This is a genomic window from Dactylosporangium sp. CS-047395, assembly GCF_050942185.1.
GTDB lineage: Bacteria > Actinomycetota > Actinomycetes > Mycobacteriales > Micromonosporaceae > Dactylosporangium.
This window is the reverse complement of record NZ_CP192015.1, coordinates 1-457,429: the sequence shown is the minus strand read 5'-3', so window position 1 is coordinate 457,429 and position 457,429 is coordinate 1. Positions and strand designations below refer to the sequence as shown.

410 protein-coding genes, 10 tRNA genes, 7 pseudogenes and 1 riboswitch (1 of these 428 cut by a window edge) are annotated in these 457,429 nt (G+C 70.3%); of the genes and pseudogenes, 181 read left to right on the top strand and 246 right to left on the bottom strand.

Annotated elements, in window-relative coordinates; translation table 11 throughout:
* Positions 1–671: pseudogene (gene rho / locus ACQP00_RS02135) on the bottom strand (transcription termination factor Rho); its annotated part reaches 496 nt to the left of the window's first position; the annotation flags it as partial.
* Between the two features lie 378 nt (positions 672–1,049).
* Between rho and ACQP00_RS02130 the strand changes: the two are divergent.
* The 4 genes from ACQP00_RS02130 to ACQP00_RS02115 all read left to right on the top strand — a co-directional run bounded on the left by ACQP00_RS02130 (position 1,050) and on the right by ACQP00_RS02115 (position 2,501).
* Positions 1,050–1,313 carry a hypothetical protein gene (locus ACQP00_RS02130; RefSeq protein WP_433213521.1) on the top strand — a complete coding sequence of 88 codons (264 nt, stop codon included), beginning with the start codon at positions 1,050–1,052 and terminating at the stop codon, positions 1,311–1,313.
* Positions 1,314–1,402: 89 nt separating this feature from the next.
* Complete coding sequence (locus tag ACQP00_RS02125) at positions 1,403–1,771, top strand: ATP-binding protein (RefSeq protein WP_433213518.1); 369 nt, start codon at positions 1,403–1,405, stop codon at positions 1,769–1,771.
* Positions 1,768–2,091 (top strand): STAS domain-containing protein, encoded by a 324-nt coding sequence (locus ACQP00_RS02120; RefSeq protein WP_433213515.1) that lies wholly within the window; start codon positions 1,768–1,770, stop codon positions 2,089–2,091. Before ACQP00_RS02125 ends, ACQP00_RS02120 begins: the two co-directional genes overlap by 4 nt.
* Positions 2,092–2,222: 131 nt before the next feature.
* On the top strand, positions 2,223–2,501 hold the full coding sequence (locus ACQP00_RS02115) for a hypothetical protein (protein ID WP_433213512.1): 279 nt from the start codon (positions 2,223–2,225) through the stop codon (positions 2,499–2,501).
* A gap of 135 nt (positions 2,502–2,636) precedes the next feature.
* On the opposite strand, the gene ACQP00_RS02110 is transcribed toward ACQP00_RS02115, so the two are convergent.
* Positions 2,637–2,840, bottom strand: coding sequence for a cold-shock protein (locus ACQP00_RS02110; RefSeq protein WP_190251213.1), 204 nt, complete (start codon positions 2,838–2,840; stop codon positions 2,637–2,639).
* A gap of 501 nt (positions 2,841–3,341) precedes the next feature.
* Here ACQP00_RS02110 and ACQP00_RS02105 point away from each other — a divergent pair.
* Complete coding sequence (locus tag ACQP00_RS02105) at positions 3,342–4,196, top strand: SigB/SigF/SigG family RNA polymerase sigma factor (RefSeq protein ID WP_433213509.1); 855 nt, start codon at positions 3,342–3,344, stop codon at positions 4,194–4,196.
* Between the two features lie 74 nt (positions 4,197–4,270).
* Here the strand turns inward: ACQP00_RS02105 and ACQP00_RS02100 are convergent, their stop codons facing one another.
* Positions 4,271–5,464: an LCP family protein gene (locus ACQP00_RS02100; protein ID WP_433213506.1), complete on the bottom strand. Its 1,194-nt coding sequence runs from the start codon at positions 5,462–5,464 to the stop codon at positions 4,271–4,273.
* Between the two features lie 117 nt (positions 5,465–5,581).
* Here ACQP00_RS02100 and ACQP00_RS02095 point away from each other — a divergent pair, with 117 nt between their 5' ends.
* From ACQP00_RS02095 to ACQP00_RS02085, 3 genes are read left to right on the top strand one after another with little or no spacing between them, the layout of a single operon-like run.
* Positions 5,582–7,540 carry a hypothetical protein gene (locus ACQP00_RS02095; protein WP_433213503.1) on the top strand — a complete coding sequence of 653 codons (1,959 nt, stop codon included), beginning with the start codon at positions 5,582–5,584 and terminating at the stop codon, positions 7,538–7,540.
* Positions 7,541–7,587: 47 nt separating this feature from the next.
* Positions 7,588–8,538, top strand: a complete 951-nt coding sequence (locus tag ACQP00_RS02090) for a glycosyltransferase family 2 protein (protein WP_433213500.1) — start codon at positions 7,588–7,590, stop codon at positions 8,536–8,538.
* Complete coding sequence (locus ACQP00_RS02085) at positions 8,535–10,004, top strand: hypothetical protein (RefSeq protein WP_433213497.1); 1,470 nt, start codon at positions 8,535–8,537, stop codon at positions 10,002–10,004. The genes ACQP00_RS02090 and ACQP00_RS02085 overlap by 4 nt, the downstream gene beginning before the upstream one ends.
* A gap of 96 nt (positions 10,005–10,100) precedes the next feature.
* Here ACQP00_RS02085 and ACQP00_RS02080 read toward each other — a convergent pair whose 3' ends face one another.
* The 13 genes from ACQP00_RS02080 to ACQP00_RS02020 all read right to left on the bottom strand — a co-directional run bounded on the left by ACQP00_RS02080 (position 10,101) and on the right by ACQP00_RS02020 (position 24,561).
* On the bottom strand, positions 10,101–11,156 hold the full coding sequence (locus ACQP00_RS02080) for a hypothetical protein (RefSeq protein ID WP_433213494.1): 1,056 nt from the start codon (positions 11,154–11,156) through the stop codon (positions 10,101–10,103).
* Positions 11,153–11,659: a SigE family RNA polymerase sigma factor gene (locus ACQP00_RS02075; RefSeq protein ID WP_433213491.1), complete on the bottom strand. Its 507-nt coding sequence runs from the start codon at positions 11,657–11,659 to the stop codon at positions 11,153–11,155. Before ACQP00_RS02075 ends, ACQP00_RS02080 begins: the two co-directional genes overlap by 4 nt.
* Positions 11,660–11,723: 64 nt before the next feature.
* A complete protein-coding gene (locus ACQP00_RS02070; protein WP_433213488.1) occupies positions 11,724–13,526 on the bottom strand; it encodes a glycosyltransferase family 39 protein in 1,803 nt (600 codons plus the stop codon).
* Between the two features lie 32 nt (positions 13,527–13,558).
* Positions 13,559–14,821 (bottom strand): nucleotide sugar dehydrogenase, encoded by a 1,263-nt coding sequence (locus ACQP00_RS02065; RefSeq protein ID WP_433213485.1) that lies wholly within the window; start codon positions 14,819–14,821, stop codon positions 13,559–13,561.
* A 70-nt stretch (positions 14,822–14,891) separates the two neighbouring features.
* Positions 14,892–15,596, bottom strand: coding sequence for a hypothetical protein (locus ACQP00_RS02060; protein ID WP_433213483.1), 705 nt, complete (start codon positions 15,594–15,596; stop codon positions 14,892–14,894).
* An 82-nt stretch (positions 15,597–15,678) separates the two neighbouring features.
* The gene (locus ACQP00_RS02055) at positions 15,679–17,469 is read right to left on the bottom strand and encodes a DUF4012 domain-containing protein (protein ID WP_433213480.1); all 1,791 of its coding nucleotides are present in this window, start codon (positions 17,467–17,469) and stop codon (positions 15,679–15,681) included.
* Positions 17,447–18,664, bottom strand: coding sequence for a glycosyltransferase (locus ACQP00_RS02050; protein WP_433213477.1), 1,218 nt, complete (start codon positions 18,662–18,664; stop codon positions 17,447–17,449). The genes ACQP00_RS02055 and ACQP00_RS02050 overlap by 23 nt, the downstream gene beginning before the upstream one ends.
* Complete coding sequence (gene wzy / locus ACQP00_RS02045; protein WP_433213474.1) at positions 18,649–19,860, bottom strand: O-antigen polysaccharide polymerase Wzy; 1,212 nt, start codon at positions 19,858–19,860, stop codon at positions 18,649–18,651. Before wzy ends, ACQP00_RS02050 begins: the two co-directional genes overlap by 16 nt.
* A complete protein-coding gene (locus ACQP00_RS02040; RefSeq protein WP_433213471.1) occupies positions 19,850–21,103 on the bottom strand; it encodes a lipopolysaccharide biosynthesis protein in 1,254 nt (417 codons plus the stop codon). Before ACQP00_RS02040 ends, wzy begins: the two co-directional genes overlap by 11 nt.
* Entirely contained in the window at positions 21,100–22,254 is a 1,155-nt protein-coding gene (locus tag ACQP00_RS02035) for a glycosyltransferase (protein WP_433213468.1), read from the bottom strand. Before ACQP00_RS02035 ends, ACQP00_RS02040 begins: the two co-directional genes overlap by 4 nt.
* The gene (locus ACQP00_RS02030; RefSeq protein WP_433213465.1) at positions 22,251–22,874 is read right to left on the bottom strand and encodes an acetyltransferase; all 624 of its coding nucleotides are present in this window, start codon (positions 22,872–22,874) and stop codon (positions 22,251–22,253) included. Before ACQP00_RS02030 ends, ACQP00_RS02035 begins: the two co-directional genes overlap by 4 nt.
* Positions 22,871–23,446 carry a sugar transferase gene (locus tag ACQP00_RS02025; RefSeq protein ID WP_433213462.1) on the bottom strand — a complete coding sequence of 192 codons (576 nt, stop codon included), beginning with the start codon at positions 23,444–23,446 and terminating at the stop codon, positions 22,871–22,873. Before ACQP00_RS02025 ends, ACQP00_RS02030 begins: the two co-directional genes overlap by 4 nt.
* Positions 23,443–24,561, bottom strand: coding sequence for an aminotransferase class I/II-fold pyridoxal phosphate-dependent enzyme (locus ACQP00_RS02020; protein ID WP_433213459.1), 1,119 nt, complete (start codon positions 24,559–24,561; stop codon positions 23,443–23,445). The genes ACQP00_RS02025 and ACQP00_RS02020 overlap by 4 nt, the downstream gene beginning before the upstream one ends.
* A 27-nt stretch (positions 24,562–24,588) precedes the next feature.
* On the opposite strand from ACQP00_RS02020, the gene ACQP00_RS02015 reads away from it, so the two are divergent.
* Positions 24,589–25,083 carry a low molecular weight phosphatase family protein gene (locus ACQP00_RS02015; protein ID WP_433213456.1) on the top strand — a complete coding sequence of 165 codons (495 nt, stop codon included), beginning with the start codon at positions 24,589–24,591 and terminating at the stop codon, positions 25,081–25,083.
* On the opposite strand, the gene ACQP00_RS02010 is transcribed toward ACQP00_RS02015, so the two are convergent.
* Positions 25,058–26,524: a polysaccharide biosynthesis tyrosine autokinase gene (locus ACQP00_RS02010; protein ID WP_433213453.1), complete on the bottom strand. Its 1,467-nt coding sequence runs from the start codon at positions 26,522–26,524 to the stop codon at positions 25,058–25,060. The two genes, ACQP00_RS02015 and ACQP00_RS02010, sit on opposite strands and share 26 nt — an antisense overlap.
* A 116-nt stretch (positions 26,525–26,640) precedes the next feature.
* Between ACQP00_RS02010 and ACQP00_RS02005 the strand changes: the two genes are divergently transcribed.
* Positions 26,641–28,386 (top strand): polysaccharide biosynthesis protein, encoded by a 1,746-nt coding sequence (locus ACQP00_RS02005; RefSeq protein WP_433213450.1) that lies wholly within the window; start codon positions 26,641–26,643, stop codon positions 28,384–28,386.
* On the opposite strand, the gene ACQP00_RS02000 is transcribed toward ACQP00_RS02005, so the two are convergent.
* The 4 genes from ACQP00_RS02000 to ACQP00_RS01985 all read right to left on the bottom strand — a co-directional run bounded on the left by ACQP00_RS02000 (position 28,346) and on the right by ACQP00_RS01985 (position 32,624).
* Positions 28,346–29,290 (bottom strand): NAD-dependent epimerase/dehydratase family protein, encoded by a 945-nt coding sequence (locus ACQP00_RS02000; RefSeq protein ID WP_433213447.1) that lies wholly within the window; start codon positions 29,288–29,290, stop codon positions 28,346–28,348. The two genes, ACQP00_RS02005 and ACQP00_RS02000, sit on opposite strands and share 41 nt — an antisense overlap.
* Before the next feature lie 79 nt (positions 29,291–29,369).
* Entirely contained in the window at positions 29,370–30,239 is an 870-nt protein-coding gene (locus ACQP00_RS01995; RefSeq protein ID WP_433213444.1) for an LLM class F420-dependent oxidoreductase, read from the bottom strand.
* Positions 30,236–31,237: an acetamidase/formamidase family protein gene (locus ACQP00_RS01990; RefSeq protein ID WP_433213441.1), complete on the bottom strand. Its 1,002-nt coding sequence runs from the start codon at positions 31,235–31,237 to the stop codon at positions 30,236–30,238. The genes ACQP00_RS01995 and ACQP00_RS01990 overlap by 4 nt, the downstream gene beginning before the upstream one ends.
* Positions 31,230–32,624 carry an APC family permease gene (locus ACQP00_RS01985; protein ID WP_433213438.1) on the bottom strand — a complete coding sequence of 465 codons (1,395 nt, stop codon included), beginning with the start codon at positions 32,622–32,624 and terminating at the stop codon, positions 31,230–31,232. The genes ACQP00_RS01990 and ACQP00_RS01985 overlap by 8 nt, the downstream gene beginning before the upstream one ends.
* Before the next feature lie 94 nt (positions 32,625–32,718).
* On the opposite strand from ACQP00_RS01985, the gene ACQP00_RS01980 reads away from it, so the two are divergent.
* On the top strand, positions 32,719–35,379 hold the full coding sequence (locus tag ACQP00_RS01980) for an NACHT domain-containing protein (protein WP_433213435.1): 2,661 nt from the start codon (positions 32,719–32,721) through the stop codon (positions 35,377–35,379).
* Here ACQP00_RS01980 and ACQP00_RS01975 read toward each other — a convergent pair.
* Positions 35,376–36,476 carry a substrate-binding domain-containing protein gene (locus ACQP00_RS01975; protein WP_433213432.1) on the bottom strand — a complete coding sequence of 367 codons (1,101 nt, stop codon included), beginning with the start codon at positions 36,474–36,476 and terminating at the stop codon, positions 35,376–35,378. The two genes, ACQP00_RS01980 and ACQP00_RS01975, sit on opposite strands and share 4 nt — an antisense overlap.
* A 48-nt stretch (positions 36,477–36,524) precedes the next feature.
* On the opposite strand from ACQP00_RS01975, the gene ACQP00_RS01970 reads away from it, so the two are divergent.
* The 10 genes from ACQP00_RS01970 (at position 36,525) to ACQP00_RS01925 (ending at position 46,480) form a co-directional block, all read left to right on the top strand.
* Entirely contained in the window at positions 36,525–36,953 is a 429-nt protein-coding gene (locus ACQP00_RS01970; RefSeq protein ID WP_433055225.1) for a MarR family winged helix-turn-helix transcriptional regulator, read from the top strand.
* Positions 36,950–37,309: a VOC family protein gene (locus ACQP00_RS01965; RefSeq protein ID WP_433213429.1), complete on the top strand. Its 360-nt coding sequence runs from the start codon at positions 36,950–36,952 to the stop codon at positions 37,307–37,309. Before ACQP00_RS01970 ends, ACQP00_RS01965 begins: the two co-directional genes overlap by 4 nt.
* Before the next feature lie 308 nt (positions 37,310–37,617).
* Positions 37,618–37,824: a hypothetical protein gene (locus ACQP00_RS01960; protein ID WP_433213426.1), complete on the top strand. Its 207-nt coding sequence runs from the start codon at positions 37,618–37,620 to the stop codon at positions 37,822–37,824.
* A 34-nt stretch (positions 37,825–37,858) separates the two neighbouring features.
* Positions 37,859–39,643, top strand: a complete 1,785-nt coding sequence (locus ACQP00_RS01955; protein ID WP_433213423.1) for an exosporium protein — start codon at positions 37,859–37,861, stop codon at positions 39,641–39,643.
* Between the two features lie 76 nt (positions 39,644–39,719).
* Positions 39,720–42,194, top strand: coding sequence for a DUF2334 domain-containing protein (locus ACQP00_RS01950; RefSeq protein WP_433213420.1), 2,475 nt, complete (start codon positions 39,720–39,722; stop codon positions 42,192–42,194).
* Positions 42,195–42,299: 105 nt separating this feature from the next.
* Positions 42,300–42,833 (top strand): SigE family RNA polymerase sigma factor, encoded by a 534-nt coding sequence (locus ACQP00_RS01945; protein WP_433055209.1) that lies wholly within the window; start codon positions 42,300–42,302, stop codon positions 42,831–42,833.
* The gene (locus ACQP00_RS01940; RefSeq protein ID WP_433213417.1) at positions 42,830–43,972 is read left to right on the top strand and encodes a hypothetical protein; all 1,143 of its coding nucleotides are present in this window, start codon (positions 42,830–42,832) and stop codon (positions 43,970–43,972) included. The genes ACQP00_RS01945 and ACQP00_RS01940 overlap by 4 nt, the downstream gene beginning before the upstream one ends.
* Before the next feature lie 142 nt (positions 43,973–44,114).
* Positions 44,115–44,627: a hypothetical protein gene (locus ACQP00_RS01935; RefSeq protein ID WP_433213414.1), complete on the top strand. Its 513-nt coding sequence runs from the start codon at positions 44,115–44,117 to the stop codon at positions 44,625–44,627.
* A gap of 66 nt (positions 44,628–44,693) precedes the next feature.
* Positions 44,694–45,239, top strand: coding sequence for a TetR/AcrR family transcriptional regulator (locus ACQP00_RS01930; RefSeq protein ID WP_433213411.1), 546 nt, complete (start codon positions 44,694–44,696; stop codon positions 45,237–45,239).
* A complete protein-coding gene (locus ACQP00_RS01925) occupies positions 45,239–46,480 on the top strand; it encodes an MFS transporter (protein WP_433213408.1) in 1,242 nt (413 codons plus the stop codon). Before ACQP00_RS01930 ends, ACQP00_RS01925 begins: the two co-directional genes overlap by 1 nt.
* Here the strand turns inward: ACQP00_RS01925 and ACQP00_RS01920 are convergent.
* Complete coding sequence (locus ACQP00_RS01920) at positions 46,436–47,278, bottom strand: helix-turn-helix transcriptional regulator (protein ID WP_433213405.1); 843 nt, start codon at positions 47,276–47,278, stop codon at positions 46,436–46,438. The genes ACQP00_RS01925 and ACQP00_RS01920 overlap by 45 nt on opposite strands.
* A 101-nt stretch (positions 47,279–47,379) precedes the next feature.
* Here ACQP00_RS01920 and ACQP00_RS01915 point away from each other — a divergent pair, with 101 nt between their 5' ends.
* Positions 47,380–48,366, top strand: coding sequence for an aldo/keto reductase (locus ACQP00_RS01915; protein WP_433213402.1), 987 nt, complete (start codon positions 47,380–47,382; stop codon positions 48,364–48,366).
* On the opposite strand, the gene ACQP00_RS01910 is transcribed toward ACQP00_RS01915, so the two are convergent.
* Positions 48,324–49,529, bottom strand: coding sequence for an MFS transporter (locus ACQP00_RS01910; protein ID WP_433213398.1), 1,206 nt, complete (start codon positions 49,527–49,529; stop codon positions 48,324–48,326). The two genes, ACQP00_RS01915 and ACQP00_RS01910, sit on opposite strands and share 43 nt — an antisense overlap.
* Positions 49,530–49,688: 159 nt before the next feature.
* Between ACQP00_RS01910 and ACQP00_RS01905 the strand changes: the two genes are divergently transcribed.
* From ACQP00_RS01905 to ACQP00_RS01895, 3 genes are read left to right on the top strand one after another with little or no spacing between them, the layout of a single operon-like run.
* A complete protein-coding gene (locus ACQP00_RS01905; RefSeq protein WP_433213395.1) occupies positions 49,689–51,323 on the top strand; it encodes a glycoside hydrolase family 64 protein in 1,635 nt (544 codons plus the stop codon).
* A 7-nt stretch (positions 51,324–51,330) separates the two neighbouring features.
* Positions 51,331–51,777 carry a ribonuclease HI gene (gene rnhA / locus ACQP00_RS01900; protein WP_433213392.1) on the top strand — a complete coding sequence of 149 codons (447 nt, stop codon included), beginning with the start codon at positions 51,331–51,333 and terminating at the stop codon, positions 51,775–51,777.
* A gap of 45 nt (positions 51,778–51,822) precedes the next feature.
* Positions 51,823–52,806 carry a hypothetical protein gene (locus ACQP00_RS01895; protein WP_433213389.1) on the top strand — a complete coding sequence of 328 codons (984 nt, stop codon included), beginning with the start codon at positions 51,823–51,825 and terminating at the stop codon, positions 52,804–52,806.
* Here ACQP00_RS01895 and ACQP00_RS01890 read toward each other — a convergent pair.
* The 3 genes from ACQP00_RS01890 to ACQP00_RS01880 are packed head-to-tail and all read right to left on the bottom strand — an operon-like array spanning position 52,762 to position 54,777.
* On the bottom strand, positions 52,762–53,127 hold the full coding sequence (locus ACQP00_RS01890; protein WP_433213386.1) for a hypothetical protein: 366 nt from the start codon (positions 53,125–53,127) through the stop codon (positions 52,762–52,764). The two genes, ACQP00_RS01895 and ACQP00_RS01890, sit on opposite strands and share 45 nt — an antisense overlap.
* A 25-nt stretch (positions 53,128–53,152) precedes the next feature.
* Positions 53,153–54,301: an aminotransferase class I/II-fold pyridoxal phosphate-dependent enzyme gene (locus ACQP00_RS01885; RefSeq protein WP_433213383.1), complete on the bottom strand. Its 1,149-nt coding sequence runs from the start codon at positions 54,299–54,301 to the stop codon at positions 53,153–53,155.
* Entirely contained in the window at positions 54,298–54,777 is a 480-nt protein-coding gene (locus ACQP00_RS01880) for an Lrp/AsnC family transcriptional regulator (RefSeq protein WP_433055170.1), read from the bottom strand. The genes ACQP00_RS01885 and ACQP00_RS01880 overlap by 4 nt, the downstream gene beginning before the upstream one ends.
* A 63-nt stretch (positions 54,778–54,840) precedes the next feature.
* On the opposite strand from ACQP00_RS01880, the gene alr reads away from it, so the two are divergent.
* Entirely contained in the window at positions 54,841–57,330 is a 2,490-nt protein-coding gene (gene alr / locus ACQP00_RS01875; protein WP_433213380.1) for an alanine racemase, read from the top strand.
* A 1,191-nt stretch (positions 57,331–58,521) separates the two neighbouring features.
* On the opposite strand, the gene ACQP00_RS01870 is transcribed toward alr, so the two are convergent.
* On the bottom strand, positions 58,522–59,415 hold the full coding sequence (locus ACQP00_RS01870; RefSeq protein WP_433213377.1) for a hypothetical protein: 894 nt from the start codon (positions 59,413–59,415) through the stop codon (positions 58,522–58,524).
* Positions 59,416–59,433: 18 nt separating this feature from the next.
* Positions 59,434–61,833, bottom strand: a complete 2,400-nt coding sequence (locus ACQP00_RS01865) for a hypothetical protein (protein ID WP_433213374.1) — start codon at positions 61,831–61,833, stop codon at positions 59,434–59,436.
* A 133-nt stretch (positions 61,834–61,966) separates the two neighbouring features.
* On the opposite strand from ACQP00_RS01865, the gene ACQP00_RS01860 reads away from it, so the two are divergent.
* The 5 genes from ACQP00_RS01860 (at position 61,967) to ACQP00_RS01840 (ending at position 65,307) form a co-directional block, all read left to right on the top strand.
* Complete coding sequence (locus ACQP00_RS01860) at positions 61,967–62,875, top strand: SdrD B-like domain-containing protein (RefSeq protein ID WP_433213371.1); 909 nt, start codon at positions 61,967–61,969, stop codon at positions 62,873–62,875.
* Positions 62,876–62,898: 23 nt separating this feature from the next.
* Positions 62,899–62,971: transfer RNA gene (locus ACQP00_RS01855), tRNA-Arg, on the top strand.
* Positions 62,938–64,326 carry an ankyrin repeat domain-containing protein gene (locus ACQP00_RS01850; RefSeq protein WP_433213368.1) on the top strand — a complete coding sequence of 463 codons (1,389 nt, stop codon included), beginning with the start codon at positions 62,938–62,940 and terminating at the stop codon, positions 64,324–64,326. Before ACQP00_RS01855 ends, ACQP00_RS01850 begins: the two co-directional genes overlap by 34 nt.
* Before the next feature lie 83 nt (positions 64,327–64,409).
* Entirely contained in the window at positions 64,410–64,871 is a 462-nt protein-coding gene (locus tag ACQP00_RS01845; RefSeq protein WP_433213365.1) for a Pycsar system effector family protein, read from the top strand.
* A 19-nt stretch (positions 64,872–64,890) separates the two neighbouring features.
* Positions 64,891–65,307, top strand: coding sequence for a hypothetical protein (locus ACQP00_RS01840; RefSeq protein WP_433213362.1), 417 nt, complete (start codon positions 64,891–64,893; stop codon positions 65,305–65,307).
* Between the two features lie 8 nt (positions 65,308–65,315).
* On the opposite strand, the gene ACQP00_RS01835 is transcribed toward ACQP00_RS01840, so the two are convergent.
* A complete protein-coding gene (locus ACQP00_RS01835; protein WP_433213359.1) occupies positions 65,316–66,557 on the bottom strand; it encodes a pectate lyase in 1,242 nt (413 codons plus the stop codon).
* Positions 66,558–66,701: 144 nt separating this feature from the next.
* Here ACQP00_RS01835 and ACQP00_RS01830 point away from each other — a divergent pair, with 144 nt between their 5' ends.
* Positions 66,702–67,439 (top strand): DUF429 domain-containing protein, encoded by a 738-nt coding sequence (locus ACQP00_RS01830; RefSeq protein WP_433213357.1) that lies wholly within the window; start codon positions 66,702–66,704, stop codon positions 67,437–67,439.
* Here ACQP00_RS01830 and ACQP00_RS01825 read toward each other — a convergent pair whose 3' ends face one another.
* The gene (locus ACQP00_RS01825) at positions 67,440–67,907 is read right to left on the bottom strand and encodes an excalibur calcium-binding domain-containing protein (protein WP_433213354.1); all 468 of its coding nucleotides are present in this window, start codon (positions 67,905–67,907) and stop codon (positions 67,440–67,442) included.
* A 70-nt stretch (positions 67,908–67,977) separates the two neighbouring features.
* Complete coding sequence (locus ACQP00_RS01820; RefSeq protein WP_433213351.1) at positions 67,978–70,446, bottom strand: AAA family ATPase; 2,469 nt, start codon at positions 70,444–70,446, stop codon at positions 67,978–67,980.
* Between the two features lie 82 nt (positions 70,447–70,528).
* Between ACQP00_RS01820 and ACQP00_RS01815 the strand changes: the two genes are divergently transcribed.
* Positions 70,529–71,185: an ABC transporter ATP-binding protein gene (locus tag ACQP00_RS01815; protein WP_433213348.1), complete on the top strand. Its 657-nt coding sequence runs from the start codon at positions 70,529–70,531 to the stop codon at positions 71,183–71,185.
* A complete protein-coding gene (locus ACQP00_RS01810) occupies positions 71,182–73,416 on the top strand; it encodes an FtsX-like permease family protein (protein ID WP_433213345.1) in 2,235 nt (744 codons plus the stop codon). The genes ACQP00_RS01815 and ACQP00_RS01810 overlap by 4 nt, the downstream gene beginning before the upstream one ends.
* Here ACQP00_RS01810 and ACQP00_RS01805 read toward each other — a convergent pair.
* The 5 genes from ACQP00_RS01805 to ACQP00_RS01785 form a co-directional block, all read right to left on the bottom strand.
* Positions 73,400–73,558 carry a hypothetical protein gene (locus ACQP00_RS01805; RefSeq protein WP_433213342.1) on the bottom strand — a complete coding sequence of 53 codons (159 nt, stop codon included), beginning with the start codon at positions 73,556–73,558 and terminating at the stop codon, positions 73,400–73,402. The two genes, ACQP00_RS01810 and ACQP00_RS01805, sit on opposite strands and share 17 nt — an antisense overlap.
* Before the next feature lie 45 nt (positions 73,559–73,603).
* Positions 73,604–74,464: a helix-turn-helix domain-containing protein gene (locus ACQP00_RS01800; protein ID WP_433213339.1), complete on the bottom strand. Its 861-nt coding sequence runs from the start codon at positions 74,462–74,464 to the stop codon at positions 73,604–73,606.
* Positions 74,465–74,554: 90 nt separating this feature from the next.
* Complete coding sequence (locus ACQP00_RS01795; RefSeq protein WP_433213336.1) at positions 74,555–75,049, bottom strand: DinB family protein; 495 nt, start codon at positions 75,047–75,049, stop codon at positions 74,555–74,557.
* Positions 75,050–75,095: 46 nt separating this feature from the next.
* Positions 75,096–76,838: a hypothetical protein gene (locus tag ACQP00_RS01790; RefSeq protein ID WP_433213333.1), complete on the bottom strand. Its 1,743-nt coding sequence runs from the start codon at positions 76,836–76,838 to the stop codon at positions 75,096–75,098.
* Positions 76,823–77,593, bottom strand: coding sequence for an ABC transporter ATP-binding protein (locus ACQP00_RS01785; protein ID WP_433213330.1), 771 nt, complete (start codon positions 77,591–77,593; stop codon positions 76,823–76,825). The genes ACQP00_RS01790 and ACQP00_RS01785 overlap by 16 nt, the downstream gene beginning before the upstream one ends.
* A 143-nt stretch (positions 77,594–77,736) precedes the next feature.
* Between ACQP00_RS01785 and ACQP00_RS01780 the strand changes: the two genes are divergently transcribed.
* Positions 77,737–78,042, top strand: coding sequence for a nucleotide pyrophosphohydrolase (locus ACQP00_RS01780; RefSeq protein ID WP_433213327.1), 306 nt, complete (start codon positions 77,737–77,739; stop codon positions 78,040–78,042).
* A 55-nt stretch (positions 78,043–78,097) separates the two neighbouring features.
* Positions 78,098–79,024 (top strand): hypothetical protein, encoded by a 927-nt coding sequence (locus tag ACQP00_RS01775; protein ID WP_433213324.1) that lies wholly within the window; start codon positions 78,098–78,100, stop codon positions 79,022–79,024.
* Here ACQP00_RS01775 and ACQP00_RS01770 read toward each other — a convergent pair.
* On the bottom strand, positions 79,008–79,313 hold the full coding sequence (locus ACQP00_RS01770) for a helix-turn-helix domain-containing protein (protein WP_433213321.1): 306 nt from the start codon (positions 79,311–79,313) through the stop codon (positions 79,008–79,010). The two genes, ACQP00_RS01775 and ACQP00_RS01770, sit on opposite strands and share 17 nt — an antisense overlap.
* Positions 79,314–79,444: 131 nt before the next feature.
* On the opposite strand from ACQP00_RS01770, the gene ACQP00_RS01765 reads away from it, so the two are divergent.
* Genes ACQP00_RS01765 through ACQP00_RS01730 form a run of 8 tightly spaced genes read left to right on the top strand, consistent with a single transcriptional unit; the run spans position 79,445 to position 89,559 of the window.
* Positions 79,445–80,227: a hypothetical protein gene (locus ACQP00_RS01765; protein WP_433213318.1), complete on the top strand. Its 783-nt coding sequence runs from the start codon at positions 79,445–79,447 to the stop codon at positions 80,225–80,227.
* Between the two features lie 23 nt (positions 80,228–80,250).
* Positions 80,251–81,369, top strand: coding sequence for a hypothetical protein (locus tag ACQP00_RS01760; protein WP_433213315.1), 1,119 nt, complete (start codon positions 80,251–80,253; stop codon positions 81,367–81,369).
* Positions 81,366–82,826: a hypothetical protein gene (locus tag ACQP00_RS01755; protein WP_433213312.1), complete on the top strand. Its 1,461-nt coding sequence runs from the start codon at positions 81,366–81,368 to the stop codon at positions 82,824–82,826. Before ACQP00_RS01760 ends, ACQP00_RS01755 begins: the two co-directional genes overlap by 4 nt.
* Positions 82,823–84,115 carry an AAA domain-containing protein gene (locus ACQP00_RS01750; protein ID WP_433213309.1) on the top strand — a complete coding sequence of 431 codons (1,293 nt, stop codon included), beginning with the start codon at positions 82,823–82,825 and terminating at the stop codon, positions 84,113–84,115. Before ACQP00_RS01755 ends, ACQP00_RS01750 begins: the two co-directional genes overlap by 4 nt.
* Positions 84,116–84,126: 11 nt before the next feature.
* Positions 84,127–86,088, top strand: coding sequence for an McrB family protein (locus tag ACQP00_RS01745; RefSeq protein ID WP_433213306.1), 1,962 nt, complete (start codon positions 84,127–84,129; stop codon positions 86,086–86,088).
* On the top strand, positions 86,085–87,539 hold the full coding sequence (locus tag ACQP00_RS01740; RefSeq protein ID WP_433213303.1) for a 5-methylcytosine restriction system specificity protein McrC: 1,455 nt from the start codon (positions 86,085–86,087) through the stop codon (positions 87,537–87,539). The genes ACQP00_RS01745 and ACQP00_RS01740 overlap by 4 nt, the downstream gene beginning before the upstream one ends.
* A 15-nt stretch (positions 87,540–87,554) precedes the next feature.
* Positions 87,555–88,382, top strand: coding sequence for a S41 family peptidase (locus tag ACQP00_RS01735; protein ID WP_433213300.1), 828 nt, complete (start codon positions 87,555–87,557; stop codon positions 88,380–88,382).
* Positions 88,383–88,413: 31 nt separating this feature from the next.
* Complete coding sequence (locus ACQP00_RS01730; RefSeq protein WP_433213297.1) at positions 88,414–89,559, top strand: RICIN domain-containing protein; 1,146 nt, start codon at positions 88,414–88,416, stop codon at positions 89,557–89,559.
* A gap of 51 nt (positions 89,560–89,610) precedes the next feature.
* On the opposite strand, the gene ACQP00_RS01725 is transcribed toward ACQP00_RS01730, so the two are convergent.
* Positions 89,611–89,847: a hypothetical protein gene (locus ACQP00_RS01725; protein ID WP_433213294.1), complete on the bottom strand. Its 237-nt coding sequence runs from the start codon at positions 89,845–89,847 to the stop codon at positions 89,611–89,613.
* Between the two features lie 61 nt (positions 89,848–89,908).
* Complete coding sequence (locus ACQP00_RS01720) at positions 89,909–90,517, bottom strand: GNAT family N-acetyltransferase (protein ID WP_433213291.1); 609 nt, start codon at positions 90,515–90,517, stop codon at positions 89,909–89,911.
* A gap of 53 nt (positions 90,518–90,570) precedes the next feature.
* On the opposite strand from ACQP00_RS01720, the gene ACQP00_RS01715 reads away from it, so the two are divergent.
* Positions 90,571–90,951, top strand: a complete 381-nt coding sequence (locus ACQP00_RS01715) for a hypothetical protein (RefSeq protein WP_433213288.1) — start codon at positions 90,571–90,573, stop codon at positions 90,949–90,951.
* A gap of 6 nt (positions 90,952–90,957) precedes the next feature.
* Here ACQP00_RS01715 and ACQP00_RS01710 read toward each other — a convergent pair whose 3' ends face one another.
* The 6 genes from ACQP00_RS01710 to ACQP00_RS01685 all read right to left on the bottom strand — a co-directional run bounded on the left by ACQP00_RS01710 (position 90,958) and on the right by ACQP00_RS01685 (position 101,553).
* Complete coding sequence (locus ACQP00_RS01710; RefSeq protein ID WP_433213285.1) at positions 90,958–91,893, bottom strand: DUF7669 domain-containing protein; 936 nt, start codon at positions 91,891–91,893, stop codon at positions 90,958–90,960.
* Between the two features lie 66 nt (positions 91,894–91,959).
* Positions 91,960–96,282, bottom strand: coding sequence for a hypothetical protein (locus ACQP00_RS01705; protein ID WP_433213282.1), 4,323 nt, complete (start codon positions 96,280–96,282; stop codon positions 91,960–91,962).
* On the bottom strand, positions 96,282–96,992 hold the full coding sequence (locus ACQP00_RS01700) for a hypothetical protein (protein WP_433213279.1): 711 nt from the start codon (positions 96,990–96,992) through the stop codon (positions 96,282–96,284). The genes ACQP00_RS01705 and ACQP00_RS01700 overlap by 1 nt, the downstream gene beginning before the upstream one ends.
* A complete protein-coding gene (locus ACQP00_RS01695) occupies positions 96,989–98,401 on the bottom strand; it encodes a hypothetical protein (protein ID WP_433213276.1) in 1,413 nt (470 codons plus the stop codon). Before ACQP00_RS01695 ends, ACQP00_RS01700 begins: the two co-directional genes overlap by 4 nt.
* A gap of 39 nt (positions 98,402–98,440) precedes the next feature.
* A complete protein-coding gene (locus ACQP00_RS01690) occupies positions 98,441–99,241 on the bottom strand; it encodes a hypothetical protein (protein ID WP_433213273.1) in 801 nt (266 codons plus the stop codon).
* A 110-nt stretch (positions 99,242–99,351) separates the two neighbouring features.
* Entirely contained in the window at positions 99,352–101,553 is a 2,202-nt protein-coding gene (locus ACQP00_RS01685; protein ID WP_433213270.1) for an esterase-like activity of phytase family protein, read from the bottom strand.
* Positions 101,554–101,901: 348 nt separating this feature from the next.
* Here ACQP00_RS01685 and ACQP00_RS01680 point away from each other — a divergent pair, with 348 nt between their 5' ends.
* The gene (locus ACQP00_RS01680; protein WP_433213267.1) at positions 101,902–102,285 is read left to right on the top strand and encodes a DUF4352 domain-containing protein; all 384 of its coding nucleotides are present in this window, start codon (positions 101,902–101,904) and stop codon (positions 102,283–102,285) included.
* A 148-nt stretch (positions 102,286–102,433) separates the two neighbouring features.
* Complete coding sequence (locus ACQP00_RS01675) at positions 102,434–103,720, top strand: glycoside hydrolase family 19 protein (RefSeq protein WP_433213264.1); 1,287 nt, start codon at positions 102,434–102,436, stop codon at positions 103,718–103,720.
* Positions 103,721–103,794: 74 nt separating this feature from the next.
* Here ACQP00_RS01675 and ACQP00_RS01670 read toward each other — a convergent pair whose 3' ends face one another.
* Both ACQP00_RS01670 and ACQP00_RS01665 read right to left on the bottom strand, forming a co-directional pair.
* Positions 103,795–104,730: an HNH endonuclease gene (locus ACQP00_RS01670; RefSeq protein ID WP_433213261.1), complete on the bottom strand. Its 936-nt coding sequence runs from the start codon at positions 104,728–104,730 to the stop codon at positions 103,795–103,797.
* A 73-nt stretch (positions 104,731–104,803) separates the two neighbouring features.
* Positions 104,804–104,876: transfer RNA gene (locus tag ACQP00_RS01665), tRNA-Thr, on the bottom strand.
* 217 nt (positions 104,877–105,093) lie between these two features.
* On the opposite strand from ACQP00_RS01665, the gene ACQP00_RS01660 reads away from it, so the two are divergent.
* Complete coding sequence (locus ACQP00_RS01660) at positions 105,094–106,185, top strand: ABC transporter ATP-binding protein (RefSeq protein WP_433213258.1); 1,092 nt, start codon at positions 105,094–105,096, stop codon at positions 106,183–106,185.
* Positions 106,186–106,230: 45 nt separating this feature from the next.
* On the opposite strand, the gene ACQP00_RS01655 is transcribed toward ACQP00_RS01660, so the two are convergent.
* The 3 genes from ACQP00_RS01655 to cysS are packed head-to-tail and all read right to left on the bottom strand — an operon-like array spanning position 106,231 to position 111,539.
* Entirely contained in the window at positions 106,231–109,014 is a 2,784-nt protein-coding gene (locus tag ACQP00_RS01655; RefSeq protein WP_433213255.1) for an Hsp70 family protein, read from the bottom strand.
* 29 nt (positions 109,015–109,043) lie between these two features.
* Positions 109,044–110,126: a 23S rRNA (guanosine(2251)-2'-O)-methyltransferase RlmB gene (rlmB, locus tag ACQP00_RS01650; protein WP_433213252.1), complete on the bottom strand. Its 1,083-nt coding sequence runs from the start codon at positions 110,124–110,126 to the stop codon at positions 109,044–109,046.
* 6 nt (positions 110,127–110,132) lie between these two features.
* Entirely contained in the window at positions 110,133–111,539 is a 1,407-nt protein-coding gene (cysS, locus tag ACQP00_RS01645) for a cysteine--tRNA ligase (protein ID WP_433223632.1), read from the bottom strand.
* A gap of 40 nt (positions 111,540–111,579) precedes the next feature.
* On the opposite strand from cysS, the gene ACQP00_RS01640 reads away from it, so the two are divergent.
* From ACQP00_RS01640 to ACQP00_RS01620, 5 genes are all read left to right on the top strand, one after another.
* A complete protein-coding gene (locus tag ACQP00_RS01640) occupies positions 111,580–112,212 on the top strand; it encodes an IclR family transcriptional regulator (RefSeq protein ID WP_433213249.1) in 633 nt (210 codons plus the stop codon).
* Positions 112,213–112,232: 20 nt separating this feature from the next.
* Positions 112,233–113,882, top strand: a complete 1,650-nt coding sequence (locus ACQP00_RS01635; RefSeq protein WP_433213246.1) for an AAA family ATPase — start codon at positions 112,233–112,235, stop codon at positions 113,880–113,882.
* Entirely contained in the window at positions 113,876–114,412 is a 537-nt protein-coding gene (locus ACQP00_RS01630; protein ID WP_433213243.1) for an AAA family ATPase, read from the top strand. Before ACQP00_RS01635 ends, ACQP00_RS01630 begins: the two co-directional genes overlap by 7 nt.
* A complete protein-coding gene (locus tag ACQP00_RS01625) occupies positions 114,409–115,623 on the top strand; it encodes an McrC family protein (protein ID WP_433213240.1) in 1,215 nt (404 codons plus the stop codon). Before ACQP00_RS01630 ends, ACQP00_RS01625 begins: the two co-directional genes overlap by 4 nt.
* A gap of 78 nt (positions 115,624–115,701) precedes the next feature.
* On the top strand, positions 115,702–116,517 hold the full coding sequence (locus ACQP00_RS01620; protein ID WP_433213237.1) for an endonuclease/exonuclease/phosphatase family protein: 816 nt from the start codon (positions 115,702–115,704) through the stop codon (positions 116,515–116,517).
* Here the strand turns inward: ACQP00_RS01620 and ACQP00_RS01615 are convergent.
* Positions 116,468–117,163: a hypothetical protein gene (locus tag ACQP00_RS01615; protein WP_433213234.1), complete on the bottom strand. Its 696-nt coding sequence runs from the start codon at positions 117,161–117,163 to the stop codon at positions 116,468–116,470. The genes ACQP00_RS01620 and ACQP00_RS01615 overlap by 50 nt on opposite strands.
* Before the next feature lie 279 nt (positions 117,164–117,442).
* On the opposite strand from ACQP00_RS01615, the gene ACQP00_RS01610 reads away from it, so the two are divergent.
* A complete protein-coding gene (locus tag ACQP00_RS01610; protein WP_433213232.1) occupies positions 117,443–118,378 on the top strand; it encodes a hypothetical protein in 936 nt (311 codons plus the stop codon).
* Here ACQP00_RS01610 and ACQP00_RS01605 read toward each other — a convergent pair.
* A complete protein-coding gene (locus ACQP00_RS01605) occupies positions 118,375–119,643 on the bottom strand; it encodes a hypothetical protein (RefSeq protein WP_433213229.1) in 1,269 nt (422 codons plus the stop codon). The genes ACQP00_RS01610 and ACQP00_RS01605 overlap by 4 nt on opposite strands.
* Positions 119,644–120,108: 465 nt before the next feature.
* On the opposite strand from ACQP00_RS01605, the gene ACQP00_RS01600 reads away from it, so the two are divergent.
* Complete coding sequence (locus ACQP00_RS01600) at positions 120,109–123,003, top strand: BTAD domain-containing putative transcriptional regulator (RefSeq protein ID WP_433213226.1); 2,895 nt, start codon at positions 120,109–120,111, stop codon at positions 123,001–123,003.
* An 11-nt stretch (positions 123,004–123,014) separates the two neighbouring features.
* Entirely contained in the window at positions 123,015–124,403 is a 1,389-nt protein-coding gene (locus ACQP00_RS01595; RefSeq protein WP_433213223.1) for a class II fumarate hydratase, read from the top strand.
* On the opposite strand, the gene ACQP00_RS01590 is transcribed toward ACQP00_RS01595, so the two are convergent.
* The 3 genes from ACQP00_RS01590 to ACQP00_RS01580 all read right to left on the bottom strand — a co-directional run bounded on the left by ACQP00_RS01590 (position 124,400) and on the right by ACQP00_RS01580 (position 126,542).
* Positions 124,400–125,290 (bottom strand): L-threonylcarbamoyladenylate synthase, encoded by an 891-nt coding sequence (locus tag ACQP00_RS01590; RefSeq protein ID WP_433213220.1) that lies wholly within the window; start codon positions 125,288–125,290, stop codon positions 124,400–124,402. The two genes, ACQP00_RS01595 and ACQP00_RS01590, sit on opposite strands and share 4 nt — an antisense overlap.
* 153 nt (positions 125,291–125,443) lie before the next feature.
* Positions 125,444–125,659, bottom strand: coding sequence for a DUF397 domain-containing protein (locus ACQP00_RS01585; RefSeq protein ID WP_433213218.1), 216 nt, complete (start codon positions 125,657–125,659; stop codon positions 125,444–125,446).
* A 13-nt stretch (positions 125,660–125,672) separates the two neighbouring features.
* Positions 125,673–126,542, bottom strand: a complete 870-nt coding sequence (locus tag ACQP00_RS01580) for a helix-turn-helix domain-containing protein (protein WP_433213215.1) — start codon at positions 126,540–126,542, stop codon at positions 125,673–125,675.
* Between the two features lie 540 nt (positions 126,543–127,082).
* Between ACQP00_RS01580 and ACQP00_RS01575 the strand changes: the two genes are divergently transcribed.
* Entirely contained in the window at positions 127,083–127,466 is a 384-nt protein-coding gene (locus tag ACQP00_RS01575; protein WP_433213213.1) for a hypothetical protein, read from the top strand.
* A 143-nt stretch (positions 127,467–127,609) separates the two neighbouring features.
* Here the strand turns inward: ACQP00_RS01575 and ACQP00_RS01570 are convergent, their stop codons facing one another.
* The 6 genes from ACQP00_RS01570 to ACQP00_RS01545 all read right to left on the bottom strand — a co-directional run bounded on the left by ACQP00_RS01570 (position 127,610) and on the right by ACQP00_RS01545 (position 132,800).
* Entirely contained in the window at positions 127,610–128,230 is a 621-nt protein-coding gene (locus ACQP00_RS01570) for a replication-relaxation family protein (protein ID WP_433213211.1), read from the bottom strand.
* 122 nt (positions 128,231–128,352) lie between these two features.
* Entirely contained in the window at positions 128,353–129,177 is an 825-nt protein-coding gene (istB, locus tag ACQP00_RS01565; protein WP_433213208.1) for an IS21-like element helper ATPase IstB, read from the bottom strand.
* A complete protein-coding gene (gene istA / locus ACQP00_RS01560; protein WP_433199897.1) occupies positions 129,174–130,463 on the bottom strand; it encodes an IS21 family transposase in 1,290 nt (429 codons plus the stop codon). The genes istB and istA overlap by 4 nt, the downstream gene beginning before the upstream one ends.
* Positions 130,464–130,473: 10 nt before the next feature.
* A complete protein-coding gene (locus ACQP00_RS01555; RefSeq protein ID WP_433213206.1) occupies positions 130,474–130,746 on the bottom strand; it encodes a replication-relaxation family protein in 273 nt (90 codons plus the stop codon).
* Between the two features lie 429 nt (positions 130,747–131,175).
* Positions 131,176–131,739 (bottom strand): hypothetical protein, encoded by a 564-nt coding sequence (locus ACQP00_RS01550; RefSeq protein ID WP_433213203.1) that lies wholly within the window; start codon positions 131,737–131,739, stop codon positions 131,176–131,178.
* 92 nt (positions 131,740–131,831) lie between these two features.
* Entirely contained in the window at positions 131,832–132,800 is a 969-nt protein-coding gene (locus ACQP00_RS01545; RefSeq protein ID WP_433213200.1) for a hypothetical protein, read from the bottom strand.
* Positions 132,801–132,890: 90 nt separating this feature from the next.
* Between ACQP00_RS01545 and ACQP00_RS01540 the strand changes: the two genes are divergently transcribed.
* A complete protein-coding gene (locus ACQP00_RS01540; RefSeq protein ID WP_433223630.1) occupies positions 132,891–133,691 on the top strand; it encodes an SAM-dependent methyltransferase in 801 nt (266 codons plus the stop codon).
* Here ACQP00_RS01540 and ACQP00_RS01535 read toward each other — a convergent pair whose 3' ends face one another.
* The 4 genes from ACQP00_RS01535 to ACQP00_RS01520 all read right to left on the bottom strand — a co-directional run bounded on the left by ACQP00_RS01535 (position 133,692) and on the right by ACQP00_RS01520 (position 140,612).
* Positions 133,692–135,086 (bottom strand): WD40 repeat domain-containing protein, encoded by a 1,395-nt coding sequence (locus ACQP00_RS01535; RefSeq protein WP_433213197.1) that lies wholly within the window; start codon positions 135,084–135,086, stop codon positions 133,692–133,694.
* Positions 135,083–137,797, bottom strand: a complete 2,715-nt coding sequence (locus tag ACQP00_RS01530; RefSeq protein ID WP_433213194.1) for a DUF4407 domain-containing protein — start codon at positions 137,795–137,797, stop codon at positions 135,083–135,085. Before ACQP00_RS01530 ends, ACQP00_RS01535 begins: the two co-directional genes overlap by 4 nt.
* 46 nt (positions 137,798–137,843) lie before the next feature.
* Positions 137,844–138,392, bottom strand: a complete 549-nt coding sequence (locus tag ACQP00_RS01525) for a hypothetical protein (RefSeq protein ID WP_433213191.1) — start codon at positions 138,390–138,392, stop codon at positions 137,844–137,846.
* Positions 138,393–138,593: 201 nt separating this feature from the next.
* Positions 138,594–140,612 carry an Ig-like domain repeat protein gene (locus ACQP00_RS01520; protein WP_433213188.1) on the bottom strand — a complete coding sequence of 673 codons (2,019 nt, stop codon included), beginning with the start codon at positions 140,610–140,612 and terminating at the stop codon, positions 138,594–138,596.
* 198 nt (positions 140,613–140,810) lie between these two features.
* Between ACQP00_RS01520 and ACQP00_RS01515 the strand changes: the two genes are divergently transcribed.
* From ACQP00_RS01515 to ACQP00_RS01505, 3 genes are read left to right on the top strand one after another with little or no spacing between them, the layout of a single operon-like run.
* Positions 140,811–141,416 (top strand): RNA polymerase sigma factor, encoded by a 606-nt coding sequence (locus ACQP00_RS01515; protein ID WP_433213185.1) that lies wholly within the window; start codon positions 140,811–140,813, stop codon positions 141,414–141,416.
* The gene (locus ACQP00_RS01510) at positions 141,413–142,042 is read left to right on the top strand and encodes a hypothetical protein (protein WP_433213182.1); all 630 of its coding nucleotides are present in this window, start codon (positions 141,413–141,415) and stop codon (positions 142,040–142,042) included. Before ACQP00_RS01515 ends, ACQP00_RS01510 begins: the two co-directional genes overlap by 4 nt.
* Positions 142,043–142,085: 43 nt before the next feature.
* Positions 142,086–142,820, top strand: a complete 735-nt coding sequence (locus ACQP00_RS01505; protein ID WP_433213179.1) for a DUF429 domain-containing protein — start codon at positions 142,086–142,088, stop codon at positions 142,818–142,820.
* Here ACQP00_RS01505 and ACQP00_RS01500 read toward each other — a convergent pair.
* Positions 142,817–143,305, bottom strand: coding sequence for a hypothetical protein (locus ACQP00_RS01500; protein ID WP_433213176.1), 489 nt, complete (start codon positions 143,303–143,305; stop codon positions 142,817–142,819). The genes ACQP00_RS01505 and ACQP00_RS01500 overlap by 4 nt on opposite strands.
* Positions 143,306–143,353: 48 nt before the next feature.
* Here ACQP00_RS01500 and ACQP00_RS01495 point away from each other — a divergent pair.
* The 8 genes from ACQP00_RS01495 (at position 143,354) to ACQP00_RS01460 (ending at position 148,356) form a co-directional block, all read left to right on the top strand.
* Positions 143,354–143,426, top strand: a tRNA-Arg gene (locus ACQP00_RS01495).
* A 23-nt stretch (positions 143,427–143,449) separates the two neighbouring features.
* Positions 143,450–145,291: an ankyrin repeat domain-containing protein gene (locus ACQP00_RS01490; protein ID WP_433213173.1), complete on the top strand. Its 1,842-nt coding sequence runs from the start codon at positions 143,450–143,452 to the stop codon at positions 145,289–145,291.
* Positions 145,288–146,820, top strand: coding sequence for an ankyrin repeat domain-containing protein (locus tag ACQP00_RS01485; protein ID WP_433213170.1), 1,533 nt, complete (start codon positions 145,288–145,290; stop codon positions 146,818–146,820). Before ACQP00_RS01490 ends, ACQP00_RS01485 begins: the two co-directional genes overlap by 4 nt.
* Positions 146,811–146,883, top strand: a tRNA-Glu gene (locus ACQP00_RS01480). Before ACQP00_RS01485 ends, ACQP00_RS01480 begins: the two co-directional genes overlap by 10 nt.
* Before the next feature lie 174 nt (positions 146,884–147,057).
* On the top strand, positions 147,058–147,531 hold the full coding sequence (locus tag ACQP00_RS01475) for a hypothetical protein (RefSeq protein WP_433213167.1): 474 nt from the start codon (positions 147,058–147,060) through the stop codon (positions 147,529–147,531).
* A gap of 35 nt (positions 147,532–147,566) precedes the next feature.
* A complete protein-coding gene (locus ACQP00_RS01470; RefSeq protein WP_433213164.1) occupies positions 147,567–147,821 on the top strand; it encodes a hypothetical protein in 255 nt (84 codons plus the stop codon).
* 58 nt (positions 147,822–147,879) lie between these two features.
* A complete protein-coding gene (locus ACQP00_RS01465; protein ID WP_433213161.1) occupies positions 147,880–148,041 on the top strand; it encodes a hypothetical protein in 162 nt (53 codons plus the stop codon).
* Positions 148,042–148,283: 242 nt separating this feature from the next.
* Positions 148,284–148,356 (top strand) — tRNA-Trp (locus ACQP00_RS01460).
* An 85-nt stretch (positions 148,357–148,441) separates the two neighbouring features.
* On the opposite strand, the gene ACQP00_RS01455 is transcribed toward ACQP00_RS01460, so the two are convergent.
* Genes ACQP00_RS01455 through ACQP00_RS01445 form a run of 3 tightly spaced genes read right to left on the bottom strand, consistent with a single transcriptional unit; the run spans position 148,442 to position 151,055 of the window.
* Positions 148,442–150,070, bottom strand: coding sequence for a fumarate hydratase (locus tag ACQP00_RS01455; RefSeq protein WP_433213158.1), 1,629 nt, complete (start codon positions 150,068–150,070; stop codon positions 148,442–148,444).
* Between the two features lie 26 nt (positions 150,071–150,096).
* Positions 150,097–150,405, bottom strand: coding sequence for an AzlD domain-containing protein (locus tag ACQP00_RS01450; protein ID WP_433213155.1), 309 nt, complete (start codon positions 150,403–150,405; stop codon positions 150,097–150,099).
* Entirely contained in the window at positions 150,402–151,055 is a 654-nt protein-coding gene (locus tag ACQP00_RS01445; RefSeq protein ID WP_433213152.1) for an AzlC family ABC transporter permease, read from the bottom strand. Before ACQP00_RS01445 ends, ACQP00_RS01450 begins: the two co-directional genes overlap by 4 nt.
* A gap of 74 nt (positions 151,056–151,129) precedes the next feature.
* Between ACQP00_RS01445 and ACQP00_RS01440 the strand changes: the two genes are divergently transcribed.
* Entirely contained in the window at positions 151,130–151,687 is a 558-nt protein-coding gene (locus ACQP00_RS01440; protein ID WP_433213149.1) for a helix-turn-helix domain-containing protein, read from the top strand.
* 58 nt (positions 151,688–151,745) lie between these two features.
* Complete coding sequence (locus ACQP00_RS01435) at positions 151,746–152,459, top strand: metallophosphoesterase (RefSeq protein WP_433213146.1); 714 nt, start codon at positions 151,746–151,748, stop codon at positions 152,457–152,459.
* On the opposite strand, the gene ACQP00_RS01430 is transcribed toward ACQP00_RS01435, so the two are convergent.
* The 5 genes from ACQP00_RS01430 to ACQP00_RS01410 form a co-directional block, all read right to left on the bottom strand.
* Positions 152,456–153,775 carry a PQQ-binding-like beta-propeller repeat protein gene (locus ACQP00_RS01430; protein ID WP_433213143.1) on the bottom strand — a complete coding sequence of 440 codons (1,320 nt, stop codon included), beginning with the start codon at positions 153,773–153,775 and terminating at the stop codon, positions 152,456–152,458. The genes ACQP00_RS01435 and ACQP00_RS01430 overlap by 4 nt on opposite strands.
* A 171-nt stretch (positions 153,776–153,946) precedes the next feature.
* The gene (locus ACQP00_RS01425; RefSeq protein WP_433213140.1) at positions 153,947–154,324 is read right to left on the bottom strand and encodes a hypothetical protein; all 378 of its coding nucleotides are present in this window, start codon (positions 154,322–154,324) and stop codon (positions 153,947–153,949) included.
* The gene (locus ACQP00_RS01420) at positions 154,302–154,484 is read right to left on the bottom strand and encodes a hypothetical protein (protein WP_433213137.1); all 183 of its coding nucleotides are present in this window, start codon (positions 154,482–154,484) and stop codon (positions 154,302–154,304) included. Before ACQP00_RS01420 ends, ACQP00_RS01425 begins: the two co-directional genes overlap by 23 nt.
* A gap of 273 nt (positions 154,485–154,757) precedes the next feature.
* Positions 154,758–154,831, bottom strand: a tRNA-Gly gene (locus ACQP00_RS01415).
* 25 nt (positions 154,832–154,856) lie between these two features.
* Entirely contained in the window at positions 154,857–155,345 is a 489-nt protein-coding gene (locus ACQP00_RS01410) for an Lrp/AsnC family transcriptional regulator (protein WP_433223628.1), read from the bottom strand.
* Between the two features lie 94 nt (positions 155,346–155,439).
* Between ACQP00_RS01410 and hppD the strand changes: the two genes are divergently transcribed.
* The 4 genes from hppD to hisC all read left to right on the top strand — a co-directional run bounded on the left by hppD (position 155,440) and on the right by hisC (position 159,355).
* The gene (gene hppD / locus ACQP00_RS01405) at positions 155,440–156,597 is read left to right on the top strand and encodes a 4-hydroxyphenylpyruvate dioxygenase (protein ID WP_433213134.1); all 1,158 of its coding nucleotides are present in this window, start codon (positions 155,440–155,442) and stop codon (positions 156,595–156,597) included.
* Positions 156,598–156,805: 208 nt separating this feature from the next.
* Positions 156,806–157,324, top strand: coding sequence for an RDD family protein (locus ACQP00_RS01400; RefSeq protein WP_433213131.1), 519 nt, complete (start codon positions 156,806–156,808; stop codon positions 157,322–157,324).
* 22 nt (positions 157,325–157,346) lie between these two features.
* Complete coding sequence (locus ACQP00_RS01395; protein WP_433213128.1) at positions 157,347–158,324, top strand: RDD family protein; 978 nt, start codon at positions 157,347–157,349, stop codon at positions 158,322–158,324.
* The gene (gene hisC, locus ACQP00_RS01390; RefSeq protein ID WP_433213125.1) at positions 158,321–159,355 is read left to right on the top strand and encodes a histidinol-phosphate transaminase; all 1,035 of its coding nucleotides are present in this window, start codon (positions 158,321–158,323) and stop codon (positions 159,353–159,355) included. Before ACQP00_RS01395 ends, hisC begins: the two co-directional genes overlap by 4 nt.
* Here the strand turns inward: hisC and ACQP00_RS01385 are convergent.
* The 3 genes from ACQP00_RS01385 to ACQP00_RS01375 form a co-directional block, all read right to left on the bottom strand.
* Entirely contained in the window at positions 159,352–160,704 is a 1,353-nt protein-coding gene (locus tag ACQP00_RS01385; RefSeq protein WP_433213122.1) for a PQQ-binding-like beta-propeller repeat protein, read from the bottom strand. The genes hisC and ACQP00_RS01385 overlap by 4 nt on opposite strands.
* 165 nt (positions 160,705–160,869) lie before the next feature.
* A complete protein-coding gene (fahA, locus tag ACQP00_RS01380) occupies positions 160,870–162,084 on the bottom strand; it encodes a fumarylacetoacetase (RefSeq protein WP_433213119.1) in 1,215 nt (404 codons plus the stop codon).
* Positions 162,081–162,920 (bottom strand): hypothetical protein, encoded by an 840-nt coding sequence (locus ACQP00_RS01375; protein ID WP_433213116.1) that lies wholly within the window; start codon positions 162,918–162,920, stop codon positions 162,081–162,083. Before ACQP00_RS01375 ends, fahA begins: the two co-directional genes overlap by 4 nt.
* Positions 162,921–162,998: 78 nt before the next feature.
* On the opposite strand from ACQP00_RS01375, the gene ACQP00_RS01370 reads away from it, so the two are divergent.
* Positions 162,999–164,162 (top strand): homogentisate 1,2-dioxygenase, encoded by a 1,164-nt coding sequence (locus ACQP00_RS01370; protein WP_433223626.1) that lies wholly within the window; start codon positions 162,999–163,001, stop codon positions 164,160–164,162.
* Between the two features lie 121 nt (positions 164,163–164,283).
* Here the strand turns inward: ACQP00_RS01370 and ispF are convergent, their stop codons facing one another.
* Positions 164,284–164,754 carry a 2-C-methyl-D-erythritol 2,4-cyclodiphosphate synthase gene (gene ispF, locus ACQP00_RS01365; RefSeq protein WP_433223624.1) on the bottom strand — a complete coding sequence of 157 codons (471 nt, stop codon included), beginning with the start codon at positions 164,752–164,754 and terminating at the stop codon, positions 164,284–164,286.
* Between the two features lie 102 nt (positions 164,755–164,856).
* Between ispF and ACQP00_RS01360 the strand changes: the two genes are divergently transcribed.
* Positions 164,857–165,567: a TVP38/TMEM64 family protein gene (locus ACQP00_RS01360; RefSeq protein WP_433213113.1), complete on the top strand. Its 711-nt coding sequence runs from the start codon at positions 164,857–164,859 to the stop codon at positions 165,565–165,567.
* A gap of 105 nt (positions 165,568–165,672) precedes the next feature.
* On the opposite strand, the gene ispD is transcribed toward ACQP00_RS01360, so the two are convergent.
* Positions 165,673–166,311, bottom strand: coding sequence for a 2-C-methyl-D-erythritol 4-phosphate cytidylyltransferase (gene ispD, locus ACQP00_RS01355; RefSeq protein ID WP_433223622.1), 639 nt, complete (start codon positions 166,309–166,311; stop codon positions 165,673–165,675).
* Between the two features lie 99 nt (positions 166,312–166,410).
* The gene (locus ACQP00_RS01350; RefSeq protein ID WP_433054921.1) at positions 166,411–166,896 is read right to left on the bottom strand and encodes a CarD family transcriptional regulator; all 486 of its coding nucleotides are present in this window, start codon (positions 166,894–166,896) and stop codon (positions 166,411–166,413) included.
* Positions 166,897–167,517: 621 nt separating this feature from the next.
* On the opposite strand from ACQP00_RS01350, the gene ACQP00_RS01345 reads away from it, so the two are divergent.
* Positions 167,518–168,015: a hypothetical protein gene (locus ACQP00_RS01345; protein WP_433213110.1), complete on the top strand. Its 498-nt coding sequence runs from the start codon at positions 167,518–167,520 to the stop codon at positions 168,013–168,015.
* On the opposite strand, the gene ACQP00_RS01340 is transcribed toward ACQP00_RS01345, so the two are convergent.
* Positions 168,001–169,020, bottom strand: coding sequence for a type III polyketide synthase (locus tag ACQP00_RS01340; protein ID WP_433213107.1), 1,020 nt, complete (start codon positions 169,018–169,020; stop codon positions 168,001–168,003). The two genes, ACQP00_RS01345 and ACQP00_RS01340, sit on opposite strands and share 15 nt — an antisense overlap.
* Positions 169,021–169,040: 20 nt before the next feature.
* On the bottom strand, positions 169,041–169,751 hold the full coding sequence (locus ACQP00_RS01335; RefSeq protein ID WP_433213104.1) for a methyltransferase domain-containing protein: 711 nt from the start codon (positions 169,749–169,751) through the stop codon (positions 169,041–169,043).
* A 45-nt stretch (positions 169,752–169,796) separates the two neighbouring features.
* On the opposite strand from ACQP00_RS01335, the gene ACQP00_RS01330 reads away from it, so the two are divergent.
* The 3 genes from ACQP00_RS01330 (at position 169,797) to radA (ending at position 172,915) form a co-directional block, all read left to right on the top strand.
* On the top strand, positions 169,797–170,618 hold the full coding sequence (locus ACQP00_RS01330) for a UbiA family prenyltransferase (protein ID WP_433213101.1): 822 nt from the start codon (positions 169,797–169,799) through the stop codon (positions 170,616–170,618).
* An 86-nt stretch (positions 170,619–170,704) separates the two neighbouring features.
* Positions 170,705–171,475, top strand: coding sequence for a hypothetical protein (locus ACQP00_RS01325; protein ID WP_433213098.1), 771 nt, complete (start codon positions 170,705–170,707; stop codon positions 171,473–171,475).
* Positions 171,476–171,511: 36 nt separating this feature from the next.
* On the top strand, positions 171,512–172,915 hold the full coding sequence (radA, locus tag ACQP00_RS01320; protein ID WP_433213095.1) for a DNA repair protein RadA: 1,404 nt from the start codon (positions 171,512–171,514) through the stop codon (positions 172,913–172,915).
* Between the two features lie 845 nt (positions 172,916–173,760).
* On the opposite strand, the gene disA is transcribed toward radA, so the two are convergent.
* Positions 173,761–174,900 carry a DNA integrity scanning diadenylate cyclase DisA gene (gene disA, locus ACQP00_RS01315; protein ID WP_433213092.1) on the bottom strand — a complete coding sequence of 380 codons (1,140 nt, stop codon included), beginning with the start codon at positions 174,898–174,900 and terminating at the stop codon, positions 173,761–173,763.
* Between the two features lie 185 nt (positions 174,901–175,085).
* On the opposite strand from disA, the gene ACQP00_RS01310 reads away from it, so the two are divergent.
* A complete protein-coding gene (locus ACQP00_RS01310) occupies positions 175,086–175,610 on the top strand; it encodes a hypothetical protein (protein WP_433213089.1) in 525 nt (174 codons plus the stop codon).
* 29 nt (positions 175,611–175,639) lie between these two features.
* Here the strand turns inward: ACQP00_RS01310 and ACQP00_RS01305 are convergent, their stop codons facing one another.
* From ACQP00_RS01305 to ACQP00_RS01295, 3 genes are read right to left on the bottom strand one after another with little or no spacing between them, the layout of a single operon-like run.
* The gene (locus ACQP00_RS01305) at positions 175,640–176,293 is read right to left on the bottom strand and encodes a hypothetical protein (protein ID WP_433213086.1); all 654 of its coding nucleotides are present in this window, start codon (positions 176,291–176,293) and stop codon (positions 175,640–175,642) included.
* Between the two features lie 57 nt (positions 176,294–176,350).
* The gene (gene def / locus ACQP00_RS01300; protein ID WP_433213083.1) at positions 176,351–176,863 is read right to left on the bottom strand and encodes a peptide deformylase; all 513 of its coding nucleotides are present in this window, start codon (positions 176,861–176,863) and stop codon (positions 176,351–176,353) included.
* Positions 176,860–177,369, bottom strand: coding sequence for a glycine cleavage system protein R (locus ACQP00_RS01295; protein ID WP_433213080.1), 510 nt, complete (start codon positions 177,367–177,369; stop codon positions 176,860–176,862). Before ACQP00_RS01295 ends, def begins: the two co-directional genes overlap by 4 nt.
* Positions 177,370–177,380: 11 nt before the next feature.
* Here ACQP00_RS01295 and ACQP00_RS01290 point away from each other — a divergent pair, with 11 nt between their 5' ends.
* On the top strand, positions 177,381–178,286 hold the full coding sequence (locus ACQP00_RS01290) for an A/G-specific adenine glycosylase (protein WP_433213077.1): 906 nt from the start codon (positions 177,381–177,383) through the stop codon (positions 178,284–178,286).
* A 114-nt stretch (positions 178,287–178,400) separates the two neighbouring features.
* Positions 178,401–179,273 (top strand): polysaccharide deacetylase family protein, encoded by an 873-nt coding sequence (locus ACQP00_RS01285; protein ID WP_433213074.1) that lies wholly within the window; start codon positions 178,401–178,403, stop codon positions 179,271–179,273.
* Here the strand turns inward: ACQP00_RS01285 and ACQP00_RS01280 are convergent.
* The 3 genes from ACQP00_RS01280 to ACQP00_RS01270 all read right to left on the bottom strand — a co-directional run bounded on the left by ACQP00_RS01280 (position 179,255) and on the right by ACQP00_RS01270 (position 183,467).
* On the bottom strand, positions 179,255–180,049 hold the full coding sequence (locus ACQP00_RS01280) for a hypothetical protein (RefSeq protein ID WP_433213071.1): 795 nt from the start codon (positions 180,047–180,049) through the stop codon (positions 179,255–179,257). The genes ACQP00_RS01285 and ACQP00_RS01280 overlap by 19 nt on opposite strands.
* Before the next feature lie 143 nt (positions 180,050–180,192).
* Complete coding sequence (locus tag ACQP00_RS01275; RefSeq protein ID WP_433213068.1) at positions 180,193–182,727, bottom strand: ATP-dependent Clp protease ATP-binding subunit; 2,535 nt, start codon at positions 182,725–182,727, stop codon at positions 180,193–180,195.
* 383 nt (positions 182,728–183,110) lie between these two features.
* A complete protein-coding gene (locus tag ACQP00_RS01270) occupies positions 183,111–183,467 on the bottom strand; it encodes a histone-like nucleoid-structuring protein Lsr2 (RefSeq protein ID WP_350546334.1) in 357 nt (118 codons plus the stop codon).
* A 292-nt stretch (positions 183,468–183,759) separates the two neighbouring features.
* Between ACQP00_RS01270 and ACQP00_RS01265 the strand changes: the two genes are divergently transcribed.
* Positions 183,760–184,482, top strand: coding sequence for a class I SAM-dependent methyltransferase (locus ACQP00_RS01265; RefSeq protein WP_433213065.1), 723 nt, complete (start codon positions 183,760–183,762; stop codon positions 184,480–184,482).
* Here ACQP00_RS01265 and ACQP00_RS01260 read toward each other — a convergent pair.
* Positions 184,479–185,240: a type III pantothenate kinase gene (locus ACQP00_RS01260; protein ID WP_433054866.1), complete on the bottom strand. Its 762-nt coding sequence runs from the start codon at positions 185,238–185,240 to the stop codon at positions 184,479–184,481. The two genes, ACQP00_RS01265 and ACQP00_RS01260, sit on opposite strands and share 4 nt — an antisense overlap.
* A gap of 44 nt (positions 185,241–185,284) precedes the next feature.
* Between ACQP00_RS01260 and ACQP00_RS01255 the strand changes: the two genes are divergently transcribed.
* A complete protein-coding gene (locus ACQP00_RS01255) occupies positions 185,285–187,174 on the top strand; it encodes a hypothetical protein (RefSeq protein ID WP_433213062.1) in 1,890 nt (629 codons plus the stop codon).
* Between the two features lie 125 nt (positions 187,175–187,299).
* Here the strand turns inward: ACQP00_RS01255 and nadC are convergent, their stop codons facing one another.
* The 8 genes from nadC to ACQP00_RS01215 form a co-directional block, all read right to left on the bottom strand.
* Positions 187,300–188,178: a carboxylating nicotinate-nucleotide diphosphorylase gene (nadC, locus tag ACQP00_RS01250; RefSeq protein ID WP_433213059.1), complete on the bottom strand. Its 879-nt coding sequence runs from the start codon at positions 188,176–188,178 to the stop codon at positions 187,300–187,302.
* Positions 188,179–188,218: 40 nt separating this feature from the next.
* On the bottom strand, positions 188,219–189,856 hold the full coding sequence (locus ACQP00_RS01245) for an L-aspartate oxidase (RefSeq protein ID WP_433213056.1): 1,638 nt from the start codon (positions 189,854–189,856) through the stop codon (positions 188,219–188,221).
* 57 nt (positions 189,857–189,913) lie between these two features.
* On the bottom strand, positions 189,914–190,774 hold the full coding sequence (locus ACQP00_RS01240) for a septum formation family protein (protein WP_433213054.1): 861 nt from the start codon (positions 190,772–190,774) through the stop codon (positions 189,914–189,916).
* Between the two features lie 55 nt (positions 190,775–190,829).
* Entirely contained in the window at positions 190,830–191,735 is a 906-nt protein-coding gene (locus tag ACQP00_RS01235) for a septum formation family protein (protein ID WP_433213051.1), read from the bottom strand.
* A gap of 108 nt (positions 191,736–191,843) precedes the next feature.
* Positions 191,844–192,266: an aspartate 1-decarboxylase gene (gene panD / locus ACQP00_RS01230; protein ID WP_433213048.1), complete on the bottom strand. Its 423-nt coding sequence runs from the start codon at positions 192,264–192,266 to the stop codon at positions 191,844–191,846.
* The gene (gene panC, locus ACQP00_RS01225; protein WP_433213045.1) at positions 192,263–193,066 is read right to left on the bottom strand and encodes a pantoate--beta-alanine ligase; all 804 of its coding nucleotides are present in this window, start codon (positions 193,064–193,066) and stop codon (positions 192,263–192,265) included. The genes panD and panC overlap by 4 nt, the downstream gene beginning before the upstream one ends.
* Complete coding sequence (locus tag ACQP00_RS01220; protein ID WP_433213042.1) at positions 193,063–193,965, bottom strand: Rossmann-like and DUF2520 domain-containing protein; 903 nt, start codon at positions 193,963–193,965, stop codon at positions 193,063–193,065. Before ACQP00_RS01220 ends, panC begins: the two co-directional genes overlap by 4 nt.
* 117 nt (positions 193,966–194,082) lie before the next feature.
* The gene (locus tag ACQP00_RS01215; RefSeq protein ID WP_433066137.1) at positions 194,083–194,628 is read right to left on the bottom strand and encodes a TetR/AcrR family transcriptional regulator; all 546 of its coding nucleotides are present in this window, start codon (positions 194,626–194,628) and stop codon (positions 194,083–194,085) included.
* Positions 194,629–194,869: 241 nt separating this feature from the next.
* On the opposite strand from ACQP00_RS01215, the gene ACQP00_RS01210 reads away from it, so the two are divergent.
* Positions 194,870–196,162, top strand: a complete 1,293-nt coding sequence (locus ACQP00_RS01210) for a D-arabinono-1,4-lactone oxidase (RefSeq protein ID WP_433213039.1) — start codon at positions 194,870–194,872, stop codon at positions 196,160–196,162.
* Positions 196,163–196,280: 118 nt separating this feature from the next.
* On the opposite strand, the gene topA is transcribed toward ACQP00_RS01210, so the two are convergent.
* From topA to ACQP00_RS01180, 6 genes are all read right to left on the bottom strand, one after another.
* Complete coding sequence (gene topA, locus ACQP00_RS01205; protein ID WP_433213036.1) at positions 196,281–199,043, bottom strand: type I DNA topoisomerase; 2,763 nt, start codon at positions 199,041–199,043, stop codon at positions 196,281–196,283.
* Between the two features lie 252 nt (positions 199,044–199,295).
* On the bottom strand, positions 199,296–200,201 hold the full coding sequence (locus ACQP00_RS01200) for a hypothetical protein (RefSeq protein ID WP_433213033.1): 906 nt from the start codon (positions 200,199–200,201) through the stop codon (positions 199,296–199,298).
* Positions 200,192–200,719 carry a hypothetical protein gene (locus ACQP00_RS01195; protein ID WP_433213030.1) on the bottom strand — a complete coding sequence of 176 codons (528 nt, stop codon included), beginning with the start codon at positions 200,717–200,719 and terminating at the stop codon, positions 200,192–200,194. Before ACQP00_RS01195 ends, ACQP00_RS01200 begins: the two co-directional genes overlap by 10 nt.
* A gap of 89 nt (positions 200,720–200,808) precedes the next feature.
* On the bottom strand, positions 200,809–203,187 hold the full coding sequence (locus ACQP00_RS01190; protein ID WP_433213027.1) for a sodium-translocating pyrophosphatase: 2,379 nt from the start codon (positions 203,185–203,187) through the stop codon (positions 200,809–200,811).
* A 219-nt stretch (positions 203,188–203,406) separates the two neighbouring features.
* Positions 203,407–203,883 carry an ATP-binding protein gene (locus ACQP00_RS01185; protein ID WP_433213024.1) on the bottom strand — a complete coding sequence of 159 codons (477 nt, stop codon included), beginning with the start codon at positions 203,881–203,883 and terminating at the stop codon, positions 203,407–203,409.
* 4 nt (positions 203,884–203,887) lie between these two features.
* A complete protein-coding gene (locus ACQP00_RS01180; RefSeq protein ID WP_433054821.1) occupies positions 203,888–204,250 on the bottom strand; it encodes an STAS domain-containing protein in 363 nt (120 codons plus the stop codon).
* A 152-nt stretch (positions 204,251–204,402) separates the two neighbouring features.
* Here ACQP00_RS01180 and ACQP00_RS01175 point away from each other — a divergent pair, with 152 nt between their 5' ends.
* Entirely contained in the window at positions 204,403–206,604 is a 2,202-nt protein-coding gene (locus ACQP00_RS01175) for a DEAD/DEAH box helicase (RefSeq protein ID WP_433213021.1), read from the top strand.
* A 91-nt stretch (positions 206,605–206,695) separates the two neighbouring features.
* Here ACQP00_RS01175 and ACQP00_RS01170 read toward each other — a convergent pair whose 3' ends face one another.
* From ACQP00_RS01170 to ssd, 7 genes are all read right to left on the bottom strand, one after another.
* On the bottom strand, positions 206,696–207,148 hold the full coding sequence (locus ACQP00_RS01170; RefSeq protein ID WP_433223620.1) for an Rv3654c family TadE-like protein: 453 nt from the start codon (positions 207,146–207,148) through the stop codon (positions 206,696–206,698).
* Between the two features lie 330 nt (positions 207,149–207,478).
* Complete coding sequence (locus ACQP00_RS01165) at positions 207,479–207,724, bottom strand: hypothetical protein (RefSeq protein ID WP_433223618.1); 246 nt, start codon at positions 207,722–207,724, stop codon at positions 207,479–207,481.
* A 484-nt stretch (positions 207,725–208,208) separates the two neighbouring features.
* The gene (locus ACQP00_RS01160; protein ID WP_433213018.1) at positions 208,209–208,388 is read right to left on the bottom strand and encodes a hypothetical protein; all 180 of its coding nucleotides are present in this window, start codon (positions 208,386–208,388) and stop codon (positions 208,209–208,211) included.
* A gap of 34 nt (positions 208,389–208,422) precedes the next feature.
* Positions 208,423–208,947 (bottom strand): type II secretion system F family protein, encoded by a 525-nt coding sequence (locus ACQP00_RS01155; protein WP_433213015.1) that lies wholly within the window; start codon positions 208,945–208,947, stop codon positions 208,423–208,425.
* A gap of 241 nt (positions 208,948–209,188) precedes the next feature.
* Complete coding sequence (locus ACQP00_RS01150) at positions 209,189–209,980, bottom strand: type II secretion system F family protein (protein WP_433213012.1); 792 nt, start codon at positions 209,978–209,980, stop codon at positions 209,189–209,191.
* A complete protein-coding gene (locus ACQP00_RS01145) occupies positions 209,977–211,149 on the bottom strand; it encodes a TadA family conjugal transfer-associated ATPase (protein ID WP_433213009.1) in 1,173 nt (390 codons plus the stop codon). Before ACQP00_RS01145 ends, ACQP00_RS01150 begins: the two co-directional genes overlap by 4 nt.
* Entirely contained in the window at positions 211,146–212,216 is a 1,071-nt protein-coding gene (gene ssd, locus ACQP00_RS01140) for a septum site-determining protein Ssd (protein WP_433213006.1), read from the bottom strand. The genes ACQP00_RS01145 and ssd overlap by 4 nt, the downstream gene beginning before the upstream one ends.
* A gap of 700 nt (positions 212,217–212,916) precedes the next feature.
* Between ssd and ACQP00_RS01135 the strand changes: the two genes are divergently transcribed.
* Positions 212,917–213,732 carry an HAD family hydrolase gene (locus ACQP00_RS01135; protein WP_433223616.1) on the top strand — a complete coding sequence of 272 codons (816 nt, stop codon included), beginning with the start codon at positions 212,917–212,919 and terminating at the stop codon, positions 213,730–213,732.
* A gap of 359 nt (positions 213,733–214,091) precedes the next feature.
* Entirely contained in the window at positions 214,092–214,376 is a 285-nt protein-coding gene (locus ACQP00_RS01130) for a hypothetical protein (protein ID WP_433213003.1), read from the top strand.
* Positions 214,377–214,400: 24 nt separating this feature from the next.
* Here the strand turns inward: ACQP00_RS01130 and ACQP00_RS01125 are convergent, their stop codons facing one another.
* Positions 214,401–215,138 (bottom strand): oxidoreductase, encoded by a 738-nt coding sequence (locus ACQP00_RS01125; RefSeq protein WP_433213000.1) that lies wholly within the window; start codon positions 215,136–215,138, stop codon positions 214,401–214,403.
* A gap of 119 nt (positions 215,139–215,257) precedes the next feature.
* Between ACQP00_RS01125 and acs the strand changes: the two genes are divergently transcribed.
* Complete coding sequence (gene acs / locus ACQP00_RS01120; protein WP_433212997.1) at positions 215,258–217,222, top strand: acetate--CoA ligase; 1,965 nt, start codon at positions 215,258–215,260, stop codon at positions 217,220–217,222.
* A 418-nt stretch (positions 217,223–217,640) separates the two neighbouring features.
* Here acs and ACQP00_RS01115 read toward each other — a convergent pair whose 3' ends face one another.
* From ACQP00_RS01115 to ACQP00_RS01100, 4 genes are all read right to left on the bottom strand, one after another.
* The gene (locus tag ACQP00_RS01115) at positions 217,641–219,008 is read right to left on the bottom strand and encodes a DUF1501 domain-containing protein (protein ID WP_433212994.1); all 1,368 of its coding nucleotides are present in this window, start codon (positions 219,006–219,008) and stop codon (positions 217,641–217,643) included.
* 22 nt (positions 219,009–219,030) lie between these two features.
* Positions 219,031–220,989, bottom strand: coding sequence for a DUF1800 domain-containing protein (locus tag ACQP00_RS01110; RefSeq protein ID WP_433212991.1), 1,959 nt, complete (start codon positions 220,987–220,989; stop codon positions 219,031–219,033).
* A 259-nt stretch (positions 220,990–221,248) separates the two neighbouring features.
* A complete protein-coding gene (locus ACQP00_RS01105) occupies positions 221,249–221,584 on the bottom strand; it encodes a hypothetical protein (protein WP_433212988.1) in 336 nt (111 codons plus the stop codon).
* Positions 221,538–222,332 carry a C45 family autoproteolytic acyltransferase/hydolase gene (locus ACQP00_RS01100; RefSeq protein ID WP_433212985.1) on the bottom strand — a complete coding sequence of 265 codons (795 nt, stop codon included), beginning with the start codon at positions 222,330–222,332 and terminating at the stop codon, positions 221,538–221,540. The genes ACQP00_RS01105 and ACQP00_RS01100 overlap by 47 nt, the downstream gene beginning before the upstream one ends.
* 62 nt (positions 222,333–222,394) lie before the next feature.
* Here ACQP00_RS01100 and ACQP00_RS01095 point away from each other — a divergent pair, with 62 nt between their 5' ends.
* Positions 222,395–223,318 (top strand): alpha/beta fold hydrolase, encoded by a 924-nt coding sequence (locus ACQP00_RS01095; RefSeq protein ID WP_433212983.1) that lies wholly within the window; start codon positions 222,395–222,397, stop codon positions 223,316–223,318.
* On the opposite strand, the gene ACQP00_RS01090 is transcribed toward ACQP00_RS01095, so the two are convergent.
* The 3 genes and pseudogenes from ACQP00_RS01090 to ACQP00_RS01080 form a co-directional block, all read right to left on the bottom strand.
* Complete coding sequence (locus ACQP00_RS01090) at positions 223,319–223,684, bottom strand: hypothetical protein (RefSeq protein WP_433212980.1); 366 nt, start codon at positions 223,682–223,684, stop codon at positions 223,319–223,321.
* Positions 223,681–225,885, bottom strand: coding sequence for an SseB family protein (locus ACQP00_RS01085; protein WP_433223614.1), 2,205 nt, complete (start codon positions 225,883–225,885; stop codon positions 223,681–223,683). Before ACQP00_RS01085 ends, ACQP00_RS01090 begins: the two co-directional genes overlap by 4 nt.
* 2,286 nt (positions 225,886–228,171) lie before the next feature.
* Positions 228,172–228,402: pseudogene (locus ACQP00_RS01080) on the bottom strand (SseB family protein); the annotation flags it as partial.
* 288 nt (positions 228,403–228,690) lie between these two features.
* Between ACQP00_RS01080 and mycP the strand changes: the two are divergent.
* Positions 228,691–230,046, top strand: a complete 1,356-nt coding sequence (gene mycP, locus ACQP00_RS01075; protein ID WP_433212977.1) for a type VII secretion-associated serine protease mycosin — start codon at positions 228,691–228,693, stop codon at positions 230,044–230,046.
* A gap of 402 nt (positions 230,047–230,448) precedes the next feature.
* On the opposite strand, the gene ACQP00_RS01070 is transcribed toward mycP, so the two are convergent.
* Together ACQP00_RS01070 and ACQP00_RS01065 are read right to left on the bottom strand one after the other, a co-directional pair.
* The gene (locus ACQP00_RS01070) at positions 230,449–230,748 is read right to left on the bottom strand and encodes a WXG100 family type VII secretion target (protein WP_433212974.1); all 300 of its coding nucleotides are present in this window, start codon (positions 230,746–230,748) and stop codon (positions 230,449–230,451) included.
* A 10-nt stretch (positions 230,749–230,758) separates the two neighbouring features.
* Positions 230,759–231,085: a WXG100 family type VII secretion target gene (locus ACQP00_RS01065; RefSeq protein ID WP_433212971.1), complete on the bottom strand. Its 327-nt coding sequence runs from the start codon at positions 231,083–231,085 to the stop codon at positions 230,759–230,761.
* 206 nt (positions 231,086–231,291) lie between these two features.
* On the opposite strand from ACQP00_RS01065, the gene ACQP00_RS01060 reads away from it, so the two are divergent.
* Entirely contained in the window at positions 231,292–232,098 is an 807-nt protein-coding gene (locus tag ACQP00_RS01060; protein WP_433212968.1) for a DNA adenine methylase, read from the top strand.
* 188 nt (positions 232,099–232,286) lie between these two features.
* Here the strand turns inward: ACQP00_RS01060 and eccB are convergent, their stop codons facing one another.
* Positions 232,287–233,633 (bottom strand): type VII secretion protein EccB, encoded by a 1,347-nt coding sequence (gene eccB / locus ACQP00_RS01055; protein ID WP_433212965.1) that lies wholly within the window; start codon positions 233,631–233,633, stop codon positions 232,287–232,289.
* Between eccB and ACQP00_RS01050 the strand changes: the two genes are divergently transcribed.
* The 3 genes and pseudogenes from ACQP00_RS01050 to rarD all read left to right on the top strand — a co-directional run bounded on the left by ACQP00_RS01050 (position 233,593) and on the right by rarD (position 237,922).
* Positions 233,593–235,620, top strand: coding sequence for a hypothetical protein (locus tag ACQP00_RS01050; RefSeq protein ID WP_433212962.1), 2,028 nt, complete (start codon positions 233,593–233,595; stop codon positions 235,618–235,620). The genes eccB and ACQP00_RS01050 overlap by 41 nt on opposite strands.
* 575 nt (positions 235,621–236,195) lie before the next feature.
* Positions 236,196–236,543, top strand: a pseudogene (locus tag ACQP00_RS01045) (phage holin family protein); the annotation flags it as partial.
* A gap of 443 nt (positions 236,544–236,986) precedes the next feature.
* Positions 236,987–237,922, top strand: a complete 936-nt coding sequence (rarD, locus tag ACQP00_RS01040) for an EamA family transporter RarD (RefSeq protein WP_433212959.1) — start codon at positions 236,987–236,989, stop codon at positions 237,920–237,922.
* 267 nt (positions 237,923–238,189) lie between these two features.
* Here the strand turns inward: rarD and ACQP00_RS01035 are convergent, their stop codons facing one another.
* The 22 genes and pseudogenes from ACQP00_RS01035 to mqnC form a co-directional block, all read right to left on the bottom strand.
* A complete protein-coding gene (locus ACQP00_RS01035) occupies positions 238,190–238,567 on the bottom strand; it encodes a hypothetical protein (RefSeq protein WP_433224382.1) in 378 nt (125 codons plus the stop codon).
* 441 nt (positions 238,568–239,008) lie between these two features.
* Positions 239,009–239,083: pseudogene (locus ACQP00_RS01030) on the bottom strand (hypothetical protein); the annotation flags it as partial.
* Positions 239,080–239,574 (bottom strand): sigma-70 family RNA polymerase sigma factor, encoded by a 495-nt coding sequence (locus ACQP00_RS01025; protein ID WP_433223612.1) that lies wholly within the window; start codon positions 239,572–239,574, stop codon positions 239,080–239,082. The pseudogene ACQP00_RS01030 and the gene ACQP00_RS01025, both read right to left, overlap by 4 nt.
* Positions 239,575–239,848: 274 nt before the next feature.
* Complete coding sequence (locus tag ACQP00_RS01020) at positions 239,849–240,625, bottom strand: IclR family transcriptional regulator (RefSeq protein WP_433054748.1); 777 nt, start codon at positions 240,623–240,625, stop codon at positions 239,849–239,851.
* Positions 240,626–241,048: 423 nt separating this feature from the next.
* Positions 241,049–242,071 carry a polyprenyl synthetase family protein gene (locus tag ACQP00_RS01015; protein ID WP_433212956.1) on the bottom strand — a complete coding sequence of 341 codons (1,023 nt, stop codon included), beginning with the start codon at positions 242,069–242,071 and terminating at the stop codon, positions 241,049–241,051.
* Between the two features lie 103 nt (positions 242,072–242,174).
* Positions 242,175–243,659, bottom strand: a complete 1,485-nt coding sequence (gene nuoN / locus ACQP00_RS01010) for an NADH-quinone oxidoreductase subunit NuoN (RefSeq protein WP_433223610.1) — start codon at positions 243,657–243,659, stop codon at positions 242,175–242,177.
* 47 nt (positions 243,660–243,706) lie between these two features.
* Positions 243,707–245,236, bottom strand: coding sequence for an NADH-quinone oxidoreductase subunit M (locus tag ACQP00_RS01005; RefSeq protein ID WP_433212953.1), 1,530 nt, complete (start codon positions 245,234–245,236; stop codon positions 243,707–243,709).
* Positions 245,233–247,143, bottom strand: coding sequence for an NADH-quinone oxidoreductase subunit L (gene nuoL / locus ACQP00_RS01000; RefSeq protein ID WP_433212950.1), 1,911 nt, complete (start codon positions 247,141–247,143; stop codon positions 245,233–245,235). The genes ACQP00_RS01005 and nuoL overlap by 4 nt, the downstream gene beginning before the upstream one ends.
* Before the next feature lie 10 nt (positions 247,144–247,153).
* Complete coding sequence (gene nuoK, locus ACQP00_RS00995) at positions 247,154–247,399, bottom strand: NADH-quinone oxidoreductase subunit NuoK (RefSeq protein ID WP_433066121.1); 246 nt, start codon at positions 247,397–247,399, stop codon at positions 247,154–247,156.
* Between the two features lie 50 nt (positions 247,400–247,449).
* The gene (locus ACQP00_RS00990; RefSeq protein WP_433223608.1) at positions 247,450–248,217 is read right to left on the bottom strand and encodes an NADH-quinone oxidoreductase subunit J; all 768 of its coding nucleotides are present in this window, start codon (positions 248,215–248,217) and stop codon (positions 247,450–247,452) included.
* Positions 248,218–248,246: 29 nt separating this feature from the next.
* A pseudogene (gene nuoI / locus ACQP00_RS00985) lies at positions 248,247–248,726 on the bottom strand (NADH-quinone oxidoreductase subunit NuoI); the annotation flags it as partial.
* Positions 248,727–248,775: 49 nt separating this feature from the next.
* Positions 248,776–250,119, bottom strand: coding sequence for an NADH-quinone oxidoreductase subunit NuoH (nuoH, locus tag ACQP00_RS00980; RefSeq protein WP_433212947.1), 1,344 nt, complete (start codon positions 250,117–250,119; stop codon positions 248,776–248,778).
* The gene (locus tag ACQP00_RS00975; protein ID WP_433212944.1) at positions 250,116–252,584 is read right to left on the bottom strand and encodes an NADH-quinone oxidoreductase subunit G; all 2,469 of its coding nucleotides are present in this window, start codon (positions 252,582–252,584) and stop codon (positions 250,116–250,118) included. Before ACQP00_RS00975 ends, nuoH begins: the two co-directional genes overlap by 4 nt.
* Positions 252,584–253,903 (bottom strand): NADH-quinone oxidoreductase subunit NuoF, encoded by a 1,320-nt coding sequence (nuoF, locus tag ACQP00_RS00970; protein ID WP_433212941.1) that lies wholly within the window; start codon positions 253,901–253,903, stop codon positions 252,584–252,586. The genes ACQP00_RS00975 and nuoF overlap by 1 nt, the downstream gene beginning before the upstream one ends.
* Positions 253,903–254,697 (bottom strand): NADH-quinone oxidoreductase subunit NuoE, encoded by a 795-nt coding sequence (gene nuoE, locus ACQP00_RS00965; RefSeq protein WP_433212938.1) that lies wholly within the window; start codon positions 254,695–254,697, stop codon positions 253,903–253,905. Before nuoE ends, nuoF begins: the two co-directional genes overlap by 1 nt.
* Entirely contained in the window at positions 254,697–256,013 is a 1,317-nt protein-coding gene (locus tag ACQP00_RS00960; RefSeq protein WP_433212935.1) for an NADH-quinone oxidoreductase subunit D, read from the bottom strand. Before ACQP00_RS00960 ends, nuoE begins: the two co-directional genes overlap by 1 nt.
* The gene (locus tag ACQP00_RS00955) at positions 256,010–256,714 is read right to left on the bottom strand and encodes an NADH-quinone oxidoreductase subunit C (protein WP_433212932.1); all 705 of its coding nucleotides are present in this window, start codon (positions 256,712–256,714) and stop codon (positions 256,010–256,012) included. The genes ACQP00_RS00960 and ACQP00_RS00955 overlap by 4 nt, the downstream gene beginning before the upstream one ends.
* Positions 256,711–257,394, bottom strand: a complete 684-nt coding sequence (locus tag ACQP00_RS00950) for a NuoB/complex I 20 kDa subunit family protein (RefSeq protein ID WP_433212929.1) — start codon at positions 257,392–257,394, stop codon at positions 256,711–256,713. Before ACQP00_RS00950 ends, ACQP00_RS00955 begins: the two co-directional genes overlap by 4 nt.
* A 3-nt stretch (positions 257,395–257,397) precedes the next feature.
* Positions 257,398–257,763, bottom strand: a complete 366-nt coding sequence (locus ACQP00_RS00945) for an NADH-quinone oxidoreductase subunit A (RefSeq protein WP_433054715.1) — start codon at positions 257,761–257,763, stop codon at positions 257,398–257,400.
* 239 nt (positions 257,764–258,002) lie between these two features.
* Entirely contained in the window at positions 258,003–259,286 is a 1,284-nt protein-coding gene (locus ACQP00_RS00940; protein ID WP_433212926.1) for a geranylgeranyl reductase family protein, read from the bottom strand.
* A 587-nt stretch (positions 259,287–259,873) separates the two neighbouring features.
* Entirely contained in the window at positions 259,874–260,566 is a 693-nt protein-coding gene (locus tag ACQP00_RS00935; RefSeq protein ID WP_433212923.1) for a demethylmenaquinone methyltransferase, read from the bottom strand.
* Entirely contained in the window at positions 260,563–261,798 is a 1,236-nt protein-coding gene (gene mqnC, locus ACQP00_RS00930) for a cyclic dehypoxanthinyl futalosine synthase (RefSeq protein ID WP_433212920.1), read from the bottom strand. The genes ACQP00_RS00935 and mqnC overlap by 4 nt, the downstream gene beginning before the upstream one ends.
* A 215-nt stretch (positions 261,799–262,013) precedes the next feature.
* Here mqnC and ACQP00_RS00925 point away from each other — a divergent pair, with 215 nt between their 5' ends.
* Positions 262,014–262,967, top strand: a complete 954-nt coding sequence (locus ACQP00_RS00925) for an aldo/keto reductase (protein ID WP_433223606.1) — start codon at positions 262,014–262,016, stop codon at positions 262,965–262,967.
* Here ACQP00_RS00925 and ACQP00_RS00920 read toward each other — a convergent pair.
* From ACQP00_RS00920 to paaA, 7 genes are read right to left on the bottom strand one after another with little or no spacing between them, the layout of a single operon-like run.
* Positions 262,953–263,636 (bottom strand): anti-sigma factor, encoded by a 684-nt coding sequence (locus ACQP00_RS00920; RefSeq protein ID WP_433212917.1) that lies wholly within the window; start codon positions 263,634–263,636, stop codon positions 262,953–262,955. The genes ACQP00_RS00925 and ACQP00_RS00920 overlap by 15 nt on opposite strands.
* A complete protein-coding gene (locus ACQP00_RS00915) occupies positions 263,636–264,244 on the bottom strand; it encodes a sigma-70 family RNA polymerase sigma factor (RefSeq protein WP_433212914.1) in 609 nt (202 codons plus the stop codon). Before ACQP00_RS00915 ends, ACQP00_RS00920 begins: the two co-directional genes overlap by 1 nt.
* 46 nt (positions 264,245–264,290) lie before the next feature.
* Positions 264,291–265,409, bottom strand: coding sequence for a 1,2-phenylacetyl-CoA epoxidase subunit PaaE (paaE, locus tag ACQP00_RS00910; protein WP_433212911.1), 1,119 nt, complete (start codon positions 265,407–265,409; stop codon positions 264,291–264,293).
* A gap of 4 nt (positions 265,410–265,413) precedes the next feature.
* A complete protein-coding gene (gene paaD / locus ACQP00_RS00905; protein ID WP_433223604.1) occupies positions 265,414–265,875 on the bottom strand; it encodes a 1,2-phenylacetyl-CoA epoxidase subunit PaaD in 462 nt (153 codons plus the stop codon).
* A complete protein-coding gene (gene paaC, locus ACQP00_RS00900; protein ID WP_433212908.1) occupies positions 265,869–266,567 on the bottom strand; it encodes a 1,2-phenylacetyl-CoA epoxidase subunit PaaC in 699 nt (232 codons plus the stop codon). The genes paaD and paaC overlap by 7 nt, the downstream gene beginning before the upstream one ends.
* Entirely contained in the window at positions 266,564–266,842 is a 279-nt protein-coding gene (gene paaB / locus ACQP00_RS00895; RefSeq protein WP_433212905.1) for a 1,2-phenylacetyl-CoA epoxidase subunit PaaB, read from the bottom strand. Before paaB ends, paaC begins: the two co-directional genes overlap by 4 nt.
* Positions 266,835–267,845: a 1,2-phenylacetyl-CoA epoxidase subunit PaaA gene (gene paaA / locus ACQP00_RS00890; protein ID WP_433212902.1), complete on the bottom strand. Its 1,011-nt coding sequence runs from the start codon at positions 267,843–267,845 to the stop codon at positions 266,835–266,837. Before paaA ends, paaB begins: the two co-directional genes overlap by 8 nt.
* A gap of 247 nt (positions 267,846–268,092) precedes the next feature.
* Here paaA and ACQP00_RS00885 point away from each other — a divergent pair, with 247 nt between their 5' ends.
* Positions 268,093–268,971: a hypothetical protein gene (locus ACQP00_RS00885; RefSeq protein WP_433212899.1), complete on the top strand. Its 879-nt coding sequence runs from the start codon at positions 268,093–268,095 to the stop codon at positions 268,969–268,971.
* A gap of 39 nt (positions 268,972–269,010) precedes the next feature.
* Here the strand turns inward: ACQP00_RS00885 and ACQP00_RS00880 are convergent, their stop codons facing one another.
* Together ACQP00_RS00880 and ACQP00_RS00875 are read right to left on the bottom strand one after the other, a co-directional pair.
* Positions 269,011–269,787, bottom strand: a complete 777-nt coding sequence (locus ACQP00_RS00880; protein ID WP_433212896.1) for a VOC family protein — start codon at positions 269,785–269,787, stop codon at positions 269,011–269,013.
* A gap of 48 nt (positions 269,788–269,835) precedes the next feature.
* A complete protein-coding gene (locus ACQP00_RS00875) occupies positions 269,836–270,699 on the bottom strand; it encodes a hypothetical protein (RefSeq protein WP_433212893.1) in 864 nt (287 codons plus the stop codon).
* 74 nt (positions 270,700–270,773) lie between these two features.
* Here ACQP00_RS00875 and ACQP00_RS00870 point away from each other — a divergent pair, with 74 nt between their 5' ends.
* Positions 270,774–271,622: a menaquinone biosynthetic enzyme MqnA/MqnD family protein gene (locus ACQP00_RS00870; protein WP_433212890.1), complete on the top strand. Its 849-nt coding sequence runs from the start codon at positions 270,774–270,776 to the stop codon at positions 271,620–271,622.
* A 111-nt stretch (positions 271,623–271,733) separates the two neighbouring features.
* Here the strand turns inward: ACQP00_RS00870 and ACQP00_RS00865 are convergent, their stop codons facing one another.
* Positions 271,734–272,291, bottom strand: a complete 558-nt coding sequence (locus ACQP00_RS00865) for a Uma2 family endonuclease (protein WP_433212887.1) — start codon at positions 272,289–272,291, stop codon at positions 271,734–271,736.
* 288 nt (positions 272,292–272,579) lie between these two features.
* Here ACQP00_RS00865 and ACQP00_RS00860 point away from each other — a divergent pair, with 288 nt between their 5' ends.
* Both ACQP00_RS00860 and ACQP00_RS00855 read left to right on the top strand, forming a co-directional pair.
* A complete protein-coding gene (locus ACQP00_RS00860) occupies positions 272,580–274,484 on the top strand; it encodes a HelD family protein (protein ID WP_433212884.1) in 1,905 nt (634 codons plus the stop codon).
* A 54-nt stretch (positions 274,485–274,538) separates the two neighbouring features.
* Positions 274,539–275,291, top strand: a complete 753-nt coding sequence (locus ACQP00_RS00855) for a VOC family protein (RefSeq protein ID WP_433212881.1) — start codon at positions 274,539–274,541, stop codon at positions 275,289–275,291.
* On the opposite strand, the gene ACQP00_RS00850 is transcribed toward ACQP00_RS00855, so the two are convergent.
* The 3 genes from ACQP00_RS00850 to mqnE all read right to left on the bottom strand — a co-directional run bounded on the left by ACQP00_RS00850 (position 275,269) and on the right by mqnE (position 278,050).
* Positions 275,269–276,339 (bottom strand): M14 family metallopeptidase, encoded by a 1,071-nt coding sequence (locus ACQP00_RS00850; protein WP_433212878.1) that lies wholly within the window; start codon positions 276,337–276,339, stop codon positions 275,269–275,271. The genes ACQP00_RS00855 and ACQP00_RS00850 overlap by 23 nt on opposite strands.
* Before the next feature lie 241 nt (positions 276,340–276,580).
* Positions 276,581–276,862, bottom strand: a complete 282-nt coding sequence (locus tag ACQP00_RS00845; RefSeq protein ID WP_433212875.1) for a DUF4229 domain-containing protein — start codon at positions 276,860–276,862, stop codon at positions 276,581–276,583.
* 18 nt (positions 276,863–276,880) lie between these two features.
* Positions 276,881–278,050, bottom strand: coding sequence for an aminofutalosine synthase MqnE (gene mqnE, locus ACQP00_RS00840; RefSeq protein ID WP_433212872.1), 1,170 nt, complete (start codon positions 278,048–278,050; stop codon positions 276,881–276,883).
* Between the two features lie 336 nt (positions 278,051–278,386).
* Here mqnE and ACQP00_RS00835 point away from each other — a divergent pair, with 336 nt between their 5' ends.
* A complete protein-coding gene (locus tag ACQP00_RS00835; protein WP_433212869.1) occupies positions 278,387–279,811 on the top strand; it encodes an NlpC/P60 family protein in 1,425 nt (474 codons plus the stop codon).
* 3,838 nt (positions 279,812–283,649) lie between these two features.
* Here ACQP00_RS00835 and ACQP00_RS00830 read toward each other — a convergent pair.
* The gene (locus ACQP00_RS00830) at positions 283,650–283,910 is read right to left on the bottom strand and encodes a hypothetical protein (RefSeq protein ID WP_433212866.1); all 261 of its coding nucleotides are present in this window, start codon (positions 283,908–283,910) and stop codon (positions 283,650–283,652) included.
* 853 nt (positions 283,911–284,763) lie between these two features.
* Here ACQP00_RS00830 and ACQP00_RS00825 point away from each other — a divergent pair.
* The 3 genes from ACQP00_RS00825 (at position 284,764) to ACQP00_RS00815 (ending at position 287,403) form a co-directional block, all read left to right on the top strand.
* Positions 284,764–285,342 (top strand): hypothetical protein, encoded by a 579-nt coding sequence (locus ACQP00_RS00825; protein ID WP_433212863.1) that lies wholly within the window; start codon positions 284,764–284,766, stop codon positions 285,340–285,342.
* An 81-nt stretch (positions 285,343–285,423) separates the two neighbouring features.
* Entirely contained in the window at positions 285,424–286,746 is a 1,323-nt protein-coding gene (locus ACQP00_RS00820; RefSeq protein ID WP_433223602.1) for a DEAD/DEAH box helicase, read from the top strand.
* A gap of 51 nt (positions 286,747–286,797) precedes the next feature.
* Positions 286,798–287,403, top strand: coding sequence for a putative glycolipid-binding domain-containing protein (locus ACQP00_RS00815; protein ID WP_433212860.1), 606 nt, complete (start codon positions 286,798–286,800; stop codon positions 287,401–287,403).
* Positions 287,404–287,408: 5 nt separating this feature from the next.
* Here the strand turns inward: ACQP00_RS00815 and ACQP00_RS00810 are convergent, their stop codons facing one another.
* Positions 287,409–287,855 (bottom strand): Lrp/AsnC family transcriptional regulator, encoded by a 447-nt coding sequence (locus tag ACQP00_RS00810; RefSeq protein ID WP_433212857.1) that lies wholly within the window; start codon positions 287,853–287,855, stop codon positions 287,409–287,411.
* A gap of 185 nt (positions 287,856–288,040) precedes the next feature.
* Between ACQP00_RS00810 and ACQP00_RS00805 the strand changes: the two genes are divergently transcribed.
* Complete coding sequence (locus tag ACQP00_RS00805) at positions 288,041–288,268, top strand: BldC family transcriptional regulator (protein ID WP_350610253.1); 228 nt, start codon at positions 288,041–288,043, stop codon at positions 288,266–288,268.
* On the opposite strand, the gene ACQP00_RS00800 is transcribed toward ACQP00_RS00805, so the two are convergent.
* Complete coding sequence (locus ACQP00_RS00800) at positions 288,231–288,863, bottom strand: UbiX family flavin prenyltransferase (protein ID WP_433212854.1); 633 nt, start codon at positions 288,861–288,863, stop codon at positions 288,231–288,233. The two genes, ACQP00_RS00805 and ACQP00_RS00800, sit on opposite strands and share 38 nt — an antisense overlap.
* A gap of 74 nt (positions 288,864–288,937) precedes the next feature.
* Between ACQP00_RS00800 and ACQP00_RS00795 the strand changes: the two genes are divergently transcribed.
* From ACQP00_RS00795 to ACQP00_RS00775, 5 genes are read left to right on the top strand one after another with little or no spacing between them, the layout of a single operon-like run.
* Entirely contained in the window at positions 288,938–290,398 is a 1,461-nt protein-coding gene (locus ACQP00_RS00795; protein ID WP_433212851.1) for a menaquinone biosynthesis decarboxylase, read from the top strand.
* Positions 290,395–291,309, top strand: coding sequence for a menaquinone biosynthesis prenyltransferase MqnP (mqnP, locus tag ACQP00_RS00790; protein WP_433212848.1), 915 nt, complete (start codon positions 290,395–290,397; stop codon positions 291,307–291,309). The genes ACQP00_RS00795 and mqnP overlap by 4 nt, the downstream gene beginning before the upstream one ends.
* A gap of 26 nt (positions 291,310–291,335) precedes the next feature.
* On the top strand, positions 291,336–292,922 hold the full coding sequence (locus ACQP00_RS00785) for a glycosyltransferase family 39 protein (protein ID WP_433212845.1): 1,587 nt from the start codon (positions 291,336–291,338) through the stop codon (positions 292,920–292,922).
* A 16-nt stretch (positions 292,923–292,938) separates the two neighbouring features.
* Complete coding sequence (locus ACQP00_RS00780) at positions 292,939–293,421, top strand: PH domain-containing protein (protein ID WP_433212842.1); 483 nt, start codon at positions 292,939–292,941, stop codon at positions 293,419–293,421.
* Positions 293,405–294,661, top strand: coding sequence for a mannosyltransferase family protein (locus ACQP00_RS00775; RefSeq protein ID WP_433212839.1), 1,257 nt, complete (start codon positions 293,405–293,407; stop codon positions 294,659–294,661). The genes ACQP00_RS00780 and ACQP00_RS00775 overlap by 17 nt, the downstream gene beginning before the upstream one ends.
* Positions 294,662–294,867: 206 nt before the next feature.
* On the opposite strand, the gene ACQP00_RS00770 is transcribed toward ACQP00_RS00775, so the two are convergent.
* The gene (locus ACQP00_RS00770; protein WP_433212836.1) at positions 294,868–296,802 is read right to left on the bottom strand and encodes a SpoIIE family protein phosphatase; all 1,935 of its coding nucleotides are present in this window, start codon (positions 296,800–296,802) and stop codon (positions 294,868–294,870) included.
* 92 nt (positions 296,803–296,894) lie between these two features.
* Between ACQP00_RS00770 and ACQP00_RS00765 the strand changes: the two genes are divergently transcribed.
* Positions 296,895–300,740 (top strand): HAMP domain-containing protein, encoded by a 3,846-nt coding sequence (locus tag ACQP00_RS00765; RefSeq protein WP_433212833.1) that lies wholly within the window; start codon positions 296,895–296,897, stop codon positions 300,738–300,740.
* A 19-nt stretch (positions 300,741–300,759) separates the two neighbouring features.
* Positions 300,760–301,338: a response regulator gene (locus ACQP00_RS00760; protein WP_433212830.1), complete on the top strand. Its 579-nt coding sequence runs from the start codon at positions 300,760–300,762 to the stop codon at positions 301,336–301,338.
* Here the strand turns inward: ACQP00_RS00760 and ACQP00_RS00755 are convergent.
* Positions 301,335–301,658: an STAS domain-containing protein gene (locus ACQP00_RS00755; protein ID WP_433054618.1), complete on the bottom strand. Its 324-nt coding sequence runs from the start codon at positions 301,656–301,658 to the stop codon at positions 301,335–301,337. The genes ACQP00_RS00760 and ACQP00_RS00755 overlap by 4 nt on opposite strands.
* A 101-nt stretch (positions 301,659–301,759) precedes the next feature.
* On the opposite strand from ACQP00_RS00755, the gene hemL reads away from it, so the two are divergent.
* Genes hemL through ccsB form a run of 6 tightly spaced genes read left to right on the top strand, consistent with a single transcriptional unit; the run spans position 301,760 to position 307,545 of the window.
* Complete coding sequence (gene hemL, locus ACQP00_RS00750; protein WP_433212827.1) at positions 301,760–303,094, top strand: glutamate-1-semialdehyde 2,1-aminomutase; 1,335 nt, start codon at positions 301,760–301,762, stop codon at positions 303,092–303,094.
* Positions 303,091–303,735 carry a histidine phosphatase family protein gene (locus tag ACQP00_RS00745; RefSeq protein WP_433212824.1) on the top strand — a complete coding sequence of 215 codons (645 nt, stop codon included), beginning with the start codon at positions 303,091–303,093 and terminating at the stop codon, positions 303,733–303,735. Before hemL ends, ACQP00_RS00745 begins: the two co-directional genes overlap by 4 nt.
* A gap of 1 nt (position 303,736) precedes the next feature.
* A complete protein-coding gene (locus ACQP00_RS00740; RefSeq protein ID WP_433212821.1) occupies positions 303,737–304,267 on the top strand; it encodes a TlpA family protein disulfide reductase in 531 nt (176 codons plus the stop codon).
* Position 304,268: 1 nt separating this feature from the next.
* Positions 304,269–305,015, top strand: a complete 747-nt coding sequence (locus tag ACQP00_RS00735; protein ID WP_433212818.1) for a cytochrome c biogenesis CcdA family protein — start codon at positions 304,269–304,271, stop codon at positions 305,013–305,015.
* Positions 304,952–306,586 (top strand): cytochrome c biogenesis protein ResB, encoded by a 1,635-nt coding sequence (resB, locus tag ACQP00_RS00730; RefSeq protein ID WP_433223600.1) that lies wholly within the window; start codon positions 304,952–304,954, stop codon positions 306,584–306,586. Before ACQP00_RS00735 ends, resB begins: the two co-directional genes overlap by 64 nt.
* Positions 306,586–307,545, top strand: coding sequence for a c-type cytochrome biogenesis protein CcsB (ccsB, locus tag ACQP00_RS00725; RefSeq protein ID WP_433212815.1), 960 nt, complete (start codon positions 306,586–306,588; stop codon positions 307,543–307,545). Before resB ends, ccsB begins: the two co-directional genes overlap by 1 nt.
* On the opposite strand, the gene ACQP00_RS00720 is transcribed toward ccsB, so the two are convergent.
* From ACQP00_RS00720 to ACQP00_RS00665, 12 genes are all read right to left on the bottom strand, one after another.
* The gene (locus ACQP00_RS00720; protein ID WP_433212812.1) at positions 307,530–307,724 is read right to left on the bottom strand and encodes a DUF397 domain-containing protein; all 195 of its coding nucleotides are present in this window, start codon (positions 307,722–307,724) and stop codon (positions 307,530–307,532) included. The genes ccsB and ACQP00_RS00720 overlap by 16 nt on opposite strands.
* Positions 307,725–307,807: 83 nt before the next feature.
* Positions 307,808–307,936, bottom strand: coding sequence for a DUF397 domain-containing protein (locus ACQP00_RS00715; RefSeq protein ID WP_433212809.1), 129 nt, complete (start codon positions 307,934–307,936; stop codon positions 307,808–307,810).
* Positions 307,937–308,063: 127 nt separating this feature from the next.
* The gene (locus ACQP00_RS00710; protein WP_433212806.1) at positions 308,064–308,948 is read right to left on the bottom strand and encodes a helix-turn-helix domain-containing protein; all 885 of its coding nucleotides are present in this window, start codon (positions 308,946–308,948) and stop codon (positions 308,064–308,066) included.
* Positions 308,949–309,082: 134 nt separating this feature from the next.
* Positions 309,083–309,496 carry a DUF6232 family protein gene (locus ACQP00_RS00705; protein ID WP_433212803.1) on the bottom strand — a complete coding sequence of 138 codons (414 nt, stop codon included), beginning with the start codon at positions 309,494–309,496 and terminating at the stop codon, positions 309,083–309,085.
* A 299-nt stretch (positions 309,497–309,795) separates the two neighbouring features.
* Positions 309,796–310,554 (bottom strand): oxygenase MpaB family protein, encoded by a 759-nt coding sequence (locus tag ACQP00_RS00700; RefSeq protein WP_433212800.1) that lies wholly within the window; start codon positions 310,552–310,554, stop codon positions 309,796–309,798.
* Between the two features lie 15 nt (positions 310,555–310,569).
* A complete protein-coding gene (locus ACQP00_RS00695; protein ID WP_433212798.1) occupies positions 310,570–311,166 on the bottom strand; it encodes a hypothetical protein in 597 nt (198 codons plus the stop codon).
* Between the two features lie 103 nt (positions 311,167–311,269).
* Positions 311,270–312,487, bottom strand: a complete 1,218-nt coding sequence (locus ACQP00_RS00690) for an ABC transporter permease (protein WP_433212795.1) — start codon at positions 312,485–312,487, stop codon at positions 311,270–311,272.
* Positions 312,484–313,188, bottom strand: a complete 705-nt coding sequence (locus tag ACQP00_RS00685; protein ID WP_433212792.1) for an ABC transporter ATP-binding protein — start codon at positions 313,186–313,188, stop codon at positions 312,484–312,486. Before ACQP00_RS00685 ends, ACQP00_RS00690 begins: the two co-directional genes overlap by 4 nt.
* A gap of 1 nt (position 313,189) precedes the next feature.
* Entirely contained in the window at positions 313,190–314,419 is a 1,230-nt protein-coding gene (locus ACQP00_RS00680; protein WP_433212789.1) for an efflux RND transporter periplasmic adaptor subunit, read from the bottom strand.
* 36 nt (positions 314,420–314,455) lie between these two features.
* Positions 314,456–316,003, bottom strand: a complete 1,548-nt coding sequence (locus ACQP00_RS00675) for a sensor histidine kinase (protein ID WP_433212786.1) — start codon at positions 316,001–316,003, stop codon at positions 314,456–314,458.
* A complete protein-coding gene (locus ACQP00_RS00670; protein WP_433212784.1) occupies positions 316,000–316,731 on the bottom strand; it encodes a response regulator transcription factor in 732 nt (243 codons plus the stop codon). The genes ACQP00_RS00675 and ACQP00_RS00670 overlap by 4 nt, the downstream gene beginning before the upstream one ends.
* An 11-nt stretch (positions 316,732–316,742) precedes the next feature.
* On the bottom strand, positions 316,743–317,849 hold the full coding sequence (locus ACQP00_RS00665; protein WP_433212781.1) for an efflux RND transporter periplasmic adaptor subunit: 1,107 nt from the start codon (positions 317,847–317,849) through the stop codon (positions 316,743–316,745).
* 135 nt (positions 317,850–317,984) lie between these two features.
* On the opposite strand from ACQP00_RS00665, the gene ACQP00_RS00660 reads away from it, so the two are divergent.
* The 6 genes from ACQP00_RS00660 to ACQP00_RS00635 all read left to right on the top strand — a co-directional run bounded on the left by ACQP00_RS00660 (position 317,985) and on the right by ACQP00_RS00635 (position 322,893).
* Positions 317,985–318,566 carry a hypothetical protein gene (locus tag ACQP00_RS00660; protein WP_433212778.1) on the top strand — a complete coding sequence of 194 codons (582 nt, stop codon included), beginning with the start codon at positions 317,985–317,987 and terminating at the stop codon, positions 318,564–318,566.
* Between the two features lie 242 nt (positions 318,567–318,808).
* Positions 318,809–319,318 carry a hypothetical protein gene (locus ACQP00_RS00655; RefSeq protein WP_433212775.1) on the top strand — a complete coding sequence of 170 codons (510 nt, stop codon included), beginning with the start codon at positions 318,809–318,811 and terminating at the stop codon, positions 319,316–319,318.
* A gap of 400 nt (positions 319,319–319,718) precedes the next feature.
* Positions 319,719–320,336, top strand: a complete 618-nt coding sequence (locus ACQP00_RS00650) for a response regulator transcription factor (RefSeq protein ID WP_433223598.1) — start codon at positions 319,719–319,721, stop codon at positions 320,334–320,336.
* A complete protein-coding gene (locus ACQP00_RS00645) occupies positions 320,329–321,690 on the top strand; it encodes a sensor histidine kinase (protein WP_433212772.1) in 1,362 nt (453 codons plus the stop codon). Before ACQP00_RS00650 ends, ACQP00_RS00645 begins: the two co-directional genes overlap by 8 nt.
* Before the next feature lie 9 nt (positions 321,691–321,699).
* A complete protein-coding gene (locus tag ACQP00_RS00640; RefSeq protein WP_433212769.1) occupies positions 321,700–322,329 on the top strand; it encodes a hypothetical protein in 630 nt (209 codons plus the stop codon).
* A gap of 36 nt (positions 322,330–322,365) precedes the next feature.
* Positions 322,366–322,893 carry a hypothetical protein gene (locus ACQP00_RS00635; protein WP_433212767.1) on the top strand — a complete coding sequence of 176 codons (528 nt, stop codon included), beginning with the start codon at positions 322,366–322,368 and terminating at the stop codon, positions 322,891–322,893.
* A gap of 37 nt (positions 322,894–322,930) precedes the next feature.
* On the opposite strand, the gene ddaH is transcribed toward ACQP00_RS00635, so the two are convergent.
* Positions 322,931–323,716 carry a dimethylargininase gene (gene ddaH / locus ACQP00_RS00630; protein ID WP_433223596.1) on the bottom strand — a complete coding sequence of 262 codons (786 nt, stop codon included), beginning with the start codon at positions 323,714–323,716 and terminating at the stop codon, positions 322,931–322,933.
* A gap of 86 nt (positions 323,717–323,802) precedes the next feature.
* On the opposite strand from ddaH, the gene ACQP00_RS00625 reads away from it, so the two are divergent.
* Together ACQP00_RS00625 and ACQP00_RS00620 are read left to right on the top strand one after the other, a co-directional pair.
* Positions 323,803–324,291, top strand: coding sequence for an Lrp/AsnC family transcriptional regulator (locus ACQP00_RS00625; protein WP_433212764.1), 489 nt, complete (start codon positions 323,803–323,805; stop codon positions 324,289–324,291).
* Positions 324,292–324,379: 88 nt separating this feature from the next.
* Complete coding sequence (locus ACQP00_RS00620) at positions 324,380–326,134, top strand: beta-propeller domain-containing protein (protein ID WP_433212761.1); 1,755 nt, start codon at positions 324,380–324,382, stop codon at positions 326,132–326,134.
* 160 nt (positions 326,135–326,294) lie between these two features.
* Here ACQP00_RS00620 and ACQP00_RS00615 read toward each other — a convergent pair whose 3' ends face one another.
* Genes ACQP00_RS00615 through mobA form a run of 3 tightly spaced genes read right to left on the bottom strand, consistent with a single transcriptional unit; the run spans position 326,295 to position 328,415 of the window.
* Entirely contained in the window at positions 326,295–327,377 is a 1,083-nt protein-coding gene (locus tag ACQP00_RS00615) for a T3SS (YopN, CesT) and YbjN peptide-binding chaperone 1 (RefSeq protein WP_433212758.1), read from the bottom strand.
* A gap of 46 nt (positions 327,378–327,423) precedes the next feature.
* Positions 327,424–327,660, bottom strand: coding sequence for a DUF6457 domain-containing protein (locus ACQP00_RS00610; RefSeq protein WP_433212755.1), 237 nt, complete (start codon positions 327,658–327,660; stop codon positions 327,424–327,426).
* Positions 327,657–328,415: a molybdenum cofactor guanylyltransferase gene (mobA, locus tag ACQP00_RS00605; protein WP_433212752.1), complete on the bottom strand. Its 759-nt coding sequence runs from the start codon at positions 328,413–328,415 to the stop codon at positions 327,657–327,659. Before mobA ends, ACQP00_RS00610 begins: the two co-directional genes overlap by 4 nt.
* Before the next feature lie 446 nt (positions 328,416–328,861).
* On the opposite strand from mobA, the gene fdhD reads away from it, so the two are divergent.
* On the top strand, positions 328,862–329,677 hold the full coding sequence (gene fdhD, locus ACQP00_RS00600) for a formate dehydrogenase accessory sulfurtransferase FdhD (protein ID WP_433212749.1): 816 nt from the start codon (positions 328,862–328,864) through the stop codon (positions 329,675–329,677).
* Positions 329,678–330,230: 553 nt separating this feature from the next.
* Here fdhD and ACQP00_RS00595 read toward each other — a convergent pair.
* The 4 genes from ACQP00_RS00595 to ACQP00_RS00580 all read right to left on the bottom strand — a co-directional run bounded on the left by ACQP00_RS00595 (position 330,231) and on the right by ACQP00_RS00580 (position 333,584).
* Positions 330,231–331,529, bottom strand: a complete 1,299-nt coding sequence (locus tag ACQP00_RS00595) for a DUF4192 domain-containing protein (protein WP_433212746.1) — start codon at positions 331,527–331,529, stop codon at positions 330,231–330,233.
* A 214-nt stretch (positions 331,530–331,743) separates the two neighbouring features.
* A complete protein-coding gene (locus ACQP00_RS00590; protein ID WP_433212743.1) occupies positions 331,744–332,280 on the bottom strand; it encodes a GNAT family N-acetyltransferase in 537 nt (178 codons plus the stop codon).
* A 234-nt stretch (positions 332,281–332,514) separates the two neighbouring features.
* Positions 332,515–332,715, bottom strand: a complete 201-nt coding sequence (locus ACQP00_RS00585; RefSeq protein WP_433212740.1) for a DUF397 domain-containing protein — start codon at positions 332,713–332,715, stop codon at positions 332,515–332,517.
* 29 nt (positions 332,716–332,744) lie between these two features.
* Positions 332,745–333,584, bottom strand: coding sequence for a helix-turn-helix domain-containing protein (locus ACQP00_RS00580; RefSeq protein ID WP_433212737.1), 840 nt, complete (start codon positions 333,582–333,584; stop codon positions 332,745–332,747).
* Between the two features lie 174 nt (positions 333,585–333,758).
* Between ACQP00_RS00580 and ACQP00_RS00575 the strand changes: the two genes are divergently transcribed.
* From ACQP00_RS00575 to ACQP00_RS00540, 8 genes are all read left to right on the top strand, one after another.
* Positions 333,759–334,016 carry a hypothetical protein gene (locus tag ACQP00_RS00575; protein ID WP_433054537.1) on the top strand — a complete coding sequence of 86 codons (258 nt, stop codon included), beginning with the start codon at positions 333,759–333,761 and terminating at the stop codon, positions 334,014–334,016.
* 544 nt (positions 334,017–334,560) lie between these two features.
* Positions 334,561–334,698, top strand: a complete 138-nt coding sequence (locus ACQP00_RS00570) for a hypothetical protein (protein ID WP_433212734.1) — start codon at positions 334,561–334,563, stop codon at positions 334,696–334,698.
* 324 nt (positions 334,699–335,022) lie between these two features.
* The gene (gene pdhA / locus ACQP00_RS00565) at positions 335,023–336,156 is read left to right on the top strand and encodes a pyruvate dehydrogenase (acetyl-transferring) E1 component subunit alpha (protein WP_433212731.1); all 1,134 of its coding nucleotides are present in this window, start codon (positions 335,023–335,025) and stop codon (positions 336,154–336,156) included.
* The gene (locus ACQP00_RS00560) at positions 336,156–337,139 is read left to right on the top strand and encodes an alpha-ketoacid dehydrogenase subunit beta (protein WP_433212728.1); all 984 of its coding nucleotides are present in this window, start codon (positions 336,156–336,158) and stop codon (positions 337,137–337,139) included. The genes pdhA and ACQP00_RS00560 overlap by 1 nt, the downstream gene beginning before the upstream one ends.
* A 14-nt stretch (positions 337,140–337,153) precedes the next feature.
* Positions 337,154–338,593, top strand: coding sequence for a dihydrolipoamide acetyltransferase family protein (locus ACQP00_RS00555; protein ID WP_433212725.1), 1,440 nt, complete (start codon positions 337,154–337,156; stop codon positions 338,591–338,593).
* A gap of 279 nt (positions 338,594–338,872) precedes the next feature.
* Positions 338,873–339,007: a hypothetical protein gene (locus ACQP00_RS00550; protein WP_433212722.1), complete on the top strand. Its 135-nt coding sequence runs from the start codon at positions 338,873–338,875 to the stop codon at positions 339,005–339,007.
* 1,108 nt (positions 339,008–340,115) lie between these two features.
* Positions 340,116–341,372: an LppU/SCO3897 family protein gene (locus tag ACQP00_RS00545; protein ID WP_433212719.1), complete on the top strand. Its 1,257-nt coding sequence runs from the start codon at positions 340,116–340,118 to the stop codon at positions 341,370–341,372.
* 6 nt (positions 341,373–341,378) lie between these two features.
* Positions 341,379–343,208 (top strand): NHL domain-containing thioredoxin family protein, encoded by a 1,830-nt coding sequence (locus ACQP00_RS00540; protein WP_433212716.1) that lies wholly within the window; start codon positions 341,379–341,381, stop codon positions 343,206–343,208.
* Here ACQP00_RS00540 and ACQP00_RS00535 read toward each other — a convergent pair.
* The 3 genes from ACQP00_RS00535 to ACQP00_RS00525 are packed head-to-tail and all read right to left on the bottom strand — an operon-like array spanning position 343,205 to position 345,367.
* Positions 343,205–343,936, bottom strand: a complete 732-nt coding sequence (locus ACQP00_RS00535) for a LamB/YcsF family protein (RefSeq protein WP_433212713.1) — start codon at positions 343,934–343,936, stop codon at positions 343,205–343,207. The two genes, ACQP00_RS00540 and ACQP00_RS00535, sit on opposite strands and share 4 nt — an antisense overlap.
* A complete protein-coding gene (locus ACQP00_RS00530) occupies positions 343,920–344,777 on the bottom strand; it encodes a biotin-dependent carboxyltransferase family protein (RefSeq protein WP_433212710.1) in 858 nt (285 codons plus the stop codon). The genes ACQP00_RS00535 and ACQP00_RS00530 overlap by 17 nt, the downstream gene beginning before the upstream one ends.
* Positions 344,774–345,367, bottom strand: a complete 594-nt coding sequence (locus ACQP00_RS00525; protein WP_433212707.1) for a 5-oxoprolinase subunit B family protein — start codon at positions 345,365–345,367, stop codon at positions 344,774–344,776. Before ACQP00_RS00525 ends, ACQP00_RS00530 begins: the two co-directional genes overlap by 4 nt.
* 119 nt (positions 345,368–345,486) lie before the next feature.
* Here ACQP00_RS00525 and trhA point away from each other — a divergent pair, with 119 nt between their 5' ends.
* The 5 genes from trhA to ACQP00_RS00500 all read left to right on the top strand — a co-directional run bounded on the left by trhA (position 345,487) and on the right by ACQP00_RS00500 (position 355,378).
* Positions 345,487–346,116 (top strand): PAQR family membrane homeostasis protein TrhA, encoded by a 630-nt coding sequence (gene trhA, locus ACQP00_RS00520; protein ID WP_433223594.1) that lies wholly within the window; start codon positions 345,487–345,489, stop codon positions 346,114–346,116.
* A gap of 88 nt (positions 346,117–346,204) precedes the next feature.
* On the top strand, positions 346,205–348,511 hold the full coding sequence (locus ACQP00_RS00515; RefSeq protein ID WP_433212704.1) for a PKD domain-containing protein: 2,307 nt from the start codon (positions 346,205–346,207) through the stop codon (positions 348,509–348,511).
* On the top strand, positions 348,504–350,816 hold the full coding sequence (locus ACQP00_RS00510) for a right-handed parallel beta-helix repeat-containing protein (protein ID WP_433212701.1): 2,313 nt from the start codon (positions 348,504–348,506) through the stop codon (positions 350,814–350,816). The genes ACQP00_RS00515 and ACQP00_RS00510 overlap by 8 nt, the downstream gene beginning before the upstream one ends.
* The gene (locus ACQP00_RS00505) at positions 350,809–353,073 is read left to right on the top strand and encodes a right-handed parallel beta-helix repeat-containing protein (RefSeq protein WP_433212698.1); all 2,265 of its coding nucleotides are present in this window, start codon (positions 350,809–350,811) and stop codon (positions 353,071–353,073) included. Before ACQP00_RS00510 ends, ACQP00_RS00505 begins: the two co-directional genes overlap by 8 nt.
* Entirely contained in the window at positions 353,066–355,378 is a 2,313-nt protein-coding gene (locus tag ACQP00_RS00500; RefSeq protein ID WP_433212695.1) for a PKD domain-containing protein, read from the top strand. Before ACQP00_RS00505 ends, ACQP00_RS00500 begins: the two co-directional genes overlap by 8 nt.
* A 52-nt stretch (positions 355,379–355,430) precedes the next feature.
* On the opposite strand, the gene ACQP00_RS00495 is transcribed toward ACQP00_RS00500, so the two are convergent.
* A complete protein-coding gene (locus tag ACQP00_RS00495) occupies positions 355,431–355,658 on the bottom strand; it encodes a DUF6458 family protein (protein WP_433212692.1) in 228 nt (75 codons plus the stop codon).
* Between the two features lie 133 nt (positions 355,659–355,791).
* Here ACQP00_RS00495 and ACQP00_RS00490 point away from each other — a divergent pair, with 133 nt between their 5' ends.
* The gene (locus ACQP00_RS00490) at positions 355,792–356,268 is read left to right on the top strand and encodes a SixA phosphatase family protein (protein WP_433212689.1); all 477 of its coding nucleotides are present in this window, start codon (positions 355,792–355,794) and stop codon (positions 356,266–356,268) included.
* A gap of 47 nt (positions 356,269–356,315) precedes the next feature.
* Here the strand turns inward: ACQP00_RS00490 and ACQP00_RS00485 are convergent, their stop codons facing one another.
* Entirely contained in the window at positions 356,316–358,169 is a 1,854-nt protein-coding gene (locus ACQP00_RS00485) for an acyl-CoA dehydrogenase (protein ID WP_433212686.1), read from the bottom strand.
* A gap of 248 nt (positions 358,170–358,417) precedes the next feature.
* On the opposite strand from ACQP00_RS00485, the gene ACQP00_RS00480 reads away from it, so the two are divergent.
* Both ACQP00_RS00480 and ACQP00_RS00475 read left to right on the top strand, forming a co-directional pair.
* Complete coding sequence (locus ACQP00_RS00480; RefSeq protein ID WP_433212683.1) at positions 358,418–358,543, top strand: hypothetical protein; 126 nt, start codon at positions 358,418–358,420, stop codon at positions 358,541–358,543.
* A 128-nt stretch (positions 358,544–358,671) separates the two neighbouring features.
* Positions 358,672–359,367: a hypothetical protein gene (locus ACQP00_RS00475; RefSeq protein WP_433212680.1), complete on the top strand. Its 696-nt coding sequence runs from the start codon at positions 358,672–358,674 to the stop codon at positions 359,365–359,367.
* Positions 359,368–359,396: 29 nt separating this feature from the next.
* Here the strand turns inward: ACQP00_RS00475 and ACQP00_RS00470 are convergent, their stop codons facing one another.
* From ACQP00_RS00470 to ACQP00_RS00450, 5 genes and pseudogenes are all read right to left on the bottom strand, one after another.
* The gene (locus ACQP00_RS00470; RefSeq protein WP_433212677.1) at positions 359,397–360,113 is read right to left on the bottom strand and encodes a DUF899 family protein; all 717 of its coding nucleotides are present in this window, start codon (positions 360,111–360,113) and stop codon (positions 359,397–359,399) included.
* A gap of 2 nt (positions 360,114–360,115) precedes the next feature.
* Positions 360,116–360,913, bottom strand: a pseudogene (locus ACQP00_RS00465) (PP2C family protein-serine/threonine phosphatase); the annotation flags it as partial.
* A gap of 128 nt (positions 360,914–361,041) precedes the next feature.
* A pseudogene (locus ACQP00_RS00460) lies at positions 361,042–361,240 on the bottom strand (serine/threonine-protein phosphatase); the annotation flags it as partial.
* A 47-nt stretch (positions 361,241–361,287) separates the two neighbouring features.
* Positions 361,288–361,917, bottom strand: a complete 630-nt coding sequence (locus ACQP00_RS00455; RefSeq protein ID WP_433212674.1) for a septal ring lytic transglycosylase RlpA family protein — start codon at positions 361,915–361,917, stop codon at positions 361,288–361,290.
* A gap of 148 nt (positions 361,918–362,065) precedes the next feature.
* Positions 362,066–363,835 (bottom strand): proline--tRNA ligase, encoded by a 1,770-nt coding sequence (locus ACQP00_RS00450; RefSeq protein WP_433212671.1) that lies wholly within the window; start codon positions 363,833–363,835, stop codon positions 362,066–362,068.
* A gap of 139 nt (positions 363,836–363,974) precedes the next feature.
* Between ACQP00_RS00450 and ACQP00_RS00445 the strand changes: the two genes are divergently transcribed.
* Together ACQP00_RS00445 and ACQP00_RS00440 are read left to right on the top strand one after the other, a co-directional pair.
* Complete coding sequence (locus ACQP00_RS00445) at positions 363,975–364,748, top strand: endo alpha-1,4 polygalactosaminidase (RefSeq protein ID WP_433212668.1); 774 nt, start codon at positions 363,975–363,977, stop codon at positions 364,746–364,748.
* A gap of 54 nt (positions 364,749–364,802) precedes the next feature.
* A complete protein-coding gene (locus ACQP00_RS00440) occupies positions 364,803–366,725 on the top strand; it encodes a hypothetical protein (RefSeq protein ID WP_433212665.1) in 1,923 nt (640 codons plus the stop codon).
* Here the strand turns inward: ACQP00_RS00440 and ACQP00_RS00435 are convergent.
* Genes ACQP00_RS00435 through ACQP00_RS00425 form a run of 3 tightly spaced genes read right to left on the bottom strand, consistent with a single transcriptional unit; the run spans position 366,709 to position 368,222 of the window.
* Complete coding sequence (locus tag ACQP00_RS00435) at positions 366,709–367,506, bottom strand: alpha/beta fold hydrolase (protein ID WP_433212662.1); 798 nt, start codon at positions 367,504–367,506, stop codon at positions 366,709–366,711. The genes ACQP00_RS00440 and ACQP00_RS00435 overlap by 17 nt on opposite strands.
* Before the next feature lie 15 nt (positions 367,507–367,521).
* Entirely contained in the window at positions 367,522–367,860 is a 339-nt protein-coding gene (locus ACQP00_RS00430; protein ID WP_433212659.1) for a VOC family protein, read from the bottom strand.
* A complete protein-coding gene (locus tag ACQP00_RS00425) occupies positions 367,755–368,222 on the bottom strand; it encodes a MerR family transcriptional regulator (RefSeq protein WP_433212656.1) in 468 nt (155 codons plus the stop codon). The genes ACQP00_RS00430 and ACQP00_RS00425 overlap by 106 nt, the downstream gene beginning before the upstream one ends.
* A gap of 114 nt (positions 368,223–368,336) precedes the next feature.
* Here ACQP00_RS00425 and ACQP00_RS00420 point away from each other — a divergent pair, with 114 nt between their 5' ends.
* Positions 368,337–369,029, top strand: coding sequence for a hypothetical protein (locus ACQP00_RS00420; protein WP_433212653.1), 693 nt, complete (start codon positions 368,337–368,339; stop codon positions 369,027–369,029).
* The gene (locus ACQP00_RS00415) at positions 369,026–369,343 is read left to right on the top strand and encodes a transcriptional regulator (protein ID WP_433212650.1); all 318 of its coding nucleotides are present in this window, start codon (positions 369,026–369,028) and stop codon (positions 369,341–369,343) included. The genes ACQP00_RS00420 and ACQP00_RS00415 overlap by 4 nt, the downstream gene beginning before the upstream one ends.
* On the opposite strand, the gene ACQP00_RS00410 is transcribed toward ACQP00_RS00415, so the two are convergent.
* Positions 369,340–369,729: a hypothetical protein gene (locus ACQP00_RS00410; protein WP_433212647.1), complete on the bottom strand. Its 390-nt coding sequence runs from the start codon at positions 369,727–369,729 to the stop codon at positions 369,340–369,342. The two genes, ACQP00_RS00415 and ACQP00_RS00410, sit on opposite strands and share 4 nt — an antisense overlap.
* Positions 369,730–369,814: 85 nt before the next feature.
* On the opposite strand from ACQP00_RS00410, the gene ACQP00_RS00405 reads away from it, so the two are divergent.
* Positions 369,815–370,282, top strand: a complete 468-nt coding sequence (locus ACQP00_RS00405; protein WP_433212644.1) for a MarR family winged helix-turn-helix transcriptional regulator — start codon at positions 369,815–369,817, stop codon at positions 370,280–370,282.
* A gap of 16 nt (positions 370,283–370,298) precedes the next feature.
* Positions 370,299–372,317, top strand: a complete 2,019-nt coding sequence (locus ACQP00_RS00400; protein WP_433212641.1) for a PKD domain-containing protein — start codon at positions 370,299–370,301, stop codon at positions 372,315–372,317.
* Positions 372,318–372,377: 60 nt separating this feature from the next.
* On the opposite strand, the gene ACQP00_RS00395 is transcribed toward ACQP00_RS00400, so the two are convergent.
* A complete protein-coding gene (locus tag ACQP00_RS00395; RefSeq protein ID WP_433212638.1) occupies positions 372,378–374,648 on the bottom strand; it encodes an RICIN domain-containing protein in 2,271 nt (756 codons plus the stop codon).
* Between the two features lie 179 nt (positions 374,649–374,827).
* Between ACQP00_RS00395 and ACQP00_RS00390 the strand changes: the two genes are divergently transcribed.
* The 3 genes from ACQP00_RS00390 to ACQP00_RS00380 all read left to right on the top strand — a co-directional run bounded on the left by ACQP00_RS00390 (position 374,828) and on the right by ACQP00_RS00380 (position 376,470).
* Complete coding sequence (locus ACQP00_RS00390) at positions 374,828–375,010, top strand: hypothetical protein (RefSeq protein WP_433224380.1); 183 nt, start codon at positions 374,828–374,830, stop codon at positions 375,008–375,010.
* 786 nt (positions 375,011–375,796) lie between these two features.
* Positions 375,797–376,051: a type II toxin-antitoxin system VapB family antitoxin gene (locus tag ACQP00_RS00385; protein WP_433212635.1), complete on the top strand. Its 255-nt coding sequence runs from the start codon at positions 375,797–375,799 to the stop codon at positions 376,049–376,051.
* Positions 376,051–376,470, top strand: coding sequence for a PIN domain nuclease (locus ACQP00_RS00380; RefSeq protein WP_433212633.1), 420 nt, complete (start codon positions 376,051–376,053; stop codon positions 376,468–376,470). Before ACQP00_RS00385 ends, ACQP00_RS00380 begins: the two co-directional genes overlap by 1 nt.
* 210 nt (positions 376,471–376,680) lie before the next feature.
* Here the strand turns inward: ACQP00_RS00380 and ACQP00_RS00375 are convergent, their stop codons facing one another.
* From ACQP00_RS00375 to ACQP00_RS00365, 3 genes are all read right to left on the bottom strand, one after another.
* The gene (locus ACQP00_RS00375; protein WP_433212630.1) at positions 376,681–376,881 is read right to left on the bottom strand and encodes a hypothetical protein; all 201 of its coding nucleotides are present in this window, start codon (positions 376,879–376,881) and stop codon (positions 376,681–376,683) included.
* A 213-nt stretch (positions 376,882–377,094) separates the two neighbouring features.
* Positions 377,095–377,168 (bottom strand) — tRNA-Gly (locus ACQP00_RS00370).
* Between the two features lie 9 nt (positions 377,169–377,177).
* A complete protein-coding gene (locus ACQP00_RS00365; RefSeq protein ID WP_433212627.1) occupies positions 377,178–377,684 on the bottom strand; it encodes a pyridoxamine 5'-phosphate oxidase family protein in 507 nt (168 codons plus the stop codon).
* A gap of 66 nt (positions 377,685–377,750) precedes the next feature.
* On the opposite strand from ACQP00_RS00365, the gene ACQP00_RS00360 reads away from it, so the two are divergent.
* Entirely contained in the window at positions 377,751–378,227 is a 477-nt protein-coding gene (locus ACQP00_RS00360; RefSeq protein WP_433212624.1) for a MarR family winged helix-turn-helix transcriptional regulator, read from the top strand.
* On the top strand, positions 378,208–378,786 hold the full coding sequence (gene dcd / locus ACQP00_RS00355; protein ID WP_433054413.1) for a dCTP deaminase: 579 nt from the start codon (positions 378,208–378,210) through the stop codon (positions 378,784–378,786). Before ACQP00_RS00360 ends, dcd begins: the two co-directional genes overlap by 20 nt.
* 23 nt (positions 378,787–378,809) lie before the next feature.
* Here dcd and ACQP00_RS00350 read toward each other — a convergent pair whose 3' ends face one another.
* The 4 genes from ACQP00_RS00350 to ACQP00_RS00335 form a co-directional block, all read right to left on the bottom strand.
* A complete protein-coding gene (locus tag ACQP00_RS00350) occupies positions 378,810–379,808 on the bottom strand; it encodes an NlpC/P60 family protein (protein ID WP_433212621.1) in 999 nt (332 codons plus the stop codon).
* An 11-nt stretch (positions 379,809–379,819) separates the two neighbouring features.
* A riboswitch (cyclic di-AMP (ydaO/yuaA leader) is annotated at positions 379,820–379,955 on the bottom strand.
* A gap of 107 nt (positions 379,956–380,062) precedes the next feature.
* On the bottom strand, positions 380,063–380,848 hold the full coding sequence (locus ACQP00_RS00345; RefSeq protein WP_433212618.1) for a LamG-like jellyroll fold domain-containing protein: 786 nt from the start codon (positions 380,846–380,848) through the stop codon (positions 380,063–380,065).
* Positions 380,849–381,016: 168 nt separating this feature from the next.
* Positions 381,017–382,036: a hemolysin family protein gene (locus tag ACQP00_RS00340; RefSeq protein ID WP_433212615.1), complete on the bottom strand. Its 1,020-nt coding sequence runs from the start codon at positions 382,034–382,036 to the stop codon at positions 381,017–381,019.
* Entirely contained in the window at positions 382,029–383,357 is a 1,329-nt protein-coding gene (locus ACQP00_RS00335; RefSeq protein ID WP_433224362.1) for a hemolysin family protein, read from the bottom strand. Before ACQP00_RS00335 ends, ACQP00_RS00340 begins: the two co-directional genes overlap by 8 nt.
* Before the next feature lie 185 nt (positions 383,358–383,542).
* Here ACQP00_RS00335 and ACQP00_RS00330 point away from each other — a divergent pair, with 185 nt between their 5' ends.
* Positions 383,543–383,776: a hypothetical protein gene (locus tag ACQP00_RS00330; protein ID WP_433212613.1), complete on the top strand. Its 234-nt coding sequence runs from the start codon at positions 383,543–383,545 to the stop codon at positions 383,774–383,776.
* Between the two features lie 2 nt (positions 383,777–383,778).
* Here the strand turns inward: ACQP00_RS00330 and ACQP00_RS00325 are convergent, their stop codons facing one another.
* Positions 383,779–385,923 carry a (Fe-S)-binding protein gene (locus ACQP00_RS00325; protein WP_433212610.1) on the bottom strand — a complete coding sequence of 715 codons (2,145 nt, stop codon included), beginning with the start codon at positions 385,921–385,923 and terminating at the stop codon, positions 383,779–383,781.
* 164 nt (positions 385,924–386,087) lie between these two features.
* Positions 386,088–386,372: a cell division protein CrgA gene (locus tag ACQP00_RS00320; protein ID WP_433212607.1), complete on the bottom strand. Its 285-nt coding sequence runs from the start codon at positions 386,370–386,372 to the stop codon at positions 386,088–386,090.
* A gap of 130 nt (positions 386,373–386,502) precedes the next feature.
* Here ACQP00_RS00320 and ACQP00_RS00315 point away from each other — a divergent pair, with 130 nt between their 5' ends.
* From ACQP00_RS00315 to ACQP00_RS00300, 4 genes are read left to right on the top strand one after another with little or no spacing between them, the layout of a single operon-like run.
* Positions 386,503–387,312, top strand: coding sequence for a DUF881 domain-containing protein (locus ACQP00_RS00315; RefSeq protein ID WP_433224360.1), 810 nt, complete (start codon positions 386,503–386,505; stop codon positions 387,310–387,312).
* Complete coding sequence (locus ACQP00_RS00310) at positions 387,309–388,406, top strand: class E sortase (protein ID WP_433212604.1); 1,098 nt, start codon at positions 387,309–387,311, stop codon at positions 388,404–388,406. The genes ACQP00_RS00315 and ACQP00_RS00310 overlap by 4 nt, the downstream gene beginning before the upstream one ends.
* A gap of 4 nt (positions 388,407–388,410) precedes the next feature.
* Positions 388,411–388,677, top strand: a complete 267-nt coding sequence (locus ACQP00_RS00305) for a hypothetical protein (protein WP_433212601.1) — start codon at positions 388,411–388,413, stop codon at positions 388,675–388,677.
* 9 nt (positions 388,678–388,686) lie between these two features.
* Positions 388,687–389,331 carry an aminodeoxychorismate/anthranilate synthase component II gene (locus ACQP00_RS00300; RefSeq protein ID WP_433212598.1) on the top strand — a complete coding sequence of 215 codons (645 nt, stop codon included), beginning with the start codon at positions 388,687–388,689 and terminating at the stop codon, positions 389,329–389,331.
* Between the two features lie 232 nt (positions 389,332–389,563).
* Here the strand turns inward: ACQP00_RS00300 and pknB are convergent, their stop codons facing one another.
* From pknB to ACQP00_RS00265, 7 genes are all read right to left on the bottom strand, one after another.
* Positions 389,564–391,285, bottom strand: coding sequence for a Stk1 family PASTA domain-containing Ser/Thr kinase (gene pknB, locus ACQP00_RS00295; protein WP_433224358.1), 1,722 nt, complete (start codon positions 391,283–391,285; stop codon positions 389,564–389,566).
* 89 nt (positions 391,286–391,374) lie between these two features.
* On the bottom strand, positions 391,375–393,090 hold the full coding sequence (locus ACQP00_RS00290; RefSeq protein ID WP_433224356.1) for a serine/threonine-protein kinase: 1,716 nt from the start codon (positions 393,088–393,090) through the stop codon (positions 391,375–391,377).
* A gap of 13 nt (positions 393,091–393,103) precedes the next feature.
* On the bottom strand, positions 393,104–394,624 hold the full coding sequence (locus ACQP00_RS00285; protein ID WP_433212595.1) for a peptidoglycan D,D-transpeptidase FtsI family protein: 1,521 nt from the start codon (positions 394,622–394,624) through the stop codon (positions 393,104–393,106).
* Positions 394,621–396,093: an FtsW/RodA/SpoVE family cell cycle protein gene (locus tag ACQP00_RS00280; RefSeq protein ID WP_433224354.1), complete on the bottom strand. Its 1,473-nt coding sequence runs from the start codon at positions 396,091–396,093 to the stop codon at positions 394,621–394,623. Before ACQP00_RS00280 ends, ACQP00_RS00285 begins: the two co-directional genes overlap by 4 nt.
* A gap of 60 nt (positions 396,094–396,153) precedes the next feature.
* On the bottom strand, positions 396,154–397,557 hold the full coding sequence (locus ACQP00_RS00275; RefSeq protein ID WP_433212592.1) for a protein phosphatase 2C domain-containing protein: 1,404 nt from the start codon (positions 397,555–397,557) through the stop codon (positions 396,154–396,156).
* Positions 397,554–398,033, bottom strand: a complete 480-nt coding sequence (locus ACQP00_RS00270) for an FHA domain-containing protein FhaB/FipA (RefSeq protein WP_433054374.1) — start codon at positions 398,031–398,033, stop codon at positions 397,554–397,556. The genes ACQP00_RS00275 and ACQP00_RS00270 overlap by 4 nt, the downstream gene beginning before the upstream one ends.
* A 41-nt stretch (positions 398,034–398,074) precedes the next feature.
* Positions 398,075–398,857 (bottom strand): FhaA domain-containing protein, encoded by a 783-nt coding sequence (locus ACQP00_RS00265; protein WP_433054371.1) that lies wholly within the window; start codon positions 398,855–398,857, stop codon positions 398,075–398,077.
* Positions 398,858–399,023: 166 nt separating this feature from the next.
* On the opposite strand from ACQP00_RS00265, the gene ACQP00_RS00260 reads away from it, so the two are divergent.
* The 3 genes from ACQP00_RS00260 (at position 399,024) to ACQP00_RS00250 (ending at position 401,285) form a co-directional block, all read left to right on the top strand.
* Positions 399,024–399,109 (top strand) — tRNA-Leu (locus tag ACQP00_RS00260).
* 283 nt (positions 399,110–399,392) lie between these two features.
* On the top strand, positions 399,393–400,466 hold the full coding sequence (locus ACQP00_RS00255) for an NAD-dependent epimerase/dehydratase family protein (RefSeq protein WP_433212589.1): 1,074 nt from the start codon (positions 399,393–399,395) through the stop codon (positions 400,464–400,466).
* A 15-nt stretch (positions 400,467–400,481) separates the two neighbouring features.
* A complete protein-coding gene (locus ACQP00_RS00250; protein ID WP_433224352.1) occupies positions 400,482–401,285 on the top strand; it encodes a WecB/TagA/CpsF family glycosyltransferase in 804 nt (267 codons plus the stop codon).
* Positions 401,286–401,416: 131 nt separating this feature from the next.
* Here ACQP00_RS00250 and ACQP00_RS00245 read toward each other — a convergent pair whose 3' ends face one another.
* The 4 genes from ACQP00_RS00245 to ACQP00_RS00230 form a co-directional block, all read right to left on the bottom strand.
* Positions 401,417–401,713 carry a hypothetical protein gene (locus tag ACQP00_RS00245; protein ID WP_433054362.1) on the bottom strand — a complete coding sequence of 99 codons (297 nt, stop codon included), beginning with the start codon at positions 401,711–401,713 and terminating at the stop codon, positions 401,417–401,419.
* A 477-nt stretch (positions 401,714–402,190) separates the two neighbouring features.
* The gene (locus ACQP00_RS00240) at positions 402,191–402,712 is read right to left on the bottom strand and encodes a hypothetical protein (protein ID WP_433212586.1); all 522 of its coding nucleotides are present in this window, start codon (positions 402,710–402,712) and stop codon (positions 402,191–402,193) included.
* A 290-nt stretch (positions 402,713–403,002) separates the two neighbouring features.
* Positions 403,003–403,230 (bottom strand): DUF397 domain-containing protein, encoded by a 228-nt coding sequence (locus ACQP00_RS00235; RefSeq protein ID WP_433212583.1) that lies wholly within the window; start codon positions 403,228–403,230, stop codon positions 403,003–403,005.
* Positions 403,230–404,030: a helix-turn-helix domain-containing protein gene (locus ACQP00_RS00230; RefSeq protein WP_433054353.1), complete on the bottom strand. Its 801-nt coding sequence runs from the start codon at positions 404,028–404,030 to the stop codon at positions 403,230–403,232. The genes ACQP00_RS00235 and ACQP00_RS00230 overlap by 1 nt, the downstream gene beginning before the upstream one ends.
* Positions 404,031–404,401: 371 nt before the next feature.
* Between ACQP00_RS00230 and ACQP00_RS00225 the strand changes: the two genes are divergently transcribed.
* Entirely contained in the window at positions 404,402–404,683 is a 282-nt protein-coding gene (locus ACQP00_RS00225; protein WP_433212580.1) for a hypothetical protein, read from the top strand.
* A 323-nt stretch (positions 404,684–405,006) separates the two neighbouring features.
* On the opposite strand, the gene ACQP00_RS00220 is transcribed toward ACQP00_RS00225, so the two are convergent.
* On the bottom strand, positions 405,007–405,810 hold the full coding sequence (locus ACQP00_RS00220) for a PASTA domain-containing protein (protein WP_433212577.1): 804 nt from the start codon (positions 405,808–405,810) through the stop codon (positions 405,007–405,009).
* A 276-nt stretch (positions 405,811–406,086) separates the two neighbouring features.
* Here ACQP00_RS00220 and ACQP00_RS00215 point away from each other — a divergent pair, with 276 nt between their 5' ends.
* From ACQP00_RS00215 to ACQP00_RS00205, 3 genes are all read left to right on the top strand, one after another.
* On the top strand, positions 406,087–407,349 hold the full coding sequence (locus ACQP00_RS00215; protein WP_433212574.1) for a hypothetical protein: 1,263 nt from the start codon (positions 406,087–406,089) through the stop codon (positions 407,347–407,349).
* A gap of 57 nt (positions 407,350–407,406) precedes the next feature.
* A complete protein-coding gene (locus ACQP00_RS00210) occupies positions 407,407–409,461 on the top strand; it encodes an MMPL family transporter (protein WP_433212571.1) in 2,055 nt (684 codons plus the stop codon).
* Between the two features lie 63 nt (positions 409,462–409,524).
* Entirely contained in the window at positions 409,525–412,095 is a 2,571-nt protein-coding gene (locus ACQP00_RS00205; protein ID WP_433212568.1) for an ATP-binding protein, read from the top strand.
* A 140-nt stretch (positions 412,096–412,235) separates the two neighbouring features.
* On the opposite strand, the gene ACQP00_RS00200 is transcribed toward ACQP00_RS00205, so the two are convergent.
* Complete coding sequence (locus ACQP00_RS00200; protein ID WP_433212564.1) at positions 412,236–412,724, bottom strand: MarR family winged helix-turn-helix transcriptional regulator; 489 nt, start codon at positions 412,722–412,724, stop codon at positions 412,236–412,238.
* Between the two features lie 100 nt (positions 412,725–412,824).
* On the opposite strand from ACQP00_RS00200, the gene ACQP00_RS00195 reads away from it, so the two are divergent.
* Together ACQP00_RS00195 and ACQP00_RS00190 are read left to right on the top strand one after the other, a co-directional pair.
* Positions 412,825–413,400: a YceI family protein gene (locus ACQP00_RS00195; RefSeq protein WP_433054332.1), complete on the top strand. Its 576-nt coding sequence runs from the start codon at positions 412,825–412,827 to the stop codon at positions 413,398–413,400.
* 179 nt (positions 413,401–413,579) lie between these two features.
* On the top strand, positions 413,580–415,052 hold the full coding sequence (locus ACQP00_RS00190) for a glutamate--cysteine ligase (RefSeq protein WP_433212561.1): 1,473 nt from the start codon (positions 413,580–413,582) through the stop codon (positions 415,050–415,052).
* Here ACQP00_RS00190 and ACQP00_RS00185 read toward each other — a convergent pair.
* From ACQP00_RS00185 to ACQP00_RS00145, 9 genes are all read right to left on the bottom strand, one after another.
* Complete coding sequence (locus tag ACQP00_RS00185) at positions 415,049–416,206, bottom strand: acyl-CoA dehydrogenase family protein (protein ID WP_433212558.1); 1,158 nt, start codon at positions 416,204–416,206, stop codon at positions 415,049–415,051. The genes ACQP00_RS00190 and ACQP00_RS00185 overlap by 4 nt on opposite strands.
* An 11-nt stretch (positions 416,207–416,217) precedes the next feature.
* The gene (locus tag ACQP00_RS00180; protein WP_433212555.1) at positions 416,218–417,744 is read right to left on the bottom strand and encodes an acyl-CoA carboxylase subunit beta; all 1,527 of its coding nucleotides are present in this window, start codon (positions 417,742–417,744) and stop codon (positions 416,218–416,220) included.
* Between the two features lie 188 nt (positions 417,745–417,932).
* Positions 417,933–419,699 (bottom strand): chaplin family protein, encoded by a 1,767-nt coding sequence (locus ACQP00_RS00175; protein ID WP_433212552.1) that lies wholly within the window; start codon positions 419,697–419,699, stop codon positions 417,933–417,935.
* A gap of 235 nt (positions 419,700–419,934) precedes the next feature.
* Complete coding sequence (locus ACQP00_RS00170; protein WP_433212549.1) at positions 419,935–420,897, bottom strand: hypothetical protein; 963 nt, start codon at positions 420,895–420,897, stop codon at positions 419,935–419,937.
* 134 nt (positions 420,898–421,031) lie between these two features.
* Complete coding sequence (locus ACQP00_RS00165) at positions 421,032–421,934, bottom strand: hydroxymethylglutaryl-CoA lyase (protein WP_433212546.1); 903 nt, start codon at positions 421,932–421,934, stop codon at positions 421,032–421,034.
* Positions 421,931–423,280, bottom strand: a complete 1,350-nt coding sequence (locus ACQP00_RS00160) for an acetyl-CoA carboxylase biotin carboxylase subunit (RefSeq protein WP_433212543.1) — start codon at positions 423,278–423,280, stop codon at positions 421,931–421,933. Before ACQP00_RS00160 ends, ACQP00_RS00165 begins: the two co-directional genes overlap by 4 nt.
* Positions 423,281–423,428: 148 nt before the next feature.
* Positions 423,429–424,058: a TetR/AcrR family transcriptional regulator gene (locus tag ACQP00_RS00155; protein ID WP_433212540.1), complete on the bottom strand. Its 630-nt coding sequence runs from the start codon at positions 424,056–424,058 to the stop codon at positions 423,429–423,431.
* 125 nt (positions 424,059–424,183) lie between these two features.
* Positions 424,184–427,000: a hypothetical protein gene (locus ACQP00_RS00150; RefSeq protein ID WP_433212537.1), complete on the bottom strand. Its 2,817-nt coding sequence runs from the start codon at positions 426,998–427,000 to the stop codon at positions 424,184–424,186.
* 112 nt (positions 427,001–427,112) lie between these two features.
* A complete protein-coding gene (locus ACQP00_RS00145; protein ID WP_433212534.1) occupies positions 427,113–428,891 on the bottom strand; it encodes an HSP90 family protein in 1,779 nt (592 codons plus the stop codon).
* Positions 428,892–428,969: 78 nt separating this feature from the next.
* Here ACQP00_RS00145 and ACQP00_RS00140 point away from each other — a divergent pair, with 78 nt between their 5' ends.
* From ACQP00_RS00140 to ACQP00_RS00130, 3 genes are all read left to right on the top strand, one after another.
* Positions 428,970–429,839, top strand: a complete 870-nt coding sequence (locus ACQP00_RS00140) for an ADP-ribosylglycohydrolase family protein (RefSeq protein WP_433224350.1) — start codon at positions 428,970–428,972, stop codon at positions 429,837–429,839.
* Between the two features lie 207 nt (positions 429,840–430,046).
* Positions 430,047–432,449 carry a glycosyltransferase gene (locus ACQP00_RS00135; RefSeq protein ID WP_433212531.1) on the top strand — a complete coding sequence of 801 codons (2,403 nt, stop codon included), beginning with the start codon at positions 430,047–430,049 and terminating at the stop codon, positions 432,447–432,449.
* Entirely contained in the window at positions 432,439–433,389 is a 951-nt protein-coding gene (locus tag ACQP00_RS00130; RefSeq protein ID WP_433212528.1) for a hypothetical protein, read from the top strand. The genes ACQP00_RS00135 and ACQP00_RS00130 overlap by 11 nt, the downstream gene beginning before the upstream one ends.
* Before the next feature lie 39 nt (positions 433,390–433,428).
* Here ACQP00_RS00130 and ACQP00_RS00125 read toward each other — a convergent pair whose 3' ends face one another.
* The 4 genes from ACQP00_RS00125 to ACQP00_RS00110 form a co-directional block, all read right to left on the bottom strand.
* Positions 433,429–434,319, bottom strand: coding sequence for a sulfurtransferase (locus tag ACQP00_RS00125; RefSeq protein ID WP_433212525.1), 891 nt, complete (start codon positions 434,317–434,319; stop codon positions 433,429–433,431).
* 34 nt (positions 434,320–434,353) lie between these two features.
* On the bottom strand, positions 434,354–434,608 hold the full coding sequence (locus ACQP00_RS00120) for a hypothetical protein (protein ID WP_433212522.1): 255 nt from the start codon (positions 434,606–434,608) through the stop codon (positions 434,354–434,356).
* A gap of 303 nt (positions 434,609–434,911) precedes the next feature.
* Positions 434,912–435,175: a hypothetical protein gene (locus ACQP00_RS00115; protein ID WP_433212519.1), complete on the bottom strand. Its 264-nt coding sequence runs from the start codon at positions 435,173–435,175 to the stop codon at positions 434,912–434,914.
* Entirely contained in the window at positions 435,172–435,948 is a 777-nt protein-coding gene (locus ACQP00_RS00110; protein ID WP_433212516.1) for an SGNH/GDSL hydrolase family protein, read from the bottom strand. Before ACQP00_RS00110 ends, ACQP00_RS00115 begins: the two co-directional genes overlap by 4 nt.
* A gap of 145 nt (positions 435,949–436,093) precedes the next feature.
* Between ACQP00_RS00110 and ACQP00_RS00105 the strand changes: the two genes are divergently transcribed.
* The 3 genes from ACQP00_RS00105 to ACQP00_RS00095 all read left to right on the top strand — a co-directional run bounded on the left by ACQP00_RS00105 (position 436,094) and on the right by ACQP00_RS00095 (position 439,213).
* Positions 436,094–436,819: an arginase family protein gene (locus ACQP00_RS00105; protein WP_433212513.1), complete on the top strand. Its 726-nt coding sequence runs from the start codon at positions 436,094–436,096 to the stop codon at positions 436,817–436,819.
* Between the two features lie 193 nt (positions 436,820–437,012).
* Entirely contained in the window at positions 437,013–438,674 is a 1,662-nt protein-coding gene (locus tag ACQP00_RS00100) for a substrate-binding domain-containing protein (RefSeq protein WP_433212510.1), read from the top strand.
* A complete protein-coding gene (locus ACQP00_RS00095) occupies positions 438,671–439,213 on the top strand; it encodes a YbaK/EbsC family protein (protein WP_433067123.1) in 543 nt (180 codons plus the stop codon). Before ACQP00_RS00100 ends, ACQP00_RS00095 begins: the two co-directional genes overlap by 4 nt.
* On the opposite strand, the gene ACQP00_RS00090 is transcribed toward ACQP00_RS00095, so the two are convergent.
* Positions 439,188–439,601: a SufE family protein gene (locus ACQP00_RS00090; RefSeq protein WP_433224348.1), complete on the bottom strand. Its 414-nt coding sequence runs from the start codon at positions 439,599–439,601 to the stop codon at positions 439,188–439,190. The two genes, ACQP00_RS00095 and ACQP00_RS00090, sit on opposite strands and share 26 nt — an antisense overlap.
* A 24-nt stretch (positions 439,602–439,625) precedes the next feature.
* On the opposite strand from ACQP00_RS00090, the gene ACQP00_RS00085 reads away from it, so the two are divergent.
* Positions 439,626–440,198, top strand: a complete 573-nt coding sequence (locus ACQP00_RS00085) for a GNAT family N-acetyltransferase (protein WP_433212507.1) — start codon at positions 439,626–439,628, stop codon at positions 440,196–440,198.
* Between the two features lie 49 nt (positions 440,199–440,247).
* On the opposite strand, the gene ACQP00_RS00080 is transcribed toward ACQP00_RS00085, so the two are convergent.
* Positions 440,248–440,673 (bottom strand): CBS domain-containing protein, encoded by a 426-nt coding sequence (locus ACQP00_RS00080; RefSeq protein ID WP_433212504.1) that lies wholly within the window; start codon positions 440,671–440,673, stop codon positions 440,248–440,250.
* Between the two features lie 282 nt (positions 440,674–440,955).
* On the opposite strand from ACQP00_RS00080, the gene ACQP00_RS00075 reads away from it, so the two are divergent.
* The 3 genes from ACQP00_RS00075 (at position 440,956) to ACQP00_RS00065 (ending at position 444,079) form a co-directional block, all read left to right on the top strand.
* Positions 440,956–441,339, top strand: coding sequence for a helix-turn-helix domain-containing protein (locus tag ACQP00_RS00075; RefSeq protein ID WP_433212502.1), 384 nt, complete (start codon positions 440,956–440,958; stop codon positions 441,337–441,339).
* 926 nt (positions 441,340–442,265) lie between these two features.
* Positions 442,266–443,459 (top strand): helix-turn-helix domain-containing protein, encoded by a 1,194-nt coding sequence (locus tag ACQP00_RS00070; RefSeq protein ID WP_433212499.1) that lies wholly within the window; start codon positions 442,266–442,268, stop codon positions 443,457–443,459.
* Positions 443,460–443,566: 107 nt separating this feature from the next.
* Positions 443,567–444,079, top strand: a complete 513-nt coding sequence (locus ACQP00_RS00065) for a hypothetical protein (protein WP_433212496.1) — start codon at positions 443,567–443,569, stop codon at positions 444,077–444,079.
* A gap of 283 nt (positions 444,080–444,362) precedes the next feature.
* Here ACQP00_RS00065 and ACQP00_RS00060 read toward each other — a convergent pair.
* From ACQP00_RS00060 to gyrB, 6 genes are all read right to left on the bottom strand, one after another.
* Positions 444,363–444,435 (bottom strand) — tRNA-Ala (locus ACQP00_RS00060).
* Between the two features lie 19 nt (positions 444,436–444,454).
* On the bottom strand, positions 444,455–444,583 hold the full coding sequence (locus ACQP00_RS00055) for a DLW-39 family protein (protein ID WP_360368069.1): 129 nt from the start codon (positions 444,581–444,583) through the stop codon (positions 444,455–444,457).
* 1 nt (position 444,584) lies between these two features.
* Positions 444,585–444,658 (bottom strand) — tRNA-Ile (locus ACQP00_RS00050).
* 130 nt (positions 444,659–444,788) lie between these two features.
* Positions 444,789–445,709, bottom strand: coding sequence for a DUF3566 domain-containing protein (locus ACQP00_RS00045; protein ID WP_433212493.1), 921 nt, complete (start codon positions 445,707–445,709; stop codon positions 444,789–444,791).
* A gap of 3 nt (positions 445,710–445,712) precedes the next feature.
* Positions 445,713–448,133 (bottom strand): DNA gyrase subunit A, encoded by a 2,421-nt coding sequence (gene gyrA, locus ACQP00_RS00040; protein WP_433224346.1) that lies wholly within the window; start codon positions 448,131–448,133, stop codon positions 445,713–445,715.
* 134 nt (positions 448,134–448,267) lie between these two features.
* Positions 448,268–450,211 carry a DNA topoisomerase (ATP-hydrolyzing) subunit B gene (gyrB, locus tag ACQP00_RS00035; protein WP_433212490.1) on the bottom strand — a complete coding sequence of 648 codons (1,944 nt, stop codon included), beginning with the start codon at positions 450,209–450,211 and terminating at the stop codon, positions 448,268–448,270.
* A 442-nt stretch (positions 450,212–450,653) separates the two neighbouring features.
* On the opposite strand from gyrB, the gene ACQP00_RS00030 reads away from it, so the two are divergent.
* Entirely contained in the window at positions 450,654–451,211 is a 558-nt protein-coding gene (locus ACQP00_RS00030) for a hypothetical protein (protein ID WP_433212487.1), read from the top strand.
* Here ACQP00_RS00030 and ACQP00_RS00025 read toward each other — a convergent pair.
* The 5 genes from ACQP00_RS00025 to dnaA all read right to left on the bottom strand — a co-directional run bounded on the left by ACQP00_RS00025 (position 451,208) and on the right by dnaA (position 457,426).
* A complete protein-coding gene (locus tag ACQP00_RS00025) occupies positions 451,208–451,777 on the bottom strand; it encodes a DUF721 domain-containing protein (protein ID WP_433212484.1) in 570 nt (189 codons plus the stop codon). The genes ACQP00_RS00030 and ACQP00_RS00025 overlap by 4 nt on opposite strands.
* A complete protein-coding gene (recF, locus tag ACQP00_RS00020; RefSeq protein WP_433212481.1) occupies positions 451,710–452,822 on the bottom strand; it encodes a DNA replication/repair protein RecF in 1,113 nt (370 codons plus the stop codon). The genes ACQP00_RS00025 and recF overlap by 68 nt, the downstream gene beginning before the upstream one ends.
* A 2-nt stretch (positions 452,823–452,824) precedes the next feature.
* Entirely contained in the window at positions 452,825–453,697 is an 873-nt protein-coding gene (gene gnd, locus ACQP00_RS00015) for a phosphogluconate dehydrogenase (NAD(+)-dependent, decarboxylating) (RefSeq protein ID WP_433054192.1), read from the bottom strand.
* Between the two features lie 15 nt (positions 453,698–453,712).
* A complete protein-coding gene (gene dnaN, locus ACQP00_RS00010) occupies positions 453,713–454,843 on the bottom strand; it encodes a DNA polymerase III subunit beta (protein WP_433054189.1) in 1,131 nt (376 codons plus the stop codon).
* A gap of 840 nt (positions 454,844–455,683) precedes the next feature.
* Positions 455,684–457,426 carry a chromosomal replication initiator protein DnaA gene (gene dnaA, locus ACQP00_RS00005; protein WP_433212478.1) on the bottom strand — a complete coding sequence of 581 codons (1,743 nt, stop codon included), beginning with the start codon at positions 457,424–457,426 and terminating at the stop codon, positions 455,684–455,686.
* Positions 457,427–457,429 lie beyond the last annotated feature (3 nt).

Sequence of the window (457,429 nt, the reverse complement as noted above, 5' to 3'; positions counted from 1 at the left end):
AGTTCGACGAGGCGCTTCGCCCGCTCGATGGCGAGCTCGGCGATGCCGGTGTGCTCGTTCGCGGGGCGGTCGAAGGTCGAGGCGATGACCTCACCCTGCACGGAGCGCTGCATCTCGGTGACCTCTTCGGGCCGCTCGTCGACCAGCAGCACCATGAGGTGGCACTCGGGGTTGTTCTTGGCCACCGCGTTGGCGATCGCCTGCAGCACCATCGTCTTGCCGGCCTTGGGCGGGGAGACGATGAGCGCGCGCTGGCCCTTGCCGATGGGCATGACCAGGTCGATCAGGCGGGTGGTGAGCTGGCGCGGGCCGGTCTCCAGCCGCAGGCGCTCCTGCGGGAAGAGGGCGGTCAGCTTGCTGAACTCGGGACGGTTGCGGGCCCACTCGGGGTCGTTGCCGTGCACGGTGTCCAGACGGGTCAGGGTGCCGCCGTTGGCGCTGCCGGTCAGGGCGTCGCCCTGGCGGAGGCCGTACTTGCGAACCATGGCCGCGGGGATGGCGACGTCGTCCGGACCGGGCAGGTAGCTGTCGACCCGGAGGATCATCTTGTCGCGGTGGACGTCGGCGATGCCGGCGACGTCGCGGGCCTCGCCCGGGGTGGGCGGCTGCGGCTGGTTGGCCGGGCGGCTGTGGTCGCGGTTGCGCTGCGAGGAGCGGGTCCGGCGACGGCCCTGAGCTGCGGGGTTCTGTTTCTGGGCGGTACGTTCCAACACTTCAGTTGGGGCCATATGCGTCCTCCTAGGACTGTTCGGCCGCGAGGAAAAATGATCTTCGGATACGCGTGTAACCGAGGAACGGGCTGCGCTGCGTGTGCGGTGGCCGCCTGGCTTCCTGCGCGAGAGCGTGACACGCGGTGGCGAAGGGCGTCCCCGGGCGGCAGATTGCCGACTTCCGCGGGACTGGCTCGACCGTAACCCGAACAGGATCGGTCGGCAAGCCCCGCGCTGGCGTGGCGCGCTACCGTCCGGCACCCGAACGGGTCCCTGAGCAGCACCGCACCGGCGGTTTTCTGGATGGTGTCAGGGAGCACATCAACCGGGGGGTTGACAATGAACACGACGTTCGACACGGTCCGGGCCGAGGCCCTGTTCGCTTCCGCGCTGCAGGCGTCCGAGGAGCCCACGCCGCTGCAGGTGCGCACCGCGGTCACCACGACGCTGCGCCGGTACGGCGTGAACGGCTGCACCGCCCGCGTCGCCGGCGAGTTCGGCGAGTACCCCGAGTCCGCCGCCCGCCGCATGTCCTGGGCGCTGACGATGGTCAGCGAGGCGTACGAGGAGCTCGCGACCCGCGAGTTCGCGTTCGCCGGCTGACGGAGGCACGCGGCCTGAGCAGCGCACCTTGATCCAATTGGGACCGGACCGACGTTTCCTTGTTGAACCGACGCGGTATCAGTTGAGATGTGGACCTTCGCCTCACCGTCGACCTGCCGCGCGACGTCGATCGCATGAACACGCTCCGGCACGTGCTGGACGGGGCGTTGAGCGGGCTCGGCGTGGCTGAACAGGCCCGAACAGACATCGGGCTCATCGTCAACGAAACGTGGGCGAACGTGATCGCTCATGTGCGGGTCGGTGTGGCTTTCCAGGTCCGCGCGACGGTCGACGAACTGCAGTGTGTGATTGAAGTCACCCACCCCGGCGAGACCGCCGCTGAGAGTCTCAACGCTCTGATCGCCTCCGGGCATTCCCTCAAGGTCGTGCGCAGCCTCGCCGACGACGTCTCGGTGGACTCCGACGGCCTGCTCGTGAAGGTGACCAAGCTGCTATGACCCAGTTCACGGCCCAGGCGACCCCCGCTCCGGACGGCACCGTGACGGTGACCGCCTCCGGCGAGCTCGACATGACCAGCGCCCCCGAGCTGATCAACGTGCTTCGCGACGCGATCCACCGCCATGGGCCCTCCCGGGTCGATCTCGATCTGACCGGCGTGACCTTCATGGACTCGACCGGCCTGCAGGTGCTCGTCGCGGCGAACACCGACGTCGGCGGCGGCCTGCGCATCACCGGTACGAGTCCGGCGGTGCACCGGCTGCTCCAGCTCACGGGCGTGCTGGAGGAATTCGGGCTGTCCGCCGAGCGTTCTAGTTAGAGGAAGCTGTCCTGGTCGCACTTCCGCGAAATGCCAGGACAGAACCATTTCGCAACCGAACGGTTCCCGACCCGGCACCCGAACAGGAGTTGGCTGGTCCACAGCAGGGGAAGTTCGGCAGGAGGTTTGTCATGGAGTCCACGTTCGAAGCGGTCCGCGCCGAAGCCCTCTTCGCCTCCACGCTGCAGATGCACCAGCGCCCGGAGGATGCGGACGTTCGCTCAGCGGTGACGAGCACGCTCCGGCGCATCGGCGTGCAGGGCTGCGTGGCCCGCGTGGCGCTCGAGTTCGGGGACCACCCCGAGTGCGCCACCAACCGGATGGACTGGGCGCTGCGGATGATCCGCCACGCGTATGCCGAGTCCTGCACTCCCGAGGTCTTCGCCCGGCCCAAGGCGGCAATGGCTTAGGAGCCGGACCCGCCCGGAAAGCCGGCGAAAACCTGAAACTTGCACATACTGCAAAGCCCCCGCCGAGTACTCGGACGGGGGCTTGCTACTCCTTCGGCCGTGAAGCGGGTCTCGGCCTACGACTTGGGGTGTTGATCAGACCGCGCGGATGTTGTCGGCCTGCGGCCCCTTCTGGCCCTGCGTGATCTCAAACTCGACCTTCTGACCCTCGGTCAGCTCGCGGTAGCCGGTGGCCTGGATCGCCGAGTAGTGCGCGAACACATCGGGACCACCGTTGTCCTGCGAGATGAAGCCGTAGCCCTTCTCCGAGTTGAACCACTTCACCGTGCCTGATGCCACGTGTAACTCCTTAGCGACGTCGCCCCGATCCGCACCTCACGGATCAATGTTGAAACAGGCATACGCCACGGTGGAGACGGTAGCCTGCGCGCTGCAAAAACGCAGCCCCGGTATCGCCATGCGGACCCGATCGACGACCAAACTGAAATGCACACCCCGAGCTTGTGGATACTCAGCGTATTGCCCTACCGAACAGTCAGTGATATAGCGACCAACTTCGACGCGGGACTCTCGCCAATAGCGCGAAGATCTAGTACAGTCGGCTCAGCTCACCTCAGCCGAACGGACAGTTCGGTCAAGGAGTGCCGTCCAGCAGCGGCGGCGTAACTCCGGCGAGCAACGCAGGTCTTGCACCGGCGCTCAAGAAACGGGTGCCGAGTAGCGATTCCCGACCGGCGTGGCGGCGCATGCCTTCCTTACCTTCCCGGGCGCAGCACGAGTCTGCGCACAAGGCGGCCGACCACACAGCACCCGGTCAAGCACCAGAAGGGCCACAAACCCATGACCACCATCTCCGTCGACCGTGCCATCGACCGCGCCCTCGCCGAGGCCGCCCCGAACACCCAGAGCACCAGCGAGAGCACCAGCACCCGGGCCACCGACGCCCAGGCTCGCGCGCTGCTGTCCCTGATGGCCGACCTGCCGGCGGGCGCCGACCGCGACCGTGTCCGCTCCCGCCTGATCGAGCTGTACATCCCGCTGGCCGAGTACCTCGCCCGCCGCTTCCGCAACCGCGGCGAGCAGTTCGACGACCTCGTGCAGGTCGCGAACCTCGGGCTGATCAAGTCCGTCGACGGCTACGACCCGTCCCGCGGCGCGGCGTTCACCAGCTACGCCATCCCGATGATCGTCGGCGAGCTCAAGCGGCACTTCCGCGACAAGGGCTGGGACGTGCGCGTCCCGCGCCGGCTGCAGGAGCTGCGCCTGGAGATCTCCAAGGTCTCCGGCGACCTCGCCCAGGACCTGGGCCGCTCCCCCACCGTCGCCGACCTGGCCAACCGGCTCGGGGTCAGCGAGGAAGAGATCATCGAGGGTCTCGACTGCGGGCAGGCGTACCGTGCGCTCTCCCTCGACGCCCCCGCGGGCGAGGGTGGCGACGCGGGCGCGGCCGGGCTGGGCGACCTGCTCGGCTCCGAGGACCCGGACATGCAGAACGTGGAGAACCGTGAGGCGCTGCGGCCGCTGCTGGCCAAGCTGCCCGACCGGGAGCAGAAGATCATCGCGATGCGCTTCCACGGCAACCTGACCCAGTCGCAGATCGCCGCCGAGCTCGGCATCTCCCAGATGCACGTGTCCCGGCTGCTGGCCGCCGCCCTGCGCACCCTTCGCACCGAGCTCAGCGCGGTCGCCGAGTAGCCAGACACCCTGCGTATGGGGGATGAAGCGGGCGTCCGTCGGGGGGAAATCGACGGGCGCCCGCTGTAACGCGCTCAGGAGGATCCGACGATCCCCTGGTGGGCCTGAACGAACTCCGGCACCGTCCGGCTGCGCACCGCGGCCATGAGCTCCAGCGTGGTCTCGTCCAGCGCCTCGGCCCCGGGGTTCTCGGCCGACTGGTGGAACCCGCCGTTGTTCGTCTTGAGCGTCAGCAGCCGGTCGCCGTCGATCCCGCGCATCGCGAAGATCCAGTCGTCCAGCCCGAACGGCCCGGTGTCGATCGTCATCGCCCGGCCGACGACCTCGATGACCTTGTTGAGCGTCGAGGGGCTGCCGATGACTTCCTTGCTCGCGATCTTCTTCAGCAGCGCCTTGATGAACTGCTGCTGGTGCCGCTGGCGGTCGTAGTCGCTGTTGGGCAGCGTCTCGCGCTGGCGCACGAAGTCCAGCGCCTGCCAGGCGTCGAGGTGCTGATACCCGACCTCGTACACGACCGGCGTCACGCCCTTGATCGGGATGAGCTGGGTGCCGCCGCCCGGCGCGTCGCGCTGCTCGAACGGCGTCTTGGTGTTGCCCTGCGCGTCGTGGCCGATGTGCACCGAGGTGGTCTTCTGGTCCACGTACATGTCGACGCCGCCCAGGACCTTCACGACCTCCTGGAAGCCGACGAAGTCGACGATCGCCGCCGCGTCGAAGGTGATGCCCCAGTTCTGCTTGATCGTCCCGGCCAGCAGCGTGGTGCCGTGCTTGCGCTGCTCCTTGCCGGTCAGCCCGTAGCCGCCCTCGGCGAAGGCGCCGTTGATCTTGTCCTTGCCGCCCCGGTAGACCTTCGTGCCGTTGTCGTACTTCGGGATCGACACCCACGTGTCGCGCGGGATCGAGATCAGGAACGCCATGTCGTGCGACGCCGGAATGTGCAGGATCAGGATCGAGTCCGACCGGATGGCGTCGTTCGGGTTCTGGTTCGGCCGCGGGTCGATGCCGATGAGCAGGATGTTCTTCGCGCCGCTGATCGACGCGTGGCGGCCCTCGTTCTCCTGCGGGAGGAGGTCCTCCTTGTGCACGCTGCGGGTGGCGAAGCCGAACACCGCGTCCTTCACGACGAAGACGCCGCCCGCCACGATCATCATCAGCGCGCCGACCGCCACCAGGGCCCGCGCCCAGGCCGGATCCCGCCGGCCGCGTTTCTTTTTTTTCTTTTTCGGCTGCACCGTCTGCTGGGTCTTGCCCTGTGCCAAGGCCCCCACTCCCGCCCGTCCATCACCTTCTGTCACTGCGATGACGCCCGACCCGAAGGTACAGGGGCGACGCGATATCGTCACCTCCCAGCGAACGATGTAGGCCGATTACGGAGAGTGCATGTCGTGACGGCACGACCCCGCCTGACAACCCTCGCACTCGGGCTGGTCCTCGCCTGGGCCGTGCCGCTGCTCACCCATCCCCTGCGTCTCGACGCGCTCCTGCCGCTGCTGGTCCTGGCCGGCACGATGGCGATCCAGCGCGGCGCCAGGGGCCTGATCGACCGGTTCGTGCTCGCCTGCGCGCAGCTGTTCGGGGCCGCCTGCGTGTTCGGGCTCGGCCTCACCCTCTGGCCCGGCCACCTGCACCCGACGCTGGTCGCCGGGGTGGCCCTGACCGTCCTGGTGCTCATCGCGGCGGGCACGGGCCGCCTGGAGCGCCCGGGACGGGCCCGGCTGGACGGCCTGCTCGCGCTCGCGGCCGGGGCCGTCGCGGTGGTCACGCTCATCCCGTACGCCGCCCGCGACCTCGGCGGCCGCCTGGGCCTGCCGCTCGCCGGTGAGGACATCGCCCGGCACTACCTGATCTACGACGTGATCGGGCGCTCCGGCGGCTACCTGTTCATGCGCCCCGAGGCGCTGCGCCCGTTCGTGCCGGATGACGAGTTCACCGGCATCGCGAACTATCCGCAGGGGCTGCATTTCGCGTACGCCGTGCTGTACAAATTCGTCGCCTCGACCACCGGGCGCACCTCGGCCGGGGCGAGCGCCGACGTCATGGTGTGGCTGCTCGTGGGCACGTTCCTGCTGCTGGCGCTGGCCGTCCTGTGGGCCGTGCGGCGGCTGGCCGGTCCGGGCGCCTCGAACGCGAAGCTGCTGCCCGTGCTGCTGCTCGCGGCCGCCTGGCTGGTGCTCGGCGACCCGGTCACGGTGCTGTCCCGCGGCTACCCGAACGAGCTGGCCGGCCTCGCCTGCGCGGCGGTGCTCACCGCGATCATCGTGCGGCCGCTGACCAGTCTCGGTGAACAGACCGTGACGGTGGCCCTGTTGCTGGTCGGCATCTCGTTCAGTTACCCACTGTTCCTGCCGTTCGGCGGGCTGGCCGCGCTGTGGTGGATCCGGCGCGCACGGCTGTGGCGCTTCTGGTGGGGCTGGCTGGCCGCGGCACTGGTCGCGCTGATCAGCGCGATCGGCCCGCTGACCGCGATGACCGCCTCCAGCGGCACGCAATTGCTGCTCAACGGTACGGCCCGAGTGGTGGATCGCCCGGCCACGCTGTTGCTCGTGGGACTGGCGGTGCTCGCGGTGCTGGTCCGCCGCGGCCTGCGCGCACCCAGCCACCGGGCCGCCCTGTTCGCCGTCGCCGTGGCGTTCGCGCTGACCGGCGGGCTCGGCCTGTACCAGATCGCCACCATCGGCCGCCCCGTGTACTACTTCGACAAGCTGATGCACCTGCTGATCGTGGTCTGCCTGTGCGCGCTCGGCGGCCTGGTGCGGTTCCTGCCCGGCCTCTCGGTCGCGGCCCGGGTGGCGGTCGCCCTGCCGGTCGTCGCCGCGCTGGCGATCGCCGGCGGCGAGTGGCACACCACACCCGTCGCGCCCGGCGTGAAGCTCGCCCTCGGCAAGGACCGCGGCTCCCCCGAGGCGGCCCGCGACGCCCTGCTCATGGCCCGGATGTTCCCCGACGGGGGCGGTGCGGTGAACGTCGACCTGATGGGCAGCCCGTGGCGGAACTGGTCGGGCACGCTCGGGGCGGCCGCCCTGCAGCATCAGTACCGCCACTTCCCCGCCTGGTCCGGCCTGCTCTACCCCGGATCGGCCGGCAAGGCGAGCACCATGGACGACCTGGACCGCCTCGTGCGGGAGAGCCCGGTGCCGGTGCGCTTCTTCGTGCACGACCCCGAGGCGAGCCTGCTCGTTGTCGATGGAGAGCGCCCCTATCGGCCGAACGTCAAGCCTGGTCAGCCGCTCCCGGTGGCCTTCGGCGACCCGGCCGCGCCGACCAACATCGCGGCCGTCCGTGCGCTGGAAGCGAAATATCCGACGAAAGTGCAGGTCGTGTACGCTACGCCAGCGAACCCATAGGACTCAGTGTGGTGGCGCAGCACCGCAACCGAGACGGATTGGTCATCGTGCAAAAACCGCAGGTCAGCGTCGTTATTCCCACGCGAAACCGGCCGGAGCTGGTAGTCAGGGCCGTCCGCAGTGCGCTGGCCCAGACCCTGACGGAGATCGAGGTCGTCGTCGTGATCGACGGCCCGGACCCGGCGACCGTGGCGGCGCTCGAGGCGATCGGCGACGAGCGGGTCCGCCCGGTCGAACTGCCCGAGTCCGGCGGCGCCCCGAACGCGCGCAACCGCGGCGTGGACAACGCCCGCGCCGAGTGGGTGGCGTTCCTCGACGACGACGACGAGTGGCTGCCGGAGAAGCTCGCCACCCAGCTGGAGCGGGCCCGCTCCTCGGGCGTGGCGCTGCCGATCGTGGGCAGCCGGCTCTACATGCGCACCCCGCGGGCCGAGCTGATCATGCCCCGCCGGATTCCGGCCGAGGGCGAGCCGATCAGCGAGTACCTCGCGGTGCGGCACGGCCTGTTCCACGGCGACGGCTTCATCCAGACCTCGACGATCATGGCCCCGACGGCGCTGCTGAAGAAGGTGCCGTTCGCCGACGGGCTGCGCCGGCTGCAGGAGCTGGACTGGACCCTGCGCAGCCTGCAGGAGGACGGCGTCGACCTGATCTACGCCGAGGAGCCGCTCGTCATCTGGTACGCCGACGAGAACCGCCCCCGGATCAGCTTCGACGCGCCGTGGAAGCAGTCGCTGGAGTGGCTGCGCCAGACCCGTCCCCGGGTGACCCCGCGGGCGTACGCGGCGCTGGCCATGAGCGTGGTGGGCTCGATGGCGGCCGCGAGCCGCAGTCCCCGGGTGTTCTTCGACCTGCTGCACGAGGCCCGCAAGCACGGCAAGCCCAGCTTCACCGACTACGTGACCTTCCTGCAGGTCTGGCTGGTTCCGGCCGGCCCCCGCCGGGTGGTCCGCGACTTCTTCCTCAGCCGCCGCCGCGAAAGAACGCATGCCGGATGACATTCCCCAAGGGGTACCGCGTCTTCACCCTGGCCGCCGTGATCGTCGCGCTCGGCGCGGGGATCGTGGAGTACACCAGGACGGAATCGATCTGGCAGTCGGCCGGTGCGGTCGCGGCGGGCCTGATCGCCATGGCCGTGGTCGGGATCGCGGTGTCCCTGCCGGGGCTCACCCCGCAGGGCCTGGTCCTCGGCGGGTTGTTCGTGCTCGCCGGCATTCTGACCTGGACCGCGACCGAGCGCCCGGGGATCATCTGGGCGGTCCTGGCCGTCGAGGTGGTCGTCTTCGCGGTGTGGGCGTGGCCGTGGCTGCGCTCGCTGCGCTCCCTGCCGCGGCTGGGCGCCGCCTGGCTCGGCCTGGCCTACTGGTTCTTCGGCGTGCTCGGCGCGCTGTTCGTCGCGCACTGGAAGGTGGCCGGCCAGCGAGTCGCCTACGCCGGCGTGTTCACCCTGGCCGTGCTCGCGATCATCGCGCTGAACACGGTCCGCAAGCGCCGCGGCGGTGACCTGTCGATCGGCATCGCCGCCGCGCTCCTGATCGGCATCGCCGCGCTGCTGCTGGTCGGCTCCGGCAGCCTCTTCGACTCGGTCCACGCCATCCCCGACAACGCCTCGGCGAAGGTGATGACCGACCGCTTCTGGGGCGGCCCGGGCCTCTATTTCCACCCCAACTCGCTGGCCGGATTCATGGCCGCGGCCGCCATCCGGATCGGCTACGACCGGGCCATGCTGTGGTGGCAGCGGCTGGGCGTGGCGGCACTGGCCGCGCTCGTACTGTCCGTCTGCCAGTCCCGCACCGGCTTCGTCTTCTTCACCGCGGCCGCCGTCGTGTACCTCGCGACGGTCCTGTGGAAGCGCTACGAGGACGTGGACCGCCGCTGGCCCGCGATCGCCACCCCGTTCGTCGTCATCGCGCTGGTGATGACCCTCGGCGGCGGCTCCGGCTGGGTGCTCAAGGACCGCTTCGCCGACAACCCCGGCGACGTGACGAGCGGCCGCACCGACACCTGGCGCCAGGTCTGGGTCGACTGGAAGCACGCCGGCTGGGCCGAGAAGACCTTCGGCGACGCCCGCACCTCCCGCGCCGTGGTCGAGCGCCTGGACGACGGCAACCCGGTGGCGGGCCCCCGCCGCCAGCTCAACACCGACAACGCGGCCGTCGGCGCCTTCCGCCGCGGCGGCGTCCTGGGCGCGGCCGCCTTCCTCCTGGGCCTCGCTCTCCTCCTCTGGCACGCCATCCGCCGCCGCCGCAACGGCGCGCTGCCGGCCGCCTGGTTCGTGATCGGCGCCCTGGCCGTCGTCCCCACCATCGCCACCGAGGACTGGCTCATCGGCGGCACCAACGGCGCGATCTGGCTCCTCCTGGCCGCCGGCGAGGCCCGCACGCTCCTGCACCGCGAAGAACCCGCCGAAGCCGCACCGCCGGATGGTCTGACCAGCGCTCTTGGTTACCCCTCGATGTCCTGAGAAGCAGTGGGGGAGCTCCGCTCCACCCACACCCCCTCAAGACCACAGACGATCCGACGGGCCGCGGCAGGTCATGCTGCAACAGGGAGTGGGTCGCTAGCGGCCCGGGCCGAAGATGATCGGGACGCCGGCGTCCGGGATGGTTTCGAGCGTCGTGCGGGAGCTGCGGGTGCCGTCCTTGCGGAGCGTCAGGATGTCCAGGCCCTCGTTGGCCAGGAGGTCGTTGTCGGTGACCCAGACGGCCTCGTACGGGAAGGGCTCGGTCGCGCCCGTTGTCAGGTCCACACGGACGGTCCTGCCCATCGGGGCGTCGGCCGCGGAGATCAGGTAGCGGCCGTCCGGGGAGAAGGCGTACGGGCTGGTCGGGGTCCAGGCCTTGGCCGGGATGGTGCGGGTCGGGGCGGCCGTCTTGGCGTCGAAGAACTGCAGGGCGGAGACCAGGTCGCCGGCCTCGCCCAGGGAGCGGTCGGCCAGGGCCAGGACGACCTCGCGGCCGTCGCGGGTGAAGGAGAACGAGCACTGGCTGCAGTCGTAGCGGGTGTGGTCGACCTGGTGGTAGCTCGTCATGCCGCTGGAGTCGACGATCGCGAAGCCGAAGTCGCCGCTGTCCTTGATCAGGAAGGCCGAGACCGCGCGGTCGCCGGTCGGGGACCAGCGGATGTCGCCGATGAAGCTGCCGGTGTTCAGGGTGACCGGCCGGCCGCCGTTGACGTCCATGAGCTGCCACGGGCCGTTCGGCTCGATGTTGACCAGGGCGTGGTGCCCGGCCGGGGCGGGCAGGACCGTTGCGGCGGCGGCCGGTAGCCGGACGTACGTGCCGTCCTTGTTCAGGGCCACCCGGCCCGCCGCCACCACCCGCCAGCCGCCCACCAGGTCCGTGGGAGCGACGGCGGAGGGCGACGGCGTCATCGGGGCGGACGAACGCACCACCCCGGGCACCTCGCGCCGGTCGTCCGGCGTGCGCAGCAGGACCGCCGGCAACAGCACCGCGAGCACCGCGGCCAGCGCGCCCGCGGTGGTGGCCAGGCGGCGGGTCCGGCGGATGCGGCGGCCGCGGGTCATGGCACTCTCCGCGAAGCCGGGAGGCAGCGCGCGCAGGTCGGCCACCAGGTCGTCGACTGTGTCGTGGATCGCCTGATCGAAGCGCATCACGGCCGCCCTCCCACGAGGTCGTTGGACCAGTCCAGCTGCGGCACCAGCTGGCGCAGCTTCGTGAGGGCGCGCGAGGCCTGGCTGGCCACGGTCCCGGGGCGGCAGGCGAGCACCTCGGCGGTCTCGTCGACAGTGAGGTCCTCGAAGTACCGCAGGATGACGACCGCCCGCTGCCGGGGTGGAAGCTGCCGCAGGGCGTCGCGCAGCAGCAGCCGCAGCTCGGTGTCGGAGTCGACCGGGCGGCCGCCGGCGCGGTCGGGGAGGACGGGCACGCTGACCTCGGCCCGGCGGCGGGGACTGCGCCACGCCGAGACGAAGTCGTGGTAGATCATCCGCCGCAGGTACGGCTCCGGCTCCTCGATCCGCCGCCAGCGCGCGAACGCCTTGGCCAGCGCCGACTGGACCAGGTCCTCGGCCGCGTGCCGGTCGCCGGTCAGGGCGTAGGCCGTCCTGAGCAGCGCGTGCGCGCGCTCGGCGACGAAGGCCGAGAACTCGTCTTCCACCGCGGGCACCTCCCTCGCCGACTACACGTGCGGGGAGCTACAAAGTTTGCACCGAAGCGAAAAATCAGCGGGGGCGAATCGCATAGGTGACCGCCCCCTCCTTGTGCTGGGGCCAGTTCTGCGGGATGTAGAACCAGCAGCCGATCGGCGGATCGATGCACACGACCGCGTCCACGGACTCGACCGGAGGAGCCGGGTAGTCGGGCTGCAATGACTGCAGGGACACCAGGTCGTGTCCCTTGAACAGGATCCACCAGGGGTACTCCCAGCTGTTGTACCCCTGCACCAGCCCGATCCGCTGAGCCCCGGAGGCCTTGATCGCATCGGCCGACCGCTCGTAGTCGGCCTGCCACTCGGGCCGGCGGATGAAGCGCTCGTCCATCGTCGAGGTGGTGAACACCGAGCCCGACCCGACGAGCCGGCGCGGAAATCCGACGGCGACGGCGGCCGCCCCGGCCACGACGCCCACGGTGAGCACCGCGACGGTGGCGCGGACGACGGAGCGACGGCGGTACCCGAGCAGCGAGTCGACCCAGAGTGCGGCCAGCGGCGTGCCCAGCAGGATCAGGAACACGATGAGGCGGTTGCCCCACGGCTGCCACTTCACCGCCACGACGTAGGCCAGCACGGCGAGCCAGAACAGCGCGGCGTAGGTCCGGGCCGGGGAGCGGCGCCAGGCCAGCAGCAGCGCGCCGACGAGGATCAGCACGCCCTGGATCGGGAAGGAGACGCGGTCCTCGTCCGGGGGCCAGGAGGTGTACGGGTACGTGGCGCCCCAGTACGTGATGTCCCGCCCGTCCGGGTCGACGCCGATCGCGTCGGCCAGCGCGCGGATCGGTCCCGCCGCGACCGGGCCGGCCGGGGTCTGCAGCGCCGTCTCGCCGATCCGCAGCGCGTTGATGAGCACCGAGGCCGGGTCGTGCCGCTGCATCGAGATGGAGTCGCGCAGGTGGTCGGGGCCGAGCGGATTGCGGTAGGTGGTCTCGACCCGCCACAGGTACGGCCCGGCGATGAGCGCCATCATCGCGACCACGATCCCGGTGCCCGCCACCGCGCGCAGCCACTCGCGGCGGCGCAGCTGCAGCACGAACCACCAGACCAGCAGCGGCCCGGCGGCCAGCAGGCCGGTCGCCTTGGTCAGCAGGACCAGCCCGGCGGCCGCGCCGAGCAGGGCGATCGCCGGCCAGGTGGTGCGCCGGTCGCGCTCGTCGAGCACCAGGGTGGCCACGGCGCCGACCCACACGGCCACCACGAGGTCGGTCTGGGTGCTCGTCGCCTCCAGCGCGACGATCGGCGTGGTGCCGAACAGCAGCGCCGCGATCAGCTGCGCCCGGCGGTTGCCGCCCAGCTGGCCCGCGATCCGCGAGGCGACGAGCGCGCCGAACACCCCGGCCGCGAGCTGGACGAGGTTGTAGAGCGCATCGCCGCCGGTCAACAGGCGCAGGTGCAGGAGGATGTACTCCGCTCCCGGCGCCATGGCCAGCTGCCGGTCGATGACGGTGGGGTAGAACCCGACGTCGCCCTGCGCCACCCAGTGCTCGACCTTGGGCAGGTGGTAGGTCTGCGAGTCGAAGTTGTTGGGCGGCGCCATGAGCGCGATGACCAGGTCGGTCAGGAACATCCCGGCCAGCACCACGGCGATGAGCCGCTCCAGCCGGTCCGCCCCGGGCCAGAAGGTGCGCAGTTTCCCGGCGATACCGGCGAAGAAGCCGCGGCCGAAGTACGCCGTGAGCGCGATCGCGGCGATCCACACGACCCAGATCGTGGCGCGATGCAGGAGGTGGACCGCCGACAGCAGCTCGACCAGCACGACGGCCGCGGTGCCGAAGACCACGCCGGCGCGAATCAGCAGGAGGCGAGTCGGCACCGCGAGAGGCTACCGAACTTGCCTGGGAGTGCTCACAGGCGCTCGACGACACGTCCCTCGCAGCGGTTGCGGGTGTCGAAGATGTACTGCGCGTGCTCCTGCACGAGCGCGTAGTCGAAGTCGTCGTGGTCGGTGAGCAGCACCACCGCGTCGGCGGTCATCACCTCGACCGCGGTCAGGTCGACCAGGGTCACCCCGCCCAGGTTGCCGACGTCGCGGGGCAGCGCGTGCGGCTCCACCGCGCGCACGTCGGCGCCCAGGTCGACCAGCAGCTCGGCGACGGCCCGGGCCGGGGACTCGCGCAGGTCGCCCACGTTGCTCTTGTACGCCAGGCCGAGCAGCAGGATGCGGCTGCCGTTGACCGGCTTGAAGCGGGTGTTCAGCCCGGCGGTGAGCCGCTGCACGACGTAGCGGGGCATGCCCTCGTTCACGTCGTTGGCCAGCTCGATGAACCGGAACCGCTGCCCGACCTCCCGCTTGACCTGCCACGACAGGTAGGACGGGTCGATCGGCAGGCAGTGCCCGCCGACGCCCGGGCCGGGGTCGAAGGCCATGAACCCGAACGGCTTGGTCGCCGCCGCCCCGATCGCCTCGCGCACGTCCACGCCGAGCTGGTTGGCCACGATCGCGAGCTCGTTGACCAGCGCGATGTTGATGTGCCGGAACGTGTTCTCGAAGAGCTTGGTGAGCTCGGCGGTGCGCGGGGCGGAGACCGGTACCAGACGATGCACGAAGCGCTCGTAGAACGCCTTGGTGGCGGCGAGCGAGCCTTCGTCGATGCCGGAGACCAGCTTCGGGGTGTTCTCCAGGCTGTACGTCCGGTTGCCGGGGTCGATCCGCTCGGGGCTGTAGCCGAGGTGGAAGTCGTCGGGGGTGCGCAGGCCGCTGGCGTGCTCGAGCAGCGGGCGCAGGACCTGCTCGGTGGTGCCGGGATAGGTGGTCGACTCGAGGATCACCGTGCAGCCGGCGCGCAGGTGCGGCGCGATCTGCAGGGCGGCCTGCTCGATGTGGCTGATGTCGGGCACCCCGTCGGTGAGCGGGGTGGGCACCGTGATCGCGCAGGTGTCGAAGCCGGCCGCGTCCTTGTAGTCGTCGGTCGGGCGGTACCGCCCGGTCTCCAGGGCCCGCGCGAGGCGCTCGTCGGAGACGTCCTCGACGAACGAGAGCCCGGCGCCGAGCGACTTGATGCGGTCCGTGTCCACGTCGAGCCCGACGACGTCGTCGCCCGCCTCGACCGCGCGGATGGCCAGCGGCAGGCCGACGTACCCCTGCCCGATGATGACGACTTTGCCCATGATCATCCTATCCGGGAACCACACGGCCCGCCGGGCAAGCACACCCGACGGGCCGGAAGGGATACTGAAGCTAGCTGACCTTGCGGCGGCGGAACGAGATCCAGCCGCTGCCCACGAGCGCGGTGATGCCGAGAATGCCCGGGATCAGGTCGGCGCCGTACGTCTTGTGTTCCGGCGCGGCGACCGTGGTGGTCTCGTTCGCCTGGAGCCGGAACGGTGACCAGCCGGCGCGGAACGGCCCGTAGAAGCCGACCGGCCGATCGTGGCCGTCCCAGTGGCCGCGCACCGGGCTGGAGCCCAGCGGCGTGCCGTCGAAGATGTCGTCGGGCCAGCCGCCCCAGCCGCCGCGACGGTCGTCCCAGTACTGCATGTGACCGTCCTTGACCCGGACGGAGACCTTGAGCGTCTTGTGCGACTTCTTGCCGATCACCCGGATGACGGCCTTGCCGGAGGCGTCGAGCCGCACGCGGGCCGAGAAGCGGCCCTCGTCGTCGGCCCGGCGGTCGCCGTTGATGTGCACACCCCACGTGTCGTCGTGGCGGTAGCGCACCGAGATGCTGATCGGTTCGCCGGCCATGAAGCTGCGCCCCTGGAGGCGTACCGCATCTCCGGCCTGGATGGACGCGGCGCTCACCCGGATCTGCGGCGCGGGCGCCGGATAGGCCGCCTCCGGGGCGGCCTGGGCACTGGTCGGCGCGCCGAGCACGGCCGCCGCGACGACGGCACCGGCGAGGCCGGCCAGTGTTGACAGCGACGTTCTTGTTCGGGCTCGCATTGCTCTCCCTTTCCTCTCCCCGGAATCACCGTAAACCCGCAAATCCCCTCGATAGGGGTGAACCGGACTATTTCTCACTAAATCAATCCCGGCATGGCCGGCCAGGGACTAACCGAGTCGTCCAAGGCGTGATCCCTGGCGTAGTAATCAGCCGCGGTTCTACGGCGCCCTTGGTTGCCAGCGGGCCCGTCACGAGGTCCACCACGACCGTGCTTTTGGCCCCTGGCGCCAGATCCACGGGAATGACGGCGACCTCGCGGCCCTTCTCGTAGCCCGAGCCGAGGTCGACCTCGGCGCCGTCCTGCTTGGCCGCGATCGGCGAGCCGCCGGCCGGGGCGTAGACCAGCACGTTGGTGCGCAGGACGCCCTCCCCGGCCAGCGCCAGGCCCGTCACGCTGCGCGGCAGGCCCGACCTGGGCGCGTTGGAGCCGAGCGTGACGGTCAGGCGCAGCGGCCGGGAGCCGTCCTCCAGGCAGCGGCCGGTCTCCAGGGCGACCTCGCGGGTCAGGTAGTAGCCGAGCTTGGCGCCGGTGCCGTCGTTGAGGAACACGCCCACGGTCGGCTTGTCGCCGTCGTCCTCCGGCAGCGTGCCCGCGAACGGCGTCCGGGCGATCTCGGCCTGTTCGTCCGGGTGGGCGCTCCAGGCCAGCAGCCGCCGCTCGTTCGTGGCCCGGGACAGCGCCTGCACCAGGCTCTTGCTGACCGGCACCCCGCCCATCAGCTTGTCGAGGACGGCCTTGGCCGCCCCGGCGAAGAAGGCGTCCTGGTCCGGCTCGGCGGCGATCTTCAGGTACACCTCGGACAGCAGCTGCCGCACCGCCGTCGCCCCGGTCAGCTGGCTGCCGTCGGGCAGGCCCACCGGGCCGGTCGCGCTGAGCACGTAGGCCAGGGCGACCGGGTCGGTGGCCAGCACCCCGTCGACCGCCCGCCCCGAGCGCTGCCGGTACATCTCCCGGATCAGCGCGGCCGCGGTCGGGAAGTCCGGGGTCAGGTTCACGTCGGCCGGGTAGGTGCCGAGCCGGTTCGTGAACAGGTCCTCCTGGTCCTCGTCCAGCGGCAGCACCGGGGCGTCGAAGTCGCGCAGGGTCTTGGCCGCGGTGCCCTGTTCGAGCAGGCTGACCTTGCCGTGGTCGGTCCGCACGACGGCGAACGCGCCGGGCATGCCGCCGGTGGCCCGGGCCTCGGCCAGGTTCTGGAACAGCACGAGGTAGGTGCGCGGGCCCTCGGCGCCGAGGAAGGCCGGCAGCAGCTTGGCCGCCTGGGCCGCCGGGTCCAGCATCGGCACCACCCGGTCGAGCCCGGCGTCCACCTGCTTGAGCGCGGCCGCGACCCGCCCGTTGAGCCCGTCGCGGTCCAGCCCGGCCAGGCGGCGCTGGGCGGCCTTGGCGACGGTCGCGGCGGCGGCGATCCGCGGGGCCGCGGCGGCCACCGCCTGGAGATCCTGGCTGTCGCGCATCGCCCCGGTCATGCCGTCCGCCGCGTCCAGCAGCGGCGGGACGACCTGGGCGGCGAGCGCGTCCACGGCGTCGGCGACCGCCCGCACCGCGGTCAGGTCGTTGCCGGCCACCGGCAGCCGGCTGCCCAGCCACCAGCTCGGGCCGTGCGCGTCGTCGCGCGCCTCGCCCGTCTGTTCGCGCAGTTCCGCCGCGGTACCGCGAGCCGCCGCGAGGTCGCCGCCCCGTAGCTGCCGCTCCAGGTCCCCGACCAGGGCTGCGGCCCGCTGCAGGTGCCCGGCCGCGTCCGCGCCCACCACCGCCAGCCGCAAACCGAACCCGGCCAGCACGACGACCAGGACCACGGCCGCGGCCCCGAGCCGCCGCCGGCGGGTCCGCAGCAGATGCCTGAGCTGTTCAATCGGCTGAGCCTGAGGCACCGCCGACCACCTCCTCGACTCGATCGGGGGCGGTGAGGACCCGCAGCGCGCGGTAGAAGTCCGCGCGGCGGCGGGCGAGGGTCTCGGCGGAGTACGTGCGCGCCCGCGCCAGGTTCAGCGCCGAGGCGGCGGCCATCGCGGCGGGGTCGGCCGCGAGCGCGGTGATCGCGCGGGCCAGCGCCGCCGGGTCCCCGGGCGGCACCTGCCGCGCCGGGCCGAGCAGCTCGGGGACGCCGCCGACCCGGCTGGCCACCGCGGGCAGGCCGCGGGCCATCGCCTCGATCAGGGCCCGGGGCAGGCCCTCGGTGCGCGAGGGGAGCACGAACAGGTCGGCGTCATCGAGGAAGAGCCGCACGGGCGCGCCGGGCGGGACGGCCCCGGCGAACGAGACCCGGCCGCCGAGCCGCCGCTCGCGGACCAGCCGCTCCAGGTCGGGCCGGCACCGCCCGTCGCCGACGTGCACCAGGCTCGCCTCGATGCCGGCCGCGGCCAGCCGGGGCAGTGCCTCGATGAGCACGTCGATGCCCTTGTACGGCTGTTCCAGCGACCCGACGCTCACCAGCCGCAGCAGCACCCGGGGCGAGCCGGTGTCCTTGCGCGGCCGCTCGGCGAACGCGTCCGCGTCCAGCTGGATGCTCGAATAAGCGGCGGTCACCGCTCCGGGCGCGGCCGGGTAGCGCTCCTGCAGCGCCTTCTCGGTGACGTAGGAGACCGCGGACGCGGCCCGGCACTGGGCCCGCAGCCGCCGGGTGAACCACCAGCGCAGCAGCGGACGCAGCGGGTGGCGGCTGGCGCCGGGGGCGAACACGTCGTACGGGTCGCCGACCACCTCGAGCCCGAACGGTTCGCGGATCCGCTTGCCCAGCAGCGAGCCGAGCGCCGAGGGGACCCGCAGCAGCACGGCGTCGCCCGGCTCCGCGGCGGCCCGCAGCGCCCGCTTGAGCCGTGGCAGCCGCCGCAGATAGCCGAGCGGCCCGACGTAGTGCGGGAGCGGGTGGACCTCCACGCCGTCGCCGTCGACCCGCTGGGCGCCGGACGGACGGGCGGGCCCGTCGGCGCACCGGGCCACCACCCGCACCCCGTCGAACACGGCCCGGTAGCGCTGCCAGAACGCGTTCGGCGCGCCGGTGGTGGTCCAGATCCGGCCGTCGGGGGTGCGCAGGTAGCGCTGCTCGGTCGTCACGACGAGACGCATGCGACGGGCTCCTCATCCTGGGCGCGGGCCGAGACCATGCGGATCACGCCGACAAACAGCGCGCCGTACACGCAGGTCTTGAGCAGCGACTGGCTCTCGCCGCGGAAGCCGTACATCCACGCGACCGTGAACAGGATGCTGGCGTACGCGTAGACGGGCGCCCGGTCGATCCGGTTGACCAGCCAGCGGTGCACGGCGGTCAGCAGCCCGAAGAGCACCGGAATGCCGGCCAGGCCGAAGTTCAGGTACGCCTCCCCGGTCAGCGAGAAGCCGTAGCCGGACGAGCTGCCGGGCGCGTACCGGTCCACGAGCCACTGCGCGAGCGGGACCTGCGCCTGCCCCGGCACCAGGTTGAGCAGCGCGTGCAGGTAGGTGGCGCCGTGCTGGTACGGCTCGGTCGACGGCACGTGCCCCATCACCCACGTGTCCACGAACAGCACCGAGCCCTGGTTGAGGATGGCGGTCGCGTCCGAGTCGCCGGGCGTGGCGTTGCCGCGCAGCGCGAACAGGGCGGTCGCACCGAGCAACAGCCCCGCGCCCCACAGCACCGAGCGCGGGATCCGGCGCTCGGTGCGCACCAGCTCGCGGTGCAGGACCAGGGCGAAGAGCACGAAGACGAAGTCCCGCTCGCCGGTGGCCAGGCAATAGGCGATGTACACGCCGAGGTTGACCCGGTAGGCGAAGCGCCCGGTCGAGGACTCCTGGGCGATGAAGTACAGCGCGCTCGCGCACATCTGCAGCAGCAGGTAGTCGTAGTGGAACGGGCCGGCCACGGCGATCCGGTCGAGCTTGGTCCCGGCCAGGAACGCGGGGCCGCCCCAGGCCAGCACGGCCAGCCCGTACAGCGTCAGCAGCACCAGCACGGCCGGTACGAGCGGCATCCGGCGGCCGGCCTCGAGCTTCTGGATCGGGTCGGCGATGTCGCGGCGCTGGCGCATCAGCAGCCCCACCGCGACCACCCCGGCGAAGGCGAGCAGCAGCCCGACCGCGGCCCGGCCGATGAGCAGGGTGTTGGTGCCGAAGTAGATTCTGCCGCCGAGCAGGTAGCTGGCCACCGGGCCGAAGCCGAACAGCAGGAAGTAGGCGGCGAGGTAGGCCAGCATGTCCCGCCGTCCCCCCGCGATCAGCAGCGCCGGCACGGCCAGCACGGCGAGGCCGGCCGACCACCAGGGCTGGGACGCGAGGTCAAAGGGCACGCCGGAGCACCTCCCACTTCAGCGCGCAGTGCACGACGGCGGCGGCCGCGGTGGCCCAGGCCGCCCCGAGCACCCCGTAGCGGGGCACCAGCAGCAGCGCGGCGAGGGTGGCGGCCACCAGCACGGCCGCGTTCACGGCGAGCTGGCCGGTGAAGCGGCGGGCGGCCGAGAGGCCGGCGTCGAGCACGAAACAGGCCCCGCAGACCACGGTGGCCAGCGTCAGCACCGTGAGCAGGCGGCCCTGGCCGGCGTACTGCTCGCCGTACAACCGGCGCAGGAAATCGGATCCGAACAGCGCCGCGGCCCACACGCCCAGCCCGCCCGCCACCGCGACGCCGAGGAGCGCCTGGTGCAGGAGGCTGCGGAAGCCCGCCGGGGTGCCGTTGACCCGCAGCTCGGTGAGGCGGGGCAGCAGGGTCTGGGCGATCGCGGAGAAGAACACGTTGCCGGTGAGCACGAGATAGCCGGCGGCCGCGAACACGCCGAGCGCGGTCGCGCCCAGGTGGTGCTCCAGCGCGTAGCGGGGGACGTTCACGGTCAGCGAGGACACCCCGGAGGCCAGGCCCAGCGGCAGCGCGGTCCACAGCAGCTCGGCGACGCCGCCGGCGGCCCGGTGGGTGTGCTGCTTGGCGCGCGGGTCGGGGCGGTTGTGGAACCGGCCGGCCAGCGGCACGCAGCACATGATCCAGGTCAGCAGGGAGGCGCCGGCCGAGCCGGCCGCGGCCCAGGCGATGCTGCTGGTGCCGAAGAGCAGCGACGCGACCAGGGCCATGGTCAGGCCGCCGTTGACGAGCTGGGCGGCCGCGATGCTGCGCTGGTCGTGGTGGCGCTGGAGGAGTCCCTGATAGATGTCGCCGATGCCGTCGAAGGCCTTGGCCGCGCCGACGAGCAGTACCACCGCGGCGGGAAGGTGGAAGATCAGCACGACGAGCGCGATGACGCCCATCGCCAGGCCCATGCCGGCGAGGCGGAGCAGCAGGTAGCGCCGGAACGGGTGGGCGCCGTTGGGGTCGGTGACGAGGACCGTGCGCAGCGAGAGGTTGGCCAGCAGCACCACCGGGGCGCCGACGGCCAGGCCGAGCGCGTAGTCGCCGACCATGGCCGGGCTGCCCAGCCGCGCGATCACGACCAGGACCAGCCACTGGCACAGCGCGTAGCCGCCGTTGCCGATCACGCTCCAGGCGACGTTGCCGGTGAACGACGGGCGCCGCACGGGCGCGGTGCGATGCCGGGTGGCGGTCATCGCGCGGCGTTTTCCAGGACGTCCGCGACCGCGCGGGCGGCCGGGCGCTGGGCGAAGAGCCGCTCGGCCCGCTCCCGGGCGAGCTCGCCGCGGCGGGCCAGGGTGCCGGCCCGGAAGTCGTCGTACGCCTCCCGCAGCGCCCCCAGCAGCGCCTGCGGGTCGTCGCGGGGCACGACCCAGCCCGACGCCGGGTCGACGACCTCGGGCAGCGCGCCGGCGTCGGAGACGATGCTCGGCACCGCCATGGCCGCGGCCTCGACGGCGGCGCCGTGGTTCTCCGACAGCGACGGGCTCACGCTCAGGTCGGCCGCGGCGTAGCAGTCCCGCACGTCCAGCGCGCTCTCCGACCAGTCGATGCTCGGGTCGCTCGCGACGTCGAAGCGTTCCAGCAGCTCACGCTTGTGCGCCGCACCGGCCGCGTCGAAGCCTCCGCCGAGCAGCACCAGCCGGGCGTCCGGGCGGTCCTTGACGAACTCCCGCCAGGCGGCCAGGAGCACGTCGTGGCCCTTGACCCCGCGGCCGGGCCGGATCAGGCGCTTCGGGGCGTACACGTAGGCGACCATGCACACCACGAACGTCTCGTCGCCGGCGCACAGGGCCTCGCGCGACGCGGCCCGGTAGGCGGCGGACGGCGGGGTGAAGTCGTCGGTGTCGACGCCGTACGGGATGGCCGGGGTGCGCTCGGGCGGCAGGCCGATCTCGCGGTACAGCCGGGCGATGTGCTCGCTGCCGCCGATCACCACGTCGTCGAGGCGGCACAGGAACCGCTCCACCGCGCGGATCAGCGGCGACTCCAGGAACAGCGGCCCGGGCACCATGTGCACCTTGGCCGCGTCGAGGCCGAGGGCGGCCAGCCGGCAGGCCAGCGCGGAGGCGTACAGGTGGTAGTGCAGCACGTCCGGCCCGATCCCGCGCAGCTGGCGGCGCAGCCCGAGCAGGCCGGTCAGGGTCGCGGGCGACGGCCGGAAGCGGAAGTCGAACGCGGACTGGACCACGTCGACGCCCCGGTCGTGCAGGGCCTTGCGCAGCCGGCCCTCGCTGCCCGGGGGCAGCACGGCGACCACCTCGTGGCCGCGCTCGCGCAGCTCGTCGACGTGCGGCAGGGTCCAGCGCCCGCCCTCGTCGGTCTTGAGGACCAGGGCCACCTTCATTTGGCGGGTACCCCCTTCACGGTCGTCTTGGCCTCCACGTCCCGGGTCACGCAGGCGCCCGCGCCGATCGTGGCGTCGGCGCCGACCCGCAGGCCCTGCAGCACGCAGGCGGTGGTGCCGATCAGCACCCCGGAGCCGATGTGGCAGTCGCCGGAGATCGCGGCGAGCGGGTTGACCTGCACGAAGTCGCACAACACGGTGTCGTGCCCGACGGTGGCGTTCTGGTTGAGGTGCACGTGCCGGCCCATGGTCACGTTGGTGGTGACCCGCGCTCCGGCGAACGCCACGAACCCCTCGCCGAGCTCCGCGTCCGGGCCGATGGTGGCGGCCGGGTGCACCATGGTCGCCGCGGCCAGACCGTGCAGGCGCAGGTCGTCGTCGATGCGCGCGCGGATGCGGGGGTCGCCGATGCCGATGACGTAGCCGATCGAGGGCCGCTCGTCGGACAGGCACGAGGTCGGGCCCAGGAACGGCACCCCGAGCGCGGCGACCCGGTCGAGGTTGCGCTGGCTCGGGGCGTCGTCGACGAACCCGCGCACCGGCAGCCCGGCCGCGCGGGCGATGGTGAGCAGCTCCCGGCCGTGTCCCCCACAACCGACGATGACCAAGCCGTTCTTCATTGCGGTACACCCTGGAACTCGTGGGCGGTGGCCGCCCCGTCGGCGGTGATGCCGTCGCGGCGCAGCACCGTGCGCACCGTCTCGGCGAGGATGCGCAGGTCCAGCCGGAGCGACCGGTCGCGCACGTACTGCAGGTCGTAGGCGAACTTCTGCTCCCAGCTCAGGGCGTTACGCCCGCGCACCTGGGCCAGGCCGGTGATGCCGGGGCGCACGTCGTGGCGGCGCCGCTGCTCCTCGGTGTAGCGGTCCAAATAGGACAGTGGCAGCGGCCGCGGCCCGACCAGGCTCATGTCGCCGCGCAGCACGTTCCACAGCGCCGGGAGCTCGTCGAGGCTGGAGGCGCGCAGGAAGCGCCCGGCCGCGGTGAGCCGCTCGGCGTCGCTGCCCGGCCCCTCGCGCATCGAGCGGAACTTGACCAGCGTGAACGGCACGCCGTGGCGCCCGGCCCGCTCCTGGCGGAACAGCACCGGGCCGCCGAGCGCGACCCGGACGAAGACGGCGGTGGCCGCGAGGACCGGGGCCAGCACGACCGTGGCGGCCGCGGCGGCCAGCAGGTCGAGCGGGCGCCTCATCGCGCGTCCAGGAAGTCGCCGATCGCGTCGAAGACCCGCCGCTGCTCGTCCTCGCGCAGTGCGGAGCCGCTGGGCAGGTTCAGGCCGGTGGCGAAGAGCCGGTCGGCCACGCCGGTGACGGCGGCCCGGTGGCCGCGGAACACCGGCTGGGCGTGCATCGGCTTCCACACCGGCCGGGTCTCGATGTCGCGCGCGGCCAGCCACGCGGCGAGGTCGGCGGCGGCCCATCCGGCCCGCTCGGGCTCGACGATCAGGGTGGTGAGCCAGCAGTTGGCGCCGGCGTCGGCCTCGCCCAGCAGGCGGGTGCCGTCGGCGGCGGCGAAGAGCTTGAGGTACCGCTCCCGCAGCTGCCGCCGCCGCCCGATCATCTCGTCGAGCCGGGTCAGCTGCCCCCGCCCGAGCGCGGCGAGCAGGTTGCTGAGGCGGTAGTTGTAGCCGACGTCCCGGTGCTCGTAGTGCGCGACCGGCTCGCGGGCCTGGGTGGCCAGGTGCCGGCAGCGGGCCGCGAGGTCGGCGTCGTCGGTGACGATCATGCCGCCGCCCGACGTGGTGAGGATCTTGTTGCCGTTGAACGACAGCGCCGCCGCCCGGCCGAAGGAGCCCGCGGGCCGCCCGTTCCGGCTCGACCCGAGCGCCTCGGCCGCGTCCTCGACGACGGGCACGCCGAGGTCGGTCAGCGAGGCGTACTCCGCGACCGCGCCGAACAGGTCGACCGGCACGATGGCGCTGACGATCCGGCCCTCGCGGCGCAGTTCGGCGACGGTCGCCGCGGTCAGGTCGGGGTCGAGGTTGCCGTCGCCGGGAAGGCTGTCCACGAAGATCGGCTCGGCGCCCGTGTACACCACCGCGTTGGCCGTGGCCGCGAACGTCAGCGTCGGCACGATCACCGCGTCGCCCGGGCCGACGCCGAGCGCGAGCAGGGACAGATGCAGGGCGGCGGTACCGGAGGAAACCCCCACCGCGTGCGCCGTGCCGCACCGTCGGGCGACCTCCGCCTCGAAAGCGTCGAGATCCGGCCCGACGGGCGCGACCCAGCCGGACCTCAGCGCGTTGACCAGATAGCGCTCCTCGACGCCGGAAACGTCGGGTGCCGAGAGAAAGATCCGCGTGTTCACCACACACCCCCGCTGGAGTCGGCCCTGATGCTGTTCGTCTGCCGGGCCAACCGGTGCCGGTCCGCCATGGCCGAGCGGCTGGCCCGCGCGCTCGACATGGACGCCCAGAGCGCCGGCACGCACGCCGTGCCGGGCCTGGAGATGCCCGGCCACGCCGAGACCGTGCTGCGCGAGCACGGCGCCGATCCGGAGGGCTTCACCAGCCGCCGGGTGGTGCCGTCGCTGCTGCTGGCCGCGCCACTGGTGCTGACCGCGACCCGGGCCGAGCGCGCGCACTGCGTGACCATGGCCCCGGCGACCGCGGCCAAGACCTTCACGCTGCGGCAGTACGCCCGGTACGCCGCCGCGATCCCGGCCGGTCCCTTGACGCTGCGGGAGATCGCTGGGGTCCGCGGGCGGCTGCAGCCCGGCAAGCCGGTCGACGACGACCTCGAGGACCCGTTCGGTGGCCCGATCGAGCAGTTCCGGGAGTGCGCCGCGACGATCGAGGGCATCCTCAGGCTCCTCGCGTCCCGGCCTTGACCGGCTGGGGCTCGTCCGGTTGGGCCCCGTCCGGCTCGTCGGGCACGGGCTGGGCCGGGCCGGCGGGTAAGGCGCGCGGCTGGCGGTGGTCGGCGTCGGCGGGGCCGTAGTACGCGTACGTGTAGCCGTCGCCGTTGCCGCCCTTGGCCCCGTTGAGCACGCAGCCGAACAGCCGCGCGGAGACCGCCTCGATCGCCTCGACGGCCGCCTGGGCCTGGGTGACCGTGGTCCGCCCAGCCCGGGTCACCAGCACCGCGCCGTCGGCCCGGCTGGCGACCACGGCCGCGTCGGTGACGACGAGCAGCGGCGAGGTGTCGACCACGACGTACTCGTAGTCCTCGCTCACCTCCGCCAGCAGCCGGGTCATCTGCTGGGAGCCGAGCAGCTCGCTCGGGTTGGGCGGGATCGTGCCGCTGCACAGCACGAACAGGTCCTGGTCGCCCCAGCGCTGCACGGCCGTCTCGACGTCGACCTGCCCGACGAGCACGTTGGTCAGGCCGACCGCGCCCTCCAGGTCGAGGTACTCGGCGAGCTTGGGCCGGCGCACGTCGGCGTCGACGAGCAGCACCCGGTGCCCGGCCTCGGCCAGCACGATGGCCAGGTTGCAGGCGATGGTGGACTTGCCCTCGTCGGGCAGCGCGCTGGTCACCACCACGCAGCGGGCCCGCCGGTCGGGGTCGACGAACTGCAGGTTGGTCCGCAGGTGCCGCATCGCCTCGCCGCGCGGGGACCAGGCGGCGTCCTCGACCAGCAGCGGCGATTCGATGGCGTGCGCATCATGTGGTACCGCGGCCAGGATCGCCCGCTTCGTGGCCGCCCGCAGTCCGGCGACCGAGCGGATGCTGTTGTCCAGCAGCTCGCGCAGCACCGCGGCGGCGGCCCCGGCGACCAGGCCGAGCAGGATCGCGATGGCGAAGTTGCGCACCGGCTGCGGGCTGATCGGGGTGGTGCTCACCGACGGACCGGTCACCACATCCACGCGCACGGTCGGGTTGCTGCCGCCCGGCGGGGTCTCCAGCGTGGCCACGAGCGCGGCGAACTTGGTCGCCACCGCCTCGCTGACCCGCAGGGCCCGGCCGCTGTCGGTGTCGGTGACGGTGACCTCGAGCAGCACCGTGTCCGGCACCGTGCGCGCCGAGATGCGCTTGCGCACACCGGCCGCGTCCAGCCCGACGGCCGGGTCGGCGGCGACGGACTTGGCCAGCCGGTCGCTGCCGACGAGGTTCACGTACGAGCGGGCGCGCTGCTGCGAGAACAGCCCGCCCTGGTACGCGTCGGTGACGCCGCTGCTGGGCGTGCTGACGAAGAACGTGACGCTCGCGGCGTAGGTGGGGGCGGTCTGCGCCGTTACCACCACGGCGGCGACCAGCGCCAGGCACGCCGTCGTGGCCACCAGCCACCAGCGTTTGCGGACCGCGCTGACGTAGTCGCGCAGCTCCATGCGCCATGACCTCCCGTAGCCGCTTGCTCGACCCAGCGTGACATCTCGGCCCGGGGTTCGGGAGCGATACGGGCTTTTACGCCGAAATAGGACGGGCATTCGTGAAGAATCGTCGCGTGGACGATCACCGACCCTCAAGCCCTGGTGACTGGCCGGCCGACCTGTACGCGTGGACCGGTGGGCTCGCACTGGCCGTGGCCATCTCCCCCGCTCGCCCGCCCCTGGCCGCCGCGGCCGGGACGCTGCTGCTGGCGGCGGCGGTGCACTCGGCGGTGGCGTGGCCGGTGCAGTTGTACCGACGGCGGTACGAGTACGCGTCGCTGGCCGAACTGCGGGCGCTGGTCTGCACCGTGGCGATCGCGGCCGTCCTGCTGACCGCGCTGGCTCCGGTACCGGCCCTGATTCCGCTCGGCGGGTCGGCGGCGGCCCTGCTGGCCATGGTGGCCGTTCGCTGGACCCGCCTGGCGCGTCGGCCGTCCTCCAACGGGAAAATGCCGGTCCTGATCTACGGCGCGGGGGCGGCCGGCCATCGGCTTCTGCGCGCGATGCGCCATGATCCGCACTGCCGCTACCGCGCTGCCGGTTTCCTCGATGACGATCCGCGCAAGCAACGGCTGCGCATCTCCGGGGTCCCCGTTCTCGGCGGCCGCTCCGCCCTTCGCGCCGCGCTGACCACGACGGCCGCTCAGGGCGTCATTTTCGCGGTGCGCAACGAGGATGGGGCGTTGCTGCGGAGCCTACGTTCTGCCGTGTCCGAATTATCGGGATATTTTATTAAAATCCTCCCATCGCTCGACGACTCGCTCGACATCGACGAGGTGCGCGACGTGCAGCTGTCCGACCTGCTCGGGCGGCGGCAGATCGAGACCGACCTCGAGGCGATCGGCGACTACCTGACCGGCCGCCGCGTGCTCGTCACCGGGGCCGGCGGGTCGATCGGCTCCGAGCTGTGCCGCCAGCTGCACCGGTTCGGGCCCGCGGAGCTGATGATGCTCGACCGCGACGAGTCCGCGCTGCACGCGGTGCAGCTGTCCATCCACGGCCGCGCGCTGCTCGACGACCCGTCGCTGATCCTGGCCGACCTGCGCGACGCGGACACCATCCGGCGGATCTTCGAGTCGCGCCGGCCCGAGGTGGTCTTCCACGCGGCCGCGCTCAAGCACCTGACGCTGCTGGAGCGGCACCCCGCCGAGGCGCTGCAGACCAACGTCCTGGGCACGCTCAACGTGCTGGAGGCGGCGGCCGCGACGGGCGTGCAGCGGCTCGTGAACATCTCCACCGACAAGGCGGCCGACCCGATCAGCGTGCTGGGGTACTCGAAGCGGATCACCGAGCGGCTCACCGCGCACCACGGCTTCCTCAACGTGCGCTTCGGCAACGTGCTGGGCAGCCGCGGCTCGGTGGTGACCGCGTTCCGGGCGCAGATCGCCGAGGGTGGGCCGGTCACCGTGACCGATCCCGACGTCACGCGCTACTTCATGACCATCCCCGAGGCCGTCCAGCTGGTCATCCAGGCGGCCGCCATCGGCTCCGGCGGGGAGGCGCTGGTGCTCGACATGGGCTCGCCGGTGCGCATCGCCGACCTCGCGCGGCAGCTCATCGGGGATGCGTCGGTCGACATCGTGTACACCGGACTGCGCCCTGGAGAAAAGCTCCACGAGGAACTCTTCGGGCCCGGTGAGACCGACGTCCGCCCGTTGCACCCGCTCATCTCGCACGTCGCGGTGCCGCCCCTGGACCCCGCGCTGGCCCTTGCCTTGCGCGGGGACGGGGCGGCGCTCACCGGCGCGATGGCCGACCTGTGCGTCGTGCCGGATGTGGTTATTGCGGTGCCGACGCTGTCTGCTGTGCGTACCAGTTGACGGTCTCGGCCAGGCCCTCGTCCAGCGGGACGGGGCCGTGGCCGGGGAACAGCTCGCGCAGGCGCGTGGAGTCGGCCTGGGAGTCGCGCACGTCGCCGGGGCGGGCCGGGTCGAAGACCACCTCGACCGGCCGGTCGGTCAGCACGCGGATCTTGTCGACCAGCTCCAGCAGCGAGGTCCGCGTGCCGAAGGCCAGGTTGACCGGCGTGGGGCTGGTGACCCGGCGTACGGCGGCGTCGGTGAGCAGGCGCGCGACCGTGCCGACGTAGGTGAAGTCCCGGGTCTGCCGCCCGTCGCCGTGCACGTGGACCGGCTGACCGCGCAGCGCGGCGTCGGTGAAGGTGGGAATGACGGCGGCGTACGCGTGCCCGACCGACTGCAGCGGCCCGTACACGTTGAAGAACCGCAGCGCGAGCACCGGCAGCCCGTAGGTCGCGCCGTAGGCCAGGATCGCCGACTCCGCCGCCAGCTTGCTCGCCGCGTACGGGCTCTGCGGCCGGGTCGGCAGCTCCTCGTGCTTGGGCAGGGTGCGCGTGGGGCCGTACACCGAGGACGAGGACGCCGCGATGATCGGGGTGCCGTCCAGGCGGCACGCCTCGAGCACGTGCATGGTCCCGTTGGCGTTGACCAGATGGCTGCGCATCGGATCGGCGACCGAGCGCGGCACGCTGGGCCGCGCGGCGAGATGGATGACGACGTCCGCCTCGCCGACCGCGGCGTCGATCGCGGGCCGGTCGAGGATGCTGCCCACGACCAGCCGCGCGTCGACGCCGTCCAGGTTGCGCTCGCTACCGGTGCTGAGATCGTCGAAGGCGACGACCTCGGACACCCGGGGATGCGCGGCGAGCTCCCGGCACAGGTTGCCGCCGATGAACCCCGCCCCGCCGGTGACCAGAACTCTCATCGTTCCAGTCCAACGGTTTTGCTTCGGTACAGATACCGCTTTCTGCGTAAATCGGACTTTCTACCCAGAGGTTTGACCGTTAGATGGACGCCACGCGGGGCAGGATCTTCTCGGCCAGGCCGTTGGCGAACTCGACCGGGTTACGGTCCGGCATGGTCATGACCTCGGTGATGCCCAGCTCCTTGAACGCCTCGACGTCGGCCAGCCAGGCGTCCGGGTCGACCAGGGCCGGCCGGGTCACCACGGCGGTCTTCACGATCGAGTCATAGTCGCGCCCCTCGGCGTCACAGTGCTCGCGCAGCACGTCGAGCTTGTGGGCGAGGTCCTCCTTGGTCGTGCCGAAGAGGTTGCAGGCGTCGGCGTACTTGGCCACCAGCCGCAGCGTCTTCTTCTCGCCGCCCCCGCCGACCATGATCATCGGGTGCGGCGAGCTGATCGCGGCCGGCGAGTTGATGATCTCGGTGAGCTGGTAGTGCTTGCCGTCGAACGTCTTCTCGGGGTTGGGGCTCCACATCTGCAGGCAGATCTGCAGCGTCTCCTCCAGCCGCTCGAACCGCTCGGCCATCGGCACGACGGGCACGCCGAGGCCGCGCTGCTCCCGCTCGTACCAGGACGCGCCGATGCCGAGCCGGGCCCGCCCGCTCGACAGCACGTCGAGGGTGGTGACGATCTTCGCGAGCAGGCCCGGGTGGCGGTACATCACGCCCGTGACCAGCAGCCCCAGCGTCATCTTCTGGGTCAGGCCGGCCACATAGCCGAGGGTCGTGTAGCCCTCCAGCATCGGCTCCTCGGCCGGGGCCATCTGTTCCATCTGGAAGTAGTGGTCCATGACCGTGAACGAGTCGACGCCCGCCTGCTCGGCGATGGTCACGGTTTCGCGCAGCGTCGGCCCGATCGCGGTGGGCTCGGCGGGGTTGGAGAAGTTCCAGTAGTGCAGACCAAGCTTCATGAACCCATTCTTAGCGCGGTCTGGCGCAGTCGCGCATGAACTCCGTCGTACGCCTCGGCATTGCGCAGGTACCGCTTGGCGACCTTGGCCACCATCGTGTAGTTCGTGTCACAAACATTGCCGACCGGTGCCTCGCCGGCCTGGCTGATCAGCTGGTACGCGTCCAGCTCGTCCAGCCCCGTCAGCCCGGCCACCCACGTGACCAGGTCGTGCTGGCTGATCCGGTACGCGTCCTCGAGCGGCCGGGCCGAGCCGGTGCTCATGAGGAACTCGTCCGACTCCAGCCGCGGCCACGGCGTCGGCACGCCCTTGAGCAGTTCGACCACGAGCGTGGTGCGCATCGCGCACTCGACGGCCACCCCGCTCACCTCGCCGTGCCCCTGCCGCGCGTGCCCGTCGCCGAGCGCGAACAGCGCACCGTCCACATTGACTCCGAAGTAGACGGTGACCCCGGCGCGCAGCTCGGGCGTGTCCATGTTCCCGCCGTGCGCATCCGGCGTGATGGTCATGCGCGCCTCGAACGCCGCCGGCGCCACCCCGACCGTGCCGTGCATCGGATCGAGCGGCAGGTCCACGACGAAATCGCTGTTGCGCGCGCTGAAGCGGACGGTGTCGCGGGACAGCTCGTACAACCAGACCCGCTCTTCCAACGGCGGCTGGAGGGTGGCCGTGTGCGACGTGGACGTGAGCGCCCCGAAGTGCGGGAAGGTGCTGGACACGGCCCAGTCCCGCGCCGGTTCGAGGCTGACGAAGTGCAGCGCCAGGGTGTCCCCGGGCGCCGCACCCTCCACGTAGAACGGCCCGCTGACCGGGTTGAGGAACGGAAACTCGACCACGGCGGTGGGCAGCGTGTCGACACCGGTGACGCGGCCGCCGAAGCAGTCCTCGGTGTACACCCGCAGCACGTCCCCGGGTCTGACCCTCCTCACCGGCGCCCGCCCGCCGAAGGTATAGGCCAGTTCGTCAGCGGTCGGCTCGTACACGTGCAGTTCAGTCATGCGCCTGTCCCTCGGTGGTTTGCCCAGCCAGCTTGGGGCGGCGCCCGGTCGCGTAGAGCGCCACGAGAATGATCACGCCGATGCCCAGCCACGTGAACCCGAGCATCTGGGCGGCGACCTTCGCGTTGATCACGACGTACAACAGGATGGCGAACCCGATCAGCGGGAACACCAGATGCCGCAGCCAGTCGCGACTGCCGTTGCGCACCACATGGTGCCAGAACACCGAGACGTGCAGCGCCAGGAACGCGGTCATCGCCCCGAAGTTGACCAGCGTGGACAGCAGGGTGATCCCGTCGTCCCGCGACCACATGTAAAGCCCCAGCCCGAGCGACACGACGGCCACCACGAAGGTGGCGTTGACGGGCACGCGATGCTTCGCCGAGATCCGCGCGAGGAATGCGGGCAGCTGCCGGTCCCGGGCCATCGCGTACAGCAGCCGCGAGGTGGCCACCTGCGCCACGAGCGCGTTGGCGAACCCCCAGGCGACCGCGGTGGCCACGGCGGTGAGGGTGGCCAGCCAGGCCCCGCCGCCCACGCGCGCCGCGTCGTAGAAGGCGGTCCCGCCCGGGTCCCCCTCGTCGAGCAGCTTCTGCGGATCGGGCACGAGCAGCGCCGCCACCCAGGTCTGCACGATGAAGAGCACCCCGGCGAGCGCGAGCGCCGCGACCATCGACCGCCCGATCTGCCGCGCCTCCCCGCGATGCTCCTCGGCGAGCATCGAGATCCCGTCGAACCCGAGGAACGACAGCACGGCGATCGACACCGCCCCGAACACGAGCGGCCACGAGAAGGTCGCGCTGTTGTACAGCGGGGTCAGCTCGAACCCCCGCCCCTTGCCCTGCGACAGCGCCACGATCCCGATCACGATGAAGATCGCCAGCACCACGAGCTCGCCGATCAGCATGAACTTGTTGACCAGCGCCGTGAGCTGGATCCCGAGCAGGTTGACGACGGTGTTGAGCACCACGAAGGCGACCAGCCAGGCCCAGATCGGCACCGCGCTGACAACGGAGTTCATGGCCACACTGGCGACGAGGTACAGCAGGCTCGGCACCAGCACGTAGTCCAGCAGGATCACCCAGCCGGCCAGGAAGCCCACGGGCGCCGCGATGCCCCGTCCGGCGTAGGTGTAGACGGACCCGGCCATCGGGAACGCCTTGACCATCTGGGCGTAGGAGAGCGCGGTGAACACCATGGCCACCATGCCGATCGCGTACGCGAGCGCGACCATGCCGCCGGAGCCCTGAAAGACCCCGCCGAAGATCCCGAACGGCGCGATGGGGACCATGAAGATCAGGCCGTACACCAGGAGATCGGTGAACGTGAGGGAGCGCTGCAGCTCCTGCGTGTATCCGAACCGCTCGATATCGGGAGGCTCCGCCATGCCCCCGAACGGTAGCCCTAATACTTGAAAATGGAAAGATTCTTCGCCCCGTGTACTACCCTGCGTCGCATCGACTGACGGAGGGTCTCTCTCGATGACGGCGGGAATCGACGCGGTTGCGGGCAAGGCCCTCGCCCTGGCGGGCCGCCAGGTCTTCGGGACCATCCAGCGGCGCTTGCGGAATCACAAGGTCCAAGCCGAGAGCCGGGCCGTGGTGTCGGTCAGGGTGGCCGAGCGACTCGCCGAGGACCTGTCCGACGTCGAGCTGGCGGGGCTGGCCGACTACCTGTCCTCGCCAGAGTTCGACGAGGTCGCGCTGCAGCTGGTCCTGTCCGAGCAGATTCTGCCGGACGGCGAACTTCGGTACGCGCTGCACGAGCAACTGCGACAGGGCATGCGCCACTGCATGAAAGCGCCGGCCGATGTGCTGCTTCGGGCGGCGGATGTCCTCCTGGATGCCTTGCTGGTCGGCTTTCAGCAGGCCCATCCGCATGTCGTCGGGTTCGACAGCATGACCGCGGCCTCAACGGCCAGCCTGGCCACCGCGGCCGCACGCAACGGCGAACTGCTCGGCCGGCTCGACGCGATCGTCCGGATCCGGCAGGACGGCGCCCAGCTGCGCCAACAGGTGCGGCGGCTCAACGGCCGGATGCGGCTGCCACACGCCGGGGTCAGCCGGACCGCGACCTACGAGCAGCTCTACGTCATGCCGCCGCTGTTGCCCCGGCACGAAGACGACCTCCCGCCCGTCGTGGCCGACCTCGCGACACCCGGCGTCCGCACCGTCATCCTGGGCGCACCGGGAGCCGGGAAATCAACGCTCATGGCCAAACTCGCCCACGACGCGGCCGCCGGCCGGATCGAAGGGGCGCAGCGGCGGGTGCCGTTCCTGGTGACCCTGCGGGACCATGTGGACGACTTCCGCCGCAACGCACACACGCTCGGCAGCTATCTGCAGCTCGCGGCCCGGGCTCCGTACAACGTCGACCTGTCGGCCGACGCGGTGGACTACCTGCTCGGCAACGGTCAGGCGCTGGTGCTGCTGGACGGCCTCGACGAGCTGGTCGATCCGGCTCTGCGTGGCCGAGTCGGCAACCTCATCGAGGGCTTCGCGCACCGCTACCCACTGGTGCCGATGGTGGTGACCTCGCGGATCGTCGGCTACGAGGTCGCCCCGCTGGACTCGACGATGTTCGAAACGGTGACGCTGGGCGACTTCACCGACGAGCAGGTCGCCGACTACGCCCGGCGCTGGTTCGTGTTGGACGACGCCACGCCCGCCCAGGAACAGGCCCGGCTGACCGAGTCGTTCCTGCGCGACAGCGTCGCCGCCCAGGAGTTGCGGCGCAGTCCCCTGCTGCTGTCGCTGCTGTGCGCCATGTACTCCTACGAGCGCTACATCCCACGCAATCTGGCCAGCATCTACGAACGCTGCGCGACGATGCTGTTCGACCAGTGGGACTCGATGCGTGGCATCAGCGTGCCGATGAAGTTCCAGGGCCGGGTCCGCTACGCCGTGCAGCACCTGGCGTGGCGCTACTTCTCCGAGGATCTCGACCCGCAGCCCGGGCCGCGGGTCACCGCCGTCCTGGCCGAGTATCTCACCGCGCGCGGCCACGACCGCGACGACGCCGAGGCCGCCGCGGAGGGCTTCCTGGAGATGTGCACCGGGCGCGCCTGGATTCTCGCCGACGTGGGCACCGACCGGTCGGCCCCGCTGTACGGCTTCACGCACCGCACGTTCCTGGAGTACTTCGCCGCCGAACACCTCGTACGCACCCACCGCACCGCCGAGGACCTGATCGCGGCCCTGCGACCCCGGCTCGAGCAACGCGGCTGGGAGGTGGTCGGCCAGATCGCCCTGCAACTGTTCGACCGCCATGTGGATGGCGGCGCGACCGAGACCCTGGAAACGCTGCTCGCGGGACATTCTGCATCCGTCGAAGAGCGGTCGGCCGTGCTGGCTTTCTGCGCCAGATCGCTTGCTCACGTCGGTCCGGAACCGGCGACCGTGGCCGCCATCGTCAACCATGCGATCGACCTGGCCCTGCGGTTCTCGTTCGAGGACCGCTGCCGCTACTGGCCGAACGCCGAGCAGGACACGAACCTGCACCTCTTCGACGGCCCCCTGTACCAGGCCCTGTACGTGAGCTCGGCCGACAACTTGGAGTACGTGCGCCGGACCGTGCTCGAACGGCTGACCGCGCTCGTCGCCGACGGTTCGCCGGTCGGCACGTACCTCGCGGCGACCATCGGCCGGCGCATGAACACCGACGACGCGGCACGGGGCGACGTCTGGGAGGCTGTCGCCGCCACCTTCGGGCCGGCACCCCGGCTCGGCCACTACGTCGCCGACGCGGGTCTCTGCGGAACGACCATCCCGGCGCCCGTCGATCTGCTGCGCCTCGACTTGTGGGACTCCGCACGGGAATTGCGGGACGAGTTGCTGCGGAGTCCAGCACCGGGGCTGCCCGGACGCGTATGGAACCAACAACGGTCGGGCATCTCGTGGCTCTCCGACTATCTCGGCGCCATCCAGTGGCCGGCGAACGACGAGGACCGGGCCACCGTGCTCGTCCTGCTGCTGCCCTACCTGGAGACTTTGAGCCTGGACATGCGGCTCGACCACCACATCTCCGCGTTCGCTTTCGATCGGCGCAACCGGACCGAGAAGGTGGACATCTCCGGCTTCCCCGCGGAGGCGCGTGAGTTTCTCGATCGGTGGCGGCGCGGGCTCGTCAGCGTCTTCGACTAGAAGGCGCCCAGCACGTCGAAGTCCAGGCCGTCCGCGCGGGCCAGGTACACCGGCGGATCCACGTGCCGGCCCCGCACGGTCAGGGTGCCGCGGCCGCCCGTGATGGTGGTGCCGTCGGCCGTGGCGTCCATCGCCGCCGGGTGCAGCGAGCCCGCGCGGGAGGCCAGCGCGGCCAGCAGGCGGACGCCGTCGTAGCAGGCCTCGGCGTGGCCGTTGAGGACCGGGGCCTGCCAGCCGTAGCGGTGGGTGTACCGCTCGACGAAGGCCAGCCCCGCGTCCGTGGCCACGTTGCCGAAGTAGCCCATGGTCGCGTACAGCTCCCCCGTCGCGTCCCCGCCCGTGGCCAGCAGGCCGTTCTCCTCCAGGGCGGCGCACAGGCGCGGGGCACGCAACGGCGAGGCGGCGTACGCGCGGTTGAAGGCGGCCAGGTCGCTGCCGACCAGCGTGAGCAGCACCGCGTCCGCGCGGCGGCGATGCACCAGGTCCAGCAGCGGGGCCGGGTCCAGGGCGCCGAACGGGACGTAGCGCGCGGCCACCACCTGGGCGCCCGCCGCGCGCAAGTACGCCACCGCGGCGTGGTGCAGCATCCGGGGCCAGACGTAGTCGTTGCCGATCAGGGCCCAGCGGCGGGCCCGGCGGTGGCGGACCAGCCAGTCCATGGCCGGGCGGAGTTGGGTGGCCGGGGTTTCGCCCAGCAGGTAGACGCCCGGGGACCGTTCGCCGCCCTCGTACGGTGGCGTGAACACGTACGGGACGCGCCCGTTCAGCGCCCGCACCGCCGCCACTCGCACGTCGCTCGCGTGCGTGCCCACCACCGCGGCTATCGCGCCCGCGCCGGCCAGGTCGGCCAGGTCCGTCGCCACCGCCTGCGGGGGGCGGCCGGCGTCCAGAAGGACCAGCTCCATCGGGCGGCCCAGCAGGCCGCCGGTGGTATTCAGCTCGGCCACGGCCAGCCGGGCGCAGTTCAGCACCGCCGGCGCCATCATGCCCAACGTGCCCGAGGTGGGTACGGCCAGCGCCACCCGCACCGGGCCGCCCGGGTCGGGTGGGAGCAGGCGTGCCTCCAGCGGGTCGGTGATGACCCGGACCTCATCCACGACGCCGAGTATCTTCACTATGGCGGGTGGGCGGAAGGGGTGACATCGGTGGATGCGGTCGGGCTGCGGTCCCACCTCGGATATGTGCTGAGCGAGGCCGAGCGGGCGGTGAACCGGGGGTTCGCGGCGGCGCTGCAGGCGGAGGGCGTTTCCGTCGAGCAGTGGCGCATCCTGCAGGCGCTCTCCGACGGGCGGGGGCACTCCATGGGGGACCTCGCCGAGGCGGCCCTGATGCCGCATCCGACGCTCACCAAGGCGATCGACCGGCTTGTCGATGCTGCCCTTGTGTACCGCCGGCAGGACCCCAACGACCGCCGGCGCGTCGCGGTCTATCTCTCCGAGGCCGGCACCACGCTGCTCGACCGGCTCGATCACACGGCCACCGCGCATCATCGGGCGGTCGAGGCGGCGTTCGGGAGTGCGCGGGCGGAGCGGCTCATGCGGGAGCTCACCCAGCTGATCGAGACCGTGCGATGAGGCTCAAGGCGACCGTCCTGAATGCCTCCGACGCGCGGCGGCTCGCGCGCTTCTACTCCGACCTGCTCGGCTGGCCGGTCGACGCCGACGAGGAGGGCTGGGTCACGTTGGTCGATCCGGCCGGCGGGGCCGCGCTGTCGTTTCAGACCGAGCCGTTGTACGTCCAGCCGGTCTGGCCCGCCACGCCCGGCACCCAGCAGATGATGCTGCACCTGGACATCGCCTGCGACGAATTGGACAGTGCCGTCGCCCGGGCGGTCGCGCTGGGCGCGACGCTCGCCGAGCACCAGCCCCAAGAGGACGTGCGGGTCTGCTTGGACCCCGACGGCCACCCGTTCTGCCTCTTCGTGCCGTAGACCCTTGTCATCCGGTTGGCGTGGGAGTCCATCCCGCGCTGACGACAACGTGCCTGCAACCTGACGGCTACCTTAAGTGGACCAGCCCGGCGACGGGCTGACGGGAAGACAGTGATCCGCCGGGCGCACCATCTTGGTCGCCGAATCGGCCCGGCGGGGAGTCAGTGGCGAAACCGGACCCGGACAACGTTTTGTGCCAAGGGGATCCGGTGCGTGCCTACGCGCGAATCTCCGACGCATCCGCTCACAGCGCTCGCCGCGTGCTCCGCGGTCGCTGCGCCGTGCCCTCGTGTCCTGGAGGAGTCGCCGTGCACAAGAAGGTCGTCATCGGCATCGCGGCCGGCGTCACGGCCGGCGCGCTCGCTCTCGGCATCGGGCTCGGGGTGGCGCACGAGGACAAGGCCCAGCACGCGCCGACGGCGGAGAGCCGGCCCGCGAAGGACGGCGAGATGCCGGCGCCACCCGCGCCGCCGCAGCTCAAGCCGTCCGAGCGGGTTGTCGTCACCGGTAAGTAGCACCCAGTTCCGCCACTGAGATTCGGGAGACTTCGTGTTCCAGTCCAAGAAGCAGAAGATGGCCGCCATCGGCGCGACCGCCGCGGCCGTCCTCGTCGGCGTCGGCGCCACCGCCTACGGCGCCGTGCCGGACTCCGGCACCGGCGTCATCACCGGCTGCCGCACGACCGCCACCGGCGCGCTGCGCGTCATCGACTACCAGGGTGGCCAGCGCTGCAAGAGCGGCGAGACGCAGATCCAGTGGAACAACCAGGGCCAGAAGGGCTCCACCGGCGCCCAGGGCCCGGCCGGCCCCGTCGGCCCGCCCGGAGCCAAGGGCGCCACCGGCGCGACCGGCGCCACGGGTGCCACTGGCGCGACGGGCGCCACCGGCAAGACCGGCGCAACGGGCGCGACCGGCGCGACCGGGGCCACGGGCGCAGCCGGCGCCAAGGGTGCCACGGGTGCCCAGGGCGCGACCGGCGCGACCGGCGCCCAGGGAGCGACCGGCGCCACGGGCGCAAAGGGCGCCACCGGCGCGACCGGCGCCCAGGGCGAAAAGGGCGACACCGGCGCGACGGGTGCGCAGGGTGCCACCGGTGCTCAGGGCGCGACCGGCGCGCAGGGTGAAAAGGGCGAAACCGGCGCCCAGGGCGCGACTGGCGCCACCGGCGCGCAGGGTGAGACCGGCGCGGCCGGAGCCCAGGGCGTCCAGGGCGAAAAGGGCGACACCGGCGCGACCGGCGCCCAGGGCGAGACCGGCGCGCAAGGTGCGCAGGGTGCCCAGGGCGAAAAGGGCGAGACCGGCGCGGCTGGAGCCCAGGGCGAGACCGGCGCGCAAGGTGCGCAGGGTGCCCAGGGCGAAAAGGGCGAGACCGGCGCGGCTGGAGCCCAGGGCGTCCAGGGCGAAAAGGGCGAGACCGGCGCGACCGGTGCGCAGGGCGACAAGGGCGAGCAGGGCCTCCAGGGCATCCCCGGCGTCAACGGCCAGGACGGCGCCCCCGGCCCGCAGGGCGAGAAGGGCGAAACCGGCGCCACGGGTGCGACCGGCGCCCAGGGCGAGACCGGCGCCACCGGCGCGCAGGGCCTGCCCGGTATGCCCGGCGCCAGCGCGTACGACATCGCCAAGCTCGCCGACCCCAGCATCGGCTCCGTCGACGAGTGGCTGCAGACGCTGGTCGGGCACGGCACCGACGGCAAGGACGCGTACCAGATGGCGGTCGACAGCGGCCTCTTCGCCGGCACCCCCGACGAGTGGCTGACCTCGCTCAAGGGTGCCACCGGAGCCACCGGCGCGACCGGTGCCCAGGGCGAGACCGGCGCGCAGGGTGCCGCGGGCGCCCAGGGCACGGCGGGCAAGGACGGCACCGCCGGCAAGGACGGCGTCAACGGCTCCTCGATCCTGACCGGCGCGGGCCTCCCGGCCGGCACCGCCGGCAACGTCGGCGACGTGTACCTGAACACGACCGACTTCCTGATGTACAAGAAGACGGACGCGACGACCTGGTCCCCGATCGGCAGCATCAAGGGTGCCACCGGCGCCCAGGGTGCGCAGGGCGCGACGGGCGCCACCGGTGCCACGGGCGCGGCCGGCGCCGGCTACACCAAGGTCACCGCCACGTCGGCCACGCCCGCCTCCTCCGGCTCGCGGACGTACAGCTTCAGCTGCACCACCGGCGTGGTCCTCGGCGGCTCGATCGTCGTCAACTCCGGCAGCCTCTCGCAGACCTCTTCGGCCCGCGACGGCAGCGACGAGAGCGGCAAGACCTGGATCTTCACCATCACCCGCAACGGCGTGACCTCGGGCTCCTTCACCCCCACGCTGTACTGCGCCAGCTAAGACCCCCCGCAGAGGGCCCCGGCTCGAAGGAGCCGGGGCCCTCGTCCCAAAAGCCAAAGCCAAGAAAGGCGAACCTGTGCGCATTTCGGTGAAGCTGGTGGGGTCGGCGCTGGTCGGCACCCTGGCCGCGGGCAGTCTCGGGACGGTGGCACACGCCGCGGCCCCGGGCGTCACCGCCGTCACCCCCAAGAACGGCTCGACGGGGGTCTCGACCGCCGTCCACCCGACCGTCTCGTTCAACGACGCGACCGACCCGGCCTCCCTGCGGTACTCGTTCGTCAAGACCAGCGGCGGCGCCGCCGTGCCGGCCTACTACACCTACGACTCCCCCACCCACACCTTCTCGTTCGTCCCGCGGGCGGCGCTGGCCGACAGCACGCGGTACACGATCACGGTGAAGGTGAAGGGCAGCACCGGTGTGCTGAGCGACCAGTACGTCTGGGCGTTCACCACCGGCGTCACCGACCGCAGCGCGCCGAGTGCCCCCGGCGCCCCCGCCGTGAGCGACGTGACCACCACCGGCGCCACCGTGAGCTGGGCCGCGTCCACGGACAACGTCGGCGTCACGGGATATCAGATCTTCAGCGGTACGGCCACGACGCCGATCGCCACGCTCACCGGCAACCCGCCGGCGACCACCACGACGCTGTCCGGCCTCGCGCCGAGCACGCTCCACTCGCTCACGGTCAAGGCCGTCGACGCCGCGGGCAACGTCTCGCCGGCCGGGGCCGCGGCCGAGTTCACCACGCTGACCCCGCCGCCCCCGCCGGACGTGACGGCCCCGACCGCACCCGGTGCGCCGGTGCCGGGCGAGCTGACCGCGACCAGCGTGGCGCTGTCGTGGGAGGCGTCAACCGACGACCGGGGCGTGGTCGCGTACCGCGTGACCGGCGGCCCGAGCGTGCAGACGGTCACCGCGACCAGTGCGACGATCAGCGGGCTGAGCGCGCAGACGCCGTACACCTTCTCGGTCGAAGCCCTTGACGAGGCGGGCAACGTCTCGGCCGCCTCGCCCGGCACGCTCGTCACCACGCCGGCCGCCCCGCTGGTCAACGCCCGCAACGGGGCCGGCATCCCGGGCGCGACGGGCAAGACGCTGGTGCTGTACGACACCACCGGCCCTTATGGTTTCCTCGGCGAGCAGTACGCGATCGCGACCGCGAACCTGTCCTCGCACTTCGGTGACTGGACCGCGCAGCCCGTCGTGGACTACACGGCCGGCGAGCTGGACGCCTACCAGGCCGTGATCTACATGGGCTCGACCTACGACGAGCCGATCCCGACCGCCTTCCTCGACGACGTGACCGCCACGACCAAGCCGGTCATCTGGGTGTACGACAACATCTGGCAGCTCACCGCCCGCGACCCGAACTTCGTGGCGAACCGCGGCTTCAACTGGACGCAGTTCGACGTCTCGGCGGTGTCGAAGGTCAACTACGAGGGCAAGACGTTCACCCGCGACCCGCAGAACATGGCGGGCATCATGGGCACGACGATCTCCGACGCCAGCAAGGCGACCGCGATCGGCGACGCCGTGCGCGACACGGACAGCTCGGCCTTCTCGTGGGGCGTGCGGGCCGGCAACTTCACCTACCTCGGCGAGATCCCGTACTCCTACATGACCACCAACGACCGCTACGTCGCCTTCGCGAACCTGCTCGAAGAGGCCCTCGCGCCAGGCACCACCGAGCGGCACCGGGCCCTGGTCCGTATCGAGGACGTCGGGCCGGACGCCGACCCGGCCGAGCTCAACGCGATCACCGCCTACCTGTCGAGCAAGAACGTGCCGTTCTCGGTCGCGGTGTACCCGCGCTACGTGGACTCCAAGGGCGCCTACAGCGACAACGGCCGGCCCGAGGACTACACCCTGGCCGACCGGCCGCTGGTGGTCGCGGCGCTGAAGAACATGCAGGCGCACGGCGGCACGCTGCTGATGCACGGCTACACGCACCAGTACGCGAGCAAGGACAACCCGTACAACGGGGTCAGCGCGGACGACTTCGAGTTCTACACGGCGCACGTCGACGCGGTCACCAACAACGTCATCTACGACGGGCCGGTGGCCGAGGACTCGCAGGCCTGGGCCCAGGGCCGGATCGACGCCTCCTTCCAGGCGTTCACGGCGGCCGGCCTGGCCAAGCCGACGATCTTCGAGTTCCCGCACTACGCCGGCAGCGACGCGTCCAACCGCGCGGTCGCGGCCACGTTCAACACCCGCTACGACCGCGGCCTGTACTCCTCGGGCGCGATGCGCGGCGGCGCGCTGGACAACACGCGGATCATCGGGCAGTTCTTCCCGTACACGGTGCGTGACATCTACGGCGTGGTGACCTACCCGGAGAACCTCGGCAACATCGAGCTGGAGCCGTACAACAACCACCCGGCGATGCTGCCGGCCGACCTGGTCGCCGCCGCGCAGCTGAACATGTCGGTCAAGGACGGCGTGGCGAGCTTCTTCTTCCACCCGTACGTGCCGGTGAGCTACCTGCAGCAGACGGTGGAGGGCATTCAGGCCGCGGGCTACACCTTCGTCCCGGCGGGCTCGATGTAGTCACCGCGTGCAAGTGTGGGGCGGTCCCGGAACATTTCGGCGAAAGCTGAAACCGGGGCCGCCCTTTCGGCCGTCTAGTCCCCGCGACGATTGGAGCAACGACTGGTGAACCGCGACGACGAGGCGGCGTACCGGGAGTTCGTCTCGGTGCAGATGGACCAGCTGCGCGGACTGGCCTATCTGACCTGTGGCGACTGGCAGCTGGCGGAGGACGCCGTGTGCACGGCGCTGGCCAAGCTGTACGCCCGCTGGCGCAAGGTCGAACGGCCGGAGAGCTACGCCCGCACGATGGTGGTGCGGGCCGCGGTCGACGAGGTGCGGCGGCCCTGGTGGCGGCGCGAGCACGCGGTGGGCGACGCCATGCCCGAGCCGGCCGTGCGCGACCACACGCCGGACGTCATCGACCGGGTCACGGTCCTCGAGGCGCTGCGCACGCTGCCGGTACAGCAGCGTGCCGTTCTGGTGCTGCGCTACCTCGAAGGCCGGACCGTCCAGGAGACCGCCGAGGCGCTGCGGTGTCCCGAGGGGACCGTCAAGACCAACACGGCGCGCGGCCTGGCCAGGCTGCGCGAGCGGCTCGACGTCGCCGAACCCCTTGGCACGATCGCGGGATCCGGACATATCGAGAGGGCGTCATGACCCAGAACATGCAGGACTTGTTGCAACAGGCGCGCAGCGACGCCCTGTCCGCGGCGCCGCCGATGCGCCGGGACGTCGACGACTTCGTGAGCGCGGGGCGCAAGCGCCGCGCCAAGCACCGGCTCCTGCAGGGCGGCGCCGCGGCCACCCTGACCGCCGCGGCCGTGTTCGCCGCGCTCGTCATCCCGCAGGCGCTCTCCTCGGCGCCGAGCGCGCCCGTCGGGGCCGGGGCGACGGCCGTCCCGCCGGCGTATCCGGACGCGCAATGGACGTACAGCCTCAGCGGGTACAAGGCCGGCGAGTTCACGGTCACCGCGCCGGAGCACATCACGCCGGGCTACCAGGAGCTCTACGTGCGCCACGGCAACGAGAACGAGAACATGTACGACGGCACGAGCGGGGGCGTCGCCGCGACCTCGCCGCTCTACAGCGCCACCGTCACCGTGTACCGCCCGGGCGTCTTCCAGCCGACCAAGTTCGCGGCCGGCGAGCACGTCACGGTCAACGGGCGGCCGGGGCTGTACCTGAGCGACGCCATGTACATCGACTCGGCCGACCTCGCGCCGGCGCCCGAGCTGGCCTGGCAGTACACCGACAACGCGTGGGCCGTGGTGAGCTCGGTCATCGGCGGCCGGTACAACAAGGCCGACCTGCTCAAGGTGGCCGGCGGCCTGACCGGCGCGGCGGCCACCCCGGCGACCGTGGCGATCAAGACGACCTACACGCCGGCCGGGTACTCCCTCACGTCCGCCGGGCGCACCGACGACTTCCCGTCCGGCGCGTCGTACATGGCGGCGAGCCTGCGGCTGAGCAAGGTGCGGCCGTCCTACGCCTCGCTCACCGAGCCGGTCGACGCCTCCACCGGGCACGGGCCGACCGTGCGGATCGCGTTGTACCCCACGGAGTTCACCGACGACACGCACCGGAAGCCCGGCAGCGCGGCGTACTGCAACTCCGGCAACGCGAACCTGTGCTTCCGGATGTCGGCCGACGGCAAGTACCTGGCCGAGATCTACGCCGACGGCGGCGCGAGCATCCCGCAGGCCGAGCTGCTCAAGACGCTCGACAACCTGCAGTTCGCCGACCCGAAGCAGCCCTCGACCTGGTTCCCGGTGACCGAGGCCGTCCCCGCCCTCTGACGCAGCGCGAAGCAGCCCGGCACCCGCCCAGGTGCCGGGTTTTTCGTGTCCAACGGCGGCGCATCGGAGGACAGAATTGCACCTTTTTTGCACCTAGCCTGAGTTGGTACCGATAACCGGCGAAGCGAGAGCGGGTAGCCCAATGGCCACGATGATCGACCTGGACCAGCCCGCCACCGAGCCCGTCGCGCGGCGTCGCAAGGGCCGGCTGATCCTGGGCGCCGTGGCCCTCGCCGCCGTGGCCGGGGTGGCCGGCTGGCAGGCCCCGAACGCCGTCGCCGCCCTGACCCGCCCCACCTACCAGGGCGAGAACGCCGACCGGGTGGCGGCGCAGCTGGAGTGCGACGGCTACACCCGGGCGAGCACCCACGACGAGAGCGTCTACAAGTACCGCGACCTGGGCACCTGCACGATCAACGGGACCGTCGTCACGATCACCACGTTCGACACGGCGGCGGACCAGCGCACGTTCGAGGCGGTCATGCAGTCGGTCATCCCGATCGTGCACCCGACGTGGTCCGGCGCCTCGTACGCGGCCGGCGAGGGCTGGACGGTCGCCGACGCCCGCAGCATGACGCCCGAGATCGCGGCGCTGGCCGTCCAGCGCATGGGCGAGGGTGCCACGCACATCGTCCGGAGCGCCGCGGCGTCGTAGCCTGGTCGGGATACCGGTAAAGAAAGACTGTGTACAGACGTACACAACCAGTGTACGTTTGTACACATGACGCCCGCCCGCCGGCACGATCCGGACCGCAAGGACCGCATCATCGACGCGGCCATCGCGGTCATCGCCGAGCACGGGGTCGCCGGCACGACCCACCGGCTCATCGCGGCCGCCGCCGACGTGCCGCTGGGGTCGCTGACCTACCACTTCACCAGCCTCGAAGACCTGCGGTGCCAGGCGTTCCGGCGGCACGCCGAGCGCATGTCGGTCGCGTACGAGGCGCACTTCCGCGGGGTACGGAACCGCGAGGAACTCGTCGAGGCGGTCACCGACCTCATCGACGGCGACGCCGGCGCGGGCGCGTCGGACTGGGCGATCGCCTACGAGTTGTATCTGGCCGCCCTGCGCGAGCCGGCCCTGCGCGAGGTCACCGAGGCCTGGATGCGCACGAGCCGGGCCGTGCTGGAGCGGTTCGTCGACCCGACCACCGCTCGGGGCATCGACGCCCTGATCGAGGGCCTGGTCATGCACAAGACCCTGTCGACCGGGCCCGTGTCCCGCCAGGACATCCGGGTGATCGTCGACCGAACGATCGGAACCTGATGAGCCACCCCCTCAGCGAAACCGCCGTCCCGCCGCACGCGGCCACCGCCACCGCCAAGGCCGCCACCCGCGCCACGTACGCCGCCTTCATCTGGTCCGGCGTGTCCATGGCCAGCTGGGCCTCGCGCATCCCGCAGATCCGCGACGCCCTGCACCTGTCCCCCTCCAAGCTCGGCCTGGTCCTGCTGTCGATCGCGGCCGGCTCGATTCTCGCGCTGGTCGGCTCCGGGCACATCGTGGCCCGGTTCGGCTCGCGCAAGACCGTCACCGCGATGGCCGGGCTGCTCATGATCGCCCTGGCTGGCGCGGCGTCCGGCTACCACCTCGGCGTGCTGCCCGTGGTGCTGAGCCTGCTGCTGTTCGGCTTCGCCAACGGCGCGTGGGACGTGGCCATGAACGTCCAGGGCGCCGTGGTCGAACGCGCGGTCGGACGATCGATCATGGCTCGCTTCCACGCCGGATTCAGCGTCGGTACCGTCGCCGGCGCCCTCCTCGGCGCGCTCATGGTCACCACGCACGTGCCCGTGACGCTGCACCTGGCGCTCACCGCGCTCGTCGTCGGGGTCAGCACCATCTACTCGGTCCGCAACTTCATGCCCGACGGCGCGGCCGAGCACGCCCCGGCCGAGGGCGGCGGCCTGGCCCACACGCTGCGCTTCTGGCGCGAGCCGCGGACCCTGCTGGTCGGGCTGTTCGTGCTCGCGTTCGCGCTGGCCGAGGGCACCGGCATCGACTGGATCAGCATCTCGCTCATCGACGGCTACCAGGCCCCGGCCGCGGTCGGCACGCTCGCCTTCGCGGTCTTCCTGGCCGCGATGACGGTCGGCCGCTGGTTCGGCCCGGACCTGCTGGACCGCTACGGCCGGGTGACCGTGCTGCGGGTGCTGGCCGTGTTCACCGTCGCCGGGCTGCTGCTGTTCATCTTCGGCCCGAACGTCGGCACCGCGTTCCTCGGGGCGATCCTCTGGGGTGTCGGCACCTCGCTGGGCTTCCCGGTCGGCATGAGTGCCGCCTCGGACGACCCGAAGTTCGCCGCACCGCGGGTCAGCGTGGTCGCCTCCATCGGCTACTGCGCGTTCCTCGGCGGCCCTCCGCTGATCGGCTTCCTGGGCGACCACTTCACGGTGCTGCGCTCGCTGGTCGCGGTGACCGCGCTCGTGGCGGTGGCGGCGCTCATCGCGCGGGCGATCCGGCCGCTACCCGCGGACGGTGAAGTCCTCGCTGCCGAGCACCATCAGTAGCTGCAGCCGCTCGCGGCTCTCCGCGTCGGCCGGGGTCAGCACCACCAGCAGCTGACCCTGGTCCGGCGTGACCAGGGTCTCGCAGTCCATCAGCACCGGGCCGACGCGCGGATGCAGGAACGTCTTGCGGTCCGCGCGCCGCACGGCCACCTCGTGCTCGGCCCACAGCCGCCGGAAGTCGGGGCTGGCCGCCGTCAACCGCGCGACCAGGTCGGCCAGCACCGGATCGTCGGGGCGCCGGCCCGCGGCCGCCCGCAGATCGGCCACCATCTGCCGGGCGTGCTGCTCGACATCGTGGTCGGGCTGGACCTGGCGGCTCTGGGGTTCGGTGAACCAGCGGTACACGAGAAAACGCCGGAGACCCGTGAAGCCCGTGTGGTCGCCGGCCAGCAGCGTGGACGCCCGGTTCTGGGCGAGCACCTCGCCGAGGTCGGACAGCACCATCGCCGGGTTGTCGCCGAGCAGGTCGAGCAGCCGGACCAGCCCGGCCCGGGCCAGGCTCGCCGCCCCGACGGCGGTCGGCGGCTGGTGCCCGGCCAGGCGGAACAGGTGGTCGCGCTCGTCCTCGGACAGCCGCAGCGCCCGGGCCAGGGCGGCCAGCAGTTGGGTCGAGGGCTGACTGCTGCGGCCCTGCTCCAGGCGTACCACGTAGTCGACCGACATGCCGGCCAGCCGGGCCACCTCCTCCCGGCGCAGCCCGGCCGTGCGCCGGCGGGGCCCGTCGGGGATGCCGACGTCGGCCGGGCGGATCGCCTCGCGGCGCCGGCGCAGGAAGTCGGCGAGCTGGTCACGCTGCATGGACCCATCGTCTCTCCGGCCGACCCGGCCAGCCAGGGAGCGGCGCTCCCACGATGCGCGCTCCACTCCCGGCCGGTCACGATCGGGTGCACGGTTGAGTCATGCAGACACGAAACCTCGGCGGCGCCGCCGTCTCCGCGTTCGGCTTGGGCGCGATGAGCATGTCCGGCTCGTACGGCCCGGCCGACCGCGACGAGAGCATCGCGACCGTGCACGCCGCGCTGGACGCCGGGATCACGCTGATCGACACGAGCGACCACTACGGCGCCGGGCACAACGAGATGCTGCTCGCCGAGGCGTTGCGCGGGCGGCCCCGGGACAGCTACCAGCTGAGCGTCAAGTTCGGCGTGCTGCTCAGCCCGGGCGGGATGCCCGGCGGGCAGGACAGCCGGCCGGAGGCGGTGCGCAACTTCCTGGTCCACTCGCTCGCCCGGCTCGGCACGGACCACATCGACATCTACCGGCCGGCCCGGCTCGACCCGGCGGTGCCGATCGAGGAGACGGTCGGCGCGATCAAGGAGCTGATCGACGGCGGGTACGTGCGCCACCTCGGCCTGTCCGAGGTCAACGCCGAGACGATCCGCCGCGCGCACGCCGTGCACCCGGTGGCCGACCTGCAGATCGAGTACTCGCTGGTGTCGCGGGGCGTCGAGGCCGAGGTGCTGCCGGTGCTGCGGGAGCTGGGGATCGGGATGACCGCGTACGGGGTGCTGGCCCGCGGGCTGATCTCCGGGCACTACGACCCGGCCGCCAACGCCCCGGGTGACTTCCGCGGCCGGACGCCCCGCTTCTCGCCCGGCAACGTCGAGCACAACCTGGGCCTGGTCGAGGCGCTGCGCCGGGTGGCCGCGGCCAAGGGATGCACGGTCGCGCAGCTCGCGATCGCCTGGGTCGCCGCCCAGGACCCGTCGATCGTGCCGCTGGTCGGGGCCCGGACCCGGGAGCGGCTGACCGAGGCGCTCGGCGCGGCGGACGTCACCCTGACACCGGCCGACCTGGCCGAGATCGAGCGGGCGGTCCCGGCCGGCTCCGCGCGCGGCGACCGCTACCCCTCGGCGGCGATGGCCTCCCTGGGCGTCGGCAACTGAGGCCGGTTCCGCATCGCCCGGTCCACCGTGGCCGGCATGGCCGCGCCGGCCGCGGCGAAGGCGACCCCGAGCAGCAGCCAGCCGGGGTCGCCCCAGCCGACGGCGAGCGTGGTCACCACGAGCGGGGCGAGCATCTGGCCCAGCTGCATGCCGATCGCATAGGCGCCCTGGTACTGCCCGTGCTTGTCGGCCGGCGACAGGCCGAACGAGATGCCCCAGCCGGACGCCGAGTGCCAGAGCTCACCGACCACGTGGGTCAGCGCGCCGGCGATCAGCAGGGTGATCGTGACCCAGGCGTGGGCGTGACCCGACAGGGCGTAGAGGCCGCAGGCGATCAGCAGGGTCAGGCCCGCCCGCCGAGCCGCCCGTGCCGCACCGGCCGGCTCCTCGGTGCCGCGGGCGGCGCGCACCTGGAGGAGTACGACCGCGGTGGTGTTGGTCAGGTAGACCACCGCGATGAGCCAGGTCGGTGCGTCGGTGCGGTGCGCGATCCACAGCGGCAGGCCCACCTCGAACAGGCCGAAGTGCACGGACAGAAGGCCGTCCAGCAGGACGAAGGCGAGAAACGGCCGGTCGCGCAGGGCGACCATGCGCGGCGCGCCGGGCTCGTGGGCGTGCCGCGGGATCCGCTCGAGGCGCGTGGCCAGGGCGGCGGCGACCAGGTACGTCAGCGCGTCGGTGAGGATGAGCGCGGCGTACGCCCACCGGGTGTCCACCGCGAGCACCACACCGGCCAGCGCGGAGCCGATCGCGATCCCGACGTTGGTGACCGAGCGCAGGTAGGCCCGGGCGCGCACGCGGTCCTCCGGTGGCACCGCGCCGCCGATGACCGCGCCCTTCGCGGCCCGCTGCGCGGCGTCGGCGAGCGCGAGGGGTGCGCCGATCAGGAGGTACACCCAGACGTTCGGGACGAACACGAACATGGCGGTGCCGATCGCCTGCGCGACGAGCCCGGCGACGAAGACCTCGCGGGCGCCGAGGCGGTCGGCGACGTACCCCATCGGCGCGCTGGCCACCATGCAGACCAGGCCGGTCGCGGTCAGGGCGAGGCCGGTCGCGGTGATCGACAGGCCCGCGTACCGGGTCAGGTACAGCGGGCTCGCCACCATCCACAGCCCCGTGCCGGCGGTGTTGATGAGCGAGATGAGCGCGAGCAGCCGCATGGCTTGGAGCTTAGCAAGACGTACGTACGGTTTGCTAGACCCGTCAATCTCAACCCGGCCTTAAAAGATCGTTGAGTCTTGTTGGTCTCGGTTGACATCTGTTGCCGCTGCTCCTGATGCTGAGAGCGCTCTCACGAATCGATGCTTAGGAGTTCCACCGTGCGATTGAGGACGAAGCTGCTCGGGGCCGCGGCCGTGATCGCCGCCGCGATACCCGTGGCGATCGCCGCCCTCCCCTCGGCCCAGGCGGCCGGGCCGTCGCTGCTGCCGTTCACCGTCACCAACACCACGGGGCGCGGCGACGCGGTGTACCTGTACGTGCTCGGCACCAACCTCAGCACCGGCCGGCTCGGGTACGTCTCCGCCAACGGGACGTTCACCCAGTGGTCCGCCGGCACCAACCCGCCGATGCCGGCCCCGGACGTCGCCATCCCCGGCCCGGCCAACGGCGGCAGCAAGACCATCCAGCTGCCGAAGAACCTCTCCGGCCGGGTGTACATGTCGCTGGGCGAGAAGCTCAAGTTCTTCCTGACCCCCGACGGCCTGGTCCAGCCGGCGCCGTGGGCCGCGGGCGACCCGAACCACGACATCCTGTTCGACTGGAGCGAGTTCACCTACAACGACGCCGGCCTGTGGCTCAACAGCTCGCAGGTGGACATGTTCGCGGTGCCGCACGCGGTCAGCGTGACCGGCTCGAACGGCGTCACGTCGACCACCGGCGCGCTCAAGGCCAACGGGCGGCAGAACGTGATCGACGGGCTCAAGGCCCAGGCCGGTTGGGGCAACACGATCGTGACCCGCGCCGACGGTACCGTCCTGCGGGTGCTCAGCCCCGGCAAGGCCGCCGACGCCGGGCTGTTCAGCGCGAACTACCTCGACCCGTACATCGCGAACGCCTGGAACGCCTACACCACCAAGACGCTCACGGTCGTGCCGTTCACCGACCAGCCGAACGTGAAGTACTTCGGGCGCACCAACGGCACCGTGATGACCTTCACCAACGCGTCCGGCCAGCAGGTCGCCACGTTCAACCGGCCCACCACCGCCAACGTGTGGGGCTGCGACGGGGCTCTCGGCGCGCCGAACGACCAGGTCGTCGGCCCGATCGCGCGGACGCTGTGCGCCGCCCTGCACCGCAGCACGCTGGGGACGATCGACACCCAGCCCGGCGGTACCGCGGCCGACTTCTACAAGAGCGCGCTGACCAACCACTACTCGCGGATCGTGCACGAGAACATGGCCGACGGAAAGGCCTACGGGTTCGCGTTCGACGACGTGCAGAACCAGGAATCGCTGGTCCACGACGGCGACCCGCGCTCGGCCGGCATCACGCTGTCGCCCTTCACCGGCGGCGGCTCGGTGCCGCCGCCCACTGGGGGCGGCGGCTCCACCACGGCTCCGCCTTCTTCTGGTGGAAAGTCGATCGCCAGCAACTGGAACGGCAAGTGCATCGACGTGCCGAACTGGAACTTCAGCGACGGCCAGTTCCTGATCGTGTGGAACTGCACGGGCGGCACCAATCAGAAGTGGACGTTCGTCGACGGCACGCTGCGCACCGAGAACAACAAGTGCATGGACGTGGCCTGGGGTTCCAGCGCCAACGGGACGGTGATCCAGGTCGCCACCTGCTCGGGCAACCCGGCCCAGCAGTTCGTCCTGTCCGCGGCGGGCGATCTGGTCAACCCGCAGTCGAACAAGTGCGTCGACATCAAGGACTGGAACCCGAACAACGACGCGCGGCTGCAGCTGTGGGACTGTGCCGGTACCGCGAACCAGAAGTGGCACACGGTCTAATACCTGTGTGACCCACGTCGAGATCTACACGGACGGCGCCTGCAGCGGAAACCCGGGACCGGGGGGCTGGGGCGCCGTCCTGCGCTACGGCACGGTGGAGAAGGAGCTGTGCGGCGGCGAGGCGACGGCCACCACGAACAACCGCATGGAGCTGACCGCGCCGATCCGCGCGCTGGAGAGCCTGACCCGCCCGGTGCGGGTGCACCTGTACACCGACAGCTCCTACGTGCGCAACGGCATCACCGCCTGGGTGCCGAAGTGGAAGCGCAACGGCTGGCTGACCGCCGCGAAGCAGCCGGTCAAGAACGTGGATCTGTGGCAGGAGCTGGACGCGCTGGTGGCCCGCTACGAGGTCGAGTGGCACTGGGTCAAGGGCCACGCCGGGCACCCCGAGAACGAGCGGGCCGACCGCCTGGCCGCCAAGGGCCTGCGATTGGCCACGGGCCGGGCATGACATTTGTTATGGGGTAACCATCGGCGGTCGTGTTGATCTATCGACATGATTCGTCGCAACGCCCTGCCGCTGGGGCTGTTCTTCCTGGCCCCGCTGGTCGGTGAGTTCCTGCTCGGCAACACCCCCATCGTGCTGTTGCCGGCCATCGTCGTGTTCGCCCCGCTGTACGGCGGCGGCGCCCTGCTCATCCGCGAACTGGCCCGGCGGCGGGGCCTGGGCTGGCCGAACATGCTCATCCTGGCCCTGGCCTACGGCGTGCTGGAGGAGGGCTTCACCACCCAGTCGCTGTTCAACCCGAACTACGCGGACGAGCACCTGCTGGCTCCCGGGTACATCGCGGCGCTGGGCATCGGCGTCCCGTGGACCCTGTTCGTGGTGGGCATCCACGTCTTCTGGAGCATCTGCGCCCCGATCCTGCTGATGGAGGGCTTCGCCGGCGAGCGCCGCACCACCCCCTGGCTAGGCCGCCGCGGCCTGATCGTGACGGCGATCCTGTTCGTGCTGGGCCTGGCCGCCTCGACGGCGATCAGCCAGTCGATGTACCCCTACACCGCCTCGGCCGCCCAGTTCACGGTCACCGGCGCGATCGTGGTGGCGCTGATCGCCGTAGGCCTTCTGGTCCGTTTCAAAGGTTTTGCGACGGATTCTCAAGCCCCTCGGCCCTGGATCGTGTTCGTGATGACCCTGCTGACCGCGGCCGCCTTCATGCTCATGACCACGATCGACTCCCTGCCGGTCTGGGCGGGCGTCGCAATCGCCGTGGCCGGCATCGTGGTGTTCTTCGCCTTGGTGGGACTCTGGTCGGCCCGCGAGGGCTGGGGCGACGCGCACCGGCTGGCGATCGGCTCGGGCGCGCTGCTGACGTACGTCTGGCACTCGTTCGTCAAGCACCCGTCGAGCCTCGCCGACTGGATCGTGGTCCTGGCCGGCGCCGTCATCTTCGGCGCGGCCGCGATCTGGCTGATCTGGTTCGCCTGGCGCCGGCTACGCCGCACCCCGGCCGTCGCCGCCGAACAGGTCGTCGGGTAGGAAGCAGCCGTAGTCCTGCAGCGGCGTGGCCTCGGTGAGCACGATCTCCTGGACGTACCCGGCCGCGGACAGCCCGTCGGGCCGGTCGGTGTCCCGCGCGCCGGGGCGCGGGGCGCCGCGGCCGACCTCGGGCTCATCGCCGAGCGGGATGAGCTGCGGGTCGAGGTCGAGCAGCGCGTGCACGGCGTCGTAGGCGTCCTCGACCGCGCCGTCGTGCGCCGCGGCGGCCGCCCGCGCCGCGGCCAGGAACCGCTCGGGATCGACGACCACGACGTCCCGCCGCGTGCGGATGCTGATCACCATGCCGGGCCTGATGTCCATGGGCCCAGACAGTAGCGACAAAGCGCTACAAAGAGCTCACGAAACGGCCGATGCGGGTGACGGCCTCCTCGAGCAGGGGTAGGGCGGTGGCGTAGCTGCAGCGGATGTGGCCCTCGCCCGACGGGCCGAAGACGCTGCCCGGGACGACGGCCACCCGCTCGGCCTCCAGCAGCCGCTCGGCGAAGGTCTCCGAGTCGAGGCCGGTCGCGCGGATGGACGGGAAGGCGTAGAACGCGCCCTGCGGCTCCTGGCAGGTCAGCCCGGCCCCGTTCAGGCCCTTCACGAACAGGCGGCGCCGGCGGTCGTAGTCGGCGACCATCTCGGCCACCTGCGGCTCGCCCGAGCGCAGGCCCTCCAGGGCGGCGGCCTGGGAGACGTGCGGGGCGCACAGCATCGTGTACTGGTGGATGCGGCCCGCCAGCTCCAGCACCGGGGCCGGAGCGCAGACGTAGCCGACGCGCCAGCCGGTCATCGCGTGGGCCTTGGAGAAGCCGCCGAGGACCACCGTTCGCTCGCGGGCGCCGGGGAGGGAGGCTACGCAGGTGTGCGGGGCGTCGTAGCTGAGTCGCTCGTAGATTTCGTCGGAGACGAGATAGAGATCGTGGCGTACCGCCAAATCGGCCAAGGCGGCCAGCACCGCTCGCGGCTGGATCGCGCCAGTCGGGTTGGACGGCGAGGAGACCAGGATGGCCTTGGTGCGCGGGGTGATCGCCCGCTCGATCTCGTCGATCAGGATCTCGAACGACGGCGAGGAGGGCACATAGACGGGCGTGCCGCCGGCGAAGGTCACGCACGGGCCGTAGGCCACGTAGCACGGCTCGGGGATGATGACCTCGTCGCCGGTGTCGAGCAGCGTGCGCATCACCAGGTCGAGGCCCTGCGACACGCCGGACGTGATCAGGCACTCGGAGTCGGCGTCGAAGCGGACGGAGTGCCGGCGCGAAAGGTCGCCGACGATCGCCTGGCGGAGTTCGAGGAGCCCGGCGTTCGAGGTGTACGTCGTGTACCCCTGCTCCAGCGCGTAGATCCCGGCCTCGCGGACGTGCCACGGGGTGACGTAGTCCGGCTCGCCGACGCCCAGCGAGATGACGTTGTCCATGGTGGCGGCGATGTCGAAGAAGCGCCGGATGCCCGAGGGCGGTATCGCGGCGACGATCGGGTTGAGCGGCTTCACGGCGTGACCGGCAGGCGGCGGTCGGGCGGGGTGGTCGCGTACAGCTCGTCGTCGTCCTTGTAGGTCTTCATCACGAAGTGCGTGGCCGTCGCCGTCACCCGCTCGATGGTGGAGAGCTTCTGGGCCACGAAGTCGGCGATGTCGTGCATGCTGCGGCCGGTGACCACGCAGCGCAGGTCCTGGGCGCCGGAGACGAGGTACACCGAGCGCACCTCCGGGAAGCGGGAGATCCGCAGCGCCACGTCGTCGAAGCCGAGGCCGCGGGCGGGCATCACGGCGACGTCGATGAACGCGGTGATGAACTGCTCGCCGCTGATCTCGCGCAGCATGTCGGCGTCGATGACGGCTTTGTACCGCCGGATCACGCCCTGCTGCTCCCAGGCGCTGATCTGCGTCCGGACGCGCTCGACGTCGATCCCGGTGAGGTCCGAGATGCGTTCCGGGGTCGCGTGAGCGTCCTTCCGGAGGATCTCCATGATCTCCAACACCGGGCAATCTTACTGTCCGTGGAGCAGCTCACTCCAGCTACTATTCGGCGAATGGACCCAGTCCCGCTCGCCGAGGTGGCGTCGATCGTCGGCGGCACGGTGCACCTCCGGGCCGGAAAGCCCGAAGAACGCCTGGTCGGCAGCGTCGCCATCCACTCGGACCGGCTGCAGGCCGACAGCCTCTTCTTCGCCCTTCAGGGTGTCACGGACGGTCACCGGTTCGTGGCGCGGGCCCTCGCGAACGGGGCGATCGCCGCGGTCGTCGACGAGCGCCGGCTGGCCGAGTTCCCGGGTCAGGCCGTGATCGGGGTGCCGGACCCGCTGGCCGCGCTGCAGGAGATGGCGGTCTGGTGGCGGGCCAAGCTCAAGACGACCACGTTCGTCGCGGTCGTCGGCAGCAACGGCAAGACGCTCACCAAGGACGCGCTGGTCGGGCTGCTGGCCGGGCACCGGGTGACCTACGGCAGCCCCGGCAGCTACAACAGCCAGCTCGGGGTCGCGCTGTCCGTGCTGCAGTGCCCGGCCGACGTGCCGGTCGCGGTGATCGAGGCGGCCGCGACCGAGCCGGGCGAGATGGCCCGACTGGCCCGGATGGTCGACCCCACCGCCGTCGTGTTCACCAACCTCGGCTCCCGCAGCGGGCAGAGCTTCGGCAGTCGCGAGGAGCACGCGCGCGAGCTGTTGAGCATGGCCGCCGGACTGCCCGCCGACGGGTGGCTTCTGATGGGCGAAGACGACGCGGGTGTACTGGCTGAGGCCCGCCACATCGTGCCCGAGCACAAGATCAAGACGGCGTCCCTGCCCCGGCTGGTCCGGCAGCGGCACGTCGAACGCTCCTCGCTGGTGCGGGCCGTGCTCCCGGACGGCACGGAAGAGGACCTGCTGGTCGCCACCCCGTCCCCCGAGGTGCTCAAGGACCTCGAGCTGGCCATGGGCGCGGCCACCCTGCTCGGCATGCGCGGGGCCGACCTGCTCGCGGCGGCCGCCGACTACACGCCGCCGTCGACCCGGATGCAGATGTGGCGGCGCCCCGACGGCGCGACCGTCGTCGGCGAGCTGGCCAACACCGATCCCCTCGCGCTGAGCAGCGCCCTGCGCACCGCCCGCTCGCTGATGGGCGCCCAGGGCCGCACGCTGATGATCATCGGCGATCCGCTGGCCGGGCTCACCGCCGACGAGGCCGAGGCGATGGCCCGCTGCCTGCGCGCCGAGAACGTCCGGCTGGTCTGCGGGCTGACCGACGACGCCCACGGGCTGATCGAGGCCTCGCTGGCCGGCAGCGACGTGCCCGTGCACCGCTTCCCCGACGAGGACCGGATGCGGGCGTTCGTGGCGACCGAGCTGCGGCCGGACGACGTGGCTTTGGTGCACGTACCGCGGGACACCATGGTCACCGACTCCTGGATGCACCTGGTGGAGACCGCGGCCGCGACCCGGCTCTACGTCGACCTCGCGGCCGTGCGGGACAACGTGGCCGCGTTCCGCAAGCTGGTCGGGCCGCACACCAAGCTGATGGGCGTGGTCAAGGCCGACGCGTACGGTACGAACCCGGTCACCGTCGCGCACACCCTGCGCGAGGCGGGCGTCGACTGGCTCGGCGTGGCGACGTCGGACGAGGGCGTGGCGCTGCGGCGGGCCGGGGTACAGATGCCGATCCTGGTCTTTCTGGCTGTTCCGGGCGACCTCGACCGGCTCGTGCGGCACCGGCTGACCCCGTCGCTGTACTCCATGGAGATGTACGACGCCGCCGTGCGCGCCGCCGCCGGCAGCGGCCGCCGGCTGGACGTACACGTCGAGGTCGACTCCGGCATGCACCGCAGCGGCCTCTACCCCGAGGCGGCCATCGAGCTGCTGGGCAAGCTGCGCGGCCACGAGCACCTGCGGCTGGCCGGGCTGATGAGCCACCTCGGGTGCCCGGACGACCCGGACGAGGACGACCTCACCCACGAGCAGCTCAAACGGTTCGGCTCGGTGTGCTCGGCGGCCGCCGAGATGGGCTTCGAGGATGTCGTACGGCACACCGCCGCCACCGCCGCCACGATCCGCTTCCCCGAGGCGCGCTACGACATGGTCCGCATCGGCCTGGGCCTCTACGGGCTGCAGCCCTCGACCGCGACCAGCAGCCTCGTGACCCTCACCCCCGGCGTCGGCCTGGTCTCGCGGATCGTCGAGATCCACGACATGGCGCCGGGCGAGCGGGTCGGCTACGGCGGCCTCTTCCGCGCCCAGACGCCCGACACCCGCATCGCCCTGATCGCCGCGGGCTACTACGACGCCGTCCCGCGCGCCTTCCGCAAGGTCGGCTACGTGCTGGTCAACGGCCGCCGCTGCGAGATCGCCGGCACCATCTCAATGGACTCGATGGCCATCGACATCACCGGCCACCCCGACGCCGAGGTGGGGTCCGATGTACTGATCTTCGGCCAGTACGCAGGCTTCTCAGTCCCGGTCGAGGAGGCCGCCGCCGCGATGGAGACGGTCTCCCACGAACTGCTGACCCAGGTCGGCCCGCGCGTCCAGCGGATCTTCACCCAGCACTGAGCTGTATTTCCCAAGAGCGGTGGGGGAGCTCCGCTCCACCCACACCCCCTCAAGATCTCCGCGTGGTCCGACGGACAGCGGCCCGTCACCCGTGCACCGGCGCCACCGCGCGCTGGTCGAGCGGCCGCGCACCGACGCCACCGCACGCCCGACGAGCGGCCGCGCACCGACGCCACCGCACGCCCGACGAACGGCCACGCACCGACACCACCGCACACCGGTCAAGCGGCCACGCACCGACGCCACCGCACGCCCGACGAACGGCCACGCACCGACACCACCGCACACCGGTCAAGCGGCCACGCACCGACGCCACCGCACGCCCGACGAACGGCCACGCACCGACACCACCGCACACCGGTCAAGCGGCCACGCACCGACGCCACCGCACGCCCGACGAACGGCCACGCACCGACACCACCGCACACCGGTCAAGCGGCCACGCACCGACGCCACCGCACGCCCGACGAACGGCCACGCACCGACACCACCGCACACCGGTCAAGCGGCCACGCACCGACGCCACCGCACGCCCGACGAACGGCCACGCACCGACACCACCGCACACCGGTCAAGCGGCCACGCACCGACGCCACCGCACGCCCGACGAACGGCCACGCACCGACACCACCGCACACCGGTCAAGCGGCCACGCACCGACGCCACCGCACGCCCGACGAACGGCCACGCACCGACACCACCGCGTGCCGGTCGGCGGGTCGCTCGACCGGCCACCGCTGGCCGTCGGCGCGAATGACTCCACCGCGTCGACGACTACCCGGCGCGACCCGGCGCGACCCGGCGCGACCCGGCGCGACCCGGCGCGACCCGGCGCGACCCGGCGCGACCCGGCGCGACCCGGCGCGACCCGGCGCGACCCGGCGCGACCCGGCGCGACCCGGCGCGACCCGGCGCGACCCGGCGCGACCCGGCGCGACCCGGCGCGACCCGGCGCGACCCGGCGCGACCCGGCGCGACCCGGCGCGACCCGGCGCGACCCGGCGGTGGGCTCCCACGCCGCCGACGCGCTCACTGCACCGTGGGCAGGTTGGCCTGCGCCGTCGGCGGGCTCCGACGGCCGCGGACCGGCGCGAGACACGGACCGGCGCGAGACACGGACCGGCGCGAGACACGAACCGGCGCGAGACACGAACCGGCGCGAGACACGAACCGGCGCGAGGGGGCACCGCCTCAGAACAGCGTGGCTTCGCCTGGCGGGTCGGCCAGTTCCCAAAGATGCAGGGTCGGGCCGGCGGTCAGCCAGCGGCCGGGGGCTGGTGACGTGCGTGGGGTCCCCGTCGGCACCGGGTAGGTCAGGCGGCCTACCGAGCGCAGGGTGCGGGTGGCCAGGAGCAGGTCGTTCAGCAGGACGTAGTCGTTCGAGATGAGTGCGCAGCCGTCGATTGGTTCTCCCGGGTCGAAGGTGTGCTTGGCCAGGGTTGCTCCGGTGTTTGCGTCGTGCCAGCTCACCTCCGTGTCGTCCTCGTAGCCGACTGACAGGTACCGGTCGCCGGCGGTTCCTGCCACGTAAGCCCCGCCCAACTCTTTGAGCGTGATTCCATCCTCCACCAACACCGGTGTCACTGGGGTGTCATCGAATCGGCTCAATACTGGGCCGGTCATCATTGGTTGGGAGACCGTGGTTCGGGCCAGTTCGCGGCCGGTCTGAGCGTCCAGGGCGAACAGCACGTCGCCGCGTGTCAGCCACAGCAGGCCGTCAGGCGCGTGGCCGCCAACCGCACCGTCAGGCGCGTGGCCGCCAACCGCACCGGCCGGCGCGTGGCCGCCAACCGCGCCGGCCGGTGCCAGGCGGGCCTCCTCGGCGCCCTCGTCCAGGCGCCAGAGCAGCTCGCCTGACGGGGAGAGGGCCAAAACCTCCGCGCGGGCGATCAGCACGAGCCGGCGGCCGTCGAAGTCGGCTTCGCGCAGGCCGTCGACGTCCGGCAGCGGGATGTGGGTCGTCGGCTCGAGCAGGGGCGAGAGTACGGAAACGGCGGCCGGCTCCAGGATGAGCCAGCCGCCGTCGAGGCAGTCGCGCACCGGTCCCGCGACCGGGGCCGATGCGAGCAGGCGGGGAACCATCACGCCCGCGACTGTAAAGGGCTACGAGTGGTTGGCCAGGTCCAGCAGGCGCTCCAGGATCTGGCGCGGCGGGACCGGGGGCTCCTCGGCCAGGCCCTGGTGGTAGAAGACCGTCGCCGGCGTAAGCCCCGGCAGCGAGTTGGCCTCGATGATGATGACCTCGCCGGTCTTGCGATGCATGAAGGCGTCGATCCGGCCGTAGCCCGCCATGCCCAGCACGTTCGCGACCCGCGAGATGCGCGCCCGCACGGCCTCGACCGCGCCCGGCTCGATGCGGCCCAGCGGCGGGCCGGGGGGCGGGGTGATGTTGATGCCGGTGCCGCCCATGAACTTCTCTTCGAGGCTCAGGATGCCGGCGCTGGCCACGGTGATCGAGGGGTTCATCGCCACCATCGCGCCCTTGGGGCCGATGACGCCGACGGTCACCTCGATCCAGCCGGTGTCCCGCTCGCGGCCCCAGAGCAGCTCCGCCTTGCCCGAGTGGTCCTCGACCCGCACGTCGTCGGTGTCGATGTAGTCCTCGAACAGCAGGTGCTCGGGGCGGCTCGTCGGCATCTCGACCAGCTGCTCGGGGCTGAGCAGCGAGAAGCCCGCGCCCTTGATGCGGTGCGCGTCGGCGTTGATGAGTTCGAGGTACCGCTGCAGGTCCGAAGCATTTCCGAGCGGCACGATGCCGGCCGAGCAGCCGTCGTCCAGCGGCTTGACCACCACGCGGGTGTCGGTCACCTCGGTGATGATGTCGTGCCACAGCGACTCGATGCCGGGCTCGTCGAACGTCTCGGGCACGTCGACCCGCACGCGGCGGGCGGTGTGGATGCCCTCGCCCTCCAGGGTCGCCACGACCAGGCCGGTCTGATACTTGTCGGCGCAGAGGCGGGAGGCGTCCGGGCCGCTTCCGTTGTACCGGATGTTGTGCGCATCCAGCAGCTCCTGCAACGTCCCGTTCTCCCCCGCGCCGCCGTGCAGGGCGATGAAGACCAAGTCGTGCCGGGCGAGGAACTCGTCCATGGTCAGCTGCACCGGCGGGGCCACCGACGTGCTGCGCGCCTCGTCCGGCAGCGCGAGCCGCTCGATGATCCGCGCGGCGAGGCGGCTGCGGCGCTCCTCGAGGCGCTGGCCGTCGCGGCAGGCGTAGACGATCTCCTCGACCGAGTGCCGCAGGGCCGAGGAGTAGGAGACCTGCCAGACCGAACCGTCGGGCGACAGGAGGTACGGAATCGGCGCGTATTTCTGCGAACGAGCCAGCTTGAGCCACACGTTGGTGCCGCTGAGCACCGACACCTGGCGCTCGGCCGTGGCGCCGCCGAAGAGCACGGCCACCGGCTGCCCGGTCTGGATCGTGGTGTCGTAGGGCGCCTCGAACGGCAGCCCGTTGCGCCGGGCCGCGGCCCGCAGCACCTCGCGCAGGATGTCGGCGTGGGTCATGCCGAGCTGGCTGGCCTGCACGAACAGGAAGCTGTTCTGCTCCATGCCGCTGATCACGTTGACGTCGGAGACGAGGATCGAGCCGTCCTCCTCCAGCCACGCGTCGATGCGGGCGAAGTCGCGCAGGCCCAGCGTGGTGAACGAGGCCTCGGCGATGCCCTGGATGCGGGCGATCGTCTCGTCGTCCCGCGGCGGCGGGCAGTGGTAGTGCGAGTCGTTGCTGGCCAGGTACTTGCGGCGGTAGTCGAAGATCTCGTCCTCGCTGGCCTGGTTCTGCAGTTCGATCTCGATCGGGATGAGCGCGACCGGTCCGTCCGCGCCCTCGATCACGATGGTGGTGACCTCGTGCCCGTGCATGCGGGGCTGGATCACGATCCGGTCGTGGCGCTGGCGCAGGGTGCGCAGGATGTCGATGGCGGCGGCGCGGTCGCGGGCCACGAAGACGTCGATGCTGGAGCCGCCGGTGGCGGGCTTGAGCACCAGCTTGGCCACGTCCGGGAAGGACTCGTTGACGACCCGCTCGGCCTCTTCGTCGGACATCGCCGCGTCCACGAGCACCGAGGGGACGGCGCCGATGCCGTGGGAGTCGAGGGCCTGCTTGGCGTTGTACTTGTCGAAGGCGGTCGCGCACGCCTGCGCGCCGGTGCCGACGAACGGCACCCCGGCCTTCTCCAGCAGCGCCTGGACCTGCCCGTCCTCGCCGAACGCGCCGTGCATGACGGGGAACACCAGCCCGGCCGTGCGCAGGCGGGCGATCAGCTCGTCCTCGCTCAGCGGCCGGCCCTCGTGGGCGAGCTTGAAGTCGAAGTCCGACGGGGTGTTGCAGTAGAGCAGGCCGCGCGGGATGGAGTACGGCCGCAGCTGCCGGTCGAAGAAGATGATCTCGGTGAGGTCGACCACGGCGCCCTCGAGGTGGTCCGCTACGGAGCGTGCGGAGTTGAGCGAGATTCCGCGCTCCTCGGACGGGCCACCCAGCAGCAGCGCAACGTCGACCATCGGTTCCTCTTCAACAATGGGTCACATTTCGAACGGGCCTTACCCTACACCGGGTGTGTGTGAGGCACTGTCGTCAAACGGAAGAGCCGTACGGGGCAGCGGAATACGGAACAAATCGATACGGTGCCTTCCCATGCGTGCACTCGCCGCCGCGTTCGCCGGCGCGGTCCTCTCCCTCATCCCCGCCACCGCCGCTCTCGCGGCCGCCCCCAAACCTGACATTTCCGTCACCGGCCAGGCCGACAAGGCCACCTACGCCGTTGGCGACACCTTCAAGATCACCGTCACGGTCAAGAACACGAGCTCCGTCGACGCCAAGCACGTCCACTACACGGGCGGCGAGGACGGCGGCGTCTCCGGCGTCACATACACCGAGTTCAAGACCGGCTTCGACCTCGCCGCCGGCGCGACCAAGACCGTGCTGCTCAGCGGCAAGATCGAGCACATGGCCTTCGTTCGCGGGCACGGGTTCGTCGCCTTCGACCTGGGCGCCGACAACGGCGAGGCCAACCTCGCGGACAACCAGATCAACGTGGCGCTCGTCGTTCCGGGCGCGTTCGGCACCGTCACCGGGTTCGTCTCCGAGGGCGCCGACTCCAATGCTCCGTACGACCCGGCCAAGGGCATCGCGAAGGTCGTCGTCACGGTGAAGAGCGAGGACGGCAAGACCAAGTACGGCGAGGCGACCACCGACGACAAGGGCGCGTACAAGATCACCCAGGTGCCGGCCGGGATCATCCAGATCACCTTCACCCCGCCGGCCGGTTGGAAGATCTTGGCGGGCGAGGACGGCCAGTCCGACACCACGCCCGGCGAGGTTCAGGGCGACCAGGAGAGCAGGGTGAGCGTCGTCGCCAAGCGGGTGGCGGTCCCGAGCTCGTCGGCCAGCCCGGCGCCCTCGGCATCGGCCGCAGCCGGGCCGGCGCTGCCGGTCACCGGATCGAACACGCCGCTCATCGTCGGTGCGGGCCTCGCGGCCGTCGTGGTCGGGGCCGCGCTGGTCCTGATCGCCCGTCGGCGCCGGGTCCACCTGCAGGCCTAGAGTCGCCCTATGCTCATGCGCGGCAGGCCGTAGTGCAGAGGTCGTCACGCCACCTTGCGAAGTTGGAGGACGCCGGTTCGATTCCGGCCGGCCTGCCCTTCCTGGATCGTGAGCTGCCGCTCTGGCGCAAGATCCGGGCCGAGATGCCGTCGCCCGCGCTCGTCGCGGCGGCGGCCTCGGCCCGGTCGTCCGGCGACTGGCGGGCGGCCGCGAGCCTGCTGCCGGTGACGATCGACATCGACCTTGCCGCGGCGCCCTCTCTTGAGGACGACCTGCGCCACCTGGCCCTCGACCGGCTGTGGTGGCACCTCCCGCGGCATCGGGGCGGGCGGGCCACCCTGCAGGCCAAGGTCACCGCGGTCCTGGCTCCGCGTTCGGGCGCCGCGACCGCACCGCTCCTCTGCGTGCGGCTGCCGAAGTCGCCGACCGGGCCGCAGCGGGTTCAGCTCAGCGTCGCTTCGTTCGCCGACCTGAAGAACACGCGCTGGTACTACGCGCCCCGCTACACATGGGACGTCCGGGTCGCCCCACCCTCGCCCTCCCCGGAGATCCTGGCCCTGCTGGCGGCGGGCGACTACCGGGAGGCCTGGAAGCGCTGCGGGATCACGCTCGACTTCGACGATCTGAGCTGCCTGCAGTCGCCTTCCGTGTCCCCGACGAGCCCTCTCGGCGTCGCCGAGTTGGCGGTGGAGGCCGCGGCCGCGTTCGGGGTGGATCAGGTGGCGACGCTGTTCGGGGCCTATCTGACGATCGACGTGCCCTCAATGACCGCGTCGGCATCCGATCCGGGCAACTACCTCGAGGTTCCCGTCCGGATTCCTACCTCGTCGGTACGGCTCGAGCTCCCTCCTCCTCCTGCCGCTCGTTCTGGTCCGAGCGAGTTTCGGGTGCGCTGCCACGGGCGGTGGCACCGGCTCGGCATCGCGGGCGGGCGGCTCGCCCTGCACGATCACGATGAGCGGGAGCAGCGGCGGGAGGCGGCGTTGCGCGCGCTCGGCGGGGACAGTCCGGGCTGCTTCGGGGTCGAGCAGGCCTGGCAGCAGGGTGGCGGGCGGTTGCCGCGAGCCTTGCACGAGTACCGGCGCAGGCTCATGCATCGGCTGCAGTTCGGCGACACCGAGTATCTGCTGCGCGGCTTGCGCGACGGGACCATCGACCCGCGGATGCGCGCGAACAACGGGTGGTCGCTGATGCACATGGCGGTCTGGCTCGACCATGCGCGGGTCGTGCCGGCGCTGCTCGAAGCGGGCGTGCCGGTGGACGGGGCGGACCGGATCGGGCGCACGCCGCTGTACGAGGCGGTCATGCAGGGCGGCGACGTCGGGTTCATTCGCGCGCTGCTGGCGGCGGGCGCGAACCCGCGGGCCGAGACGGTGCACGGTGCGACACCCCGGCATGCCGCGCGGTACTACCACGACGGGCGCGAGCTGGCGTTCCTGGCTGACATGTGACTGCTTTGTTCTTGCTGACATGCGACACCGGGATCCCCTAGAAATCGGGGATCATGGTCGTCGATGCGCCGCAGGCTGGGCGTATGAACGTCGAATTCGCCTGGCGCGTGCACGCCGCTCTCGAGTCCTGGACCACCCGCGCCGATGTGAAGGCGTCGATCCTGCTCGCGGTCGAGGGCGGGGCGGCCGTCTTCGTCGTCGGCTCACCGGACGATCACCGCAGCTGGCCGGCGGCCGTGATCCTGATCCTGCTGCTGGCCGCGATGGCGACCACGGCGTCCGTGGTGCTGCCGATCCTGGGCCCGCGGCGGATGCACCGGGCGGAGTTCGCGCGCCATTCGGTGTACTTCGGCCACCTGCGCCACTGGCGCCCGGCCGAGCTCACCGCGCATCTGGACACGCTCACGCCGGCCGACGAGCTCGCGATGCTCGCCTCCCAACTCGTGCGGATGAGCCGCCTCAACTGGCGCAAGCACCGGTTGTTGCAGGTTTCGGTACTGCTGCTGACCGGGGCGGTGGCCGGGATGGCGCTCACGCTGTTCTGAGCTGCTTTACCCTGCGCGTATGGCCGATGTCTTCGAGGTCCTGGTGAAACTGAACCTGCGCGCGGACCTGCCCGCCGACGAGCTGGCCGAGTTGCGCTGGCACCTCGGGCTTGTCGCCGAGCCGGATGCGCTGCCGCTGACGGGCGGGTTCGACCACGACCCGGTGTTCGCGGCGCGCGGCCCGGCGTGGAAGGTGGGCGGGGCTGTGATCGGCGAACTGGTCGAGCGGCAAGGGGGTTGGGCGCTCACCGTTTTGCAGGAAGTGCACCCGGATGAATTTCCGGCGATGCACGCGCTGCTGACGGGAATCGCCCGGCATTCCGACCAGATCGGGTTCGCCGGGTTCGTGCGGTTCTACGAGAACGACCTTCCGGAGCCGTTCACCGTGAGCGGCGGGCAGCTCGCACTGCCCGCCGCGGTCACGGATTACTTGTAGGTGAGGTTCTATTTGTAGGTGATGTCGCTGGACTTGAAGTTGCAGTGCCCGTCGCCCATGCCGTCACCGAGGTACTTCGGCTCCGAACCCTTGTTCACCCCCTGATACTCGGCGCAGACGTGGATGCCGGACGAGCTCTGCACGACCACCCGGGACAGCGTGGCGGTGTCGCCCCAGTTGGTGTTGATGCCGACCACGTACTTCGCCTTGTTCAGCAGCACATTGTCGACGGTCACGTTGCGCTGGTAGTGGTTCGTGCAGTTGCCGCAGCCGCGGTACAGCTTGCCGATGTCGCTGGCGTAGAAATTGCTGATGTGCACGGTGCCGTTGCCGTTGTGCTGGAACACCTTGTCACTGGCGGAGCGGGCCCCGCCGCCGATGACGTACGAGTCGCCGCCATTGGTGCCCAGGAACGTGGCCGCGTCCTCGCCCACGTCCTCCCACCACACGTTCTGGATGGTGCAGCGGCCCAGGCAGTGCACGCCGTCGCCGGCCGGGGAGCCGATGATCACGTTCTTCAGCGTCGCCCCGTCGGCCAGCTCGAACACCGGGTCCTGGCTCTCGCTCTGGCCGCCGTCGCCGATGCAGCAGTACCGCTTCATGCCCCCGTCGAGCGTGCCGCTCACCTTGATCGTGCCGTTGACCGACGCCGAGCCGCTGGCGGACGGCCAGGAGCCGGTGGGGGTGCTGCCGCCGCCACCGGTCGGGGTGCTGCCCCCGCCGCCGCCCGACCCGAGCTTGACCAGCTGCCACTGCTGGTTGGCGCCGTCGAGGTTCTGATACCCGGCCAGCTTCCCGCCGTCGGCGGTCGACCACTCCCAGACCTCGACAACCTTGTTGCTGTGCCGGTTGACGAACCGCACATAGCCGCCGGACGAGTCCTGCAGCCGGAAGTGCTGCGTCGTCGAGCCGCTGTCGGCGTTCTGCACCAGCTGGAGGCCGTCGGTGGAGTTGGGCAGGTCGAGGACCTTGCCGCTCATCACCGACTTGATTTTGTAGTACCCCGACCCGGCGTCGACGAACTTCCACTGCTGCACCGCGAGGTCGTTGCGCGACCACTGATTGACCGGCGCCCCGTCATTCGTCGCCCAGTTGTAGACGTCGATGACCTTGCCGCTGTTCCGATTGACGAACACATACGTGGCGCCGGTGTCGACGGTGGCCGCGGACGCCTCATTGACGGCGACCAGCGTCACCCCCGCGACCGCGACGACCCCGGACGCGATCGCGAGCGCGATCCTGGGTTGCATCTGCTCCTCCGTTCCGGGAAAGCGTTTTCCTGAACGGCGACGCTAGGGGCGTTCCGAAATCGTCGTCAACCACCTGCAACAACCCTGCAACCCACCCACGCGATGTTCCGTCACATCGGCGGCCATCACTGTAAATTACACGGCATGCTGACCGTAGGCGTGGATTTGGCGGCCGGCGACGAGCGGACCGCCCTGGCCGTGCTGCACTGGGAGTCCGGCCGCGCGTTCGTGCAGTCGTTGCAGCTCGGCGCGGACGATCGCACGATCGTGGCGGCAATCACCTCCTCAGACAAGGCCGGTATCGATTGCGCACTCGGCTGGCCGGAGCCGTTCACGCAGATGGTCCTGGCGCATCGGTACGGTCATGTGCGCTCGCTTCCCGAACCCGGTCTCGGCTCGGCGTGGCGCCGTGCAATGGTGTACCGGACGACCGACGAGGTCATTCGGGCGTCGATCCCCGGCCTCATTCCGCTCAGCGTCTCGGCGGACCGGCTCGCCCATGCGGCCATGCGGTGTGCGGCGTTGTTGTCGATGCTGGCCACCGCAGGCGTCGACGTGGACCGGGCGGGCGGCGGACGAATTCTCGAGGCTTACCCGTCGGCGTCGCTCCATCGGTGGGGGCTGACGCACCGCGGGTACAAGGGAAAGCACGAGGTTCCTGTCGACGCCCTCGTTGCCGCAACTGCACCGTGGCTCGATCTGGGCGCGTTCGAGCCGTTGATGCACACGAGCCACGACGCCTTCGACGCGGTGATCGCCGCCCTGACCGCCCGCGCCGCGGCACTGGAGCTCGTGACGCGGCCTTCTTCGACGCAGCTTGCGGTTGCGCGGGTCGAGGGCTGGATCGGGGTGCCGACCGCGCCGTTGTCCGCGCTGCCCTGATCACGTCTCGCAGGCCACGCCGTCGCCGTCGCGGTCGAGGGCCGAGCGGTAGCCGGGTTCGCCGCGGTAGAGCGGGGCGGCGCCGGCCTTCTTGGCCTCGGTGCAGTTCTTGTAGTACACGTCGTTGTCTTCGGTCTCGGCCGGCGGCGGAGGTGCGGCCTTGGTCGTCTTGGGCGGGGGCGGTGGCGGTGGAGGCGCCGCGGCCGTGGTGGTGATCACGACGGCGGACGGCGTAGTGACGGCGGCCTGCGTCGCGGCGGCGGTTGTCGTGGCGGGCAGCGCGGTGGCCGTGGGCGTGACGGCGACGGGGACGACCGGCTGCTGCTCGTGCTGCGGCTCCCGCTTGTCGTCCTTCGGCACCAGGTACGCGATCAACGAGCAGAGCACACAAAGCCCGGCGAGCCCGCCCCCGATTCCGAGGAGCAGCGGCCGTCGGCTCTTCGCGGGTTGCGCATAGTGGATGGCCATACGGCGGAACGTACGGAACACGAACCCGGTATGCGATCAACGAACGGCCGATCGGGATCGTCCTGACGGCTCAGCTGAGGTCGAGGCGGGCCAGCTGCGTGCGGGTGGTGACGCCGAGCTTCGGAAACGCCCGGTACAGGTGGTAGCTCACCGTCTTCGGGCTGATGAACAGCATCGCGGCGATCTCGCGGTTGGTCTTTCCGGCCGCGGCGAGCCGGGCGATCTGCAGCTCCTGCGGCGACAGCGTGTCGTGTTCCGGCGCGGGCGTCGTCGCCTCCCCGGCCGCGCGCAGCTCGGCCCGCGCACGGTCGGCCCAGGGCGCGGCGCCGAGGCGATCGAAGAGCTCGGCGGCGGTGCGGAGGTGAACGCGCGAGTCGTGCTTGCGGCGCTCCCGGCGCAGCCGTTCCCCAACGATCAAATGCGTGCGGGCGGCCTCCCACGGGAGATCGGGGACGCCGGCGGCCTCCGTGAGCGCGGCCCGGCACCTGGCCAGCGCGGCGTTGGACCAGTCGGTGTCGCACGTCGTGGCCCACGACTCGAAGCGAACGTAGACCGCCTCGGCCCGGTCGCGCCGGCCGGCCTTGATCGCCGCCTCGATCTGGTCGGGGGCGGAGTAGACGGCCTGCATGTGTCGACCGGCCGGGCCTCGGTGGGCGGACTCGAAGCGGTCGGAGGCCTCGGTCGCGCGCCCTCGCCCCAGGTCGAGCAGCGCGAGCGCCCACGCGGACCAGGCCGGGTCCCCGGTGGCGGCCAGGCGGATGCACTCGGCGTCCTCACCGCGCGCGGCCGCGATCCAGGCGAGGATGCCGTCGAGCTGTTGCGTCGGGCCGCCCAGGTCGGTGGCGAGCTGGAGTCCCTCGGCGGCGGTGGTGACGGCGTCGCGGAAACGGCCCAGGTGGAGCTCGGCGGCGGCGAGCGTGGCGAGCGCCCGGGGCAGACGGCCGGCGGCGCCCTCCTCCCGCGCTCGGGCCACCGCGGACGCGGCGATCGCGCGGCTGGCGGTGAAGTCGCCGATGAGCCCCGCGACGAAGGCGGCCTCGATGTCCTCGGCCGCTGCTACGAGCTCGGCCATCGCTCGCATGCCATCGCGGGACGGGGTCTCGCCGTCGATGGTGGCCAGGGCTGCGTCGAGCCCGGCCGCCGAGCGCAATCCGCGTTCATGCAGCAGGCCGGAGACCTCCGCCAGCCGCGCGCGGTCGCCCTGCTGCCAGGCGTTGCGGGCCGCTTCGAACAGCATGGGACCCGCCACCGATCGCGGGGCGTCACGGGCACCGGTGATCAGCAGTTCGTGCGCGGTGGCGGCGTCCGGGGCCAGCTTGGCGCGCAATCGAATGGCTTCGGACGGCGGCAGTCGGTCCAGCAGGGCGCGGACCTGGTCGGGGCGGCCGGCGACATCTGCGGCTTCGGCGGCGGCGACCAGCCGGGCAAGGCGTTTCGGCGAGGCGGCGGTCAGGTCGGCGGCGCGCTGGAGGGCGGCTGCCGTGGCCGCGTACCCGGTGCGGCCGCGCGCTCGCTCGGCCGCCTGCTCCAGCGCGACCGCGGCCTCCTCGTCGGGCCCGGTCGCCGCCGCGGCCAGGTGCCACGCCCGGCGGTCCGGGTCGTCGACGGCTGCGGCCAGCGAGCGGTGGGCGGCGAGGCGGCGGTCGAACGTCGCGTGCCGGTACGCGGCCGCGCGCAGCAACGGATGGGTGAACACGACGCGGCCGTCCAGCACCTCGATCAGCCCGGCGCGTTCGGCCTGGGACAGCGCGGTCAGGTCGGCGCCCGCGCGCAGCAGCGTGGACAGGTCGGCCCGGTCGTCGGTCGCGGCCAGGAGGAGGGCGTCCGGGGGCAGGGTGTCCAGGCGGGTGGCGAAGGAGTCCTGGATGCGTGCGGGCAGGGGCACCGGTCGGTCGTCCGGGAACGTGCGGGGCAGTTCGAGCAGCGCCAAGGGGTTGCCGGCGGCGGCGGTGAGGACTCGTGCGCGTACCGGCGAAGGAAGGTCGGCGACCAGATGGGCGGCGGCCTCCGGGCTCAACGGCGGGACCCGGTGCGCGGGAAGTCCGGCGAACTCGCGCGCCGCGAAGACCATGGCGATCGACTCGGCCTGCAGGCGGCGGGCCACGAAGCGCAGGCACGCGGCCGAGGCGTCGTCCAGCCAGTGGGCATCGTCGATGAAGCAGGCGACCGGGCTCGCCTCGGCCAAGAGGGACAGGACGGCCGCGCCGACCAGCAGGAGGTCGCCGGGTGCGGGCGGGCCGAGGCCGAGGGCCGCGCGCAGGGCCGCCGACTGCGCGTCGACCAACGCGTCCGCGCGGTCCATGATGGGGAGGAGGAGCTGGTGGAGGGCGGCGAAGGGTACCTCCGCCTCGGTCTCCACCCCCGCGCACCGCAGCACCGTGAAGCCCGATGCCGCCGCGGCCGCCTGGGTGAGCAGGGCGGTCTTGCCGATGCCGGGGTCGCCGAGCAGCACGAGCGCGGCGCTCTCCCCCGCGCGGGCGCGGCTCAGCACGCGCGCGAGCTGCGCCTGTTCCGCCTCCCGCCCCCACAGCACGGCCACCGACCCTACCCGGCCCCTTAGGTGCCCGACCGGTCATGTGTCCGGTACCGGCTCGGGCCGTGCGATTTCTAGCTTTTTGGGCATGGCAGCAGTAGTGGAGTTGCAACACCTCAGCAGGCGGTACCGGAACGGGGTAACGGCCCTCGACGGAGTGTCACTCGCGTTCGAGCGAGGCACGTTCACGGCCGTCATGGGGCCGTCGGGGTCGGGGAAGTCGACGCTGCTGCAGTGCGCGGCGGGACTGGACCGGCCGACGAGCGGGCGCGTGGTGGTCGACGGGCAGGACCTGACCGGGCTGGGCGAGCGGGGGCTGACCCTGCTGCGCCGGCGCAGCATCGGGTTCGTGTTCCAGGGGTTCAACCTGCTCCCGGCCCTCACCGCGCGGCAGAACGTCGGGCTGCCGCTGCGCCTGGCCGGCAAGCGCGCGGACGCGGCCACCGTCGAGGCGGGCCTGGCCGCGGTCGGCCTCGGCGAGCGCGGCGGGCACCGGCCGCACGAGCTGTCCGGCGGGCAGCAGCAACGCGTCGCGATCGCGCGGGCGTTGGTCACGGCGCCGGCGGTACTGTTCGCCGACGAGCCCACCGGCGCCCTCGATTCGGCGAGCGGCCGCGACGTCCTCCAACTCCTGCGCGGCCTCGTCGACGAGCGCGGCCAGACGATCGTGATGGTCACCCACGACCAGGTCGCCGCCTCATACGCCGACCGCGTCGTCACCCTCACCGACGGGCGGCTCGCATGATCGCCATCGCGCTCGCCACGCTGCGGCTGCGCTGGGTCTCGTTCGTGGGCACGTTCGTCGCGCTCGCCCTCGGCTCGGCCCTCATGGCTGCCCTGGGCCTGGTCCTGGACACCACGGTGTCTTCACCCGCAAGACCGCCGCAACGGTACTCCGCTGTGCCCGTCATCATCGCCCCCACCCAAACCCTCACCGTGCGCGGCGCCAGTGCTCCGTTGGCGGAGCCGCGCGGCGTCCCGGCCGACCTGGTCGCCGCACTGCCGGACGCGGTCGTGGACCGGGTCTTCCCCGCGTACTACCTCCGCGACGGCGTCGGCCGCCCGTGGTCCGCACTCGGCCTCGCCGGCCAGAAGCTCCACAGTGGACGCGTACCGGCCACAGTGGACGAGATCGCGGTGGACGAAGGCCGCCTCGGCGACGTGGTGCCGGTGGTGACGGCGGACGGGATCAGGCAGTACACCATCGTGGGAATCGTTGACAAAGGCCCGCAGCCGGCCGTCTTCTTCACCGATGCCCAGGCCGCCGCCCTGTCCCCTCGCGTCGACGCGCTCGCCCTGAACCGCCCGGCCGCCGAGGTACGCCAGCTCGTCGGCGACCGCGCGCTGGTCCTCACCGGCCAGGACCGCGCCCGGCTCGACGCGAACCGCGCCCCGGACGCGCGGGCGCGCAACAACGCCGCGACGATCGTCGGTATCGCACTCGGCTTCGCCGCGTTCGTGGCCATCTTCGTCGTCGCGTCCACGTTCGCCTTCGCCGTGGCCCAGCGCCGCTCCGAGTTCGCCCTCCTGCGGGCCACGGGCGCGACACCGGGCCAGGTCCGCCGCATGGTGTACGCCGAGGCGCTCCTGGTCGCGCTGGTCGCGGCGGCGGCGGGCGTCCTCGCGGGCCCCACGCTCGGCCGCGTCCTGCTGCCGTTCGGCGCGCCACCCTGGATCACCACCGTTTCGGGAGCGGTCTGGCCACAGTGGACAGCATTCGGTACCGGTGCGGCGGTTGCTCTTCTCGGCGTTTCCGCGGCGGCCTGGCGAGCCAGCCGCGTGCGCCCGGGCGAGGCGATGCGCGAGTCGGTGGTCGAATCCCGCATCATGCCGCCGACCCGCTGGGTGCTGGGCTTCGGCGTGCTGGCGTTCGCGCTGGTCACCATGGCGATCACCGCGATCGACAACCCGGCGGGCGCGACGAACCGCAAGTCGTACATGCCGATCGTGATGCTGCTGGTCGCGGCGTGCGGCCTGCTGGCACCCGCGCTCGTTCGGCCCCTGACGGCTCCGCTGGCCCGCCTGCGCAGCGCCACCGGCCAGGTCGCCGCCGCGTCCGCGCGCGCCTCGGCCCGCCGCACCGCCGCGATCGCCGCCCCGGTCCTCGTCACCCTGGGCCTCGCCGCGTCGCTGCTGACCGCGTCCGCGCTGACCGACACCGCGAAGTCCACGATGGACAAACCACCGATCGCCGCCCCGGCCACGGTGGTCCCGACGAGCGCGGCCGGCCTGGACCGCGAGCTGCAACGCGCACTCCCGGGCGCGCAGTTCTCGACCCCGACGAGCGTGTACACATTGGAGGGTGAGACCGTCCTCATAAGACGCGACGCCGCGGCCGTCACGTGGGTCCCCGACGACGCCATCATGGTGACCCCGGACCTCGACCTGCCGCTCGGCACGCTCGCTCACGTCTGGTTGGCGGACGGCTCCCCGATTTCGCTGCGCGTGATCGGGTTGCTGCCAATGGGCGCCCCGGCCGACATCCTGGTCGGCGCGGGCCGGGCGTTCTCCGCGCTGCCCTCGGTCGCGTACGTCCCGGCCACCACCAGGATCCCGCCCGGCCACAACGCCCGCTTCGGCCCGGCCTCGACCCCGTCGAACGACGCGAGCCGGACCGGCCTGCTCGTGGTGCTGGCGATCATCCTCGGGTACACGACGCTGAGCCTGGTCAACACTCTGCTCATGGCGGCCCCGGACCGCGCCGGGGAGCGGCGCTCGCTGCACCTGCTCGGCGCCTTGCCGGGCCAGATCCACCGCATGGCGATCACCGAGGTACTGATCGCCGTCGCGATCGGGGCGGTGCTGGCGGCGGGGTGCGCGGTGCTGGCGGTGGGCGGCCTGTGGCTGACCCTGCTCCGGGTCACCGGCCCGCTGGCGATCACCGTGCCCTGGCCGCTGCTCGCCGTCCTGACGGCCGGCACGACCGCCTTGGCCGTCCTGACCACCCGGTGCAGCCTGCTCAGTCCTCGTCGCTGAGCGGATACTCCCGCCGGCGGTGGCGGCGGACCGGGAGCTCGGCCGCCTGTTGCAGTCGCTTGAACTCCGGTAGCGGGACGGCCTCGTCGCGGTCCTGCTGCCTGGTCGCGGTCTCATCGTGCCGCGTCACGTCGCGTTCCATGACGCCCTCCTCAACCGGGAGCCGGCCTGTAATTGTATCAATACCCTATGCAACATGCAGATAATCGCGGCGGAGGGCATCTTCGATCACCGCGGCCGTCTCGTCGGGCTCGCCGGCCGCCACGCCCAGGCGGGACCAGGCCTTCTGGTACGGATCGGCCTGTTCGGCGTCGGTCAGGAACTGGGCGCTCTCGATCTGCTCCAGGTAGACGACGTCCTGGAGCTGGGCGTTGCGCAGCCGCAGGATCGAGAACGAGGTGCCCGGGCTCGCGGGGCCGGCGGCGCCGAAGGACAGGACCTGGATCCGGGTGTACTGCCGTTCGTTCGCCCGCACCAGAGCCTTGAGCTGCTCGCGCATGACCTGCGGGCCGCCGACCGGGCGGCGGAGGGCGGCCTCGTCGACGACCGCCCACAGGCGCGGCGATCCCGGCTCGGTGAGGATGCGCTGGCGCTGCATGCGCACGTCGACGCGGCGGCGGACCTCGGCCTCGTCGGCGTAGCGCTGGCGCATCACCGCCTCGGCGTATGCCGGTGTCTGCAGCAGGCCGGGGATGAAGCGCATCTCGTAGGTCCGGATGTACTGGGCGGCCGATTCGAGCAGGAGGTAGGAGCAGAACCAGTCGGCGAGCACGTCGCGGTGCTCGAACCACCAGTGCCGATCGCCGGCGCGGCGGGAGAGGTCGAGGATGGACTTCCGCTCGGCCGGCGGCACCTGGTACAGCCCGAGGAGGCGCTCCAGGTCCTCCTCCTTGACCCGGACGCGGCCGAGTTCCAGGCGGCTGATCTTCGTGTCGTCGGCCCCGATGTACTGGCCGGCGGCCGTGCGGGTCAGGTCGCACGCGGTCCGGTAGTCGCGTAACTGGCGGCCGATCATCTCTAGGACGGCCTGCGGGCGGGCGGTAGTCACGCTGCTCACCATGCCGTCACTTGGCGTAGACATGCAAGGGCATCTGCACGCGTGCATGCACGTGCAGATGCCCTGTCATGCGGTACAAGATCAGCCCATGGTTTTTTGTCCGTCGAGCGACTCGCGGAGGATGTCGGCGTGGCCTGAGTGCTGGGCCGTCTCGGCGACGATGTGGTGGAAGACGCGGCGGGCGGAGCGGCGGGCGCCCGGCTTGAACCAGGGTGCCGGCGGCAGCTCGTGGGAGCTGTCGAGGTCGCAGGTGCGCACGAGCTCGTCGGTGATGGCGGCGATCTCGTCGTACCGCCGCAGGATCCCGTCCAGGGTCTCGCCCTCGAGCATCTTGAAGTTGTTGGCCCACTCCTCGTAGCCGCTGGGCTCCTCCGGGGGCGCGACCGCGGCCGGGCCCTCGACGATGAAGCGGGCCCAGCCGCGCTCGATCTCGCCCACGTGCTTGACCAGGCCACCGAGGGTCAGTTCGCTCACCGTCGGGCGCTGGCGGGCCTGCTCGTCGGTGAGGCCCTGCACGGTGTACTTGAGGAAGTGGCGCGCCGTGGTCAAGGACTCGAGCAGATCGTCGCGTTCCATCAGAAGCCGTCCTTCGAAAGCGGTGGGGAAGCTGTCACCGAGAACATTAGGCGGGGATGCGGTCAGGTTCTGGCCGCTTCCGTACGACCCACAGGGCACTTCCGTACAGCGCCAGCCCGAGCAGGATGAAGCCGATCGCGACCGCGTAGTTCCACGGCGCGGGCATGTAGGTCGCGAGGAACCACGACGAGTCGGTCTTGCCGTTGGCCACGAAGAGCAGCGCGACGATGCCCTGCGGGAAGAGCGGGATGGCGCCGAGGCCGAACCCGATGCCCGCGATGTTCTTCTTGATCGGCGGGAGGTCGCTGTACGGCGTCATGCGGGACGACGCGGCCTTCCGGCCCGTGCGCATCGTGTCGAGCAGTTCGGGGCCGTGGGTGAGCAGCCGGCGCTCGGCGAGCCGCCCGAACAGCCAGTAGCACAGCGCGCCGGTGAGCAGCCCGACCGGCAGGCCGGCCCAGCCGAAGTAGATCGCGACCAGCGCGGCGGGGGCGCCGGAGACCAGGACGAGGGCGAGCATGAGGTACGCGAGGCCGGTCAGCCCGCCGTCGTCCTCGCTCGTGCGCAGCGGGTTGCCGGCGCGCTTGTGCGGGTCGGTGCCGGGGACCAGCGCGTACACCGAGACCAGCGGCACCAGGCCGGCCGCGCCGCCGAGCAGGGCGGGCAGCAGGGCGAGGACCAGGGGCCACGGCCCGCCGACGAAGGCGGTGCAGATGACCGTCAGCGGTACCGCGATCGCGCCCTGCGTGGCGATCCAGGCCAGCTGCCGGCCGCGGACGTCGGTGGCGCCCGGGCTGAGCATGGTGAGCCAGAGGGCGGTGCCGTCGGTCCCGTACAGGTTCGAGGCCATGCCGGCGGCCATGACGATGAAGATCGGCCCGGCGTACGGCAGCATCCCGTTCCACCCGATCACCAGCGGGCTGGCCGCGAACCAGACGCCGTAGGCGAGCGCGAACGCGAGCTGGTGATTGCGAACCAGGTCCCGCGACCAGGTGCGCATCTCCTTGGCGACGACCGCACCGGCGGGGGTCGACGCGGTGATCGGGCGCCGCCCGCGACCGGAGACCCGCGGCCGCCCCGCGCGCCGCCCGAGGAGCGCGGCCCAGAGTGCGAGCAGGACCAGTACCAACGCGGCGAGGGCGGCCAAGGCCCACCATTCGCCGCGGACGGCCAGCAGCCCCCACCCCGACGGCAGGAACCACACCGCGCGCGGCGTGCCGGCGACCCCGAAGGCCACCATGAACACCCAGATCTGCCCGAGCGAGCTCAGGATGACCCCGTTGACGACGCCCGCCGCGACCGCCCCGATCCGCGAGCGCAACGCGATGCCGACGAGCGCGACGGACACTTTGGACAGGAGCACGAAAACCGCCAACTGCAACAGCATCGCCGGTACTGCGACGAGCGTATTCACCACACCCAAGCGCGTCCCGGCCACGATGAGCCCCGCGAGTGCCCCGAGCGTGACGAGCGGTGCGACGCCGACGAACGACGCGGTGAGCAGCCCCGCGGCGAGGCGGCGGGGCGGGAGGCCCAGCATGGGGAAGTACTCGGGGCGCAGGGTCTCGTCCCCACCACCCATGAACACCGGGCCGAGCATCCACCCGAGCATCCACACCGCGAGTCCCGCCGCGAGGAAGTCCGGACCGAGATAGCCGAGGTAAGCCGTCCCGGCCGCGAGCACCACCCCGATGACGGCTCCCGTGCCGGCGGTCTGCGCGCGCTGCCCGCGGTACGAGTGCCGCATCACCGCGAGTTTCATCTGCGCCATGGTCAGCTCGACAGCCACGACAGCTCCTTCTTCATGGCCGCGCGCTCCCCGCCGACCAGCCCGACGAACGTCTCTTCCAGCGTCTGCACACCCCTGACCGAATCAAGCGGCCCAGCGGCGACGACCTTGCCGTCATCAACCACACCGACGTGGTCGCAGAGCTGCTCAACCAGCGCCATCACGTGACTGGAGAGCACAATGGACCCCCCGGTGGCCACGAATCCGCGCAGGATCGTCTTGATCGTGGCCGCCGAAACTGGATCGACGGCCTCGAACGGCTCATCGAGCACCAGCAGCCTCGGCGCGTGCAACAACGCCGTGGCGAGCCCGATCTTCTTGCGCATGCCGGTGCTGTACTCGATGACGAGCGTGCGTTCCGCCTCGTCCAACTCCAGGACGGCGAGCAGTTCGTCGGCCCGCTGCGCCACGACGTCCTTGGGCATTCCGCGCAGCAGTCCGAGGTACGTCAGCGCCTCCCGGCCAGTGAGCCGCTCGGGCATCGCCAGGCCGTCGGGGAGTACGCCGACGAGGGCTTTGGCTTTGGCCGGCTCCGCCCACACGTCCTGCCCGAAGATCCGCGCCCGCCCGCCATCCGGCCGCAGAAGCCCGACCGCCATCGAGAGCGTCGTGGTCTTGCCGGCGCCGTTCTGCCCGACCAGCCCGAAGAACGAGCCGCTGGGGACTTCGAGGTTGATCGCATCGACCGCGACCTTGTCGCCGAACCGCTTGGTCAGCCCGGCGATCTCGAGCGCCGGCCCCGTCTGCTGTGACATGCATTCAAGGTAAGAGATCTTTATGACGGTGGGATTGAGGCTGCTTCCCGAACCGGGGTGTAGCTATCTGCACCCCTCCGCACCCCCTCAAAGCCATAAGGCCCTCAGCGGCCGCGGGCCCTGCCTGTGGTGACGAGGCGCCGGTGACGAACGAGTGGCCGGCCCGGGTCCAGCAGGAACTGCAGCGCTTCGCCGAGGAACGTGACTGGCCGCGGTACCACACGCCGCGGAACCTGCTGCTCGCCCTGGTCGGCGAGGTTGGTGAGCTCGCCGAGCTGTACCAGTGGGACCCGGAGGAGCCCCCGCCCGCAGACCGGGTGGCCGAGGAGATCGCCGACGTGATGATCTACCTCCTCCGCTTCGCCGACGTGACCGGCATCGACGTCGAGCGGGCGGTCGCGGACAAGATCGCCTACAACGCCACGCGCTTCCCCAAGGCCGACCGATGAGCCGCACGGTGTACACCATGTCGGTGACCGCGCCGACGAGAACTTCTCGATCGGGATGGCCGGCGACATCTGGGGCTGGAAGACCTTCGCCAATGGCGGCCCGAAGGTCGCCGAGGCGCGGGACTGGCTGCTGGAGCCCGACCTGACGACCGAGCCGACCTGGCTCGTCTTCGTGCGCGGCGTCCGGCCCGTTCTGCCGGCGCCCTCCGGCTGGCCGCGCACCCGACCGGAGGACTTCGGCGCCTGGCTCGGCGCGACCTTCGAGTCGGTGACGTGCCGCCTGCTCGCCGGGGCGCTCCGCGAGGACCACGTGCGTTCGGTGTGGCCGGACGACCAGTACCCGTACCGCGTCGACCTCGATCCCGACGAGGAGGATCTCGGCCGGGTCCGCGCGGCCGACCTCAACGAGGACGCCGTCCGCGCGATCCGCCATTCCGCGGCGCAGAAGGGCTGGCCGATCCTCGGTCCGCCGCTGTTCCGGACCGACTCGCTCGCGCCGGACAAGCACCTCCCGGCGCCGGCCGGCCGCGAGACGGTCGTGCGCACCATCCCGTTGGAGCGCAACCGCACCACCACCTTCGAGCGCCGCCCCGGCGAAACGGTGGTCGCCGCACGCAAGGAGGCGGGTCTGGTCGAGCGGTACCAAAAGTTCATCCGGGACACTTTGGGCCACCACGCCGTCCGCAACGAGATCACGCTGCCGGGCGAGCTCGACACGTTCTTCACCGACGTCTACGTCGAGGAGATCGACGAGCTCCTGGAGGCCAAGTCCTCGTCCCGCCGCGAGCACATCCGGCTCGCGATCGGCCAGCTCTGCGACTACGCCCGCTTCGTCGAGCCGACCTCCCGCGCGGTGCTGCTTCCGGAGCGCCCGGACCAGGACCTCATCGACCTGCTCGAGACCCAGGACATCGACTGCGTCTACGAGCACGGCCCGGGCCGGTTCGAGCGCGCGCCCCGGCGGCTCACTCGGGAGGGCTGAACGCGGCGAGCTCGGCGCGGGAGCCCAGGTCGAGCTTATTGAAGATCTTGCGGAGGTGGTAGTTCACCGTGTGGGTGCTGATCCCGAGGCGGGTCGCGATGTGGCGGTTGATCAGGCCCCGGCGGACGAGCCGCGCCACCTCGCGCTGGCGGTCGCTCAGCGTGGACCAGCCCGCCTTCGTCTCTTTCGCCGAGGCCGGCATCACGGCCACGACCAGGATCTCGCGGTCTCCCGGCACGTCGGCCAGCAGTCCGCGCAGTGCCACCTCGATTGCAGCGATGTCGTACATGCCGTCCTCCCCCAGTGAATCGGACGCCGAGCGTTTAGTGGAAGTTACTGGAATATAGCGGAGGGCCGCAACGGTGTTCGTGGGCGGAAGTGGGGATTGCTGGAAATTACTGGGAGGCGTACCGTCAGCACATGACCGATGACGCGGAGGAGATCGAGCGCGAGCTCGCGGCGCTCCGTGCCCAGGTCCGCCAAGCTCGCGCCGCCGGGGATCGGCCGCGCGAACGGGCCCTCCGCGCCGAGCAACAAGCGCTCGAACGGGCGTGGGAGGCATCGCTCGAGCCGGAGCCGGCCGCGATCCCGACGCCGCGCGAGGGCGGGTCGCTGCTGCCGCTGCGCGAGCAGGTGCATGGGGCGTTGACGCTGCTGGCCGTACCAGCGGCGCCAAAACTCATCGCGCAGGTCTACAACGCGTGCTTCGGCGGCGACATCGACAGCGCGAAGCTCACCAGCCTGCGCCGTGACGAGGAGCGTTCGTTCCGCATGAACGCCTTCGCGCGGCCGTACTACCTGTGCGCCGCGCTCAGCGCCGATCGGTTTTCACCCGTCCGCGGGCTGCTCGCGGTGTCCACGTGGCCGCTCGAACAGCGCATCATCGGCGCGCTCAGCCCGCGGGTCGACTTCCTCCGGGCGGCCATGCGGATCGCGGAACACGTCGAACGTCTTCCCGATACCGACCGGGCCACGGCCCGCCTACTGTGGCTGTTCGCCGAGAACATTCCCGGCGCCGCGGACGGCATCGGCTCGGCCAAACCCGCGGTCGTCATCCGCGCCGCCGAGGCCGAGCTGGCGACGCACGAGCCGGTCGACGGATCGCACCGCGAGGCGGCCGCCGCCCGGGCCAGGGCCCAACTCGACGACGCCGGCCAGCTCTTCGGCGTCAATCTCAAGGCGGTCCCCAGAACCGGCACGTGAACCACCGCGAAGGAAGTGCCACCGTGAACAGCACCGAGGAACGGCTCGCCGAACTGCGCGGGCCGGTGCCGCCGTTGCCCCACAACGCCCGCACGATCGCCGCGCTCACCACCAACCCCGGCTGCGCGCGCCGCGCCCTCATGGACGCCGCCGGCGTCGACAAGCGCGCGGTCGCGTCGCGCGTCGGGTTCGCGCCGCCGTACGGCCAATCGCCATTCGCCATTACGCGCACCCGCTCGTTCGTCGCGCAGGTGAAGGCCAACGGCTGCGCGGAACTGCTGCGCCTGCTACGCGAAGTGCTCAAGCTCGACATCAAGGAAGTCGCGTACCAGGACCTCGAGGATGCCGGCGGCAACCACAGCCAGGACGTGCGCCACCAACTGGCCCGTCAGGTCCTCGGCACCGCCGCCGCACAGGTCGACGACGCCGGCACGCTGTTCGATCACCCCCTCCTCAAGCTCCCGGTCGGCGGCCGGCAGGTCTTCCTCGAGCCCGACCTCATCGCCTTCCAGTACCAGGGCGTCTTCCACATCATTGAAATCAAGTCGTTCGCGGTCATCGACGACCAGGCCGACGGCGGCAAAGTGGCCGCGGCGGCCGTGCAGTCCGCGGTGTACGTCGTCGCCCTACGCCGCCTCCTCGAAGAACTCGGCCACGACCCGAACACCGTCTCCGATCGCGTCGTGCTCGTCTGCCCGAAGGATTTCTCCAATCGCGCCGTCGCCACCCGGCTCGACGTGCGCCGCCAGCTCACCGTCCTCAACCGTCAACTCAAGAACATGGAACGCATTGACCAGCGCCTGTCCCACGTGGACGAGGGCGTCACGTTCGACCTGCAGCCCGACCGTGACGGCCGCCCGACCCGCGCAGTCGGTGAGCTGTGCGTCGCCATCGAGCACATCCCCGCGCGCTACTCACCGGAGTGCCTGTCGACGTGCGAGATGTCGTACTTCTGCCGCAACGAGGCCCGCCGCAGCACGCACGCCCTGGGCAAATCGGTCAGCGAGGAGCTCGGCAGCGTGGACACCATCGACACCGCGCTGGCACTCGCCGCGGGCGACCTCGAGCCCTCTCCAGAACAAGCAGAAGCCGCACTTGTACTGCGTGCAGCCCTCCGCCTCCGCGAAGAGTGCCTCGCATGAGCTCCCTGACCTCGCTGGCGAGGGCCTTGGCCGTTCGCGATGAGCGGGCTCAGCCTATCGCCACGGTACGACACTTTTTCGTGAGCGAGCGCCCGCTCGTCCTCATCCCGCTGGCCATGGCCGGCGAGGCGAACGCTCCCCTGGCCGCGATGGTCGGCTCGGCCCCTGATCAGCCCCGCCTGCTGATCGTCCCGCAGCCGCGCAACCGCGATCAGCGCTTCCAGTTCGCCGCCGAACTCGGCCGGATCGTGAAGTCCTATGTGGACAGTTTCGCCCGCCACCAGGAGGACGTGACGGGCCGCCGGCGGTTCACGGATGCGCCGCAGTTGTTCGTACCAAATCCGGGCGGTATTGATTTTGTAAGGCTGTTCGGCCGATCGACCCGCCTGCGCCGGACCTGGGGCGAGTATGCGGTCAAGCCCGAAGTGCCCACGCTCGGCAAGTGGCTGACGTTCTATGCCGAGCGCGCCGAGCACCCGGGTTCGTCGCTGATGCTCGCGATGACGTCGGCACTGAGCATGCACTGGGCAACCGGCCAGAGTGCCGTGGAGGACGCCAACCTGGCCGCGTTGATGGCCTGGTTCGGCGCCGACCCGGTCGAGGGTGCCCTGGCGGCCGAGGACCCGGAGCGCTGGCCGCCCGCGGGCCCGGCGACGGACCCGACGTTCGACGCGGCGACGCTGGCTCCGGCGATCGAACGGTACAGCAAGACGGACGCCGACTCGATCGCGCGCCAGATGGCTTTTGAGCGCTTGGTTGCCGCCCTGCGCACGCAGCTCGAACCGACGTGGCAGCTGATGTGGCAGGCCCTGGACCGGCTGCGCGATCTGCAGCCGGGCGCGAGCGTGCTGGACCGGTGGGCCGAGGACCGCGACGCCTTCACGAATTATGTCGAGTACCTTGCGAGCGCGGGCGCCCTTCCACAGGCGCGCCGCGACTCCGCTGTGGCTGCCGCGCGTCGGCTGAACCGTCTGGAGCGGGCGCAGGCCGCCTTCGACGCCCAGCGCGCGTTGGACGATCCGCTGGTCATGGCCGAGTTCCGGCTGACCGGGGAGGCCTTCGCCGGGTCGGTCGTCGCCGCCGAGCCGAACCGCTTGGATGCCTCAGGGCCGCGGCGCAAGCTCCGTCCACATGTGACAGTGCGCACCTCGGATCCGTTGCGCCTTCCCGTTGGTACCGACCTGGCCTCGCCAACCCGCCGCTCGCAGACCGCCCGGATCGTGTCGATCGAGGGCTCGGATGTGGTGCTGGAGCTGACGGGCGGCATGGGCCGAGCCCTGACGCCGGCCGCGGGCAGTGTTCCTGAGCTGGGCGAATACGTCACGTACAGCACGGTCTCGACTGCGTACCAGCCGAACGGCAACTTCCCGGCGGTCGAGGACACCCCGTGGACCCACGGCGGCCCGCCCCCACCGCCGGAACCGACGGAAGAGGACGCCGTGGAGGCCTGGTCATGACCACCGACATCTTCCCGGACGTCATGCAGTCGCTGCAGTTCGCCCCTCAACCGGGCGTGGTCGTCGACTCCCCACCGGGCGCGGGAAAGTCCACATTGGTCGTTCGCGCGGCGCGCCACATCGCCGAGACGGGCGAGCCGCTGGCCATCGTGGCGCAGACGAACGAACAGGTCGACGATCTGATCGCGAACCTGGCTCGCTCGTCGCCCCAGCTGCCGATCGGGCGCTTGTCCGCTCAGGGGTACGTCCCGGTGCCGCGCATTTCGGTGAACAACAACGTGACGGTCGACAACGCGGTGGCAGGGTTGGCGGGTTGCGCGGTCGTCATCGGAACAGCGGCAAAATGGTCCACCCTGAAGGACGGCAACTGGCCGTGGGCGATCGTCGACGAGGCGTACCAGATGCGCTCGGATGCTTTGCTCCAAATCGCGGGCCGCTTCGACCGCACACTGTTCGTCGGCGACCCGGGGCAACTCGACCCGTTCTCCACCGTGGAAACGGAACGCTGGGCCGGATTGTCGTGGGACCCGCAGCTGAGCGCGGTGGCGGTCTTGTTGCGCCACAACCCCGAGACGCCGGTCTTCCGCCTGCCGGTCTCGTGGCGCCTCCCGGCCACCGCCGCGCCCGTAGTGTCGGAGGCCTTCTACCCATTCACTGGCTTCACGTCGGGGACCTCGCTCGCCGACCGTTCCCTGTCGTTCTCGACGACGGCGTTCGGGTCGCATCCGTTGGACACCACACTGCAGACGGCGGCGGCGACGGGATGGGCGTTGCACGAACTGCCGGCCCGGCACAGCATGCGAACGGACGACGAAGTCGCTCGGGCCTGCGCCGATCTAGCACTGCGGTTGTTGGCCCGAGGTCCGGTGGCATTCTCTGAGAAATCGCCTGCCGGCGCAGAGGTGACGGCGGATCGAATCGCGATCGGCACGGCCCACCGGGATCAGGCCGCCGCGGTCCGCCATCATTTGCCGGCCGATTCGGGCATCACGGTGGACACGGCGAATCGGCTCCAGGGCCGCGAGTACGACGTCACCATCGTGTGGCATCCCTTGTCGGGCCGCCGCGACGCCACGGCTTTCCACCTGGAGGCCGGTCGCCTGTGCGTGTTGACTTCCCGCCACCGCCACGCCTGCATCGCGGTTGCCCGCGCGGGAATCACTGAGTTGCTGGATGCCCATCCGTCGACCGGCCGTGTCTACTTGAACGAGATCGTGAAGTTCCCCGACGGCTGGGAGGCGAATCAGGCCGTCATGTCCCACCTCGAACAACACCGCGTACCGGCGTAAAGGACACCCGCATGGCGCTCGCAGACATTGACCACACCGCCATCGAGGCGGCGATGAGGGAATTTGACGAGCTCGGCCGGAAGGAGTTCCTCGCCAAATACGGGTTCGGCGCCGCCACCACGTACCTGCTGCGCCACAAGGGTCGCTTCTATGACCCGAAGGCGATCGTCGGGGTCGCTCACCAGAGCGTCGCCGACCGAAAGCCGCTCAAGCCGAATGAGTTCGACGCCACGGACGCCATCGCCCGCCTCGAGCGGCTCGGCTACGAGGTGCTGCCATTCAACGGGCTGTGGTGGGTGAATCAGGGCGACACGTATCGGATTGAGCGCGACGGCGGCTACGTGTGGGCGCCACAGCTCACCAAGACCGGACGCCCGGCCGCGCACCACGTGAACGTGAACAACCTCGCGGTGGGCCAGCGGATCCTGCACTACGCCAACGGGAAGATCGTCGCGATCGGCACCGTTGCCGAGGCACCGTACGCCGCGCCGAAGCCGGCTGACATCAGCTCCGACGCATGGGGCGATCTGGGCTATCTCTGCCCGATCGATTACTACGAGCTCCCCACACCGATCCTGCGCGACGACTTTCCGGTACGCGATCCCGAGGTTGGGCCGTTCACTAAGAACGGTACGGTCCAGCAGAAGTACCTCATCCCAATCAGTCAGCCCTACGTCTGCACGGTGCTGCAGTTCCTGAACGAGCGCATCCCCGATCTGTTCGACAGCCCAGTCACCAACCCGCACGCGAGCAGCGCGCCGATGCCGGCCGCCGAGCCCGATGGACCAACCGACCCGGTGCTCGAGGCCCTTCTGGCGTTCAAGAATGTCGTGCTCGAAGGCGTGCCCGGCACGGGAAAGACCTACGCCATCCAACGGCTCGCGGCAATGTGGCAGGCGTCGACCGGGCGCGAGCTTCTGTCTTTCGATGGCCGGCCGTACACCGTGATGGTCCTGCACCCCAGCAGCTCGTATGAGGACTTCGTCGAAGGACTGCGACCCGGGTCGACAGCGACAACAGAGGGCGCCGGGCTGTTCGACCAGCCGGCGGCGGTCGATAGTGGCTTCAGCGTCCGGGACGGCTTCTTCCTCAAGGTCTGCGCGGCGGCCGCGGCGGCACCGGAGAACGACGTGCTAGTCCTTCTCGACGAGCTCAATCGGTGCAATGTGCCGAGCGTGTTCGGCGACCTGTTGCTGACGCTCGAGGCATCTCGGCGGGCAAGGTGCGTGAAGGCAACCGGCCCCACGAGCGCGCAGGACTGGCGGGTCGACACGCCCGCGCAGCTGACGTACAGCGGCCGCACATTCTTTGTCCCTGACAACGTCTACGTCATCGCCACCACGAACACGACGGACCGGTCCGTGGCGCCCCTGGATGCCGCACTGCGCCGCCGGTTCGCGTTCCACCGCCTCGAGCCGACCATGCCCGACGCGGACGCGCTGCCAAGCTCGGTCGCCGGCCCCGCGCGAAACCTCTTCGTCCAATCGGCCAAGGTGCTGCGCGACCTCAACGACCATGCGCTGCGGCCGTGCCTCGGACCGGATGCGATGCTGGGCCAGTCCTACCTGCACGCTGTCGCCGAGTCGCTGACGCAGGCCTCGACGCTGGAATCGGCGATGCGGCTGCTCGAATTGCAGTGGCGGTACACCATCCTCCCGCAACTCATCGATATCGCCCGTGGACTTGGCGCCGACGATTTGCTCGGCACCAACACGCGCAGCGCGTGGTTCACGCAGCATCTCGAGCTCGAGCAGGTGCGCAAGTCGGCGCAGCCGGCCCTGGACGGACTTGACAAATTCCTGCAGTCGCTCGAACTGCAGATCGTCGTCGACGGCACCGGGCTGGCGCGTGGCGCGCGCATCACGACGTATCGGCAGAGCGCCTCGAACGTCGAGCCGGTCCCGGCCGGCGAGCAGGATGACCTCGACAGCTGGGAAGACGAGGACTTGGACGCGCTGGACGAAGGCGCATGAGCGTTACGCTCGCGGCAGCGCCCCGCGGCGCTCGGATCGGATTCACCGCCGCCGGCAACGCGGAGCACCAGGTCGTGTTGACCGTTCTGCCCAAGCCGTGGCGGCCGCTGGGGACCGCGCGCACCGTGTTGGTGCAGGAGTGGCCGGAGCGCCGGCACCACGAGGTGGTGCTGTACGAGCTGGACCGACTGCACGTCACCGCGACCGAGTCCTCGATGGAGGAGCTCCTTGAGCGCTGCCTCGAGGTCTCCCGTCAGGCCGACAACGGCGCAGTGCGCTGGGACAGCAGTTTGCTGGCGCCGGACGTCCGACCACGCAATCTCGGTGCGGGAAAGGTGCGCGAGGTCGACAGCAACCCGCACGGCGGAACCGCCGACCTGTTGCAGCTGCTCGATCGCCTCGAGCTGCTCACACCGCCACCGGAGGCTATTCATGCGATGCCTCGGCGCTCGCCGCTGCATCGGCCACTGTTGTGCCGGCGATTTCTCGATGAGGTGCTGGCCCGGATGCATGCGGTCCGCCGCGGGTACCGTCCGGTCGTCGTCACCCGCGCCGCGGTCCGCGGTCGGATCGATGTGGCGAGCGTCGTGCGGTACACCAACACCGGTGATCCCCGGCTGGTCTGCCGCTACGACGAGCTCACCGAGTCAACGCAGCTGCTCGGCATCATCTGCGCGGCGCTTGAGCGCATCGCCGATGGCCTCGGCGTGCGACCGCTCTTCCGCGGCAAGTTCAGCGATCGGCAGCTGCGGCACGACGCGGTGACCCTGCGCCGCGCGATGGCCGGCGTGACGACAATGCCGACCCCGACCGCACTGCGGATCGGACCGCGCCTGCACCTCAACCGGCTCGATCGCCCGTGGGCGGACGCGCTACGGCTCGCGGTGGCGGTGCTCGGCGACTGGGCGTACGCCGCCGAGGAGATTGGCCGCCCATACGCCGACGCCGTCGAGCTGTCGATCCCGACCGACAAGCTGTGGGAAGAAGTTGTCCACCAGGTGCTGACCCGCAGCCGCTTCACACGCGTGTTGGCGCAGCAATCGCTGCCGAACAATCTCGTCGAAGACCCGTGGGTAGCGGATCCGCCGAAACCCAGTCAGAGCCGTCCCGACAATGTTGCGTGGCGAGGTGCCGCGATCTGGATCGCAGACGCGAAGTACAAGAGCCTCGATTGGCGTTCAGCGCCGGACCGCGGCGATCAGTACCAGATGTTCTCCTACACCCACCTCTTCTCCGACCCGAGCAGCATCGTCGAGCAGGCGCTGCTGATCTATCCGGGCGATGGCCCGAACGGTGAGTGGCGCCGCGGCCGCGACGGCCCGGTGGCCCCTACGAAGCTGGCCACAGTACGGTTTCCCTTCCCGCAGCCCACTGACGCGCAATCTCCGGCGGCGTGGGACGCCTATCTTGACCAGACCGCGGATCGATTTGTGGCATCGATGGCGCTCTGACCTACGATTCCAATCGTGACCGGCGTCCGCGAGCTCGTCGCCCGGCTCGCTCTATGGATCGAGCGCCTCATGCCCGCCGGCGAGCGGCGCACCGCACTGCTCGCCGCCCTCGAAGCACAGTTCGGCGCCGACGACGCTCCGGTGACGGCCGAAGCGTGCGCGGCGATCGAGCACGCCGCCTGGCCGTTCGCCCGGCACATCGCGCTCATCTACGAGCCCGACGGCACCGATCCCCCCGACACCGAAGCACGTGAATGGCAATTGCCAAACGCTGCCACGGTACGCGCACGAGCCGGCTGCGTCTCGCGAGTCGAACGACGCACGGACGGTACCGGCGTAATCCGCATCGACGGCCTGGACCCAGTCGGGCTGGCCCAGCCGTTCATCGACGCCGGTTTCGCCCTGCTAGCAGGATCGAAGCGAATCGTGCTCGACCTGCGTGGCAACGGCGGCGGCGAGCCCGGCACCGTTGCGCTCATCGCGGGTTGGCTGCTCGGCGACGACCCCGTCCAACTGTCCGAGGTCGTCGGTTCAGCGGGAAGCCGCCAATGGTGGACACCCGCGCGCCCACCCGGCACCGCACTGCGCCAGGACACCGTAGTGCTGGTCGGCCCGGGCACCTTCTCGTCGGGCGAAGCGCTCGCATACCACCTCCAGCAGCGCGGCCGAGTAACCGTCGCCGGCGAACGAACCCCAGGCGCGGCCGACCACGTGCTACCGATTCGCCTGGCAACGAACGTACTGGCGCATGTCCCCCGCGCGGTCGTCATCGACACGGTCACCGGCAGCAACTGGGAAGGCACCGGCGTCATCCCCACCGAAACTATTGCGAAACATCTATGAGTTTCGCCGCGAACATGGGGATTCTGGCGCCATGCGTCTCAAACGAACCCGGCTGTACCCCATCCTGGCGGCGCTTTCCGTGCTGCTCGGCTGGAGCGTGTACGCCGCCATGCCCGCCGCGCAGGCCGCCACCTCGCCGCTCGTCTCGCTCAAGTTCCTGATGATCATCAAGCCCGTCTCACAGGTGCCCGGGCTGTCCGCGACCCTGAACCAGAGCCAGATCGACGCCGCCCGCAACGCCTTCCTGACCACGTTCCCGCGCATGGTCGAGGACCTCACCGGCGGCCAGGTCGACATGAACACGCAGGTCGTCGTCTCGCCGAGGCCGCTCACGAGCATCGGCTACCAGGGCCTCATGGTCGAACCGTCCAACGTGCCCGACGACGTGAACCAGTACGTGCACCCGCAGGAATGGGACGGCGTCTTCGTTTACAACGCCTTCCGCCCACACGCGTACTTCTCCAGCGGCTCACCCGGCCCGTACAACACCGGTTGGACGAGCATCAATGCGCGCGACGACCTCGGGTACAACCAGGATGCCCTCGCCGGGTGGGTGCACGAAATGCTCCACCAGCTCGGCGAGCAGTTCTACTTCCAGCAGCTGCACGTCCCCGGCGAGGTCGGCGTCCACGATGGAGAAGCGAGGGGCTACAACCAGAACAGCAATGGCCTCCCGTACTGGCTGGGCTGGTACAAGGACTACCTGAACGGAACGATCCCCGGCAATCTCGGCCTGGGCGCAAAGGCGTGGACGCGCGGCAACCGCCGTGGCGTCAACGACCTGCCCACGGGACAAATGATCGCCGGCATCGGCTCGAACCGCTGCGTCGACGTTTCCGGCGGCCGCAATGCCGACGGCACGAAGGTCCAGCTGTGGGACTGCCACGGCGGCCCAGAGGTGCGCTGGAGCTGGAACGGCAGCGCCCTCGTCAACGCCAAGACGGGCAAATGCCTGGACGTTTCCGGCGGCCGTACCGCATCGGGCACCGTCGTTCAGCTGTGGACCTGCCTCGGCAATCCCGCCCAGCAGTGGCAGTTCGTGAACGGCAACCTGAAGAATCCGAATTCGGGCAAGTGCCTGGACGCCGACGGCTGGGGTACCGCCAATGGCACCCAGCTCATCATCTGGGACTGCGGCAACGCCCAGTCGAACCAGACCTGGCGATTCCAGCAGTAACGATTCCGCACGCGGCCCGGACTCCGCCAACGTTCGGGCCGCGTGTCGCATTCATCGATCGCCGATGCCGCCGAGGGCGAGGGCTCCGAACACGATGAGGAAGAAGCCGAGGATGATGAACTCCCCGGTCAGCTTCCACGCCGAGCCCCGCGCCTCGTTGGCGAGGGCCTGGGCTCCGCCGAGGCTGCGCCAGGCACGGCGGGCGAGGGCGTACAGGTAGCCGAGCCCGAACCCGATCACCCCGCCGGCCAGGAATCCCCCCAGCGTGACATGAGTTGAATGGTCCACGGGATTCACGATCCCAGATTCGACCCCGGACGAGAAGCCACTAAAATCGGACGCTTTCCGGCTACCCGATACGCTGCGTGTACCATTCCTGAACGGTGAGTGCGTATTGCACCTCATCAGCGTCTTCAAACATAAAAGTCGCGACGTGTTTGAGACCGCACTTCTCCATCACGCGCCGCGAGCCGGTGTTGATGGCCATCGTCTCGGCGTACACGCGCTGCACCCCGACCGTCGCGAAGCCGCGGTCGATGAGCGCCCGGCAAGCCTCGGTCGCGTAGCCCTTGCCCCACGCCTCACGGCGAAGGCGGTAGCCGACCTCGATGCCGGACCGATCGACCGGCGCGGGCGGGTCGAAGTCGCGGTGCGGGCGGAAGAACACCCAGCCCAGGAACGCGCCTTCGGCCTCGACCGCCCAGTAGCCCAGATCGTCGCCCTGCTCGTAGTACGCGAGGATGCGCGGCAGCCCCTGGTCGCGGAGCTGCTCCCGCGGCGTGGGGTGGCCGCCGTTGAGGTACCGCATGACCTCGGGATCGCTGTCCAGCTCGACGAGATTGTCGAGGTCGTCTGCGGTCAGCCGGCGCAAAACCAGCCGCTCGGTCTCCAGATGCACGCGCATGGCGACCATCATCCACGACACCTCGATACCACCGGTCCAGATATCGGAATCCATGAATCCATTCGTCCGGTTCATTCCGGGTCACATCACAGCTACTGTCCGCATCCATGAAGGGTTTCGGGAAGTACTGGGGATACATCGCGCTGATCCTGCTGCTCACCGCGTGGTGGACGACGAAGATCGGTCCAGGCGTGCTGATCGTATTGTCAGTGGCCGTGACGCTGTACTTCCTGTTTCAAGCGCCGATCTGGTGCGGGGCGATCACCCGCGACGAGACGCTGTGCCGCCGCAACGCGTCCGGGTTGCTGCTCGGCTGCAGCTATCGGCAGCACAAGTGGCAAAAGCTGAAGATGGCCGTTGTACCCCCGATGTGGCGCAGGCTCAACCAAGGACTCTGGACGAGCCCGGCGACGGGTCTCGCCACCATTGGCACGATCCTGGGCCTCGTCTCGGGCTTCGCCGGACTCGTGAAGTCAATGCTCGAATAGCGGACGTCAGGAGGCCGGTCGACGAAGACGGTACCGGCCGCGGTCGAGCCGCTCGAAGTCGTCGAATGTCGTCGCGTGGTGGTCCGGGGCGTCGACGCACATCCGTGATGTGACGTGCGTCCGGATGGTCGATTCCGCGTACCGGCTGTCCCGCCGCCGCATCTCGACAAGGACATCGTTGAGATCGAACGAACTTTGTCCAGATCGGCGCAGGATGTCAGCGACGGCCAGCAAAATCTCGTCGCGCGCTGTCGAGGCGTGCATCGTCGGCGTCCGCTGTTGCGGCGCCGCGACCGGCTTCGGTGTGTCAAGAACGAGCGGCGCCGCGGGCCGTTCGAGCCGAGCCACCGGGAGGCACAGGTACCGCAACTCAACTGCTCGCCGACCGCTTGGCGCAACGGTGCCGTAGTGCCGCCAATGGCATCGGTACCGTCCAGTGAGCATCAAAGGCGCATCCCGCTTACTCGTGGTGCCGACCCCAGCGGCGGACGACCAAGCGAGCAAACCGTTCAGCACGCGATCCTCGTGGATTCGGAAGGCTACGTCGACCGGACTCGCCTTGATGCCCGGCCGCCAGTACGCGGGATCGTTGGTCAGCGTGAGAGCGATGCCTTCGTCGGCGTAGCCGTCTGCGATGAGTCGCTCCAACCGAACGACGTCTTTGACGACGTCGTAACGGCTGATGTCTTGCGCGCCCTGGTTCGGCAATTCGAACAGCTCGCCGCCGACCTCGCCAGCGAAGGCCGCGACGAGGTACTTGAGTTCGATCGCGATGCGTCGCTCAGACAGCCGCACCAGCAGGTCCAAGTGCACGCCCCGGCTCGGGCGAGGCTCCAAGCGCAGCTCGGCGTCCGGATGGCGCTGCTGGATCAGCCGTGCGAGGGCGTGCTGGAAGTCGCGTTCGGAATGGAACAGCGGGCGGCGCCGCGCCAGCTCGCTCATGAGGGCCGGGACATCCACGCGGTACATCCTGCGAGCGGATGGACCCGGAATGGCTCCGCCGATCGGCTAGAGCAGCGTGCCCTGGACGGGGAAGGTCAGGCGGGCGGTGGTGATGCTCTCCAGGATCTGATCCTCGTTCAGCTCACGCTCCATCACCCGCGCGTAATTGCGCCCGCGGTTGTGGGTGTTGCGCATCCGCACGACGTTCGGGAACCGCCCGACCGCGCGCATGTCGCCCAGCCCCGACAAGAAGATGAGCTGAATCCCGTTCGCCGCCGCCACCCGCCGCTGCAGATCCAGGAACGCCACATAGTTCGCGGTCCCCAACGGATTGTCCATCGGCAGTACGCCCAGCCCCGGCACATCCCCTCCCCGGTTCGCAGCGCGCAGCCGGGCCAGCATGCAGAACAACAAAAGGCTGATCGTGACCTTCTCGCCGCCGCTCCACTTGCTCATCAGTTCGACCGGCTGCCGGTCGTCGGTCAGCTCCGTCGACGGCTTCAACACCCGCGCCACGAAGTTGCCGCGGCCCACCACCGCCGCGATCGCCTCCCAAGCCAGCGTCAAACCATCCGGGATCGGGTCCTTGCCGGCCACCAGCTTGTCGACCAGCCGCTCCACCCGACTCCGCAGCGTCGCGTCGCTGGTGTCCACACTCGACCGTGGGCCGACGTCCAGGAAGCGCCGGTTGCGCAAGTGATCGGCCAGCCCCGGCGGCAACTGCGCATGGTGTTGCGCCCGCTGCAGCGTCTTCAGACCCTCGCGTACCTCCGCACACAACGCGGTCACGACCAGGTGCTTGTCCTTCTCCACGGCGTCGAGCTCGCCGGCCAGCCCGTGGCGATACGTCGTGAGCTGGGAACCGAGCAACTCCGTGGCCGCGAGATCGAGCCGCCCATCGCGGAAGCGATCGCGTACCTCGGGGCTCACCGCCGCGAACCGCTCCTCCGCCGCCCAACGGTCGATGCGGTGCGCCTCGGCGTTGAGCCGGTTACGAGCAGCGGTCACGCCACGATCCGCGGTCTGCAACGCACGACGAGCGGCCCGCGCCGACTCTCGGGCGGCATCGACATCGCCGGTGAACGGCGGCGCCTCCGCAAGCTCGGCGTCCTCGGTCAGGTCGGTCACGAGCTGCTGGAAATCGTCGGCGCGACGGCGGGCAGCCGAAGATTCCGCCTCGGCCGCGGCCGCGCGCTCACGGGCCGACTGCTCCACTGAGCGCGAGTCGTCGAGGCGGTGCTGGGCCGCGTCGGCGAGCCGGGTGGCCTCGTCGGCCGTCGCCGGGTCCGCGCCGTCGAACGAAACGAAGGAGCACCCGTCGAGCAAGCGACGCGCATTCGCAAGCGCCGCGCCCGCCAGTGTGGCATCGCGCTGAGCGTCGAGATATGCGCGTTCGGCCTCGCCCACTGCTCGCCGTACCGTCGAAGGATCAGCAACGTCCAAAACACCCTGCGCGCTCGTGCGCTCCGCCGCCGCGAACTGCGCGATTTCCTCATCCAGGGCCGCGAGCCGACTCGTAATCTCCGCGATCGTCGCCTCCAGCGCAGACCCCGAGGTCTGGCGCAAATAGGCGTCGTTCGCAGCCTGATAAGCGTTCGTGGCCTCAGTCAGATTGGGCAGCGACGAGACCGCCTCAGGAGACGCGATGCGCTGCAGCTCCTCGCACCGAATCCGGTACTCGCCGGCCGTCGCAACCAATCGATCGGCCTCAGCGGCATTGCGCGTGGCAACCTCCGCGGACACGCGTTCGTCCGAAGAGGATGAGCGAAGCTCGTCATGCAATTCAGCGCGCACCGCCGGCAAAGAAGCCAATTCGTCGCGCATCCGCGCGGCGTCCGGGGCGCGCCGGGCCAGATCCGACAGCACCGCGATGCGAATTGTCAGGCGCCGCCGCCGCTCGGCCAGGTCGCGGCGCGTGTGCTCCAGCAACGCCGCGCGCTCGTCGAGCACCAGCCGCGTCTCCTGCAGCTCACCCAGCCGCGTCTCGAACGCCAGCGAGTCGGCCGCGAGCCGGTCGTGCCGCGCGTCCAGGTGCTCGCGATGCCCCGCCGGACACCGCACGCCCAAATCGAGCAGCTGACCGCGCAACCGCATGTCGCGATCGCGCGATTCGAGCAGCTCGTGCACACGCTGATTGCGCACGTCGCGCCCGCGGTTGCGTCGGTCGGTTTCAGAAGCCGCACTTGTACGGTCATACATCGCCGAAGCCGGCGCCAGCACGAACCCGACCGGCTTGGCCGCCTCAGAGTCCACAATAGACTGCAAGTCGCCGGTCGTCGCAACTTGTATCGCCGACGTTGGATACAACTCGGCGGACGACAACACCGCACGCGCCCGGTCCAGGTCGGCCGGATCGCGCACGAGCAGCCCACCCACCAGATGGGGAGCGTCGGCGATCACGGCCGACCAGGCAGCCGGCGGTACCGAATCCGCGAGATGATGCCACCCTGTCGTCGCCGGAATCCGCTCAGCCGCAAGCACATCCGCCGCCCGGGCGAGGTCGAGCGCCGCCGGAAGCAGCCCCCGCGCGGACGCCAGCGCCTGCACCGCCCGATCGTCCTCGGCGTCGGCCACCGCCAGCTGGATGCGATGCCGGTCGGCGGTGATGACGGCCTCGGTCAGCAAGTCCACAATGGACCGTTGCGAGTCGATCGGGTCGACACGGTCTTGCTCCGCGAGTACAGTCAAGCGCGGATCGGTAGCCAAGGCCTCGATCTCGGCGAGCAGCGGCCCGCGTTCGGCGTCCAGGGCGGCCTTCTCGCGGGCCAGCTCGGTGAGCGCGGCCTGCGCCTCGGCGCGATCCCGTTCGTATGCCGCGCGATCAGCATCCAGCCGCGCATGCTCAGCCGGCAGCTCATGCTCGATCCGCCGAGCGGCCTCGGCCTCATCCAGTTGCGCACGTGAGAGCGCGCGATCGAGTTCCATCCCGTCAAGATGCTCAGCGGCCGCAGCAAGATCACGGTCGAAAACGGCGAGCTGGTCCGCGATGGTGCGCTGCTGCGCATCGAGACTGCCCAGCCGGCCTCGCAATCCGTCGGCCAACGCGCGGGCGGTGGCCTGCCGCTCCCGAGCGACCGACGCCTCATCCATCACGGTCGCAGCCCGCGAATCCAGCTCGTCAGCGGCATTCCGCAGCACCGCCAACAAGACAGCCGCGGCGTCCGCGCGGTCACGGCGCAGCGGAGCGGCCCCCGCCTCCGCCTGTTCCTGGTTGCGCCGCGCCACCTCCAGCCGCTGCGCCTGCTCGACGTGGCGAATGAGCGTCGGCACCAACTGCCACGCCCGATGCGCATGCCGCCGCTCAGCAACCAGCGCCTCGGCCGCGCGCGCCACCACCTCGGCGTCTGCGTGCGCGAGATCCGCGGCCCGCCATTGGTAATGCCGAACCTCGTCGGACAACATCGCGGATGCGGCAGTTGCCCGCGGTACCGACGAATGGGCCTCTTCGGAATCTGCCGCAAAGCCCTCAGCAGCGGTCGCGGCGGACCGGACGGCAGCACTCAACGCGCCCGCGAGCCCGGCCGCATCCAGACGCGCGGCCTGTGCCGCCAGCTCGGCGTCGGCCAGCCCGTCCCGAGCCGCGGCCAGGTCCGTGAGCAGCGCCGCAGCCTCGTCACAGAAGGCGACCTCGGCCCGCAGCCGCGGCTGGCGAGCGAGCCGATCCCGCGTCGTACGCAGGATACCGGCCACCTTCCCCGCCGACGTGGGCTCCGTGACCAGGGTCAGCAGATACTGCACAAAATCGTCGGCCGTCCGGAACTTGAAGTGATGCTCGATCCCGCCCTCGGTCGCGTTGATCTTCAAGATCGCGGTGAACAGGCCGGGGTCGAGCCCGCGGTCCTGCAACGCCTGCGACCAGCGCTCCTGCTTCGTGGTGACGACCGGTTCCGTCTCGTGCGGCAGTCCCTCGACCGCCTTCGCGAAGTCCTTGAGTTCCGCCGTCGCGAACGGCAACTGTTCGAGCTCGACGCCGGCCGTCGGCGTGAACGCGTACCACGTCTGCCGCAGCCGCTCGTGGGAAGCGTTCGGGTCCGAAGGTTGCGCGCGATCCGCCCACTCGTAGACGCCGCCGGTGACCAGCCGCTGGCCAACCGGGTCGAGCCACTCGACGACGACGTGGGCCGTGTCCGAGCCGAGGATCGCGTCCTCGAGGTGCCGGCCGGTCGTGGCGGTCGCCAGGAAGTCGCGCCGATCGGGCCGGATGAGCGCGCACAGCAGCGCGATGAGCGTCGACTTCCCGCCGCCGTTGCGCATCCACAGAATTGTGTCCAACGGCGTGCCGTCGCGGCTCGTCAGATCCAGCCACACGTCGCGGAATCGGGCCGCCGGGGAGCCGATCCGGTCAAGGTAGACGCGCCGGATCCGCCACAGCTTCGCGGGTGCCGCCATCAGTGCTTCACCGACCTCATCGCCTCGAGGGCCTCGCCACCCGCCACATCGGCCACCAGCAACCGGAAGCGGTCGGTGAGCTGGAACGTGGTCGGCCCGAGCTGCGGCATGAGCCGCGCGGCGCCCCGCTCGACGAGCCAGCCGAGCACCTCGGCCACCGCGAATTGCGTACAACCCTTGGCCGGCCCGGGCTGGCGGTCCTTGGGCCGGAACGCGGCCGTGCGTCGATAGATCTCGGCGGCCGCGCGGGCCTGACCGTCCACTGTGTCCTCGTCGCCGGGAATCGCACGGACCCGATCGATCGTGTCGCGGATGAACTTGTCGAGCGCGGCCACCTCGACCGTCTTCACCTCGGCGCTGTCGAGGTCGACCTCCTGCGGGAACGCGTAGGCGGCCACACCCAGCACGACCAGCCCGGCGATGAGCTTCTCCTCGGCCGACATGCCCGTGCTGCGCAGGTCGCCCATGCGCACCGCGAACACGCTGCCGGGGTACGTGCTGAGCACGAGCCCGGTCCGCGCCGGCGCGCCGAGCACGACTAGCCCGAGCCCGCTCGCGAGCGTGTCGACGGTGTCGCGGAACAGGGTCTGGCTGCGGTACCGCTCCAGCAGCTTGCCGTACGGGTTCGCGTCGGTCGGGCGGGCCCCCGTGCGCAGCCCCAGCGCGACCAGTTCCGCCGCGGCCCGAACGTCCTCGATCGGTACGGTCACGCTTCCTGTTCCTCCTGGTCGTACAGCACGTACAGGTCGTCACCCCACGCCATCGGGTGATCGAGTTCGGCGCCGGTTCGCTCGGTGTGGATCGGCGCTTTGCGGTCCTCGCCGGGCTCGACGGCGTCGGGTGCGTACGCCCACAACGCCGACAACAGCACCAATTCCGCCGTCTGCTCATCTTCGGCGTCGTGGAGTAGGTCGGAAAGCAAAACCGGCTGCCGCTCAGCGCGTTGCAGAATCCGCGTCACCTCGGCCACGACGGCCGGCGGATAGGCCTGGAGCTCGACACCCTCGCTCTCCCCGGGCTCCTCGGCCTCCTCCTCGTCGGCCCCGGCGAGCCGCGGCGGCGCCAGCAACATGTCAACGAGGCTTTCGAGCTGGAGCAGCCGCGGCAGCTGCAATCCGACGACTCGATCGGCGAACACCTCGACCACATTTGTCGCCGCCTGCTGAGGCAATTCCAGCACCGGATGGAGCAATTCCCGCTCAACATTCAGAAGCCGCAGGTGTACTCGCCGTGCGAACACCTGCTGCAGCTGTGCCTCGATGAAGATCGTGCGGGCGTCGGTGACCCGTTCGGCTAGGTCAAGGTGTACCTGCCGGATGCGGCGAAGGGTGTCCACGAGGTCGCCGGAGGCTCTTCTCACCTCGGCATCCGTCTCGAAATCGATGCCCGCCGCGACGTGATTGAGCACGTCCGCGTCGGCCGCGATACGCGCCTCGACATGCTCGCGCGCACGCTGCAGCCGCTGCGGCACATCGTTCACCCAATCGACTGAACGCACATCCCGGCGCGTCGCATCGAGAATGTCGGCCAACGATGCCGACATGGCTACCGAGACCCGTTCGGCCTGCATCGCAGTACGACCGGCGGCTTCGAAACGACGATCCCGCAACTGCCGCTGCAGCACCACCGAAAACGCCGCCTCCGCGTCGTCGACGTCCAGGTCGAGCCCGTTGAGATACAACATGACGGCCTGCGGGGAAGCGAGCACCACGGCGCCGTCGGGGCTGTCCTGCAGCTGGAGCAGCTTGAACGCGTACTCCTCGCTGTTGTCGAAGGTGTACACGAACGCGCGCTGGTTGTCGGCGTCGTTGAGCAGGCCTTTGACCACCCAACGCGCCGCGTCCTCGTGCTCGCTCATCGCCGCCGGCCGCATCTGCGCGGCCAGCTCGGCGATGGACTCGATGAGCTCGGCGAGCGTGAGCGACCGCGCGAACCCGAGCGACGCCACGGCCAGGTCGATCGCCGCGAGGGCGAGTTGCCGCAGGTCGTACGCCTCGTGAATGTCCGCGTGCACCGCATTGCGCACGAGCCGCGCGACCGGATCGGTGAGGATGAGCGCCCGCCAGCGAGCACGCATCGACGCATGGCCAACCGGCGAGGTGACGAAGAGTTCCGTCACCCGGGACCCTCCCTCACCTCGCCGAATACGTTGTCCGTCCTACCGTAGCAACCACTTTCGCCAGATCTGGAGCAGCGAAACGAGGTACGACGTGCGACCGAACCGCGTCGACCACTGGTGCTGCATGCACGTGGTGTCCGCGCCGAACGTCAGCGTGTCCGCCCGAGCCGAAGCGCCGGGCGCGCCTTTGCCCAGGTCAAGGCCGTACGCGAGGACGGTCGCGTCCGGGTAGGCGGCGACGATCGCCGACCACGCCGTCGGGAAGCTCTGCGTGGCGCCGTTGGGCACATTCGCGAGCGAGCGTGTGCTCCACCACTTCGCGTCGCCCTTGCGCAGCGCGTCCCAGTTCTGCCACCTGTTCGGCGTGATGGTCTGCCCATCCTGGTAGGGCTCATAGACCAGGGTCGTGAAATCGCCCGCATTGAGCGTGCCGCCATTGATGTCGATCGGCAGCTGATACGACCACACCGCGACGCCATTCGGAGCCAGTTGGTACGTCCGGTAGGCCAGCTTGCCGATCCGGTTCAGCTTCACGGCGCGGCGCGGCTCCTCGAGGTACAAGGCCTTCGCGTTGGCGTCCGGAAGCGTCGCCTCGATGCCCTCTTTGGTCACCTTGAGGGTCGCGCTGGAATTCGGATTGGTACTGCTGGGCGCCTCACCGTTGGAAGTCGTGAGGTACCCCTGGGTATTACCGTGCCGGACCGTGCTGCAGGACGCGACCCGCGGCAGCTTGAACAGCTCGCCGACGGCTCGCTCTTCCGCGTTGGCGGCGGTGCCGAGCACGAGCAGAACGCCCACCCCGGCCGCCGCCGCCAAGCGGAAACCCTGACGAAGTCTCATCGCACTTCCTCCATGACCGTGTCGAGAAACCGGTTCATAAAGGACGAACGACTGGATTCGCCGCGCGGCGCGGAAACTCCTTCCATCGAGGGAGCTTCGCGCCGCGGTGTTTAGAACAGCTTTTTGGCTGACCCGAGGCGCAGGAACACGGTCTCACCGGTGGCGTCGGAGAGCCCGTCGTTGTCGGTGATCGCATACACCTGGCCGTCGCCGCCGATCGTCAGACCCTCGAGCTTCTCCTGCGTCCAGCCGTTGTCGGCGCGCAGGTACGGAAGCACGTCGACGGCGAGGTGCTTGGGCAGCACCTGGAAGGCGCCGGCGGTGTTGGGGACCCGCACGGTGTACACCCGCTTGATTTTCGCGTTTGGTCCGTTGAGCTTGTCCCGCTCGATGACCGCGAGCGTGTTGCGGTCGACGGCGACGATTTCCGACAGCCCGATCCAGTCACCGGCGGTCGTCGTCGATTCGAGCTGGTAGCCGAACCACGTCCACTGCTTCGTGGTGAGGTTGTAGCGCCCGATCCGCGCCACGCCCTTCGGGTCGGTGCTGAGCTCGCGCTGAAGGGCGACGAAAAGGTACTCGCCGGACCCCGTCACGCCCTCGATGCCCCATTTGGAAAGGCCGGCGGCAATGTCGGCGGGCAGCGGTACCGTCTCGACCGTCTTGCCCTTCTCGTCGAGCCGGACGAGCTTGTTCTCGGCCCCGGTCGCGCCTTCCACGCCGAGCCAGAAACCGCCCTGCGGCCGCGCGTAGATGCCTTCCGCGTCGTACCCGACCGGCGCCCCGGCCGCGTCCGTGACCGTCAACTCGGTCGTAATTTCGGCCGGCTTGCGCCCCGCGTCAATCGTGAGAATGCGCGTGGGCGTGTAGGCCGCATCGGTGACGGAGTACAGCTTCGAGGGCTTACCCGGCGCCGCGGACAGCGCCCCGAGCGCACCCCAGCCGATGGTGTCCCGGCTGACAATGCTCGGGAATCCGGGCTCGTTCCGCCCGAGCTCGAAAATGCTGACGCTGGACCGCACGTTGACCGACGCGTCGTCCTCTTCGCTGGAAACCGCGAGCATGTCGCGCCCCGGAATCGGCAGCAGCCCCTCGGGCCCGTTCGTGGTCGCCAGCATCTGCTTGAACACCGGCCGCGCCGGGTTGTCGATGTCGTACACCGCGACGAAGTTGCTGCGCTCCGACCCGACGAACGCGTAACGCTTCCCGTGGAAGGTGGCAATAGCGAGCCCCTCGGGCTCGGTGCCCTTCTTGCCGGCCCGGTCCTCGTTGTGTAGCCCATAGGTCACCGCGAGCCGCTCGAACGTGTTGCCGGCATCCCAGACGACCCGCCCGGTGTACGTGTCGAACACCGTCCAGCCGCGCGTCCCGCCCTTCCAGTCCCCTTCGTTCGCGGTCGCGACATAGCGATCGTCAACCCAGGCAATGGAATCGGGCTCCCGCGGCACATCGGTGATCTGCCCGGTCAGGTCAATCTTGCCGTCGTCCTTGGTGTCGATGCCCTTGACCGCGGCCGTACCGGCGGAGAACACCTTCTCGATCCGCCCGCTTCGCAGATCGATGACGACGATCCCGTTGTTCTCCTGCAACGTGAGGACGAGCTTGTCCTTCTCATTGATGGAGACGTACTCAGGCTCCGCATCCTCGGGCGCGGTGATGCCCTTGAGCTTGTCGGCCGGGAGCTCCACCTTGCGCACCGACCACCGCGCCGGGTTGTCGGACGGGAAGTCGACGATCTGCACGAACCCGCTCGGCGCCTGCGGCAGGTCCCCGTCGTTGACGTCCTCGTCGCGCTGATTCTCGATGGCGATCGCGGCGTACCGCTTGTCCTTACCCTTGCTCAACGCAATCGAGTCGGGCTGACCGCCGAGGTCGAGCGTCTTCACAACCGCGCGGTCTTTGATGCGGATTACCTTCAGTACACCGGAAGGGCTCGTGAAACTCGTGCTCGTGTCGACGACAACGAGCGCGTAGTCCCCGCGCACCGCCACCGAGGTCGGCTCCCCATCCATCGCGAGGGTGCCGAGTCCCTTGGGCTGCTTCTCGTTGCGGATATCGAGAAACCCGATCCGCTTGGCGAGGGCATCGGTGTAGATGAGCGTCTTGCCGTCCTCAGTGACCGCAGAAATCTCGGCGGCGGTCTCGGTAGCGGCATCTTCGCCGGCGGGGCGATTCTGGTAGACGGGGTAGGTCGCCTGACGGTCCCAGAAGAGCGTGCGATCGAAATGCGCGCTGGCGGCGGTGGCGGGCAGCAGCCCGGCCGAAGTGACCGCAAGGGTCACGAGCGCAGCAGAAATCTTGCGATGAGCCATGCGATGTGACCTTGGCATGCCCCAGAGACCACCACCGGTCACCCTCGTGAACGCAGCGTGTATTCGCGAGGCGTCTGGCCACCGTCCTCGATCGCGTGAATCAACAGCCCGGCTGGGTGGCATGTCGTCGGCCCCCGGTATCCAGCCGGCGCGACAACGACGATGAGTTGCATGCGGAAGGCGATTGCCCACTTGTTGGCTGTTGCGGTGCTGGCCTCGGCGGGCGGATGTACGACTGCCGCGCCGCAAGACCCGTCGGCTCCCAGCCCTTCTCCTAGTTCCGTCGGCCCGACCGCACGCCTCGGGGCTCCGTTCCGGAATGGAAGCTTCGAGGTCACCATCACTCGAGTGGCCAAGGATGTGCACGAACTGCCACTGGACGAGACGGCCATGTCAGGCGGATTGAAGCCGTTCCAGCCGGAGAACGGCCTCTTCGTCCTGGCCTATGTAACCGCTCGCAATGTCGGCAACCAGCCGGCGTCGATGAGCGTGACGGATGCGATGCTCACCGACTCCAACGGCAAGTCGTTCCGATCCAGCGGCCCGTACCTCGGCGGGGTCGTCGGCCAGGAGCTGGGCGACGAACAGCAGCCAGACACCGCGCGGTCCGGCTTCATCGTGTTCGACGTACCGCCTTCGATCGGCGAGCCAACGACGCTGACGGTTCAGTCCGATGCCTATATGGACACCACGAACCCGGTAACCGTCGTCGACGTTCGGACGCAGCGCTAGCCTCCGTCGGTGACGACGTTCCATCGACGATCTTACAGAGCTCGGACAAAAGTAAACACTCTTTACAGTTAGTCGAGGTTGCGATAGAAAGACGCTCCAGAACCGGGTACCCCGCCTTGGCCCGGCTCCCGTCCCAGGAGCGTCCCCAATGGACAGATCGAGATCGGCGCGCTTGCGTCGGGTGCTCGTCGCGGCAGCCTCCATCGCACTCTGCGCCGTCGCCATCGTCCCGTTCAGCCCTGGCACCGCGGCCGCCGCGGGCACGGGCGCAATCTCCGGATACGGCGGCAAGTGCGTCGACGTCGCCGGCGCCAATAGTGCGAACGGCACCCAGATCCAGCTGTGGACCTGCAACGGCACGAGCGCCCAGAATTGGACCGTGGGCAGCGACGGTACGATCCGCGCCCTCGGCAAATGCCTCGACGTCTCCGGCGGCTCCACCGCCGATGGGGCCAAGGTCCAACTGTGGGACTGCAACGGCACCGGCGCCCAGCAGCGGGCCGTCAGCGCCGCCAACGACATCGTCAACCCACAGGCCAACAAGTGCCTCGATGCGTCCGGCTGGGGTACGGCCGACGGCACCCCGCTGCTGACCTGGTCCTGCCACGGCGGCGCCAACCAGAAGTGGACGGTCCCGGGCGGCGGCACGGGTTCGTGCAACTACCCGAACTGGGTCGCCGGACAGTCCTACGCCACCGGTGCGATCGTGCGGTACACCAACGGACAGCTTTACCAGGCCACGCACGACAACCCGGGCTACGACCCGACGATCAGCACCTGGTTCTGGTCGCCCTACTCCTGCGGCGGTACCAGCACCGGCGGCTTCGTCGTCAGCGAAGCGCAGTTCAACCAGATGTTCCCGAGTCGCAACGGCTTCTACACCTACGCGGGCCTGACCGACGCGATGAAGAAGTACCCGGCCTTCGCCACCAGCGGCAGCGACACGGTCAAGAAGCAGGAAGCGGCGGCGTTCCTGGCCAACGTCTCCCACGAGACCGGCGGCCTGGTCTACATCGACGAGATCAACACCGCCAACTGGCCGCACTACTGCGACTACAGCCAGCCCTACGGCTGCCCCGCCGGCCAGTCCGCCTACCACGGCCGCGGCCCCATCCAGCTGTCGTGGAACTTCAACTACAAGGCGGCCGGCGACGCGCTCGGCGTCGACCTGCTCAACAACCCGGGTTTGGTCGGCACGAACTCGTCGATCTCCTGGCAGACCGGCCTCTGGTACTGGATGACCGGCACCGGCAACGCCGGCACCACCTCGCACAACGCGATGGTCAACGGCCAGGGCTTCGGCACGACGATCCGCGCGATCAACAGCATCGAGTGCAACGGCGGCAACCCCGCGCAGGTGCAGAGCCGCATCAACTCGTACAACCAGTTCGTCGGCATCCTCGGCGTCCCGGCGGGCGGCAACCTGTCCTGCTGAACCATCGAGTACCGGCATCAACGGCTGGTCATGCCACTGGCGTGACCAGCCGCTTGCCGACGCGATCTACGCCATCACGCCGCCTGAAACACCGTGTCGGCGTGCCACTCCAGGAATTCTCGGTGCGGTCGGTCGGGCTTTCGTTCTGGGACGTCGATCTGCCGGCCGCTGCGGGCGTAGAAGTACTCGCCGTTGCCGAAGTCCTCGCGCAGCCGCGGACTCACCATCAGCCGGTACGACGGGTCGACGCTGAGGTACCCGCGGTCGAACATGATGTGGACGTCGGAGCGCAGCAGCAGGCCATTGTCGAGCCGGTGTTCGCCACCACTCGGCAGCGGCAGGATGTGCGCCGCTTGGAGTACCGGCCGGATCTTCGCACCCGTAATCGCGCAGCGACGCTGGTAGGCGTCGAGCACCACACCCTTGAACGCCTGCTGACCGAGGCGCTGGGGCTGCAGCCGCGGGTCGCCGTAGACGTCCCCTTGGCGGTGCCAGGGCGCGCCCAGGTCGATCTCGACGTCGACGCCGGTCAGCCGGTGGAACAGATCGAGGAAATAGCCCGCATAGGCGGGCTCGGCCAGATCGTAGGTCTTGCCCTGCATGATGCTCGACGCAAAATTGGGCGGCGGATCTGCGATCAGGTCGGGGGCGAAGAAGCGCGTGTCGCGGATGAAGACACACCCGATTTCCGGGTCGTCGCGCGGCGCGAGCGGCTGGTTGCGGTAGCGGCCGATCGCTTCCCGCATCTGCTGCAGGCTGGCGGCGCCGTTGCCCTCGCGGTACAGGTTCCAGGCTTCCGAGATCGGCAGAGGCACGAAGCCGCTGAAGAAGCCCCCACCGACGACACGGTTGTCCGGGCTTTTGGTCTTGAAGTAGAACGGCTCACCGACCTGCAGCGCGCGGAAAGCTTGACTGCTCGCCGGCCGCCAGAAGTTGACCTCCTGCAACTGCGGTCGGTCGGCCAGGAACCGGTACCAATTGCCGTCCGTCACCCCGACATAGGCCTTCACGACCACACAGTTTGCCGCATGGAGCCCCGTTCGTCCGAGCACAGGAAGAGCACGGCGCGTTCCGCGGATTGAGAGCCGACGGGGGGACTTGAACCCCCAACCTTCCGATTACAAGTCGGGTGCGCTGCCAGTTGCGCCACGTCGGCCTAGACACACGATCGTACTTGGTCGGTGCGTCCCCTCGCGCCCCAGATCCCCCCGGGCAAAGCACCCGAAGCTCGACAAATCGTCGCGCTGACCTTGGCATCACGGGCTGTAGCGCTTAAGGTGGGCAACACTCCGCGTCCGGCATTGAAGCCGGGGCGGTGAGAACTTCTACTCGGATCGTCCGGCACGTTCCTGCCGGTGGAAGGTGGCTCCCCCATGGCTACGGTCACGTACGCGAAAGCGTCCCGGATTTACCCCGGCACGCCGCGTCCCGCGGTTGACCAGCTTGACCTCCAGATCGGTGACGGCGAGTTCCTCGTGCTCGTCGGGCCTTCTGGCTGTGGCAAGTCGACGTCGCTGCGCATGCTCGCTGGGCTCGAGGACGTCGACGCCGGCGACATTCTGATCAACGACAAGAACGTCACGCACCTGCCGCCGAAGGCTCGGGACATCGCGATGGTGTTCCAGAACTACGCGCTGTACCCGCACATGACGGTGTACGAGAACATGGCGTTCGCGCTCAAGCTGCGCAAGACGCCGAAGCACGAGATCGACCGGCGCGTGAAGGAAGCGGCCGCGATGCTGCAGCTCGAGGACTACCTCGGGCGTAAGCCGAAGGCGCTCTCGGGTGGTCAGCGGCAGCGTGTCGCCATGGGTCGCGCCATCGTGCGTGAGCCGCAGGTCTTCCTCATGGATGAGCCGCTGTCGAACCTCGACGCGAAGCTGCGTGTGCAGACCCGTTCGCAGATTGCCACGCTGCAGGCCAAGCTCGGCATCACCACGGTGTACGTCACGCACGACCAGGTCGAGGCCATGACCATGGGTCACCGGGTGGCCGTCCTGCTCGACGGTGTACTGCAGCAGGTCGACAGCCCGCGCGCGCTGTACGACCGGCCGGCCAACGTCTTCGTCGCGGGCTTCATGGGCTCGCCGGCGATGAACATCAAGACCGTGCCGCTGACCGACCAGGGTGGGCGCTTCGGCGACGTCATCCTGCCGCTGTCCCGTGAGCAGATCGCCGCGGCGCAGTCGGACGGGGCGAACGGGCGCGTCACGGTCGGCTTCCGGCCCGAGGACACGGACCTGGTCGGGCCGAACGACGGTGGCATCCCGGTCACGGTCGACCTGGTCGAGGAGCTCGGCTCCGACGCCTACGTGCACGGCACCGTCGCGCTCGAGGGCCAGGACGAGCGTTTCGTGGTACGCGCCGACCCGCGCCGCACCCCCCGCCTGACCGAGATCGTGTACGTCCGGCCGCACGCCAACACGCACCACGCGTTCAACGCCGCGACGGGTCGCCGCATCTAAACAACGAAGTACAAGAGGGAGCGGCCAGGCGGCCGCTCCCTCTTTTTATGCGAATGACCAGACCTGCAGCTTCCCCTCGCCCACACAAGCGATCTTCGTGGCGTTCCAGGAGCAGCTCGCCCCCGCGACCTTCGGCAGCGTGCCCAGCGCGACCCGCTCGCCCGAGGAAGCCGTCACACCGACCAGCGTCACCGTGTCGTCGACCGAGCTGGGCGTCTTGGCAAAGAAGAGCAGGCTGCCGTTGGTGACGCGCACGCCGTACCCCGTCTGGTCCTCGGGCTTCAACAGCTGCGCGCCGTCGAAGCTGTAGAGCCGGCTCGACCCGGCGCTGCCGCCCGGCGTCGAGGCCAGGATCTGCCGGCCCGCCGGGATCAGGCCCGTGGTGTTCTTGGCGTCGCCCTGCCAGACCTGCTTCTTGTCGGGGATCGAGATCGAGCGCAGGACGGTGTCCGCCGCGCCCGAGCCGGAGTCGAGCACGCACAGGCGGTCCGGGCCGCACATCGCGAGATCCTCGACCGTGCGGTCCGGCGAGGTGTAGATCTGCACCGGCTCGGCTGTCTTACTCAAGTCGAAGACTTTGATGGTGTACTTCGAGCTGGTCCCGTAGACGAACAAGCGCTGATCGAACAGGGCGTACCCGGTCGAGTATCCCGAGGTGTCGTCCCATGTGCGGACAACCTTGCCGGTCGCCGCCGCGCGCAGGTTGATTTTATCGCCGTCGATGGTGACGAACTGCGAGCGCGACTTCAGATCGCGGTTCGCCGGGGCGCCGGTAAGGTCGGAAGGGCCTTTCTCGTCGCCGCCTACAACCGGACCGATGACCTTGGTGCCGCCCTTCGCGTCATCGTCCACCGTCCACTTGTTCTTACCGTCCCAGCCGTACCCGTTGACCTTCTTGTCCTTGCTCGAGTGCCAGATCCACACGTCGGACAGGAACGACAGACTGTCGGACGTGTTCCAGGTCAGCTTCGTCTTCTGCTTGCCCGAAGTGTCCAACATGATCAGAGCGGGGGTGGTGCCGCCCTTACCGACCAGGACGATGCCGTCCGGGTTCGGATAGACGCCCCACGTGTAGTTGTCGTCGCCGATGTCGTACTGCCACAGCCTCTTCTTGTCGTCCAAGTCGTACGCGACGACGTGCGAGGTCTTGTCCTTGACGTACACCGCGTAGGTCTTGGTGCCCAGCGTCGCCGTCACCGGGTAGTCGATGTCCTCGGCGAGGTCGAGCGAACCGGCGTTCGACACCGTCTTGAACGCAACGTCGTTGACCTTGTCGCGGAAGAAGAACCAGTAGCCGGCCCCACCGACCAACGCGAGCACGACCACGGCCGCGATCACCCCAACGAGCAGCCCGGTCCGGCCCCGCCGACGAGCAACCGGCGAACCCGGCGCGCCCGGCGAACCGAGCGCACCCGACGAGCCAAGCGCACCCGGCGAGCCAAGCGAACCCGAAGCACCCGGCGTCGCCGGAGGTGCCGAGAACGGCGAAGGAGGAGATGCCGAAAACGGCGGAGTAGGAGGAGTAGGAGATGCCGAAAACGGCGGCGCCGGCGGCGCTGAAAACGGTGCCGTAGGCGGGCTGACCTGGCCCGGCCGCATCGGATAACCGGCGCCAGGAGGAGCCGAGACAGGAGAACCGCCGAAACCGCCCGAGACCGGCGAGATAGGCGCGGAAGGAGGCGCGGTAGGAGGCGCTGACGGAGGAGGTGCAGAAACAGGAGCCGCGGAAACAGGAACACTCTCGGTGCGGTAAGCAGCCTGCGGTACAAACTCGGCAATAGCGCCTTCAGCGACCGGCAGTTCGGGCTGCTCCAGTACCGTCGGCGCAATCCCCAGTTCCGCATGCAGAAGCCGCGCCGCCAGTGGAAGTCGCGACGACCCGCCCACGAGGAACAGCCCGGCGAGCTGATCCGGCCGCAGCCCGGCGCTGTGGATGACCTTCCCGGTCTCCCACACCGCGCGCCGGATGAGCGGCTCGGTGACCCGCTCCAGCTCCTCGCGCGTCATGTGGATCGCCTGCTCCTGGCCGGGCACCGTGATCGGCGCGACGGTGGAACGCGACAGCATCTCCTTGGCCCCGCGAATGTCGTCCCAGAAGAGCCGCCGATCCCGACGCTGCGTGGTCGACTGCGGGTTCCGCAGCGCCTCCCACGAGGCAGGCGCGATCACGTTGCCGAGATGCTCCACGATGGCCGCGTCGACATCGAGCCCGCCGAGATCCTCGATCCCGCCCGAGCCGATGACGGTGAACCGCCCGTTGTCGTTGCGCACGATCGCGATGTCGAGCGTCCCGCCGCCGAAATCGAACACGGCGAGCGACGACCCGACGGCAACCGGCCGGCGCAGAATGTCGGCGAAGTACCGTGCCGCCGCCACCGGCTCCGGCACCAGTGTGCTCGGCGGCCAACCCGCCCGGCGCGCCGCGTCGGCGAGCGTGTCCCGGCGGCGGGATCCCCAGGCCGCGGGGTACGTGAGCACCGCCGGAGGCAAAAACCCGACCGCCTCGACAGCGGCCCGCGCGACCGAGGCCAGGATCGCCGCCAGCAGGTCGACGGTGGCCAGCTCGCGATCACCCAGCAGGACCTGCGGCTCGTCGATGCGCCGCTTCGGGTTGGGCTCGAAGCGGGAAGGGTCGAGCCCGGCCATCCGGTACGCGTCGCGGCCCACGTGGATGCGCCCGTGCTCGTCGACGTACACGCCGGAGGGCATGATCGGCGCGCCGTCGACGAGCAGTGGGCGCGTGCGGCCGTCAGGGTGGCGGATCACCGCGACGGTGTTGGACGTGCCGAGGTCGACCCCGATGGCGAAGCCCTGCTGAGGCTGAGTCACCGGCCCATATTAGGTGCGGGGGTAAAGATCTACAGTCGGCGACGACGGCTGACTTCGGCCAACGTAACGGCGGCGGCCACCGATGCGTTCAGCGACTCGACGTCGGACACCATGGGGATGCCGACGCGCAGGTCACAGGTCTGTCCGACCAGGCGGGACAGGCCGCGGCCCTCCGAACCGACCACGACGACGAGCGGTCCGACGGCCGCTTCGAGGGCATAAAGGTCGGTTTCGCCGTCCGCGTCGAGGCCGACGACGACGTACCCGCGGTCCTGGCACTGCTTCAGCGAACGTGTCAGGTTGGTGACTTGCGAGACCTTGACCCGGGCCGCCGCACCCGCGCTGGTGCGCCAGGCGGTCGCGGTGATCGCGGCCGAGCGCCGCTCGGTCAGGAACACCCCGTCGGCCCCGAATGCGGCCGCCGAGCGGATGATCGCGCCGAGGTTGCGCGGGTCGGTGATCCCGTCGAGGGCCACGAGCAGCGGCGCGGCCGACTCGAGCGAGGCGGCGAGCAGGTCCTCGAACGGCTCGTACGCGTACGGCGGCACCTGCAGGCCCAGGCCCTGGTGCAGCACCCCGCCCGTCATGCGGTCGAGTTCGAGGCGCGTGATCTCGAGGATCGCGACGCCCCGCTCGGCGGCGGTGCGCACCGCCTCCTTGACGCGCTCGTCCATGTCGATGCCGATCGCGACGTACAGCGCGGTCGCCGGCACGTGCGTGCGCAGCGCCTCGACGACGGGGTTGCGCCCGACGAGCAGCTCCGGCCCGTCCTTGGGCGCGACGGACTTACGCCCCGGCGAAACGCGAGGATTCTTCAACTGGGTGGCCCGCGCGCCGAAGGGCCCCTTGCCCGCCGTCCGCTTCGTCCCCGGCTGGCCAACCTTCGGCGCACGCCCCTCAGCCGCCGCGGCCCGGCGCTCGTTCTCCTGCTTGCGGCCGGTCTTCTGGGGCAGCGGCTCGTCGCCGGAGTACCCCTTGTGCCACGGCCGCTCATCCGCCGGCAGCGTCCGGCCGCGCCCGGCGAGGGACTGCCGGTTCTTGCCACCGGAGCCCTTGACGGCGCCCTTTTTCGACACGACGCGCTTCCCGCGACGCTCGGAATTACCTGGCATGGATTCTCAGTGCTCCAACGTCCATCGTGGACCGGCCGCGGTGTCCTCCACCACGACGCCGGCCGTCTTGAGCTGGTCGCGGACCGCGTCCGCGGCGGCCCAGTCCTTGCGTGTGCGGGCGGCGGCGCGCTGCTCCAGAGCGAGTGCGACCAGCGAATCGACCACCTTGGTCAGGTCGCCGCGATCCGACGCGCGCCACTGCGGGTGCAGCGGGTCAACCCCAAGAACATCAAGCATCGCTCGTACCGTACTGAGCGCGCTTTTCAACGCCGGCTTGTCCGCCGCGGTCAACGCCGCGTTCGCATCGCGCACCGCATCGTGCACGACGGCCAGGGCCCGCGAGGTATTCAGATCGTCGTCCATCGCTTCGGCGAACGCACTCGGCACCGTCCCGAGCTCGCCCTCACCCACCTGCTCGGCCGCCCGCAGGACGAAGTTCTCGAGCCGCCGATAGGCAACCGCCGATTCCGCGAGCGACTCCGGCGTGTAGTCGATGACCGAGCGGTAATGCGGGGCGAGCAGGTAGTAGCGCACTTCTACCGGCCGTACACCGGAATCCACGAGCGATTCGAGCGACACGACGTTGCCGACGGATTTGGCCATCTTGGTTCCGCCCAGGTTCAGCAGGGCGTGATGGACCCAGAAGCGCGCGAACCCGAACCCGGCCGCCTTGGACTGTGCGATCTCGTTCTCGTGGTGCGGGAACTGCAGATCGAGTCCACCGCCGTGAATGTCGAACTCGGTGCCGAGATACCGCCAGCACATCGCCGAGCACTCGATGTGCCACCCGGGCCGCCCCGGCCCCCACGGCGAGGGCCAGTTCGCGTCCTCGGGCTCGTCGGCCTTCTTGCCCTTCCAGAGCGCGAAGTCGAGCGGATCGCGCTTGGCCCGCAACGGCCCGTCGGTCGCGGCCTCCATCGCATCGGGCCGCTGCCCGGAAAGCGCGCCATAGTCCGAGTACGACCGCACCTCGAAATACACGTCGCCCGAGCCATCGATCGCCTCGTACGCGTGCCCGTCGGCGATCAGCTGCTTGATCAGCTCATGCATCTCCGGCACGTGCCCGGTGGCCCGCGGCTCATAGGTCGGCGGCAGCACCCCGAGCCGCTGGTACGTCGCGGAAAGCAGCCGCTCGTTCGCGTACGCGATGGACCAGAACGGCTGCCCGGCCTCGACGGCCTTCTGCAGCACCTTGTCGTCGATATCGGTGATATTGCGAATGAATGTCACCTGATAGCCGGACGCCATGAACCATCGACGCAGCACGTCATAGTTCACGCCGGAACGCAAATGCCCGATGTGCGGCCCGGCCTGAACGGTGAGCCCACACAGGTAGATGCCGACCTGCCCGGGCGTCAACGGGACGAAGTCCCGGACCGATCGGCTGGCGGTGTCGTACAAGCGTAGGGTCACACGACCAAGGGTAACGGAGACCGGCCTATAGCCTGTGTCGGTGGCAACCGAGACGGCGCAGACCCTGGACCGCGGCCTGCGCCTGCTCCACCTGGTCGCCGACACCCCGTCCGGCCTGACCATGACCGAGGCGGCCACCGCCCTGGGCGTAGGCCGCGCGGTGGTCTACCGCCTGGTAGCCACCCTCTCGGAACACGGCATGCTCCGCCGCGACCGCGCCGGCCGCCTCCGCCTGGGCGCCGGCCTGCTCCATCTGGCCCGCCGAGCCCAGCCCTTGGTCGCGGACGCCGCCCTCCCGGCACTACGCCGCCTGGCCGAAACGGTCGGCGCCACCGCCCATCTGACCATCGCCGACGGCGGCGAGGCCTACGCCCTGGCCGTGGTGGAGCCAAGCTGGACCCAGTTCCACGTGGCATATCGCACGGGCTCACGTCACCCCCTGGAGCAGGGCGCAGCCGGCAAAGCCATCCTCGCGGGCCGCCGCGGCGACTTCACGGCAGTGACGACCACGGGCGAACTGCAACCGGGCGCCCACGGCGTGGCAGCGGCCATCCCCGGCGTGGAGGGCCTGGAGGCCAGCGTCGGCGTCGTGGCGCTCGCCGAGCTGGATCCTTCGTCGGTACCGACCGAGGTGACCTCAGCCGCCGCATCGATCGCCCGCGCCCTGTCCTGATCGAACCCGAACGGAGCAAGGTGGACGAGGAACTGGTGTACCAAGCGGCCCGACGGGTCCTGGAAGCAGGCCTGGCCGAGGACGGCTCCGCCTTCACGCCCGGGCGTCCGGTCTGGACCGCCGAAGCGGCCGAGGCGCTGTACGCCGCCTTCGTCCAGCAGCCCGACGCGGGCCGGGGCAGCTTCGTGGACAAGCTCGCCGGGCAGCTGGCCGGCGCGCCGCCCGCGGCGATCCAGCTCATGGCCGAGCTGATCTACCTGCACCTGGTGCTGCCGCGGGACATCGGCGGCACCGCCAAGCGCGCGGTGATCGGCGGGGCATTGCGCCTGCTGCCCGAGCCCGTCACGGTGCCCGGCGACCTCGATGTCGTGCTGGACACCGGCCTCGTGCGGGCCGGCACCGCGTACATGACCCAGCGCGACCGGCAGATTGCCTACCTCGTGCGATTCGTCCACCACTGGAAGCGCCTCCCGGCCGTCCGGCGAGACGCGGCCCTGCGTGACCCGTGGGCGTTCCGCGAGATCGCCGACGCGGTACCGATCGGCAGCGCCTTCAGCCAGCGCAACATCCTGCTGAACCTCGCCTTTCCGGAGACGTTCCCGGCGATCGTGTCCCGGCGGGACAAGGCCCGGATCGTGGTCGCCTTCGCCGGCGTGCTGCCGCAGGTCACCGGTGACCAGGAGCGGGACCTGGCCGAGATCCGGCGGGTGCTCGAAGATCGCGACGGTACGGCGGTCCGGTTCTACGCGCCGCCGTACGTCGGGCAGTGGCGTGACACCGACGAGGAGGACGAGCGGCCGGCGCAGGGCTGGCTCGTGCGCGGCGCGAAGGTGCACGGGCACAACCTGATCGGGCAGTGGCTGCAGGAGGGCTTCTGCTCGATCGCGTTCCCCGAGCTGCCGGAGCTGGAGCCGGGGTTGGCGCGGACCGAGCTCGACCAGGAGCTCCAGCACGCGGTGCCGGACATGACTCCGAACCAGCGCGGCGCCCGGGTCGGCGTGCTCGACCGGTTCCTGAACCGGATGCGCGAGGGTGACATCGTCGTCACCGTCGACTGGAACGGGTTCTACGTCGGCACCATTACCGGCCCGGTCACCTGGGTCGACTCCCCCGGACGGGTCTCGAACCGCCGCCGGTCCGTCGAGTGGGCGAACCCGGACCTGCCGATTCCACGCGACGAGCTGTCCGAGACCGCGCGGAACAAACTCGCCGGTCAGCTCACGGTCATCGACCTCGGCACGGCCACGGAGGAGTTCCTCGCGCTCGTGCCGGACGACGGTCGTCCGGCGCCGGCTCCGATACCGGCGCCCGTCGACGTGGAGTTGCGCGAGCCGACACGGGCACTCGCCGACCGGCTCCACATCGACCTGGACTGGCTGGAGGAGACGGTTGATCTGCTGCGCGACAAGAAGCAGATCATCCTGTACGGGCCGCCCGGGACCGGCAAGACCTACCTCGCCTATGAGCTGGCGCGGTTCCTGACCGGCGAGGACGACAACGCGTACCGGTTGGTGCAGTTCCATCCTTCGTACTCGTACGAGGACTTCTTCGAGGGCTTCCGCCCGGTCCGCGGCGACCAGCCCGGTGCGATCGCGTTCTCGCTGGAGCCGGCCCGTTCAAGCAGCTCGTCCTCGAAGCCAGGGCGGAACCGACCCAGCCGTTCGTGCTGATCATCGACGAGATCAACCGGGCCAACCTGGCCAAGGTCTTCGGGGAGCTGTACTTCCTGCTGGAGTACCGCGGCCGCCGCATTCAGCTGCAGTACTCCCCCACCGAGGACTTCGACCTGCCGCAGAACGTGTTCATCATCGGCACGATGAACACGGCCGACCGCTCGATCGCGCTCGTCGACGCGGCCATGCGGCGCCGGTTCCTGTTCCAGGGCTTGTTTCCGGGCGAGCCACCACTGCGGGACATGCTGCGCCGGTGGCTGCGTGCGAATCAGCTGCCGGAGGACCGCGCCGACCTGTTGGACGCGCTCAACCTCGCGATCGGTGACCGGGACGCGGCCGTCGGTCCGTCGTACCTGATGAACAAGCGGGTCGCCGACGAACGCGGGCTGGCCCGGATCTGGCGGACCGCGATCGAGCCGCTGCTCGAGGAGCGGCACCTCGGCGACGGCGTCGACGTCCACGCGCGCTACGGACTGGAGGCCCTGCGGCGCCGGATGAGCGCCGGGAGTGCCGAAGGGCCGGCATGAGGCGGTTCGAGCTCCGGGAGTACGAGACGGCGCTCTTCGACCGGGATGCGGCCGCGCTCGGGCCCGCCCTGGCCGCGACCGGCCTGGTCGACGCCGCTCTCACGCTCGACGGCCGGCTCCGGCTCACGGCCCGGTCGGTCGTCGGCGTGCTGGAGGTGCCGGTCGAGGGCGGCCCGGTGGAGCTGCGGGTGCGCCCGAAGCTACCGATCCGGCGCCTGCTCTGGCTGCTCGGCCACGCGCACGACACCCGCGGCTGGCGCAACGACCCGGCCGACCTCGCCGCCGAGGAGGAATTCGTGCCGGCGCTGGCCGTCGCTTTCGCCGCGGCCGCCTCGCGCGCTTTGGCCCCGGGCGTGCTGCAGGGGTACCGCGTCGCCGAGGAGACGCTGCCGCTGCTGCGAGGCCGGCTCCGCGAGGCCGACCAGCTGCGCCGCGGACTCGGGCGCGCGCTGCCGCTCGAGGTCCGGTACGACGACTACTCGATCGACATCCCCGAGAATCAGATCCTTCGCGCCGCGATCGAGCGCCTGCACCGGACGCCTGAAGTGCCTACCGCCACCCGCCGCGGGCTACACCGTCTCGGCCAGGCGCTGGCCGAGGTCACCCGGCTGGCCGCCGGTGCACAGTTGCCGGCGACGACCACGACCCGGCTCACCGCGCGGTACGGTCCGGCGCTGCGCCTGGCCCGTCTCATCCTCGCCGGCCACGGTCTCGAACACGGCTCGGGCGGGGTCAGGGCCAGCGGATTCGCGTTCGATCTCAACGCCGCCTTCCAGGACTGGCTCACCGCGGTACTGCGGCACGCGCTCACGGCCGCGCACGGCGGCGAGGTCATCGCCGAGCGTCCGATGCACCTGGACGCCGGCGGTCGCATCGGCATGTACCCGGACATCTCGTGGTGGCGCGATCGTCAGTGCCTGGCGGTGGCCGACGCGAAGTACAAGAAGACCAGCGGCGCCTCGCCGCCGAACGCCGACGTCTACCAGATGCTCGCCTACTGCACCGCCCTCGGCCTGCGCGCGGGTCACCTCGTCTACGCCACCGACCACGAGCCATGGCGCGCATACGAGATCGCCGGCGGCGTCCGGGTCATGGCGCACGGGCTGAACCTGGGCGCCCCGCTGCCCGAACTGGGGCGGCAGATCGAGGCCCTCGCCGCCGAACTCGCATCAGATCAGGCGGCGTCGCGCCAATCCAGTCCGTCGAGATAGTCCCGGAGCTGGCCGAGTTGCGGTCAACCTGCGGCTGGGGCTGCGCGTCGGGGATGCGTGGATCTTCACCTCGGGAGCTTGATCTCCGCGTTCCTGCCCTGGCTCGGACTCGCCGTCCCCGTCCTGTTCGCGGTCGCGGTGTGGCGGCGCTCCGTGAACGCGGTGCTCGCGTGTGGACTGTCCGCAACGCTGTGGATGGGGACGTTCGGCGATCAGTTCCTGCCGCCCGACAGGCAGCCGGCTGACCTCGTTGTGGTGCAGCACAACTTCAGCGATGAGAATCGTGATCCGGGCGGGACCGTGGCCAGGCTCATGGAAGTACAACCGGGGCTGGTTGGTCTTGAAGAGATCACCGAGGGCGTCTCGGTGCCGTTGCCGCATCGGGTGGTGTTCGGGACGGTTGGGCTGTGGTCGCGGTGGCCGATCGAGCGGGCCGAGCCCGTGGACATCAAGCCGCGCGGGCTCGAGGCGGATTGGCGGCGCGGGCTGCGGGCCGAGGTCAACGGGGTGATCGTCTACGTGGTGCATCTGCCGTCCGTGCGGATGCGGTTGAGCGGGTTCGACACGCGGTGGCGGGATGACAGTGCGGCGCAACTTGGTGCTTGGCTCAGACAAGAGCGGAAGCCCGTGGTGCTCATCGGCGATCTGAACGGTGCGGCCGATGACCCCGGGCTCCAGCCGATCACCCGAACGATGACGACCGCTCGCAGTACACCGGCGTTCAGTTTTCCGGCGCGCATGCCCATTGCGCGGATCGATCACGTCATGGCCAACGGCGGGAAGGTGACCGCGGTCTGGGCCCTCGGAAGGACCGGCAGCGATCACCTTCCCGTTGCCGCGCGGGTCAGAGTCGGCCGAGGACCTGGTTCAGGCGCTCCCGGGTCTGGTCGCTGAGCATTTCCATCTCGGGGCGCAGGGCGTATTCGCGCACCTCGGCGTGGGCCTCGGGGGCGGGGCACATGAAGACCGCCAGCACGCGCAATGATCGCAGGTCGCGCTCCAGCCAGTTGTACGGTCCGTTCTGCAACGCCTTCCACACGTGCCCGACCACGACGTCGGCGATGTCCGCGTCGACGCGCGGGCGGTTCGGGGCGCGGGACGAGTCGACCAGGACGTGCCGCATCCAGTCCCGGACGTCGGACTCCAGTTCGAGGCCGCGGACCAGGCCGATGAGCACGTCGCACCAGCCGTGGTCGGCGAACTCGCGGCCGATCGCGATCGGGTCCGGCAGGTCCTCGGAGATCCGCTCCCACGGCTCCCGGGCCAGCCCCTCGGCCAGGGCCTCGACCTGCTCGGCGACGGTCGGGCGGGCCACCGACGGCTCGATTGCGTTGTGCAGCCGGGTGCGCCGGCCCTCGACCGACAGCCAGCCGCTGATGTCTATTCGCGCCAGATCACCTACGATCTCGCGGTTACGCTGGTTGCGGCGAAGGCCGTAAGCCGGCACCCGCTCCAGCACGCGGTCCCGCCGGTTCCACCGCTGGGTTCGCTCGGCGTTCGGCCCGATGGCCAGATCGAGCCATGCTCGCCAGCCATGCAAGGATCCGCCGCAGCCGCCGCAGTGGCAGGCATGTCTGCGTCCGTTCGAACAGCTGTCATTGTGACGACCGGTAGCCACGCTGCATCACCGACCTAAGCTCAAGAACACCCAGCGTCACACGCGTGTTACCCACGGCCATAGACATGAACAGATGCATGAGCGCATGAATCCGTGCCGATTTTGTGTTCGTACGTGTGTTCGAAAAGCGGTAGGGTTTCGGGAGTCGGTACGGACCGTCGCGGGAGGTTTTCGCCAGTGCTGTTCAACCCGGTCGCGAACGTGAGTGGCCCCTCTGACCTGCGCATCATCGCCGGCGACGGCCCCGTTGGGCAGGCGTTCTGCGATCCGACGACCTTTGGCGGCCCCTCGTTCGATGCCGGTGTTCGAGAGCTGCTGCGACTTGTCTGGCCCTCGACCCCGGCCCAGGCCCGGCTGATGTGGGGCGCCCGGCTCGCGGCCCGGGCGCGGCAGCACCCGGTGGACGAGCTGCTGCCGGAGGCGGTCGCCGACGTGCTCGGCGTGCCTTCCGCGGTGCTGCGCTCCGTCGCGGCGCAAGGCCGTGAGCTGGTCGAAGTCGGGCCGGAGGCGCCGTTGCGGCTGCTCGGGACGACGATCGCCGAGGTGGTGCGGGACCGGGACGGGGCGCGGCCGGACACGGTCCTCGACGAGCTGCTGTTCTGGCGGGGGCTGGCGCCGGAGCGGGTGTCGCTGACGGAGGTCGCCGAGCTGGTCACGGCGTTGACCGCGGCCCTGTGGGACGCGGGCTCGCTGCTGCTGCCGGGGCTGCTGGACGCGGCGCTGTTCGATCCGAGCGCCGATCGTTCGCGGCTGGTGGACCGGGTGCTCGCGAACGGCCCGGAGGTGATCGGCTGGCTGCGCACGACGACCCAGGCCGTGCTGTTGGAGGGCGAGCTCATCCCGGCCGGCGAGCGCTGCCTCTTGCTGGTCGACGCATCCGAGCCGGCCGACAGGCGCACGCGGGAGCCGCTGCGGACGATGCGGTGGCTGTCGCCGGATGCGCCTTCGGGGGCGGGGGCGACCTTTGCCCGGCTGTTCGGGCACGCGCTGCCGATGCTGCCGACCGATGCGATTCCGCTGCTGGAGGAGTTACCGGCCCGCCACCAGCCACGACGGCTGCAGCTGGTGCTGCACGCGATGACCCGTGACGCCGAGCCCACGACCCGCCCCCGAGTGAGGAGGCCGCGCCGGGGTTAGGGACGCCGGGACATGGCTCTGTGCAGGGCTCCCGGCGGTTGGGTCCAGGCGAGCATGCTCTCCAGGTCGAAGCCGTCGGCGCTGCGTACCGAGTCGTCCAGGCCGTTGCGCAGGGCCGCGTCCACCGACCACACGTCGCCGTGCGCCGCTCGCAGGACGAACTCGTCACGCACGCGGCGCATGGGCCGGGGCAGCGGCACGCGCGGGTCGGACCAGCCGTCCAGGGCGGCCAGGCAGCCGACGGGCGCGCCGCCCAGGGCGATCAAGGCCCGCTCCCGCGCGATCTCCTCCGGCGTGTGCGGGATGGTGATCCGGCCGTCCTCCATGCGCACCGTGTGCACGGCGCCGCCGCAGTGCACGACGACCGCCGACGGCAGTGGCTCGAGCGGCCGCGGGTGCGGGCCGGAGCGGCCCGGGAACAGCGTCGCGAACATCACCGGGTGCAGATCATCCGGGCTCAGATCACCCCGCAACAACGCCGTCAGCGCTTCGGGGCGGCGGGCAAGGGCCAGCGGCATCGACGGTACCCGCCAAAGCTCGACCCCGAACTCCTCGCGCTCGGCGTCCGGGTTCGGCGTGTTCCACAGGAGGCGGACCCGGCGACTGCCGGCCTCGAAGACCAGCCGGCGGGCGCGCAGTTCGATGCGGACCAGGCCGGTGTCGTTGGCTACCCGCTCGACCGCCTCGGGCAGGAACGCGAAGGCCGGCCGGAGCCAGGCCAGCGACTGCTCCACGGCCTGCCGGCGCCACTCGGGATCCGGGAAGTCGCCGGCCCGGCCCCACCGCTTGTCGAACAACAGCACCTCAAGGTCGAACCCGGCGGCCGCCCAGGCCTCGGCGTGCCGGCCGGACTCGTCCAGCAGGAGGGGCTTCGAGGTGAGGAAGTCGGGGCCGCCGCAGCGGGTGAGGAGCTGGGCGGTACACCTGGCGTCCCAATGATCGCGGAGCAGCAGGAACGTGTTGCCGGCGTGGCCTCGGTCGCCGCCGTCGAGCACGAGCTGCTGGTCGCCGCCCGGGCCCGGGGTGCGCGCGACCAGGACCTGCTGGTCGTGGAGCGGAGCCAGCGCGTAGGACCGGTGCGGCTTGAACAGGCCGGTCTGAGGGTCGCGCGGAATGTGCCAGCGCAGCAGGTCGGGGATGAGGTGCTCGAGCTCCGGCACGTCCGCCACATACGGCGAGACGGTGACGTAGGCCGCCGCGCACGCCCGTCGCCAGTCGCCCTCGAGCCGATGCCGGGTGGCACGTTCGATCATCTGCGGGGGCATGGCGGAAGGGTGGAGGGGGCGCACGCGCAGACCGTACGGCATCTGCGACACCCCCTCGACGCCGCAGATGCCGCGCGAAGCCTGCCTCTCGGAAATCGCCCAAACAATGGCGAATACCCCGTCAGGCGAAAAGTCCGTTACGCGAGGCGCAGAACGCCTGGCGTAACGGATTCGGGGGCCGCACACAACATCGGGCGCAGCCCCGCAATCAAAAGTTTCGCCTGCTCATCCCGAAATATCCCCGTTCGCCCAGAGCAACCCGACCGCCTTGACTGAGTAAGGCGAGCGTTCTGGGCGCATTCCGGCACGAGCATGCGCTCCCGTGAAAAAGGGTCGCCGCCGCTGCTCTTTCGGCGCTCTCATCTGACTACCATCAGATTCATCAGCGTGCAGCTTCGAGGGGAGGCGGCGGCCGCACAGAGGGTGATGATGCGCGATTCGACCCGATTCTCGATCCTCGGTCCGGTGCAGATCCGCACGCCGGCCGCGGAGATCACGGTCGCTGCACCCCGCGAGCGCGTGCTCCTGGCGTTGCTGCTGCTGCGTGAGGGTCAGCTCGTACCGGTGCAGCAGGTCATCACTGCGCTCTGGGACACCAGCCCGCCGTTGACCGCGCGGGCCCAGGTGCACAGTTGCGTGTCCCGGCTGCGGCAGTTGCTGCGCAAGGCCGGCCTGCCCGAGGACCTGGTGGTGACGGAGCCGTCGGGGTACCGGATCAAGGTCGGCCCGGAGGATCTCGACGCCGCGCTGTTCGCGTCCCTGGTCGAACGCGGGCGGGCCGCCGCCGCGGAGGGTGATCTCGCCGGCGGCCGCGACGACCTGCGCGCGGCGCTCGCCCTGTGGCGCGGACGGCCGCTCACCGACGTCGACTCCGACGTGGTGCAGGCCGCGGCCGCGCACCTGGAGGAGCAGTGGACCGCGGCCATGGCGTTCTGCTTCGACCTAGAGCTGCAGCTCGACCTGGCCGAGGAGATCCTGGCCGAGGTGGCCGACCTGGTCGAGCGCTTCCCGCACCACGAGCAGTTCCGCGGCCACCTCATGACCGCCCTGGCCCGCACCGGCCGGCGCGCGGACGCGCTCGCGGTGTTCCGCCGGGGCCGCGCCCTGCTCGCCGAGGAGCTGGGCATCGAGCCGGGCGCCGAGCTGGCCGACCTGCACCGGCGCATCCTCAACGGCGACGCCGCGCTCCTCCTGCCGCAGACGCCGCGCTCGCTCGGGCGCCGGGCGGCGCGCTGCCTGCCGCGCGATGTGGCCGACTTCGCGGGCCGCGCCGAACTGATTCAGCACCTGGTCGAGGCGTTGCGCGCGGACCGGCCGGAAGTGATCGCGATCGACGGGATGGCCGGCACCGGCAAGACGTCGCTGGCGGTGCGGGTCGCGCATGCGGCGAGCGAGCGGTACCCGGACGGCCAGCTGTACCTCGACCTGCGCGGCCACAGCGACCGCGCCCCGCTCGACCCGGCCGAGGCGCTCGGGGCCCTGCTGCGCCAGCTCGGGGTGCCGAGCGAGCGGGTGCCGGACGGCCTCGACGACCGGGCGGTGCTCTGGCGGACCGAACTGGCCGACCGCCAGGTGCTCGTGCTGCTCGACAACGCGCTCGACACCGCACAGGTTCTGCCCATGCTGCCCGGCACCGCGCACACCGGCGTCGTGATCACCAGCCGGCGGCGCCTGGCCGGCCTCGACGGCGCGCAGACGGTCTCGCTCGACGTGATGCCGATCGAGGACGCCGTCGAGCTGCTGCGGCGCACCGTCGGCGAGCGCGCCTACGCCGACCCGATGAGCACCGTCGAGGTCGCCGAGTTGTGTGGTCGACTTCCCTTGGCGGTACGGCTGGCGGGTGCCCGCCTGCAACACCGGCCCGGCTGGAGCGTGTCCGATCTCGCCCTGCGGCTGCGCACGGCGGACCGGCGGCTGCCCGAGCTCGCCGTCGACGGACGGACCGTGGCAGCGGCGTTCACGTTGTCGTACCAGCAACTGGCGGTACCGTCGCAGCAGCTTTTCATGGTTCTCGGACTGCACCCGTCGGGCGACTTCGAGCCCGCGGCGGCCGCGGCCCTGGCCGGACTGCCCGAGGCCACGGCCGAGGCGATGCTCGAGGATCTCGTCGACGTGCACCTGGTCGAGGCCCCGGCGGCCGGGCGCTACCGGCTGCACGACCTGCTGCGCGACTTCGCGGCCCAGCTCGCGCAGGACGACACCGCGGCGGTCGGAAGGCTTCTGGATCATTATTTGTACAGCGTGGTCAGCGCGACCCGGTTCATGGAGCTCTCGGACGCAAAGTCCCTGCTCAGGCTGGAAACCCCGCCGCCGACGGCGCTCGATTTCGCGGACCCACCGGCGGCCCGCCGCTGGCTGGAGCGCGAACTGCCGAACGTGCTCAGCGTGGCCCGCCTGGCCGCCGAGTCCGGTCACCATCGGCACACGTGCATGCTCACCCGCGCCGTTTCGCCGTTCCTGTTCGGCTTCGGCTTCGGCTCGCACCAGCTCGACCTCTACGAACGCGCCATCGAGGCGGCGGTCGCCCTGCCCGACGCCGAGCTGGAGGCGGAATCCCGCAACTACCTGGCCGCCGTGTACTTCCGGATGGGCCGCCTGACCGATGCGCTCACCACGCTGCAGGCCGTCATCCGGATCGCCGAGCGCGAGGATCTGCCCCGCCTGGTGGGCACGGCGCTCACGAATCTGGCGATGCTGCACAGCCGGCTCGGGCAGTACCCGGAGGCGATCGCGTCGGCCGAGGCCGCCGCGCTGGTCCGGTTGCCCGAGATGCCGCCCAGCCTGGAGTTCAAGCTGCACAGCACGGTCGCGCTGGTGCACACCCAGGCCGGCAACTACGCACAGGCGCTCACCGCGAACCGCCGCGCGCTGGCCGTCGCGCGCCGGATCGGCGGCATCCGCCCGTTCTCGATCAGCCTAGGCGAGTTGGGGCTGGTCCATCTACACCTAGGTCACCTAACCGTGGCCACCGCGTTGTTGCAGCGTGCGCTCGTGCTGAAGCGGGACTCGGTCAACCAGTACGGCGCGGCGGAGACCCTGAGCAAGCTCGGCACCGCGTACCGGCTGGCGGGCCGCCTGGCCGACGCTGAAACGTGCCAACGCGCCGCGCGCGACCAGATGGAGCGCGTGGCGGACGTATCCGGTCAGTGTTTGGCCGCGAACGACCTGGCCCTCACCCTGCGCGCGCTCGACCGCTCGCAGGAGGCCGACTGGTTGAACAAGGAGGCGTTCGCGAAGGCCTCCCGGATCGGCGACCGCTACGAGCAGGCGCGGGCGCTGTTCGGGCTCGGCCGGCCGGACGAGGCTGTTGCGCTGTTCACATCACTCGGCGCAACCGACCTGTCGGCGCTTTCGCGCTGAATGATGGATCCATGGAGTACCGCATCGAGCACGACACCATGGGCGAGGTCCGCGTTCCGGCGTCCGCGCTGTGGCGGGCCCAGACCCAGCGCGCAGTCGAAAACTTCCCGATCTCGGGCGTGGTGCTGGAAGGCGCCCTGATCCGCGCCCTGGCCTCGGTCAAGGCGGCGGCGGCCGCGGTGAACGGCTCGCTCGGCGTTCTCGATGCCGACATTTCGGACGCGATCGCGGACGCGGCCCGCTTGGTCGCGGACGGCGAGCACGCGGACCAGTTCCCGATCGACGTCTTCCAGACCGGCTCGGGCACCTCGTCGAACATGAACGTGAACGAGGTGGTGGCCACGCTCGCCTCGCGCGCCCTGGACAAGCCGGTGCATCCGAACGACCACGTGAACGCTTCGCAGTCGTCGAACGATGTGTTTCCTACGGCCATGCACATCGCGGTTGCGGGCGAGCTCGCGCATTCGCTCAGCCCCGCCCTGACGTCGCTGGCCGCCGCTCTGACTGCCAAGTCCTCGGAGTTCGCCACGTTCGTGAAGGCGGGCCGCACGCACCTCATGGATGCGACGCCGGTGACGCTGGGGCAGGAGTTCTCGGGGTACGCGGCGCAGATCTCCTACGGTGTCGATCGGATCGCTGCCGTTCTGCCCCGCGTTTCCGAGCTGCCGTTGGGCGGGACCGCGGTGGGGACGGGGATCAACACGCCGGCGGGGTTCGCGCCGCGGGTGATCGCGCTGCTGGCGGAGACCACGTCGCTGCCGCTCACCGAGGCGCGGAACCACTTCGAGGCCCAGGGTGCTCGCGACTCCCTGGTCGAGGCGTCGGGCGTGATCCGGACGATCGCTGTCGGGCTGTACAAGATCGCCAATGACATCCGGTGGATGGGCTCGGGTCCCCGGGCAGGCCTGCGGGAGCTGGCGATTCCGGACCTGCAGCCCGGCTCGTCGATCATGCCGGGAAAGGTCAACCCGGTCATCCCGGAGGCGATTCGCCAGGTCGTCGCCCAGGTCATCGGCAACGACGCGGCCGTGGCGTTCGCGGGCTCGCAGGGCGACTTCGAGCTGAACGTCATGCTGCCGGTGATCGCCCGCAACCTGCTCGAGTCGATCCGGCTGCTGACGAACGTTGCCCGCCTCTTCGAGGAGCGCTGCATCCGCGATCTTGCCGCCAACCGCGAGGTGCTGGAGGGGTACGCGGCCGGCTCGCCATCGATCGTCACGCCGCTGAACCGGTACCTCGGCTACGAGGAGGCGGCGTCGATCGCGAAGCAGGCGCTGAAGGAGAACCGCACGATCCGCGAGGTGGTGCTGTCGCGCGGCCACGTCGAACAGGGCACGCTGACCGAGCAGCAGCTGGACGAGGCCCTCGACCTGCTGAGCATGACCAAACCGCGATCTTAGGCGGCGGCGCGGGCCAAGCGGTCGCGCACCGCGATCCAGTCCTCGTCCGGCGGCGGTTCCTCGACCAGGATCGTGGCCACGCCGGCGTCGTCCAGGCGGTGCAGGGCCGCATACAGGTCGGCGGCGTATCCGGCCGGGTCGTCGGGCAGCAGTTCCAGGTGATCGACCGGCTGCTCGGGCACGTGGTAGCCGAGCACCCCGACCGGCCCCGCAGCCGAGGCGACGTCCCCCGCCGTGACCGACGGCAGCATCACCACCTTCGCGCGCGGCGCGTAGTGGCGACGTGACAAGCCGGGAGCCGGCGCGGCCACACCCGGTTCAAGATCGAACGGCGGCAGGTCGATCCCGCCGATCACGTCCCGGAGCGCCCGCAGCGGAAGCGCCCCCGGCCGCAGGAGTCGTGGCCGCGGCCGGGACAGGTCGACGATGGTCGACTCGATGCCCAGCGTGCAACTGCCGCCGTCGAGGATCAGCGGTACGTCCGGCAGGCTGCGCAGCACGTGCTCGGCGGTCGTCGGCGAGATGCTCTCCGACCGGTTGGCGCTCGGCGCCGCGAGCGGCAGGCCGGCCGCCCTGATCAGGTCCAGCGCCACGGAGTGCGCGGGGATGCGGATGGCGATCAGGCCGGTGCTGGCGGCCGCGGCGGCGGGCACGTCCGGCGCGCGGGTCAGCACGATGGTCAGCGGGCCCGGCCAGTACCGTTCGGCCAGGATCTGAGCCGTTGCCGGCCACTCGGCGACCAGGGCGCGGGCCTCCTCCACCGACGCGACGTGGGCAATCAGCGGGTTCCAAGCCGGGCGACCCTTGAGGCGGTAGATCTCGGACACCGCGTCGGTCGCGAGGGCGTTGGCGCCGAGGCCGTAGACGGTCTCGGTGGGGAACGCCACCACCGAGTTCCGGAGCAAAAGCTCCGCGGCCTGGCGAATGCCTTCGCGGTCGGCCGGGATAATTCGCCTCACAAGTGAGACAGCCTAAACGAACGCAACCGAGTGCCTGGATCGCGGGACGAGGCCGGGTTGGTGCTCGTAGTCGTGCCGCCGTCAGGCGTTCAGGCCGTAACGTCCCTGCTGCACGTCGCTGATGAACGCGGTCCAATCGGCCGCGGCGAAGGTCAGTACGGGCCCGTCTGGGTCCTTGGAATCACGGACCTGAACGGCACCCGGAGTCGCGACCTCGACGCACTGACCGTTGCCACTCGAGCGCCGAGCCTTCCGCCAAGCCAGCTCCGGCGAGTGCGACGCAGGGTTCTCGATCATCGGGTGCTGCCTCTCATTCGAGCTCGTCCACAAGTCGGTTGAGCAACTGGATGGAGTCGGCCGGGCTGACAGCCACCGATTGCAAATGCGCAAACGTCAGCATATGGCGCCGGACGGCTGGCGGCGAGTCCGTGAACAGGTCGCCTGACATCGAATCGGTGTAGACGATGTCCGGATCCGCAGAGTCGGCGAAGCTCAGGACCGAGAACGATCCCGGCATCCCGGGATGCGCGCCCGCATTGAACGGGATCACCTGAACCGACACATGAGGCAACGCCGCCCGTTCCGCGAGGGTCCGGAGCTGATCCGCCATCACCGCGGAGCCTCCGACGGTCCGCCGGAACGCGGCTTCGTCCACGACGGCCCACAGACGCAGCGGTTCCTGCTGCTCGAGCAACCTCTGCCGCTGCAGCCGCACCCGAACACGGTTCGCCACCTCCTCCGGCGTCGCCGTCGGGAGCACTCCCGCGATCACGGCAGTGGCGTAAGCCTCTGTCTGCAGTAGTCCCGGGACGAACAGCGACTCGAAGTTGCGGACCTCGCGGGCCTCCTGCTCGAAGGCTATGTAGGTCATGTACTGCTCGGTGAGCTCGGACTGGTACGACTGGAGCCACTCGGGATCGCCGCTCTTACGCGACAGTGCGTGAAGGTCCTCACGGGCCTTCGCGTCGGTAACGTTGTACAAGTCAAGTAGCGAGTTGAGCGTCCGGCGCTGCGGGCGGACCTTGGCCGTCTCCAGTCGGTACAGCGTCGTGCCGGTGATTCCGGTCCGCTCCTCGACCGCCTCCCGACTCAGACTGGCTGCCGACCGAAGACTGCGCAGCTCAGCCGCCAAACGCCGAAGGCGCAGCGTCGGCAGTGGCTTTCGCGCCATGTCATCCATCCCCTCGCTCCGTTCCCGTGAGTCTGCCCTGCGGCGGCCATGAGGACGTCCGCCAGTGCACCATTTGATGACCTGGAGTATGTAAGGGTTGCATTCGCCTACTTACAGTGGCAACCTCCACCTATAGACGCCGCCCTCTCCTTGGAGGCAGCCCGGCCGAGATGCCACGGTGCGGCGTTTTTCATGAGTGCTTTCAGACGTTAGGGGCGGAGGCTCCATGTCACATGCCCGAGTTGGCTTCAGCGCCGTCCTCGACGCCGCCAAACGAATAATCGACGAGCATCAGACACTGCCCGCTTGCTTCGGTCGCTGCACCAAGTGCGGGCGGTCATGGCCGTGCGAGCCAAGGCAACGCGCGGCGAACAGCTTCACGCGGGCCGGGCGCCTCCCGCAGCGCAGGTCAACGGCGCGGACCACGGACAACGAGCTGACGTGGTCGCCGGTCGACTGGTTCGGCACTGGGCACGTTTCGACGGCCGGCCAGGGCGAGCTGATATCGCCCGCCCTGGCCTGGAGAGATCACGCAGTAAGGGGACTGGCATGAAGGTGCTGGAAGAGGATCAAGCGCTGCAGTTGGAGGTGGCGCTGGTGTTGCTGCCGCTGATCGGACGGTGCTCGGAGATCCGCGATGGCCTTGAGGTCAGCCGTGCCAATCGCCTCCAGGACGCCGAGGATCGCCGGCTCCTAGTCCGCGAGGTGACGCGCCGCTGGCTGGAGCAGGAGAGGACGCCCGGTGAGGGGCGCACCGCGAATATCACCGCGTTCGTCAACGACTACGTCGAGGAGGTCGAGAGCGAGCAACCGAACACCGACGACTATCGGTGGCTCGGCTACGACACGGCCATGGAGCAGCTGTGGCGACGGCACGTCGCAGCCATCCGGCGATCGGGAGACCTGTCTCATCGTCGCCTCTCCCCGTCCTAGTCCTCCCCTCTTGGAGAGGATGTCGGGAAATGTTGCTCGGGTGTTTGACCCGCTCAGCGCAGGCCTGACCCCGGCCCGACCCCGGCCCGCCGCAGCCAGGTCCGGGCCGGGGCCTCGGCCGGGGTACGAACCAGGGCGTCCGGTCAGTGACCGCGTGGGAACGGACGCTGATCGAGCCGGTCCAGCGCGTCGTCATCGGACCGGTCGCTCAACACGTCCAGATCGATCAGGCGCCGGGGTTCGCCAGTCGTACCGATGGGTCGCCAGACAGCTTCCGCCGGGCTTGGTCGGGCCGATGCCGTTGCCGCCGGTTGGGTTGACGGTTCCTGTTGGAGCAGATGGTGGAGGCGCTGTTCGCGCTCGGCGTCGGGCATGACGAAAAGCACCGGCCAGGTTGGGCCGCCCTGTAGGGCGAGCTCGTGATATCGGCGCAGTTTGGCCGCGAGCAGCCGCAGCGATTCGGTACCTCGGTCGTACTCGAGGAAGAAGGCGAGCCGCCGGTCGTTCTCGTCGTAGACGCCGTGGCCGTCGGAGCGGACGCGGTACATCGTGCGGGTTCCGAACCGGAGCGGCTCGGCGCACTGGTGCTCCGACCACCAACGCACGAGCCGGGCATTCGTGTGTTGGCGGGTGTGGCCGAGAAGGTCCGTGAAGAACTGGTTGACGCCCAACAGATGCGCCAACAACGGGCTCAGCGCGACCCGCCGGCGTTGGGCGACCAGATCCGCGTGACGGGGCGCGACCTCGCCGCGTTCGGCCGCCACGATCTCGGCGCCGAGCTGATCGATGACGTGGCACCAGTCCGGATGTGTGCGGTGTCAACGGCGGATTAGAACTGACCCCCCTCGGGCGGTTTGGGATTGACCCCCCGTCAGGTCGGCTTGGTCTATTTGTCGCGGTTCTTGGCGAGGAGTTCGCGGCGGGCGCGGGTGCGGAACGAGTCGCCGGCGAGGGTGAGGACCTCGGCGTGGTGGACGAGCCGGTCGATCATCGCCGCGGCGACGACTTCGTCGCCGAAGACCTCGCCCCAGCGGCCGAACGGTAGGTTCGACGTCACCAGGATCGAGGCTTGCTCGTAGCGGGACGCGACCAGCTGGAAGAACAGGTTCGCTGCGTCGGTGTCGAACGGGATGTAGCCCACCTCATCGATGATGATCAACCGGTAGCGGCGGATCTTCTTGAGCTCGGCCTCCAGCGCGCCGCTGTGGTGGGCCCGGGCGAGCCGGGTGATCCAGTTCGTGGCGGTGTCGAACAGCACGGAGTTGCCGGCCTGGGCGGCCTTGATGCCCAGCCCGATCGCGAGGTGGGTCTTGCCGATCCCGGGCGGGCCCAGGAGCACCACGTTGTCGGCCTTCGGGACGAACGTGGCGGTGGCCAGGTGCGCCAGGACGTCCTTGCGGAGGCTGGGCAGGTGCTCGAGGTTGAAGTCGTCCAGGGTCTTGATGGCCGGGAAGTGCGCGGTGCGGACCCGCATCATGTTCCCGGCTGATTCCCGGTCGGCGACCTGGCGTTCCAGGACGGCGGCGAGGTATTCCTCGTGGGACCAGTTCGCGTCGCGGGCCTGCTCGGCGAGGTCTTCCCAGACCCGGCCGATCGTGGGGGTCTTCAGTACCCGGGCCAGGTAGGCCAGTTTCGACGTCAGCCCGTCCGGCCGGGCCGCGGCAGGCCTTTGCGTCGCGGCCTTGCTTCGCGTGCTTGCTGTGGTGGTCATGAGATCCCTTCAGCGATGGTGGATGCGGGTGGGTGCTCGACGGGGTGCGGATCGAAGTCGACGCCGAACAGGTCGTCGTAGTCGGGCAAGGCGCGGATGGCCACGACATGCCCGTCGGCGTGGCTTCTGGTCGTCTCGCGCTCGAGCTCGCGCCGGCGGTGCGCCAGCTCGGCGCGCAGCAGCCGGGCAGTGTCGCGGTGGGCCGGGTCGGTGATCGTCTGCCGGACTCCCCAGAAGCGGGCGTGTTCGGCGACGACCTGACCGGCGCAGGACGCCACGACCCGCACTGGGTTGGCGAACACGTCGACGAACCGGCCGATCGCGCGGGGGTCCACGCTGTAGTCGTTGCTGTCGACCCGGACGTAGTAGTCGCGGCCCAGCCGGACCCGGTGGGTCAGCCCGATCGCCGGCGCCACCGGCGGCAGGCCGACCATGCCGGCCCGGTCGGCGTCCCACCGCTGGGCTGGGGAAGCGCCGATCGCGCGCAGGTGCCGGACGTTCGCCCGGGTCGTGAGCCAGTCACCGATCTGTGTGTTGAAGTCGAACGGCGAGGTGAACGTGCGGCCCGGCAGGAACGACGTCTCGAAGTAGCCGTTGCGCCGCTCGACCAGACCTTTGGATTCCGGATCCCGTCGCGGTGTCAGCCGGATGCCGACGCCCAGCGTTCCCGCGAACGACGTCGCCTCGGCCGTCAGCTTCCCGGTCCCGCCGATCGCTGATTCCCGGTCCCAGACCAGCGTGCGCGGGCACGCACCCCACCCGCCGATGATCTCCCACATCCCGGCCAGGATGTCGCCCGCCTGCCGCGACGGGATCATCACCGCGTCCGTCACCCGCGAATGCCCGCACGTCATCGCCAGGACCGGCAACACCCGCCGCTGACCGGCCCCGACCGGGATCTGCGGCTCCGGGAACCACAGATCGCATTGCGCGACCTCACCCGGCGAGTACTCGATCCGGTCCGCCGGATCCGGCGGCACGAACAACGGCCGCAACTGCCGAACCCGGTCCTTCAACACCGTCAACGACCGCGTCCAACCGATCCGTTCCGCGATCACCGGCACGGGCATCGACGGCCACTGCGTCAGCAGCAACCGGATCTGTGGCTCGAACACATCAATCGACGAACCCCGCGGCCCACGCTCACGCCGCGGCGGCTCCACCGCCCGCACCGCCGACCGCACCGTGTTCCGCGACAACCCGAACCGCCGAGCGAGCTCCTTGATCGGCACACCCTCGCCCAGGTGCAACCGCCGCAGCTCAGCCCACTCCTCCAACTTGATCACCCCTCCAGACTTACGGAGAGGGGTCAATTCCAATCCGCCGCCAGAGGGTCAGTCTTAGGCCGCCGTCGACAGTGCGGCGGGCGGGACGGAAGCGCTGCAGGAGGCCGAGCTGGTACAGGCGCAGGAGACGCTTGGCCGTCTGGCGGCGGGAATCGAACAGTGCGGTCTCGATCTGGCTGGTCGTGAGGACCCGGTGGTCGTACAGCAAGTCGAGGAGTCGGAGGTCGCGTTCGTTGAGGAACGCCTGGACGTAGAGCACGGGGTCGATGTGGAACTTCGCCATGGCCGGTCCTCGGGAAGCAGGGCGTTCCCGGGGTGGGAACGCCGTCACCCACCAAAGGGCGGCCGTTGGGCGCGCTTTGCCGGACGCGTTCAGCAACTGCGTCCAACAGCTCCGTCCTGCGGTCCGGGCCAGATCGACTGCGGACGCGCCTGTTGGCCTGCGTTGGGTGGGTGTCGCCGCTGTTGGCCGGGGCTGTTGGCTTGTTGGACTCTGTTGGCGCAGTGCTGTTGGCGCCGAGCCGCTGTTGGCGCGGTGCTGTTGGCACGGGGCGCGTGTTGGCGTGGCTGTTGGCCGCGGCTGTTGGTCCGTTGCCCGGCGTTGGGTTGCCGGTAATCCCGTTGGGGCAGCTGTTGGTTTCTGGTTGGCCGTTGGGTACCGGTCAGAGCCTGCGGACCAGCAGTCAACCGGGCCATTTGTTACCGAGGCAGATCAGGCGGCCGCGTCGTCGCCATCGCGTTGCGGAACCGCCGTCGCAGGTTGACCGCCGTCGATGATATCCAGCAGCCGGTCGATGTCCTCGACGTCCCGGTCCTGCACGCGCGAGCCGTACGCGAGCGCCTTGATGACGAGCGCGAGTTCGACTGTGGGCACCCGCACGGTGAACTCCAGCGTGCCGCCGTCCAGCATCCGCGCGGCCGCGTCGAGCGTGACCGGGTCGGCGGCAAGCGCGGGAGCAAGTCCAGGCGCGGAGTCGAACGCGCGCCCGCCGAGCTCCTGCGGCCGGAAGCGTCCGTCGAGAGACGGGATGAGCAGGACGATGGTGAGCTCCGGGACGGGTCCGCCCACGACCGCCAGGTCCGGGACCGGCCGTGTGTAGCTGTTGCCACTGGTGGCGGTGTACCCGTGGTCGAGGAGGCGCTGGTGGATGACGCCGGAGCCGGCGAGTTCGGTGGTGATGGCGGCGTCGGCGTCACGGGTGCGACGGACGGCGATGCCGGGGACGGGAAAGGCGGTCAACAGCAGCGACGCCATCTGCCCGCCGATGATGCGCACGTTCTGGTCGGCGGTGATCGCACCGATCTCCGCGAGTGACCGTATCGACAGTTCCTCGGCGTATGCGGTGGCGACGAGCTCGACGTGACGCCTTATGTCCACAGTCGTTCCCGAAGGGCTCGGGCTCGAAGTTGGCCGACCGCCGATTCGACGTCTCCGCCGGACGACCGGCGCAGGTCCCACGCCGCGATGAGGGGGTCGGCGTATCGATGCCGGCTTCCCAGCTCGCGGGACATGGCCAGCACGGTCGGATCCCGAGGAGTTCGCAGCTCAACCGTTGCGTCCGCAGCACGCACGGTCGCGAATCCGTGCCGCTCCAACGCCGGCTGCTCGCTGACGTAAGCGACGATACGGCCCGGCCGGCGCCATGGTGCATACAGGTCGGCGGCGAAGTCGCCCGACACGACCGGTGCGTGGACGACCTGTTCGATGCGTTCGAGTTGAGCCGTCAGGTCTCCGGTCGCCGACCAGTACGTGACCAGCCCGCGCGAGCCCGGATAGTCCGCCATGAACCGGTCCCAGCACGCCGCGCGGTCGACGACCTGCCAACCGGTCGCCGTGCGCGTCACCAGTTCCTCGGGCAACGGCAACTGCTTGCCCACCGCGACGTGCGACACCCCCAGCCGCTGCGCGATCTGCACCTGCAGCAACGGCGCGGACGGGCCGAGCGCGAACAATCTGAGCATGGCGAGCCGTACCCAACTCGTGCGACCCGGATGGACCTGGCCGGCCGGCCGTTGCCGATCCGCCCGGTGCGTCTCGCGCAGGAAGCCGACCACCGCATCGTCGACCGCCGCATAGGCGATGCGCTCATCCCGCTCGGTCGCCTGCCGCAATGCTCGCCCCGCCCGCGCCACCACGAACAACAGTCCGTCCAGGTGCGGCCTGAGCGTGGCCAGTGCGCGATCGATCTCATGGGGACTCGGCGAGTGGCGCAGCAGCATGACCTGGCGGCGGGACCATGCGCGGTCGCCGCTGGTGATCTCGACCTCGGCGCTGTTCAGCACGCGCCGGTCCAGGTCGGCGTCGAGCAGCAGCTCGATGCCGTCAGCGGTCTCCACACCGTCAATGTAACCTACCTAGAGAATTTTTAGGTAGGTTACATTCAAGGTCGGAAGACTAATCTGGTGCTTTCCGATCTGGGGGTCTTGATGCTGGAGAAGCTCGACACCGGAGTCGTACATCCGGCCAGGCGATACAACTACTGGCTCGGCGGCAAGGACAACTTCGCCGCCGATCGGGAGTCCGGTGACCTGCTGGCGAAGTCCTACCCGGCGGCGCGGATCGCGGCCCGGGCCAACCGGGCGTTCCTGCAGCGGGCCGTCGGCTACCTCGCCGGGGAGGCCGGCATCCGGCAGTTCCTCGACATCGGCACGGGGCTGCCGACCGCCGACAACACGCACGAAGTGGCGCAGCGCATCGCGCCCGAGGCGCGGATCGTTTACGCCGACAACGATCCGATGGTCATGGCGCACGCCCGCGCGCTGCTGACCAGCACACCCGAAGGGCTCACCCGGTACCTCGAGGAAGACCTGCGCGAACCGCAGCGCATCCTCGACCACCCCGAGCTGACCGAGACGCTCGATCTCAAGCAGCCCGTGGCGTTGATGCTCGTTGCGATCGTGCACTTCCTGCCCGAGCAGGCGGCCGCGCGCAACGTCGTGCGGACGTTGCTCGACGCGCTGCCTTCCGGCAGTTACCTGACGATGTCCTGCGCGACCAAGGACTTTCTCACGCCGGAACTCGCCGCGAACTGGGACGAGACGCTGCGCACCGGCAAGTCCGACGTGTACCCGCGCGACCGGGCCGCGTTCGCCGAGTTCTTCGAGGGGCTTGAAATTGTCGAGCCCGGCATTGTCGCGGTCAGCGAGTGGCGGCCCGACCCCGACGCCGAGGAGAGCCCGGCGCCTGTCGACGCCTCTATTTTCGGAGCAGTAGCCAGGAAGCCGTAATCACTTCCGCCGGGAGCTCACCCGATACGTGTCCCACCAGCCGAACATTGACGGCGGTACGAGGTGGGCCGGCATATCGGGCGGCTGCCGGCGCGCGCGGGAACGGGAAGCGGGCGGCTCGGGTCGGCTTTCCAGCAGTACACCCGTGGGCTCGGACGCCAGGAGTTGACCAAGGGCGTCCGAGCAGCGCGCGTGCAGCCGCTCCCAATCGAGCGGGTGTTCACCGACGCCGCCCACGAAGCCCTCGACCATGGTGATCGTGCGGCCGAAGCCGTCGCGGACCGGGTTGGCGGAGGCAGCGGCAGGGCCGTCGTCAACGCTCGTCGAAGCGAGCAGCTTGCCGTCCGGCGACACCGCGACACCGCGACCGGGCGGGCCGGCCAACGTGCGGACCGGCTCGCCGCGCGGCAGCCCGGCGATGCGCACCCGGCCGCCCGGAGCGGCCAGCCAGCCGCCGCGCGGGTGCACGACGCAGCCAGAAGCGGGGTCGGGCGAGGACATGACGATCCGGCCCGCGGGGGCGTTCGAGTCGCCCCAGATCCGTACGGTGCCGTCCCAGCCGCTCGACGCGATCCACTCGCCCCGCGGGCCGAACGCGCAGCCGGTCACCCATCCCTCGTGGCCACGCAAGTTGTCCAGCGCGGCGCCGGTCGCGAGATCCCAGACGCGCACCGTCCCGTCCCAGGAGGACGTGGCCAGGGTGTGGCCGTCCGGTGCGATCGTGCACTGCGTGATCCGGTCGGTATGACCGGTGAGCCGACCGCGCAACGCGCCCGAGCGCAGGTCGACGACGTGGACGCGGTGATCGGAACCGGCCACCGCGAGCACGGTGCCGGCAAGGTCGATCGCGCACGGGCTGACCAGCGGAACGCCGAGCTCCAGGCGGGAGGCCTCGGCGCCCGCCGACAAGTCCCAGCGGCGCACGGTGCCGTCCCAGGAGCTCGTGTACGCGTGGCGGCCGTCAGGAGCGAAGACGCCCCCGCTCAGCCAGCCCTTGTGCCCGGTCAGCTTCACCGGCTCCGGCCGCCCGAGGCGCCACAAGCGGGCGGTGTGGTCCCAGGACGTGGTCAGCAGCCGGCCGCCGTCGGGCGAGAAGGCGGCGGTGACGACCCGGCCCGTGTGGCCGGTGAGGGTCTGGCGGAGGCGGTTGCGGCTCGGGGCGTACACCCGGATGGTGGCGTCGCTGGTGAGCGGGCGGCGCCGGAAGGCCACCGCGAGCCGTGAGCCGTCGGACTGGCGGACCGTGCGGGTCTGGATCGAGGTGTCCTCGGGGTCGGTGTCGCGCAGCGCCGCGGTCAGCACGTCGATGCGCCCGCCGAGGAAGTCCGGGGCGAGCACCACGCGCAGCCCGAGCTTGCGGCCCGGGCTGATGAGGAACGGCCACACCCCGCTCACGCACTGCCCCCGGTCAATCCGATCGGAGCGGCGGCCGGGCGGCGCTGCTGGGGCACCTGCTCGCGTGTGCTGTCCCGCTCGAACTGGCGCAGCCGCGCCTCCAGCCGACCGAGCAGCTTCTCCTTGGCCAGCACCGACCAGCTCGCCCGCTTCTGCAGGTCTTTTGCCTTGCCCCGCAGCTCGTCGACGAGGTCCTTGCCGATGCGGCGGCGGCCGAAGCGCTCGCTCTGGGCGTACGCCCGCATCCAGCCGGCGTCGCGGTCGCGGTCGATCTCGGCCTGGCCCCAGTTGAGCTCGACGCCGGGGACGGGCAGCAGGGTGAGCTTGACCGAGATCTGGCGCGCGACCCAGTCGACCGCGCTCAGCATGCCGTGCACCCACATGATGCTCTGCGCGCGCCGGGCCCGGCGGAACGCGGCCTTCACGGCCTTCGGGCCGAGGTCGTTGAACGCCTCGGCGAGCCGGTCGGGCAGCATCGCCGCGAACGGCACGTCGATGTTGATCGGGTTGGGCGCGCTGACCTTGGCCATCCGCACGATGCCGTCGTCGCTGCGCTGCTCGTCGACCACGTCGCGGCCGGTCACCGACAGCGGGATGATCCGCAGCTCGCCGGCGTTCTTGCGGCCGGTCATGAGGTTCTTCATGGCCGGCACCCGGCGGATCTCGGCGACCGCCTGCTGCAGCGTCCAGGGCCGCGCCGACGGCGAGTTCGGGTTGGGCTCGACCAGCCGGTCCCACTTGGTGATGAGCAGCTGGATCGGGCACTCGACGTTGTTCACCAGCTGCGCGTACTCGGTGAGCTGCTGGTTGAGCTCGATGAACTCGGCCTTGTCGTACTCGGCGTCGCGCAGCCGCATGCCGTCGATGGCCACCACCACGACGTCGGCCGTACGCAGCCGCTTGGCCAGTTCGGTGCGCAGGTGCGGGTCGATCGTGGACTCGGTGCCGACCACCTCGCCCGCGTAGTCCCAGTACCGCAGCCGCAGCACCGGCGTGCCACCCCGATCCTCGCTCTCGACGTAGCAGTCGAACTCGAACTTCTCGATCCCCTCGTAGCCGGTCGGCGGCGGCCAGGAGTCGCCGGGCGTGGCCAGCTGCCGGTAGTGCTTGTTCAGCTGCGCCCACTTCACCGGGTCCGTGCAGCGGATCGAGTATCCGCGCGGGTTGTCGTGGTCGTCGGTACTGAGCTCGTGGTGCAGGGTGGCCATCAAGGTCGTCTTGCCGGTACCACGGCCGCCGATCATGACGACATTGAAGAACGGGATGAGCTTCAGCTCCGGCGCCGGCTCGGGCGGGGTGTCGTCGTCCGGCTCCTCCCGGTCGTCGGCGCCGACGTCGTCGTGGCCCTGCATCCGGCCGTCCGGGTCGAGCCGGGTGAAGCCGAGCTCGCCGGTGAAGTCCTCGAGCAGCGTGGCCCCGCCGTAGTCGTTGCTGCCGTTGGCCTTCGGCAGCCCGGGCACCGACCAGGTCACCTGCAGGTCGTCCATGATCTTCTCGCGCTGCCCGGCCCGCTCGGCCGCCCGCCGGGCCTCCTCGATCGCGAGGTCGTCGCGCTGCTGCATGGCCCACATGCGGGCCCGGTTGAGCCGGTCGGCCTTGATCGCGGCGAACTCCAGCTCGCCCCGCTCGAGGCTCTGGACGGTGAGCCGGTCGTAGCGGGTGATGCCGCCGAGGAACTTGAACAGCGCGGGCACGATGTCGACGAGGATGAACAGCAGCCGTACCGCCCAGATCCCCCACGCCAGCGTCCCGTGCTGCCCGGCGAGCACCCGCAGCGCGTCCATGCGCTCCAGCAGCCCGATGCTGCCCTGGTTGGCCCGGAGCTTGCCGAGCTGCTCGGCGATGTACTCGTCGCGCTTCTTGCCCCAGTCCGACGTCGCCGTGCCGATGTCCTCGGTCAGCTTGGTGATGTCGGTGTCGAGGTCGGCGATCGCCTTGTGCTTCTCGGTGGTCTGGTGGGTGCGCTCGAACTCCTCGCGGGTGTCGGTGAGCTTCTGGCAGACCGGGCCGTTGCCGTACCGGCCGGTGAACCCGTCGCCCGGCTCGCCGGCGCACTCCTTGCGCTCGTTCTCGCGCATCACGGCCAGCTGGTCGTCCAGCGGCTTCACGGCCGCCTGCAGATCCGCGCGCTGCTTCTCTTTGTTCGCCTTCTGATCCACGAGCCCGTTGAGCTCGCTCGCGGCCGGGGCCAACAAATCCTCACCGCACCCCGGGTCAGGCTGGCGGGGCGGCGGCACCGGGTTGCACTTCTCCAGCGCCGTGCTCAGGCGCCGCTCGGCCTCGTCGCGGGTGTCCTTGATGTGCTGCACGATCGCGGTCTCGAAGATGCGCAGCACGAGCGGCTCGGCGATGACCACGCCGATGACGATCGCGACGGCGAGGCGGACCAGCACCGAGGAGAACTTGTGCCGCAGCTCGGGTCCCGGCGGCGTGGCCACGATCCACCGGTCGAGGTTGAGAATGACCAGGAACCAGACGGCGGCCGGAATCAGCACCCACGGCGTGAACCCGCCGAGCAGCTGGCCGATCGCGAACGTCATGGACAGGAACGCGAGCGTTGCCGTCGAAAGGACAGTGCCGCCGAGGCCGGTGTACCGCGGACGCTCCTGCGGTACCCACGAAAGCAATTCCTCGTCGACGCCCGCGAGCCGGCGCAGCATGCGCCCGGGGTGCCAGTAGGGCGGCAGCGGCGCCGCCTCGGGCAGGCGCACGGCCGGTTTCGTCGTGCCAGGGTCGGTCAACGGCCCCCCAGGGCGGCTAGCGGGTGGACAGCCGGATCTCGGCGAGGCGGAACTCCATGCCGGGAACGGTCAGTGGATGGGCCACGAACCGGGCCGCGACCCGGTTGCTCACCACCCGGTAGACCTCGTTGACCGTCCGGTCGGCGAGGCCGGCCGCGGTCCAGCGCAGGCGCTGGTCCTCGGTGAAGTACGTGAGCAGCTCCGGCGCGACGTCGCGCAGCCCCTGCTGGGCGACGATGCACGGGTCGATGACCTGGCATCGGATGCCCAGCCGCAGGTGCAGGTCGCGCTCGGGGCGCGGCGAGGCGATCGGCAGGTCGAACAGCATGCTGCGGGGCCGCATGTCGACCACGGCGACGGCCCGCGCGGCCACGACGATGTGGTCGGTCGAGCGTGGATTGCGGCCGCCCGGCAGCTGCTGGTAGCGGCCGTCCACCAGGAACGTCAGGACCGCGCCCTCGCGGGGCACCGGGATCTGGCCGAGCTGGCGGCGCCGCATGCCGAACCCCGACACGCCGGACGGTTCGAGCGGTCGCACGTCGATGACGGGGAACGGTTTGCGCACCCGACAACCTCTCGCGACCGGCTACTGGACGTGTCGAGGTTACGGCGGAGCGCATTTTCGGCGAATCGACCTTCCGGATCGCCGAATACCGATGTTGCGCGCCGAGATGCGCCGAATGGACGATGACATTCCGGGCGCGTTTTTCTTTCGGACAGCACAAAGGCCGCCTCGGGCGGAGGCGGCCTTTGCGGGTCAGCGGGATCAGGCGGTGCGGCGCCCCACCCTGAACAGTCCGGCGCCGGTGACGGCCAGCACCAGGCCGGTCAGCAGCAGCACCCCGATCGGCGGACCGGTGACCGGCAGGCTGCCGCCGCCCGTGGCCACCGGCGCCGTGACCGTCGGCGCGGCGGCGACGGTGACCGACAGGGCCATCGAGCGCACCGTGCCGTCCGGGGCCGCACCCTGGGCGACCACAGTGTGCTGGGTCGCCGCCAGCGCCTGCGGCAGCGTGATCGGCGTCTGGAACGAGCCCGTCGCGTCCGTGGTCACGCGGCCCAGTTCGATGGGGGTCGAGTAGATGGTCACCACGACCGTCGAGTACGGGGCGAAGCCGGTGCCGACGAACGTGACCACCTGGCCGGGCACGGCCGTGGTGATGTTGCCGTCGGTGGTGGTCAGGTTCAGGTTGGTCGTCGGCGGGGTGGCCGGCGTCACCGGGGCGACCGGCGTCACCGCGGCCGTCGGCTCGCTCGCGACGGAGTCACCGGCGGCCGAGTGGGCGATGACGGTGTACGTGTAGCTCGTACCCGCGACCGCGCCCAGCACGCACGTCGTCTCGGTCGTCGTGTCGCACGTGGCCGGGCCCGGGCTCGCGGTGACGGTGTAGCCGGTCACCGCCGCCCCCGAGGCCGGCGCGGCCCAGCTCACCGTGACCGACGACGCGCTCGCGACCGCGGTGACGGTCTGCGGGCGGCTCGGCGCCGACGGGGCGGGGTTCGGCGGGATCGGGTTCGACGGGGCCTCGTTCACGGTCACGGTGGTCGTGTCGGAGGAGCCCGAGTATCCGGTGGTGCCGTTGTACGCGGCCGTGATCGAGCCGGTGCTGAGGGTGGTGCTGGTCGAGCAGGCGACGCCGGCGCTGAGCGGCTTCGTGTCGGACAGGCCCGCGCCGCTGAACGTGACGGTGCCCGCCACCATGCCGGTCGTGGGCCCGTCGGCGGTGACCGTCGCGCAGACCATCACCGCGTCGCCGGCCGTCGACGGGTCCGGCGTGGCGGTCACGACCGTGGTGGTGCCGGCCGGGTCGACCGTGGCCGACGCGGTGCCCGTGGAGGCGTTGAAGTTGCCGTCGCCGTTGTAGGTCCCGGTGACCGTCCCGGTGCTCAGGTCGGTCCTGGCGGTGCAGGCCTCGCCGCTGCCGTTCACGGCGGCGGTGGCGACCAGCCCGCCCGGGCCGTTGAAGGTCACGGTCCCGGTGGGCGTGCCGCTGCCGGGCGGTTCCACCGCCACGGTCGCGCAGATGTCCACCGACTGGCTGTTGACCGAGGGGTCGGGGCTCACGGTGACCGACGTCGACGTGTCGGCCCGGTTCACCGTCACCGACGTCGTGCCGGTCGAGGCGCTGTAGTTGGTGTCGCCGTTGTAGGTGGCCGTCATCGTGCCGCCGGTCAGCGTCGCGCTCGTGACGCAGGCCTCGCCGCTGCCGTTGAGCGCCTCGGTCTGGTTGAACCCGCCGGCGCCCGTGAAGACGACCGTGCCCGTCGGGGTCCCGCTGCCGGGCGCGTTCGCCGTGACCGTGGCGCACACCTGCACGCTCTCGCCGTGCGAGGACGGCTCGGGCGTCGCGGTGACCGCGGTGGTCGTGTCGGCCTTGTCGCGGGTCACCGAGGTGCTGTCGGTGGAACCGGAGAAGGAGCCGTCGCCGGAGTACGTCGCGGTGACCGTCCCGGTGGCGATCACGGTGACCGTGATGCAGGCCTGAGCGCCGCTGAGGGCCGCGGTCTGGCTCCCGGACGGGTACACGAAGGTCACCGTGCCGGTCGGGCCCGTGTCCTCGGTCCGGCCCGCTCCCTTGGCGACGTGCCGCGCCTCGATCGGCGCGGATCCCGTAACCGTGGCACACAGGTCGACCGATTGGCCGGTTACGGACGGGTTGGGCGACACGGTGACCGCAGTGGTGGACGTCCCCATCATGATCTGCTCGGCGCCCGGCTTCGGGCCGTGGGCGAACGCCGGGTCCACGCCCAAGGTGAGCGCGCCGACGCTGACGACAGCCGCCAATGCGGCTCCTACGGTAACCCTGCGCATTCCACTCCCCCACTTTAAGTAATCGCTTCGTCACGCTAAGCGAAGTACCTGTACCGTGTGGGCGCTTTGCACGCGGAAGCGCGAATGGCTGAACTTTGTTTGCCGATCCGACCTGCGGGTAGGCCGCTCCGCCGCCGAGAAATCTCCGCCGACCTGGCCTACCGTGTGCTGGTGACGGCGTCGGTCCAAGGGGTGCGGGACGAGGATCTCGCCGTGCCGCTCGCCGCCGCCATCGACGGGGACGCCGAGGCCTTCGCCGTCCTCTGGCGTTCACTGCATCCATTGGTACTGCGCTATCTCCGCGTCGTCTGCGGCGACGCGGCCGAGGACGTGGCGTCCGAGACGTGGTTGCAGGTGTCGCGGGATCTGGCGCGATTCGACGGTACCGCGACGGCTTTCCGGATCTGGCTCTTTCGGATCGCGCGGCATCGCGGCATCGACGAGAACCGCAAGGCGTGGCGCCGCCACGAGGAACCGCACGAGGCGGTGGACCAGCTGCGCGTGGTCGCGACGCGCGACGCGGCGACCGAGGCGCTCGAACTGGACGACACCGACCGCGCGCTGCGGATGATCGCGAGCCTGCCGCGCGACCAGGCCGAGGCCGTCATGCTGCGCGTCGTGGCCGGCCTCGACGTGGCCGGCACCGCGCGAGTGCTCGGGAAACGCTCGGGCGCGGTGCGGATCGCGGCCATGCGCGGGCTGCGCAAGCTCGCCGCGCACCCCGAGGTCCAGTCGCACTACCCGGACGGCCCGGCCGCGGAGAGGCGGGCCGGATGAAGCGCGACGACCTGCCCGACGGGCGCCTCGGCGAGCTGCTGTCCGCCGCGGCCGCGCCCGGGCGGCGGCACGAGCTGCGCGGCGAGGAGGACGCGGTCGCGGGGTTCCGCCAGGAGTACCAGCCGCGCAACGCTCCCGCGCACCGCCCCCGCCGCAAGCGGCGGCTGCTCGCGGTCTTCGCCACCGCGTTCGTGGCAATCGGCGTGGGCGGCACGGCGTTCGCGGCGAGCACGGGCAACCTGCCGGCGCCGGTGCAGGTCTGGTTCGACAACCACACCGGCCCCGACCCTGACAAATCGCCCAAGAGCGCGGCGTCGGCGTCGCAGTCGGCGCACCCGTCGGCGTCGCCGCGCCCGAGCAGCCTGCCGGTGGAGTTCTGCAAGGCCTGGCAGGAGCGGGACGCCAAGCCGATCACCGCGGAACTGCGGCAGGAGCTGTCGCGGCTGGCGGGCGGGGAGGCCACCATCGACACGTACTGCCACCGGGTGCTGGGCAACCCGGCGTCCCCATCCCCGTCGCGGTCTTCAGCGCGCCCTTCTCCGAGCAGGACCGAGCGCGCTGCGCCAACCGCCACCGACGACCAGGGCGAAAACGACAATTCACAGGGCGACGAGGACGGCGGCTAGCGGGGGTGTAACACTGCGCGGCCGGCCGTCGCTGTTTACTCTCGTGCTCACCGCAGGCGTCGATCTCGCCCCCACCGACGAGCGGACCGCCCTCGCGACCCTCGCCTGGTCGCGCGGCCGTGCGGTACTGCGCGAACTCACCGTAGGCGTGCCCGACACGCGCATCCTCGCGGCCGTCCGCGCGGCCGACAAGACCGGGCTCAACTGCGCGCTCGGCTGGCCCGAACCCTTCGCCGCGCTCGTCAACGCGCACCGCGACGGGCACACCGCGAGCCTGCCGAGCAACGAGAACGGCGCGAACTGGCGGCGCGCGATGATGTACCGCGCGACCGACGAGGCCGTCCGCACGACCGTCCCCGGCGTCGCCCCGGCCAGCGTCGCCGCCGACCGCCAGGGCCACGCCGCGCTGCGCTGCGCCGCGTTGCAGGCCATGCTCGCCCGGGCCGGCCAGGACGTCGACCGCAGCGGCACCGGCAAGATCGTCGAGACGCATCCGGCCGCGTCGCTGTACCGCTGGGGCGTCACCCGCCGCTACAAGGGCCGCCACGAGGGCCTGGCCGCCACCCTGTGCGCCGCGACCGCGCCGTGGCTGGATCTTGGCGCGTTCGCCCCGCTGGTGACCACGAATCGCGACGCGTTCGACGCCCTGGTGGCCGCCCTCACCGCACGCGCGGTCGCGCTGGGCCTGACCGAGCGCCCGAACGGCGACCAACTGGCCCTGGCCCGCATCGAGGGCTGGATCGCGGTGCCCTCGGCCGATCTGGGCGCATTACCTTAGATCGACTCGTCCAGATGGGCGCTCCAGACGGCGCTCGCCTCGCTGTGCGCCTCGACCCCGTTGAAGAACGCGTCGGCCAGATTCCCCGTCTCGGCCTCGGAAACCCCGTCGATCTCCAGAAACTTCGGCCGGTGCACGGCGAACGGCTCCGGCCGGTACGGCACCGCGATCATCAGCCGCTTCGGCACCGGCCCGAACTCGACCGCCTCCGCGATCAGCGCGTCGACCTTGCCCGACTCCAGGTGGATGTACGCATCGAGCACGAGCACCGCCCGCGCCCAGCCCTCCGGATTGTTCTCGAGCATCTCCCGCCCGATCCGCGCCCCCTCGGCCAGATCGTCGGCGACCAGCCGGGTCAGCCCACGCTGCCCGTCCGCGTCCTCGTACCCGAGCAGCGGCGTGAGCGGCCCGCCGTCGGAAACACTCCACACGCCATGCGCGGCGAAGAATCCGGCAAGTCTCGCGAAGTCATACATGACCGTCATCCTGCCAGGCTTATTCGCTTGGCGTTGATCCTTAGACTCACGCATGGCAGGGCTGTAGCGCAGAGGTCGTCGCATCGGACTGCGGATCCGAAGAACGCCGGTTCGATTCCGGCCGGCCCTGCCCCTTTCATTTGGTGGTGTCTCATGCATCCGTCGGCGGTGCCCGCCTCGATGATCGAGCGCGCGACCGAGCGCCGCCTGGCCGGCGACTGGCCGGGCGCCTACGCCGCGGCGGGCGTCGAGAACCTCGTCGACCTGGGCCTGATCAGGCGCACCTTCGGCGACGACGCGGCCGCCCGGATCGAGGACGACCTGCGCCACCTCGTGCCGGACCTCCTGCGCTGGTACCTCGTGCGCGACCACGGCGCCCTCCCGCGCCCGCACGTGTGGTACCCGCTCGTACTCCTGCCCGACGACCACGCCGTCATGGTGCACACGCTGCCGTTCTACCGCATCAGGCTGACACTCGGCCGCGTGGTCGAGCAGCGGGGCCGGCGCGACGACAGCTTCCTGCTGCTGCGGGACCGCTGGGATGCGCGCCGCACCCGCGAGATCCTGGCCCGCTGCGGCTTCTTCAACCGCCCCGCCGGCGGACTCGTCACCACCTTGCTCCAGCTCGACGACGACGGCCGGCACGCCGCGGCCTGGGCGGCTGCCGGCTACGACCTGCGGGTGCTGTTGTTCGACCGGCGCTTCGGCCGCGACCGCCTCGACCCGGCCGCGTTCGCCATCGACCCGGCGACACGCAGCCGCGCGCGTGGTGCCGCCGTGAACGCCGCCCTGGCCTGGCCGCGCCCGATCCACACCACCCTCCCCGCGGCCGCGCGCCGCACCATCGAATACGTCGAGGAGCTGCTGGCCACCGAGCCGTACCCGACCACCCGCCACGCCCAACCCGGCCCGCGCATCGAGGCCGACACCCACCTGGGCCTCACCCGCATCGATGTCAAGGGCCGCAGCATCGTCCTCGACGGCGCGCGGGCGCGTCTGGTCAGCCGCGTGCCCCGTGGCCAGGCAGATGCCGAGAGACGCCGCGCCGAAATGGACGAGTTCGGCATCCCGCTCGACCGCATCCCACGCATCCCCGACGTGCTGGTCCACCGCCCGGCGGAGCTCGACGCCCTGCGCCGCGGCTCGATCACGCTGCACCCGTTGGTCCACGAGGCGCTTTTTTCAACCGCCGCGTTGGTACTCCCTGAGCTTTCGCCAACCCTCACGCCGGTCGAGCCAGCGCTTTCGCCGCCCCGCGCGCTGGTCGAGCCAGCGCGTCCGTCCCCTCGCACACCGGTCGAGCCAGCGCCTTCATCGACCCGCGCGTCGGTCGAGCCAGCGCTTTCGTCGACCCGCGCGCCGGTTCAGCCAGCGCTTTCATCGCCTCGCGCGCCGCTGTTTTTTGCGCCTACACGTCTCCGCATGGCCATCCCGGTGCATTGCGATCACGCGACGCACGAGGTCGTCATGCGCGACGGTGCGATGGTCATCCCGCACACCCGCGCCGAGATCGATCGCGAAATGGCGCTCGCGGCACTCGGCGGCCAGGTCCAGGGTTGCGTGGCCGCGCGGGAGGGGTGGCGCGATTTGGCCGTACAATTGCCGCGTCGTTTTCTGAGGCTGCACGACGAACTGCTGCTGATCGTCCGCCTCGGCGACACCGCCGCGCTGGTGGACGCGCTGGACCGGGGCCTCGACCCGCATGTCCGCTTCCGCCCCACCGGCGAGTCCCTGCTGCACCTGCTCCCGCACATCCCCGGCGGCGACGACCTGGCCCCGCGCCTGCTGGCGGCGGGCGTCGACCCGAACGCGCGCACCACGGCCGGTCGCACTCCGTTGCACGAGGCCGTGGCCATCGGCTCCGTACGGCTGGTCAAGACCCTCCTCAAGGCCGGCGCCGACCCGAAGGCGAAGGAGCGGGAGCACGGCTTCAGCTACGCGGCCGGCTGGACGAACCGCCCCGACCTGGCCTTCCTGCGAAAGCTGGTCACATGAACCGCCAGCCCTTCCCGACGCGGCTGATTCCGCTGCCCGCGCGCATGATCGAACGCGCAACCGAACGCCGCCTCGCGGGCGACTGGCCGGGCGCTTGCGCATCGGCGGGCTTCAACGTCCCGATCGACCTGGACGCCGTGCGCCGCGACCACGGCGCCCCCGTCGCGGACCGCCTGGAGTCCGACCTACGTCACCTAGCCCCCGATTTGCTGCGCTGGCATCTCGGCCCGCTCCGCTGCCGCCTGCGCTTCCCCCTGGCCCTCTACCCCGGCTCCTTGGCCCTGATCGCCAGCACTCCCGGCCACCCCCGCGACCCCCAGCGCGTCACACTCTCCTTCGGGCGCCTGGACTGGATCACCCGCGCCCGCCGCGACGACGTGCTGGTCCTCTTGCGGGACCGCTGGGATTCCCGGCGTACCGCCGACAAACTGACCCGCTGCGGCGGCCTCACCAGGCTGCCGTTCTTCACCCCTTCCGGCGACCGCTTGCCGGCGGACGCGCTGGGCGACGACTCCCCCGAGGGCCTGGTCGAACGCGCAGTGCTCCTGGACGACGCCGGCCACCCGGCCGAGGCATGGGCCCTCGCGGGATATTCGGTCGTGGCCCGGCATCCGCGGGCCCTGTCGGCATTCCGCCCGATCCACAGCACGCTGGCGGATTCGCGCCGGCGAATTTTGTCGTACCTCGCCGATATGGTGACGCCACCGAACAACGAGGTGGACGTCCGATCCTCCTCGGCTCGTATAGAACTCCGAGACCGCACGCTGGTCCTGGACGGCAAGCAAGCCGTGCTGGTGACCGCCCCGAACGAGAGCGAGTACGACCTCCCGACCATCCCCCGCATCCCGCTGGAAGTAGCCAACCGCCCGCCCGAACTGACCGCCCTGCTGCGCGGCCACCTGCAGCCCGAGGACCTGCACCCGCTGGCGTTTGCGGCCCTGTTCCCGACGGGTTCCGGGCGCCCATCTCCGCCCGCTCCACCCTCACTGCCGTCATCCATCGACATCCCCTGCGACAACGAAACCCACGTCATCGCCGTGCGCGACGGCTCCTTCGTGCCACCCCACTCCCTGGACCGCGAGCGCACGCTGGCCGCCCTGGGCGGCGAAATGCAGGGCTGCGCGGCCGCCATCGACGGCTGGCGCGACCCCACGATCCCCGTCCCCGGCCCAATGGCCACCCTGCGCACCAACTTCCTACGCCGCTTCGCGGAGACCGACACGGCAGCAGTCGAGGCCGCCCTGAACACCGGCCTGGACCCACACTTCCGCGACGACGACGGCCGCACCCTGCTGCACCTGCTGCCCTGGCTGACCGACACCGACGACCTGGTAGCCCGCTTGATGGAAGCAGGCCTGAACCCGAACGCAGGCGACAGATACGGCCGCCCTCCGCTGCGGCTGGCCCTCGAGTACGGCTCGCCGGACCAGGTCCAAGCCCTCCTGAAGGCAGGCGCAGACCCCCGCGGCCAGTACACCCACCGCCCCGACCTGACCGCCCTCCTACAATCCGCAAAGGCAAAGCCGTAGCGCAGAGGTCGTCGCGCCGCCCCCTCAAGGCGGAGGACGCCGGTTCGACTCCGGCCGGCTCTGCCCTCTTCTTCGCCTTCCTGGTTTCCAGCGCATTTCTCCCTGTTCGCACCCGCTTTTCCAGGCGCGTCGAACGGCCCCGGCTCCCCTGCCCGACCGGCCGAATCTGCATGTTCGTTCGTCCACGCCGCCGCCGAACCCGATCCATTCCGGCTCCCGCGACGCAATGATCTGGCCGTGACTGCCCGCCGTTGGATCGCCGCCCTCGCCGCCACGTTCGCCGTCGCCGCCCTGGCCGGGTGCGACGCCGACGCCGCGAAGAAGCCCAACCTCCTCGTCGGCGTGGCCACCTCCTCCAGCCCGTCCGCGTCGACTTCTCCCTCGCCGTCCGCCTCGCCCTCGCCGAGCCAGTCCGCGGTTCCCACCCCGACGATGGACGCGGTCGTGCCCACGACGGCGGTGCCTCCGCCGGCCCTGCCCACAACGACGCGCCCAGCCCCGGCCAAGACCACCACGAAGCCCCCGGCCCCGAAAACGACCGCGCCGGCGGCGCCGAAGACCACCGCACCCCCGGCGGGCGGCCCGGTCGGCAACGTCACTCCCGGCGCGTTCTGCTCACCGGAGGGCGCGATCGGCTACACCTCAAAGGGCACGATGATGCGCTGCACGCAGAAACCAGGCGAGAAACAACCCCGCTGGCGCGCGGCGTAAGCGCCGGACGGGGTACCGGACTTCAAGGAGCTGCCATGACGGCCAAGCCGCAAGGAGCACCGCCCGTAGTCGTCGCCCTCAACGTCTTCGCCGTGCTCTGGATCGTGGGCGGCCTGATCAGCCTGTCGGCCCTGTGGCCGGAGAACGAGTCCTACGGCCACCCGACCACGACCGAACTGGCCCCGGCCCTGATCGTCGCCTGCATCGCCGGCCTCGCCGCCACCATCGCCCTGGCCGCGTCGGCGATCGTCACCCAGCTGGCGCGCCGCAACCGGGAGGTCGAACCCTGACCCCGACGCCCACCGCGGTCGAGTGACACCCACCCGCCCGCGGGCTAGCGTCGAACGCATGACAACGCTCTCCGAGCAGGCGGGTCCTCCGCAGTGGACGCCCGGCGCAGGCTGGGAGCGGCTGCAGCGCGAGCTCCCGCACCTCGTTGACTACCGCAAGGCCGACGAACTCATCGCCGCCGCGAAGCGGCACGACACCAAGGACCGCCAGGCCGGCTGAGACACCCGAACGGGCCTGCTTGTCTGAACCAAGTCGAAATCTGTCATGGTCGGTCACCGTCCTGCCGCTCGATCAGGCCGTCGCGGTCGAGATCAGCGCGTGGTCCGGGTCGCCCGGCGCGCGGCACGCACTCTGGGAGGCGCGTGCGCTCGGCTGCCCGCTGGTGACCTGTCGGCCCGAGTTACGCACCCGGGCAAGCAGACATCCAAGCCGTCTGAACGCCTCCTAGACTGCTCGGCGGCAGAGCCGTAGCGCAGAGGTCGTCGCACCGCCCTCCAATGGCGGAAGACGCCGGTTCGACTCCGGCCGGCTCTGCCTTCAGTCGGCTGTTCTATGCGAGGTGGCAGGGCGATGATCCCGCTGCCCTCCGCACGCGCACGGAGGGCAGCGGAACAAGTATCTAGCGCCGGCCGACGGTCAGAACCGGCTTGGTGACCTCGGCGAAGAAGTCGTTGCCCTTGTCGTCCACGACGATGAAGGCGGGGAAGTCGACCACGTCGATCTTCCAGACCGCCTCCATGCCGAGCTCCGGGTACTCGATCACCTCGACGTGCTTGATGCAGTCCTGGGCGAGCCGGGCCGCCGGGCCGCCGATCGAGCCGAGGTAGAAGCCGCCGTACGTGTGGCAGGCGTTGGTGACCTGCTTCGAGCGGTTGCCCTTGGCCAGCATGACCATCGAGCCGCCCGCCGCCTGGAACTTCTCCACGTAGGCGTCCATGCGGCCGGCCGTCGTGGGGCCGAACGAGCCCGACGCGTAACCCTCGGGGGTCTTGGCCGGGCCGGCGTAGTACACCGCGTGGTCGCGCAGGTAAGAAGGCATCGGCTCGCCCGCGTCCAGGCGCTCGGCGATCTTGGCGTGGGCGATGTCCCGCGCCACGACCAGCGGGCCGGTCAGCGACAGGCGGGTCTTCACCGGGAGCTGGGAGAGCTGCGCGCGGATCTCGGACATCGGGCGGTTCAGGTCCACCGCGACCACGTCGTCGTCGAGGTGCTCGTCCGTCACGTCGGGCAGGAAGCGGGCCGGGTCGCGTTCGAGCTGCTCCAGCCAGACGCCCTGCTCGTTGATCTTTCCGACGGCCTGGCGGTCGGCGGAGCAGGACACCGCGATCGCGACGGGGCAGGAGGCGCCGTGCCGGGGGAGGCGGACGACCCGCACGTCGTGGCAGAAGTACCGGCCGCCGAACTGGGCGCCGATGCCGAACTCGCGCGTGAGCTGGAGGACCTCGGCCTCCAGCGCGACGTCCCGGAAGCCGTGGCCGACCGCGGAACCCTCCAGCGGCAGGCTGTCCAGGTACTTGGCGGAGGCAAGTTTGGCGGTCTTCAAAGCGTGCTCGCCCGAGGTGCCGCCGATGACGATCGCCAGGTGGTACGGGGGGCACGCCGCAGTGCCGATGAGGCGGAGCTTCTCCTCGAGGAACTGCATCATCCGGGTCGGATTGAGCAGGGCCTTGGTTTCCTGGTACAGATAGCTCTTGTTAGCCGAACCGCCACCCTTGGCCATGAACAGGAACTTGTACGCGTCGTCGCCCTCGGCGTACAGCTCGATCTGGGCCGGCAGGTTGGAGCCGGTGTTCTTCTCGTCCCACATCGTCAGCGGGGCGAGCTGCGAGTACCGCAGGTTCAGCCGCGTGTAGGCGTCGAACACGCCGCGGGCGATGGCCTCCTCGTCGCGGCCGTCGGTGAGGACGAAGCGGCCGCGTTTGCCCATGACGATGGCGGTACCGGTGTCCTGGCACATCGGCAGGATCCCACCCGCCGCGATGTTGGCGTTGCGCAGCAGGTCGAGCGCGACGAAGCGGTCGTTGGGGGAGGCCAGCGGGTCGTCGATGATCGAGCGCAGCTGGGTGAGGTGCGCGGGGCGCAGGAAGTGCGCGATGTCGTGCATGGCCTCGTCCGTGAGGCGGGTCAGCGCCTCCGGCTCGATCGTCAGGAACCGCCCGTCGCGGCCGATCCCGTCGCTGGTGACCAGGCGGTATTCGGTGGTGTCGGGTCCGAGCGGCAGCAGCGGCGAGAACGCGAATTCGGGCATGCCCTCGACTGTATTACCCGCCTGTATCACTCCACTCCGGCGACCCTGAGCAGGGCGGCCGTCAGCGCCGCGGCGACCACGACGACGACGAACGGGGCCTTGCGCCAGGCCAGGACCGCGCCCACCAGAACCCCCGCAGGCCGGGCAATGCCGACAAACGACGTGCCGTCCAGCAGGGCGGCGGTGGCGATGAGCGCGGCGAGCAGCGCGACGGCGGCGAGTGACAAATACCGCTTCACATTTTCCGACACGGAGATTCGCTCGCGCAGCACCGGGCCGGCGAATCGGAAGGCGTACGTGCCGGCCGCGAGGACAAGAATCGCGATCCAACTCATTTCGACCTCGCCAGGAACAGTGCGAACAGGGCGGCCAGGACCGGTAGACCGGCGGGGAGCAACGGCGTGGCGATGAGGGCGAGCGCGGCGCCGCCGACTGCTACGCGTACCGATGCCGCATCTTTTAAAGAAGAGAGCGTCAGGGCGAGCAGCGCGGCCGGAAATGCCGCGTCGATGCCGAAGGTGTCGGGGTCGCCGAGCGCGGAACCGGCGATCGCACCCACGGCGGCGCAGACGTTCCAGGTCAGATAGAGGCTGATGCCGGTCAGCCAATAGGCGCGCCGGCGGCGGGCGGGATCGTCCTGCGCCAATGCGAAAGCCACGGATTCGTCGGTCATCAGGTGGCTGCCCAGGAAACGCCGCCGGCCGAGCACCTCGTTGCCGATCGCCAGGCCGAACGGCAGGTGGCGCGCGTTGAGCAGCAGCCCGGCCAGCACGATCGCGGCCGCGGTGGCCCCGGCGCCGGCCAGGCCGACGGCCAGGAACTGCGCGCCGCCCGCGTACACCAGCGCGTTCATGGCCACGATCTGCGCCAACGGCACCCCGGCGGCCGACGCGATCGCGCCGAACGACAGCCCGACGATCGCGGCCGCCATGCACAGCGCGGCCACGTCCCGGGCGATCGGATCTGTTCGGAGAATCGAACGCATAGTTCGGTATGCTGGACCCACACGCCACTGTTCGTCAAGCCGAATACATCGTTCGCTGTACCGAACGGAAGCCCATGGACCCCACCAAACCGCCCATCGACCTCATCGCCGCCGCCCTCCGCCGCGAGCGTGACCGGGAGAAACTGTCCCTTAGCGAGGTGGCCAAGCGCGCCGGCATCGCCAAGTCCACCTTGAGTCAACTCGAGTCGGGGGCCGGCAACCCCAACATCGAGACGCTCTGGGCCCTGGCGGTCGCGCTGAATGTGCCGTTCAGCCGCCTGGTCGAGCCGCCGCCGACCGCCCCGCGCGTGATCCGGGCCGGCGACGGTCCCACGGTCAAGTCAGAACAAGCCGATTTCGTTGGTACTCTGCTCGCGACCTGCCCGCCAGGAGTCCGACGCGACATCTACCTGATGCGGGTCGAGCCGATCGGCGCACGCAAGGCCGACGCGCACCTGCCCGGCACCATCGAGCACGTCGTGATGATCAGCGGGCGGCTGCGGGTCGGCCCCGAGGACTCCCCGGTCGACCTCGACGTGCACGACTACGCCTCGTTCGCCGGAGACGTCGCGCACGGCTACGAGGCGCTGACCCCGCACACGTCGTTCGCGCTGGTCATGGAGCACCGCTGACCACGCATTGTCGATTGGCCGTTGTACCGGCTCAGTCCCGTTTTCTAGCCTCGCTCGCATGACGCTCATCGCCCACGTCAGCGACACGCACATAGACGGCGGTCGGCGCAGTATCGACCGGACCACAGCTGTGGTGGACTATTTGCTCGGCCTGCAACGGCCGGTCGACGCGGTACTCCTCACCGGCGACCTGGCGGACCACGGGCGGGCCGAGGAATACGAGCAACTCAAGGTGTTGTTTCGCCGGCTCGACGTACCAAAGCTGTATCTGCCTGGAAATCACGACGAGCGGGAGGCGTTCGTCGCGGCCGGCCTGGGCCCGCTCAACCGCGTCGAACGGGTCGGCGATGTGCCGTTCGCGCTGGTCGACTCGACGATCCCGGGCAAGGACGACGGGTTCATCGAGGACGCGACCCTGGACTGGCTCGACGGCGCACTGGTGGGTGGGACGCCGGCCTTCGTGTGCTTCCACCACCCGCCGGTCGCGCTCGAGCACACCTTCGCCGACCAGGTGCGGCAGTTCGGCGAGGAGCGGCTCGAGGCGGTGATCCGCCGGCACCCGAACGTCGTGGCGGTGCTGTGCGGCCATTTCCACACGCCGACGGTGACCACGTTCGGGGGCGTGCCGCTCATCATCGCGCCCGGTGTGAAATCGACGCTCATCATGCCGTGGGAGCGCGAGACCGACGAGATGAACATGGACGACCGCCCGGCCCTCGTGATGCACCACTACACCCGTAGTCGGCTCACGAGCCATTACCGAATCCTTTAGGTGTACGCGAGATAGCCGATTGTCCGGCCGCGCCCGACCATCAGCCCGTGCTCGCCGATACCCAGCACATCGGAGGTCGTTTTGGCCTCCAGCAACACGCGGCCATTGTCCGGGGCATAGACCGTGAGCTTTCCGCCGGCGGTATCGCGGACCAGCACGGCGTACCGTGAAACCGCGACATCAGCCTTGGCTGGCACCTCCTGCTGCCAGAGCCGCCCGCCTTTCTCAAAGCCGACGACCGAGAGCGTCTTGCCGCCGTTGGAGCGGACCAGGCCGTATTGGCTGTCGGCCGTCACGATCTCATCGCCCTCGGCGCCGGCCCACATCTCGCGCCCGTCGCGCGGCGAGAGGAACACCTCGCGGTTGTCGCCGCGGGTCGCGATCAGCACGGTGTCCGCGCCGGCCGGGTCTCGCCGCTGCTCACACCCGGCGCCGGACGCGGTGTGCAGGTCGTACCCGTCCTTCTTCCACAGCGTCTTGCCGTTGTTCGGGTCGCGCGCCTCGAGGCTGTACCGGCAGTTGCCGTCCTTCGGCGCCGCCGTCGACACGAGCTCGCGCCCGCCCGCGACCACGACCCGCGTCGTGTTGGACGCGCCGTCCTCGCGCAGCACCTTGCCCCGCCCGGTGTCGACGACCTTCACCTTCTGCTCGATCGGAAAGCCGAGCATCGCCGGGATGGGCCGCGGCATGGCGTTGATGGCATCGCGGTACGCGTCGGCCTTGACCTCGGTGCCGAGCAGATCACTGTTGATGCCGTTCAATACGCGCCCGATCCCCGGCAGCGTCAGCTTCCAGATCGGCGCCCCGTCCTTGGGCGACCGCGCCGTGAGGGTGCAGTCGCTGAGCCCACCGCACGCGATCGTCAGCACGTGCTCGCGAAACGTCCACGCCCCGACCGCGTCATGATCGCTCCACCGCGGCTGGCCGCTCACCGGGTCGAGCGCCTCCAGCCCGGTCCCACGCCGCCCGACGATCGCCACGACACTGCCGCCGTCGCCCGCGACCCCCGCCCAGTCCGCTTCCTTCGTCCACAGCACCTTGCCATCGGTCAGCGCACGTCCCTCGACGGTTCCACGCATAGAGACGATCGCGGCGGTACCGGCAATCACCGCCGACGACGGCTGCCCACCCACACGATCCGTCCAGGCCGTGTCGGGTGTGGACAGTTTGCCGGTACTGTCGGCAACCTTGTCCCACCAACCAGTGATGTTGGGCAGCGGGTTCCAGCCGGTGATGATGATCGCGGTGATGATGAGCGCCAGCACACCGATCGCACCGAGCGCCGTCTCGAAGTTGCGGACCGCTCCCCTAGCCACGGCCGCGAGCGTAACGCCGCCGCATGATAATCCGCCGGATGTCGTGTTTCGCCCGTGTCGCGACGATTCACCCGTTCGTGGAAACCGGAGCCGGCCGGAGTCTTCCCCCATTGGAGGCGGTGCGACGACCTCTGCGCTACGGCTCTGCCGCCGAGCAGTTTAGAAAGGCGGCTAGACCGCCTGGATGTCGGTCTGGCCCGGCGCGTAGAGCTCGGTCTGGCGGGTGACGAGCGGGCAGTCGAGCGCCCTCGCCTCCCACAGTGCGTGCCGCGCCCCGTACGCCCCCGGCCAGGCGGAGATCTCGACCGCGGCCCGCTCGCTCAATGGCAGGACGGTCAGCGACTTCGACCACAGGATCGAGTCCCAGGCCGAGGCATGCGCCTTCACGAGCGTCCCGGCCTCGACGATCGCGAGGGCCGGAACCCCGATGCTCCCGAGGTCCTGGTCGGCGGTTCGCCACAGCGCCCAGACCGGCGGGTAGGCATCGAACAGTGCGGTAAGAGCCGTGGCGTCGAAGACGAGCGGGTTAGGCCGAATGCCGCGGCCCATCGCCGCCACGATCGGCGGCCGAGGCGTGCATCGCGGCCGCTCGGCGCATGTCCTCGTCGGTGAGCTCGGGCACGAGGTGCGGCATTTCGCGCTTCAGCCGCTCCCAGCCTGCGCCGGGCGTCCACTGCGGAGGACCCGCCTGCTCGGAGAGCGTTGTCATGCGTTCGACGCTAGCCCGCGGGTGGGTGGGTGTCACTCGACCGCGGTGGGCGTCGGGGTCAGGGGGCGGCTTCGAGGAACTGCACACGGCAAGGGCGAGTACGACCTACGACCGGGGCGGCGGCGGCAAGATGACGGGCGCGATCATCCCGGCATCCTGCTGCGCCCGAAGCCCGAACCGGTCGCCTGATGGGTGGCGCAGATGAGGCGGGTTCATAGGCGTCCGATAGTGGCCAATGCCGCGCGCGGCTGCCCTCCGTGCGGCGGCGGGGGGCAGAGCCGACCGGAGTCGAACCGGCGTCCTTTGCCTTGGCAAGGCAACCGCGACCACCTCTGCGCTACGGCTCTGCCCGCCGAGCAGTCTAGAGAAGTCTCAGGAGTCGCCGGCGGCCGCGGCTACGAGCGGCAGCACGCGGTACGGGATCTGCGACGCCAAAGCGATGATCGTCGACGAGCGCACGATCCCCTCGAAGCTCATCACCCGATCAATCACCCGCTGCAGATCGGCGTTCGACCGTGCCACGATCCGGCACAGCAGATCGCCCGAGCCGGTGATCGTGTGCACTTCGAGCACCTCCGGAATGTCCCGCAGGTGCGTCGAAACGGGGTCGTGCCCGAAGCGCTGCCGAATCTCCAGCGTCACGAACGCGGTCACGGAGTAGCCGAGCGCCGCCGGGTCGATGTCCGGTCCGTGGCCACGGATCACGCCCCGGGACGCGAGGCGGTCCAGCCGTGCCTGGATCGTTCCGCGCGCCACGCCCAGGCGGCGGGAGCACTCCAGGACGCCGATGCGCGGTTCGGCGTACAGGAGGCTGATCAGACGTGCATCGAGAACGTCGATTTCACTGGGCAATCTGCTCACCCGTACCCACGAAACAGTCGGCCGATTGTGCAACTTGACCACGCAGAATAGCCTTCCTTGCCCAGGCCGGGCAAAGCGGGCGACGCTACGCGGTATGACCCGCGCAATCGAAGACCTGAACGAGCTCATCGGGGCCGTCGAGCACGACGTGACCCACGACCCGTTTCCGCTCACCGGCCTCGATCACGTCCGGTTCTACGTCGGGAATGCCAAGCAGTCGGCGCACTTCTACTCGACCGCGTTCGGCATGACGCTGCTGGCGTACCGCGGGCCGGAGCAGGGGTACCGCGACCACGCCGAGTACGTGCTCAAGTCCGGCTCGGCGATCTTCGTGTTCGCCGGTGGGGTGCACCGCGAGGCGGAGGCGACCAAGCACTACGAGCGGCACGGTGACGGCATCATCGACATCGCGCTGGAGGTGCCCGACGTCGACACCGCGTTCGCGTTCGCGGTGCGGCAGGGGGCGAAGGTGCTGGAGGAGCCGCACGACGAGCAGGACGAGCACGGCGTGGTGCGCCGGGCCGCGATCGCGACGTACGGCGAGACCCGCCACTCGCTCATCGACCGTTCGCGCTACTCGGGGCCGTTCCTGCCCGGGTTCGTGGCGCGCAAGCCGGTCGTGGCGCCGCCCGCCAAGCGGTACTTCCAGGCCGTCGACCACGTGGTCGGCAACGTGGAGCTGGGCCGGATGGACGAGTGGGTCGAGTTCTACCGGCGGGTCATGGGCTTCACGAACATGGCCGAGTTCGTCGGCGACGACATCGCGACCGAGTACTCCGCGCTCATGAGCAAGGTCGTGGCCAGCGGCACGCGCAAGGTCAAGTTCCCGCTCAACGAGCCGGCCGTGTCGCGCAAGAAGTCGCAGATCGACGAGTACCTCGAGTTCTACGGCGGCCCCGGCGCGCAGCACATCGCGCTGGCGACGAACGACATCATCCGTACCGTCGACGAGATGACGGCCGCGGGCGTCGAGTTCCTCGTGACCCCCGACTCGTACTACGACGACCCCGAGCTGCGCGCCCGCATCGGCCAGGTGCGCGCGCCGATCGAGGAGCTCAAGGCGCGCGGCATCCTGGTGGACCGCGACGAGGACGGGTACCTCCTGCAGATCTTCACCAAGCCGGTCCAGGACCGCCCGACGGTGTTCTTCGAGCTGATCGAGCGGCACGGCTCCCTGGGCTTCGGCAAGGGCAACTTCAAGGCGCTGTTCGAGGCGATCGAGCGAGAGCAGGAACTTCGCGGAAACCTGTAACACTGTCCGGGTGACGTATCCGGGCCAGCCGCAGCCGGGTGGCGCCCCGCAGTACGGGCCGCCCCCCGGTCATCCACAGGATTATCCACAGAGCGGGTACCCTCAAGCGGGTTATCCACAGGTCAGCGGCGCTCCAGTGGGATATCCACAGGCTGGTTATCCACAGCAGGGCGGTTATCCACAGGGTGCCTATGCGGTACCGCCGCCGGTGCTCCGGGCCCCGAACGGCATGCCGCTGGCCAATTTCGGCGATCGGCTCCTCGCGGTGCTGATTGACGCGGCGGTGCTGACCGGGGTCGGCCTGGTGCTGTCCATCCCGGTCTTCATCGCGATCTTCGCCATCATCGCCGGCGCGGCCACCACCGCCTCGGCGAGCGACGGCGCCGGCCCCGCCCCGGCTCTCGTGCTGGGCGTACCGCTCCTGCTCGAACTGCTGCTCGTCGTGCTGATCATCGTGGCCGGCTACGTGTACCACGTCGAGATGTTCGGCAAGACCGGCGTCACCTGGGGCAAGCGGGCCATGAAGCTGCAGATCCTCCGGCTCGACAACCCCGGCGCGCCGCTCGACCGCGGGGTGCTGGCCAGGCGCTGGGCGACCCAGAACATCGTCGGCTTCGTCGTACCGTTCTTCTCCTGGATCGACGGGCTGTGGCAGCTGTGGGACAAGCCGTACCAGCAGTGCCTGCACGACAAGGCAGCGGGGACAATCGTGGTGAAGGCCGGATGAGCGACACGGAGGCGGAGGCGGCGTGACAGCGCCTGGGTGGTACAAGGACCCTGTTGACCAGGACGTCCAGCGGTACTGGGACGGCGAAGGCTGGATCGGCGAGCCCGTGCCCGCCTCGGAACCGGCCCCGGACCGCCCGCCGGTGATCGAAGAGAAACCGGTCACGCCCGCGGCGCCACCCGCGCCGGTTGTCACGGCCCCCGGCCAGCCGCTCCCGCAGGGTGCGGTGGTCCTGCCGCCCGGCACCCCGATCCCGCCCGGTGGCTTCCCGCCGGGCCAGCTGCCGCCCGGGGCGATCGTGCTCCCGCCGGGCACGCCGCTGCCGCCCGGGCTCATGCCGCAGGGCCAGCTGCCGGCCGGCGCGGTGCAGGTGCTGCTGCCGCCGCAGGCCGGGTTCCCGTTGCCGGCCCAGGTCATCCGCCCGCACGGCTACGCGCTCGCGCCGCTCGGCAAGCGCTTCCTGGCGCGGCTCGTGGACATCCTCGCGGTCGGCGCCATCATCGCGGTCGCCACCGGTTACCTGATCTGGCAGTACGTGCGTGAGGTCGGGCCGGTCATGGCCGAGATCTACCGGCGCCAGATGAACGGCGAGTCGATCGGCGATCTCACGACGTCGGATCGCGCGCAGTACCTGCAGATCGTGATCTTGATCTTGATCGCGGCGATCTGGTTCGCCTACGAGGTGCCGTCCAACGCCGGCAGCGGCCAGACCCTCGGCAAGCGGCTCCTGAAGATCAAGGTCGTCGGCCTGGACGCCGACAAGCCGCTGGGCTTCGGCCGCTCGATCCGCCGCTGGAACCCGCTGGGCCTGTGGGTCCTGCTGTGGACCTGCGGGATCGGCTTCCTGCTGCAGTTCATCGACGCGCTGTCGCCGGTCGTCGACTGGCCGCTGCACCGCGCCATCCACGACCGCGCCGCCGGGACCGTCGTGGTCATGGCCGAGCGCGACCCGAACTACACGCCCCCCGAATCCGCGAACGACCCCGGAGACCAGTCATGAGCCTCACCCGCCCGGACCTCGACGCCCTGCCCGCCTACGTGCCCGGCCGCTCCGTGCCCGGCGCGATCAAGCTGGCCAGCAACGAGGTGCCCTACGGCCCGCTGCCCGGCGTCGTGGAGGCGGTGACCGAGGCCGTCGCGGGTGTGCACCGCTACCCCGACATGGGCGTCACCCAGCTGCGTGCCCGCCTGGCCGACAAGCTGGGCGTCGACCCGGACCGCCTCGCGACCGGCTGCGGCTCCGTCGCGCTGTGCGAGCACCTCTTCCGCGTCGCCTGCATGCCCGGCGACGAGGTCGTCTACGCGTGGCGCTCCTTCGAGGCCTACCCGATCATCGGCGCCACCGCCGCCGCGACCAGCGTGCGCGTGCCCAACCTGCCGAACCACGCCCACGACCTGGACGCGATGGCCGACGCGATCACCGACCGCACGCGCATCGTCATCGTCTGCAACCCCAACAATCCCACCGGTACCGCCATCCGCCGCGCCGACCTCGACGCGTTCATCGACCGCGTGCCGTCGAACGTGATCGTCGCCCTCGACGAGGCCTACCGCGAGTTCGTGACCGACCCGGAGGTGCCGGACGGCCTGGAGGCCTACGGCGACCGCCCGAACGTCGTCGTCCTGCGCACGCTGTCGAAGGCCTGGGGCCTGGCCGGCCTGCGGGTCGGCTACCTGATCGGCGCGCCCGAGGTGGCGGCCGCGGTCCGCAAGGTCGTGACCCCGTTCTCGACCTCGGCCCCGGCCCAGGCGGCGGCGCTGGCCGCGCTGGACGCCGAGGCGGAGATGCAGCGCCGCGTCGACCTCGTCGTCTCGGAGCGCACCCGCGTGGTCGAAGCGGTCCGCAAGGTGTACCCCGACGTCCCCGACACCCAGGCCAACTTCTTCTGGCTCCCGCTGGGCGACCAGTCGGCGGAGTTCGCGGCCACGTGCGAGCGCGCCGGCGTGATCGTTCGCGCCTTCCAGGGCGACGGCGTCCGCGTCACCATCGGCACGCCGGAGGAGAACGACGCGTTCCTGGGCGCGATCTAGCCGATTCCGACCAGGACGACCGTGTCCTGGCTGAAGTAGTACCTGTCGTCGATCTCGGACTCCTTGGTGGTCTGCAGCCGCTCGATCACCAAGTAGCCCGCGTGCAGGTAATACAGGCTGAAGACGAACCGGTCCGCCGGGCGGATGCGCAGTTCCGTGCTGGAGGTCACCGCGCCGGTTTCCAGGTTCAAGACCAGCAGTTGGTACTCGTTGTTGATCACGTAGAAGTTGCGCTGGTCGCCGCCGATCAGGCGGCCGTTGACCTCGGACATCCAGAGGCGCTGGCCCGTGGTGCGGGAGAAGGCCCAGATGTAGCCGCCGGTCATCTGCTGGGCGACCACGTCGCCGACGGCGATGACGGTGTCCTTGTCCGCCACCGGTTCGGGCTTCACGGTGCGGTCGGCGGCGAGCGACCAGTACGAGGCGGTGATGGTGCCCAGGCCGGCGGCGGCGTCGGTGTAGGTCACGACGCCCTCGCCCGTCGGGGCGGCCTTGAACATGGTGCAGCCGGATCGGCCGAGCGCGCACGAGGACGGCTCGATGAACCAGTTCGAGACGTTCTCGGTACCGAGCGACGCCCCCGGCGGCCGCCAGGTGGACAGCAGCGTGCCGCTGGCCGCGTCGTACAGCTCCAGGGTCGCCGGCTTGGCGCAGGTGTTCTTGACGAAGTAGGTGTCCGGGCCGGTCCAGTCCGTCGTGCGGCAGCCCGGGTCGGCGGTGAACGAGCGGGTCCACTTGATCGTGCCGTTGACCGGGTCGATGCCCTCGACGACGTCCTTGCCGGTCGCGATCACCACCGGCTGCTTGTCCACGTTCGACGCGCTGACGAACAGGTCGTCGGGCTGCCACATGGTCTTCGCGCCGGTGCGGCGGCCCTTGAACGACTCGCCCTCGGCCGGGTCGATCTTCGCCTGCCAGACGATGTCGCCCTTCTCGGCGTCGAGCGCGACGATCTCGCCGTCGGACCACTTGGTGACCACGACCGACATGCCCACGCCGCTCGCGGGCTTCTCGACCTCGACGATGGAGACGACCTCGGCCGGCCACCGCCGGTACGACCAGTGCGGCGTGTTCATCCGCTGCGCCGTCACCGGAGTGTCGGCGAACACGCGGCGCTGCTCGGTGTACACCCGCAGCCGCCCCTCGACGATCAGCGGGGCCGACTGGAGCTCGGAGTATTGGATGGCCTTGATCGGCTCGGCCGACGGGACGGGCTTGTCGGCCCGGCTCACGGTCTCGGCCGGCTTCAGGGTGCGGTACGCGGTGATCCCCATCGCGAAGAGCACCACGAGGACGAGCAGCCCGGTCAGCACGAACCGAACCGGCCGCGACCAGCTACGCGGCGACACCAGCCGACGCAGTCCGTCCGCACTCGTCCCCATAACCACCTCCGCGGGGCACCATACCTGTCGCACACCGTCGAGCGCGCACGGCGACCGTCGATCCGCAGAAGACTCACACCGCGTTCCCACCGGCCTGTGACATAGACCGACCGGCTTCGGATCAACGCACGTTCACTCGAACGTGTTCTTGGTGATCGTGCCGGTCACCTCCCCGAAGCCGATCCGCGCGCCGCCCGGCCCGGGTGCCGTGGCGGTGATGGACACGGTGTCGCCGTCCAGCAGGAAGGAGCGCGGGGTGCCGTCGGCCAGCTGGATCGGCCGGGCCCCGTTCCAGGTGCGCTCGATGAACGAGCCGGTCTGCTCCGGGTCGGGCCCGCTGACCGTGCCCGACGCGTAGAGGTCACCGGTCCGGGCCCAGGCCCCGTTGACCGTCAGGTGCGCCAGCTGCTGCGCCGGCGTCCAATACATGCCGCTGAACGGAGGCCGCGAGACCAGCGTGTCGTTCCAGAAGACCTCGATGCCGATGTCGTACCCGTGATGCTCCCCCGCCCTCAAGTACGGCAGGACGGCCGGCTCCTGAGGCGGCCCCGCGACCCGGGCCGCGTCCAGCGCGTCGAGCGGCACGACCCAGGGCGAGATCGAGGTGCGGAAGGACTTGCCCAGGAACGGCCCCAGCGGCTGGTATTCCCACGCCTGCAGATCCCGCGCCGACCAGTCGTTCACCAGCACCGCGCCGAACACGTGGGCCCGGAAGTCGTCGATCGGGACCGGCCCGTCGGACGGCACCCCGACCACGAACCCGACCTCGGCCTCGATGTCCAGCCGCCGGGACTCGCCGAACGTGGGGGCGTCGTCGTCGGGTGACTTGCGCTGCCCGTACGGCCGCGGGATCTCGGTGCCGGAGACCACCACGGTCCCGGCCCGCCCGTGATAGCCGACGGGCAGGTGCCGCCAGTTCGGCAGCAGCGGCTCGACGCCGGGCCGGAAGAGCTGCCCGAGGTTGGTCGCGTGCTCCAGCGACGAGTAGAAGTCGACGTAGTCGGCCACCTCGAACGGCAGCTCCAGCCGCACGTCGGCCACCGCGAGCAGCAGCGGCTCGATGGACTCCCGATAGCGCCCGGCGCTGAGCAGCTCGGTCAGCCGCTCGCGCACGCGCACCCAGACCGGCCGCCCCGCCGCCATGAACCTGTTCAGGTTGCCCTGCCCGAGGAAGGCCCCGCCGGCGTCGATCAGGCCGCGCCCCTCGGCCGCCGCCAGGTTGAGCACCCGGTCGCCGATGCGCACCCCGGTCCACCGGAAGCGGTCCTGCCCGAACGAGCAGTACGGCAGGTTCTCCACGCCGAACGGATCGTCGTCCGCCAGCTCCAGCCACGCCGCCCCACTCATCGCGCCGCCTCCGGGCGCGGGCGGTCCAGCAGTCCCAGGGCCACCAGGTCGTCGACCGGGTCCTGGACGCTGCAACTGCCGAACCCGACCCACAGCGGCCGCTCCCGTTCGAGGTGCGGCTGGACTTGGGCCGCGAGCGGCATCGCCTCGGTGGTGGACAGGATCACGGTCAGGTCCGCCGGCGACAGCCCGTCGGCCGCCCCCAGCACCGCCGCCAGGATGTTCAGGAACCCGTGATGCACGAGCCCCGTCTCGGCGTCGGTGTGCCGGACCGCGTGATGCAGCCCCGCCGTCAGCTTGAACGGCAAATCCCGATCCCGGCAGGCGCAGATGACCGAGGCCAGGTCGGCCGGGCTGGGAAACAGCTCCGCCGCCAGCCCGCCGGTGCGGAACTTGGCCGCCACGGGCAGTCCTTCGGCGCGCAGGGCGGCGATCGCGTCGAGGCCGGACATCAGGCCCCAGGCGAGCGGCACCTCGAGGTACCACTGCCACGGCTCTTCGCTTTTCCGCATGAGTGCGGCCAGCCGTTCGATGCCCGGGCACGGGTCCTCGCCCCGCTTGGCGACCGGGCTCTCCAGTTGGCGGGTGCCCGGCGGGAGATCACCCAGGGTGGTTTCCAGCGCGGCCGGATCGCCGATCAGGCCGACCTCGGTGTCGGAGGACGCACCCGCGCGGTCGGCGAGCGGGAGCAGGAGGGGGCCGATGAGCTGGGCATACCAGCTCCGGCGGTGGCCCGCGTGGGCCGGCACGGCTTCGTCGAGCGGCGCGCTGCCGGGCGGGAACACGGCGGCGTCGTCGACCAGGGCGGTCAGCAGGGGTGGCACTGCGTTTGACACGGCTTCCGAATCTAATGGACGCTTTACTGGGCGGACAACTTCGTCCGTTATCCGGACATCCGTTACCGGAGGACCGTGATGCCGTACTACCGCCGCGTCGGCGAGGTGCCGCCGAAGCGCCACACCCAGTTTCGCCAGCCCGACGGCTCCCTGTTCGCGGAAGAGCTGATGGGCCAGGAGGGTTTTTCGAGCGACTCGTCGCTGCTCTACCACCGGCATCGACCCACGGCGATCACCGCGGCCGTGCCGTTCGAACCGCCGGCCTGGTCGCGGGTGCCGAATCTGCCGCTGAAGCCGCGCCACCTGCAGACCGGCAAGCTCGGCGGGGACAAGGCCGACGCGGTCCTCGGGCGGCAGCACCTGCTGGCCAACGACGACGTCCGGATCTCCTACGTGGAGGCGACCGAGCCCTCGCCCCTGTACCGCAACGCCGTCGGCGACGAGTGCCTCTACGTCTCGGCCGGCGAGATCACCCTCGAAACCACCTTCGGCGTCCTCGAGCTGACCGAGGGCGACTACGCGATCATCCCCACCTCGGTGATCCACCGACTCGTGCCGAAGAACGGCTCGGCGAAGCTGCTGACTATCGAAGCGACCGGACACATCGGACCTCCGCGGCGCTATCTCTCGGTGCGTGGGCAGTTCCTGGAGCACTCCCCCTACTGCGAGCGTGACCTCCGTGGCCCAGCGGAACCCATCATCGCCGAGGGGTACGACATTTCCGTGTTGGTGCAGCACAGGCGGGGTTGGACCGAGCACATCTACGCGAATCACCCGTTCGACGTCGTCGGGTGGGACGGCTGCCTGTACCCGTGGGCGTTCTCGATCCACGACTTCGAGCCGATCACCGGGCGGGTGCACCAGCCGCCGCCGGTGCACCAGACGTTCGAGGGGCCGAACTTCGTGATCTGCTCGTTCGTACCCCGCAAGGTCGACTACCACCCGCTGGCCATCCCGGTGCCGTACAACCACCACAACGTCGACTCCGACGAGGTGCTCTTCTACACGGGCGGCAACTACGAGGCCCGCCGCGGCTCCGGCATCGAGCAGGGCTCCATCTCGCTGCACCCGAGCGGCTTCACCCACGGCCCGCAGCCGGGAGCGGTCGAGCGCGCGATCGGCGTCGAGGCCTTCGACGAGCTCGCGGTCATGGTCGACACCTTCCGCCCGCTCGACCTGTGCGAGCCCGCCCTCGCGATCGAGGACACCGGCTACGCGTGGACCTGGAACAGAAACGCCTAGTCTCGGATGGTCTTTCTGGCACCGTTGGATATCGTTCGATGTCCTGAAAAGCGGTGGGGGAGCTTCGCTCCACCCACACCCCCTCAAGACCGCACCGGGGCCCGGCCGGGGCCTGGCGTGCCTAGTGGGAGACAGGGTAGATCAATGCGACGGCCGTGGCGGCCAAGCCCTCGCCGCGGCCGGTGAAGCCCAGGCCGTCGGTGGTGGTCCCGGACAGCCGCACGATCGCCCCGATCGCATCATGCAGCACCCGCTCCGCCTCCGAGCGCCGCTTGCCGATCTTCGGCACGTTGCCGATCACCTGCACGGACACGTTGCCGATCTCGAAGCCCGCGTCGCGGACCAGACGCGCGCTCTCCCGCAGCAGCTTGACCCCCGAAGCACCGGCCCACTCGGGCCGCGAGGAGCCGAAATTCGCCCCCAGATCACCCAGCCCGGCCGCGGACAGCAGCGCGTCGCACATCGCGTGGGCGGCGACGTCGCCGTCGGAGTGCCCGGCCAGGCCGTCGACGCCCTCCCACTTGAGCCCGGCGACCCAGCACGCGCGGCCGGATTCAAAGGCATGGACGTCCGTACCGTTCCCGATGAGCATCACTTCGGGAGGGTACGACGTTCGGTGCCGGACCGTGAACCTTCGGTTGCCAGACCGTCGCTCGGGTCGGCAGGCTGGCGAATGAGGCCTAGGCTGGGATGGGTGCGCAGCGACTTGACGACCCCGACGAGCCACAAGCCGTGGTGGCGCACCGGAGCCGCGATGCGCTTCGGTCTGCTCGCCGTCATTGTGGTGTCCCTGTCCGTGGCGATCATCATTGCCCACCCGACCAAGGGCTCCCTGGCCCACGCGGTCGGCCACAACCAGCTGGCCCCATTTATCGCGATCGGCGGATCGGCCGTGCTGACCACCGCCCTCGCCCCGCGCACGCTGCTGGCCGGCGTCGGCGGGCTGGTGTTCGGCTTCGCGGGCGGCGTCCTCTACGTCATGCTCGGCATCACCCTCGGCGCGCTAATCGCCCACACGGTCGGCCGCTTCCTGGGCCGCGACTTCATGGCCCGCCACCTCAGCGGGCGGCTGCTGCAGATGGAGCAGGCGGTCGCCAAGCGCGGCGTCCTGGCCATCGTGATCTCGCGGATGATCCCGCTGGTGCCGTTCGGCATCGCGAACTACATCTTCGGCACCACGAGCGTGCGGATCAGTGCTTTCCTCGCCGGTACCGTCGTCGGCGCCCTCCCGGCCACGCTCGCCTACTCGGCGCTCGGCTCGGCCACGGCCCGCGGCGACGCGGTCGGCATGTCGATCGCCGGCGTCATCATCGCGACCCTCGGCATCGGCGGCTCCGTCGGCAGCCTGCTCATCTGGCGCCGCCGCCCGCGCAAAACCGCGAACGCGACGCCGGCTGCCGCTTAGGGCTTCTCGGATGGTCTCACTGGCGACGGGGTTGACCGTTCGATGTCCTGAAAAGCAGTGGGGGAGCTCCGCTCCACCCACACCCCCTCAACACCGCAGCGGGTCCTAACCGGGGGCCTGAAGGAACAGCGCGGCGACTTCCAGGTCGAACGGCCGGGTAATTTTCAACGCGGCCTCGGAGCCGGGCACGGTAAACACCGTCACCCCGATCCGCTCCGCCATGCCGGCGTCGTCGGTGTGCTCATCGGAAGCGGCCGCGTGGGCCTTCTCCAGGATCGAGCGCTGGAAGCCCTGCGGCGTCTGCACCGCACGCAGGGAAGACCGGTCCACGGTGGCCACCACGTCCCCGGAATCCGAGACCTGCTTGATGGTGTCGACCACCGGGAGAACGGGTATGACCGCGGCGTGCCCCCCACGAACGGCTGCCGCGACGGCCTCCACCAGCTCCGGTGGGGTCAGCGCGCGCGCGGCGTCGTGGACCAGCACGATGTCGAAGTCCGCGGGCACGGCGGCCAGCGCCGCGGCGACGGAGGCCTGCCGGGTCGCCCCGCCGGCCACCACCAGCACGGGTGCCACGGGAGCGAGCAGTTCCACGACCGCGGACACAGCGTCCGCGGGCGCGGCGACAACGATGCAGCCAACGCTGGGCGCGAGCGCAAGACGCCGTACGGCGTGCACAAGGAGCGGCTCACCGCCCAGGAGGCGAAGTGCCTTGGGGCCACCGGGTCCGAGTCGGATGCCCATACCGGCCGCAGGCACGAGGACCGCGACGTCACCACGCACAGATACGTGCGCCGTCACGTCGCGGTCCTCGGTATCGAAGGGATAGCCAGGCTGGATACGTCAGGCCTCGGTCAACACCTTGTCGAGCAGCGTCTCCGCCTCGTCCTTGGTGCTCTTCTCGGCGAGCGCCACCTCGCCGACAAGGATGTCCCGCGCCTTGGCGAGCATGCGCTTCTCGCCGGCCGACAGACCACGCTCACGGTCGCGACGCCACAGGTCGCGAACGACCTCAGCCACCTTGAGCGGATTGCCGGAGGCCAGCTTCTCCAGATTCGCCTTGTAACGCCGCGACCAGTTGGTCGGCTCCTCGGTGTGCGGAGCGCGGAGGACGTCGAAGACCTTCGTCAGGCCTTCTTCGCCGACCACCTCGCGCACGCCGACGATCTCGGCGTTCTCAGCGGGCACCCGCACCGTCAGGTCACCCTGAGCGACCCTGAGGACGAGATACTTCTTCTCCTCGCCCTTGATGACGCGAGTCTCGATTGCCTCGATGAGTGCGGCCCCGTGGTGGGGGTAGACAACGGTCTCGCCGACACTGAAAACCATAGGTTCGAAACCCCTTTCGCTGTGTCTAGGGTAACACGGTCACGCGCTGTCGGCCCACCCCAGAGCGCAGCATTCGCGCAGGTCAGAACACATGTGAGTCCCCTTTCTCCCGCTTGACAGGAATCGTGGAACCTGCTGTGTAGCGGATCAACAACCCGGAGCACACACAAATGGCCTGGCAGTCGGACATATCCGATTGATTACGGCAAGTGTCCTCCACGCCACGCCGCGAGTCCAGAACCGACACTCTGTGTGACGTGACCAGCGGCGGAGCGTAGATGATACGCACAGATCTCGATGCAGTCACCTCTGGCGCAGGGCCGGGTGGTGAGGGAAAGTTGAGGCAGGTGCGAGGAGAACGCGATGGGCGCTCTGCGGGATGACAACGGCGGTGGTGAGCGACCACAAGAGGGTGGTGGCCTCCCCGATCTCCCGCCTGAGTGGGGAACGATCATCATTCCCGACGATCCCGGCGATCTCGATGGGGAAGGCGCCGCGATCCGTAAGCAATTCCGCCGCGCCACGATTCGGCGGCGCTGGCGGCGACGGCTGCACCTGAAGCCCGAGCCGGCGCGGCGGACCAGCGATGATTCGCCGGGTTTGGCCGTACCACTGCTGATCATGACAATCGCGGTCATCGCGACGCTGGTCAGCCTGTTCGCCGTCGCGTGGCCTGGGCGCGCCCCGCGCACCTCCCCGCGGGTCGGATCGCCGACGAACTCGCCCGCCGCGGTGTCGCTGACCGGCGTGAGCCTCACCGACGCGGACGGCAAGCCGGTCGGCATCGTCGAGATCGCCCCGGCCGTCGTGCTGATCGTGGACGGGTGCACGTGCGAAGAGCTCATCCGCAGTACCGCCGACGCCGTTGTGACCGCCAAGAGCCGAGCCCGCGTCGTGGTCGTGGCCATGCGCTCGCCCACGCTGCCGAGCGAGCTCAACGAGCAGGTGAGCGTGCGGTCCCTGGCCGACCCGAACAGCTCGCTGCGCGCGTCCGTGCCCGCCCTGGCCGGCGACCGCACCACCGCCGCGGTGCTGATCAACGACCGGGGCCGCCTGGTCAAGGCGGTGCGCTCGGTGACCAGCCCCGAGGAGTTCAAGGGCGAGCTACTGAGCCTCTAGCAGCACCCCATAGAGGGTCAGCCCGGGCCCGAACGCCAGCGCGACGGTCGTGCGCGGCGGTCCCGCGGCCCGGCGGCGCAGCGCGTCGATGATCAACAGGACAGTGGGCGACGAGCAGTTGCCGTGCGCCGCGAGCGTGCCGCGCGACTCGGCGAGGGCGGATTCGGGCAGCGCGAGTTTGTCCCGCACCACGTCCAAAATTCTAGGGCCCCCCGGGTGTACCGCCCAAGCGTCCACCTCCGCCGCCGACAAACCGCGCGGGGCGAGCAGCCGGTCCACCAGATCCGCGACGTAGATCGACAGCACGTCGGGGACCCGCGGCGACAGCCCCATCCGGAAGCCCAGATCGGTCACGTCCCACGTCATGTGGTCCGCCGTCGCCGTGTCGGTCACCGCGGAGATGTCGGCCACGAGCGCGCCCGGGCCGTCCGGCACGAGGACCACGGCCGCGGCCGCGTCGGAGAACAGCGCGTGCGCCACGATCTGCTGCGGGTCGTCCGTCGGCGGCTGGACGTGCAGGCTGGTCAGCTCCAGGCACAGCAGCACCGCCGGCCGCCCGCGCGCGGCGACGTAGTCCGAGGCCGCCCCGAGCCCCGGCAGCGCCGCGTAGCAGCCCATGTGCCCGATGAACAGGCGCTGGGTGTCGGCCGCCATGCCCAGGTCACGGGCGAGCAGGATGTCCAGCCCCGGCGTCGCGTACCCCGTGCAGGAACACACCACGAACAGCCCGATCTCGTCGGGGCGCAGTCCGGCCGCGTCCAAGGCGCCGGCGACCGCGTCCTTGCCGAGGGGCAGCGCCTCGGTGAGGTACCGACTCATGCGTTTGGCGGTTGACCAGGAGGAGGCGTCCTCCAGCAGCGGATTGACCGCCCCGTGGCGGGTCACGACGCCGGAGTTGGCGAAGATCCGCTTGGCCAGCCCGCGCCGGGGCCCGTCGTAATGCCGCCTGAAGTAGCCGTCCCACACCTCGTCCTGGCGCATCTGGCCGGGGAACGTCACGTGCATCCCCGCTATGGCGGCACCTGTCACTGAGTTTCCTTTCTGCCGCGCCCCTGGTAGAGGATCGCGGTCGAGAACGTGGGGACGATCGGCACCGCGGACCGGCGGGTGACCAGCCAGCGGGCGAGAGCGGGCAGCGCCGGGCGCACGCCGCGCACGTCGAGCGGGACGCCGTGGCGCGCGCACTCGTCGCGCAGTCGCCGCGGGTCCACGAACAGCGCCGGGTCGTGCAGGCCGCGCACCGCCGGGAACATGCCCTCGGCGAGGCGCACGGCGACCAGCCGGGCCAGGGCGGTGTCGGCCAGCGTGTCGAGCACCAGCCAGCCGCCCGGGCGCAGGATCCGGCACGCCTCGGCGACCGTGCCCTCCAGGTCGGGCACGTGCTCCAGCAGCTCGCCGGCGCTCACCACGTCGGCGCTGCCGTCGGCGAAGGGCAGATACCGCACGTCGGCCAGCACCGGGGCGACACCGTGCGCGGCCGCCTGCTCCAGGCCGGAGACGATCAGATCGACCCCGACATGGGTGTACCCCTTGCCGGCCACGTGCGGCGCCAGCAGCCCGCCGCCGCAGCCCAGATCGACCAGGATCGCCCCCTGCCGCTCGGCGGGCGGGATCAGGCGGGCACGGGCGCGCGCGAGCCAGTACAACATCGAGAACGGGCTGCCCGGGCGCCACCAATCGCCGGCCAGGTCGTCGTACTGACCAGGGTCGTTGCGTGCGCGCCTCGGCGAAGGCATGAGACGAGCCTGACATGGAACCCCTCCGGCGGCCACACTTGCCGGATGTCGGTTGCGATCTCGCTGCTGCGGGCGAGTCACCCGGAACCCGCCGCGGGTGTCACGGCGGTGGCCGTGCTGTTGTCGCTGGGCCTGGATCGCCCGGTGCCGGGGGTGATCGCGGCCGGCGCCACGGTCCTGGCGAGTCAGCTCTCCATCGGCTGGGTCAACGACGCGCTCGATGCCGAGCGCGACGCCGCGGCCGGACGGACCGACAAGCCGGTGGCGGCCGGAAAGGTCTCCCGGCGGCTCGTGGCCGGGCTCGGCGTCGCCGCGGCCGTCGTGTGCGTGCCGCTCGGCTTCCTCTCCGGCTGGCATGCGGGCCTGGTGTCGGCCCTGGCCCTCGCGTCCGCGCTGCTCTACGACTGGCCGCTCAAGGCGACGGTGGTCTCGGTGCTGCCGTACGCGGTCTCGTTCGCCTGCCTGCCCGCGTTCGTGGTGCTCGGCGCGGGCAAGACCCCGCCGGTGTGGCTGCTCGCGGCGGGTGCGCTGCTGGGCGCGGGCGCGCACTTCGTCAACACCCTGCCGGACCTGGACGCCGACGTGCGGACGGGCATCCGCGGCCTGCCCCAGCGCTTCGGCCGGCGGGGGTCGTTGGTGGCGGCGGCGGTACTGCTGCTCGGTGCCACCGCCGCCCTCGCGCTCGGCCCGCCGGGTCCGCCCGCGGTGCTGTTCTGGCCGGCGCTGGGACTGGCGCTGATCGCCCTTTCCTGGGGGTGGTACCGCATGAATCGCGACACAACTTCGCGTGCGCCTTTCCTCGCCGTCATCGCGGTCGCCCTGATCGATGTCGTGTTTCTCCTGATCAGCGGCCTGAACCTGGATTGAGTCACCATTGCCAGGGTGGGCGTAATCCACCGATCAAGGGCATCTAGGCTGTACTGCGGGCTGCCCCTTGATTTGGAGGAACCAAGGTGACGCGTTCGACTCAGGCCAAGCCGCTGGCTCGTCGCCGCACGGCGCTGGGCGCTGCGCTCCTGGCGACGGCCGCGCTCGGCGTCGGCCTGCTTTCCGCCTGCTCGGCGGGCCAGATCACCCAGACCGACACCCAGCAGGCCGCGGTGCCCGGCGTCAGCGCCGAGAGCGCCGACGGCAAGATCGCGCTGCGGGACGGCGGCATCACGTACGCCGACCAGTACAAGGCCGGCGCGACGGTGCCGCTCACCGTCCGGTTCTTCAACAACGCCGAGCAGGCCGCCAAGCTCACCGGCGCGACCAGCGACAACGGCAAGATCGTCCTCGTCGGCGGCGCACAGCCGTCGGCCGCGGCGGCGCCGGCCTCGCCCTCGCCGTCGGTGACCTCGCCCTCGGTCACGCCGTCCGGCTCCCGCAGGCCGTCGGGCTCGCCGTCGGGCTCGCCGTCCGGCTCTCCGTCCGAGTCGCCCTCGGTCGCGCCGCCCTCGCCGACGCCCACCTCGGCGGGCGCGTCGAACATCGCGGTCGACGTCCCGGTCGCGGGCGCGGCGCTGCTGACCCACGACAACGGCGGCACCAAGTACCTCGCGATCGACAAGCTGACCGGGGAGCCGCTGCTGCCCGGGGGCGCGCTGACCAACGTGGTGTTCACCTTCACCTACGCGGATGGCAGCACGACCACGATGAAGCTGCCGAACCTGCCGATGACGCCGCCCGCGACCCCGCTGCCGAAGCCGTCCTCGGTCGTGCACGGCGAGGACGAGGAGTAATCCGTTTTTGTCGTACCCCTCGGCTAGGTTCGGGGCGTGACGAAGACTCGGGGCGCAATCTACGAATGCGATGTCTGCGGGCATCGGCCTCCTAAGTGGATCGGCCGGTGCCCGGAGTGCGGCGAGTGGGGCGCCATCCTGGAGGTCGCGGGGGGCGCGGCCGCCGCACCGGCCGCCCTACGCGCTGTGCCTTCGCGGGCGCCGCTGGAGCCGGCCCGGCCGATCGCCGAGATCAGCGCCGCCCCGGCCAAGGCCCGCCCGACCGGCGTGGGCGAGTTCGACCGGGTCCTCGGCGGCGGCATCGTCCCCGGCGGCGTGGTCCTGCTGGCCGGCGAGCCGGGCGTCGGCAAGTCCACCCTCCTGCTCGACGTGGCCCAGCAGTGGGCGCTGCAGGGCGAGAGCCCGTCGCTCGTGGTCAGCGGCGAGGAGTCGACGAGCCAGGTCCGGCTGCGGGCCGAGCGCATCGGGGCCCTGCACGAGAAGTTGTACCTCGCGTCGGAGACTGACCTGTCGGCCGTACTCGGCCACCTGGACGCCGTGAAGCCGGGCCTGCTCATCCTCGACTCGGTCCAGACCGTCTCCGCACCCGGCGTCGACGGCGTCGCGGGCGGTGTCACCCAGGTCCGCGCCGTCACCGCGGCCCTGGTGGCGATCGCCAAGGAACGCGGCCTGGCCACGGTGCTGGTCGGCCACGTGACGAAGGACGGCAACGTGGCCGGCCCACGCGTCCTCGAGCACCTGGTCGACGTGGTCCTCAACTTCGAGGGCGACAAACACTCCTCACTGCGCATGGTCCGCGGCCTCAAAAACCGCTTCGGCGCCGCCGACGAGGTCGGCTGCTTCGAGATGCACGAGGGCGGCATCACGAGCCTGCCCGACCCGAGCGGCCTCTTCCTCACCCGCTACGCCGACGCCGTCTCGGGCACCTGCGTCTGCGTCGCCATGGAGGGCCGGCGCGCCCTGGTCACCGAGGTCCAGACCCTGATCGGCGCCCAGATGCCGGGCTCACCCCGCCGCACCGTCAGCGGCCTCGACTCGGCCCGCCTGGCCATGGTGCTGGCCGTCCTGCAACGGCGGGCCGGCATCCAACTGCACGACCGCGAGGTCTACGCGGCCACGGTCGGCGGCCTCCGCGTCACCGAACCAGCGGCCGACCTGGCCCTGGCCCTGGCCGCGGCTTCGGCCGCCCACGAACTGCCGATGCCGCCGGACCTCGTCGCACTGGGCGAGGTCGGCCTGACCGGCGAGGTGCGCCGGGTGGGCGCCGTACCGCGCCGACTGGCCGAGGCAGCGCGGCTGGGCTTCCGGTTCGCGCTGGTGCCGCCGGGCTGCGGGCCGGCCGCCACGGGAGTCACCCCGCCGGGGATGCGAGTGCTGGAGGTGAACGACGTCCGGACCGCATTGCACTACGCGGTAAAGGCAACCGCAGAAGACGTCTAACCACCCTTAGGACCCGGTGCGGTGTTGAGACCGCATCGCACAACGCGGTGAAAGCGACCCCAGACGACGCCTGACCACCCGTAGAACCCGTGCGGTGTTGAGACCGCGACAGCAGAAGACTTCTGACCACCCGTAGAACCCGGTGCGGCGTTCAGACCGCGACCACAGAAGACCTCCGACTACCCATAGGACCCGGTGCGGCGTTCAGACCGCGACCACAGAAGACCTCTGACCACCTATAGGACTCGGTGCGGTGTTGAGGGGGTGTGGGTGGAGCGGAGCTCCCCCACTGTTTTTCAGGACATCGAACGGTCCAACCCCGCCGCCAGGGCGCCCATACAGTGGGCAAACCTTCCGCCGCGCGAAGACAATCGAACGGTCCAACCCCGCCGCCAAGGCGCCCATACAGTGGGCAAACCTTCCGCCGCGCGAAGACAATCGAACGGTCCAACCCCGCCGCCAAGGCGCCCATACAGTGGGCAAACCTTCCGCCGCGCGAAGACAATCGAACGGTCCAACCCCGCCGCCAAGGCGCCCACACAGTGGGCAAACCTTCCGCCGCGCGAAGACAATCGAACGGTCCAACCCCGCCGCCAAGGCGCCCACACAGTGGGCAAACCTTCCGCCGCGCGAAGACAATCGAACGATCCAACCCCGCCGCCAGGGCGCCCATACAGTGGGCAAACCTTCCGCCGCGCGAAGACAATCGAACGATCCAACCCCGCCGCCAAGGCGCCCATACAGTGGGCAAACCTTCCGCCGCGCGAAGACAATCGACCGGTCCAACCCCGCCGCCAAGGCGCCCATACAGTGGGCAAACCTTCCGCCGCGCGAAGACACCAGACCTAAACGTAACGCTCCAAGATGGACGCTTCGGCCAGGCGGGACAGGCCTTCGCGGACGCCGCGGGCGCGTGCGTCGCCGACGCCCTCCACCGCCTGCAAATCCTCGACGGTCGCGCCCAACAGGCGTTGCAGGCTGCCGAAGTGCTCGACCAGCCGGTCCACCACCAGGCTCGGCAGGCGCGGCACCTTGGCCAGCAGGCGGAAGCCGCGCGGGGAGACGGCCGCGTCCAGGGCGTCGCTCGCGCCCGGGTAGCCCAGGGACTTGGCCACGGCCACGAGGTCGATGAGCTCCGTCGCGCTGAGGGCGTCCAGGTCCTCCAGCGCGTCCTCCGCCGAGCGGGCGCGCCGGCCGGTCGGCAGGTAGTCGCGGATGACGAGGGTGCGGTCCGCCTCGACGCCGGCCATCAGTTCTTCGAGCTGGAGGGCGAGCAGGCGGCCGTCGGTGCCCAGCTCGACGACGTACCCGGCGATCTCGTCGGCGATGCGCCGGACCATCTCCAGGCGCTGCACCACGGCCACCGCGTCGCGCACGGTGACCAGGTCCTCGATCTCCAGCGCCGAGAGGGTGCCGCTGACCTCGTCGAGCCGCAGCTTGTACCGCTCCAGCGTGGCCAGGGCCTGGTTCGCCTTGGACAGGATGGCGGCCGAGTCGTCCAGCACGTGGCGCTGGCCGTTCACGTACAGCCCGATGATCCGCATGGACTGGCTCACCGAGATGACCGGGTACCCGGTCTGCTTGGCGACCCGCTCGGCCGTGCGGTGCCGGGTGCCCGACTCCTCCGAGGGAATCGTCGGGTCGGGCATGAGGTGCACCGCGGCCCGGACGATCCGCGTGTTGTCACTCGACAGGACGACGGCGCCGTCCATCTTGCACAGTTCCCGCAGGCGGGTGGCGGAGAACTCGACGTCGAGCGGGAAGCCGCCGGTGCACAGCTGTTCGACCACCCGGTCGTGGCCAAGCACGATCAGCGCGCCCGTGCGGCCCCGCAGGATGCGCTCCAGGCCGTCCCGCAGCGCGGTGCCGGGGGCCATCAGGGCCAAGGTCGCGCGCAAGGGGTCGGCGCCGGGCAGCGCGGCGGCCCAGCCCCCGATGAGGCCGGTGTTGGCGGCGCCCCTGCCGGGCTCGCGGTCAATCGGCACCCGCACAGTCTACGGATGCTCGGACACCAGGTGCTGGTGCGGTATCGACCCAGCCCGTAGAGTGGTCGGATGCCCGCCACCAATGGACGGGCGTGAATTTCCCAGGGACGAGACAGGCAAGGGGTCAATCGCCGGTGGCCGGTCCGGAGCGGATCGAGTGGCGGCGGAGCTTTCCGTCCCGGTCCTTGGGCACCCTGGCGTGGTACGCCGTCTCCGCGACCCTCGCCGTCCTGCTGATCCGCGCGCTGTTCGGCGACGAGCCCGAGACGCTGGATTCGGGCGCCCACAACCCGCTCGCCGACATTCCGATGTGGACGGCGGGGCTGGCCGCGATCGGGGCGGTGCCGGTGGTCCTCGCCGTCGTACGCCGGCCGCGGGTCGGGGCCAATCACTTCGCGCTCACCGTCCGGCCCGGCTGGGTGCGCACACTCGTGCTGCCGTGGTCGCGGGTCGCCGAGGTGGCCGCGATCGAGGCGGGGGGCGAGCGCTTCCTGGCCGTACGGCTGCGGCGCAACCTCGACCGGACCGGCAACAACCCGGGCTGGATCGACCAGAACGTGCTGCGCGAGCTGGTCAAGCTCGACGACCGCCAGTCCCGCGCCGTCGCCGTGGCCGTCCGCCTGCGCGACTTCGGCGGCACCCCCGACGGTCAGCTGGCGTCCCTGGCCGCGTTCGCCCCCGACCAGGTCCAGATCGCGAATCGCCTCTAGACCGAAAGCAAAAGCAAAAAGCGAAAAGCCTAGGTCAGCTGCACCTGTACCGGCTCGCTGACCTTGGTCCCCAGCCGCCCGACGAGCTCGTACTTCCCGGCCGGCGGGGTCTGCTGAGCCGCGCACCCGTTGTTCGTGGCCTTGCCCGTCCAGGTGGTGTTGAACGAGACCTCGATGCCCGGCTTCATCACGGTGGGCTTGGAACCGTGCGGCGCGTCGCAGGCGTCCGAGGACCAGACCTTGCTGGCCGCGACCTGGATGTACAACTCCTGCGAGTCGGCACCGAGGTCGCGCAGGCAGTCGTGGTCGGTGACGTTCTTGATCTTCAGCGTGAGCTTGAGGTAGGCGCCGCGGAACTGCACGGCCTGCTCGGGCGCGGCCACCAGCGACAGGTCGGCGTCGGCGCAGGGCGGCACCGTCGGGCTGGCCGGCGGGGCCGAGGTCGGGGCGGCCGCCGACGTTGCGACCGGCTCGCCGGTGGTCGGGACCTGGATGGTCACCGTCGGTTCCGGCGCGCCGGTCGTCGGGCCGCCCGAGGCCGCCAGCGGGGTGGGCTTCTGGTCGTCCCCGCTGCCGCCGCAGGATGCCCACAGCATCAGGGAAGCGACGACCAGCACCCCGCCGACGATCGCCCGGCGCCGCCAATAGACGCCGGAGGGCAGAGGGCCAACCGTCAGCTTCATGATGTACTCACCGTATCGGGGGAATACCGTTTCGCAGGGGCACCACGCCGTGGTGAGCTACTCCAAGTAGACCTTGCGCGCATACACAGCGTGTGCGCCGGCGACCCGATCGAGGAACAGCAGCCCCGAGCAGTGGTCGATCTCGTGCTGGAGGGCCCGGGCCTCGAAGGCGTCCGTCGCGATCTGGATTTCTTCGGTACCGCCCGGTGCGTACCCGGCCACCACCAGCCGACCGGCCCGCTTGACGTCGCCGGTGAGGTCCGGCACCGACATGCAGCCCTCGCGGCCCTTCTGCCACTGCGAGGCCTCGAGGATGCGGGCGTTGCAGAGCACGAAGGCGCCGTGGACGGTGCGCGCCTTGGGATGCCCGGTCACGTCGACCGCGAACACCTGGGCGCTCACGCCGACCTGGGGTGCGGCCAGCCCGACGCAGCCGGGCGAGACGCGCATGGTGGCGACGAGGTCCTCGGCGAGCTGCAGGATCTCCGGCGCGGTCGGATCGACCGGCTCGGCGGCGGTGCCGAGGACCGGATCGGGGGCGCGGAGGACGGGGAGTACGGCCCCGCTCACAACAGGTCCGCGTCGGCCGGGCGCATCGACACCTCGACGTCGAGGCGCCGCGCCGCGGTGCGCAGGGCCTCGTTGAGTCGGTCGGGGTCGGTGACGTCGACTTCGGCGATGATCACGTAGAGGCTGCCGGACAGCCGGGTGGTCAGGTCGGTGATGTTGCCGCCGGACTCCGCGACGGTGCGGGCCAGCGTGGCGACGATGCCCAGCCGGTCGGCCCCGTGCACGGTGATGACGTGCGGCGTGCCGGCCGACTCGTGCGCGGGCTCCTCGACGACGCTGCGCACGGTGATCAGCAGGGTGCGGTCGGCGCCGAGCGGCTCCAGCGCCGCCTCGACCTCCGCTCCGGTCGGTGGCCCCGCGCACACCAGCGTCATCGCGAAGTGTCCGCGCAGGCGGGTCATGGTCGAGTCGGTCAGGTTGAGGCCCAGCCGGGCCAGGATCTCGGCGACGTCGGCGATGATGCCGGGCCGGTCGTGGCCGATGACCGTGACGGCGTACTCGTTCACGGGGCTTATCCTTGCGTATCGCCAGCCACCGGAACGCACAGACCACCATCGCCGACCACATCGCGGACACCCTCACGCGGTGGTACGAGGCCAACGCCCGCGACCTCGCCTGGCGGCGGCCGGAAGCCTCGCCGTGGGGCGTGCTCGTCTCCGAGGTCATGCTCCAGCAGACGCAGGTGTCGCGGGTCGAGCCGGCCTGGGCGCGCTGGATGGAGCGCTGGCCGACGCCGGCCCACCTGGCCGCGGACCCGCCGGGCGAGGCGATCCGGGCCTGGGACCGCCTCGGGTACCCGCGCCGCGCCCTGCGCCTGCACGCCTGCGCCACGGCGATCGTGGAGCGCCACGGCGGCGTGGTCCCCGACGACGTCGACGCGCTGCTGGCGCTGCCCGGCATCGGCGTCTACACGGCCCGCGCGGTGGCCGCGTTCGCCTTCCGCCAGCGCCACCCGGTCGTCGACACCAACGTGCGCCGGGTCGTGGCCCGCGCGGTCGGCGGCACCGCGGACGGCGGCGCGAACACCACGCCCGCCGACCTGCGTGCCGTGGAGGCGCTGCTGCCCGACGACCACGAGGCGGCCGCCCGCGCCTCGATCGCGTTCATGGAACTCGGCGCGCTCATCTGCACCGCGCGGGCGCCCCGGTGCACCGAGTGCCCGCTGACCGCGGCGTGCGCGTGGCGGCTGGCCGGATCTCCTCCGGCGGACGGGGTCGGTCGGCCTTCCCAGCGGTACCACGGAACAGATCGCTATGTCCGTGGACTCATCATGGCCGTGCTGCGCGCCAGCGACGAGCCGGTGCCGCTCGCGCAATTGGATGCCGTGTGGCCGGATGCCGACCAGCGCAAGCGCGCCCTCGCCGGATTGCTGGGCGACGGGCTGGTGAATCAGCGAGAAGAGACGTATACCTTGCCGGGTTAGGTTGCCGTCCGGACGGGTGGCGTTATTCACCGGAGCAGATACCCATTTCGGGTAGTACTCCGAGGGAATTCCATCGCTAGTCTCAGGTTCGTGCAAGCAATTGGCAGAAGGGCCTTGATCAGCGCGTTGGCCGTGCTGGCCCTCGCCGTCACCGCCTGCGACGAGAAGGTCGACTCCGGCCACAACCAGCTCAACGGGGCCAGCGCGTCGGCCTCCCCGAGCGCCGCGACCCCGCCCGCCGACGACGACGGGGACGACGCCCCGCCGGCCTCGACCGCCGCCACCCCGGCCGGCAAGCCGGGCGCGACCAGGACCACCCAGGCCCCGCCGCCCGGCAACGAGTTCACGGGCCGCCTGCCGAAGTTCGGCCCGCCCCCGACCCCGGCGCGGATCGGCCGGCCGGAGGGCGCGGGCGCGCCGTACTACGCGCGCATCCCGACCGACCAGCCGGTGGCGTTCCTGACCATCGACGACGGCTGGATCAAGCGCCCGGAGGCCCTGGAACTCCTGCGCGAGTCGGGCGTGAAGGTCACGCTGTTCCTGACCATCAATGCCATCCGCGACAACCCCGACTACTTCAAGCCGCTGCGCGACGCCGGCGCCGACATCCAGGCGCACACGCTGACCCACCCGAATCTCAAGGGCAAGTCCTACGACTTCCAGAAACGCGAGATCTGCGGTTCCGCCGACCAACTCGCCCAGTTGTACGGCCAGCGCCCCACCCTCTTCCGCCCGCCCTTCGGCGACAAGGACGCCACCACGCTGAAGGTCGCGCACGACTGCGGACTGACGGCCGGCTTCTTCTGGAAGGAGACGGTGGACAAGGGCATCGTGCGGTACCAGGAAGGCAAGTCGGTCCAGAAGGGCGACATCATCCTGATGCACTTCCGCGACCGTTTCGTCGACGACTTCATCGCCGCGCTCCAGGCCATTTCGGCGGCGGGCCTGACCCCCGCCCTGCTGTCCGACTACATGCCGGCCAAATAGCGGGTCTCGGCGGCGCCCCGGGGCAACAGGCTCCGGAGCGCCGCCTTCCATCCCGCTGGGACAACGAACCACCCGGGCCGGCGCAACAGCCCTTGCACGAACGGTGGAACGGCCCCGGAGTCCTCGATGGCGGGCGCATAGACCGCCCGCCGAACGACTTCCCGCTCGCCGTCGGAGAGCCCACCCAGCACCGCGGGAACCAGGAACTCAGCCAGCCCCTCATCCGACCGGGCGAGCGCGATCAACCGCTCCCGCCGCTCACCGGCCGGATGCTGTGCGAGCCACGCGGCGGCCAGCGCCACCAGCCCCGGCCACCCGTTGGTCAGCAGATGCAGATCAGGCGCGAGCACGTCGGCCGCCTCGGCATCCCCGAACGCCGCGGCCAGCACCTGATAGGTCTCGTCCTCGGCGAAGGCGAGCTCGGCCGCGGTGACGACGACGGCCCCGGCCACACCCGGATCCTGCTCGGCCGCGATCACCACCCCGCGCCGGTTGGCCAGCGCCGAAACGTCGCGCGCGGTGGCCCCGTCGACGGCCGCGAGCCCCTCGGCCGGCACCGCGTCCAGGCCCTGCACGGCCAGGTCCACCAGCACCGCGCCACGAGCGGCGACCCAGGCGTCCAGCAGGGTGCTCTTCCCGCCCCCGACGCCCGCCACGAGCACGACGGGCCCGCGGGCGGCATCCAGCCGAGCCAGCAGCCCCGAGCGCGCAATGGGCCGCCCGGCTGCCCGCCGCCCAAGTCGTTCGGACTCAAACGGAAACCGCCCCTTACTCACGGGCCGCAACTTACCCGCCCTGATGTGCCCTGATGCATTCCGAGTCCCTTGTACGACTCCGGAAGCGGGGCCAAGCACACAAAAAGCCGGGGCCGTGCGGCGAAACGCCACACGGCCCCGGTTCGGGCAGAACTGCTATCGGATCAGGCGGACGTCTCGTCGGAGCCGCCGCCGGTCAGCTCGGCCGGCACCGCGTCCGGCACCTCGTCCGGGCGGTCCGCGCCGCTGAAGACCAGCTTGGACTTCTCGAACTGGGCCGGGTCGCCCTCGCAGTCGATGACCACGATCTGGCCCGGGCGCAGCTCGTTGAAGAGGATGCGCTCGGACAGGGCGTCCTCGATCTCGCGCTGGATCGTGCGGCGCAGCGGCCGCGCGCCCAGCACCGGGTCGTAGCCCTTGTTGGCCAGGAACTTCTTGGCGTTGTCGGTCAGCTCGAGACCCATGTCCTTGTTGCGCAGCTGGGTCTCGATCCGGGCGATCATCAGGTCGACGATGCCGAGGATCTGGTCCTGCATGAGCTGGTGGAAGACGATCGTGTCGTCGATGCGGTTGAGGAACTCCGGGCGGAAGTGCTGCTTCAGCTCGTCGTTGACCTTCTGCTTCATCCGCTCGTAGTTCGACTCGTTGTCCTCCGACGCCTGGAAGCCCAGGGACACGGCCTTGGCCACGTCGCGGGTGCCCAGGTTGGTGGTCAGGATGATCACCGTGTTCTTGAAGTCCACGATGCGGCCCTGACCGTCGGTGAGCCGGCCGTCCTCCAGGATCTGCAGGAGGGTGTTGAACACGTCCGGGTGGGCCTTCTCGATCTCGTCGAAGAGGACCACCGAGAACGGACGCCGGCGGACCTTCTCGGTCAGCTGGCCGCCCTCGTCGTAGCCCACGTATCCGGGGGGCGCACCGACGAGTCGGGACACCGTGTACCGGTCGTGGAACTCGGACATGTCGAGCTGGATGAGCGCGTCCTCGGAGCCGAAGAGGAACTCGGCGAGCGCCTTGGACAGCTCGGTCTTACCCACGCCGGACGGGCCGGCGAAGATGAACGAGCCGGACGGGCGCTTCGGGTCCTTCAGGCCGGCGCGGGTACGCCGGATGGCCTTCGAGACCGCGCGGACCGCATCCTCCTGGCCGACGAGGCGCTTGTGCAGCTCGTCCTCCATGCGGAGCAGGCGGGCCGTCTCCTCCTCGGTCAGCTTGTAGACCGGGATGCCGGTCCAGTTCGCCAGGACCTCGGCGATCTGCTCGTCGTCGACCTCGGACACGACGTCCAGGTCGCCGGCCTTCCACTCCTTCTCCCGCTGGGCCTTCTGCCCGAGCAGCTGCTTCTCCTTGTCGCGCAGCTGCGCGGCCCGCTCGAAGTCCTGCGCGTCGATCGCGGACTCCTTGTCGCGGCGCACCTGAGCGATGCGCTCGTCGAAGTCGCGCAGGTCTGGCGGCGCGGTCATCCGGCGGATGCGCATCCGCGCCCCGGCCTCGTCGATCAGGTCGATCGCCTTGTCCGGCAGGTAGCGGTCGGAGATGTAGCGGTCGGCGAGGGTCGCCGCGGCCACCAGGGCGGCGTCGGTGATCGTCACCCGGTGGTGCGCCTCGTAGCGGTCCCGCAGGCCCTTGAGGATCTCGATGGTGTGCGCCAGCGACGGCTCACCCACCTGGATCGGCTGGAAGCGCCGCTCGAGGGCGGCGTCCTTCTCGAGGTGCTTGCGGTATTCGTCCAGCGTGGTCGCACCGATGGTCTGCAGCTCGCCACGGGCCAGCATCGGCTTGAGGATGCTCGCCGCGTCGATCGCGCCCTCGGCGGCACCCGCACCGACGAGGGTGTGGATCTCGTCGATGAACAGGATGATGTCGCCGCGCGTGCGGATCTCCTTGAGCACCTTCTTCAGGCGCTCCTCGAAGTCACCGCGGTAGCGGGAGCCCGCGACCAGCGCACCCAGGTCGAGCGTGTAGAGCTGCTTGTCCTTGAGCGTCTCGGGCACCTCGCCCTTGACGATCCGCTGGGACAGCCCCTCGACCACGGCGGTCTTGCCGACGCCGGGCTCGCCGATCAGGACGGGGTTGTTCTTGGTGCGGCGGGACAGCACCTGCATGACCCGCTCGATTTCCTTCTCCCGGCCGATGACCGGGTCGAGCTTGCCCTCGCGCGCCGCCTGGGTGAGGTTGCGACCGAACTGGTCGAGCACCAGGCTGGTGGACGGGGCCGCCTCGCCGGGGGCGCCGGTTCCGGCCGCGGCCGGCTCCTTGCCCTGGTAGCCGGAGAGCAGCTGAATGACCTGCTGGCGGACCCGGTTGAGGTCGGCGCCCAGCTTGACCAGCACCTGGGCGGCGACGCCCTCACCCTCCCGGATCAGGCCGAGGAGGATGTGCTCGGTGCCGATGTAGTTGTGCCCGAGCTGCAGGGCTTCCCGCAACGACAGCTCCAGCACCTTCTTGGCGCGTGGCGTGAACGGGATGTGCCCGCTCGGCGCCTGCTGGCCCTGGCCGATGATCTCCTCGACCTGCTGGCGGACACCCTCCAGCGAGATGCCGAGGCTCTCGAGCGCCTTGGCCGCCACGCCCTCACCCTCGTGGATGAGGCCGAGCAGGATGTGCTCGGTGCCGATGTAGTTGTGGTTGAGCATCCGGGCTTCTTCCTGCGCCAGGACGACAACCCTTCGTGCTCGGTCGGTGAACCGCTCGAACATCCCTGCTCCTCACGTGCCGTGTCCGTCGCCGCCGCTTCTACGCGGAACCCCGTTCGTGGGGGGTCGCCACGCCGAAGCTCTGTCGGACGCCAACGTGACCGTGCCATCACTCTATCGCCGAGGACCGACACAGTGCGGGGTGTGCGGCGTTGCCGCACCCCACATTCGGCCGGTGGTCCCGCCGTTCTTTGACTGCCTACCCTCCGGGAACCACGTGTACCCGGCGCTTTCGACCAACGTTGGCAGACGGCTGCCTGTTCCAGCACCCCGCGCCGTACGCCAAGAGCGAAATCGGACGGTCAGACACAGAACACCCACCGTAGCTGAACCGCTACGATGGGTGTCTGGAGCGTCTGGAATCGTACGGTGCGGACCAAAACGCGCTATCGCCCCGCTTCGGCATTAAAGCGGTCGACGATTTCCTGCTTGATCCGGCCGCGGTCGGACACCTTGATGCCCTTGTTCTGGGCCCATTCCCGAATCGCCTTGTTCTGCTCGCGATCGGCGGCCGCTCCGCCCCGGCCACGCGCGCTCGCCGCGCGCCCGCCGACAACCACGCCACCCCGCCCGACCTTGGTCCCGGCGGTGAGGAAGGGGCCGAACGCATCGCGCAGCTTCGTTGCGTTCTTCTTGGACAGGTCGATCTCGTACTGCACGCCGTCGAGCGCGAACTTCACCGTCTCGTCGGCTTCTCCACCGTCGAGGTCGTCGACCAGCACGTGGATGGTCCGCTTGGCCACTGTCGTATTCCCTTCGAGGAAGTCCGCCCCGCTCGTTGTGCGATTGCAAAGATAACGTAGTAAGGCCGACCCGCGTCAACGGTACGCCGAAACCGGCCGCTCGCACCAAGGCCAAAGGGATCGTTTCCCTGCGGCAATAACCGGGGACGATGTCCGAGGTCCGGCGGGGTGGGGCCACTGCGCCGACGGGTTCAGGAATAGCCCGAAAGCAATGCGCGCCGTACAGATCTGTGTCGGGCGCATTGCTAAGTGTGACGAGCTGCAGAATGCCCGTCGGCGTACGGTTGCTCGCGTGGACTTCAGCAAACACGCGTCATCGTTCGGGGCGGCCGCCGACCTCTACGACCGAATCCGCCCGCGCTATCCCCTGGAGGCCCTGCGCTGGGCCCTGGGCGAGGCGCCCCGGCGGATTGTCGACCTGGGCGCCGGGACCGGCATTCTGACCCGCCAGCTGCGCGAGCTCGGCCATGACGTCATCGCCGTCGAACCGGACGACGAAATGCGCCGGCAGATCGACGGCGACGCCCGCGCCGGCAGCGCGACCGCCATTCCCGTCGAGGCGGAAAGCCTGGACGCGGTCACCGCCGGACAGGCCTATCACTGGTTCGCCGGTGAGCCCGCACACACCGAGATCGCCCGCGTCCTCAAGCCGGGCGGGTGGTTCATCCCGATCTGGAACGTTCGCGACGAGTCCGTGCCCTGGGTCGCCGAACTGTCTGACGTCTTCGACGGCCACCGCGCCCGAACCGCCATCGACGAGCGCACGCTCACGCCGGATCAGTTCGGGCCATTGTTCAGTACCGCCGAATTGCAACTCTTCCGCTGGAGCACGCCGCACACCGTCGACTCGCTGGTCGACCTGATCAAGTCGCGCTCGTATTACCTGGTCTCGGACGCCGACGCCCGCGCCGCGCTGGAGGCAAGGGTGCGCGAGCTGGCCGTCCGCACCCTCGGCGACCAGCAGACCTTCGCGCTGCCGTACGTGACGTACGCGTACCGAAGCAGCAAGCTCTAGGTGTTTCGCTCGAAGATCAGGCGCAGCCCGATGAGCGTGAGCATCGGCTCGTGATGGGTCACGCTCTGGCACTCCCCGATCACGATGGAGGCGAGGCCGCCGGTCGCCACGACGGCCTTGACCTCCCCGCCCAGCTCGGCGGTCACCCCGCGGACCACCCCGTCCACCTGGCCGGCGAAGCCGTAGACCACGCCGGACTGCAGGCACTCGACGGTGTTCTTGCCGATCACCCGGGGCGGCTTGACCAGCTCGACCTTGCGCAGCTGGGCGGCGCGGTCGGCCAGCGCGTCGACCGAGATCTCGATGCCGGGTGCGAGCACGCCACCGAGGAACTCGCCGCGGGCCGAGACGACGTCGAAGTTGGTCGAGGTGCCGAAGTCGACCACGATCGAGGGGCCGCCGAAGAGCGTGAACGCCGCCAGGGTGTTCGCCACGCGGTCGGTGCCGACCTCTTTCGGGTTGTCGATGGCCAGCTGGACGCCGGTCCGCACGCCGGGTTCCACGATCACGGCGGGCACGTCGCCGTAGTACCGCTGCAGCATCGTGCGCAGCGAGCGCAGGGCGGCCGGCACGGTCGAGCAGGCCGCCACGCCGGTCAGGGACACCGCGTCGGTGGCGAGCAGACCGCGGTAGAGCAGGCCGAGCTCGTCCGCGGTGGCGCGCGAGTCGGTCTTGATCCGCCACGAGTGGACGATCTTCTCGCCCTCGAAGGTGGCGAGCACCGTGTTGGTGTTCCCGATGTCGATGCAGAGCAGCACCCCGGAAGCCTAACCAACGGCCGTTCAATTACGATCGCGTGCCAATGATCCTGCTCGCGCTCCTGCCCGTGCTGACGCTGGCGTTCACGGCCGTCGTGATGCGGCCGCGGGCCGAGGCCGATCGTGGACTGGCCGTCATCCGCGCGGCGATCGCCGTGGCGGTCGGCGCGGTCCTCGTCGTCGAGCTGTTCTCGCTGCTGCACTGGATTTCTCCGGTACCGTTCGTCGCCGCCTGGCTCGCCGCCACCCTCACCACGGGCTGGCTGGCCTGGCGTTCACGACCGGAAAAGTCCGAAAAAACCGAAAAAACCGACAAACGGGCACGGAATCCAGCAGCGATCGTCGTGCAGGTCGTCGTCGGGCTGCTCGTCCTCAGCGAACTCGTCCTCGCCCTGGCCAGCTCGCCCAACAACTTCGACTCCAACAGCTACCACCTGCCCAAAATCGAGCACTGGGTGGCGGGCGGCGACCTGGCCAACTTCGCCACCGCGCAGACCCAGCAGATCATCCTCGTGCCTGGCGCCGAGTTCCTGCTGCTCCACCTGCGGATGCTCAGCGGCGGCGACGGACAGTACAACCTCCTGCAGTTCTTCGCGGGTCTTCTCGGCGCCCTCGCCGTGGCCCGGTGCGCCGCCCAGCTCGGCGCCGGCCGCACCGGCCAGTGGCTGACCGCCGCCGTCTTCCTCACCGCCCCGGCCGTCGCCCTGGAGTCCACCAGCACCCAGAACGACCTGGTCGTCACCGCCTGGGTCGCCTGCGCCGCCACCCTCGCCCTCGACGCCCGCCGCACCCCCGCCGGCTGGCCCAACACCCTGGCCCTGGCCGGCGCCGCGGGCCTCACGATGGTGACCAAGACCACCGGCGCCATGGCGTTGCTGCCGATCCTCATCTACTGGGCCGTCTGCCGTTTCAAGGAGCGAAAGCAGCTCTTGTACGGCACGTGCGCCGTCCTCGCCGCCAGCGCCCTCCTGTCCGGCCCCTCGCTGCTGCGCGTGCAGGAGGCGTTCGGTTCGCCGTTCGGCCCGCCCGGCTACCGGGAAGCGCTCTCCACCACCCGCCACGACCCGCCCGCCATCCTCGTCAACGGGCTGCGGCTCGGCGCCTCGACCCTGCTGACCCCGCTGGCCGGCGTCAACGAGGCGATCGGCGGCTCGGTCATCCGGATCGCCGACGCGGTCGGGGTGGACCCGAACGACCCGAGCATCACCCAGTGGCGCAGCATCTTCCCCGGCGACCGGTGGAAGCCCGACGAGGACCGCTCGCCGTACCCGATCCAGTCGGCCCTGGTCCTGCTCGGCACCGCGCTCGGCCTGGGCTGGAAACGCACCCGCGGCTACGCCCTGCTCGTCCTCGGCGCGCTGCTCACCACGGCCGCGATCGTGAAGTGGCAGTACTGGGGCAACCGGCTGATCCTGCCCGCTTTCGCCGTCGCCACCCCGCTGGCCGGCTACATGCTGGAGCGGGCCCTGCATGTCGAACGCCGGGCGGTCCGCTGGGCGCTGAGCGCGCTGGTCGCCGTGGTGCTGCTGGCCGGAGCGGCGCACGCGTACATCGCGGTCTACTACGGCCAGCCCCGCCGGCTCGTCGGCCACGCCTCGGTGTTCACGCTGGACGACTGGCAGGAGCGCTTCGCCCGCATGCCCGACCAGGCGGCGAGCTACCGCACCGCGATCGACCAGGTCCGGGCCGGCGGCGCGAAGCGGGTCGGGCTGGTGATGGACGGGGACCTGTGGGAGTACCCACTACAGGTCGAGCTGCGCGACAAGCAGCTGATCGAGCTGCAGTCAGCCGTCCCCGGCCGGCCGGCCGGGGACGTGACGACGGTCGATGCGGTCATCTGCGTGAGCGCACAGGACGTATGCCGGCGGACTGTGCCGGCGAACTGGCAGTACAACCGAATCGACCAGTTTGTAACGACGGCCTTTCCGAGCTAGGTCTCGGATGGTCTGACCGGCACCGTTGGCTACCGTTCGATGTCCTGAAGAACAGTGGGGGAGCTTCGCTCCACCCACACCCCCTCAAGACCGCACCGGGGTCCTACGACTTGCGGCGGCACACCTTAGTGCAGGCGCAAATCCATCGCTATGTCGAGGATCGGCGAGGAGTGGGTGAGGCCGCCGACGGACAGGAAGTCGACGCCGGTGGCCGCGTACTCGGCCGCGGTGGCCAGGGTCAGGTTGCCCGTCGCCTCCAGCTCGGCCCGGCCGCCGACCGCGCTGACGACCTCGCGCAGCGTCTCCGGCTTCATGTTGTCCAGCAGCAGGAACGTCGCCCCGGCGGTGACCGCCTCGACGGCCTCGCCGACCGTGGTCACCTCGACCTGCACCGGCACGTCCGGGAAGGCCTTGCGCACCCGCTTGTACGCCGACGTGATCCCGCCCGCGGCCAGCTTGTGGTTGTCCTTGATCATGGCGACGTCGTAGAGCCCCATGCGCTTGTTGGTGCCGCCGCCGGCCCGCACCGCGTACTTCTCCAGCACCCGCAGGCCCGGCGTCGTCTTGCGGGTGTCCAGGACGAGCGCCTTGGTGCCCTCCAGCAGGTCGGCCCAGCGGCGGGTGTGGGTGGCCACGCCCGACATGCGGCACAGCAGGTTGAGGGCGGAGCGCTCGGCCGTCAGCAGCGCCCGGGTGGGGCCGCTGAGGGTGACGAGCACGTCGCCGCGCACGACCCGCTCGCCGTCGCGTTTGCGAACCTCCGCCACGGTACTGCCCGAGGTGGCCTCGAACACCGCGACGGCGACCCACAGCCCGGCGACGACCCCGTCGGCGCGCGCGATGATGTCGGCCTCGTCGATCTGGTCCTCGCGGATCGTCGCCGCGCTGGTGACGTCGAGCCGGTCGGGTCCGAGATCCTCGGTCAGGGTCCGCTGCACGATCTCCTCGACCGCGGCCGGATCGAGACCGATCTTGCGGAGCTCAGACTCGGTCTGCAGCCTCACGGGGCACTCCTGAACGCCACGGCGCCGAAAGAGTCGGTGTTCACGCGTCCTCCCAGGTTTCGGTGAGCGCCCCGTCGTCGTCGAGGGCGGCGAGGAAGTGCCCCCGGTAGACGTCGCTGGCGTCGGGAAAGTCCTCGCGCCAATGGCAGCCCCGGGTCTCCTGCCGCAGCGACGCGGCCGCGACCAGGGCACTGGCGACGGTGAGCAGGTTGCTTGCCTCCCAGGCGGCCACGTTGGCGCCGGCTCGATCCAGCGAGAGCTTGGTGAGCGCCTGCCCGGCCTGCTCCAGCGACTCGGCGCTGCGCAGGACCGAGGCGTGCGCGGACATGGCCGCCTGCAGCTGCGGGCGGATGGCGGGGTCGGCCGACCAGGCGGGCTTGTCCACCGCGATCGGGTCGGCCTGCGCGGGCAGGTCGCGGGCGATGTCCTCGGCGATGCGCCGGGCGAAGACCAGCCCCTCCAGCAGCGAGTTGGAGGCGAGCCGGTTGGCCCCGTGCACGCCGGTGCAGGCGACCTCGCCGCACGCGTACAGGCCGGGGATGGAGCTGCGGCCGTGCAGGTCGGTCCGCACGCCCCCGGAGGCGTAGTGGGCGGCCGGCGAGACCGGGATCAGGTCGGCGGCCGGGTCGACGCCGGCGGCGCGGCAGGAGGCGACGATGGTCGGGAAGCGCGCCTCGAGGAACTCGCGGCCGAGGTGCCGGGCGTCCAGCCACACGTTGCTGGCGCCCTCGGCCCGCATGACCCGGTAGATGCCCTTGGCCACGATGTCGCGGGGGGCCAGCTCGGCCAGCTCGTGCCGGCCGACCATGAAGCGGTTGCCGTCGCCGTCGCGCAGGTACGCGCCCTCGCCGCGCAGCGCCTCGCTCACCAGCGGCTGCTGGGAGTCGTGGTTGCCCAGGGCCAGCGCGGTCGGGTGGAACTGCACGAACTCCAGGTCGGTGACCTTGGCCCCGGCCCGCAGCGCGAGCGCGACGCCGTCGCCGGTGGAGACGATCGGGTTGGTGGTGGCCGCGAAGATCTGGCCCATGCCGCCGGTGGCCAGCACGACCGCCCGCGCGTGCACGGCCCCGACGCCGTCCTCGGCGCCCTCGCCGAGCACGTGCAGGGTGACGCCGCAGGCCCGGCCGTCGGCGTCGGTGAGCAGGTCCAGCACCAGCGCGTGCTCGATCAGCCGGATCCAGGGGTCCCGGTGCACCGCGGCATGCAGCGCCCGCTGCACCTCCGCCCCGGTCGCGTCGCCACCCGCGTGGATGATCCGGTTGGCGTGGTGCCCGCCCTCGCGGGTCAGCATCAGCGAGCCGTCGGTGTTCCGGTCGAACTCGGCGCCCCAGCGGATCAGCTCGCGGACCCGGGTCGGCCCCTCCCGCACCAGCACGTCCACGGCCGCCGGATCGCACAGCCCGACCCCGGCCACCAGCGTGTCCTGGGCGTGCGCCTCCGGCGTGTCGAGCGGGTCGAGCACGGCGGCGATCCCGCCCTGCGCCCACCGGGTCGAGCCGTCGTCGATGTTGACCTTGGTGACGACGGTGACGTGCAGCCCGGCCTCGCGCAGATGCAGCGCGGCGGTCAGCCCGGCGACCCCGGACCCGATGACGACGACGTCGGTCGGCTCCGCCCAGCCGGGCTGTGGCCCGGCCAGCCTTCGCGGGACGTTCGGCCCGTTGATGCCTGCTGTCATCACTACAGTCAACATCACGCGCCCGTTCGGCGGGTGGTGATGCTCGTCGCCCTGCAACTAGGACGCGAGCGGCAACGCCCCGGCCCCGATACCGCGCACCGAGGCCTTGAGCGGCTTGGCGCTCATCACGTAGCAGGTGAACGCCTGATCGCTGCCGAGCCAGTCGTTCGCGTTCTTGGGCCCGACCGCCCCGGAGGTGAGATCGGCTCGCCCCCCGTCGGCCGGCAGCCCGAGGTAGCTCAGCGCGACGCTGGTGCACCCCTTGCTCGTCGCGGACTGCACCGCGGCCTCGTCGAACGGCGCCTCGGGCGGGGTGATGGTGTACACCCCGGAGTACTCCCCGTCGTGCGGCGCCGAGCACGCCACGTACTTCAGCTCGTCGATGCACGCGATGGCCAGTTCCGAGGTGCCGGCGAGCGCGTTCTTCAGCGACCCGGTGCGCGGCGCGAACTGCTCCGCGGTCGGCCCGGTCACCTCGGCCAGCCCGCACCCGAAGAAGCCGTCGGTGGCCGGCTTGATCCAGGCCGCCACGATCTGCACGCGGGCCTCGTGCCAGCCGCCGCCGAGGAACAGCGGTCCCTCGACGAGGCAGGCCCGGCGCGCTTGGGCGTACAGCAGCGCCTCGGTGACCTTGACGTCGTCGCCCGTGGCGTCGTCGAGCCGGTGCAGCAGGTCCTTGCCGACCTGCCCGACGTGGAACAGCTCGACGGTGTGCATGGCACCGCAGTCGACCGGGTCGCCGGCCCACGGCAGCGCCGCCCTGGCCCCGTTGACGTCGACCTTGTAGCAGGTCCCAGCCTTGGGCGCGGCGGCCGGCGGCGAGCTCGGGATGTCTCTTCCCTGCCCGCGCTCGTACATCCAGAAGAGCCCGCCCCCGATGAGCGCCACGACGACCACGATGAGGACGACCCGCTTCATGAGGAAGCAGTCTGCGTTACTGGCCAGTAACTGTCCAGATCAGTTGCCGCGCGAATCAGATGGCGCCGGAGCCGATGTTCTTGAGGGACTTGGTGGTGGTCTTCTTGTCGAAGAGCATCGCGTAGCAGCGGGCCGAGCGGTTGCCGCGCTTCCAGTTCTCCTCGTCGACCATCCAGAAGCCGATGCCGACCTGCTGGTGGTTGGTCAGCTGGGACGCCGTCATGCCGAGGTACTTCGCACCCAGCGCCTCGCAGCCCGGGCGCATCGCGGTCTTGCGCTCGTCCGAGGTCGACGGGAACGGCCGGTCCGTCGACGTGTAGGTGCCGACGTACTCCATGTTGTGCGTCGCGGTGCACGTCGTCGGGGTGTAGTCCAGCCAGGTCTTGCCGTCGGTGTCGTAGACCTCCATGGCGCAGCCCAGGGCCAGCGGCTTGTCGCCGCCCAGCGAGTCCTTCAGGCTGCCCGAGCGGTTGACCGGCTTGTCGCCGTCGCTGACCACCTCGGCCAGGTCGCAGCGCAGGTAGCGGGCGCCGGCCGACCAGTGCGTCGCGGACGGGACCAGGACCAGCAGCTCCAGGCGGCCGTCGCGATAGTCGCCGCCGAGGAACTTCTCGGCCTCGGTGTTGCACTTGGTCCAGGCGTCCTTGAGCGCCTCACCCTTCGGCGGGGTGGTGCCGCTCGCGGCCGCGCCGGTCAGGTCGCCGACGTAGAAGGTCTCGCTGGCGTGCGAGGTCGAGCAGGAGTCGGCGGGCTTGAAGGAGTACTGCGTCACCTGCTCGGTGACGAAGACGTCCACCGACGTGGTGTAGCACGCGCCGACCGGCGGCGAGGGGATCTTCGGCTGGGTGAGCATCGCCCAGTCGTCGGTCAGGTCCTTGTCGGTGCCGGCCGGCGTGCCGCAGCCCGCCAGGACGGCCAGGGCCATCACCGGCACCAGCGCCAGGATCAGCTTGCGCGCCATCCTCGTCTGTCCCCTCCCCCGGGCTCGGCAGATGCCTGGGCAGTCTGCCCAACCATAGTGGCGGTTGGCAACAAGGCGATAAACGCTGCTAAGAGCCGCTAAGAGCGGTTAAGAACGGACGAGGTCGCCCCGGACCGGAGAACCCGCCATACCGGGCACCGCGTCGGCGGGGTCGCTGCCGAGCTCGATCACCCGGTTGTCGGCGTCGACGTGCACGACGCGCGGCTCGAAAACCCGCGCGACGGCGTCCTCGAGCTGGGCGTACGAGATCAGGATGACCAGGTCACCGGGGTGCACGAGGTGTGCGGCGGCGCCGTTGATGCCGATCACGCCGGAGCCGCGAGGACCGGCGATCACGTAGGTCTCCAGCCGCGCGCCGTTCGTGACGTCCACGATCGCGACCTGCTCGCCGGCCAGCAGATCGGCCGCGTCCATCAGGTCCTCGTCCACTGTCACGGATCCGACATAGTGCAGGTCGGCCTGGGTGACCGTGGCGCGATGAATCTTGGACTTGAGCATCGTGCGGATCACAGCTGCACTCCCAGGTTGTCGATCAGTCGGGTGCCGCCCACCCAGGCGGCGGTCAGGGCGCGGGCCGGGCCGTGCTCCGGCGCCGGGCCGAGCATCGGGTCGGTGAGCACCAGGTAGTCGAGCTTGACCTCGGGCACCGCGGCGAACTCGGCCAGCCCGGCCTCGATCGAGCCGGCGTCCGCGGTCGCCCGCAGCGCCCGGCTCAGCACCAGGGCGGCCTGGCGTTCGGCCGGTGCGAGGTACCGGTTGCGGCTCGACAGTGCCAGCCCGTCCGCCTCACGCACGGTCGGCACCCCGCGCACGTCGATCGGCAGGTCGAAGTCGCGGGCCATCGCCCGGATGAGGGTGAGCTGCTGGTAGTCCTTCTCGCCGAAGTACGCGCGGTCGGGCCGGGTGAGCTGGAACAGCTTGTTGACCACGGTCAGCACCCCGTGGAAGAAGCCGGGCCGGCTCGTGCCCTCCAGGACGCTGCCGAGCGGCCCGGGCTCGACGCGCACCGCGGGCTCCCCGTTGGGGTACATGACGTCCCGCGTCGGGGCGAAGACCAGGTCGACCCCCTCGGCCCGGGCCAGCTCGAGGTCGGCCTCCATGGTTCGCGGGTACCGGTCGAAGTCCTCGTTCGGCCCGAACTGCAGCGGATTCACGAAGATCGTGAGCAGCACCGACTTCGCCTCGGCGCGCGCCTGGCGGATCAGCGTGGCGTGCCCCTCGTGCAGCGCGCCCATGGTCATCACGACCGCGACGTCGTGCAGCTCCCCGCGCGCGGCCCGAAGCCCGGCGCGGTCCTCGACGATCCTCATGCGTTCTGTTCTTTCCGGGAGGCGTCGGCCAACACGTCCAGCAACGGGGTGGCGTCCTGCGGGCGCAGGCGACCGGCGGCGATCACGCGGTCGGCGGTGCGGCGGGCCAGGGCGAGATAGGGCGGTACCGAACCCGGAGCCACCGCGTCGAGCGCCTTGAGGTGCTTGCGGACGGTGCCTGCGTCCCCGCGCGAGACCGGGCCGGTGATCGCGGCGTCTCCCATCCGCAGGGTGTTGTCGAGGGCGGCGCCCAGCAGGGGGGCCAGCACGCGCTCGGGCTGGTGCACGCCGGCGTCGCGCAGCCGGTCCATCGCCTCGGCGACCAGGGTGGCGAGGTGGTTGGCGCCATGGGCGAGCGCCGCGTGGTACAGCGGCCGCTTCTCCTCCTCGATCCACTCCACCGTGCCGCCGAGGTCGCGCACCAGGGTCTTGGCGAACGGGCGCAGCTCGTCGGGGGCGGTGACGCCGAAGGAGATGCCGGCCGCGAGCCGGTCGAGGTCGGCCGTGGTGCCGGTGAACGTCATCGCCGGGTGCAGGGCGAGCGGGAAGGCGCCGGCCGCGGCCACCGGGGCGAGGACGGCCAGGCCGTGGGCGCCGGAGGTGTGGGCGACGATCTGGCCCGGGCGCAGCGCCCTGGTCTCGGCCAGGCCCTTGACGAGCGGGGCGAGCGCGTCGTCCGGCACGGCCAGGAGGACCAGGTCGGCGGCGCCGGTCACCTCGTCGGCGGGCAGGAGGCGCGCGTTGGGCAGCAGCCCGTAGGCGCGAGCCTTGGAGGCGGCCGAGACGGCCACGGCGGCGACCACCGTGTGCCCGGCCCGCTCGAGTGCGGCGCCGAGCACGGCCCCGACTCTTCCGGCACCGATGATGCCGATATTCCTGCTGGTGACACCGTTGTGCATGTGATCGATCCAGTCCTCGACGTGGGGTACCGGTCGATCAGAAGTATGCGTCGCAGCGGGCAAAGCGGACAGTCGTTGTGGGATTCTCAACAGCCCGCCTCGCCCGCTGAGCGACGGCTACAAGCGGTGGTGCAGGTACTCCTTGATCAGCGCCTTGGCCTCTTCGAGCACGACCGGGTCGCCCTCGTTCGACTTGCGGAAGGCGAGCTTGATCAGCGCGTCCGCCGCCTCGACCGCGATCGCCAGCACGAACTGCAGGCGCTTCGCGTCGAGGATGCCGAAACGCTCGATGAGCAGGCCGGACAGCTGCGAGACGATGACGTCGTTGTTGTCCCGCTCGTCGTCGAGCAGGTGAATGTCCACGACGTCGCCGAAGTGCAGCGTGCGGAAGCCCGGCACGGTGCGGTGCATGTCGATGTACTCGTCGATGGCCGCGTCGACCGCGTCCCACCAGTGCGCGATGCCCTCGTCGGCCAGCCGGGCGCCGAGGCGCTCCAGGTAACCCTCGAGGCTGCGCAGGGTCAGGGCCTGCACGATCGCCCGCTTGTCCGGGAAGAACTGGTACACCGAGCCGATCGCCACCCCCGCCCGCTCCGCCAGCAGCGTGGTTGTGAGCCCGTCGTACCCCACCTCGTCGACGAGTTCCGCGCAGGCGTCGAGCATCCGCCCGACCCGCGCCACGCTGCGCCCCTGCACCGGCACCCGGCGCAACGGCTTCGTACCGGCGCCGGCCACTGTCTGCGTCGCCACCCGGTCGTCCCCCTCTACTACCTCGTCGGGCCTGGCCGATCGCCTTGTAGCCCACTTTGAAACCTACTCACGTCAACGACCGGGCACGATCGACGGATAGGGCATTTCACCCTTGTGATTGACGGGGGGCATACATGAAGGGTACTCAGGTTTCGTGACTTCTCCGTGGACCAACTGGGCCGGCACCCACACCGCCACCCCCGCCCGGGTGTCCCACCCGGCCAGCCCCGCTGAGCTGGGCGAATGCGTCCGCGCGGCGGCCGCCGAGGGGCTGCCGGTGAAGGCCGTCGGCAGCGGCCACAGCTTCACGCCGGCCGCCCTGACGGAGGGCGTGCGGCTCGAGTTGGACCGGATGGCGTCCCTCGTGCGGGTGGACGGAAATCTCGTCACGGTCCAGGCGGGCATGAAGCTTTCCGCGCTGAACGCCGTCCTGGCCGCCAACGGGCTGGCGATGCCGAACCTCGGCGACATCGACGCGCAGACGATTTCGGGCGCGCTTTCCACGGGCACACACGGTACCGGCGCGGCCTATGGCTGTTTGTCGACGTTCATCGAAGCGCTGACGGTGGTCGTGGCCGACGGCACCGAGCTGACCTGCTCGGCCGGCGAGAATCCCGAGCTCTTCGCCGCCGCCCGCGTCAACATCGGCGCCCTCGGCGTGCTCAGCTCGGTGACCCTGCGCTGCGTGCCGGCGTTCACCCTGCGCGCCGACGAGCGCCCGGCCGCCCTGGCCGACGTGTGGTCCGGCCTGGACGAGCACATCGGGACCAACGACCATTTCGAGTTCTACTGGTTCCCCTACACCGACCGCGTGCAGATGAAGCGCAACAACATCGTGCCCACGGCCGATCAGCCGCTGTCTGGCTGGCGCCGCTGGCTCGACGACGACTTCCTGTCCAACACGGTCTTCGGGGCCGCCTGCCGCCTCGGCCGCGCCATTCCTTCGTCGGTACCGGCGGTGAGCCGCATCTCCGCGCGTGCCCTTTCGGCCCGCACGTACACCGCGACTTCGCACGAGGTGTTCTGCACTCCGCGCCGGGTCCGGTTCGTGGAAATGGAGTACGGCCTGCCCCGCGAGAACCTGCGCGAGGCGTTCGACGGGCTGCGGCGAATCGTGGACGGGCTGCCGTACAAAATCCAGTTCCCGGTCGAGGTGCGCTTCACGGCGGCCGACGACATCTGGCTCTCCCACGGCTACGGCCGGGCGAACGCGTACATCGCCATCCACCAGTACGTGGGCGCCCGCTACGAGGAGTACTTCCGCCAGTTCGAGGCCGTCACCACGCCACTCGGCGGCCGGCCGCACTGGGGCAAGATGAACTTCCGCACGGCCGAATCCCTCGCCGCGGCCTATCCGCGCTTCACCGACTTCACGGCCCTGCGCGACAAGCTGGACCCGAACCGCGTATTCGCGAACGTCTACACCGAACGAGTCCTGGGCGCCTAGCGTCCCGCCGCCCGTTGGACTCGGTGCGGTGTTGAGGGGGTGTGGGTGGAGCTTGCTCCCCCACTGTTCTTCAGGACATCGAGGGGTGGACAAAAGTGCCCGTCAGACCATCCGCTTCCTAGTCTTCGGCCTTTTTGCGCGCGGAGGTGGCCTTCTTGGGGGCCGCCTTCTTCGCCGGGGCCTTCTTGGCGGCGGTCGTGGTCTTCTTGGCCGCGGTCGCCTTCTTCTCGGGCGCCGCCTTCTTGGCCGCCGGGCGCGCCTTCTTCGGGGCCGGGCCCTTGGCGCGCTTCTCGGCCAGCATCTCGCTCGCCTCGTCGACGGTCAGCGTGTCAACCGCCTGGCCCCGGCGCAGCGAGGCGTTGAACTCGCCGTCGGTGACGTACGGGCCGAACCGGCCGTCCTTGATGACCATCGGCTTCTCGGTCGCCGGGTCCGGGCCCATCTCGCGCAGCGGCGGCTTGGCGGCGGCCCGCCCGCGGGTCTTGGGCGCGGCCAGCAGCTCCAGCGCCTCCTCGACGGTCAGCGTGAACAGCTGCGACTCGTCGGCCAGCGAGCGGGTGTCGGTGCCGCGCTTGATGTACGGCCCGTAGCGCCCCGGCGACGCCAGGATCTCGTTGCCCTCGGCGTCCTTGCCGACCACCCGCGGCAGGGTGAGCAGCTGCAGGGCCTGCTCGAGGGTCAGCTCCTCCGGGCTCTGGTTGGACAGCAGCGAGGAGGTCTTCTCGCCGCTGACCACGTAGGGCCCGTAGCGGCCGGCCTTGACCACGATCAGGTCGCCGGTGTCCGGGTGCTCGCCCAGCTTGCGCTCGCCGCCCTGGCCGCCGACGAACAGCTCGGCCACCTTCTCCGGGGTCAGCTCGTCCGGCGCGATGCCGTCCGGCACCGGCGCGCGGTCGCCCTCCTCGCCCTCGGGCGGGTTGGGCAGGGTGCGCTGCAGGTACGGGCCGTATCGGCCGACCCGCACGACGATGTCGCGCCCGGCCTCGTCGCGGAACAGCGGGATCGAGTTGATGCCGCGCGCGTCGATCTCGCCCAGCCGCTCGGTGACCATCCGCTGCAGGCCGCCCTGGCGCGGCACCGAGCCCTCGTCGCCGGTGTCGCCGCCGAAGTAGAACGGGTGCAGGAAGTTCACCGCGCTCTCGTCGCCGTTGGCGATCTCGTCGAGCACGTTCTCCATCGAGGCGGTGAAGTCGTAGTCGACCAGCCGCGGGAAGTGCTGCTCGAGCAGCCCGATCACGGCGAAGGCCAGGAACGACGGGATCAACGCCTGGCCGCGCTTGAACACGTAGCCGCGGTTGTTGATCGTCTCCATGATCGACGCGTAGGTCGACGGCCGGCCGATGCCGAGCTCCTCCATGGCCTTGACCAGCGAGGCCTCGGTGTAGCGGGGCGGCGGCTGGGTGGTGTGGCCGGTCGGGGTGAGCCCCTTCTCGGTCAGCGGCTGGCCCTTGACCAGCACCGGCAGCCGGCGCTCGGCGTCGTCGGCCTCGGCGCTCTCGTCGTCGGTCGACTCGACGTACGCCCGCAGGAACCCGGGGTCGGTGATCGTCTTGCCGGTCGCGCCGAAGTCCACCGACTCCTGGGCCGGGGTGACCGCGTTGATCCGCACCGAGGTGGAGTTCCCGACCGCGTCGTTCATCTGCGAGGCGATCGTGCGCTGCCAGATCAGCTCGTACAGCTTCAGCTCGTCGGCGCTGAGCTCCTTGGCCACGTCGCCGGGCGTGCGGAAGGAGTCGCCGGCGGGACGGATCGCCTCGTGCGCCTCCTGCGCGTTCTTGACCTTCCCGGTGTACCGCCGGGGCTGCGACGGCACCGCCCCGGCACCGTAGAGGTCGGCGATCTGCTGGCGCGCGGCCGCGATCGCCGCCTCGGACAGGTTCACCGAGTCGGTACGCATGTAGGTGATGTAGCCGTTCTCGTACAGCCGCTGCGCGATGCGCATGGTCTGCGCCGAGGAGATCCGCAGCTTGCGGGCCGACTCCTGCTGCAGCGTGGAGGTGATGAACGGCGGGTACGGCTTGCGGCGGTAGGGCTTCTCCTCGACCCGGGTGACCGTGAAGCGCTGGCCCTCCAGCCGGGCGGCCAGCCCGCGGGCGCCGTTCTCGTCGAGGTGGATGACCCCGGCGTTCGGCCGCACCTTGCCGGTCTCCGGGTCGAAGTCGCGCCCGGTGGCCACGCGGTCGCCGTCGATCGCGATGAGCGTCGCGTTGAACGTGCGCTCCTCGTTCTCGGGCAGCAGCTTGGCGAGGATGTCCCAGTAGTCGGCCGAGCGGAACTTCATCCGCTGCCGCTCCCGCTCGACCACGATCCGGGTCGCCACGGACTGCACGCGGCCGGCGGACAGGCCCCGCTGGACCTTCTTCCACAGCACCGTCGAGACGTCGTACCCGTAGAGCCGGTCCAGGATGCGCCGGGCCTCCTGGGCGTCGACCAGCGAGCGGTTGATCTCGCGCGGGTTCGCCACGGCGGCCTGGATGGCGGGCCGGGTGATCTCGTGGAAGACCATCCGCTTGACCGGCACCTTGGGCTTGAGTGTCTCCAGCAGGTGCCAGGCGATGGCCTCGCCCTCGCGGTCCTCATCTGTGGCGAGGTAGACCTCGCTGGCCTGCTTGAGCAGGTCCTTGAGCCGCGAGATCTGCTTCCGGCGGTCGGCCGAGATGATGTAGACCGGCGTGAAGTCGTTGTCGATGTCGACGCCGAGGTACGCCCAGGGCTTGCTCTTCAGCGCGTCGGGCATGTCCTTCTTGCCCACGGGCAGGTCACGGACATGGCCGAAACTCGCCTCGACGAGGTAGTTCGGGCCGAGGTAGCCCGAGATCGTCTTGGCCTTCGCCGGCGACTCCACGATCACCAGCCGCTTCGTGTTGGCGGAGTTCGGCACAGTTCTCCCCGGTGCGGACGGACAGACGTCAAACGTAACGCTCACTCAGGCACCGAGTTGCGCGATGGGGCTCCCGGCGCTCGGCTTGCGACACGCCGATCGGCGCCACGGTACACCTATGCAGAACCGCGACCTGCCCGATCTTGCCAACGTGTCGCGCCGCGTGCCGTGTTTATGGCGGTTTGTCGGGGCGCTACGCGGCAAATCACATCTACGGAGGGACTCGATCCCCCTACCCCGGGTGACCTGGGCTCAGGCCGGCCACACGTCGGCCGGCGCCTCGGCCGGCGGCTCCCCGACGAGCTCCGCGAGGCGGTTGATGCGCCGGGGTCCCACGATGCGGTACGCGGGATCGCCGGAGTCGGCCCCGACGAGGACCGCGGGCAGACCGACCGCGACGAGCGCGTCACCCACCGCGATCCAGTTGTCGGCCATCTGGCGGTCGATCGCCTCGCGTTCGACCACCTCGCGCTCCGGCTCCACCTCGGGCGTGACCGGGTCGAGCTCGACGCTGGGCAGGTCGTCGACCCACTCGCCGGCGTCGAAGACCTCCTCGACGTCCGCGTACTCGTCCGGACCCGGATCGAAGGCTGTGATTTTGCTCTCGCTCTTGCGTTTTCTGACGTTCGGGCGACTGTCGCTGATTGGCGGCGCTATTTGTCGGGGTTTATCCGGTTCTATGATGATCTCGTCGATCTCCAGCGCCTCCGGCTCCGGCTCCGCGGGCTCGATCGGGCGCGGGGCGAGGCGCAGGAGATAGGAGCGCGGCCCCTCGTAGGTGCCCGCGGCGGCCACCCACAGGCGCAGCCGGCGGCCGTCCAGCGCCAGCGAGCGCGGGTAGACCTTGACGCCCCACTCGTCCAGCCAGGCGGCGGCGAGGGGGGCGAGCAGGGCGGAGTACGACGTGCGCAACTGCCACCGGTCCGCCTCGCCGGTCGGCTCGCAGGTCACCGTGAGGCCCCGCTGCTCCAGCTCGGCCCGCAGCACGGCGCCGCGCCAGGCGTCGTCGACCACGATCGAGACCCGGCCGGTGCCGCCCATCCGGCCCACCTGCCCGGCCCCGGCCAGCAATCCCTCGAGGTCGAGCGGCGCCGGCGGGCGCGCCTCGACCCCGAACAGCGACAGCTGCCGGCCGCGGACCACGGGCGTCACCGGCACTCGGGCACCTCGTCGAAGGCCTTCTGCAGGTCCGCCGGGCCGACGTGGGACGGGTCGATGGCGCTGCGCTCGTACTCGTCCTTGAGCGTCGAGAACGCCTTGGAGACCTCGCCGTAGAACGTCTTGGCGCTCTCGGTGGGCAGGCCGGAGACGGTCCGCTTGGCGTTGCCGTAGGCGTCGCGGGCCTTGGTCAGCGAGGCGGTGAACTGCTCGGCCACCTTCGGCCCGTCGTCCACCGCGGGCACCCCGGCCCCGCTGACCCCGGTCCGGGCCTTCTCGCTGGACGCCTCGGCCCCGGCGAGCAGGTCGACGATGTTGGTCTTGGTCTGGGCCGGCGTCCTGGCCGCCTGCAGCTGCTGCTGGGCCTTGCTGGTCAGGTCGGCGATCTCGGCCCGCCACGGGGTCAGCGCGGTGCAGACCTGCTTGGCCCACGTCTTGGGCGCCACCCCGTCCGGCCCGCCGCAGGCCGCCACACCGAGGGCGAGGACGGCAACGACGAGGACGCGGGCGGCACGCATAGATTGCAGCGTAGATCCGATCGTCTGTTCGAGAAAACACGACGCCCCGGCCGAAATCGACCGGGGCGCCGTTCTTGCTGGTTCTGGTGTTACGCGGTGACCTTCTCCGGAGCCGCCTCGGTGGAGGAGGCGCCGTTGCCGTCACCCGCGTCGACCGCGACCGACTTGCGCTTGGACATGACCACCGCACCGGCGATGACCAGCACCGCGACGATCGCGATGGCGTAGCGGGCGACCTGGTTGCCGCCGCCGACGGTCAGGGTGACCACGCCGGGGGCGATCAGCAGGGCGACCAGGTTCATCACCTTGATGAGCGGGTTGATGGCCGGGCCGGCCGTGTCCTTGAACGGGTCGCCCACCGTGTCGCCGATGATGGTCGCCTCGTGCGCCGGCGAGCCCTTGCCGCCGTGCACCCCGTCCTCGACCAGCTTCTTCGCGTTGTCCCACGCGCCGCCGGAGTTGGACAGGAAGACCGCCATCAGGGTGCCGGTGCCGATCGCACCCGCGAGGTACGCCGCCAGCGGGCCCACGCCGAGGCCGAAGCCGACCGCGATGGGGGCCATGACCGCGAGCAGACCCGGCGTGACGAGCTCACGCTGGGCGTCGCGGGTGCAGATGTCGACGACCTTGCCGTACTCCGGACGCTGCGAGTAGTCCATGATGCCCGGGAACTCGCGGAACTGCCGCCGGACCTCGAACACGACGGAACCCGCGGAGCGGGCCACGGCGTTGATCGCGAGGCCGGAGAACAGGAACACGACCGCCGCGCCGATCAGCAGGCCGACCAGGTTGCCCGGGTTGGCCACGTTGAGCAGGATCGCGGTGGCGGCGTCGTCGGCCTTCTCGCCGGCATCGGCCAGGGCCGTCTTCATGGTGTCCGTGTACGAGCCGAACAGCGCCGTCGCGGCCAGCACGGCCGTGGCGATCGCGATGCCCTTGGTGATCGCCTTGGTGGTGTTGCCGACGGCGTCGAGCTCGGTCAGGGTGCGGGCCCCGGTCTCGTCGATGTCGCCGGACATCTCGGCGATGCCCTGCGCGTTGTCGCTGATCGGGCCGAAGGTGTCCATGGCGACGATGACGCCCACCGTGGTGAGCAGGCCCGTGCCGGCCATGGCGACCGCGAACAGCGACAGGGTGATCGAGCCGCCACCGAGCAGGAAGGCGCCGAAGACGCCCGCACCGATGACGATGGCGGAGTACACGGCCGACTCGAAGCCGACGCTGACGCCGGCGAGCACGACCGTGGCGGGACCGGTCAGCGCGCTCTTGCCGATGTCCTTGACCGGGCGGCGCTCGGTCTCGGTGAAGTACCCCGTGAGGGCCTGGATGATCGCGGCCAGCGCGATGCCGATGATGACGGCGATGATGGCCGTGATGTGCGGACCGAACGGCGGGGCGTCGTCGCCGGTCGCGGTCTTGAGGGTGTCCAGCGCGGTCGTGCTGCCGTCCAGGCCGGTCCACTTGCTCGGCAGGTAGAACAGGGCGGCCGCGCTGACCAGGATCGCCGAGACGACGGCGGAGATGTAGAACGCCCGGTTGATCGCGACGAGCCCGTTGCGGTCGGACTTGCGCAGGCGGGTGAGCGCCACGCCGACGATCGCCACGAACACGCCGATCGTGGAGACGATCAGCGGGAACACCAGGCCCTGCTCGCCGAAGGCGGCGCGGCCCAGGATCAGCGCCGCGACCAGCGTGACGGCGTAGGACTCGAACAGGTCGGCCGCCATACCGGCACAGTCACCCACGTTGTCGCCCACGTTGTCGGCGATGGTCGCCGCGTTGCGCGGGTCGTCCTCGGGGATGCCCTTCTCGACCTTGCCGACCAGGTCGGCGCCGACGTCGGCGGCCTTGGTGAAGATGCCGCCGCCGACCCGCATGAACATCGCGAGCAGCGCCGCACCGAAACCGAAGCCCTCGAGCACGATCGGCGCGCGGTCCTTGAAGATGAGCACCACCAGGGCCGCGCCGAACAGGCCCAGACCCACGGTGAGGAAGCCGACGACACCACCGGTGCGGAAGGCGATCTGCATCGCCTTCTCCCGGCCGCCGTCCTCCCGGGCCGCCGCCGCGACGCGCAGGTTGGCGCGGGTGGCCAGCGCCATGCCGGCGCCACCGATGAAGGCCGAGAACACGGCACCGACGACGAAGAACGCCGACCGGCCGATCTTGATCAGGGTCTCGTTGTCACCGGCGTCGTTGACCGGGAGCAGAAACAGCAGCACCACGGCGATGACGACGAAGATGCCGAGGGTCTTGAACTGGCGCACGAGGTACGCGCTTGCGCCCTCCTGCACCGCCCCGGCGATCTCCTGCATCTTGGGTGTGCCCCGCCCGGTCGCGAGCACCGCCCTGACCAGCGCCGCGGCGAAGCCGAGCGCTACAAGGGCGATGACGAGCGCGACGACGATGTAGGTCAGATTGCTCCCGGAAAGGGAAATCTCTCCGGCTGCGGAGAGTGATCCGGACATTCGTTGTCCTCCTGTACCGACACATGACAGCGCCGCGAGCGGTCAGGCCGGCGGCGATTCTCCCCGCTTTTTTCGCTCGGGGAGTCGTGCTGAGCGACCGAGGTACCCAGTGACCAGGGACGTCATACACGATCGCCGTACTCTAGCCGGATGGCGTGTCAGTGGTCACACCGACTTGCGCGTTTACACAAATCGCATTCTGTCGATTTAGTCACGCGCTCAGTCGCTGGACCGCTCCAGGGGCCACGACATCCGGACCTCAGTCCCGACTCCCTCGGATAATTCGGACACGTTGAGGTCGTCCACGAGGCCGGCCAGCAGGGCCAGACCCATCCGGGCCGCGACCGCCTCCTCCGCCAGCAGGTCCGGCGGGGTGGTCAGCGGCAGAGCCGGATCGGAGAGCAGCACGACGGCGTCGTCCTGCGGGGCGCGGTGCACCATGGCGCCGTTGGCCGCCCGGTCCACGACCCGCACGGTGAACCGGTCGCCGTCGGCCATCGCCACGTCGACCAGGTCGTCGAGCCCGTGCGAACGGTGCAGCGCGACGGCCCGCGAGCACGCCTCGCCGATCGCCAGCCGGACCTCTTCGAGCAGCTCCTCGGCCACGCCGGCGCGCCGCGCGACGGCCACGCCGACCAGGCGGGCGGTCCGGACGTGCGCCGGTGCGGGTGAGAAGGAGAGTCGTACCGTCGGCATGGACCTACGCCGGGGAGTCGTTGCCCGCGCCGGTCGCGGCGATCGCGTCGGGCACGGTGTCGAACAGCTGGAACACGCGATCCAGGGCGGTGATCCGGAAGATCTTGAGCAGCCGCTCGTGCGCGCAGACCAGACCGAACGTCCCGTTGACCGCGCGAAGCCGCTTCAGCGCACCCACGAGCACGCCGAGCCCCGTCGAGTCGAGGAACTCCACCCGGCTCAGGTCGACCACGACGTGCCGGGCGCCCTGCTCCACAAGCTCCACGAGCTTCTCGCGCAGGCGTGGGGCGGTGTAGACGTCCACCTCACCGCCGACCTCGAGCACCTTGTGGTCGCCGGAGTCGTACGTCGACAACGACAGCTCCATGCGGACCTCCTCCTCTGGCGGCCGAAATGTGCGAGCCCTCCACGGGCATCTAACCATCGACGCCCTCGCCAGGCGACGCTCCACCCCCTTTCCCACATCCGCCCGGCGTGTACCGTGATTTCCGCTTCGAACAGGTGTTTTAGAGTGCTGAGGTGCTCCTCCACACCGAGACGCTCGCCAGCCGCGCCGGAACGACGGTCCCGTGGCCCGACTGGGTGCCCGCGGACGTCCGGTCGGCCTTCGGCTTCGAGCCCTGGCGCCACCAGGCCGAGGCGGCCACCGCGGCCTGGGGCGGCGCCCACACCGCGATCGCGACCGGCACCGGCTCGGGCAAGTCGCTGGCGTACCAGCTGCCCGCCCTGGCCCGCCTCCGGACCGACCCCCGCGCCACCGTCCTCTACATCGCGCCGACCAAGGCCCTGGCCGCCGACCAGCTGCGCTCCCTCAACGACCTGGGCCTGCCAAGCCTCTATCCGGCCACGTACGACGGCGACACCTCCCGGGAGGAGCGCGACTGGGTCCGCCAGCACGCCCGGGTGGTCCTCACCAACCCCGACATGCTGCACTTCGGCATCCTGCCCGGCCACGGCGCCTGGTCGCGGTTCCTGCGCGGCCTGGCCTTCGTGGTGGTCGACGAGTCCCACGCCTACCGCGGCGTCTTCGGCTCCCACGTCGCCCACGTCCTGCGCCGCCTGCGCCGGGTCGCCGCCCGCTACCGCAGCACCCCCACCTTCGTCCTGGCCTCAGCCACCTCGGGCGACCCGGCAACGTACGCATCGAAGCTGACAGGCCTGCCCTTCGCGGTCTTCGCTGATGATTTCTCGCCGCGCGGCGAGATCACCTTCAAGCTGTGGGAACCACCCCTCCTCACCGAGGACGGCCCCCGCCGCTCCTCCCTGAGCGAAACCGCCGCCCTCCTGGCCGATTCGGTGGCGCAGGGCGTGCCAACCCTGGCGTTCGTCCGCTCCCGCAAGGGCGCCGAGCTGGTCGCCACCATGGCCCGCCACAACCTGGACGTGGCCGTGCCGGGCCTGGGTTCGCGAGTGGCGGCCTACCGCGCCGGCTACCTGCGCGAGGACCGAAGGGCCCTGGAGCGCGACTTGATGGACGGCCGCCTCCTGGGCCTGGCCTCGACCAACGCTCTTGAACTGGGAGTCGACCTCACCGGCCTGGACGCGGTCCTCATGTGCGGCTACCCCGGCACCCTCGCCTCCCTGTGGCAGCAGGCCGGCCGCGCCGGAAGAGCAGGAAGAGCCGCCTCTTGTACGTTGATCGCCCGCGACGACCCGCTCGACACCTACCTCGTCCATCACCCGGAAGCGCTCTTCGGTCGCCCGGTCGAGGCAACGGTGTTTGATCCCGCCAACCCGCACGTCCTGGCCCCCCAACTCTGCTGCGCCGCCGCGGACCTCCCACTCACCGAAGCGGACGTCGACCTCTTCGGCCCGACCACCCGCGATGTCCTGGACGCTCTGGTAGCAGCAGGGATGCTCCGCAAACGCCCGGCCGGCTGGTACTGGACCGAACGCGACCGCCCAGACGTCGACCTCCGCGGCGCGGGCGGCGGCCCGATCGCCGTGGTCGAGTCGTCGACCGGCCGCCTGCTCGGCACGGTCGACACGGGCTCGGCCCACCAGCAGGTCCACGACGGCGCGGTGTACCTCCACCGCGGCGCCACCTACGTGGTCGACAAGCTGGACCTGGCCGACAACTGCGCCCTGGTCCACGCCGAGGACCCGGACTGGAGCACCCACCCCCGCGACGTCACCTCGATGGTGATCCTGTCCACCCGCGAGTCCCGGGTCACGGGCCCCATCACGCTGTCCCTGGGCGAGGTGGAGGTGACGAACCAGGTGGTGAGCTACCAACGCCGCAAACTCATGTCCGGCGAGGTCATCGACACAGTGCCGCTGGACCTGCCCGAGCGCGTCCTGCGCACCGTGGCCGTCTGGTGGACCATCGACCCCGACGCCCTGGACGAGCTGGGCATTCCCGACCTGGAGTGGCCGGGCGCCCTGCACGCGGCGGAGCACGCCGCCATCGGCCTGCTGCCCCTGATGGCAACCTGCGACCGCTGGGACATCGGCGGCCTGTCAACGGCAGCTCACGCGGACACCGGCCTGCCCACGATCTTCGTGTACGACGGCCACCCCGGCGGCGCCGGCTTCGCAGAACGCGCCTTCCACACCGCCCCCTTGTGGCTGACCGCAACCCGCGACGCAATTCGCGCCTGCCGCTGCGAGCACGCCTGCCCGTCGTGCGTGCAGTCCCCGAAGTGCGGCAACGGCAACAACCCCCTCAACAAGCCCGAGGCCGCGCGCCTGCTCACCTTGGTCCTGCGCCACATCGTCTGACGCCGATCGGGGCTCGGCTCCTTGGTCGTTTGTCCGAGCCCCGTCGCGCCGGCGTGTCAACGTTCGCTCGTTGCCCTCCTCGCTGCTCTCCTCAGGGCTTTCGCAGTGGTTCGTCGCGGACGCCGCTGACCGCGCTCCTTCGCGGCACGACCCACGGGTTCTCCTCCGCTTCCCCTTCCTCAGGCCCGGCCACTTCCTCTTCCTCAGGCCCGGCGCGTTCTTCAGGCCCGGCGCGGACGCTGTCCACGGGTCCTGCTCGCGCGCTGGCGCGGGCCTTGAGCCCGGTCCGCGTCCACACCTCCACCGTCACGGTCACGATCGGCCCGCTAACCGCACAGGCCGTGATCCGCCCGTGGTTCTCCCCGGCCAGCCGCTCCGCCGCCGCGCAGGCCACCGCCCGACCACCCGACACGGTGAGCGCCCCGGCCAACGCACTGGCGTCCGCCGCGTTCCGAGCCCGATGCGCGGCCACGACAACCCCGCCCCCGGTCGAGATCCCAATCGCAAACGCCGCCAAGGCCAGCCCGACACCGAGACAGATCACCGCCGCCGACCCCCGCTCACGACCCACCCTCGATTCACGCGGACGTGGTCGCACCAGTCCCCGGCCGTAGACCGACCCCCTCGTGGCCTCGCAAGCAACCGGCCGCCGCCTCCTTGCCTTCGGCGACGACTGCAGATGCCGCGCGCCCCGATTGACCGGCCCCCGGACGCACGCTTTGCCGTTCACGGCCCGCACTTCACGGCCCAACCTTCACGGCCCGCTGGCGGCGCGCGGCTCGGCCACGGCCACCGCCGTCCCCGGCATTGCCGCTCACGACCCACCGGCGGTGCGCGGCTTGGCCATGGCCACCCCCGTCCCCGGCTTTGCTGTTCACGGCCCACCGGCGGCGCGCGGCTCGGCCATGGCGACCGCCGTCTCCTCGACGTAGAACCCCTCGAAGATCGGCGTAGGCACCTGCCGCCGCACGGTCACCCGCACCAGATCCCCGTCGTGGACGACCCCGATGAGCTCGGTACCTTCCCGCAGCTCCGGCACCGGCTCACCCCGCGCCACCGCCCGCACCGCAGCCCCGGCACTGTCGACGGCCGACATCTTGGCCGTCATCGCAGCCAGCATGGCGATCCCGGAAACCAGAAACAGCAGAATCACGGGCACCGCACACGCCACCTCAAGCGCCGCCGACCCCCTCTCGCGCCGCCCGGTCACCCCCGGTCTCTCCCGCCGATGTTGAGCGCTTTTCCGACCTTCGGGCACCGGCACAACGGCCCGCCCGATCGCGATCCCCACGCCACCTCCCATCCGCACAGCACCCACGCCCTCTCCTGCACTCGCCGAATGCATGCCATCTGCCGCTCTCGTCGCACTCACGTCGTCTCCTCTCCCTCGCGGCGTTCCCGCCGTCTCCGGTCTCGCGGCACTCTCGCCGGCCGCTGTTTCTGTAGCGCTCTCGCCGCCTGCAGTTCTCCCGGCGTTCCCTCCGGCCGCTGTTTCCGTAGCGCTCTCGCCGCCCGCGTTTCTCCCGACGCTCTCGCCGACCGCGGTTCTCCTAGCGCTCTCGCCGACCGCGGTTCTCACCATGTCCACGCCGTTCTCGCGGCGCTCACGCCACGTGCTGCATGAGCAATCCGGCCAGGTAGTTCCGCATCCCCTCCGACCGGGCCAGCCCCAGCAGCACCCCGACGAACACGAGCCCGATGACGACCAACGCCGCGTACTCGATCGACAACGCCCCCTTGTCCTCCCGCACCACGGCCAGGAACCGCGCTCTCGTATTGATCATGGACAGACCTCCCCCTCGCAAAGTCGATGAACCCTCACAGCACGGCAAACACGTCCCGAACCACCGCGATCAGCACCGGCACCACCCCGGCCAGCACGAACGCGGGCAGAAAACACACCGCGACCGGCACGATCGCGAGCACCCCGACCCGCCGCACCGCCGCAGTCGCAGCAGCCGCCCGAGCCGCCCGCAGATCGGACGCCTGCCGGTCGAGCGTCCGGGTGAGCGCCAGGCCATGCTCGGCACTGCGGGTAGCGGCCCGGGCCAACCGCGCCCCGCCGGGCAGATCGCCCAGGTGCCCCCAGGCGGTCGCGGGCACCGCTCCGAGCCGCAACGCCCGCCCGACCAGCACCAGCCGCGCCCCCACCGGCCCGCCAAGCGCCTCCCCAACGGCCAGCGCGGCCCGATCCGGCGGCGCCCCGGCCCGCAGCGCCGCGGCGAGCAGATCCGCCGCGAACGGCAAGTCCGACCGCGCCGTGGCCCGCTCGCGCCGCACATGAGCCGGCTCGAGGCGCCCGAACAGCACCAGGCACCCGCCGGCGACGCCGAGTCCGATCACGACCCCGGCGACACCTCCGACAGCAAGCGCGATCCCAGCCCCGGCCAGCACCGCAAGAGTCCACCGCCGCCACCCTTTCACCGCCGCACCTCCGCCGTCGCCGCGCAGACCATCCGGCCCCGAACGATCAGCCCGACGGTCAAGCCGCCCATCACCTCACTGGGCGGCCGCCCGACCCACCCGCCGACGGACAGCGCAAGCCGCGACCCGAGTGGCACCCGGCAACAGACCCAGGCGCCCATCACCGCACCTCCGCCGTCGCGGTGTGGACCATGCGCGATGTCCACAGCAGGCCCAGGCACTGCATCGCGACCGCCGCCAGCGCGCACGCCGCGCCCAGCGGCGTGTGCAGCAACAACTGGGCCGGATCGATGCCCATCGCCGAGCCGACCCACAAACCCAGCAGCGGCAACGGGATCAGCACCGCCGTCGACGTCTGCGCCCCCGCCAGCTGCGCCGACATCTCCGCGCGCAACGCCTGGGCCGCGCGCAGATCCGCCTCCACCCGTTCGAGCAGGTCGACCAAAGGGACGCCGAGGTGCTCGCTCAGCCGGTACGCGGCCAGGAGACGCCCCCGCGCCACCTCCACCGCCGCGCCCGCCCACCGTTCGTGCACCCCGCCGCCGTGGAGAGGAACCGTCGAACCGTCCGGCAGCGCGCCCGCCCGCAGCCCCTCGGCCGTCGCATCCACGGCGTCCAGCAGCCCCGCGACGAGCCGGTCCGCATCGCGCCGGATCAGGTGGCGGCGGACCGCGGCGAGGGCCAGCAGGCAGTACACGGGAAGGACGACTGCCGCGACCGGGCCGAGGGCCGCGAGCCCTCCGCCCGCGATCGGCGCCAGCACCGCCGCGCACGCGAGGACTGGGCGGCGCAACAGCAGGAGCTCCAACCGGCGGCGGGCAGGCCGCGGGGCGTGCAGCTCCCGGGCGACCCGGGCGAGCCGCGCCGACGGCCGGCGGGCACGAAGCCAGTGGGCGAGCCAACCAGCCACTGGCAGTACACCGGCGAAAAGCGCGAGATCGAGAGCACTCATCGCCAGCCCTCTTCCGGCGTGAACTCCCAGCACCCGCCCACTTTCGGCGGGTCGACCCCGCGCGCGGCCAGCAGCTCGGACAGCTCTGCGAAGGCCGGTCCGACGCCCGAGCCGCGCCGCCACGCGGTGAGCACGACCGCCGTTCGACGGTCGTCATGCGGCGCCAGGACGCAGATCTCGGTGAGCTCGCGGCGCCCGCTGCCGGACCGTTGCAGGTGGACCACCACCCGCAGGGCGGAGACGAGCATGGCGTGCAGGGCGGCCCGCGGTACTCCGCCGAGAAGCCCCAACGCCTCCAGCCGGGCCGGCACGTCGGCGGGCGAATTGGCGTGCAGCGTCGCCGCGCCGCCCTCGTGGCCGGTGTTCAGCGCGCCGAGGAGGTCGACGATCTCCGCGCCGCGGCACTCGCCGACGACGAGGCGGTCAGGGCGCATGCGCAGGGCCTGGCGCACCAGGTCGCGCAGGGTCACCTCGCCGGCGCCCTCGACGTTGGGCACGCGGGCCTGCAGCCCGACCACGTGCGGGTGGGCCGGGCGGAGCTCCGCGGCGTCCTCCACGATCACGACCCGCTCGGCGACCGGAACCGTGGACAGCAGCGCGGCGAGCACCGTCGTCTTGCCGCTGCCGGTACCCCCGGTCACCAGATACGGCAGCCGCGCCTCCACCACCGCACGGAGCAGCGTCGCCGCGCCCGGATCGAAGGTGCCGCAGCGGACCAGCTGCTCGATGGTGAACGCGCGCCGCCGGAACGTGCGCAGCGACAGGTACGGCCCGCCCAGCGCCACCGGCGGCAGCACCGCATGCATCCGCGTGCCGTCGGGCAGCCGCACGTCCACGAACGGGCTCGCGTCGTCGAGGCGGCGGCCGGCATTGGAGGCGAAGTGCTGGGCGAGCTTGCGCACGTACACCTCGTCGCCGAGCCGTCCCGCCACCCGCCGCAGGCCGCCCCTGTCCCGGTCGACCCAGACCTCGCCGGCCCCGTTGACCAGCACGTCGGTGACGGTCGGATCGGCCAGCAGCGCGGCCAGCGGGCCCGTGCCGTTCATTTCGCCGGAGAGGCGGATCGCCATCTGGCGCAGCGCGAGGTCGTTGACCAGCACCCGGCCCGGCGAGGCGTCGACGTCGTTCGGGGCCAGCCGGGCGCGTACCCGCTCCGAGAGCTCGATCATGCCGCCGCTCCGAGCCCGACGTCGCCGAGGATGCTGCGGCAGACCTGGACGAGCGAACCGTTGCCGGCCGGCGGCGGTCCGTCGCCGCTGTCGACCCGGTGGGGCAGGGTGCGGTCGGAATACAGGTCGCCCGCCACCGGCAGCCGCAGCACCTTGCCGATCTGCGCGGACGGCACGCGGCCCGGATCGCGCACGACGAGCTTCACGGCGTCGGTGTGCGGGTGCAGCGTCGCCGCGACCCGGGTGGCCGCCATGCAGGCGCGCATCTCCGCCGGTACGACCAGCAGCACCAGATCCGCCGCCCGCAACGCGAGCGCTGCGGCGTCGTCGAGGCGCCGGGGCAGGTCGGCCACCACCAGGTCGCGGGCGCGGGCCCCGGCCCCGAGGGCACCGGCCATCGCGGCGGGCGACAGGCCGTCGACCGCGTCCGGATCGCGCCCGCACGAGAGCAGGGCCACCCCGTCGCGGCTGGGCAGGGCGTCGAACAGCGCGCCGGCGTCCAGGTCGGGGCCGCCGACCGTGAGCGCGGGCCAGCGCAGGCCCTTGAGCTTCTCCCAGCCGAGGGCGAGGTCGGCCCCGCCGCCGAGCGGGTCGGCGTCGACGAGCAGCGTGCTCAGGCCCGCGCGGCCCGCGGTGCGCGCGAGTCCCGCAGCCAGAACCGTCGCGCCGGCGCCGCCGCGGCCGCCGATGCAGGCGAGGATGCGGCCGCGCACGTCGGTGGCGACCACGGTGCGGGTGCTGACGCGGCGGAGTTCGTGCACGAGGTATTCCACGCCCGCCGGCAACTGGACGATCCGCTCGGCGCCCACCTCCTCGGCGAGGCCGGTGAGCCGATCCATCCCATGACCGTGGCTCAGCAGCATCACCCCGGACCGCTCGGGCAGGCCGGCCCGGACCCACGCCGGCACGGCGCCGTCGCCGATGAGCACGAGCGGCGCGGAGGGATATCGGCGGCGGGCGTCGTCGGGGCCGGGTGCCACGTCGAGCTCGAGTGCGTGCCGGGCGGCGAGGTCGACGAGGTGATCGGTCAGCGCGGGATCGTCGGAGACGAGCAATGGTCGGTGCACGGAGGGCTCCACGGTCGTGAGCGGTTCGACTGACTGCGCTCACCCTGGCCCCATCGCGCCGTCGCCCGCTCGCCGCGCGTCCATGATCTGTGGATAACCGGCCGCTTGTGGATAACTTCCACGGCCCAAGTCGATCTGCTATGGAAACCCCGACAAACCGGGCCAGGACGGGCGTAGGCTCGTTGCCGTACCGAATAAAAAGTCAAAACCGTGAACGCTCAACAAAGCACTCGGCGTCAATGCTGGCTAACCTCCGCGCATAGCGACGAAAGTTCGCAGCCACCATCCAAAAGGCCATGTGGCCGAAATCCGGCAACCTGCTCGGATGCGACTGCGCGCGAATGAGCCGGAGAAGGGGACGACCCCCGCCGGGGGGTGACGGGGGTCGCCGGGGGTTCGGCTCCGGGGGGGTCGAGCCGAACCCACTCAGCGGTTACGGGGGGTGCAACCGCCGAGGGTCAATAACGGGTCTCCGCCATGTCGACGTGAAACCTCGTCGCAAACATAAGCATGCCTGAGTCGACCCACATACGTCGAGTAGGACGTGGCCGCAACACGCCCAGGACGCCAATCAATATTTCACTCTGAGGTAACTGAGACGTGATCACCTAAGAGCCGAGCGTGATCCAGTCGGCCTTTGGACTGGCTTTGGTCAAGTCCGGGCGCCATGGACCGCCCCGCAACGCTACACTTGCCCGCCGTGGGGCGTAGCGCCGCGTTTTTCGATCTGGACAAAACGGTGATCGCCAAGTCGAGTGCCTTGGCCTTCGGTCGACCGTTCTATCGCGATGGGCTGATCAGCCGCCGCGATGTCATCAAAGGCGCCTACGCACAACTGATTTTCCGCGTCGGCGGCGGCTCGGACGAGCAGACCATGGCGCGCACCAGGGACTATCTGGCCGCACTGGTCAAAGGGTGGCGCGCCGAGCAGGTTCGGCAGATCGTGCGGGAAACGCTCGACGAGCTGATCAACCCGTATATCTACGCCGAGGCCGCGTTGCTGATCGAGGAGCACCGCGCGGCCGGCCGCGATGTCGTGCTCGTGTCGACCTCCGGCGACGAGATGGTCCGACCTATCGGCGAGCAGCTCGGCATCACCGACATCATCGCCACCCGCATGAACGTCGGCGACGACGGCTGTTACACCGGCGAGATCGACTTCTACGCGGCCGGGCCGAACAAGGTCGTCGCGGTCAAGGAACTCGCGTCCGAGCGGGACTACGACCTGGCCGCCTGCTACGCGTACTCCGACTCGGTGACCGACGCCGGGCTGCTGAGCCTGGTCGGGCACCCCACGGCGGTCAATCCGGACCGCGGGCTGCGCCGGGTGGCCATCGAGCGCGGCTGGCCGATGCTGGAGTTCCGCCACCCGATCCCGCTGAGCAAGCGGCTGCGCGACCGGCCGGCCGTACCGCTGGCGGCGGCCGCGCTGGGACTCGGAGCGGCGGTGGCGATCGGCTTGGCGGTGTACACCAGACATCGCAAGGCCCGCCGCGCGCAGATCGCCGCCACCTGAGCCCCACCAGTCACATCTTCGGGACTGGGGGTTCCGATCGTGGTGAGGGCGGCGTAGAAAAGAAGAGCGAGGTCAGACGGGCTACGGCCATCGTGATCCCGTGCACGGCCGCCGGGCACCCACGAGCGATCAGCCGCGGTAGGCGCGTTACAGCGGATCCGCGAGGACCGCTGCCAACGGACTTGAGGTGCACGCCTGGTAACCCGGTCGGACGTGTGTGACGGCGCCTCCAAATCGAGGCGCCGTCCACTGTTTCCGGGCATCGTCGCTCACCGTTGCCGACGGGGCAGACGGATTTGGCTCTGCGTTCTACGCTGTCGCAGCCAAACCCCCATTTCCATCCCCGGAGGCAACACCAAATGAACGCTGCCCTTGGTGAGATCAGCGCGGGCCAGGAGCTGGCCTACATCGGTCTGCTCTGCGTCAGTGGCCTGATCGCCATCGCGATCGGCGCCGTCGGCTTCGGTCTCAAGTCGACCGGCCAGCGCGTGCTGAACATCGTGATCGGCGTGGCCTTCATCGCGTACGGTCTGTACCTGCTCATCGGCCAGCCGGAGACGGTCTACGTGATCTGGTACGTCTTCATCGTGCCGATCATCCTGATCATCAACGTGGTCAAGGCCGCCCGCGCAAGCAAGGCCTGATTCGGGACAGGCCGCGGAGACCCCCTACTCCGCGGCCTTCTCGCAGACCTCGACCAGCTCCTCGGCGGCGCGCTCGGTCGCCGCGGCGAAATGCCGGAGCCAAGAGCGAAGGCCGTCGGGTGTACCGGTGGCAAACGCGTTCGACGACCCGACGTACTCGGGTTCGCGGCTGCGGTGCCCGACATCCATCGCCAGCAGTCCGCGCGGGTCCAACCCGCCCGCGATCAGGGTCAACCGGGCCGCCGCCCGGGCCACGACGCCGTTCGGTCCGGCAAAGGCCTTCAGCGCCAGCAGTTCCCCGTGCACCACCGCCGCCTGCAACAGCACCGGAGCGCTCGTCGCACCGGCGAGGAGCGCGGAAAGCGCATCCAGCCTCGGTACCACGGAAGCATCCACGGGACGGCCCAGCTCTTCGGCGGTCAGCACGTCGCGCGCGACGAGCGTGTGCAGTTTGGCCAGCACCTGCCGGGGCGCCTTGGCCCACGTGCCCGTCAGCCCGTCGAGCGATGCCGTGACACGCAGCGCCCCTTGTACGACCGGATCGGTGACGACTCCCGCCCGCACGCCCTCCAGGTCGAAGCCGTGGGTGTCGAGGGCGGCGCTGGCAACCGAGGTGCGCAGGGCGATCTCGGCCGCGACGGGACCGCCGGAGCGGCGCAGGGCCCGGTGTCGCATGGCGGCGTCGACCGCAGCGCGAGCCTGGTCCAGCGCGGGGCGGACGTCGGCGAGATCAAGCAGCGGGGCGAGCGGGTCCGTCGGCACCCGTTGACGGTATCGTGCCGCTACTGTGAACAAAGTTTAGAGAACGGGCGCCTGTTTTCTGTCACACCCCCCAACTAGCCTCAGACCGAGAGCTGGACCACATCGAGGAGCCGTCACCGATGAGCGAGACCTTGGAAAACCTTCTCAACGAGACACGGCAGTTCCCGCCCCCTGCCGAGTTCGCCGCCGCCGCCAACCTCACCGAAGGCGCCTATGCCGAGGCCCGGGCGGACCGCCTCGCGTTCTGGGAGCAGCAGGCGCACCGGCTGAGCTGGGCCAAGGAATGGGACCAGGTGCTTGACTGGTCCAACCCGCCGTTCGCGAAATGGTTCATCGGCGGGCAGCTCAACGTGGCCTACAACTGCCTCGACCGGCACATCGAGGCCGGCCGTGGGGACAAGGTCGCCATCCACTTCGAGGGCGAGCCGGGCGACACCCGCACCATCACGTATTCCGACCTGCACCGCTCGGTCTGCCAGGCCGCCAACGCGCTCACCGACCTCGGCGTCGTCGCCGGCGACCGGGTCGCGATCTACCTGCCGATGATCCCCGAGGCCGCGGTCGCGATGCTCGCCTGCGCCCGCATCGGCGCCGCGCACTCGGTCGTCTTCGGCGGCTTCTCGGCCGACTCGCTCAGCGGCCGGATCGACGACGCCAGCGCGAAGATCGTCATCACCGCCGACGGCGGCTTCCGCCGCGGCAAGCCCAGCGGCCTCAAGAGCATCGTCGACGAGGCGGTCGCCCGCACCCCCAGCATCGAGAAGGTGCTCGTGGTGCGCCGCACCGGGCAGGACGTCGAGTGGCACGACGAGCGCGACCTGTGGTGGCACGAGACGGTGGAGACCGCCTCGGCCGAGCACACCCCGCAGGCGTTCGACGCCGAGCACCCGCTGTTCATCCTCTACACGTCCGGCACGACGGCCAAGCCGAAGGGCATCCTGCACACCAGCGGCGGCTACCTGACCCAGGCGAGCTTCACCCACCACGCCGTGTTCGACCTCAAGCCGGACAGCGACGTCTACTGGTGCACGGCCGACATCGGCTGGGTGACCGGGCACAGCTACATCGTCTACGGGCCGCTGTCCAACGGCGCCACGCAGGTCATGTACGAGGGAACCCCCGACACCCCGCACCGCGGGCGGTTCTGGGAGATCGTGCAGAAGTACAAGGTGACGCTGCTCTACACCGCGCCCACCGCGATCCGCACGTTCATGAAGTGGGGCGACGACATCCCCAAGCAGTTCGACCTGTCGTCGCTGCGCCTGCTGGGCTCGGTCGGCGAGCCGATCAACCCAGAAGCCTGGATGTGGTACCGCGAAAACATCGGCGGCGGCACCACGCCCGTCGTGGACACGTGGTGGCAGACCGAGACCGGCGCCATCATGATCTCCCCGCTGCCCGGCGTCACGGCGGCCAAGCCCGGCTCGGCGATGCGCCCGCTGCCCGGCATCACCGCCGACGTCGTCGATGACCAGGGCAACTCGGTCCCCAACGGCGGTGGCGGCTACCTCGTCCTGCGCGAGCCCTGGCCCTCGATGCTCCGCACCATCTGGGGCGACGACAACCGCTTCAAGGAGACCTACTGGTCCCGCTTCGAAGGCATGTACTTCGCCGGCGACGGCGCCAAGAAGGACGCCGACGGCGACCTGTGGCTCCTGGGCCGCGTAGACGACGTCATGCTCGTCTCGGGCCACAACATCTCCACCACCGAGGTCGAGTCGGCCCTGGTCAGCCACCCGAAGGTCGCCGAGGCCGCGGTGGTCGGCGCCACGGACCCGACCACGGGCCAGGCAATCGTCGCCTTCACCATCCCGCGCGGCGGCGTCGAGACCGAGGGCGAGGCCGGCGAGGCCCTGATCCAGGAGCTGCGCAACCACGTCGCCAAGACCCTCGGCCCGATCGCCAAGCCCCGCCAAATCATGCTCGTCGCGGAGCTCCCGAAGACCCGCTCCGGCAAAATCATGCGCCGCCTCCTGCGCGACGTAGCCGAAAACCGCAGCCTCGGCGACGTCACCACCCTCCAGGACTCAACGGTGATGGACCTGATCTCGTCCGGCATGCAGTCAAACAAGTCCGAGGACTGACCGCACTCCGCCGGCTCGCTGGGCGCCCACGCTTCCTTCCGGGCGCCCGGCAACGGCCAACCAACGCACAACGACACCCAGCGACACCGGCCGGCGGCACAGCGGCTCTGGCCACCAGCAACCACGTGGGCCGACGCCGCCCAACGACACATGACGACACGCAACACACGACGACGCCGCAGCACACGACACGCGCACGGAATGAGGCACCGTCCGCCCGGCGCCTCGACATGCAGCGCCGCACGACGACGCAACCCAGCGCCGTCTTGGGGCCCCGTGCGATGTCTCGCGGCTCAGGCCCGCCTGCGAAGGCCCAAGCACGGTGCTGTCGCCGTTGTGGAGCCAAAGGGCGTTGGCCGGAGACGTGAAATGGGGCGGCCCCCGGGCCGGGGCCGCCCCTTAAGACGCGTAGGTGGAGCTACGCGTAGATCTTCACTGGAGTGTAGGTCTGCCGCGGGAAGATCTGCCCCACCTCGGCATCCGTCAGTCCGAAGCGGCCCTGCGCCACCGAGCCGAAGACCGAGAACATGTTGTTGAACTCGGGCACGTCGCCGTTGGTCAGGGTGTCGAGGCCGTTCCAGGTGCCGAGCAGCTTGCCCGCCACCTTCTTGCCGGACAGCACGATGACGCCGCCGCCCTTGCCGTGGTCGGTGCCGCCGCCGTTCTCGGCGACGCGGCGGCCGAACTCGCTCGAGACCATGACGGTCACGTTGGAGGAGAGGTCGGGGCCGAGGTCGTCGAAGAACGCCGCCATGCCGGTGGCCAGTTCGCCGAAGTGCTGGGCGAGGTAGCCGCCGCGGGTGCCCTGGTTCTCGTGGGTGTCCCAGCCGCCCATGCCGATGGTGGCGATACGGACGTTGGCGCCGCCCTTGATGAGCTGGGCGAGCTCCTTGAAAGCGTTGCCCACGCCGGTGTACTTCACGTTGTTGGCCGGCGTGTACCCCTCCTGCGCGAGCTTGCTGGCCAGCGTCAAAGCGTCGATGCCGGCGCGGACCGGGGTCGCGATCGGGTGGTCGATGCCGGTGAAGAGGGTCTTGATCGCGTCGACGGTCGGCTGCTTGAACTTGCCGTCGCCGTTCACGTTCAGGGACGCCACGCTGTTGAGGGCCAGGGCGCCGCCGCCGCCGACGAGCGAGCGGGGCAGGGTCGAGCCGATGCCGACGGCGCGGAAGGCGGTACCGGGGCCGAGTTTGTCAGCCAGGTTGGTCAGCCAGCCCATGCCGCCCGTCTCGGCCGGGAGGCCGCCGAGCTGGCAGGTGTCCTGGGCGGCGAAGTGGCTGCGGTCGAGCCGGCGGTCGCTGACGGCCGGGATGAACGCGAGCTGACCGGCGTCTAGGTACTTCTTGAGCGGCGCGAACGACTCGTTGAGGCCGAACCCGCGGTCGAGGGCGATCGAGGTGTTCGGCAGCGTGAAGCTCGGCCGGACCCGGTTCAGGGTGGCGTCGTTCATCGGCGCGAACAGGCTCAGCGCGTCGGCCCCGCCGTAGAGGAACACGTGGATGAGCGTGCCCGTCGGGGTGGCCGCGAACGAGGCCTGGGTGGTGATGAACTGGCTGGTCGCCAGGGCCGTGGTGGTGGCCGCGGCGCCCACCACGAACCGGCGGCGGGTCACACCCCGGCCGTCCTCCTGCTGGTCCTCCTGGCGGGCCAGCTCGAGGTACCGATGACGGACGCTCTTCTGCTCTTCCTTGACCACCTCGGCCTCGGCCCGAAGCGCGGACTCGAAGCGGTTGGGGCCGAGCCGCAGCAGGTCCGGGACCTCCGGGTGGAGCGAGTTGTTCCGCACTGGCTTCTCCATGGTGTGCCGCCTACCGCAGGTGGTGGTGGGGAGTGGCGAAGATCGCGCGCACGATCGCCGCGATGCCGCCGTTGAAGGTGGCGTCCACGGGAGTCGATGCGGTCATCGTCGGGTTGACGATGTGCAGGATCGCGGTCTTGCGGTCGTTGTCGAGCGTGACGTTGATCAGCTTCTTGGTGAGCGCGTCGAGGTAGGCCCCCGCGGTGGCCGGAGGGTTCGCGATGAGCGCCTCGGGCTTGGTCCACGTGAACTGGCGCCGGCCGCCGGTGATCGCGGTGTACGCGTCGTTCCACTGGTTGACCATGGTGCCGGCCGAGGTCCAGGCGACATACACGTCGGCGTACCCGTTCGGCGTCGGCAGCTCCATCGGCGCGTGGCCGAACTCCTCGAGCTTGCGCATGATGTCACCGAGGCCCTGGACCATCGGGCTCATGTTGGTGTTGCTCGACGTGAACGTGGCCGGGGCGTCGGCGCCGATGTCCAGCGCGCGGTAGGTCGCGGCCAGGTACTCGCCCGGCCGGCGCACCTTCTGCCCGACGGACTCCCAGAACTCGGTCCGGGAGAGCATCGTCATCAGTACCGCCGGAATGTTGCTCTTCTTGTCGACGTAGGTCTTGGCCATGGCGTCGACGAGCGTCTTCGGCGGGGTGTCGGACACGAACCGCGTCGCGAGGTTCTGCGCCATGTAGCGCGCGGTGTTCGGGTGCAGCGCGATGTACCGGAAGTAGGCCTCCTGCACCGCCTCGCCGCCGGCCGCGTCGCCGTTCGGGTGCGAGAAGCCCATGATCTTCACGGGCCCGACGTAGTGCTGCTCCGGCCGGTACACGTACTGGTTGTCCCGCACGCTCCGCCCGGTCTGCAGCATGGCGGCCTGGCGCACGTCGGTCTCGGTGTACCCGTTGAAGGCGCCGACGGTGTACAGCTCGAGGTTCTCGCGGGCCAGGTTCTCGTTGATCTGGTCCTTGGTCGACTGCTGCTGGTCGAGGTAGATCAGCAGCGACGGGTGCTTGTTCGCCGCGACGAACATGTCGACGTAGTTGCCCAGCGCGTACTTGCGGATGACGTCGCGGTCGAACGAGGCGCGGGTCAGCTCGTTGTTGTCGTGGAACGCGGCGACGTGCAAGTAGTCGTTGAAGAAGTCGACCATCATCTCGAAGAGCTGGCGGTCGGAGAAGATCTGCTTGGCGATGGTGTACCGGACGTTCTGGTCATCCGCGTGGATGCCCTTCTTGTCCAGGTCGTCGCGCTGGGCCTTGAGCTGGTCGTACGACATGCCGTAGGTGACGAGCTCGGCGTCGGCCTTCTGCTCACCGCGGGTCAGCGCGATCGTCTCCGGCTTCATCTGCTTGTCGATCCAGCCGTTGATCCCCAGCTTGTTGATGTCGCTGATGACCTTGGCGTTGGGGCCGAACGTGAGCCGGCTGGCCAGGTGCCGCACCGGGTCCTTCTTCGGCAGCACCGTGTTGGCCTTGACCTGCGCGTTCTTGGCGGCGTCGGCCGGGGTGCCGAACGACGAGCCGGTGGTCGGGGTGTTCTTGCGGACGCCCAGGCCGGCCTCGCCGTTCATGAGGCTCTGGTTCTGGTCGACGTACGCCGGAACGGTGTTGTCGATCGGCGGCTCGGCCGCGGCCGGGTTGCTGCCGGGGCCGCCACCGCCCTTGCCGAAGAACTGGGTCACCGCGTAGGCCCCGCCGCCGATCAGCGCGGCCGCGCCACCGCCGATCGCGACCATGGCGGTACGGCGGCGCCACTTCGAGGGCTCCTCGTCGTACTCGTCCTCGTCGTCGATGTCCGGCAGCACGTCGCGGCCACCGCCGCGCGCGTTCGGGTCATAGAAGTGCGGACCGGAGCCACCGCGGTCAGCGGGCACGCGGGGATCACGGTAGCCGCGGCGGTCCTGGCGGCCGGTCTGGTCCTCGTACCCGGACTCGTAGTACGAGTCGGAATACGGGTCGTAACGCTCGTTCATCTACCGGTCCCGATCAGACGAATGGGGCGCGCATATTTGTCGATCGGAAGGTAGTTGCTGCTCAGGAGCCGTACAACCGACGCTTGAAGCGCGCTGACCAGGACTTAAGACAATTGCCGTGACCCAAGGTCACGTCCGTTGTGACAACGCCGTCACAAAGGCCGCTGAGCTGCTGAAACACGTGTAACAACGGCCCACTTAAGGAACGGTTTACACAGGTACATTTAAGGTCCCGTTGCAACTGCGGCGACTGTCCGATTCAGCCCGATTCGCCCAGGCGAATGTGGTGATACTCCACCCCGCGGCACGCCGGACCGTGGGCGATCGACATACGCCGCTCGTCGAGGTCGAGCACCAGCGAGAACAGCGTCTCGGTCCGGTCGGCATCGGCCACGCCGGGCTCGTCGTGCCGGCAGATCGCCTGCGGGTAACCGCCGTGATCGCGCAGCACCGCGCGGATCCCCTCCTCGTCGACGGGCCCGGTGCCGAGCAGCCGGCGCGCGCGGGAAGAGCGAAAGAACGAGGAGCTTCCGATGTACTTCAATGTGTCATGCCGGGAAAGCGCACTCTCGAAGTGATTCGCGTGGGTGAGCACCCCGTCGACCGGATGCAGGAACCCGACGTCGTCCGGCGCCACCTCGACGTCGATCGCCTCGCCGGGCGTGCCGGCGGGATAGGCCTTGGCCCATGAGCAGGTTGATGCTCGCCCCGCGCGGCACCGGACACACGGCCGCGAGCGCCGCTCCGAGGTGCGCCGACTCGAGCGCGGCGCGCAGCAGCACGTGGTACGGCACGCCGCCGTCGCGCCGGTCCCCGGTGCTGCCGAGCATGTTCACGCACACCCCGAGCCCGGCGTCGTTGAGCCCGGCCTTGGCGAGCATCCCGGCCTCGGTGAGCGCGAGCACCCGGCGGCCGCGCTCGTCGGCGGTGTCGAGCAGCAGCGCGTACGGCCGCTGGTCGGGATGCCAGTCCCAGTTCTGCGCGAGCAGGGTGTGGCCGCTCGCGCTGCGCTCGCCGAGCACGGCGATCGCGGTGCACTCGCCGGCCGCGCTGTAGATCAGCTCGGTCCGGCCGTTGAGGGCGTAGATCTCGTCGACGTTGGCGCGGGCGCCCTCGGCGACCCCGTCCAGCATTTCCGCCACCCGCGGGGCGTGCCGGTGGGAAGCGGCGCGGAACAACGCTCCGTAATTGCGAACCTGCGGCGCGTCAATGCCCGCAGCCGCGAACCGGGTCATGTAGTTCGCGACGTTTGCCGCAATTGCCGAGGCCGCCACCGAACCGTAAGTAGTGCCACACTTACGCGGAGTTCCTTTGGCGGTAATCAATGGCAACGCAGGCGGCATGTCGAGAACGCTAGCCGGTCGCCTTACGTGATTTCGACCGAGAAAGTCATACGCTGAGCGACATGAACCCCGCGGTAGACGACACGTGCGTCATGATGGACGGACCGTGGTCGCACCGATTCGTCAGCGCAAACGGCAATCGATTCCACGTGGTGGAGGCCGGCACCGGCCCGCTGGTGCTGTTCCTGCACGGGTTCCCCGAGTTCTGGTACGCCTGGCACAACCAGCTCCCCGCGCTCGCCGACGCGGGCTTCCGGGCCGTCGCCGTCGACCTGCGCGGCTACGGCGCGTCTGACAAGCCGCCGCGGGGCTACGACGGGTACACGATGGCCGGCGACGTGGCCGGACTCATCCGCGCCCTCGGCGAGCGCAGCGCGATCCTGGTCGGCGCCGGGTACGGCGGCATGATCGGCTGGGCCACCGCCGCCTTCCACCCGAAGATGGTCCGCCGCCTGGTTGTCCTCGGCGCCGCCCACCCGCTGCGGCTGCGCGCCGGGCTCGCGAGCGACCCGCGGGGCCAGCTGGCCGCGGCCAAGCCTGTGCTGCGCTTCCAGGTGCCCCGCTTCGAGCACGTCCTGACCCGGAACGACGCGGCCCTGGTCGGCGACTACCTGCGCCGCTGGGGTTCGCCCGAGTGGACGTCCCGGGAGTCGTACCGCGAGTACGAGGCCTGCCTGCGCGCCGCCATGCAGATCCCGCAGGCGGCGTTCTGTGCGCTGGAGACGTACCGCTGGGCCGTGCGGTCGGCGTTGCGGCTGCAGGGGTACCGATTCGTGAAGCTCTTGCAGCAGCCGATCACCGCGCCCACGTTGCAGCTGCACGGGGCGCTCGACCCGGCCGTCCTGCCGCGCACCGCGCAGGGTTCGGGGCGCTACGTGCTCGCCGAGTACGAGTGGCGACTCCTGCCCAACGCCGCCCACTTCCCGCACGTCGAGCAGCCCGAACTCGTCACCGGCGAAATCATCCGCTGGGCGAAGGCCGGCTGATCAGACGCGGTACTCGCGCAACTCGCTGACCTCGGCGCGGGGGGCCCAGCCTTGGTACACGCCGTAGTCGAACTCCTCGAGTCCCAGCTCGGCGGCGACCGGGGCACGCCCGCCCGTGTACTCCACCCGCATCCAGCCCTCGTGCTCGCCCAGCACGATGAACGGCTGGTCGCGCCAGAAGCACGTGGTCCGCACATAGACCAGATCGTCGATCTCGTTGCGGGGCACGATTCGCCGGTACCGTCCGGGACGCACCTCTTCGAAGCCCTCGCTAGCGTCCGGCCGGTAGAGGCGCACGTCGTCGCCGTCGGGGCTCGCCTCGTACTCGGCGCCGAGCCAGCGGGCCGCGTAGCCGTCCCGGATCACGAGCCGGCCTTTCGCCAGGCCGGGCCGTCGGCGTCCAGGCGCGCGATGAGCTCCTGGCGGCCGTCGCGGCGCAGGCGCCACAGCTCGGCGTTGTGCGGCAGGCGGGCGCTGTCCACCTTGAACTCGGCGATCACGTCGCTCGTCTCGCTCGGGGCGAAGCCGTTGCCGCGGAACGGCGGGCGCTCGATGACCCAGCCCTCCATCGCGCGCATGGCCTCGGGCGACCCGCCGCCGTAGGGGATGCGGTACAGGTCGCCGCGGTACGCGATCCAGCGCAGCACGTAAGCCTCGTCGGCGTCCGGCTTGAACGAGGAACCGGCGTATCCGAGGCCGAGCGCGTTGTACAGCTGCTCGGGCGTTTCGAGATGCGCGACCTCGCCGGCGCGATGCACGAAGCCGGAGACGCGGTCGTAGTTGCGCTCCAGGTAGTACGAGAGCTGCTCTGGCGAAATCGGCTTCTGCATGACCTGTTCGAGGCCCGATCCGGGCGGCTCGTAGGCCGGTCGCGGCGCGGGCTGCGAGGCCGGCTCGGGCGTCACGACCGCCGGCTGCTCGTCGGGGTCGTCGACGCCGAGGCCCATCTCGGTGGCCCAGCTCGCGAGCTGGATCACCTCGGTGCCGGGCAGCACCGCGCCCGACGGGGACTCCGGGTTGATCGCGAACGCCAGCTGGTCGCCGGGCGGCCACTGCCGGATCAGGCGGGTGAACTTGATGAAGCTGCCGCGCGCATCCTCGCCGAGCCGCTCCGCCATCCGCTCCTGCGACGTGAACACGACGAGGTGCGGCAGCCCGTTCATGTGCTCGGTGCGCATCTTCATCGGCTCGACCGGCCCGCCGTCCGTCCAGAACGGGATCAGGACCTTGGCCAGCAGCAGCGTCGAGAGGAACCGGTCGGTGCTGTTGGCCTGAACCGCCTCGAAGAGATCGCGCTCGACCTGGTTGGCCGGGTGGAACTCGGGCTGCTCCTCCTTGACCACCGGCGGCGCGGGCGCCGGGGCAGGCGCGGGCGGCACGACTTCAGCATCGACGATCTCATCATGGAGTCGTACCGGCACGTCGTCGACGATCTCCGGCTCGTACACGGGCTCGGGCGTGGCGGTGGCGCTGCTCTCGTAGCCCTGCCCGGTGCTCGGGAGCGCGTCCTCCATCGAGGGCCGGAACCCCTGCGTGGTGCTGCCGTCCGGCTCAAGATTCAGGTCCTGGCTGAAGTCGGGCCGACCCTCGTCCTCGAAGAACGAGCGCAGCTCGGGCGACGGCTCGGCGCGCTCCTCGTTGACGTTGACGCCATGCTCGGCGAGCGCGGCCATCCCGTCCTCGAACGAGACCTGTTCCTGCTCGGGCTCGGCGTTGTCCGGCTCGGATCGCAGATCAGCCAGCGCCGCGTACGGGTCCCGAATGGGCGCCTCGTCGGCACGCGGGCTGCCGAAGGCGCTGAACGGCTGCGGCTCCGCTGCCTCGTCGTCTTCGAAGAAGGGGCGCTGCTCCTCCTCGCGCGGGGCGGGCTGGTCGCCGAAGAAGGAGCGCTGGGGTTCGGGCGCTTGAAAGAACGGCGACTGTTGTACTTCTGCACGCCCGCTGAAAAACCCGCCGGTCTCTTCGGCCGCAGGCTTTTCTTCCCGCTCCTGCCACGACCCGGAGCGCTCCTCGGGGCGCTCCTCCTGCCGCTGCTCTTGCCACGACGGGGCGGTAGACGCGGACGGCGCCTCCTGCCAGGCGGGCGCAGCCGACTCGGCCTGCGGCTCCTGCCATGCGGGCGTAGCCGGCTCGGGCTGCGGCTCCTGCCACGTGGGTGCAGCCGACTCGGGCTGGCTCTCCTGCCGCTCCTCTTGCCATGACGGCGGGGCCGACTCCGGACGAGGCGCATCCCACGACGGCGCGGCGGATTCCGGGCGAGGCGCATCCCACGACGGCGCGGCGGATTCCGGACTCGGAGCGTTCCAGGCCTGCGGCGCGGGCGACGTCGGCTCAGCAACCGGCTGCCGGCCGGACCAGGCGGTCGGCTCGGTCGGCTCGGTCGGCTCGAACAGCCCACGCGAGGCCGGCGCCTCATCCGCGAAGAACGGATGCTCATCGAGATCGGCCCGCCCGAACCCAGCACTGCGCGCACCGGCCGAAACGTCCCCGAACGGCTCACCCGCAGGCGGCTCGTCAGCCTCCGGGCTCTCAATCTCAGTACGGCTGAATCCCGGCCGATCAAACACCGGCCGATCAAACGGCAACGAAGGCGGCTCAGGAGCAGCAGCAGGCACCGCCGCCGAGGACGGCGACACCGGCGGAGCCGACGGCGACCATGCCTGGGTCCCGTTCTCACCGCTGCGAGCAGCCAGCCCCGGCCGCCCCGGACGCACATCGGCCGCCCCGGTCCACCCGGACCGAATCGGCTGCGTGTCCTCACTAGGCGGAGGCACCTCTCCCGCCCGGTACGCCCCAGGCTCCCCCGCCCCCGGCCGATCCTCCCCAGCCCGATACCCGCTGGCCTCGCGATACGCGGCAGCGTCATCCGTGGCCGCGCGATACGAAGCGGCCTCCTCCGACCCAGACCGATACGCGGCAGCCTCGTCGGACGCCGACCGATACGGAGCAGGCTCATCCGACGCCGAGCGATACGGAGCAGGCTCATCCGACCCGGACCGATACGGAGCGGGTTCGTCCGACCCAGGGCGATAGGCAGCGGGCTCACTCGAACCCGACCGGTACGGCGCAGGCTCACCAGGAACCGGTCGCGACGGCAACGGCCCGCCGGACCGATAGGCCTGCGGCTCACCAGCGCTGGAGCCCGCACCGAACACGGACCCCGACCCGGAAACCGGCGCAGATCCCGAGTTAGGCCGCGGCGGCAGCACTTCTCCCGAAAGCGGCCGCGACGGCAACGGCTCAACCGGCGGCAACGGTCGCGAGGGCAACGGCTCAGGCCGCTCCCCCGACCGGTACGCGGAAGGTTCCCCCGCCCCCGGCCGCTGCGGCAACGTCCCACCCGGCCGGAACGTCGGCTGCGCATCCTGCTCGGACCGAGTCGCCTGCGGCTGCCGAGTAGGCAACGGCGGCCCCGAAGCGGCGGGAAGATCCGGCGGCGGCTGCCAAGCGGCGGGAATGACGGCCTCAGCGTGCTCGGTGTACACCTCGCCGAGCCCACGACCCGGATCACGCCGCGGCCAGTACCGCGGATCCCGACCCTCATCCCCAGCACCCGGCCGCGACGGAAGCCCAGACTCCCCACCAGACCGCGAGGGCAGACCCGACTCGCCACCCGGACGCGACGGAAGCCCCGACTCGCCCCCGTTCCGCGACGGGAAGCCCGACTCGCCGCCGTTCCGCGACGGCAGACCCTCGCCCGACCGCGGCGGCAGACCCGGCCCACCCGACGGACGGGACGGCAACCCGGAGTCACCGCCCGGCCGCGCCAGCGGACCGGACTCACCACCGGGGCGCGAGAGCAGCCCAGACTCCCCACCAGGACGCGACGGAAGACCGGCATCGCTCAGCCGCGAAGGACGCGACGGCAACCCAGAATCGCCACCTGGCCACGGCGGCAACCCCTCCGGCGGCCGCGGCGCAAGCCCTTCGACCGGCCGCGGCGGGAAACCCTCAACCGGCCGCGGCGGCAAACCACCATCACCGGGCCGCGCCGAGAAATCACCCGATCGTGGCGGCAGATCCCCGGGCCGCGGCGGAAGGTCGCCAGGCCGGGACGACAGATCCCCGGGCCGCGACGGCAGATCGCCGGGACGGGGAGGCAGATCCCCAGGTCGCGGCGGCAGGTCACCGGGCCGCGACGACAGGCCCGGGTCGATCGGACGGTTGGGCAGCACGCTCGACGGCCGCGACGGCAGCCCAGACGATGGCGGCGTGCCATTCGGCTGCCGCCCGCGGTCGATGCCCGAGAACAGCTCCCGCTCCCCCGGCATGTCCATCGGCTTGCGATCGGCGTCGTCGAAGAGCCCACGCGAGGCCGCACCCGGGAAGGAGGCGCGCCCACGGGCTGCCCCGGCCCCCGAGGTCGGCGCGGGCGAGGTCGGCCCGTTCTCGACCGGCGGCGTGGGCCGAGGCTCCGCCGGCGGCGGAACGGACCGAGCCGCAGCGGCCCCCGGCGGTGTGAAGGGCCGTCCCGCCGAGCGCTCGAAGTTGATGGGCCGGTCCGCCCGAGTCGGCAGGAAGGCACCCGGCGGCGCAACATCCGGCGGCGGTACCTCGCGACGAGGCGGAACCGTCGACGCCGGCGGCGCGGACGCCTGGCCGGCGGCCTTCATGCGCTGCCGCTCGATCGGTGTCGGGGCCGGCTGGTTCAGCAGGCCGCGCTGAGGCACCTGGGCGGTCGCCCGAGTCGGCGACGACGCCTGCTCTATGCGCGCCCGCGCTCCCAGGGTGCGTCCGGGCAGCCGGACGTCACCGCGGCTGATCTGGGTGACGAACCACGACGGGAGGTACCCCTCGATGGGCAGTCCCGGATTGACGGCGAGCCACCACTCGACGTTGGGCCAGATCCCGGCCAGGTCGCGGAAGGGCACCCGCCGATGCGTGCCAGGGTGCCCCGCGAGGCACTCCTGCAGCGCGGACGGCGAAGTGAAGGCCAGCACATGCGTGCGGCCCTCGGTGGTCCACGTGCCCCACCCGCCCTCGTTGCCGGGCGAGCTGTCGGGCGCGATCGGCAGCAGGACGTCTGCGCGCGCCAGGATGCGGAAGTACTGCTCCTGGTCGTTTGCGCGCAGCGCGTCACGCATGGCGACCTCGGCCTCGGTGGCCGGCTCCCACTCGCTCAACGGCCACCCCCTCTTCGGGCTCGGAAACCGCCGCGTCGCCGAAACCTAACCTATATGGCCACGGCAATTCGAGGGGTGCGACGCGGGCAAGCGCTCCGGCCAGCATAGCGATCGAAGCGGGGCGGCTCACAGGCCTGTCTCATTCGCGGCACCCATACGGGCCGTTCGACCTCACAACCGGTCGAGTCAGACGACAGCACCACGCTCGCGGGGCAGCCCCATCGATGCCTGGCCCCCTACCATGACCCCATGCCGCGCCGGTACGGGATGTCTGCTTTGGCGCTTTTGTCAACCCTCGCGGCAATCCTCAATTTCTGCCCGATAGACGGGCTTTCCCTTCCGGCAACCTCGAACTCGGACACATCCGGCAAATCGCGGCGTTTGGCCAGCGCGCGAGCCACCGTGACGCTGGCCACCCTGGGCGCACGGGGGCCGTTCTTCCGAGCACCGTCCGCCTGTCAAAACCAAACCAAACAGCCCGCGTCGGTACCGTCCGGTGCCCCATGGGCGCAGCAACGGTACGACCAAACCCGACTCAACGCCCTGGCCGACGGTCGCGGCGTCGTGGTCGCCGTGATCGACTCCGGCGTCGACGCCCGCAACCCGCAGCTCCAGGGCGCCGTCCAGCCCGGCCCCGACCAACTGGACGGCGGCAATTCGACACTTGACTGCGTCGGCCACGGAACTGGAGTGGCGGGGATCATCGCTGCCCGGCCGTACCAGAACAGTCAATTTCGCGGCCTGGCTCCCGCCGCCACGATCCTCGCCCTGCGCGTGACCGAGCAGATCGAGGGCGACAACGGCACCCTGACCGGCCGCCGCGGCACCCCGGCAGGCCTGGCCACCGCGATCCGCGACGCCGTGGCCCTTCGCGCGAGGGTCATCAACCTCTCCCTGGTCTCGTACGCCGACGAGCCGCAGGTCCGCGCCGCCATCAAGTTCGCGCAGGACAACGACGTCGTGGTCGTGGCCGCCGTGGGCAACGGCGCCGACCAGGGCAACAAGACCCCCTACCCAGCGGCGTACGACGGTGTCATCGGCGTCGGCTCGATCGCCCCGGACGGCCAACGCGTCGCGTCTTCACAACTCGGCCCGTACGTCGACCTCGTCGCCCCCGGCACCCAGATTGTGACGACGGCAACACCAAACGGCTGGACCATGGTCGACGGCACCAGCTTCGCCGCCCCCTTCGTCTCAGCCACGGCCGCCCTGCTCCGCCAGTACCACCCAGAGTTCACCGCCGCCCAGGTCACCGCCCAACTCCTGGCCACAGCCGACGGCGGCCGAGCGGGCGACGGCTACGGCGCCGGCGTCCTGAACCCGTACCGCGCGCTGACCGAACTCACCGGCACCTCGCCAAACCCGCCGTCCCACTCCCTCGCCCAGCCGGCCCAGACCGCGAACAAGTCGTCGGAGGCCGCAGCAACACACACGGCTCTGACCTGGGCCCTAATCGGACTGGCCGTGGTCGTGCTGATCTCGGCCCTGGCCGTGATCGTTCCCAAAGGCCGTCGCCGCAACTGGCGCCCGGGCCTGCGTGAACTCCCACCAGCACCCGAACCCCCGCCGGACCGCTCACTGCCCGCCTTCGACCCACACCGCTGAAGCGACCACTGCCGGAATCCGACCTGACCAAGAGCGATCGCCGCTCGACTACCACCCGGCCCGGGCAGCTTCCATTCGCTCACTGCCCGCCGTCGACCCGCGCCGCTGAAGCGACCACTGCAGGAAGCGGACCTACCAATAACGATCGCCGCTCGACTACCACCCGGCCCGGGCAGCTTCCATTCGCGCATTGGCCGAACGTCGCGGACTTATCCCGAAGCGTCGCCGCCGTAGCCCACACTTCCGGCAAACGGCAGCACGGCGCCCCACCTCCGCCAAAGTCGCTGAACGGAAAACGGCAGCACGGCGCCCCACCTCCGCCAAAGTCGCTGAACGGAAAGGGAACGCCGTGCAATATGCGCCGACCCGGATCAGCCGCCGCGCAATCTGCGCCGACCCGGATCAGCCGCCGCCCGGGAACAGGTGCGTGTTCCGTGCCTCCGTCTCCTGGTACCGCCGCATCGACTCGTCCACGCCGAGCTTGATGTCGCGCAGCATCTGGGCCAGATCGGCGCCCGCGCGCTCCCAGTTCGCCTGGCGCATCGAATACGCGTCCTTGGCGTCGCCCTGCCAATTCGCGGTCAGCCGCCGGCCGAGCTGAGACACCTCGTCGAGCCGGGAGTGCAGCGTGTTGAGGGCCGACTGAATCGACTGACTCGCGTGATCGAGCGCGCCGAAATCAACCACCAGTGTGTACTCCATGAAGCCCTCCTCACCCGCCGAGCGCGGACAGATCGGCGTGCCCGGCGCGCCGCATGGTGCCAGCGGCGTCGGTGTCGGTGGCGTCGTAGTTCCGGCCCGCCGTACGCAGGCCTTCGGACGTCTCCAGCAGATTGCGATTGAGCACGCTCTGGTCGTTCTTGAACGCGAGCTTCACCGACTCGAACGTCCGCCCGCCGACGCCCTGCCAGCCGGCCCGCGTCACTTCCAGCTCCCGCATCAGCGTGTTGAGCATGCCCTGCAGTTCGCCATTGACCTGCTCGAACCGCTGCGCGGCCGAATTGAGCTCAGCCTGCTGAGCCTGCGTTGTCTGCGCCACCGGCGATCACCCCGTTTCCCGTAGTGGACATCAACTCATTCGAATGCTTTTGCACGACCCCGGGACCTCACCGACCGTATCGGCACTCCGCGATCGATCACCAGAGCCAATCCCGCGCTGTGGATAACTTCCGGCATTTCGCCCACCGCCCAGCCGACCGGGCAATCGGCCCGGCGCGACCTCGATGAGGTGCGGATCGATCTAAGATGACCGCCATGGCGGATGGCCGGTCGTTCATCAAGTGGGCCGGCGGCAAGACGCGCTATGCGACCCAGCTCGTCGCGGCCGCCCCACCATTCACCGGCCGGTACTGGGAACCCTTCATGGGCAGCGCCGCCGTCTTCTTCGAACTGCGCCCGACCAAGGCGGTGCTGTCCGACGCCAACCCCGAGCTCGTGGCGTGCTTCCAGGCCGTGGCGACCGATCCCGAGGCCGTGATGGTCCGCTTGGACGCGATGGCGAACACGCCCGAACAATTCGACCGCATCCGCCGCCAGGACCCCACGACGCTGAACCCGATCGAGCGCGCCGCAAGGGTCATCTACCTGAACAAGACCGCATTCCGCGGCCTGTGGCGCGTCAACCGCCGCGGCGGCTTCAACGCCCCTTATGGCGCATACGACCGCCCGTACTATCGCCGCGAAACGCTCCTCGAGGCCTCCCAAGCCCTGGCGGCAGCCGACATCCGCCTGTGCGACTTCGCCGACGCCCTACGCGAGTCGGCCGCAGGCGACTGGGTGTTCCTGGACCCTCCCTACCTGCCCGAGGGCGGGTTCGCCGACTTCAAGCGGTACACGCCCGGCCAGTTCCGCGACGCCGACCACGAACGCCTGGCCGCCGAAATGCACGACGCCTCACGCCGCGGGGTGCTACTGACCATGACCAACAGCGACACCGACGCAACCCGGCAGATCTACACGGGCTTCCACACCACTCGAATGGCAACACGCCGCGACATCAACCTCCGCGCCGCCGAACGAGCAAGCTTCGACCTGGTGCTGACGAACTACTAGAGACCTCGACCAGACAACCGCCTCCCGACAACCGTTCCGCCAACCGACGCGGCACAGCCTGACTGACCACGGCCGAACCCCGCCGACAGCGCGACGACCCGACGCGGCAACCCGCCACCTATCGACACGGCGACGCGACCACGGCCCGCGGTGCCCGACTTCGGTGACCGCTGCGATCCCACGACGGACTAGCCGACGACCGCGGCGGCCGCGCTCGGGTCGAGGGCTGGTCCCGCGGGCAGGAGCGCGACCAGTTCACTCGGCACGGGGGTGGGCTGCTCCCCGCCGTACCCGAGTGCGCCCAACGAGTCGGGCACCGGCACAGTGTGGCGCTTTCCGAGATCCGTCACCAGCGCGACTACACCTGTAGTCGTTCGCACCAGCGCGCCTTTTCCGGGCGGCACCACCACGCGGTCCGCCAGCACCGCCCCCTCCTTTGTCGCTGCGGCGCTCTTCAGGGCGTGCGTGAGGTCGGGGAGCTTGGGGTCGATCGTGAGCGCATCGGCGGTACACACGACATGAGGAGTTGCGTCAATCAACTCCGGCGGCGTCGAGGGCAAGGCACCGTCCCCGCCGGGATCGGGCGCGAACGGCTTGACCGGCCGGTCCTGCACGCGGGCCGCGAACTCGGCCGGGGTGAGCTGCAGGAACGTGTCGCCCGGCTGCAGGCTGCGGGTCTCCGGCGCGGCGAGCAGCAGTTCCGCCTGCAGCGGGGTGAGCGAGGCCAGCCCGTCCGCCGTGACGATGAAGACTTCGGAGCGCTGGCCGGCTGTCACACGGTACAACTGACCGATCTTGCCGTTTTGCACTTTTCTCCCGCGGTCGGGGACCGGCGGCGTGACCAGGTCGGACCCGCTCGGAATCGCGTGGAGCAGGGCCTGCGCGACCTCGACCAGCGGGCGCGCCGACCACACGAGGGCGGGCAGGGCCCCGCCGGGCTGCCGGATGAGGTGCTTGAACCCGTGCCAGACCAGATATGTCTGTCGATCCGGGCCAACGACCAACATCCCTTTCCCTTCCGCGTTGGTACCGCCTGATGGGACCCAACCCACCAGCAAGACCGACCCTTCTGGCGTGGAGCACACCGTCCACGGGCCCTTGAGCAGCGCGGATGCGGGCGGCAGGGACGTCGGGGCGCCCGGAATGCCCAAAGTCTCGCCCCGCGGCGCATCGGACATGGCTGAACGCCCCACGACGACCGTCGGCGCGCCGGCCGAATTGAGAATGAGCAGCGCAGACGCTTGATTCAGGACAGGATGGAGAACCTCGTCGCGATAGACGAATAATGCGCCTGATTCTTTCTCCACAATGATCGCCCGGTCGTTGCGCCATTTGCCAGAACTCCCAGGGCGCAACATCGACAAGGCCGCGCCGCCGGCGACCCCGAGCGCGGCCAGCAGAACGCCGATCAAAGTGGCCCCCGCGACCCGGCGAAATGGCGGCTGAGCAGGGTCAGTCTCCCTCAACACGAGCGCGGAGACGATCCGCTGGACCATGAACTGGTACGACTGCACCTGGTCCTGCCGCGACGCCATCGGCCCCCCAAAATTGTCGTACCGGCGCCATACGATAAGCCCGTCAATTCAATCGTCGGGGGGCGATATGTCGGCGGCAACGCGGATAGTGCTCGCACAAGGAGCGATCGCGATGGCGATCGTGGCGTGGGCGCTGGATCGGGTGTGGTCCTTCGCAGCGGTACCGCTTGCGCTGCTTCTGCTGGCCCTGGCCCTGTCCCGCCGCCGACGACGGCCGCGGGGCCGACGGCTGCCTCCGGGTGCCGGCGGTTGGGAGCTGTTAGCGCTGCTGAGGCCGGGCGCCACGATCTCGGCACTCGACCGCGACGGCGCCGAGATGGGGGTGCTGGAGGACACCGACGGCCTGGCCGCGATCGTGCGGGTCGGCGACGTGTCCGGCTTGCTCAGCAGCGGGTTACCCGCGCTGCCGCCATTGGACGCCCTGCTGCCGGCGCCGGCGCGTGACGTGCCGGAGGTACGCGGGCAACTGCTGGTCAGCGCGGTCACGGCCCCGCCGCCGACACCGACGGCCTCCGCGGCGTCGTACCGGCAGCTCACGGAGGGCCGCGTGCTCGCGCACCAAGAGGTCTTCCTGGCCGTGCGGGCACGGAGGTCGGGCGGCTATCAACGGGCTGTTCTCGAGCAGTCTCTCCAGTTGGCGGTACGGCGAGCGGTACGTGTCCTCACCAAGTCCGGCCTCCCGGCGAAGGCCCTGCCGGCGGACGCGACCGTGACGGCGCTGGTGGAAACGGCTCAGCACGACCCGGCCCATCCGGTGCTCGAGAGCTGGACCGGCTTGACGGTGGGCGGCTTGCACCAGGCGGTGTTCCGATTACGGCGCTGGCCTGAGCAGGGGCCGCTCATGGGCCGGCTGCTGCTGTTGCCGAACACGCTGATGACGCTGTCGTTGATCGTCCAGCCGTACGGTCCCGAGTCGGCTCCCGTTGCCTCGGAGCGGCCGCCTGGGCGACGACGGGACCGCCGGAGGGACCGCGAGCTCGTGGGAGTTGCTTCGCCCGGTGGCCGGCAGGGGCCACCGGTGCACGGCGACGACCCGTCGCGACTCGCCGGGCCGGGGCCGGTCGAGGCCGATTCGGACGCGGGCGGATCGTTGCGCGCCGAATTGGTGGTGCGGCTCGTGTCGCCGCAGGCGGCCACGCTGAACCATGCCATGGTCGCGCTCGAACGACTTGTCGAGAGCCTGGGTGGGGAGGTCGAACGGCTCGACGGAAATCAGCTCGACGGACTCGCCGCGACGCTGCCGCTCGGTGGGGGTGCGGGGCGGGACGACGCGGCGCTGGCCGGGCTGGTGGCCGGTCGTGCCGGGCTCGCGCTCGCCGGTGGGCAGCCGGCGATCGTGACCAGCGCACGGCTGGCGATCGCCGAACCGTCCATCGACGCCGACGGCCTCATGCTCGGCGTCGACCGGCACGGCGACCCGCTGGTCGTGCGCCTGTTCCGAGCCGATCCGACCCGGGCCATGCTCATCGGCCGGCGCCGGTGCGCGCAGCTGCTCGTCTTGCGGGCGCTGGCGGTGGGGGCAGCGGTGGTGGTGCAGTCGGCTCGACCGTACGCGTGGGAGCCCTTCCAGCGGGCCCTCGGCAACTCCGAGGCCCTGACCGTCGTGGCGCCCGGTCGCATCGACGATCCCCCGCCGGCCATGGCGGCGCGGCCGCAGCTACTGGTCGTGGACATCGGCCCCGTTCCGGCCGGATCGACGCCGATCCCGGCGAGTCCCTGGCGGACGGTCCTATTCATGCGCGTGAAGCTGACCCCGGCCGACGTCGACCTCCTGACCGAGGTCGACCTGGCTCTGCTGCAGCCGATGACCCCCGGCGAGGCCTCGCTGGCCGGGGACACGTTCGGCCTCGCGGACACCAGCGTCGCCGGACTGGCGACGATCAGCCCGGAGATGGTCTGCGTGATCGCCGAGGGCAAGGCCCTGCGTTGGGCCCACCTCAAGCCGACGCCGATCGAGCTCCAACTGACGGGAGGTCTCGGCCACTGAACGACGGTTTCCAGACCCCGCGTCGTCCAACACACGCCGACGCACCCCAACGCACCCGACGCAACCCAACGCACCCGACGCACGCGGATCACACGCCGACGCACCCCGAAGCACGCGGATCGCAGGCGTGGTGAGACGTGGGCTGATGCGAGGGCGGAGGCGACCCACGGCACCGCGTGGAGTGGGGCCAACGCGGGCGACACGTGCAGACCGACATGCGGCGAGAGGTGGCAGGGCCGACGCGCGGATAGGGCCCGACGCGCGGCGCGAGGGGACAGGCCAACGCAGTGGACAGTCAAGACGCGCGGTAAGGGGACGACCCGGGGTGACGGAGTGACGCGGGGTGAGACGGGACGACGCGCGGTGAGACGTGGCGACGCACCGACGGGCTGTCTGCGGCACCCGGTGGACGGTCCGTGGGGCGGTGGCCACGGGCGGGCGGTGGTGGTGGATGGGGCTACCCGACGGTATGCAGATGGGCCGGTCGCGCTGGGTGGGGGCGGATCGGGCATCGGCTTGAGAAGGGGTGATAGCGGGGTGTTCCGGGCTGGCCGCGACGTGGCACGATCACCGGCATGGGAATCCTCATCCGGCTCGCTGTGAGTGCGTTCACGGTTTGGCTGGCGACGCTGGTTATCTCCGGGATCACGGTTGAGGGCGACACCGGGCGCAAGGTGCTCACGCTCGTCGCGGTGGCGGTGATCTTCGGTGTTGTCAACGCGGTGTTGCGGCCGATCATCAAGACGATCGGATGCTTCGCGTACCTCTTCACGCTCGGGCTCATCTCGCTCGTCGTCAACGGGGCGCTGCTGCTGCTGACCAGCAAGATTGCCGAGGCGCTCGACCTGCCGTTCCGGGTGGACAAGTTCTGGCCCACGGCGGTGCTCGGGGCGCTGTTCATCGGCGTGGTCAGCTGGCTGCTCAACTTCTTCGTCCCCGACGGCAAGGACCGCAAGCGCAAGCGGGACGACCGCGACTACGACTACGAGCAGCGCCAGCGGCAGCGGCAGGTCCAGCAGCAACAGCAGCAGTACCGCGGCGGCTACCAGCAGGACTACGGCCAGAACTACGGCCGCGGCGAGCAGCAGGGGTACGGCCGCGGCCAGCAAGGCGGCGGCTATGGCCAGCAGGGCGGCAGCTACGGTCAGCAGGGCGGTGGCGGCTACGGCCAGGACGACCAGGGGTACGGCAACGGCGGCAACCAGGGGTACCGCGACTACCGCTGAGGCACACGGCCCACTGAAGGTAGCTCAAGCACCAGCTAAAGCGACCGGCGGGCCGAGCCGGGGAGTCGTGACGAAAGACCATCGCGTGAGGGGCGGACTATTCGTCCGCCCCTTACTCGTGAAGGCATACGGTGTAGTGCGTGGACCCGCTGCGCCGTGGATATCTTTCTGCTCTGACCGCCAACGTGCTGTGGGGGGTCTTCCCGCTGTACTTCCACGCGCTGCGGCCGGCTGGGGCGGTTGAAGTACTGGCGCATCGGGTTGTGTGGTCGCTGTTGACGATGGTGCTCGTGATCGCGGCGATCCGGCACTGGCGGCGGGTCGGCGGGCTGCTCAAGCAGACCAAGCGGATGGCCGGGCTCGCGGCTGCGGCGGTGCTCATCGCGGTCAACTGGGGCGTCTACATCTTCGCGGTGAACACGGATCGGGTGGTCGAAGCATCGCTCGGGTACTTCATCAACCCCCTCTTCGTCATCCTGCTCGGCGTCCTCGTGCTGCGCGAACGGCTCCGGCCGGTGCAGTGGACCGCGCTCGGCATCGGGGCGGTCGCGGTGGTGGTGCTGAGCGTCGACTACGGACACCTCCCGTGGATCGCGCTCACGCTGGCCGCGTCCTTCGGGTGCTACGGGCTGGTCAAGAAGCGGCTCGGGCTCCCCGCGGCCGAGGGGCTGTTGCTGGAGTCGGGCGTGCTGACCCTTCCCGCCCTCGTGTACCTGTTCTGGCTCACCAACCAGCACGAGTCCACCTTCGGCACCGTCTCGACCTGGCACTCGGTGATGCTGGCCGGCAGTGGGCTGCTGACCGCGGTACCGCTGCTGCTGTTCGCCGAGGCCGCCAACCGGGTGCCGCTGTCGGGGCTGGGAATCCTGCAGTACCTGACGCCGACCCTGCAGCTGATCATCGGGGTTGCGATCTTCTCCGAGCCCCTCCCCCCGGCGCGACTGGCCGGGTTCGTGATCGTCTGGCTCGCGCTCGCCCTGTTCAGCTGGGACGCCTTCCGCGTGGCCCGACGGAATCGCGCGGAACGCAACGCGGCGGCCGCCCCGCACGACGAAACCGCCGCCGCGCCCGCCTGAACCCGCAGCGAAGCTGAAAGGCCAAATGGCCACACGGCCACTTAACGAGAACCAAGGAAGCCACGAAGGCCGCGCAGGCGCAAAAGCCACGCGGCCACGCGGCCACGAAGCCACGCGAGCACGAAAGCCACGCGGGCACGAAACCAGGGAAGTAACGCGGGCACGAAGCCGCGAAGCGACGCGGGCACGGCAAGCAAAAGCAAACGCGGCGGCCGCTTCCGAAGAGGAGGCGGCCGCCGCGGCGGTGTGAGTGAGTAGAGCGAGCGATCAGGTCCGCAGCGAAAGCAGCGGCGTCCCGTCCCCCTTGCGGATCTCGATGTGGTCGATGTCGGACTCCTTGAGGTCGCTGTGCGCCGACAGCTCCATCTCATCCCCCGGCCGAGCCGTCCAAGTGTTGACCTCCTGCGCCTGGCCCGACTTCGGCACCACGACCAGGGTGTACGTCCATTTCGCGTACTCGGCGCCCCCGCCCGCCTTGTAGGCGCACTTCATCCGTACCTCGGTCCCGCCGGACTCCGGGGACACGGCCAGCGACGCGGTGATCGGCACCGTCGAGGCCACCTCGCGCATCGACTCCCAGTCCGGCTGCCCGACCCCGGCCGCGCGTACGCCCAGCACGGTGAGCACCCCCAGGCAGGCAGCCACGAGCGCGGTGCCAACGGTCTGCCAGCGCCGATGGCGACGGGCCGTGCGGCGAGCACTCTGCGCCCGATCCAGAACGCGCGGCAACAGCGGGTCGACGGCGCTGCCATTCATGCCAGGAGCAGTCGGCCCAGCCCAGCGCCGGTCGGCCGGCGTAAAAGCCGAAGCAGGAACCGAAGCAGGAGCCGAAGCGGAAGCCGCAGCAGACGTCGAACCAGACGTCGGTGCGACGGTAGGACCAGCCCACCGAGTGCCCGGACTCGAGGAAGAACCCCCAGCCGAGGGATCCGCGGCCAAGGAAGGAGGAGCGTCCGAAGAGTCGTCGTCTGACGCCAGGGCGATCTGCGCGGCGATCTCCGGATCGAGCCGGCCCAGCAGCCCCGGCAGGTCGGAGAACTCCGCCACCTCCGCACGGCACTGCGCACAGTCGGCGAGATGCCGCTCGTATGCCTCGCGCTCGGGCGGCGACAACGCCCCCAGCACGTAGACGGCCGAGTCATGGAGGTGCTCACACCTCATTGCGTCACCCCCAACTCCTCTAGGACGACCTTCAGCGAACGCAGTGCGTAGTATGTGCGCGACTTGACCGTGCCGGCCGGCACCCCCAGTCGTTCCGCCGCCTCCGCGACGGAGCGCCCCTGGTAGAAACACTCCACCAGCACCTCGCGATGCGGGCGGGAGAGCCGGGTCAGCGCCTCCGCGATCACCCAGGACTCCACGGCTCGCTCCGTTTCGTCGACCACCACCGGGGTCTCCGGCATCTGGTCGGTGTACACCTCACCCACCCGCGCCGACCGTCTTCGCCACGCGTCGATGGCGAGATTGCGTGCGGTGGTGAAGAGCCAAGCTCGGACCGAGCCACGGGCCGGGTCGAGCGCCTCCGGGTGTTGCCAGGCTCGCAGCAGGGTTTCCTGTACGAGGTCCTCGGCCCGTTGGCGGTCGCCGCCGGTCAGTCGCAGGGTGTGCGCGAACAGCGCGTCGCCGTGCTCCGCGTGGAGCGCCTTCAGCAGGTCAGCATCGTCTCTACTCACGCTTCGATATGTTTCCGATCCCTTCCACCAGCTTCTACGCACTAATACGCACAGAGGTTCAGGTGGAAAGCAGTTGTCACAGAGGCGACAGTCGCAAAATCGGGCATATACGAAAAATCCGATAAGTCGCGGCGCGCCAGCGCCCGACTTATCGGACAAAAACCACGGCGAGGACGAGGCCGGAAGGAAGCCACGCCGAGGACGAGGGCCAGGAAGAAGCGAAGCCGAGGGCGAGATGCCAGGAAGAACAGCGCTACTCGGCGAGAACCGTGGCGAGATGGTGAGCAGTAGCCAGCAGCCGAGTACGAACCACCTTGGCCGAAGACATCAGCTCCGCCGGCGGCAAAGCACAAGCCAGCACAACCCGCCGATCCTGATCCCGATCGTTGACCACCATCACGGCGGCACAAGCCAGCCCCTGCCGGAACTGCCCGATCTCGATCTGCATCCCGCGCCGCTCCCCCGCGGCGAGGTCCGAGTCCAAGGCCTCCGGCGAAGTCAGCGTCGCCGAGGTGTAGGCCTTCATCCCGTACTCCTTGAGGAACCGCCACCGCTGGTCCGCGCTCATCGTGGCCAGCAGCGCCTTCCCCAGCGCCGTAGCGTGCGCGGCCTCGTCGTAGCCCGGCACGAGATCGTCCATCGGCGGCGTGCGCGGCCCCTCGGCCATCGCGGTCACCGCCACCCGCCCGCCGACGAAGCGGCCGAGGTAATGGGAGTACCCGGTCTCGGCGGCCGCGCGGCGCAGCCGGTCGATGACGGCGCCCGGGCCCCGGAAGGCCAGGACGAGCTCCCGGTAGCGGTCGGCGATCTCCAGGCCGACGACGTAGGTGCCGTTCTCCCTGCGGATCACGTACCCCTCGTAGGCCAGCGTTCGCACCAGGTGGTACGTCGTGGCGACGGTGAAGTCACATCGGCGCGCGATCTGCTTCACGGTCAGACCGCGGGGCGACTGACCGACCGCCTCCAACACTCGTAGGGCCCTCGAAACGCTTCGGATGAGATCCGAGGGTTCGGCTTGTGGATCCCGCACCGCCGCCCTCCCCAGCCGCAGCAGTAACTGGAGTCACACCATATGAAATCGGAGAGGGTGGAGGGAACATTCTGATCATCTATGGCGTGAGGTCGGGGGAAATTCGGGGGTTGCACATAGAGATGAATGCACCATTTTGGACATGGTGATCGTGACGCGCACCCAGCGACACGCCGAGAGGCCCGAGTAAAGGCCCTAAGAGTGGTCCGAGAGCCTGAGTAAGTAAGTGGTTCATTAGTGAGTACTTAGCGGCAAACTGCGCACACGCCACTTCGGGGTGTCATCGCGCGATCGCGACACGTCGTCGGCCCGTGTACTGCGACACCTGGCTTTGAGCAACGTGCACTCAGCGAACATCAACCCGAAAAGGGCAGCCCGGAAACAGGCGCCGGCACATCGACCGGCGCCTAAGGGGGAACAGCCTCAGTTGGTGCGGTCCGCGATGAAGTCGCAGAGCGACTCGAGCGCCCGGCGCGCCGGCACGTCCGGCAGCACCGCCAAGGCGTCCCGGGCCGCATCGCAGTAGCCGCGCACCGTCTCCCGGGCCTGCTTGAGCGCCGCCGAGTCGCGCAGCAGCCCGAGGGCCTCCGCGTGCAGGGCGTCGTCGGTCACCGGGCCGGCGGCCAGGATCTCCCGCAGCCGCACCGAGGCGGCGTCGTCGTCCGGGGAGGCCAGCGCGTAGAGCACCGGCAGTGTCGGCACGCCCTCGCGCAGATCGGTGCCGGGCGTCTTGCCGGACTCCGTCGCGTCGCTGGCGATGTCGATCAGGTCGTCGGAGAGCTGGAAGGCGATGCCGAAGGTCTCGGCGAACGTGGCGAGGGCCTCGACCTGCTCCGGCGGGCACCCGCCGAACATCGCCCCGAACCGGGCGCTGGTGGAGATCAGCGAGCCGGTCTTGTGCTCCAGCACCCGCAGGTAGTGGCGGATGGCGTCCTCGCCGTCCAGCGGGCCGGCCGTCTCGTCGATCTGGCCGTGCACCAGCCGCGAGAACGTGCTCGCCTGGATCTTGACGGCGTCGACGCCCAGCTCGGCGGCCAGGTCGGCGGCGCGCGAGAAGAGGTAGTCGCCCACCAGGATGGCCAGGGCGTTGCCCCAGCGGGAGTTGGCGCTGGGCGCGCCGCGGCGCACCTGGGCCTCGTCCATGACGTCGTCGTGGTACAGGGTGGCCAGGTGGGTCAGCTCGACCACCGCGCCGGCGATGACCACGTCGCGCGAGGTCGGGTCGCCGAACTGCGCGGCCAGGCCCACCAGCAGCGGGCGGACCCGCTTGCCACCCGCGTCGACCAGGTGCCGGGCCGCCTCGGTGACCATCGGGTTGGCGCTGTGCACGGAGTCGATCAGCACCGCCTCGACGTCCCGCAGGATCGCCGACACGTTGCGCTCCAGCTCCGGATCGGCAATTGTCAAGCCGACCGCGGCACTCGACTGCACGGTTCCCGTACTCACCACAGCTCCAACGATGCCATACGAACTTCCGACGCCCGATACAGGGACGTCCCCACGTGGCAAGCCACGGGGGACGTCACCGTCGAGTTTGACTAGCTACAGGCTAGCCGAGAAACTTGCCCGCGCTCTGGGTGACCTCGAGCAGCGCCCCGGGCGCGACGCCCAGGACCAGCGTGGCGACGGTCCCGATGACCAGCGCCGCCGCCGTCATGGCGCCCGGGATGGACACGGCCGGCGTGGTCTCGCCCGGCTCGGACAGCCACATCATGACGACGACCCGCAGGTACGGGAAGGCGAGGATGGCGGAGCTCACCACGCCGGCGATCACCAGCCAGGTCTGATGCCCGTCCACACCGGCCGCGAACACGCCCACCTTGGCGGTGAAGCCGCTGGTCAGCGGCAGACCGGCGAAGGCCAGCAGGATGAAGGTGAACAGGGAGGCATACAGCGGCGAGCGCCGCCCCAGCCCCGCCCAGCGCGACAGGTGCGTGGCCTCGCCGTCCGCGTCCCGCACCAGGGTGACGACACCGAACGCGGCGAGCACGGTGAAGCCGTACGCCACGAGGTAGAACAGCGAGCTCGACAGGCCCTTCTCGTTGAGCGAGATGACGCCGATCAGCAGGTACCCCGCGTTGGCGATCGACGAGTAGGCCAGCAGGCGCTTGATGTCGGTCTGGGTGACCGCCAGGATCGCGCCGACGATCATCGTCAGCACGGCGATGGTGCCCAGCACCGGCTGGATCGTCCACTCGGTCCGGTGGAAGCCCACGTAGACCAGGCGGAGCAGCCCGCCGAACGCGGCGACCTTGGTGCAGGCGGCCATGAGCGCGGTGACCGGGGTCGGCGCGCCCTGGTAGACGTCCGGCGTCCACACGTGGAACGGCACCGCTGCGGCCTTGAAGAGCAGGCCGATGGCGAGCATGGCCAGCCCGACGTACAACAGGATGTCGTTCTTGCCGCCGGCCTGGATGGCCGCGTCGATCGCGTGGAAGTCGACCTGGCCCGCGTAGCCGTAGACCAGCGCGATGCCGAACAGGAAGAACGCCGACGCGAACGAGCCGAGCAGGAAGTACTTCATCGCGGCCTCCTGCGAGAGCAGCCGCCGGCGGCGAGCCAGCGCGCACAGCAGGTACAACGGCAGCGAGAAGACCTCGAGGGCCACGAACATGGTCAGCAGGTCGTTGGCGGTGGTGAACAGCAGCATGCCGCCGAGGGCGAACATGGTCAGCGGGAAGACCTCGGTCGCCCCGCCGGTCCGCTGCGCCTGGTCACGGTCCTTGTCGGTGTTGGCCGTGACCGCGGCCTGGGCCACGAACGCGCCGCCCGACTCCAGCGTGCGCTCGCCGATCAGCAGCAGCGCGACGATGCCGAGCACGATGATCGCGCCCGAGAGGAACAGGCCCGGGCGGTCCACGGCGACCGAGGTGGCGGCCGTGATGACCGGCGTGTTGCCCTGCCGGATCACCATGACCAGCGCGGCGACCGAGCCGAGCAGCGCCAGGGTGAGCTGGACGCTGTGCCGCACCCGCCTGGGCACGAAGCCCTCGACGAGGACCCCGACGCAGGCGACGCCGAAGAGGATCAGCATCGGCGAGAGCGCCGCGTAGTCCAGATGCGGCAGTTGGAGTTTGTCGTTCACTTGCCGGCCTCCACGGTACCCACGGTGGCTTTCGGGTCGGTCTTGCCGACGTCCTGCATGGTCGCCTTCACCGCCGGGTTGATCACGTCGGTCAGCGGCTTGGGGTAGAAGCCCAGCAGCAGGATCAGCGCGATCAACGGCGCGACGACGACCGCCTCACGGACGGACAGGTCACGGCCCATGGCCTTGATCTCGGCCAGCTTCGGGTTCGGAGTGCCCTGGGTGGTGCGCTGGATCATCCAGAGCACGTATCCGGCCGCCAGGATGATGCCGGCCGTGGCGATGACCGCGACCGTCTTGTTCACCGTGAACGTGCCGATGAGCACCAGGAACTCGGAGACGAAGGGCGAGGTGCCGGGCAGCGCCAGCGAGGCGAGACCGGCGATGAAGAAGACGCCCGCCAGCACCGGCATCAGCTTGCCGGCGCCGCCGAAGTCGGTCACCAGCGCGCTGCCGCGGCGGGCCACCAGCATGCCGACGACCAGGAAGAGCAGGCCGGTCGCGAGGCCGTGGTTGACCATGTACAGCACCGCGCCCGTGCCCGCCTGGGTGGTGAACGCGAAGATGCCGACGCCGATGAAGCCGAAGTGCGCGATCGAGGTGTACGAGACCAGGCGCTTGAGGTCCTTCTGGCCGATCGCCACGAGCGCGCCGTAGATGATGCCGACGAGCGCCAGCGTGAGCCCGAGCCACGCGAAGTCCTTCGAGGCGTTCGGGAAGAGCGGGATGCAGTACCGCAGAATCCCGAACGTGCCGACCTTGTCCAGCACGCCGACCAGCAGCGCGGCCGCCCCGGCGGGAGCGGCCCCACCGGCGTCGGGCAGCCACGTGTGGAACGGGAAGAACGGCGCCTTGATCGCGAAGGCGACGAAGAACCCGAGGAACAGCCAGCGCTCGGTGTTGGTGGAGAAGTCGGCGTTGACCAGCGTCTGCCAGTCGAACGTCTGACCGCCCAGCACCCACAGGCCGACCAGCGCGGCGAGCATGAACAGGCCGCCGAGCAGCGAGTACAGGAAGAACTTGACCGCCGCGTACTGCTTGTTCTTCCCGCCGTAGGAGCCGATCAGGAAGTACATCGGCACGAGCATGACCTCGAAGAACACGTAGAACAGGAACACGTCCTGGGCGGCGAAGACGCCGATCATCGTGCATTCGAGGGCGAGCAGGAGGGCGAAGTACGCCGGGACCGAGCGCTTGCTGGTCTCCGCGTCGTGCCAGGAGGCCAGGATGACCAGCGGCACGAGCAGGGCGATCAGCGCGATCATGACCAGCGCGATGCCGTCCACGGCGAAGGTGAACTTGGCGCCCCACTGGGGGATCCAGGTCCAGGAGTCCTTGAGCTGGAAGCGCTCGCCGTCCGGCTTGAACTGCGTCCACAGGCCCACGGTCAGCGCCAGGATCACCACCGACCAGGCCAGCGCGGCCTGCTTGGCCAGGGCCGGCTTGTCCTTGGGCAGCAGCGCGACCCCCGCCGCGCCGACGAGCGGCGCGGCCGTGAGGACGGTCAGGTAGGGGAAGTGGCTCATCCGAACCTCACCGCAAGCGTGGCGGCCACCACGAGCACCGCTCCTCCGAGGATGGAAAGGGCGTAGGAGCGCACGAACCCGGTCTGGGCCCGGCGTAGTCGGCCCGATCCGCCGCCGACCCCCGCGGCCAGGCCGTTGACCAGCCCGTCGATGCCGCGGTTGTCGAGGTAGACCAGGGCGCGGGTCAGGTAGCGACCCGGCGCCTCGAACACGATCTCGTTGAACGAGTCGGTGTAGAGGTTGCGGCGGGCCGCGGTGACCAGAGCGTTGGCCGGCTGCTCTTCCTTAGAGGTGCCCTTGTTGAACAGCACGATGGCCAGACCGGCGCCAAGAACCGTCAGCACCAGTGACAGCGTGGTGATCAGCCAATGAGCGATCACCGGCTCGTGCTCGACGGCCTCGTTGCCGAAGGTCGGCGTGAGCCAGTCCGGCACCGAGGTGGCCAGCAGGCCACCGGCGGCAATCGAGCCGACCGCCAGCACGATCAGCGGGATGGTCATGACCGCCGGGGACTCGTGCGGGTGCTTGATGTCGTCGGTCCAGCGCTTCGGGCCGTGGAAAGTCAGCCAGAACAGCCGGGTCATGTAGAAGGCGGTCAGGGCCGCGCCCAGCATCGCCGCGCCGCCGAACAGCCAGGCAGTCCAGCCTTCGCGCTCGAAGGCGGCCGCGATGATCGGCTCCTTGGAGAAGAAGCCCGAGAACGGGAACATGCCGATGATCGCCAGCCAACCCAGGCCGAACGTGACCCAGGTGATCTTCATGTATTTCCACAACCCACCAAAGCGGCGGATGTCGGTCTGGTCGTGCATCCCGTGCATGACCGAGCCCGCGCCGAGGAACATGCCGGCCTTGAAGAAGCCGTGGGCGAGCAGGTGGATCAGGGCCAGCGCGTACGCGCCGCCGCCGAGCCCGACGCCCAGGAACATGTAGCCGATCTGCGAGACCGTCGACCAGGCCAGCACCCGCTTGATGTCGTCCTTGGCGCAGCCGATGATGCAGCCGATCAGCAGCGTCAGCGCGCCGACGGCGACCACCACGGTCTGCGCGTCGGGCGAGGCGTTGAAGATCGGGTGCGAGCGGGCGACGAGGTACACGCCCGCGGTCACCATCGTGGCCGCGTGGATCAGGGCCGAGACCGGGGTCGGGCCCTCCATCGCGTCGGGGAGCCAGGCCTGCAGCGGGAACTGGCCGGACTTGCCGGCCGCGCCGAGCAGGAGCAGCAGCGCCATCATCAGCACCGTGCCCTGGCCCAGGCCGCTGACGCTGTTGAACACCTCGTCGTAGTCCACGGTGCCGAGGTAGGCGAACATCATGAAGATGGCGATCGCGAAGCCCGCGTCACCGACGCGGTTCATCAGGAACGCCTTCTTACCGGCGGTCGCCGCGCTCGGGCGCAGGTACCAGAAGGAGATCAGCAGGTAGGAGGCGAGACCCACGCCCTCCCAGCCGAAGTAGAGCATCACGTAGTTGTTGCCGAGGACCAGCAACAGCATCGCCGCGATGAACAGGTTGAAGTACCCGAAGAACTTCCGCCGGCCCGGGTCGTGCTCCATGTAGCCCACCGCGTAGAGGTGGATCAGGGAGCCGACGCCGGTGATGAGCAGGACGAACATCGCCGACAGCGGGTCGAAGAGCAGCCCCATGTCGACGTGGAAGTCCCCGACGTGGATGTAGTCCCAGAGCGTGATCTCGACGCCGGACCGGTTCTCCAGCCCGCGCAGGGTGAAGAAGTACGTCAGCGCGAGCACGAACGAGGCCGCGACGCTCAGCACGCCGAGCCAGTGACCCCAGCGGTCGGCCCGCTTGCCGAGCAGCAGCAGGATCGCCGCGCTGGCCAGCGGGATCACCGGAAGCAGCCAGAACGAGCCCAGCCACCCGGTCGCCGCCGAGTAGGCGATATGTTCCACCACCCGCTCCTTAGTACTTCAGCAGGTTCGCGTCGTCGACGCTGGCCGAGCGCCGAGTCCGGAAGATCGACATGATGATCGCCAGGCCGACGACGACTTCCGCCGCCGCCACGACCATGACGAAGAACGCCATGATCTGCCCGTCGAGCGTGCCGTTGATCCGGCTGAACGTGACCAGCGCGAGGTTGGCCGCGTTCAGCATCAACTCGATGCACATGAACAGCACGATCGCGTTCCGGCGGATGAGCACGCCCATCGCGCCGATCGTGAACAGGATCGCCGCGAGGACGATGTAGTACGTCGGAGTCACTTCTCGGTCCCCTTCGGTGCGACGTCCGCGGACGTCAACTCCCGGGTCGGGAGGATCTTGGAGATGCTGCGGTCGGCCGGCGTGCCGTCGGGCAGCCGCGCCGGGGTCGCCACCGAGTCCGAGCCGGCGAACACACCGGGGCCGGGCTTCGGCGCCGGGTAGTTGCCCGGGCGGAAGCGGGCCACCATGCGCTCCGGCTGGCTGACCTTGTCTTCCTTGCGCTTCTCGATGTGGGCCAGGATCATCGCGCCCACCGCGGCGGTGATGAGCAGCGCCGACGTGATTTCGAAGACCCACACGTACTTGGTGAACAGCAGGCGGGAGATGCCCACCACGTTGCCGGCCGAGTTCGCGTCGACCAGGCCCTTCGGGTCGGAGTCGCCGAGCGCGCGGTACAGCCCGATGCCCAGCAGCAGCGCCAGCCCGACGCCGAGCACGCTGGCCGCCATCCGCTGCCCGCGCAGGGTCTCGATCAGCGAGTCGGACGAGTCGCGGCCGACCAGCATGAGCACGAACAGGAACAGCATCATGATCGCGCCGGTGTAGACGATGATCTGCACCATGCCGATGAACGGGCCGGCCTGCAGGATGTAGAACACGCCCAGGCAGAGCATCGTGATGACCAGCGAGAGCGCCGAGTGCACGGCGTTGCGGGCCCAGACCATGCCGATCGCGCCGAGAACGGCGATCGGGGCGAGGATCCAGAAGGCGACGGCCTCGCCGCCCTTCACGTCGCCCGCGGCGGCCAGGGTCTGCAGCGCCAGGGTTCCGGTCACGAGTGGACCCCCTTGTAATGCTCGGCCCCGGCCGAGGTGCCCGGGTTCTCCAGCGCTCCGACGTAGTAGTCCTTCTCGGAGTCGCCCAGGCGCATGTCGTGCGGCGGGCGCTCCATCCCGGGCAGCAGCGGCGCGAGCAGCTGCTCCTTGGTGAAGATCAGGTCGCGGCGGTTGTCGCGGGCCAGCTCGTACTCGTTGCTCATGGTCAGCGAGCGGGTCGGGCAGGCCTCGATGCACAGCCCGCAGAAGATGCAGCGGGCGTAGTTGATCTGGTACGTCTGGGCGTAGCGCTCACCGGGCGAGAAGCGCTCGTCCTCGGTGTTGTCCGCGCCCTCGACGAAGATCGCGTCCGCCGGGCAGGCCCACGCGCACAGCTCGCAGCCGATGCACTTCTCGAGCCCGTCCGGCCAGCGGTTGAGAATGTGCCGGCCGTGGTACCGCGGAGCCGGCGGCTTGCGCTGCTCCGGGTACTCCTCGGTGACCACCTTCTTGAACATGTGCGAGAAGGTGACCCCGAACCCTTTGAGGGTTCCACCAATAGACACGTCAGCTCTCCTTGCCGGTCGGGACGGTTTCCCGCTCGACGATCACGCGCTTGGCCCGCGGGCTGGGCGGCACCTCGAGGTTCAAGGGCGGCAACGGGAAGCCGTTGGTACCGCCGACGCGTCCGCCCGGGTGCGCCTGCGGCAGGTCGACCGCGGTCTTGCGGCTGCGCTGCAGGGCGACCAGCGCCAGGACCAGCACCACCAGGACCACGATCCCGATGATCACGCCGGTGCGGGCGCCCGTGCTGATGCCGCCGTTCTGCAGCACCCGGATGCCGGACAGGGCCAGGATCCAGACCAGGTTGGCCGGGATGAGCACCTTCCAGCCGAAGCGCATGAACTGGTCGTAGCGCAGCCGGGGCAGCGTGCCGCGCAGCCACACGAAGACGAACAGCAGCAGCAGCACCTTGATGGTGAACCAGAGCACCGGCCACCATCCGTGGTTCGCGCCGTCCCACAGCGAGATCGGCCACGGGGCGCGCCAGCCGCCGAGGAACAGCGTCGTGCACAGGCCGGAGACGGTGACCATGTTGATGTACTCGGCCAGGAAGAACAGCGCGAACTTCAGCGACGAGTACTCGGTGTGGAAGCCACCGACCAGCTCCGACTCGGCCTCGGGAAGGTCGAACGGGGCCCGGTTGGTCTCGCCGACCGCGGCGGTGAAGTAGATCAGGAAGCTCGGGATGAGCAGGATGCCGAACCAGGCCGGCAGGTGCCAGGTCATCCCGAAGACGTCGGCGGTGCCGTTGCCCGCCTGGGCCGCCACGATCTCCGAGGTCGACATCGAGCCGGCGACCAGGAAGACCGAGACGATCGACAGGCCCATCGCGACCTCGTAGGAGATCATCTGGGCGCTCGAGCGCAGGCCACCGAGCAGCGGGTAGGTCGAGCCGGAGGCCCAGCCGCCGAGCACGATGCCGTAGATGCCCATGGAGGAGCAGGCCAGTACCAGCAGAACGGCCACCGGAATGTCGGTCAGCTGCAGCGGCGTGTGGTTGCCGAAGACCGAGACCACGGGACCGAACGGGATGACCGAGAACGCGGTGAACGCGCAGACCGTCGAGATCACCGGCGCGAAGAAGAAGACCACCTTGTCCGCCAGGCGCGGCATGATGTCTTCCTTGAATGCCAGCTTGAGGCCGTCGGCCAGCGACTGGAGCAGACCGAACGGGCCATTGCGGTTCGGGCCCGGGCGGACCTGCATCCGGGCCACCACCCGGCGCTCGTACCAGATGGCGAAGAGCGTCATGACGACCAGGAACGCGAAGATCACGATGACCTTGGCGAGCACCAGCCACCAGGTGTCGTGGCCGAACTGGTCGAGGCTGCCTGCAGCGGATGTCATCTTGCGGTACCCCCAGTGCTGATCTCGACCAGCGCGCCCTCCGTCACGCCGAGCGTGCGGCGCAGGGTCGAGCCCGGTGAGTTCGTCGGAATCCACACGACCCCGTCGACCATGTCGGTGACGAGCGCCGGCAGGGTGATCGCGCCCCGCTCGGTGCCGACCGTCACCGCGTCCCCGTCCACCACGCCGAGGTCGGCCGCGGTGCTCTTGGAGATCCGGACCACGGCGGGGCGGGCGGTCCCGGCCAGGTGGCCGTCACCGTCCTGCAACGAGCCGCCGTCGATCAGGTGGTGCCAGGAGGCGAGGATCGCCTGGCCGCTCGCCGGGCTCGCGGGCGTGCCCGGGGCCACGTCGGGAGCGGTACCGCGAACCAGGCTCGGGTTGCCCGCACCGACCGTGCCGACCGCGACCGTGCCCGGCAGCGGCAGCTGGGCCAGCGCCGCGAGCTGCGCGCGGACCAGTTCCACGTCGCCCACGCCGAGCTGCACGCCGAGCTCGCGGCCCAGGGTGTCGAGCACCCGGGCGTCGCTCATGGCCTGCGTCTTGAGCACGGTGCCGAACGGGCGGACCCGGCCTTCCCAGTTCACGTACGAGCCGGCCTTCTCGGCGGCCGGCGCGATCGGCAGGACGACGTCGGCGCGCTTGGCGACGGCGCTCATCCGCAGCTCCAGGCTGACCAGGAAGCCCACGTTGTCCAGGGCCTCCTCGGCGACGGCCGGGTCGGCGAGGTCCGCCGGGTCCACGCCGCCGACGACCAGCGCACCGAGCCGGCCCTCGCGCGCCGCGGCGATGATGCCGTCGGTGTCGCGGCCGGAGGCGCTGGGCAGGACACCCGCGTCGAGCTGCCACGCGGTGGCCACCTCGCTGCGCGCGGCCGGGTCGAAGACCTGGCGGCCGCCGGGCAGCAGGGTCGGCAGCACGCCGGCCTCGACCGCGCCCCGGTCACCCGCGCGGCGCGGGACCCAGGCGAGGCGGGCGCCGGTGGACTCGGCCAGGCGCGCGGCGGCGGACAGGCCACCGGGGACGCTGGCCAGGCGCTCGCCGACGAAGAGGATCGCGCCCTCGCCCGACAGCGCGTCGCGCAGCTGCTCGGACTGGCCGAGCACCTCCGCCTCGCCGCCCGGCGCGGTGAGCAGGACCGTGGTGCCCATCTTGGCGAACCCGCGGGTCACGAACGGGGCGACCGCGAAGCTCGGCAGGGCCCGCTTGAGGTACACCTTGCGGGCCCGCAGGAAGATGATCGGGCACTCCTCCTCGGGCTCCAGCCCGACGAAGGCCACCGCGGAGGCCCGCTCGATGTCCGCGTAGGTGACGTCCGCCCGCCCGACGACGTGCGAGCCGAGGAACTCGGTCTCCTCCGCCGACAGCGGCCGGGCGCGGAAGTCGATGTCGTTGGTACCGAGGGCGACCCGTGCGAACTTCGCGTACGCGTACGCGTCCTCGACGGTGAGCCGTCCGCCCGCCAGGACGCCGACGCCGCCGTTGTCCTTGGCGGCGGCGAGCCCCTCGGCCGCGACGGCGAGCGCCTCGGGCCAGCTGGCCGTGCGCAGCTCACCGGTCTTCTTGTCGCGCACCATCGGCGTGGTCAGGCGGTCGGTGGCGGTGACGTACTGGAACGCGAAGCGCCCCTTGTCACAGTTCCACTCCTCGTTCACCGCCGGGTCGTCGCCGGCCAGGCGCCGCATGACCTTGCCGCGGCGGTGGTCCGCCCGCTGGTCGCAGCCCGCGGCGCAGTGCTCGCACGTGTTGGGCGTCGACACCAGGTCGAAAGGGCGGGAGCGGAATCGGTACTGCGAGCTGGTCAGCGCCCCGACCGGGCAGATCTGCACCGTGTTGCCGGAGAAGTAGCTGTTGAACGGGGCGTCGTCCTCGGGCGACTCGGGATCGCCGCGGAACACGCCGATCTGCTCGTTGCTCGAGCGCTCCATCAGGTCGATGAACTTGTCGCCGGCGATCTCGTCGGAGAAGCGGGTGCAGCGCTGGCAGAGCACGCAGCGCTCGCGGTCGAGCAGCACCTGCGTGCTGATCGGCAGCGGCTTGGGGTACTCCCGCTTGTGCTCAACGAACCGCGACTCGGACTGGCCGTTGCTCATCGCCTGGTTCTGCAGCGGGCACTCGCCGCCCTTGTCGCAGACCGGGCAGTCGAGCGGGTGGTTGATCAGGAGGAACTCCATGATGCCCTCCTGCGCCTTCTTGGCGACTTCGGAGGTCATCTGGGTCCGCACCACCATGCCCTCGGCCACCGGCTGGGTGCACGAGGCGACCGGCTTGCGCTGGCCCTCCACGTCGACCAGGCACTGGCGGCAGGCGCCGGCCGGGGCGAGCAGCGGGTGGTCGCAGAAGCGCGGGATGGAGATGCCCACCTGCTCGGCGGCCCGGATGACGAGCGCACCCTTGGGCGCCTCGACCTCGATGCCGTCGATGGTGAGCTTGACGGTCTCGGTCTTGGGAACCACGTCGGTCATCAGTGGGCTCCTACCAGCTCGCCGTGGAACATCGGCGCCTTGCGGCCCTCGATGTAGTCGAGGTAGTCCTGCTTGAAGTACTTGATCGAGGACGTCACCGGGCTGGTCGCGCCGTCGCCGAGCGCGCAGAACGAGCGGCCCAGCAGGTTGTCGCAGGCGTCCAGGAGGGTGTCGAGGTCCTGGTGCGTGCCCTGGCCGGCCAGGATGCGGTGCAGGATGCGCACCATCCAGTAGTTGCCCTCGCGGCACGGCGTGCACTTGCCGCAGGACTCGTGGTGGTAGAAGGCGATCCAGCGGTACGTCGCGTAGACGATGTCGTCCTGGTCGGAGAAGACCTGGACGGCCGTGGTGCCGAGCATCGTGCCGACGCTCATCATGCCCTCGAAGTCCATCGGGGTGTCGAGGTGCTCGTCGGTCAGCATCGGCGTGGAGGAGCCGCCCGGCGTCCAGAACTTCAGCTGGTGGCCGTCCTGCATGCCACCGGCGAGGTCGATGAGCTGCCGCAGCGTGACGCCGAGGCCGCACTCGAACTGGCCGGGGTTGTTGACCCGCCCCGAGATCGAGTAGATCTTCGGGCCCGGCGACTTCTCGGTCCCCATGCTGCGGAACCAGGCCGAGCCGCCCAGCACGATGTACGGCACGCTGGCGATCGTCTCGACGTTGTTCACGACGGTCGGGGAGGCGTACAGCCCGTGGGTCGCCGGGAAGGGCGGGCGCAGCCGGGGCTGGCCGCGGTAGCCCTCCAGCGAGTCCAGCAGCGCCGTCTCCTCGCCGCAGATGTAGGCCCCGGCCCCGCTGTGCACGACCAGGTCCAGGTCGAAGCCGCTGCCGAGGATGTTCGCGCCGAGGTAGCCCTTGGCGTAGGCCTGCTCGACCGCCGCTCGCAGCCGCCGCGCCGCGTGCACCGCCTCGCCGCGGATGTAGATCGCGGCGAAGTTGGCCCGGATCGCGTAGGAGGCAATGATGACGCCCTCGACCAGCGCGTGCGGGTCGGCCATCATCAGCGGCAGGTCCTTGCAGGTGCCCGGCTCGCCCTCGTCGGCGTTGACCACGAGGTAGTGCGGCTTGCCGTCGTTCTGCGGGATGAAGCCCCACTTCATGCCGGTCGGGAAGCCGGCGCCGCCGCGGCCGCGCAGCCCGGAGTCCTTGATCAGCTGGATCAGGTCGTCCGGGTGGGCCTTGAGCGCCTTGCGCAGGCCGGTGTAGCCGTCGAGCCGCTCGTACACGTCGATCTTCCACGCGTCCGGCGACAGCCAGCGCTTGGTGAGCACCGGCGTCAGCTTGGACAGCGACTCCTGTGAGGGCTGGTACTCGGCCATCAGGCCTTCGCCTCCTTCTGCGGCATCGGCCCGTCGCCCGCCGGCTTCGCGTCCGACGCCGGCTTCGGCGCCGACGCGGGCGGCTTGGGCTCGTCCTTCTTGGCCGCGTCTTCCTTCTTGGCGATCGGGGTGTCCGGGTCGAAGCCCGGCACCGAGATCGCGAAGCGCTCGGCGAGCCGGTTGCCCGCGAGCGTCGGCTCACCGGCGGGCCCGTCGGCGATGACCTCGTCGCCGCGGTCGTCGGCGAAGCCCGCCAGCTGTACCGCCATCTCCTTCAGCGTGCACAGCCGGGTGCCACGGCTCGGAGCCGGGCGCTCGCCGTTCTGCAGCTGCTTGACCAGCGTCAGAGCGGTGTCGTCGGTGACCCCGTCGAAGAACTCGTAGTTGACCGTCATCACCGGCGCGTAGTCGCAGGCGGCGAGGCACTCGGCATGCTCGAGGGTGATCTTGCCGTCGGTCGTCGTCTCGTCGTGCCCGACCCCGAGATACTCACTGAGGGCCTGGTACGCCTTGTCGCCGCCGAGCACGCCGCACATGGTGTTGGTGCAGACGCTCACCAGCCAGTCGCCGGTCGGCTTGCGCTTGTACATGGTGTAGAAGGTCGCCACCGCGCCGACCTGGGCCTTGGTGATGCCCAGGGTCTCGGCGCAGAACGCGATGCCGTCCGGGGAGACGTACCCCTCCTCCGACTGCACGAGGTGCAGCAGCGGCAGCAGGGCCGAGCGCGAACGGCCTTCCGGGTAGCGCGCGATGATCTGACGCGCACGTTCGCGCGTGAGCTCACTGAACACCATTAACGATCACACCCACCCATGACGGGGTCGAGCGAGGCGCCGCCCACGATGACGTCGGCCAGCAGGCCACCCTCCGCCATCGCCGGGATCGCCTGCAGGTTGACGAAGCTGGGCTCGCGGTAGTGCACCCGGAAGGGGCGCGTGCCACCGTCGGACACCGCGTGCACGCCGAGCTCGCCGCGGGGCGCCTCGATCGGCACGTACACCTGGCCGGGCGGCACCCGGAAGCCCTCGGTCACCAGCTTGAAGTGGTGGATCAGGGCCTCCATCGACTGGCCCATGATCTTCGCGACGTGCTCCAGCGAGTTGCCGAGGCCGTCGCCGCCCACCGCCAGCTGGGCCGGCCACGAGATCTTCTTGTCGGCGATCATGATCGGGCCCGGCTCCAGCCGGTCCATCGCCTGCTGGATGATCCGCAGCGACTGCCGCATCTCGTTGAGGCGCACCTGGTAGCGGCCCCACGCGTCGGCGGTGTTCTCGGTCGGCACGTCGAAGTCGTAGGTCTCGTACCCGGCGTACGGCTGCTGCTTGCGCAGGTCCCAGCCCAGCCCGGCCGAGCGCAGCACCGGCCCGGTGATGCCCAGGGCGACGCAGCCGGTCACGTCCAGCACCGCGACGCCCTGCGTGCGCTCGCGCCAGATCGTGTTGCCCGAGAGCAGGTCCTCGTACATGTCGATGCGCTTGGGCATCCAGTCGAGCATCTCGCGGATCTTCACCGCGGCCTCGTCCGGCAGGTCCTGGGCCAGGCCGCCCGGGCGGATGTACGCGTGGTTCATCCGCAGGCCGGAGGCGAGCTCGAAGATGTCGAGGATGTACTCCCGCTCGCGGAAGCCGTAGATCATCATCGACAGGGCGCCGAGCTCCATGCCCGTCGTGGCGAGCCAGACCAGGTGGGAGGAGATCCGGTTGAGCTCCATCATGAGCACGCGGATCGTCTTGGCCCGGTCGGTGATCTGGTCCTCGATGCCGAGCAGCTTCTCGACCGCGAGGCAGTAGCCCGTCTCGTTGAACATCGGGGCCAGGTAGTCCATGCGGGTCACGAACGTGGTGCCCTGGGTCCAGTTGCGGAACTCCAGGTTCTTCTCGATGCCCGTGTGCAGGTACCCGACGACGGTCCTGGCCTCGATGACCGTCTCGCCCTCGAGCTCGAGCACCAGCCGCAGCACCCCGTGGGTGGACGGGTGCTGGGGGCCCATGTTGACGACGATGCGCTCTTCGGCCCCGGCCTCGTTGACGACCGTGTCCCAGTCCCCGCCGGTGACGGTGAAGACCTTGCCCTCGGTGGTCTCGCGAGCTGACGCGTAATCGGTGCTCACTGGTAACTCCTCCGCTGGTCCGGCGGCGGGATCTCCGCACCCTTGTACTCGACCGGCACGCCGCCGAGCGGGTAGTCCTTCCGCTGCGGGAAGCCCTCCCAGTCGTCCGGCATGAGGATCCGGGTCAGGTTCGGGTGGCCGTCGAAGACGATGCCGAACATGTCGTAGGTCTCCCGCTCCTGCCAGTCGGCGGTCGGGTACACCTGGGTGACGCTCGGCAGGTGCGGGTCCTCGGCGGTCACGGCCGCCTCGAGGCGAATCCGCCGGCGGAACGTCATCGAGGTCAGGTGGTACACCGCGTGCAGCCGACGGCCGTCGGAGCCGAGGTAGTCCACACCGGACACCGAGGAGCACAGCTCGTAGCGCAGCGCGGGATCGTCCCGCAGCGACTGGCAGACCTCGGCGATGCGCTCCGGCACGATGTGCAGGGTCAGCTCACCCCGGTCGACCACGATCCGCTCGATCGCGTCGTCGAAGCCCGGGTAGGCCTCCTCCAGCGCGTCGACGACCTCGTCGTGGTCCCCGCCGAACGGCCGCGGCGAGTCCAGCTCGACCGCGCGCCGGCGGCGCAGGCCGCCGAAGCCCGACGTGTCGCCGGTGCCCTGCACGCCGAACATGCCGCGCCCGGCGGCCGTCGACGGCGGGGTCTGCGCGGCGGCACCCAGCTGGGCGCCGACCGGCTCTACGTTCGCGTCAGTCACTTGTTGCCTCCGCCAGCCTGATTCGCGAGATCGGCCCGCTCTTCCATCCACTTCTGGATGCGCAGCTGCTCCTCGCGGCCCGACTCGGCGGCCTTGATCCACTCGGCGCGCTTGGCCTTGTCGAAGCGGTAGCTCGACGGCATCGCGCCCGGGGCCACCACCGGAGCGCCGTCGCGCTCGACCCGGGCCTCGATCATGCGGCGGCGCCGGTCACCCAGCGGCTCGGCCATGACCTTGTCGTGCAGGCGCAGGATGGCGTCGATGAGCATCTCCGGCCGCGGCGGGCAGCCGGGCAGGTACATGTCCACGGGCACGACGTGGTCGACGCCCTGGACGATCGCGTAGTTGTTGAACATGCCGCCGCTCGAGGCGCAGACGCCCATCGAGAGCACCCACTTGGGCTCCGGCATCTGGTCGTAGATCTGGCGCAGCACCGGGGCCATCTTCTGGCTCACCCGGCCGGCCACGATCATCAGATCGGCCTGGCGGGGGCTGGCCCGGAAGACCTCCATGCCGAAGCGCGCCAGGTCGTAGCGCGCGGCGCCGGTCGCCATCATCTCGATGGCGCAGCAGGCCAGACCGAAGGTGGCCGGCCAGAAGCTCGCCTTACGAGACCAGTTGACCAGCTTCTCGACGGTCGTCAGCAGGACGCCGGTCGGTACCTTTTCCTCGATGCCCATGGCTCAGTCCCAATCCAGCCCGCCGCGGCGCCAGACGTAGGCGAACGCGACGAACACGGTGACGATGAACAGCACCATCTCCACGAACCCGAACAGGCCGAGCGCGTCGAAGTTCACGGCCCACGGGTACAGGAAGATGATCTCGATGTCGAAGACGATGAACAGCATCGCGGTCAGATAGAACTTGACCGGGAAGCGGCCGCCGCCGACAGGCTGCGGGGTCGGCTCGATGCCGCACTCGTAGGCGTCGAGCTTCGCCCGGTTGAACCGGCGCGGTCCCACGAAGGGCGCGACCCCCACGGAGAACAGCGCGAAGAGGGCGGCCAGGGCGAAGAGCCCCAGAATCGGTACGTACGGCGCGAGCGACATCGTGCTGCTCCGTCCTTTCGGCGAGCCCGCGGGGCGGTCGGCTCCGGGGACCACTCAAGCTGTATGCGGTTTAACACTATTCGGTGATGCCTGGACGGCTTCGTCCGGGGCACCCCAAATGCGGCCTTGGCCAGCATGTTTGGGGCTGTGGTGGTGCAGTGGGGCGGGTGTTGTTCCGGATTTTGCTCAGGTTTTGCTCAGGCTTACCGGGCCGGTGCGTTGCGGCACCGGCCTTCTTGCTAGGCGGCCGGAGCCAGCCTGGTCATAGCGTTGATCACGCGGTCCATCGCGTCTCCACCTCGCGGGTCCGTGAGGTTGGCGAGGAGCTTCAGCACGAACCGCATGAGGGTCGGGTGGGGCATGCCGTGCTTGGTGGCGATCCGCATGACCTGCGGATTGCCGATGAGCTTCACGAACACGTTCCCGAGCCGGTAGTACCCGCCGTAGCGGGCCTTGAGCTCGGTCGGGTAGTTGGCGAGCACCCGCTCGCGCGCGGTGCCCTGCGGGCGGGCCAGCGCCTGGACGGCGATCTCCGCCGCCAGCTCGCCGGACTCCATGGCGTAGGCGATCCCCTCGCCGTTGAAGGGGTTGACCATGCCGCCGGTGTCGCCGACGAGGAGCACACCCCGGGTGTAGTGCGGCACCCGGTTGAAGCCCATCGGCAGCGCGGCGCCCTGGGCCTTGCCGTCGGCGTTGGCCGGGTCGGACAGGCCCCAGTCGGCCGGGGTGTTGTCCAGCCAGTCGGCCAGCAGGTTCTTGTAGTTCGTCTTGCCGTAGGCGACGCTGCTGTTGAGCACGCCCAGGCCGACGTTCACGCGGCCGTCGCCGAGGCCGAAGATCCAGCCGTAGCCCGGCAGCAGCTTGTCGCCCGACTCCCGGCTGCGCAGCTCCAGCCACGACTCCAGGTAGTCGTCGTCGTGCCGCGTCTCGCTGCGGAAGTATTGCCGGACGGCCACGCCCATCGGCCGGTCGTCCCGCTTGGCGATGCCGAGGGCCAGGGCGAAGCGTCCGGACACGCCGTCGGCCGCGATGACCAGCGGGGCACGGTATTCGCGCGGCTCCTGGTCGGGCCCGGTGGCGGTGACGCCGACCACGCGGCCGGTGCGGTCGAGGATCGGCCCGGTGACCGTCGTGCCGCTGCGCAGCTCGGCGCCGGCGTCGGTCGCCGCGGTGGCCAGCATGTGGTCGAAGTCCATGCGGGTGCGGGTCAGCCCGTAGTCCGGGAAGCTCGCGAGATCGGGCCAGTCCAGCTCCAGCCGGACGCCGCCACCGATGACGCGCAGGCCGCGGTTGCGCAGCCAGCCCTTCTCCTCGGTGGTGTCGATGCCCATCTTGATCAGCTGCTTGACCGCGCGCGGGGTCAGGCCGTCGCCGCACACCTTCTCGCGCGGGAACTCGGTCTTCTCCAGCAGCAGCACCTTGTGCCCGTGCCGGGCGAGGTGGAACGCCGCGGACGATCCGCCCGGCCCGGCGCCGACGACGATGACATCCGCATCTTTCCCGGTGTCGGTCACAGCCGTCATACCTCCCTGCCCGTACAGTTTCCCGTTCAGTTTCCCGCTCGGTTCCTGTTACTTCGCGGTCACTTCTGCGCTCGTGAAAGTCTTCACAAAGTCGTCCGTGGTGCAGTCTAGAACCGTGAAGTGCACGGCTGTCGGTAAGGCGACCCTAATTTTTCACCCGCCCGGGTGGGCGCGCGACCGGACGGCCCGACGCGCTTTCGTGATCACTATCTAGCCTGTACCACGACGGTCTGCATCGGACGGTCTTTCTGGCAGCGGGGTTGGACCGTTCGATGTCCTGAAAAGCGGAGGGGGAGCTTCGCTCCACCCACACCCCCTCAAAAGCGCAGCGGGTCCTGGCCGCCGCAAGAGCGCAGCGAGTGCTGGCCTCAAGAGCGCAGCGGGTCCTAGCCGCCGCGAGAGGTCAAGAGCGCAGCGGATGGGCGCCCTGGCAGCGGGGTTGGACCGTCGAATGTCCTGAAAAGCGGAGGGGGAGCTTCGCTCCACCCACACCCCCTCAAAACCGCAGCGGGTCCTAGCCGCCGCAAGAGCGCAGCGAGTGCTGGCGTCAAGAGCGCAGCGGGTCCTAGCTGCCGCGAGAGCCCAGCTCAGATGCGGAAGCCGCGGTGGAGGGCTACGACGCCGCCGGTCAGGTTGCGCCAGGCGACCTTGCGCCAGCCGTTGGCGGCGATGCGCGCGGACAGGCCTTCCTGGTCGGGCCAGGCCTTGATGGATTCCGCGAGGTACACGTAGGCGTCCGGGTTGCTCGACACGCGCTTGGCGATCGGTGGGATGGCGCCGACCAGGTAGCCCTGGTAGACGGCGCGGAACGGGCGCCAGGTCGGGGTGGAGAACTCGCAGATGACCAGGCGGCCGCCCGGCTTGGTCACCCGGGCCATCTCGGCCAGGGCGGCGTCGGTGTCGGCGATGTTGCGCAGGGCGAAGGAGATGGTCACCGCGTCGAAGGTGGCGTCGGCGAACGGCAGGTGGAGGGCGTCGGCCGCCAGCAGCGGGACCTCGGGGCGCTTGGCCCGGCCGGCCTGGAGCATGCCGACGGAGATGTCGGCGCCCACCGCGTAGGCGCCCGAGCGGCCCAGCTCCAGGGTCGACACGCCCGTGCCGGCGCCCAGGTCGAGCACGTGCTCGCCCGGCTTGAGGCCGAGGGCCAGCCGGGTCTCGCGGCGCCACATGCGGTCGCGGCCGCCGGAGATGACGGTGTTGGTCAGGTCGTAGCGGCGGGCCACGCCGTCGAACATGGCCGCGACCTCGCGCGAGTCCTTGTCCAGCGAGGCGCGCGTCATGAGGTCACCGGCGTCAGGGGCAGGCTGCGGCCAGTACCGCCGCCGGGGATGGCGATCGACGAGAAGTGCGACTGCACGCGGTCGTCCGTCGGGTCGTCCGCCTCGGTCCAGTGCACCTTCATGTGCCGGTACTGCGTGTCGCGCTGCGCCGGGATGCGGTCCGCGCCGCGGATCATCTCGACCAGCTCGCTCAGCCGCGAGCGGTGCCGGGCGCCGGCGGAGGAGATCACGTTCTCCTCCAGCATGATCGAGCCCAGGTCGTCCACGCCGAGGTGCAGCGAGACCTGCCCGACGTCCTTGCCCGTCGTCAGCCAGGACGACTGCAGGTGCGGGATGTTGTCGAAGAACAGCCGGGCCACCGCCACCAGCCGGAGGTACTCCAGGCTGGTCGCCTGCGTCCGCCCCTTGAGGTGGTTGTTCTCGGGCTGGTAGGTCCACGGGATGAAGGAGCGGAACCCGCCGACGGTGCCGGCGAGGTCGGCCTCCACGGAGTACCCGTTGGCGACGGCCAGGTCCTGCACGTCGCGGATGAGCCGCAGGTGCTCGATGCGCTCGGCGTTGGTCTCGCCGGTGCCCATCATCATCGTCGCGGTCGAGGAGACGCCGAGGCGGTGCGCGATCGCCATGACCTCCAGCCAGCGCTCGCCGGACTCCTTGAGCGGCGCGATCGCCTTGCGCGGCCGCTCGGGCAGCATCTCGGCGCCGGCACCGGCGATCGAGGCCAGGCCCGCCGCCTTGATGCGGGTGATGGCCTCCTCGATCGAGACGCCGGAGACCTTGGCCATGTGCAGCACCTCGGACGGCCCGATCGAGTGGATGACCAGCCCCGGGAACGCCTCGTGGACGGCCGAGAAGAGCTCCTCGTAGTACTCCACGCCGTATTCGGGGTGGTGCCCGCCCTGCAGCATCACCTGGGTGGCACCGAGGTCGACCGCCTCCGCGCAGCGGCGCAGGATCTCGTCGGTGCCGTGGGTCCAGCCCTCGCTGTGCTTCGGCGCCCGGTAGAAGGCGCAGAACTTGCAGGCCGTGACGCACACGTTGGTGTAGTTGATGTTGCGGTCGATGATGTAGGTGACGATGTTGTCCGGGTAGCGGCGGCGGCGCACGGTATCGGCGGCCTCGCCCAGCGCGTGGAAGGGCGCTTCCGTGTAGAGCAGGAGCGCCTCGTCCGGGCCGATCCGCCCGCCGTCGGCGGCACGCTGCAGAATTTCGCTGATCACCGGAGCAGTCACACCCCAGAGACTACCTAAGGCCTGTTTGGTAACTGGGGTAGGTGCTGCGGCGGAGTCCAGATTTCGTCTGCGTGCGCAGCGCGGAGGCCCGGCTACCGGTGTTGTAACCGGGCCTCCGCGATGTGTGCGCAGGCGGAATCTGGGCCCGCCGCAGCCCTGCCTCAGTTACCAAACAGGCCTTAGCTCGCCCGGACCGTCGAGCGGGCGTGCCTAGTATCACGAGAGTGACTGAAATGCGTTACCGGCGCCTCGGGCGCTCAGGACTGACCGTCTCCGTCGTCGGCATCGGCTGCAACCAGTTCGGCCGGATCGACGCCGCGAGCAGCACGGAGGTCGTCGCGGCGGCCCTGGAGCACGGCATCACCCTGTTCGACACGGCCGACATCTACGGCGCCACACCCGGCGCGTCCGAGGAGGCGCTCGGCGCCGCCCTCGGCAAGCACCGCGACGACGTGATCGTGGCCACCAAGTTCGGCATGAACGCCCGCGGACTGCACGGCGCGGACTGGGGCGCCCGCGGGAGCCGCCGCTACATCGTGCGGGCCGCCGAGTCCTCGCTGCGCCGGCTGCAGACCGACCACATCGACCTGTACCAGCTGCACGAACCCGACCCCGCCACCCCGATCGAGGAGACCCTCGCGGCGCTGGACGACCTGGTCCGGTCGGGCAAGGTGCGCTACATCGGCCACTCCAACTTCTCCGGCTGGCAGACGGCCGACGCGGCCTGGACCGCCGAGACCCGGCACCTGACCCCGTTCGTCAGCGCCCAGAACCGCTACTCCCTGCTCGACCGGAGTGTCGAGGCGGAGCTCGTGGCGGCCCTGGAGCGCTTCGGCCTCGGGCTGCTGCCGTTCTTCCCGCTGGAGATGGGGCTGCTGACCGGCAAGTACCGCCGCGGCGACGCCCCGCCGGCCGGCACCCGGCTGGCCCGCGAGGGTATGGAGCGCGTCCTGGCCGGCGCGCCCTGGGACCGGATCGAGGCCCTGGAGGCGTTCGCGAAGGCGCGCGGCATCGACCCGCTGACCGTCGCGATCGGCGGGCTCGCGGCCAAGCCGGCGGTGGCCAGCGTGATCGCCGGCGCGACCAGGGCCGAGCAGGTCGTCGCCAACGTCGCCGCGGCGGCCTGGGAGCCCACCGCGGACGACATGGCCGAGCTAGCCCAGATTTAGCCGGCTGACGATGTCGTGAGGCGTCGTCGATCCGCCCTTCCGCTCCTTGCTCAGGCCGAACACTGGGGCGAGGCCCTTGATGTAGAAGCGGCCGCTGCCCTGTTCCGTGTAGCCGACCGAGCGGGCGCTGGAGTCGACCATCCACAGCTGGTAGGAGCCCGCCGGCTGCTTGAGATTCGACAGCACGGCCACCCCCGCGTCGCGGGACGGGGAGAAGACCATGGTGACCCGGCCGCCCTCGACCTCCTGGCTGACCAGGCGGGCGTCGGCGGCCGCGAGCACCGCGTCGATCTGCGAGCTCTGGCTGGTGTAGTGCTGGCGGGTCAGGGCCCAGGTGCCGCCGCCCACGCCCGCCGCGAACAGCACGGCCGCGGCGGAGGAGGCGACCCAGGTCCGCCACCGGCCCGGCTCCCGGCGCGGAGCGTCCGCCGTCCGCTTCCGCTCCTGTGGGGTGCTCGAGATCTGGGCGAGCACCGAATCCCGCAGGTGCGGTGGCGGTGCCGAGGCGACCGGCCCGGCCAGCCAGGCCGCGGTCTCGCGCAGCTCGGCCACCTCGGCCGAGCATTCCGGGCAGTCGCGCAGGTGCCGTTCGAACGCGGCGCGCTCGAGGTCGTCGACGGCGTCGAGGGCGTACGCGCCGACGAGCGCGTGGATGTCAGCCGTGGTCATCAGACCGTCACCCCCAGGCAGTCGCGCATCCGGATCAGGCCGTCGCGCATGCGGGTCTTGATCGTCGGCAGGGCCGTACCGAGGAGATCGGCGACCTCGCGATAACTGTTGCCGCCGTAGTAGGCCAGCGTGATCGCCTCGCGCTGGAGCTCGGTCAGGCCGTCGAGGCAGCGGCGCACCTGCTGCTGCTCCAGCCGGGCGGTCGCGGCCTCGACCACGTCGTCGTACGGCGTTTCGGCGCTGACTGCGGCGACCCGGCGGACCCGCTCGGCGCCGGCCTGCTCGGAGCGGACCCGGTCGACGGCCCGGCGGTGGGCGATGGTGAAGACCCAGGAAGTGGCCGACCCGCGGGTCGCGTCGAAGCGCCCGGCGGAGCGCCAGACCTCGACCATCACCTCCTGGGCGACCTCCTCGGACTGGGCCGGGTCGCGCAGCACGCGGCGGATCAGGCCGTAGACGCGCGCGGACACCAGGTCGTAGAGCGCGGCGAAGGCCCGCTCGTCGCCGCGGGCCACCCGGGCCAGCAGCTCGTCCGCGTCCGGCGGGCGCTGCGCGGGCGTCGGTACCGCCACGAGCCGCTGCGTCGGCAGCTCCTGTTCCGGTCTCATGTCGCTCATTCGAGGCGCCCCTCTGACCGGATTGGTGTGACGCACGTCATGCGTCGAAGTCGACCACAACCTTGTCGGTGATCGGCATCGCCTGACAGGTCAGGACATATCCGGCAGCGAGCTCGTCGGGCTCGAGCGCGAAGTTGCGCGCCATCTCGACCCGGCCCTCGACCACCTTGGCCCGGCAGGTCGAGCAGACGCCGCCCTTGCACGCGTACGGCAGCTCCGGCCGCGCCCGCAGCGCCGCGTCCAGCACCCGCTCGTCGTGGGCCATGGTGAAGGTGGTCGCGCGCCCGTCGAGCACGATGCCCACCTCGGCCTTGTCCTGGTCGTCGGCCGGAGCCGCGGCCGGACGCGCGACCGGCGGGGCGTCATCGACGTGAAAGAGCTCCGTGTGTACCGCCGAATCGACGACCCCCCGCGCCGACAATGCGACCCGGGCGTCCAGCACCATGCCGTGCGGCCCGCAGAGGAACCACTCGTCGACGGTGCCGGCCGGCAGCAGGGCGTCGAGGACGGCACCGATCCGGGCCTCGTCGAGCCGGCCCGAGAGCAGCGGGGACTCCTGCGCCTCGCGGGAGAGCACGTGCATGACGTGCAGCCGCTCGCGATGGCGGTCCTTGAGGTCGGCCAGCTCCTCGGCGAACATCACCGAGGCGGCGGCGCGGTTGCCGTACACCACGGTCACCCTGCTCTCGGGCTCGGTCTCCAGCGCCGTGGCGGCCAGCGACAGCACGGGCGTGATCCCGGAACCGGCCGCGATCGCCGCGTAATGCCGGGCCCGGCCGGGGTCGAACGCGGTGGTGAAGTGCCCGAGCGGCGGCAGCACGTCGACCTCGTCACCGGGCGCGAGGCCGGACAGCGCATAGGTCGAGAAGGCTCCGCCGACGACCCGCTTGATACCCACCCGCAGCTCGCCCTCGTCGCGCAGGCGCGCGGGGGTGGAGCAGATCGAGTACGAGCGGCGGATCTCCTCCCCCGACTCCCCGTGCCGGCGCACGGTGAGGTGCTGGCCGGCCCGGAACGCGAAGGTCTCGCGCAGCTCGCGGGGCACGTCGAAGGTCACCGCGACGGCATCCTCGGTCAGCCGCTCGACGTCCATGACGGCGAGGCGGTGGAACTGGGGCCGGCGCTTCACGGGCCGCCGGATCTCGGAGACGCTCATACCCTCAGATCGTTTTCACGCGCTCGAACGGTTCACGACACGCCCGGCAGCGCCAGAGCGACTTGCACGCGGTGGCGCCGAACCGGGACAGCTCCTCGGTCTCCGGCGAGCCGCACGCCGGGCAGCGCACGGTCAGGGTCAGGGTCACCGCCGCCCTGGTCGACGGCGGTGCGATGCCCGCCGCGGCCAGCTTGTCGCGGCCCGCCGGGGTGATCCAGTCGGTCGTCCACGGCTCGGCCAGCGTGGTGTCGACGCGCACGTCGGCGTACCCGTCGGCATGCAGCGCGGCGGCGATGTCGGCCCGGATGACGTCCATGGCCGGGCAGCCGGAGTAGGTGGGCGTGATCGTCACCGTCACCCGCCCGTCCCGCTCGGCCACGTCGCGCAGGATGCCCAGCTCCTCGATGGTCACGACGCGCAGCTCCGGGTCGAGCACCGCGCCCGCCGTCGCCCGCGCGCTCACCAGGTCGCCCCGGGGTGTGCGCGGTGCAGCACCTGCATCTCGGCCAGCAGTTTGGAAAGAGCCTCCGTGTGTACTCCCTGACGCCCGCCGGACGGCGCCCACCCGTCAGCGGGCCGCTGGAGCGTCGCCTTCTCCAGGGTCGCCGTAACCTCGGTCAACCAGGCGGCCTTGAGGCTCGCGGCGTCGCCTTCGAAGAGCTCATGGGTGTACGGCCACAGCGCGTCGACCGCCGCCTGCATGCGCCGGTGCGACTCGTCGGTGCCGTCGCCGAGGCGGACGGTCCAGAGCGAGGCGTGCTCGGCGTGGTACTCGGACTCCTTGCGCGCCTTGGCCGCGATCCCCGCCAGCCGCTCGTCGTCGCCGCCGGCCAGCTGCTCGTAGCGCAGCCGCTGGTACACGGCCAGGAAGAGCAGTTTGCCGATGGTCACCGCGAAGTCGCCGTTGTCCAGCTCGACGAGCAGGGCGTTGCGGAACTCGCGGTCGTCGCGGAGGTACGCGAGATCGTCCTCGCTCTTGTGCAGTTCCTCGCCGGCGTAGGTGAGGAACAGGCGCGCCGCGCCCAGCTGGTCGAGGGCGATGTTGGCCAGCGCGATGTCCTCCTCCATCTCGGGCGCGCGGGAGCACCACTCGGCGAGGCGCTGGGCCGCGATGAGGGCGTCGTCGCCGAGTTGGAGGGCGGTGGGCGTGGCGGTCATATGTGCTCCGCGCCTTCCGGGACGGCGTAGAAGGTCGGGTGGCGGTACACCTTGTCGGCGGCCGGCTCGAAGAACGCGTCCTTCTCGTCCGGGCTGCTCGCGGTGATCGCGCTCGCCGGGACGACCCAGATGGAGACGCCCTCCTGCCGGCGGGTGTAGACGTCCCGCGCGTTGCGCAGCGCCATGGCGGCGTCGGGCGCGTGCAGGGACCCGACGTGCTGGTGCGACAGCCCCCGGCGCGGCCTGACGAAGACCTCCCACAGCGGCTCAGACATTGTTCTTCTCCGCGTATTTCCGGGCGGCCTCGCGCACCCACGCACCCTCTTCGTAGGCGCGGCGGCGGTGCTCCATGCGCTGGCGGTTGCAGGGGCCCTCGCCCTTGATGACGCGCATGAGCTCGTCGTAGTCGGGCTGGGTGTACTCGTGCCGCTGCTCTTCCTCGTTCCACCTGAGGTCGGGATCGGGCAGCCGCAGGCCGAGGATCGCGGCCTGTTGCACGCACATGTCGACGAAGCGCTGGCGCAGCTCGTCGTTGGAGAAGCGCTTGATCTTCCAGGCCATCGACCGCTCGGAGTGGGTCGAGTCGCCGTCCGGCGGGCCGAACATCGCCAGCGACGGGTACCACCACCGGTCGATCGCGTCCTGGGCCATCGCCTTCTGCCCCGGGGTGCCGGTGGCCAGCGTGTGCAGGATCTCGTACCCCTGCCGCTGGTGGAACGACTCCTCCTTGCAGATGCGGATCATGGCCCGCGCGTAGGGCCCGTAGGAGCACCGGCACAGCGGCACCTGGTTCACGATCGCCGCGCCGTCCACCAGCCAGCCGATGGCGCCGATGTCCGCCCAGGTCAGCGTGGGGTAGTTGAAGATCGAGCTGTACTTCTGGCGGCCCTCAACCAGCATCTCGACCAGCTCCTCGCGGGAGATGCCGAGCGTCTCGGCCGCCGCGTAGAGGTAAAGCCCGTGCCCCGCCTCGTCCTGCACCTTGGCCAGCAGGATCGCCTTGCGCTTGAGCGAGGGGGCGCGCGAGATCCAGTTGCCCTCGGGCTGCATCCCGATGATCTCCGAGTGCGCGTGCTGGGCGATCTGCCGGATCAGCGTCTTGCGGTACGCGTCGGGCATCCAGTCCCGCGGCTCGATCTTCTGGTCGGCCGCCAGGAGCGCGTCGAAGTACTCGCTCTGGTCGAGTTCTTGACCAAGCGCTCGTTCCGAGTTGGCGCGAAGGTCCCGCTCAGCGCTGTTCACCTGCTCGAGGAGGGGGCCGAAGTCGTTGCCGTACACACGTCCAGTGTTACAGCAACCGACAGTTCCGGCAAGAAGGTGTCACATCACGTCGAGCCAACTACCAGGGACTTTTGAGCGCGTCCAAGCTGCGAGTTCGGCCGTTGGACGGAAGACTGTCCCCGGCAATACCTCACGCCGGGTGAACTTTCCGATCGCTTACGGCGTGTTAACGCAGGGAACATCTGTTCATGACCGGCGGTCGATGGAATCAGGGCGACGGCTGCCAGGGAGGGACCACCGACTCATGCGGAAGCGTGTCGGACTGACCGTGTTCGTGCTGCTCGTGGCGGCGCTGCTCGTCGGCGTACCGTTCGTCTGGGGCAGCGACCTGCTCGGCGTCAGCTCCGATGCCGCCGCGCCCGCGGCCGTGCCCGGCGAGAGCCCGGCGGCCAGCGAGGCCCCGACCCGCAAGGCCGCCCCCGCCGCCCCGACGGCACCTGCCCTGCCCCAGGCCCTCCTGCACCCGGCCAAGGTCACCGTCGACGCCACCGGCTTCTGGTCCTGGACCGTCCTCGACCGCCGCACCGGCGCGATGGCCGGCTCCGACAACGCGAACACCGCCCAGCGCACCGCCTCGATGATCAAGGCTTGGCTGGCCTCGGACTACCTGCGCCGCAACCCCAACCCGAGCAAGTCCAACCTGTCGCAGCTCAGCCTCATGATTCGCAACAGCGACAACAACGCCGCCTCGTACTTCTGGGGCCTGGACGGCAAGTCCGCCAGCATTACCCGCCTCGTGCAGACCTGCGGCTTGACGGACTCGAAGGCGTACATCGACTGGGCGTCCACGCTGGTCTCCGCCCGGGACGCGGCACGGATGGGCGCGTGCATCGGCGACGGCCGCGCGGCCGGCCCGAAGTGGACGGACTGGCTGCTCAACGAGATGCGCAACGTCGCCAAGGACCAGAAGTTCGGCATCACCCCGGCCCTGCCGGCGACCGAGCAGGCGGGCACGGCGGTGAAGAACGGGTGGATCGCCCGCAGCGACGGCAAGTGGCACGTGAACTGCATGGCGATCGGGAACGACTGGGTGCTGAGCGTGCTGACCGTGTACCCGTCCTCGAAGGGGCAGGGGTACGGGGAGAACATCTGCTCGAGCGTCACGAAGCAGCTTCAGGCCTGAGGCGTTTGTCGTCCATGAAATCCTGACCGGGCGGGTGGGTCAGCCCATCAGGGCGCGGAGTTCGGGGACGACCTCGATGGCCAGGATCATGCCGCCGGTGGGGTCGAGGATCGAGCAGGCCTGGCCGATGCCCGCGTCGACCGGGCCGGCCAGGACGCGGCCGCCCAGGTCGGTGGCGCGGGTCATGAAGCCGGCGCAGTCGTCGATCGAGAAAATCGTGCGCCAGTGGTGCGGGGTGCCGGGCGGGTAGTTCGCGTCCATGATGCTCAGGCCGCCCACGACGCGGTTGTTGGAGATCCATTCGTGGTACTCGTGGATCGTGTCCGGGGAGGTGCCCTCCTGGTCGATCCAGCCGAAGACCTTGCCGTAGAAGGCGGCTGAGGCTGGTACGTCGCGGGTCACCACCTCGCTCCAGCAGATCGAGCCCGGTTCGTCGTGGATCTGGGCGCCGGCGAAGCGGATCTTCTGCCAGACGCCGAAGACCGCGCCGGACGGGTCGGCGAAGAGGGCGGCCCGGCCTCGGGTGGCGATGTCCGTGGGGGGCATCAGGACGGTACCGCCGGCTGCTGTGACCTCCTGGGCCGTGGCCTCCGGGTCGTCGACCGCGATGTACGTCAGCCAGGCCGCGCGCTCCGACGGGGTGGGGGCCACGCCCGCCACGATCAGGTCGCGCAGGTGGAACAGGGTGGTGCCGTCCTCGGCCGCGCTCGTGGTCCAGCCGAAGAGGCCGGCGTAGAACGCGGCGGCGGTGGCCGGGGCGGGGCTGGTCAGCACCGACCAGCAGGGGGTGGCGGCGGCATAGCCTCGTACTCGCACCGAGCGAGGATAAACAAAACGTCAGACGTACTAGATCATCTGAAAGGGTCAATGCTGGGTGAGTAGCTGCTTGGTCACTTCGCGGCAGGTCTTGACGCCGTAGTCCTTGCCCAGGGAGCTCGGGTAGTGGGCCATGATCCCGAGGGTCCAGCCGTCGCCGACGGCCATGCAGGCGATGTGCCACTGGCCGTCGTCGCGGGCCAGCCAGCCGTTCTTGATGGCGGTGGTCTTCTGCACGTCGGCCGGCAGGACCTCGATCGGGCCGAAGCGGCCCGGGCCGCGGACGTTGCGCATCTCGTTGAGCAGCCAGTCGGTCCACTTCGGGCCGGCCGCGCGGCCGTCGCCGATGCACTTGGCCAGGCGGGCCACGTCGCGGGCGGACATCTGGGTCAGGCTCCAGGAGTTCTGGGTGCCCTTGGTCTCGGTCAGGCCGCAGAGCGAGATCATGCGCTTGATCGAGTTCAGGTTGCCGTTCTCCACGTGGTACTTGAACGTGTTCTCGGTCTCCGAGTCGCGGATCATGCGGCTCAGCTCGTTCAGCGCGGTGCTGCTGGGCTGCTTCTTGGCCTCGGCCTGGCGGCGCAGCCAGTCCGCGGCCACCCACGCCTTGGCCATCGAGGCGGTGTCGCTCGTCGTGTACGGCGTGCTCCCGTACAGCTTGTCCTCCTTCAAGTCGTAGTAGGCCCACGACCAGAAGCCCTTGACCGTCACGCTGACCGGCTGGGTGGGGGTGAACAGCGGCCCGCTCGGCGCCGGGCTGGGCGCGGCGCTCGCGCTCGGGGCCTCGGCCGGGGTGTCGGAGGCGCCGGCGACCGGCAGGTGGCTGCTGCTGGCCTCGGGCTTGTCGGACGCGGAGCAGCCGGCCGCCGCAAGCACGGCGAGCAGCACGAACGCGGCGAGGGGGCGGCGCATGCGATGAGGGTATCCGCTGTGAGAAACGCCGCCCCGCCCGTGTGGCGCGCCGGCCTTGGGGCACGATGGGTGTTGTGCCTGCACTGCAGCGGCCCCGCGTCGGCCACATCCAGTTCCTGAACTGCCTGCCCATCTACTGGGGCCTGATGCGATCCGGGGCACTGATCGACGTCGACCTGTTCAAGGACTCGCCGGAGCGGCTGAACGCGGCGCTCGTGGCGGGCGATCTGGACATCGGGCCGATCTCGCTGGTGGAGTACCTGCGCAATGCCGAGGACCTGCTCCTGCTGCCCGACCTCGCGGTGGGCAGCGACGGCCCCGTGCTGTCGGTGAACCTGGTCTCGACGGTCCCGCTGGAGCGGCTCGACGGCCGGCGGGTGGCCCTGGGCGCCACGTCGCGGACCGGCGTCATGCTCGCGCAGATGTACCTCGAGTCGCACGTCGGAGTCCGCCCGGAGTACTTCAACAGCCCGCCCGACCTGGCCCGCATGCTCGACGAGGCCGACGCCGCCGTGATCATCGGCGACGTGGCCCTGCGCGCGATGCACGAGGCGCCGCGGCAGGGCTGGCAGGTTACCGACCTCGGACAGGCCTGGCGCACGTGGACCGGGCTGCCGATGGTCTTCGCCGCCTGGGCCGTGCGCCGGGACTTCGCCGCCGCGCACCCGGGCCTGGTCAAGGACGTGCACGAGGCGTTCCTGCGCTCGCGCGAGCTGTGCCTGACCGAGCTGGACGAGGTCGCGGAGGCGGCGGCGCGCTGGGAGAACCTCTCGGCGGCCGACCTGGCCACGTACTTCCGGGCGCTCGACTTCTCGCTCGGCGACCGCCAGGTGGCGGGCGTCCGCGAGTTCGCCCGCCGCGCGGCCGAGCGGGGCGCGGTTCCGCCGCTGCCGCCGGGCGGGCCGGCGTTCTTCCAGGGCTGACCGCTTTGTCGGTTAGCGAACAGTCGGGCGCTCCACACCACGACTTCTCGGACTTATCGCCTGACGAGATCTCCTTCTCGCGCTCCCGCCCTGATGGGCTGACCCGCGAACCTACCGACGGCGCAGCAGCGCGCCGGCCTCGATCTCGATCCGGAACGGGCCATCGGCGATCAACGTCTCGCTGTCCTTGGCGACCGCGTGCTCGACGTAGTGCTGCCCATCGAGCCGAAGCAGCCGCAGCGTAATCGAACCGGTCTCGTCCGGCTCGACCAGCAGATACCACTCAATCCGCGCGGCCGCGTACACCTGCACCTTCAGCACTCGGTCCGTGCCCGCGTTGCCCGGCGAGACGATCTCGCCAACGAGGACCACATCGACGGCGTCGGCTACAGACGCGTTTTGGACGGGCGTGACCACCAGATCCGGAATGAAGATCCGCCCGCTCGCCAGCCGGACATTGATCGCCTCGTAAACCCACAGATTCGCGTCCTCGGCGGGACGATCGATCATGTTGGCCAGTCGTCGCGAGATGTGCTGATGCCGCATGTTCGGTGCTGGGCTCGCCACCAAGCTCCCGTCGAACAGCTCGATTCGCTCTGAGGTCTCGTCGAGAGCGAGATACTCGTCCTCGGTCCACGGACCGACGTGCTCCAGTTCAGCCACGCTCATCCGCACCTCACCTCCCGATCGAACCCTTCCACGAAGGGCGCCACGCGACCATCACATCATCGCGGAAAATCGGTGGCTGTATTAGACAAGTGGCGTAAGGTGATGGGCCGCTTGACGGCCGCGGTTGTGTAGGACCGCAGCGGACGTCCCACGCGCCGGGGAGAGCAAAGCACCGGATACGCGAGCGAGCCGAATGCGACCTCCAAGAGGATCACCGTGCCCGCACTCGAAACCGAGCTCGCCGCCGAGCGAGCGCATCTCGACGCGTCGCGGCGTGCGCTAAAGCGCATGCGTGAGCGTGCCGAAGACCTGTTCGCCACCGGAGATCAGGTGGCCGGCGACCCGTTCGCGGCCGAGACGCTCGGGCGGGCGCTCGCGCGGCGGATCGCCGATCTCGCCGACAACCCCGACACGCCGTTGTTCTTCGGGCGGTTGGATATCGAGGAGCACGAGTACCACGTCGGGCGGCGGCATGTGACCGATGCCGCCGGGGAGCCGATGGTGCTCGATTGGCGCGCGCCCCTCAGCCGGCGGTTCTACCAGGCCAGCGCGGTCGATCCGCAGGACGTCGACGTGCGGCGGCGGTTCGGGTTCGTCAAGGGCGAGCTCACCAGCTTCGAGGACGAGCATCTCAAGAAGGGCGAGGAGCAGGGCACCAGCCAGATCCTGCTCGACGAGATCGAGCGGCCGCGCGTCGGGCCGATGCGCGACATCGTGGCCACCATCCAGCCCGAGCAGGACGCGCTGGTGCGGGCCGAGCTCGACGAGTCGATCTGCGTCCAAGGGGCGCCCGGGACCGGGAAGACCGCGGTCGGGCTGCACCGGGCGGCCTACCTGCTCTATCTGCACCGCGAGCGGCTGCGGCGCGCCGGGGTGCTGATCGTGGGGCCCAACTCGGCGTTCCTGCACTACATCGCCAGCGTGCTGCCCACACTTGGGGAGCTCGAGGTGCGCCAGTCCACGATCGACGGGCTCCTGAGCACGCCGGTCCGGGCGGTCGATTCCGCGGCGGCAGCCGAGATCAAAAACGACGACAAGATGGCTCTGGTACTGCAACGCCGGCTGCTCAGCAAGATCCAGCGGCCCGAGGAGCCGGTGACGGTCTCCGACGGGTCGTATCGCTGGCGGATCTCGGTCGAGCAGGTCCGGCGGATCGTCGACGATGTGCGGCGGGAGGCTCCGCCGTACGGGATCGGGCGCGAGCGGGTCCGGGCGCGGATCGTGAACCTGCTGATGCTGCAGTCCGAGGCGCGGCGCGGGGACTCGCCGAGCGAGGGCTGGCAGCGGCGGATGGGCAAGGCGGCGCCGGTGACCGCGGTGCTCGATCACGTCTGGCCCGCCGTCACGCCCGAGCAGCTGGTGTTCGAGGTTCTCCTGGACCCGGCCGACGAGCTGCTGGACGAGGCCGAGCAGGCGGCCCTGACCTGGGCCAAGCCGCCCAAGTCGGCGAAGTCGGCCCGCTGGAGCGCGGCGGACGCGGTGCTCATCGACGAGGCCGCCGGGCTGATCGACCGGGTGGCGTCGTTCGGGCACGTGGTCGTCGACGAGGCCCAGGATCTGTCGCCGATGCAGGCCCGGGTGATCGCCCGGCGCAGCGAGCACGGCTCCATCACGCTGCTCGGCGACCTGGCGCAGGGCACGGCGCCGTGGGCCGCGCGGGACTGGCGGGTGCTGCTGGCCCACCTGGGCAAGCCCGAGGCGCGGGTGGTGCCGCTGACCACCGGCTTCCGGGTGCCCGCGGCCGTGGTGGCGCTGGCCAACCGGCTGCTGCCGGCCCTCGGGGTCGACGTCCCCGAGGCTCGTTCGCTGCGGACGGATGGCGCGCTCACCGTCAGTACAACTGCGGCGGTTGAATCTTCGGTTGTCGAGGCCGCCCGGGCCGCCCTGGTGTTTCCCGGCTCGGTCGGGATCATCGCCGCCGACGTTTCCGTGGCGGGGCTCGTCGACACGCTGCGCCAGGCCGGCGTCGAGCTGGCCGAAACGCCTGAAAGCGAAGCCCGCGTGACGGTACTGCCGGCAAGCCTGGCCAAGGGCCTCGAGTACGACCACGTCATCGTGGTGGAACCGGCCGATATCGTCGCCGCCGAGCCGCGTGGGCTCAACCGGTTGTTCGTCGTGCTGACCCGTGCCGTTTCGCGGCTCGACGTCCTGCATTCGCACCCCTTGCCAGACGCGCTCCAGGGGCTGTCGTGACGCGGGGCCGGGGTGGCAGGATCGCGGTCTGCACGACGAGCGGAGGACAGGCAAATGCGAGTGCGGGGTTACGCACCGGGCACGCCGTGCTGGGCGGAGCTGGTCAGCCCTGATCCGGCCCGGGCCGAGCGGTTCTACGGGGACCTGTTCGGCTGGAGCCGCAACGACGACGGGCACTTCACGCTGGGTGGGCGGGCTGCGGCCGGCCTGCGCGCCGGGCGCCCGGACCGGAACGCGGCCTGGATGATCTCGATCTCCACCGATGATCCGGCGGGCACCGCGGAGGCGGTCGTCCGCTCCGGGGGCGCCGTGCGCGTTGCGCCGGCCAGCGTGCGCGACCTCGGTACCGCCGCGGTCCTCGCCGATCCCGGCGGAGCACTCTTCGGCACGTGGCTGCGCAGCCGGTTCGGCGGCGCCCAGGTCTCCTTCGAGCCCGGCGCGATCTGCTGGTACGAGCTGGCCACCCACGACCTCGACCGCACCGGCGCCTTCTACAAGGAGGTCTTCGGCTGGCACACGGTCGAGGCCGACAGCGAGGGCCAGCCGTACTTCGAGCTGCACCACCACAACGACACCGTCGGCGGCCTGGTGCCGATCGACGTCCGGTTCCCGCCGGGCGTGCCCGACCACTGGACGGTCTGCTTCATGGTCGAGAACGCGGCCGCCGCATGCGAACGGGCCACCGAGCTCGGCGGCTCGGTGGCCCGTGGTGTCGAACCGGCCTCGGCCGGCTTCTACGCCCGGCTGGCCGATCCGACCGGCGGGCACTTCGCGGTGATCGAGTTCACCGAGGACTGGATGCTGTAGCGCAGAGCTGGGCCTTGCCGATGACCTTGTACGCGCAGTCGGCGTACTCGGCCAGGGTGAGGCTCGCGTCCTTGTTGCGGGCCGTCTGGGCGGTGATGACGCTGGCCGGCGGGTAGAAGCCGCCCTTGCTCGGCGAGTTCGGGTACATCTCGAACGTGAACGCCCAGACGCCCTGCGTGGCCCAGAGCCAGTCGATGATCGAGCCGTCGGTGATGTACAGGCTGCTCGACTGCTCGGCGGTGTAGCCGTTGCTCTTGGCGAACGTGCGGCCGAGGGCGGCGAACGTCTTCTGCGCGTCCGCGCCCAGGCCCGGGGCGGTGGTGTTCATCGTGTACCCGTACGGCCAGAGCACCAGCTCGGAGTAGGTGTGGAAGTCGATGGCCGCCTTGATCTGCTGCACCCCGTTGACCCGCCGACTCAGGACGAAGTCGCGCAGCCGCTGGGTCTCGGTGGCGCTGAACGCTTGCGGGCCGTGATAGGTCTCCGACGACACCACCGGCGACGACCCGTCACAGCAGGCGAACTTGTACGACCAGTTCCGGTTGAGGTCGACGCCCTTGTACCCGCTGCCGACCGGCTGCCGGTTCTTGCGCCAGTTGTGGTACTTCCCGCCGGTGAGGTCGAACTCGCCGCCGTCCGGGTTCATGTCCGGCACGATCCAGATCTCGCGGCTGTCGACGAGCTTGGTGATCCGGCTGTCCTTGCCGTAGCCGTCCGTGAAGAGCTTGACCAGGTACAGCGCCATCTCGACGGTCAGGTGCTCGCGCGCGTGCTGGTGGGCGTCGTAGAGGATCTCCGGCTCGTCCTCGTCCTTGGCCACGTTGTCCGAGATCTTGATCAGCGGCATGTCCCGGCCCTCGTACGACTTGCCGAGGCTGAGCTTCTGCATGATCTTCGGGTGCGCCTTGACCGCCTTGTCGAGCTCGGCCTGCGTCTCGGCGTAGTCGTGGTACCCGGAGTCGGCGGCCGGGAAGCCCTCGGTCTCGGTGCGCACGACCTTGTAGCCGAGCTTGGCGATGCGCATGGCCTCGCCGGGCGTGGCCGTCACCGCGATCGAGTCACCGGCGATGTTGTCGATGCTTGCGCCAGTACCGGCGACGCGGTTTCGATCTTGAAGGTTTTTCGTGCCTTCGACGCGATATTGTCCCGAGTTTTGCGGATAAATCGGACCAGCGTGCGCTGGAGCGGCCGCCGCAGCCACCACTCCGATCACCGCCAGCGCCACCACGAACCTGCGACCCATCAAGCCCCCCTCGAATGGCCGAGCGCCATCCAAGGCTTAAATGGTTTTAGTCCGATTTGGTGGCGCTTTCGCCCCCATCATCATCCCCATTGAGGGCGGCACGCAGGCGATCACGCTTTTCGGTGCGCTTCTCCGCGATGCCCACGGCCTGCACCGAGGCCTGCTCGCGCAGGCCCTTGAGCAGGAAGAACGCGAGGATGGCGGAGACCAGGACCGCGATCATGAGCTTGAGCAGCACGCTGATCTCCAGCGGCAGCACCAGCATCACGAGCGCGGCGACGACGAACAGCCCGAACCGGGCCAGCGTGTACTTCAGAAACGGCGACATGGTGCACCCAGCGTAACGTCAGGCCCAGACCTGCTGGGGCTCGGAGCGGCGCTCCGCCAGCGGGGTCGGCTTGTCGTACTCCTTGACGATCTCGTACTTCGTGTTGCGCTCGACCGGCTGGAAGCCCGCGTCCCAGATGAGGTGCAGCAGGTCCTCGCGGTGCATGGTGTTCGGGGTGCCGTAGCTGTCGGCGTCATGCGTGATCTTGTACTCGACCACCGAGCCGTCCAGGTCGTCCACGCCGAAGTTCAGCGACAGCTGCGCGACCGACAGGCCGTGCATGACCCAGAAGCACTTGACGTGCGGGACGTTGTCGAACATCAGCCGCGACACCGCGAACGTCTTGAGGCTCTCGGCCGGCGAGGCCATCTTGGTGCGGGCCTGCAGCTTGTTGCGGATCTTGCCGTCCGCCGAGTCGACGAAGTCGTGCTGGTAGCGCAGCGGGATGAACACGGTGAAGCCGCCGGTCTCGTCCTGCAGCTCGCGGAGCCGCATGACGTGGTCCACGCGGTGGCGGGGCTCCTCGATGTGGCCGTACAGCATGGTCGACGGCGTCCGCAGCCCCTTGCTGTGCGCGAGGCGGTGGATGCGCGACCAGTCCTCCCAGTGCGTGGCGTGATCCACGATGTGCTGGCGGACCTCCCAGTCGAAGATCTCCGCGCCACCGCCGGTCAGCGACTCCAGGCCGGCGTCGATGAGCTCGTCGAAGATCTCGTCGGCGGGCAGGCCGGAGATCTTCTCGAACCACTGGATCTCGGTCGCGGTGAACGCCTTGAGCTTGACGTTCGGCAGCGCGCTCTTGAGCTCGCGCAGGACCTTCGGGTAGTACTTCCACGGCAGCGTCGGGTGCAGCCCGTTGACGATGTGCAGCTCGGTGAGCTGCTCGTCCTCCATCTCCTTGGCCTTGGCGACGGCCTCGTGGATGCGCATGGTGTACGCGTCCTTCTCGCCCGGTTTGCGCTGGAACGAGCAGTACGCGCAGCTGGCGGAGCAGACGTTCGTCAGGTTCAGGTGCCGGTTGACGTTGAACATCACCCGGTCGCCGTTCTTCTCGGTGCGCACCTGGTGGGCGAGCCCACCCAGCCAGACGAGGTCGTCGCTCTCGTACAGGGCGACGCCGTCCTCGCGGCTCAGCCGCTCACCCGCGGTGACCTTGGCTTCGAGTTCACGCTTCAAACCAGCATCCACGGCTGCCAGCGTACGTCGGGGCTCCCGTTACCCCCGCATTCACCCGCCCCTGACGAACCTGACATTGATCACCACTCGACGCGTGTTGCCTTCGTGCGGTAAGAAAAAGTGTCATGAAACACGGTCGGGCGGCAGACCGACTGATCGATCGGTGACGATCGACCATTGGCGTGGCTATCCGACTGGGGACGGTGGCGGATGAACGGCCTGGTACTGCGGGCGGCGTGTCCGGATTTGGAGTGTGCGGCGGAGCCGATGCCGGCTCTCGTTGCGCCCCGGCCACGGATCCGCTTCCGGCCCTCGCGACCGGTCAAGGCCGCGATCGTGGTGTGCACCATGCTGTGCTCCCTGATCGCGCGGCCGGCGTACGCGGATCCGAGCGGTGACGTTCCCGACACCGGCTCCCGGCCGATCGCCTCGGGCCAGCTCGTCCTGCCCAACGCCACGGGCGCGACGACCGCCCCGCCGGCCACCACCACCGACGCGAACCGCGGCCCCAAGGCCGTCGAGCTCGCCCAGCTCGAGCTGACCGTCGCCCAGCTCGGCGAGAAACGCAACCGGGCCTCGATCGACGTCGACACCGCCCGCAACGCGCTCGCCGACGCCGAGATCAAGCTCACCGAGGCGGGCCAGCGCGTCCAGGAGCAGAAGCAGCGGGCCGACGACGCCGCGGCCGAGGCGTACAAGCGGGCCCAGCAGCTCGGCCCGCTCAACGGCTACGCCAACGACCTGCACCAGTTCGGCCTGCTCGCACCGGGCCTCGGCGGCCAGCCGGGCGGCGAGGAGGCGGCCCGCGACCTGCTGCGCGCCCAGGAGGCCGAGTCGGCCGCGCGCCAGGAGCTGCAGGACGCCCAGACCGCGATGCAGACGGCGACGAACACCTACACGCCGATCGACACCGAGTTCCAGGCGAAGAACACCGAGTACGTCACCATGCGGGCGCAGAACGACCAGCTCGTCCTGCAGCTCGAGGCCGAGCAGGACGCGGCCGAGCAGGCGCTGAGCCCCAATCTGGTCGACAACCCGGTCATCAACGGCATGCAGGCCGACCCGCGGGCCCGCCAGGCCCTGGCCTACGCGATGAGCAAGGTCAACATCTCCTGGTACGTCTGGGGCGACGAGGGCCCCGACACCTTCGACTGCTCCGGCCTGGCCTACTGGGCGTACGGCAAGGTGGGCGTCACCGTCCCGCGCGTCGCCGCCGACATGTACCACGGCACGCACGCCATCCGCCCCACCGTGAACAGCCCGGGCGACCAGCTGCTCCCCGGCGACCTCGTGTACTTCGCCACCAACATGGGCGACTGGCGCTCGATCTACCACATGGGCATCTACATCGGCGGCGGCAAGATGGTCAACGCCCCGACGAGCGGCCAGAAGGTCAAGGTCGCCGAGGTGCGCTGGTCGCGCTTGTTCGGCGCGACCCGGATCTTCGACGCGGTACCGGCCCCGGGTCAGACCACCACCGCCCCGCCGCCGGCCAACCCGGGCAACACCGGGAGCCCGTCGCCGTCGGAGTACGTGTCGCCGACCCCGACCAAGGGCGGCTCCCCGTCGCCGACGACGGTGCCGCCGACCTCGATCCCGCCGTCGCCGTCCTCCTCGCCCTCTTCGTCGCCGTCTTCCTCGCCGACGCCTTCCAAGACGCCGCCCCGTCCTTCGGCCAACCCGCAGTCGTCCTCGCCGGCGGTCGTCGAATCTTCGGCGGCGGCCGGAGCGAGCACGCAGGCCACGACCTCGGCGAGCGCTTCGGGCAACTGACGCTCTTCTGTCGGTTTCGCTTTTGTGGCCGACTCCGATCCAGCACTGCGTGACTCGATGTGGCACCGTGGACCCGTTGACCGACGGACGGGGGAGCCCGTCGGGCACGCAATGATGCCCGCTTCATGGAGGCAGCGATGGACGATCGGGAGACGCGGGACGGCACACGCGGCGAGGCAGCGCGCAGCGCTCCTTCGTTCGGCGACCCGGCCCCGACGAGCGGCGCACCGGCGGACGGCGCTGACCTGCCACCGCTGCCGCCGCCTCCACCGGTGGGCGCATCCCTGCCGGCCGAGGCGTCCGAGGAGGATGTGCCGGATTCGGCCTTCGAACTTCCGCCTACGCCGGTAGCCGGGGCACTGTGGCCTGGTGGCAGCCCGTTTTCTGCTGCCGCTGCTGCCTCTGAGGACGAGGACGACCCGGAGCTGGCGGCGATGATGGCGGCGTTCGGCGACACGTCGGACGCGGCTCCGGCCCCGTCTGAGGTCCCCTCGGTGGCCGCCGTCGAGGATGCCGCTTCCTCTCCCTCTTCGGCTTCTTCGGCTTCTTCCTCGGAGGTCGCGGCTTCGTCTGCCGATGAGTCACCGGCGTTCCAGCTGCCGAGCTTGAGCCCTTCGCCGGACATCTACGGCCCGCGCCCGACCGACCCGACTCCGCCGCCTCCTTCGGCCCCGGAGCCGCGCGCGGCGGACGAGCCCTCGGACGGCCTGGCGCCCCCCTTCGCCCCGACCCCGCTGGACGGCTTCGCCCCAGCAACGGACGAGCCCGACTCTTCGGACATTCCGGGTGCTCCGTCGATCGTCGGCCGGGCGAGTGTGGCGGGCATCACGGCTCCGGAGGGCTCCTACGACCTCGACGAGGTACGCCGCGAGCCCGGCACCTACCGAGCCACCACGTACTCCTCGGACTCCCTTGGGCAATCGACGGGATCGGACGCCTCTGCCTCTTCCTCGAGTTCGGGTTCGGGTTCGGGTTCGGGCGAGCTTCCTGCATTGGGCGAGCCTCCTGCTTCGGCCGAGCTTCCTGCGGACTCACCGTCTTCTCCGCCGGCAGGTGACGAGCCTCCACCGCTCCCCAGTCGGCGGCGTACCCCGCAGAGCCCCCTGGAGTCCTCGTGGGATGCCTTCGCCCGCCCGTGGAAGGCCCCGGAGCCACCGGCCGAGCAGGCGCCCGCGGCTTCGAGCTACGGCGCCCAGTCCTACGACCCCCTGAGCGACCCGGCCCCGTCGTACAGCCCGCCGGCCGACTCAGGCTCGTCATACAACCCGGTCAGCGACGCGGGCTCGTCGTACAACCCGCCCGGTGATTCTGCGCCTTCGTACGGACCTCCGAGCGATGCCGCGCCTTTGTATGGCTCTCCCAGCGATGCCGCGCCTTCGTACGGCTCTCCCAGCGATGCCGCGCCTTCGTATGGTCCGCCTTCGTACGGTTCGCCGAGCGATGCCGCACCTTCGTACGGTCCGCCTTCGTATGGTGCGCCGAGCGAGGCCGCGCCTTCGTATGGTGCGCCGAGCGAGGCCGCGTCTTCGTATGGATCTCCCAGCGACGCCGCACCTTCGTATGGTTCGCCAGGTGAGCCCGCTTTCGAGCAGGCGGGTGGGTCGCCGGCCCCCGCGTACGAGCCGGGTTCCGTCATCCACCCCTTCGCAGCCCAGCGCCCTCCGCACGTCCCCGCGGTCCCCGAGCCCGCCGACGAGCCCGCCTCGCCGTTCCCGCCCTCCGGTGACCCGCTAGCCGACCGTGACAGCGCCGCCGCATCGTTTGCCGGCCTCGGAAGCAGCGACTCGGACGCACCACTCGCCGACGCACCGTCCTCGGGTTACAGCAGCTCAGCTGCACACCTCGGCGATGACATCGACGCCAACGCACCAGTCTCCGGTGGCGCCGGCTCCTACGCGCCAGTCTCCGGCGCACCAGCGTCGGAGACACCATTCGCTAGCTACAGCGACCCAAATGCACCGGCCGCGAACAGCAGCGACTCCGACGCACCCCTCGCGGGCAGCAGCAACTTCGACGCACCGGCCGCAAGCAGCAGCGACTCCGACGCCCCGCTCTCAGGCGCCAGCGGTATCGACGCACCCATCGCGGGCAGCAACGACTCCGACGCCCCCCTCGCGGGCATCGGCGGTTCCGATGCGCCCCTCGTGGGCGGCAGCGACTTCGACGCACCGTTCGCCGGTCGTAGCGGCTCGGACGCACCGGCCGGTGGTGGGTTCGACGCGCCGCTCGCCGGTCGTGATGGCTCGGACGCACCGGCTGGTGGTGGGTCGGATGGCCTGCTCGCCGGGGCCGGGCTGGCCGGTGCCGCAGCTGTCGGCGGTGCTGCGATCGCGGCCGCGCGGGCCAGTGCCTCTGTTCCGGGTCTGCACACGGTGAGCGCCGAGGAAGCGGCGCAGGCGGCTCGTGGGGCCACGCCGACCGTGTACCGGGGTGGCGCCGCGACCAACGACCAACCCTCCCCCGCCGACCAGGTTGGCGCCGGAGCCGATGTCCCCGCGGGTGCCGCCGCCAGTGCGGGTTCCGACGCGCCCGCCGGTTCGTGGGGCACGCAGGCCGACGCGGGCGCCGCCGCTGGACCGGGCGCCGACGCTCCTGGCCGCTCGTGGGATTCCCAGCCCGCCGCCGATGCCGACGTTCCTGGTGGTTCGTGGGGTTCGCAGCCCGCCGCCGGAGCTGAGGTGCCTGGTGGGTCTTGGGGTTCCCAGCCTGCCGCGGGTACCGATGGGCCTGGCGGTTCCTGGAGTTCGCCGCCCGCGGCGGGTCCCGAAGTGGCTGGTGGTTCCTGGGGCTCGCAGTCCAACGCTCCGGCCGATCCGTGGAGCCCGCAGTCCGGTGCCGGGGCCGGCGCACCCGCCGACCCGTGGAACAGTGGGCAGGCCGGGGACCGGAGTGACTCGCCCGCGGGGGCTGGAGTTGGCTCGTGGAGCGGTGGGCAGAGCAGTGCACCCGCCGATCCGTGGGGTGCTCAGTCCGGAAACCAGAACGACTCGCCCGCGCCTTCGTGGGGTGGTGCAGGTGCCGCGTCCTGGAGTGCTCAGTCCGGCAGTTCGACCGGGGCCGACGCGCCGTCCGAGGATGAGCCTCAGGAGCCGATTCCGGGGCCGACGCCCTCGCCGTTCCCGAGTCCGGAGCCGGTGCCGCAGCCCGAGCCGACCCCGTTCCCGCCGGCGCCTGTGCCGGAGCCGATTCCCCAGCCGTACCCTCCTGCGCCGACGCCCGAGCCGATGCCCCAACCGGAGCCGACGCCGCAGCCTGGGCCGCCGCCGTTCCCGCAGCCTGGGCCGCAGCCGCCGTTCCCGGGGCCGTCGCCGTTCTCGCCCGGGCCGTTCCAAGCGCCTGGCATTCCCGGGGCTCCCGGCACGCCCGGGGCTCCCGGACTGCCGACCCCGCCGGAGCCGCCCGCGCCGCCCACCTTCGGGCCGCCGCCGCTGCCCGATGCCCCCGCTTACGGTGTTCCGGATTCGAACCCGGCCGCCCCGTTCGGTGGCAGCAGCGCACCGTCCTCCGGTGGACCGGCCTACGGACAGCCCGCACCGTCGTTCGGTGCGGCTGCCGCACCGTCGTCCGGCGCGCCGTCCTACGGCGTCCCCGACTCGAACCCGGCGGCGCCGTTCGGTGTCAGCAGCGCGCCATCGTCCGGTGGACCCGCCTACGGACAGCCCGCGCCCTCGTCCGGTGGGCCGGCCTACGGACAGCCCGCGCCCTCGTCCGGTGGGCCGGCCTACGGGCAGCCCGCGCCGTCGTTCGGCGAGGCCAGCGCACCCTCTTACGGCGTGCCGGACTCGCAGCCCGGACCGTCGTTCGGTGGAACAGCCGCGCCGTCGTCCGGTGGGCCGGCCTACGGGCTGCCTGACGCGCAGCCGGCGTCGTCGTTCGGGCCCGGCCCAGGGCAGGCGTACGGCGTGCCCGATTCCACCCCGCACCCGCCGTTCGGGGGCGGGCAGTCGAACACCCCGCCGCCGGTGGCGAGTTCGCCGTTCCTGGTTTCCGAGGAGCCGCCGCCGCTGCCCAAGGGGGACGACGAGCCGGAGCCGAAGGCTGATTCGCCGTCGGCGCCCGCGTACACGACGCCGTCGGCCGAGCACCCGTGGGGGCACAACGAGGCCTCCGCGGAGCAGCCGCCGCCCGTGCCGCCGGTGCAGCAGGGGTGGAACCGCCCCGGGTACGTCGCGCCGCTCCCGGGGCAACAGAGCTGGGGACCGCCGCCCGGACAGCCCCAGCCGCAACCGTGGCAAGGACAGCAGCCGCCTCCCGGCCAGCCGGGCTGGCAGCCGCCCCACCCGCAGCAACACGTCCAGCCCCCACACGGCCAGCCCCCACACGGTCAGCCTCCGCACGGGCAGCCGCAGCCGCAGCACGGACAGCCGCCATACGGGCAGCCGCCGCACATCCAGCACCCGCAGCAGCAGGGCTGGCAGCAACCCGGACAGCCGCCCGTCCAAGGCTGGCAACCGCCGCCCGCACAGCAGCAGCCGTGGCAAGGGCAGCAACCGCCGCAGCCGTACGGCCAGCCGCCCCAATACGGGCAGCCGCAGCCAGGCTGGAACCAGCCCCAGTCCGCGCCCCCCGCGCAGCAAGGCTGGAACCCGCCGCAGTCGGCACCGCCGGCCCAGCAGCCCGGGTGGAGTCCGCCCCAGTCGGCGCCTCCGGCTCAGCAGCCCGGCTGGAACCCGCCGCAGTCGGCACCGCCGGCGCAGCAGGGCTGGCAGCCGCCGCCCCCGCAGCACGGACAGCCGCAGCAGCACGGACAGCCCCAGCAGTACGGGCAACCGCAGCAATACGGACAGCCGCAGCAGTACGGAGGGCAGCCGCAGCAGTACGGCCAGCCCCAGTACGGGCAACCGCAGCAGTACGGCCAGCCGCAGCAGCCAGGGCCACAGCAGCCAGGCCCACAGCAGCAAGGCTGGAACCCGCCCCAGTCCGCGCCGCCCGCTTGGGGGGCGCCGCCGCCGGTGCCGGGTACTCCTGGAACGGAGAGCGACGAACATGAAGTACAACAGCAGAATTGGCCAGGCAGCGGGGGCTATCCGCCGCCGGCCAACCGCGCGCCCGGCAACGTCTATCCGTCCAGCGGTGCGCCCTCGCAGCACGGGCCGGAGCATGGGCAGCCCCCAGCCATCCCGCCGCCCGATGAGGAGGGCGAATTAGCCGAGGATGACGCGGACGGCGAAGAGCCAGAAGCGCCCGAGGCGGAGCCAGAGGATAAGACCAGCTACGGAACGTGGGCTCGCAGAGAACGGGCCTCCGCCGGAACCGTTTACGGCGGGAAGGACGGCGCCTCGCCGCTGCCCCTCCCGTCGACCGGCGGGGGAAGTCCGCTCGAGAACACCGGCTCACTCACCGGGCACATCCTGAGTCAAGGCACCGCGGAGTCGGACGACGACGAGGAGCCCCGCAAGTCCGGCAACGGCCGGGTGTTCCTCATCATCGGTGTGATGGTGGTAGTACTCCTCGTCGGCGGCTACTTCGCCGTAACGCTGGCCCACAACTTCATCGACGGCGTCTTCGGCGGAGTCAGCACTCCCAAGTGAGGCGCGACACGGCGACTGGGACCTTCCCGGCGAGATCGGATACTCTTAACCGTTCTCCAATCGGAAGGTCCCAGCTCCTTGCTGCTCGCTGACCCCAGCACGTACCCGTCCCTCTTTGCCAACGAGACGCCCGAGACGCCCGCGGAGCCCGGCTTCGACGGCCTCGGACTGCCCAGCCGCCTCGTGCGGGCGCTGGCGAAAGAGGGCATCACTGAACCGTTCCCGATCCAGACGGCGACCATCCCGGATGTGCTCGCCCGCCGCGACGTGCTTGGTCGCGGCCGTACCGGATCGGGAAAGACGCTCGCGTTCGGCCTGCCGATGCTCGCCCGGCTCGCCGAGTCCGGCCGCTCCCGGCCGCACGCCCCGAAGGCACTCGTCCTGGTGCCCACCCGCGAGCTCGCGATGCAGGTCAACGACGCGCTGACCCCGCTGGCCAAGGCGCTGAACCTGTTCTGCAAGACGGCCGTCGGCGGCGTGCCGTACGACCGGCAGATCTGGTCCCTGGAGCGCGGCGTCGACGTGCTGGTGGCGACGCCGGGCCGGCTCGGCGACCTGATCAAGCGGGGCGCCTGCCGCCTCGACGCGGTCGAGATCACCGTGCTCGACGAGGCCGACCAGATGGCCGACATGGGCTTCCTGCCCGAGGTCACCGAGCTGCTGGGCCAGACTCCGGCGACCGGGCAGCGGCTGCTGTTCTCGGCGACGCTGGACAAGGACGTCGACGCGCTGGTCAACAAGTTCCTGACCGACCCGGTGACGCACTCGATCGAGCCGCCGACCGCCTCCGTGGGATCGATGGATCACCACGTGCTGCTGGTGCCGCCGCACGACAAGTTCGCGATCGCCGCCTCCATCGCCGCGCGCAAGGGTCGCACGATCCTGTTCGTGAAGACCCAGATGGCCGTCGACGAGCTGGTCGATCAGTTCGCGCGGGTCGGCGTCCGGGCCGGTGCGCTGCACGGCGGGAAGACCCAGCGGGTGCGCACCCGCACGCTCGCCGAGTTCCGTGAGGGAACGGTCGACGTGCTGGTCGCGACCGATGTGGCGGCCCGCGGCATTCACATCGACGACGTTTCCTTGGTTGTACACGTTGATCTCCCTCGGGACCAGAAGGACTACCTGCACCGGGCGGGCCGCACGGCGCGTGCCGGGGCCGCCGGGACGGTCGTCACGCTGGTGCTGCCGCGGCAGCGACGGCGGGCCCAGGCGCTGCTGGCCAAGGCCGGCGTCACCCCCAACGAGCTGCGCGTCCGCGCGGGCGACGCGGCTCTGGCCGAGGTGACCGGGGCGCGCCAGCCCAGCGGCGTGCCGGTGCGGATCACGCACAACGCGAGCCCGAACCACCACTCCGGCGCCCCGCGGCGGCGGACCAACGATCGGCGGCCGCCCCGCAACCGATGACCGTGCGTGACGGGGGGCGCACGATCGTCCCCCGTCGAGTACGGTCCGGGGATGACCGTGCTACCACGGGCGTTCGCCTGGCAACGGACCGACACCGTCGGCGGCGAGTTCGTCACCCTGGACGACAGGCGGGGCCTGCGTGCCAAGGGGGTGGCGTTCGCCGCCGACAATGCGCTGTACACCTGCCGCTATGAATTGCACACGGACGATTCGTGGGCGAGCACCCGCCTGGAGCTCGCCGTCGAGGGCGCGGGCTGGCTGCGGACCCTGCGGATGGAGCGGGCGGCCGGGCGCTGGCGGGTGACGACCAGCGAGCAGGGCGATCTTGAGCGGGTGCTGCCCACGGCGCCGTTCTCGGGCATCGAGGACCCGGACCGGCTGCACGCGGTGCTCGACATCGACTTGTACAACTCCCCGCTCACCAACACGCTGCCCATTCGCCGGCTGGGGCTGCACCGGGCCGAGCCGGGCACCAAGGTCGACATCGAGGCGGCGTGGGTGCTGCTGCCGAGCCTGGCCGTACTGCCCTACGAGCAGTCGTACGAGGTGCTGGGGCCGCGGCGGGTGCGGTACCGATCGGAGAATTTCACCGCCGAGATCGACCTCACCGAGGACGGTTACGTCGCGGAATATGCGGGGCTGGCGACCCTCGCGTGAACGGTTCAGCCGGCCGGCCGGATCCGTCCTTCCCATTTCGTGGAAAGCGCGATGGTAGTGCGAGTGCGGGCCACGCCCTTCACCCGGTTCAGGTCGACGATGAGCCGTTCCAGGTCGCCGATGGTTTTCACCCGCGCCTTGCAGAGAAACGATTCCTCACCCGCCATGAAGTAGCACGACTCGATCTCCTGATGCTCGCGCAGAGCCTCGAGAACGGCGTCGGTGTCACCACTGCTGTCCTGCACGATGCCGATCACGGCGGTGAGCGGAAGGCCCAGCGTCTCGGGCTCGACCTCGGCGCGGTACCCGCGGATGACGCCGGAGGATTCGAGCTTGCCGACGCGTTCGTGCACGGCCGGGGCGGAGAGTCCGACCTTGCGAGCGAGCTCCGCGTATGGAAGGCGGGCGTTGTCCCGGAGAAGGTCGATGAGCTGTCGATCGATCGCATCCATCAGGACAAGCCTAACGGTCCGTCTTTTAACACAGCTAAATACCCAGAAGTGCGTTTTCCTCGTTTCCCGGACACGGCACGTGAGCGGTGCTGTAATGGGCGTACATCCCAGGATGACTCGCGCTTTCAGCTTCGCAGCATGGGGGTGCGCGAGCCCGGCGAGCCACCCAGGGTAAAGGAGGGGCCGTGGAGACGGGAGATCGTCTGCTGACGCCCGGTGAGGTCGCTGCCTTGTTTCGCGTCGATCCGAAGACGGTGACGCGTTGGGCCGCGGCCGGCCGTATCAGCAGCATCCGAACCCCGGGGGGACACCGGCGGTTCCGGGAATCCGAGGTGAGGGCGTTGCTCGAAGGGGACGACGCGCTTGATGACACCTCTAATGGGAATGGCCGAGCTCACCCGACCAACGAGTGAACAGGCTGTGCGATACGGCGACGGCGTCGAGAACTTTGCCGGCGACGAAATCGACCAGCTGAGCGGCCGTGGCCGCGGCGCCGGCGGCATAGAAGCCGGGGCTCGCGGGCAGGATCACCGCACCCGCGTCGTGTAGTGCGATGAGGTGCTCCAGGTGACTGCGCGTCACCGGGGTCTCGCGTGGCACGACCACGACCGGGCGGCGTTCCTTGAGGTTCACCTCAGCGGCGCGCTGAAGGAGGTCCTTGGACAGTCCGATGGCGATGCCGGCACAAGCGGCCGTGCTCGCCGGTACCACCATCATGCCCTTGGCCGGGTATGAACCACTGCTCGGACCGGCGGCCAGATCGCCGGCCGGCCAGTAGGCGACGTCGGCGGCATCCAGCGGCCGGCCGAGCCAGGCGGCGAGGTCGTCCTTCCAGCGCGCGTCACGGAAGGACACACCGGTCTCGTCGAGGATCGTGAGCCGAGCCGCGCGCGACACCACGAGGTCGACGGCCTCGCCGGCGTCGAACAACGCCCGGATCACGGCCGCCGCGTACGGCGTGCCCGACGCCCCGGAGACTCCGACCACCCACGGCCTGCGCTGATCCACGGATCAACTCTGCCACGGTCACACCGGGCGAGGGTGCTGCAGAAAATGTCGTACCCGGTTGGCAGGATGCAGGCATGGCTCGCGGATTTCCCTATGCAGACCTCAACGACTTCCTGGCTGCCCTGCAGAAGGCGGGCGAGCTGCATCGGGTGGCCGCGCCGGTCGACCCGCACCTGGAGATCAGCGAGATCGTCACCCGCACCGTGCGGGCCGGCGGCCCCGCCCTGCTCTTCGACCGGCCGACCAGGGGCGACATGCCGGTGGCCATCAACCTGTTCGGCACCGAGCGGCGCACCGCCATGGCCCTCGGCGTCGAGAGCCTCGACGAGGTCGGGGCGCGCATCGGCGAGCTGGTCAAGCCCGAGCTGCCGGTCGGCTGGGCCGGCATCCGCGACGGCATCGGCAAGCTCATGCAGCTCAAGTCGGTCCCGCCCAAGCACGTCAAGACCGCGCCCTGCCAGGAGGTCGTCTACAAGGACGACCAGGTCGATCTCAACCGGCTGCCGGGCCTGCAGGTCTGGCCGGACGACGGCGGCATCTACCACAATTTCGGGCTGACGCACACGAGGCACCCGGAGACGGGCAAGAGAAACCTCGGCTTGTACCGCCTGCAGCAACACAGCCACAACACGATCGGGATGCACTGGCAGATCCACAAGGACTCCACGGCGCATCACGCGGTCGCGGAGCGGCTCGGCCAGCGGCTCCCCGTGGCGGTCGCGATCGGCGCCGACCCCGTGGTCTGCTACACGGCGAGCGCCCCGCTGCCGTCCGACATCGACGAATACCTGTTCGCGGGGTTCCTGCGCGGCGAGCGCGTCGAGATGGTCGACTGCCTCACGGTGCCGCTGCAGGTGCCGGCCAACGCCCAGATCGTGCTGGAGGGCTACCTCGAGCCCGGCGAGCGGCTGCCCGAGGGTCCGTTCGGCGACCACACCGGCTTCTACACCCCGGTCGAGGACTTCCCGGTGCTGCACGTGACCTGCATGACCACGCGCAAGCAGCCGATCTACCACTCGATCATCACGTCGAAGCCGCCGCAGGAGGACCACGGCCTGGGCAAAGCGACCGAGCGGATCTTCCTGCCGCTGCTCAAGCTGCTCATTCCGGACATCGTGGACTACGACCTGCCGGCCGCCGGGGTGTTCCACAACTGCGCGATCGTTTCGATTCGCAAGCGGTACCCGAAGCACGCGCAGAAGGTGATGAGCGCCGTGTGGGGCGCCCACCTGCTGTCGCTGTGCAAGCTGATCGTGGTCGTCGACGAGGACTGCGACGTCCACGACTACGCCGAGGTCGCCTTCCGCGCCTTCGGCAACGTGGACTACAAGCACGACCTGCTGCTCACCGAGGGCCCGGTCGACCACCTCGACCACTCGTCCTACCAACAGTTCTGGGGCGGCAAGGCGGGGCTGGACGCCACGCGGAAGTTGCCGTCCGAGGGCTACCATCGCGGCTGGCCGGAAGAGATGGTCATGTCGCCCGAGGTCGTGGCGCGGGTGGACAAGCGCTGGAGAGAGTACGGGTTCAAGTGACGCTGACTGCTGAGGCACCTCCGAGCCGGGTCAAGGCGTTCCTGCGGCTGGTCGCGATCGAGCACTCGGTGTTCGCGCTGCCGTTCGCCTACCTGGCCGCCCTGACCGTGATGACCACCACCGGCGGCGAGCACCCGCACGTCGGCTGGCTCGACCTGCTGCTGGTGACGATCGCCATGGTCGGCGCCCGCACGTTCGCCATGGCCGCCAACCGGATCATCGACCGGCAGATCGACGCCCGGAACCCGCGCACGTCCAAGCGCGAGCTCGTGACCGGCGCGGTGAGCGTCCGCACGGCGTGGACCGGCGCGCTGGTCGCCATCGTCGTCTTCCTCGGCGCCGCGGCCCTGCTCAACCCGCTCTGCCTGGCCCTGGCGCCGCTGGCCGTGGTGCCGTTGATCGTCTACCCGTACGGCAAGCGCTTCACCAACTGGCCGCACGCCATCCTCGGCATCGCGCAGCTGGTCGGCCCGGTCGGCGCCTGGCTGGCAGTCACCGGCGACCTGCGCGGCTCCGGCCCGGCCTGGGTCCTCGGCGTGGCGGTCGGCCTGTGGATCGGCGGCTTCGACCTGATCTACGCCTGCCAGGACACCGAGATCGACCGCGAGATCGGCGTGCACTCGGTGCCGGCCCGCTTCGGCGTACCGTTCGCCCTCCGCCTGTCCACCATCGCCCACATCGTGACGTTCGCCCTGTTCGTCTGGTTCGGCCAGCTGGTCCACCTGGGCTGGCTGTGGTGGATCGGCCTCGCGGTGACCGCGGTCGCCTTCGTCTACGAGCACGCGATCGTCCGCCCGACCGACTTGTCCCGGGTCAACCGCGCGTTCTTCACGGCCAACGGCTTCGTGGGGATCGCCCTGTTCGTGTTCGCCCTGCTCGACCTGGTGATCCGCGGCGGGCTGCGGCCGTAGCGATGAGCGCCTCTACGATGCCGCAGATGGACGCCGACGACCCAGGAGACCGCGCCCGCGACGCAGCCGCCCAGCCCACGACCACCGCCCTGGACGCTGGCACCGCAGGCACCGCCGCCACGGGCACCACCGCAATGGGCACGACGGCCACGGGCACGGGCACGGCGGCCACGAGCACCAGCGACACCACCGCCAGCACGGGCACCACCGGCACCACCGGCACCACCGGCACCACGGGCAGCACCGCCAGCAGGGGCACCAGGGGCATCACGGGCACCACGGGCACCACGGCCGAGCCAGGCACCGCGGCCGCCACAACAGCGAGCGTCGGAGCAACGACTGCGGGCATCGACGAGCCAGACGCGGATCAACTTAACGCGGGCCCCGCAAACGCCGACAAAACGGACGCCGGCGCGACCGATGCCGGCGGGGTTGGTGGCGGGGTCGACGCCGCGGCGGGCGGTGATCGGCCGTGGCGGCGGGCGCTGCTGACCGGGTTCTGGATCTTCGCGGCCAGCAAGATCGCGCTCGCGGTGGTGACGGCGTTTGCTTGGATCGGCGAGAAGCGGCCGAACGTGACGGCCACCTACCTGGCCGCGCAGTGGGCGTCGCAGTGGGACTCGAAGTGGTTCGTGGACATCGCGCAGCGGGGCTACTACCCAGAGCCGGACAAGGCGCCGGCCGCGTTCTTCCCGATGTACCCGATGCTCATCCGCGGGCTGACCCCGCTCTGCTTCGGCAAGCCCTGGATCGCCGCGCTGCTCGTGGCGAACTTGGCGTCGTTCGGGGCGCTGGTCGTGCTGTACCGGCTGACCGAGCGCGAGTTCGACCGCGTGATCGCCGGGCGGACGGTGTTCTACCTGGTGGCGTTCCCGACCGCGTTCTTCCTGACCGCCGCCTACAACGAGGGCCTGTTCATCGGGCTGATGCTGGCCACCCTGTACTGCCTGCGCCAGCAGCGCTGGTGGTGGGCCGGGGCGTTCGGCGGGCTGGCGGTGTTCACGCGGTCGGCCGGGATTCTGCTGGCCGGGGCGTTCGTGTGGGAGTACGTGCGGGTCAATCGGTTCCGGCTGAAGACCAGCGCGCTGGCGATCCTGCTGATCCCCGTCGGCGTGGCGGGCGTGGCCGCGTTCTCGATCAACGCATACGGCGAGCCGTTCGCGTTTCTCAAGGCGCAGCGGTACTGGGGCCGCCACCTGGACTGGCCCTGGATGCCCGTCCTGCGCGGGGGCAAGTCGCTGGTCACCAGCCACGGGCTGCGCTTCGGGTTCAGCGACCTGTGGGTGCACAACCTGCTCGAATTGGCCACGGCGCTGATGTGCATCGCGGCGCTCGTGCTGTGCTTCGTCGGGCCGTGGAAGCTGCGGCGCGACCAGTGGGTGCTGCCCCTGGTCGGGATCGGGCTGACGTTCCTCATGATCAGCTTTCCGTCGTCGCACCTGCCGTACCCGCTGTACTCGGCGTCGCGGTTCGGGCTCGAGGTCTTTCCGGCGTTCATGATCCTGGCGCGCATCGGGGCGCGGCCGTGGGTCGATCGGATCGTGGTCGCCCTCTTCTTCATGCTGCAGGCGATTCTGGCCGCTTATTTCGTGCGGGGCGGCTGGGTCGCGTAATCGTAGGGGTGTGCAGATGCGCAGCGGTGCCTTCTCCGAGCAGCCTGCCGCCGACGAGCCGTCCGGCCCCGCGCCGACGACCATGCGGTGGCGGGTGTCGCCGGGCTTCACCGCGCTCAAGTGCGCGGTCGCGGTCGTCCTGGTGCTCGCGGCGGTCTTCTTCGCCGAGGATCGCCCGGCGCTGACCGCAGCCGTCGTCGCGGCGGTGGTCGCCGGCGCATACGCCCTGCGCGACCTCCTGGCCCCGGTCCGCCTGGCCGCAGACCCGCAGGGCGTGACGGTGGTGTCCGGCTACGCGGGCCACCGCCGGCTGTCCTGGCCCGACATCGAGCGCGTCCGCCTCGAGTCACGCACCCGAGCCGGCCTGCGCAGCGAACTGCTGGAGATCGACACCGGCGACAACCTGCACTTGCTCAGCACCTACGACCTGAACGCCCGCCCGGCCGACGTCGCCGCCGACCTGGCCAGAATCCGAGCCGCCAGTGGACTCCTCGACTAGCGAACTCCCGCGCATAGAAGCGCCGCCGACACCCGAAGCGCCGCCGCAACCCAGTGCGCCGTCAAAGTCCGAAGCGCCGCCGTTCTCGACCAGTCCGCCGATTCCGATCGAACCGGTCGATCACCCGTGGCGGCGGGCGGCCCTCGTCGGGTTCGGGGTGTTCGCCGCCAGCCGCGCCGGCCTCGCCGCGATCTCGATTTTCGCGTGGATCGGCGATCCCGGGCCGGGGAAGTCGATCGGGCACGTCGCCTACGTGTGGGCGGCCCAGTGGGACTCGAAGTGGTTCATCGCCATCGCCGACCATGGCTACCAGCCGACGCCCGATGCCTCGCCGGCCGCGTTCTTCCCGTTTTACCCGCTGCTGATCAAGCTCGCCACGCCGCTCTGCCTCGGGAAGTCGTGGCTCGCGGCGCTCGTGGTCGCCAACGCCGCGCTGCTGGGTGCGCTGATCGTGCTGTACCGGCTGACGGATCTGGAACTCGGCCCCAAGACTGCAGCCCGGGCGACCTTCTATTTCGTGGCGTTCCCGACCGGGTTCTTCCTCAGCGCGGCCTACAACGAGGGCCTGTTCATCGCCCTGCTGCTCGCCACCGTGTACTGCCTGCGCCGCCACCACTGGTGGGCCGCCGGCCTGCTCGGCGGGCTGGCCGCGGCGACGCGCTCGGCCGGCATCCTGCTCGTCGGCGCGTTCGTGGTCGAGTACCTGCGGAAACGGCCGAAGCATTGGTCCGAAATATCCGCATTAATCGGCATACCGCTGGGCCTAGTGGCCGTCATGGTGGTCAATCAACTTGCCTACCGCGACCCGCTCGCGTTCTCGCACACGCAGGCTGAGCACTGGGGTCGCCACCTCGCCTGGCCGTGGCAGGCGCCGATCGACGCCTTCCGGCACGCCGGCCCGCACTTCACCGAGCTCTGGACGCACAACGTCCTCGAACTGGCGACCGTCCTGGTCCTCGGCGCGCTGCTGCTGACCTGGCGGACCCGAGATCAGGCCGTCTTCCCGCTCCTGGGCGTCGCGCTGCTGGCGTTCATGGTGAGCTTTCCCAGCCGGTACACGACGGATATCCCGTATCCGCTCTACTCGGCGTCGCGGATCGGGCTGGAGGTGTTCCCGGCGTTCATGGCGCTCGGCGTCCTCGGGAGGCGCCCGTGGGTCGACCGCACGGTGCTCGCCGTCTTCCTCACGACTCAGGGCGTCCTCGCCGCGCACTTCCTGCACGCGGGCTGGGTGGCCTGAAAAGCACGCGAACCGAATGGCACAAAAAGCCCGAAACGACCGGAATAAGCCTGAACCGGGCCGACCGGGCTGAACCAAGTCAGGAATCGTTGCCGACAGCGAAAGCCGACCGCGCCGACCAGGCTGAAACAAGTCAGGAGTCGTTGCGCACAGCGAAAGCCGACCACGCCGAGCGCGCCGCACCGGGCCGGCCGGGCTGAACCAAGTCAGGAATCGTTGCGGACGGCGAAAATCGCGATGTCGTCGCGCGGCACCTCAGTGGAGAAGCTCAGCGTCCGCGCGCGCAAGCGGGCCGCCACCACGTCCGCCGGGAAGCCGTTGAGCAGCGCCGCCTCCTCGCGCAGCCGCTCAACCCCGAACAGGTCGATGCCCCGCCGCCGCTCGGTCACCCCGTCGGTGAAGAAGATCAGCGTGTCGCCCGGGTCGAGCAGGACCTGTGTGCGCGGAGTGTTGATGGTGTCGAGGAGGCCAAGGGCGGTACCACAGGCGCCGACAAGTTCGGTGGAACCGTCCGCGCGCAGCAGCACCGGCTGATCGTGCCCGGCGAGGTGGAGCGTCACGTCGAGGCGGCCGTCCTGGCGGCGCAGGATCTGGGCCAGGCAGAGCGTGCAGAACCGCCCGCCGCCCCGCTCGAGCAGGGTCTCGTTGAGCCGCAGCAGCACCTCGGGCAGCGGCCGCCCGTCGCGGACCAGCACCCGGGTCACATCGCGGACCAGCCCGGTCACGGTCGCCGCCTGCACGCCCTTGCCGGAGACGTCGCCGACCACGACGAGCCAGCGCCGGCCCGAGAGCGGGAGCACGTCGTAGAAGTCGCCGCCGACCTCGACGCCCTCGCCGGTCGGCACGTACTCGGCGCCGAACTCGATCCCCTCGGCCCGGGGCAGCTGGGGCGGCAGCAGGGAGCGCTGCAGGGTCTGGGCGACCCGCCGGCGCTCCGCGTGGATGTTGGCGTTGTCGATGGCGAGCGCGGCGCGGCGGGCCACGTCCTCGACGACCGCCACCTCCTCGGCGCGCTGCCAGGTGTCGCCGCTGCCGCCGACGGCCAGGGTGCCGAGGTGCTGGTTGCGGGCGATCAGCGCGACGATGTAGCCCTCCAGTGGGGCACCGAGCGGTACCACGGCGTCGGTTCCCATCGCCTCCTTGAGCTGCGGCGCGGCCTGGGCGAGGGCGTCGAGGAGGTCGGCGACCTTGGACTCGTCGGCGTGCGTGGCCGCGGCCAGGCGCAGTTCGCCGCCCGCGTCGGCGGAGTGGATCGCGCACCACTGGCCGAGCCGGGGCACGACCAGCCGCGGGATCAGGGCCAGCGTGAGCTCGACGTCGAGGGACTGGGCGAGCAGCTCGCTGGCGTCGGCCAGGAAGGTGAGCCAGGTCCGCCGCTCGGCGTCGGCGCGGCGCAGGCGGTGGTTCTCGACCAGCAGCGTGAGCCGGTCGGCGGCCAGCGCGGTCAGCGGCCGGGCGAAAGGGCTGGCGCCGCCGCCGGCCACGAGCAGCTCGGCGCGCCACGGGCGGGTGACGCGCAACGGGACGCGGCGACCGGAATCGATGCTGCCGCCCAGCCGCCCGTACGCCGAAACCGTGTGTGGTCCCTCGCCCTCGTCCACGGTCAGCGCCGCGCCCTGGGCCCCGATGGCCCGGCACAGCCGCTGCAGCAGCTCCTCGGCCAGCTCCTCCAGCGAGGCGCCGCGGCCGGACCAGATCAGCGCGTCGACCGCCGAGGGGAGGTCGAGGCTGGGCACCTCGGGCCGCTCCTGCGGGGTCACGTCGAGCCGGAACCAGACACCCTTGCCCCCGTTGAAGTGCAGCGTGCCCCAAGCCGTGGCAAGCTGCTCGACGAGGAGCAGGCCGCGCCCGCGCTCGGGCAGCTCGCCGGTGGTCTCGGGAAAGCTCGGGGTGATGGTGCCCGGGCGGAAGTCGAGCACGGCGACCGTGATCGAGCCGTCGCCGACCGTGATCTCCAGGTCGAACTCGGTGCCGGCGTGCACGACGCTGTTGGTCGTGAGCTCGGTGACGAGGAGGAGGGCCTCGTCGAGGACGGGGAGGAGGTCCCGTTCGTGCGCGATCGTCCGGATCGCCTCGCGGGCCAGACCGGGAGAGCTATGGTCGGCCGGGAGCCTGAGCCTCCGGACGGTCTGGGTTGTCACATATCGCAGTCTCCACTGAACGGTGGTAACAATCCAACCTGAAGGACGACGATGGGTGGACACCGCCTGCCCCCGAGACCGGTGGAGACGCCATGACCACAGTCGACGAAGTCACCCAGAAGAGTCCGGAAACGATGCTCCTCGAGGAGCTCTCCGGGGCGCTGGACCGGTTGCTGTCCGGCGACCTGAAGATCAGATTGACCCGTCGCGACGGACTGCCGGGCGAGGTCGTCGAGCGCTTCAACCGGCTCGCCGAGATGAAGCAGCACCACACCCGGGAGCTGCTGCGGATCAGCCGCGTCGTCGGCCGCGAGGGCCGGATGACCGAGCGGCTCGACGAGGAGGGCTTCGAGGGGGCCTGGCTCGATCGCATCCACGCGGTCAACTCGCTCATCGACGACCTCGGGCGCCCGACCACGGAGATCGCCCGCGTGATCGTGGCGGTGGCCGAGGGCGACCTGTCGCAGCAGCTGGCGCTGGAGATCGACGGGCGGCCGCTGCGCGGTGAGTTCCTGACCATCGGCCGCACCGTCAACACGATGGTCGACCAGCTCTCGTCGTTCGCCGACGAGGTGACCCGGGTGGCCCGCGAGGTCGGCACCGAGGGCAAGCTCGGCGGCCAGGCCCAGGTCACCGGCGTCGCCGGCACCTGGCGCGACCTGACCGACTCGGTGAACTCGATGGCCGCCAACCTCACCGGCCAGGTGCGGTCGATCTCGACCGCGGCGACGGCGGTGGCCCGCGGCGACCTGTCGCAGAAGATCACGGTGAGCGCCAAGGGCGAGATCGCCGAGCTGTCCGAGACGATCAACTCGCTCGTCGACACGTTGCGAATTTTCGCCGAGCAGGTGACCCGGGTGGCCCGCGAGGTCGGCACCGAGGGCAACCTCGGCGGCCAGGCCGACGTGCCGGGTGCGGCCGGCACCTGGAAGGACCTCACGGACAACGTCAACTCGATGGCGTCCAACCTGACCAGCCAGGTCCGCAACATCGCCCAGGTCGCCACCGCGGTGGCCCGGGGCGACCTCTCGCAGAAGATCACGGTGGCCGCCCAGGGCGAGATCCTGGAGCTCAAGGACACCGTGAACACGATGGTGGATCAGCTCTCCTCGTTCGCCGACGAGGTCACCCGCGTGGCCCGTGACGTCGGCACCGAGGGCAAGCTCGGCGGCCAGGCCCAGGTCACCGGCGTCGCCGGCACCTGGCGCGACCTCACCGACAGCGTCAACTTCATGGCCTCGAACCTGACCAGCCAGGTCCGGAACATCGCCCAGGTGTCCACGGCCGTGGCCCGGGGCGACCTCTCGCAGAAGATCACGGTCGACGCCCGCGGCGAGATCCTGGAGCTGAAGTCGACCGTCAACACGATGGTCGATCAGCTGTCCTCGTTCGCCGACGAGGTCACCCGCGTCGCCCGCGAGGTCGGCACCGAGGGCAAGCTCGGCGGCCAGGCCCAGGTCACCGGCGTCGCCGGCACCTGGCGCGACCTCACCGACAACGTGAACTTCATGGCGTCCAACCTGACGAGTCAGGTGCGGAACATCGCCCAGGTCGCGACGGCCGTGGCCCGCGGTGACCTCTCGCAGAAGATCACGGTCGACGCCCGCGGCGAGATCCTGGAGCTCAAGAGCACCGTCAACACCATGGTCGACCAGCTCTCCTCGTTCGCCGACGAGGTCACCCGGGTGGCCCGCGAGGTGGGCTCGGAGGGCAAGCTCGGCGGTCAGGCCCAGGTGAAGGGGGTCTCCGGCACCTGGCGCGACCTGACCGAGAACGTGAACCAGCTCGCCTCGACGCTGACCACCCAGCTGCGGGCCATCTCCCAGGTGTCCACGGCGGTGACCCGCGGCGACCTGACCCAGCGGATCGCGGTCGAGGCGCTCGGCGAGGTGGCCGAGCTCAAGGACAACATCAACCAGATGATCGTCACCCTGCGCGAGACCACGAAGAAGAACGCCGAGCAGGGCTGGCTGGACTCCAACCTGGCCCGCGTCGGCGGCCTGCTGCAGGGCCAGCGCGACCTCGGCGAGGTCTGCCGCATGATCATGGCCGAGGTGACGCCGCTGGTCGATGCCCAGATCGGGGCGTTCTTCCTGTCGGGCCCCGACCCGGAGAGCGGGCTGCGGCTGCGGCTGGAGGCGTCGTACGGGTACGTGGCCCCCGGCGCCGACATCAGCTTCGCCCCCGGCGAGGGCCTGATCGGCCAGGCGTCGCTGTCCCGCCGGGCGATTCGCGTGCAGGCCGACCCGGCCGCCCGGCTGCGGGTGCGCTCCGGCGTCACCGAGACCGCGCCGGCCGACCTGGTCGTGTTGCCGGTGCTGTTCGAGGGCGAGCCGCTGGGCGTGATCGAGTTCGGGACCGTCTCGCCGTTCAGCGAGCTGCACCTGTCCTTCCTCGACCGGCTGGTGGTCACCATCGGCGTGGCACTCAAGACGATCCTGGCCAACCGGCGCACGGAGGAGCTGCTCTCGCAGTCCCAGCGGCTCACCGAGGAGCTGCAGGACCAGTCGGCCGAGCTGCAGCGCACCAACGCCGAGCTGGAGGAGAAGGCGACGCTGCTGTCGGAGCAGAAGGGCAACATCGAGAAGCAGAACCGCGAGATCGAGATGGCCCGGCTCGGCCTGGAGGAGAAGGCGCAGCAGCTGGCGCAGGCCTCGCAGTACAAGTCGGAGTTCCTGGCCAACATGAGCCACGAGCTGCGGACCCCGCTCAACTCGATGCTGCTGCTGTCCCGCCTGCTGGCCGACAACCCGGACACCAACCTGACCGCCCGGCAGATCGAGTTCGCGGCGACGATCCACAACGCCGGCTCCGACCTGCTGGCGCTCATCGACGACATCCTCGACCTGTCCAAGATCGAGGCGGGCCGGATGGACGTCGAGCCGGGCGAAGTCTCGTTCGAGGAGATCCGGGCCTACGTCGAGCAGGCGTTCGCCCCGCAGGCCGAGGACAAGGGCCTCGAGTTCACCGTGGTGGCCGACATGGCGCTGCCCCCGGCGATCGTCACCGACCCCCAGCGGCTCCAGCAGATCCTGCGCAACCTGGTCTCGAACGCGGTCAAGTTCACCGACCACGGCGGGGTCACGCTGCACATCGGCGTCGCGCCGGCCGGCCTGGACTTCACCTCGCCGACGCTGGCCGGGGCCCGTCGAGTGATCCAGTTCGCCGTCTCCGACACCGGCATCGGCATCTCGGACGACAAGGTGGCCCTCATCTTCGAGGCGTTCCAGCAGGCGGACGGGACGACCAGCCGGAAGTACGGCGGCACCGGCCTCGGCCTGTCGATCAGCCGGGAGCTGGCCCGCCTGCTCGGCGGTGCGATCGGGGTCACGTCGGAGGTCGGGCACGGGGCGACGTTCACGCTGTACCTCCCGGACGTCATCGCCACCGAGGTCACGCCCGCCCTGCACCCGGCCCTGCACCCCGTCCTGCCGGCCCTGCCGATGCAGCCGCCGACGCTGCCGGTGAACCGGCCGATGCCGGCCGCGCCGCCGATGCTGCGCTCGCTGCCCTCGGCCGAGCGCCGCTCGACCGCCGCCGCCCATGAGCTCGACGGGGCCACGGTGCTCATCGTCGACGACGACGTGCGCAACGTCTTCGCGCTCACCAGCGCGCTGGAGCTGCACGGGATGACGGTGTTGTACGCCGACAACGGCGCCGACGGCGTCCGCATCCTCTCCGAGCACCCGGACGTCGACATCGTGCTGATGGACGCGATGATGCCCGACCTGGACGGCAACGAGACGACCCGCGCGATCCGGCGCAACCGGCGCTTCGCCGAGCTGCCGGTGGTGTTCCTGACCGCCAAGGCGATGCCCGGCGACCGGGAGTCCTCGCTCGCCGCCGGGGCCAGCGACTACATCACCAAGCCGGTCGACCTCGACGAGTTGCTCGATGTGATGGCGGCCTGGGTGAACGGAGAAGGCCGGGCCGTCTAGCAAGGTATAGATTGCTTTGGTGACTGGACCGGATCGGCCCGCCAAGGTGCTGCTCGTGGACGACCGGCGGGACAACCTGCTCGCTCTCGAGGCGATCCTGCAGGGCCTGCCGGTCCAGACGGTCGGCGCCGACAGCGGCGAGGACGCGCTCAAGCGGCTGCTCGTGGACGACTTCGCGCTCATCCTGCTCGACGCGCAGATGCCGACCATGGACGGCTTCGAGACGGCCCGGCACATCAAGCGCCGGGAGAAGACCCGGCACGTGCCGATCATCTTCCTGACCGCCGCCGACCGGGACTCGCACCTGGCCCTGCGCGGCTACGCGGCCGGCGCGGTGGACTACCTCACCAAGCCGTTCGACCCGTGGGTACTGCGCGCCAAAGTCTCCGTCTTCGTCGAACTGTGGACGATGACCCAGCAGCTGGCGGCCCAGTCGGAGCTCGTCCGCCGGCGCGATGCCGAACTGCGCGCGGTCGGGGTGGCCGTGGACGAGGCGACCGCCCTGCTCAAGGGCGCCCTCGCGGCCGACGGCGAACTGGGCCGCGAGCAGGTGGAAAAGGCGATGGCGGCGCTGGCGAAGGCGCGCGCGAAAATTTAGACCTCTTGGATCATCAGCGCGTTGCGCAGCCCGGTGATGTCCAGCACCCGGATCAGGAACGCGCCCACGTTGACCAGGACCAGGTAGCTCTGCGCGAGCGCGGCCTTGCGGCTGAGCACCACGAGCGTGCCCAGGCCCTGCGAGTCGCAGAATGTGACGCCCGCCATGTCGAGCACCACGCGGGCCGGCGGCTCGTTGAGCACCTCATCGACCGCCGCCGCCAGCCGGGGGACGGTCGACATGTCGATCTCGCCGGTCAGCGACACGACGGTCTCGCTGGGTGCGCGGCGCACGGCGACGGAGAGATCGGGTCGATCCACGACACCAGCGTATATCTGATCAGCGGCCACAGTGGTGTCGGGCACACGGCGCCGAGGGCCGCGCGCCGCCACCGCGGACCGGCTGTCAGAATGGGCAGGCTGTGACCGATATTGACACCGCCGGTCTCGGCCCGTACGCGGGCGACGCACCGGCCTCGCAGGCCCTGTTCGACCGCGCCCGGGCCATCGTGCCGGGTGGGGTGAATTCACCTGTCCGGGCCTTCCGGGCGGTGGGGGGCACCCCGCGCTTCATGGTCAGCGGCTCCGGCTGCTGGCTCACCGACGCCGACGGCCGGCGCTACCTGGACCTCGTCTGCTCGTGGGGGCCGCTGATCCTCGGCCACGCCCACCCCGAGGTCATCGCCGCGATCACCGCGGCCGCCGCCCGTGGCACCAGCTTCGGCACCCCGACTCCGGGCGAGGTCGAGCTGGCCGAGGAGATCGTCGCCCGGACCGCGGTCGACCAGGTGCGCCTGGTCAACTCCGGCACCGAGGCCACGATGAGCGCCCTGCGCCTGGCGCGCGGGTTCACCGGCCGGCCGAAGGTGGTCAAGTTCGCCGGCTGCTACCACGGGCACGTCGACGCGCTGCTGGTCGCGGCCGGGTCCGGGGTGGCCACGCTGGCCCTGCCGGACTCACCTGGCGTCACCGGGGCGGCGGCGGCCGACACGCTCGTGCTGCCGTACAACGACATCCCCGCACTCGAGGCCGCCTTCGAGGCGCACGGCGACCAGATCGCCGCCGTGATCACCGAGGCCGCGGCCGGGAACATGGGCGTGGTCGCGCCCCGCGACGGGTTCAACGCCCGGCTCGCGGAGCTCGCGCACCGCCACGGTGCCCTGCTGATCCTCGACGAGGTGATGACCGGCTTCCGGGTCAGCCGCGGTGGCTGGGCCGGGCTGGAGCCGGTGGACGCGGACCTGTACACCTTCGGCAAGGTCATGGGCGGTGGCATGCCGGCCGCGGCGTTCGGCGGGCGGGCCGAGATCATGGCCAAGCTGGCCCCGGCCGGACCGGTGTATCAGGCCGGGACCCTCTCCGGAAACCCGCTGGCCTGTGCGGCCGGCCTGACCACGCTGCGACTCGCGACCCCCGAGGTCTACGCGCGCCTGGACGCGACGGCCGCGACGATCTCGAAGCTGGCTTCCGACGCCCTTGGTTCCGCGGGTGTACCGCATGTGCTGTCCACCGCCGGCAACATGTTCTCGATCTTCTTCACGGACCGGCCGGTGCACTCGTTCGCCGAGGCGCAGACTCAGGACGTGGCCGCGTTCCGGGCCTTCTTCCACGCGATGCTCGAGCGGGGCGTCTACCTGCCGCCGAGCGCGTACGAGTCCTGGTTCGTCTCCACCGCGATCGACGACGAGGCGCTCAGCGTGCTCGAGGCGGCCCTGCCGCACGCGGCCCGCGCGGCGGCGCAGGTGGCGGGCGCATGAAAACCATCGTCCACGTGCTGCGGCACGGCGAGGTCTACAACCCGGACAAGATCCTCTACGGCCGGCTGCCCGGCTACCGCCTGTCCGAGCTCGGCGTGCAGATGGCCAAGGCCGCGGCCGAGTCGCTGGCCGGGCGGGACATCACGCACCTGGTCGCCAGCCCGCTGGAACGCGCGCAGCAGACCGCCGAGCCGTTCGCCGAGCTGCTCGGGCTGCCGGTCGCGGTGGACGAGCGGCTCATCGAGAGCGCGAACTTCTTCGAGGGCAAGCGGGTCGGGGTGGGCGACGGCTCGCTCAAGGACCCGCGCAACTGGTGGGTGCTGCGCGACCCGGTGACCCCGTCGTGGGGCGAGCCGTACAACGTGATCGCGACCCGGATGTACCAGGCGCTGCTCGCCGCCCGCGAGGCGGCCGAGGGGCACGAGGCGGTGTGCGTCTCGCACCAGCTGCCCATCTGGACGCTTCGGCGCAGCGTGGAGAAGAAGCGCCTGTGGCACGACCCGCGCCGCCGCGAGTGCCAGCTGGCCAGCCTCACCAGCTTCCACTTCGAGGACACCAAGATCGTCGGGATCGCGTACACGGAGCCGGCCGCGCACCTGATCGCCCTGTCCGCCTCGGCGCGCAACGCCAAGGGTGCCTGAGATGCGTCGCGCCCTGGTGCTGATGCTGGTGCTCGCGTTGGCCGCTTGCACGAGCAGTACACCCAAAAATGCCCTCGGCAGCCGCAAGATCGCGGTGGCCGACCGGGTCGCCGCCCCCACGATGGGTGGCGAGCTGATGGACGGCTCGGGCCGGTTCGAGCTGGCCCAGCACAAGGGCCAGGTGGTGGTCGTGAACTTCTGGGCCTCCTACTGCCCGCCGTGCCGCTCCGAGGCGCCCGAGCTGGAGAAGGTGCTCGCGGCGACCAAGACCGACGGGGTCACGTTCATCGGCGTCAACGTGCGCGACCAGCGCGGCAAGGCCGAGGCCTACCTGGCCGACGTCAAGCCGACGTACGGCAGCATCTTCGACCCCTCGGCCGCGCTCGCCCTGAACTTCGACGTGCCGCCGAACTCGATCCCGGCCACGCTGGTGGTCGACAAGGCCGGCCGGATCGCCGCGGTCATGCGCTCCGAGGTCGACCAGGCCCTGCTGGAGCCGATCGTGCGCGACCTGCTGGCCGAGAAGGCCTGAAATGGACGCCGGTACGGTCGCCGAGAGCGGCCCCCTGCTGCTTGCCGTCGGCGTGGCGGCGCTCGCCGGGCTGGTCAGCTTCCTGTCGCCGTGCATCCTGCCGCTGGTGCCGGGGTATCTCTCGTACGTCACCGGGCTGGCCGGCGCCGACCTCGACTCGGGCAAGCGGCGCGGCCGGGTGCTGGCCGGCGTCGGGCTGTTCATCGCCGGCTTCTCCGCGGTCTTCATCGGCCTGATCATCCTGGCCACCCGGGCCGCGATGACGCTGGTCGTGCACCGCCGGCTGATCGAGGTGATCGTCGGCGCGGCCGTGATCGTGCTCGGCCTGGCGTTCATGGGCCTGGTGCCGGGCCTGGAGCGGCAGTGGCGGGTGCAGCGCCTCCCGTCGGCCGGCCTGATCGGCGCCCCGGTCCTCGGCGTCGTCTTCGCGCTGTCCTGGGCGCCGTGCACCGGCCCGACCCTGGGCGCCATGATCGCGCTCGGCTCCACCAGCGGCTCGCAGGCCCGCGCGATCACGCTCGCGGTCGCGTACTCGCTGGGCATCGGCATCCCGTTCATCGCCATGGGGCTGGGCTTCCAGCGGCTCATCGGGGTCGTGAAGTTCATCCGCCGCAACAGCCGATGGGTCACCCGCATCGGCGGCGGCCTCCTCGTGCTGATCGGCCTCGCCCTGGTCACCGGCGTCTGGAGCTCCCTCATGACCGCCCTGCAGGCCAACATCGGCCCGGCCGGAACGGTGCCGATCTGATGCGCCGGCTCTACCACATCACCGTGGCCGTGCTCCGCCGCGCCTGGCGGCAGCTGACCAGCATGCGCACCGCCCTCGTGCTGCTGTTCCTGCTGGCCGTGGCCGCGATTCCGGGCTCGGTGCTGCCGCAGCGCAACGTGTCGCCGGAGAAGGTCGAGAACTACCTCGACACGCACCAGCAGTGGGGGCCGACGCTCGACCGGCTCTCGTTCTTCGACGTGTACGGCTCGCCCTGGTTCTCGGCGATCTACCTGCTGCTGTTCGTCTCGCTGGTCGGCTGCCTCGTGCCCCGGTTCCGCGGGCATATTTCGGCGCTGGTGAAGGTACCCCCGAAGGCTCCGGCACGTTTTGAGCGACTGCCGCAGCACGCCACGCTGGCCGGGTCCGGCACCGCCGCCGACGCCGACCGCATCCGGGCCATGCTGCGCAAACGCCGCTTCCGCACCGCCGTGCGCCAGGACGGCGACGTCATCGAGCTCTCGGCCGAGAAGGGCTACCTGAAGGAGACCGGCAACCTGGTCTTCCACTTCGCCCTGCTCTCGCTGCTCTTCGGCGTCGCGTTCGGCTCGTGGTTCGGCTGGCACGGCAACCGCATCCTGGTCCAGGGCGACGACTTCGCCTTCTGCAACACCCTGCTGAACTACGACGAGCACGCGCTGGGCGCCCAGGTCGGCGAGAACGACCTGCCCCGCTTCTGCCTGCGGCTGGACAAGTTCAACGCGACCTACCTCGACAACGGCCAGCCGGTCACGTACAAAGCGGACGTCAACGTGACCCAGAACGGCAGGTCCGGCGAGCAGTTGCTGCAGGTCAACGACCCGCTGCGGCTCGACGGGGCGAACGTGTCGCTGCTGGGCCACGGCTACGCGCCGGTTCTGCGCTACACCGACAAGTACGGGAAGGTCTCGGAGGACGTCGCCTCGTTCCTACCCCAGGACGGCCTGCTCACCAGCCAGGGCGTATCGACGTTCCCGGACGTGAACATCAACCCGCAGACCGGCACCCGCGACGACAAGGCGCAGATCGGCTTCTCCGGCATCTACCTGCCGACCGTCCCGGCCGACCCGTCGGTGAACTCCAGCGCCTTCCCGGCCGAGAACGATCCAAGACTCATGCTGCAGCCGTACCGCGGTGTGCTCGGCTTCGACGCCGGTGCCCCGCTGTCGGTGTACACCCTCGACACGCGCCAGATCGACGCCGGCCGCCTCGAGAAGTTCGGCGACCCGCTGATGCTCAAGCCCGGCGAGACGGGCAAACTCCCGGACGGCACCTCCGTGCAGTTCGTCGGCACCCGCCAGTGGATCAGCATCTCGGTCCGCCACGACCCGGGTCAGCCGATCGTGCTGGGCGGGGCGATCGCCCTGCTCGCCGGCCTGCTCGGCTCGCTGACCGGCAAGCGCCGCCGGGTCTTCTTCCGCATCGCCCCGACCGGCATCACGGCGGGCGGCCTGCCGCGCAGCGACCACCCCGGCTTCGCCGAGGAGTTCCTTGATCTGGTGCGCGCGGCCGCCCCCACTGCTTCGGTGCCGGAGCAGGTGGCGCAGACTGAGAACGTCGAGGAGGTTGTGTGATGGGCGGGTTGTCGAACCAGCTGTTGGTCGTCACGATCTTCAGCTACGTGCTGGCGATGATGGCGTACGCGATCGAGTACGCCTTCGGCGGCCGCGGCGCCGTGGCTCGCGTGGCAGTGCGCCAGCCCGCACTGGTCGGCGCGAGTTCGGTTGACGTTGCTGACATTTCGGACATTTCTCCGATCGAGGCGACCCCTTCCAAGGGCGCTCGGCGGGCCGGCATCGCCGCGATCGCCCTGATGCTCCTCGGCTACCTGGCCCACGTGGGCGCCCTGGTAACCCGAGGCATCGCCGCGGACCGCGCCCCCTGGGGCAACATGTACGAGTTCGTGATGATGGCCACCGCCGTAGGCATGACGGCGTGGCTGGTGGTCCTCACGCGCTGGTCCCACCTGCGCCACCTGGGCCTCTTCGTCACGCTGGTGGCCGCGATCCTGCTGTCAGTGGCGGGCATGAGCCTGTACGTCCCGGTCGGCCCCCTGGTCCCCGCCCTGCACTCGTACTGGCTGGTCATCCACGTGGGCGCGGCCTCAACCGCCTCGGGCATCTTCCTGGTCGGCTTCGTAGCCGCCGCGATGCACCTGATCCGCACGGGCCACGACGCCGGCAAGACCCGCTTCCCGTACTCCCTGGGCGAGCGCCTCCCCGACCCGGCAGTCCTGGAACGCGTTACGTTCCGCGTCCACGCCTTCGCCTTCCCCATCTGGACCTTCGGCGTCATCTCGGGCGCGATCTGGGCGGAAGCCGCCTGGGGCCGCTACTGGAACTGGGACCCGAAGGAGATCTGGTCCTTCATCGCCTGGGTCGTGTACGCCTGCTACCTGCACGCCCGCTCGACCCCGAGCATCTCGCGGCGGGTGGCTTCGTGGATCGCCGTGGTCGGCTGGGCCACCATGCTGATCAACCTGTTCGGCGTGAACCTGGTCGCCAACGGCCTGCACTCTTACGCCGGCGTCTGACGCAGCCCTTCTACAAAAACGGCCCAGGCCGCGGTGGAAAACCGCAGGACTGGGCCGTTCTTGTCAGCACCGTCACGTACCAGCACCACGTCTCCGGGCCAGATCAGCACCTCGACGCAGCTGCTCGCCTCGCACTTCGAACTCGTGCGCCAAGCGCCACGTGAAGCCGTCCAATCCATCGAGCACCTCCAACCTCTCGACCGGGCCTTCAGCGTACGGGCACGGCGACCGAGTCGGGTGTCGGCACGACAATGCTGGCACGTTAGGAGACACGCCAATCGGGGCCGGCGCTCGCAATCGAGTCGACGAACGCCGCCCAGTCGCGCCGGGAGAACGTCAGGATGCCGGTGTCCGGCACTTGAGAGTCTCGAATCAAGATCTCAGGCCCCATATCCGCCACCTCGATGCAATTTCCGGCGTCACACTTTGAGCTCCTGACCCAAACAAGAGCAGACCGATCACGCAACTTCGTTCACTCTTTCCTTCACGTGTCCGTTGAGGTATGCAGCCCGAGAGGGTCACCCGCGCCTACTCAGCAGGGCTCTGAAGTGGGCATATTGCGCTTCCACCACATCCATCGTCGCTGCGGGGGACAAACAAAGCTCCCACATCTGCTCGAACCGCAGCCGATACTTCCCGACTTCCACCGTGTCATGCACGATCTCGTCGGTGATGCTGAACTCCCGGTAAAGTGCAGCATCCTCTTCATCACCGAACGAGTAGATGCTGAAGGCTCCCAGCAGAAGGAACCTCGCCTGCTCCTTCGGCAGCAGCCGGACGATGACCTCCGGCCGTTGCCGGATCAGCGTAAGGAGCACCTCGAACTGGCGCACGGCGACGGACGGGTCACTGAACGACCGCTCCAGCAAGAACTCGTCGAGAATCACCAGGTAGCGCGGTGGTTCCTCGCGCCCCCATACCCCTTCCTTGCGCCGCATCCGGATTTCCAGCTTGGTCCTACGCACCTCGGCCGAAGCGTGCTCAACCACAGTGAAAATCGCATCGGCGTACTTCTCGTCCTGCAGAAGGCCCGGGAAGACCGCGAACTGAAAAACGCGGATCTCGCTCGCCGTCAACTCGTACTGGACGACCTTGCTGAGTGCAGGGGTCAGATAGTCGCGATACGGCGCCCGATCCCACCAGCCTCGCTTTCGTGCCAATCGCGCGTCGTTGGTCATCCGATCGACCTGGTCCGCGTCGGTCACCTCAAGGAGGCGAAGCAGCGCGGCAAGGTCAGTCACCGAGATTGTCACGTCGCCACTCTCGATGCGCTGGACCTTCGACAACGACCAGTGAAGGGCGTCGCCCACGTCCCCCTGGGTCAAACCCGCGACTTCCCGAGCCTTGCGTAGCGCAAGCCGGAGGCGCCGTCGCGCGCCTGCCGGCGAGTCATCCGCTGCCATGGCGACGCAAAACCTCCGTGAGAGCGCCGTTCCGCAATCAGCTACACCGCAGATTGCGGTACCGCCGAGCCTCCCAGGAGCGCCGCAACATCACAAGGACGTTGTGGCGCGGCGCGCCGTCGACTCTGCGGCCGTCAGGCCTGATTCCACTCGATCGCACGGACCAGGGCGCGGCGCACCTGGCCGAATCTGAGCCGGTCTCTCGTCGCGAAGAGGAGAATCGGCTGGCCAGAGTGTCGAACCATGGCCCAGAGCTCGTATTTGCGGTTGCCCTTGCGGATCAAGCCGCGCACTTCCGCCGCGCAGACTCCCCCGGCGATCAATGAGCAGATCAGCCATTCAGGGTGACTCAAGTTGCTGCCGGCGAACGCCGCAGTTGCGGCCAAGGCGACTGAGCCCGAGCAGGCTGACATCGTGAGCCGGTTGCGGTCCGGTGTCGAGACCCAGATCGGCTCCAGGTCCGAGACGGCATACTCGCACGGCTCAGCACCGATGACCTTGAACGTCGCGTGGGTGATGCGGACGTCCTGTCCGCCGTAGAACAGCATCGCGTACCCCTCCTGGCGAGCCATTGCCTCGAGAAGGGCGGCGGAGCACCATTGATGCCATGAACTGGTCCTCCCTCCTCGCAGCGGGATGACCGAAGGCAGCGCTCGGTGACCGCCGGGCGCTGCTCCGTTTGGCGGCACCTGCGTGCCGCTACGCAAAGTATCGAGGAAGCAACTCCGAGATCGCCATACTTCATTCTGCGGTGCGGCACTTTATTTCGGCGTACGGAAGCGCGCAAAACGGGCATCACTGTAGGTCAGACGGGTCAAAAGCGGCCAAAACCGTACATGAATAAGTGCTATATAGCAGATTGCGGTTCCGCACTTCGCAATTTCATTCGCCGCGTACGTGGGGTCGTAGGAGTAGTACGGGGTGGCAGCCAGCCAACCACTTGCCGCCTGACCTGCAATACAGCCGCCACCAGGGCTCGCGACAGCCACGCCGGAGCCGGCAACCCGACCGCCTCGCGGACCGAGGGCATCAGCAGGGTGGCGATCACCGGGCTGACTATGGCCCGCGACCACCGAGGTACCCGGTCGCGGGCCATGGTCAGCGTGCGTTCGCTGCACAACCGCCCCGCCTCGGAAAAGGCGAACTTCGACTCGTGCGCGGCCAGATAGGCGAATGGGTCTGCCGGAAAGTCGCGTACGCCCATGCGGCGGCCCAGCTCCGCGTAAAAGGTGAACAGGGCGGTGTGCTCGTCCGCGGTCAATGCGCGGTGGCCGAAGCGATCCAGCCAGCGGATCAACGTCACCGGCAGGGCGACCAGCGCGAAGCGGTTGTGCTCAGCCGTGACCGGGGTCCCGCGGTGGCTCCGGTTCACGAAGCGCAAAATCTCCCGCCCCCGCGGGGAGTCGAGCCCGTGCTCCACCAGGTCGCCGAAGGTCAAAGACGTGATCTCGGACCGTGTGAACAGGCTCGACGTCGAGCCCACGACCGTGGCGGTCGAGGGCCAGGCGTACAAGTGCCAGATCATGAGCCGCCCCGCCATGCGGACGTCCCAGGGGAAGTCGTAGAACATGAGCCGGCGAACGGTTTCGGCGTAGGTGGGCCTCACGCTGCCCGAGGGTACTTACTTGGTCTTCGTGATCGAGGTTGCTGTCACGGAGCCGTCAGCGGACTGGCCCTGGACCGTGACCGTCGAGCCCGCCGCCAGGTCCTTCAGGGCGCCCGGGGTGGAGACCGTGGTCTTGTCGCTGGTCTTCACGATCACGGTCTGGCCGTCGGCGGTCTCCACGTACACCGTGGTGCCGTCCACCAGCTTCACCGTACCCGTGACGCCACCTCGGGAGGTCGTGCCGGTGCCGGCATTCCCCTGGCCGCCGAAGTTGCCACCGCGGCCCGCAAAGGCGCTGGCCAGGGCGGCCGGATTAGCCCCACCAGCGGGGCCTGAAGCGGCGGGCGCGGTGCCGTAGCTCTTCTGCACCTGGGCGCCACCCACGAAGCCGACCACCAGCAAAGCCACACCGGCCAGCGCATACGTGGCCCGGTTGGCCAAGCGGCGCGGCGCAGCCTTGGCGATGCGCTCGTTCAAGTCGTCGTCCAACGGCGGCTCCGCCAACAGATCGGGCTCATCCTCGACCAGCGGAAGAACCTCAGTGTCGTCAGCGGAAGGGCGGTCGTACGGCGAAGCATCCGGACGGCGAAACGGCGAAGCGGCGTGACTCACGAATAACTCCTAATCAGGAAGAGCCGTGCGGATGGGACCAGGTTGCGATGCCCGCGGGGGGTTTGGCACCGCAACCGGGACCGACCCGCGCGGGAAAGCGGACCTACTCGTACCGAAGTGCCTCAATGGGCCGCAGACCGGCCGCCCGCGAGGCCGGGTAACTGCCGAAGAACAGGCCGATCGCCACCGAGAAGCCCAGGGCGAGCGCGACCGAGCTGGGCACGATGACCGGCTTGATGCTCACGATGGTGAACTGGCTGCCGATCACCGCGGCGGCCACGCCGAGCAGGCCGCCGATGAGCGACAGCACCGTCGCCTCGACCAGGAACTGCGTGAGGATGGTGCGCTTGGGTGCGCCCAGCGCCTTGCGGATGCCGATTTCGCGGGTCCGCTCGGTGACCGTCACCATCATGATGTTGGTGATGCCGATGCCGCCGACGAGCAGGCTGATGCCGGCCACCGCGCCGAGGAGCAGGGTGAAGGTCTCGGCCGTGTTGGCCCGGGTCTCCAGCAGCTGCGATTGGTTCAGGATTCGGTACGCCGAAGTCGACGACGTCCCGCCCACGTTCAGCTTCTCGTTGAGGATCGCGGTGATCTCGGACTGCGCGTCGCTCACCGCGTCCGGCGAGGTCGCCTGCACGAGGAGTTGGTTGAGCGAGCCGTACCCGGTCAGCGACTCCTGCACCGCGCTCACCGGCGCCATGGCCACGTCGTTCGGGTCGTTGAAGCCGCTGCCGCCCTTCGCCGCGAGCACCCCGATGACCGTGAAGAGCTTGCCGGACACGGTGATCTGCTTGGAGAGCGGGTCGACGGTGCCGAAGAGCTCCTCGGCGACGGTCGAGCCGAGCACGACCACCTTGCGCGAGTCCTTGACGTCGTCGTCGGTGAAGAGGGCGCCCTTGGCGAGCTTGAAGTTCGACGCGGCCACGTAGCCGGGATACGTACCCACGAACTGCGTGATGGTGTGGTCCGTGCCCTCGTAGGTCGCCGCCTGCGAGCCGCTCACCACCGGCGAGACGCTCTTGACGTGCGGGGCGTCGTCCTTGTTCTCCAGGGCCGGTACGAGATCCATGTTCAGCGCGGTGTTCTGGGTCGAGGCCGCCCCGCGCGCGCCGCCGCCGGCCCCGGCCGTCACGGTGAGCGTGTTGGTGCCCAGCGACTCGATCTGGTTCTGCACCGCCTGCGCCGAGCCGTTGCCGACCGCCACGAGCAGGATGACCGCCGCGACGCCGATCAGGATGCCCAGCACGGTGAGGCTGGAGCGCAGCTTGTTGGCGGTGATCGCGCGCAGCGCGAAGCGGATGGTCTCGAAGATGTTCACTTCTGCCGCACATCCTGGACGATGCGTCCGTCGACCAGCCGGATCAGCCGCTTGGCGTGCTCGGCGACGTCCGGCTCGTGAGTGATCAGCACGATGGTGCGGCCCGACCGGTTGAGCCGGTCGAAGACGCCGAGCACGTCGTTGGTGGACTGGGTGTCGAGGTTGCCCGTCGGCTCGTCGGCGAGCACCAGGGCCGGCGCCGTGACCAGGGCCCGGGCCACCGCGACGCGCTGCTGCTGGCCGCCGGAGAGCTGGTTGGGCTCGTGGTCCTCGCGATCGGCCAGGCCGACCATGGCCAGGGCGGCGCGGGCGCGGCGGCGGCGCTCGGCCGACTTGACCCCGGCGTACGCGAGCGGCAGCTCCACGTTGGCCAGCGCCGTCGTCCGGGCGATCAGGTTGAACGACTGGAACACGAAGCCGATCCGCCGATTGCGCACCAGGGCGAGCTGGCGGTCGTTGAGCCGGCTGACGTCGACCCCGTCGAGCAGGTACTGCCCCGTCGTCGGAATGTCGAGACAGCCCAGGATGTTCATGAGCGTCGACTTGCCGGACCCCGACGAGCCCATGATCGCGATGTAGTCGCCGCGCTCGACGGTCAGCGACACGCCCCGCAGCGCGTGCACCTCGGTCTCGCCCTGCCCGTAGATCTTCTTGACGTCCTGGATGTCGAGGACGGGTTTGGTGGCGACAGTGAGCGTCACGTCAGTTCCCCCCACGCTGGAACCCACCGCCACCGCCACCGCCACCGCCGAAGTTCCCACCGCCGCCGCCCGTGAAGCCGCCCGGGAACTGCTGCTGATTGTTGGTTCCGGTGGTCGAGTTGGACGTCGTCGTGGTGACCACGACCTGCTCGCCGGCCTGCAGGCCGGACTTGACCTCGACGAAGCCGCCGCCGGTGATGCCCACCTCGACCTGGCGCTCCTCGGTCGCGCCATTCACCGAGACCTGCACCGTGCGCTGGCCGCCGGCCGTGCGCAGGGCCGTGCTCGGGATGCGCAGCGCGTTCTGGGCCTCGGCGATCGTGACCACCGCGGTCGTGCTCTGCCCCAGCCGGACCCCCTCGGGCAGCGAGTCGAGCGAGATCGCGACCGCGTAGGAGTTCACGTTGTTGGTGGTCGTGGCGGTCGGCGAGATGGTCGCGACCTTGCCCGTGGCCCGCGTGCCGGACAGCGCGCTCCAGGTGATGTTGGCGGTCTGACCGGCCTTGAGCTTGGTCGCGTCGGCCTCGGCGAAGCTGGCGTTCACCTGCAGCTTCGAAAGATCCGCCAGTTGTACGAAGCCGCTGGACGAAGACGCTGACGAGGTGGTGCCAGTGCCAGTGCCACCGCCGCCGCTATTGGAGGAGGAGGAAGAAGAAGAAGAAGAAGACCCCACCGCGCCACTGACCGCGGTGACCGTCCCGGCGATCGGGGCGGTGAGCACCGTCCCGTTGACCGTGGCTTGCGCCGACGTCACGTTGGCCTGCGCGGTCGCCACCTGCGCCTCGGCCGACGCGATGGTGGCGTCGTCCGCGTCGTTGTTCTCGTCACGGGTCAGCGCCGCCTTGGCCGCGGTCAGGTTCGCCTTCGCGGTGTCCAGCGAGGCCTGGGCCGCGGTCGGGTCGACCTTGGCCAGCGTCTGGCCCTTGGTGACCACGTCGCCGACCTTCACGTCGACCTCGGTGACCGTGCCCGAGGTGGTGAAGTTGGCGTTCGCGGTGGCGGCACTGGCCACCGAGCCGGTCGCGGAGACCGTCTGGGAGACCGTGCCCTGGGTGACCGCCACGAGCCGGGTCCGTGTGGTGCTCTGCCCCGTGTCGGCGCTCGCGGCCGGGCCGCTGACGATCTGGTACGCCCAGAACGCCCCGCCCACCGCGGCGAGCACGAGCACGGAGTTCACGAGGGTCACGGAGTTGAGCCGTGGCTTGCCCAAGGAAGGCAGCGACAAACGCATGAGGGGAATCGTGGTTGCAATCGCTCGGAGCAAACCTCAGCGAACCTCGGAGTTACCTCGGAATCCAGTTGCAGGCATTTCCGATGATTCGTCCAAGTCGATGTCGGCGAAATCGTCGGGAAGATCGAGAGCCGGCAGCAGGACCCGGAACGTCGCACCCTGACCCGGCGCGGTCCACAGCTCCACACGGCCCCCGTGCGCCTGCACGATCGAGGCGACGATCGACAGGCCGAGCCCGGCGCCGCCGGTCCGGCGGGAGCGGGAACCCTCGGCGCGGTACAACCGCTCGAACACGCGGGCCGCGTCCTCCGGCTTCATCCCCGGGCCCGTGTCGCTGACTTCGATGCAGCCCAGCGCCGTCCCCTCGGGCAGCGCGGCGCCGACCGTGGCGATCGGCAGCATCTTCGGCGGCTCGGCCCGCCCGACCCGGACCACGATACGGGTGTCCTCGGTCGTGTGCTGCAGCGCGTTGCTGACCAGGTTGGCGATCACCTGCCGCAGCCGGGCCTCGTCGCCCTCCACCGTGATCGGCTCGAACGTGGCCGAGCGCTCGTCCAGCGCGGCGAGCTGCACGAACCGGGTCGGCACCCGCACGTGCGCGTCGCGGACCGTGTCGGCGGCGACGGCGAGCAGGTCGACCGGGTGCTGCTGCAGCGGGCGCTCCTCGTCGAGGCGGGCCAGCGTGAGCAGGTCGTTGACCAGCAGGCGCATCCGGCCGACCTCGAGCTCGATGCACTCCATCGCCTCGTCGAGGGCCGGGCCGGGCGGGGCGCCGCCGCGACGGTACAGCTCGGCGAAGCCCTGCACGCTGGTCAGCGGCGTGCGCAGCTCGTGCGCGGCGTCGGCCAGGAACTGCCGCAGCCGCCGCTCGGAGGCCGCACTCTCGTCGACCGCGCCCTCGATCCGGGTCATCATCGTGTTGAGCGCGATGCCCAGCCGGCCCGACTCGGTGTGCGGGTCGGCGTCGTCGATGCGCCGCGACAGGTTGCCGCCGGCGATGTCGGCCGCCGCCTCCTCCATGCGCGTCAGCGGGGCCAGGCCGACCCGCACCAGGGCCGCCGTCGCCACGCCGGTCAGCACGAGCAGAAAAAGACTGACTCCCGAGGTGTACTGCACCATCTGATCGCGCGTAGCCGCCACATCGTGCAGCGAGATCGCGAACGCCCCGTAGCCCGTCGCGCTGTTCCACATCGGGAAGACGCGGACCCGCCACTGCGCATCGGGCCCGTCCACGGTGAACGGCTGCCCGTCCGCGGCCCGCGCCAGGATGTCGCCGAAGAGCTTGGGGTCGACGAGCGGCGCCTCGCTGGTGGTCTCGGGCTTGCCGGTCGCGTCGAAACGGTAGATCTGGAAGTCCGGGCCGGGCGAGAACTGGCCCTCGGGGCGCTTGCTCGGCGTCGTAGAGCTCGGCACACGCCCCCGCGGTGGCTGCATGAGCTGCTGGTCGACGCGCTCCATGAGGTACCAGTTGAGGAACAGCACCCCGATCACGTTCGCGGTGATCAGGGCGACCGCGGCGATGGACACGACCGAGACGACGATCCGGGTCCGGACCGTCCAGTGCCGCCACGGCCGCAGGTTCACGCCTCGGTTCTCGGCAGTCTCAGCGCGTACCCGACGCCGCGCACGGTGTGGATCAGCGGCGGATCCCACTTGTCGATCTTGCGGCGCAGGTAGTAGACGTAGCTCTCCACGATGCGTCCGTCGCCGCCGAAGTCGTAGTTCCAGACGCGGTCCAGGATCTGCGCCTTGGACACCACGCGACCCGCGTTCGTCAACAAGTACCGGAGAAGATTGAACTCGGTCGGGGACAGGTCGACGCGGTTGCCGCCCCGGCGCACCTCGTGGGCGTCCTCGTCCATCTCCAGGTCGGCGTAGCGCAGGACGCCGCCGTCGACGAGCTGCTGCTGCTCGCCCAGGCTGCGGCGCAGGATCGCGCGGATCCGCAGCACGACCTCCTCGAGGCTGAACGGCTTGGCCACGTAGTCGTCGGCCCCGACGGTCAGCCCGGAGATGCGGTCCTCGACCGAGTCGCGCGCGGTCAGGAACAGCACCGGGACCGGCCGGCCGCTGGTGCGCAGCCGCTGGGCGACCTCGAAGCCGTCCAGGTCCGGCATCATGACGTCGAGGACGACCAGATCCGGCGCGTACTCCGCGGCGGTGGCCAGGGCCTCGTTGCCGCCGGAGGCCACGCGCACCTCGAACCCGGTCAGTCGCAAGGTGGCCGACAGCAGGGCGCGGATGCTCGCCTCGTCGTCGACCACGAGGACCTTGGGCTGGCGTTCGGTCGCCTGCACGGCGCTGATCGGCATCGGCTCCATCGTCACTGACCCGCCGTCAGGATCTCGTCGCCTTGGGCAAGTCCGCTCTTGATCTCGGTGTTGACGTCGCCGCGCAGCCCCGTCTCGACGGCCCGCCGCTCGTCCTTGCCGTTGACGCGGACGGTGACGAACCCGTCGTGCACGGCGGTCGAGGGAACGGACAGGACGTCGTCCACGGACGCGGTGACTACAGCGACAGTAGCGCTCTGCCCGTACAGCAGGGTGTCGGGCACCTTGTCGAAGGAGATCAGGGCGGCGTACCGCACCAGGCGGTTCGACACCGTGCCGGCCGGGTCGATCTGCAGCACCTTGCCGGGGAACTTCTCGGCGGCGTTGTCCGGCAGCGTGATGGTCGCGGTCTGCCCGACCTTGAGCGCGGCCACCTCGGCCTCGGTGAACTGGGCCTTGACGACGGCGTCGCCGGTGCCGGCGAGCGTGATGACGTTCGAGCCGGACTGGCTGCCGACCGAGCCGCTGACGGCGAGGATCTTGCCGCCGACTGGAGCGGTGATCACCGTGCCGGCCAGCTTGGTCTGGGCCTGTGTGAGGCTGAGCTTGGCGTTGTTGAGCCGCTGCTGGGCGCTCATCAGGTTGTCGCTGGTCTGCTGCACCTGGTTGGCGCGGGTCTGCGCGGCGTTTTGATTGGTATTTTGCGCATTTTGTCCAGTTTGTCCGCCTGCTCTAGCTGAGCTCGACGGGATAGCTGCAGCGGTCGTGGGGTTGGACGTCGGCAAGGCCAGCGCCGTGTCGTGCGCGGTCTCGGCCTTGTCCAGCGAGTCCTGGGCGTTGGAGACGCTCTCGGAGGCCTGGTCGACCGCGTCCTGGGCCGACGACGGGTCGATCTTCGCCAGGACCGCACCCTCGGCCACCGTGTCGCCGGCCTTGACGTTGAGCTCGGTGAGCGTGCCGCTGGTGGTGAAGCCGAGGCTGCGGGTGGCCTGGGCCTGCACCGTGCCCGCCGCGGACACCGTGCTGCTTACCGCCCCGCGGGCCACCTTCGCGGTGCTGACCTGCACCGGAGCCTTCTCGTCGTGACCCGTGAGCACGACGGTCGTCACGGCCGCGGCCGCGAGCACGGCGACCCCTCCGGCCAGCCACCAGACCTTCATGGGAACGTAGTTCAGCCGGTTCTCCTCCCGGACAGCTCGGGCCGACCTCAAAGTTGGCTGGGAGAGCCGCTATGAGGGAACTTTGAGGTTCGGTCGACTTCGTACCGAGCTTGGGCACGTTCCATCACACGGGTGATGAACAAGCGGATCGGCGGCGCCGCTCTGGCGCTCGCCGCGGTGGCGTTCTTCGCCGCCGCCTGCGGCTCCTCCGACGACACGGCACCGGCCGCCGCGGGCGCGTCGGGGGGCACGGACTACCAGACGTGCCTGCGCAACAACGGCGTCGACCTCCCGCAGTTCAACGCGTCCAACCGGCCGACCGCGCGCCCGTCGGGGATGCCGACCGCGCGCCCGTCCGGCCAGGTCCGCCCCTCCGGCGAGCCGCGCCCGTCCGGCAGCGGCGGCTTCCGCAACGGCGGCGGCGGTGGCTTCTTCGGCGGCACCGCGGCCCCGAACGGCGTGGACCAGCAGACGTGGGAGAAGGCCCAGAAGGCGTGCGAGTCGCTGCGCCCGACCGCCTTCCCCAGCGGCGGCAACTTCGGCAACCGCGGCGGCGGCAACGGTGGCAACGGACGGGACGCGGCGTACCGCAACTGCCTGTCCGAGCACAACGTGACCGTCACCGGCCCGGTCGACCAGCTCGACACCTCGGACCCGAAGGTCGCGGCGGCCGTGCAGGCCTGCGCGCCGCTCAAGCCGGCCCCGGCCGCGTCCTGACCACCCGCTCGGCCGGTCGCCGGACCCGGCGATGTTCGCGTCGCCGGGTCACTGCGCCCGGCTTCCGGCCGAGCGGGTTCAACGGGCTCTGTTCAAGGGTGCGTCGGCGTCGCACCCGCTGTGCGCCGATCTCGCGGCCACAAACGGCTGTTCCGGACATCGTGGGAGTGTCCGGACGCCGTGGCCGCGAGATCGGCGCTCATTTCGCGTGTCGGTGCCGATGGCTGGTCGTTGCGCCAGGTATGGAAGCGCTGGACACCTTCTCTCGGACGTTCCTCCCGGCCACCGCGCTGGCCAAGCTGCCGGCCGGCACCGTCGCGCGCCACGTCCAGGTGCTGCGCCACTGCGCCGGGGACCGTGACGCGGTCGCCGTGATCGCGCGCTGCACCACCGCCCGCGGCCGCCGCAACGTGCTGATGCTGACCCGCAACCGCCTCGTGGTGACGAGCGAGTCCGCGGTACTGCGCCGCGTCTCCCTCCACCTCAACGCCGACCTCCACCAGCTGGCCGACGTCGCCTGGACCCCGGAGCCCGCCCGCACCGGCATCCAGCTCGGCGTGACGGCCATCGACGGGGTACGCGAGAACTTCTGGATCCGCCTCGGCTCGAAGGCCGAGATGTGGCGCCTGGACGAGGCTCTGAAGCAGGCGTTCCGCACGCCGCTGGGCGTCATCGAGCCCGCCCGCGCCGCGACCGCCAAGGCCCCGGCGACCGCGACGGCCAAGCCGCGCGCCGAACTCCGCCTCGCCTGATCCACCCGCCGTAGGGCCCTCGGCGGCCGAGAATCACCGCAAAACCGCACTGTCGCCCGGCAGGGTATAAGTCCGATAAGTCGCGGCGCGCCAGCGCCCGACTTATCGTTCGACGCACCTCAATGCGAGGACAGACGCACCTCGATGCGATGACGGACGCACCTCGATGCGAGGACGGACGCACCTCGATGCGAGGACAGCGGATCGGCCCGACTCAAAGCGGGCGCTGGCTGCCGCGATGAGTGGGCCGATCGCCCTGACTCATAGCCGATATGGGCCGTTCCCAAACATCTCTCGAACAGTGCGGGAGCGCCCGAACCGGCAGAATGGTGCGGTGGATCAGGGCAAGGGCCTCGTGGTCGTGGTCGAGGACGAGAAGCCGATCGCCGACCTGTTGCGGATGTACCTCGCCCGCGAGGGGTTCGGGGTGCACGTCGAGCACGACGGGCCCGGTGGGCTCGCGGCCGCGCGGAAACTTCGGCCGGTGGCCTGTGTGCTCGACATCGCGCTGCCCGGCATGGACGGCACCGAGATCTGCCGGCGGCTGCGGGAGGCCGGGGACTGGACCCCGGTGCTGTTCCTGACCGCGCGCGACGACGAGGTCGATCGCATCCTCGGGCTGGAGCTCGGCGGGGACGACTACATCACCAAGCCGTTCAGCCCGCGGGAACTGGTCTCGCGCGTGAAGGCCGTGCTGCGCCGCACGCAGGGGCCGCCGGACGTCGAGCAGGTGCGCACCGTCGGGCCGATCAGCATCGACCCGGCGCGCCGGGAGTGCCGCGTCGACGGCGCCCCGGTGACCCTCACGTCCACCGAGTTCTCCCTGCTGGCGCACCTCATGGGGCGGCCGGGACGGGTGTTCACGCGCGAGGAGCTGCTGGGGTCGGTCTGGGGGTACGCCGCGCACAGCGGCACCCGCACCGTCGACGTCCACGTCGCCCAGGTCCGCGGCAAGCTCGGCGAGGCGGCCTCCGTGATCCGGACCGTCCGCGGCGTCGGGTACACCGCCGATGCTTAAGAGCCTCGCCGCCCGCACCGCGCTCGTCACCTGTGTCGTGGCGGTGATGTCGGTGCTCGTCACCGCGGCCGTCGGCATCCCGCTGACCGCCACCCAGGCCAACAAGGCGGCCCGGGAGCGGCTGGCGGACGACACCAAACTCACCGCCGAGCTGATGCGGCCGCGGTTCACCAACACCCCGCGCAACCCCGCCGACGAGGCGAATGTCGCCAAGCGCCTGGCGGATCAGGGCATCGAGGTGTACCTCATCCGCGCCGGAAAACCCGACCGCGAGGGCCTGCCCCCCGGCGTGGTCAAGCTGATCGCGTCCGGCCAGAACGTCGACGTGCGGCGGGCGATGGTCGGCGGGCGGATCCGGCTCGTGGCCGGGCGGGCCATCGGCAAGGACGGCAACGGGGTCGTGCTGGCCGAGCAGCCGCCGGGCGGGGCGCTGGCGCGCTTCGCCGGGCAGCTGTGGATCGCGCTGCTGGCCGGGCTCGCGGCCGGGCTGGTCGCCGGGCCGCTGCTGGCGCGGCGCATCTCGCGGCCGATCCGCACCGTGGCGGCGGCGGCGAAGCGGTTGAGTGCCGGGGACCGTTCGGTGCGGATCGCGCCCGACGGGCCGGCCGAGGTCGCCGAGCTCGCGCACGCGGTGAACGGGCTCACCGCCGCGCTGGCCACCAGCGAGGGGCGGGAGCGGGAGTTCCTGCTGTCCGTCTCGCACGAGCTGCGCACGCCGCTGACGACGATCCGCGGGTACGCCGAGGCGCTGGCCGACGGGGTGGTCGGCGAGGAGGGCGCCCAGCGGGCCGGGCAGACCGTGCTCGACGAGGCCGAGCGGCTCGACCGGCTGATCGCCGACCTGCTCGTGCTGGCCCGGCTGGAGGCGGCCGACCTGCCGATCGAGGTGGTCGACGTGGACCTCACGCAGCTGCTGGCCACCACCGCCGAGGCGTGGGGCGGGCGGGTCGCCGCGGCCGGGCTGGTCCTGCGCACCGAGCTGCCGCCCTTCGCGGTGCCGGTGCGCACCGACCCCGGGCGGATCCGGCAGATCCTGGACGGGCTGCTGGAGAACGCTCTTCGGGTAGTACCGGAGCAGGCTCCTCTGGTTTTGGCTTTGCACCCCGCAGCGTCGGCCGCCCGGATCGAGGTGCGGGACGGCGGCCCCGGCTTCACGGACGAGGACCTCGCGGTGGCGTTCGAGCGGGGCGCCCTGTCGCGGCGGTATCAGGGCGTGCGAAAGGTCGGCAGCGGGCTCGGGCTGGCCCTGGCGGCCAAGCTCTCGCACCGGCTCGGTGCGCACATCGACGCCGGACACGCGCCCGAGGGCGGCGCGAAATTCACGGTCACCTTCCCGTTGCGGTCCGTGTCATGATGGCGGTCTATGCACACCTGGTGGGTGGTCCTCGGGCTCAGCGGCGCCGGCGCGTCGCTCGGCATCCTGCTGGTCCAGGTGCTCTTCTGGCAGCGGCTGCGGCGGGTCGGCACCGATCCGGTCGGGATCTTCACGCAGGGCGTCGCGCTGCGCTGGGTCGGGGTGCCGCTCGCGGTGCTGCACATGGTGCTGTTCCTGCTGCTGACCCGGCTGGACCAGCCCGGCTGGTGGCTCGGCGGCGTGGTCACCGTCCTGTCGGTGCCGGTGCGCCGGCTGCTCAACCTGCGGGCCATCACGGTGATCGTGCGCGGGGTCGGCTACGAACACGGTCCGGTCGTCGACCGTGACGGCGCCGACGTCGCCCGGCAGCGCTACCGGCAGCTCGTGCTCAGCTGGTACCGCCACGAGTACACCGGCCACCGCGTCGGCGACGTGATCGCCATCAAGATCCTGGGGCTGCTCGTCCACCTGCTGTTCTGGCCCATCGCGGCGCTGGGGGCGCAGGCCTCGCACGTGCTCATGTGCCAGGACCCGGCCGACGCCCTCGGCCACTCGACGGACGGCCACGAGCGCCCCGGCGACGGGTTCCGCACGCTCGGCACCCCATATGTCAGGTTTGCGGCGCGGGATCCGAGGTAGCCAACCCTCTCGGCCAGACTCCGAGGAGGTACCCCGATGAAACGCTCGCGGATAGGCCTGCTCTGCAGTGCGGCGGTGCTGACCGTGATCGGCACCCTGCCACCGGCGGCCGCGACGGCGCAGCCCACGCCGGAGCCCAGCGCACCCGGCTCGGCCGGTCCGCCCAAGCACGGGCAGCACCACGACATGCTCAAGGGCGTGCTGCACGGCGAGGGGACGGTGGAGACGAAGGACGGGCCGGTCCGCGTCGCCCTGCAGAACGGCGAGGCGACGACGGTGACCCGGACGACGGCGACGGTCCGCTCGTCGGACGGCTTCACGCGCTCCTGGCAGCTGCCGGCGGACCTGAAGGTGTACGACAAGCGGCACAACCAGCAGGCCAACGGCATTCAGCCCGGCATGCAGGTGACCGTCGCGGGCACGGCCGGCTCGGCGACCGGGAGCGCGTGGACCGCGAAGTGGGTCGTGCTGCGGGGCGAGGCGCCCAGCGAGCAGCCCTCGCCCGACACGCCAACCAACCCGCCGGGTCTGATGACGAACGCACCCCCGCCCGGCGCACCGTAACGCTGGAGCCCGGCTTACTTTGTTGGGAAGCCGGGCTTCAGGCCCGCAGTTCGGCGATGCAGCACTTCACGCTGCCGCCGCCCTTCTTGAGCTCGCTCAGCTCGACCGGGACGGGGACGTACCCGGCCTCGCGCAGCCGCGCCGCCAGGCCCGTGGCCTCGCTGTTGAGCACCACGTTGCGCCCGTCGGAGACGAGGTTGAGGCCGAACGCGAGCGCGTCCTCCTCGGTCGCCACCACCGCGTCCGGGAAGAGCTGGGCGAGCACCCGCCGCGACGACTCGGAGAAGGCCCCCGGGTAGTACACGACGTTGGCGTCGTCGAGCGGCTGCAGCGCCACGTCGAGGTGGTACATGCGCGGATCGACCAGCCGCAGCGAGACCACCGGCCGGCCGAGCGCCTCCTGCGCCTCCGCGTGCGCGGCGACCTCGGTCCGGAAGCCGTGCCCGGCGAGCACCAGGCCGCCGAACGCCGCGGGCAGATAGGTGAAGTCACCCTCGCCCTCGTTGGTCTCCGACGGCATCACGTACCGCCAGCCGAGCGTGTCGTAGAACCGCCGGTGCGCGTCCGCCTCGGCGCTGCGCTGCGGGTACTTGAACTTCGCGCCGTAGACGACGCCGTCGACCGAGAACGCGCCGTTGGCCGCGTAGACCATGTCCGGCAGGCCGATCTCCGGCGCCAGGACGTGCACCTCGTGGCCCAGGCGGACCAGCGCCTCGCGCAGGCCCTCCCACTGCTTCACGGCCAGCTCGGTGTCGACCGGGGCGGTGGTGTCCATCCAGGGATTGATCGCGTATTCCACCACGAAATGCTCGGGTGGCGACATGAGATACGACCGCGTCACGAGATCAAACGGTAGAGTCGCCGTGTTTCACAAAGTAGCGAGAAAAGTTGCTTTCGAGAGGGGATTCATTGCGTCTCGACCCGATCGACCAGCGAATCATTGCACTGCTGCAGGAGGACGCCCGCTCATCGTATGCCGACATCGGCGACCGGGTGGCGCTGTCCGCCCCGGCGGTCAAACGCCGCGTCGACCGGCTCCGATCCAGCGGAGTGATCCGCGGCTATACGGCCATGATCGACCCGGGCGCGGTCGGCTGGACCACCGAGGCGTTCGTCGAGCTCTTCTGCACCGGGCGCACCTCGCCGGCACAGCTCAAGGCGGCGGCCCAGCGGCATCCGGCGGTCGTCGGGGCGTACACCATCTCGGGTGAGGCGGACGCGCTCGTCCATTTGCGCGCGATGGACATGGCCGGACTCGAGGAGGCGCTGGAGAAGCTGCGGGCCGAGCCGTTCGTGACCTCGACGCGGAGCATGATCGTGCTGTCGCGGCTGGTGGAGACGCTCGCACCACGAATCGCGGCGGACCCGGGAACCGGGGGCGGGCCGGCGTCGTCGTAGAGCCATGAGACGCGCCGCTCTTGTGCTGAGCGCCATTTGCCTGGCTCTTGCTGGATGTACCGTCGAGTCCGATTTGTCGGAAATCTCGGTGCCATCATCTCCGCCCGCGCTCAAACTGGTCGCTTACGACGACTGCGGGGAGCTGGTCAAGGGCCTGCGCACGGCCGCCGCGGAGGCCGTCGGCCCGTGGGGGTTCGGCAATCTTCCGGGCGGGATTCGGACCACGCTCAACGCCGGGGCCGTCCCTGACGCAAAAGCCGCTGCACCCGGCGCGGATGCCGACTTCTCGGGCACCAATACGCACGAGGCCGGCGTCGACGAACCTGACTTCGTCAAGTCTGACGGCAAGCGGATCGTCACCCTCACCGTCGGCAAGCTGATCGTGATCGACGCCGCCACCCGCAAGGTCAGCGCCACCCTCCCGCTCGGCGACGCCAGTGCCGTCGACAAGGCGGCCGTCGGAGCCAGCCAGCTGCTGCTGTCGAGCGACCGCGCGCTCGTGATCGGCTACGACTACTCCGACCCGCGGTCCGGCGGGGTGCTGCTGACCCTCGTCGACCTCGCCGGAACCCCGAAGATCCTTGGCTCGTACCGCATCGACGGCGCCTTCGTCGACGCCCGCCAGATCGGCAACGTGGCCCGGGTGGTAATCCGCTCCGCGCCGCGCATCGAGTTCCCCGACTCGGTCAAGGGCCGGCAGAGCAAGAGCGACGACGAGCGGGTGGCGGCCAACCGGGCCGTGATCGCGGCCGCGCCGGTGGAGGCCTGGCTGCCCCGGTACACCTCGATCGACGCCGCCGGCGGCAAGACCGACGGGCAGGTCGGCTGCGGTGCGGTACAACTGCCGGAAACGTATTCGGGAACGTCGCTGTTGACCGTGACCAGCTTCGATCTCGGCGCGGCCGGCCTCGGCACCGGGGACCCGGCGACGGTCGCGGCCGACGGCGGCACCGTCTACGCCAACGGCCCCAGCCTGTACGTCGCGAACGACCAGCGCTGGCGCTCCGGCCCCGGCGTGCTGGTCAAGCGGGCCGGCCCGGCGCCGGACCCGAAGACCCAGCTGTTCAAGTTCACGATCGCGGGCACCGCCAAGCCGAAGTACGTCGCGGCCGGCGAGGTCCCGGGCTGGCTGATCAACCAGTACGCGCTGTCCGAGTGGGACGGCCGCCTGCGGGTGGCGACGACGACGAACGAGGCCTCGACCGTCTACGTGCTCGAACAGCGCGGCGGCACGCTCACCGAGGCCGGCAAGGTCGGCGGCCTGGGCAAGGGCGAGCGGATCTACTCGGTGCGCTTCATCGGCAGCACGGGGTATGTCGTCACCTTCAAGCAGACCGACCCGCTGTACACGCTCGACCTGAGCAACCCCGCCGCCCCGCGCGTACTGGGCGAACTCAAGATCACCGGCTACTCGGCGTACCTGCACCCGGCGGGCGACGGCCGGCTGCTCGGCGTCGGCCAGGAGGCCACCCAGCAGGGCCGGGTGCAGGGCCTGCAGGTCTCACTGTTCGACGTGCGCGATCTCTCCGCGCCGGCCCGGCTGGCCCAGTTCCAGGTCCCCGGCACCGGCTCGGAGGCCGAATTCGACCCGCACGCCTTCCTCTTCTGGCCCGCGACGGGTTCGCTGGTACTGCCCACAAACGGTCGCCAGCCGAGCGCCCTGGTGCTGACGATCCACGACAACCAGGTCACGAAGGCGGGGTCGATCGTGCACCCCGGCCAGTACAGCTACATCACCAGATCGCTGGTGATCGGCGGCACGCTGTGGACCGTCTCCAACCACGGCCTGCAGGCGAACGACCTCACGACGCTCGCCCAACAGGCCTGGATCCAACTCGACTAGGCCCTGTCCTGCCGATCATGTCGAGCCGAGACGGAGTCCAGATTTCGTCTGCGTGCGCGCCGTGGAGGCCTGGTTACCGGGGTTGTAACCCGGCCTTCGCGGCGGGTGCGCAGGCGGAATCTGGGCCCGTCGCAGGCCGGCATGATCGGCAGGACAGGGCCTACAGGTACATGCCCGTTCGTTCGCTCTCGCCGGCGATGGCCTGCGTCTGCTTCGGCTTGTCGCCCTCGCCGAAGAAGCGCTTGCCGCCGAACTCGCCGTGCAGCCGGTCGTCCAGCTCGTCCGCGAGCCCGGTCATCACCTGCACGGCGAGCATGAGGTGGGTGGCCTGGAAGTCGCGCCCGAACACCGGAACGCTGGCCCACACGGTGTCGTTCGTGCAGTACAGGCGGCCGATCGGCATGCGGTTGGTCAGCTCGGAGAGCTTCACGTAGAGCCGCTCGGTCGGCTCCACCTCGGTCAGGATCGGCGAGAACACGTCGACCAGCGGCGGGTTGTCACGCACCCGCACGAACACCATCGCCGACCCCGACCGGATGCCGATGTCCCCATCGGGATCGATCGGCAACTCCTCGGGCGTGGTCTTCATGAGCTTCGCGACGACTGTGGTCACCTTGTCGTACAGCGGCAGGTCCTCGGTCTGCTCGGAGAGCTCGGCGAGACTCCCCGCGCCCGGCCGGACCACGTCGACGACCCCGTCGCCGTCCGCGTCCGCGATCGAGGCGAGCGACCGCGCCACCCCGAGCGCCGGCACCGGCGCGACCCGCCCCTCGGCGTCATGCGCCAAGTACGTCAGGAAGGCCGGGTGCGGCGCCCCATAGCTGTCCCGCAGCGTGCGCGTGATCAGCCGGCTCAGCTGCTGCGCCTCGCCCTTGCCGACCCGCAGCCCGAACGACTCGCCCGCCCCCGCCACCACTCCGGGCGGCGACCAACCCAGCGCCACAATTTCCGCGATGACGGTACGGTCGAGCCGATACGCCGGCGGCAGATCCGCATTACTCACGGCCGTGGCCGCAAGCTGATCGTCCTCTTCACCGGTAACCTGCACCGAGTACACCGCGTCCCCGGTCCCGGAGGCCGTGGGGTCGAGCGTCACGTCGAGCGTGGTCCCCGGTTCGAGCCCGCGCAGCCCGTCCACCAGTTGCCGCGCAAACTCCCGCCAGGCCTCGGCCACCTTCTCCTTGAGGTTGCCACCCGCCGGGTCCTCGTCGTCGAACAGCGCATTGCCGGGCTCACCAGCCATGATCGCCTCCCTCTCCCGCGCCCTCACCCTATCCAGAGTCGATCGCTCACTCAGCGCGGGTGGCCAGCCGACTCAACTCGGCACTGGTGGCCTGCACATCCGCCCCTTGCCCAACGGCCACCCCGAGCAGAAACGCCGTGAGCGGCGCCCCCGGCCGAGCCACGTTGTGCGCCACATCGCGGGCAAGGTCGAGCACTGCTTTGCGTACCGCCTCGTCGGGCGCCGCAACCCCCACCGCCCCCGCCGCCGCAGCCAACCACTCTCCAAGCACGTCCTCACTCACTGCGCTGCCCCTTCTTTGCCACTCTCGCCCTTTTCGGCCCTCTCGCCCTTCTTACCGCTCTCGCCTTTCTCGGCACTCTCAAGATCTTCTTCGGTATCGCAGTCAAAATACGGAGCCCGCGCACCGTCCCACCGCACCTCGTTGACCTCGAGATGCTGGATGAGACGCTTCAGCGACCCCCCGCTCGGCTCCCCAAACTGCTCAATGGCACGCCGAAGGGCCGCGACCCGCCAGACCCCGCAGAGCAGTTGCCGCCGCCCTTCCCCATCGACAAACACTGCCCCGTCTTTCGCCCCGAGCCCACGCACGAGTACTCGAATCGCCCGACCAGACAAATACGGCAAATCCGCCGCAAGCAGCGCAACAACACCCAGCTCTTCATCTACTACAGCGCGTTCTCCACCGCGTTCTACGACGTGTTCGGCGGGGTGTTCCGCAGCGTGTTCTGAGGTGTGTTCTGAGGTGTGTTCCGGTGCATGGTCTGGAGCGCGTTCGGCGGGGTGTTCTCGGGCATGCTCTGAGGCGCGTTCTGCGGGGTGTCCTGCGGCGCTTTTTTCGGCGAGGCGAACGACTTCGGCGATCCCCACAACGGCCGCAGCCACAGGCCCTCCCCCGACCGGCTCCTCCCGCACCACCGTGATCCCCGACGGCAGCCCACCCCGATCGGGCCCGACAACAACAATGGGCGAAGCCCCCACTTCAGCCACCGCGTCAATAACCCCCGCCAGCATGGGCACCCCACCGACAGCAACCATCGGCTTGTCCCGCCCCCCAAGCCGAGAGGCCCGCCCGCCCGCAAGAATCACCGCAGCAAGCCGTACGTTCCCCAATCCCAGGTGGCCCTCAAGCACAACGAGAACTTACCGTCGGATGAGAACGGGAAACGCCACCACCGCTCCACCAAGGGGGCAGCCAGATGGGCCGCGTCACGCAACGCCGCACCATAATCCGCGTCCACCTACAGGACCGCCCAGCCGCCCAGCCACCCTCGCAACCCCTGGCGACCCCGGCCTCCTCGGCCACCTCGGCTACCCCCGCCATGCCCAGCGCCGAACCTGGCGCACCCACCGCAAAGCAGCCCACCCTCGCCACTGTCCCCACGTCCGCCGCTGAACTTGGCGCACCCACAGCGGAGCAGCCCACCTCGCCCCGACCGACCACGGCCGTAGCAACCCTGATCCCCACCCCGCACCCGACCCAGGTGGATACCGTTCGCGTCGAAGCGCGCATAGCCCCCGACACGCTGGCGGCCGAGGAACCCCTGGAGATCCGCGTAGGCGGCGAAGCCCTGGCCGTAACCATGCGCACCCCAGGCGACGACCTGGACCTGGCCATAGGTTTCTTGCTGACCGAGGGCGTAATCCACCAGTCGTCAGACGTAGTGACAGCCAAGCTGTGCGCCGGCGACGAGGAACCCAACTCGTACAACGTGGTGGACGTCCGCCTGAGCCCCCACATCCCGGCTCCCGCCACTCAGCAGGCCGCCCGCAACTTCTACACCACCTCCTCCTGCGGCATCTGCGGCAAGGCAAGCATCGACGCAGTCCGCACCCGCTCCCCTTTCGACGTGGCCGGCGACCCCTTGAAGGTCGAGCCCGAAGTCCTGGCGGCCCTGCCCGACGCCCTCCGCCAACACCAGCGAGCCTTCGAAACAACAGGCGGCCTCCACGCCGCCGGCCTCTTCACCCCCGACGGCGACCTGGTCTGCCTGCGAGAGGACATCGGCCGCCACAACGCAGTCGACAAGGTCATCGGCTGGGCCGTACGCCAGGAACGCCTCCCCCTCTCCAACCACCTCCTCATGGTCAGCGGCCGAGCCAGCTTCGAGCTCTGCCAAAAGGCCTGGATGGCCGGCCTCCCCCTGCTGGCCGCGGTCTCCGCCCCCAGCACCCTCGCCGTAGACCTGGCCACCGAGGCCGGCCTAACCCTCGTCGGCTTCCTACGCGGCCCAACCTTCAACGTCTACTCCGCCCCCCACCGCCTAACCGGCGTCCCACCCCTCCCTTCACGTCGCTAACAGCCCTCGCCCGCTCAGCCCACGCGCGCCGTCTCCCTCAGCCACGGCCTCACGCAAGCCGACCTCGCCTCATCACCCCACGCCCGCCGCCCTCTGCCACATCGACGGCGCGGAGCAATACCACGAGACCCAAGGACGGGCACGAGACCCAGGACGCGCACGAGGCGGCGTTCGGCAAAGCTCTGGATGACCGCCCACCTCGACCCGTTCGATCCCGCCGCCTCCGTCCCGCCGCCTCCGTCCCGCCGCCTCCGTCCCGCCGCCTCCGTCCCGCCGCCTCCGTCCCGCCGCCTCCGTCCCGCCGCCTCCGTCCCGCCGCCTCCGTCCCGCCGCCTCCGCGCCGCCGCCGCCGCCGCACTGCCGCCGCCGCACTGCCGCCGCCGCAGTGCCGCCGCCTCCGTCCCGCCGCCTCCGTCCCGCCGCCTCCGTGCGTCAGCCCTCGATCTGCAGCCACCCTGTGTGGGCCGACGCGCCCGTCAGCCCACACGGCTCCTCCACATCGGCCCCGTCCGCCCACGCACAGTCCGGCCCACGTCCGAAGCGCTCGCCCCGCTCAACCCACGTCGGTTGCTCCCTCGACTCCATCGGCGGCCAACGACTCAACCCCGTCCGCCACCGAACAGACGCCCGCCCGGGATCGGGGCCGCATTCGGGAGCGAGGCCCAACCCTTGAACCGCTGCCCGAGCTGCCTGAACCGCTGCCCGAGCTGCCTGAACCGCTCGCGGCAACGCCCGTGCTTTCCGCACCGCCGATCGAGTCCGAGCGGTCGCCCGAGGCCGTGGCTGAGGCGGTGCCGGTGTGGGCGAAGCTCAAAGCCCGTGCCGATACCCGGCGAGTCTTGCGGCGCCTTCGGCGGGAGCGGCCGATCGGCGGTACCTGCTCCGGCGACAACCCCCGCCCCAGGATTTCCGCCATCAGGCCGGCCGCCGAGTACCCCGCGTCCGCGTCAAAAGCGCGATCCAGCGCCAGCGTCGCGTGCAGCCCGTTCCCGAGTCGCCAGGACAGGTAGGACAGCAGCACCGCCGAAGGGGCGCAAGCGGCCGGCTCGCATCGGCGCACCATGTCCGTCCAGAGCCGTAGGTGGCCCTCGGTCGTCGAGCCGTTGCGGGTGTCGCGGTCCAAGCGTTCCCACGCGCGGTCGCGGAAGTCGACGATCAGGAGCAGGACCTGCAGCCACGCGAGTTCGTCGTCGGTCAGGCGGCCGCCCGACTCGTAGCGGGTGAGGGCGGCGTCGAGGGCGGCGCGGCCGGCGGCGACGGCGGCTGCACGTACGAGAGCCGGGTTTTTGTCTGTGACCAGCCTGATCATCCGGAGTTTGGCGCGGTCGCCGGCCTCTTCGATGGCCACCAGGGCCGGGCCGACGGGGCCGTTGAACGACGCCGCGACCGCTGCTCGCGACGGCAGGGCGACCATCCCCGCGAGGGTCGCCTCGGCCGCGATGATCGTGGTGGACGGGTCGAACCGGCGGCCCTCCGGCGGGCAGCATCCGGGCACCTTGCACAGCAGCGACCAGAAGCGGCCCTCGTGCGTTCGCAGCGCGTCCAGGACGGTGATGCCGCGGGCCGTCATCGCCGCCCGCACGGCCTCGAGGAAGGGCTCGGCCCGCGCCGGTGGTCCGTAGCCCACCAGCAGGGCGCCGTCTATGCCATTGCGCCGGAACAGCCGGCCGTAGTGGTCGGCCAGCACCACCGCGGCGTCGTGGTCGTGGGGCAGGTCGCCGCGCAGCTGGAGGTGCAGCCCGCTGCCGCGCATGCCGAGGGCGACCAGGCTGTCGGTGGGGTGGAAGCCCAGCAGGTAGGGCATGGCCGAGAGAAGTTCGACGGGACCGCGCAGGCGCATTCGGGAAGCCATGCCCACGAGCCTCGTCCCGCCCGCACGCACTCCGGAAGACCGGATTTCTTTCTGTGGATAACCGCCCCGCCGCTGTCCACAGGCCTTGCGAACGTTACGAAAACCGCCCACCCAGCACCGCAGAGTAGACCAAAACGGACGAACCCCAAAAAATGATGATATAGGAGATATGTCGTGGCGCGCCAGCGCCCGACATATCTATATAGTGAGAGCGTCAGTACCGAAACCGAAGGTCGCACAAATCGACCCCGTCCCGAAACACCGACTCCCGCGACGACTGAAGATCAATAGACAACGTCAGCCGAGCAAGCGCGTCATACCCAGCCGCATGCAAGCACCGAATCGCATCAAGATTCCGAGCCGACGGCGAGATACTCAACCGCCCAAGCCCCCGCCGCCGCCCCTGCTCGGCCACATGCGAGAGCAACGTCCGCCCGATCCCCTCACCCCGCCGGGAAGAGGCGACCACCAACGGCTCCACCTCACCCCCGCGCCCGTCCAGCACAAGACCCACCATCCCGACGACCCCGCCGCCGACATCAGAGGCCACCCACATCCCCGACAGATCCAACCGGGTGAGGTACTCCTCGAAGGCCGCCCCGGAGTCGTCGTCGGACGTGGCCCCGTAGAGTCCCGCGTCCGCCGCGGTCATCTCGGCCCAGAGCTGGCGGCACTCGCGATGGTCGGTCGGACGGTACGACCGGATCGTGAGCGCGGACACCTGCGTCGCCGGCGACACCTGAGTGCTCATAACTCATAGTTACTCCGCCGGGCCGGATCGCGACACCCACATCGCAGGATTGCTACCCGGCCCGATTCGCCACTTTTGCTGCATCGCGCGGACCGCAGAGCACGAGATGTCCCTGGTAGGGCCCTTGCGTTAACATCAAAAATGGCTCGCAGCTACGACGAAGGGACGACCCGGTCGGGGGTCGTCCCTTCGCTGTTGCAAAGCCCGCCGAAAAACTAGGGGCGGGAGAGATCGTTACGGAAGGCGGAATTCGCCGTCCACGTCGACCGCGGCGATGAAGGTGTCCCATTCCGCGCGGGTGAAACGCACCGAGCCCGCGTCGGGGGAGTTGGAGTTGCGGACCTCGACGACGCCGTCGACGAACCGCGCTTCGACGCACTGTCCGTTGTTACCGCTTCGTGTGGGCTTGTGCCACTGCTCGTTCAGCGCAGCCATCTGCGCACTCCTTCGGGTCAAGGCCGAACTCAGTTCGCAGAATCCTCGATCATGTTGATCGACTCCAACGGGCTGAGCGCGGCAGCTCGCAGATTCTCGAACACGTCGGCGTACCGCTGGACATCATCGGCGGCCGGGTAGATGTCGCCGGTCATGGCCTCGGCGTACACGACGCTTGGTGCATCTTGGAACTTGAGAATCGCGAACGATCCAGCCATGCCGGCATATGCCCCTCCGGTGAAGGGCAGGATCTGGACCGTCACGTTTCTCGCCCGGCCCATGTCGGCCAGGTGCTTGAGCTGCGACCGCATGACGTCCGGCCCGCCGATGCTGCGCCGGATGACGCTCTCATCGAGGACCGTGATGAGCTGCAGGGGTGCTTCGGTGCGGGTGAGCAGGTTCTGCCGATCGCGGCGGGCCTTCACGTGCGCCTCGACGGCGTCCTCCGACTCACCGGGCGAGGCGGCCAGCAGGGCGCGGGTGTACTCCTCCGTCTGGAGCATGCCCGGCACCACGAGCGCCTCATAGTCGCGCATCTCGATCGCGCTGGACTCGAGCCCGATGTAGCGGGAGTAGCTCGCCGGCAGATCTCCGTAGCGGGCGAACCAGCCCCGCGTCTTGCCCTGCCGCGCGAGGACGATCAATGTGTCGATCTGTTCTTGATCAGTGACTTCGTAAATCTCGAGCAGGCGCTCCAGCGTGCTGCGCCGGATTCCGACCTTGCCGCCTTCCATCCGGCTGATGGTGCTCGGCGAGCAGTCCAGTTGCAGGCCGACGTCCTCCGTGGTGAGCCGGGCCTTCTCGCGCAACTCGCGAAGTTGCTTGCCCAACTGGAATCGCGGGAACGTGGGGCTGTGGGCGCTGGACACCGCTCACCTCCATTACTCAAGACGAGTGTGTCCGTTACCGGGGTACTGCGCAAGCGCGGGTTGGGTAAGCGATTGCCTTGCTCTACTCAACTTCGCAAGTCCGTATTGCCGTGAGAAACCTGCACGTGCATTCTGGACGCGTCGGATCGCACCTCGGCCGGAGGGAGATCAGCGGTGTTCGAGGACGATACGCTCCTGCTCGAAGGCGCGCCACGGCTCTTCGGCATTGTCGCTGATCCACTTGATGATGATCATCCGCAGGTCGTCGCCTGGGGGCACGAGCTGCCCGACCAGGCGGTGCTGACCTGGCGCCTGAGTAACGGGCAGACCGAGATCGCCGTGTTCCGTTCCGCCGAGGCCGCGCTGGCCACGGCGCAGCAGCTCTACGCCGCGCGCCTGCTCTGGACGGCGCCCGCGGTGCAGGGCGTCTGAGAGGCATCAATGCCGGTCATCTACGACCACGCCATCACCGATGCCCGCCGCCGCGTCGAGCGCCATCAGCCCCTGTCCGGCCGGCACGCCAAGGGCTGCACGGCGGGGTGCGCGCAGTGGCCATGCAAGCCGTTCGCCACGGCATGGGCGGTCGTCACGCGCAACTCGAACACGCGAGCCGGACGGTAGCCTCCCCAACGCCGAATCGGCCGACCGGAAATGTCCGATCGACCGACCCTGATGGATACCCGATTCTTTGATCTTGTCGTCCCACCCCGGCCACGCCCGATCCTGAATCGGCGGGCCCTCATCCGAAGGGGGTGGCGGCGTGACTTCTGCGGGCCGGCGGGTCCTGCTCGGAGTACCCCCGCCGCCTGAACCACCCGAACCGTGGGACGCCCGCGGCGCGGCATGAGGGCGTAATGGTGGCTGAGGTGCGGTCGGCACGGCGCCGAGCGAGTGCCGGGCCGCCGGCCCCGAGGCGTGCAGACCCGACGTCGGTCCGGAGCTCACCACGCCCGGCCCCGGCTGCGGTGCGGCGACGATGGGCGCGCGGGTCTGTGGCGCGCTGTCGAGCGTCGCGCTGCCGGCCACCACGACGATCATTGTCGGCACCGACGTGAGCAGGACCAACAGCGCGGAGATCAGCAACGGCCGCCGGTTGGGCGAAAACAGCCGGTGATGTCGCACGTCCGAAGACACCAGAACTCCAAACCTAGCGGGGTCAATCGGACTAACTGCACGCAACCCGGCAAAGACACGGAGTTAGCAGGACTCCATAGTGTCGATCCACACGCCTTCTGCGATGCTGGACACACACCGGCAACGGGGCCGTAGCCTCCGCATACCCTGCGAGGCAGAGCCCCGGGGTCGGCTCCCGGACATGACTGCCCGTCATGTCCAGCGCGACGCGCCGACCCCACCGGGTCGCCGCGTGGCAGACACCCCCGCCGCGCGGCAGGGTCAACCCCCGCTGCCGACGCGAGAGACGACAGGGAGAAAACGGATGGCGAAGGGCGAAGTCAAGGCCCGGGCGTCAGGGACACGGGCCGCGCCGGAACCCGCGTTCGTGCAGCTGCTCACCCCCGAGGGCGACCGGGTCGAACACCCCGACTACACGGTCGACTTCACGGACGAGGAATACCGCTCGCTCTACCACGATCTCGTCGTGGTCCGGAAGCTCGACGCCGAGGCGACCGCCCTGCAGCGCCAGGGCGAGCTGGGCATCTGGGCGAGCCTGCTGGGTCAGGAGGCTGCCCAGGTCGGCTCCGGCCGGGCCCTGCGCGCGCAGGACATGGCGTTCCCGACCTACCGCGAGCACGGTGTCCTCTACACCCGCGGGATCGACCCGATCATGCCGCTGAGCCTGTTCCGCGGGGTCGACCAGGGTGCCTGGGACCCCAACGAGTGCAAGTTCAACATGTACACGATCGTCATCGGCGCGCAGACGCTGCACGCGACCGGCTACGCCATGGGCATCACCAAGGACGGCAAGGTCGGCTCCGACGACGGCGAGGCGGTCATCGCGTACTTCGGCGACGGCGCCACCAGCCAGGGCGACGTCAACGAGGCCTTCATCTGGGCGTCGGTCTTCAACGCGCCGCTCGTGTTCTTCTGCCAGAACAACCAGTACGCCATCTCCGAACCCCTGGAGCGCCAGACCCGCGTCCCGCTGTACCACCGGGCCAGCGGCTTCGGCTTCCCCGGCCTGCGGGTGGACGGCAACGACGTGCTCGCCTGCTACGCGGTCACCCGCAAGGCGCTGGACGACGCCCGGCACGGCCAGGGCCCCTCGCTGATCGAGGCGTACACGTACCGCATGGGCGCCCACACCACCTCCGACGACCCGACCCGCTACCGCATCGCGAGCGAGGTTGAGGCCTGGCAGGCCAAGGATCCGATCAAGCGGCTGCGCGGGTTCCTGACCAAGCAGAAGATGGCGAAGGACGACTACTTCGACGCCGTCGACGAGGAGGCCCGGGTGGCCGCCGTCAGCCTGCGCGAGCGGGTGCTCTCCATGCCGGATCCCGATCCGATGACGCTGTTCGACCACGTTTACCCGCACGGCTCCGACGAGCTCGCGCAGCAGAAGGAACAGTTCGCCAAGTACCTCGCGTCCTTCGAGGGGAGTGGGCACTGATGGCCGCCACGGAGAACCTCTCGATCGGCAAGGCGCTCAACACCGGCCTGCGCCGCGCCATGGAGCGCGACGACAAGGTCCTGATCATGGGCGAGGACGTCGGCAAGCTGGGCGGCGTCTTCCGGATCACCGACGGGCTGCAGAAGGACTTCGGCGAGGATCGGGTGATCGACACCCCGCTGGCCGAGTCCGGCATCATCGGCACCGCGGTCGGCCTGGCCATCCGCGGCTACCGGCCGGTCTGCGAGATCCAGTTCGACGGCTTCGTGTACCCCGCCTACGACCAGATCGTCTCGCAGGTCGCGAAGATCCACTATCGCTCGGGCGGCAAGCTCAGCCTGCCGATCGTCATCCGCATCCCGTTCGGCGGCGGCATCGGCGCGGTCGAGCACCACTCGGAGTCCCCCGAGGCCTACTTCGCCCACACCGCCGGCCTCAAGGTCGTCTCGTGCGCGACCCCTGACGACGCGTACTGGATGATGCAGCAGTCGATCGAGTCCGACGACCCGATCGTCTTCATGGAGCCCAAGCGCCGCTACTGGGAGAAGGGCGAGGTCAACGTCGACTCGGCCAGCCTGCCGCTGCACGCCTCGCGGGTCGCCCGGGCCGGCACCGACGTCACCGTGATCGCCTACGGCCCGATGGTGCGCACCGCGCTCGACGCCGCCATCGCGGCGGAGGAGGACGGCCGCTCGCTCGAGGTCATCGATCTGCGCACGCTCTCCCCGCTGGACATGAAGCCGGTGTACGACTCGGTGCGCCGCACCGGCCGCGCCGTCGTCGTCCACGAGGCGCCCGGCAACCTGGGCCTCGGCTCGGAGGTCTCGGCCCGGATCACGGAGGAGTGCTTCTACTCCCTCGAGGCCCCGGTCCTGCGGGTCACCGGCTTCGACACCCCCTACCCGGCCGCGCGCCTGGAGGAGGAGTACCTTCCGGACCTCGACCGGGTGCTCGACGCCGTCGACCGCTCGTTCGGGTTCTAGGGGGCCGCGCGCAGATGACCAGGGTCAAGGAGTTCAACCTGCCCGACCTGGGCGAGGGGCTCACCGAGGGCGAGATCCTCAAGTGGCTGGTCGCCGAGGGTGACACGATCACCCTCAACCAGCCGATCGTCGAGGTGGAGACGGCCAAGGCCGCCGTCGAGATCCCGGCGAAGTGGGCCGGCAAGGTCGTCAAGATCCACCACCCCGAGGGCACCATGGTCGAGGTCGGCTCGCCGATCATCGCCATCGACACCGATCCCGGCGCGGGTGACCTGCCCGCCGACCTGCCCCAGCCCTCGGCCGCGTCGCTGGCCGCGGTGGAGGTGGCCGGCGACGGCCCGGTGGAGCCCGGCCTGATCGGCGGTCCCGCACCCGGCGGCCGCACCGCGGTCCTCGTGGGTTACGGCCCGCGCACGACCGCCGCCAAGCGCCGCCCGCGGGTTGCTGCAAATGCAACCGCCGCAGTTGTACCGGATGTGCCCGCATCGACCACGCCGGCACCCGCCCCGCCGGCGCCGGTCGCCGAGCCCGCGCCCGCGGTACCGGCGGCGCTGACCCCGGCTCCGGCCCGCAGCGGTTCGGTGCTCGCCAAGCCCCCGGTGCGCAAGCTGGCCCGGGACCTCGGCGTCGACCTGACCACGATCAGCGGCACCGGCCCGCAGGGCTCGATCAGCCGCGACGACGTGCTGAGCGCCCAGGCCGGCGCTTCGGCGCCCGCGGCGGTCACGGCGCCCGCTGCGACCCGGGCCCCGGGCGAGCGGGAGGAGCGCATCCCGGTCAAGGGCGTGCGCAAGCTGACCGCCGAGAACATGGTGAACAGCGCGTTCACGGCCCCGCACGTGACCGAGTTCCTGACGGTCGACGTGACCAGGTCGATGAAGGCGATCGAGCGGCTCAAGGCGCACCGCGACTGGAAGGACGCGCGGATCTCGCCACTGCTGATCGTGGCCAAGGCGTGCCTGCTCGCGCTGCGCCGCTACCCGATGGTCAACTCGACCTGGGCCGGCGACGCGATCGTGGTCAAGCACTACGTCAACCTGGGGATCGCGGCCGCCACCCAGCGCGGCCTGATCGTGCCGAACATCAAGGACGCCCAGGACCTGACCACCCGCGAGCTCGCGGACGCGATGACCGCCCTGGTCGGCACCGCCCGGGACGGCAAGACCCCGCCCGCGGACATGACCGGCGGCACCTTCACGATCACCAGCGTCGGCGTCTTCGGCGTCGACACCGGCACCCCGATCCTGCCGCCGGGCGAATCGGCGATCCTGTGCTTCGGCGCGGTACGCGAGCAGCCCTGGGTCCACAAGGGCAAGATCAAGATCCGGCACGTGACCACCCTCGGCCTGTCGTTCGATCACCGGATCATCGACGGCGAACTGGGCTCGAAGTTCCTCCGCGACGTCGCCGCGTTCCTGGAGGACCCCGAGGGCGCTCTGCTCGCCTGGAGCTGAGTTTTTTCGCTTCGCACAGCGGCCCCCGCGCTCCGGCGCCGGGGCCGCTGCTTGTTTGCGGCCCGGTTCTTGCAGGCCAATCCACGCGCGGTGGCTCCCGGCCCGCGCCTCGCCCACTGTCACATGGCCGACGAACAGGGCGTTTACGCAGGATGCGAGCCTACGAATCGTCGGCGGGTGGGCCGCGTCACCTCGTATTCGCTGGCTCTGGATCTCGGTTTGGGCGTGTAATGGATGTGCACCAAAGACATCCCTTACACACTCCTCGAGGAGCCCGCCATGAGCACCCTGTTCGAGCGCATCAAGGCCCGCCGCAACGCCGCCCGCCGCATGGACGCCATCGAGCGCGCCATCGCCAAGAACCCCTCCGCCGCCCTCCGCGATGAGCTCTACACCATGATCAACCGCAGTTAGCGCAAGCCCCACCCCGCACCGCCAGAACCGCCCCGGTCCGCCCCTCCCCGGACCGGGGCGGTTGCGCGTTCGTTGCCCGCTACTGGTTTGCTGACATCCGTACCGACGAACCTCGGTACCTGGCACTGGGATGTCACACCCCGTTCGACTACGGTCGGGGTCTGACCAACAGGAGGCACGCATGACGTCCGATCAGCACCCGTCCGAGCAGCCGGACGAGGCTGCGTCGAGCACGCCCCCGCCGCCCGGCCGCCCCCCGGCCGTCCGCGCCAAGGCCTCGGTCCCGGTCCCTTCCTCGCCACCGCCCCAGACCCCGCCGACCCCGGACGACGCCGACCGCCCCGGCCCCTTCCCGCCGTCAGGCCCCACGGCCCCACCCACATACGGCACCCCGGCCCCCCAGACCTACGGCACCGCCGCCGTCCCACCCCCCACTTACGGCGCCGCTGCTGGCTCCGTCTCCGGCCCACCCCACGAGTACGGCCCCGGCCCCGGCTCAATCCCGCCCCCGCCGGCCTACGGTTCCGCGCCAGGCTCACCCGCCGCCGGCTCCGCATCCGTGCCACCGCCCCCCGCGTACGGCGCCGCGCCCGGTTCACCCGCCGGCTCCACAGCCGGGTCCGCGTCCGTGCCACCGCCACCCGCATACGGCGCCGCGCCCGGTTCACCCACGGGGACCGCCGCCGTTTCCGGACCTCCCGCGTATGGCGCCGCGTCGGGTTCCGCCTCGGTGCCCGGGTCCGCCACCGGATCGGCGTCCGTTTCTGGTCCGCCCGCGTTCGGGGGTGCGGCCGGGTCCGCCTCGGTTCCCGGGTCGCCCACCGGGTCAGCGTCCGTGCCGCAGCAGGCGGGTGCCGCCGACGCCGCCGGGCCGTTCCCCGGTGCGGCGCCGCCGGTGTGGCCCACCTCGGGCGGTCCCGCGCAGCCGACGTCGGCACCCCCCGGCGGGTCGGGCGCGAGCGGATCGGCCAGCGTGCCGCGGGGGTCGGCCAGCGTTCCCACCACCTACGGGTCGGCGAGCGTTCCGGCGACCTATGGCCAGCCCGCCACGTACGGCCAGAGTTCCGGCGCCCCCCTCCCCGGCCCAGCCGGCAGCTTCCCTGGCTTCATGCCCGCCGGCCAGAGTTCCGGGGATCAGGACGAGCCGGCCGCCGAGGCGAGCCCCTGGGCCCCCGCCACGCCGCCGCCAGCTGCGCCCTCCTCGGGTGCGGGCGCTCTTGGTGAGTCCGGCCCGGTGCGCATTCCCACCAGCCCCCGCGTCCCGCCCTCCGGCTCCGCCCAGGTCTCGACCGGCTCAGCCCAGGTCCCGACCGGATCGGCGCAGGTCCCGACCGGCAGCGCTCAGGTCTCCAGCGGCACAGCCCAGGTCCCCACCGGCTCGGCGCAGGTCCCAACGGGCAGCGCGCAGGTTCCGACCGGAAGCGCCCAGGTCCCCAGCGGATCGGCGCAGGTCCCGACCGCGCCCGAGGTGCCCGCGCCGGTCAACCTCGGGCAGATCCCGCCAGAGCCCGGCCCGCGCACGTACGGTGCCCGCGCCCAGGTCACCCCCACCTCCGCCCCGCCGTTCGGCACGCAGCCGTCGAGCGCACCACCGTTCGGCAACGAAGGCGCGCAGTTCGGCAGCCAGGCCGGAGCGCAGACCTACGGAACGCAACCGTCGAGCGCCCCGCCGTTCGAAGGGCAGGCCGCGCAGACCTACGGCACGCCGCCGTTCGTAGGCCAGAGCGGCGCGCAGACCTACGGCACGCCGCCGTCCAGTGCACCGCCGTTCGGGAATGAAGGGCAAGCCGCGCCATCCAGTGCGCCGCCCTTCCCCGCGCAGCCGTTCAGCGGTGCACCCGCCGGCGCCGCCCCTGTCAGCGGGGCCGGCCTCTATCAAGCGTCCGCCCCACCCGCCACCGGCGGCACCTATCAAACCTCAGCCCCACCCGCGACCGGCCAATTCCCCGCCTCCGGTCCGCCGCGGTACAGCGACCTCGTCACCATGCCCGGCGAGAACCCGCCCGCGACGCCCGGTATCGACGGTGAGCCGATCCCCACGCCCGAGCCGCCGGTCAAGAGCAAGCGCGGCCTGCTCGTCGGGCTGCTCATCGTGGCCGCAGTGTTCCTCGTCGCCGTGGCCGGGACCGCGATCATCGTGAAGATCACCGGAGCCGGCGGCACCAGCTTCGCGGTCAACTCCTGTGTCAAGCAGGACGGGGACTCGGCCAGCGGGGTCGACTGCTCCAGCAAGGACGCGTTCAAGATCGTCTCGAAGGTCGACAAGCCGGAGAGCTGCTCGGACGCGAGTCAGCCGTACATCGTGCTGCAGCACAAGGGCGAGAAGGACCAGGTCCTCTGCCTCCGCCCGGCTAGCGAAAAATAAAGGGAAATGTCAGAAAAGAACGTCCGCGTACGCGCTCCAGAGCTCAAGGGCCGCGGCTGGCTCAACACCCGGCCGCTCAGCCTCAAGGAAGACCTGCGCGGCAAGATCGTGCTGCTCGACTTCTGGACCTTCTGCTGCATCAACTGCCTGCACGTCCTCGACGAGCTGCGCCCGCTCGAGGAGCGCTTCGGCGACGTGCTGGTGACGATCGGCGTGCACAGCCCCAAGTTCGAGCACGAGAAGGACCCGGACGCGCTCGCCCAGGCCGTCGAGCGCTACGGCGTCGACCACCCGGTGCTGGACGACCCGGAGCTCGGCATGTGGCAGCAGTACGCCGCGAAGGCCTGGCCCACCCTCACCGTCGTCGACCCCGAGGGCTACGTCGTGGCCAACATGGCCGGCGAGGGCCACGCCGAAGGGCTGGCCAAGCTGATCGAGGGCCTGGTCGCCACGCACGAGGCCAAGGGGACCTTGCGGCGGGGGAATGCGGCACATGCGGTACAAAACAGTGATCTGACGCTTCTGCGCTTTCCCGGGAAGGCGTTGGCGCTGCCGGACGGGCACTTCCTGGTCTCCGACTCCACGCACCAGTCGATCGTGGAGCTCGACGCCGACAACGAGACGCTCGTGCGGCGGTTCGGGACCGGCAAGCGCGGCCGCATGGACGGCACCGAGCCCGAGTTCTCCGAGCCGGGCGGGTTGTGCCTGCTCCCGCCGCACGCGGCCGAGATCGCCGGCTATGACGTCGTGGTCGCCGACACCGTCAACCACCTGCTGCGCGGGATCAACCTGCGCACCGGCGAGGTCAGCACGGTCGCCGGCAGCGGCCGGCAGTGGCGCGGCACCGTGGACTTCGACCAGCATGACTCGCTGGTGGTGGACCTGTCCTCGCCGTGGGACGTGGCCTGGTACGACGACCGCGTCGTGATCGCCATGGCCGGCATCCACCAGCTGTGGTGGTTCGACCCGATCAAGCGCACGGCCGGCATGTACGCCGGGACGACCGTCGAGGCGCTCAAGGACGGCCCGCTGCACGAGGTCTGGATGGCCCAGCCGTCCGGCCTGTCCACCTCGCCCGACGGGCGCCGGCTGTGGATCGCCGACAGCGAGTCCTCGGCCGTGCGCTGGATCGAGGACGGCGTCATGCACACCGCGGTCGGCCAGGGCCTGTTCGACTTCGGCCACGTCGACGGGCCGGCCGACCAGGCGCTGCTGCAGCACCCGCTGGGCGTGCTCGCGCTGGCCGACGGCAGCGTGCTGGTGGCGGACACGTACAACGGCGCCGTACGACGGCTGGCCGACGGGCGCGTCTCCACCGTCCTCGATGGCCTGGCGGAGCCGAGCGACCTGGTGCTGACCGCCGACGGCGACATCGTCGTGGTCGAGTCGGGCGCGCACCGCCTGGTCCGCCTGGGCGCCGGCACCCTCGCCGCGGCCGGCATCGACGTCTCCGGCGTGCGGCACCGCACCGAGCGCCCGCCGACCATGCTGGCGCCCGGCGAGGTCGCGCTCGACCTGATCTTCGAGCCCGCCCCCGGCCAGAAGCTCGACGAGCAGTTCGGCCCGTCGACCCGGCTCGAGGTCTCCGCCTCACCGCCGGAGCTGCTGCTGGAGGGCGCGGGCGTGAGCACGGACCTGCGCCGCCGCCTGGTCCTCTCCCCCGATGTCGCTTCGGGTGTACTGCAAGTGGTCGCCCAGGCCGCCACCTGCGACATCGACGCCGAGTTCCCCGCGTGTCACCTGACCCGCCAGGACTGGGGCGTGCCGATCCGCGTGGTCGCCGACGGCGCGACCCGCCTGCCCCTGATCCTGCGCGGCATGGACGACGAGGCCTAGACGAAGGCCCTTACCGGCACCCCCGCGTCGGTGAGGGCCGCCCGCACGGCCCGCGCCATGTCGACCGCGCCCGGGGTGTCGCCGTGCACGCACAGCGACTCGATCGGCATCGGGATCACCGTCCCGTCGATCGCCTCGACCACCCCGTCGACCGCCATCCGCACGGCCCGCGCGGTCACCGCGGCCACGTCGGTGACGAGCGCGCCCGGCTCGGAGCGCGGGACCAGCCGCCCGTCGGGCAGGTACCCGCGGTCGGCGAACCCCTCCGCCACCACCCGCAGCCCCCGCTCGGCCGCCAGCCCGGCCAGCACCGAGCCCGGCTGGCACAGCACCGGCAGCTCCCCGGAGGCCGCGGCGGCCATGACGACCGCCGACGCGTGCCCGGGATCGACGGCCGCCGTGTTGTAGAGCGCGCCGTGCGGCTTGACGTAGACGACCGGCCCGAACGCGCCCAGAGCCCCGATTTGGTACCGCAGCTCGTCCACCAGCTCGGCAACCGGTACGTCGATCCGGCGCCGGCCGAAGCCCGCGAGGTCGCGGTAGCTCACCTGCGCGCCCACCCGCACACCCCGCTCACCGGCGCGGGCGCTCACCCGCCGCATGGTCGGCGGATCCCCCGCGTGGAAGCCGCAGGCGACGTTGGCGCTGGTCACGATGGTCAGGAGGGCGTCGTCATCGCCGAGGCGCCAGACGCCGAACCCCTCGCCGAGGTCACTGTTCAGGTCCACAGAACCGAACGCTATCCCCCGGCCGGGCCTGGGCCAGCAGCGGCAGATCGGCGGGGTACACGACCGCGACCACCGGATAGCCGCCCGTGGTGGGGTGATCCGCCAGGAACACCAGCGGGTGCCCGTCCGCCGGGACCTGCACCGCCCCGAGCACGATTCCCTCGCTCGGCAGTTCCCCGGCGTCCGCGCGGGTCAGTGCCGGGCCGTCCAGCCGGGCCCCGACCCGGTTGCTTTCACTGCGGATCTTGTACTCCCCTGAGCCCAGCCGCCCCGCATCCGCGAAGCGATCGGCCCGCGGCCCCCACGCGATCCGCAGCACGACCGGCCCGCCGAGCGCGGCCCGGGGCGCCACGTCCACCGTGGACGGTGCGCCGGCCACCGCGCCGAGCGGGAGCCGGTCCCCGCCCCGCACCACGGCCGGCCCGAGCAGCGACAGCGTGTCCGTGGACCGACTTCCCAGCACGGGTTCGGGCGCGACACCTCCGGCGATCGTGAGGTACACCCGAAGCCCGAGAACGGCCCGCCCCACCTCGATCCGCTCCCCGGCCCGCACCGGCACCGGCGCGTTGAGCGCAGCCGGCCGCCCGCCCACTCGCAGCGGCGCCGCGGCCCCGGTCAGCGCCACGGTCCCGGCCCGGGTCGCGACCGCCACGAACGGCCCGAGCAGGATCTCCAGCCCGGCCGCGCCCGCCGGGTTGCCGACCAGGCGGTTGCCGAGTTCGAGGGCCGGACGGTCGAGGGCGCCGGAGCGGGGCACGCCGAGGTGCGCGTACCCGGGCCGGCCGAGGTCCTGCACGGTCGTGAGCGGGCCCGCGACCTCGACCCGGAGTTCGCCGCTCACGCGGCCCGGAACCGCACGGTGCGGCCCGGCGTCATGAGCGCGGGCGGCGTGCGGGCGACGTCGAACAGCTCGGCGGTGCTGTGCCCGACGATCCGCCAGCCGCCCGGCGACGGCGTGGGATAGATGCCGGCGAACTCGGCGGCCAGCGCGACCGAGCCGGCCGGGACGCGGGTGCGCGGGGTGCCGAGGCGCGGGACGTTCCAGGGCAGGCCGGCGAGGTACGCGAACCCCGGCGCGAAGCCGCAGAAGGCGACGGTGAGCTCCGTGCCCGTGAGCACGTCCACCACGCCGTCGATGTCCAGCCCGGCCAGGTCGGCGACGAACGGCAGGTCCACGCCGTCGAAGTGGACGTCGACGGTCAGTGGGGGCTCGGGCGGTACCGAAGCCGGATCGAGTTTCCAGTCGGGCAGCCGGGCCGCGAGCCCCGCCGGATCGGCCACCCCGTCCAGCAGCACCGTGCGCGCACCAGGCACGATGTCGATCACCGGCAGCCGGCCGGCCGCCCGCTCGGCGTCGAGCGCGGCGAACCAGTCCAGTGGGGAGTCGACCTCTATCAACAGCGCGTCGGCGCCGACCGGGCGAAGTTGCACCTCGTCACGATAGACGTCACATCGCTGCTACTTGCGAGTAACCTACGGTACCGTAACCTGGAGGCGTGACCGTGACATCCGAAACCCGTCTGCGCCCGGTCGACCTCGGCAAGCCGCGGATGCGCGGCTGGTTGCACGCCTACGCGGCGGTCGTGGCCGTCATCTGCGGCATCGTGCTGTGCTCGCTGGCCGCCACCCGCCCCGGCTGGGGCCCGTTCGTGAGCTGCGTGATCTACAGCCTGACCGTCGTCGCCCTGTTCGGCACCAGCGCGCTGTACCACCGCCGGGTCTGGTCCGAGCGCGGCTACAAGATCATGCGGCGCCTCGACCACTCGATGATCTTCGTATTCATCGCCGGCACGTACACGCCGTTCAGCGTCCTGCTGCTCGGCGGCAGCACCCGGATCGCCATCCTGGCCACGGTCTGGACCGGCGCGGTGCTCGGGGTGGCCTCCAAGCAATTCACCGCGATGAGCCGGCACCGGTGGCTGTCGGCGCCGCTGTACATCGCGCTGGGCTGGGTCGCCGTCGCCGTCCTGCCGGACATCCTGCACACCGGCGGCGTGGCCGCGCTGGTGCTGACCCTGGCCGGCGGCGCCTTCTACACCGTGGGCGCGATCTTCTACGCGCTGCGCCGCCCCAACCCCTGGCCGACCGTCTTCGGCCACCACGAGTTCTTCCACGCCTGCACGCTCGTGGCGGCGATCTGTCACCACATCGCGATCTATTTCGCGCTTTATGCGCGTTGATCCAAACGGGGTGGTAAGCGTCTGACCCTTCCGCAATAATCTGCCCGCGCCAATCTCGATCATCCATCGCTTCGTGCGGAGGAACAGCGTGGGCAGACCCCCCATACCCGGCCTCGCGATCGTCACGGTCGTCGCCGGTGCAGCTCTGGTCGCGGGGGCCAGACCTGCGATCGCGGACACCCCCGATCTCTATGTCAACAACGCCGCCGGCTGCTCCGACGCGGGCGCCGGCAGCCAGGCCCAGCCGTACTGCACCATCGCCGCCGGCATCGCCGCGGCCACCCCGGGCCGCAAGGTCAACGTCACCGGCACCTACGGCGAACACGTCACCGTCGACAGGTCCGGCATCACCGTCCAGGGCGTGTCGGCGGTCCTCACCGGCCCCGGCGCCGGGTTCACCGTCGCCGGCCAGCACGACGTCACGATCGCCGGCTTCGGCGTCAACAGCGTGACCGACGCGCCCGGGCTCGCCGTGCGCGACTCGACCCGGATCACCGTCGACAAGCTCTCCATCACGCTCGCGAGCACGGCCACCGTCCCGGTCGTCCGGCTGGCCGGCGTGACCGACTCGACGCTGACCGGCGTCAGCGCCGTCGGGTTCGCGACGCCCACCGCCCTCACCCTCGACGCGGCGACGTCCGGCGTCGTGGTGAAGTCCGCGCTCCTGCGGGCGGCGCCCGTCGCCGGCGCGCACAGCGTCGAGATCCTCGGCTCGCACAACACGATCCTCAGCTCCCAGACCGTGACGGGCGGGATCGTCGTCGGCCCGGGCGCGACCGGCAATGCCCTGATCAACAACCAGGTCGCCGGCGGCCGCGGGGTCGGCATCGACAACGACGGCGCGACCGGCACCGCCATCACCAACAACACCCTGCAGAACAACTGCGCGATGGGCATCCGCGTGGCCGGCGCCTCCTCCGGCGTCTCGGTGCAGAACAACGTCGTGGCGTTCAACGGCGCCGCCACCACCATCGACTGCGGCACCGCGCCGAAGGGCACCGCCGAGATCGGCCTCTTCGACGGGGCCGCCGGCACCACCGTGGTCGACTACAACAGCGTCGCCCACGCGCCGGACGGGGTGCCGGCCGCCGACACGTACGCGTGGAACGGCACGGCGCTGGGCCTGGACGCCTTCCGCGCCGCCTCGGGACAGGCCGCGCACGACCTCGAGGGGCCGTACCCGACGACCCAGCAGGACTCGGCGAACGCGGCCGCGCCCGGCTACCCGTCGACCGACCGGTACGGCCGGCAGCGCGAGGACAACCCGGACCGCCCGAACACCGGCGCCGGCCCCGTCAGCTACGCCGACCGCGGCGCCCTGGAGACCGTCAAGGGCCCGGACGGCAAGGTGACCGTCCGGACCGACCTGAGCACGATGACGGCCACCGTGGACGCGTCGGCCTCCACGCCGGGGTGGGTGCCGATCGCCTCCTACAGCTTCGACTGGGCCGACGGCACGCCGGTCGTCACGCAGACCTCGCCGATCGCGACCCACCATTACGAGCACCCGGGCCATTTCGAGGTGTACGTCCAGGTCATCGACACCAACGGCCAGTCCCCGGCGGCGCGCACCATCGCGCCGGTGTCGCTGTGGCCGGCGAGCCGGACGGTCGCCATCCTGGCCGACAACGGCACCTACGTCAGCGCCGGCGCCGACGGCAACCAGCCGCTGCGCGCGGGCAGCCCCACCGTCGGCCCCGGCGAGCTGTTCGAGCTGGTCACCGCCGACGGCGCCTGCTGCGTGGCCCTGCGCTCCAAGGTGAACGGCCGCTACGTCGCGAACCTCGGCGGCACCGACACGCAGCTCGCGGCCAACGCCTCCGACGCCACGCTCGGCTACGGCAACGGCTCCTCGTTCGTGCTCCAGGCCCAGCCGGACGGCAGCCTGGCCCTCCTGTGGGCCGGCAACAACAGGTACGTCAGCAGCAACAGCGGCACCAAGGCGCTGACCGCCGACCGCACCGCCGTCGGGCCGTGGGAGAAGTTCCACGTGATCGACGCCGGCAACGCGGCCGTGACCCTCCGCGCGCACGCCAACGCGCGGTTCGTGACGGCCGACAACGGCGGCAACTCCCCGCTCATCGCCAACCGCACCGCGACCGGCCAGTGGGAGACCTTCGACCTGGTCGACGCCGGGGACGGCTGGGTGGCGCTCTACTCGCACGCCAACGGCCGGTTCGTGACCGCGGAGAACGGCGGGAACGCGGCGCTGATCGCCAACCGCACCGCGATCGGCGCGTGGGAGAAGTTCAAGGTCATCAAGAACGCCGACGGGAGTACCTCGCTGCAGGCCAACGCGAACGGCAAGTACGTCACCGCCGACAACGGCGGCAACTCGGCCCTCATCGCCAACCGCACCGCGATCGGTGCCTGGGAGGAGTTCGACCGTGGCTAACCGCGCCATCCTGACCGTGCTGGCCACCGCCGGTGCGGCGGTCCTCGCGACCGCCGGGCCGGCCCACGCCGACGTGCCCGCCCTGTTCGTCAACGTCCTCGCCCCGGCCGGCTGCTCCGACGCCGGAACCGGCACCGAGGCCCAGCCGTTCTGCAAGATCTCGGCCGCGCTCGCCGTGGCCACCGCCGGCCAGACAATCAACGTCAGCGGCACGTACAACGAGCGCGTCACCTTCCCGCGCTCCGGCGAGCCCGGCCGGCCGATCACGCTGCGGGCCAACCCCGTCGCCCGGCTGGCGGGCAGCCAGAGCGTCGGCTTCGAGATCTCGAACCGGCGCGAGATCGCGATCAGCGGCATCAACGTGGCCAGCGCCGGCGTCGGCGCCGGGATCAGCGTCACCGGCTCCACGGCGATCACCCTGGACAACATGTCGATCCAGGTGGCGACCGGAGTCGCGGTGCCCGGCGTCCGGGTGGCCGGCACCGCGGACTCGTCGCTGACGAACATCCGGATCAGCGGCGACATGACCACCGGCATCGCCCTCGACGCGGCGACCTCCGGGGTGCGGCTCGAGGCCGTCCAGGTGGGCGCACCCTACCAGCGGGCCGGCACCAAGGGCATCGACGTGCTCGGATCGCACAACACGATCCTGAACAGCGCCGTCACGGGCGGCGGCGACGCCGGCATCGCGTTCGGCCCGGGCGCGGACGGGAACGTCGTCGCGAACACCTTTGTCAGCTTCTCCCTCGGGGTCGGGATCGACAACGTGGGCGCCACCGGCACCGCGATCACGAACAACCAGGTGGAGGGCAACTGCAAGTCGGGCGTGCGGGTCGCGGGCGCGGCCACCGGCGTCTCCGTGCAGAACAACGTCCTGCGCCAGAACCGGTCCGGCGCGGACAACGCGAACTGCGACCGCTCGTTCCAGGGCGCGGTCGCCGTCGGGATCTACGACGGCGCCGTCGGGCACACCGTGGCCGACTACAACAACGTGTACCAGGGCTTCGCGGCCGGCGCCCCGGACGCCTACGCCTGGAACGGCACGGTCATGGGGATGACCGCCTTCCGGGCGGCCTCGGGCCAGGCCGCGCACGACGTTGAGGGCGACACCGCGCCGACCGAGGACGCCGCGAACTCGGCCGCGCCGGGCTGGCCGGCCAAGGACCGCCTCGGCAACGCGCGGGAGGACAACCCGCTGCTGGGCAACACCGGCGCCGGGCCGGTCCCCTACGCCGACCGCGGCGCGCTGGAGCAGACCAAGGGCCCGCAGGCGAACCTGGAGCTGCGGGCCGACCAGCCCACCAGCACGGTCACGGCGGACGCCTCGGCCACCAGGCCCGGGTACACGCCGGTCGCCGCCTACACGTTCGACTTCGGCGACGGCACGACGCTGACCCAGGCCGGGCCGATCGCGACCCACCGCTACCCGACGCCCGGCACATACCTGGTCCAGGTGAAGGCCACGGACGGCAACGGGCACGCCGCCCTGTCCCAGCAGCCGGTGTCGCTGTGGCCGACGGCCCGCACCATCGCGCTGCAGGCCAACGAGAACAACGGCTTCGTACACGGCGGCCCGGACGGCGGCAACTTCCTCGACCCCACCTCCTCGTCGGTCGGCCCCGCCGAACTGTTCGAGCTGATCGATCTGGGCGCGGGCCGGGTGGCGCTGCGCTCGCGGATCAACCAGCAGTACGTCGCCGTCAACTACGGCACGCAGCCCGTCCTGTCGGCGACCAGCCCGGCGACGGACGATCCCAGCACGGTGTTCGACCTCGTCACCAACGCCGACGGCACGATCAGCCTGCGCTCGCTGTCCAGGAACGCCTACGTGAGCGGCAACGGCGGGCACAACGTGCTGACCGCCGACCGGTCGACGATCGGCCCGTGGGAACGCTTCGGGGTGGTCGACCAGGCCAACGCGAACGTCACGCTGCACGCGCACGCCAACGGCAAGTACGTCACCGCCGACAACGGGGGCAACTCCCCGCTCATCGCCAACCGCACCGCGACCGGCCAGTGGGAGACCTTCGACCTCGTCGACGCCGGCGGCGGCTGGGTCGCGCTCTACTCGCACGCCAACCGCAAGTTCGTCACCGCCGAGAACGGCGGGAACGCGGCCCTGATCGCCAACCGCACGACCGTCGGCGCCTGGGAGAAGTTCAAGATCGTCAAGAACGCCGACGGCAGTACCTCGCTGCAGGCCAACGCGAACGGCAAGTACGTCACCGCCGACAACGGCGGCAACTCCCCGCTCATCGCCAACCGGACCGCCGTCGGCCCGTGGGAGGAATTCGACCGTGCGTAAACGTGCCATGCTCACCGTGCTGGCGACCACGGGCGCCGCGGTGTTCGCGACCGCCGGAGCCGCCCACGCCGACGTGCCCGACACCCTGTACGTCCAGAACTCGACCGGCACCCCCTGCTCGGACACCGGACCGGGCAGCTCGGACCACCCGTACTGCACCATCGCGGCCGGCGTCGCGGCGGTCACGGCCGGCCAGACGTTGAGCATCACCGGCAACTACGCCGAGCACGTCACGATCGGCAAGTCCGGCGAGCCGGGCCGGCCGATCACCCTGAAGTCCAACGGCAACGGCACGGCGCGGCTGTGGGGCGGACCCGGCGTCGGCTTCAGCATCGACGGCCGGCACGACATCGCGATCCGGGGCATCGGCGTGCTCGAGGCGGCGAGCGGGCCCGGCATCGCGGTGCAGAACTCGGCCCGGATCACGCTCGAGAACACCTCGGTGCAACCGGCGACCGCGGCGACGATCACCGCCGTCCAGCTGACCGGGGTGACCGACTCCGCCGTGCTGGGCCTGCAGACCAGCGGACTCGCCCTGGGGGCCGGGACGTCCGGGGTGACCGTGCGCAACTCCTCCATCGCCGTCTCCAAGGCGCCGGGCGGCCACGGCATCGACATCCTCGGCTCCGGCAACACGATCACCGGCAGCCGCGTCTCGGGCGGGATCGCCGTCGGCCCGGGCGCCGCCGGCAACGTCATCGCCAACAACTACCTCTCGGCCGCGTGGAACGCCGGGATCGACAACAGCGGCGCGACCGGCACCGCGATCTCGAACAACGAGATCCACGGCTCCTGCGCCGCGGGCGTCCGGGTGAGCGGCGCGGCCACGGGCGTCTCCGTGCAGAACAACGTGATCTCCGGCAACGGCAACCTGACCAACCCCGACTGCACGTCGGGCCGGGGCGTGGAGATCAGCGCCGTCTCCGGCGCGGTCGTCGACTACAACAACGCCTCCCGCGGCACGGCGGCGGGCGCGCCGGACGTGTACTCGTGGAACGGCACGACCATGGGCCTCGCCGCGTTCCGGGCCGCGTCCGGGCAGGGTGTCCACGACACCGACGACCCCGCCGCGACCACCGAGGACGCGGCGAACTCGGCCGCGCCCGGCTGGCCGGAGCGCGACATGAACGACTGGATCCGCGAGAACGACCCGGACCGGGCCGACACCGGCGCCGGCCCGGTGGCCTACGCCGACCGCGGCTGGAAGGAGGCGGTGAAGCCGCCGTCCCCGGCCGTGGCGGTCAAGGTGGACCAGGTCGCGGCCACGATCACGGCCGACGCGTCCGGCTCGGTGGCCGGATGGCTCCCGATCGGGTCGTACACGTTCGACTTCGGCGACGGCACCGCCCCCGTCACGCAGGCGTCGCCGATCGCCACCCACCACTACGCGAATCCGGCCACCTACGACGTGCGGGTGACGGCCAAGGACGCGAACTTCGGCTCCACCACGAACGACCTGTGGATCTCGCTGTTCCCGGCGGTCCGCACGATCGCGCTGCTGACCAACGACAACTTCCGGTTCGTCACCGGCGGGGTCGAACCCCAGCCGCTGCGGGCGAGCGGCACCGCGGTCGGCCCCGGCGAGCTGTTCGACGTGGTCGCGGGCACCGGCGGGCACGTGGCGCTGCGCTCGCGGCAGTCGGGCAAGTACGTCCGGGTCAGCACCACGGCCCTGACCGCCGACTCGTACGCGGACGAACTGCCGGACGGCACGGCCCTGTTCGACCTGACGACCAACGCCGACGGGACCATCAGCCTGCGGTCCGTCTTCACCGGCGGCTACGTGAGCAGCAACGGCGGCGCCGCGCTCATCGCCGACCGCACCGCCGTGGGCCCGTGGGAGAAGTTCGGCGTGGTGAACGCGGCCGACGCCGGGGTGACGCTCAAGGCCCACGCCAACACGAAATTCGTGACGGCGGACAACGGCGGCAACTCACCCCTCATCGCCAACCGGACCACGACCGGCCAGTGGGAGACCTTTGACCTCGTCGACGCGGGCGGCGGCTGGGTGGCGCTCTACTCGCACGCCAACGGCAAGTTCGTCACCGCCGACAACGGCGGCAACTCGCCCCTGATCGCCAACCGCACCACGGTCGGCGCGTGGGAAAAGTTCAAGATCATCAAGAACGCGGATGGCAGTACCGGCCTGCAGGCGAACGCGAACGGCAAGTACGTCACCGCGGACAACGGCGGCAACTCACCCCTCATCGCCAACCGGACCGCCATCGGTGCCTGGGAGGAATTCGACCGTGCGTAAACGTGCCATCCTCATCGTGCTGGCCACCACCGGCGCCGCGGTGCTCGCGGCCGCCGGGGCCGCCCACGCCGACGTGCCGGTGCTGTACGTCAACAACGATGTCGCCGCCAACTGCTCCGACGGCGGCTCCGGAACGCAGGCCCAGCCGTTCTGCACCCTGGCCGCCGGGGTCGCGGCGGTGTCGGCGGGCCAGACCCTCGTCGTCGGCGGCGCGTTCAACGAGCACGTGACGATCAGCAGGTCCGGTACCAGCGGAAATCCCATCACCATCAAGGGCGATCGGACGCCGGGGCACCCCATCGGCCGGCTGCAGGGCGGCCCGGACGTCGGGTTCACCATCGACGGACAGCACGACATCGTCATCTCCGACATCAGCGTCATCAACGCGGCCACCGGTCCCGGCTACGCCATCAGCAACTCCGCGCGGATCACCCTGCAGGGCCTGCGGGTGCAGACGGCCACGACGGCGGCGATCCCGGCCATCACCCTCAAGGGCGTGACCGGCTCGACGCTGTCGGGCGTGATCGCGGGCGGCTCCAAGACGACCGTCGGCATCGCGCTCGACGCGGCCACCTCCGGCGTGCGCATCGAGCGGTCGCGGGCGGCCGGCGGGATGGCACCGGGCAGCCGCGGCATCGAGATCCTCGGCTCGGGCAACAGCGTGATCAGCACCGACGTCCTGGCCAACACCATCGGGATCGCGGTCGGGGCCGGGGCGGCCGACAACGTGCTCGCGAACAACGACGTCTCCGGCAACACCGACGCGGGTATCGACAGCACAGGGGCGCGCGGCACGGCGATCACCAACAACTCGGTCTACGACAATTGCGTCGCCGGCATCCGGGTGGCCGGTGCGTCCACCGGCGTGTCGGTGCAGAACAACGACCTCACCAACAACCTGGCCTGGCTGCATTCGCAGTACTGCGGGACCTCCGGCGGGGCCGAGGTCGCGGTCTCCGGCGGCGCGGTGGGCACCACGGTGGTCGACTACAACAACTTCTACCACGGCGGCGCGCCGGGAGCCACGGACGCCTATCTGTGGAACGGCACCGCGATGGGGCTGACCGCCTTCCGCGCGGCGTCCGGCCAGGGCGCTCACGACCTGGAGACCGCCTACACGTCCGGCCGGGAGGACGCGGCCAACTCGGCCGCGCCCGGGTGGCAGAGCACCGACCACGACGGCAACCCGCGCGAGGACAACCCTGGCCTGGCGAACACCGGGGCCGGCCCGGTCCCGTACGCCGACCGGGGCGCCTACGAGACGGTCCGCCGGCCCCAGGCGGCGGTGACCCTGCGGGCGGACCAGGCCGCGAGCACGGTCACCGCGGACGCGTCGGGCACCATCCCCGGCTACCTGCCGATCGCGACCTACTCGTTCGACTTCGGCGACGGCACCCCCGTCGCGAGCCAGGCGTCGGCGGTCGCGGCGCACCACTACGCCAAGCCCGGCACCTACACGGTCACGGTCTCGGCGACCGACACCCACGGGTACACCGGAAGCAACACCGCGGGCGTGTCGGTGTGGCCCGCGGTGCGCACGATCGCGCTGCTCGGCCGCGAGAACAATGCCGGCTTCGTGACCGGCGGCGCCTCCGGCTACGAGTCGCTGACCGTGAACGGCACCGCCGCGGCGCTCTTCGACGTGGTGGACCCCGGCAACGGGCACGTGGCGCTGCGGGCGCGGGCGAACGGGCAGTACGTCCACGTGCGCGGCTCGTCGCAGTACCTGGTGGCCGACGGGCTCGTCACGGACGACACGGCCCTGTTCGACCTCGTCACCAACGCCGACGCCAGTGTCAGCCTGCGGTCGGTGTTCACGCTCGGCTACGTCAGCGGCAACAGCGGCAACGGCCGGGGACTGACCGCGGACCGGAGCACAGTCGGGCCGTGGGAGCAGTTCGGCGTGGTCGACCAGGCCAACGCGAACGTCACGCTGCACGCGCACGCCAACGGCAAGTACGTCACGGCCGACAACGGGGGCAACTCCCCGCTCATCGCCAACCGCACCGCGACCGGCCAGTGGGAGACCTTCGACCTGGTGGACGCGGGCAACGGCTACGTCGGCCTGTACTCGCACGCCAACGGCCGGTTCGTGACCGCGGACAACGGCGGGAACGCGGCGCTGATCGCCAACCGCACGACCGTCGGCGCCTGGGAGAAGTTCAAGATCGTCAAGAACGCCGACGGGAGTACCGCACTGCAGGCGAGCATCAACGGCAAGTACGTCACGGCCGACAACGGCGGCAACTCCCCGCTCATCGCCAACCGCACCGCGGTCGGGGCCTGGGAGTCGTTCGACCGCTGAACCTTTGGTGGCCCGGCGGGACTGCTCCCGCCGGGCCTTTTTGCAGCGTCTTCTAGTAGCGGCGCGTACGCCGCTCGATGACCTCGTCGGCCGAGGGCGGAATCACGGTGCCGGCGGCCGGCGGGGGCGGCGGCGGGGCCGCCGAGACCACCGTACGGCGGCGCGAGTTCCAGAAGTACAGGGTCAAGGCCAGGCCGACGAGCCCGGCGAGCTGGAGGATCCAGCCGATCGTGTCGAGGTTGAACGGCCCGACGTCCGTGTCGTCCAGCCCGAACGTCATGATCGCACCGACGACGATCAAAAGGATACTTCCGCCGATACCCATCGAAGGCCTCCCGCGGCGACTGTTGGGTAACTGTCTGTGCTCCGGGTTACCCACGCACGACGTTCTTCAATCGGGCAGGCTTGAGCCCATGACCGTGCGCACGCTCATCCTTCTCCGGCACGCCAAGGCGGCCGACCCGGACGACTACGCCACCGACATCGAGCGGCCGCTCACCGCGCGCGGGCACCGCGATGCCGCCGCCGCGGGGGCCTGGCTCAAAGAACAGAACCTTCAACCGGATGCCGTACTGTGCTCGACCGCCGTCCGCACCCGCGAAACGCTCGCCGACACCGGGGTCGAGGCGCCGGCGCTGTTCGAGCACCGCATCTACACCGGGCCGGCCTTCGACACGCTGGACCTGATCCGCCAGGTCGGCGCGGACGTGGAGACCCTGCTGCTGGTCGGGCACAACCCGACGATCTCCGACCTGTCCCACGAGCTGGCGCCGAACGCGCTCGCCGACCGGGGTATGGCCACTTCCGGGATCGCGGTGCACCGGTTCGAGGGCACCTGGGCGAGCCTCGCCGACGCACAGCTTTCCTCGGAGCACACGGCGCGCGGTTAGACACGGAAAAGCGGGGAGGGCGCCATTGCCCTCCCCGCTTCGCTTTTCTAGAAGCTGTCCTCGGACAGCTGCATCGCGTCCAGCGTGGTCGACTCGATGACCCGGCGGTCGGCGCCGACCCGCGGGAGCACCTCGTGCGCGAAGAACTTCGCGGCCGCCACCTTGCCCTCGTAGAACGCCTTGTCGGCGGGCGAGACGTCGCCGGCCAGCGCCTTGAGGGCCACCTCGGCCTGCCGCTGCAGCAGCCAGCCGACCACGATGTCGCCGAGGTCGAGCAGGAAGCGCCGGCTGTTGAGGCCGACCTTGTACAGCGCCTGCGGATCGCCGCCCTGCGCCTCACCGAGCCAGCCGGTGAAGATGCCGAGGATCTGCTGTACCTCCGCGAGGCCCTTGCCCAGCGCGGCCCGCTCGACCTTGAGCTGCCCGTTGCCGCCCTCGGACTCCAGGAACTGCTGGATCTCGGCGGCCACCGTGAGCAGCGCCTTGCCCTGGTCCCGCACGATCTTGCGGAACACGAGGTCAAGACTCTGAATCGCGGTCGTACCCTCGTACAGCGTGTCGATCTTCGAGTCGCGCACGTACTGCTCGAGCGGGTAGTCCTGCAGGAAGCCCGAGCCACCGAAGGTCTGCAGCGACTCGTGGCCCAGCAGCTCGTACGCGCGCTCCGACCCGACGCCCTTGACCAGCGGCAGCAGCAGGTCGTTGACCCGCTTGGCGATCTTGGCCGCCTTCTCGTCGCCGGACGCCTCGGCCAGCGCCACCTTGTCCTGCCAGGTCGCCGTGTAGCAGACCAGGGCGCGCAGCCCCTCGGCGTACGACTTCTGCATGAGCAGCGACCGCCGCACGTCCGGGTGGTTGATGATCGTGACCCGCGGCGCCGCCTTGTCCGTGGACACCAGATCGGCACCCTGCACACGACTCTTGGCGTACTCGAGCGCGTTGAGGTACCCCGTCGACAGCGTCGCGATGGCCTTGGTGCCGACCATCATCCGGGCGTACTCGATGATCAGGAACATCTGCCGGATGCCCTCGTGCACGTCGCCGAGCAGCCAGCCCTTGGCCGGCACACCGTGCCCGCCGAACGTCACCTCGCACGTCGTGGAGACCTTGAGCCCCATCTTGTGCTCGACGTTCGTGACGAAGACCCCGTTGCGGTCCTTGAGCTCACCGGTCTCGCCGTCGAAGTGGAACTTCGGCACCACGAAGAGCGACAGCCCCTTGGTCCCCGGCCCACCGGCCCCAGGCGTGTCGACCGGCCGCGCCAGCACGTAGTGCACGATGTTCTCGGCCATGTCGTGCTCGGCGCTGGTGATGAAGCGCTTGACGCCCTCGATGTGCCAGGACCCGTCAGCCTGCGGCACCGCCTTGGTGCGGCCCGCGCCGACGTCCGAGCCCGCATCCGGCTCGGTCAGCACCATCGTGGAGCCCCACTGCTTCTCGACGAAGAGCTTGGCCCACCGCTTCTGCTCCTCGGTACCCTCGATCCGCAGCGTGTTGGCGAACGACGGCCCCGAGGCGTACATCCAGATCGGCGCGTTGGACCCCAGCACCAGCTCGGCCAGCGACCACCACAGCGCCCGCGGCGCCGCCGTGCCATCGAGCTCACTCGGCAGATCCAGCCGCCAGAACTCGGCCGCCATGAACGAGCTGTAGGACTGCTTGAACTTCTCGGGCATCGTCACCGAGAACGTCGCCGGGTCGTAGACGGGCGGATTGCGGTCCCCGTCGACGTAGCTGGCGGCCAGGTCCTCGCGGGCCAGCCGGTCGACCTCGCCGAGAATGTCCCTGGCGGTGTCCACGTCGATGTCACCGTAGGGGCCCTGCCCCATGACCTTGTCCACCCCGAACACTTCGAACAGGTTGAACTCGAGGTCCCGCAGGTTGCTCTTGTAATGGGTCATCGCGGAGTGGCCCCCGTCTCTGTGATCGCGGCGCTGGTGCCGAAAAGCATGGCCGACTGGGGTTACCAGCCGGTAACAGCCATCTTATTACTCGCTAGTAACGAGGAACAGTGGCCCCTGCGAGTGAACATGACCACAGAAAAGATGAGTGAGTACCCCTGAGGAGCAGTTGAGTAGCGGACACGCCGTCACCCCCGGGTGATGCGGTCGTTGACCGGTTACTCCCAGTCATAAGGAGGGCCGCCGCGATGATCGTCCGTCTCATGGGCACGCTCTTCGCCCCGAAGTACCCCCGCTTCTACACGGGCCGCCACCGAGCCCCAATGCGCCGCCTCATCCCCCGCCAACGCGGCATGGAGGTCGAGGCGCTGTAAGTCCGCCGTTCGTCGTCTGAGCCCGGTGCCCCGCACCGGGCCCACCCCACCGTGGGACGGCGACCAACAGCAACGACACAACTTCAGCGCCACGAACAACCGCCGACGGTACGATCAGCCTGCGCTCGATGGTCAACGGCACGAGCCCGGGCTTTCCGACCTCTGAAGGCAGATGCGTGACGCAGAATCACCTCCCCGACGAGTGGGAAGTCGATCTCGCCGCCTGGCGCGACAGCGTGAACCGGATGACCGCCAGTGAATCCCGGGCCCGGGATTGGCGCCGCGCGCGCTACACCTTTGCCTTCAGCCTCAGCGACGCCCTGGTGGGAGCCGTGGAAGGGCACCGTATCGCCGGCCCCGTCCTGTATGGCGTCTGGCTCAACTGGGGTCTGCTGTACATCGGCCAGACCGCCGAAGGTGAGCGCCGGCTACGTGATCTGCCGATCGGGGAGAGCCACCATCTTGCAACAACCTTTCCTCCCGAGACTTGGGAGCGGGTTGTTGTCATCGAGTGGTCGCGGCTGCCGGCCGCCGAAGGGCTGGCAGACGAGATACGTGGCGTCGTCGGGTTGGCCCTGGAGCACAGGTTGCAAGTCGCGTTCAATCCGCTTGTCAATTCCGAAAGGCGGACGTCTCGCGGCGGCTGGCGCCGGGTCAATTGGGATGTGAAGCGATCGCAGGGCGCCCGAGCTGCCGCAGAAGTGTCGGAGCTGTATGCGCAGGTCGAGGCGGTATGGAACGCCGCGGCGGCGCATCAAGGCGACCCGATCACCCAAAGCGAGGCGCATCGGATCGTCTTCCCAGCCAGGTTGCCCCGGCTCTGAGCCGATGCAGGTCGCGCCGAAGCGGACCGCTAGCGCAGCGCGTCCGATCGCCCAGCCGCGAGGCGGGACCACTGGGCGATCGGGCGCCCGTCGAGCCGGTGGAAGGCGCCGTCGACGGGCCATGGCTGTGGCCACCCGTCCGGCGAGTCCTCGTGCGTCTCCTGGCGCCCGAACACGGTCAGGTCCATCAGCGAGTAGCTGTTGTCCATGATCTCGACGCCGCGCCGGGTGGTCCAGTACGTCTCGAAGACCCGGTCGCCCTCGCGCAGGTAGCAGACCAGGTGCATCATGCCGACCTCGCGGCCGACGAGCAGGCGGTCCAGGGAGGGCAGCGCCGAGTACCAGGGCATGGTCCAGCCCATGAAGTCCCGGTAGCGCCGGCTCTCCGGGTAGGGCCCCTGCGCGAACACGGCGTACGTGATGTTCCGTGTGTGCAGGTAGGCCAACTCCGCCACGTGCGTGTTGCACCACGTGCAGCCCTCGCACTGGTCGGCCGCGGGCTCGCCCGGGCGCCACATGAAGTAGTACGCGATGAGCTGGCGGCGGCCCTCGAAGACGTCCAGCAGCGGCACCGGGCCGTCCGGGCCGGTCACCGTGAGAGCCGGGTCGACCTCGACCATCGGTAGGCGGCGGCGCTGGGCGGCGAGCGCGTCGCCCTCGCGGGTGTGGGCCTTCTCCCGCGCTCGCAGGCGGGCAACCTCGGCATCGAACGTGGCCCGGTCGACGGCGGGCGGCAACGAAGTCATGCTCAGGACGATGCCACGCCCGCGCCGCCGATTTCCCAGCTTGGGACCTGGGCCTGCGGTTTCACGCCCTGGTACTCCACCAGGACCAGCGCGATGTCGTCGTCCAACCGGCCCCGCACCCAGTCCAGCAAGGCGCTCTCCAGCGATTTCAGACCATCCGCGACAGTACCGTGACCCAGCAGCCGCTGCGCCCGCTCTGCCGTCGGGAAGAACTGGCCGTCGCGGCGCGCCTCGGCCAGGCCGTCGGTGAAGAACAGCAGCCGGTCGCCGGGCTCCAAGCGCTCCACCCGGGGCTTCACCACCGGCATGAAGCCGAGTGGCGGGGCGTTCGCCGGCGGCTCCAGAGGAATGACCCGCCCGCGGCGGAGCAGCAAGGGTGCCGGGTGGCCGCAGTTCACGATCGTCAGGGTGCCGCCGCGCTCCTCGATGAGGGCGGCCGTCACGAAGTCCTCGTCGCCCAGGGAGCGGGCCACGGCGCGGTCCAGGTCGGCCACGATGGCGCGCAGGTCGGCTCGTTCGAAGGCGACGTGGCGGTACGAGCCCAGGACGATGCTGGCCAGGCGTACCGCGTCCAGGCCCTTGCCGCGGACGTCGCCGATGATCATGCGTACGCCGTACGGGGTGTCCAGGGCCTCGTACAGGTCGCCGCCGATGTCGGCCGCGGCGCTCGCCGAGATGTAGCGGGCCGCGACCGTCAGCGGGCCTACCTGCGGGCCCAGCGGGCGCAGCACGGCGCCCTGGGCCACCTGGGCGAGGTGGGACAGCTCGGCGTACCGCGCGATCTGCCGCTGCCGGATCGCTCCCACGGCCGACGCGATGCCGCTGGCGACCACGACGCCGCCCAGGTTGAGCATCAGGACGAGCATGCGGTCGCGGGTGTGCATCAGCTCGATCGAGCAGAAGACGAAGGCGAGCAGGGTCGAGGCGCTGCCGACCGCCAGGACCTCCGGCCACGAGGCGAACGCGGCCGCCAGGAAGGGGGCGGCGGCGAGCAGGCCCACGTAGTCGGCCCGGAACCCGTCGGCGACCTCGGCGGTCAGGACGAGTGCGAGCAGCACGAAGGCCGCGCCGACTCCGGCGCGGGCTTCGGGAAGCAACTGACGTTTCATAGGTCCGGCCAACAGCATGCCACCAACCGACCGCCGGGCCGTTCCATCAAACGGCCGGGTCTGTCTTACTTCAGTACCTCATACTTCGCGTCGATCACGCCGGCGCTCACCGAAGCGATCTTCACGAAGGCGCCCTTGGCGAGGTCGAGACAGCGTCCCGCCACGAAGGGACCCCGATCGTTGATCCGCACATCGACGGATTTGCCGTTGGCCAGGTTCGTGACCCGGACGATCGTGCCGAACTTCAGCGTCTTGTGAGCCGCGGTCAGCCCGTTGGGATCGAAGTTCTCGCCATTGGCGGTCTTCTGTCCATCAGCGTAGTACGAGACCTCGCAGGTGCCACTGCTCGCCACCTCGGCCGGGGCCTTGGTGGTCGGGCTCTTGGTCGGGGTCTTGGACTTGCTGGGCGTCTTGGACGGCGTCGGCGACGCAGAAGTGCTGGTCAGGCCCGATTCGACGCCCTGGGCAGGGTCGAGGCTGGGCTGCGCCGAGGGCGACGGGCGCTCACCGCGGTCGGCCCGGTCCTGCGGGCTGCGCGGGGTGTCGACCGCGGCGACGGACTTCGGGTCGTCGCTGCCCATGTTCATCGTCGCCACCGCGCCGCCGACGAGCGCGACGACGGCTGCGACCCCGGCGATCAATGGGATGAGGTGACGGCGACTGACAAGAGAATGTCGGCCGGACAACGTCTGCACCCTTCGTCGACAGCAAGGCCGTGACGCAACGTATCGGCCCCTCCTGGCGGCCAGTCAAACCGAAGAGTCTTTCATGTGGTGATTTGCCCGCATACTTCTGACCGTTCGGCCGACCCGCCAAGGAGCCGATCGGCCGAACCCTACAGCACTATGCACGAACCGCCGCAACAACGGCTTCGACGGCGGTTTCGGCGGGAAGTTCCGTTTTGTCGCCGGTCTTGCGATCACGCAGCTCCACGACGCCGTCGGCCAGCCGCTTGCCGACCACCACGATCGTCGGCACGCCGATGAGCTCGGAGTCGTTGAACTTCACGCCCGGCGAGACGTCCTTGCGGTCGTCGAGCAGCACGGTCAGCCCGGCCGCCTCGAGGTCGGCGGCGACCTTGGCCGCGCCGTCGCGGATCTCCTCGGTCTTGCCCGCCGCGACCACGTGCACGTCGGCCGGGGCCAGCTCGCGGGGCCAGCACAGGCCGCGCTCGTCGGCCGTCTGCTCGGCGACCACGGCGACCGCGCGGGTCACCCCGATGCCGTACGAGCCCATGGTCACGACCTGCGACTTGCCGTTCTGGTCGAGCACGGAGAGGCCGAGGGCCTGCGCGTACTTCCGGCCGAGCTGGAAGATGTGCCCGATCTCGATGCCGCGGGCCTGCTCCAGCCGGCCGCCGTCGACCGGGCAGACGTCGCCGTCGACGATCTTGACCGCCTCGATGGTGCCGTCGGGGGTGAAGTCCCGGCCGGCGACGAGGTGCATGACGTGCTTGCCGGGCTCGTCGGCGCCCGTGATCCAGGCGGTGCCGTCGACCACGCGGGGGTCGACGAGGTACCGGATGCCCGACGAGTTCTTCTCGCCCAGCACACCTGGCCCGATGTACCCCTTGACCAGCGCCGGATGCTGCGCGAACTCGGCCTCGGTCATCGGCGCGACCTCGGCCGGCGACACGACGGCCTCGACGCGGCGCAGGTCGACCTCGCGGTTGCCGGGCACGCCGACCGCCAGCGGCTCGCGCTTGCCGCTGGGCAGGGTCAGCATGAGCATGACGTTCTTGAGCGTGTCGGCCGCGGTCCAGGCCCGGTCGTCGCGCTTGAGGTCGTCGCGCGCGTTGAACAGGTCGACCAGCGTCTCGATCGTGGGCGTCTCGGGCGTGTCGGCCACCTGGGCCGCGGGCTGGCCCTCGATGGACAGGGCGGCGGGCGGGGGCGTCACGACCGCCTCGACGTTGGCCGCGTAGTCGCCGTTCACGCAGCGCACGAACGTGTCCTCGCCGATCTCGCAGTTGGCGAGGAACTCCTCCGACGCGCTGCCGCCCATCGCGCCGCTCATCGCGGAGCAGATGACGTAGTCCAGGCCGAGCCGGTCGAAGATCTTGATGTAGGCCTCGCGGTGCCGCCCGTACGCGGCGCGCAGGCCGTCGTCGTCGACGTCGAACGAGTAGGAGTCCTTCATGACGAACTCACGGCCGCGCAGGATGCCGGCGCGGGGACGGGCCTCGTCGCGGAACTTCGACTGGATTTGGTACAGCGTGAGCGGCAGATCCTTGTACGAGGAGTACAGGTCCTTCACGGTGAGCGTGAACATCTCCTCGTGCGTGGGGCCGAGCAGGTAGTCGCCCTGCCGCCGGTCCTTGATCCGGAAGATGTTGGGGCCGTACTCGGTCCAGCGCCCGGTCGCCTCGTAGGGCTCGCGCGGCAGCAGAGCGGGGAACACCAGCTCCTGGCCGCCCATCGCGTCCATCTCCTCGCGGATCACGCGCTCGATGTTGCGCAGCACCCGCAGGCCCATCGGCAGCATGGTGAAGATGCCCGGCGCGACGCGTCGCACGTATCCGGCGCGGACCAGGAGCTTGTGGCTGGTCACCTCGGCGTCGGCGGGATCCTCGCGCAGCGTCCGCAGGAACAGCGAGGACATCTTCAGGACCATCTGAGTCCACCTTCTTGTGGCCGTTTCCGTCACATTTGACGATACCGAACGTGTCTTCCAGGTTTTTCCTCGCTGTCGCGCACTGGAGTCGCACCCGGCTTTCACCCGCCCCCGCGGCCCGCGCGCCGATCTCCGGGCCATGCGCCGACTCCTCGCCACCCTGATGGCCGCCACCGCCGCCGTCCTGGCCGCCGCCTCCCCCGCGGCCGCCGCCACGCCTTCGCACTGGCGGCCCACCGTCGGGCTCACCTGGCAGATGCAGTTCTCCGGCAAGCTCGACACGAGCATCCAGGCCCAGGTGTACGACATCGACGGCGCCGATTCCACGCGAGCCCAGGTGGCGGCGTTGCACAAGGCGGGCCGGAAGGTCGTCTGCTACGTGGATGCCGGCTCGTACGAGAACTGGCGCACCGACGCCGCGAAGTTCCCGGCCGCGGTGCGCGGTAAGGCACTGGACGGCTGGCCCGGCGAGCAGTGGCTGGACGTGCGGAACTGGGCCGCCCTGCGCCCGATCCTCGCCGCGCGCTTCGCCGACTGCGCGGCCAAGGGCTTCGACGCGGTCGACCCGGACAACATGGACGGCTACAGCAACGACTCCGGCTTCCCGCTCACCGCGGCCGACCAGCTCACGTTCAACCGCCGGGTGGCCGACCTCGCGCACTCCCTCGGCCTGGCCGTCGGGCTCAAGAACGACCTGGACCAGGTCAAGGCGCTCCAGCCGGCGTTCGACTTCGCGGTCAACGAGTCGTGCCGGCAGTACGCCGAGTGCGGGCAGCTCACCCCGTTCATCACGGCCGGCAAGCCGGTCTTCCACGTCGAGTACAGCGCCGCCCAGTGCCCGACCCCGGCTACGCTGCGTTTCAGCAATATCCGCAAGCGGGTGAACCTGGACGCCTACCGCGCCGCCTGCTAGCGCTCTGAGCTGGGAATTCTTGACCTGTCATACCCCTCGCCTACACTGCACCGGGTGAGATTCCGGGTGCCGGCCAAGGCCGTCGACACGTTGGTGATGCTGGGTTATGTCCTCGGCGCCATGTACGTGCTGGGCCGCCTCTGGGTGGACCCGAACGGGCGCTACCTGACGCTGAACTTCCAGGACAGCTTCACGTTCGAGTGGTTCCTGACCCACGCGACCGAGCTGTTCTCGCACGGCGAGACGCCGTTCTTCTCCGACGACGTGAACGCGCCGCTGGGCGTCAACCTGATGGCGAACACGTCGGTGCTGACCCTCGCGCTGCCGCTGACCCCGGTGACGCTGTGGCTCGGCGCCGGCGTGACGTTCGCGCTGATCTCCACCCTGGCCCTGGCCGGCACCGCCATCGCCTGGTACTGGGTGCTCACCCGGCACTTCGGCCGCTCGCGCCCCGCCGCCGCGGTCGGCGCCGCGTTCCTGGGCTTCGCGCCGGCCATGATGTCGCAGATCGCCGGCCACCCGAACATCGCCGGGCAATACTTCATCCCGCTGATCATCGCGGCCGTCTTCCGGATGCGGCACCCGGGCCACGTGTGGCGGCAGGGCAGCTGGCTCGCCGTGCTCGTCGTCCTGCAGGCTGGCATCAACGAGGAGATGCTGTTCTTCACGGCGATGGCGCTGTTCGTGTTCATCCTGTCCTACGTGCCGTGGAAGCAGCTGCCCGGCTTCGCCAAGGTGCTGCTGCCCAAGTGCGGCGTGACGCTGCTGGTCGCCGGGGCGGTGCTGGCCTACCCGCTGTACTTCCAGTTCTTCGGCCCGCAGCACTACAGCGGCCTCGACGACGGGGTGCGGGGGATCAACCTGGACGCGACCTCGTACGTCACGTTCGGCCGCTACTCGATCGCCGGTGACGTCGACACCGCGGCCACGCTGAACAAGGGCAACGCCAGCGAGGAGAACAGCTTCTTCGGCTGGCCGCTCGCCCTGTTCCTGGTGGCCGGGGCGATCGCGCTGTGGCGCAACCGGCTCTCCCGCGCGCTGTTCATCACCGCCTTCGTCTTCGCGGTCTTCTCGCTGGGCGACGTGATCCGCTTCAACGGCGTGGACCGCACCAACTTCCACGGCCCCTGGAAGTGGATCAGCAAGCTGCCGCTCTTCGACTCGGTGGTGCCGACCCGGCTGGGCCTGATCGTCACGGTCTGCGTGGGCGTCGGCATCGCGCTGCTGGTCGACAAGCTGGTGGTCGAGAAACTGCGCCCGGCCGAGGTCCCGGCTCCCGCGACCGAGGTGCCCGCGCGGGAACCTGAGCCCGCGCTGGTCGGTTCGGGCGCCTCCGGGGACGCCGCGCTCGGGGACGAACCCGAGTCGTCCGAGCCGCCGCTGCCGCCCGCCAACACCGGCAACGACACACCGCGCCGCAGCCCGCGGGCCGCCCTGATCTGGGGGGTCGCGCTGCTGGCCGCGCTCATCCCGCTGTTCCCGACCCCGCAGCCCGCCAACGGCCGCCCGAAGCTGCCCGCGCTGTTCACGAACGGCAACTGGCGCACCGAGCTGCCCCCGAACCCGGTGGTGGCCCCGCTGCCCGGCGGCTGGACCGACAACATCAAGATGATGCGCTGGTCGACCGAGACGAACTTCGAGGTCAAGCTGACCGGCGGGTACTTCCTCGGCCCGAACGACACCAACCCGGACGACAAGTTCGCGCACTTCGGCCCCGGCTACCGCGACACGGTCATCTACCTGAACACGGTCGCCGCGATGAAGACGTCCCCGGCCGTGACCGAGACGCAGCGCGCCGCCATCCGGGCCGACATCAAGCACTGGAAGGCCACCACGCTGGTCATGCCGGTCGGCTACGCGAACGAGAAGGTCCTGCGCGAGACGATCGACAAGCTCGTCGCGCCGGACGCCGCCCCCTACCGGATCGTCGGCGGGGTCTACCTGTGGGACGTCCGCTCGATCAGCGGCACCGGCTGAGCACCAGCTCCGCGGCTCGGCGGGGATGCATCTCCGGGATCCAGTGGCGCACGCCGCGCAGGATTTCGAAGGTGTACTCCCCGTCGACCCACTGTCCGCACCGGCGCGCCAGCCGCTCCGTGACGAACTCGTCCCCGTCGCCCCACGCGAAGAGCGTCGGCACCGGCACCCGAGGTGTGGGCGTGCGGGGTTTGGCGAGGATCGCGCGGTACCAGTGCAGGGCTTGGCGGTTTTTCGCGAAGGCGTAACGGTGCGCGTGCTCCGGCCCGAGCCCGCTGCGCAGGAGCCGGCGCTCGAGGAACCGGGGCGTCAGGATCAGCTCGGGCAGCACCGGTAGCTGGAAGAACCCGATGTAGGCCGACCGGCGCAGCTGCCGCACGCCGGCGTTGGCCCAGGCTGCGGGGTGCGGCACCGAGAACGCGGTGAGCGTCCGGACGCGCTGCGGGTGCCGGCCGGCGACGTGGAACGCGAGCGCCGACCCCCAGTCGTGCCCGGCCAGATCGAACCGGTCCACCCCGGCCTGGTCCGCGAGCGCGAGCACATCGGTGGCGAGGACTTCCAGGGTGTACCGGCGACGCTGTTTCGGCCTTGCCCGCTCGGCATATCCGCGCAGCTCCGGGACGAGCACCCGGCGCCCGGCCGCGACGAGCTCGCGGGCGACGGCGGACCAGGCCGCGCGGTCCTGCGGAAAGCCGTGCAGCAGGATGATCGCGGGCGCCGCCGGGTCCCCGAGATCGTCGACCTCGAACTCGAGCCCGTCGTTGCGGAACCGCTCGATCATCCCGCCATTAGAGCATCAGTCCAGCGCGGTCATGAACGACCAGAAGCCGCCCTCGGGGTCGTGGACGCTGTATTCGCGCACGCCGTACGGCATGTCCTCGGGCGGGTAGACGATCGCCGCCCCGGCCGCGGCGACCCGGGCGTGGTGCGCGTCGACGTCGTCCACCATCACCGACACGCCGGCGGTGGCGACCCCAACGGTCCGCGGCGAGGCGAGGCCGAACCGCTCCGACACGCGGTGCAGCCAGATCACCCCGTCGCCGGCTTCCACTTCGGCATGCAAGACGGTTCCGTCGGTACCCCGCTCGAGGCGACCGGCACCGAGGCCGAACACCTGCACGAGGTACCGGTGCATGCTTTTCTGAGCATTGCCTGCGCGTCGAGCGGCCCGTCGACGCCGAGCGTGTCGACCATTCCCTGCAGCCCCGACCGCAGCCGATGCGCCGCGGCGACCTGCCGGTCCACCTCGTCGAGGTGCCGGTGGACGGCCGCGCCCAGGCTCCAGGCGGGGTCGTCCAGCGCGCGGGCGATCTGCTCCAAGGGGACGCCGAGGCGGCGCAGGAGGCAGATGCGGTACAAGCGCTGGATGTCTTCGCCGTTGTAGAGGCGGTGCCCGCCGGAGCTGCGCTGCCCGGGGCTGAGCAGGCCGATCTCGTCGTAGTAGTGCAGCGTGCGGACGGTGAGGCCGGTCGCTCTGGCCAGTTCCCCGACGCGCATCGCTTGCTCGCTTCCTGCCACGTCTCCCGACGCTAGGGCCTGACGTGCCGTGAGGTTCAAGGTTGCCGCCACGACGCTCTTGCGCCAACCGGTTTGGAATGCAAACCTATTGGCATGGCTTCAGATGCGGTGCCGGCCGGCGGAGACCCCCGCCGGGTCCTGGCCGACGTACGCGAAATGGCCCGCCGGGTCCGCCTGGCCCAGCGGGTGACCTGGCTGCCGCTGCTGCTCCTGGGCCTGGTCACCCTCGGCGCGATCCTCGTCTACCGATTCACCGACCCGGTCCTGAGCGAATGCCGGCAGCTCTCCGACGGCCAGATCTGCAAGGTCTGGTACCGGTCGGCCCAGATCTACTGGCTGTCCGCCCTGGTCCTGGCCTACCTGGCGATCGCCGCCGGCTACGTGCTCGTGGCGCGCCGGCGCGGCCTGGGCGCCCGGATCCGCCCGTACGTCCTGACCGGCCTCGGCCTGCTGGTCGTGGCCGCGGCCGCGGCCACGACCTGGGGCGCGCTCGACCACCCCTACTACCCCGACGCCCCGCCGCAGTTCGTGCAGTTCCTGTTCCGCGTGCTCGACCCGGGGGGCATGATCGGCCTGGCCCTGCTGGTGCTGGCCTGGCTGGAACGGCGGATCTCGCTGCTGGCCTTCACGCTGGTGTACCTGCTGGTCGTACTCGTCCCGATCAACTTCGGCTGGGGCGAGGGCTGGGGCTCGAACTGGCAGTTCGCGCCTCAACTCGCCATCAACGGCGGCCTGCTCCTCCTGGGCGCCCTGGGCTTCGCCATCGCGGGGCGGCGAGCGCGGTGACCGAATCCCCGCACCCGGTCACAGGCCTGGACGACGTGGTCCACCAGCGGGTCCGCCTGGGCATCCTGACCATCGCCCACGAGGCGGGGCGGGTGGAGTTCGGCTTCCTGCGGACCCAGCTGGAACTGACCGCGGGCAACCTCTCCCAGCACTTGACCGTCCTGGAGTCGGCGGGCCTGGTCGAGGTCGAGAAGGGCTACGAGGGCAAGCGGGGCCGGACCTGGATCACGCTGACCCAGGCCGGCACCACGGCCCTGGCCGAAGAGGTCGGCCGCTTGAAGGCCCTGATCGCCCGCATCGAACCCACGCCCTAAAGCCGATCGATGGCGGCTTCCAGCGCTCCGGCGTCGAAGCTGCCCATCGGCATGGTCGTGGTGAGGCGGTAGGTCTCCCGGCCGGTCGCGTCGAACAGCAGCGTGCCGCTGTGCTGCATGACCAGGGTCCGGTTCAGGCCCGCGGCCCGGTGCGCGGCCACCCCGTCCGAGGACACGACGGCGAGGCCGCCCGCGATCCGGCGCACCTTGGCGGCCTCGGCCGGGCCGCCGGGCACCACCACGGCGCCGGCCACGCCGCGGGCGGTCAGGCCCAGGTTGTCCAGGCTCTTCACGTGGCGCAGGCAGACCGGGCAGTTCGCGGCCCGGATGAAGTACAGGACCAGACCCTTGCCGTCGCCCCGCAGCCCGTCGATGTCGATGCTCATGACCCGCTCCCTTGTTAGGTAAATCGGTTACCATCATTAGATACGTAACCTGGTTACCCAGTCAAGGATTGAGTAGGGTTTTGGCATGACCGCTGAGCCGGACCTGGACCTGGGCGTGCTGCTGGCCGCCGCGTGCGAGCGCATCGTGCGCGAGATCCTGGGCGCGGCCGCGGCGGCCGGGTATCCGCACCTCACGCCGTCGCAGTCGCTCGCCGTCCTGTTCATCGGCGACGGCCTGGACACCGTCACCCAGCTCGCCGAGCGGCTGGGCATGACGACCCAGGCGATTAGCAAGATCTGCGCCACGCTCGCCGTGGAGGGCCTGCTCGAACGCCAGCCGAACGAGGTCGACGCGCGCAGCCGCCGGCTGACCCTCACCCCGTCGGGCGCCGAGGCGGTCGCGGGCATGCGCGAGGCCGGGGCCGCCGCGGAGCGCTCCTGGATCGACCTCGTGGGCGCCGAGACCCTCACCGTGGTCAAGCACGCGCTGGCCGCGTTCGCCTTCGCGCCGCGTACCGGATCCGCGAGCCCGGTTCGGATTCGCTTTTCCTGAGCCGCATAATGCGCGCGTGCGCAATCGATTCGTGGCCGGTCTCACGACGACGTTCGTGACGGCCGGTCTCGTCTTGCTGTCGGGCGTTCACCCCGCCGCCGCGGCAGCCCCCGTCGAACTCCTCTACGCCACCGCCGTCAATATGCCGATGACGTTCATCGTCGATCCGGCGCTCGGCAAATACGTCAGCAGCACCGAGGCCGGAAGCGGGGCCGGCGAGGTGGCCATCGCCTCCGACGCCGGAATCGCCGTCATCGCGGACACGACCAACAATGCCGTTGTCGTGGCCGGGCTCAGCCGCGGCGCCGTGCAGCGCCGGATTCCCGTCGGCCGATCCCCGCGCGGGGTCGCGATCGCACCCGACCGCCGGCACGCCTACGTCGTCAACTACGGCGACAACTCGGTCTCCGTCATCGACCTCGGCACCTTCGCCGTCACCGCGACCGTCACGGTCGGCCGCGGTCCCGAAGACCTTGCCATAACCCCTGACAACCGTCGCTTGTACGTCACGACGGTCGACGGCATCAGCGTGCTCGACGCCACCACCAACACCGTCACCGGCACCATTCCCGCCGGACGGAACCCGGGCGGCGTGGCGGTCACTCCGGACGGCAAGCACGCATTCGTCGTCAACCGCGCGGCGAGCACGGTGTCGGTTCTCGACACCGCGACGGAAACGGTCACGGCCACCGTGAACGTCGGCACCTCGCCGCAGTTCGTGGACGTCACCCCGGACGGCGCGCGGGCCTATGTCACCAACGCCAACGACCACACCGTCTCGGTGCTCGACACCGCCACCAACGCCGTTGTCGCGACCATTCCGCTCGGCTTCAGCCCGGTCGCGGTCGCCGTCGCGCCGGACGGCAGGCGCGTCTATGTTTCCGGATCCGACGGTACCGTGGCGACAATCGACACCGCCGCAAGTGCGGTGACGTCCTCGTTCATCGCGTGGGGCGGCGGCTTCGGCATCGGGCTGGCGGTCGGCACGGTGAACCCGGTCGCGCCCGTCGCGAGCCTCACCCTGAACCCGGTCGTCGACCTCGGCGCCTTCAACAGCGACACCTCGGGCTCGCTGCCGGGCACCGGGGGCATCGCGAAGTCCACCTGGGACTTCGGCGACGGCGTCGTCGAGACGGTCTCGGGCTGGAACAACGGCCACATCTACCGGCACGGCGGCCACTACACCGTGACGCTCACCATCACCGACCACTACGGCGCGTCCAGCACCGTCACCCGGCAGATCTCGGCCTACCCCAAGCTCAGGCCGATCTCGCTGCTGGGGAGCAATCTCCGGTACGTCACCGCGGACGCCGGCGGCAGCCAGCCGCTGGTCGCCAACCGCACCGCCGCCGGCGGCACCTGGGAGCGCTTCGACCTGGTCGACGTGGGCGGCGACGTGGGGCTGCGCTCACTCGCCAACGGCAAGTACGTCACGGTCGACACGGCCACGGGCCGCCTGACCGCGAACGGCGCGGACGCCGACGCGTTCGAGATCGTGCCCATCGACCACGGCGCCTTCGGGTTGCGTTCCCGGCGCACCGGCAAGTACCTCAGCGGCAACAACGGCGCCGCCCCGCTGACCGCCGACCGCACCGAGATCGGCGCGTGGGAACGCTTCTACCAGCTGGCCGGCGAGCTCAGCGCGAACAGCCGCATCCGCGCCATGGTCAACAACCGGTACGTCAGCGCCGACAACGGCGGTGCCAAGCCGCTCATCGCCAACCGCGACGCGATCGGCTCCTGGGAACAGTTCGACCTCATCGACGCGGGCGACGGCTGGGTGGCGCTGTTCTCGCACGCCAACTACCAGTTCGTCACCGCGGAGGCGGGCGGCAACCAGCCGCTCATCGCCAACCGCCCGACCGTCGGCGACTGGGAGCGATTCAAGGTCGACCACAAGATTTCCATCACCGGCGACCTGCTGCTGGCCGGCGCGAACGGCAAGTACGTCACCGCCGATGCGGGCGGCAACTCCCCGCTCATCGCCAACCGCACGACGTTGGGCGCGTGGGAGCAGTTCTTCGTGTCCTCGTGATGTGTTCCGGCGGGGTCCGCGGTGACGCGGACCCCGCCGTCTTTCGTTCAGTGGTTTCGCTTACCGGTTGAACTTCTCCCACGCGCCGATCGACGTCCGGTTCGCGATCAGCGGGGAGTTGCCGCCGTTGTCGGCCGTGACGTACCGGCCGTTGGCATTCGCCTGCAGGCTGATGCTGCCGTCGGCGTTGGTGATCACCTTGAACTTCTCCCACGCGCCGATGGTGGCCCGGTTGGCGATGAGCGGGGAGTTGCCGCCCGCCTCCGCGGTCACGAAGAGCCCGTTGGCCCGCGAGTAGAGCGCGACCCAGCCGCCGCCCGCGTCGACCAGGTCGAACTGCTCCCACGAGCCGACCGCGGTCCGGTTGGCGATGAGCGCCTGCTGCCCACCGTTGTCGGCGGTGACGTACCGGCCGTTGATCTGGGCCTTCAGGGAGACGGTGGCGTTGACCGCATCGACCGGGCTGAACTCCTCCCACGGCCCGATCGTGGCGCGGTCGGCGGTCATCTGGCTGCCGCCGTTGCTGCTCAAGTACTTCCCGTTGACTTCCGAGCGGAGACTGACCGTACCGTCGGCGTTGTTCGTGATCGTGAATCGCGTATCGGCACCGTTCGTCGACGGCTCCCAGGCGCCCACGACGTTCGACCCGGCGGGCACGTCCGGACCGACGAGCACCCGGAAGTACTGGCCGTTGACGCGGGAACGCAGCGCGTACGTCTCGGTGGCCACCTCCACGAGATCGAACAGCTCCGACACGCCGATCGCGGGCTGGTACGCACGCATCTGCATGTTGGCACCCTCGGTGGCGCTGACGTACCGGTTGCTGTCGTGCGCCAGCAACGCGAACGTCCGCTTCGCCGGCCACAGCGAGATGAACTGCTGTTGCGTGGCGCTGAAGCCGTTGACATCGACGGCGGTGACCGAGATCGAGTACGTCCCCGGCGTCGCGTAGTGGTGGGTGGCAACCGCCGAGGCCTGCGACACCAGCCCGGTCGAGTCCCCGAAGTCGAAGCGGTACGTGGCAATGGGCACGTAGCCGGGAATGGTGTGCGACGCGTCGACCGTGACCGAGTTGCCGACCTGATCCGCCGTGACGGTCACCCGCGGCGAGGGCCCCGGGATCATCTCGGAGTCCCCACGGTCGGCATAGGTGACCGGCCCGGCGCCGGTGTTGGCCTGCGCCGGATTGTCCTCGCGCGGCTTGCCGGACGAGTCGGTGCTCTGATACCCGGGCGCGGCCGAGTTCGCCGAGTCCTCGATGTGCGCCTGATCGACGCTGTCGACGTCATGCGCGGCCTGCCCGGACGCGGCCCGGAACCCGGCGAGTCCGAGCGGCCCGTTCCACCAGTACTGCCCGGAGACGGCGTTGTAGTCGACCACCGTGCTCCCCGCCGCACCGTCGTACAGCCCGATCGCGAGCACCCGTGCCCCGCCCGGCACACAGGCTTCGCCACTCACGACGTTGTTCTGCACCGACACGCCACTGGACGCCCCCGCCACACGGATGCCCCCGAGGCAGTTGAAGTCGAGCGAGTTGTTGGTGATCGCGGTACCGGCGGCCCCGTCGTTGAGAATCCCGACGCCGTTACTGATCAACACGGTGCTGTTGGCAACGGTGTTCCCCGCCGCCCCGGCCCGCAGCGCAATGCCGGCCACGGCGCCGCCGCTGACCCGGCTGTTGACGACCGTGTTGCCGGACCCGGCGACGTCGATCCCCACACTGCCGGCCGCGGTGCCAAGACTGACCTTCAGCCCCTTGAGCAGGGTCCGGGACGTGCTCGCGTCCAGGGCGACTCCGGCCGCCACCGAGTAGCCCCCGACCTGGACTCCGTTGAGCACCGAGTCGGTCACGCCGGAAAGCTTGATCGCCGGTACCGTCGCCTGGCTCGCCATGGAAGCGCTGCCGCCGAGCACCGAGACTCGAGCACTGTTGCTGATCGAGAACGCGGGCGCGCTCGCCACGTTCTGCACGTCGATGCCGACGATCGCCACGTCATGCTGCCCGTCGACGGTGAACCCGGCGCTCGCTCCGGACACCCGGGCGTTTCCGGACGCCTGCAGTACGACGCCGGATTTGTTGACGTTGACGCGCTCGTTGAACACGCCGGTGATCTGCGCGGTCTGACCGTTGCTCAGGGCCGCGACGGCAGCCGTGATCGTGCAGAAGGGCCGGCTCTGACTACCGTCACCGGCGTCCGAGCAGGCGGTACTGAGAGTGTTGTTGACGTACAACGGGGTGGTTGCGGCATAGGCGGAGCCGGCCCCCGCGACCAGCACCACACCAGCGGCCACCACGACGGTCGTGAGGCCGGAAAGCACAGACTTACCCACGCTGCTCCTCTTGAAGGGCACTCGGCGGGATTTCATAAGCCACTGATAGTTCAGCGGCGCGCGCCGATTATGCGCGGCCCGTCCACACCGGACAACCCCGTTAAGCCCGCACGGCTCCAGCACTCAAACCGGCGCGGTGGCAGCGGTGGACGCGCGATCCAGAGGCAATGTCTCGCGGCATGCCCTCAGCGCTGGAGTTCAGCGTCCCGGAAGCAGAGGTCAACATCCTCACTTGGCCGCTGCAGGATCCCGTGCACCGCCACTGCATGCCCACCGGCCAAGGCGAATCCGTACTGGCCTCCGGCTCGCAGGCCGATCTCAGCGAGACGACGATGTATCGAAACCTGGTCACGCATCGCTAGGCCGCGGGTCTCCGCTCACTCGCCAATTGCGGGAATCGGCTCTCCCAAAGTTGCTGAACCTGAGGCGGCAGAACCAACTCCGACCATAGGCGAATCAGAGTCGGCCCGTCGAGCCAGGCGTGGAGTTGCTCTACACGAGTGGCCTCCCTGAGAACCGCCTCGTACATACTGGCCAGCCGCCGCGCGTTATCGAGGTCATAGACCGCCCGCCCAGACCAGTTCAGGCGCCGATCCAACTGGACCGTGCCGCTGGTCGGGCCGCACAATTCGGCCAGGTCGCCAGCCACGACGTAAGGCCGCTGATCGGCGTAACGCGATCCCAGCGGAGCTCGAGCACCATCCACGCTCACGAACAACCTCCGTGGTTGAGTGCACTCAACCCCAACGGTAAACCAGCCGGCCGTCCGACACCGCCGCGTGAAGGCGATGAGTTCGGAAGGGCCGCGTGCCGACCCGGCCGGGGGCGTTCAAGCGGTTTCGCGGCGGATCACAGCCGAGCCGATAACCCACGATCGTGGGGTCTGGGGCTCGAGCCCCAGGCAACTAGAGAGCGGGTGAAGGGAATCGAACCCTCACTGTCAGCTTGGGAACTGGACAGGTCAGGCCATGCAGGTCCGGTCAAGCGGCTCGTGTCCCAGCCCCGAATGGCCTGGAGCGTCCTCGACGCGCCCGCCGTAATGGCACGAAGCACGCTTAGACTCTCACCACGCTACTGACGCACTTGGTGCTCTGTATTTTATGATCTTGGTGTTTCGCGAGCTGAGTCCATGGTGCTAACATTTCTTCATGACGCGCATCACGGTAGACGTGAACGACGAGTGGCTGGACGCTGCCCGTGAGGAGCTTGGCACCGACACGAAGGTCGCGACCATCAACGCTGCTCTCCACGCGTTCGCGATGCGCCGCAAGGCCGTCGAGATCGTTGCCGCGTTCGACAGTGTGACGATCGACTTCAGCGATGCTCATCACGCCTGGGGCTACGGCGGCGGGCGTGACCTGTCACAGCTCGCCGAAGACGCCCGAGAGGTCGATGCGGCCTGATGGCCGGCCCGATCTATCTGGCCGACACGTCGGTGTACGTGTTGCAGGGACAGCATCTGCAGGTCCGGCGACGCTTCGAGACGCTGCTGACCGAAGGCCGGTTGGCCGCTTGCCAGATGACCTCGCTGGAGTACCTGAACAACGCACCCGATCCGAAAAGCTACGAGACGCTGTGGGCGGCACTGCACGGGCATCGCTGGATCGACGTGACCGAACAGGCTATGACCCGGGCGCTCGACACGCACCGGGCACTGGCCACTACCAGCCAGCATCGCCATTTCCGTCTACCCGATCTCATCATCGCGGCCACCGCCGAACTCAACGGGGCGACGGTGCTGCACTACGACGCCGACTACGAACGCATCGCGGCGATCACCGGCCAACCCGTTGAGTGGGTGGCACCCAAGGGCTCGCTCTGATGTGCAGCTTGCAGCAACGGGCCGACATGCCTGTCCTGCGCCAACACGGGGATGCGGAACGGAGGAGCGGCGTAATGCTGGGTCGCCATTGTCAGCACCGTCCTGCGGAGGCCCGACGTTGTGGCCCGTGCGATGGATCGTCGTTGTGACAGCATGAGCGTCACCCAAATGCCGGTCCGCCGAACTGTAACCGTCGAACACGCCCCCGTCTCACCGCTGCCGTTCCGTGTGCCGTGCCCGTCCTGGTGCACCATCGGGCACGAGGCCCACGAACGGCACCTCTGTGCGACCGGTGCGATCGGCGTCCGACGGGCACCTGGACAACTCAACTTGATCACCGTAATGGTCGAGCAGCGCGCCGGTGGAGCCGCCGTTGTCGACCTTCGCGGCCAGCTGCAGCCCGGCCAGCATCGGGCACTCCTCGACGCCGAGGCCCTTGATCAGGTCATCGCCGCGCTGGCCCAGGCGCGCCGGTGCATCACCGGGCCGTCGAGCCGAGGACGGCGTCGTTCGGACAGCTGACAGTCACCGCAATGGCCCGCTAATGGCACGCAGCGAGTTTCGAGTGTCTTGGACATAAAGAAGGCCCTGGTCGGACATCCGTCCTGACCAGGGCCTTTGCCATGGAGCGGGTGAAGGGAATCGAACCCTCACTGTCAGCTTGGGAAGCTGATGTTCTGCCATTGAACTACACCCGCGAGCGACGCCTACTGTACCGAATCCACAGCCTCAACGCACGAACCATTATGCCGAGCCCGCGGAACACCCCCCGCCCGGTCCCTCCACACCGTGCGGCCAGAAGCAGTCGAGTCCCCGCGAGAGACGTACATCGCCAGGTCGATCGACAGTTCGTAGAGCTTCCAATCGATCCCCGCCGCCGCGCGCGACAACACGGCCAAGCGCGCCACGAGGTCCGGATCCGACACGAGCACGGCCCGGCCGGACAGGTAAGCCTCGTCGTCCGAGGAGTCCGAGGGGAAGCTGTGCAGTGAGTATCGCCCGTCGCGGTCCAGGTCGTGGCGCTTCGGTGAGGGCAGCACGAAGCAGTACAAGCCCGAAGCCGTGATGACCGGGGAGACGGGGTGGATGCGCGGGCCGCCGTCCGGGCGGACGGTGGCCAGGTAGCCCAAGCCCGGGCCGTACTGGCAGACGAGCGTGCGGATGGCCGCCGCCAGTGAAGGGGCGGCGGCGGCGAAGTCTGCCCACGATGCCATAACCCAAATTTACTCGAACACCTGTACGATCATTGCCGTTTTCCCCGAACGGGGCAAGATGAAGCGGTGACGGACGAGCTCATCGACCTGCTGCGGCGGTTCAACGTCGAGGCGGATCGGTTTGTTGACGTGTTCGCCCGCGCGCATGGGCTGCATCGCACCGACATGAACGCCATTGCGCACATCTGGCGGGCCGCTGAGGACCGGGAGCCGCTCACGCCCGGGGAGTTGGCCCGGCGGCTGTCGCTCAGCCCTGCGGCCACCACGGCGCTTCTGGTACGCCTCGAGCGGGCCGGACACGTCGAGCGCCGGCCCGACCCCACCGATCGACGGCGGATCAACCTCGACATCCAGCCCAAGGCTCGCGCGCTGGCGGCGGAGTTTTTCGCGCCACTGGGAGTACACATGCGGCGGGCTTTGGAGCAGTTCACACCCGGCGAGATGGGCATCGCGGCGAGCATCCTGCGCGAGGCCCTGGCAGCCACCACGCAAGCGGCTGATGAGGCCAACGTAACCTCAGAGGGTGTTGCTATCCGACCGTGACCTCAGCAAGGAGCTCGAAGGCGGCCAGCTGCGCCTCGAGCCGTTCGATCAGGCGCTGGTCCAGCCGTCCAGCATCGACGTGCGGCTCGATCGGTGGTTTCGGGTGTTCAACAACCATCTGTACACGCATATCGATCCGGCGGTACAGCAGGATGATCTGACGTCCATGGTGGAGGTCGAGGAGAACGAGTCCTTCGTCCTGCATCCGGGGGAATTCGTGCTCGCGTCCACGCTGGAGGTGATCACGCTCGGGGATCAGCTCGCGGGGCGGTTGGAGGGCAAGTCCAGCCTGGGGCGGCTCGGGCTGCTGACGCACTCGACGGCCGGGTTCATCGATCCGGGGTTCTCGGGCCACGTGACGTTGGAGCTGTCGAACGTGGCGAACCTGCCGATCCGGCTGTGGCCCGGGATGAAGATCGGGCAGCTGTGCATCTTCCGGCTGTCCTCGCCGTCCGAGCACCCCTACGGCTCCGCGGTCTACGGCTCCCGCTACCAGGGGCAGCGCGGGCCGACGCCGAGCCGGTCGTGGCAGAACTGGCGGACCTGGCCGACGAAGTAACGGCCAGGCCCGCCAGGGAAAAACTAAGCCACCCGGCCGTACCCGGAGATCGGCTCGGAGTCGATCTTCTTCATCTGCACCGGCTCGCTGGGATTGGGTGCGTGCACCATCCAGCCGCTGCCGACGTACAGCCCGACGTGGTGCTTGTCGGGGTAGAAGAAGACCAGGTCGCCGGCGCGCAGGTCGGCTCGCGCCACGCGCTTGGTGTCCTGGTACTGCCACATCGTGTAGTGCCGCAGGTAGGTCACGCCGACCTGCTTCCAGGAGTACATCGTCAGGCCCGAGCAGTCGAAGGTGTTCGGCCCCTCGGTCGCCCACACGTACTTCTTGCCGATCTGCTGGCAGCCGATCTGGGCCGCCTTGCTGCCCGGCGAGCCGTCGTACTGCTGCGGGCAGGCCACCGGCTTCAGCGAACCGGTGCCGGTGCCGCTGCCGTAGGCCTTCAGGCGCATGTCCTGCAGGTTCTTGATGTCGCCCTCGATCTGGGTCTGCTGCTTCGCCAGGGCGGCCTCCTGCTCGGCCTGCTTGGCGATCAGCTCGTCGAGGGGGCCCTTCTGGGCGTCGTACTGCTGCTTGGCGTCGAGGACGTCCTTGATCCGCGCCTGCTCGTCCTTGGCCACCATGTTGAGCAGCGTCATCTGGTCGATGAACGTGTCCGGCGACCCGGTGGTAAGCATGGCGTCGAGCTTCGAGACCCGCCCGTTCTTGTACTGCAGCACCGCGAACGCGCTCACCTTGTCGAAGGCGGCGTCCACCTGCGCGCGCAGCGGGGCGATCTGGTCCTCGAGCTGCTTCTGCTTGGTCTTGTTGGCGGCGAGTTCGGCCTTGAGCTGGTTGTGCTGCTCGATGACCGGCTCGATCGTGTTCCACTTGTCGTCGATCTGCTTCTCGATCTCGCCGGGCGTCGGGTCCGCGTGCGCGCCGCCGGTGATGCCGAGTGCGAGGGTCAGACCGCCGAGGGTGGCGACGAGGAGCCGGGTCAGACGGCCGGCCCGTCCCGTCCACCTCAGATGGGTCTCCACCGAGGAGTTACTCCTTCTTCCATGGCCGCCTACCGGGTTAGCTGACGGGTTCGGGCGGGAAGGTCGCCCTACCGCGCGAACTGCGCGGATTCACCCCGATGGAACGCTTGGGTCCCCGGCTCGAATACGACTCGGCGGTGCCGCCTGGCGCGCCCGTGGTGGGCGCGGACATCCAGTCGACGCGAATTCACGTTAAGGGGGCCGGGTTCCCAGGTTCAAGTCCTGCGCGATTCTTGTCCGATTTGTCCCGAAGGTCAGGCGATTCGAGTGACGAAAACGTCATCGATTACGCCGACGAACTGATCGTTGTTCGCGCTGGTCCCCTTGCCGCCAATACAGAGCGGATCCTCGTTCGCTATGGACAGTGACGACGGAATGCTCGCCCGGCCCGTCTCGACCCCGTCCACAGCCACCGTGAGCAGGGAGTTACTGCGCGAACACGCGATCCGGTGCCACCGCCCGTCGGCGATCGACCGGCTCGACAAGGCCACGAAAATGGTGTCGGAATGTGTGCCGACAATCACACAACTCGGCTGGCCGGCAGCCCCGTCGACCTGCAGTTTGAACTGACTGTCACCGACCGAGAACCCCTTCTGGACGACATTGGCGCCTTTGGAAGTCTCTTGCGGTTGAACCAGGACCGCGGCGCCGTACGTAAAGGATCCCCGGCCGGGATTGAGAAACCCGGCGGGTCCGCTCTGCAGGATCGCGCGTGCGCAACTTTCCGCACCGTAATGCTCACAGCGCGGGGGAAAACGTACCGCCAGTCCGCCGTCATGCGGAACGACCGATAGCTGTCCGCCTTCGGCCTTTCGCACGTGCAGTCCGAGCCGTCCATCGGCATCATCGCCCAGGCCGCCGTCGAACGTGAACCGCACGCCATTGGCCCTGTGTTCCGATGCGGCAACCGAAGGCGAGGCCAGGCCGGGGGCGCTCCCCACCACGGGAGGTGGAGGTCCTGAGGTCGCCGTCGACGGCTCGGCCACCTGCTCCTCGAACGAACGCCGCACCATGAGCCCGGCGCCGACGACGAGGCCCACGACCAAGGCACACAGCATCAACCGGCGGGGGCGGCGCATAACCGGACACGATGCCCCGAACCGTCATAGCGCGCGGTCATTCACCCAAGCAGTCAACCGTTAGGGTCCGGCCGGTGGACCAGCGTGAGGACACCCGCACCTCGTCCGACACCGTCGCCTACGCCAGTGCTAAGCCGAGACCACCGGCTCGCCCACCACAGCGGTCAGCACGTCGTCGAGCGTCACCACGCCCAGCGGCACCCGCCCGTCACTGACCAGCACGATGTGCTGCCGCTCCCGCCGCATCGCCAGCAGCAGCTCGGCCAGCGTCCGCGTCGGCGGCACGATCCCCAGCGGCCGGATGAGGTCGGCCGGAATCGGCGCCCGCCGCTGCGGCCCGACGAAGCCCAGCACGTCCTTCACGTGGACGAACCCGAGCACCCGGCGCGAGGCCCGCTCCACGACCGGGAAGCGCGATCGATTGGTACGCGTGGCCAGCACCTCCAACGACGCCGGCGACACGTCCTCGGCGATCGTGGTCACCTCCGACCAAGGCCGCAGCGCGTCCCGGGCCGTGCGCCGCGACAGGGCCAGCGCCCCGGTGATGCGGGCGTGCTCCTCCGGCGCCAGCAGCCCCTCGGTCGTCGCCTGCGCGGCCAGCCCGGCCAGCTCCTCGGCGGTGAAGACGGTCTTCACCGAGCCCGTGGCCTCGATCCGCCACAGCGACAGGATCGTCCGCGACGCCCACTTCATCGCCACCAGGATCGGCTTCGTGGCCATGCAGAAGGCGTACATCGGCGGCCCGAGCCACAGCACCGCCCGCTCCGGGTTGGCCAGGGTCAGGTTCTTCGGCACCATCTCGCCGGCCACCGTGTGGGCGAACACCACGACCGCCAGGGCCAGGGCGAAGGCGACCGGGTGGACCAGGTTCTCCGGGATGTGCAGCGCCTCGAACGGCCCGTGCAGCCCGTGGGCCAGCGCCGGCTCGGCCAGGGCGCCCAGGCCCAGCGTGCAGATCGTCACGCCCAGCTGGGCCCCGGCGATCATGAGCGGGATCTCGTTCATGGCGCGCAGGGCCGTGCGGGCGCGGCGGGACGTGGTCGCCATCGGCTCGATGACCGTCCGGCGGGAGGCGATCAGCGAGAACTCGCCGGCCACGAAGAAGCCGTTGCCGAGCAGCAGCAGAACCGTGATCAGGAGCTCAGTCATCCTCGGGCACCTCCGGGCGCACCACGCGGACCTGCTCGATCCGCCGGCGCTCCACCTCCACCACGGTGAACTCCCAGCCGTCCTCGTTCCAGGTCTCGCCCACGGTCGGGATGCGGCCCAGGCGCGCCATCAGGAAGCCCGCCAGCGTCTCGTACGGCCCCGGCGGCACGTGAAACCCGGTGAGCTCGGCCAGCTCGTCCTCGCGGAGCACCCCGTCGACCAGCACGGTCCGCTCGGCGCCGGGGGCGGTCAGGTCGGGCATGCCGTGCGCGCTGGCCGGCTCGTCGTCGATGTCGTGCTCGTCGGCGATCTCCCCGACCAGCTCCTCGACCAGGTCCTCGACGGTCACCACGCCGTCGGTGCCGCCGTACTCGTCGACCACGATCGCCACGTCGGAGTTGCCCTTGCGCAGCGCCTCGAGGACGCCGTCGAGGTCCAGGCTCTCGGGGACGAACAGCGGCTCCCGGGCCACCGCGCTGACCCGGGTGGTGGGGCGGCGCACCGGCGGCACGCCCAGCGCGTCGGTGACCGTCACGACCCCGGTGACCTGGTCGAGCGTCTGCTCGTAGATCGGGAAGCGGCTGTAGCCGGTCTGCACCGAGGTGGCCAGCAGGTCGGCCACGGTGGCGTCGGCCCGCAGGGAGACCACGTCGACCCGCGGGGTCATCGCCTCGGCGGCGCGCTTGTCGCCGAAGCGGATCGTGCGCTGCAGCAGCACCGCGGTCTCCTTCGGCAGCGCGCCCGCCTGGGCCGAGATGGCCGCGAGCAGGCCGAGCTCCTCCGGGGAGCGGGCGCTGGCCAGCTCCTCCTGGGGCTCGATGCCGAAGCGCCGCACGACCCAGTTGGCGGTGCCGTTGAGCAGCGTGATCAGCCAGGAGAAGAACTTGGAGAAGCCGCGCTGCGGTCCAGCCGTGGCGCGGGCCAGCGGCATCGGCTTGGCCAGGGCGGCGTTCTTGGGCACCAGCTCGCCGAAGAGCATCGAGATCAGGGTGGCCACGATCAGGCCGCACACGTGGGCGGCGGTCTCGGTCATCGAGCCGAAGATCGGATGCAGGGCCGGCTCGAAGAGGCGGGAGAGCGCCGGCTCGGCCAGGTAGCCGGTCAGCAGGCCGGCGAGGGTGATGCCGAGTTGGGCGCCGGACAGCTGGAACGACAGCTCACGCAGGGCCTGGCGGACGGTACGGGCCTTCTTGTCGCCCGCGTTGGCCCGCTGCTCGATCTCGGCCCGGTCGACGGTGACGAGGGAGAACTCGGCGGCCACGAAGGCTGCGTTCGCCGCGGTGAGCAGCGCGAACGCCAGCAGGGGCAACAGTGTGGTCAACACGCTCGCGCGACGGTCCCTTCAGGTGTGCACCGATTGTTCCACGTGAACCCAAGGTTTACCGACGCCGCCCCGCAGATCGAGAGACGTAGATCACCCTCCCTCTTTCGGGGACTTTGCCGCGCACTGAGCAGCGCCGATGCTGATGCCAGCGGGGGTCACGGCAAGCATCGAGGGGGACTTTGATGGGAGCAGCGCTGATCGGCGCCTGTGTCGCGCTCGCGGTCGGCATCGCGGTGGGCAATGCCAACGCGCGGGCGAAGCGGGCCAGGCTGGACTACGTGCGCACCAAGGCGCTCGTCCCCGCTGCCCGCAAGACGGCGATCGCCGAGGGCCTGAAGGGGCTGCGGATCATCGCCACCGCGGCCGCCGTACTGATCGCGCTGGGCCTGGCCATGAACGTCATCGGCCAGCGTTGACGCTACTTCTGCACGGCCCGGAGCAGCACGGACGCCACGTCGACGACCTCGACCTCCTCGGGCGCGGCCCCCGCCGCCTTCTTCCCGGTGACCCCGTCGCCGAGCATGGTCAGGCAGAACGGGCAGGCCACGGCGACGGTCTTGGCGCCGGTCGACAGCGCCTCCTCGACCCGCTCGACGTTGATCCGCTTGCCGATTCGCTCCTCCATCCACATGCGCGCGCCACCGGCGCCGCAGCAGAACGAGCGCTCCGCGAACCGGTCCATCTCGACCAGCCCCGAGTCCTCGCGGGCCGGCCCGGCCACGGCGCCCAGCACCTCGCGCGGCGGGGCGAAGACCCGGTTGTGCCGGCCGAGGTAGCAGGGGTCGTGGTAGGTGACCGCGCCGTCGAGCGGCTGGACCGGGGTGAGCTTGCCGGCCGCGACGAGCTGGGCCAGCAGCTGCGTGTGGTGGATGACCTCGTAGTGCCCGCCGAGCTGCCCGTACTCGTTGGACAGCGTGTTGAAGCAGTGCGGACAGGTCGCCACGATCTTCTTCACGCCGGCCTCGTTGAGGGTCTCGACGTTCTGCTGGGCCAGCATCTGGAAGACGAACTCGTTGCCGATGCGCCGCGCCGGGTCGCCGGTGCAGGTCTCGCCCTGGCCGAGGATCGCGAACTTGACCCCGGCCTCGTTGAGCAGGGTCGCCACCGCCCGGGTGGTCTTCTTGGCCCGGTCCTCGAACGCGCCGGCGCAGCCGACCCAGAAGAGGTACTCGAACTCGCCCTCCTCGATGGTGGCCACGTTCGGGACCTCGAAGTCGAGGCCCTTCGTCCAGTCGTCGCGGGTGGACTGGGCAGCGCCCCAGGGGTTGCCCTTGTTCTCGAGGTTGCGCAGCATGACGCCGGCCTCGGTCGGGAAGTTCGACTCGATGAGCACCTGATAGCGGCGCATGTCGACGATGTGGTCCACGTGCTCGATGTCCACCGGGCACTGCTCGACACAGGCGCCGCAGGTGGTGCACGACCACAGCACGTCGGGGTCGATGATGCCGTTCTCCTCGGCGGTACCGATGAGCGGCCGGGCCTGCTCCGCCAGCGCGAGGGCGTTGACGTTCGAGTGGTCCTCCACCGTCAGGTCCCCACCGGCGAGCAGGTAGGGCGCCTTGGCGTAGGCGTGGTCGCGCAGGTTGAGGATGAGCAGCTTCGGCGACAGCGGCTTGCCGGTGTTCCAGGCCGGGCACTGCGACTGGCACCGCCCGCACTCGGTGCAGGTGGTGAAGTCGAGCATGCCCTTCCAGCTGAACTGCTCGACGGTCGCGACGCCGAACTGATCCTTCTCGGGGTCGGCCTCCTCGAAGTCCAGCGGCTTGCCCTGGCTGGTCATCGGGCGCAGGGCGCCGAGGCCGGAGCCCTTCCGGCCCGGGGCGCGCTTGAAGAAGATGTTGAAGAAGGCCAGGAAGCGGTGCCAGGCCACGCCCATGGTCACGTTGCTGGCGATGACGATGACCCAGGCCATCGAGATGATGATCTTCACCATCGCCACCAGGCTGACCGCGGCCGGCCAGGCGGGCAGGACCGAGCCGAGCGCGTGGCTGACGGGCGCGGCCCAGGCCGGCCACTCCAGCTCGTCGTTGGCCGCCTTGAAGCCGCGGATGAAGAAGCCACAGAGCAGAACGCCGAGGATGGTGTACTCGACGTAGTACGCCTGCCACATGGTCGAACCCGTGAACCGGGAACGCCGGCCCGGCTTGCTCGGAAGGTTCCGCAGCCGGATGCCCATCAGGACCAGGATGCCGATGAAGCCGAGCACGCCGATCCACTCGGTGACCAGCCCGTAGATGTTCCAGGCGCCGATCAGCGGCAGGCCCAGGCCGGGCTTGACGACCTCGAAGTACGCCTCGATCACCAGCAGCGACAGCGCGATGAACGCGATCATGACGAACCAGTGCGCGGCGCCGACCACGGTCCAGCGCAGCATGCGGGTGTGCCCGAGCGTCTCGGCGAGCATGGTGCGCAGCCGCAGGCCCTTGTTGTCGCCGCGGGTCGGATCGGGCTGGCCGAGCCGGATCACGGCGAGCATGCGCCGGACCGTCCGCACGACGAGGACCGCCGCCACGACGGTGATCGCCGCGGCGACGCAGGTCGTCACGATCTGCACTGCACCCATGCCGAAGCCTCCCACGGTCCGGGCCGGAACCACTCCAGATGGACCTTAGTCCCTCTTGTTACCAATGGGTAACGTGAAGTTTGTCGCAGCTCACGGTATGACACCGCGGGGTTCTGACACGTTCGCCCCCTCGGCGTGGCCGAGGGGGCGAGCAGGTCAATCGATCAGCGCCACTTGGAGAAGACGGCGAGCGAAGCCACCAGGAAGCCGAAGCCGATGGCCAGGTTCCAGTACTTCAGATCGGCGAGCGTCGACAGCCAGGTGACGTCGAAGAAGCCCTGGGTCAGGTAGTACGACACCAGCCAGGCGATGCCGATCACCACCAGAGCGACGGCGAGCGCGGGCACCCACACCGGGCTCGGCCGGCGCCTCGCGGTCGCAGTCTCCTGCGGCCTGAGCTCCGTCGGAGCGGTGTAGACCTTCTTCTTACGAACTGTCGACTTCGGCACGGCGCTCTCCTGGAGGGGTCGTCTGGCCAACACTATCCACGTGACGCCGCCACCTCCGCCAGCGTCGGCCTGAATAATGTTCTCCGACTAGCGTAGTCAAGTCGGCACGCGCGTGCGGGGAGGGGTCGTGGTGGAGTACACATCAGGCGGCTCCTCGTGGACCCACGCACTGCGACGACTCGGTCGCGCTATGCTGCCACGCCGCCCGCAGAAGCAAGGTTTCGCCTGGTCAGTGCTGACACCGGTGGTACTGCTGGTGGCCGGCTTACTGTTCTCGCTGAGCGCCACCACGGCCCAGGGGACCGACCTGCGCGACGATCGCCGCCCCGAATTGACCAACCTCATCGCCGAGCGGAAAAAAGAAATCGCCGACGCCCGGGATCGGGCGGCGCGGTTGCGGGCCGAGATCGACCGGCAGCAGAAGAGCCAGGCCGGGGCGGACGGACAGGTCGACGAGCAGCGGCAGCGCGGCGACGCCCAGCAGGCCGCCGCCGGGCTGACGGCCGTGCACGGACCCGGCGTCACGGTCAGCCTCAACGATGCCCCGCGCCGCGCCGACGGCACCCGCCCGGCCGGCGCCACCCCTGATGACCTGGTCGTTCACCAGCAGGACGTGCAGGCGGTGGTCAACGCGCTGTGGGCCGGCGGCGCGGAGGCGATGACGTTGATGGGTGTCCGGGTGATCGCCACGAGCGCGGTACGCTGCGTGGGAAACACGCTGCTGCTCGACGGGCAGGTCTACTCGCCACCCTTCGAGATCGCCGCCATCGGCGATCAGGCGGCGATGCAGCGTGCGCTCGACGCCTCCGAGGGGGTCCGGTTGTTCAGCGAGGCCGCCGAGACCTTCGGGCTCGGCTACCAGGTCAAGGTCCAGGCCGACGTCCCGGCCCCGGCCTACGACGGTTCGACCGCCCTCCGAGCCGCGCAGGCCGGGTCGTGACCGGCTCGCCGCCGACGGAGCACCGGCCCCGCCACCGCGCGCTCGACCAGGACGACATCGCCACCACCATCATTCCGCGGCTTCCGCCAGAGCCCACCGCGGACGACGCCGCCACGACTGTCCTTCCCCGAGTGCCGGCCGAGGCCGACGCGACCGCGGTCATCCCGAAAATCACCCCGGATTTCCCCGAACCGGGCACGGACGCCTCCGAAACCGCCTATATTCCGAAACTCAGTGACACCGGCGCGGCCGTCCCTTCGGCCGCCGCCGCCGCGAAACTTCCACCGACTCCGTCCACCCCCGAGGACGACGACCAGCCGGCCGCACCCGAGGCGCCCAAGGGCGTCACCGTGGTACCGCTGCGCCCGGTCCGAACCGAGGAAGGGTACCGGAGCGTGTACTCCGAATACACGAGGACATCGTTCGGCTCGGTGGCCCGCGCCATCAGCCGCGGCACGGGCGAGGTGCTCATCACCTTCGGCCTCATCGTGCTGCTGTTCGCCGGCTACGAGGTCTGGGGCAAGTCGGCGATCGTCGACGCCCACCAGGACGAGCTGAACCACCAGCTCGAGCAGCAGTGGGCCCAGCAGCCCACCGTCGGGCCGAGCGCGGGCCCGTCGCCCGCCGTGGTCAAGCCGGCCAACGGCGCGGTCATCGCCTCCGTGCACATCCCGCGGCTGAACAAGAAGTGGGCCGTCGTGCAGGGCGTGACCCCGGCCGACATCCGCTACGCCCCTGGGCACTACCCGGACACGGCGCTGCCCGGGCAGGTCGGCAACTTCTCGATGGCCGGGCACCGCACGCCCGCCATCTGGTGGGACCTCGACAAGCTCAAGCCGGGCGACTCGGTGGTGATCAAGACGGCCGAGACCTGGTTCGTCTACACCGTCACCGGCCACGAGATCGTGCTGCCCACCGCCGTGCAGGTCGTGGCGCCGGTGCCCGACAAGCCGGGCGAGGTGCCGACCAAGGCGATGCTGACCATGACCACGTGCAACCCCAAGTTCAACAACTATCAACGGTACGTCGTGCACGCCGAACTCACCCGCTCGCAGCCCGTCGCCGACGGCGATCCCGCCGAGCTGAAGGGCTGAGCGCGTGTACTCCTGGCTCTGGCGCCACATCCCGTTCAAGCAGTGGCAGCTCAAGGCGCTCGTCTCGACCGTGCTCGCGCTCGGCGTGGCCGCGCTGCTCTGGTATCAGCTCTTCCCCGCCGTGGAGCCCCTCCTGCCGTTCGACGACGTACAGGTGGAGACCAACGACCCCGGCGCGGACATCACGGTCGAGAGTCCCGCACCATCGACGGCACCGACGCCGGCGAAGACGGGCGGCAGCCCGGCTCCCCAGGTGATCCTCCCCAGCTAAGGAACCAGCGTGCGCGTCCTGGTCATCGACAACTACGACTCGTTCGTCTTCAACCTGGTCCAGTACCTGGGCCAGCTGGGCGTCGAGTGCGAGGTTCGCCGCAACGACGAGATCACCGTGGCCGAGGTGGCCGCCGTGAACCCGGCCGGCGTGCTGCTCTCCCCCGGCCCCGGCACCCCGGAGCGCGCCGGGATCTGCATGTCGGTGATCGAGGAGCTGGCCGGCCAGGTGCCCATCTTCGGCGTCTGCCTGGGCCACCAGGCCTTCGGCGCGGCCTTCGGGGCCACCGTGACCCGCGCGCCGGAGCTGCTGCACGGCAAGACCTCACTCGTCACCCACACCGGCCAGGGCGTCCTCGCCAGCCTCCCCGACCCGTTCATCGCCACCCGCTACCACTCGCTGGCCGTCGTCGAGTCGACCCTCCCGCCGGAGATCGAGGTCACCGGCCGCACCGAGTCCGGCGTCGTGATGGCCATGCGGCACCGCGAGCTCCCGATCGAGGGCGTCCAGTTCCACCCCGAATCGGTACTGACCCAAGGCGGCCACCAAATGCTCGCCAACTGGCTCGCGGTGTGCGGCCTCCCCGGAGCACTGGAGCGCGCCCCAGAACTCGTCGCCGAAGTCGAGGCCCGAAGGATCGCCGCCTTCGCCTAGACCTGCTACGAAGACCCAGGCAGGTGCTTGAGCATCGGACGGTCTGCGGCGGACGGACCTACTGGCAGCGGGGTTTACCGTTCGATGTCCTGAAAAGCGGTGGGGGAGCTTCGCTCCACCCACACCCCCTCAAAACCGCAGCGGGGTCTACCCACCCCTCACCCGTGCGGGGGGTTGTGCACAACCCTGTGGATAACCGCAGAGTTATCCACAGGGTGTTGACAATCGTGGCTCAGCCGCCGGCGCTCTTGCTTGGGTTGGCTGACGGGGGTGTGGACACCGTGTCGCCCTGGCCGATGCGCAGGACGATCTGCTCGGTCTTCAGGTAGGTCTTGCCGGCCACCTGCTTGGCGCTGATCACGAGCCCGACCTTGGAGTCGTCCGTGGTCGTCACGTTCTGCGTGGTGATGTTGGTGAAGCCGGCCTGCTGGAGCATGCCCTGCGCCTCGCCCGGGCTCTTGTCCAGCACGTTGGGCATGATCGCCTGGTTGGCCTTCGACACGAAGAGGATGACCGTCGAGTTGGGCTTGACCTGGGTGCCGGCCGCCGGCTCGGAGGCCTGGACCTCGTCCTTGGCCTCGACGCCGTCGCGCTCCTGGATCTGCGCCTGCAGCTTGAGCGTCTGCAGCTGCGCGACCGCGTCCTGCTTGCTCAGGTGCAGCAGCTGCGGCACGTTGACCAGCGTCGGCGCGCCGCAGACCTCGTAGTCGACCTGCGAGCCGTGCTTGACCTGGACGCCCGGCGTCGGGTTCTGGAGGGTGACGACGCCCTCCTGGCAGTTCTCGGTCGAGCCGGGGCGCGGGTCGCCGGTCAGGCCGGACTGGCGCAGGGCGTTGTCGGCCTCGGACTGCTTCTGCCCGGTGATCTGCGGGACCCGCACGTCCGGGTCCTGGTTGGCCAGGTACAGCCCGATCGACAGCACGGCCACCGCCATCAGCGCCAGCACCGTGATCAGCACGACGACGCCGGTGGAGCTCTTGCGCTTCTGCCGCTGGTTGGCGCGGGCCGGCTGGCGCGAGGCGGGCGGCGGACGGTACTGCGTGGTCTGCTGCTCGGCCATGACCGCGGCCATCTCTTCCGCGCTCATCACCGGCGGCGCGGAGACCGGCCGGCCGGCCGCGGCGCGCATGACGTCGGCCCGCATCTCGCCGGCCGACTGGTAGCGGTTGAGCGGATTCTTGGCCAGCGCCTTGAGCACGACCGCGTCGATCTCGGGCGTGACGTCCCGGTTGCTCGAGCTCGGCGGGCGCGGGTCCTCGCGCACGTGCTGGTACGCGACGGAGACCGGGTTGTCGCCGACGAACGGCGGATGGCCGCAGAGCAGCTCGAACAGCACACAGCCGGTCGCGTAGACGTCGCTGCGGGCGTCGACGGGCTCGCCGCGGGCCTGCTCCGGAGAGAGGTACTGCGCGGTGCCGATCACCGCCGAGGTCTGCGTCATCGTCGTGGCCCCGCTGGCCAGCGCCCGGGCGATGCCGAAGTCCATCACCTTGACCTGGCCGGTCTGCGTGAGCATCACGTTGCCCGGCTTGATGTCGCGGTGGATGATGCCGTGCCGGTGGCTGAACTCCAGGGCGGCGCAGATGTCCGCCGTGATCTCCAGCGCCCGCCGCGGCATCAGCCGGCCCTCGGCCGCGAGCACCTCCTTGAGGGTGCGGCCGTTGACGAACTCCATGACGATGTACGGGAGTTCCTCGCCCGCCGGGCCGCGCTCCTCGCCGGTGTCGTAGACGGCGACGATGGCCGGGTGGTTGAGGGAGGCGGCGTTCTGGGCCTCCCGCCGGAACCGCAGCTGGAATGTGGCGTCGCGGGCGAGGTCGGTGCGCAGCGTCTTGATCGCGACGTCCCGGCCGAGCCGCAGGTCGCGACCGCGATGGACCTCGGCCATTCCGCCATAGCCGAGCAACTCCCCGACCTGGTAGCGGCCGCCGAGGAGGCGTGGCTGGGCGGTCATGTCGTGTCGTCCTTCGGTCATCGACTATCTACCTTGCCACGTCTGCCGACGAGGTCACATTCCAGCTTGTCCGACGGTTGTGCCGGTCACTACCCGACGCAGACGCCGTTGATGAGAATCTTCGGCTTCTCGCAGGTCACACTGCTACCCGGCGCCGGGTTGGACGCCGTGTTGCCCGGACCGTTGGACGGGGCGACGGTCTTGTCGTCATCGTCGTCGACCGTGCCCTGGTTCACGGTCACCGTGATCGTGGTGCCCTCCGGGATGTTGTTGCCGCACGGCTCGACCTTCGTGACCTGGTTCGGGAACGCGTTCTTGGTCGGCTCCGCCACCAGGTTGACGGTCATGCCCTTGCGCTCGAGCTCGCGCTTGAACAGCTCGCCGGTCTGCCCGAGCGGCTTGCACGCCACGCTGACCGGCTTGCCGGTCGCCTTGGTGGTGGTCGCCGCCTGGGTCGGCGCGGCCGACGTCGGGTTGTCGCCCACGCCGCTCGGCGTCTGCTCGTCGCCCTTGTTGGCCAGGTAGAGCCCGCCCACGCCGACGAGCACCAGCAGCACGACCGCGGCCACGCCGATGATGATCAGGTTGTTGTTCTTCTTGGCGCCGCCGCCCGAGGTGCCCCGGTTGGTGGGCGCCATGGTGCCGCCGCCGCCCTGGTAGCCGCCCTGGTAGCCGCCGGTCGAGCCCAGGAAGGTCGCGGTCTCGTTCGACGGCGGCGGGGGCACGCCGGCCGCACCGCGCGCCTGGTGGCCGCCGAGGCCCGCGGCCGCACCGGCCGCGGCGCCGGGCACCGCGCCCGGCATGATCCGGGTGCCGCCCGCGCCCGAGGTGGGCGGGCCGGACATCGGGGCGCCGGACATCGGCGGGTTGCCGTAGCCGGGCGAGACGGGCGAGCCGGAGACCGGGCCGCCGGAGACGGGGTTGCGGCCCACCGGCGAGCCGGGCGGGCCCATCGGCGGGACCGCGGGGCTGGTGGCCGTACCGCCGGAGAGCTGACCCGAGACGCGCCGGGCGGCCTGGGCCAGCGCGGCGGCACTGGGCCACCGGGCGGCCGGGTCCTTGGCCATGGCCCGCTCGACGAGCTGGGCCACCGGCGGCGGGATGTCGGCCGGCAGCGGCGGCGGCATGTCGCGGACGTGCCGCATCGCGATCTCGAGCGGGTTCTCGCCCTCGAACGGGCGGGCGCCGGAGAGGCACTGGTAGGCCACCACGCCGAGCGCGTACACGTCGGACAGCGGCGTGGCCTGGGAGCCGGAGGCCTGCTCGGGCGAGATGTAGGAGGCGGTGCCCAGCACCGAGCCGGCCGCGGTGAGCTGCGCGACGGCGGCCGAGCGGGCGATGCCGAAGTCGGTGAGCACCAGCGTGCCGTTGGGGCGCACGAGCAGGTTGCCGGGCTTGACGTCGCGGTGGACGATGCCCTTCTCGTGCGCGGCGTGCAGCGCGTCGGCGGCCTGGGCGATCAGCGCCATGGCCCGCGCCGGGGTCAGCCGGCCGACCCGGGACAGGGTGCGGGAGAGCGCGTCGCCCTCCACGTACTCCATGATCAGGAAGGCGGTGCCGTTCTCGCTGCCGTAGTCGTAGATGTCCACGACGCCCGGGTGGTTGATGGTCGCCATGGTGCGGGCCTCGCCGCGGAACCGCTCGGCGAAGCCGGGCTCCTCCATCAGCGCGGAGAGCAGCACCTTGATGGCCACCGTGCGGCCGAGCACCTCGTCGGTGCCGCGCCACACGTCGCCCATGCCACCGCCGGCGATGCGTTCGTCCAGGCGGTATCGGCCGCCGAGGGTGGTGCCGGCGCTCAACATCTCGCGCACCTCATTATCGAATGCCCTTTTCGTCCGCGTAAGCCTTCATGATCAGACCGGCAATCCGAGCCGCCTCGCCGCTGCCGCCCTTGCCAGCGTTCTCGAGGAAAACCGCGACCGAGATGATCGGCTTGCCGTCCTTGAGCGCGAAGCCGATGAACCAGCCGTGGTCCTCGGACTCCTCGCCGTTCTCCGCCGTACCGGTCTTACCACCCACGTCCAAACCGGAGATGCGAGCGCTGCGACCGGTGCCGTCGTTGGAGGTGACGACGCTGAACATCATGGTCTGCAGCTCCTGCGCGACGCTGCCGTTGATCGGCGTGCGCAGGACCTTCGGTTCGGTGTGGTCGGCGATCGACAGGTCGGCGTTCTGCAGACGGTCGACAATGTAGGGCTGCATCTGCTTTCCGCCGTTGGCAACCGTCGCCGCAATCATGGCGCCTTGCAGCGGCGACATCTTCACCTCGCGCTGTCCGATGCTCGACTGAGCAACGGCCGGCGGGTCGACGCGGTTGTCCGTGCCGGCGGTCATGGGGCCGGTGTGGCTGGCCACGATGCCGCAGTAGTTCTTGTCCTGGTCCTCGATCAGGCGGGGCTCCTGCTCGAAGCCGAAGGCCTGGGCCATCGACTTGAGCTTGTCGGCACCCACCCGCTCGACGCCGATGCGCGCGAAGACCGTGTTGCAGGAGACGGTCAGCGCCTGCTTCATCGTGATGCTGTCCGGGCAGATTCCCTCGTGCGAGTTCTTGATGCGGAACGTCGAGGTCTCCGGCGGCTGGTAGAACTCGCCACCCTGCACGACCGAGTCGGGCGTGAGGCCGGAGTCGGCGGACATGGCCGCGGCCGAGGTGATGATCTTGAAGGTCGAGCCCGGCGGGTACACCTCGGAGGTGGCCCGGTTCAGCAGCGGCTTGTTCGGGTCCTTGTTGAGGGTGTTGTAGTTCGCCAGCGCCGCGTTGGTGTCGTGCGTGCTGAGCAGGTTGGGGTCGTAGCTGGGCATGGAGACCTCGGCGAGGATCTTGCCGGTGGTCGGGTCGAGCGCGATCGCCGCGCCCTTCTTGATGCCGAGCTTGTTGGTCCCCAGCGCCTGGTAGGCGGTGTCCTGCGTGGCCTTGGACAGGGTCAGCAGCACGTTGCCGCCGGCCGGCTCCTTGCCGGTGAACATCCCGGCGATCCGGTCGGCCGCCTGCTTGTCGGAGGTGCCGATCAGGAAGTCGTTGTTGAGCTTCTCGAGCTTGGTCGCGCCGAGGTTGACCGGCTTGTAGCCAAGAACGGCGGCGTACTCCTGGTTGAGCGGGTACGTCCGCAGGTACTTCAGCGAGTCCTGGGTCACCGTCGAGTCGGCCAGCACGTTGCCCTTGTCGTCAACGATCTTGCCGCGGGGCCGCTCGTACTCCGTTGCCTGCACGCGCGCGTTGCGCGAGCTGGTGCGGTAGTCGTCGGCCTTGACCACCTGCCGGTAGTTCAGGTTCAGGAAGAGCATGGCGAACAGCACCATGACCACGACCCCGACCCGGCGCAGCGGGGCGTTCATCGCACGACCTCCGTGGGCATCTCTTTGATCTGGACCGGTGCGCCGCCGCCCCCGCCGGGCGCCGTGCCGCCGAGTCCGGCCGAGGGAGCACCCCCGGCGGGCCGGCGCGACGCGTCGGAGATGCGCAGCAGCAGGCCGATCAGCAGCCAGTTGGCCACCAGCGACGAGCCACCGGCCGAGAGGAACGGCGTGGTCTGCCCGGTCAGCGGGATGAGCTGGCTGATGCCACCAACGATGACGAACACCTGCAACCCCAGCGTGAACGCCAGGCCACCGGCGAACAGCTTGCCGAACGAGTCCCGGACGTTGATGGCCGCGCGCAGGCCCCGCTCGACCAGCAGCAGGTAGGTCACCAGCAGCGCGGTCAGCCCGAAGAGCCCGATCTCCTCGCCGAGGCCGGAGAAGATGAAGTCGGTCCAGACCTCGGGCACCTTGGTCGGCTGCCCGGCGCCGGGGCCGGTGCCGGTGAGCCCGCCGGTGCCCAGCCCGAGCAGCGACTGGACCAGCTGGTAGCCCTTGTCGTCCGCGTCGGCGAACGGGTCGAGCCAGGTGGTCGCGCGCTCGGAGAAGTTGAGGAACGGGCCGCCGACGGTCTTGCCCAGGAAGTACGCCAGGAACGCGCCGCCGAGGAACAGCCCGAGACCGATGATCAGCCAGGACACCCGCTCGGTGGCGACGTAGAGGGTCACCACGAACAGGCCGAAGTACATGAGCGAGGTGCCGAGGTCCTTCTCGAAGATGAGGACCATCAGCGACATCAGCCAGACGCCGACGACGGGGCCGAGGTCGCGCCCGCGCGGGAAGTCGATGCCGAGGAACCGCTTGCTCGCCAGGGACAGCACCTCGCGCTTGCGCACCAGGTAGTAGGCGAAGAAGACCAGCAGCGCGATCTTGGCGAACTCGCCCGGCTGGATCGTGAAGCCCGGCAGCTTGATCCACAGCTTGGCGCCGTGGATCGCCGAGTACTTCGCCGGCAGCACCGCCGGGATCAGGACCAGCACGATGCCGACGAGGCCGAGCGTGTAGGCGTACCGCGACAGTGACCGGTGATCGCGCACGATCGCCAGCAGCGCGATCGCCCCGACGACCGCCGCAGCCGTCCAGCCGAGCTGGCGGAAGCCGTCGCCGCCGAAGACGTTGAGCTCCGGCCGGTCGACCGCCTTGGTGGTGGCCAGGTCGAGGCGGCGCAGGAAGCCCACGCCGATGCCGTTGATGAGCGCCACCGACGGCAGGATCACCGGGTCGGCGTAGGGCGCCAGGAAGCGCACCGCGACGTGGGCGGCCAGGAAGATGATCGCGATGATCGCGGTCTGGACCCAGAAGTCCCCCGTGACCTCGCCGATCGCGTTGCCCTCGACGACCGCCGCGTAGATGGCGAGGATGCCGATCACGAAGAGCAGCAGCGCCAGTTCGACGTTGCGCCGGGTGCGCGGGCGGGCGGGCGAGGAGCTGCCCGCCCCGCCGCCCATGGGCGACGGAGCCGGAATGGCGGTGGCGGTCACGACTGTCTTCCTTTTCGCCTCAACACGTCAGCAGTTGGCGCCGGGGGTCGGGGTCGGCGTGGAGGACGGCTCGGTGGTCGGCGACGGCGGGACCGCGGGATCCAGGGCCGGCGTGGTCGCGCTGGCATTCGGATCCGTGGAGGCCGACACGGAAAGAGACGCCGAGGTGGAGTCGGAAGGTTGCGCCGTCGGGCAGGCCTGCTTGCGGCTCGGGTTGTCCGGGTCCTCGAGCTGGGACAGCTTGTCCTGGGCCTGGGCCAGCGTGTCGACCTGGATGCCCTGCTTGACGGTGCCCTGGGCGGCCGGCGTGAGGTCGTCCAGCGTCAGCGTCGGGCTCTCCATGTAGACCTCGGAGAGGTTCAGCCACGCGATCTTGCCGGGCACGCCCTTGAAGATCGCGATCCGGCCGGCGTCCGTGGCACCGACGTAGTAGCGCGACTGGGTCACGCTCCAGCCGTACCAGAGGCCACCGCCGAGCAGGCCCAGCAGGACCACGAGGAGGATCGCGGTGCGCACCGGGTGGCGGCGGGAGCGGGGCTCCTCGTCGTCGTCGCGACCGGCGTTGCGCTGGGTCGCCGGGTCCTCGGGAACCGGCGGGCGCGGCGCGGAGAGCGCGGCGCCGCGGGCCGAGGACATCGACTGGTCGGCCGAGGTGGCCATGCCGCGGTCCTGGGCCGCCGCCCCGCCCACGATCGGCCGCTCCTCGACGATGTCCTCGTCGGTGACGTCGGCGACGATCACGGTGATGTTGTCGGGGCCGCCGCCGCGCAGGGCGAGCTCGATGAGCCGGCCCGCGCACTGGTCGGGGTCGACGTACTCGCGCAGCGTGGACTCGATCGTCTCCGCGCTCACGACGCCGGAAAGGCCGTCGCTGCACAGCAGGTACCGGTCGCCGGTCTTGACCTGGCGGACCGAGTACTCGGGATCGGCGTCGCGGCCGTCCAGCGCCCGGGTCAGCAGGGAGCGCTGCGGGTGGCTGTTGGCCTCCTCGAGGCTGATCCGGCCCTCGTCGACGAGCATCTGGACGTAGGTGTCGTCCTTGGTGATCTGGGCGAACTCGCCGTCGCGCACGAGATACGCGCGGGAGTCGCCGATGTGCACCATGCCCATCTTCGAGCCGGAGAACAGCATGGCGGTCAGGGTCGTGCCCATGCCCTCCATGGCCGGGTTCTCCTCGACGGCGTCCCGGATCTGCTGGTTCGCCAGATCGACGGCACCCCGCAGGGTGTCGATCATGGCGTTCCCCGGCACGTCCTCGTCGAGTGGCGCCATGGTGGCGATGACGATGTTGCTGGCGACGTCACCGGCGGCCATGCCGCCCATGCCGTCGGCCACGGCAAGCAGCCGCGGTCCGGCGTAGACGGAATCCTGGTTTCCGCTGCGGATCAGACCGCGGTCACTGCGTGCCGCATAGCGCAAGGTGAGGGTCATGGCCGTAACTCGAGAGAAGTGCGGCCGATGCGAATCGGCACGCCGAGGGGGACGGGGGTAGGCGCGCTGACCTTGGTCTTGTCGAGGTAGGTCCCGTTGGTCGAGCCCAGGTCCTCGAGGTACCACTGGCCGGCGCGCGGTACGAGCCGGGCGTGCTTGGACGAGGCGTAGTCGTCGGTGATCACGAGCGTCGAGTCCTCCGCGCGGCCGATCGTGATCGGCGCCTCACCGAGGGTGATACGCGTTCCCGCCAGTGCGCCGGCGGTCACGAAGAGCTGGTTGGCAGTCTTGCCCCGCTTCACCTTCGCCGGACGGCCGGGAGCCGTCACCGCACCAACCCCCCGGGGTGCGGCGACGATCCGGCTCGAACGCGAGCCCGCGAACAGGTCCCGGCGGATCACTCCCACCACCGTGAACACAAAGATCCACAGCAGCACGAGCAGCCCGTACCGGGCGACCGTGATGACGAATTCCATCTACGACGCGCTCATTCAGATTCCGCCTACGTGAAGTACGGTCATCCATCCACGCGGTAGGTCAGCGTGGTCGTGCCGAGCTGGATCATGTCACCCGGGTTCAACGCGACGGCAGAGACGCGCTGACCGTTGACCATCGTGCCGTTGGTCGAACCGAGATCAGTCAGCACGACCTGGGCCCCGTCGAAGTCGAGCCGCGCGTGGCGACGCGAGATCCCGACGTCTGGGAGCCGCATGTTGGCCTGGTCGCCCCGGCCGATCACGGTCGAACCGATCGACAGAGGGTAGCTTCGCCCGTCGCCGGACACCAGTCGGACGTTCCGCGCCGGCCCGCCGGGGCCGCCGGGCGGGGGGCCGTAGCCGCCGGCCGCCTGCTGGTTGTAGCCACCGTACGGATCCGGGGTCGGCGGCGGCGCGACGTCGGCGCCGGTGTAGACCTCGGCGGTCACCCGGAACATGCCGGTGTCCAGCCCGTCGCCCCGCTCGATCTCGACGATCACGTCGCCGTAGACCGTCCAGCCCTGCTCACCGATGAACTCGGCCTGCGACTGGGCCAGCTCCTGGGCGAGCGCGGCGGCATACGGCGCCAGCCGGCTGTGGTCGTACGGCGACAGGTCGATCACGTAGCGATTCGGCACGAGCGTGCGCCCGCCGGCCAGAATCGCCTTGTGGGCTTCCGCCTCCCGTTGCATGGCGTTGAGGATCTCCACGGGGTGGACGACCCCCTTGAAGACCTTGGCGAAGGCCCCCTCGACCAGGCCCTCTAGGCGCTTCTCGAAGCGCTGCAGCACACTCACCGGTTCCTCCTCGGGTTCCGAGGTCATGATGGTATCCGGACGTCGCACGCCCGTATGCAGGCTGACCGGTCGGCCCGTGCTACTCTTCCGTGGCGCCCAGGGAAGCCTAGTGCCTACCCGGTGATTCTGCCGAGTGGGACTTGAGTTATGCTCTGACGCGCCGGATCGACGAGCTACGGCTCAGCGGTCCAAAGGGGAAGTGGCGGAATGGCAGACGCGCACGGTTCAGGTCCGTGTGCCCGAAAGGGCGTGGGGGTTCAACTCCCCCCTTCCCCACCACTGTAGGCGGCTCCTGCTCATCGGCAGGGGCCGCTTTCGCGTTCAGTGGTGGCATTCCTCGCGCGAGCGAGCTCGCTCCCCATTGGGGGGCTCCGCCCACCCAAACCCCCCGGTCGGTGGCTGGGCTCCCACACGGTGGCCGGACTCCCCGCCCGGTGGCTGGGCTTCCCGACCGGTGGCCGGGCTGCTTCGGTGGCTCGGTCGGTGGCTCGGGTTTTGGTCAACATCTCGACTGAAAGGCGCTGACCGAGGCCCGTCGGCGCCACGGGTATGCTGCCGAGTCGTGAGCGTTGCACTAGTCACCGGGTCGGCCGGACTCATCGGATCGGAAGCGGTGCGCCATTTCGCGTCGCTGGGGCTCGACGTTGTCGGCATCGACAACGACATGCGCAAGCGGTTCTTCGGCGCCGAGGCCTCCACCGCCTGGAACGTGGTCCGCCTTACGAGTGACCTCGGCGAGGCGTACACCCACCACGACGTGGACATCCGCGACCGGGACGCGCTCGCGAGCATCTTCAAGAAGTACGGCAAGGACATCGCGGTCGTCGTGCACACGGCGGCCCAGCCCTCGCACGACTGGGCGGTCCGCGACCCCTTCACCGACTTCGACGTCAACGCCGGCGGCACCCTCAACCTGCTGCAGAACGTGCGCGAGCACTGCATCGAGGCGCCGTTCATCCACTGCTCGACCAACAAGGTGTACGGCGACCGCCCCAACTCCCTGCCGCTGCGCGAGCTCGAGACCCGGTGGGAGATCGAGTCCGGCCACGAGTACGAGGGCGGCATCAAGGAGGACATGTCGATCGACGCCTGCCTGCACTCCGTCTTCGGCGCCTCCAAGGTGGCCGCCGACGTGATGGTGCAGGAGTACGGGCGCTACTTCGGCATGAAGACCGCCTGCTTCCGGGGCGGCACGCTGACCGGCCCGGCGCACTCCGCCACCGAGCTGCACGGCTTCCTCGGCTACGTCATGCGGTGCAACATGGAGCGCCGGACGTACAAGATCTTCGGCTACAAGGGCAAGATGGTCCGCGACGCGATCCACTCGCACGACGTGGTCGCCGCGTTCGAGGCCTTCTTCCGCAACCCGCGCTCGGCCGCGGTGTACAACCTCGGCGGCGGCCGGCACTCGAACACCTCGCACCTCGAGGTCTTCGCCCTGGCCCAGCAGATCACCGGCAACGAGATGATCACCGAGTACCACGAGGCCAACCGGGTCGGCGACCACCAGTGGTGGATCGGCTCCAACGAGCGCTTCCAGCTCGACTACCCGGAGTGGAAGCAGGTCTACGACGTGCCCATGATCTGTCAGGAGATCTACGAGGCCAACGTCGACAAGTGGACGCCGGAAGCCTGAGAGTGATCGGCCGTGATTGACGCAGGCAAGCAGAACGTCCTCGGCGTCGAGGTCAGCGCCGTCGACTACGACAGCGCGGTCGACAAGGTCATGCGCGCCGCCCGCGAGGGCCGCCCGCTGGCCGTCACCGCCCTCGCCGTGCACGGCGTGATGACCGGCGTGCAGGACAAGGCCCACGGCGCCCGGCTCAACTCGTTCGACCTCGTCACACCCGACGGGCAGCCGGTGCGGTGGGCGCTCAACCTGCTGCACCACGCCCAGCTCGCCGACCGCGTCTACGGGCCCGACCTGACCCTCAAGGTGCTCGCCGCAAGTGCCGAAGAAGGCCTTCCGGTGTACTTCTACGGCTCCACCCAGGAAACCCTGGACCGTCTGGCCGCGAAGCTGCACGAGCGCTTCCCCGCGCTGAAGATCGCCGGGATGGAGCCGTCCAAGTTCCGCAAGGCGGCCGAGGGCGAGCCGGAGCAGATCGCGGCCCGGATCAAGGACTCGGGCGCGCGCGTGGTGATGGTCGGCCTGGGCTGCCCGCGCCAGGAGGTCTTCGTCTACGCGATGAAGCACCTGGTCGACGCGCCGATGCTGGCCGTCGGGGCGGCGTTCGACTACCACGCGGGCGGCCTGAAGAACCCGCCGGCCTGGATGCAGCGCTACGCCCTGGAGTGGCTGTGGCGGCTCGGCCTGGAGCCCAAGCGGCTCTGGCGCCGGTACATCCTGCTCAACCCGAACTATCTGGCCCGCCTGGGCGCCCAGAAGGCCCGTGTGTGGCGCGCGGCCCCGCCGGCCCCCGCGACGGAGCCCCTGAAGGACTTCGCGGTCTGAGCCGGTCTGAGCCGGTCCGAGCCAGCCCAAGGCCCGCTGAGGCGGCTCCGAGAAACACCCGGAAATGCCGATGGGCGCCCACTGGGGCGCCCGGTCAGCGAAATTTTGGGATATCTCACACCCAAACGGTCTTACCGCCCGGTGATCGCGTCCACCTTGACGGCGCGGCGCTTGAACGTGCCGCGCTTGCTGAACGCGGCCTCGGCCGGCCAGAGCATCAGGGCGAGCGGAGCGGCGATGTACCACCGGTCGAGCATCACGTACGCGACGATGTTCGCGATGACGCCGACGGCGTACAGACCGATCAGCAGGTCGACTCGCCTCTCGCCCACGCCGCGCTTGTGGAAGGCGTCCAGCACGCCGAAAGCGCCGACACTCAGGGCCAGCAGCCCGAAGCCGCTGACGAAGGCGAAGATCAGATCGGTCACGTCGTTCCTCCTTGCGCTGCCCCGTTGTGCGGCAAACTCCGACCCAAGCTAAGCGGACAATTCACGATCGACCATCAACTTTGTGACACGCCCGCTGGCCCGAACGTGGCGCGACCAATCGGACATTCGGCCGATATGACTGATCTTGCACACCACTTTGGATCGGCCGCCGACCGGCCCTCTTGAGCCGCTTTCACCTGGGATTTTCCGCCGATCCAGGTGCCGCCGCGGCCGAGCGTGCCGGCCGCCCGTGCGGGGGCGCGAACGAGGCGATGCGGCCGCGATTGAGCAAGCCGGAAGAACGACACAGGGCGCGGAGGGCCGATCACGACGGGCTCCGAGCCGCACGACCGGCGCACCCGGAGCCCGTCCGACCTCCCCAGGTCGAGTCCTCCCTGCGTTTCTACAGGGTGGGGGTCCGGCCTGTCGATAGACGAGCTGGTGCGCGCGAGCGGCCCCGCAGCCGCCGGAACGGCCCTACTTCAGCTGGCGGGACTCCTGCGAGTAGATGAGCTCCAGGATGCTGCGGGCGGCCTCGAACCAGCGGTCGAGCCAGTCCTGCTGCGGCATGGTGCCCTTCGGCGGAAGCTCCATCAGCAGCCCGCGTAGCAGCGGGTGGTCGGCCATCGAGCCGGTCGGCGTGTCCAGCCAGGAGTCGCGGCCGAACATCGGCTCGGTCAGCGGGCCGCCACCCAGCGAGGCGGAGCTCAGCGAGCCGCTGCTCAGCGAGCCGGAGCTCAGCGAGCCGCCGCCGAGCGAGCCCCCCGGAATCGGGCCGAGGTCCGCGACGAGCGAGGACTCGGGGAGCTTGGGCGGCGTCATGTCCAGCGGCATCGACGCCCGGTCCAGCGGCGAGCCGTTGCGGGGGGACAGGTCGTCGAGCGGCCCGTCGCCGATGCCGTCCCGGCGCCCGCCCGGACGGTAGCTACCCAGTTGCCCGGAGAAACGGTCGTCGGTCTTCGACGATCCGTTGCCGAAGTTTTCGGGGCCAATGTTCACGGTAGGAAGCCTTATCTCACTCGGGGGGAAGTGTCGCAATCGGTGCGATTCGCGGCACTCATACCTACAACGACGTTGCTGCGGGAACGGCCACGCTCACTGTGAAAAAGCTCCGAGCCGGCGCTCGGCGTGGCGTACCGCGAATCCCGCGCAGCCCGTGTGAGTGACATCGGGCGGTACACAAAGCGACCGTCGCTATTCAGCAGGCGAAAGAACAACCCAAAAGAACGACCGGCCCGCCCCGCGGGTGAATCCGCGGAACGGGCCGGTACGGAACGGACCGGCGTGCGTCACGCCAGGTCGAACTCCCCGTCCTTCGTGCCACCCACGAAGGCCAGCCACTCCTCCGGCGTGAACAGCAGCACCGGACCGGTCTTGTCCTTCGAGTCGCGCAGGGCCACCGCCCCGCCGACGAACGCCACCTCGACACAGTTGTCTGAGTACGGACCACTGCGGGTGCTCTTGCGCCACGCGGCACTGTCGAGGTTGACGCTGAAGCCCTTGGCTTCTTTCTCCACTACAGCTCCTTTGTCAGCTTGACGAACATCGACACTGACTCGTCCGGACGGAGTGCATTGGCGCGCAGATAGTCAAAGATGAACCCGTAGCGCTGAAGCTCGTCGTCCTTCTCGAGAAAGAGGCCGCCGGCCGCGTTCGACGCGAACACGAAGTTCTGCGCGGCAGACTCGTCATACAGCAACATCGTGAAAGCCCCGTCCATCCCGGCATGCGAGCCGGCGGAGAAGGGCAGGACCTGGAGGGTCACGTTCGGCCAACTCGCCGCCAGGCACAGATGCTCGAGCTGGCGACGCATGACCGCCCTTCCACCGACCGGGCGGCGCAGAACCGCTTCGTCCAGCACCACCCAGAGATCGATCGGGTCATCCTGAGTGAGTAACGACTGTCGGCCCATTCGGACACGCACCCGTTTCTCGACATCCGTGGCGCCGATGTCGGGGCGGGCGGCGTGGATCATGGCCTGCGCGTACTCCTCGGTCTGCAACAGTCCGGGTACGACGAGCGCCTCATAGGAGCGGATGTGGTCGGCGGCGGCCTCGAGTCCCACGTAGGCACTCGTGAGCACGTCGCCGTACAGCTGCCACCAACCCTTCTGCCTCGCCTCTCGGGCGATCTTGAGCAATTGGTCGGCGTATTCGGGATCGACGCCGTAAATGTCGAGCATGTCGCGCACGTCTCGCGGGGTGACGCCGGTCTGGCCGGTCTCGATCCGGGAGATCTTGGAACCGGAGCACTCGAGCCGCTCGGCGACCTGGTCGATGGTGACGTGGGCGGCCTCGCGCAGGCGGCGCAGCTCCATGCCCAACTGCCGGCGTCGGAGGGTCGGGCTGCCTCGTCGACTTGCCACGTTGTCGCACCTCCACGCCGCGAGACCTACGTAGATGACTTACGTATAGATCAGCGCAACATCGTAAAGCCGCGCAAGGCGACTCGGCACAACAATCTGTGACTCATACCTGCGGTGGAAACTTCCGGTTGCAAGTTGCATTGATCATCGTAGTAGGGCAACCTGTCCGTGTGGCTGGAGTCACGGATTGTTCATGAAGACGAACGATCCCGCTCCGGTGGACGCAGGACAAACGATCGGACCGATCGGCGGTTACGGGACAACCCCCCGCGAAGGGGCCCCCCGACCGACCTTCCCCACAAGCCGACGGACGGGAGTTCACGGTGTTACCGAGGACTGGTGACGTGCTGCGCGTGACGAAGACCGCGAGTGTGCAGTTCACGCAGCCCATGCTGTTCCGGGTGATCCGCGTGCACGAATGGCAGACCTACGACGGCTGGGCCTGGCTGGACGGCTACCAGCTCAACGCCTCGGGCGACGCCGTGGAGCGCCGCTCGATCTTCGTGCAACTGCAGGGTCTGCAGCCGGGCTTCGTCGCACGCAATCAGCGCTCCGCGCCTGCACCTACTCCTGCGCGTAGCGGCGCTGTGGTTGCTGTCGGGTAGGTCTCGGGTCGCGGACGGTCTGCGGGGGATGGACCGTCTGGCAGCGGAGTTGGACCGTTCGATCGCGTAGCGGCGCGGTGGTTGCTGTCGGGTAGTTCTTGGTCGCGGACGGTCTGGGGTGGATGGACCTTCTGGCAGCGGGGTTGGACCGTTCGATGTCCTGAAAAGCGGTGGGGGAGCTTCGCTCCACCCACACCCCCTCAAAACCGCACCGGGGCCATCGGGGGCCGTAAGGGAGCTTCACACCCCCCTCAAAACCGCACCGGGGTCATTGGGGCGGGGCAGCTTTCCTCCACCCACAACCCCTTCAAGACCGCACCGGGTTATCGGCTCGTGGAGGGGCTTGGGCGTGCCCGGGTCGTCGTGGGGGCTGGTTCTGTCGCGACGAGCAGCGTGATCGTCTCGCCGGGCAGGACGGTCGCGCCCTCGCCCGGGCGGGAGGAGAGCACCTCCCCCGGCGGCAGTGAGTCGTCCGGGGTCCGCTCGACCTGGACGTTCAGGCCCAGCGCCTGGAGCTTCACGGTGGCCTCGGCCAGGGAGTTGCCGCGCAGCGGCGGGATGGTCACCGGGCCCGGCTGTTCGCTGGGCGGGGCCTCCGAGGACGGCGGGGCCGAGGGCGGCGGGGCCTCGCTGGGGGCCGCGGACGTGGTCACGGGCGAGGCCGAGCTCGACTCGATGCCGGCCGGGGCGTTCTTGCCGTCGGCGGTCGCGCGGTAGATGAGGTACAGCCCGACGCTGATCGCCCCGGCCAGGACCAGCGCGACGATGCCGACGACCACCGGCATCAGCCACGAGCGGCCCTGATACGGGTCCTCCTCCTCGACCCACTCCTGGGGAGCCGGCCGGCGCAGGGACGGGTCGCCGGGCGCGGGCACCCCGGCGCGCGCCGACCATCGCTCGCGCTCCTCGATCGGCGGCTGAATGCGGGTACCGTCGCCGCCTTGTTCTTCTTCGATGCGCGCGGTCGGCCGGACCTGCCGGGTGGCATCCGGGTCGGCGGGACCCTGGATGCGGGTGGCATCGAAGTCGGCCGGACCCCGACTGCGGGTGGCATCGGGATCCGTGTCCCCGTCGTACGGACGACGGAACGGCTGCGTCGCGGATTCGTCGTCGGGCTCGTTCGCCATACCTCCAGTTCACCACCATGTCCGACTTGTCCGCTGGATCGCCGCCGTGCGCCCACCCGCGTTCCTCGCCCGCGGGGGTCTTGACGTACCCACGACAACGACTCGCCGAGGTGGACCGCTGGGCTTATGCTGCGCGGCATGGCGGCGAGAAGCTGGGCTACCTCAATATTCACGGCGATCGGCGTTGCGGCCGGCGCCGGTGCCGCGCAGCTCGGGCTCGGCTACGGGCTGGGCATCATCTCCTGGCAGCCGACCGGCAACAGCGCCACCGTCTGGGTGAGCAGCCTCGCCTGGGTGACCTGGCTCGCCGCGTCCTCGACGGTCATCGGGGCGATCTGCGCCGACCGGCTCGCCGGCGCCGGGGCGCCCGTCCCGGCCAACCGGGACAGCGTCGCCGGACAGGCGCTGCTCGTGGCCTGGCGGGTGGTCATCGCGCTGGCCGCGGCGGTCGGCTCGCTGATCATCGTGCCGCTGGTCGCCATCCCGTCGCGCCTGCCCCGGCCGGACAACGCCGCGCCGTACTTCACCGTCGGCGGCTACGCCATCGCCGGCATCATCATCGGCCTGCTCATGGCCATCGGGGCGCTCACCGCCCGGGCCATCGCGGCGAACATCATCGCCTCCTCGGCCTGGCTGTGGACCCTGGCCGTGGTCGCCGTGGCCGACGTCGTGCACGCGGACGGCGACACCGCCACCGCGGCCCAGCTCGGCACCTGGCAGTTCACCGACGCGACCTGGATCAACGGCATGATCAACCTGCCCGGGACGCTGTTGATGATCGTGGTCGCGCTGCTCATCGGGGTGTTGGCCGCCTGGCCCGCCGGGCGCCGCAACGACAACCGGGTCGGCGTGGCCCTGGCCGGCGCCACCGGCCCACTGCTGGTGGCCCTCGCCTACTTCCTGTCCGAGCCCGCCCTCGGCGAGCACGACCAGCACCTGTCGGCGTTCCTCATCGCGCCGTACGCGGTGCTGGCCGGCCTGGCCGGCTCGGTCATCGTCTCCTCCATCGGCCCGCGCGGCTCCCGCGCCCAGGCCCGGGCCGCCCGCCGCGCCGCCGCCGACGACCGCGACGCCCGCACGGCCGCCGAGTACTCCGACTGGGCCGCCGCGCTCGCCGAGGTCGACGAGGCCGACGCCCGCCGCCGCGACAAGGACCCCGAGCCCGTGACCGGCATCGGCGGGAACCGGGACGACGCGTGGACGAAGGAGCCGGTCGCCGTCGGGGCCGCGCCGGAGCTGGACTCGGCCACCGACCTGGAGTCCGACGCCTACGCCCCGTCGCGGGCCTACGGGTCGGGCAGCGCCGAGTCCACCGGCCGCACGTACTCCTCCGACGCCGCCAAGCGCGCCTACGCCGAGGACACCGTCGACGAGGAACCGGCCCCCACCCCGAGCACCAGCAGCAGCACCGCCTCGTCGACCTCGACCGGCCGGGCGGCCGTGGCGCCGCTGTGGCCCGAGGACACCACGACCGAGGACGCGCCGAGCGGCAAGACCGGGCGCGGGCGGGGCCGGGGTCGGGGCAAACCGTCCGAATAGGCGAGGCCGCGCGTACGGCCGATATCGCCCATACGTGAGTCGTGCTTGCATACTCCGGTGTTCGCGAAGTATCGCTGGGCGATCGTCGGGTTCTGGCTGGCCGTGACCGTCGCGGGGGCGGTGTTCGGCGGCGGGCTGTTCGACCGGCTCGCCACCACCGGCACCAACCGCGCCGACAGCGAGTCCGCCGTCGGCCAGGCCCGCATCGACGAGCTCGCGCCCAGCGGCTCGATGGTCTTCGCGGTGGTCGAGGGCTTCGAACCGTACGACCCCCGGCTCATCGCGACCGTGAGCGCGGCGGCCCAGGAGATCCGCGCGATGCCCGGGGTCAAGGAGGTCAACGACCTCTACACCGGGGTCGGCGGCGGGATCGGGGCGGACAACCGCAGCGTCAGCGTCCGGGTCGAGCTCGAACCCGGCCTGGCCGAGGCGCCGCGCGAGGCCCTCGAGGACCGGGTCCGCGCCCGCCTGCAGCAGATCCAGGCGCCGAGCGTGCTGGTCGGCGGGACCAAGCTGGCCGAGCGCGCGTTCGCCGACCAGTCCGTGCACGACCTGGCCATCGGCGAGAGCGTCGCCTTCGCGTTCCTGCTCGTCGCGCTGTACCTCTTCTTCGGCGGTGTCCTCGCCGCCGCCCTGCCGATCGCGGTGACGGTCGCGAGCGTGACCGGCTCGCTGCTGGTCCTGCTGGGGCTGAGCCACGTGACCAAGGTCAGCGAGTACTCGCTCAACGTGGTGACCCTGCTCGGCATCGGCCTGGCGGTCGACTACTCGCTGCTCATCGTGGCCCGGTACCGCGAGGAGCGGCTGCGCCACGAGCCCGCCGAGGCGCTGGACGTGGCCGTGCGCCGGGCTGGCCGCGCCGTGGTGATCTCGGGCCTCGCGGTGACGCTGACCCTGGCCGGGCTGACCGCGTTCGCCGAGCCGCTGCTGGCCGCGGTCGCGCTCGGCGGGGCCGCGGTCGTGGCGCTGGCGACGGTGGCCGCGCTGACGCTGGTACCGGCGCTGATCGCCCTTTCCGGGGACCGGATCACACCGGCCGCGCGGGTGCGGTGGGGCGGGCTGCTGGCCCGGCTGGCCAAGCGGGCCCAGCGGGAACCGGCCCGGGTGGCCCTGCTCGCCACCGTCGCGCTGCTGGTGCTGGCCGCGCCGCTGCTCGGGGCCAACCTGGCCAACTCCGACGCCCGCGCGCTGCCGAGCTCCAACGAGGCGCGCCGGGCGTACGACGTCATGGAGACGAAGTTCCAGAACAACGCGGCCCCGCCGGTCTCGGTGCTGCTGCAGGCCGGCGCCGACCGGGCCGAGGTGCGGGACCTGATGAACCGCATCGCCGCCGACCTGCGCGCCGAGCTGGTGCGCCAGGACGTGCGCTCCGACGTGCCCGCGGGCTGGACGATCCTCGACCTGACCCCGAAGGGCGGCGTCGGCGGCTCGGAGGGCTACGACCTCGTGCGCCGCGTCCGGGCGATGGCCACCCCGTTCCCGAAGTGGGTGACCGGCCCGGCGGCCGAGGTGGTGGACTACCGCGCCTCGCTGGCCGGGCGCCTGCCGGCTGCCGCGCTGGTGGTCCTGCTGGTCACCATGGCGCTGCTGTTCGCGCTGACCCGGTCGGTGCTGATCCCGATCAAGGCCGTCCTGATGAACCTGCTGACCCTGGCGGCCACCCTGGGCGTGCTGATCGTGCTGTTCCAGTGGGGCTGGGGCCAGGTCCCGCTCTTCTTCGACTCATGGGGCGGGCTGGACCTGACCACGCCGGTCCTGCTGTTCGTGTTCATCTTCGGGCTGTCCATGGACTACGAGGTGTTCCTGCTCGCCCGGATCAAGGAGGAGTACGACGCCCGGCCCGACACCGACCGCGCCGTGCTGCGCGGCATCGCCCGCTCCGGCCCGGTCGTCACCGCGGCCGCGATCTGCATCGGGATCGTGTTCCTGGGCTTCGCGGCGGGCGGCCTGGTCGCGGTGAAGGAGATCGGCGTCGGCATGGCGGTGGCCATCCTGATCGACGTGACGATCGTGCGCGGGCTGCTGCTGCCGGCCCTCATGGGGATGCTCGACCGCTGGAACTGGTGGGCCCCGAAGCTGCGGCGGCGCGCGCCCGCTTCTATCAAATATTGATAACGGTCGTGGTTCCGACGCCCGGCTACTGCGGCGGCGCCGCGCTCAGTACCCTTCCACAACATGTCTCCCGTTGCGGATCATGATCCGCGCAATGCCGGGGCGGTGTTCGCCGCGGCGCTGCGGGCCAACCGGCTCGCGAGGGGACTGACGCAGGACGAGCTGGCCGCGCGGGCCGGGCTCGGGGTGCGCACGCTCCGCGAGCTCGAGCGCGGCCGGGTGGCCCGGCCGCAGCGCAACACGCTGTCCCTGCTGGCCGACGCGCTCGATCTCACCGGCCCGGACCGGGAGGCATTCCTCAACTCCGCGTCCAACCGGCCCCCGGTGGCCACGAGCAACGGCGGGCCGCACCTCAGCGCCGGGCCGCACCGGCGCGCGCCCACCGGTACCGCGGCCGCACCGGACCTGCCGCCCGTCCGGGCCGACCGCCGGGCCGCCGGCCGGACCGCGCTGCCGCTGCCCACGATCCCGCCGCTGGTCGGCCGGGACGCCGACGGCAACGAGCTGCTGGGCCTGCTGGGCGCGCGGGGGGCCGAGGTCATCGCGCTGATCGGGATGGCCGGGGTGGGCAAGACCGCGCTCGCGCACGCGGTGGCCCACGAGACCGCGACCGGCGGGTGGACCGCGGTCTCGGTGACCGTCATCGACATCACCGAGCCCAAGGACATCTTCTCCGCCGTCGCCGTCGTGTTCGGGGTGGCGCGGGCGGAGGAACTCATCGAGCGGTACGGCGACCCCGCCGCCCCACCCGCCCTGCTCGTCCTCGACGGGGTGGACCGCGCGCCCCGGGCCGCGGTGGAGGCGATCGCCTGGCTGCGGGCCCGCGTGCCGGCCGTGCGCATGCTGCTCACCAGCCGCCGCCCGCTCGCCGCCGACCTGCCCGGCGTCGTGGACTGGCAGGTGCAGCCGCTGGAGGTGCCGGCCGGGCGGGCGCTGGACGTCAGGGCGCTGCGGGAGGTGCCGGCGGTCGCGCTGTTCGTGGAGCGGCTGCGGGCGGTGCGCCGCGCGCCGGCCCGCGACGACGAGGTGCCGACGATCGCGGAGCTGGTCCGCCGGCTCGACGGGCTGCCGCTGGCCATCGAGCTCGCCGCGGCCCGGGGCCGGGTGCTGGAGCTCTCGGAGTTGCTCAGGCGGTACCAGAACAGGATCTTGGATCTTGCCGCCACGGATCCGGCGGGCCGTCGGCTGCGGGATGCGGTCGCCGACAGTTATCAGCTGCTGGCCCCGAACGAGCAGGCGGCGCTGCGCCGGTTGTCCACGTTCCGCGGGAAGTGGTCGGTGGAGCTGGCCGAGGCGTTGCTCGCCGGGGTAGTGCAGGACGTCGAGGCGGTGCTGGACCGGCTGGTCGGGCTGGGGCTGGTCAGCGTGCGCGGCCCGGGCGACCTGCGCTTCCGGCTGCTCGACGTGGTCTTCGACTTCGCCGCCGAGCGCTGCGCCGAAGCCGGGGAGCTGCGGGCCGCCCGGCTGCGGCACGCCGAGGTCATCACCCGCTACGCCGTGCGCCGTTCGCTGGAGCTGACCGGGCCCGGGTGCGCCGCGGCCATGCTGCGCCTCGACTACCTGACCAGCGACATCCGGACGGCGCTGCGGTACTCCGCGGTGCGCGAACCCGAGATCGCGCTCCGGCTCGCGGCGGCCATCCCGCGCTGGTGCCGACTGCGGGGGCGGGACGTCGAGGGGTACCACCTGCTGCGCCGCCTGCTCGACGACCGCCGCACGCGGGACTGCGACCCGGCCACCCGGGCCTGGGCCCAGGTCGGCGCGGCGATGCTGGCCACGGCGCACGGCCGCGGGTTCGAGGAGCTGTGCGCGACCGAGGCGGCCCTGCTGGTGCTCGCGGCGCGCGGCGACGTGACCGGCGAGCTGACCGCGCGGGCCCTGCTCGCCGGGGTCTGGCAGGCCCTCGGCGGCACGGAGGAGGCGCGCCGGCACAACGAGGCCGCCCTGGGCCTGGCCGTGCGGGCCGGGCGGGCGCGCGAGATCGCGGTCGTGCAGAACAACCTGGCGTGGCACGACGTGCTCGTCGGCGACCTGGCCATGGCCGCGCGGCGGATCGAGGGGGCGGGCCGGCGGGCGGCCGAGGCGGGCGACCCGCGGCTGCGCGCGCTGACCGACGCCAACCTGGCCGAGATCGCCCGGCTCGACGGCCGCTTCGACGAGGCGATCGCGCTGGCCCGGCGGGCCGCGACGACGATCGCCGAGGTCGGCGACCCCGCGCACCGGGTGCGGGTGCTGGGCACGCTGGGCCAGGCCTTCGCGGAGACGGGGCAGCAGGGCGAGGCGTCCGCGGTACTCGCCGAGCTGGCCTCGGTGCCGCGCAGCGCCGGGACGGCCGCGCTGGTCAGCGGCTATCTGGCCCTGTCGCGCGGGGATCGCCCGGCGGCGGCGGCCGCGTTCGACGCGGCGGCGAACCGGCTGGCCGGGCGGGACGACATCCGCGACGTGCTGGAGGCGCTGGTCGGGCTGGCCGTCGCGGCCGAGTCGCCGGCGGTCCGGGAGCGGGCGCTGGCCGACCTCGCGGGGCTGCGGGAGCGGGCCCGCATGCGGCTGCTGCCCCGCGAGCACCGACTGCTGGACCGCACTGGGGGCACGGACGAAGACCCCCTGGGTGCGTTGACACGCCTGCCCACCTAGCTTCGCCCGTGCCTGGCGAGGTTAATCGCCGGCCCGTCCGGCAATTCCGACATTCCTGACCCGTCCAGGGGTCCTGCCGGTGGTTCTGCCGGTGCCGGATTTGCCAGTCACATCGACAGCGGTAAGGCTGGAAGTGTGACTCAGGCGGCCGTACGCATCGACGGAACGCCCGAGGTCGCTTCCGGGCGGACCGCGTCGCGGACCGTGCGCAGCGAGCCCAGCAGGCTGTCCAGCTCGTCCGGCGACAGCCGCCCGGTGAACCACTGCTCGATCAACGCCACGTGCCCGGGCAGCACCTCGCGCATCTTGGCCAGGCCGGCCTCGCTGATCACGGTGAACGAGCCGCGCCGGTCGGTCGGGCACGCACGGCGCCCGGCCAGCCCGTCGCGCTCCAGCCGGTCCACCACCCGCGTCACGCCGCTCGTGGACAGGCCGGTCTGCGCGGCCAGGTCGGTCATCCGCAGCTCCCCGCCCGGCGAGCGGGCCAGGCGCACCAGCACCTCGAAGTCGACGTTGCCGAGCCCGTGCTCGGCCAGCTGGACGTTGAGCCGCGCGTTCACCCCGGTGAAGGCCTCCACGAACAGGCCCATGGCGGTGATTCGCGGATCTTCCAGCAATTCGTCGGTCACGGTGGAAGTCTAACAGCAGAGAGCTTGACGGACGAGAGTCTGCCGTGTGTATATTTGCGGCGGCAATCTTCTTCATCACCGCACAACTGAGGGAGTCACCATGACGGCACCCGCCAACACCCGCGAGTACAACGGTCTGACCATCCCGACCGCCGGCAAGTTCGAGATCGACCCGGCCCACACCCGGGTCAGCTTCGTCGCCCGGCACATGATGGTCAGCAAGGTGCGCGGCGGCTTCACGAGCGCCAGCGGCAGCATCGTGGTCGCCGAGGACCCGCTGGAGTCCAGCGTCGAGGTCACCATCGACGCCGCCAGCATCGACACCGGCGTGGCCGACCGTGACGGCCACCTGCGCAGCCCCGACTTCCTCCACGTGGAGCAGTGGCCCAACCTGACCTTCAAGAGCAAGCGCGTGGTCGGCCTGTCCGGCAACGAGTTCCGCCTGGTCGGCGACCTGACCATCCGCGACACCACCCGCGAGGTCGAGCTGGACGTGGAGTTCGAGGGGCACGCCAAGAGCCCGTGGGGCCAGGAGGTCATCGGCTTCTCCGCGACGACCGAGATCGACCGCGAGGAGTTCGGCATCACCTGGAACCAGGCCCTCGAGACCGGCGGCGTGCTCGTCGGCAAGAAGGTCAAGATCGAGATCGGCGCCGAGGCCGTCCGCCAGGCCTGATCCGGTACGTCGCAAAAAGCGCTTACGCCGGAGTTTGACCCTGGTGCAGAGGGTGGGCGAAATCTCCCACCCTCTGCAAGGTTCCGCTCACCCTCGGCTGCCATCCTGTCCGTTTTGTCCCTAGCGGTACCTCTGGACTACTCCTAACGTGGGTGGTCCAAGAGGCCGGAGGGGCATGCATGGGCCAGGACGTCACACGGGGAGCCTTCTCGCGTGAGGACCGCGCTCGCTACCGACGCAAGGTGCGCCGCTGCCTCGACGTCTTCGCGTTGATGCTCAACGATTTCCGCTTCGACTCCGACCGGCCGATGACTGGGCTGGAGATCGAGGTGAACCTGATCGACCCGGCCGCGCAGCCCGCCATGCGCAACGCCGAGGTGCTCGCCGACCTGGCCGACCCGTCGTTCCAGACCGAACTCGGCCAGTTCAACCTCGAGATCAACGTCGCGCCCCGGCTCATCGAGGGCGACGGCCTGGAGGTGTACGAGCGGGAAGTCCTGGCCAGCCTCGTGCACGCCGACGAGCGGGCCCACAAGTCCGACGCCCGCCTGGTGCTGATCGGCATCCTCCCGACGCTGCGCCCCGAGCACCTGGTGCTGGCGAACATGTCGGACGATCCGCGGTACCGGCTGCTCAACGACCAGATCATCAACGCCCGCGGCGAGGACATGGCGCTCGACATCCGCGGCCACGAGCGGCTGGAGGCCCAGTCCGACTCGATCGCCGGCGAGTCGGCGTGCACCAGCGTGCAGTTCCACCTGCAGGTCGCGCCGGAGGCGTTCGCCCAGCACTGGAACGCGTCCCAGGCCATCGCCGGGGTGCAGGTCGCGGTCGGGGCCAATTCGCCGTTCCTGTTCGGCAAGCGGCTGTGGGCCGAGACCCGCATCGCGCTGTTCGAGCAGGCCACCGACACCCGCCCGGAGGAGCTCAAGGCCCAGGGCGTGCGGCCGCGGGTCTGGTTCGGCGAGCGCTGGATCACCTCGATCTTCGACCTGTTCGAGGAGAACGTCCGGTACTTCCCGCCGCTGCTGCCGATCACCGAGGACGAGGACCCGGTGGCGGTGCTGGAGGCCGGCGGCGTGCCCCGCCTCGGCGAGCTCCGGCTGCACAACGGCACGATCTACCGCTGGAACCGGCCGGTGTACGACATCATGAACGGCCGCCCGCACCTACGCGTCGAGAACCGCTGCCTGCCGGCCGGCCCGACCGTCGTCGACCAGCTCGCCAACGCCGCCTTCTACTTCGGCCTGGTGCGCGAGCTGTGCGAGCAGGACCGTCCACTGTGGACCCAGATGTCGTTCTCGGCCGCCGAGGAGAACTTCCACACCGCCGCCCGCGAGGGGCTCGACGCCCAGGTCTGGTGGCCCGACCTGGGCGAAGTTCCAGTGCCTGATCTGGTACTGGGTGAGCTCCTGCCAATGGCCGCCGCCGGCCTGGACCGCTTCGGCGTGGACGGCGCGATCCGCGACCGGCTCCTCGGCGTCATCGAGGGCCGGTGCCGCACCGGCCTGAACGGCGCCGCTTGGCAAACGCGAGTCGTCCAAGACCTCGAGGACCGCGGTCACAGCCGGCCCGAGGCCCTGCAACTCATGCTGCGCCGGTACGCCGAAGGCCTCCACGAAAACGTGCCCGTACACACCTGGCCGGTCTAGAGCCCCATTGAGCGGGAGATGATCATGCGCTGGACCTCGGAGGTGCCTTCTCCGATCTCCAGGATCTTGGCGTCGCGGTACATGCGGCCGACCGGGGTCTCGTTCATGAAGCCGTAGCCGCCGTGCACCTGCGTCGCCTCGCGGGCGTTGACCATCGCGGCGTCGCTCGACGCCAGCTTGGCGATCGCCGCCTGGCGCTTGAAGTCGCGCCCGTTGACCAGCCGGCTCGCCGCGTCGTAGTAGGCCAGCCGCGCGGTGTGGGCCCGGCTCTCCATGTCGGCGATCTTGAACTGGATGGCCTGGTACTCCCCGATCGCCTTGCCGAACGCGCGCCGCTGCCGGGCGTAGCTGACCGACTCGTCCACGCAGCCCTGGGCCAGCCCGACCCCGAGCGCGGCGAACGCGACCCGGCCCTCGTCGAGGATGCGCAGGAACTGGGCGTAGCCGCGGCCCCGCGTGCCGAGCAGGTTTTCGGCCGGCACCCGCACGTCGTCGAAGCTCAGCTCGTGGGTGTCGGACGCGCACCAGCCGACCTTGGAGTAGCCGGGCTGGACGGTGAACCCCGGCGTCCCGCTCGGCACGATGATGGCCGTGAGCTCCTTGCTGCCGTCGGGGTTGACCCCGGTGACCGCGGTGACCGTGACCAGCGCGGTGATGTCGGTGCCGGAGTTGGTGATGAACGCCTTCGACCCGTTGATCACCCACTCGCCGGCCGCCTCGTCGAGCACGGCGCGGGTCTGGGTGCCGGCGGCGTCGCTGCCCGCACCGGGCTCGGTCAGGCCGAACGCGGCGAGCGCCTCGCCGGAGGTGAGCTTGGGGAGCCAGCGCTCCTTCTGGGCCGGCGTGCCGTACCGATAAATGGGCATGGCGCCGAGCGAGATGCCGGCCTCCAGGGTCACCGCGATCGAGGAGTCGACGCGGGCCAGCTCCTCCAGCGCGATGCACAGCGCGAAGTAGTCGCCGCCCATCCCGCCGTATTCCTCCGGGAACGGCAGCCCGAACAGGCCCATCTTGCCCATCTGCCGGACCAGGTCGTAGGGGAAGGCGTGGCGCTCGTAGTAGTCGCCGATGACCGGGGCGACGGCGTCCCGGGCGAACTCGCGCACGCTCTCACGCAGCGCCTCGAGCTCCTCGGTCAGGGTGAAGTCGACCATGGCAGGGCCCCTTAAACCGGTGTCACGCCGTGACGGCGACGGGAGAACGTGCGGTCCTTGGACTGGGCCGCGGCGAAGCGGCGCACCAACTCGGCCCGCAGCGCCGCCGGCTGCACGACGGCGTCGACGACGAGCTCGCTGGCCAGCCGCATGATGTCGATGTCGCGCTCGTAGTCGGCGCGCTTGTCCGCGACGAACGCGGCCCGCTCGGCCTCGTCGGCGATCGCGGCGATCTTGTTGGCGTAGACCGCGTTGACGGCCGCCTCGGCCCCCATCACCGCGATCTTGGCGGTGGGCAGCGCGATCGTGGCATCCGGCTCGAACCCTGGACCGGCCATCGCGTAGAGACCGGCGCCGTAGGCCTTGCGCAGTACCACACAGATCTTGGGCACGGTGGCCTCGGAGATCGCGGTGATCATCTTGGCTCCGTGCCGGATGATGCCCTGCTTCTCCACCGCCGAGCCGACCATGAAGCCGGGCACGTCGGCCAGGAACAGCAGCGGCACGTTGAAGGCGTCGCAGAGCTGGACGAACCGGGTGGCCTTGTCGGCCGAGTCGACGAAGAGCACGCCGCCCTTGAACATCGAGTTGTTGGCGACCACGCCGACCACGCGCCCGTCGAGGCGGCCGAAGCCGACGGTGAGCTCGCGCGCCCACAGCGCCTGGATCTCGAAGAAGGAGCCCTCGTCGAGCAGGCCCTTGACCACCTTGCGCATGTCGAAGGCCTGCCGCTCGCTGGCGGGGATCTCCGGCAGGCCGGTCTCGGCGCGGGCCTCGGCGGCCGGCGGCTGGGCGGTCCAGTTCGACGGGAGATAGGAGAGGTACCGCCGGATCGTGTCGATCGCGTCCTGCTCGGTCTTGCACAGGAAGTGCCCGACGCCGCTCTCGGCGCAGTGCACCCGGGCGCCGCCCATGGCCTCGAGGGTGGTCTTCTCGCCGGTGACCATCTCGACCATGCGGTCGGAGCCGAGGTACATCGAGGCGTTGCCCTCGACCATCGCCACGACGTCGCAGAAGGCCGGGATGTAGGCGCCGCCGGCCGCGGAGGGGCCGAAGAGCGCGCAGGCCTGCGGGATGCTGCCACTGGCCCGGACCTGGGTGTGGAAGATCTTGCCGGCCCCGCGGCGGCCGGGGAACAGCTCCACCTGGTCGGTGATGCGGGCGCCGGCGGAGTCGACGAGGTACACCATCGGGACCCCGGAGTCGTAGGCCCGCTCGATGATCCGGATGATCTTCTCGACCGTCCGGGCGCCCCAGGAACCGGCCTTGACCGTGGAGTCGTTGGCCATCAGGCAGATCGGCCGCCCGTCGACGGTGGCCGTGCCGGTGACCACCCCGTCGGCCGGCAGCCCGTCGGCCAGCGCGTTGGCGAACAGCCCGTCCTCGACGAAGGAGCCCTCGTCGACCAGCAGGGCCACCCGCTCCCGGGCGAACAGCTTGCCGCGCGCGGCGTTGGCCGCGTGATACTTCTCCGCGCCGCCGGCCTCGACCCGCTTGCGCGTCTGGTCGAGGCCCTGGTCGAGGGTGTCACCATCCATGGAGCAACCTCCGCGTCGGCCGCCTGAACGATCGTTCATGTCTAACGATCGTTCAGGTTAGCCGACGCGGAGGTGAAGTTCCAACTGGGTTGGACTCCTTCTGGGCGGATGGACCGTTTCAGGACACGGGTCGGCGTGTGCCGCACGGTCCGGGTACCCCCTGCGGATCAGGGGGTACCGCTACCGCGTCAGCAGGAGTAGGCCAGCGCCCCACCCGAGCTCTGGGCCTGCGAGAAGCCCAGCAGCGAGACGGCGTTGCCGCTGATGTTGACCGGCACCTGGAGCGTGGTGTCGAACTGGTTGCCGTTCAGCAGGCCGGCGTTGAACCCGGTGGTCCAGTCGCCGCAGCCACCGCGGACCGCGGTCGCGCCGCCGCCGCCGTTGCCGTTCCCGTTGCCCCGGCCGTCGTGGTGACGGTGGTGACGACGGCCGCCGTTGTCCCAGCCGCCGTTGTCGTCGCCGTTGTCCCAGCCACCGTTGTCGTCGTCGTCGCCGGCCGCCTGCGCGCCGCCGTAACCGTTGTCGCCGGCCGCCTGCGCGCCGCCGTACCCGTTGTCGTTGGCGGCGGCCAGGCCGGCCCCGTTGCCGTTGTGGTGCTTGTTGTTGTTCTTCTTGGCGTGCTCGCCGAGGTCGATCGACTTGTTCTTCTTGCTCGCCTTGTGCATGTGCGACGCGTTGCTGTTGGCGTTCGCGCCGGTGTCGCTGGCGTCGCCGGCCGCGTTGGCGTAGGCACCCGTCGGCGCGGCGTTCATGTTGCCGCCGTAGCCGTCGTCGCCGGCCTGGTTGCCCTGGCCGCCGTACCCGTCGCCGCCGTTGCTGTTGCCCCGGCCGTCGTAGTCGCCGTTGCCGTTGCCGTTGCCGCGACCGTCGTTGTCCCAGTCGTCGTCGCCGTTGTCCCAGCCGTTGCCGCCACCGTGGTGGTGGTGACCGCGACCGTCGTTGTCCCAGCCGCCATTGTCGTGGCCATTGCCCCGGCCGCGACCGTCGTTGTCCGACCCGCCGTCACCCTTGTAGGCGACCGCGCCGCCGCCGCAGCTGGCGGACGAGAAGCCGAGGATGGCGATCGAGTTGCCGCAGAGGTTGATCGGCAGCTGGAGCGTGGTGTCGAGCTGGTTGCCGTTGAGCAGGCCGGCGTTGTAGCCGGTCGTGTGGCTCGCCTCGGTGGTCGCGCTCTCGGTCTGGGCGCTCTCGCCCTTGACCGCCCACGCGCCGCCCTGGCTGGACGCCCCGGCGAAGCCCAGCAGCGCGATCGCGTTGCCGGACAGGTTGACCGGCACCTGCAGCGTGGTGTCGAACTGGTTGCCGTTGAGCAGGCCCGCGTTGTAGCCCGAGGTCCAGTCCTCGGTGCGGTTCGCGGCGCTCTCGGTGTAGTCACCCGCGGCGTTGCCGGAGTAGTTGTTGGCCGCGGCGGCGTTGTAGTCGCCACCGTTGCTGTTGCCCTGGCCGTCGCCGCCACCGTTGTGGTGACGGTGACGACGGCCGCCGTTGTCCCAGCCGCCGTTGTCGCGGCCACGGCCGTTGTCCGAGGCGATGTCGCCCTTGACCGCGGTCGCGCCGCCGGCCGAGGAGGCGCTGGAGAAGCCGAGCACGGAGATGGCGTTGCCACTCACGTTGACCGGCACCTGCAGCGTGGTGTCGAGCTGGTTGCCGTTGGCCACGCCGGCGTTGTAGCCGGTCGTCCAGTCCTCGGTGGTGGCGCTCTCGGTGGCGCTGGCGCTCTCGGTCTTGATCGCGGTGGCGCCGCCGCCGCAGTTCGCGTCGGCGAAGCCGAGCACGGCGATCGAGTTGCCGCAGACGTTGACGGGCACCTGCAGCGTGGTGTCGAACTGATTGCCGTTCAGCAGGCCGGCGTTGTAGCCCGTCGTCCAGTCGGCGTGCGCGGCCCCGCCCGAGACGAGCAGGAAGCCCGCGGAAAGCACGCCCACGTTGAGCGACTTACGAACCCACGTCTTCATTGGGAAATGAGACCCTTCGGTAGATATCGATCATCGGTACTGCAAGGGTGGGCGCGGTTGGAGCCCCGAGCCTGCGTGCGGGCAGGTTCGATCCGGCTCCGCCCTGTCGACGTGCGCCCTTGTTGGTGCGTTTTGCGTGTTACAGATGCCGCGATGTGGTCGATGCGGGTCCGCTGGACCTGAGGCAGACGTTCCGTTGGCCCGCTTCGCGTCGCGTCGGCTGGCCGGAACGGCCTCAGTCGGGTGAGACTGTCGGCTTCTCGGCTGTGAACAGCCGCAATTCGACGTCCTCGACCGCGTCCGGCCGGAAGGTCAGCACCTTCGTGCCGGCCGGTGCGGCGGGCAGCACGGCGGCGGCACCGTTCCCGTGGTTGAGTCCCGAGCCGGGGCTCGGCAACCCGGGGGCGAGGCCGGCCGCCGGCGGCGCCGGAATGGGCGCCGGGCGGGGCAGCAGGGGCACGTGGTGCGTACCCTGCGCAACGTTCCGGTCCTCGACCGGCATGGCGTGTGCGCCGTCCAGCGCCTCGGCGGCCCGAAGGACGCGGAGGCGGTCGGCGGCACGGGCGGCGGTGACCGAGTCGACGCCGGCACGGGAGGTGCCGGTCGCCGCGGCGGTCAGATCGCCGGTGGACCCGGTGCGGACCGGCTCGGCCTGGACGGCCGGCTCCTGCGTCCGCTTGTGGTGGGTCCGGGTGATGCCGGCCTTTGCCGGCCTCTTGGTGCTCGCGTGCTTGGCATCCGGCGCGTTTGCCGCCGCCGGATGGGCCGCGCGGTCCACGGTTTGGACCGGCGCCTTCGTGAGTGTCACCGTCCGGTTGACGGTCCCGGTCACGGCCCCGGTGACCGTACCGGTCACGGGTGCGGCGACCTTCGCCACCGGGCTCAGCACCGCGAACACGGTGCTGGTCAGCAGCCCACCACGGCGGTCCGGACCCGGTTGGGGCCGGGCCGGCCGGTGCTGGAGGACCTGTGGCTGGTCGCCGCTCATGCCGGAGTGCCGCGCGCCGCCGTCGCCGATGAGCAGGTTGGTCACCGGGGCGAGCAGCGTGGGCTGGTCGGAGCCGTCCGTGCCCGAGGCGTGCGCCGCGGAGGCCGACAGCAGCCAGGCGACGCCGGCGAACCCGGCGACGATCAGGCCACGAACGGCGTACTTCGCGCAGCGCGACACGGCCTTGCGCTCACTGCTCGACCGGGCCATGTCACCCCCTCAGTACGGTTCATGTCGGGCATACGCCCTACATGTGACTCTTTCCGTACTGAGCAACGAACCGCCCCGGCCAGGGACACGCCACAACACCGGGCGAATCGGACACAAGCCTCAGAGGTGGATTCTCAGCTTTTTGCCAGCGGGACTCTCGGGCCTGCTTTCAGCACCCCGGACGGCAGCTCCCGGCCCACGATCTCCTGCGCGAGGCGGCCCGCCTCCAGCAGCTCTCCCAGGTCGATTCCGGTCTCGTACCCCATGTCGTGCAGCATGTGCACGACCTCTTCGGTGGCCACGTTCCCGGTCGCACCCGGCGCGTAGGGGCACCCGCCCAGGCCGCCGATGCTGGCGTCGAACTCCGTCACCCCCAGGCGCAGCGCGGTGAGGATGTTCGCCAGGGCGGTGCCGCGGGTGTTGTGGAAGTGCAGCAGCAGCGGCAGGTCCGGATGCCGCTCGCGCACCGGCCCGACCACGTCCTCGACCCGCCGCGGCGTGCCCATCCCGGTGGTGTCGCCGAACGCGACCCGGTCGGCGCCGTCGGCCACCACCCGGTCGACGATCCCGGCCACCCGGGCCGGGTCGATGTCGCCCTCGAACGGGCAGCCGAAGCTGGTCGCGATGATCACCTCGGCGCTCGCTCCGCCCCGGTGCAGCAGGTCGATCAGGCCGGCGATGTCGTCGAGGGACTCGTCGGTCGACCGGTTCACGTTGCGCCGGTTGTGGGTGTCGGACGCCGAGACGACGACCTCGATCTCGGTGAAGCCGGCGGCGAGCGCGCGTTCGGCGCCCTTGGTGTTGGGCACCAGCGCGCTGTACCGGACGGCGGGGTTCTTCTTGGCCCGCTCCCACACCTCCCCGGCGTCGGCCATCTGCGGGATCGCCTTGGGATGGACGAACGAGACCGCCTCGATCCGGCCCACTCCGGTGCCGGAGAGGGCGTCGAGCAGCCGGACCTTGTCGTCGGCCGGGACCGGGTCCTCGTTCTGCAGGCCGTCGCGCGGCCCGACCTCGCGGATGGACAGGAACGTCATCGCTTGACCTCCCGCATTCGGCCCACGATCCCGGTGTCGTAGTCGCCGGACAGGAACTCGGGGTTGTCCAGCAGCTCGGTGAAGAACGGCAGGTTCACCTTCGGCCCGACGATCGCGAAGTCCGCGACCGCCCGCCGCAGCCGCGCGATGGCGTCGGCCCGGTCGGTGCCGTGCACGATCAGCTTCGCCATCAGCGAGTCGTAGCTGGGGGTGACCGTGTTCCCGTTCGTGTACCCGGCGTCGACCCGCACCCCGTCGCCCGCCGGCTCGGTCCAGGTGGTGATCGCGCCCGGCCCCGGCAGGAAGCGCTTGGGGTCCTCGGCGTTGACCCGCACCTCGATCGCGTGCCCGGTGACCGCCAGCGCGTCCGGGTCGAACGTCGGGGCCAGCCCGGAGGCCACGCGCAGCTGCTGCTCGACCAGGTCGACGCCGAAAACGGCCTCGGTGATCGGGTGCTCGACCTGCAGCCGCGTGTTCATCTCCAGGAAGAAGAACTGTCCGGAGGTCGGGTCGAACAGGCACTCGACGGTGCCCGCGTTGCGATAGCCGACCGCCTCGCCGGCCCGCACGGCCGCGCCGACCAGGTCCGCCCGCTGCTGCGGGGTGAGCGCCGGGGACGGGGTCTCCTCGACGAGCTTCTGGTTGCGGCGCTGCACGGAGCACTCCCGCTCACCCAGCGCCACGACCCTGCCGTCGGCCAACCCCAGAATTTGTACTTCGATGTGCCTGACCCGCGGGAAGTAGCGCTCGATCAGCACGGAACCGTCGCCGAACATGCGCTCGGCGAAGGCGCGCACCTTGTCGTACTCCGCCCGCAGCCCATCGGCGTCGCCGGCGACCGCCATGCCCATGCCCCCGCCGCCGGCCGCCGCCTTGACCATGACCGGGAAGCCGATCTCCCCGGCCGCCTGGAGGGCCGCGTCGGCGCTGGTCGCCGGGTCGGTCGTGCCGGGCGCCACCGGGACCCCGGCCGCCGCCATCAGGTTGCGAGCGTTGATCTTGTCGCCCATGGCCGCGATCGCGTCGGCGCCGGGGCCGACCCAGATCAGGCCGTTGTCCACAACCGCGCGGGCGAAGGCGGCGTTCTCCGACAGGAACCCGTACCCCGGGTGGATCGCCTCGGCGCCGGTCGACTTCGCGGCGCTCAGGATGGCCTCGGTGTTGCGGTAGGACTGCACCGGGTTGGCGGGCCCGATGGCGACGGCCTCGTCGGCCTCGGCGACGTACGGCAGGAGCGCATCGGCCTCGGAGTACACCGCGATGGTCCTGATGTTCAGCCGCCGTGCGGTCCTGATGACCCGGCGCGCGATCTCACCGCGGTTGGCAACGAGCAACGACCTCAACATTGAGGATTTTCTCCTGTGGACAACTCTGTGGAAAGGAATGCTGAGGGCCTGTGGATAACTTCGTTTTCCCAGCTCACCACGGTGATGCCCATCACTGCCTAGCTTGGCCGCCGGTTCGTCCGGCGTTCACCTGGCGGTCGAGGCGCGATCATCCCTGCAGCGCTGAGAGGGTCGCGGCGCGCAGCAACTCGGCCCGCCTCGTCCGGTCGACCTCGCCGCCGAGGAACGGCGTCGAGTTCATGAGACCGAACGCCGCGTGCGCGAGCACCCGGGCCTCGCCGTCGTTGAGCTCGCTGCGCAGCGTTGTGAGCGTGCTGACCCACTCCTCGACGTAGAGCCGCTGCAGCCGGCGGATCTGCCGGCGCGGCTCCTCGGGCAGCCGGTCGAGCTCGTGCAGGTGCAGCGCGATGACGGCCGGGTTGGCCAGTGCGAACTCGACGTGGAAGTCGACCAGCGCGGCGAGCGCGGCCCGCGGGTCCTGGCCGGCCTCGGCGATGTGCGCCTTGCCGCCGGCGAGCAGCTGCTCGCTCACCGGGATCAGGGCCGCGGCGAGCATGGCCTCCTTGCCGGCGAAGTGGTGGTACAGCGCCGGCCCGGTGACGCCGGCCGCCGCCCCGATGTCGTCCATGGACACGCCGTGATATCCCCGCGCGGCGAACAGTCCGACGGCGATCTCGAGAATCTCGTCCCGCCGCGAACGCCGCCGAGGCTGCTGACCAGCGGGCCCGGCCCCGCGGGACTGAGCGGGCGGTCGTACGGCTTGCCGTTCCAGCGTCATGCCAAAAGCCTATCCTCGTGTCAAGCCTGCGACTGAACGTTCGTTAAGTGAAGCACGCTCAGCCGCCGGCTTCCACCCCGGGGGTCCGGCCCGATTTGTGCCGCATCGGGGGAATTTTGTGTGACCTACTGCGACAGATACCGGCCCCGGATCTCCTCCGCCTCGTCGGAACGCCCCTGCGCCTCCAGCGACTCGGCCAGCATCCAGGCCGAGTTCTGCTCCAGCTGCGACCCGCGCGGAACCGCACCCAGCACCGACCGGAGCCGGGACTCGGCCGCCGCCGGGTCGCCCGCGCGCATCAGCGTCTCCGCGTGCAGGAAGTCGGCGTCCAGCGCGTCGCTCAGCGAGCCGATCGAGCGCAGCGCGTCGGCCGCCGCCGACGAGCGGGCGGCCGCCTCGTCCAGCCGGGCGGCCCCGATGTAGATCCGCGCGGCGTCGCAGTTGAGCATGGCGCGCTGCCAGATCACCCACGGCTCGGCCGGGTCGGCCAGCCCGTCGAGCGACGCGGCCAGCGCATCGGCCTCGGCCAGGGCCGGCAGCGCGGCCTCGAGCTCGCCCGCCCAGCGCAGCGACAGCGCCCGCAGCCGGCGGGTGTACATCTCGGCCTGGATCAGGGCCAGATCCGTGCCGTCGGCGCGGGCCGCCCGGTAGGCGTCCGCCGCGGCCAGGAAGCGCTCGGCGGCCTGGCCGTCCCGGTCGGCCTCGTACAGCAGCTGCCCGGCCTCCTGCAGCATGCGGCCGCGGGCCGGCAGGTTGTCGAAGCCGTCCAGGTTGGTCGCGAGGGTCTCCAGCAGGCCGAGGGCCAGGTCGAGCTCGCCCAGCTCGCGGTAGACCCGGGAGAGCAGGTAGCGGGTCTGGTCGGCCTGGTCCTGGGCGCCCGCGCGGTCCAGGGCGTCCAGTGAGCTCTCCGCGGCCTCGGCGGCGTCGGTCGGCTGGCCCGCCGCGTGGTACGCCGTGGCCAGGTCGTAGCGCAGCAGCGCGGCCGGCAGGTCCTCGCCGTGGGCCACGTGGTCGGCGACCGCCTCGACCAGGTCGTCGATGGCGTCCGTGGCGCGGTCGGCGGCCAGCCGGGACCGGGCCCGCCCGACCAGCGCCGAGAGCCGGTAGTTGCGGTCGGAGGCGAGGACGAGCGCCTGGTCGAAGCCGGCCGTGGCCTCGTCGAAGCGCTCCAGGTTGCCCAGCGCGTGGGCCCGGATCAGGGCCGGGATCCCGGCGGCCGGCGGGGTGCCCAGCACCGCATACTGCGCCAGCGAGTCCTCCGCCGCCACCACCGCCTCGTCGTAGCGCTCCAGCACCAGCAGCGCCCGCGAGCGGCGGGAGGCCAGCTCGGCCCGCAGGGTGGGCTTGACCGGCTCCTCGGCGAGGGCGGCGTCGATCGCGAGCAGCGCGTCCTCGGGCCGGTCCAGGCGCATGAGCGCGCCCTCGGCCCGCAGCCGCGCCTCAGCCCGCAGGTCGGGGTCGGCGTCCGGGTGGGCCACGATGCGCCGGGTCAGCCCGTCGAGCTCGGCCAGCATGGCGTCGTCGGCCTCGCGGGCCAGCACGCTGCGGGACTCCGCGGCCAGCGCCCGGAGCTCGTCGCCGAGGGCCCGGTGCAGCTCCGCGGTCTGCCGGAACAGCGCCTCGGCGTCGGGCCCGCCGTCGTTGCGGATCGCGGTGAGCCGGGCCTGCCCGTCGAGGCGGCGCACCGCCAGCTCGGCCGCCGGCTGCGGGTACAGCTCGTCGAACCGGGCGAACGCGGCCTCCACGGCGTCGATCCGGTGCTCGTCGTACAGCTCCCAGGCCCGATCCATCAGCGCACCCGCCTCGGTCGGCAGCTCGGCCGGCGGGACGGTGGCGGGCCCGCCGGACGGGGTCGCGGCCTGGGTGCGCCGGGCGACCGCGCTCAGCGGCAGATGCTCGGCCAGCGGCGGCGCGGCCAGCAGCGCCTCGATCCGCGCCGAGACGGCGTCGGAGCCGTTGCGCTCGTCGAACTTGGCCGCCCAGTCCCGGGCCCGCGCGGCCAGCCGGCCACCGAGCTCGCCGGCGGTCGTGGCGCCCAGCGGCAGCGCCGGATCGAGCCGGCCGAGCAGCAGCGCCGACGCGGCCGCGAACCACATCTCCGCCTGCGGGTTGGGCGAGCGCTCCAGCCACGGCAGGTGCCGCTGGACGATCTCCAGCCCGCGCGTCTCGTTGCCGGTGCGCGCGCAGAACTCGATGTGGTCGGCGATGCTCTGCATGTCGGCGAGGTTGCCGCGCAGCCGCCGGTAGGCCTGCCGGTGCGCGTCGGCGGCCTCGCTCAGCCGGCCGGTCCGCACGTAGGGCACCATCAGCGAGGTCAGGATCGACTGCGGCTGCTCGACGCAGGTCAGCCGGCCGGCCAGGACCGGCGCGGCCATCGCCACCGCCTCCTCGTCGCGGCCCCGGCTGACCAGGTGGTCGACCTTCTCGCCCGGGTCGCACCCGGCGCAGTCGGAGTTCTGGTCGCGCGGCTCGGCGTTCCATTTCGCGTACCAGTCGTCGGCCGACTCGTCGCCCACGTGCGCGGCGACCTGGTAGCGGTACGCGTAGACGGCGTGCAGGCTGTGCCCGCCCGCCCGGAACCGGCGCTCCATGTCGTCGAGCACGTCATAGGTCCGCCCGAGCGGCACGGCGGGGAACTTCAGCAGCCCGTTGACCATGTACTTGAAGTGCCAGAGCAGCATGTGCTCGTCCTGCTCGTCGAAGCGCTCCGGGTGCGCGTCGTACTCCGAGCGGCACCACGAGAACGTGACGAACGACTTGGCTGTCTCGCCGCCGTGCACGTAGGCCGTGGTCGCGAACAGGCGCGCGGCCAGCCGCAGCTCGTCATGGTTGCCCGCGTCGGCGTGCTGCATGACCTGCTCGACCAGCGCGATCTGGGCGCCGCCGTAGGGCATCTGGTACGCCTCGCGGAGCAGCGACCAGAGCTCCTCTTCACTCTTCATCGTCCAACCGCCTTGTCGAGCGGGCCCAGGTCACTCTTCATCGTCCAACCGCCTTGTTGAGCCGGCCGAGGTCACTCTTCATCGTCCAACCGCCTTGTTGAGCGGGCCGAGGTCACTCTTCATGTCCGACCGCCTTGTTGAGCAGGCCCAGGAACGAGCCGTTGAGCAGCGCGGCGTCGGCCGGCCGCAGCGGATGGTGGCCCAGCAGCAGGGCCTGGCCGTAGAGGCCCTCGACGGCGAGCCGGACCAGGTCCGCGTCGGGGATCTCGGTGACCCGCCGCACGAGCGGGTTGCGGTAGTTGAGCACCAGCTGGGAGCGGTCCTGCTCGTCGGTGCGGGCGAGGGCGTCGAGCACGTCGGCCCACACGTCGTCGACCCGCTCGCGGGTGGCCCGCAGCTCGGCCGCGAACGCGGCGGACCGGCTGGTCAGGTACATCGCCGGCACCCCGGCCGGATCGTAGGCCCGCAGCACCACCTCGCAGCCGAGCCGGTCCAGCGCGCGCTGGGCCAGCTGCAGGAACGGCCGCTTGGCCAGCTCCACCTCCGGCTCGAGGGCGTCGAAGGCGGTGGTCAGGTCGCCCGGCTCGACCTTCTCGATCAGCGCGCCCGGCTCGACCTGCGGCAGCCGCTCGATGATCTCGGTGTCGTAGATGTAGCCGGCGTTGACCAGCGGCAGCCCCTGGGCCGCGGCGACCGCGCCGATCTGGCGGAACTCGTCGAGCTGGGACGAGTATCGGATCAGGCCGTGCTGCGCGCGGAAGTCCGCCAGCGTCATCCGGCCCGTGTTCGTCTCCATCGGCCACCAGCGGTCGACCAGCCGCAGCATCTCGTCGTCGTGCAGCGCGAGCGCCTTGACCCCGAGGTGGTGCACGTCGAGGAACTCGCCCAGCCGCCGCGGGTTGCGCCCGGCCAGCTGCATCAACCAGCCCCGCAGCTGGTCGCCGAGGGCCTCGCGGGTCGCCTCTAGCAGCGAGTCCTCGTAGAGCGCCTCCCGGCTCGCGGTCGGCCGCAGCTCGCCGGCGTCGATCACGCAGCGCGCGAAGAACGCCCAGGGCGGCAGCACCCCCTCGGCCCCCTCGGCCAGCAGCATCCGCTTGAGATAGACCCGGTGCCCGGCCCGCGCCGCCGGGTTGGCCGGCGTGGGCAGCACGAACGCGACCCCGGTGAGCCCCGATTCCGGCACCGTCAGGTCGATCACGTCGAAGGGCACAAAGCCGAAGAGCTCGCGGCAGTACTCACTGAGCCGCTCCCGTCGCGCCGCACCTCCCCCTGGCGCCCAGGGCAAACCCTCGCCGCTGATCGGCACCCCGGCGACCTCGACCCGGAAGGGCAGCAGCGAGCCGTAGAGCGACGCCAGCCCGGCCACGGTCCGGCGCTGCAGCCAGTCCTCGGCGTCGCGGCGCGGCACCAGCGTGACCGTGGTGCCGACCTGGGCCCGGTGGTGGCCGTTTGTCTCGACGCTGTAGCGCCCGTCGGCGTAGCCGCGCCACAGCACGGCCGGCCCGTCCGCGGCCCGGGTCAGCACCCGGATCTCGTCGGCGACGAGGAAGCAGGACAGCAGGCCGATGCCGAACTGCCCGAGGAAGTCGTGCCGGGCGAAGCCGAGGTCGTCGCGCTTGGAGCTGCGCCCGATCGTGGCCAGGAACTGGTGCACCTGGTCCTCGGTGAGCCCGATGCCGGTGTCGGTGACCCGCAGCGTGCCGTCGCCGGTCACGTCGGGCGGCTCGACGCTGATCGCCGCGGGCGCCGTCGGGTCGACGGCGCGCCGGGCGGTGATCGCGTCGACGGCGTTCTGCAGCAGCTCCCGGACATAGACCCGGGGGCTCGCGTAGAGGTGATGGCTGAGCAGGTCGACGATGCCGCGGAGGTCTACTTGGAACGTCCGATCCACGCGGGCAACCTACCGCGTGGGTACGACATTTCCCGCCCCGGTTTCCACGGCAGTGATCGACTTCGGTGCGCCCGGTACATTCTGGCGGTGAATCGAGACGCCGCCGCCGCGAGCCTGACCGGCCTCTCCGTGGGGGACGCGCTCGGTGCCCCGTACGAGATGCAGCCTGATCCTGTCTTTGCTCTCCGGCCCGGGCCGTGGCGCTGGACCGACGACACGGAGATGGCCTGCACGCTGCTGCAGGCGCTCTTTCGCGACGGCGAGGTCGACCAGGACCGGCTGGCCCTCGCGTTCGCGCAGCGGTGGAGCGCCGACCGGGGGTACGGACGCGGCGCCCGTTCCTTGCTCACGAGCATCGCCGGCGGTGTGCCGTGGCGCTCGGCCGCGGGGGCGCTGTTCTCCGGGCGCGGTTCGGCCGGCAACGGGGCGGCGATGCGGGTCGCGCCGCTGGGTGCCTTCTTCTCCGCCGATCCGGATCTCGCCGCGCGCCAGGCGGTGCTGTCGGCCGAGGTGACCCACCGGCACCCGGAGGGCGTGGCCGGTGCCGTTGCGGTCGCGCTGGCCGCCGCCTACGCCGCCGGCGACCCCAGCCCGACCGGCCTGCTCCGCCTGGTGCTGCACCATCTGCCGCCGTCCGACGTGCGCGACGGGATCGGCCGGGCCACCCGGATCGCGCCGGAGACCGACCCGCGGGCGGCCGCGGCCGAGCTGGGCAACGGCTCGCACGCGCTCGCGCAGGACACGGTGCCGTTCGCGCTGTGGGTCGCGGCCGGGCACCTCGAGGACTACCCGAAGGCGCTGGAGGCCTGCGTGGTCGCGGGCGGCGACGTCGACTCGATGTGCGCGATCACCGGCGGGATCGTGGCCGCCCGGACCGGTACCGGTGGCATTCCGGACAATTGGATCGTCGCCCGTGAACCACTGCCAGATTGGTTTCAGAGTTTCTAGTCACAGTACGTGAGCAATAGGCTGTTGCGCAGGCAAATGCAATAGATTGACCGTAGTCACTGAAACCGCACGGGTGAAATCCGGCATGACCTGCAGCGGGACGTCCGTTCGAGTGTCCCTCATCCCGGCGAATGAAGGTTTTTCGGACTCGCCCGGGGTAACAATGTGCTCATGCCACACCCTGCCGCGACCTATCGACTCGGTATCGTGTCGACCTATCTGCCCCGCCAATGCGGTCTCGCGACCTACACCGCGGACCTGCGCGAGGCACTTGGTGTCGCCACCGACGATCTGGAATCAGTCGTCGTGGCCATCGACCGTGACGGGCTCACCTACGGCGACGAGGTCGTCGCCACCATCACCCAGGACCGCATCGAGGACTACTCGTCGGCGGCCCGCGTCCTGCGCGAGGCCGGCGTCCAGGTCGTGCTGATCCAGCACGAGTACGGGATCTTCGGCGGGCCGGACGGCTCGCATCTGCTGGAGCTCACCCGCGCGCTCAACGCGTGCGGGATCCCGTACCTGTTGACGCTGCACACCGTGCTGCCGCACCCGTCGCCCGGCCAGGCCGCCACCCTGCGCGCCCTGTGCGCCCGCGCCGCCCGCGTCACGGTGTTCACCGAGACCGCGCGCCGCGTCGCCATCCGCACCGGCGTCGCCGCCGGCCACCAGCTCGTGGTGGTCCCGCACGGCGCGCCGGACGCGATGCGCCGCCCGCCCGAGGTTTCCACGCTGCGGCCCGAGCTGCGCGAGCTGCTGGACAAGGTGCGGGGCAAGCCGACCCTGACCACCTTCGGGCTGCTCGGCAAGGGCAAGGGCATCGACATCGCGATCGACTCGCTCGCCGAGGTGGTGCGCAAGCATCCGGACGTGCAGTACATCGTGGCCGGCACGACCCACCCGGAGATCAAGCGCCAGGAGGGCGAGGTCTACCGCGACAGCCTGCACGAGCAGGTCCGCCAGCTCGGCCTGACCGACAACGTGCACTTCGTCGACGCCTTCCTGGCCCTCGACGAGCTCTCCGCGATCCTGCACGCGAGCACGCTGTTCGTCACGCCGTACCGCCAGCCCGAGCAGATCTGCTCCGGCGCGCTCACCTTCGCGCTCGGCGCCGGCCTGCCCGCGGTCTCCACGGCGTACAGCTACGCCGAGGACATGCTGGCCGGCGGGGCCGGACGGGTGGTGCCGATCGGCGACGGGGCCGCCCTCGCGGCCGAGATCATCGACCTGCTCAGCGACAACCGGGCCCTCGCCGCGGCCAAGGCGGTCGCCGAGGCGTGCGCTTCCTGGCTGCCCTGGCCGGCGGTCGCGGCGCGCGAGGCCGACCTCGTCGCCGACGTCGTGCGCCAGGCCGAGGCGGCCACCGCCCGCCCGGGCCACGCGACGGCCGCCGCGCCGCCGCTCAACCTCGATCACCTCACCCGGCTCACCGACGAGATCGGGATCATCCAGTTCGCCCGCGGCCCGAACGCGGACGCGACCTCCGGCTACTGCGTCGACGACGTGGCCCGGCTGGCGATCGTCGCGGCCGACCTGCTCGCGGTCGGCACCGACACCAAGCAGACCGCGGTGGCGACCCGCTGGCTGCGGCAGTCCATCCGGTTCCTGACCGCCGCCTACGATCCCTCCGGGGCCATGCACAACGTGCTGAGCTACGGCGGGACCTGGCAGGACTGGCCGCACATGGGTGACCACGTCGGCCGTACCGTATGGGCGCTCGGCGTGCTCGTCGGCACCCCGGCGGTTCCGGACGACATCCGGCGCCCGGCCGCCGCCCTGCTGGACGAGCTCGGCCCGCGCACCGAGTCCCTGGCCGGGCTGGGGCTGCGCTCCGCGGCGTACGCGCTGATCGGCCTGGCCCGCGCCGGCCGCACCGACCAGGCCGCCCCCCTGCTCACCCGGCTGGACGAGGCGCTCACCGAGACCTCGGCGACCGACCCGGCCTGGCGCTGGTTCGAGACGGAGCTGACGTACGACAACGCCCGGCTTCCCCAGGCGATGCTCCTGGGCGCGGCGCTGCTCGAGGACGACGCCGTGGCCGCGCGGGCCGTGGCCGCCCTCGACTGGTACGTCCAGCACGTGGGCCTGGCCGACGGCACCCTGCGCTGCGTGGGCAACAAGTGGCACCACCGGGGCGAGCCCGCTTCGATGTGGGTGGCCGACGACGGCGACGAGCAGCCGCTGGACGCCGCCGCGGTGACCGAGGCGCTCGTGGACGCCTGGCAGCACACGGCCGATCCGCACCACGCACGGCTGGCCGGCTGGGCCTACGCCTGGTTCCTCGGGCGCAATCGGGCGGGCGCCCGGATGTACGTCGACGCCACCGGTGCGTGCCACGACGGTTTGTCTGCCACTGAGCCAAATGGGAACCAAGGCGCCGAGTCCACGCTAGCCTATTACCAAGCGCTCCTCAGCCTTCTCAGGGCCGGGCTGGCCGCGCTGCCGCATCCTGTGCAGCCCACGGCTCCGGTCCCGACCTCCCTGCCCACGACCACGCTCACCAAGCCCACCAACAAGGGCCGAGTGGTCGGCCGGGCATCGGCCGGCTTCAGCGCGACCGCCTCACCGCCCCGCCTGCGCAACACGGAGGACCATTCCGATGCACTTTGATGCGGAGCTGTTCCACCGGGAACCCACCAATCCCCTGCTCGGCGCCGGGGACTGGCCGTATCCGATCAACAGTGTCTTCAACCCCGGTGCCGCCATGCACAACGGCGACACGGTCCTGCTCTGCCGGATCGAGGACCGCCGGGGCATCTCCCACCTGACCGTCGCCCGGAGCAAGAACGGGCGCACCGACTGGGTCGTCGAGGGCAAGCCGCTCATCGCCGACGACCCGACCGACGCTCACAGCTGCTGGGGCGTGGAGGACCCACGGGTCACCTACGTGGAGGAACTCGGCGGCTACGTGATCGCCTACACGGCGTACGGGCCCGGCGGCCCTTGCGTGGCCCTGGCCAGGACCGAGGACTTCCAGACCGTCGAGTCCCTCGGCGTCGTCATGCCGCCGGAGGACAAGAACGCGTCGCTGCTGCCCCGCCGGATCGGCGAGGACTACGTGCTCTTCCACCGGCCCGTCTCGGTGCTCTCCGCCCGGGCCGACGTGTGGCTGTCCAAGTCCAAGGACCTGCGCTCCTGGACGACACCCGAGCCGGTGATGCAGTCGCGCTCCGGCCCCTGGTGGGACGCCACCCGGATCGGCATGGGCCCGCCGCCGATCGAGACCCCGCACGGCTGGCTCGTGGTGTACCACGGCGTGAAGCAGATGGTCGCGACGTCGATCTACCGCGTCGGCCTGGTCATGCTCGACCTGGACGACCCGACCAAGGTCATCCGTCGTACTCCGAGCTGGGTCCTCGGCCCGGACGCCGACTACGAACGCGTGGGCGACGTGCCCAACGTGGTCTTCCCGACCGGTCTCGTCCACGACGAGGCACGCGACGAGCTGCGCATGTACTACGGCGCGGCCGACCTCACCGTGGCGATGGCGAGCGCCCGGTTCTCCGAGGTCGTCGACTACCTGGTCTCGCTGCCACCCGAGGACGAATAGCCGTTGGAGGGGGCCCGTTCGCGGGCCCCCTCTTTCGCTTTACTTGGGTGACGTGCCCTTCACGACGGGCACCCGCACGAGGTTGCCCCACTCCGTCCACGACCCGTCGTAGTTACGCACGTGCTCGTAACCCAGCAGGTGCGTCAACACGAACCAGGTGTGCGACGAGCGCTCGCCGATCCGGCAGTACGCCACGATGTCGTCGTCCGTCTTGAGGTCGAGTTCGCCCGCGTAGATCTTGCGCAGCTCGTCGGCCGGCTTGAACGACCCGTCGTCGCGGGCCGCCTGCTTCCACGGCTTGCTGACCGCTCCCGGGATGTGCCCGCCGCGGAGCGCCCCTTCCTGCGGGTAGTCCGGCATGTGCAGCAGCTCGCCCGAGTACTCCCCCGGCGACCGCACATCCACCAGTGGCCGCCCCGCCTTGATGTGCTCGAGCACGTCCTCCCGGAACGCCCGGATACGCGAGTCGTCGCGGTCCACCACCGGGTAGTCGGTGGTTTCGCGTTTCGGCGCCTCCCGGGTCATGTCCCGCCCCTCGGCGACCCACTTGGCCCGCCCGCCGTCGAGGATGCGCACGTCGCGGTGCCCGAACAGGGAGAACACCCACAGCGCGTAGGTGGCCCACCAGTTGAAGTTGTCCCCGTAGAACACGATCGTGTCGTCGGCGCCGATGCCCTTGGCGCTGCACAGCGCGGCAAACCCATCGGCGTCGAGGTAGTCCCGGGTGACCTGGTCGTTGAGCTCGGTGTGCCAGTCGACCTTGATCGCCCCGGGAATGTGCCCGGTGTCGTACAGCAGCACGTCCTCGTCGGACTCGACCACGACGAGCCCGGGTTCACCGAGATTCTCAGCCAGCCACGCGGTGGTGACGAGCCGCTCGGGGTGCGCGTACGCCTCGAGATCCGGCGCTGGATCGGATGCAACAGCCATGCCTCCGACCCTAGCCCGGCCGGGTGCGGCCGCTTCAGCCGAACAACAAGTCCCACACCGCCCAGCCGACCGCGTAAAGCCCGAACGCCGCGAACACCCCGCCGAGCATGCGCTCCATCCGCACCATGCCGACCTGCCGCTGGGCAACCTTCTCGGCCTTGCGGTGCGGGCTGACCGGCCCGACCAGGCGCGACGAAAGCGCGACATGCTTCGTGGCGATGCCCTTGAAGTTCACCGCCAGCGCGAGCCCCACCAGCAAGAAGCCCAGGCCCACGAGGATTCCGTACATCGCCGGCGCCGCCTTCGTTCGAGGCTTGTTCGGGTCTGGCCGTTGCAGCGCTTCGGTCCATGCTCGACCGAAGCCAGTGCTTCACCCCAGGTGGCCCAGAGTAGGTCCACAGGTCCACTCCGCATCCGGAGAATCGCCCCATCGCGGGACCGCCCAAGGCACGAGCCTGAGGACGCCCAGCAACGTTGTCGAAGGCGTCCGCGGCGGCTGCGGCCGCGACGCCGGCCAGGGCATTGCCTAGATGCTTGGGGGCCGGCTGTTCGGTCGCCATCGCAAGCAACGAACGCGCGACTGGCCGTTGGGTCAGGAGGTGGGTTGCTCCTGGTCGAACTCGGCCTTGCGGCGGGCCAGGTACGCCGGCCAGTCGGCGCGGGCTGCGATGACGTCGGCGATCGACAGCTTGATCACGGCGCAGTGCCCGAGCGAGCACGCCCGCGGCGCCGAGGCGTCGATCAATGAGATGCCCTGGATCTCGTCGCCGTCGATGGTTGTGCACAGGACCGGGTGGAAGGAGCAGTCCTCGTAAATGTCGCCTGGCCGGATTTCGCCGGGCTGATCCACCGTCACAGTGAGTCGGTGAGCGGGCCGAGTTCGGGGCGTTTCGCGGTGACCATGTCGCCGGAGGATTTGCCGGTCAGGCGGCGCTTTACCCACGGGGCCAGGTGGTGCGTTGCCCACATGGCGTCGGCGGCCTTGCGGGAGACCCACGACAGCTCCTCCGGCGGCGCCGGCGCGGCCAGCCAGTCCGGGTCGCACGCCACGCCCAGCTTGGTCAGGACGTGGGCGGCCACGCGGCGGTGGCCGGACGGGGAGAGGTGCAGGCGGTCGATGCCCCACAAGCGCGGGTTGGCGAACTCCGGGTCGTCCCACAGGCTCACCACGTGCGCGCCGTACTTCTGGCCGACCGACTCGATGGCGTTGTTGAACAGGTCGACGCGGGGGCGGAGCATCTTGCCGCCCGGCATGCGGCCGGTCATGTCGGCCCAGCGGAACATGACCAGGTCGGCGCCGGTGGCGCGTAACTTCGAAATCGTCCGGTCGAAGCGGTCGATCAGCGCGTCGTGCTCCCAGTTGCGGCGCAGTGCGTCGTTGCCGCCGCCGGCGAAGCTGATGAGGTCCGGTTTCATGGCGATGGCCAGCGGGACCTGCTCGGCGGCGATGTTGTCGAAGAGGCGGCCGCGTACGGCCAGGTTTGCGTACTTGAAGTCCGGCTGGTCCGCCGCCAGCACGCCGGCGACCAGGTCAGCCCAGCCGCGGTAGCCCTTGCCGTCCGGCCGCGGATCGTCCAGTCCCTCGGTGAAACTGTCACCGACCGCCACGAAGCTTGCCCACTGCCCCACAGTGTCTGTCCCTCCCCGTTGTACTGCCCGTTTCGCATCCTGTCAGGGGCCCTGCACCGGGGAAAGCGACTTTGCCGCACACCACACTTCTCACCAGCCCCTGTGGACTTGTGGATAAAGCTGTATACAGAGCTAGTGTCTGCCCATGCTGTTCGTGCCGTACCACCTCGACGAGCGGCTCGTGGGGCTGGAGGCCGACCTTCCGGCCGAGCCGGACGCCGTCATCACCGCTGAGCTGCCCGACGGGGATGTCTGGGCGCGGCTGGCCGCCCTGTACGACAACGTCGCCGACGCGGTCGCGGCAACGGACGAGCCGATCGTGGTGTCCGGTGACTGCACGGTCTCGCTGGCGACCGTGGCCGGGCTGCAGCGCGCCGGGCAGGACGTCGGGGTGGTGTGGTTCGACGCGCACGGCGATGTGCAGACGCTGGAGACGTCGACGTCCGGGTACATCGGCGGGATGCCGCTGCGCCTGCTGGTCGGCTATCGCCCCGAGTTGATCGCCACGGCGCTCGGACTGCGCGCCGTGCCCGAGGAGCGGGCGGTGCTCGTGGACGCGCGCGACCTCGATCCCGCCGAGGTCGAATATCTCGCCGGAGCTAGGCTCTCGCGGTACGACATCAATACAATTCGACCCCCGGACGGTAAGTTTCTGGTCCACGTGGATCTGGACGTGGTGGACCCCGCGGAGCTGCCCGGGTTGATGTATCCGGTCGATGGGGGACCGACGGCGGGCGCGCTGCTCGCCGCGGTGCAGAGCCTGGTCGCGACCGGGCGCGTGGCCGGGCTCGACGTCGCCTGCACCTGGCGGCCGGACGGTGGGAATGCACGACGGCGGAATTTGATCGCCGCGCTTACTAAGAGTCTCTAAAGCAAACCCACAGAGTTTCCAACCCAAGGTAATCGCACACAAGCAGACCGTATTCGTCGCCCGCGAAACACCTTCACGATTGGCCGAACGCGTGACCCAAAAACCGGTTAACTAGGGAATATTGGTAGCTGTGAGAGGACGGCATCGGGCTGCGGACCTGAGGAGCAACGGGTTCGTCGCCCTCGCGGCCGGCATGATCCTTCCCCTCGTCGCCATCGGTGCCGTCTACGGCGGGTACCGCGCCATGTCGACGGCGGGCTGCGCGGGGACGGTGCGCCTGTCCATCGCCGCCAGCCCCGAGATCGCGCCGGTCATCAAGGACGTCGCCGCCCGGTGGACCAAGACCGAGCCGCGGATCAACGACGAGTGCGTCTCCGTCGACGTGGTCTCGGTCGCCTCCAGCGAGGTCGCCGCGGCCATCGCCGGCGAGAGCGGGGCCACCGTGCCCGGCGTGGGCCAGGCCGACGGCAAGACGCAGGTGCCGCAGGTCTGGATCCCCGACTCGTCCATCTGGATCCAGCGCATGCGCGCCGCCCGCGAGGACCTGGTCACGCTGGCCTCGCCCTCCCTGGCCCGCAGCCCCATCGTGCTGGCCGTGCCCGAGCCGACCGCGAAGCAGCTCGGCTGGGTGGAGAACAAGGTCACCTGGAAGCAGGTGCTCGAGCAGATCGTCGGCAACTCCCAGGTCGTACCGGGGATCGTCGACCCGCAGCGCGACTCCGTCGGCATCTCGACGCTGGTCGCGATGGCCTCCGTGCGCGACCAGTTCGGCCCGTCGGGCGACTCGCTCACCGTCGGCGCCGTGAAGTCGCTGATGTCCGGCAAAACCGAGCAGCAGTCCGGCCTGGTCGGGCGCTTCCCCCGGGACGCCGACCCGAAGACCCTGTCCACCGCGGTGACCCTGGCGCCGCTGTCGGAGCAGGCCCTGCACGCCTACAACGCCGCCGGACCGGCCGTGCCGCTCATCGCGGTGTACCCCGATCCGGCCCCGATCGCCCTGGACTTCCCGTACGCGGCGATGCCCCGCCTGGCCCCGGACCGCGAGGCCGCCGCCGACGCGTTCCGCCAGCAGCTCACCGGGGCGTCGTTCCGCAATCTCCTGGCCCAGCACCAGCTGCGCGCCAACGACGGCACGGTCGGGACCGGCATGACGCTGAGCCCGAGCGCGCCGCCCGGCGGGCAGGTCACCCCGGTGCCGGACCCGCAGGTGATCTCCAAGGCCCTGCAGATGTGGGTCGAGATCACGCAGCCGTCACGCATGCTCGCGGTGGTGGACGTGTCGGCGGCGATGAAGACGCCGGTGCCCACCGCCGGCGGGCTGACCAAGGAGCAGGTCGCCGTCCAGGCCGCCCAGGGTGGCCTGGAGCTGTTCCCGGACTCGTGGGCCGTCGGGCTGTGGTGCTTCTCCACGGCCATGGCCGGCGGCCACGACTACGAGGAACTGGTCCCGATCGGCCCGCTCACCACCCAGCGCGACCAGTTACGCGGCGCGCTCGGCGGCCTCAAGCCAAACCCCAAGGGCGGAAGCGGCTTGTACGACACGATCCTCGCCGCGTACCAGAAGGTGCAGCAGGGCTGGGACTCCGGGCGCGGCAACTCGGTCGTGGTGGTGACCGGCGGGCGGAACAACGATCCGAGCGGGCTGTCGCTCGACGCGCTGGTCAGTGCGCTGGGCAAGGCGGAGCGCCAGGACCAGCCGGTGCAGATCATCGTCATCGGGGTCGGCTCCGAGGTGAACCAGAACGAGATGCAGCGCATCGTCGACGCGACCGGCGGCGCGGTCTTCATCGCCCCCGACCCGTCTAAGATCGGGGACATCTTCATGAAGGCCCTGGCCCTGGACGACGGACGCTGATCTTGAAGCTCGATCTCACGCCGGCGCTCGACGCGCCCGCGCTGCTCGCCCCGCCCGTCCGCGCCGCACTGGCGGCTCTTGACGGAGCTCAGACGGTACAAGTGGCGGCAATTGATCCTGAACTCGCCGACACGGCGGCCTTCTGCGCGGCCTATGACGTGACCCTGGAGCAGTCGGCCAACTGCGTGATCGTCGTGGGCAAGCCCGCCGGCGTCTATGCCGCGTGCGTGATCCTGGCGACCACCCGCGCCGACGTGAACGGAGCCGTGCGGCGGCTGCTGGGCACGCGCAAGGCGAGCTTCGCGCCGATGGACGACGCGGTGGGGATCTCCGGCATGGAGTACGGTGGCATCACCCCGATCGGCCTGCCCGCCGACTGGCCGATCTACATCGACGCGCGCGTGCCGTCCGTGGACGCCGCCGTGATCGGCAGCGGCATTCGCGGGAGCAAGATCGTGCTGCCCGGTTCGGTGCTCGCCGCGCTGCCCGGGGCCACGGTCGTCGAGGGCCTCGCTAGTCCGCTGACACCTGACGCTTGAGCCGCGCCAGGATCGCCGTGCCGCCCCGCACCCGCAACGGGCTGATCGCCTGCGCCAGTCCCATGCGCTGATACAGATCATTTGGTACGGCCAGCACCTCGTCGACCGTCGCTCCCTCGAGCCCCTCGCTCAGGATCCCCGCGAACGCGCGCGTCGTCGGCGACTCGGGCGGGCAGTCGAAGTACAACTGGACGGTCTTCTGCTCTGTGACCTCGGCCTTGAGGAAGAACGGCGTCTGGCACTCCGGCACCTGCTCCATGCCCGCATGCTCGGCGAACTCGGGCGGCAGCGGCGGGACCGCGTCGGAAAATTCCAGCAGCATCTCGAGCACCACGTCCCGCGGCGCGGAGGCGAACTCCTCCACGATCGCGGCCAGCTTGCCAGGCATCTCCACGTTGCTAACGTACCCGCTGTGCCGAAACTGATCTCGGACGTGCTGAGCCCCGGCCGCCTCGCCGCGCTGCCGCAGCCCACCCTGCCCGCCGACGACCTGGTGCTGCGCCCGTGGCGGCTGGCCGACCTCCCGGCGGTCGTGGCCGGCTACTCCGACCCGGCCATCCAGCGCTGGCACTGCCGCTCGATGACCGACGACGAGGCCGCCGCCTGGCTCGCCACCTGGCCGGAACACTGGCGCACCGAGTCGCGCGCCGGCTGGGCGATCACCACCGACGGCGACGAGGTGGCCGGACAGATCTCGCTGCGTGCCCTGCAACTCATCGATGGACAGGCCGAGGTTTCGTACTGGGTGCTGCCCACCTTCCGCGGCCGGCGCATCGCCCCGCGGGCTCTCGGTGCGCTCTCGACCTGGGCCTTCGGAACGTTAGGCCTGCACCGCCTCGAGGTCCGGCACTCGGTGGACAACCCCGCCTCGTGCCGCGTCGCCGCGACGGCCGGCTTCGCGTTCGAGGGCGTCCAGCGGGCGTCGCTGCTGCACGCGGACGGGTGGCACGACATGCACGTACACGCGCGCCTCGACTCCGATTGAGAGCCGAGGCGCGCTGTGGCTTGCTTCAGTTGTTGGGCTGTGCCTTGCTTCAGTTGTTGGGCTGTGCCTTGCTGATGCCACCGAGGACCGAGTCGGGGTCGATCTCCTCCGCGAGATCACCGATCGACACGATTCCGACGAGCCCGTTGTTGTCGTCACAGACCAGCACGCGCCGTACGGCCTGATCCCGCATGAGCAGCGCCGCCGAGTGGATCGAGTCCTCCGGCCGCACCGTGACCAGCTCCTTGGTCAGAATCTCCCCGATCGTCGTGGCCGCGGGGTCGCACCGCTCGGCAACCGCGCGCACAACGATGTCCCGGTCCGTCACGAGCCCGCTGAGCTCCGGCCCGTCAGCAACCACCACGTCACCGATATCCTGCTCCCGCATGGTCCGCGCCGCCTCGGCAAGCGTGGTCTCACTCGGCAGGTAGACCACGTTGGTGGTCATCACATCCCGGACTGTCTGCATCGTCATCGCCTGGACCTCCCGACCTTCGATGCAGATCTGTTACCCAACTCACCATTCTCTTAACGATCAAGGCGATCGCTCCGCGCGGAGGAGAACCGCTGATGAAGTCGGACGACCGGTTGCTGAGCCCCGCGGTGCTCAGTGCCCTCACCGACTGGCCCCGAATCGACCCACGACCGTAGCCGGCCGACCTGACCCCCTTGATCCCGTTCCTCAACGACCTGCTGGACGATCTGCCCTGGTGGAATCCCGACTACCGCGTCACGCAGGTCAACCAGGTCGTGCCCCATGAGATCCCCGGTTATCCGGGCGCGGCTGAAGAGGTTCACGGAGGTGACGGTCCCGGCCACCCTCACCAACCGGGCGGGGCACGAGCTGCCGTTCTTCGCCCAGATCCGCTTCGAGGCCAACATCTTGCGCCGCTTCCAGGCCAAGGTCGGCGACACCGTGATCAGCCCCGCACTCCGCCCGGCGGGCTTCCAGGACCCGCACCCGTTCGGTCCGCTCCTGCAAGCCTTGCTGGCCAACCGCCAGACCACGGCGCAGGACCTGGCCCAAGGAACAGGCCTGTCAGTGTCGACCGTCCACGGATTGCGCTCCGGCGGGCGCAGACCCCACCGGACCTCATCAGACACATCGCCGAGGCCCTTGGCCTGCCGGCGCCGGACTTAGCTGCAATCGCCGGCGTCTCCGACTAGGACTACCTGGAGTCGTGATGGAGGCCCATCCACCAGGCAACGTTGTGGGTGAGCCAGCCAGCACGGGGAGCACCCCCCATAGATCTGGGAGCGCAAGCAATCCAGTGCCGATGGCAACGCCGAGGCATGGGGGGTGTGGGGTGGGAACCCCCACGGGGGAGCGAGCGTGCGAGCGGGGAATCCGCCGTCGCAACGGCGAACAGGGCGCAGCCCTGTGCGCAGGGTGCGCCCATCGACGGTGGAAGCGAGGGGACTCGAACCCCTAACCACGAACGGCCGTTAAAGATCGTAAGTATCGGGCAGATCCAGCCCGAGAGCAGCCAGAACGCTGTCAACGCTCGTGGTCGTTTGACAACGCTTCTCACTCACATTCGGTCCGAATTTGGTCCCGATGATCTTGTTAAAGCGTCACTCCCGGGGTCGCCCTGGCTACCGAAGTCGGTAGATGCCGGGTTGCGCCAACGTGCGGCTCGATCATCAGTCGTGGCTCCGATCGACCAGCGGCTTCGGGTTTTGGCGTGCCGACGTTGACGCAGCCACTCAAGAAGTACCCGGGTGCGATCGGCGGAGTCTTGGGGCAGAACCAAGGTCGCGAGTCGAATAACGAACGAGAGCCCTAGACCCAGGAGCACGAGCGGCACCACGGCCCACCACGGAATGCCACCCAGCCCCAGAATTGCGCTCGCCCCGGCGCCAGCGAGGGCCTTAGCCGCCACCGAAAGTTGCTGCATCTACAACTCGATCCAGGCTGGCAAGATTGGCGCCACCGCCTGGTCAGTGCAATCCGCGCACACCCTCGGGAACATGATCAAATCCCCATCTTAGGTATCTGAAGCCCATGATGGGGAAATCATAGGATCGACCGTTGTCAAGAGTCAAGTTGGATGTAAAATCCCCATCATGGGTACGGTCGAGGTCCTACGTGGCGCTGTGGCCGAGCGGGTCCGGCACAACATCAAGCAAATCCGCCAAGACCGCAAGCTCACCGGGGCGCAGTTGGCCGAACTCCTAGGCGCCTTGGGCCGCCCGATGCAGCCCACGGCCGTGAACAAGATTGAGACCGGCGCCCGACGCGTCGATGTCGATGATGTCGTCGCTTTTGCGTTGGCACTGAACACCACCCCGAATCGACTTCTGCTCAACGACCCAGCCGATGGTCACGAGGAGATAGAGGTCGCGCCGCACGTGGTTGCAACGGCTTCTCAAGCCTGGACGTGGGCAAACGGGCAGCAGGTCCTCCTGCGCTCCAGCGTTGCGATGGGTCGGGCAGATGCGACGTTCGATGATCTGCAGCGAGACTTTCTCCGCCATGCCCAGCCGCCAGCCCAACACCCAGCGCAGGAGGCTGTAGATGATCTACGGAGCAGGCTTGGCGGGTTCCTAGGCTGGGTCGAGGAATATGCAATTAAGCAGCAGCGTGAAGTCAGGGCAGGCGAGGCCCGGTCGGAGATCTCGCTCGATCACCTGATCATCGCGGCGGAAGAACTGCGGCAAAGTCTCAAGCGGCTTGAAGGACAGATTATCCACATCATGGAGGATTCGCCGCTTGCAGACGAGCCGGAGTATGGCCTCGCGTTCTTCGCGTCCGTCGAGGTCCACCGGGCAGCGGCGAGCCGGGTAAGCATGGCTCGTGACCATGCCGACTTGGCTCAAGCGGCCCATACGAGCCAAGAGAAGATGGTCTACATCGCGAAGGAGGCCCACGTCGCAGCGCTGGAAAGGCTTGCGGCCGTAGTTGGGTCCGGCGATGCCGATATCGTCGCCCGGTTGCAGGCTGAGGTCGCAAGATGCCTCTCCGATGTCGAACGCGCACAACTGGCACTGGCCAATGCTCGCGACAGCGCTGCCACTGCAAGGCAAGATCTAGAGCGTGCGCAGCGCGAGCTGTATGAGCTACGCAGGATGATGCTGATCAGAAAAATGGTGCCACCACAACTGCCCCCAGCCCTGGCGTACATCGACACGATTCACCCAACAGACGACCATGCCGCGCAGGTCCGACAACTCTGGGAGAGGCTCAATCGCTCCCGCCTGCTCGAACTACCCGCAAAGCTTCCGTTGTCGGACGAGGCCAACCCGGGGTCGGGTAGCTAACGCCTGGACGGCTGCCTGGCGGACGGCAAGCCGAAGTCGTCGATCAAGCTGTACTCGAGCTCCTCGACGCGATCCTCGTCGCGGGGCAAGCTGATCCCGGACAATCCGTGCGCGGGGTACGACTGTCGAAGGAGCTCAACGGCGTATCCCGTGTGCCGAAGTGGATTCCGACCGATGAACAGGTGCTGCGGATGTTCGACGCGACTCCGCCGCGGTATCGGGCGGCGCTCTGGCTCGGGGCCGGCGAAGGGCTGCGGGTGGGGGAGGCTCACGGCGTCGAAGAAGGCAAACGCTGCTTCGGCTTCGAGGACGAGGAGCTACATGTCGTCCAGCAACTTCGGTACTCGCCGAAGGAGTACGGCGGGTTCTACCTGAGCAAGCCCAAGTCAGGATCGTCGGGGACAGTGGACCTGGACCCGGTCGTCGCGGAACACGTTCAGCAGCACATGCGGGACTTCCCGCCGGTTGAGGTACCTCTGATCGACATCACGTCGGGTGAGCAGGCGTCACGGACGGCACTGTTGCTGTTCACCACCTCGGCACGGGAACCCGTTCACCGACCGGACGTGGGCGCGGGAGTGCGGCAAGTGGCGTCAGGTGGCCGGCTGGCCGGACAGTGAGCATGCCGGGTTTCGCGCGCTACGGCATTTCTTCGCCACGATGCTCATCGCCCGGCATGTGGAGCCGCCAGAGGTTCAGCGGGCGCTCAGGCACAAGACCCTGGCGATCACGCTCGACACACCTACGTGCACTGGTGGCCGAAGCGGACCCGGGAGCGCGGCATCGTGGGCGCGGCCCTGCGGGAGCTGGCCGAACGCAGATGACGGGACCAACCCAAAGTTGGTCCCGATTTGGTCCGGGCGATCATGGCGCAGACAAAAGACCAGGTCACGCGCTGAGAAGTGGAAGCGAGGGGACTCGAACCCCTAACCCCCGCCTTGCAAAGGCGGTGCTCTGCCAGTTGAGCTACGCCCCCGCTCGGGGTGGGCTACAGACTAGCGCAGGTCCGGGGCGGTCGTCGCCTCGTGCCAGAGGGCGCGCTCCTCGTTGGCGGACTTGACGCGCTTCGCGACGTAGGCGGCGGCACCGACGACGGCGACCACCAGAAGCACCTTTTTCCACATGTGGGGCTAGCTGGAATCGAACCAGCGACCTCAGAGTTATCAGCTCTGCGCTCTAACCGACTGAGCTATAGCCCCAGCACAAACACCATCCGAACCGGCAGGACCGGAGCGGTGCGAACAGAAGGTTACCGTACCCCACGCGCCCGCCTCAAACCGGTTCCCCCCTGGCGTGGCGCGCCTGCGCCAGGGGGGACATAACCGCAGGTCAGTCCTTTTCGGCGAGGGTCAGCTCGATGCCGCCGACCAGGTCGGCGCACACGTTGTAGATGAACGAGCCCAGCGTCGCCAGGGCGGTGAAGAGGACCACGTTCACGACGCCCAGGAGGGCGGCGCCGCCGATGACGCCCTTCGCGGTGATGCGGAAGGTGCTGTCGGCCGAGCCGCCGGTCGAGCTGACCAGGTCGGCCAGGAGCTTGTTGATGCTCTTGAAGACGTCCATGGCGTCGAGGGCCAGGTACAGCACCGACGTGGCCACGATCAGGACGACGAAGAGCACGAAGCTCACGGCGAAGGCGAACTTCATCACCGACCACGGGTCGATCCGCTTGAGGTGCAGGCGGGCCCGGCGGGGGCCGCGGCCCACGGCGGAGCTGACCGTCTTGCGGGCGGCGCGCACGGCCTCGGTGACGCGGGCCGAGCCGCTGACCGCGGGGGTCGGCGTGTTGATGGCCTGCGTCGCGGCCGCGGCGGGGGTCCGCACGGCGGCCCGGGCGATGGCCGAGACGCTGGCCGTGCCCGTCGCGGTGCTGCCCATCGAGCCCGGGATCGCGACCGGCGGCGGCGAGCCGGCGGCCGGCGACTGGATCGGCACCGTCAGCGAGTCCGGCGGCGGAGCCATGCCCGGGGCACGCGTGAACTTCGGCGTGCCTCCGGTCGTGTACTCACCGGACCCGAACGAACCCCCCGAACCGGAGGAGCTCGAACCGAACGAACCCCCCGAAGAAGAGGAGCCCGAGCCGAACGCGCCCGGCGAAGAGGAGCCGGACGTGCCGGCCCCGTTGACCGAGCCAGGCTCTCCACCGGCGGCAGGCGCCCCCGAGTCAGATCCCGTCATGGCAGCCTCTCCGGCCTGCTTGGCCTCTTCGGTTGCCGAGGCGGTCCCCGACTTCGCCTGTGTGTCTGTCATCAACTAGTCCTGTTCGTCGGGCTCATCGGCGTTGCGGGCGATCGCGACGATGGTCACACCCTCAGGAAGGTCCATGAGCTTGACCCCCATTGTGTTCCGATCTCTCGTACGCCGTACAGGCTTCACGGGAGTCCGGATCACGCCACCGTTGGAGGTGATGGCGAACAGCTCATCGTCCGGGCTGATCACCACCGCGCCGACGAGACCACCGCGCCGCGACGTGATTTTAGCGGTGAGGACGCCCTTGCCGCCGCGCCCTTGCCTCGGATACTCCTCGATGGGAGTCCGCTTGGCAAAACCACCGTCGGTGGCCACCAGTACGTCCAGGTCCATGCCCTCGCGCACCACTTCCATGGCGAGCAGCTCGTCGCCCTCGGCGAAGCGCATCCCGATCACGCCGGAGGTCGCGCGGCCCATCGGGCGCAGCGCCTCGTCGTTGGCGGTGAAGCGGATCGCCTGGGCCTGCTTGCTCACCAGGAGGAGGTCGTCCTCCGGGCCGAGCAGCGCGGCGCCGACCAGCTCGTCCTCTTCGCGCAGGTTGATGCCGATGATGCCGCCCGAGCGGTTGGAGTCGAACTCCTCCAGCTTGGTCTTCTTCACCAGGCCGTCCTTCGTGGCGAGCACGAGGTACGGCGCAACCTGGTAGTTCGGGATCTCGATCACCTGCGCGATGTGTTCGTCGGGCTGGAAGGCGAGCAGGTTGGCGACGTGCTGTCCCTTCGCCGACCGCTGCGCCTCGGGCAGTTCATAGGCCTTTGCCCGATATACCCGACCTTTATTCGTAAAGAACAACATCCAGTCGTGCGTGGAGCACACGAAGAAGTGGCTGACGATGTCGTCCTGCCTGAGTGTCGCACCCGAGACGCCCTTGCCGCCGCGCTTCTGGGAGCGGTACAGGTCGACCTTCGTGCGCTTCGCGTAGCCGGTGCGCGTGATCGTCACCACAACGTCCTCCCGGACGATGAGGTCCTCCATGGAGACCTCGCCGTCGAACGGGATGACCTGGGTGCGACGGTCGTCGCCGCGGCGGGCGACGATCTCGGCGAGTTCCTCCGAAATGATCTGACGCACGCGCTCGGGCTTGGCCAGGATGTCCTTGTAGTCCGCGATCTCGATCTCGATCTTCGCCAGCTCGTCGAAGATGCGCTGGCGCTCCAACGCGGCGAGCCGGCGCAGCTGCATGTCGAGGATCGCGGTGGCCTGGATGTCGTCGATGTCCAGGAGGTTCATCAGGCCGTTCTTGGACTCCTCGGCGCTCGGCGAGCGCCGGATGAGGGCGATCACCTCGTCGAGCATGTCGAGGGCCTTGACCAGGCCGCGCAGGATGTGCGCGCGCTCCTCGGCCTTGCGCAGCCGGTAGCGGGTGCGCCGCTCGATGACGTCGACCTGGTGGGCGACGTAGTAGCGGACGAACTGCGCCAGGTTGAGCGTGCGCGGCACGCCGTCGACCAGCGCCAGCATGTTGGCGCCGAACGTCTCCTGCAGCTGCGTGTGCTTGTAGAGGTTGTTGAGCACCACCTTGGCGACCGCGTCGCGCTTGAGCACGATCACCAGGCGCATGCCGGTGCGGCCGGAGGACTCCTCGCGGATGTCGGCGATGCCGGCGAGCTTGCCCTCCTTCACCAGGTCGGCGATGCGCTCGGCGAGGTTGTCCGGGTTGACCGCGTACGGCAGCTCGGTGACCACCAGGATGGTCCGGCCCCGCGGGTCCTCCTCGACCTCGACGACCGCGCGCATGCGGATCGACCCGCGGCCCGTGCGGTACGCGTCGATGATGCCGGCGGTACCGACGATGAGGCCCTTGGTGGGGAAGTCCGGGCCCTTGACGATCGTGATCAGCTCGTCGAGGGTCTCGGCCTCGTCCGCCTCGGGGTGATCGAGGCACCACTGCACCGCCGCCGCGATCTCGCGCAGGTTGTGCGGCGGGATGTTGGTGGCCATCCCGACCGCGATGCCCGTGCTGCCGTTGACCAGCAGATTGGGGATGCGGGAGGGCAGGATCGTGGGTTCCTGGGCCCGGCCGTCGTAGTTGGGGACGAAGTCGACGGTCTCCTCGTCGATGTCCCGCAGCATCTCCATGGCCAGCGGGTCGAGGCGGGCCTCGGTGTACCGCATGGCCGCGGCGGGGTCGTTGCCCGGCGAGCCGAAGTTGCCGTTGCCGTCGATCAGCGGGTAGCGCAGCGACCAGCCCTGCGCCATGCGGACCAGGGCGTCGTAGATCGAGGCGTCGCCGTGCGGGTGGTAGTTGCCCATCACGTCGCCGACGACGCGGGCGCACTTGACGTAGCCGCGGTCGGGGCGGTAGCCGCCGTCGAACATCGCGTAGAGGATCTTGCGGTGCACCGGCTTGAGGCCGTCACGCACGTCGGGCAGCGCTCGCCCGACGATCACGCTCATCGCGTAGTCGAGGTACGAACGCTGCATCTCGACTTCGATGCCGACCGGCTCGATACGGCTGGCGACCGCAGACCCACCCTCGGCCGGAGTCTCTTCCGGGTTCTCAGGGGTGGAAGTCGGTTCCGTCACGCTCTTTATTCCTTCTCTCTAGCCGGCCGGGATCAGATGTCGAGGAACCGGACGTCCTTGGCGTTGCGCTGGATGAACGAGCGCCGCGCCTCTACGTCTTCGCCCATGAGGACGCTGAAGAGCTCGTCGGCGGTTGCAGCGTCGTCCAAGGTCACCTGGCGCAGCATCCGGGTCTCCGGGTTCATCGTGGTCTCCCACAGCTCCGGGTAGTTCATCTCGCCCAGACCCTTGAACCGCTGGATGTCGTCCGGCTTCGCGTTGGGCTTGGTGCGCTGGCGCAGCTCGATCAGGCCGTCGCGCTCCCGGTCGGTGTACGCGTACTGCGCGTCGTCGCCCTTCTTGTTCCACTTGATCTTGTACAGCGGGGGCGCCGCGAGATACACGTGCCCGAGCTCGATCAGCGGACGCATGAACCGGAAGACCAGCGTCAGCAGCAGGGTCTGGATGTGCTGGCCGTCGACGTCGGCGTCGGCCATCAGGATCAGCTTGTGGTACCGCAGCTTCTCGATGTCGAACTCGTCGTGGATACCGGTGCCGAGCGCGGTGATGAGCGCCTGCACCTCGTTGTTCTTCAGCACGCGGTCGATGCGCGCCTTCTCCACGTTGAGGATCTTGCCGCGGATCGGCAGGATGGCCTGGACCCGCGGGTCACGTCCCTGCTTGGCCGAGCCGCCGGCCGAGTCGCCCTCGACGATGAACAGCTCGCACAGGCGCGGGTCGTTGGACTGGCAGTCGGCCAGCTTGCCCGGCATCGAGCCGGACTCGAGCAGCGACTTGCGCCGGGCCAGCTTGCGGGCCTGGGAGGCGGCGATGCGCGCCCGGGCGGCCTGCGAGGCCTTGGTGATGATGGTCTTCACCTCGGCCGGGTTGCGGTCGAACCAGTCGACCAGCCACTCGTTGCAGACCTTCTGCACGAAGCTGCGCGCCTCGGTGTTGCCCAGCTTGGTCTTGGTCTGGCCCTCGAACTGGGGGTTGGCCAGCTTGACCGAGATGATCGCGGCGAGGCCCTCGCGGATGTCCTCACCGGTGAGCTTCTCGTCGCCCTTGAGGAACTTCTTGTCGGCCCCGTACTTGTTCACCACCGACGTCAGCGCGCTGCGGAAGCCCTCTTCGTGGGTGCCGCCCTCGTGCGTGTTGATGGTGTTGGCGAACGTGTAGACGCTCTCGCCGTACGACTCGTTCCACTGCATGGCGATCTCGACCGCGATGCCCTCACCCTCGGAGCCGAACTCGACGACGGTGCGGTGGATCGGGGTCTTGGTCGCGTTGAGGTGCCGCACGAAGTCGGCGATGCCGCCCTCGTAGCAGAAGACGACCTCCCGCTTCTCCTCCGGCGTGTCCGGCCGCTCGTCGCGCAGCTGGATCTTGAGGCCGCGGTTCAGGAAGGCGTACTCCTGGATGCGCCGGTACAGCGTCTCGTAGACGAACGTGGTCGTCTCGAAGATCGTCGGATCGGGCCAGAAGGTGACGCTGGTCCCGGTCTGATCGGTCGGCTCGCCCTTCTGCAGCGGCTCCGGCTTGGAGTTGTTGTACCGCTGGCGCCAGACGAACCCGTCCTTCCAGATCTCCAGGTCGATGCGCGTCGAGAGCGCGTTGACGACCGAGATGCCGACGCCGTGCAGGCCGCCGGAGACCGCGTAGGCCTGCCCGTCGAACTTGCCGCCGGCGTGCAGGACGGTGAGCACGACCTCGACGGTGGGCCGCTTCTCCTTGGGGTGCATGTCGACCGGGATGCCGCGGCCGTTGTCCACGACGCGCACGCCACCGTCGGCGAGCAGGGTGACCTCGATCGTGTCGCAGTAACCGGCCAGGGCCTCGTCGACCGCGTTGTCCACGACCTCCCACACGAGGTGGTGCAGTCCGCGCTCGCCGGTGGAGCCGATGTACATACCGGGCCGCTTGCGGACCGCCTCGAGTCCCTCGAGGACGGTGATCGAAGAGGAGTCGTAGGACTGTTCGGGCTTGTTTGCTGCCACCCTCGGTCGCTTTCTCGCACTGGCCGGCCACGCGCTGGGCGTCCCGGGTCTCGTGCGGAGTCGGTGCGTGGGTGCCCGGGGCGGAAGAAGGCACGCCGCGGCCCAGCGCTTCTCCTGGCAAGCGCCCTGACCTCGGCGGGCCGACCACCGCTGTGACGCTCACGCGGGATGTGATCGACTGTTCTCTGAGCCAGTGCAATCCTACTGTGTCCGGGCGACAATTTCGCACCGGGACGGGCCTGTAATCGCCGTAGCGGCCCGAACGGTGCCGGTCGAAGGTCCCCCCATGCGGAAGGGGTCCTCACGCCTGGTGGCGGGCGGCACAGGCAGTACCAACGCTGAATCGGCCTTTTGGAACCTCCGGGGGTCGCGCAAGTGGCCGTTCGTGCCGTATGTTCCCCGCCGCGGGGGCGGGTGCGTAGTGGAAGCAGAGGGGTGCGCGATGGGGCTGGACAACGTCGCCGTGCAGTGGCCGCGCACCGGTCGGTTCTACGACCCGGTCGCGCCGGCCGAGTTCGTCGACTTCGCCGACCTGGCCGAGAAGCTGCCGCTGCACGCCGGACCCGCGTCGGCCCTGGCCGACCACGTGGCCAAGACCGGAACGGTACGCGTCACCGGGTACACGGAGCTGGTCGACCTCCTCTTCGGACTCAACGGCGTGCTCTTCGCCACAGATGCGGCCGCCGAGGACGAGGATCCGGTGATCAGCCCGGACGACTGCGCCTGGATCGCCGGCGGGCTGGAGCGGTTCGTCGTCGGCCACGGCGAGTACGGCGACGAGATCACGTTCGAATCGGTGAGCGCGGTGCTGCGCAAGGCCCTCGAGGGCTCCCGCCTGGCCGAACAGCAGCTGCGGTGGCTGCAGAGCCGGCTGGACGCGCTGCGCGACGACTCCGGCAACGCGCCCCAGTGGTCGTACTCCATCGCCGAGCTCGACGTCCTGGCCAAGTTCTACCGGCGCTGCGCCAACCGCGGGTTCGCCGTCTACGCGGACTTCTAGCCGTACGTGTCCCGCGGGCCACGGCCCCGGATGCGGCGCGGCCCGTTGCTCCACGACGGCTGGCTCGGGCCGTGGATGTGCAGCCGTTTGACCACGTTGTGACCGACCTCACGCGCGATGCCGGCCAGGAGCTTGGTCGCGAGCATCTTCAGCTGCGTCGCCCACGCCGTGGACTCGGCCTCGATGGTCAGCTCGCCGTCCTCCAGCTTGATCGGCCGGCTGTGCGCGGCGATGTCCTCGCCGACGACCTTGGCCCACTCGCCGAAGATCCGGGCCTCGCGGGTCGGCCGGGCCCATCCGCGCTGCTTGACCAGGCGATCGAGCACCGAGCCGAAGGGCTGGGGGTCGCGGGGGTCAGGACCCGGTCCGGTGTACCCCCCGCGGCGGCGCGGCTGCTGCCCGTCGGCCACCGGCCTGCGGCGCGGCTGCGCCCGGTGCTTGGCCAGCGCGGCCTCCACCGCGGCCCGGGCCAGCTCCGGGCCGGACTGCTCCGGATTCTCAGACACGTCGCACCTCCCCGCCGCCGACCTCGAAGCGCATCCCGCGCAACGTCGACGGGACATCATCCTCCACCGCGCAGGTCACGATCACCTGACTCGCCCCGCCGACCAGCCCGGCCAGCCGGTCGCGGCGGCCGGAATCGAGCTCGGCGAACACGTCGTCGAGCACCAGGACGGGCTCCACGCCGTCGTCGCGCAACAGGTCGAAGGCCGCCAGCCGAAGGGCGAGGGCATAGGACCACGACTCGCCGTGGCTGGCATACCCCTTGGCCGGCATCTCGCCCAGGGTCAGCGTGAGCTCGTCGCGATGCGGTCCGACCAGCGTGACGCCCCGCTCGACCTCCGACGGGCGCGACTCGGACAGCGCGGCGAGCAGGGCCGCCTCCAGGTCCTCGCCGAGCGTGAAGGAGGGGTTGTACGAGATGCGCGCGTCGGACCTGCTCGCGCTCACGGCCGCATACGCCTTGGCGACGTGCGGCGCGAGCGCGTCGACGAGATCGAGCCGGGCCCGCACCAGCTGGGCGCCGTGCCGGGCCAGGTGCGTGTCCCACACGTCGAGCGTGGACAGGTCGCCGCCGCGGCTGCCGCCGGTCTTGCGGGCCAGGTAGGAGCTGCGCAGCAGGGCGTTGCGCTGCTTGAGCACCCGGTCGTAGTCCGAGCGCACGCCCGCGAAGCGGGGCTGGCGGGCGACCAGGAGCTCATCGAGGTACCGTCGCCGCTCTGAAGGGTCTCCGCGAATCAGCGAGAGGTCCTCGGGCGCGAAGAGCACCAGGCGCAGGGCCCCGAGAATGTCCCGCGTGCGGGTGACGGGCGATCGGCCGAGGCGGGCCTTGTTGGCGCGGCCGGGCTCGATCGAGAGCTCGATCAGCAGCTCCCGCTCGTCGTGCACGACGGCGCAGCGGACCACGGCGCGGGCCGCCCGGAAGCGCACCAGCGGCGCGTCCGTGGCGACCCGGTGCGACTCGAGGGTCGCCACGTAGGCCAGGGCCTCGACGAGGTTGGTCTTGCCGACCCCGTTCGGTCCCACGAGCACGCACGGCCCGGGGCCCAGCTCGACGACCACCCGCTCATAGCTGCGGAAATCGACGAGCTCCAGGCCCCGGACGTACAAGTTCAGTCCTTCTTGACCGCGTGGCCGCCGAACTGGTTGCGCAGCGCGGCGACGGCCTTCATCGCCGGCGAGTCCTCCTGGCGCGAGGCGAACCGGGCGAACAGCGAGGCGGCGATGACGTTCATCGGCACGGCGAGGCGGATGGCCTCCTCGACCGTCCAGCGGCCCTCGCCCGTGTCGTCGGCGTAGCCCTTGATCCCGGCGAGCTGCGGGTCCTCGTCCAGCGCGCGGTCGAGCAGGTCGAGCAGCCACGACTGCACCACCGATCCGGCCCGCCAGCTCTTGATGACCTCGGGGATGTTGTCCACGTACTCCGAGGCCTCGAGCAGCTCGTAACCCTCGGCGAAGGCGTGCATCATGCCGTACTCAATGCCGTTGTGGACCATCTTCGCGTAGTGCCCGGCGCCGGGGCCGCCGGCGTGGGCGAAGCCGAACTCGCCCTCCGGCTTGAGGCCCTCGAAGATCGGCATGCAGTGGTCGACGTACTGCTTGTCGCCGCCGACCATGAGCGCGTAGCCGTTCGTCCGGCCCCAGATGCCGCCGGAGACGCCGACGTCGAGGTAGCCGATGCCCTTGGTCCCCAGCTTCTCGGCCCGTGGCCGGTCGTTGCTGAAGCGCGAGTTGCCGCCGTCGATCACGATGTCGCCGGACTGCAGCAGGCCGGCGAGCTCGTCGATCGTGGGCTCGGTGAACTGCACCGGGACCATGATCCAGACCACCCGCGGCGCGGCGAGCTTCTCGACGAGTTCCTTGAGCGACGAAACGTCGGTGACGTCGGGGTGGTGGTCAAAGCCGATGACCTCGTGCCCGGCGGCGCGCAGCCGCTCGCGCATGTTGAAGCCCATACGGCCCAGGCCGATGAGACCGAGCTGCATTTTGGTGCCTCCGAATCAGCTGCCGATGCGAACCGGCATGATCAAGTACCAGTACCCAGGGACGATTTCTCCATCATCCTTTGCCGGAGACATGACCGCAGGCTTCTTCGGGTCAGTGAACGACAACACCGCGATCGGCGCGTCGAGTGCCTTGAGTCCGTCGAGCAGATACTGGTGATTGAAGGCGATCGTCATCGGTTCGCCCTCGTACTGGCAGTCCATGGCCTCGCTGGCCTTGGCGTCCTCGCTGCCGCTGGCCTCGACGACGAGCCCGTCGGTGCTGAAGGAGAGCCGCACCGGGGTCTGCCGCTCGGCGACCAGGCCGACGCGGCGGACGACCTCGTTGAGGGCGGCGACCGGAATCCGGGCCTGGGCGTTGTGGTGGTCCGGCAGCAGCGCGCGGACCTTCGGGAAGTCGCCGTCGAGCAGGCGCGAGGTGGTGCGCCGAGCGCCACCGGCGAACCCGATCATGCCCTCGCCGATCTTGCCGCGGGACAGCGCGACCGACACCGAGCCGCCGATCGGACCCAGCGTCTTCGCGGTGTCGTCGAGCGTGCGGGCCGGCACCAGGGCGGCCAGGCTCATGTCGGGTTCGTCGGGGCGCCACTCGAGTTCGCGGACCGCCAGCCGGTACCGGTCGGTGGCCAGCAGCGTGAGCTTGCTGCCCTCGATCTCGATCCGGACGCCGGTGAGCATCGGCAGCGTGTCGTCCTTGCCCGCGGCGATGGCCACCTGCGAGACCGCCCCGGCGAACACGGCCGCCTCGACGGTGCCGGCCGACTCGGGCATCTCCGGCAGGGTCGGGTAGTCCTCGACCGGCATCGTCGGCAGCGTGAAGCGGGCGCTGCCGCAGGTGATCTCAACGTGCGCGCCGACCGCGGCCACGTCCACCGGCTTGGCCGGCAGGGCCTTGGTGATCTCGGCGAGGAGGCGGCCGGAGACGAGCGTCGCGCCGTCGGCGTCGGCCTGCACCTCGACGGTGACCTGGCTGGAGACCTCGTAGTCGAATCCGGACACCTGCAGCCGGCCGTCGGCGACGCGCAGCAGGACGCCGGCGAGCACCGGCACCGAGGGGCGGCTGGGCAGGCTCTTGGCCGTCCAGGCAACGGCATCGGCGAGCGCGTCGCGCTCGACTCGGAACTTCATCGCGGTCCTCCCGCAATCGTCATCGGTACTTCATGTTCGCCGCTCGTTGCGCGCCAGGACCCCTGGCCGCCGGGATTTCGCTCCGGGGCGTACGTGGCAGTGGGTCGATTGTCGCCGGTGCTGGACTCGCTCATCGACCTTAGGGCCTCCGGACCCAGATCGTGCACCGACCCCGCCGAGTCCGGCGGCCCGACCTTCCTCCACACGCTGATGATTGTTTTTTCTCTCTTATAAAAGAGAAATACTTCGTAATAGTAGGTGGTGTGGAAACTGTGGAAAACAGCCCTTTTCGCAGGTCAAGCCACTTGTCTGACTGAGGATGAGCTGTGCATGAACCGGTGTGTGCAGCCCTGTGGATTGTGGACGAACGTTTATCCACAGCCTTTGTCCACCGGTTGTCCACCGGTAATCCCCAGGGTTTTCCCGTGGCTGTGGATATCGTAGGGCCCGAACCCCACTCACGTTCGGTCGGTCATCCACTCACTCTCCGGATGCGTCCACAGGTCGTCCACATGGGATCCCCAGGAGTTATCCACAGCCTGTGCATGGAGCCTGTGTGCGATCGGTAGCCATCCGGTGACTCCCCCGCCGAAATTGGCACGAACGAAGTTATCCACAGGATTTCTGTGGACAGCGTGTGGAAGTTGGGGACAACCGACCGAACTTCGGATCCTTAGTGCCTGTGGATGACCTGCGGAAACCTGTGGGCGGAGTGTGGATAACGTAGGGCCATTTGGCAACTACCACAAGGTCAGGAGCGCAAGCAGGGTGTGGACAACGAGCTGTCCACACCCTGTGCGAAAGATCAGTGGATTGCGGGTTTCCTGGGGATAACCGGTGTCAGGTCGTCTGCTTGATGCGGTTCGTCAGCTCGGCGATCTGGTTGTACAGCGACCGCCGCTCGGCCATCTGCTGGCGAATCTTGCGGTCCGCGTGCATGACGGTGGTGTGGTCACGGCCGCCGAACGCCTGCCCGATGCGGGGCAGCGAGAGGTCGGTCAGCTCGCGGCAGAGGTACATGGCCACCTGGCGCGCGTTGACGAGCACCCGCGAGCGGCTGTGCCCGCGCAGGTCCTCCAGGCTCACCCCGAAGTAGTCCGCCGTCGACGCCATGATCTGGTCGGCCGTGATCTCCGGGCCGGAGCCGTCCGGGATGAAGTCCCGCAGCACCTCCTCGGCCAGGCTCAGCTCGACCGGGGACCGGGTCAGGTTGGCGAACGCGGTGACCCGGATCAGCGCGCCCTCGAGCTCCCGGATCGACGAGGCGATCCGCGACGCGATGAACTCCAGCACGTCCGGCGGGGCGAAGAGCCGCTCCTGGGCCGCCTTCTTCTGCAGGATGGCGATCCGGGTCTCGAGGTCCGGCGGCTGGATGTCGGCGAGCAGGCCCCACTCGAACCGCGTGCGGAGCCGGTCCTCCAGCGTGGCCAGCTGCCGCGGCGAGCGGTCGGAGCTGATCACGATCTGCTTGTTCGCGTTGTGCAGCGTGTTGAACGTGTGGAAGAACTCCTCCTGGGTCCGCTCGCGGGTCTCCAGGAACTGGATGTCGTCGATCAGGAGGATGTCGACGTCGCGGTAGCGCCGCTGGAAGGCCTGGGTCTTGTCGTCGCGCAGGCTGTTGATGAACTCGTTGGTGAACTCTTCGGTCGACACATAGCGCACGAAGCGCGCGTTGCCGAGCATCGTCGCGTACTGCCCGATCGCGTGCAGCAGGTGCGTCTTGCCCAGCCCGGAGCCGCCGTAGATGAACAGCGGGTTGTAGGCCTTGGCCGGCGACTCGGCCACCGCGACCGACGCGGCGTGCGCGAAGCGGTTCGAGGAACCGATGACAAAGGTCTCGAAGGTGTACTTCGGGTTGAGCCGGTTCCCCGCGGAGTCCCCGGCGCTCGTCTGCGCGCGCCGGTCCTCGCGACCCGTGCCGGGCGTGGAGGGGCGGGGCGGCGGCAGCTCGTCGCGTTCGGGTTCGCGCGGCTCGTACTGCGGCTCGCGCTCGTACTTCGCCGGCTCGTACCGGACCGCGTCGGCGGCGGCCTCGACGGCGGTGCCGGAGTGCTCGTTGCGCCATGAGTCGGCCGGCTTGATGTCGCCGGGGAGGTCGAAGAGGCGGTCGTGATCCTGCTGCGGCACCTGCGCGACGCCCCGATGTTCCGGGATGCGGTGCTCGTTCGGGCGGATGTCGTTCGGGCGGAGTTCGTTCGGGCGGAGCTCGCTCATCCGGCGCTCGCCGGTGGGGTCGTCGCCGTTGAGGTTCGGCAGCGGCTCGCGCATCGTCGCCGACGCGCCGTTGGACCAGTGCGAGGCGGACGGGGCCGGCAGGGTCGGCGTGTCCTCCGGTGGGCGGACCGTCACGGCCACCTGGATGGGCCGGCCGAGCAGCCGGGAGAGCGCCTCCGTGATGACCGGGCGCAGCCGGCTCTCGATCATGTCGCGCGAGTACGGGTCCGGCACGGAGAGCAGCGCGGTGTCCTCGACGATCGCGCGCAGCCGCGTCATGCGTAGATACGCACGCTGCTGCGCCGAGTCGAGCCCGTCAGCGAGCTGGTTCGTCGCGGCGTTCCAGATCGCTGCGAGGTCGGTTTCCACCGT

What these genes read in the sequence shown, in the direction of transcription:
- ACQP00_RS00270 (WP_433054374.1), bottom strand. Translation starts at nt 398,033, where the DNA reads ATGGAATTCGTCATCACGGTCGCCCGGTACGGGCTGCTCGTGCTGCTG.
- ACQP00_RS01965 (WP_433213429.1), top strand. Translation starts at nt 36,950, where the DNA reads ATGAGGCTCAAGGCGACCGTCCTGAATGCCTCCGACGCGCGGCGGCTC.
- ACQP00_RS01215 (WP_433066137.1), bottom strand. Translation starts at nt 194,628, where the DNA reads ATGCTCGACGCCTGCGCGGAACTCGTCGACGAGGTGGGGTACGACGGG.
- ACQP00_RS01825 (WP_433213354.1), bottom strand. Translation starts at nt 67,907, where the DNA reads ATGGCCATCCACTATGCGCAACCCGCGAAGAGCCGACGGCCGCTGCTC.
- ACQP00_RS00550 (WP_433212722.1), top strand. Translation starts at nt 338,873, where the DNA reads ATGAGCACCCTGTTCGAGCGCATCAAGGCCCGCCGCAACGCCGCCCGC.
- ACQP00_RS01060 (WP_433212968.1), top strand. Translation starts at nt 231,292, where the DNA reads ATGACCGCCATGGCGGATGGCCGGTCGTTCATCAAGTGGGCCGGCGGC.
- ACQP00_RS01100 (WP_433212985.1), bottom strand. Translation starts at nt 222,332, where the DNA reads ATGCCGCCTGCGTTGCCATTGATTACCGCCAAAGGAACTCCGCGTAAG.
- ACQP00_RS01740 (WP_433213303.1), top strand. Translation starts at nt 86,085, where the DNA reads ATGAGCGTTACGCTCGCGGCAGCGCCCCGCGGCGCTCGGATCGGATTC.
- dnaN (WP_433054189.1), bottom strand. Translation starts at nt 454,843, where the DNA reads ATGAAGTTCCGAGTCGAGCGCGACGCGCTCGCCGATGCCGTTGCCTGG.
- ACQP00_RS01795 (WP_433213336.1), bottom strand. Translation starts at nt 75,049, where the DNA reads ATGGAACGCGACGATCTGCTCGAGTCCTTGACCACGGCGCGCCACTTC.
- ispD (WP_433223622.1), bottom strand. Translation starts at nt 166,311, where the DNA reads ATGGGCATCCGACTCGGACCCGGTGGCCCCAAGGCACTTCGCCTCCTG.
- ACQP00_RS01195 (WP_433213030.1), bottom strand. Translation starts at nt 200,719, where the DNA reads ATGCGTGCCGCCCGCGTCCTCGTCGTTGCCGTCCTCGCCCTCGGTGTG.
- ACQP00_RS00390 (WP_433224380.1), top strand. Translation starts at nt 374,828, where the DNA reads ATGCCCTCAGCGCTGGAGTTCAGCGTCCCGGAAGCAGAGGTCAACATC.
- paaE (WP_433212911.1), bottom strand. Translation starts at nt 265,409, where the DNA reads ATGAGCGTCTCCGAGATCCGGCGGCCCGTGAAGCGCCGGCCCCAGTTC.
- ACQP00_RS00125 (WP_433212525.1), bottom strand. Translation starts at nt 434,319, where the DNA reads ATGGCTGTTGCATCCGATCCAGCGCCGGATCTCGAGGCGTACGCGCAC.
- ACQP00_RS01555 (WP_433213206.1), bottom strand. Translation starts at nt 130,746, where the DNA reads ATGGCGAAGTTCCACATCGACCCCGTGCTCTACGTCCAGGCGTTCCTC.
- ACQP00_RS00265 (WP_433054371.1), bottom strand. Translation starts at nt 398,857, where the DNA reads ATGACCTCGGAACCCGAGGAGGAACCGGTGAGTGTGCTGCAGCGCTTC.
- ACQP00_RS02120 (WP_433213515.1), top strand. Translation starts at nt 1,768, where the DNA reads ATGACCCAGTTCACGGCCCAGGCGACCCCCGCTCCGGACGGCACCGTG.
- ACQP00_RS00075 (WP_433212502.1), top strand. Translation starts at nt 440,956, where the DNA reads ATGAGATCCCCGGTTATCCGGGCGCGGCTGAAGAGGTTCACGGAGGTG.
- ACQP00_RS00915 (WP_433212914.1), bottom strand. Translation starts at nt 264,244, where the DNA reads ATGAGACCGGAACAGGAGCTGCCGACGCAGCGGCTCGTGGCGGTACCG.
- ACQP00_RS00555 (WP_433212725.1), top strand. Translation starts at nt 337,154, where the DNA reads ATGACCAGGGTCAAGGAGTTCAACCTGCCCGACCTGGGCGAGGGGCTC.
- ACQP00_RS01720 (WP_433213291.1), bottom strand. Translation starts at nt 90,517, where the DNA reads ATGGATTCCGATATCTGGACCGGTGGTATCGAGGTGTCGTGGATGATG.
- ACQP00_RS01160 (WP_433213018.1), bottom strand. Translation starts at nt 208,388, where the DNA reads ATGATCAATACGAGAGCGCGGTTCCTGGCCGTGGTGCGGGAGGACAAG.
- ACQP00_RS01245 (WP_433213056.1), bottom strand. Translation starts at nt 189,856, where the DNA reads ATGACAGCAGGCATCAACGGGCCGAACGTCCCGCGAAGGCTGGCCGGG.
- ACQP00_RS01330 (WP_433213101.1), top strand. Translation starts at nt 169,797, where the DNA reads ATGTCGGTTGCGATCTCGCTGCTGCGGGCGAGTCACCCGGAACCCGCC.
- nuoE (WP_433212938.1), bottom strand. Translation starts at nt 254,697, where the DNA reads ATGGTGTTCAGTGAGCTCACGCGCGAACGTGCGCGTCAGATCATCGCG.
- ACQP00_RS01185 (WP_433213024.1), bottom strand. Translation starts at nt 203,883, where the DNA reads ATGCCGACGGTACGACTCTCCTTCTCACCCGCACCGGCGCACGTCCGG.
- ACQP00_RS01930 (WP_433213411.1), top strand. Translation starts at nt 44,694, where the DNA reads ATGACGCCCGCCCGCCGGCACGATCCGGACCGCAAGGACCGCATCATC.
- paaB (WP_433212905.1), bottom strand. Translation starts at nt 266,842, where the DNA reads ATGTCTGAGCCGCTGTGGGAGGTCTTCGTCAGGCCGCGCCGGGGGCTG.
- istB (WP_433213208.1), bottom strand. Translation starts at nt 129,177, where the DNA reads ATGACCACCACAGCAAGCACGCGAAGCAAGGCCGCGACGCAAAGGCCT.
- ACQP00_RS00165 (WP_433212546.1), bottom strand. Translation starts at nt 421,934, where the DNA reads ATGACGTTCCTGTCCATCCGCGAGGTCGGGCCGCGCGACGGCCTGCAG.
- ACQP00_RS01830 (WP_433213357.1), top strand. Translation starts at nt 66,702, where the DNA reads ATGCTGACCGTAGGCGTGGATTTGGCGGCCGGCGACGAGCGGACCGCC.
- ACQP00_RS00055 (WP_360368069.1), bottom strand. Translation starts at nt 444,583, where the DNA reads ATGTGGAAAAAGGTGCTTCTGGTGGTCGCCGTCGTCGGTGCCGCCGCC.
- ACQP00_RS02000 (WP_433213447.1), bottom strand. Translation starts at nt 29,290, where the DNA reads ATGAGAGTTCTGGTCACCGGCGGGGCGGGGTTCATCGGCGGCAACCTG.
- ACQP00_RS00030 (WP_433212487.1), top strand. Translation starts at nt 450,654, where the DNA reads ATGGGGCTGGACAACGTCGCCGTGCAGTGGCCGCGCACCGGTCGGTTC.
- ACQP00_RS01350 (WP_433054921.1), bottom strand. Translation starts at nt 166,896, where the DNA reads ATGGTTTTCAGTGTCGGCGAGACCGTTGTCTACCCCCACCACGGGGCC.
- ACQP00_RS01240 (WP_433213054.1), bottom strand. Translation starts at nt 190,774, where the DNA reads ATGAAGCGGGTCGTCCTCATCGTGGTCGTCGTGGCGCTCATCGGGGGC.
- ACQP00_RS01275 (WP_433213068.1), bottom strand. Translation starts at nt 182,727, where the DNA reads ATGTTCGAGCGGTTCACCGACCGAGCACGAAGGGTTGTCGTCCTGGCG.
- ACQP00_RS01925 (WP_433213408.1), top strand. Translation starts at nt 45,239, where the DNA reads ATGAGCCACCCCCTCAGCGAAACCGCCGTCCCGCCGCACGCGGCCACC.
- acs (WP_433212997.1), top strand. Translation starts at nt 215,258, where the DNA reads ATGAGCGAGACCTTGGAAAACCTTCTCAACGAGACACGGCAGTTCCCG.
- ACQP00_RS01605 (WP_433213229.1), bottom strand. Translation starts at nt 119,643, where the DNA reads ATGCCCCCGCAGATGATCGAACGTGCCACCCGGCATCGGCTCGAGGGC.
- ACQP00_RS00865 (WP_433212887.1), bottom strand. Translation starts at nt 272,291, where the DNA reads ATGAGCGTGGCTGAACTGGAGCACGTCGGTCCGTGGACCGAGGACGAG.
- ACQP00_RS00480 (WP_433212683.1), top strand. Translation starts at nt 358,418, where the DNA reads ATGATCGTCCGTCTCATGGGCACGCTCTTCGCCCCGAAGTACCCCCGC.
- ACQP00_RS01345 (WP_433213110.1), top strand. Translation starts at nt 167,518, where the DNA reads ATGACAATCGCGGTCATCGCGACGCTGGTCAGCCTGTTCGCCGTCGCG.
- ACQP00_RS01145 (WP_433213009.1), bottom strand. Translation starts at nt 211,149, where the DNA reads ATGATCGAGCTCTCGGAGCGGGTACGCGCCCGGCTGGCCCCGAACGAC.
- ACQP00_RS01770 (WP_433213321.1), bottom strand. Translation starts at nt 79,313, where the DNA reads ATGTACGACATCGCTGCAATCGAGGTGGCACTGCGCGGACTGCTGGCC.
- ACQP00_RS00275 (WP_433212592.1), bottom strand. Translation starts at nt 397,557, where the DNA reads ATGACCCTCACCTTGCGCTATGCGGCACGCAGTGACCGCGGTCTGATC.
- ACQP00_RS00660 (WP_433212778.1), top strand. Translation starts at nt 317,985, where the DNA reads ATGAACAAGCGGATCGGCGGCGCCGCTCTGGCGCTCGCCGCGGTGGCG.
- ACQP00_RS01470 (WP_433213164.1), top strand. Translation starts at nt 147,567, where the DNA reads ATGACGGCCAAGCCGCAAGGAGCACCGCCCGTAGTCGTCGCCCTCAAC.
- pknB (WP_433224358.1), bottom strand. Translation starts at nt 391,285, where the DNA reads ATGACCGCCCAGCCACGCCTCCTCGGCGGCCGCTACCAGGTCGGGGAG.
- ACQP00_RS01745 (WP_433213306.1), top strand. Translation starts at nt 84,127, where the DNA reads ATGGCGCTCGCAGACATTGACCACACCGCCATCGAGGCGGCGATGAGG.
- ACQP00_RS00435 (WP_433212662.1), bottom strand. Translation starts at nt 367,506, where the DNA reads ATGATCGAGCGGTTCCGCAACGACGGGCTCGAGTTCGAGGTCGACGAT.
- ACQP00_RS00330 (WP_433212613.1), top strand. Translation starts at nt 383,543, where the DNA reads ATGGGAGCAGCGCTGATCGGCGCCTGTGTCGCGCTCGCGGTCGGCATC.
- ACQP00_RS01805 (WP_433213342.1), bottom strand. Translation starts at nt 73,558, where the DNA reads ATGGAACGCGACGTGACGCGGCACGATGAGACCGCGACCAGGCAGCAG.
- ACQP00_RS00975 (WP_433212944.1), bottom strand. Translation starts at nt 252,584, where the DNA reads ATGACCGACGTGGTTCCCAAGACCGAGACCGTCAAGCTCACCATCGAC.
- ACQP00_RS00570 (WP_433212734.1), top strand. Translation starts at nt 334,561, where the DNA reads ATGGGCGCGCGGGTCTGTGGCGCGCTGTCGAGCGTCGCGCTGCCGGCC.
- ACQP00_RS00715 (WP_433212809.1), bottom strand. Translation starts at nt 307,936, where the DNA reads ATGGGGCCTGAGATCTTGATTCGAGACTCTCAAGTGCCGGACACCGGC.
- ACQP00_RS00640 (WP_433212769.1), top strand. Translation starts at nt 321,700, where the DNA reads ATGCACACCTGGTGGGTGGTCCTCGGGCTCAGCGGCGCCGGCGCGTCG.
- ACQP00_RS00190 (WP_433212561.1), top strand. Translation starts at nt 413,580, where the DNA reads ATGGGCCAGGACGTCACACGGGGAGCCTTCTCGCGTGAGGACCGCGCT.
- nuoH (WP_433212947.1), bottom strand. Translation starts at nt 250,119, where the DNA reads ATGACATCCGCTGCAGGCAGCCTCGACCAGTTCGGCCACGACACCTGG.
- ACQP00_RS00405 (WP_433212644.1), top strand. Translation starts at nt 369,815, where the DNA reads ATGACCGCTGAGCCGGACCTGGACCTGGGCGTGCTGCTGGCCGCCGCG.
- ACQP00_RS00105 (WP_433212513.1), top strand. Translation starts at nt 436,094, where the DNA reads ATGCTGTTCGTGCCGTACCACCTCGACGAGCGGCTCGTGGGGCTGGAG.
- ACQP00_RS00795 (WP_433212851.1), top strand. Translation starts at nt 288,938, where the DNA reads ATGGCTCGCGGATTTCCCTATGCAGACCTCAACGACTTCCTGGCTGCC.
- ACQP00_RS01335 (WP_433213104.1), bottom strand. Translation starts at nt 169,751, where the DNA reads ATGCCTTCGCCGAGGCGCGCACGCAACGACCCTGGTCAGTACGACGAC.
- ACQP00_RS02130 (WP_433213521.1), top strand. Translation starts at nt 1,050, where the DNA reads ATGAACACGACGTTCGACACGGTCCGGGCCGAGGCCCTGTTCGCTTCC.
- ACQP00_RS00325 (WP_433212610.1), bottom strand. Translation starts at nt 385,923, where the DNA reads ATGGGTGCAGTGCAGATCGTGACGACCTGCGTCGCCGCGGCGATCACC.
- ACQP00_RS00175 (WP_433212552.1), bottom strand. Translation starts at nt 419,699, where the DNA reads ATGAAGACGTGGGTTCGTAAGTCGCTCAACGTGGGCGTGCTTTCCGCG.
- ACQP00_RS00205 (WP_433212568.1), top strand. Translation starts at nt 409,525, where the DNA reads ATGTCTCCCGTTGCGGATCATGATCCGCGCAATGCCGGGGCGGTGTTC.
- ACQP00_RS02050 (WP_433213477.1), bottom strand. Translation starts at nt 18,664, where the DNA reads ATGCGTCTCGTCGTGACGACCGAGCAGCGCTACCTGCGCACCCCCGAC.
- mobA (WP_433212752.1), bottom strand. Translation starts at nt 328,415, where the DNA reads ATGGTTGCTGTCGGTGGGGTGCCCATGCTGGCGGGGGTTATTGACGCG.
- ACQP00_RS01540 (WP_433223630.1), top strand. Translation starts at nt 132,891, where the DNA reads ATGCTGGAGAAGCTCGACACCGGAGTCGTACATCCGGCCAGGCGATAC.
- ACQP00_RS01705 (WP_433213282.1), bottom strand. Translation starts at nt 96,282, where the DNA reads ATGGCGGCACCCGCGAAGCTGTGGCGGATCCGGCGCGTCTACCTTGAC.
- ACQP00_RS01575 (WP_433213213.1), top strand. Translation starts at nt 127,083, where the DNA reads ATGAAGGTGCTGGAAGAGGATCAAGCGCTGCAGTTGGAGGTGGCGCTG.
- ACQP00_RS01340 (WP_433213107.1), bottom strand. Translation starts at nt 169,020, where the DNA reads ATGCACGTGACGTTCCCCGGCCAGATGCGCCAGGACGAGGTGTGGGAC.
- ACQP00_RS01485 (WP_433213170.1), top strand. Translation starts at nt 145,288, where the DNA reads ATGAACCGCCAGCCCTTCCCGACGCGGCTGATTCCGCTGCCCGCGCGC.
- ACQP00_RS01755 (WP_433213312.1), top strand. Translation starts at nt 81,366, where the DNA reads ATGAGCTCCCTGACCTCGCTGGCGAGGGCCTTGGCCGTTCGCGATGAG.
- ACQP00_RS00025 (WP_433212484.1), bottom strand. Translation starts at nt 451,777, where the DNA reads ATGATGTCCCGTCGACGTTGCGCGGGATGCGCTTCGAGGTCGGCGGCG.
- ACQP00_RS01860 (WP_433213371.1), top strand. Translation starts at nt 61,967, where the DNA reads ATGCGTGCACTCGCCGCCGCGTTCGCCGGCGCGGTCCTCTCCCTCATC.
- ACQP00_RS00935 (WP_433212923.1), bottom strand. Translation starts at nt 260,566, where the DNA reads ATGACGCGCGCCTCGCTGGACAAGGACTCGCGCGAGGTCGCGGCCATG.
- panC (WP_433213045.1), bottom strand. Translation starts at nt 193,066, where the DNA reads ATGAGGATCGTCGAGGACCGCGCCGGGCTTCGGGCCGCGCGCGGGGAG.
- ACQP00_RS00485 (WP_433212686.1), bottom strand. Translation starts at nt 358,169, where the DNA reads ATGACCCATTACAAGAGCAACCTGCGGGACCTCGAGTTCAACCTGTTC.
- ccsB (WP_433212815.1), top strand. Translation starts at nt 306,586, where the DNA reads ATGGGCGGGTTGTCGAACCAGCTGTTGGTCGTCACGATCTTCAGCTAC.
- ACQP00_RS00425 (WP_433212656.1), bottom strand. Translation starts at nt 368,222, where the DNA reads ATGCGCGTCGGGGAACTGGCCAGAGCGACCGGCCTCACCGTCCGCACG.
- ACQP00_RS00680 (WP_433212789.1), bottom strand. Translation starts at nt 314,419, where the DNA reads ATGCGTTTGTCGCTGCCTTCCTTGGGCAAGCCACGGCTCAACTCCGTG.
- ACQP00_RS01420 (WP_433213137.1), bottom strand. Translation starts at nt 154,484, where the DNA reads ATGACAACGCTCTCCGAGCAGGCGGGTCCTCCGCAGTGGACGCCCGGC.
- ACQP00_RS01455 (WP_433213158.1), bottom strand. Translation starts at nt 150,070, where the DNA reads ATGCCCGAATTCGCGTTCTCGCCGCTGCTGCCGCTCGGACCCGACACC.
- ACQP00_RS01715 (WP_433213288.1), top strand. Translation starts at nt 90,571, where the DNA reads ATGAAGGGTTTCGGGAAGTACTGGGGATACATCGCGCTGATCCTGCTG.
- ACQP00_RS01690 (WP_433213273.1), bottom strand. Translation starts at nt 99,241, where the DNA reads ATGAGACTTCGTCAGGGTTTCCGCTTGGCGGCGGCGGCCGGGGTGGGC.
- ACQP00_RS01165 (WP_433223618.1), bottom strand. Translation starts at nt 207,724, where the DNA reads ATGCTGGCTGCGATGACGGCCAAGATGTCGGCCGTCGACAGTGCCGGG.
- ACQP00_RS00545 (WP_433212719.1), top strand. Translation starts at nt 340,116, where the DNA reads ATGCCCGCCGGCCAGAGTTCCGGGGATCAGGACGAGCCGGCCGCCGAG.
- ACQP00_RS01750 (WP_433213309.1), top strand. Translation starts at nt 82,823, where the DNA reads ATGACCACCGACATCTTCCCGGACGTCATGCAGTCGCTGCAGTTCGCC.
- ACQP00_RS00430 (WP_433212659.1), bottom strand. Translation starts at nt 367,860, where the DNA reads ATGCACCGGTACCTCGTGCAGGTGTTCGGCCTCGGTGCCGGTCGCCTC.
- alr (WP_433213380.1), top strand. Translation starts at nt 54,841, where the DNA reads ATGGACCCAGTCCCGCTCGCCGAGGTGGCGTCGATCGTCGGCGGCACG.
- rlmB (WP_433213252.1), bottom strand. Translation starts at nt 110,126, where the DNA reads ATGCCAGGTAATTCCGAGCGTCGCGGGAAGCGCGTCGTGTCGAAAAAG.
- ACQP00_RS01980 (WP_433213435.1), top strand. Translation starts at nt 32,719, where the DNA reads ATGACGGCGGGAATCGACGCGGTTGCGGGCAAGGCCCTCGCCCTGGCG.
- ACQP00_RS01220 (WP_433213042.1), bottom strand. Translation starts at nt 193,965, where the DNA reads ATGCACAACGGTGTCACCAGCAGGAATATCGGCATCATCGGTGCCGGA.
- ACQP00_RS00410 (WP_433212647.1), bottom strand. Translation starts at nt 369,729, where the DNA reads ATGAGCATCGACATCGACGGGCTGCGGGGCGACGGCAAGGGTCTGGTC.
- ACQP00_RS00180 (WP_433212555.1), bottom strand. Translation starts at nt 417,744, where the DNA reads ATGGATGGTGACACCCTCGACCAGGGCCTCGACCAGACGCGCAAGCGG.
- ACQP00_RS01005 (WP_433212953.1), bottom strand. Translation starts at nt 245,236, where the DNA reads ATGAGCCACTTCCCCTACCTGACCGTCCTCACGGCCGCGCCGCTCGTC.
- ACQP00_RS00120 (WP_433212522.1), bottom strand. Translation starts at nt 434,608, where the DNA reads ATGTACGGAATCCTCGTGGGCCTGGGCTTCTTGCTGGTGGGGCTCGCG.
- ACQP00_RS01880 (WP_433055170.1), bottom strand. Translation starts at nt 54,777, where the DNA reads ATGGAGATCCTCCGGAAGGACGCTCACGCGACCCCGGAACGCATCTCG.
- ACQP00_RS02060 (WP_433213483.1), bottom strand. Translation starts at nt 15,596, where the DNA reads ATGCGAGCCCGAACAAGAACGTCGCTGTCAACACTGGCCGGCCTCGCC.
- gyrA (WP_433224346.1), bottom strand. Translation starts at nt 448,133, where the DNA reads ATGCAGCGTTCGTACCTCGACTACGCGATGAGCGTGATCGTCGGGCGA.
- ACQP00_RS00230 (WP_433054353.1), bottom strand. Translation starts at nt 404,030, where the DNA reads ATGGAGCTGCGCCGCCTGCGCGAGGCCGCCCACGTCACCATCGACCAG.
- ACQP00_RS00815 (WP_433212860.1), top strand. Translation starts at nt 286,798, where the DNA reads ATGACCGTGCTACCACGGGCGTTCGCCTGGCAACGGACCGACACCGTC.
- ACQP00_RS00285 (WP_433212595.1), bottom strand. Translation starts at nt 394,624, where the DNA reads ATGAACGCCCCGCTGCGCCGGGTCGGGGTCGTGGTCATGGTGCTGTTC.
- ACQP00_RS00090 (WP_433224348.1), bottom strand. Translation starts at nt 439,601, where the DNA reads ATGCCTGGCAAGCTGGCCGCGATCGTGGAGGAGTTCGCCTCCGCGCCG.
- ACQP00_RS01450 (WP_433213155.1), bottom strand. Translation starts at nt 150,405, where the DNA reads ATGAGTTGGATCGCGATTCTTGTCCTCGCGGCCGGCACGTACGCCTTC.
- ACQP00_RS01985 (WP_433213438.1), bottom strand. Translation starts at nt 32,624, where the DNA reads ATGGCGGAGCCTCCCGATATCGAGCGGTTCGGATACACGCAGGAGCTG.
- ACQP00_RS01445 (WP_433213152.1), bottom strand. Translation starts at nt 151,055, where the DNA reads ATGCGTTCGATTCTCCGAACAGATCCGATCGCCCGGGACGTGGCCGCG.
- ACQP00_RS00860 (WP_433212884.1), top strand. Translation starts at nt 272,580, where the DNA reads ATGCGTGAGCGTGCCGAAGACCTGTTCGCCACCGGAGATCAGGTGGCC.
- ACQP00_RS01765 (WP_433213318.1), top strand. Translation starts at nt 79,445, where the DNA reads ATGACCGATGACGCGGAGGAGATCGAGCGCGAGCTCGCGGCGCTCCGT.
- ACQP00_RS00475 (WP_433212680.1), top strand. Translation starts at nt 358,672, where the DNA reads ATGGTCAACGGCACGAGCCCGGGCTTTCCGACCTCTGAAGGCAGATGC.
- mycP (WP_433212977.1), top strand. Translation starts at nt 228,691, where the DNA reads ATGCCGCGCCGGTACGGGATGTCTGCTTTGGCGCTTTTGTCAACCCTC.
- ACQP00_RS01110 (WP_433212991.1), bottom strand. Translation starts at nt 220,989, where the DNA reads ATGAACGAGCGTTACGACCCGTATTCCGACTCGTACTACGAGTCCGGG.
- ACQP00_RS00595 (WP_433212746.1), bottom strand. Translation starts at nt 331,529, where the DNA reads ATGGCTTCCCGAATGCGCCTGCGCGGTCCCGTCGAACTTCTCTCGGCC.
- ACQP00_RS01370 (WP_433223626.1), top strand. Translation starts at nt 162,999, where the DNA reads ATGCCGTACTACCGCCGCGTCGGCGAGGTGCCGCCGAAGCGCCACACC.
- ACQP00_RS01180 (WP_433054821.1), bottom strand. Translation starts at nt 204,250, where the DNA reads ATGGAGCTGTCGTTGTCGACGTACGACTCCGGCGACCACAAGGTGCTC.
- ACQP00_RS00540 (WP_433212716.1), top strand. Translation starts at nt 341,379, where the DNA reads ATGTCAGAAAAGAACGTCCGCGTACGCGCTCCAGAGCTCAAGGGCCGC.
- ACQP00_RS00375 (WP_433212630.1), bottom strand. Translation starts at nt 376,881, where the DNA reads ATGCTGGCCGGGCTGCAGCTGGCCGCGAAGGTCGACAACGGCGGCTCC.
- ACQP00_RS02085 (WP_433213497.1), top strand. Translation starts at nt 8,535, where the DNA reads ATGACATTCCCCAAGGGGTACCGCGTCTTCACCCTGGCCGCCGTGATC.
- pdhA (WP_433212731.1), top strand. Translation starts at nt 335,023, where the DNA reads ATGGCGAAGGGCGAAGTCAAGGCCCGGGCGTCAGGGACACGGGCCGCG.
- ACQP00_RS01425 (WP_433213140.1), bottom strand. Translation starts at nt 154,324, where the DNA reads ATGGGCCGCGGCATTCGGCCTAACCCGCTCGTCTTCGACGCCACGGCT.
- ACQP00_RS01835 (WP_433213359.1), bottom strand. Translation starts at nt 66,557, where the DNA reads ATGCAACCCAGGATCGCGCTCGCGATCGCGTCCGGGGTCGTCGCGGTC.
- ACQP00_RS01890 (WP_433213386.1), bottom strand. Translation starts at nt 53,127, where the DNA reads ATGGACATCAGGCCCGGCATGGTGATCAGCATCCGCACGCGGCGGGAC.
- ACQP00_RS01730 (WP_433213297.1), top strand. Translation starts at nt 88,414, where the DNA reads ATGCGTCTCAAACGAACCCGGCTGTACCCCATCCTGGCGGCGCTTTCC.
- ACQP00_RS00220 (WP_433212577.1), bottom strand. Translation starts at nt 405,810, where the DNA reads ATGGCGAACGAGCCCGACGACGAATCCGCGACGCAGCCGTTCCGTCGT.
- ACQP00_RS00420 (WP_433212653.1), top strand. Translation starts at nt 368,337, where the DNA reads ATGGCTTCAGATGCGGTGCCGGCCGGCGGAGACCCCCGCCGGGTCCTG.
- ACQP00_RS01585 (WP_433213218.1), bottom strand. Translation starts at nt 125,659, where the DNA reads ATGATCGAGAACCCTGCGTCGCACTCGCCGGAGCTGGCTTGGCGGAAG.
- ACQP00_RS01940 (WP_433213417.1), top strand. Translation starts at nt 42,830, where the DNA reads ATGACCCAGAACATGCAGGACTTGTTGCAACAGGCGCGCAGCGACGCC.
- ACQP00_RS01150 (WP_433213012.1), bottom strand. Translation starts at nt 209,980, where the DNA reads ATGAGTGCTCTCGATCTCGCGCTTTTCGCCGGTGTACTGCCAGTGGCT.
- ACQP00_RS02010 (WP_433213453.1), bottom strand. Translation starts at nt 26,524, where the DNA reads ATGGAGCTGCGCGACTACGTCAGCGCGGTCCGCAAACGCTGGTGGCTG.
- ACQP00_RS00130 (WP_433212528.1), top strand. Translation starts at nt 432,439, where the DNA reads ATGCACTTTGATGCGGAGCTGTTCCACCGGGAACCCACCAATCCCCTG.
- ACQP00_RS00495 (WP_433212692.1), bottom strand. Translation starts at nt 355,658, where the DNA reads ATGACGTTCGGGCTGGACGACACGGACGTCGGGCCGTTCAACCTCGAC.
- ddaH (WP_433223596.1), bottom strand. Translation starts at nt 323,716, where the DNA reads ATGTCGCCACCCGAGCATTTCGTGGTGGAATACGCGATCAATCCCTGG.
- ACQP00_RS00670 (WP_433212784.1), bottom strand. Translation starts at nt 316,731, where the DNA reads ATGCCGATCAGCGCCGTGCAGGCGACCGAACGCCAGCCCAAGGTCCTC.
- ACQP00_RS00585 (WP_433212740.1), bottom strand. Translation starts at nt 332,715, where the DNA reads ATGGCTGCGCTGAACGAGCAGTGGCACAAGCCCACACGAAGCGGTAAC.
- ACQP00_RS00560 (WP_433212728.1), top strand. Translation starts at nt 336,156, where the DNA reads ATGGCCGCCACGGAGAACCTCTCGATCGGCAAGGCGCTCAACACCGGC.
- hisC (WP_433213125.1), top strand. Translation starts at nt 158,321, where the DNA reads ATGAGCCTCACCCGCCCGGACCTCGACGCCCTGCCCGCCTACGTGCCC.
- ACQP00_RS01095 (WP_433212983.1), top strand. Translation starts at nt 222,395, where the DNA reads ATGAACCCCGCGGTAGACGACACGTGCGTCATGATGGACGGACCGTGG.
- ACQP00_RS00740 (WP_433212821.1), top strand. Translation starts at nt 303,737, where the DNA reads ATGCGTCGCGCCCTGGTGCTGATGCTGGTGCTCGCGTTGGCCGCTTGC.
- ACQP00_RS00655 (WP_433212775.1), top strand. Translation starts at nt 318,809, where the DNA reads ATGGAAGCGCTGGACACCTTCTCTCGGACGTTCCTCCCGGCCACCGCG.
- ACQP00_RS02065 (WP_433213485.1), bottom strand. Translation starts at nt 14,821, where the DNA reads ATGGGCAAAGTCGTCATCATCGGGCAGGGGTACGTCGGCCTGCCGCTG.
- ACQP00_RS00635 (WP_433212767.1), top strand. Translation starts at nt 322,366, where the DNA reads ATGAAACGCTCGCGGATAGGCCTGCTCTGCAGTGCGGCGGTGCTGACC.
- ACQP00_RS00710 (WP_433212806.1), bottom strand. Translation starts at nt 308,948, where the DNA reads ATGGCAGCGGATGACTCGCCGGCAGGCGCGCGACGGCGCCTCCGGCTT.
- ACQP00_RS01070 (WP_433212974.1), bottom strand. Translation starts at nt 230,748, where the DNA reads ATGGAGTACACACTGGTGGTTGATTTCGGCGCGCTCGATCACGCGAGT.
- ACQP00_RS00380 (WP_433212633.1), top strand. Translation starts at nt 376,051, where the DNA reads ATGGCCGGCCCGATCTATCTGGCCGACACGTCGGTGTACGTGTTGCAG.
- ACQP00_RS01915 (WP_433213402.1), top strand. Translation starts at nt 47,380, where the DNA reads ATGCAGACACGAAACCTCGGCGGCGCCGCCGTCTCCGCGTTCGGCTTG.
- ACQP00_RS01625 (WP_433213240.1), top strand. Translation starts at nt 114,409, where the DNA reads ATGAGGCGGTTCGAGCTCCGGGAGTACGAGACGGCGCTCTTCGACCGG.
- ACQP00_RS00070 (WP_433212499.1), top strand. Translation starts at nt 442,266, where the DNA reads ATGGGTACGGTCGAGGTCCTACGTGGCGCTGTGGCCGAGCGGGTCCGG.
- ACQP00_RS00940 (WP_433212926.1), bottom strand. Translation starts at nt 259,286, where the DNA reads ATGACGGCTGTGACCGACACCGGGAAAGATGCGGATGTCATCGTCGTC.
- ACQP00_RS00385 (WP_433212635.1), top strand. Translation starts at nt 375,797, where the DNA reads ATGACGCGCATCACGGTAGACGTGAACGACGAGTGGCTGGACGCTGCC.
- ACQP00_RS00810 (WP_433212857.1), bottom strand. Translation starts at nt 287,855, where the DNA reads ATGGATGCGATCGATCGACAGCTCATCGACCTTCTCCGGGACAACGCC.
- ACQP00_RS01995 (WP_433213444.1), bottom strand. Translation starts at nt 30,239, where the DNA reads ATGAAGCTTGGTCTGCACTACTGGAACTTCTCCAACCCCGCCGAGCCC.
- ACQP00_RS01785 (WP_433213330.1), bottom strand. Translation starts at nt 77,593, where the DNA reads ATGTCACAGCAGACGGGGCCGGCGCTCGAGATCGCCGGGCTGACCAAG.
- ispF (WP_433223624.1), bottom strand. Translation starts at nt 164,754, where the DNA reads ATGCTCATCGGGAACGGTACGGACGTCCATGCCTTTGAATCCGGCCGC.
- ACQP00_RS01305 (WP_433213086.1), bottom strand. Translation starts at nt 176,293, where the DNA reads ATGAAGCTGACGGTTGGCCCTCTGCCCTCCGGCGTCTATTGGCGGCGC.
- ACQP00_RS00735 (WP_433212818.1), top strand. Translation starts at nt 304,269, where the DNA reads ATGGACGCCGGTACGGTCGCCGAGAGCGGCCCCCTGCTGCTTGCCGTC.
- ACQP00_RS00590 (WP_433212743.1), bottom strand. Translation starts at nt 332,280, where the DNA reads ATGAGCACTCAGGTGTCGCCGGCGACGCAGGTGTCCGCGCTCACGATC.
- ACQP00_RS01815 (WP_433213348.1), top strand. Translation starts at nt 70,529, where the DNA reads ATGGCAGCAGTAGTGGAGTTGCAACACCTCAGCAGGCGGTACCGGAAC.
- ACQP00_RS01920 (WP_433213405.1), bottom strand. Translation starts at nt 47,278, where the DNA reads ATGCAGCGTGACCAGCTCGCCGACTTCCTGCGCCGGCGCCGCGAGGCG.
- ACQP00_RS00290 (WP_433224356.1), bottom strand. Translation starts at nt 393,090, where the DNA reads ATGTTGAGCGCCGGCACCACCCTCGGCGGCCGATACCGCCTGGACGAA.
- ACQP00_RS02105 (WP_433213509.1), top strand. Translation starts at nt 3,342, where the DNA reads ATGACCACCATCTCCGTCGACCGTGCCATCGACCGCGCCCTCGCCGAG.
- ACQP00_RS01865 (WP_433213374.1), bottom strand. Translation starts at nt 61,833, where the DNA reads ATGGTCGACGTTGCGCTGCTGCTGGGTGGCCCGTCCGAGGAGCGCGGA.
- eccB (WP_433212965.1), bottom strand. Translation starts at nt 233,633, where the DNA reads ATGGCGTCGCGGCAGGACCAGGTGCAGTCGTACCAGTTCATGGTCCAG.
- ACQP00_RS00470 (WP_433212677.1), bottom strand. Translation starts at nt 360,113, where the DNA reads ATGACTTCGTTGCCGCCCGCCGTCGACCGGGCCACGTTCGATGCCGAG.
- ACQP00_RS00665 (WP_433212781.1), bottom strand. Translation starts at nt 317,849, where the DNA reads ATGAAGGTCTGGTGGCTGGCCGGAGGGGTCGCCGTGCTCGCGGCCGCG.
- ACQP00_RS01190 (WP_433213027.1), bottom strand. Translation starts at nt 203,187, where the DNA reads ATGTCCGGATCACTCTCCGCAGCCGGAGAGATTTCCCTTTCCGGGAGC.
- ACQP00_RS01580 (WP_433213215.1), bottom strand. Translation starts at nt 126,542, where the DNA reads ATGGATGACATGGCGCGAAAGCCACTGCCGACGCTGCGCCTTCGGCGT.
- ACQP00_RS00280 (WP_433224354.1), bottom strand. Translation starts at nt 396,093, where the DNA reads ATGGGCGGCGGGGCGGGCAGCTCCTCGCCCGCCCGCCCGCGCACCCGG.
- ACQP00_RS01685 (WP_433213270.1), bottom strand. Translation starts at nt 101,553, where the DNA reads ATGGCTCATCGCAAGATTTCTGCTGCGCTCGTGACCCTTGCGGTCACT.
- ACQP00_RS02035 (WP_433213468.1), bottom strand. Translation starts at nt 22,254, where the DNA reads ATGAAGGTGGCCCTGGTCCTCAAGACCGACGAGGGCGGGCGCTGGACC.
- gnd (WP_433054192.1), bottom strand. Translation starts at nt 453,697, where the DNA reads ATGCAGCTCGGTCTCATCGGCCTGGGCCGTATGGGCTTCAACATGCGC.
- ACQP00_RS01845 (WP_433213365.1), top strand. Translation starts at nt 64,410, where the DNA reads ATGAACGTCGAATTCGCCTGGCGCGTGCACGCCGCTCTCGAGTCCTGG.
- ACQP00_RS02025 (WP_433213462.1), bottom strand. Translation starts at nt 23,446, where the DNA reads ATGAGGCGCCCGCTCGACCTGCTGGCCGCCGCGGCCGCCACGGTCGTG.
- ACQP00_RS02040 (WP_433213471.1), bottom strand. Translation starts at nt 21,103, where the DNA reads ATGACCGCCACCCGGCATCGCACCGCGCCCGTGCGGCGCCCGTCGTTC.
- ACQP00_RS01130 (WP_433213003.1), top strand. Translation starts at nt 214,092, where the DNA reads ATGAACGCTGCCCTTGGTGAGATCAGCGCGGGCCAGGAGCTGGCCTAC.
- ACQP00_RS01235 (WP_433213051.1), bottom strand. Translation starts at nt 191,735, where the DNA reads ATGGCGCGCAAGCTGATCCTGGCGCTGGTGCCGGTGATGGCCCTGGCC.
- ACQP00_RS00780 (WP_433212842.1), top strand. Translation starts at nt 292,939, where the DNA reads ATGCGCAGCGGTGCCTTCTCCGAGCAGCCTGCCGCCGACGAGCCGTCC.
- ACQP00_RS00185 (WP_433212558.1), bottom strand. Translation starts at nt 416,206, where the DNA reads ATGGTCGACTTCACCCTGACCGAGGAGCTCGAGGCGCTGCGTGAGAGC.
- ACQP00_RS01775 (WP_433213324.1), top strand. Translation starts at nt 78,098, where the DNA reads ATGGCCGGCGACATCTGGGGCTGGAAGACCTTCGCCAATGGCGGCCCG.
- ACQP00_RS00100 (WP_433212510.1), top strand. Translation starts at nt 437,013, where the DNA reads ATGATCCTTCCCCTCGTCGCCATCGGTGCCGTCTACGGCGGGTACCGC.
- ACQP00_RS00080 (WP_433212504.1), bottom strand. Translation starts at nt 440,673, where the DNA reads ATGACGATGCAGACAGTCCGGGATGTGATGACCACCAACGTGGTCTAC.
- ACQP00_RS00195 (WP_433054332.1), top strand. Translation starts at nt 412,825, where the DNA reads ATGACGGCACCCGCCAACACCCGCGAGTACAACGGTCTGACCATCCCG.
- ACQP00_RS01910 (WP_433213398.1), bottom strand. Translation starts at nt 49,529, where the DNA reads ATGCGGCTGCTCGCGCTCATCTCGCTCATCAACACCGCCGGCACGGGG.
- fahA (WP_433213119.1), bottom strand. Translation starts at nt 162,084, where the DNA reads ATGAGTGGGGCGGCGTGGCTGGAGCTGGCGGACGACGATCCGTTCGGC.
- ACQP00_RS00950 (WP_433212929.1), bottom strand. Translation starts at nt 257,394, where the DNA reads ATGGGCATCGAGGAAAAGGTACCGACCGGCGTCCTGCTGACGACCGTC.
- ACQP00_RS00365 (WP_433212627.1), bottom strand. Translation starts at nt 377,684, where the DNA reads ATGGCATCGTGGGCAGACTTCGCCGCCGCCGCCCCTTCACTGGCGGCG.
- ACQP00_RS00645 (WP_433212772.1), top strand. Translation starts at nt 320,329, where the DNA reads ATGCTTAAGAGCCTCGCCGCCCGCACCGCGCTCGTCACCTGTGTCGTG.
- ACQP00_RS01675 (WP_433213264.1), top strand. Translation starts at nt 102,434, where the DNA reads ATGGACAGATCGAGATCGGCGCGCTTGCGTCGGGTGCTCGTCGCGGCA.
- ACQP00_RS01510 (WP_433213182.1), top strand. Translation starts at nt 141,413, where the DNA reads ATGAAGCGCGACGACCTGCCCGACGGGCGCCTCGGCGAGCTGCTGTCC.
- ACQP00_RS00920 (WP_433212917.1), bottom strand. Translation starts at nt 263,636, where the DNA reads ATGACCACGGCTGACATCCACGCGCTCGTCGGCGCGTACGCCCTCGAC.
- ACQP00_RS01435 (WP_433213146.1), top strand. Translation starts at nt 151,746, where the DNA reads ATGACGCTCATCGCCCACGTCAGCGACACGCACATAGACGGCGGTCGG.
- ACQP00_RS00155 (WP_433212540.1), bottom strand. Translation starts at nt 424,058, where the DNA reads ATGACGCTGGAACGGCAAGCCGTACGACCGCCCGCTCAGTCCCGCGGG.
- ACQP00_RS01895 (WP_433213389.1), top strand. Translation starts at nt 51,823, where the DNA reads ATGATTCGTCGCAACGCCCTGCCGCTGGGGCTGTTCTTCCTGGCCCCG.
- ACQP00_RS00045 (WP_433212493.1), bottom strand. Translation starts at nt 445,709, where the DNA reads ATGACAGACACACAGGCGAAGTCGGGGACCGCCTCGGCAACCGAAGAG.
- ACQP00_RS01465 (WP_433213161.1), top strand. Translation starts at nt 147,880, where the DNA reads ATGACAACGCTCTCCGAGCAGGCGGGTCCTCCGCAGTGGACGCCCGGC.
- ACQP00_RS00720 (WP_433212812.1), bottom strand. Translation starts at nt 307,724, where the DNA reads ATGGATTGGACGGCTTCACGTGGCGCTTGGCGCACGAGTTCGAAGTGC.
- ACQP00_RS00490 (WP_433212689.1), top strand. Translation starts at nt 355,792, where the DNA reads ATGACCGTGCGCACGCTCATCCTTCTCCGGCACGCCAAGGCGGCCGAC.
- ACQP00_RS01660 (WP_433213258.1), top strand. Translation starts at nt 105,094, where the DNA reads ATGGCTACGGTCACGTACGCGAAAGCGTCCCGGATTTACCCCGGCACG.
- nuoF (WP_433212941.1), bottom strand. Translation starts at nt 253,903, where the DNA reads ATGGCCGAGTACCAGCCCTCACAGGAGTCGCTGTCCAAGCTGACGCCG.
- ACQP00_RS00765 (WP_433212833.1), top strand. Translation starts at nt 296,895, where the DNA reads ATGACCACAGTCGACGAAGTCACCCAGAAGAGTCCGGAAACGATGCTC.
- nuoK (WP_433066121.1), bottom strand. Translation starts at nt 247,399, where the DNA reads ATGGGCGTGCTCATCCGCCGGAACGCGATCGTGCTGTTCATGTGCATC.
- ACQP00_RS00450 (WP_433212671.1), bottom strand. Translation starts at nt 363,835, where the DNA reads ATGGTCCTGAAGATGTCCTCGCTGTTCCTGCGGACGCTGCGCGAGGAT.
- hppD (WP_433213134.1), top strand. Translation starts at nt 155,440, where the DNA reads ATGACCCGCGCAATCGAAGACCTGAACGAGCTCATCGGGGCCGTCGAG.
- ACQP00_RS01500 (WP_433213176.1), bottom strand. Translation starts at nt 143,305, where the DNA reads ATGACGGTCATGTATGACTTCGCGAGACTTGCCGGATTCTTCGCCGCG.
- ACQP00_RS01595 (WP_433213223.1), top strand. Translation starts at nt 123,015, where the DNA reads ATGGAGTACCGCATCGAGCACGACACCATGGGCGAGGTCCGCGTTCCG.
- ACQP00_RS00160 (WP_433212543.1), bottom strand. Translation starts at nt 423,280, where the DNA reads ATGTTGAGGTCGTTGCTCGTTGCCAACCGCGGTGAGATCGCGCGCCGG.
- ACQP00_RS01990 (WP_433213441.1), bottom strand. Translation starts at nt 31,237, where the DNA reads ATGACTGAACTGCACGTGTACGAGCCGACCGCTGACGAACTGGCCTAT.
- trhA (WP_433223594.1), top strand. Translation starts at nt 345,487, where the DNA reads ATGCGCGGCTGGTTGCACGCCTACGCGGCGGTCGTGGCCGTCATCTGC.
- ACQP00_RS01810 (WP_433213345.1), top strand. Translation starts at nt 71,182, where the DNA reads ATGATCGCCATCGCGCTCGCCACGCTGCGGCTGCGCTGGGTCTCGTTC.
- ACQP00_RS00445 (WP_433212668.1), top strand. Translation starts at nt 363,975, where the DNA reads ATGCGCCGACTCCTCGCCACCCTGATGGCCGCCACCGCCGCCGTCCTG.
- ACQP00_RS00945 (WP_433054715.1), bottom strand. Translation starts at nt 257,763, where the DNA reads ATGTCGCTCGCGCCGTACGTACCGATTCTGGGGCTCTTCGCCCTGGCC.
- ACQP00_RS00845 (WP_433212875.1), bottom strand. Translation starts at nt 276,862, where the DNA reads ATGTCGCCGTTTCTGAAGTACACGCTGGCCCGGTTCGGGCTGTTCGTC.
- ACQP00_RS00150 (WP_433212537.1), bottom strand. Translation starts at nt 427,000, where the DNA reads ATGAAGAGTGAAGAGGAGCTCTGGTCGCTGCTCCGCGAGGCGTACCAG.
- ACQP00_RS01440 (WP_433213149.1), top strand. Translation starts at nt 151,130, where the DNA reads ATGGACCCCACCAAACCGCCCATCGACCTCATCGCCGCCGCCCTCCGC.
- ACQP00_RS00340 (WP_433212615.1), bottom strand. Translation starts at nt 382,036, where the DNA reads ATGACTGAGCTCCTGATCACGGTTCTGCTGCTGCTCGGCAACGGCTTC.
- ACQP00_RS00615 (WP_433212758.1), bottom strand. Translation starts at nt 327,377, where the DNA reads ATGGCTGGTGAGCCCGGCAATGCGCTGTTCGACGACGAGGACCCGGCG.
- ACQP00_RS02115 (WP_433213512.1), top strand. Translation starts at nt 2,223, where the DNA reads ATGGAGTCCACGTTCGAAGCGGTCCGCGCCGAAGCCCTCTTCGCCTCC.
- ACQP00_RS00885 (WP_433212899.1), top strand. Translation starts at nt 268,093, where the DNA reads ATGCGGAAGCGTGTCGGACTGACCGTGTTCGTGCTGCTCGTGGCGGCG.
- paaC (WP_433212908.1), bottom strand. Translation starts at nt 266,567, where the DNA reads ATGACCGCCACGCCCACCGCCCTCCAACTCGGCGACGACGCCCTCATC.
- ACQP00_RS01255 (WP_433213062.1), top strand. Translation starts at nt 185,285, where the DNA reads ATGATCCTGCTCGCGCTCCTGCCCGTGCTGACGCTGGCGTTCACGGCC.
- ACQP00_RS00875 (WP_433212893.1), bottom strand. Translation starts at nt 270,699, where the DNA reads ATGCGCCGCCCCCTCGCCGCGTTCGTGCTGCTCGCCGTGCTTGCGGCG.
- ACQP00_RS01710 (WP_433213285.1), bottom strand. Translation starts at nt 91,893, where the DNA reads ATGAGCGAGCTGGCGCGGCGCCGCCCGCTGTTCCATTCCGAACGCGAC.
- ACQP00_RS00855 (WP_433212881.1), top strand. Translation starts at nt 274,539, where the DNA reads ATGCGAGTGCGGGGTTACGCACCGGGCACGCCGTGCTGGGCGGAGCTG.
- ACQP00_RS01050 (WP_433212962.1), top strand. Translation starts at nt 233,593, where the DNA reads ATGAACTGGTACGACTGCACCTGGTCCTGCCGCGACGCCATCGGCCCC.
- ACQP00_RS00745 (WP_433212824.1), top strand. Translation starts at nt 303,091, where the DNA reads ATGAAAACCATCGTCCACGTGCTGCGGCACGGCGAGGTCTACAACCCG.
- ACQP00_RS01840 (WP_433213362.1), top strand. Translation starts at nt 64,891, where the DNA reads ATGGCCGATGTCTTCGAGGTCCTGGTGAAACTGAACCTGCGCGCGGAC.
- ACQP00_RS00705 (WP_433212803.1), bottom strand. Translation starts at nt 309,496, where the DNA reads ATGCTGTTCTACGGCGGACAGGACGTCCGCATCACCCACGCGACGTTC.
- ACQP00_RS02030 (WP_433213465.1), bottom strand. Translation starts at nt 22,874, where the DNA reads ATGAAGAACGGCTTGGTCATCGTCGGTTGTGGGGGACACGGCCGGGAG.
- ACQP00_RS00785 (WP_433212845.1), top strand. Translation starts at nt 291,336, where the DNA reads ATGGACGCCGACGACCCAGGAGACCGCGCCCGCGACGCAGCCGCCCAG.
- nuoN (WP_433223610.1), bottom strand. Translation starts at nt 243,659, where the DNA reads ATGCTGATCCTCTTCGGCGTCGCCTGCGTCGGGGTCCTCGTCGAGGGC.
- ACQP00_RS00650 (WP_433223598.1), top strand. Translation starts at nt 319,719, where the DNA reads ATGTACCTCGCCCGCGAGGGGTTCGGGGTGCACGTCGAGCACGACGGG.
- ACQP00_RS00170 (WP_433212549.1), bottom strand. Translation starts at nt 420,897, where the DNA reads ATGGCCCGGTCGAGCAGTGAGCGCAAGGCCGTGTCGCGCTGCGCGAAG.
- ACQP00_RS01935 (WP_433213414.1), top strand. Translation starts at nt 44,115, where the DNA reads ATGGCCACGATGATCGACCTGGACCAGCCCGCCACCGAGCCCGTCGCG.
- ACQP00_RS01490 (WP_433213173.1), top strand. Translation starts at nt 143,450, where the DNA reads ATGCATCCGTCGGCGGTGCCCGCCTCGATGATCGAGCGCGCGACCGAG.
- ACQP00_RS00835 (WP_433212869.1), top strand. Translation starts at nt 278,387, where the DNA reads ATGCTGTGCTCCCTGATCGCGCGGCCGGCGTACGCGGATCCGAGCGGT.
- ACQP00_RS02015 (WP_433213456.1), top strand. Translation starts at nt 24,589, where the DNA reads ATGCTGTTCGTCTGCCGGGCCAACCGGTGCCGGTCCGCCATGGCCGAG.